Origin of the sequence: Streptomyces sp. NBC_00873, assembly GCF_045207415.1 — a bacterium.
In the GTDB taxonomy this organism is placed as follows: domain Bacteria; phylum Actinomycetota; class Actinomycetes; order Streptomycetales; family Streptomycetaceae; genus Streptomyces.
In genome coordinates this window covers 5,494,953-5,956,325 of sequence record NZ_CP108803.1, presented here as the reverse complement: position 1 = coordinate 5,956,325, position 461,373 = coordinate 5,494,953, and the positions used below count along the sequence as shown (strand labels likewise).

Sequence of the window (461,373 nt, the reverse complement as noted above, 5' to 3'; positions counted from 1 at the left end):
CCCGGGAGACGGGACTGCCGGCGGGGCATCTCGCCTCACTGCTGCTGACGCTGCGCCGCGAGGGCTACATCGAGCAGGTGTCCGACGGCACCTATGTGGTCGGCGCCTCACTCCTGCTGCTCGGCTCCGGGGCCGCCCGCAGGCAGGCACTGGAGAACAAGCTCCAGCAGACCCTGGACCAGCTGCGCGATTCGGTCGGCGCCGCGGTGTACATAAGCCGGTACGTCGACGGTGAGATCCGGGTCACGCAGTACGCCGACGGTCCGCGCACCCCCGCGGTCAACGAGTGGGTGGACTTCCGGTCCGCCGCGCACGCCAGCGCGATGGGCAAGTGCCTGCTGACCCAGCTCGACCAGAACGGCCGCCGCGACCATCTCTCGCGCCACAAGATCGCCCGGCTCACCTCGCGGACCATCACCAACGAGAAGGTCCTCTTCTCCAAGCTGGACAGCCAGCCGGCGACAGTCCCGGTGCTCGACCTCCAGGAGTACGCGGTGGGCACCGTCTGCGCGGCCGTGCCGCTCACGGCGGGCTCCTCGGCCGGCTGCCTGGCGCTGTCGCTGCCGATCGAGCACGCGCACCGGCTGCGCTCGGCGGCGGACACGCTGAACCGGCGGGCGGCTCCGGTTCTGCTGTCACTGGCCCTCTAGGAGCGCTGGTCGGCACGTGTCACCAGCACCCCTGAGGACCAGGTATTATTTTCGAGTCAGCAGGCGCCGCTAGCTCAGTTGGTTAGAGCAGCTGACTCTTAATCAGCGGGTCCGGGGTTCGAGTCCCTGGCGGCGCACAGACAACGCCCAGGGCGGTTCACGTACACACGTGGACCGCCCTGGGCGCTTTTCGCCGTCCGCCGCTCCGTACGCGCGTCGCACGTCGTCGAGAAAGCCGGAGGCCGAGAACCGGCGGCGCAGGGCGACCGCGGCGCCGCCCGCCGGCGCGGGGGCCCAGTCGGCGATCACTGCGTTGCCGTGGAACATCGGCATGCAGATGTAGTGGACGTCGCCGCGCCGCACCCCGAAGTGGTCGACCAGCGACTGCCCGGCCGCCGCCAGTCGCCCCTGGGTGCAGATCGCGGCCTTGGGCGCACCGGTCGACCCCGAGGTGAAGTAGAGCAGCATCCGGGTCCCGCGCCCGATCTCCCGGAGCACCGCCTCGCCCGGCTTCGCCGCCGGTGGTCGCCCCATTGGCGCTGTACGGGCTCCGCGACGGTGCCTGCGCTCCCCATGGCGTCGCACGGTAACTGACTACGCGCCAGAACCGAACAGGGGCACGCATAGAACGCGTTCCCGGTATCCGCGATGGTCCAGACGGGGGAATGGGAATGGGATTCCGGTTCGCCGTCGACGCGGTACGGACGCGCCGTCAGGCCCCGCCCGCACCGCTGTGTCCGGTGCAGAAGGCCACCGTCAAGTCCTTGACCAGCGCATTCCGTTCATAATGGTCGAGCTCCACGAGACCCCGCGTGGTCAGCCGGTTGACCGTGTCGTCCACCGCGTCAATCACCGAAGTCAGCACACTGTCGCGGTGTTGGGCGTCGATGGCGGCGATCCGGCGACGCTGCATCGCGGCGGCGAGCTCCGGCGCGTACTCGATGCCGGTCGGTTGCGCGGAGTACACCTCGATGCCCACCGGCTCGCAGTCCGCCTTCAGCATCCCGGTCAGCGCGTCACCGACCGCCTCCGCATCGCGCAGCGTGTGGGCGTCCTCGTGGAACGCGTCGGTGGGCAGCTGCGAGAGGACCCTCGCCATCGCCGCCTCGACCTGCGCGCACAGGTACTCTTCGTGGTCCGCCACCCCGAGCGTCGCCCGCGCGGTGTCCTTGATCCGCCACACGACGAGGACGACGACGCGCAGCGCCGTGCCGTTCGCATCCACCGCGGGCAGCGGTTCGCTGCGCCAGTGCCGGAGCCGTACGTCGACCCGGCGGCGCAGCAGCAGCGGGCTGACCCAGACGAGCCCCGTCCGCCGCACGCTCCCCCGGTAGTCACCGAAGAGCGTCATCACCCATGCGTGCCCGACGCGGCCGCGAGTCAGACCGCCGAGCGCGAAGAACACGACGGTCACCAGGGCGGCGAGCGCCACCCATGCCCCGGTGCCGATGCCGTCGTACGGACGCGAGCCGATCCCGAGCCGGGCGAGCACCCCGGCGGGCAGCGCGCCGACCCACCACAGCACCGCCCCACCGCCGGCGATCCCGGCCAGCCCTGCGAGCACCGCCGCCCACCCGGGCAGCGCGGGCCCCGGCTTCTCGGTCAGCCGCGGATCGCCCACCGGCGCGGGCCTGGTGGGCGCCTTCACCTGCGCCCCGTGAGCCACGGGCGCACGTCGCCGGCCCGCCGGCTTATCGCCGCCGCCGGCCCCCTTGGCGAGACCGGAGGGGAGAGCGACAGCGTCGGTGTACTCGGACGCGCCCCGGAAGAGGAGGTGTACGGGGATGGAGGCGGCGCGCTCCTTGGCGATGGCGACGGGCCGCCGCCCGGTCACGGCGTCGTCGGGTTCCGACACCGGTACGGGGGGCGATCCGGACTCCGGTACGGGGATGGCTTCGGCGGCCGAGGCGGGCCCCGGCTCCGTGGGGGGCGGTGTGCCGTGCGGCGCGTCGGGGCCGGGTTCGGTCCGAGCCAGCGGCGTGGTGTCGGACAGGGCGTCCAGGAGCGGGCGGGTCAGCGGGTCCGAGTCCGGGTCGAGGGCCGGCGCCGAAGCCGCAGCCGGAACCGACACCGGGGCCACACCGAAGGCGGGGTCCGCCGCGTCACCCGGGGCCAGGTCGAGCACGAGGTCGAGGACGGCATCCGAGCCGGCCTCCGCCTCCGTACCCACACCGGAGCCGCCCCCAGCCTCCACGCCCGGAACCGATGCCGGACCGGCGCCCGGCCACACATCCGCACCCGCGTCCCGGCCGGCCTCCGCCTCCGTACCCACACCGGAGCCACCCCCAGCCTCCACGCCCGGAACCGATGCCGGACCGGCGCCCGGCCACACATCCGCACCCGCATCCCGGCCGGCCTCCGCCTCCGTACCCACACCGGAGCCACCCCCAGCCTCCACGCCCGGAACCGATGCCGGACCGGCGCCCGGCCACACATCCGCACCCGCGTCCCGGCCGGCCTCCGCCTCCGTACCCACACCGGAGCCACCCCCAGCCTCCACGCCCGGAACCGATGCCGGACCGGCGCCCGGCCACACATCCGCACCCGCATCCCGGCCGGCCTCCGCCTCCGTACCCACACCGGAGCCACCCCCAGCCTCCACGCCCGAAACCGATGCCGGACCGGCGCCCGGCCACACATCCGCACCCGCATCCCGGCCGGCCTCCGCCTCCGTACCCACACCGGAGCCACCCCCAGCCTCCACGCCCGAAACCGATGCCGGACCGGCGCCCGGCCACACATCCGCACCCGCGTCCCGGCCGGCCTCCGCCTCCGTACCCACACCGGAGCCACCCCCAGCCTCCACGCCCGAAACCGATGCCGGACCGGCGCCCGGCCACACATCCGCACCCGCGTCCCGGCCGGCCTCCGCCTCCGTACCCACACCGGAGCCACCCCCAGCCTCCACGCCCGGAACCGATGCCGGACCGGCGCCCGGCCACACATCCGCACCCGCGTCCCGGCCGGTCCTGGCGCCTCCGGCACCCTCCGTGTCGTCCACTCCGCCGCTCATCTGCTCCCGTTCCTTCCCGTCCTCCGGAATTCCGGAGCTGCCCGACACCCTGGATCGCATTCCCGCCTCCGTCATGTCCGTGTTCTCACGCGAAGAGTCGCCGCCAGGTCTCCGGGCCGGGGTAGCCCTCGGCCTCGGCGCCCCGCCAGCCCTGGGCGCGCTGGAAGGCCTCGACGTTGCGCCGGTCCGCCTCCGTCCACCGGGGTCCGGGGCCCGACGTGTAGTACCTGCCGTATCCCTTCTTCACCAACTGTCTGCCGAGCCTGTCGACATGGCTGTTGGACCGACCCGGCCGGAAATAGCTCCGGCCGGGGAAGGCCGGGGCCGCATGCGAACCGCTCCCCTGACTGCCGCCGCCCGTGCTTCCGCTTGCGCTCGCCGGGATGTCGCGGCCGGTCCCGTTCATCAGCAGGCGCCAGGTGTGCGGGCCGGGGACGCCGTCGGCCTCCTTGCCCTTCCAGCCCTGTGCCCTCTGGAACGCCCGGGTCGCACGCCGGTCGGCGTCGCCCCAGCCCGGCCCGGGTCCGACCCTGTAGAAGTGCCTTCCGCCGCGGTCCACGAGCATCCGCCCGAGCTGGGTGACGTACGTGTTGCTGACGCCCGCACCGAATTTCGTGGTGCCCGGGAACGCCGTCGCCGACCCGCTGCCTCCCGCTCCGGCTCCGCTGCCGTACTTGTTGGTTCCCGTGGTCAGGCCCTTGTAGCGGTACGGAAGGTATTTGCCGGAATTGGTCCAGTAGGCCATGGGCGTCGTCTGCTTGCGCGTGTGCGCAGGAGTCTGTTCGTAGGCCGTGTAATGGGTGTGCGTGTAGTCGGTCCAGCCCCCGAAGATTGTGACGTGCGAGCCCTTCGAGGGGTTGGCCGGGTTGTGGAAGAGCAGCATGTCGCCGGGCTGCAGCTCCGCGCGCGCGATCCGGGTCCCGTACTCGGCGAGGCTGCCGGTCCACTCGTTGCGCTTCAGTTTCCAGGCCATCGACACATAGCCGGAGCAGTCCTGCCGATACCCGTCGGACCAGTACTTCGCCATGTTGTACGGGACCTTCGCGCTCACCCACTTCTTGGCCCGGTTGATGATGTCCGCCCGGGTCACCTTGCTCAGTGCCGGTTTCGAACCGCCGGACGACGGCGGTCCCGGGCTCCCAGCACCGTTCAGCGAACCGGGCATACCCTGCGGATTGCCCACATCCGCATCGGCCGTACCCGAGCCCGGATCCGCCGTCTCGTCCGTCCGGGCGGACCCGGGCACAGGCCCGGTCACCGCGCTCACCGCGTGGGCGGCACCGGGCTTCAGCGGACCGGGCATGCCTTGCGGATTACCCACATCCGAATCGACCGGCCCCGGATCACCCGCATCGCCCGCATCATCCGCATCGCCCGGATCCGTCGTCCCATCCGTCGAGCCGGTCCTCAGCGGACCGGGCAGGCCCTGCGGATTACCCACATCCGAATCGACCGGCCCCGGATCACCCGCATCGCCCGCATCATCCGCATCGCCCGGATCCGTCGTCCCATCCGTCGAGCCGGTCCTCAGCGGACCGGGCAGGCCCTGCGGATTACCCACATCCGAATCGACCGGCCCCGGATCACCCGCATCGCCCGGATCCGTCGTCCCATCCGTCCAGCCGGCCCCGGGCGCGAGCCCGGTCACCGCGCTCACCGCCCCGGCCGCGCCGGTGCTCAGCACCACGCCGGCCGCCGTGGCCAGCACCAGCACGCGCCGTGCACCATGCGCAGCGGGGTGCCCTCCGTACCGCGTGGGCAGGGCACGCGCGGCGGCGCGCCGTTGCGCGGCGCACCCCGCACAGGTGCAGTCGATGGCGGGCACGTACTCCTCGAAGGCCGGCGCAGTCATGCGAATCCCCTCCGCACTCGTCAAGATCTTTGGGCACATCTGTACGGGCGTCAGTGTCTAACTCTCCCGACATATTGCATATTGACGGAAAAGCAGAAAAAACGACCACCCGACAGGCCGTGGTGGCGGGAAATGGTCAGGAGCACTCCGCTGCGTCGGGTAGAGTTCTCCAGGTCGACAGGCGCCGCTAGCTCAGTTGGTTAGAGCAGCTGACTCTTAATCAGCGGGTCCGGGGTTCGAGTCCCTGGCGGCGCACGCAGAGTCAAGGCCCCCTCACTTCACGTGAGGGGGCCTTGTTCGTATGCCCTCACCCCACCCGCGCCCGGCGGGCGACCCCGAGCCGTCTCCCGGGGGCCGAAAAGCTCCCCTCGTACACCAGTTCCGGTTTGCGTGTACCGCGGGATGGGGGGTATCCGCTCATGAACGGATGCCGAAGGGGCACCGGGCGACCGGAAGGGCGCCTTCCCTTGAGGGGAAGGCGTCCGCCAGAGAGGTCGTCCGCCGCGATCGAGGGGGATACGCGGCGGACGAGACGACCGACCGCGCAGCCAGCATGCGCGCAGGGGGATGACCCATGACGTCGACGCCGACAGGCGCCCGGCAGAACAACGACCCTTCCCGGACCACGCAGCTGCGGATACCCCCGCAGCCCAGGACCGCGGGCCGGGGCCTGCTGATCACCGCGGCGCCGATCTTCGGCTGGCGGTACACCGTCCACGCGGAGAAGAAGCAGCGGCGCGGCGGACCACCCTCGCAGGACAGCGCACCGGCTCCGCATCCGGCGCATGCCCCGCAGGAAAAACCGCACTGGGTGTCCGACGACCAGACCGTGCAGATCGCCCTGGGGGGACGTAACCAATGACGTACCGTCCTGGCTGCCGTACCCGCCGCATGGCGATCAGTACGGCGGTGGTACTGGCGCTCGCGGGGGCGAACGGGCCGTGGCTGTACCGCGTCAGCAGCGAGCGCTACCACGAGTACAAGATCAACAAGCCGGAGTACAAGGCCGCCAACGGCCACTGGGACTTCCTCGACGTCCCGTCCGAGTTCCGGATCAATACGATCCATGCCGCGCTGCTGCACACCGGCAAGGTGCTGCTCGTCGCGGGCTCCGGCAGCAACCAGAAGAACTTCGGCGCGAAGAGCTTCCGGTCCGTGCTGTGGGCCCCGGGGACCGGCACGTTCACGAACATACCCACGCCCAAGGACATGTTCTGCTCCGGTCACACCCAGCTGCCGGACGGCCGGCTGCTGATAGCCGGCGAATCCGGAAGTTCCCCACCTACCCGGCGGTCTTCCTGACAACGAGGCTAATTGCCCTGATATGCAAGCATCTTGACTCGGTGAACGCTCGCAAAGGCAGGCCGTGTGGTGCGCCACGGGCCGGTAGCGTGGTGCCTCGCAACGCAACGCCCCAGTAGTGGACTTGACAGGTCCAGGGCCGCTGACCTGCAGTTATGTCAGCGCCTAGTGACACGCCCCGTCGCCATGCCGCCGCGCATTCCCGCAGATCAGACCCCCTTTTCGTGGACTAGGGCTGCCTCGCTTCTGTGGAACCCCGGCGTCAGGGGTTCAGTCAAGGGATGCCGGTCGTCTCCCGTTCCATAAAGGTTCAACCAGCTGTCTGTGCCTGCGTCGTGTGCCGTCTCTACGGTCCTTGAAGGTTTCAAAGGAAGGGACTCATGGACGCTCTCGCCGCAGTCCGGGCTTGCGGGATCACCAAGTGCTTTGGCGACGTCGTCGCACTCGACGGCATCGATCTGGATGTGGCGCAGGGCCAGATCCACGGCTTGGTCGGACCGAACGGCGCTGGCAAGACGACATTGCTCGGCCTCCTGCTGGGCCTGGCCGTCGCCGACAGCGGCCGCCTCGAGATTCTGGGTACGCCGGTCGGGCGGGCGCTCGCCGTTCCCGACGGTGTTGCCGGCTTCGTGGACGGGCCTGGTCTCTACCCCTCGCTCACCGCCAGGCAGAACCTCGCCGCGCTGGCCGCTCTTCGTGGCTACGACGCGCGGACAGCGGGGATCGACGACGTGCTCGACCAGGTCGGGCTCACCGATGTCGCCGACGACCGGGCCCGCGGCTTCTCCCTCGGCATGCGTCAGCGGCTCGGGCTCGCCGCCGCCCTGCTCACCAAGCCCCGGCTGCTCGTGCTCGACGAACCTTCCAACGGCCTCGACCCGGCCGGCAAAAAGAACGTCCACGGTGTCCTGACCCGGCTTGCGACGGACGGAACCAGCGTCGTGCTCTCGAGCCACCGCATGGACGACCTCGAAGCGCTGTGCTCCGAGGTCACCATCGTCGCCACCGGACGGGTCGTCTTCTCCGGCCCGTTGAGCAAGCTGGCCGCCGAGGACCGTGAACTCGACTACCGGCTGCTCACCTCCGACCCGCAGGCCGCCCGCGGGCTGGCTGCCGACACGGCCGGGATCCGGGTCGTCGACGACGCCGGGGCACGGCACGACGCCGAGGTGCTCGTCGTGCGCGCGCGGGTGCCCGCCCTCGACGAACTGGTGGTGAGGCTCGTGCACGCGGGCATCGCGGTGCGCGAGCTCGCACCCGTGGTGTCGCCGCTCGAAGCCGCGTTCCTCGCCCTCACCGAGCAGCAGGAGGCCGGCCGATGACCGCGACCATCGCCGACAACAACCTTGGCAGTGCCCGCCGCGTCTCGGTTTCGCGCGCCTACCGCTTCGAACTGGTCAAGCTGGTCTCGCAATGGCGGATCCGCTTGCTGGTCCTCGCCTGCTGGATCGCGCCGGCGCTCTTCGTCGCCGCGGTGAGCCAGCAGAGCACGCTGCCCACCGACACCCTCTTCGGTCGCTGGATGCACGCCACGGGGTGGGCCGGACCGCTGGTGACGCTCGGTTTCGCGGGCTCCTGGGCGCTCCCGCTGCTGACTTCGGTGGTGGCCGGCGACATGTTCGCCTCCGAGGACCGGCTCGGCACCTGGCGCCACCTGCTCGTGGCGGTCCGGTCGCCTCGACGGATCTTCGCAGCGAAGGCGCTGGCCAGCCTCACCGTCATCCTGCTGCTCGTGGCCGGGCTGGCCTGTTCCAGCGCGGCCGGCGGGGTCGTGGCGGTCGGCAACCAGCCGCTGGTCGGCCTCGACGGCCACCTGCTGACGCCGGCGGACGCCGCCGGTAAGGTCCTGCTCGCCTGGGTCTGCGTGCTCGCCCCGACCCTGGCCCTCGCCGCGATCGGACTCCTCGGGTCGGTCGCGCTGGGGCGGTCCCCGATGGGACTGCTGCTGCCCGCGCTTGTCGCGCTCGCGATGCAGCTCGCCCAGATGCTGCCGCTGCCCGTCGCCGTGCGCCTCGCCCTGCCCGGCTACGCCTTCATCTCCTGGAACGGTCTGTTCACCAGCCCGGCACAGCTCGGCCCGCTCCTGATCGCCATCGCGGTCAGCCTGGTGTGGGCCGTGCTCGCGACCGCGCTGGCCTACCTGCTTTTCCTGCGGCGCGACTTCACCAACCTGGCCTACGACGGCTCCGGGCGCCGCGCGGTCACCACCGGACTCCTGCCGCTGGTCGGACTGACCGCCCTCACGGTCACGGTGGTCGCCGTTGCGACCCCGTCGATGAGTTCCGGAATCGAGCAGGACAAGGTGCAGCGGTCGGTCGCCACGGCATTCGCCCACCTCTACCGCATACAGACCCAGCAGCTCAACCGCCCCGCCGTCACCGAGGCGCAGCTGCGGGTCACGGCGGCGTGCAACAAGGGCGGCGGCCAGGTCGCCCCCCAGGGGCCGGGCAACGACTGGCGTTGCGTCGTCACCTGGCATCTCCCCGGCGTCGAGGCCGCAGGGACGGCCATCTACCAGCTCGACGTCGCCTCAGACGGGCGGTTCGTGGCCGATGGCGACGGACCGAAGGAAGTGAACGGCTACTTCCTGGTGCGGACCCCGACCGGGGACGCACCGAACCCGCTTTGGCAGTTCGACGGCAACGTCGAACTGCTGGACACCACCCCGAAGGGATAGTTCCATGCAGGTAACACGGCAGCGTCGGATCAACGAGAAGGCGCAGATCAGCCTTTTCGGTAGGCGCGTCGGCCGCCGGACCACTCTGGTAACGGCGGGCATCGCTGTGGCCCTCGCCGTCACGGGCACCGCTGTTGCCCAGACGCACCAGTTCGGCACCGACCAGGTCGGCCAGGTCACCGCTGACGGCCAGGTCGTCTCCGCCAACCAGTACATCGCCCCGTACGGCAGCCGCACCGTCATCAACGACGGCAAGATCATGTCGTCCTCAGTCAGCCCGGACGGCACCCACCTCGCGGCCTCGGTCACCGACGGTGGGATGGCGCTGGTCGTCATGGACCTCAAGACCGGGCAGGTGAAGCAGCGCGTCGGTAACTCGGCATCGGCGGACCTGCGCATCAAGAGCAACGCCGTCGGCCAGGAGGGCCCGACGTACTCGCCCGATGGTTCGCAGCTGTGGTTGGGCCAGAGCGACGGCTACACCAAGTTCACCGTGAACCCGGACGGCACGCTCTCCAACCCGGCGACCATCTCGATCCCGGCCGACGGCTCCAAGCGCGCGCTGGTGGGTGCGGCGGTGTTCTCGGCCGACGGCTCCACCGTGTACTCCGCGGTCAACGGCCAGAACCGGGTGGTCGCCGTCGACGCGGCGACCGGGACCATCAAGCAGAGCTGGACCGTGGGCAACGCCCCCCGTGGCATCGCCATGGTCGGCAACAAGCTCTACGTCAGCAACGAGGGCGGGCGTCCGGCCAAGGCCGGCGACACCACGATCAACTCCTACGGCACCCAGGTGCCGGCCGACCCGGACACCGGTGCCACCACCACCGGCACGGTCAGCGTCATCAACCTGGCGGACCCGTCCGCCGCCGCCGGGAGCATCGACGTCGGTCTGCACCCGACCGCGGTGTACGCCAAGAACGGGGCGGTGTTCGTCACCAACACCGCCGACGACAACGTGTCGGTCATCAACACCGCCAACGACAAGGTCGTGCAGACCATCGCCACCCAGCCGTGGCCGCAGGCGTCGGTCGGCTACGAGCCCAACGCGGTGACGCTCACCGACGACGGTCACCTGCTGGTGACGCTCGGCCGCGCCAACGCGGTCGCCGTCTACCGGTACACCTCCCCGCAGGAGCCGGCCGGCTACGTCGGCCTGCTCCCGACGGACTACTTCCCCGCGGAGATCACCACCGTGGGCAAGAACGTGGTCGTCTCCAACACCCGTGGTATCGACGCCCGCCGCCCCAGAAACGGGGGCGGGCACAGCACCCACGACACGACGTCGAGCCTGACGCAGTTCACACTGCCGGACGACAGCGTCATCAAGTCCGAGACCGGCAAGGTCTTCACGCAGAACGGCTGGCACGGCGGCGGGGTCACCCAGGGCACAGGTGACAACAAGCCGGTGCCGGTCCCGGTGAAGCTCGGCGACCCTTCGACGATCAAGCACGTCTTCCTGATCGTCAAGGAGAACCGGACCTACGACCAGGTCTTCGGTGACATGCCGCAGGGCAACGGCGACCCGTCGCTCACGCAGTTCGGCGAGAACGTGACGCCGAACCAGCATGCGCTGGCTCGGCAGTTCGGGCTGTACGACAACACGTACGCCATCGGCACGAACTCCGCCGAGGGTCACAACTGGCTGATGCAGGCCGACAACCCGGAGTACTCCGAGTCCTCGGCCGGTGAGTACGTGCGCAGCTACGCCACCGAAGACGACGCCCTCGGCCACCAGAAGACCGGCTTCATCTGGACCGGTGCGCAGGCGGCGGGCAAGACCGTGCGGGACTTCGGCGAGTTCCATTCGGTCTTTAGAAAGCCGTCCGGCGCGAGCTGGCAGAACCTGTACTGCGACGCCAAGAACATGGACGCGACCGGGCAGAAGACCGCCTACCCCATAGAAACGGGCTCGCCGATCCCGTCGCTCAACAAGGTGTCGGTGCCCGGCTTCCCGGCGGTCGACCGCAGCGTCCCGGACGTCTACAGGTACCAGATCTGGAAGCAGGACTTCGAGAAGAACGGTCCGGCGAACCTGAACATGCTCACGTTCCCCAACAACCACACCGGTGGTCCGCCGAACGGGCCCGCTCAGGTCGCGGACAACGACCTCGCGGTCGGCAAGGTGGTCGACGAGATCTCGCACAGCAAGTATTGGAAGGACTCGGCGATCTTCGTCGTCGAGGACGACTCCCAGGCCGGCCTCGACCACGTCGACGGCCACCGTTCCCCGATCCAGATCATCAGCCCCTGGGCGCAGCACGGCAAGGTCGACAGCCGCTACTACTCGCAGATCACGATGATGCGGACCATCGAGCAGATCCTCGGGATCCACCCGATGAACCAGAAGGACAGCGCGGCCAGCCCGATGCGTGGGGCGTTCACCCAGAACGCGGACGTCACGCCGTTCACCGCGCTGCCCAACCGAGTCTCGCTGACCGCGGGTCTGGCGACCCCGCCTTCCTGCGGCGAGGACACCCCCGCGCCGCAGAACCCGAACGCCGCGGCCGTACCGTCGGCGAAGGTGCCGGCGGACAAGCAGCAGGTGGCGGCGCAGTGGGACGAGTGGAAGTCGCACCAGCGGATGACCGGGCCCAACGCCCTGCTCGACTTCGCGAACCCCGCTCAGATGAACCACTTCACCTGGTACGAGACGCACGGGTGGAGCAAGCCGTACCCCGGCGAGAAGAAGATCTTCGCGCCGAAGGACGTGCCGGGTGCCTACATCCCGTCGGCGGAGTCCGACGGCTGACATAGGCTGATCACGAAAAGGAGCCCCTGGCCGGCGTCACCGCCGGCCAGGGGCCTCTCCTGTGCGGGCAGTTGGGCACCCTACAGCGACGCGCAGTGGCCCGTACGCCCCCTTTGCCTCCCGCGTCGGCGCCGGGCTTCTCCCGCAGCCCGCGCACCGCGGTCGAGGACCGGCCCGGTCGGCGCCCCGGGGGGAAAGCGGGCGGGCGGCCAGGCGAGGTGTACCTCATCCACCGGACGGCCCGCTACGCGGACTTGCCCGCGGACGGCTTCTCGTCGGTCAGGTACGCCGAGACGACCACATTGGCGTTGTACTCGTGCAACGCGCGGTCGAACGTGCCGCCGCAGGTGATCAGCCGCAGCTCCGCCCGGCCGTCCTTGCGGGGCCCGTAGGCCTTGTGGGCGTCGAAGTGTTCCCGGGTGAAGACCTGCACGTCGTCGATGGTGAATTCGGCGACCGAGCCGTCCGTCCGGACGACCCGGATCTTCGCCCCGGGGCGGGCCGCGCTCAGCCCGTAGAAGACGGCCGGCTTGGTCTCGGTGTCGACGTGGCCGACGAGGAGCGCGGCGCCCGCAGCGCCGGGTCGGGTGCCGCTGCCGTACCAGCCGACGGTCTGCGGTTTCGCGAAGGGCGGCGGGTCGATCGCCCCCGCCTTGTCCAGTCCGCGGGCGACGACGGGGGCCCGGACTCCTATCGAGGGGATCTCGACCCGTTCCGGCGCCGCGCCCTCGATCGGGGCGTGCGCCGCGGGCAGCGGTACGCCGTGGGGGCGCCCGACCGCCGCGATGTCGCCGGTGGTCGGGGCGGAGCTGGCGCCGGAGCCGTCGGCGATGCCACGGCCCCACAAGCACAAACCCAGGAGCAGGATGGCCCAGGCCACTCCGGTGAGCAGTCGGCCAGTTCCTGCCTGGCGGTCCGAGGCGGACATCTCGTTCAGTCCGCGGCCGGGCGGCGGCGACGGCGGGCGCTGCGGAGGGCTACGGCGACGGACGCGAGGGCGGCCAGGGCCAGCCCGAGCACGGCGTGCGCGGTGCCGGGGCCGTCCTGCTCGGCCGGCTGTTCGGTGAGCACTGCGGTGCCTCCGCCACCGGCCCGGACCGGGGCGATCGGGGCGAGCGGTTCGGAACGGTCGCCCGCGACGACGGTGACGGTGCTGGACACCCTGGTGTCCTTGTCGCCGTCACAGGTCACCGTGATGTCGTACGCGCCGGGCGCGGCGTCGGAGCGAATCCTGGCCCGGGTCAAGAGCCCGCCGCGGTCGTCGGCCGTGAAGCGCGCGTCGGAGGCGAAGGCGTCGGAGATCCCTTTGGCCTCCTTGCCCTTGCAGCCGTCGACCTGCAGGTCCACGTCATCGCCGGGGGCGAGGGAGGACGGGGTCACCGAGAGGGTGGCTTGGGACTTCGAGTCCTTCCCGGAGCCGGAGCCGGAGTCGGAGCCGGAGTCGGCCAGTGCGGCGGGAGCGGGTATCAGGGTCGCCGCGATCACCGCGGCCCCACAGAACGTGAGGGGTATGGAACGCATCGTGAACCTCCTTATGGAAGGTTCACGCGTCCGGCGGCTTTTCGCATCCGCAGGGGTGAGGGATTGGGCCGTGCGGGTTCCGGATCCGGCCCGATCCGAAAAGGCAGGCCCTGGGCAGAGCCGGGAACGAGGGGGGTGCGGGGAAGGCGCGCAGGCGGCCTGCGCATCATCAGCGGGTCATCCGCCAGCGCGAAGACGTGCACGACTTGGCTCAGCTCAAACGCGTGAACGTGCACCGCATCTATGAGGACAACAACACCTCCGAGATCCGCCGCCTGGCGGCGTTGAGCCTCGGCGCCCTGGTCGAGCCGCATCGCGCACCGCGTCGTAAACCACTGGTCGATCGCATCATCCCGGAGGGAAGCTGTGCCCCATGACGACAACCTTGATCACCGGGGCCAACAAGGGCCTCGGCCACGAGACCGCCCGCCGCCTGATCGCCGCGGGCCACACCGTCTACCTGGGAGCGCGCAACATCGGACGGGGCGCGGCGGCCGCGGCCGAGCTCGGCGCCCGGTTCGTGCAACTCGATGTCACCGACGATGCGTCGGTCGCCGCCGCGGTGGCCACCATTGAGGCCGACGGCGGCCTGGACGTCTTGGTCAACAACGCCGGAATCGAGGTGCGGTCACCGGGAGGCGACATCATCGGCGCCGCGGAGCTGACCGCCGACGTGATGCGGGAAGTGTTCGAGACCAACGTCTTCGGCCTGGTCCGGGTGACTCACGCCTTCCTGCCACTGCTGGAACGCTCCGCCGCCCCGGTCGTGGTCAATGTCAGCAGCAGCCTGGCCTCGCTGGCTCAGGCCGGCAACGGGTACCCGGGAGTCGCCTACCCGACTTCCAAGACCGCGGTCAACATGCTCACCGTGCAGTTCGCCAAGGCGTTTCCGCAGATGCGGATCAACGCCGTGGAGCCCGGCTACACCGCGACGGACCTGAACCGGCACGAGGGCAAGCAGACCGTTGAGCAGGGCGCCGAGATTATCGTTCGGATGGCTCAGCTGGGGCCGGACGGCCCGACCGGCGGCTACTTCGACGCGGCGGGCCCTCTGCCCTGGTAGGCGACGAGGTTTACGACGCGGTCCGCGATGCTGCTCGACCAGGGCCGTGACGTGACAACGGCCGCGCAGGTTCTTCGAGTGTGACCAAGAAGTGAGCCCGTGCGGCCTTGACCCATCCTGCCTTCTGCGGCGTCCCGCACGCACATCTCGGCGATTTGATCGAAGAGTTAGCAGACTCCTGGCTGGTTCGGCAGGAGTCAGCGCTCCCCACCACGCCGCTCATCGACGCCGCCCCCAATTGCCGGTCGGTCTTAATCAACTTCGCGCAGTCCTTACATGGAGCGCGGGCTATGTAGAGCGCGCCCCCTGGAAGTCCTGCCAACTCGCGTGTAGGAAACAGCTGCCCTCGGCGTGCGTCTGAAGGCAGTCCATAACCCGTTCCCGGACGGGACTTCAGACGCACACCGTTCGCGGCTCCTCGTCGTCCTCGTGCTCCTCGAACACGGGCCGTCCTCGACGACTCTCTTCGACGTTTCCGCCGTGGTCCCCGTCCGGGCTACGAGACGTTCAGGCCCTGAATGCGATGAGTGAATAGCATGGTCACCCCGTGAGTCCTCGCATGGCAGGAGCCGCACCCATGACAGATCAGAAGCCCATCGAATCGTGGCTCACCGACATGGACGGGGTGCTGATGCACGAAGGCGTGCCGATCCCCGGCGCGGATGCCTTTATCAAGAAGCTCCGCGATTCGGGCAAGCCGTTCCTCGTCCTGACGAACAACTCGATCTACACGGCCCGAGACCTACAGGTACGGCTCAACCGGATCGGTCTCGAAGTACCGGTCGAGAACATCTGGACCTCGGCACTGGCCACCGCCAAGTTCTTGGACAACCAGCACCCTGGCGGCACTGCCTACGTGATTGGCGAGGCGGGGCTGACCACCGCCATGCACGAAGCCGGGTACGTGCTGACTGATGCCGAGCCTGATTTCGTGATCTTGGGCGAGACGCGCACTTACTCGTTCGAGGCGCTGACGAAGGCCATCCGACTGATCAACAACGGCGCCCGCTTCATTGCCACCAACCCCGACAACACCGGGCCCTCACCCGAGGGGGCATTGCCCGCCACCGGTTCTGTCGCCGCGTTGATCACGAAGGCGACCGGCAAGGAGCCGTACTTCGTCGGCAAGCCCAACCCGCTGATGATGCGGAGCGCGCTGAACACGATCGGTGCGCACTCCGAGACCTCCGCCATGATCGGCGACCGGATGGACACCGACGTGTTGGCCGGGCTGGAGGCCGGGATGGAAACCTTCCTGGTGCTCACCGGGCTGACGACCAGGGGTGAGATCGACCGCTACCCGTACCGGCCGACCAGGGTCGTGGACTCGATCGCGGACCTCGTCGACCTCGTCTGAGTGGTGGCCTGGCACTCCGCCCCGCAGCGGAGTGCCAGGCAGCCGAAGTAAGGCGTTCGGAGGCCCAAAAACCGGCGTTTCCGCAGTTCAGGGCCAAACAGGTAAGTACCAGGAACGGCAGCCCGGACGCCGCGTGCGGGGACGCCGGCGGCACCGCGTTGTGCAGCGCCGACGTCACCGATTTTAGAGGTACGGGCAGGCCGGCGGTCCCGTACCTGATCCGGACCAATCCGGCCCCCCACCGGGCATGCGCTCAACTCCCCGCTTTCGGCGAGGAGTTAAGCTTCTGTCCAGACCCGTTATCTTTCCGATGCGGATCACCGGTCGTCCATACCGGTGCGATGACCCGCCGAGCAGGGGTTCAGCTGCCGGTGGCGGTCTTCCAGGCGTCGACGTAGTCGTCCAGGTGAGTGCCGATGTCCGACCAGTCCGGCTCGAAGACCTCCACGCCGTCCATCAGCCCGGTCAGCGCGGTCGCGTTGGCGTCCGTGGCCTCGATGTCCTTACGGGCGCAGAAGCCGCCGCCGACCTCGCTGACGTCCTTCTGTGCCTGCTCGGAGAGCATGAAGTCGAGCAGCTTCTTGCCGTTGGCGCCGTGCGGGGCCTTGTCGACCAGTCCGGCCGCGTACGGCAGGGCGAAGGTGGTGGGCTTGGAGCCGGCCTTGGCGGGGAACCAGATGCCGAGGTTCGGCATGTCCTTGGACTGGGCGTAGTTCATCTGGACGTCACCGTTGGCGACGAGGAGTTCGCCCTTGTCCACCTTGGGGGCGAGCTTGCCGGTGGAGGCGGACGGGCCGACGTTGTTGGCCTGGAGCTTCTTCAGGTACTCCATCGCCGGCTCCTTGCCGCCGAAGTCGTGCATGGCCTTGATGAGGACGGCCGTGCCGTCACCGGCGACTCCGGGGGTGGAGTACTGGACCTTCTCCTTGTACGTCCCGTCGAGGAGCTCCTCCCAGGTGGCGGGCGCGGTATTCAGCTCCTTCTTGTTGTAAACGAACCCGAAGTAGTTGTTGACGACCGAGGTCCACTTTCCGTCGGATGCCTTGTCGGCGCCGTCGACCTGGTCGGAGCCGGCCGGTTCGTACGCCGCCAGGAGGCCCTTGGAGTCGGCCTGCTGGATGAACGGCGGAAGGGTGACGAGGACGTCGGCCTGGGTGTTGGACTTCTCGCGGACGGCGCGCTGCACCATCTCGCCGGAACCGCCCTCCACGTACTTGACCTTGATGCCGGTCTTCGCCTCGAAGTCCTTGAAGACCTTGTCGTACCAGCCGTCGCCGTTCTCGCCCTTGAGCCCGTCGGCGCTGTAGACGGTGACGACCTTCTCGTCGGAGGCGGCGGAGGACCCGCCGCAGGCGGAGAGGGTGGCGGCGAGGGCGAGGCAGCCGGTGACGGCGGCTGTCGGCTTGAGGAGGTTCTTGCGCATGGGTGTCGTATCTCCTGGAAGGTGAGTAAGTGCGGGGGTGTCAGCGGTACGAGGCCCTGGTGCGGATGCGGGCGACGCCGAGGAGCACGAGCAGCGTCGTCCCCATGAGGACCACCGCGACAGCGGCACCGGTGAAGAGCGAGCCGCGGTCGGTCGCCGCGAAGATCTGCACCGGAAGGGGTGTCCAGTCGGGCGGGTAGAGCATCATCGTGGCGCTCAACTCGCCCATGGACAGGGCGAAGCAGAGCCCTGCGGCCGCGGTGAGGGCGGGCAGCAGGAGCGGCAGTCTGATCCGCCACAGGACGTAGGACGGGCGGGCGCCGAGACTGGCCGCCGCCTGTTCGTACATTGGGTCAAGACGCACTATTGCGGCTGAAACCGACTGATAGGCAAACGCTGTGACAAGAATGGTGTGCGCCAGGATCACGATCCAGCGCGTTCCGTTGAGCAGCATCGGCGGCTTGCTGAACGCGACGAGCACGGCGAGACCGACGACGACGGACGGCACGGCGACCGGCAGCATGAACAGCCCGTCCAGGAACCGGCGTCCGCGCCTTCGCAGCGAGGCGGCGGCGAGCGCGGCCCAGGTGCCCACGGTGAGGGCGAGCAGGCTGGCGCTGACGGCGGTGATCAGGCTGGTGGTGAGGGCCTGGAGCGAGTCGCCGCTGGTGGCGGCCTTGTAGTGCTCGGTGGTCGGCCCCGATGGGAAGGCGCCGGACCAGTTGGTGGTGAACGACGCGACGACGATCACCAGGAGCGGCACCGCGAACAGCGGGACGAAGAGCAGGAAGAACACGGCCCAGGTGGCCCACTTCCCGGTACGGCTATGCACCAACACGGCGACTCACCATCCGATACAGGCTGTAGAGACCGACGGAGATCGCGATGTTGACGACGGCGACGACGCAGGCGGCCGGGTAGTCGGACTCCAGGATCGCTTTGCCGTAGACCAGCATCGGCAGGGTCGTGACGCCCTTCGCGCCGGTGAACAGCACGATGCCGAACTCGTTGAGGCACATCACGAGGACGAGGGAGCCGCCCGCGGCGAGCGCCGGGAGCGCCTCCGGGAGGATCACCTGCCGCACGATCCGGGCCGGCCTCGCGCCCAGGGAGGACGCCACCTCCAGTTGTGCGGTGTCGAGCTGGGAGAACGCGGCGAGCAGCGGCCGCATCACGAACGGGGTGAAGTACGTGATTTCGGCGAGGAGGACACCCCACGGGGTGGTGAGGAAGTGGAAGGGCCCGTCCGCCGCCCCGGTGACATCCGTCCAGACGCCGTTGGCCATGCCGACGGTGCCGTAGATGAACAGCAGGGCGAGCGTGATCAGGAAGGACGGGAAGGAGAGGAAGACGTCGATGAACCTGGCGACCGCCCGGCCGCCGGGAAACGGCACGAAGGCGATCACCAGCGCGAGGACGAAGCCCAGCACCAGACAGCCGACCGTCGAGCCGACGGCGAGCCAGACGGTGGTGGTCAGTGCCGAGCGGAACGACGCGGAGTCAAAGACGTCGCCGTACGGGGCGAGCGAGGTGCCGCCCCCGTCCGGGCTGACGGACTGCTGGACGACGAGGGCCAACGGGTAGAGGAAGACGAGGGCGAGGACGGCGACGGGCGGGAGTGCCCAGACGAGATTGCTCAAGCCCGTCGAGGGGGTCCCTCCCATGCCCTTAGGGCTATGGGGGAGATTGAGGACAAGGCGGCTGCCGGACGCACCCGAGGACACGTCTTCGGCCACGGCGCTAGCCATGAACCCCTCCCGCGAAGCCGGCGCCCGCCGGCAGCAGCACCGCGTCCTCGGCGGCGAAGTGCAGGGTGACCTTGTCGCCGAGCACCGGGGTCTCGCGCAGCTCGCGCAGGTCGGCCTTGATCCGGTGGCCGTGGATGTCGACGTAGAGCCGGTGGGTGGCGCCGCGCCACTGGACCTCGGCGAGAGTGCCGGTCAGCGCGTTGGGGCCGTCACCGAGTCCGACCAGGTGGGGCCGGACGCAGAGGGTTGCGGTGACGCCACCCGCCACCTCGCCGGTCGGTACGGCGAGTGCGTGCCCGGCGAAGTCCACGGCGCCGGTGGTGCCTGCGACGGTGACCGGCAGCAGGTTGGCATTGCCGACGAACGACGCGGTGAACTCCGTACGCGGACGGCGGTACAGCTCCTGCGGGGTGCCGCAGTCCTGGAGCCGCGCCTTGTCCATGACCGCGATCCGGTCGGCGAGGGTCAGCGCCTCGACCTGGTCGTGCGTGACGTACAGGATGGAGACGTCCGGCAACTCCCGGTGCAGCCGCGCCAGTTCGGCGAGCATCCCGGAGCGCAGCTGGGCGTCGAGCGCGGAGAGCGGTTCGTCGAGCAGCAGCACGCCGGGGCGGATGGCGAGCGCGCGGGCGATGGCGACGCGCTGCTGCTGTCCGCCGGAGAGCTCGCGCGGGTAGCGCGTGGCGTACGCGGCCATGCCGACGAGTTCGAGGGCTTCGGCGACCCGCTCGGGGATCTCCGCCTTCGCGACCTTGCGGGCCTTGAGGCCGAAGGCGACGTTGTCCCGGACCCGCATGTGCGGGAACAGGGCGTACTGCTGGACGACCATGCCGATGCCGCGCTTGTGCGGCGGCAGGTCGGTGACGTCCCGGTCGCCGAGCCGGACCCGCCCGGAGACGGGCTGGACGAAGCCGGCGACGGCGCGCAGGGCCGTGGTCTTGCCGGACCCGGAGGGCCCGAGCAGGGCCATGACCTCGCCGGGTTCCACTGTCAGGTCGAGCCGGTCGAGGACGATGTTCCCGCCGTACGCGACGCTGACCTGGTCGAACCGGATGCCGCTGCCCTGGGTGGCCCCGCCGGTCATGCTTCCGCCCGGGCGATGAGGTCCGGCAGCTCGGCGACCGAGCCGAGTACGTGCGTGGCGCCGTTGCGCCGCAGCTGTTCCTTGTCGTGTGCGCCGGTCAGCACGCCGGCGACGATCCCGGCGCCGGAGCGTACGCCACTGAGCATGTCGTACGAGGTGTCCCCCGCGACAACGATCTGCTGGACGCCGTCCACGGCCCCGGTGCGCAGGAACGCGGCGAGGACCATGTCCGGGTAGGGGCGGCCGCGGCCGCCCGCGTCGGCCGGGCAGAGGGTCAGGGCGACCAGGTCCTGCCAGCCGAGCGCGGTGAGGATCGCGTCCTGGGTGGCGCGGGCGAAACCGGTGGACAGGACCACGGTCCGCCCTTCGCCCGTGAGCCGCTCGATGGCTGCGCGGGCACCCGGGACCGGCGCGATGCGGCCGCCGTCGACCAGCTCCCCGTAGGCCTCCTCGAAGGCGAGGTTGGCCCGCTGGGCCTTGCTCTCGTCGCCGAAGAGGTGCCGGAAGACGGAGATCTTGGACTCGCCCATGGTGGCGCGCACGTGGGCGAGCTTCTCGGCGTGGTCGGCGGAGCCGGGCGCCACGCCGAGGCGCCGGGCGGCGGCGCCGAAGGCCTGCTCGACGAGACCGCCGTCGGCGACGGTGGTCCCGGCCATGTCGAGGACGACGAGATTCAGCTTGTCGGTGTTGCTCAACTTCTTCACCAGTCCAGTTCGTTGGCGGTCGTTTCGGCGATGGCGGGCGAGCAGGTCATACCGCGGCCGCCCGGCCCGGTGATCAGCCAGACGCCGTCCCGCACCTGCTGGCGGTGGACGACCCGGCTGGTGTCGGTGCACTGGGCGTAGACCCCGGCCCAGCGGTGACGGATCCTCGGCAGCGGGCGGCCGAGGAAGGACTCGACGACCCGGGTGAGGTGCTCGTACGGCTCCTCGACGACGTCGAACGCGAACGGGTGCTCGTACTCGTGGGTGTCGCCGATGGTCAGTCCGCCGTCCCGGCGCTGCACCATCAGCAGCTGCATCCTGTGCTCGGCCGCGGTCGGCGCCTGGGCCTGGCCGGCGTTGAGGGCGTCGAGCGCCTCGCTCCGGTACGCCGGGTAGTAGCGGAAACTGTCGGCGTCGGCGACGGACGTGGTGAGCGTTTCGCCGAGCGGCTCGGTCTGCATCATCTGGAGGCGGACGCGGCGCACGGGCAGCTCGGGTCCGGCCAGCTCGCGGACGAGGCCGCCGAGCCAGGCGCCGGTGCAGAGGATGACGGCGTCACCGGTGTGCACGTCGCCGTGGTCGTCGCGGACGGCGGCGGTACCGACGACCTCTCGGACCTCGCGGCCGCCGAGGAACGTGTACCGGCCGGACGCCACCAGCTCCTGCTTCAGCGCCAGTTGCGCCGTGCGCGGCTCGACGGCGGCGTCCCGCTCGCACCACAGGGCGGCGACGAAGTCACCGCGGAGCGCGGGGTTGATCGCGCGGGCCTCGCCGGCCGTCAGCAGTTTGTAGCCGCGGGCCGCGGCGTCGGGGCGGGCGACGGCCGCCTCGGCGACGGCGATCTCCAGCTCGGTGCGGAGCGGGGTCAGCGAACCGCAGGGCCGGAAGCCCAGGCCGGGTACCCGCTCCCCGATGCCCTCCCACAGTTCGCGGGCGCGCAGCGCGGTCTCCAGCTCTTCACCGCCGGCCCGGCCGCTGACCCATATCTGTCCGAAATTGCGGAGCGATGCTCCGCGTGCCTCGCTCTCGCGCTCGATCTGTACGACCTCGTGGCCGCGGTTCACTGCGTGCCAGGCGTGCATGGTTCCCACCACGCCGGCTCCTACGACGATGACTCTCACGACGGCAACGCTCCTGGCGGCGCATGGCTCGCACGGATCGGTAGGGCAACGGGAGGGTGAACCGGGGCCCAAAGTTGGCCTAGACCCGTTACATTTCCGTTATCGCTGTGCGCCGATTGCCGCGTCGTGTCGCTCAGCCCTGGCGGCCCAGGTGTGCGGTGAAGGAGAACCGGTCGCCGCGGAAGAGCGTGCGCACCCGCTCCAGCGGCTGCCCGCTCGCGTCCCGCGAGACGCGGTGGAGCAGCAGCATGGGCAGGGCGGGCGGCGTACCGATCAGCAGCGCCTCGCGCGGGGTGGCGAGCACGGTCTCGATCCGCTCGTCCGCGTCGCCGAAAGTGATCCCGAGCCGGTCGTGGAGGTGGGCGTAGAAGGAGGAGTCGGGGTCGAACTCCGTGTCCAGGTCCGGCACGCGGGCGACGGAAACGTATGTGCTCTCCAGGCCGACCCGGTCGTCGTCGGCGAGGAGCACACGCTCCAGGTGCCAGATCGGTTCGCCCCGCTCGACGCCGGTCTCGGCGGCGAGTGCGGCGGGACAGGGGAACTGCTCCAGGCCGATGAGGTGACGGCCCGGTGTCCGCCCCTGACGGCGTACGCCCTCCGTGTAGCTCGCGAGGGAGAGCGGCTGCTCCAGCTTGGGCCCCGCGACGACGGTGCCACGGCCCTGACGGGCGAGGCGGCCCTCCAGCAGGAGCTCACGCAGCGCCTGCCGCACGGTCTCGCGCGACACCTCGTAACGGACCGCGAGATCACGCTCGGTGGGCAGCATGCCGCCCTCACCCAACTCCTCTATGAGGACGGAGACATGGGCCTTCACGGCGTAGTACTTGGGGATACGGCCGTGCTCCGGGATGCCGGATCGGATCGGTGCGCCAGGTGCCTGGTCGTGCAGGTAGTCCACCTCTCGATCCTGGCAGACGGACATGAACGACGGTGAACGTTTCGGGGCCCGCAGGTCAACGACGGGTGCGGCGGATCCGCCGCGCCCCTCTCAAGGCGGCCACACCGCCGGCCAGACAGAGGCCGGCGGCTACACCCTCGGCCCAGATGACGGCCCCCGGTCCGGTCCTGGCGAGCTCGGGCGGGCCCTGCGGATCCCGGGCGGTGGGCGGCGCCTCTCCGGAGGCCCTGGGGCTGGATGTGTCACCGGTTCCGCCGATGTCACCGCCGCCGTCGACACCGCCCACGTCACCGGTCCCACCGATGCCACCACCGCCAGCGACACCACCCCCGTCACCGGATCCCCCGATACCCCCACCGCCAGCGACACCACCGTCGACCCCGCCCGCGTCACGGGATCCCTCGATGCCACCACCGCCGCCGACCCCACCGGCGACCCCGCCCGCGTCACGGGATCCCTCGATGCCACCACCGCCGCCGACCCCACCGGCGACCCCGCCCGCGTCACGGGATCCCTCGGTGCCACCACCGCCGCCGACCCCACCGGCGTCACCGGTTCCCCCGATGCCGTCGCCGCCGCCGACCCCACCGGCGTCACCGAATCCCGGAGTGGCGCTGTCGAGGGGCGGGTCGGGCAGCACGTCCCCCTCCCGGCTGAGGCCGCCGACGTCACCCGTACCTCCCGTGTCTTCACCACCGGTATCGCCACCACCGGTGTCGCCACCGTCGCCCTCGTCCTCGACCACGTCGAAGACATAGTCGTCGGACTCACCGACCCAGTCCCCGTCGTCACCCGTCGGCGTCTTCTTGCCGCCGTCGTCACCCGCGGCCTGCTTACGCTGGACGATCGCGGCCTTGGCGGTGATCCGATTGGGTCCGGTGTCGGAGGTGAACGCCATCCGGACCTGGACGGTGACGGTGTGCCCCGCAGGGACGGTGAAGCCGCCGAAGGTGTCGGCGCCGTCGCCGCCGAAGACGCCGATGTGCTCGTCGCGGTCGGTCGTCTCCCAGGTGACGCGGTGCGGGACATCAGGGCGGTCCGGGTCGGAGAACTCCAGCTGGATCTGGTCGGAGGTCAGCTTCCGGTCCTCGTCGGTGAGGACCAGAACCGGGTGGATGGAGCCGCAGGGCTTCGAGGTCGAATTGGTCAGATCCAGGAACCAGGTGCCGTATCCCCCGCCGGACGCATACGTCTCCGGGCCGCCGTGGATCCGGGTCGTGATCGGGAAGTCGCTCGCCGTCGGGGCACCACAGGTGGGCTGCTGGTCGGCGGTGACAGCGACGGGCACCGCGGCGCCGTCGGCGGATGCGGCGGACGCGCCGCCGAGCACGACGGCGGGGACGACGGACGCCGCGGCCAGTCCGAGGGCGATTCCGTGGCGTGGCCGGGGAGGGGGAGGCGTGGGAGGCATTGGGGGACACCCTTTGCTGCTCGTGGCTGCTCGCGAAACGGCCGGATCGCCCCGTGCCCGGAGTTCACCGGTTGTAGGCGGCGACGCTGCCACGCGCGCGCGACCCGGCGGGCGCCGACATGCCGGGAGCCGCCCGGTCGGGCGACCCCAACCGCTCGACCGGCCCTACGCTCCGGCGCCGCCGAGTCGCCCGAACAGCGGAGCGAGGACGAGTTGGGCGGCCCCCTCGGCGACCGGCCGGTCCCCGCCCGCGGTCATGACGAGCGGCACGGCCGCACCGATGCCGTCACGCCGGACGCGCTCACCGATCACGGCCCGGACCCCACGGACGTACGTATCGGGGTCGGCGTCGACGGTGCGGCCGCCCAGCACCACCCGGTCGATGTCGAGCAGCCCGACAAGGTTGGCCGCCCCGGTCCCGAGTACCCGCGCGGCCTCCGCGGCATCGCCGCCCGAGACGGCGGCGATGCAGAGCGCCTCGATACAGCCGCGCCCGCCGCAGCTGCACAGGGGCCCGTCCAGCAGCACGGTCTGGTGCCCGAACTCACCGGCCCCGGTACGGGCCCCGCGATGCACGGCCCCACCGAGTACGAGCCCGGCACCGAGCCCGGTCCCGAGATGCAGATACGCGAAGTCCCCCGGCCCGTCGGCCCGCAGGGCGAGCCCGAGAGCGGCGGCATTGGTGTCCTTGTCGACGACGACGGGCAACCCGGTGCGAGCGGTGAGAGCGTCCCGGAGCGGAAACCCGTCCCACTGCGGAAACCCGGTGACTCGATGCAGCACACCCCCCCGGTGATCAAGCGGCCCGGGCACGGCAACACCCAGCCCGAGCACGGTGGACGGCGGAGCCACGGGGGAGGCCGCGTGCGGCCCGGAGCCGGTCCCGTCGGGGGCGGTGGGCGCGGAGTTCCCCGGCCCCCCTTCCGCGGCCCCGCCCGAGCCTGCCTCTCCTGCCCCGCCCGAGCCTGCCCCTCCCGGCCCGCCCAGCACCACCCCCACCTCCCGCGCCGCAGCGGCGACCACCTCACCCGCCGGTGCGCCGAAGTCCAGCGGCGCCCTGCGGCTCGCCACGACCGTGCCCGCAAGGTCGACCAGGACCACCGTCAGTTCATCGCGGTCCAGATGCAGCCCCACCGCGTGCCCCGCGTCCGGGACCAGTCGCAGCACCGTGCGCGGTTTGCCGCCCGTGGAGGCGCGGTGGCCCGCATCCGCCGCCAGGCCCTCCGCCCGCAGCCGGGCGGTGATCTTGCTGACGGCCTGCGGGGTGAGCCCCGTCCGCTCCGCCAGCTCCAGCCGGCTGATCCCGCGCTCGCCCGCGACACGCAGCAGATCCAGCACGAGCGCCGCGTTGTGGCTGCGCAGTGTCGGTAGGTTCGCCCCGGTATTACTCATGTTCACTGCCCCATTGTCTCCCTCGCTTGCACTTTGGCAACAGCGTTGCTTAAGTGGATTGCATGACTGGCATCACGACACCCGGGACGCCCGGCTCCCCCCTCCGCGTCGGACTCGTCGGCTACGGCCTGGCGGGCTCCGTCTTCCACGCCCCGCTGATCGCCGCGACCGAGGGACTGACCCTCGACACGGTCGTCACGTCGAACGAGGAGCGTCGGGCCCAGGCCCGTGCCGAGTTCCCGGACGTCCGGTTCGCCGCGTCGCCCGACGAGCTGTGGGCGCGCGCCGACGAGCTGGACCTGATCGTGATCGCCTCCCCCAACAAGACCCACGTCCCGATCGCGACCGCCGCGCTCGAAGCCGGTCTGCCGGTCGTCGTGGACAAGCCGATCGCCGGCACGGCCGCCGAGGCGCGCGAGCTCGCCGCGCTGGCGCAGGAGCGCGGGCTGCTGCTGTCCGTCTTCCAGAACCGCCGCTGGGACAACGATTTCCTGACGCTCTCCCGGCTGATCGCGGACGGCGAGCTCGGTGACGTACAGCGCTTCGAGTCCCGTTTCGAGCGGTGGCGCCCGCAGCTCAAGGGCGGCTGGCGCGAGTCGGGCGACCCGGAGGAGATCGGCGGGCTGCTGTACGACCTGGGCAGCCATGTCGTCGATCAGGCGCTCGTGCTGTTCGGCCCGGCGGTGCGGGTGTACGCGGAGTCCGACGTGCGCCGCCCCGGCGCCGTCACCGACGACGACACGTTCCTCGCGATCACCCATGCGAACGGGGTCCGCTCGCATCTGTACGTCAGCGCCACCACCGCCCAGCTCGGGCCGCGCTTCCGCGTGCTCGGCTCGCGGGCCGGTTACGTGAAGTACGGTCTCGACCCGCAGGAGGCCGCCCTGCGTGAGGGCCACCGCCCGTCCGCCGCCGCTGCCGGGTGGGGCGAGGAGCCCGAGGCGCTGTGGGGCCGGACCGGTTCGGGCGAGTCGCCGCTGACCGGTGGCGGCACCCCGGTCCGCACCCTGCCGGGCGACTACCCGGCGTACTACGCGGCGGTCGCCGACGCGGTGCGCGGAAAGGGCGAGAATCCGGTGACGGCACTGCAGGCCGCCGCCGCCCTGGACGTCCTGGAGGCCGCCCGCCGCTCGGCCCGCGAGGGCGTCACCGTAACCCTGTCCACCGCTTCCGAGGAGCAGCCCGCATGAACCCCACCGCTCCGACCATCTCCGAGCTCATCGCGCAGGAGCGCCGGCTGACACTGCCGCATTTCGGTTACGACGACGCGTACGCGCTCGGCGGGCTGCTCGTCTCCATGGCCCGGGAGCGCCACGCACCGGTCGCGATCGACATCCGGCGCGGCGCCCAGCAGCTGTTCCATGCCGCGCTGCCCGGTTCGAGCGCGGACAACGACGCGTGGATCGACCGCAAGCGCAAGGTCGTCGAGCGGTACGGCGAGAGCTCGTACCTGGTCGGGACCCGGTTCCGGGCGAAGGGGACGACGTTCGAGGAATCCTCGCGGCTGGACCAGAACACGTACGCCGCGCACGGCGGTTCGTTCCCGATCGCGGTCGAGGGCGCGGGCGTGATCGGCTCGGTCACGGTGTCCGGGCTGCCGCAGGCGGAGGACCACGCGCTGGTCGTCGAGGCGCTGGAACAGTTCGCCACCACGATGTCCGACTGAGACGGCTGAGACGACTGACGTGACGGAGGGGTGGCTCGCCGCACCAGCGGCACACCACCCCTCCGACCTTTACGCGACGGCTACGCGTCCTTCAGCTCCTGCCGCTGCCGCCCCAGCCCCTCGATCTCCAGCTCGACGACATCCCCCGCCCGCAGATACGGCTTGGGATCCGGCTGCCCCAGGGCCACGCCCGCCGGCGTACCGGTGTTGATGACATCGCCCGGGTACAGCGTCATGAACCGGCTGAGGTAGCGGACCACCTCACCCACCGGGAAGATCTGGTCGGCCGTCGTGCCGTCCTGCTTCAGCTCGCCGTTGACCCAGAGCTTCAGCGGCAGCGCCTGCGGGTCGGAGACCTCGTCGGCCGTCACGAGCCACGGCCCCAGCGGGTTGAACGTCTCGCAGTTCTTGCCCTTGTCCCAGGTGCCGCCGCGCTCGATCTGGAACTCGCGCTCGGAGACGTCGTGCGCGACCGCGTACCCGGCGACGTGGCCGAGCGCTTCCTCGGCGGAGTCCAGGTAACGGGCGGTGCGGCCGATGACGACGGCGAGCTCGACCTCCCAGTCGGTCTTGACGCTGCCGCGCGGCACCAGCACCGTGTCCTCGGGTCCGACGACGGTGTCCGGCGCCTTGAAGAAGAGGATCGGTTCGGCCGGAATCGCCGCTCCGGTCTCGGTGGCGTGGTCGTGGTAGTTCAGCCCGATGCACACGATCTTGCCGATTCGGGCGAGCGGCGGCCCGACCCGCAGCCCGTCGGCGTCGAGTGCGGGCAGCTCGCCGGGCGCGGCCGCGGCGGCCCGTACCCGCGCCAGCGCGGACTCGTCGGCGAGCAGGGCGCTGTCGATGTCGGCGACGATCCCCGACAGGTCACGCAGGGTTCCGTCCTGGTCCAGCAGCGCCGGTCGTTCCGCACCTGCCGTACCCACACGAAGCAGCTTCAACGGTCTTTCTCCCCTTGGTCGAGATCGGGCCCGTCGGATGGGTGGCGGCCATCGCAGGCTTGGCCGATCCTCCAAGACATCGGATCACTCCGCAAGACGGTGTTCACACAGTGGACCGGCGCACTCGCCTCGCGGGTTACGCCACGGTGGCCATGGCGGCGCCCGCGGCCAGCATGTCGCGGTAGAGAACGGTGCGCTCGATCGCGGTCCAGGTGGTGCTCGTGACGATGTAGAGCGCGGCGGCGAGCGGCACGTACGCCACCGAGACGAGCGTGAAGAAGGACATCAGCGGCATCAGCTTCGTCATCGCGCCCATGCCCGGCACGGGCTGTCCGTCGGGACCGGTGGCGGGGGTGGCCGGGGCGGCCGCGAGCTGGCGCTTCGTACGGCGGTAGTTGAACGTCGCGACGACGGCGACGATCACGAAGAGGCCGAGATAGACGACGCCCTGGGTGCCGAACGGTCCACCGGCCGCGAGCGCTTCGTGCCAGTGCTCGCCGAGCGGGGCGCCGAAGAGATCGTGGCTGAGCAGTTCGTTGGAGTTGCCACCGATCGTCGGACTGGAGAAGAGGTGGTACAGCAAGAAGAAGGCGGGCATCTGCAGGAGGCTGGGCAGGCAGCCCGACAGCGGCGAGACCTTCTCCTCCCGGTGCAGTTCCATGAGCGCCTTCTGCATGCGCTCGGGGTTCTTGGCGTGTTTCTTGCGCAACTCGGCGATCTGCGGCTGGAGCCTGGTGCGGGCCTTCTGCCCACGCGCCGCGGCCCGCGAGAGGGGGTGCACGGCAAGTCGAACGAGCGCGGTGAAGAGGACGATCGCGGCGGCGGTGGCCGCGCCCTGGAAGAGCGGGTGCAGCAGATCGGCGAAGGAGCCGACCAGGGCGGCGAAAGCGGACATGAACGTGGCCATGGACATGGATGAGCCCTCCAGGGGTCTCGTCGTGCCGGGAGAAGGACGATCTGGCTCGGCATGACGACCCGCGTGGGGCACGCCTGAGCACACGTACTCGTGCTCGGGCGGAGAAGGTGCGAAGTCCCTACGCGGCCGTCAGGAGGGCACGGCCGGGGGCTCGGGGCCGCCTGCGCCCCTTGGCGTCGGGATCGCGCTGCGGCAGGAACGCGGTGCGTTTCTCGCGGTCGCGCATGGCGGTACGGACCCGGGTGCGGGGCACCGGGTCGGCGCAGCGGGCACTGATGACCGAACAGGCGACGAGCGCGGAACCGGCGGCGGCGGTGGCGGCGAGCGCGACCGCCGCGGAGAGGCTGCCGCTCTCGGCGAGGAGAACCTCGGTGAGCAGGAAGAGCAGGATTCCGACGGGCCGGGGCAGGCGGGCGATGCCACCGCGCAGGCGGTTGTCGATACTGCTGCTCATCGATCCCTCCCCCGCTCGGTCCGGTGGGCTCGCTCGTTCGGCCCTCCAGTTTTTATACACGATGGCCCCGGGAGCCGGTTTTATACACGATGGCCCCGGGAGCCGGCCGACGCCGGACGGGGGCGGTCCCCAGCGGCCGGAGGAGCCGGCGCCGCGCGAGCAGGGCACGGCCGTGCTCACGCTGGGCCGGGACGGAGTCCGGCGACGGCACGGCCGGCCCACAAGGGCCTACCGCCCCCTGGCTCCCGTCAGCCTGCCCCACACGACGAGGCGGTACCGGGAGGTGAATTCGGGCGTGCACGTGGTCAGCGTCACGTAGGCACCGGGCTCGCTGTACCCGACGTGGGGCCGCACATTGCTGCGCGGAACGGCGGCGATCACCCCGCTGTCCCGCGGCGACGTCCGGGACAGCGTCTTGTCGACGACGTACGTGTACACCCGCTCCCGGGTCTCGACGGTGATCCGGTCACCCCGGCGCAGCCGGTTGATGTACCGGAACGGTTCGCCGTGCGTGTTGCGGTGCCCGGCGAGCGCGAAGTTCCCGGCGCCGCCTGGCTGCGCGGTGCGCGGGTAGTGCCCGACGTACCCCTTGTCGAGGACGCCGCTCTTGCTGATGCCCTGGGCGACGGGGGCGGTGAGCCCGAGGCGCGGGATGCGGATGACGGCGTACGCCTGATCCCAGCGAGGCGCGCGCGCCGCAGCCGTCGTACGCCCGCTCCCGCCACCACCACCCCGCGACACCGGGGCCGAGCCGTCGTCCCCGTCCCCGCCCTCCGAGGGCCCCACCGGCTGTCCGCCCCCGTCCGTGGCCCGGCCCCACTCCTGCTCCAGGGCCTGCACCTGGTCCTCGGCTCCCGCCCTGGCCTGCCGATTGGTCCACCACAGCTGATGGACGACGAGAAGCAGCAGCACGACGCCCAGGGTCATGACCGCCTCGGCGCCCGTCCACAGCCCACGCGCGGCGACGCGCCGCCCACGCGGGTTCCGCTGCACCGCGACAGGTATCCGCTCCCTCACGGCCCGCACGATAAGGGCACGACCCGTAACTCACCAGGGGCGGAACAACCCTCCGCCCAGTAGCCGTACAGCAGTACGGTGTGGTTCATGCGCCCCGACACGCCTGCTGACCACATCGCCGAAGCCGAGCGCCTGCTGCGCACCGCGGCGCAGTACCCCGACGACCGGGAGCCACTGCTCCTGCGCGCCGCGGCCCACCTGGAACTCGCCGACCAGCGCCCCCGCGCCACCACCCTCTACGACGAACTGCTCGCCGCGGCTCCCGCCGCCCCGTCCCTGATCAAGGCCCTCAAGGCAGCGAACCTCTGGGAGTACGGTCACGAGGCCGAGGCCCGCGCCATCATCGACGGCCTCCGCGCGGCGGGACCGCTCGATGCCGCCCCCTGGAGGATCGCGGCCGAGACCCTCGAATCGCACGACGAGCTGGATTCGGCGCACGACTTCTTCTCGACCGCGCTGACCCTGCTCCTCGCTCCGGGCGAGGAAGTCCCGTACGCCACCCAGTCCCTGCTGTTCGGCCGCCACCGCGTACGACGTCTGATGGGCCTCGGCCACGACGCCTGGGACGAGCTCGCCGACACCCTCCACAGCGCCACGGTCCCGCTGGACGAGCTCCACGACCCGAAGCGCCTGTGGTCGCTGGGCTCGTCCGACCCGGGCGAGCTCCAGGCCGAGATCATCCGCCTCCGCGCGGAACTGGGTACCTACCGCATGGCGCTGTCCCGCCCGTTCCCGGTGGCGGTCCTGCACTGGACGGCGGCGGAACTCGACGAGCTCCTCACCGCGTACCCGGCCCTGCGCGCCGAGTACCCGTCCCACCCCGAGCACCTGACCCGCCTGGAAGCCGCTCTCCGCGACCTGCACGCGGCAGGCACCCCGAACCTCGGCATCGTCACCGGCACGGTTCCGTCGTACGAGGCGTTCGCCGCCTCGGAGGCGGCGTCACCGTCCGACCCGGACCTCCTCCCCCAGTACGCCACCACCCTCGCGGCCCGCGGCCGCGCGGTCCCGTGGCCGCCGGCCCGGAGCGCGGCGTGCTGGTGCGGATCGGGACGGGCCTACCGGGAGTGCCACGGGGCGGCGTGACCGGCAGCGCACGACCGGCACGGATCATGGTGATGGTCTTCGCGGCCCCGTGGTTGGAGCTGGTGGGGTTGCTTCGGGTGCTTTCGGGCCCGGTTTCCGGGTAGGCCTGCTGAAAACCTGGTGCGCTGCGTCGGCCGAGTCGCCGGACTCACGCCATGACCGCCGAGATCACGCGAATCGGTCCCGCCGAGCTCCATCCGGAGACCGCCGTCGTGTCAGGGGTGGGTTCGGGTGTCGTTGCATGGGGTGGAGTTGGCCCGACGGGAGCGGCTGACCCGGAGCAGACCGAAGGCCGGCACCGTGGAGACGGTGCCGGCCGGTGGCGGGGAGCGGTCCGGCAACCACTCCCCGCCGGTTCCCCGTGCGCAGCGGGGTTGTGGCGCACGGGGGGCGTGGGTGTCCTACGCGGGGACGAAGCTCCAGCGCTGCGCCGGGATGCCCTTGTCGGGTTCCTGGACCAGAAGACCCCTGGTCTCGCTGACGGTTACCACGAGGTCACCACTGGTGGTCAGGGCGTATCCGCCTTCCGGAGCGCGTACCACCCGGAACGTCTGGGTCTCGCCTGTCCCACAGTGGCTCAGGACTGCCTTCGCGGTGCTCTTGTTCCCCACCTGGAGGCACTTGCCGCCCGAGACGCTCTTGACGCGATAACTGCCGTCCGGGTTCGCGGTGAAGACGAACTTCTGGCTGTCGACGGCCTCCTCCTCCCTCGGAGTTACGCTCAGCTGCCTGCCCTTGCTGGGGGCGGTGACGGCGCCGCCGTCAGCGCGGCTGAGGATCTGGTACGTACCGCCGGAGGTGATGGGGTCGATGGGCTTCTCCCCGGCGAGGTGCAGCCAGTCGAAGTCGACCGTGACCGGCCCGCGGGTCTGCTGGGGGCCGATGGCCATCACACCGAACCGGGGGGCAGGCACCTCGTTGCTCACCGTGCCCAGCGACTTCCAGTCGTTGCCTCCGTCGCTGATCTCGCCTGTGTAGGTGTTGCCGGACTTGGTGAGCCGCAGGTGCCACCAGCCACTCTCGGGGAGGGAGACGTCGATCGAACGGTTGCCGCCCTGACCGAACACCCCGGCGTTCTCGGAGACCAGCTCCGCCTTGAGCGACCGAGCCGAGTCCGGTGCGTTGACCGCGACCACGTCGAACTTCACGTAGTCGTCGTCATTGCCGTGGACCAGGAGGCCGGCGAGCTGGTAGCGCTCCTTCAGGTCGCCGCGCATGCGCGTCTCGACGACCCAGTCGCCTTCCGGTGCGTTCTGCAGGACCAGGTTCTCCGGGTTGCCGTTCGCCGAGCCGTTGATGTCGCCCGGCTCAGTGTCGATGCTCAGTGAGCCCTCCGACATGCGGATGGTGTTGAGGTCCGGGCGGACCACCGAGCCCCAGCGGCAGCCGTCGAGCCGGTCGCTGTTGAACTCGTCGCTGACCGACACCGTGGGATCCGGCGCGGTGCAGGTGATCGGCGGCATGGGAGCCGGGCGCACGGCCACCTTCACGGAGGCCTTCCCGGTCCGGCCGGCCGAGTCGGTGACGGTGACCGACGCGGTGTAGTTGCCGGCCTTGTCGTAGGTATGGGACGGCTCGGCGTCCGTTCCGGTCTTTCCGTCGCCGAAGGTCCAGGCGTACGTGAAGGGGGTGTTGTTCTCCGGGTCCGTCACACTCGTGCCGAACTTCACGGTCAGGGGCGCGGTTCCGGAGTCCGGGGTCGCGGTCACGGTCACGTAGGGGGCCGCGTTGACCGAGACGCCCTTGCCTATGAAGTCGAACAAGTCGACGGTGAACTGGTTGTCGGCGGTCGTGCGGAAGACCGCGTGGAGCTTCATCGTGCCGCCGGGGTCGGTGACGTCCACCGCGGGCAGGGTGGTGTACGTGTCGAGTCCGCCGGTGGCCTTGACCGGCAGGGTGGCGATCAGCTTGCCCGTCGGTGAGTCCTGACGCAGCTCGATGGACCCGCCGGCGGAGGCCGAGGAAACGCGGGCGGTGACCTTGTTGATGTTCGTCAGGTTCACCGGGTCGAAGGAGATCCAGTCGCCGTTACCGATCCCGCCGACACGCTTGCTGGCCTCGGCGCCCGCGTTGTTCTCCACGGAGATGCCGTTGGATGCGGAGAAGTACTCGGCCTGCTTGTGCTTGGGCTGGATGACCGTGATGTCGCTTCCGGTCAGCGCGGGCTGTCCGTTCGCGCCCTTGTCGGTGTAGCTGGCGTCGATCGAGTAGAAGATGTCGGCGTCGGCGTGGCCTTCGTCGATCAGGGTGGTGAACTCACCCGAGCACGCCTTGATCGGATCGATCGGGTGGGCGTGCGCGTCGTGTCCGAGGGCGGGCTGGACGACGGCCTTGGTGCAGTCGGCGGCGCCGTCCTCGGGGTCGGTGATGTCCAGGTCGAAGGCGACCTTGTCGCCGAATTCGAAGAACCCGCCGTTGGCAGGGGTCTTCGTGGTCACCTTCGGCGCCGTGTTGCCGACGGTCACGGCGACATTGGCGGTGCCCGTCTTGCCGGAGGCGTCCTTGACGTTCAGCTGGACGTTGCGGACGCCGTTCGTGGTGAACACGTGGGTGGGATTGGCCTCCGTCGAGGTCCCGCCGTCGCCGAAGTCCCAGGCGTAGGTGACGGCACCGCCCTCGGGGTCGGCCGAACCCTCGCTGGAGAATGCCACGTTGAGCGGGGCCTGGCCGGACGACGGGGTCGCGGTGGCCTTGGCCACGGGGCGGCGGTTGCCCTGGGTGTAGTCAATCCGGTAGACGCCCGAGTCGGGGTTGTCGCGGCCGTAGCCGCCGCCCCATTCCACGACGTACATCGCACCGTCAGGCCCGAACTTCATGTCCATCGGCGCGAGCGTCTTCATGCTGGTGAACCAGGGGTCGATCTTCAGCAGCTTGCCGTCGTCGTCCTGGGAGAACGTCCAGATCTTGTTCCGGGCCCAGTCGAAGAAGAAGGGCTTGCCGTCGTAGAACTCGGGGAACTTGACGTCCGACGCGAGGTCCGGGTCGTACTCGTAGCGCGGGCCCGCCATGGGCGCTTCGCCGCCGTCGCCCAGCTCCGGGAACTTGTTGCCGTTGCTGCCGTTGCCGTACCAGACGATGGCGGGCTTGGCGGCGGGCAGGTCGGTGAGACCGGTGTTGTTGGGCGAGTTGTTCACCGGCTTGGCGCAGTCGAACTTTGCGCCCGAGGTGTTCGTCGCGAAGTCGAAGTCGTTGAACGGGATGTTGTCGCCCACGCAGTACGGCCAGCCGTAGTTGCCCGGCCCGTTGATCACGTTCCACTCGACGATTGCGGCGGGACCGCGGGAGGCGTTGTCGCCGCCGGCGTCAGGTCCGTAGTCGGCCATGTACAGGGTGCCGTCTGATGCCACATTGAACCGGAACGGGTTACGGAATCCCATCGCGTAGATCTCGGGCTTCGTCTTGGCCGTGCCGGGGGCGAACATGTTGCCCTCGGGAATGGTGTACTTGCCGTCAGGCTCGGGATGGATCCTGAGGATCTTGCCGCGCAGGTCGTTGGTGTTGGCCGAGGTCTTCTGCGCGTCGAACAGGTCCCGGCCGCTGCGCTCGTCGATCGGGGAGTACCCGCTGGACTGGAACGGGTTGGTATCGTCACCGACGCCGATGTAGAGATTGCCGTTCGGCCCGAACTCCATGTAGCCGCCGGTGTGACCGGGCTCCTCGCGCCGGGAGGCCGGCACTTCGAGGACGGTGACCTCGGAGTCGGGGTCGATCACGTGGTCGTTCACCGTGAACCGGGACACCCGGTTGATCTCCGCGGTCCCGGGTGGCGAGTAGTAGACGAAGATATGCTTGTCCGTCGCAAAGTTCGGTGAGAGGGCGAGGGATGTCAGTCCGTCCTCGCCGCCTGAGTAGACGTTCTTGCGCAGCGCCGTGCCGGTGGTCTTGGTCGTGGGGTCGTAGAACTTGATCTCGCCGAGCAGCTCGGTGTAGAAGACCGTCCCGTCGGGAGCGATGTCCAGCGAGGTGGGAGCCTTGGTGCTGTCGTCCAGCGTGACCTTCTCGAAGCTGGAGTCCACCGTGGCGCCGCAGTCCGAGGGGACGACCCCGGCAGCGGTCTTGATGCCGCCGAGCACATGGTTCACGAAGTTCGGATCGGTGTAGTCGGCGGCGTTGTGCCCCATACCCGTGGCCCACACGCGGCCGCCATCGGCCTCACGGCACCAGGAGATGGGGTGATCAGTACCCATCTTCGAGGGCCCCGGGTTGTAGGTGGACTCGTCGACCTCGACCAGGGGGTGGACCTTGCCACGCATCCCGGCGGTGAAGTTGTACCACTCCTCCTTCCTCGTCCAGCGGTCCGGCAGGTGCTTGGTGGACTCGTGCACCTCGTCGATCTGGTAGGCGGTGCCCTCCTCGCCGTTGGACGAGTGGGCGGTCATGTGGGCGCCGCCGTTGACGAACGCGTCCCACCAGGGGAACGACGAGTCGATGTTCATGTCCGTGGCGTTGTGGATGGCGACGATGCCGCCGCCGTCGCCCACGTACTTCTTGACGGCGTCGCGCTGCGCGTCGTTGTCCCAGACCATGCCGCCGTTCTGCAGCATGATGACGACGTCGAACCGCGCGAGGTCGGCGTCGTTGAAGATGGCCGAGTCCTCGGACTTCTCGACCGCGAAGTGGTGGTCGACGGCGAGCTTGTCGACCATCTTGATGCCTTCGGGGATGGAGTCGTGCCGGTAAGAGCCGGCGGCGACCTCGGTGAACAGCAGTGCCCGGAACTCGTCATGGGCGGCTGCGGGTGTGGGCGTCATTAGGCCCATGCCGACGGCACCGGCCACGCCCAGGCCGAGTGTCGCCCGGCGGAAGGATCTGCGGGTTCTCATAATTTCCACTTTCCTGACTGGAATACGACGCGGCGTGCCGGCGCCGACGCTGCACGTGCTCATCCCTGCTGGGCGATCACCCCCCGTAGAAAGGCCAACCCTTCGGCGGCGAGCGCGTCCTGACTGGACGCGAGCGGCCGCCAGATGGAAGCGGCGGTCGCGATGCTCGCATTCAGCGCGGTGAACGACTCGATGCACAGCGGGCCCGTGTAGTCCGCGTCAGCGAGCGCGGTGAGGAGCGACGACCAGTCGAGGTGGTCGGCGCCGGGGGCGCCCCGGTCGTTCCCGCAAACCTGGACGTGTGCGATCCGGCCGTGGGCCGAGCGGACCGCGGCTGCGATGTCCCGTTCCTCGATGTTCTGGTGGTAGACGTCGAGCGCGATGCCACAGCCGTCCGCGGGCAGTCCCTCGATGGCGTCCAGGGTCTGCGCGACGGTATTGAGGAGGCTGGTCTCGTAGCGGTTCAGCGGCTCGACCGCCACTGTCACCCCCGCCGCGCGCGCATGGTCAACAACCGGTGCAAGAGCATCGCGCAACTCCTCGTAGCGGGAGCGTCGTTCACCGGCCGTCATGCGCCAGGTCCGGCCGACGGACGCGTACGCCGGGCCGGCGATCACGGGTGACCCGACCTGCGCGGCGACGTCGACGACATGCCGCAGATAGTCCTGGGTGGCGGTGACGGTGTCCGGGGCGGCATCGACGAGTTCACGTCCGGGGGGCATCACCAGGCACACGCTCGCGCCAAGGCCGTGGTCGGACAGGACGCGGGCGGCCGCGGCCGGATCCCAGTCGCCCGGATTCTCCACCGGAAGTTCGAGCACGTCGAAGCCCTCCGCGGCCGCTTTGGCTGCGAGTTCGACGAGTGCCGGGTCGTCGAGCGGCGAGGTCCATACCCAGGTGTTGACGCCGATGGCATGCACCGCGCCGCTCCTCGCCCCTGTCACTTCCAGGGTCCCGGGTAGCCCGGCATGGACTCGCATCCGCACATGGCGTAGTGCAGGGGCGGCAGGTCCTTCTGGATGTAGTCGCCGACCTTGTCGGCGCCGATCGAAGGCTGCGGCAGCACCCACTCCTTGGGCACCTGCTTGCCCTCAAGGATGTTCAGCGCGGCGATGACCGGCGTACGCCACTGGTAGGTCGGGTACGTGGGGGCGATCGCGGTCAGCTTGTCCTGGGCCCAGATCTGCAGGAAGTCCTGCTGGTCCTCGCCGACGATCGCCGGGACCTCCCCGCCGGCGTCCTGGAACGCCTCGATGGCTGCGACCGAGGTGGCGCCGGCGTCCATCCAGACGCCGTCGATGGAGCCCTCGCGCTGGATGTAGTCACTCACGATGCTCTTGGTCTTGGCCGCGTCGCCGTCGGTGAATTCCACGCCCACGACGTCCAGTTCGCTGTCCTTGAAGATCTGGTCGGCCGCAGCCCACCGCTGCTCCAGCACGTCGACACCCGGCAGGATGCGCAGCGCGAGGATCTTTCCGCCGGGCTTCACCTTCTCCTTGAGGAACTCGGCGCCGTCCGCGCCGAACGCGAAGCCGCCAATGGGGTGGATGAAGGTGACCGGGCAGTCGGTCTTCACCCCGCGGTCGAAGACGATCACCGGGACGTCGGTCTTGCAGGCCGCCTCGACGGCCGGTGTCAGTGTGGCGGTGGTGTTCGGTGACACGATCAGTGCGCTGCAGTTCTTCGAGGCGAACGACTGGATGTCGCTGATCTGCTTGTCGTCCTTGGCCTCGGCGTCGAGCACAGTGAACTTGGTGATCTCGCGGTGCTGCTTCACTTCTTGCTGCATCGTCTTGAAGCCGACCTGCCGCCAGGGGTTGTTGACGGCGGCGTTGGAGAAGCACAGGTGGTACTTGCCGCCGGGCTTGGCGTACTTGGCGGTGTCCACCATCTCGGGTGCGAGCATCTGCTCCCACGGCTTGCCCTCGGGGCCCTCGGGGGCGGCGGTACGGAACGCGAGCTGACGCTCGTACTCGGCCCGGTCGAAGAACTCCGACTTCGACGCGTCTTCTTTCGGTGCGGAGGACGAGGCACCGGTGGCGCCCTTGTTCTCGGCGGGCAGGTCGCTGGAGCACCCGGCCAGGGCGAGGAAGCCCACTACGGCCGCGGCGGACCATCTCCGATTCATGTTTCTCTCCTTGTTGCAGTGGATGTGGCGGGTTGTGGCACCGCGAGCGCGGAACAGCACGGTGCGGAAGCCGGGTTGGGCGGTCACTGGGCAGCTGGCGCCATGGCCACGGCTTCGCGCCGCCTGCGCAGCCGGAGCCGGGAGCCGAGTGACGCGTAGGCAACAGCCGCGATGATGATCACGCCTTGTACGGCCGACTCCAGCGCCCCGGACACACCGAGGAGGTTGAGCAGGGAGAACAGCGCCTCCAGCGACAGCGCACCGGCGGCCGCCGCGACCGCTGACCCCCGGCCGCCGCCGAGGAGCACGCCGCCGAGCACGACGGCCGTGATCGCGCGGAACTCCAGCCCCTCGCCGACCTGTGCCGACACCCCGGCAAAACCGCCGAGCACGATCGCGGCGACCGCCGCGAGTACGCCGGACAGCACGAAGGCGAGCAGCTTCAGCCGCGCCACCCGGCCGCCGGCCAGGTGCACGGCCGTCTCGTTGTCACCGATCGCGACCAGGGTGCGGCCGGTGCCGCTGCGCATGAAAAGCACCGCGCCGAGGAGAATCGCCACCAGGATGACCACGGACCACGGCAGCACACCGATGAGCGGCAGATCGGTTCCCTCTCGGCCGAAGACCCTGAAGCCGTCCGACAGGGCGCCGCGCGGCGCGCCGCCCGACCACAGGAACACAGCTCCGTCGAGTACGAGCAGCATGCCTAGGGTGACGATGAACGAGGGGACCATCAGCTGGGTCGTGATCAGGCCGTTGACCAGCCCGACGAGTGCGCCGAGGCCGAGCAGCAGCAGCATCACCCAGGCGGTCGCCGACTCCTGGCCGTCGATCAGCCGGGCCGCGATCACCACCTCGGCGGTGACCAGGGAGCCGACGGACAGGTCGAAGCCGCCGGAGACGATCACGAAGTACTGGCCGATCGCCAGGATTATCAGGGGCGCGGCACGCTTGAGCAGCGCGAGCCAGCCCGCGGGCTCGGAGTAGGCCGGGCCCTCGATGGTGAGGGCGACGAGCAGGACGGCGAGGACGACAAGCACCGGCGCCGTGCCGGAGGCCAGGCGGGGCAGCGGGATTCTGGGAGTGCTCATGCCGTCCTCCGGGTCAGCTGGCGGCGGGCGTACAGGGCGACCGCGACGATCAGGACCACGCCGCGCACCACGTCCTTGAAGAACGGGTCCACGGAGAGGTCGTCGAAGACGGTGTCCAGGGTCGCGAGGATGAAGACGCCGCCGATGGTGCCGGTCACTCCCCCGCGGCCGCCGGCGAGCAGGGTGCCGCCGAGAACAACGGCGGCGATCGACTCCAGGTCGTAGCCGGCGTCCGTACCGACGTACGGCGCCCCGGAACCGAGCCGGCTCGCCAGGAGCACCCCCGCGAGACCCGCGGCCACCGCGCAGAGCACATGGGCGGTGACGATGGTGCGTCGGGTCCGTACGCCGGACAGCCGGGCGACGTCGACGTCACCGCCCACCGCGTACATGTGGTAGCCGCCCCGGGTGCGGGAGAGGAACCACCAGGCGACTGCGGCGATCACCAGCATGGTGATGGCCGACAGGGGCACGGGTCCGATACGGCTGAAGCCCAGCTGCTGGAAGTCACGCGGCACACTGCCCGCGGGGCCCGTGTAGGTGTTCTCGAGATAGCCGCGCAGGATGAGCGCGACACCGAGGGTGGCGATGAACGCGTTGGCGTGCAGCATGGTGATGACCAGACCGTTCACCAGGCCGATGAGCGCCGCGACGCCGAGGGCGAGAAGCACTCCGGGGACCATCATGCCGACCTGCCCCGCCATGGTCTCGGCGGTGACGAGGGAGCAGAGGCCGACGACGTAGGCGACGGACAGGTCGAGTGATCCGGTGACGATGACCATCGTCTGGCCGATGGCCACGAGTCCGAGGGCGGTGCTGCGGGTGAGGATGTTCTGCACGCCGCCCTCGTCGAGCAGCACCCCGCCGCGCACACCGACCAGGACGCTGCCGGCGACGAGCAGGACCGCCAAAGCAAGATAGACGGTCACGGTGGGGGTGAGCGACAGTCTGCGTTCGGCCGCCGGTGCTGCGGGGCCAGCCGTGGCGGGGGCCGTCTCCCTGAGCATGCTCACGCCGCTTCACCGGTCCTGTGGCCTGTGGCGAGGGCCATGACGGCCTCCTCCGTTGCGCCGGCGGGCAGTTCGCCCGCAAGCCGTCCCTCGTGCATCACGAGAATGCGGTCACTCATGCCGATCAGCTCCGGTAGTTCCGATGAGATCATCAAGACGGCCACGCCCGTGCGGGCGAGGTCACGCAGGAGGGTATGGACGGCCTGCTTGGCGCCGACGTCGATGCCGCGCGTCGGTTCGTCGACGATCAGCACCCGGGGTCCGATCGCGAGCCACTTGGCGAGCACCACCTTCTGCTGATTGCCTCCGGAAAGGAGGCGCACCTCCTGGTGCTCACCGCGGGAGACCACGGTCACGGACCGCAGGAGGTCCGCGATGTCCTTGTGGACGCGGGACGTTCCACCGCTCAGTGCGGCCCGGCGGACCATCAGGGTGTTGTCGCGGACCGACTGTCTCAGGGCGAGCCCTTCGCCCTTGCGGTCCTCCGTGACGAAGGCGATGCGCCGACGGACGGCGGCGCGGGGGCCGCGGATGCGCTGCGGGTGGCCGTCCAGCAGGAGCGTGCCGCGGGTGAGCGGCTCGACGCCCCAGATCGCGCGGGCGACGGCGGAGCGTCCCGATCCCTGGAGGCCGGCCAGGCCGACGATTTCGCCCGCGCGGATCCTGAAGTCCAGGCCGCGGACCCGGTCGTTGCCCGCGTCGCGCAGCGCGAGCCGTTCGTCGCCGAGGTCGGCCGGCACGGCGCGGGCCGGGTACAGCCCGTCGAGCGGGCGACCGACCATGTGCCGAACCAGCTGCTCGGGGGTGATGTCGGCGGCCGGCGCCGTCGTGACGAACGCGCCGTCCTTCAGCACGGTGATGCGCTGGCTGAGGTCGTACACCTCACGCATCCGGTGGGACACGTAGAGGATGGCGATGCCGCGTTCGCGCAGCCGGCGGATGAGGTCGTAGAGCAGTTCGACCTCGTGGTCGGCGAGTGCGGCCGTCGGCTCGTCCATGGCGATGACGCGGGCCTGTGTGGAGAGCGCCTTGAGGATCTCGACGACCTGCTGCCGCGCGACCGGCAGGTCGGCGATCCGGTCGTCCGGGCGGATGCCCTCCTCGCCGAGCCAGTCGAGCAGTTCGGCGGTGTCGGCGTTCATCTTCTTCCTGTCCACCTGACCGCGCCGCACCGGTTCACGGCCGAGGTAGACGTTCTCCGCGACGCTTCGGTGCGCGAGAAGGTTGAACTCCTGGTGGATGATCGCGATTCCGGCGCGCTGGGCGTCGCGCGGCGCCGTGAACGTGACCTGCGTGCCGTCCAGTTCGATGCTGCCGCCGTCGGGCCTGTGCACTCCGGCGAGCACCTTGAGCAGGGTGGACTTGCCGGCGCCGTTCTCCCCCATGAGGGCGTGGACCTCTCCGGCCCGCAGTTCGAGGTCGACGCCGCGCAGGACCGGTACGCCGAGGAAGCTCTTGGTGATGCTGGTCAGCCGGACAATGGGTTGTTCGTTCATGCGGCGATCTCCGTCCAGGCGCCGCTGCCCGCGGCGGATGTCAGCACGGCGTCGGTGATCCGTACGGCGCGGAGCCCGTCCGCGAAGGTGGGGAGACCGTCGGGCGCGTCGTCGCCGCGGACGGCCCGGTAGGTGTCGGCGACGAAGGCGTCGAAGCAGTCCTGGTATCCCTGCGCGTGGCCGGCGGGGAGGCGGGCGTAGCGGGCCGCCGCTGCGGACATCGCACCGGGGTCGCGTACGAGGATGTGGCTTCCGTCCCGTCGTCCGACCCAGAGCCGTTCGGGGTCCTCCTGGTCGAAGGCGAAGCTGGCCTCCGTACCGGAGATCTCCATCTGGAGGCGGTTCTTGCGTCCCGCCGCCACCTGGGAGACGACCAGCGTGCCCACGCGTCCGGCGGCTGTCCTGAACTGCACGGACGCCACGTCCTCGGTGGCCGGGCCCGATCCTTGGGCTGCTCGCTCATGGACGACGGAGGTCTGCGCGGACAGGCGGGCGATGCGGTCACCGGAGACGAACTCGAATAAATCGCACCAGTGAGATCCGATGTCGGCGAACGACCTGGACGGCCCGCCCATCGCCGAGTCGACCCGCCAGTCGTCGTCGGAGCGCCGGGACAGCCAGTCCTGGAGGTAGCTGCCGTTCACCGCGGAGACGATCCCGGCCTCCGCTGCGGCGAGGCGTTCGCGCAGTTCGCGGACCATCGGATGGAAGCGGTATACGAACGGCACCGTGGCCACACGGCCGGCGGCCGTGGCCGCGTCGTTCAGTGCGGCGGCCTGTGGGACCTCGGTGGCGAGCGGCTTCTCGCACACGACGTGGGCGCCTGCGGCGAGCGCCGCACGTGCCGCCTCGGCATGCAGGGCGTTGGGCGTACAGATGTGGACGACGTCCACCGAGGCGTGGGCGAGCAGGTCGTCGAGGTCCGCGTATCCGCGTTCGGCGCCGACGGCAAGGGCCGCGGCGTCCGCGTTTTCGGGCCTGCCGGCCATGGCAGCCACGACCCGGGCGCCGGCTCGCCTGGCGGCCTCGGCATGTACGCGTCCCATGAACCCGGCGCCGACGACCGCTACGCGCAGGGCCGGTGGCGCGGACAACTCGCTTACCCCGTATGTGAGGGGAGTCACTGTCATGCCCGGCAACGTAAGGGCAGCTATTGGCGACTGTCAATCAAAAGTACCGCCAGATTTTACAGAAGTGGATGAGGCGGTAACAGAACAGCCCGACCTTCCATCGGGTCTGGTTCAATTGCCTGATGCACCCAGACGTCCCGGCGGCGAACGCCGCACCCCTGAGTGAGCTGCTCCGACTGTTCCGCGACGGCCGGCCCCGAACCCGTGCCGAGCTCACGGCCGAAACCGGGATGGCCCGTTCCACGGTGCGCACCCGCCTGGACGCACTTCTGGACGCCGGGCTGGTCCACGACGCCGGCAGCGGCGCCTCCACCGGCGGACGCCCGGCGGGACGCTTCGTTTTCAACGCCCGCGCCCGCGTGGCCCTCGCCGCCGACGTGGGCGCCACCCACGCCACCCTGGCGGTCACCGACCTGACGGACACCACACTCGCCACCGGCAGGCTGACGCTGGACATCAGCGACGGCCCGGCCACGGTGCTACCGCAACTCGTCGACCTCTGGCGCGGGTTGCTGGCCGAGGCGGGGCTGGAGTCCCTCCCCCTGGCAGGGGTCGGCGTCGGTCTCCCCGGCCCTGTGGAGCACTCGACGGGCAGGCCGCAGAACCCACCGATCATGCCGGGCTGGGACGGATACGACGTACCCGGCCACCTCGCCGCCGACTTCGGCGTGCCTGTGCTCGTGGACAACGAGGTCAATCTCATGGCGCTGGGCGAGCACACCACGCGCTTCCCCGACACGGAGAACCTCATCCTGGTCAAGGTGGCCACCGGCATCGGGGCCGGCATCATCAGCAACGGCCGGCTTCATCGCGGGGCGGTCGGCGCGGCCGGCGACATGGGCCACATCCTCGCCCCCCGTGGCGGCGAGGTGCCCTGCCGCTGCGGCAACAAGGGCTGCCTGGAGGCCGTCGCCAGCGGGGCGGCCATCGCCGCGGCCCTGCGTGAACTAGGCCTGGAAGCTCACAGCAACGCCGACGTCGTCTCCCTGGTCCGCAAGGGCAACGTCGTTGCCTCGCAGGCGGTCCGTCAGGCCGGCCGAGACATCGGCGAGGTGCTGGCCGGCTGCGTCAGCATGCTCAATCCGTCCCTGATCGTGGTCGGCGGTTCCCTCGCCAAGGCCGGCGAGATGCTGCTCGCCGGAGTCCGTGAGGCCATCTACGGGCGGTCCCTGCCCATGGCCACCCAGCAACTGAGCATCGTCGCCTCCCGCGCCGGCGCCGCCGCCGGGATGCTCGGTGCCGCCGCCATGGTCGTCCAGCACGCCCTCTCCCCCGCCGTCCTCGACAGCGAACTGGCCCGGCCGGCAGGGATGGTGTCCGGCGGCAACTGAGTTCTGCGCTTCGGGCGGTGGTCGCCTGGTCCTCCGGCCGGGAGCCTCACGGCATGTGCTGACGACGCCCGCGACGGTGTCCCATTCCTCCGTCTCCGTCTCCGTCGGTGAACGTCAGTGGCCGCTGAACGCCTCGCGCAGGGCGGCGTCGAGCCCCGCCGCGGCCTCGTCGGCGTCGGCTCCGTCGCTCGTCAGCCAGGCGTGCACATGCGACTGCAGAACCTGCGTGAACGCACCGTAATAAGGGGTACGCGGGCGCTGCACCGCGTGCTGCAACGCCTGGCTCAACGTAAAGGTGTACGTGGTCCGCATCATGACCGGTTGGGCCCAGGAACCGCCCTCCCCGCCCGGGGACGCCGACGGTGACGAGCCGGCCGAGTGGAGGGCCTCGGCGACGCGGGGGTAGCAGGGCGGGGCGGTGCCGTCGTAGGCGGAGGCGCGGGTGGCGGCGAACCCTGCGTCGAGCAGGCAGCGTTCGCTCTCCGGGGAAGTCAGGAAGTCGATCAGCTTGCGGGCGCCCGCGGCCCGCGGCGAATCGGTGGTGACGGCGAGGTTCTGGCCGCCGAGAACCGATGCGCCCGGAAGCCGGTTCACGGAGTAGTCCTCCGGCGGCAGCAGGTTCTGCAGCGCCCCGAATACGTAGGGCCAGTGACGCACGAACGCGATGCGCCCCTGGGCGAAGTCGGCCAGGGACGTCGGTTCGTCGGAGGAGAACGCGTGGTCCAGTATCCGGTCCTTGCGGGCGCGTCGGCGCACCTCCTCAAGCCCCTTCTTCAGAGACTTCTCGCCCGCTGTGTAATGCCCCTTCTCATCCGCGAGATGGACGCCGACGGACTCGAACGCCTCGATGGTGTTGACGGTCAGCCCCTCGTACGCGTCGAGCTGGGTCGTCCAGCCCGCCTCGACCCCGCTTTCGCTCCGGCTGGCGCTGAGCGTGTCGATAGAGGCGCCGAGATCGGCCCACGTCCAGTTGGCGGTGGGCTGGCGGGCCAGGGTGATTCCGGCGGCGGTCAGCCGGTCGGGGCGGTAGTAGAGCAGACCGACATCGCTGTTGAAGGGGCGGGCGTAGGAGCGGCCCTTCCAGACGGAGGTCCGGCGGATCTCCGCGATGACGTCGGAGTCGACGACATCCTCGTCGGAGAGCGGGCGGATGAGTCCGGCCTCGGCGAACTCGGGGACCCAGGTGATGTCGAGGTTCACCACGTCGTAGCCGGCGCTGCCGGACTGGAGCGCGCCGAGCAGCTGGCTGCGCTGCTGATCGGCGCCGCCGGGCAGCTCGACGAGTTTCGCCTGCAGGGCCGGGTCATCGGCGTGATGCTCGTTCCATTCCTTGATCAGCTGCTGCCGCACCCCGCCGGACCCGGTCACGTCGAGCCCGCTGGCGACGACGATCGGGCCGGGATCTCCCTGCCCCTGGTCGTCCGGTCCGGGGGTCGGTCCGGAGCCGCCGGAACACGCTGCGGAGGCGAGGACGAGCAGGCAGCCGAGCGCCACGGCGGAACGCCTGCGCCGCGTACGGCCGGCCCGGAACTCCCGACGACTGCGGCGGCTCATTCGGCGTCCCCCGTACCGGTCTTGGCGACCTCGGCCTGCAGTTCCTTCGCCAGGTCGACTGACGGGTCGAGGCAGCGCCCACCGGTCGCGGCCGTGAGCTGCCGGTTGAGCTCACCCGACGTACAGCCGCCGCCCTGCAGGGAGACCACGACGACTCGTACCCGCGGTGCCTTCTTCGCCTCCTTGACCAGGGACGCCAGCGCGGCGCCCTTGATGGCCGCGGAATCCTCGTCGTCGGTGACGAGGACGAGCAGCCGCGGCGGGTCGAGCTCCGCCGGTCCCCCGCGCAGGTCGGCGAGCGCCTCCCGCAGCCCGGTCGCGACGCGTGCGTCGGTGTTCACCGGCTTCACCGCGTCGACCTTCCGCTGCGCGGCGGCCCGGTCGTTCCGCCCGAACGGCACCACGTCCGGACGGGACTTCCGGGATGCCGGGGCGAGCGACCGGACCCCGTACTCGTCCTTCGCGCCCAGGGAGTTCATCGACCGGCTCACCAGATCCTTGGCGCGCCCTGACCCGTCGAGGACCCGCTTGTCCGCCATCGAGGTCGACGTGTCCAGCAGATAGAGCACCCGGCCCGGCCCGAGAGCCTCCCGGTAGCGCCGAAGCGTGTCGGTCTGCACGGCCGACGTGACGCGCGGACCGGTCGGTGGCAGCGCGTCGGCGTGGACGGCGCGGGTGTTGGCGGAGACCTTGAGCAGCGAGTGCTCGTCGGGCGGGGCGGGCGTGCGGTCACTCGTGACGCCCCGGAACCCGTCCTCGGTGAACACGCGCTGGGCGGAAACGTCTTTGGTCAGCCACCTGTAGAAGTCCTCGACCGCCCGTTTGCGCACGGCGGCGTCGCGCTCGGCTCCCTTCCAGGTGACGTGCACGAACGGCAGATCCAGCATCGGTACGTCGGACGGGTACCACGCCGTCCGGGCGGACAGGGTGTCCTTCGCGCAGGACTGGCGGCCCTTGTCACCGGGCCGCAGGTTGAACTGGGCCATGGTCTGCTCCGGAATCAGCACGGCGGCCCGGTCCTCCAGGGTGTTCTCGGAGCTCGCGGCCAGCGCACACATCAGCTCCGACGCCGTACCGGGCATCGGCGTGAGCTGCCCCGCCATGCCTTGTTCGAGCTCGGACGGCTGGGCGGTGCCGGTGGGCGGATAGAGGGCTGTCGTGGCCAGGAGCGCCCCGTCCGTGATCTCCGGATCGGAACGCAGCACGGACGCGGCCGGCTCGGAGGAGCGCAGCTCGGAGACCAGCCCGCTGAGCGGGCTGCCGGTCTGCAGTGCGGGTGGCAGGGACAGCCCGTCGGGCACGGCGAGCACCATCGGCGTGAACGCGAGAGGCCCCAGCCGGTCGAAGGAGACCACGCTGCCCGCGCGGGCTGCCGTTCCGGTCCCGGACGCGGCGGCAGAGGTGTCCTGGGCCCGCCGCCACGTACTGTCGGCTGCCGGGATCCAGATGTCCGGCTGGGCACCGAGATCCCGCTGGGGCCGGAAGCACGCCCCCGAGGCGGGACACTCGCCGTCCGGCGACTGCCACGCCTTGGACCCCTGGAAGGCGGCTACGGCGTCCGTCTCCTTCGCCTCGTACACCGTGATCCCGATGCGCCTGCATGCGCGCGGATTCCGTTTCGTATAGGCGTTGGCCGCCTTCTGAACAGTGGCCCGCAGGTCGGGATCGGTGAGCACCCGCAGCTCCATCGACGGCGCACAGCCACCGCCCCCGCCGCCCGGCAGCAGGTTCCGGACGATCACGCCGGCGGTGCCGAGGAGGGCGAGAACCAGGAGCGGGACGAGGGACCGCCGGACTCCTCGGCGGCGCCACAGCCGGTTCCGGAACCGGGGTGGGAACGCATCGTGCGGCACGGCTCCCGGATCGTGCTCGGGGACGAAATCCGGCTTCGGCTCCCGCTCGTACCGGGAGTCAGCCCCCTCCCCCTCCCCCTCCCCCTGTCCGAGCGCGAGAACGACATCGTCACCCTGGTGGAATTCGACGGGAATCCAGTCCTGCCCGTCGTACGCCTTGAGGCCGGCCAACGCCTCGCGCACCCGCGTATCCAGCTGCGCAAGGAGGACGTCGCCACCGCGAAGCGGTCCCCCCTCGGCCGGCTCCTCCGTCAGTACGCGATGGATCTCCCTGGTGAACCGGGTTCCGCCCGCGCTGCGGGCGACGGGTATCTCCGCGCCCTCACGTATCGCCGCGAAGAGAGCGAATCTCTTCTCCGGATTCAGGTCGAGCTCTTTGAGCGCGTTGCCCGCGTAACAGCAGTCGAGGATGACGACAATGTGCTCCGCCTCGGATTCCCACAGCCAGTGCATCACATCCTTGTGCCAGGCAAGGGCGTTCGAGAAGGGGTGGCTCTTGTCCCGGGTCACCTTGGAACCGGCGACCATCAGATGGAAGTTCCTGCCGTACGTGTCCACCTGGCCGTGACCGACGAAATAGACGACCAGTAACCCCTCGGCCTCCTCGGCAGCCTTGCTGAGGGCCGCATCCACTGTGTGGCGCCCACGCGGGTCGAGGAGAACCCTCACCTCGTCGGGGTCGAACACGCCGGAGCCCTCGGCGGTGAGCGCCTCCTTCATCAGCTCAAGGTTGCGCGGCACACTCGGAAGACGCCCCAGGTGCTCATACCTGTCCACGCCGATCAGCAGGGCCCGGTGGGCCTTCCGGCGGTTCTCGCCACTACGCGCGTTGTAGGGCGGCACGGCGGCTATGCCCCCCTGTGATCGTCGCCGCCCTGTGCTGGGTCCTCGCCACCGAGCTCCGGCGGTTCCTCCGGGGCCGCATCGCGTGCGGAGTCGCGGCTCAGCGCGGAGTCCGGACCACCGGCCTGATCGATGAAGGCAATTCCTGGGTCCTCCTCGTCGTCGACGACGAGTCTGCGCCGGTTGCGCAGCCAGGTCAGCGCAGACTGCCACGCGCTCTCGACGGCGATGTCGACGCCCTTCACCGTCACCGCGAGGATGACCGCCTGGACCAACTCCCCCGCCTGGGTGTCCGCGGGCCGCCCGGGCTCCTCCGCCGACTCGACCTCGACCAGCCTGAGTTCCCCGGCGCGCCACGCCTCGGCGAGCGCGGGCGCGTTACGTAACCAGGTACTGAGCGCCTTCACGTCGTCCCGTTCGGCGTGCGTACCGCGCACCGTGAGCCGCAACTCAACGGCCCCCCGCGCCCCCGCCGCCCCGGCCACGTCCGCACTGTCCGCCATGCGCTGCCCCCATTGGCACCGTTGCCGCCCGCGCTTCGGAGCGGTTCGTGTAACTCGCCATTATTTCACGCACGTTGACACCAGGCACCCCTTTGAGGCCGCCCCGTCTCGGCCCGGCCGACGAGGAGTGGGCCCAGACCCCCGTGACCCGTCCGCCGCTTCACCTCACGCGGAACACCGGTCGCGCAGCCGATTCCCCAATGCCCCACCTTTGCAATATCATCACATTCCATCCATTGATCTCAGGGCCCCGCCTCCCCCACGCAGGTTCCAGCTCTGTGCGTGCGAGGAAGCCTTCATGTCGCCCTATCAGCCTTCCGCCGACTGGCAGTACGAGATCCCGACGACCGGCAGCAAGCGGCTTCCGCCCGCCGCCCGCTACGTCGAATCACTGACACACCAGGGCTACGGCTTCGAGGCGGCCATCGCCGACCTCGTCGACAACTCCATTGACGCGGGCGCCCACAACGTCGTCATCAGCTTCCTCCGGGACGAGGACCGCCTCGTCAGCCTGCTCGTCGTCGACGACGGATGCGGTATGAACGACGAGGCCCTGGACACCGCGATGACGGTCGGCGGCCGCGAGGGATACGCCGCGAGCGCGCTCGGCCACTTCGGAGCAGGCCTCAAGGCCGCTTCGCTGTCGCACGCCGATTCGCTCACCGTCATCAGCCGGACCAAGCGCAGCCCGTCCACCGGCCGCCGCTGGCTGACGGCGCGCGCCCAGGCCGACTTCACGTGCGATGTCGTCGACCCGCGCTACTGCCAGGACCTCGTCGACCGCTACGACGGGATCGTCGAGTGGCACGGCACGATCGTCCGCTGGGACCGTGTCCGGGCCTTCGACACCGTGACGACCGGTCAGGCCGACCGGTTCCTCAATGAAGCGATCGAGAAGCTGGAGACCCACCTCGGCCTCCATCTGCACCGCTTCCTGGCCCGTGAGGGCTTCAACGTCGACATCGTCGTCGAGGACGTGCGGACCAAGGAGGAGCTCGATCACCGAGGCGTCGAGCCACTCGACCCGTTCGGCTACCGGGTGCCGGGCCGGGCCGGCTACCCCCGTACGTACACCGCACCGATCGAGGGCGTCGGCGAGCTCGCCCTGACCGCGCACATCTGGCCGCCGAAGTCACCACTGGTCAGCTTCCGCGGCATCGGTCCGCTCGCCGAACGCCAGGGCTTCTACATCTACCGCAACGACCGGCTCGTCCAGGCGGGCGGCTGGAACAGCACCCGCAGCGCGGAGGGCCACCTCGCCCTCGCCCGGATCGCCGTCGACCTGCCGAACGAGCCGAACGACGTCTTCAGCCTCACGGTGAAGAAGGACGGCGTGACGGTCACGCCCGCCTTCGCCCGCGGTCTCGAACAGGCCACGGACGACGGGGGCCAGACGTTCGCCGCGTATCTCCATGAAGCGGAGACGACGTACCGGGAGGCAGCCCGTCGCGCCACCGAGCCGCAGCGCAAGGCCGTTCTCCCGGCCGGCAAGGGCCTGGACCCCCGGCTCAAGCGCACCCTTCGCGATGAGTTGCCCGAGCTGGAGGGCGAGGACCCGATCACCTTCCGCTGGGACGCGCTGCCGTCGGACGTGTTCTTCGAACTCGACCGCGAGGAACGGGAAGTGAAGCTGAACAAGGAGTACCGGCAGGTCTTCAACGGTGGCCGCCGCGGCGGCCTGAACGACGCGCCGGTGGTGAAGAGCATGCTCTACCTCATGGTCAACGAGATCTTCCAGAAGGAACGGGTCCGGGCCGTCCACACCGACAACGTCGCCCTGTGGAACAGCGTCCTGGTGACGGCCGCGCGCTGCGAACTCGCGCGCTGAGCAACCGAACCGTCCTCCCACCTCTCCTCTCGAGGAAGCCGTCCCCACCATGACCGACCACCTGTTCAACCTGCACGGCGACGTCCTGGCCGCAATGCGCCGCGGACCCAAGCACTTCACCAAGCTGGCCTTCGTACTCACCGAGGCCGACGAACCCGCCGACACGGAGCTGAGCCACTTCCGGGACCGCATCATCGCCGCGGGCCCCGGCGACGAGCTGACCGCGCTCTGGCACCGCACCCTGACCGGCTGGGACCTGGCGGAACAGGCCGACTGGTCCGCCGCCCCGCCCCGTACCGACGAGCGCCGCGCGGACACGTACACCCGCCTCGGATTCGGCGCCGACCTGCGCAAGGCGCTCGACCAGGCGGTCCCGGTCTTCAAGGAGCCGGGCCCGACGATCATCAGCAGGACCCCGACCTCCTGGTACTCCCGCGATGCCGCGGCCGCCCGCTCCTTCTACTGGAACTCGTACGAGCAACTGCTGCGTCGCAAGGGCTGGTCGGACGCGGCCGTGTCCAGCCTTGACGAGGCAAGCCACGCCGTGGTCGAGCGCCTCGCCGACCCCACGCGTACCGAGGCGTACGGCGCCCGCGGCCTGGTCGTCGGCTATGTCCAGTCGGGCAAGACCGCCAACTTCACGGGCGTCACGGCGAAGGCCATCGATGCCGGCTACCGCCTCGTCATCGTCCTCGGCGGCACCCTGAACCTCCTCCGGGGCCAGACCCAACGCCGCCTGGACATGGAACTGATCGGCCAGGAGAACATCCTGCGGGGCGCCGACCCGTCGGACCCCGACGCCCTGATCGACATCGACTACCAGGACGACGAGGACTGGCCGGCGAAGTTCGTCAGCCACGGCGGACGCCCCTCCACCCGAGGCGCTTTCGACATCGAACGCCTCACCACCCGGGACGACGACTACAAGAGTCTGGCGACCGGGATCCGGGCGCTCGAATTCGACAAGCAGGTCCGTACGCAGCCGCTGCACGCCCCGGACAACCTGCACCGCGCGGCCGCGCGCGTGATGGTGGTGAAGAAGAACAAGTCCGTGCTGGCCAAGCTCATCAAGGACCTGAAGAAGATCGGTCCGCTCCTCTCCGAGATCCCGGCGCTGATCATCGACGACGAGTCCGACCAGGCTTCGGTCAACACCACGGACCCGAAGAAGTGGGAGGAGGGCAAGGTCGCCCGTACGGCCATCAACAGCCAGATCTCCCAGCTGCTCGGCCTCCTCCCCCGCGCCCAGTACGTCGGCTACACGGCGACGCCCTTCGCCAACGTCTTCGTCGACCCGGGCGACGGGGAGGACATCTTCCCGCGCGACTTCCTGATCTCACTGCCCCGCCCGACCGGCTACATGGGCGTCCAGGACTTCCACGACCTGGACCGGACCGACGACTCCACCACCGGCACCGCCGAGGAATCCCACATCCGCGGCATCTACGAGGACACGGGCGACCGCCTCCAGGAAGCCCTGGACGCTTTCCTCCTCACCGGAGCCCTGAAGCTGTACCGCGCGGCCAACGGCGTGCCCGACGGTCCGTTCCGCCACCACACGATGCTCGTCCACGAGTCCGTACGCATGGCCGAGCACGCGTCCCTCGCCCTGCGGATCAGCTCCCTGTGGCACGAGGCGGCCTACACCAGCCAGGAGGGGCACGACCGCCTCTCGGCCTTGCTGGCCTCCGACTTCCAGCGCTTCGCCGACGACGGACTGCCCACCCCCATCTCGTACGAGGAGCTGAAGCCGCATGTCTTCCGGGCACGTCAGCTGATCAACTCCGGCGGCACACCGGTGATCGTCGTCAACGGCGACACCGAACGCGACTACGCCCAGCCCGACCTCGACTTCGACCGCACCCCGCACGTGTGGAAGATCCTGGTCGGCGGCACCAAGCTGTCCCGCGGCTTCACGGTCGAGGGCCTGACGGTGACGTACTACCGCCGCAAGACCCAGCAGGCCGACACCCTGATGCAGATGGGCCGCTGGTTCGGCTTCCGCCCCGGCTACCGCGACCTGGTCCGCCTCTACATCGGCCGCGAGGAGCCCATGGGCAAGTCGAAGACGGTCGACCTGTACGAGGCCTTCGAGGCCATCTGCCGCGACGAGGAGACGTTCCGCGCCCAACTCACCCGGTACGCCACCCTGGTGGACGGCAAGCCCCAGGTCACCCCGGCCCAGATCCCGCCCCTGGTGTCCCAGCACCTGTCCTGGATCAAGCCGTCCGCCCGCAACAAGATGTTCAACGCGGAGCTGGTGGAGATCCGGTCGCCGGGCGAGTGGGTGGAGCCGACGGCGTACCCGACGGACGCGGCGGATCTGCGGCACAACGCGGAGACCTGGCGCCCCGTTCTGGAATCACTGGACTCCTCCCCGGTCACGCTGACGTGCTCGTCCCTCGAACACGGTCGCAACGACAGCTACGAAGCTCTGCTCGGCACCGTCGATCACCGCACTCTGCTGAAGATCCTTTGCGATCTGCGGTGGTCCGCTCCCACACAGTTCTCGCCGCATCTGGAGTCCCTCTTCACGGCGGGTGAATCCGGCGTCGGCATCGACGACTGGCTGGTGATCGTCCCGCAGCAGACCTCGGCCCGCCGCACCGAGGCGAGGATCTTCGGCAGAGGCCCACTGTCCCTGGCACACCGCACCCGGCGTCGCGGCGACCTCTTCGGCGCGATCAGCGAGCCGAAGCACCGTGGGGCCGCTCTGCGGGTGGCCGGCGCGCTGAAGGATTCCGGAGACCGTCTCGTGGAATCGCTCGTACGCGAGCGGCGAGGCGTCCTGGTCCTGTATCCCGTGGTCGAGGACGCGCCTCGTCTCTCCTCCGACGGCGCGATCGACCCCCGGCACCTGGTCATGGCCTTCTCCCTGGTCGCTCCGAAGTCGTCGACCGGCCAGCAGAAGAGCCTGGTGCGCTTCCGGACCATCGATTCGGGGAGGAGCGATTCAGCGATCATTGATCGCGAGAGCGACAGGTCGTAGGAGACTTGGCAGTTATGAGCACGGCAAAGCCTTCGTCCCTCGGGGTCTCCGCCCGGATGAGTCGCCAAGCGAGCCGCGACACCACTCCTGAGGTGGCAGTCCGGAAGTTGCTGCACGCCGCGGGCTACCGCTATCGCGTCAATAAGCGAGTGCCGGACATGTCCCGGCGAACGATCGACATCGCGTTCACCCGGGCCAAGGTCGCGGTATTTCTCGACGGCTGCTTCTGGCACGGCTGCCCCGAGCACGCCACGCAGCCGAGGGCGAACGCCGAGTGGTGGCGGCAGAAGCTCGACCGAAACATGGCCCGGGACGCGGAGACGACCAACCATCTGGCGGCCGCGGGGTGGACGGTACTGCGGTTCTGGGAGCACGAGGCCCCGTCCCGGGTCGCCGACCGGGTGGCGGAAGCCGTCGAGCGGGAACGGTCCGCACGGCGGACACGACAAGAGGGTGGGGACCTGTGAGCGGATTCCGGTTCGTGGATGTATGCGCGGGGGCGGGCGGACTGGCGCTGGGCCTGGAGCAGGCGGGTTTCGACCCGGTGCTGCTCCTGGACAGCAAGCCGGTGGCGTGCGAGACGCTTCGGCTGAACCGACCGACGTGGAAGGTCCTGGAAATGGACCTTCTAGAATTCGTTCCGGACGAGCATCCGGAGACCTACGACGTCGACCTGTTGTCAGCGGGCCTGCCACGGGTGAAGTCGAGTGCCACCACCGCCAGGGCCGAGACCGAGGAGGAACAACGGCTGCTGGAGGCAGCAGTCCTCCTGGCCCACTCCGTCCAGCCCCGCGCGCTGCTTATCGAGAACGTGCCGGGCCTGGTGGATGCCCCTGAGTTCGAGCCCTTGCGCGAGTTCATCCGCAAGGAATTAGAGCATCTCGGATATCGAATGCGCTGGTTCGTGCTGAACGCTGCGGACTACGGCGTACCCCAGGATCGCAAGCAGGGCGTTCTGGTCGCGCTCAAGGAGCAGCACTTCGACTCCTTCCGGCCTCCAGCACCGACCGTCACGGAACACGTTCCGGTGGGCCGGGCTCTGCGTCATTCCATGGCGGCGCGCGGGTGGCGCGATGCCGACGCGTGGGCGGCGCAGGCGATCAACGTGGCGCCGACCCTCGTGGGTGGGTCCGACAATCGCGGGGGCGCCGACCTCGGGCCCACGGGGACGAAGAAAGCCTGGGCGCGCATGGGCGTCAACGGGGGCGCCCTGGCCGATGAGGTTCCGGGGCCCGAGTCCGACGGCTCCTCGGACATGGTCAAGCTCACAGACGCACAGGCCGCGCTCCTGCAGGCATTCCCGCCCGAGTGGCGATTCGCCGGAAGGAAGACAGCCAGATACCGGCAGATCGGTCACGCTTCTCCGCCTCCGGTGGCCAAGGCGCTGGGCGCGGCCATCGCGGGAGCTTTGCGTGTCTAAACGATTGCGCAACGCTTCCGGGTCCGGGGTGGACGATAGGCCTGGGGATCGAGGGGTGGCCGACCGCCGGCTACACTTCGCCCACATGACCCCCGCACAACCACAACCGCCCCTGGTTACCGATGCCCGCTTGCCCGCTAAGACCCCTTTTAGCATTGTGGACCTGTTCGCCGGTCCGGGCGGACTGGACGTAGCTGCAGACGTACTGGGCATCCCCGTCACAGGCATCGAGTGGGACGAGGGGGCATGCGCCACACGAGGTAGAGCAGGCCTCGAGACAGTGCCGGGAGACGTCCGCAAGTCCCGGCCTGCGGATTTCCCGAATGCCAATGTGCTGACCGGCGGGCCGCCCTGCCAGACGTTCACCGTGGCAGGGCATGGCGCGGGACGCCGCGCGCTGGACGACGTACTGAAGTTCGTTCAACGTCTGGTCGATCGGGACAAGCCGTCCAACATCGACCTGGACCTCGCCGAGATGGAGGACGAGCGCACGGGGCTCGTCCTGGAACCCCTTCGGTGGGCACTGGAAGCCATTGACGATCCCGCACTCCGCCCTTACGAGGCCATCGTGCTGGAGCAGGTTCCAGCAGTTCTGCCCGTATGGGAGGCCTATGCAGAGGCCCTGCAGAACGAGGGCTACGCAGCCACATATGGCATCCTCCGCACCGAGGAGTTCGGGGTACCGCAGACGCGCCGTCGTGCCGTTCTGATCGCCAGACTCGGCAGGAACAACCACGTCGAACTGCCGACGCCGACACACCACCCCTATCGCAAGGGGGTTGCCCGGCCCACGGAAGGCGCCGAACTGGGCCCGTGGAAACGGGAGCCGTGGGTCACGATGGAAGACGTGCTACCGAAGCGCCCCAGGCCGTTCGTCGTGATCTCCAACTACGGCAGCGGTGGTAACCCCAAGGCCCGTGGTGAGCGTCACTCCGACCAGCCGGCGGCCACCGTGACAGGCAAAATCTCCCGAAACCGTGTGGTCAGGAACGGCCTCGATCTCCCCCGCTTCACCCCCTCCGAAGCAGGCCTGCTCCAGTCGTTTCCCGCCGCCTATCCATGGACTGGTCGAGACGTCGCGCAGCAGATCGGCAATGCCGTTCCTCCGCGCCTTGCCATGCATGTTCTCAGTGCGGCGCTCGGGCTGGGAGTCCCGACAGATGCCGAGCTGGACAGGCTCGCCAAGTGGAAGCCGCAGGCGGTGAACAGCGAAGAGCCTCGGTCCTGAAGCACTCGACCGGGCGGCCCGTGAGGTCAGCCCTCGTAGTCGACGATCCGTCCGCGTACCCGCGCGTCCGCGAACAGTTCCTCAAAGTGTTCGGCGAGCGCGTCCACCGATTTCTCCGGCACGGAACCGTCGGGCGGCCCCTCCGGCAGGGAGTATCGGGACACCGGCGGCGCCGAATCTGCCTCACGGATCCAGGCGTCCAGCAACGTGCCGTCCCACTGCTCGTCCTCGGCGATCACGTCGTACATCAGCGTGCTGGCAGCCGTGTTAGCCACGACTGCCAAACCGTTGACCTGACGACCCGTGCGCACGATGCCCCGGCCGACGAGTCGTATCAGAGCCTGTGCCGTGGGCCGGTGATCGATGATGTCGAGCCGCATCACGGTGTTGAGCACATCCTGGTTGCCGCAAGCCACCTCTACCGGTCGGTAGTCGGAGCCGTCACGGAAAAGTTCGGCGGCCCACCACAGGCGAGCGAATGCCTGTGTGTAATGGAACCCTTGGAACCGGCTCGCGACGACTCGCGGCGCGACGCCGTCCTTGCCCTTGGCGGGCAGGTGCCGCCAGATCACGTAATCGGGTGCAACGGCCAGGGCCAGGAAATTCCACAGACGCCCGTCGGCGGCGTCTCTCCGTGTCAGACGCAGGTCAGCATGCAGGCGGGGTGCGAGCCACGCGTCCGCCTTGGTCCGCGTGTCCTCCTGGTAGAGGTGCATCACATCGTCGATCAGATCCCGCACGCCACCGACGTCAAGGCGTGCGTCCGCGCCGGGCAGCGGGGACAGCGGCTCGGAGACCTTGTTCAGGGCGATGTGAGGCGGGTTCTCCTGGCCGGAGAGCACGCCCATGCTCAAGTACTTCGCCGCATTGATGTCGGAGAGCAACGCCAGCCGCTCCGGCAGATGCTGGGGCCTGTCGGTCATGCCTTGCTCCCCCTCTGGGATACGTCGAGGACCCGGATGGCCGTGCCAAGGTTCTTCGCGACCTTGGCGCGCCGGACGGCCGCGTAATTGATACGGGGTTGGAGCTCGTTCCAGCCGGACGACTCCTTGCGCCGGGCATGGATCTCCCTCAGTGCGTCGGTCTCCGAGTGGTTGGGAAGCACGTCGGTGAGCATGCCCCGGAGTACCGCGCCCCGCCAGCCGCCGGGCCACTGCGGGCTGCCGTGCTCGTCCACTTCAAGGTCACTGACTGCAGAGTGGAACACGGCAGTCCAGACGTCTGTGGCGATCTGTGCCGCCAGCATGTCCCGCACCGCCTTCTCCAGGGCGCTTCCGCCGGAGTTGAGAAGATCGGAGATCCCATCGAAACCCGTGTTCAGGTGAACCGTGGGCATGTCTCCGGAGGTCTCCACCAACCAGGGGGCGTCACGGAACGGGCGCAGCCAGTCAGGGCCGGTGTGGAAGTCGACCTCGCTGACCTCCATTTCGCGCTGCCGAGCCGGCGTCTGGGCCGTCAGGTCCACCAGCCAGTTGTCCTCCGCCTGCCCGATGAGCCGCCCGCGCACACCGTCCACGGTGGCGATGACCATCACGGACAGATCTGCCCGATTGCGGTACGCCGAGCGCCAGAAACGGAGATGACCGGTCCATGCCGCCCCTGTGCCGGGTCCCTGCTGAAGTTGCACGGTGGTACGTGAGTTGGTGGCCTTCTCCGTGAGAACGGCGACAGCCGACACGTCGGCCCATGGGCCTTCGACCAGCTCACGGTCCGGCAGGGACGCCGAAATGCCGAGGCGCACGCTCTCCCAGTCGTCCCGTTCCACTCGGTGGAGGGCGACGACTCTCTCCTGGGTGGAGAAGGCGGTGGTCTCCAGGTCGTGCTGGTAGTGCCCCTCACGCTCCTGTCGCACGCTCGTAACCCGGAAGGAGATCTCACCGACCGGCCTCTTGTAGGGGAAGACCCTCATGCGGCGACCTCCTTCGTCTTCTGAAGCTCTACGATCAGGCCTGCCAACTGAGCTCGGACCGGATGACTGGACGCATCGGTGATCGCGCTGAAGGAGGCAGTACGTACACCGGGCTTGAAGCGCAGCGAACCGTCCACCAATTCGCAGTTCTGCCCTGCCACGATCTCTGCCCATTGCACGGTCGGTCGGCCGCCGGATCGCACATCGAACTTCGCGACCGGACTCAACGTCCAGGGGTCCTCACTCACTGGCAGTTTGACCTCGGCCTTGATCTGCCAGGCACCCGACGAGTCGATTTCTGCGTCCAGTCCGCGGATTGTCGGTACCCCGCCGCCACGGGCGGCTGAGGGCGGGGCGACGTCTAGTCGCAGTAGGTCGCGCAATGCCTTGGGGCCGTCCTGACTTTTCTCCCGTGCTCGACCTACGAGTTCACGTACCGCAGCGTTCGAGACGCGCGTGAAATCGACGATCCGCCGGTGTGCCGTCGGCGAGTACGTGACACGCAGCTCGTCGGTCCGGCCCCATTTGTTGTGCTCGGGAGGCTCGGAAGCTCGGAGGAAGGCTTCCGCAAGGTCCGCGTTCACGGCCTCGTCCCCCGCCGCGTGACCGGCGAGAAGCACGGCCTGGAAGGCGTTGGTTCCGAGGGGAAGATCCGGCACCCTGGTCGACTTGATCGTCATGCGGTTACCGCGCATCGCGACCACATGGTTGGGCTTGCCGTCGCCGTCCTCGGCCGAGGTGACCAGGAGGACGGACTCATGCTCCATCGTGCCGCGACCGCCTCGGTGAGCAGGGACCTGCAACGGCACCTTGACCATGGCTACCTGGTCGATCTCCGTCAGTCGGTCGACGGTTTCGCCGTCCAGGTAGGCCCTGAGCGCCCGGGTGCGAGATGGTTGCGCAAGTTGCGGTTCCACGCGTTCGTCGTCGATCAGCACCTGCCCGTTACGCAAGGTCCTGACCGACGCCTCCAGGAGCGGCGCCGTGGTTCTGCCTGCGGTCATGGCCGCCCAAAAATTCTTGGCCAATGCCCGCACGAGCCGCTCGTGCATGGTCTGTACAGAATCGTCGTCGTCACTGCTCTCGGCAGACGTTTCGTTGACCAGCCCGGCCACATCATGGGCTCCGACGATCAGGAAGGAGGTCCCGGGTTCTGAGTTCTCCCGGGCGAGGTGCAGTCGCTCCACCGTTTCGCTGTCCGCCCACCACGAACGGGCGATGTTCTCCGTGCCCGATGCGGTGTCCATCTCGCCGAGCCACGCAGGCCCGGCCCACCGCTCGCCGTCGACCACGCGCCAGGGCAGGTCGAGGCGCCCGATGAGGCGCCGTTCGGTGCGTCCCTCGTGAGGCACCGAGAGCGTGGAGTTGATCAGCACCATGCCGAGCCGGCTCGCGGCCCAGAGGGTGGCCTTTCCCAGACCGTATGACCCTCCGGCGCTGGAATCGGACTTGTGGCTGTCGAGCTGACGTCGGACAACGGCAGCGAAGCGCCCGTCCTCGTAGTCGTCACCTGTGAGACCCGACGCGTTGTAGTCGTCGACTCGGAGCAGTACGAGCCGATCGCGCTCGCTCATCTCGCGGAGGCCCTCTGCGATCACGCGGCCGACCTTTTGCTCCTGGGCAGCTGTAGTTTCGTAGTGGGGATAGAGGTCGTCCCACCCGATCGCCTCACGGAAGCGCGCCAGCGGCTCCCCGGTCAGCTCGTGCAGCGTGTATCGGACCCGTACGGGCTTGGTCCGGTCCAGCCTCTCATCGAGGCTATTCTGTGTCGCCTCGCGGGCGAGGACCTCCAGATCGGCCTCGAACGCAAAGGCTGCGGTGTTACCGAAATCCCTGCCACCATCCGCGTACGCGGGACGGTGGTACCAGGAGACGGGGCGGCCGATGACCGCGTCCGAGGTTCGGGTATGAATGGTCCCGTGGTCGGTGCCGAGCGCGTCCGCGATCGCCCGCATCGTCTCATCACGAGGGACAGCCCTGCCTGTGATCCATGCCGACACAGCCGCACGTGTCAGGCCGATCTGCTGGGCCAGATCCTGCTGGTTCATGTCCGCCCGCTTCAACTGCCGTGAAAGCCACGGGCCGAACTCCTCACCGATGCCCACCATCACCGCTCCTCAGCTGCCACGTTGCCCTCGGAACTCAGAACGGTACACGCGCATTTGACAGTCGAAGTATGCGGCAAGGTTGTTTGACATCACTTGGCGCTACAGTCATCCCGCACCGACCCGCCAAACCATGACACAGGCACCAAATCCTAAATTGTGCACACCATTCCTGACATACGCAAGTAATCCCACCCGCATCGACAAACGCCACACGCTGGCGGGACAGAATCTTCATGGAACACTTGGGACCGTGACCGGCGCTACGCAGGATCCGCAATGGACGCGCCGCAGAAGGCACCAAACACGTCTGAAATTACGTGACTTGAACGTCTTCGAGACTCGGGACACGCAAGCTCCGACAGAACCTCACGATAGAATCGACCCCTCGGTCACATCGGCGCAATTGATTCGCGCGGGGGTCCTTCGCGTGTGAGCTCTCCGGATCTGGTTCTGACTGCCTGTTCCTGCTCCCAGAACACGAGGCGGGCCACCACATCATGCTGGCAGCTGAGGGTGGCCGTTCTGGGGCCCCAAGCATCCCGCTCCGGGCCCCAGAACGGCCACTTCAAGTCACCCGGGCCGCCGGACTTCCGCCAGCACGTCGTCCAGCAGTCCCGTCACGTCGCGTCCGCCGAGGACCAGTTGTCGATCCAGCAGCCGGTTGCCGGTTTCGCAGGACGTCTCGCTCACGAGGGAACAGCCGTGGCAGGCCGAGAGATTGAGCTGTGAGGCTCCCTGTCGGTCACTCTCAATACAGACAGGGTCGTTGGAACAGAAGTCCGCGTCCTCAAGCGCCGCCACCAGAAGGGAAATCAGCTTGTCCGGGTCCCCGAGCCTGACGAGCCCGCCCAGCGTTCCCTGCGCGTCCCCTGCCGCGGTGTAGATCAGGATCCCCGCAGTCTTATCGGTACGGTCGGAGTTGGCGTAGATGCGCTCCTGCAACGCGGCAGACGCATAGCCACTCGCGAACGCCAATCGACGGATGAGCAGGTGCGCCAGCGTGTGAAGGGCCACGAACCTGGGCTCCGGCACGTCGAGGCGACCGGCCAGCGGAGAGTCGGCCCTGCGCGCCTTGAGGATGCCGGCACGTGCCTGTACCCCCGTCTGCGCCTCCCAAGCGGCCAGCTTCGCCTCGTCGAACCGTAGGAAGATGCCTTCTCCGAACAGCTCGATCGCCGGATAGACGGGCTCGTACTTCTGGTTCGCCCCCAGGTCGACGCCGATCAACGCCGCTTCCGCGTCATGGCGCCGGAATCCTCGCAGAGCACGGACTTCCCGCACCCGACGTACCTGTCCGATTCCGTTGATCCTGCTGATCAGACTCGTGGGCCCTGGCACGCCTTCGAGGCTTCGCCCGTCGACGACGAAGTCGCTGCCGCTGCCGTCACGTCCTGCGTTGAGTTTCTTCAAGAACGCCGCCCACTCACCGTCCTTGAGGTCGAGCAACATCTCCCCGGCGGTGTTCTCCTCTCCCGTCGCGACGGCCAGGACGGTTTCCGGTGTCACGCCGAGATCTTGGGCAATCCACTGTGCCCCCGTCTCCGCCAAGGGTCCGCCGTTGTCCGCCACGACTTTTGCGAACAAGGCATGCCCACGGATCTTGTCGGCCGCTTCCACGGACGGCGGGCGTTCCTCCGGTATGTCGAGCGCCGAGATGGTCTGGGCGATGTAGTTGCCCGTGGCACCGCGCTGCACAGCAACCAGTTCGTGGGGGCAGGGCTCCTTGACCGAACTCTTCGGCTCCCAGGACTGACGCCCCTCGCAGCGGATCCCGTCTCGCGTCAGGGCACCCTTGGCCACCAGTTCCGCGAAGGAGCGTGAATTGCCGCACCCGTAGCACTTGACCACCAGTGACGCGAGGCCTTCGCCGCGCTTGGCCAGCTTGTGGAACCTGAGCGCCTTGTAGTCACGACAGAAGCGAACGGCTTCGCTCTTACTGGCCGCAGGTCCCCGGTGCGCCCACTTGAACCAGGGGATGTCCCGGACGTGGCTGCCCTTTTCGCAGACGGCGATGTATCGCATCGGCACGAGCATGCCGCCGCACTCGCAGGTGTTGCTCCACTTGCCCTTCTTCTTCCCGGTCAGCTTCGTGAGCTTGTCACAGCGCTCGCAGAACCTCCATGCCGGAAAGCGCCAGTAGGGCAACGCGGGTGTTTCCTTGCCAGCACGGCCCGCATGCGCCGGAGGTTGCCTCAGCTTTCCGGCTCCGAGCCTCGCCATAAGGCGCTCACAGCTGATCTCCGGGGCAAATTTCGTGTCCCACCAGGACGTGTCCGGCGCCATGAGGGACTCGCCTCGGATATCGACAATCGCACCTACGCCGAAGGGCGAGATCGTCTCGGAGAGCCGCAGGTCATGCCTGATCTTCTCCATCGAGCACCTCCTCCTGCGGTTCCTGGACCTCAACTACCACGCTGGGCTCGACCGACCTCATCGAATCTGCGACGAGCCATCCTTCTCCGGACTGTCCGAACCTCTTCAACAGAGCTGCCTGTTCCTTCTTCGTCCGCTGGTAGTACAGGGGCTCGTCCGAGTCCCGTGCCAGTTCCGCCCGACGATCCCAGTCCTTCAGAAGGCTCCACACCGCATGCCTCGTGTCGGTCGCTTCCGACCCGTCGGAACGGTGCACGTAGCCCAGGAACCGGTCCACGATTCCTTCGACCGCTTTGCGAAGCCTGACGTCGCCTAGGTCGAGACGACCCGCCTCGTCATTCGGGGCGAGCGGAGTGAACGACTGCCTCAGCAGTGCGACGAGTGCGCCGGCCAGGGACCTGTCGCGTGAGGACAACGACCACGGGGTGACACTCGTGGGCTCCACACTGCGATACAGCGCCTCGTGGTAGCCGCGGAAGGTCTCGAAGTGGGACCGGTCGCGGGCTCGACTCGACCTGAACAGCGTGACGACGACCCCGTTGATGTCGCCACGTCCGACCCGGCTGGTGGCCTGGATGTACTCGGCTGTGGTCTTCGGCTGGCCCACCATGAGCATCAACGCGAGCCTCGGGATGTCGATGCCGACGGAGAGCATGTTCGACGAGAGAACCACATCGACGGCATCCGGCGACTCGTCGACCCTGACACGCAGCGCACGGAGATCGTTCGGCAGTTCCTCCGCTCCGCGGCGACTCGTGAGCTCGAGGACTTTCCCCGCCCTGACAGGCCGGAGCGGGAAGCCGAATCGCTCCGCGCGAGGCTCGAGCCGGCCGTTGACGTCGTCAACGACCAGCGTCCCGGTACGCCCGAGCTCACGAAGACTGTTGTGATACATGACCAGCGTCCAGTAGGCGTCCCGCGAGGCGGCGGACGGGGCACGGGCGGCCAGCGCTTCCGGCATCTCCACCATGGGGGTGACCGCGGCGATGACGGCCGACGGCTGCGACACCGACTGGGGCATCAGGCCCACGTAGAGACGTCCTTCTCCGCTCTCCACCGGGCGGGAGAAGAAGGTCCGATCGTCGTCGAGTCCGGACGGGGGATACAGGGCGACGTCCCGACCGTAGAGCCCCTGCACCTGTTCCTCGGACGCACGGATGGTGGCCGTCGACGCGACGATCTTGGGGCTAGAACCCGTTCGGCCGAGCAGGAGCTGGATCACCGCGTCGAACACGGCGACGGTGGTGCCGAGCGGCCCCGAGAGCAGGTGCAGCTCGTCCTGGATGACCATGGAGGGCTGCCTGTGGTTGGTCCCCAGACCCAGCAGCCTTCCGGCTTCGGGCCTGAACTGCAAACGTGCGAATTTGTCGACCGTGGCCAGGAGGATCGTGGGTGGTTCCTCGTACAGCACCTCGTCGACGACGGCGAGTGGAAGTTCGCCAGCGAACTCGCACGACTCGTCGACGCAGTGCAGCACGACATCCCTGCCCTCCAGACGCATGCCGTAGTCCTGCGGCTTGCCGCTCCTGAGCTCCGGCACCATCGGCGTCAGGCACCACGGGCAGCTCTCGACCTGGAACTCGTTCGCCTCCTCCGGACGCGCGGCCTTCTGAAGCCGCTTGAGGGCGTCCCGCGCGTCTCCACGCGTGCCGGGGGTGACTTCGTTGCCCACCCAGAGGCCGATCGAGAACGGCGCCATCCCCTTCGCGCGCTCGTCCGTGGCACGCAGTTTCTCCATGGCGCAGATCAACGCGGCTGCACGCTGGAACTGCTGGGCGGTCAGCAACCGCAACGTGTACCGAGTGATGACCGCGGTCCCTCCGCCCGCCAGGCCGTGGGCGAGCCTTCGCCGGAAGATCTCAATCGCGGCAAGGCCCAGGTACGCCTCGGTCTTGCCACCGCCCGTCGGGAACCAGATGAGGTCCACGAGGTCCCGGTGCTCGTGCTCGGCGTCTACGGTGGACGCCAACGACACGAGGAGGAAGCCGAGTTGGAACGGGCGCCATTCCGGCTCCGGCACCTCGTCCTCGGGTTCTCCACGGTTGATCCTCGCCTGCCGCATCTGGAGGCGCATGGCGGCCATGCCGAGCGAGAAAGCCCTTCGGAGTTCCTGCCCTTCCGGCGCTCCAAGGAGGTCCACGCCCTCCCTCATCCTGTCGACGGCGTCCTGGGAACGCCTGGCGATTCGGACTGCCACGTCCTCGTCGTCGCCGAAGGCTCCGGCTCGTTCCATCTGCCGGTCGGCCCAATCGGCGAAGGCATCGACGAAAGCCTCCAAGACCCGAAGCACCGCCTCAGGATCCGTGTCGATCTGCTCGAGGTGAGCCAACATTAGGGACTTGGCCTCCGGCGTCCCCATGTCGAAGCCCGTGGTCTCGACGGCAGGAACCACGAACGCGGGCGCGGGCTCGAGAAAGACACGGGTGCAACGGCCCTCCGTAAAGTCCCAGTCCGCGGCCATTCCGTGCCCGACCGCATAGACCTTCCTTTTCTGGTACCGCAGACGCAGCTCGGCGGCCTCCCGATCGGAGTCGAAGGAACGCGTCGTGACGTACTCCAGGATTTCCGCCTCGGCAGACGGCGCGACCTTCAACCGGACCTGGAACAGCGTCAGAGGAACGTCGAGCCGGTCGTCACCGGTGGACTCGGCCAGGTTGCGAACATGCACGGTGACCAATGAGTTGCTTCCGAAGTCACGCCAACGTGCTCCGACCTGGACCTTGATACCACCGACGACCAGATGCACGGGCGCGCTGCCTCGCGGGAGTGCGAGATCGTCCTTGGAGAACCGACTGCGCTGCCACCTCGGCGGACCGTCCCCGCCGACGGGGGCATACGTGCCGCACGAGAAGTCGACGTCGACGGAGTCGCCGTCGGTGACAAAGGTTATCGCGACGGAGGACGGCTTCCAGTCCTCGGCCAGGGGCACCTGGGCAGCGTTCTCTTCAACGTCACCCTCGGAAACGTCCGGGGGGATTTCCTCGTCGTCCGTGTCCTTGCCGCCAGAGTGCTCATCCGACTCCTCGACGGGAAACAGCATGCCGACGGCGTACTGCCGTTGGGGGAGGTTCGCCGTGACCTCCTCGTCTCCCCCCTCAGGCCCGACGTAGGACGCCCGGAGGTGTCGCAGGGCCTCCTTCTGGGCCGCGGTGAGGTTCACTTGCCAACCTGCTTTCGGAGAAGGTCCTGGAGCCGCTTCTTGTCTTCCTTGGAGGCGACCACGTGGAGCGTGACGCGGGCCCTTGTGATGGCCACGTAGAAGGCGGCCACTGCACGGTCGTCGTATTCCTGTGGCAGGTCGCAGACGATGACGTGTTCTGCTTCCAACCCCTTGGCGAACCGTGGATTCGTCACCAGGAATCCCGCCTTGCTCCTGAACGGTTCGCCATTCGACGAGACACTGATGAGCCAGATGTCGTTCCGACCGGCCCCGTTCGCCACGAGTTCCCGCGCCACGGCCTCGGTCTCGGAGACATCGGCCGGTCCGGCCGACCACCGCCATGCCACCCGCTCGCCATTGACTATGGCCGGGTCCCCGACATCTGCGCCCAGATACTCCTGCACAACATGGACGATCGCCCGGGTGTTGCGCACGTTGCGGTCCAAGTCGTACTGCAGCGCCTCCTGCTGCACCAGCTCGCAGACATCCGGATCGAATTCGCCGTCCACACGCGCCTGATTGTTGGGGTCGAGGAACATCCTCCACCGACCGCGTTCACGGCCACCGCGGATCACGGAGTCGAGTGCGTCCATGCCTTCGGCGTTCATGAGGTCCTGTGCCTCGTCGACGAAGACGACGTCGTACTGCTTGTCACCAGACAGATCGGCGAAGGGAAGGAGATCGATGTCCCTCCCCTCGATCCGCGGCCCGAAGAAGTCGACGAGCGCGGGCGAGTGGAAGGTTATGAGAACCGATCTCCCCTGCCCGGCCTCCTGCTTCGCGCCTTCCGCGAGCACCAGAGACTTTCCGGTCCCCGCGCCGCCGAAGACGAGCATCCTCGGATTGCGGGAAAGCGCCGCCAAGACCCGGGCCTGGCCCTCCGTCGCCAGGTTCTGCTCCTCTATAACCGCGCCCCGCTGCGCATCGATCACCGGCACGCGCGTGAACTCACCAAAGAGCCGAGCCCGTAGAACCTCAGGGGTCGCGATTCTGATCCCCCGAGGAGCGGTTCTGGCAGCGCTCGCGACTGTTTGAAAGGCCTCTGTCATCCCGGCGATGCTCATCCGGTCCTTGGCCCACCAATGGCTCTCCTGCCACCCGACGGCTGCGGGAGGGGATTCGATGTCCGGGGTGAGAGCAACCGCCTCGGCCGCGAACCAACCGACCCGTTCTTCCTGAAGTATCTTGCGCAACGCGTACATGGCCGACTGCGCCTGGTCCATCGGGGACTCGCGCAACCTGTTCCAGTCGCCACGGCGGTCAATCGTGTACCAGACTCCGTTGTGCTTCCCAACGCCCCCGCCCTTGACCTCGATGAGAATCACGACGCCGCCCCAGAGCACGATGAAGTCGGCCTCCGCCTGCTGCTTGATCTCGTGGCTGCGCAGCTTGACGGAGTAGAAGGCGACCGCGTCCTGGGGTCCCTCGACAGCCCGCAGGAGCCGGGCCACCCGTCGTTCGGCGTTGCTGGTGGCTGTTGCCTCTATGTCGGAGAGATCCGGTATGAGTATCACGCGCCCTGCTTTCGCCAGAGGTCCTCGTAGGCCCTGTATCCAAGGAAGTCGTTGACTGCTCCGAAGTTGTCGGCGACGTCCACGATCAGGCACTCGGGCTTGCCACCGTTCGCCGGACCGCGCAGACCTCGGCCTGCCATCTGGATGTAGGCGCTGGGGCTGAACGTCGGTCTCGCGATATACAGGGCCCGGACACCGGGGGCGTCGAAGCCCTGGATCAACAGGTCGCAGTTCGCGAGAACCCGGATCTCACGGTCCTTGAACCTCTGAATGACATCACGGCGCTCCTGCCGTCCGGTCTGACCACTGACTGCTTCGGATGCGACACCTCGATAGCGAAGCGTCGCCGCAAGCACCTGGGCGGACAGCACATTGGGGGTGAACACGAGGATGGGCCACTCCGGGTCCCGGCTCAGAATGTGGTCGACGAGAATCCTCATGCGCGCCTGGTCACGGCCAATGCGGTCGAGAACCTTGGGCTCGAGCTTGCGCATGGACTCCACCTGGGCGAGCTCGTCCGGCTCCAGCGTCACCTTCATGCCGGTGAGCACCTCGTGCTCGACCCGAGCGAGCACGCCGATCTTCGACAGTTCGTCGTAAGGATTGCCGTCGAACGCCGCCATCTTGTGCGTGCCGAAGCGAGCGACCAAGTCGGCCGTCTGCTGGGAGTCGGCATCGGGCCTGCCCTTGAACGGCGTAGCCGAGATGCCCACCAGGGGGCGCTTCCAATTGCGGCCGTCGACCCCCAGCCACCTGAGGATCTTCGTATACATCGGCGACCCGCCTGCTCGATGTGCCTCGTCGACGAAGACAGCGCGGGGGCGGCTCAGCCATTCGTACTCGGCGGAGCCGACCAGCTTGTTGAGCTTGGCGTCCGTGGCCACGACCACGCTGAACTCGGTGTCGGGCTCATGGACGACGTTGGTGTGCCACAGCCTTCCGATCGTCAAGGGACGCTCGTCGCCGAGCCCACGCCAAACAGTGCTGAACGTCTGCACCGCCTGCTCGCAGAGTTCCTCCGACTGCGCGATCCACAGGACAGTTCCGCGCATCTCGCCCTCGATGAAGAGCCGCAGCACGGTTTCGGTGGCAACGCGGGTCTTTCCCGCTCCCGTCGGTAGTTCCACCATGCCTTTACGGTGGCGACCCTCCGCGTCTCGAGACGTCAGGACCTCTCGCAGTTGGCGACTGATGTCCTTCTGGAAGTCGTGAAGAGAGTTGAGCTTCACAGCGCCGGGCACGACGAATTCCTCGTCCTGGCGATGGGTTCGGCGCCCGGCGTACTTGGCTCCGAACCCCATCTTGCGGAGCCAAGCGATCGTCGACGCCCCGCCTGCCCATGTCGTGGGAACGTCCGGGTACCCCTCGGCCCTGAACTCAGCTGCGAGGTGCGTGATGGAGTCACTTCCATAGACGGTCAGGAAGAGGTCGCCGACGGACGTCGTCCTATCCACCAGGCCCTGACTCTGCAGCGCCTGCCAGAGTCCCTTCGGCAGGTTGTCCTTCAACGTGTCCTCGCCGAGAAGGATCTCGAGACGTTCTGCATCACTGGACGCCGCACGTGCAGACTGCCGTTGCTCCTCGAGTCGCTGCTCGATGCCTTCTTGAAGGACATCGCTCATCTCCGCGTTCGTGAGCTGGAGACCGAATGCCTCGTTGAGGATGTCCAGGACGCGTCGTTCATCGAGGTCCGCACGAACGACCAGCGTCAACCCGTCGAGATGCCAATCGAGCGACTTGTCCTCGACTCCGTCTTCCGTGGTCACGCGCTTTGCAATGTGCACGGCCTTGGCCACGGACGCGTTCATGACCTTGTCGTCGACAAACATCGAACGAAGACCGGTGTACACGTCGATGACCCGCTCCCCGTCCTGCCGACCGTCGACCAACAACGAGAAGGAGAAACTGTCCTCGAAACGGCGACATCCGACCGCCTCGACCAGCAGCACCACCTCGTCCTGAGCCGCCCACAGAAACGGCTTGTGCCTCTCACGGAGGAGCGCGCGCTCCTCCTCGGTCGTCGCCAGGTACACCGCGTCTGGCCGCTTCGCCTCGACGGCGCGCCCCACTCGGGCAGGGATCAGCGGAGGATAAGCATTGGGGTAACCGATCTCGCCGGCGGTGAGGACGAACGCCGTTAGTGTCGGATCCTTGATCGCTGGATTGACGAATTCAGCGTTGAGCGCCTCACGCAGCACCTCGGCCGGGACATCCTTGAGCACCTTCGGCAGTTCCAGGAGATCCTCGACGCGCCGCGGTCCCCGGAAGAGGGGCAACAGGGCCTCGAACGTGACGAGCGAGGCCGATACCACCTTGCGAGGTTCTCGGTGGCCGCGAGTCGAATTGAGCAGACCCGCCCGTTCCACGGCCCACCGGACGGGGGAAATCACTCGGTACCTGTTGCCCGTGTCGCTTTCTTCACAGGTCCAGTAGCCGTCCTCCTCGAACCCGAGCAGCTGGACCGACCACGTCTCCCGAATGCTGGGGGATGCCTGCGCCTCCTCCAACATGAGGAGCACCGAGAACGGACCGGGCCCATCGTTCTTGTCGAACTCCACCCGCTCGACGGCGCGCTCACCGGGCCCGAGTCGCCTGTTGAGCTCGTCCAGGACGTAATCGCCGTACTCCTGGAAGTAGATCTCGTCGTCGACCGAATAGGACTTCCGCGGAGCGTGAACAACTCCTGCCTCGTGCGCAAGCTGCACAACGCATCGCGACCGGTCCAGCGTCCGCTCGGGAATGCTGTCGCCAAGACCATCGATGTCCAGCACCTGCTCGGGCAGCGCCCAACCACCGTCGCAGGTCGGGACCCTGAAGCCCCCCGCCTTACTGCCGACGACAACCTTCTGCGCCTGCGTCACGGGCACTTCCTTGGCAGCCTCCCAGAACTTCGGGAGTTCGTCGCCTTCCGGTTCCGGCGACAGCTTGGCCATCCTGGCCTCGAAGATCGCCATCGGATCGAGCTCCCGGAACCCCTTGTCGGTGAGCTTCTTCTCGACACCGGGGAGCGCGAGGAAGTCCGGGCGGACGAAGCTCGCCCCTTCGACATCGTCCTCGAGGCCCCTGAGGAAGACGTGGCCACGGTCCTTGATGGAACACATACCGGCGGTCGTCGGAATGACCTTCGCGGAGTTGATGCCCTCGACCTTTGGGTTCTGCACGACGAACTCGAGCGCCTGCGCGGCCGACCGTGCGTCGTTTCCGTCGGCCCACTCACGCAGCCACGACAGGACTCCCCTTTGGGGGGCCTGCTCCAGCGCCCTCATTTCGTCCCTGGACCGCCGGTCCGTGAAATCGGGGTCGACGCTGTTGATGTACAGCTGCCGTAGACGCGTCACGCGCTGCTTGTTGGTGTAGCAACGCCAATGCGGCACGTTCTCACGGGTGTTGGGTGATTTGATCCACTCTTCGTGGTCCGCCTCGGACGCGCTGACTCCGAAGTCCAAGGGGCGGAGGTCCAGAGCCATGCGCAAGGTGCCGGTCGCGTCGGGTACCAGTGCTTCCTTGGCTCCGAGGTGCGGAACATGAGCACAGAGAACGTCGTCGCCCAACGAGTGGGTCTCACGACCACGCGCAGGCATGTAGTCCAGATGCGCGGCCGGATCGTCACCAGAGGAGACCTTGGGCAACATGTCGACGAACATCTTCGAGAGAGCCACGAGGATCTCCCGGTTGTAGTCGTTCTCCAGCAGCGTGGTTCGGTCGTCGTTCACGCTCCAGGGCGCGTTGAAGAGGGCGGACGCAGAAGTCCTGTCCTGGAGCGGAAAGTACGACCAGAACTCTCCCAACCTCAGCTGGGTGTTGCGCGCGGGCATGGCAACCGTGACCTTTACCTGGCCACGCGAAACCGCCTCACCGACCTCGGTCCGGGCCTCGGGGCTGGGGGTGTGCATCCGGTCCTCGACGTACCAGTCATCGTGGCTGCCCTCCGGACGCTCGATGCGGAACCGGCCGTCGCCCAGGCGGCGTGACACGTGGCTCGTATCGAAGTCGTTGTCCGTCCCGATCACTCGGAGCCTAACCTCGCGGACCGCGTTGATGAAGAGGAGGAACTCGGAGCGGAACTCCTCGATCTCCTTCGTGAGGCTCTCCAACTTGGAGGCGTGGGGCAACCTGACGATCGTCGTCGCCCACTGAGCGAGCTCGTCGAGAATCGGATCCTTGTCGAACTCGGCCTCGGCGTCGATCCGCGTAATGGTCCGCAGGACGGGAAACCTTCTGGCCGCCGACCCGATCGAGGCGTACGACTCCTTGGCCTTGGCGGAGTTGAACTCGAAGGAGATCGATCGGCTGAAGACCTGCGGGGCGTCGGTGACGGCCAGCACCGACTTGAACCCGAGCCCGAACCGCCCGATCTCGTCACCCCTCTTGCCACTGAGGTGTGCGTGAGCGATGGCCGTAAGGCCACTTCTCGAGAACGGACGACCGGCGTTCGCGCAGTACAGAGTCTGGTGGTCGACGTCGAGGACAATCTCGACGCGTCCGGCCCCCTCCTCGTATTCGGCAGTCCCCGACATCGCGTCGGCCGCGTTCTGCACCAATTCCAGAAGCGTGCGGTTGGAGTAACCACCGACGCGTATGGACTCCTCGTGGTTGGCGTGCTCCGTGATCAGGTTCGGATTCGCACGATACGACTCGATCGCCCGCCTGAAGAGGTCGTCAACCTCACGGACCAACCCCGCGTCGGGGACCCACTCGGCACTCTTCATCGTCACGACTGCACCGCCTCGGCTGCCGACACCGCAACGCACCACTGCCAGACCTGCACCTACGTGGCTCCCGAACGTAGAACGCCATGTACCTCGACAATGCGTCACGTCACGCACCATCAACCTGCCACGGACTGTAGACCCAGCCACCGACACGATTAGATTTTTTTACCACCAGATCGGTTCCTTGAGGTAGGAGATAGGAACCTGTGACGAACATTCGCATACCGTCTGGTGGAGACAAATCGTGAGCTGCGCCCGTCCGCTCGGCGAGGGCCAGCCGCACCGCTGGCTCGGTCACTCGTGGCGCTGTGGCCCCTGAAGAGCTTCAGGTCTTTGCAGTCGCTGATGGTTCCGGGCGCCTCGCCACCCATGTCGAGGTTGGCGGAGACCTGGCGCGCTGAGTCTTCCACTGGTGATGCAGGCCCTCGCTCGGTGTTGGTGCACAACCACAAGTCACTTCATGTGCAGTCGGACACACACGTGACTTCTTCGCCGTAGCGCACGACTTCATCTCGTGCCACGTGAACAGGACTTCGCAGCACAGTGCTCCCGTGCTCGCATTGCGGAGTGCGAACACGGGAGCGCAGGCGCGTCAGTGCTGTTGCTGTTCCTTGCGACGGCGGAACACCAGGAAGCGACCAGCGCGACGGCCGTCGCGGACAGCGGGCCGACGGGTGCGCCGCTGCCGACCTCGGCGAGGTCTCCGCCGCTCTGCGCGGTCGGTGCCGACGAGGAGGCGGAGGCTCAAACCGAGGACGCCGGGGATGTCGGGGCTGCGCTCTCGGGGGGCCGGACAACGCGGGTGGCACAGTCGACCGTGCCGGGTCGGACGCGGTGCTGGGAGCCGACGGAGTGGCGCCCCGCCGGGCTGCGTATCGTCGCCGCAGCCGAGCCGGCCGACCGCCAAGCTGCACGCCGCCTTCCGGAGGTTCGGTCAGCAGCGCCTGTCGCAGGTCGGACTCACTCAGGCCGCGCTCCAGCCATTTGATTGCCTCCACGGCCAGTGCGCGGGCCTCATGCATTCCCAGGTGCAGTTCGCGACGGGAGTGGCGCAGCGAGAGCAGGACCCGCTCGGCCCGGGCCAGTTGGGCCGGTTCAGCGTGGTGGACGGTGGCTCCGGTTCAGCTGGCGGCTCGGCTTCGGAGGATGGGTGGGGAGTGGTCTTCGCCCTGCCCGGTTCCGTCAGCCGCGTACCTGGACAGCACCCTCCACCGACTCCACGAACCTGATCATCTCCAGGTGGTACGTAGCTTTGCTCGGGTCCGGGAAGCGCACGTGGTGCCGGTAGTAGCGGTGGAAAGCGATGATCAGCGCCGCATGAGTGATCTCCCCGGGGAGCGCCGCCACGTCCTCCTCCGAGAGCGGGGCGATCTGCTCGTAGCCGGCGACCAGGGCCTTCACTCGCTCCGGTGCCAGTTCGCCGTTTTCCTGGGCCAGGCCCACCGCCGCCATGCCGAGGTCGAGCAGCGGGTCGTCGAGGGAGATGGTCTCCCAGTCGAGGACGGTGAGGCTGCCGTCGGTCCGCACGATGATGTTGTCGTCGAAGAGGTCTCCGTGCGTGACCGTGCGCGGGCGTCGGCTCGTCGCTTCGGCCCAGTGGATGCGGCTGAGCTGATCGGTGAGCCAGGCGGCGAAGTCCCCGTCCGGGAGGCCCGGGATGAGGGCCTCGTGGTCGGCCGAGAGGCGGCGGGTGCCGACCGGGATGTCGGTGAGGCCCGGTGACTGCGGTGAGAGCGCGTGCAGTTGGGCGAGGATACGGCCCGCTTCGGGCAGGAGCGTCACCGGTAGCGGCTGCTCCACCCGTCCCTCGGTCCAAGCCTTGAGGAGCACCGGTCGGCCGTCGAGGTGTGTGATGAGAGACCCGTCGGTGGCAGGTACGACCGCGCTGGTCGGCACGCCCAGGAGGAACAGCGCCTGGGTGTGGGCTGCCAGGGACTCGGCGCTTGCCGTGTCGTGGTTGTCGAGGATGGTCAGGACGAATTCGGCGGAGGTGGTGGAGAGGCGGAAGCTGGAGTTGGCCGCGCCGCCCGACAGCGGGGCGAGCCGCGGATCGTCGAGGCCGTAGCTGTCGGCCACGGCCGGCAGGTCGATCTGTTCCAGCGTGGTGTACTTCGCCACCGGCTCATTCTCCTCTGATCGCGGCAGCCTCCCGGCGCCGATCTTCGACGATCGCGACCCAGCGTGCCTGTACGGAGGCATGTCCGTCCAGCCACCGCGCTCGGGGTAGGTCGACCGGCGGCTCCTCGTCGGCCATCAGGTACGAGAGTTCTGCCAGGTAGGCGAACTCCTCCCCGCGTACGCACGCGCGCAGCCGCCCCCTCGCTTCGTCCAGCAGGTCGGGGCGTCCGAGCACCAGGAAGTGCAGGCAGACCGCGAGGCGGATGTAGGCGATGGAGGACGTGAGTCCCGCCTCACGGGCGCGGGTGACTGTGTCCTCGGCGCGCTGCGGGAGGTCAGCGGCAACACCGGCGTCCCGTACGAGCGTGGCGATGGCGGTCTGGATGTCCGCCCAGCGGATCGACACCCCGCCGAGCATGTCCTCGGCGCGGGCGATCTGTTCCGCGGCGCGGGGACGGTCCTGGAAAGCGGCGGCGAAGGCCAGGCACGCCTGGGAGAGTGCTGCCTCGCCCGGCTGGTCGAGGTGGAGTGCCTCGTCGCGGCCCGCGGCGTAGGCGGAGCAGGCTGGTCCGATGTTGCCCTGCGTCCACCACAGGTCGCCTCGGGCCCGGTCGGCCCGGCCCTCCGGCCCGAGGGCGTCGACTGCGATACGTACGCGTTCGAACCGGCCGACCCGGCGGGCCAGGTGCACCAGGCCGCGTGCGGCCGTGGGGGCGAGACGGCCTCCGGCATCGGCGACCTGGCGCATCCCGTCCAGCGAGTCGTCGAAGTGCCCCAGGTCGCGCTCGCATTCCGCGAGGAAGTAGCGCGGCAGCTCGCGCAGTGCCTCGGGGAGTTGGTCCGAAGCCAGGACCGCACGCAGTCGGTCCGCCGTGCGTCCTCGGTGTTCGCGCTGTCGTTGGGCGATCGCCGAGAGCGTCACGGCCAGCGCTTCGGCGGGCGTGCCAATCGTGTCCCCGCCGCTCTCGTCCAAGACCGGGAGTTCGATGGGCTCCCAGATGAAGTCGTCCACGTACCGGAACGCAGCGTCGGCCAGCCATCCCAGGTCCAGCCGGTAGTCGCGGGCCAGGCGCAGGCCCTGCCGCAGTGCGGCCACGAGGCGGTTGCGGTCGTCACCGGTTGCTTCGCGGCCGAGTGCGGTGAAGGTGCGGCGGGCCGCGCGCTGCCAGTCCGCCTCGCTCCACCGGTCCTCGCTCGTGTGGTCGGCTTCCCGCACTACGTCGCGCACAAGGTTGTGCAGCCGGTACCGCCAGGGTGCACCGGGGTCGGTGTCGACGAACGGCCGCTCGATCAGGTCGAGGGCGGGGGCGTCGTGGTCGAGGCCGGCTGCGGCGGTGGCCAGTTCCACCGAGAAGGAGTCCAGCAGGCTCACGGCTCGCAGGACGCGGCGTACGTCCGGGGTGAGGTCACGGAACGTACGCGCGACAAGGGCGGGGAAGTCGAGGTTGAACTCGCCGGGGGCCGGGGCGCGGTCGTGGCGGCGGTAGAGGTCGAGGAACCGCATGACCGCCAGGTCGAGGTAGAGCGGCAGGCCATGGGAGTTCGCGGTGATCAGGTGGCGGGTGCGGTCGTCCATCAGCGGTTGTCCGGCGATGGTCAGTCGCTCGCACAGGTAGATCTCGCAGTCCTCCGCCGAGAGGTAGCCGACGGTGTGCTGTCGCGGTTCCTCGCTGGCACCGCCGACCAGCAGCGGCCAGCACTCCGGGCCCGCCCAGTCGAGCTGGCCTTCGAGCTTGGGGTCGTCCCACTGGAGGCGGTTGCGGCCGGTGATGATGAAGAGGGCGTTCGGCATGAGCCACACCACGCGCTGGATCAGCCGCTCCAGATCGCGGTGCACTCGGTCGCCGACGTCCTCGAAGGTGTCCAGCAGGACGACGAGCGTGGCTCGCTTCTTGTCCGGTACCCGGCTGAGGTCCCAGGCCAGCAGATGGGAGTAGTAGCTCAGTGCATCGAGGTCCGGGTCGGCCTCCAGCAGATCGGGCAGCCGGTGGCACTCCGCGAGAGCGCGTACCTGCTGCCGGTGCTCGCGCAGGGCCCGCACGACCACACCGACGCCCTGCCCGATCACCGCGCCCGCGGTTCCCGGCAGGGCCACGGCCTGCGCGATGTCGGACAGCGCCGACTGCATCTGCCCTGACAGCGACCGTGTCCCGGGGAACCTGCTGAACCAGGTACGCCGTCGCAGATACTCGTCGACCGGCTCCCCAGGGTGGTTGCGCTCCCAGTACCGCTGAAAGGCGAGGTCGAAGGCCGGCATGGGTTCCCCGAGCTCCGATGCCGCCAGCCGCAGCGCCAGCATCAGCGTCTCGAAGTCAGCGCCCGATTCGTTGGACAGGTCGATGCGTACGGGTAAGACCCGTCCGACCCCAGCGTCCAGAGCCGGCCAGTCGCCGCCGCGTGCGGAGCCGTCCACCAGGTGCTCGGCAACGCCGCGTGACAGCGTGGACTTGCCTATGCCGCCGACCCCGTAGAAGACGAGGACGTTACGCCTGGGAGCCTCCAGATCCTCCACGTCGAACTCGGGTTGTCGCACCCATCGGGTATGCCGTACAAGGGAGGCCGCGACGGTGGCCCATTCGTCACGCCGGTCCGCGAAGAAGTCGACCGCCTTGAGCTCGCGATCGTTGGACCGGAACAGCGCGCGAAGATCGGACCTGGCCACGTAGCACCCCCATGAAGACAACCTCAACACAAACAGCCCACCAGGGATGTTGACCGTCAGTCAAGGGAGCGTCGCACGGGGGTGACGTACGCGGCCGTGCACCGTCGCCCGCCCCGTCCGGGCCCGCCCAGTCGAGCTGGCCCTCGAGCTTGGGGTCGTCCCACTGGAGCCGGTTACGGCCGGTGATGACGAACAGGGCGTTCGGCATGAGCCACACCACGCGCTGGATCAGCCGCTCCAGATCACGGTGCACGCGATCGCCGACATCCTCGAAGGTATCCACCAGGACAATGAGGGTCGCCCGCTTCTTGCCCGGTACCCGGCTGCGAGCACAGCAAAGGACTCCTCGACCGAGCATTGTTGATCGGGACTCTGGAGGACCCGTCGATCGGTTTCTTCAGCGAGGCGCTGCTGCTCTGATCTCGGTTTCATCCAGCTCGACTCAGTTCCGCCTCGAAGTGCATCTGGGCCCGGTCGAGCGCTTCGTCCGGGTCATGGCCGTGAGCGCGCAGCCAGTGGAGGAGGTCGGCGATCAGATCGATCGCCGCCTCCTCCTGGAACGCGGCGCCGGTCCGCCCTGAACTGAGGCTCTCCGCCGTCACTCCGCCCGCGTAGAGCGTCAGACAAGCCTCGCTCTTGGCAACTCTGGGATCAACGATGTGTCCGCCGGGCGCATCAAGTTGCGTCGCCAGATCGCACCAGACGAACTTGAAGTCCGCACCAAGGATCACGCCCCAACGATCCGACACTGCATCCAACAACACCAGACCACGTCCCGTCTCGGCCTCCGCACCGACCGACAGGAGCGTCGGGAGCGCTCGGGTGTCCGGGTCGCGGAGTCCCACCCGTAGGTGCGTGCCCTTCATCTCGACCACCAGCGTGCTCGGCGTCCCCACACCGACGTGCCTGATCACATTCGCCACCAGTTCACTCACGCAGATCTCGGCGGCATCGATCACGTCCGACAGACCCCACAACCGCAGGTGCAGCCGCATGACACGTCTCAGGGCAGCAACCTCCTCGGGCTCCGCCAGGAAGGGCAGCTCCCAGGGCTTCCGAATCATGCAACCGTCGTTTCCGTTCACCACGAGCACACGCCTTTCGCCGGCGAGGCCTCCGCATCTTCACCTTCCGTGAAGAGCAGTGACTCACAGTTGTCTCGCGTCAGAGAATGCCAACCTCGCGTCCCGATATGCAATGTGCACGGTGAGATTCCCTCCTTAGGGTGATTGGCGATCACCGCCACTTCCGATGGGATGTAACTCCAGCTACTGAAAGAGGTGTTGAAGTGGCAGGTTCACCCACTGCTCGCCGCCGACGTCTGGCGATCGAACTGAAGAAGCTTCGCGAAGAGAGCGGCCTGACCTGCAACCAAGTCGGCACGGAGCTCGACTGGAGCGGATCCAAGGTCAACCGATTGGAGACCGGCCAGGGGCGAGTGCAGCCCTCGGACGTGGATGCGCTCTGCCGCTTCTACAGCACGTCCGACGAGCTGCGTGAGCTGTTGAGGTCCCTTGCGAAGGACTCCAAGACCAAGGGGTGGTGGCACGCGCACGGTGACGCCGTTCCGTCGTGGTTCTCGGTGTACGTCGGCCTGGAGCAGGCAGCATGCAATATGCGCACCTACCAGGGAGAATTCGTTCCCGGCCTGCTCCAAACACCCGAGTACGCCACAGCGATAAGCCGCGTCACGCCCGATCTGCCACATGAGGAAATCGAGCGACTCATCGACGTACGCATGCGCCGCCAACAACTGCTCATGGATCCGAAGGGGCCCGACTTCTGGTCCGTGATCCACCAGAGTGCGCTCATGCATGTGATGGGCAATCGAAAGGTCATGGCTGCGCAACTCGAACGTATGCTGGAAATGGCGAAGTTGAGGAACGTCACGGTGCAAGTTCTCCCGTACGACGCCGGTGCGTATCCCACCACCGGACCTTTCACCGTGCTCGGCTTCCCCGAGCAGGAGGACCCTGACGTGGTGTACCGGGAAGGCCTGACAGACTCGATCTACCTGGAACTCCCGACCGACGTCAGTGTCTACACGAGGGCTTTTGACCATCTCAGGGCTCTTGCCCTGAGTCCGCAGAGATCAGTTGCGCTGATCCGTTCAGCCATGGAGGAGCACGCACAATGAACCTGTCTCCCACCGCCCCGCAGTGGCGAAAGAGCAGTTACAGCAATGGCGCGGGCGGCGAGTGCGTCGAGGTCGCGGAGCTGCCGTCGGCCGTCGGGGTGCGCGACTCGAAGCAGCCGCAGGGCCCCTGGATGGCCGTAGCCCCTGGAACGTGGGCACGGTTCGTCGCTTCACTGCGCACCCGGTAGGTCGGGGTCCGATCCACCTCGCCACCGTTCAAGAGGCATCTGGTGCTTCAAGCCGTGCCATGCTCCGCGCCCCCACCGCGCGTAGGCCACCCCCGCATCACGTGCCTCACCGCCCCCGTACGAGGATGAGGATCGTCTGCCCGTGAGTGGCGGCGGCAGGGGGTGCGGGATGGACATGTGCGGTCGTCGTGGGGTCTTGGCAGGGATGGCCTCGGTGGTGTTCGCCCTCTCGGTGTCCGGGTGTGTGCCGGGGCAGTACGCGGAGGTGCCGGCTGTTACCGGGGTCTCGTCGGCGGAGATCGTCGGGACCTGGCGGTGTATCGATGGCACCGCGGTCACCATGCGGAAAGACGGAACCGCTGTCGTGAAGCTTCTCGACGGGCAGGAATTCGACTTCGACGATCAGTGGCGGATGTCCGGCACCGGAACATGGGAACTGACCGACCGGGACATCGGTTGGGGTGATGGCCAACACGTGTCCCTCAGCGTCACTCGGCGCACCTCGTCGGCGTGGCGTGAAGTCAAGGGTGCAGAGGAGGGGGCAGTGGGCTCCACCGACCTCAGGGAGCCCACCCCGGACGCGTACACCTGGACCCTGGAGCTGGAGCGCGGTGACAAGGGGCTGGCCCTGTATTTCTTCTTCAGCGATCCCGACAACCGCAACACTTATTACCTGGAGAAGGAGCGGTCGACTGCGGAAAGTTCCGGGCCGTCATCGTCCGCAGTCCCCGCCCAAGGAATGGTTCGGTGGAAGTAAAACCGATGGCATGGGACTACGTGGCGGCCGCCGTCAGCGAACGTCGAGGCGCGTCACTGCTCATCGAGGGATGCCTGCCGGGCAAGGAACTCCTCGAACGCCGCCTTCTGCTTCGGATCCATGAAGCCTTGGCGGACATTGCGGGCCTTCTCCTGGAGCCAGTGCGCCTCGTCGGGGTCCAGTAGCTCGGCGACCACCACGCCTTTGCGAGCAACCGCCGTGCGCCCTCCTACGCGACGACGAAAGAGCGTAAACGCGCCGAATTCCGCTGGGTGGGCCAGTTCCGGCTCCTCCGCCACAGCCTGGTTCTCGCCCCCAGCGCCACTCGTCGGGTAGGCGGTGGGGGCCCAATGCTCCCAGAGCGCCAGCGTTGCTGCGGGCACCAGCACCGCGCGTTCCGCCTCTTCACGCCCCTCCCACATGAACGTGACAGTGACGGGCTCGCCGACCGCCTCGGCCAACCCGAGCACCCTCTCCACCTCATCGTTGATCGGGTAACCCGCCACTACATCGATCTGAATGCCCATGGTGCCTGAGGCTACTGGCCGCTTCCGACACGCCAGCCCAAAGCTCCTGGGCCTCGTCGACCACGGCGCACAGCGGTGCACTCGCAAGGAAACGCGAGGAAGCTGCCGGTGTGGGCAACTGGTCGACGGTCGCCGACTGCAATGTTGAGCTGCGACGACACCACGGGGAACACACGTGACGGCCGCCCGTGCGCGAGCTGCGTACCGCTACGTGCTCCACCGCATCACCGAACACCCCGTCACGGACATCACGTTCGAGGCCGCATGCCTCTGGTGCGACTGGGCCGCGGAACCCTCGACAGACTCCGCGAGTGTCGACGTGGAGTGCATGAGCCACACCGGGCGCAGTGGACACAAGAGCTTCCGGCGCGTCCGCACATCGTTTGCCGTGATTGTTCGGTGAGCCCTGCTGGTCGCAGTCCCCGCAGCGGGCGAGGTCAGCCCTCACCCGGCGGAGCCGCTGCCGACCCGATGATCTTCGCGAACCGTTCCCGCCACGGTATGCGCCCGGGATCCGACGAGGGGGCTCCATGGGAGGTTGCGTGCGCTGCGGTCCGATGGCGCGGTGCGCATTCTGTTTGGCCGGCCGGTCTCCGGGCTACCACGCCCGAGGTTTCCGAAGACTGGTGGCCAGTGCTGACGGCGCCTGTTGCCAGTGCGCGCCGAAGGGGCGATTTCAGGCCACAACACAATGCCCCTTACGCTGCAACATGTCGGTCAGCAACGGTCGGCCGGAAACGAAGGGCGACACCATGACCTCAGAAGCCAACACACAGGGCACCGTCGATGCCACAACCGCCTTGCTGCAGGCGGAACTTCCTCGCCTGGAAGAGCACCAGCAGGCTCTTGAGAAGGAACTCGCGACGGTCACCGAGCGCCTGGAGTCGGTGCGCACCGCTCTGACCGCTCTGCAGGCGCTGTCCACCACTCCCCTGGCACCGGCTACTGCGCTGGTCGGCAGCGAGCCCAGCGCTGTCCCCGCTCCGTCGGCGAACGCTGAGACGGAGACGGAGACGGAGACGGAGAACGTCGCCGCTCCTAAGATTCCGCGGCAGGCGCAGGGGCGCACCGACTCTGCCGTCGAGGCGGAAGCCCCGCAGGAGAAGGCAGCAGCCACCCCTGCTCGCCGTACGGCCCGGAAGGCGCCCGTGGCCAAGGGCCGCAAGCAGGCGCCCGCCAAGCAGAAGAGCGAGCCTGCCAAGAAGGCCGTCGCTGCCAAGGCCGCCAAGCCCGCGAAGGTCGTCAAGGCCGCCGAGCCCGCGAAGGTCGTCAAGGCCGCCGAGCCCGCGAAGGCCGTCAAGCCCGCGAAGGCCAGGGCGCCGAAGAAGGCTGCGCCCGCCGAACCGGCAGCCGACGACAGCGGCAGCCTCACCGAGATGGCCATGAAGGTCCTGGCCGCCTTCGGCGACACCCCCGTCCGTGCGCGTGACGTGACGGAGGCCCTGGGACGCGAGCTCACCCCCGGCAGCATCAACACCGTACGCAGCACACTCGACCGGCTTGTCGGCACTTCCCGCGCCCACCGCGCCGGCCGCGGCCTCTACCAGGCCCCCGCCAACTGACGCCTCCCCCGGGAGGAGCCGCCCGCACGCCCTCGTCACGGCCAGGAAGCCGTAACGGGGGCGAGGGGCGTTTCTCAGTCGCTGAGCTCGCTGAGGCTGTCGTCAGCCACCATCGAGCGCGCAGGGCGGCGCCCCGTTGATCTTCGCGATCCGTTCGCGCCACGGGATGTGCTCAGGCTCCCGTGCGGGGGTGCCGTAGAAGGTCGCGTACGCGGTGGACTGGCGGCACGGGGCGCATTCCGTCTCGTCTCCCAGGGGGCGGAAGACGTGTTCCTCACCTGGCGAGGAGCAGGCGACCAGGGCAGCGGCCGACGGGAGCTGGGGCAGCGGGGACGGGTCAGCGGGGAGCTTCTGGACGAGGCGGTAGCGGAGGAAGCCGACCGCCGATCGCACGCCGCCTTCCGGGCGTTCGGCCAGCAGTGCCTGTCGCAGGTCGGACTCGCTCAGGCCGCGCTCCAGCCACTTGACCGCCTCCACAGCCAGTGCGCGGGCCTCACGCATTCCCAGGTGCAGTTCGCGGCGGGTGTGGCGCAGCGAGAGCAGGACCCGTTCCGCGCGTGCCAGTTGGACGCCGGACACGGCGCGGCCTGGGCCGGTGGGAGTCGTACACCGCCTCGGCGAAGCACCGGGCGCTGTAGCGGAGAAGGCGGTCGGCGGCCGTGGTGGGTGTTTTCGCCGGTGGGTGGCAGACCGCTGAGGCGCTCGACGGAGGTCCGCCCCGCCGGTGACCTGTGGTCTCCGGCGGGGCGGACAGTCGGTACGGGGCGCGGAAATTCGCCTGTTCGGGCGTGATCAGATGCGCACCGCGGCCTGGTAGCTGCCGATGGTGTTCATCGATTCGTAGCGGACGTAGGCGCCCGGGTACGGGGCGTGCAGCACGGTGTTGTTGCCCGCGTAGAGGCCCACGTGCGAGGTGTTGCTGAAGAAGACCAGGTCGCCCGGCTTCAGCTGGCTGCGCGCGATGTGGGTGCCCTGGTTGATCTGGGTGTACGTGGTGCGGGTGATCTGGGCACCGGCCTGGGCGTAGGCCCACTGGGTCAGGCCCGAGCAGTCGAAGGCGTTGGGGCCGGTGGCGGTGCGGACATACGGCTTGCCCACCCGGGTGGCGCCGGCCTGGAGGGCGGCGGCGCCGAGGGCGGAGGCGGGGGCCTCGTTGCCGAGTTCGACCCGGTCGCCTGCGGCGCGGCTGGCACGCTGGTCGTCCTGGGCCATCTTGGCGCGCTCGGCGGCGGTCAGGGTGTTGAGCAGGCGCTGCGCCTCGGTGAGCTTGCCCTGGAACTTCTTCTTGTTCTCGCCGAGCGTCTTGCGGACGTCCGCGAGGTCGCCCAGCTTGTCCTGGGCCTCCTTGCGCTGCTGCGCGAGGGCCCGCTGCTTCTCCTGGATCTTCTCCAGCGACTCGGTCTGCTTGGCCGTCAACTGGTCGAGGGCCGAGGCCTCGTCGAGGAAGGTGTCCGGGTCCGAGGCGAGGAAGAGCTGTACGGACGGGTCGATGCCGCCGGAGCGGTACTGCGCGGCGGCGAGCGAACCGAGGCCGCTGCGGAGCGTGTTGAGCTCCTCCTGGCCGCGGGCCACCTTGTCCTGCAGCGCTCCGACCTGCTTTTCGAGCTTCTGCTGCTGCTCCTTGGCCCCGTTGTACTTCTCGGTGGCCTTCTCCGCCTCGTGGTAGAGGTTGTCGACCTTCGCCTTGACCTCACTCCTGGTCGGCTTGGGGTCGGCGTGGGCGGCCTGGGAGGTCAGGGCCACGGCCGCGGCGGCGGTCGCGGTGAGCACGGTCACACGGGCGCGGCTCGGCTGCTTGGGACGACGGTGGGACGCCACGAAGGCGAGCTCCTTCTTCCTCGAGCCGCCTACCGGGCTGTGGGGGGAACTGAATCCCCGGCTCCGTGCACGTCACGGACTCGGCGGTTCCTTCGCTGCCACCCCGGATGGGTGATCAACCGTGCGAAGGTTCGAAGCCCGACCTTAGTGACCATCTTGTAATCAGTTCAATCCAATCTCGACACACGAGGTACTTCTTTACTCACATCACACGGTGTGTAGCGGCGACTTGACGGTCCGTTCCATAATTTCCGGCGAGTCGCAACACATCTCACTAGTGTCCTGAGTCTCGGAAAGGCTGCATAACCAGGGCTTGGGGTTCGGCAGGCGGTTCAGGTAGCCGGCGAGGCGTTCGAAGATCTCGTCGGCGGAACTGGTCCAGGTGAACGGTCTGGGGTCTTCGTTCCAGTGGGCGATCCAGTCGCGGATGTCTCTCTCGAGCGCCTGGACGTTCTTGGTTCAGGCCACGGCAGTTGCCGTACGCCGAACGCGTCGCAGACCATCCACGACCCGCTGGTTGTGGTGATGGTGACTGTGTTGTCGCCTGCCTTCAGGTTGGCGACAGGCAGTGTCACGTTCAGCGTGGACGGTTTGATGCCGTCGGCCCCGCGGTCGCCACGGCCACCGCCGGCTGCGGCCGAGCCGAAGCGCGGGTGGAACGGCATCATGGGTGTCGTACAGCCAGGCGGTGAACGTCGGATCAGCGCTCGGCGAGGTAGCGGGCTCGCACACTCACCGCTCGATCACCCGGGTACCTCCGTCGTCATCAGGCGCCTCCATCCGGTTTGGCCCGCACCTGCACCTCGGCCAGCGACAACGGGTTGCTGCCCGATTCGAGCTGGACCCGTACGTAGCGGCCACGCAGGCCGGCCAGGTCGATCCGGGTCGGCAGCCCGGCCTGGTCCGGCTGGTGCAGGGCGGTGACGCCGGGCGCGGTGCGTGCGGCTTCCAGCGAGTCGCCGGTGATCGGGGACTCGGACACCAGGACCCAGTAGTTCGACAGGCGGCCGGCACAGCAGTCGGTCCGGTTCCAGATCTCGATCTGGTCGATGGCGTAGTTGGCCTCGAGATCCACCTGCCACCATGCCTGGTTCGACGGCTCGGCGGTGTGGGTGACCGACCCGGCCCCGTACGCGCCGTCGGTGTTGCCGTCGACCGCCCGGCTCGGGACGCCGTCCCAGGCCACGCTCTGCTGTGTCGCCGGCTTGCCTACAGCAACGTTGGGCAGCAGGACCTCGAACGTCTGCGTGGCCCGGGTGGTGACGGACTGAGCCGTCGCCGATACCGTGACCGTGGCCTTGCCGAGCGCATTCGCCGCCGGGGTGACCGGCAGCTTGACGATCTTGGACTCGCCCTCAACCAGCGTGACCGACTGCTTGTCCGCCGTCCACCCCGACGGGACGTCCGCCTGCACCGTCGCGGTGCCGGTCATGTTGCTGTCGACCTTGACCGGGACCAGGTTGGGCCGCCCCGCGTCCAGGCTCGCCGGGGCGACAGTGATGTCCACCGGGTTGACGATCTTCAGCGGAACCTGGACCGGCGCCACCGGGACGCCGGTCACCCGAGCCGAGGCGGTGAGCACGGCCTCGCCGAGCGGGGAATCAGGTTTGGCGCTGATCCGGAACGAGCGGGTCACCGTCTCACCGGACGCAAGCCCGGAGAACTCCGCCGAGCCAGGCTCGACGCTCACCGACTCAGGCCCAGCCAGCGACACCACACCCGACGCCGACTGAGGACTGTCATTGCGCACGGTGACCGAAACGTCGACGGATCCACCCCGGGACAGCGTGCTGCTCTCGACACCAGTGGTGAGGGTGATCTGAGGCGGCGCCAGGGGCGGAGTCACCTTCATGTCGTAACTGATCGACGCGTCCGCAACCCCCCCACCGTTGCGGGCGGTGATCGTGAACTTGCCGGCACCCTTCGCGGTGGGGATACCGGTGATCCCCCCGGTGTCCTTGTTCAACGTCAACCCGGCCGGCAGCGCTCCCGAGGTGACCTCGTAGCGGATGGTCTGCGGAGTGCTCGAGGCGACCTTGAACTCGTACAGCTTGCCGACGTGGGCGTCCGGCGGCTCGGGCGTGGTGAACCCCGGCGTCGGAGTCTTCACAACCTGCGGCTCGCCGATCGGCTTGCCGGCCGAGTCCAGCTGCTGCAGTGACCAGGCTTGCCCGGGGGTGACGACACTCAGGTGCCAGTTGGTCGACTGGTCACGCAGCCGTGCCTTCTGCGCCTCCGTGAAGGCTCCCAGGTTGCGGGCCGTCTCCCACTGCTTGATGGCGTCGAGGACCTTCAGGCCGTTGTCGCCGCCGGCGGTGAGGTTGGCGACGGACCCCTGGAATCCGACACCGGCGTTGAGTCCCGCGCCGCGCGCCAGCTTGCTCTCGATGCTCAGCAGGCCCTCCTGGCCGCTGAGGCTGATCCAACCCAGCATCCCGGGAAGGTAGTTGTTCTTGTAGAACTCGTTGTTGATGAAGACCTGATTCATCGAGGTGGAGGCGATCTCGCCCCAGCTCGCGCGGGTGAGCGCGTCCCAGGTGTTGGAGGTCATGCGGCTCGTCTCGGTGATGAAGCCGTCCTTGGCCTTGTTCTGCTCGTACGCGCCGTTGATGAGCAGGGCCTGCCCGTACGAGCCCCAGCCGGACTCCGACGCCGACTCCACGCCGTCGTAGGAGTTGGAACGGATACCGGTGTCGTTCCAGGCGGTGGCCAGGCGGGTGGAGATCTCCTTGATGATGCCGGGTCCGCCGACGGGTCCGCCGTACTGGTTGACGAAGACGCGGGCGGCCGTCTTCCCCGTGGCCTGGGCCGCGGCGACCGAACGCCACTGGGCGCGCTTGACGCCGGTGACCTGCCACTCGTCGCCGGTCTTCTGCGCGGTGTCGTACGAGACGAACTCGTCGCCGATGCGCAGGATCTTGCCGTACCCCAGGCCACCCGCGAAGAGGGTGCCCGAGTCGAGGAAGAGCGTGGTGTCGCCTGCGCCGAGGGGGCGGGTGAGCTTGGCCCGGCCGCCGAGGGCGAGGCGGGAGTCGGCCGGAGCGGGGCTGACGTACGGGTCGTTGGTGCTGATGAAGTCGGAGATGGTGTGCACGCCGAGGCGTACGCCGTTGGATGCAGCCAGGTCCACCGCCGCCTTGGCGCCCGCGTCGCTGCCGCCGAGGCTGGAGTCGAACTGGTAGTGCCCGGTGCTCTGCCAGGGCCCCACGGCATTGGGCAGCGAGTAGATGTAGCCGATCCCCGCGGCCTTCGCGAAGCGGGCGGCGGCCGGGATCCTGTCCGTCCTCAGGTCGCCGAGCACGAGGAACGACTGGCTACTGGCCTGCGCGGCCTTCTGCCACTGGCCGTTCTGCGTCGGATACGGCAGACCCTCGCCGGAGGCGACGGCGGACAGGACGGTCGGGGCCATGCCAGGCGTGGTGCCGAACAGAGCCACCTTGGAGCCGGTGACGCGCGCGCTGTGGTCGGGCAGCGGCCCGACAGGAATGCGGTAGCCGTTGAGGTTCTGCCGCTCGCGCTCCTTGGTGTAGTCGTACGTGAAGGCGCGCAGCACCGATCCCCACGGCGTCCTCCCGGCCGCGCTCCACTCCTCGTGAGGGGCGACCTCGAGCCTCGACGGGTTGTCGGCGACCTCGCTCTCCCAGCCGTAGTCCTGGTACTCCTGCGGCCACGCGCCTTCCGTGCGGTCGGTCAGGGGGCGCAGGCCGATGGCGAAGGAGTCGTCGCGCACGATGCCGACCGTCTCGCCGACGGTCCGGGTGATGTCCGTGGCGAGCGGTCCCCACAGCAGGGTCTGTACGTCGGCGCCGTCCGGGGCATGGACACGTACGGCTTCGAGCGTCGTGTACGTGCCCTTGTCGACGGCCCGTACGTCTACCTCGTAACCGGCCTCGCTGTTGCTGAAGGTGAGCACGCCGCCGTCGCCGTCGCGGACCACACGCGTGGGCCGTATCTGCCTTCCGTCGATGACGAGGCTGACGAGGGACGCGGCCTTGCCGGGGGCCAGATAGTCCAGGCCGGTGCGTGAGTCCAGGAGGCCGGTCACGGTCCCTGTCCCGTCCAGGCCGATGGACAGGTAGCCGGCGGAGAGCGAGAGGGCGCCGCTGACGCCGTTGTCCACGGCGAGCTGGGAGGCGGGGGTCGCGCCGGTTGCCGGGGTGGTCATCGGGATGCCAAGGCTCAGGGCGAGCGCGCCCGTCAGGACGGTGGCGCGCCACGCCTGCGGGCGTCTCGGGTGTCTCGGGTGTCTCATGGTCGGTCCTCTCCTGCCGCTGTGCACGGCACACGGTCCGGCGGGGCGGGTCCCTGCCGGGTGGGATGGGGGTGGTGCGGTAGGACGTCGAACGCTTCAGGCGCGGCAGGGGCACCAGGCCGATGCCCGCCAGGGCAGACAGCAGGGCGACTTCGACACCGGAGGGCGGCCCGCGCGGCCGGCCCCCCACTGGTCGCCCACTCCCCGAGCCGTACGGTGAACGGCACCGCCGGCCGGACGGCGGCCGTGAACACCGGGCCGCGCAGCAGGATCAGGCGGTGCACGTGCCGCCGCTGACGCGGCAAGTACCGTGCAGCACACCCCCGTTCGGCCCACCGCGACGAGCAGAGCCGGACGCGCTGTCGGACCCGGCGGGTGAGCAGGCGCCCGCAGCCAGGCCGAGAGCAAGGAGCGGTACGGCTGCTTTGGCGATGTGATCCACGGTCGTCCTCGATCCGGACTTCGGCATCAAGCCCGCTTATTTTTGCTACCTTCTGAAATAAGGTGGCTCGATAGTGCATCGGGTCCGCTACCGCGTCAAGAGGGTCGAGGGAAAACATGTCCATCACCGGAGGCGACTCATCACTGCTCCGGCGCCTCAACCAGGCCGCTGTGATGCGCGCTCTGCACGCGGCGGAGGAACTCACACTGACCGAACTCGTCAAGGCCACCGCTGTCACCCGGGCGACCGTGGAGAACGCGCTGACCGGGTTGGCTGAGCAGCGGCTCGTCGAGGTGGTGACTCCCGAAGCCGTCGGCGGGCGGCGCCAGATCGGCCGCCCCGCCAAGCGCTACCGCTTCCGCGCCGAGTCCGGCTGCGTGCTCGGCCTCGACATCGGCGTGCACAAGGTCCTCGCCGTCGTCGCCGACCTGCGCGGCGGGGTGCTCGGGGTGCGGCGCGCCTCGGTCCAGCCCTCGCTGCCCGCGCAGGAACGGCTCGCGGCCGCCCGCGCGCTCGGCCACCGAACGCTGCGCGGCGCCGGGATGCGCGCCGCCGATGTGCGCGCGGTCGGCGCGGGCACGACGGGCATCGTCTCCGCGGACGGCGCCGTCACGCTCAGCTCGCGCCTCGCGGACTGGGCCGGTACGGATCTGACCACCGCGCTCACCGAGGCGTTCGACGCGCCGGCCGTCGCCGGGAACGACGCCTCCTACGCGACGCTCGGCGAACACTGGCGCGGCGTGGCCGCCGGCCACCAGGACGTGCTCTGCGTGCACGTCGGGCATCGCGTCAGCGCCGGCGTGCTGCTGGGCGGCAGGCTGCACGGCGGACGCAACGGCGCGGCGGGCGAGATCGGCGTCCTGCCCGGCTCCGGCTGGCACACCGCCCCGGGCCGGCTGCCCGACCGCTGGGCCGATCCCGAGGCCCTGTTCGCCGCCGCCCGCGAAGGGGACGCGCACGCGCTGCGGGTCCTCGACGACTTCGCGGCGGACCTGGTGCAGGGTGTCGCGGCGATGGTCCTGACCGTCGACCCGGAGCTCGTCGTCATCGGCGGCGGCCTGTCCCGCTTCGGGGACCTGCTGCTGACCCCGCTGCGTGCCCGCCTCGCCGAACTGTGCCTGTACCCCGTGGAGGTGGCCGCGTCCACCCTGGGCGACGAGGCGGTCGCGCTCGGCGGCGCACGGCTCGCACTCGACCAGGTGGAGAAGGAGTTGTTCGGCGTGGCGGACTGACGGCACCGCCACGCCTCGGCCCCGGGAAATGGGCAACCGCCGCGCCGACAAACCGGAACACCTATCCGGGCCGCCCTCCGGCGCCGGACTCCTCCCAAGCTCTTCGGTCGCTGAGTTTCAGGCCCGGAGATCGTCTCCCAGTCGAGGATGGTGAGGCTGACACGCGAGGCCTGCCCGCGCGGGCTCTCGTCGTTCAGCGGCATTCCGCACAGCTTCGGGCGACGAGTGCCGGGTCCCACGATGCGGAGCTGGCGCGCTGGGTGGAGCTGACGCATGCGAAGCCGACCGGCTGCATGTGCGGATAGGAACGCACCTGCCACGGCATCGGTCCGACGCGCCTTTTCCGCTCGGCTCCGGCGGACCACAACCGACCCACGGGACGTGATCCGCCGGACGTGCCCTGGCCAAGAGCTGTGCCGCTAATAGCTGAGTGCCGGGAACCAGTCGTCTCGCCTTGAGGGGTGAGGTCGAGGACGTGCCACACCGGGCTGAGCAGGTCGATGCCGCGCTGGTCGATGTCGTCGGACATGCGGGGGTGCACCGAGTAGAAGTGGTGCACCGACCCGTTGCTGTCGCGGGTGAACACCGACACCGTGGATCAATTCGACAGCGGACGCCGTCCGAAGCCGCCCTCAGACGCGTTCGAAGCAGTGCGACTGCCCGATGACCGAGAAGCCGCGGCGCTCGTACCAATGGCGTGGCCAGTCGTCCGCGTCGGCGATCAGGAACCGCGTACCGCAGCCCGCGTCGGTGGCCATGCGCAGGGCCGTGGCCAGGACCGCGTCGGCGTGGCCGCGGCCGAGGTGGGTCTCGGAGGTCATCAGGTCCTCGATCTGGGCGATGCCGGTTGCCGGGTCCAGATAGAGATCCGCCCACGAGGCGACCTCGCCCTCCTCCGTGCGAGCCGCTATGAAGTGCACGGCGTCGGCGCCGCGGCGGCGGGTCTCGCGGCGGTCGACGAGGTGGCGTACGACCGCGTCGTCGGCGACCGGGAGGAAGCCGCGCCAGCGCCGGGTGAGCGGCACACGGATCGCGTCGAGGTCCACCTCCTCGGCGCGGCCGCCGGCGGGCACCGGGCCCGCGTGTGCCATGACCAACTCGACGGAGTGGGTGTATCCGGCGCGGATCAGCGGCTCCGCACACGCCCTCCCCCTCTCGTCGTCGAGGACGAAGACCAGTCGGAACGGCAGATGCCCCAGCGCCTCGTCCGCGATGCCGGGCAGCGCCTCGGGGGTGACAGGCCCGTCGATGACGACCTGGTTGTTCGCGTGCGAGTGCGCGAAGGCGTCGTCGAGGACGGCGAATCCGCCCGGGAGGTCGATGGTCCGCGCGGCCTGGCGGCGGGCGAAGGCCGAGAGGAAGGCGTTGATTCGTGGCAGTTCTGGGCGTGGCATGAGGTGAGCCTAGGGAGCCGCGGACCGTGGGCGCCTCCGGATTTCCCGACCTCACCGTCGACGACGTCGCGCGTCGCGCCGCACTGCCTCCGCCGTTCCGAAGGACCAACGCCTCTCGGGGAATCCAGGACTTCGTGTGGGCTCATCAGGTGGGGAGTTCGACGAAGTGATTCACATGGGCGTCGGCAAACCGATTCAGCTGCCCACTTCTGAGTGACTGAACCCGTTCTTTCAGTCATAGGCGCGGGTCAGCAGAGCACGCTGGTGCGGTACGCGTTCTCCCGCACCGCACAAGGAGTGCCCTTCATGCGTCTTCGTACCACCGTGGCTGCCGCCCTCGGCGCTCTCGCGCTCGTCGTGACTCTGCCGGCCTCGGCCGACGCGGCCTCGGGAGACTTCCTCTACCGGTTCACCGGGCTCGACGGCACCCCGCAGTACGCCAACCTGATCGACCCGGCGAGCCGGGAGTGCATCGCGCTGCCCGAGGTGGCCGACCCGGGCTCGTCGAACCCCGCCGACTCTCCCTGGAACTACACCGACTCCACCGCCACCGTCTTCACCGGCCCCGACTGCGAGGGCGCCTTCCTCACCCTTCGGCCCTCCGGCGGTCACGCCTCCGAGCAGCTGAAGCTCCGCTCTGTCCTGTTCAGCTGAACTCCTCGATCCGCGCGCACAGTTCGCCCGGCCGGTCCGGATGCACGTCGTGTCCCGCACGCCGGGAACCACGCACGCCGCACCGGCGGATCGTGCCGCCCTCAGCCCGTGATCAAGGTCTGGAGCGCGGGCGCGTACAGGTCCGCGAGGTGTTCGGGGGTGGCCCGTGCACCCGCGCCCTCGCGGTGCAGGCTCAGGGTGGCGCCGAGGCCGAGGAGGTGGCCGGCGATCAGTTCGGCGCGCAGGGCGCGTTCGTGGCCGGGGAGGCGGGCGGTCAGTGCCTCGGTGACCTGTTCGTGGAAGCGGTCGCGCAGCAGCGACCGTTCGTCCTGGTTGCCGAGGGAGAACACGACGCGCAGGAGCGGGTCCATCTGCTGTTCGCGGCGGCGGCGCACGAGGGTGATCACCATGTGGCGGCCGAGCTCGTTCAGCGGGGCGTCGAAAAGCTCCTCGGCGGCCGGGCCGAAGTCGGCGACCGTGTTGAAGAGTTCCTCCTTGCGGCCGAAGTGCTTGACCACCAGGGAGGGGCTGACTCCCGCGTCGGCGGCGATCCCCCGGATGGTCACATCCGCGTACGGACGCTGGGTGAACGCCCGCCGGGCCGACCGCAGAATCGCGTCCCGGCCCGTGCCGTCGGTGGGGGCCGGAGCCGGAGCGGTGGTCTGGCTGCCGGTCATGCGCCCTCCTGGATCGTGATCGTCCGCGCACCGCCCTTGCGGTCGTCGCGGCTCTCTTTGACCGTACCCGCCCCGGCCTTGCGCCTGCCGGGCAGGAACAGCGTGACCGTCAGTGCCAGCAGCGCCGCGCCCGCCGCGATCAGGAAGACCAACTGGTACGCGTGGAGCGTCGGAGCCGTCCGGCCGCCCGCCCGGAACGTGAGGTTGGCCAGGACGGCGGCCACCGTCGCGCTGCAGAACGCCTGCCCGATCGATCTCATCAGGGTGTTGAGACCGTTGGCCGCGCCCGTCTCGCTGACCGGGACCCCGCGCATCACCAGCGCGGGCAGCGCCGAGTACGCGATGGCCGTGCCCGACGCGACGACCGTCGCACCGGCGATGATCAGCCACAGGCTGTGGCTGGTGAAGTACCGCACCCCATAGCCGACGGCGATGATCCCGGCCGCCAGCGCCAGGCTGACCTTCGGTCCGTACGTCGCGGAGATCCGGGCCGAGACCGGCGAGAGCGCCACCATCATCACGCCGCCCGGCAGCAGGCACAGTCCGCTGACGACGAGCGAGGCGCCGAGCCCGTAACCGGTCGCCTTCGGCTCCTGCACCATCTGCGCGGTGACCAGGGAGTTCGCGTAGAAGGCGAAGCCGATCAGCAAGGCTGCGATGTTGGTCAGCAGGACGGCCGGGCGGGCCGAGACCCGCAGGTCGACCATGGGCGTCGTCACGCGGAGCTCGTACGCGCCCCAGAGCAGCGCCACCACGACGGCGCCGACGAGCAGTCCGACCGTGCGGACCGACGTCCAGCCCCAGTCGGCGCCCTGCGTCACCGCGAGCAGCAGACAGACCAGGGCGGCGGACAGCCCGAGCGCGCCGACGGCGTCGAAACGGCCGCGCGAGCGCAGCGGGGACTCGGGTACACAGCAGAGCACCAGCACGATGTCGATGAGGCCGATCACTCCCGACACCCAGAACATGGTGTGCCAGTCGAAGTGCTCGACGACGAGCGCGGCGACCGGCAGCCCGACGGCCGCACCGATGCCGAGCGTCGAACTCATCAGGGCGACCGCGGAGAGGACACGCTCGGGCGGGAGTTCGTCGCGCAGGATGCTGATGCCCAGCGGTACGACGGCGAGCGCGGCACCCTGGAGGGCGCGGCCGGTGATCAGTACGCCGATGTGGGAGCTGACCGCGCACAGCACGGAACCGATGACCAGCACCGCGAGCGAGGCGACGAGCACCCGCCGCTTGCCGTACATGTCGCCGACCCGGCCCAGGACGGGCGTGAAGACGGCGCCGGTGAGAAGGGTGACGGTGACCAGCCAGCTCGCAGCGGCGGGGGTCGCGCCGGTGAGGGCCGGAATGTGCGGGAGAAGCGGGACGACGATCGTCTGCATGACCGCGACCACGACCCCGCAGAAGGCCAGGACGCCTACGGCGAAACGGGGGTGGTGCGGGGTCGGGGTCCGGGCGGCTGCCCCGTCGGGGGCAGATGTGTCCGCGGGCATGCGATCTCCGTGGGGTGCTCGGCGGTGGCGGTGGCGGTGGCGCCAGGGGGTGCACAGACGTTCACCTCTTAGGGTAAACGCTTGTGCACCCCCTGGGGAGCCCGGTGTCCGCCAGCCGCGTTAGCCTCGGAAGCCACAGGCAAGAGCCACGACACGAGAAGGCGAAGGTGGCGGCGATGGCAAAGGTTCCTACGGCGGCAGTGGCGGCGAGCGGACTCGTCGGCGGGTACGCGGTCGCGCGGTGGACCAAGAAGCGGCCGCTCGGCGGGGTCGCGCTCGCCGCAGCGGGCACAGTCGCCGCGTACGAGTGGAACCGGCAGGCCGGACCGCGTGCGGCCGTCGCACTGACCACGGCGTACGTCGCCGCGTTCGCCGGATCGCACCCGCTGGCCAAAAAGGTCGGCGCCTGGCCCGCCGTCTTCACCGTGGCGGGCACCGTCGCCGCCGCGTCGTGGGCGGTCACCCGCCGCGCCGCCTGAGAAACCTTCCCGCGGGCCCGCAGCACACTGAACGCGGGCGCGCCGGCGTCCGTATTCAAGAGCACTCCCCCGCGTAAGAGGCGGCCTCTTGAGCCGGGTACGTACCCGTACGACAGGACGGGTACGCACCCGGACCCTCACCGGGGGGCGGCGCTCAGGCGCCGAACGCCTGCGACACCGTGTAGATCAGCAGGCCCGCCAGCGCACCCACCACCGTGCCGTTGATGCGGATGAACTGCAGGTCACGGCCGATGTGCGCCTCGATCTTCTTCGACGTCTGGTCCGCGTCCCAGCTTGCGACCGTGTCACTGATCAGCGAGGTGATCTCCGTGCGGTACCTCGTGACGACATGCGCCGCCGCGTCCTCCAGCCAGCCCTCCAGCTTCGCCTGCATCCGCCCGTCCGTCGCCAGCCGCGCGCCGAACGTCAACAGTGAGGCGCGCGCCCGCAGCCGAAGCTCGCTCTGCTCGTCCTCCGCCGCCGCGATGATCATCGTGCGTACCGACGCCCAGGCCGACGCGATGACCTCCTGGACCTCAGCGCGCCCCAGGATCTCCGTCTTCAGCCGCTCCACCCGCGCCCGGGTGTCCGAGTCGGTCTGGAGGTCGGCCGCGAAGTCCGTCAGGAACGTATCGATCGAGGCACGCGCCGGATGCCCCGGCATGTCCCGCACCTCCGTCACGAAACGCAGCAGCTCCTTGTAGACCCGCTCCCCCACCCGCTTGTCGACGAACCGCGGCGTCCACCCCGGCGCCCCGCCCTGCACCGCGTCCATCACGGAGTCGCCGTGCAGTACCAGCCAGTCGTGCGCACGCAGACAGATCAGATCCACGACCCGGCGGTGGCCGCCGTCGGCGACGATCTTCTCCAGCATCTTGCCGAGGCCGGGGGCGATCTCCGCCGCATTGGCCCGCCGGGTGATCGCCTCACCCACCACGGCCTGCACATCCGAGTCCCGTAGGACCGTCAGCGCACCGCGCAGCGCGGTCGACAGCTCGGCGGTGACCTGGTCGGCGTGGTCCGGCTCGGCCAGCCAGGCACCGAGCCGGCCGCCGACGCCCAGGGCATGGATGCGACCGCGCACGACATCCCCGGAGAGAAAATTCTCGCCGACGAAGGCACCCAAGGAGGCTCCGAGCTGGTCCTTCTTGCTGGGGATGATGGCGGTGTGCGGGATCGGCAGGCCGAGCGGACGCTTGAACAGCGCCGTGACGGCGAACCAGTCGGCCAGCGCACCCACCATCCCCGCCTCGGCAGCCGCGGCGACGAAGCCCGGCCAGCCGCCCACACCCGCGTTCTTCGCCCAGGTGGCGAGGACGTACACGAGCGCGACGAGCAGGAGGAGGCCGGAGGCCGTGGTCTTCATACGGCGCACACCACGCCGCTTCTCCTCGTCCGCGGCCGTGTACGCGAAGGAGGCGAGGGGGGCGGGGCGCGCGTGAGCGGAGGCTGCGGTGCCGGAGCTCCCGTCCGCGCCGCCACGTGCCTGTGCGGGATCGGCCGGTCCGCCGCCCGGCTCGCCCGACCTGGTCCGTTCGATCCGTTCCATCCGCTCCACCCGTCCGCGTCCGCGTACGCATCGCCCCCGGTGCCCCGTACGCATTGTCCCTACCTGACCTACTCCCGGGCCGCATGTCGAGTTCCCGGCACTGTGCCCCATCATGAGACCAGCCCCCATCACCACGAGGAGACACCCCGCCGATGCCCAGGCGCCAGGGAACCGCCCTGCTCGTCGCCCTCGTGGCGGGCACCGCCGCGCTTGCCGCGTTCATGGCGTACGCCGGGTCCGCGCTGTTCTCCGGTGCCGGGTCGCAACAGGCCGGCGCGCAGCCGGCGGCCCGTCCGCCCGCCGCGCCCGCCCATTCCACCGGCGTCTGGGTCGCCACCTGGGCCGGGGCCCCCGTGGCCGGGGCGGCGGACCCGTACCCCGGACACGACCTCACCCGGCGCACCATCCGTAACGTCGTCCACACCAGCATCGGCGGCGACGCGGCCCGCATCACCCTCTCCAACCTCTTCGGTACGCGTCCCCTGCTCGTCGACCGGGCCGCGCTGAACGCCCGCCCCGTCTCCTTCCGCGGCGCCCCCTCCGTCACCGTCGCCGCGGGCGGACAGGTCGTCAGCGACCCGGTCGTCGTCCCCGTCGACGCCGACTCCGATCTCGTCGTCACCCTCCGCACGCCCACCGCCGAGGGACCCGTCACCATCCACCCGAACAGCCACCAGACCTCGTACCTCGCGGACGAGCGCGGTACCCGGCAGACCAACGTGTGGCGCTACCTCACCGCAGTGGACGTCCGCAACGCCTCCTCCGCCGGAGCAGTCGTCGCCATCGGCGACTCGCTCACCGCGGGCACCGGCTCCGCCCTCGACGCCAACCGCCGCTGGACCGACGTCCTCGCCGACCGGCTGCGCGGGCGCTACGCGGTCGTCAACCAGGGCATCGCCGGCAACCGCATCCTGCGCGACGGCCAGGGCCGCGGTCAGCGGGCGCTCGCCCGCTTCGACCGCGATGTACTGGGCGTCGCCGGCGTGAAGACCGCCATCATCGCCCTCGGCATCAACGACGTGCAGCAGTTCCCGCAGGAGCAGGACCCGCAGCGGATCGTGGACGGACTGAAGTCCATGACGGAACGCGCCCACGCGCGCGGGCTGCGGGTCGTCGGGGCGACTCTGATGCCGTACGGGGGGTACCCCAGCTGGACACCCGCGCGGGACGCCGTACGGATGCGGGTCAACGAGCTGATCCGGGCGGGCGGCGTCTTCGACGAGGTCGTCGACTTCGACCGGGCGGCACGCGACCCGTACCGCCCCGGCCGGCTCCGCCCGGCGTACGACTGCGGCGACCATCTCCATCTCAACGACGCCGGATATCTCCAGCTGGGCCAGCAGGTGGACCTGCGGAGCCTGCACCAGGAGGCTCCGGCGTCCGACCAGCTCCAACAGTCCGACCAGCTCTGACAGAAGGACGCGGTGGGCGGCGCGTCCGCCGCGACCTCACGCGCCGGACGGACTTGGACCGGCCGGCAATTGGGGGGCGGCGTCACGGGGCTGGGGCACGCACCCCCCAATTGCCGGCCGGTCTTATTCGCCTCCGGGCCCCTTCTTCAGCTGCCGGGCCTGCTCCCTGTCCGCCTTCCTCCGCTTGCGCTCCACACCGACCCCGCCCATCAACGCGAACCCGGTGATCCGCACCCGCGGCGAGCCCGGCGAGGGGATGTCCTCGCCCGTCGCCCGGTCGCCAAAGCCGCCCAGGATGCCGATGCCGCTGACCTTGACATTCAGCTCCGGCGGGACCGTCACCCGCATCCCACCCATGATCGTGAAGCAGCGGATGACGACCTCGCGGTCCTCGAAACGGGCCTCACGAAGATCGATCTCACCGCCGCCCCACATCGTGAACGCGGTGAACGTCCGGCCAACCGTCCACCTGCCCTTGCGCCGGAACCCGCCCCAGACGGCGAACGCGCCCTTCGACGTGGCAGGACCGCCGATGCGTTCCGCCCAGTTGGTGCCTGCCGAATCCTTGGGTGCGGGCGCCGCGCCCGCACCCACCGGTGCCACCGCCCCGCCCGGTGCCGGAAGATCGCGGACGAGCGGCTCCAGCTCCCCATGCGTACGCGCCTTGTAGGCCGCGTCGAGCCGCTGCTCGAACTCCTCCATCTGCAGGCGGCCCTCGGCCACCGCGTCGCGCAGGACATCGGCAACACGTTCACGCTCGGCATCGGAAGCACGCATGTCAGGAAGTTCGCTCGTCATACCGCGCAGCCTATTGAACGCGCCCGCTCACGTCACCGATCCACCGCACCTCGGACCCAGCGCACTTCGGACCCAGCGCACTTCGGATCCAACGTGCCTCGGACCCAACGCGCCTCGGATCCAACGCGCCTCGGATCTAACGTGCCTCGGCCGACGCGTACATCTTCGCGATCACGGCCTCGATGTCCGGCTCCCGCACCGAGAGATCCACCAGCGGATACTCCGCGGCGATCCGAGCCACCAGCGGAGCCGCCGAGCCCGACGCCGGAAAGGCCAGCCACTGCCTCGGCCCGTCCACCTTCACCGTACGCACCGAAGGCTCCGACTCCATCCGGATCGGAGGGAGTTCACGCGCCAGGTCCACGACCAGCGTGCGCTCGCTCTCACCGATCTCATGCAGCCCGGCGAGCGCACCGTCGTACATCAGGCGGCCGTGGTCGATCACCATCACCCGCCGGCAGAGCTGCTCGATGTCCGTCAGATCATGAGTGGTGAGCAGCACCGTCGTGCCCCGATCGGCATTCAAGTCCCGCAGAAATTCACGGACCTTGGCCTTGGAAACCACATCCAGACCGATCGTCGGCTCGTCCAGATACAGCACCTCCGGGTCGTGCAGCAGCGCCGCCGCGATGTCGCCGCGCATCCGCTGCCCGAGCGACAGCTGCCGCACCGGCACGTCCAACAGCTCGCCCAGATCCAGAAGTTCGACACAACGGTCCAGGTTCTCCCGGAACCGGGCGTCGGGAACCCGGTACATCCGGTGCACCAGCCGGTACGAGTCGCGCAGCGGCAGATCCCACCAGAGTGTGGTGCGCTGGCCGAAGACCACACCGATCCGGTGCGCCAGCCTCGTACGCTCCCTGGAAGGGTCGATGCCGGCGACCCGCAGCCGCCCGCCGCTCGGGGTGAGGATGCCCGTCAGCATCTTGATGGTGGTCGACTTGCCCGCGCCGTTCGGGCCGATGTAGCCGACCATCTCGCCGCGCTCCACCCGGAAGCCGATCCCGTCGACCGCGCGGACCTCGCGCCGCTCGCTGCGCAGGAAACCCGTCCTGCGGCGCACGTCGAAGACCTTCTCGACACCGTCGAGCTCAATGAAACCCGTACCCGTATCCATGACCCGTCCTCGCTCCGCTCGTCCTCAGTTGCCCGTGCTCCGGTACGAGCGCAGCCCCGCCCGCCACGCCGCCCCCGCGAGCACCCAGCACACCCCCGCCACCACCGGCGGCAGGAACGCCACCCACTCCGGCAGCCCCAGCGGGTACTCCCGGCCCAGCACGTACAACGCGGGCAGCCAGTTCACAAAGGCCAGCGGCACCACGAACGTCACCCCGCGCACCAGGTCCTTCGCGAAGACCGTCGGCGGGTACTGCAGCAGCGTGTTCCCGCCGTACGTGAAGGAGTTCTGCACCTCCGCCGCGTCCTGCGCGAAGAACTGGAAGGCCGCCCCGCCCACGAACACCGCGCCGAAGATCGCCGCCCCGCTCAGCAGCATCAGCGGGATCATGACCACCTTCAGCGGCGTCCACGCGATGTCCAGCACCGCCAGCCCGTAACCGAGCACCAGCAGCCCCTGCGTGATCCGCCCCAGCCTGCGCAACGCGAACCGGTCCGCCGCCACCTGGGCCAGCACCGGAACCGGACGCACCAGCAGCGTGTCCAGCGTGCCGTCCCGGACCCGGCGGCCCAGCCGGTCCATCGACCCCAGCACCAGATCGGCCAGCCCGAACGCGGTGCCCGAAGCCCCGTACAGCAGGGCGATCTCCGGCAGCGTGTAGCCGCCCAACTCGTCGACGTGCGCGAACATCAGCAGGATCGCGACGAAGTCGAAGCCCGTCGCCGCGAAGTTCCCGAACGCCGTCATGGCGAACGAGGCACGGTACGCCATCGTCGAACGCAGCCACATCGCGACGATCAGCCCGTACGCACGAACCCCCTCGACCAGCCTCGACCGCTCGACGAACACCGCCTCGGGCACCTCGACGGCCCTCGGGACCTCGGTGACCTCAGCCACCCTGAACCACCACCCTCCGCGTCGCCACCGACTGCACCAGCCGTCCCGCCAGCAACAACGCCAGCGCCCAGCCGCCCTGGAAGGCGAACGCCTCCACCAGCCCCCACCCCGTGTGCTTCCCGAGGAACACGTCGGCCGGCACCTGGAGCAGCGCCGACCACGGCAACGCCCGCGCCACCTCGCCCAGCACCCCCGGGAACAAGGTCAGCGGAAGCAGCAGCCCCGAGAAGAACAGCCCCGCCAGGAACGCGATCTGTGCCGCGCCCGCCCCGTCCATCAGCCAGAACGCGGAGAGCGCCACCAGATAGCGCAGAGCGAAACTGACCACGACACCGAACGTCACCGAAACCAGGAACGCCAACCAGACCCCCGGCGAGCCGGGCAGAGCCAGTGGGAACGCCAGCGCCCCCAGCAGCATCGGCACGACACCGCGCGCCAGCAACTGGAACGCAGCCCGCCCCAAGTCACCGGCCAGCCACCACAGTTGAAGATCGACCGGCCGGTAGAGGTCGACCGCCACATCGCCGGTACGGATCCGCTCGACCAACTCGTCCTCGAAACCGCCGCCCATCATCGCGGAGGTCGCCAGCAGCGCCTGCCCCAGCCACACATACGTGAGCGCCTGGGACATGTCGTAGCCGCCGAGCTGCGGACGCTCGTCCCACAGCGCCGTATAGGTGTACGCCAGGATGAAACCGAAGACGGTGTTGGTGAACACCCCCGCCGCCGTCGCAATCCGGTAGGTGGCATGGCGCCGAAACCCGCCCGCCGCAACCACCGCGTACAACCGCATCCCCATCACCCTCGCGCTCGTTCGCACTCGTGCACCCAACCGCGTTGGACACCAAAGCGCACGACCCTAGTACAGCGGGAGCAGCCACCGCGACCGCTTTTCAACGGCCGATCCGGGAGCGATCGCAGGTCGGCCCAGGGTCGATCCGGGGCTTATTCCGAAGAAACGGGCACTATGGGGGAATTGACCGCGTCCGAGGAGTCTCCACCGATATGAGCGACGAGTCACAGCAGCAGAGCGGGGGGCCCGACAACGGGAACCGGTCCCCGAGAGACCCCTCTGCCGGCGCCGGCGCCCCCGCAGGCCCAGCCGCCCCCGGCGGGAAGAAAAAGGGAAGCAAGAACCGCCCCGGACGCACCGGCTGGCGCCGGGCCGTCCCCACCCGGCGGGTGACGCTCGCCACGCTCCTCGTCATCGCCCTGGTCCTGATCGGCGGATTCATCGCCGGATACCAGCTCGTCGGCATTCCGCCCGCCAACCCCACCGCCACCGCGCAGTCCAACGTCTACCTCTACAAGGACGGCAGCTACATCGCCCGCGACGGCGAGATCAACCGGCAGAACATCCAGCTCGCCCAGGTCCCCCTCAGCGTCCAGCACGCCGTCCTCGCCGCCGAGGACCGGAACTTCTACTCCGAACGCGCCGTCGACATCAAGGCGATGATCCGCGCCGGCTGGAACACCCTCACCGGCAAGGGCAAACAGGGCGGATCCACCATCACCCAGCAGTTCGTGAAGAACTACTACCTCGGCCAGGAACAGACCGTCATGCGCAAGGCCAAGGAGTTCTTCATCGCGATCAAGCTCAACCGCGAAGTGAGCAAGGACCAGATCTTCGAGGGCTACCTCAACACCAGCTACTTGGGCCGCAACGCCTACGGCATCCAGGCCGCGGCCCAGGCGTACTACGGCAAGGACATCGGCGACATCACCACCGCCGAAGGCGCGTACCTCGCCTCCCTGCTCAACGCCCCCAGCGTGTATGACGTCGTCGTCCACCCCGAGAACAAAGCCGCGGCCGTCGCCCGCTGGAACTACGTACTCGACGGCATGGTCAAGGAGAACTGGCTCAGCGCATCCGAACGCGCCACCATGCGGTTCCCCGTGCCCGACAAGGTGAAGCCCGCCACCGGACTCTCCGGACAGCGCGGCTACATCGTCCAGGCCGTCAAGGACTACCTCACCACCCACAAGATCATCGACGAGAACACGCTCGCCACCGGCGGCTACCGGATCACCACCACACTGGAGAAGAAGAAACAGAACGCCCTGGTCAAAGCCGTCAACGACAACGTGATGTCGATGACGAGCAAGGAGCGCCCGGCCGACCGCAACGTCCGCGTCGGCGGCGCCTCCATCGACCCCGCGAACGGCCGGGTCGTCGCCATGTACGGCGGCATCGACTACACCAAGCAGTACGTCAACAACGCCACCCGCCGCGACTACCAGGTCGGCTCCACCTTCAAGCCGTTCGTCTTCACCTCCGCCGTCGCCAACCGGTCCACCACCCAGCACGGCCGGCGCATCACCCCCAACACCCTCTACGACGGCACCGACAAACGCATGGTGCGAGGCCCGAACGGCCCCACCGGATACGCCCCCGCCAACGAGGACGACATCAACTACGGACCCATCACCGTCCGAGCCGCCACCGACAAGTCCGTCAACGCCGTCTACGCACAGATGGCCGAGGACGTCGGCCCCGGCAACGTCGAAGACACCGCCATCGCCCTCGGCATCCCCAAGAACACCCCCGACCTGACCGCCTCGCCGTCCATCGCACTCGGCACCGCCACCGCCAGCGTGCTCGACATGACCGAGGCATACGCGACGCTCGCCAACCACGGCAGACACGGCACCTACACCCTCGTCGACAAGATCAGCAAGGATGCCGAGGAGCTCGCACTCCCCGGCAGGACAACCAAACAGGCCGTGAGCCGCGAAGCCGCCGACACCACCACCTCGATCCTGCAGAGCGTCGTCGAAAACGGATCGGGAACCGCCGCCCAGGGCGCCGGCCGCCCCGCCGCCGGCAAGACCGGCACCGCCGAGGAGGACAAGGCCGCCTGGTTCGCCGGCTACACCCCGAACCTCGCGACCGTCATCGCCGTCATGGGCCAGGACCCCGACACCGGCGTACAGAAACCCCTGTACGGAGCACTCGGCCTGTCCCGCGTCAACGGCGGCGGCACCCCAGCCCAGACCTGGGCCCAGTACACCGGCGCCGCACTCAGCGGCACCGGCATCGAAGAATTCGACCTCGAACTCGAAAGCGGCGCCGAGGAAACCGCCCTGCCCACCGACGAAGGCGCCAGCCCCACCGACACCGGCACCCCGTCCGAGACACCGTCCAGCCAACCGCCGAGCAGCCCGCCCACCAGCCCCGTCGGCAGCGGACCCGCCACCGCGGCACCGCCCACCGGCCCCGCGGCCGACGGCAGCACGGACATCGGCAGCACGGACATCGGCGGCGACAACGGGGGCGGCGACAACGGCGGCATCGACGAACTCTTCCCCGAGGGCGCGGACGGCGCCCTCCCGGCCCAAACCGGGTGACCTTCGGGGCCTTTCTTTCGGATCAGCCCGGCAGGATCCAAAAGAAAGGCCCGGTGCACCCCTGCGGGGCTCAGTGCCCCGACGTCGCCTTCAGCCCCACCACAGCCACCAGCAACAGAGACACGAAGAATATCCGGGCGGCGGTCACCGGCTCATGCAGCACCACCATGCCGAGCACCGCCGCCCCCGCCGCACCGATACCGACCCACACGCCGTACGCCGTACCGATCGGCAACGACTTCGCCGCCTGCGACAACAGCACCATGCTGGCCACGATCCCGAACCCGGTGAACACACTCGGCCACAACCGGGTGAACCCATCCGTGTACTTCATCCCGACCGACCAGCCCACTTCCAGCAGACCGGCAACAATCAGCAGAACCCACGCCACGACGGCACCTCCGAACACCACAGACACACGGACATCACGGGTGCGTCGTCTTTGCGGAAACCCGGTACGGCGCGTCTCGTCGGGGTCCCACCAACATAGCAAAGAGCATGCATAAGGCCTGGTGACACCGGTCACCAGGCGTTATGCCACACATCTCGCAGGCAACAGAGCTACAGATACAGCCCGGTCGAATCCACCGAACCCTCGAACCGGTCCGCCGCCACCGCATGCAGATCCCGCTCCCGCATCAGCACGTACGCCACACCCCGCACCTCGACCTCGGCACGGTCCTCCGGGTCATACAGCACCCGGTCGCCCGGCTCCACCGTCCGCACATTCTGGCCGACCGCAACCACCACAGCCCAGGCCAGCCGGCGCCCCACCGCAGCCGTCGCCGGAATCAGAATGCCGCCGCCCGAACGCCGCTCACCCTCAGGCGTATCGGACCGGACCAGCACGCGGTCATGCAGCATACGAATGGGCAGCTTGTCGTCGGTGTTCTCGCTCACGACCCGAAACCTACCTGCCCGCAGCCGTCCCGCACGCCCCCGGGGTCAGCCTTCTCAGCGCTTCTTGCGCCGCACCGACACCACCAGCAGCCCCACCACACCGACCGCCAGCAACGCCGCCGGAACCACCCGCTCCAGACGCGGCGCGCCATCCTCCGACACAAACTGCGCCTTCACGTCCGACACCGTCCGATTCACCGCGACGAACGCCCGCCCGGCCGTCCGGTCCACGGCCTCGGCAGCCTTGGCCTTCGCATCACCGATGATCGTCTTCGGGTGCACCCGCACCCCGATCTCATCGAGCACCACCGCAAGCTGCTCACGCCTGCTGATGATGTCCGCCTCGATCTGCGCAGGGGTCCTGGCATCCGACACTGCGCCGCCTCCGTGGTCCTCGTCCGGTCAACCTTCATCGCCAGTCTGTCAGCTCAGCCACCCGCATACCCGACGGCACCCCTATTACGCTCGGTCCCGTACACCCCACACGCCCCTGAGGAGAACCATGAGCGAGCGACTCCAGCCCGGCGACACCGCCCCCGCCTTCACCCTCCCCGACGCCGACGGCAACGACATCTCGCTCGCCGACCACAAGGGACGCAAGGTCATCGTCTACTTCTACCCGGCCGCCCTCACCCCCGGCTGCACCAAGCAGGCGTGCGACTTCACCGACAACCTGGAACTCCTGGCCGGCGCAGGATACGACGTCATCGGCATCTCCCCCGACAAGCCCGAGAAGCTCGCCAAGTTCCGCGAGAAGGAAAACCTCAAGGTCACGCTCGTCGGCGACCCCTCCAAGAAAACCCTCGAGGCATACGGCGCGTACGGCGAGAAGAACTCCTACGGCAAAACGGTGACAGGCGTCATCCGCTCCACGGTCGTCATCGACGAAGAAGGCAAGGTCGAGCGCGCCCTCTACAACGTCAGGGCCACCGGCCACGTCGCCAAAATCATCAAGGACCTCGGCATCTGACCGACGCCACGCCCCTGTGCCGGGCGTCGCATTTTCACTCCCCATCGGTTTGCGACCGCCATGACCGCGCAGAAGCCTTTCCTGGAACACCCCACCAAGGAAAGGACCCGGCCATGGCGGCCTCCGACCTTCAGCAGGTGGCCGACCCCGAAGCGGTCAAACGCCACCCCGCCCTCTTCCGCCTGATGGCGGGAATGCTGGGCTTCCTCTTCCTCTCGCGCCCCTCCTTCCTGCTGATCCGCCAGGGCGGCATCCCGGCCATCACGATCGGCATGGTGATGCTGGGCCTCTCCCTGGTCTGCATGCTCGGCACGATGTCCGCCGCACTCCCGGATCGACAACGGTCGCGAGAACCTGCGATACCTGTGTCCGTCCTGCCACAGCCAGACCGAATCCTTCTCGAACCGACGCAGCCGCGCACAGTAGAGTGGGCGCGCGGGTCCGTACCCCAGCTGGCTAGAGGGCGCCGGTTTAGGTCCGGTGTGTCGTGGGTTCGAGTCCCACCGGGCCCACAGGCAAGAACTGGTCGCCACCTTCGTTTCGAAGGTGGCGACCATCTGCATGTCACCCCACCAGCTCCCGCACCACCGGCACCAGTGCCCTGAACGCCTTCCCCCGGTGGCTGATCGCGTTCTTCTCCGCCGGGGTCAGTTCCGCGCAGGTCCGGGTCATGCCCTCCGGCTGCAGGATCGGGTCGTAGCCGAAGCCGTTCGTGCCGGACGGGGCGTGGCGAAGGGTGCCCAGGAGGCGGCCCTCGACCACGCGTTCCGTGCCGTCCGGGAGGGCGAGGGCCGCCGCGCAGGCGAAGTGGGCGGCGCGGTGGTTGTCGTCGATGTCGGAGAGCTGGGCCAGCAGCAGGTCCAGGTTGGCGCGGTCGTCGCCGTGGGTGCCGGCCCAGCGGGCCGAGAAGATGCCGGGGGCGCCGCCGAGTACGTCGACGCAGAGGCCCGAGTCGTCGGCGATCGCGGGGTGGCCCGTGGCCCGGGCCAGGGCGTGGGCCTTGAGGAGGGCGTTCTCGGCGAAGGTGACGCCGGTCTCCTTGACGTCGGGGATCTCGGGGTACGCGTCCGCGCCGACAAGTTCGTGGCTGAGCCCTGCGTCGGCGAGGATCGCGTGGAGTTCGGTGATTTTCCCGGCGTTGCGGGTGGCGAGGATCAGGCGGGTCATGTGCCGATTATCGCGGGGTGCCGGGCGGGGTCCGCTATGAGGTGCAGACGTTGCCGATCTCCTTGGCGGCGTCGGTGACCGGGGTGATGTCCGGGGTGGCGTCGCCCTTGTCGATGGCGTCGCGGACGTTCTTGACGCCGGCCTGGAGGTCGTCGACGGCCTTGGAGAGGTCGGCGTTGTCCGTCTTGTCGCCGAGGTTGCCGAGTTCCTTGTCTATCTCGTCGAGGGCCTCTGATGCTTGGATGGGGTCGTTCGAGGCGTTGGAGACGGCCTGTCGGAGGTTGTCGACACTGGTGGCTATGGCGTCGGCGGTACGGACGCAGTCGAGGGCCTTGTCGACGGCGCCGCAGCCGGCCGCGGCGGTGAGGGTGAGAGCGGTCAGGGTCAGTGCGACGGTGATGCGGCGGTGGCGGGTGGCCTTGGCCATGGTGCGGTTCCTCCCCGGGTGCGGATACGCGGACGGACGCACGGTTCGACCCGTGCGTCCGTACTCGTAACGACGCTCTGTGGTGCGTACTTGGTTGCTTCTTTACTCGCCGAGCGTGCGGGCGAGGGCCGCCTGCTGGATGGCGCTGAGGTCGACGCAGCCGCTGGTGGCGAGGTCGAGGAGCTCGTTCAGTTCCTTGCGGTCGAAGGGCTCGGCCTCGGCGGTGCCCTGGACCTCGACGAAGCGGCCGTCGCCGGTGCAGACGACGTTCATGTCGGTCTCGGCGCGGACGTCCTCCTCGTAGCAGAGGTCGAGGAGCGGCGTGCCGTCGACGATGCCGACGCTGACGGCGGAGACGGTGCCGGTCAGCGGCTTGCGGCCGTGCTTGATGAGCTTCTTGCCCTGGGCCCAGGTGATGGCGTCGGCGAGGGCGACGTACGCACCGGTGATGGCGGCGGTGCGGGTGCCGCCGTCGGCCTGGAGGACGTCGCAGTCGAGGACGACGGTGTTCTCGCCGAGTGCCTTGTAGTCGATCACGGCGCGCAGGGAGCGGCCGATGAGGCGGCTGATCTCGTGGGTGCGGCCGCCGATCTTGCCGCGTACGGCTTCGCGGTCGCCGCGGGTGTTGGTGGAGCGGGGCAGCATGGAGTATTCGGCGGTGACCCAGCCTTCGCCGCTGCCCTTGCGCCAGCGCGGGACGCCTTCGGTGAAGGAGGCGGTGCAGAAGACCTTGGTGTCGCCGAAGGAGATGAGGACTGAGCCTTCGGCGTGCTTGCTCCATCCGCGTTCGATGGTGATGGGGCGGAGCTCTTCGGGGGTGCGGCCGTCGATACGAGACATGGCGTCGAGCCTATCGGCTGGGCCGTGGGCGCCGGTCGGGGTGTGCCGGGGGGCGGGTGAGGGTGCAGCGGGGGGTGGTGGGGGTGTGCCGCAGGCCCCGTTCTGGCGGGATCGGGGCCTTGGGGTGCGGAGCCGGGCCGGCTCAGCGAGTGGTTGTCACATCATGTCTTCGATGTCGGCGGCGATGGGGTCGGCGTCGGTGCCGATGACGACCTGGATCGCGGTGCCCATCTTGACGACGCCGTGGGCCCCGGCGGCCTTGAGCGCGGCTTCGTCGACCTTGCTCGGGTCGATGACCTCGGTGCGGAGGCGGGTGATACAGCCTTCGATTTCTTCGATGTTGTCGATCCCGCCGAGCCCGGCGACGATTTTCTCAGCCTTGCTGGCCATGTGGTTCTCCCTGGTTCTTCACGTCCGGTGCCGGCCCGCCATGGGTCCGTTTCGCCACGGTAACTCACGGTTGGCCCAACTTCGCGAGCGGTCAACCTGATCATCACCAATGATGACGATCACCGGTGCTCTGCCCTCCGGGCGGGTTACGCACCGCACCGCAACTGGTCTGCACCACTTTGCGACGACCGTCAGCCGTGGCCTGTTCCGGGAGGATGCCGATGAGCTCGAGCAGCACCGCAGTGCCCCGGAAAATGTGGTGGCACGGCTTCTTCCAGGGCCTCCAGAAGATGGGACGCAGTCTCCAGCTCCCGATCGCGGTGCTGCCGGCGGCCGGCATTCTCAACCGGCTCGGTCAGCCGGACGTGTTCGGCGACGAGGGTCTCGGCTGGACCGACGTCGCGAAGGTCTTCGCCGCTGCCGGTGGCGCGCTCCTCGACTCCGGTCTCGGACTGCCGTTGTTGTTCTGCGTCGGGGTCGCGATCGGCATGGCGAAGAAGTCGGACGGTTCGACGGCGCTCGCGGCGGTGACCGGCTTCCTCGTCTACTACGCGGTGCTGCACGCCTTCCCGGTGGACTGCGCACCGGGTTCCACCTTCACCGCGGGCGGCACCTGGTTCGGCACCTGTGTCACCGGCAACGCGAAGGTGACGACCGCCCAGTACCAGAACCCCGGGGTTTTCGGTGGCATCGTGATGGGGCTGATGTCGGCGTGGTTCTGGCAGCGGTACCACCGGGTCAAGCTGGTCGACTGGCTGGGCTTCTTCAACGGCCGCCGTCTCGTGCCGATCATCATGGCGTTCGTCGGTCTGGCCTTTGCCGCCCTGTGCGCCTGGCTGTGGGCGCCGATCGGTGACGGTCTGACCAGTTTCTCCAAGTGGCTGGTGGACCTGAACTGGCTGGGCTCCGGCATCTTCGGCATCGCCAACCGCGCGTTGCTGGTAGTCGGCCTGCACCAGTTCCTGAACACGTTCGTCTGGTTCCAGTTCGGCGACTTCACCAAACCGGACGGGACGGTCGTGCACGGTGACATCAATCGGTTCCTGGCGGGTGATCCGACGGCCGGGCAGTTCACCACGGGCTTCTTCCCGATCATGATGTTCGCGCTCCCGGCTGCGGCGCTGGCGATCTACCACTGCGCCAAGCCGCATCGCCGGAAGGCGGTCGGCGGCATGATGCTCTCGGTCGGTCTGACGTCGTTCGTGACGGGCATCACCGAGCCGATCGAGTACTCGTTCCTCTTCGTCGCCCCGCTTCTGTATGTGATCCACGCCGTGCTCACCGGCGTCTCGATGGCGGTGAGCTGGGGGCTCGGGGTGAAGGACGGCTTCAGTTTCTCGGCGGGTCTGATCGACTACGTCATCAACTGGAGTCTGGCCACGAAGCCCTGGATGATCATTCCGATCGGCTTCTGCTTCGCAGTGGTGTATTACGTGATCTTCCGGTTCGCAATCACCAGGTTCAACCTCCAGACCCCCGGGCGCGAGCCCGACGAACTGGAGGCACAGATCGAGAAAGACCTCGTCAAGTAGGTCTTCGGCCGCCGACGACGGAGCTCCCGCCTTCCGGGCGGAAGGTGGGGGCTCCGTCGTGCGTACCCGAGGCCCTGGTGCCGGTCGCGGCCCTAGATCTCGTAGACCGCACCCGGAACCGCCAGCTCCGCCGGTCCGCGGTAGATCGTGCGGGCGTCGGCCAGGTTGCGGTCCGCGTCCGTCCACGGCGGGATGTGAGTGAGGACGAGTCGTCCCACCTTCGCGCGTGCGGCGATTTCGCCTGCTTCGCGGCCGTTGAGGTGGAGGTCCGGGATGTCTTCCTTGCCGTAGACGAACGATGCTTCGCAGAGGAACAGATCGGCGCCCTCCGCGAGTTCGTCCAGCGCCTCGCAGCTGCCGGTGTCGCCGGAGTACGTGAGGGTGCGGCCGCCGTGCTCGATGCGGATACCGAAGGCGTCGACGGGGTGACAGACCTTCTCCGTACGGACCGAGAAGGGGCCGATGTCGAACGAGCCGGGCTTCAGCGTGTGGAAGTCGAAAACCTCGCCCATGGACCGGTCGGACGGGGTGTCGGCGTGGGCGGTGGTCAGTCGCTGTTCGGTGCCGTCGGGGCCGTAGACCGGGATGGACGCGGGGCGTCCGCCGTCGTGCCGGTAGTAGCGGACGACGAAGTACGCGCACATGTCAATGCAGTGATCGACATGGAGATGGCTGAGGAAGATGGCGTCGAGGTCATAGAGACCGACGTGGCGCTGCAGCTCACCGAGGGCGCCGTTGCCCATGTCGAGGAGCAGCCTGAAGCCGTCGGCCTCTACGAGGTAGCTCGAACATGCCGAACCCGTGGACGGGAACGAGCCGGAGCAGCCGACGACGGTGAGCTTCATGGAGCGTGAACCTCCGAGACGTGGGAACGGGGAGGGTTCGTGCGATTTGTTGAGCGTAAGGCGCGAAACATCTGGTCGCTCCTCTAGGGCCTGCCGTTGTGGGCGAACTCACCTGCTCTGTCACCGGTTCGATGGAAGCGGGCGCGGAGGGCGGGCGCGGAAAGCGGGCCGGCGGGGGCGCCGGTACCGTCGGGGCATGGACATGTCCTGGTGGCCGGCTCTGGCCGTGGTCGTACTGCTCGCTCTCATTGCCGCGATTGCCGACGGGCGGGGGCGGCTCGGGCGGGGGCGTCAGCGCCCTGGTGGGCGTTCTGCCCGGCAGACGCGTCCGCCGGGCAGGCGGGAAGGGCCGCGGGGCCGGCCGGAGCCGGCGCCGCGGCCGGGTGAGATCTGGTGGGCGGAGGTTCCGTACGAGGACGGGCCCGGGGCGAAGGACCGGCCCTGTCTGGTGCTGTCGGTGCGGGGAGGTGCGGCGCTCGTCGCGAAGATCACCAGCAAGCATCACGAGGAGCGGCCCGGGGTGATCGCGCTGCCGCCGGGTTCGGTGGGGGATGCGCAGTGGCGCGCGAGTTTCCTGGAGACGGACGAGCTGCGGGATGTGGCGGTGCGGGGGTTCCGGCGGCGGGTGGGGACGGTGGACCCGGCGGTGTGGGAGCGGGTGCGCGGGATCGGCTGACGGTCGAGAAAAGTCCTCGGCCGCCGGACGGGCTGGAATTCCAGCGGGTCCGGCGGCCGAGGGCGGGACGGCGTACGGCGACTTGGTGTTACGCCCAGAGCTGGCCGTGCAGCGTTTCGATGGCCGCTTCCGTCGTGGGGGCCGTGTAGACGCCCGTCGACAGGTATTTCCAGCCGCCGTCGGCGACGACGAAGACGATGTCGGCCGGCTCTCCCGCCTTGACCGCCTTGTTGCCTACGCCGATCGCCGCGTGGAGTGCGGCGCCGGTGGAGACGCCTGCGAAGATGCCCTCTTGCTGGAGGAGTTCGCGGGTGCGGGTGACGGCGTCGGCGGAGCCGACGGAGAAGCGGGTGGTGAGGACCGAGGCGTCGTAGAGCTCGGGGACGAAGCCCTCGTCGAGGTTGCGGAGCCCGTAGACGAGGTCGTCGTAGCGCGGCTCGGCGGCGACGATCTGGATGTCGGGCTTCTGCTCGCGCAGGTATCGGCCGACACCCATGAGCGTGCCGGTGGTGCCGAGGCCCGCCACGAAGTGGGTGATGGAGGGCAGGTCGGCGAAGATCTCGGGACCGGTGGTGGCGTAGTGGGCGCCCGCGTTGTCCGGGTTGCCGTACTGGTAGAGCATCACCCAGTCCGGGTGCTCGGCGGCCAGTTCCTTGGCGACGCGGACGGCTGTGTTGGAGCCGCCGGCCGCCGGGGAGGAGATGATCTCGGCGCCCCACATGGCGAGCAGGTCGCGCCGTTCCTGCGAGGTGTTCTCCGGCATGACGCAGACGATGCGGTAGCCCTTGAGCTTGGCTGCCATGGCGAGCGAGATGCCGGTGTTGCCGCTGGTGGGCTCCAGGATGGTGCAGCCGGGGGTCAACCGGCCGTCCTTCTCGGCCTGTTCGACCATGTGGAGCGCGGGGCGGTCCTTGATCGAGCCGGTGGGGTTGCGGTCCTCCAGCTTGGCCCAGATGCGGACGTCGTCCGAGGGTGACAGCCGCGGCAGGCGGACGAGCGGGGTGTTGCCCACCGCGGCGAGCGGGCTGTCGTACCGCATCAGTTCATGCCGCCGGCGACGGCCGGGAGGATGGTGACGCTGTCGCCGTCGCTGAGTTTGGTGGAGATTCCGTCGAGGAAGCGGACGTCCTCGTCGTTGAGGTAGACGTTCACGAAGCGACGGAGCTGGTCGCCGTCGACGATTCGCTCACGGATGCCGTTGTGGCGGCTGTCGAGGTCCGTGAAGAGGTCGGCGAGGGTTTCTCCGTTGCCCTCGACGGCCTTGGCGCCGTCGGTGTAGGTGCGGAGGATGGTCGGGATGCGAACCTCGATGGCCATGGCGTGGCTCCTGTCGAAAGCGGAGGGGTGGCGTGGGGGCGCGCGGCTCTGCCCCCGCGCAGGGGTGGTGTGTCTGGACGGCGCTCGGGGCCGCGGCCCGGCTCAGGCCTTGCGGCCGGCGGGCAGGCGGCTCGTACAGATCGCGCTGGAGAGCCTGCACAGGTCGACGTGCAGGCGCGCGACGAGCAGCATGCCCGGCGTCTTGTCGCTCACGTCATGGGGAACCATGGGTTCATCGTATCGATTCCCGGTCCGGACTCCGGCATGTGATCTCACCTGATGGATGGCGAGCGTTCGCCTGGTGGACGGTCGGGGGCGGGGCGGGGAGCCGCGGCAGGCCGGGGACGGGGATTCGCCCCGGCCCGCTGGAGGTCAGGCGGGTTCGTACGCCTCGACGACCTTGACGTCCTCCTCGGTGATCACGCCGTCCACGATGCGGTACGAGCGGAACTGGAAGGGGCCCGCGTCGTCGGTGTCGGCGGTGGAGACGAGCACATAGTGGGCGCCGGGCTCATTGGCGTACGTGATGTCGGTGCGCGAGGGGTACGCCTCGGTCGCCGTGTGCGAGTGGTAGACGATCACCGGCTCCTCGTCGCGGTTGTCCATCTCGCGGTAGAGCTTCAGCAGGTCCGCGGAGTCGAACTCGTAGAACGTGGGCGAGCGGGCGGCGTTGAGCATGGGGATGAAGCGTTCGGCGCGGCCGGTTCCGGCCGCGCCCGCGACCACGCCGCACGCCTCGTCGGGGTGGTCCGCGCGGGAGTGCGCGACGATCTGGTCGTACAGCTCCTTGGTGATGGTCAGCATGGCGCCAGGATAAGACCGACCGGCAATTGGGGGTCCAAGCAGCGGGCCCCCGCGCACCGAGGAGTGGTACGCGGGGGCCCGTATGCCGGACGGCCGGGTCGGGTCAGCGTTTGGCGAAGGCCGTGTTCTCGGGGTTACGGGCCTTGAGGACCAGGTACGAGACGCCGAGGACGAGGGCCCAGAGCGGGGCGCAGTACAGCGAGATCCTGGCGTCCTTGTCGATGCCCATCATCACGATCACCATGGCGATGAAGGCGAGGGCGAAGACGCTGGTGTACGGGGCGCCGGGGGCCCGGAAGGTGGACTGCGGGAGCACTCCGCGGTCGGCCAGGCGGCGGTAGCGGATCTGGCAGACGAGGATCATGATCCAGGCCCACATGCCGGAGATGGTGGCGAAGGAGACGACGTAGGTGAAGGCGTCTCCGGGCCACTGGTAGTTGATCCAGACGCCGACGAGCATGAGGGCGGCGGAGAAGGTGGTGCCGACGAGCGGGGTGCCGCTCTTGGTCAGCCGGGTGAAGAACGTCGGGCCCTGTCCGTTGAGCGCGAGGTCGCGCAGCATGCGGCCGGTGGAGTACATGCCGGAGTTGCAGGAGGAGAGGGCCGCGGTCAGGACGACGAAGTTGACGATGCCTGCGCCGATGCCCAGCCCCATCTTCTGGAAGGCGGCGACGAACGGCGAGATGCCGGGCTGGAATTCCGTCCATGGGACGACGGCGAGGATCATGATGAGGGCGCCGACGTAGAAGACGGCGATGCGCCACGGCACGGTGTTGATGGCCTTGGGCAGGACGGTCTTCGGGTCCTTGGACTCACCTGCGGTGACGCCGACGAGTTCGACGGCGAGGAAGGCGAACATCACGATCTGCAGGGTCATCAAGGTGCCCTTGATGCCGTGCGGGAAGAAGCCGCCGTCGGCCCACAGGTGGGTGACGGACGCGGTGTCGCCGGCGTCGGAGAAGCCGAGGGTGAGAATTCCGGCACAGATGAGGATCATGCCGACGATGGCGGTGACCTTGACCATCGAGAACCAGAATTCGAGTTCTCCGAAGAGCTTCACGGAGATCAGGTTCACGCCGTACAGGATGATCGTGAAGATCAGTGCGGACACCCATGGGGGAATGTCGAACCAGAACGTCATGTACTGGGCTGCCGCGGTGACTTCGGTGATTCCGGTGACGACCCAGAACAGCCAGTAGGTCCAGCCGGTGACAAAGCCTGCGAAGGGGCCGACGAATTCGCGGGCGTACTCCGAGAATGAGCCCGAGACCGGGCGGTACATGAGGAGTTCACCCAGGGCCCGCATGATGAAGAAGATCACCAGGCCTGCGATGGCATAGGCCAGGATGAGACTGGGTCCCGCCTTGGCGATGGCTTTGCCCGCGCCGAGGAAGAGGCCGGTTCCGATGGCCCCACCGATCGCGATCATCTGGATCTGGCGGGCGCCGAGGGTGCGCTGATAGCCCTCGCCCGAGGTGGTGGCATCTGCGGCTTCCGCGGCCTGCTGCGAGCCGCCTTGTCCCTTGTCGACCTGCGCCGATGTCATGTGTTGCGCCTTTCTCCACGCCGATCCGCGCCTGACGGCTGCGGATCAGGTCCTGATCCCCCCGGATATGAATGGAGTGCGACCGGCGGTCCGCCGGTGGTAAGCGCCCCCGGGAACAGGGATGGCGTCCCCGGGTGGTCGTGAAGATTTATCACGGAGCCACCGGTGGTCCACCGGACATTGTGTGGTGCACACCACAGGAAAAAGCGGACAAGGGTTTCCAGCCGCCACAAAAAAGGCCATTCAGGTGACGGGATCGTTATTCGGATTTGAGAGTCCGTTGAGAGAACGCTCCGGCCCGGCCCCAAAGGGAGGTAAAACCCGATCAAGGAAAGGCGGGTGAGTCGCGGCATCCGGTGCGGTGCATCGCCACGGGGCGACCCCTGGGCGTCGGAGCATGCTTACAGCGGAGCCGTGCGGGCGTTTCGGCAACGCAGCGAGTGAGAGGCTGTCGGGCTACGATCCGCCGGACAGCCCCTACGGCATCAGGGTCTCGACGAGCGTCTCCTGGAGCGCGCCCAGCCAGAGGTAGGCCATGACCATCGGCTTGCGCGGGTCGCTGTCGGGCAGCCGGTAGAGCGAGCCCTCACCGCCCTCGTCCTCGTCGGAGACCTCCAGGCGGGCACCGATGGTGAGGCGGAGGTCGTTGAGGGCGCCGAGCCAGTTGCGGCACTCGTCGGCGCTGAGTGTGAGGACGGCGCCTCCCTCGCCGGACTGGAGTGCATCGAGGGTGCGTACGACGGTGAGCGCGTCGTCGCGCTTGCGGGTGCGCAGGTCGTTCTCGGTGAAGCGGCGGAACTCGGCGGACGCGGCGCGCAGTTCGCTGTCCTCGTCGCCGTACGCCTCCGGGAAGAGGCGGGCCAGGGCCGGGTCGGTCGGCGGCTCGGTGGGCCCTTCGGCGAACAGGGCGGCGAGCGGGTCCTCGCCGTCGGCCGGTTCGTCGCCGGGTCCGATCAGTTCCAGCAGCTGGACGGCGAGGGAGCGCAGGATCGCGATCTCCACCTCGTCGAGCGCGACAGCCGCGCCGCCGCGGGGGGTGGCCTCGAAGTGGCCGGCCATGGGTTTTCTCCGATGGATGGGTCGGGCGGGGCAGAGGTGGAGCTAGTTGCGGTCCTGGGTCAGGGTGGCCCAGAGCCCGTAACCGTGCATGGCCTGGACGTCGCGCTCCATCTCCTCGCGGCTGCCGCTGGAGACGACTGCGCGGCCCTTCTGGTGGACGTCGAGCATCAGCTTGTGGGCCTTGTCCTTGGAGTAGCCGAAATAGGCCTGGAAGACATAGGTCACGTAGCTCATGAGGTTGACCGGGTCATTGTGGACCAGCGTCACCCAGGGCACGTCGGGCTCAGGGACGACGAGGTTCTCCTCGGCCGATTCGGGACGCTCGATCTCTACAGGGGCGACACTCACCTACCCCATGCTGCCACCCGGGAGGGGGCATCGCACAAACGGGCTTAGATCTCGTCACTCTGACGAAATAGGGGTAGCATCCGAGCCATGAATTCTGCGGACCTTGGGCGACGGGTCGGTGTGCCGTCGACAGCGCTCTTCACCGACCAGTACGAGCTCACGATGGTGCAGGCGGCACTGAAGGCGGGCACCGCCGACCGGCGCTCGGTCTTCGAGGCGTTCACCCGCCGACTGCCCGAGGGGCGGCGCTACGGCGTCGTCGCGGGCATCGGACGCGTCCTGGACGCGGTGGAGAACTTCCGCTTCGACGACGAGATGCTCACCTTCCTGCGCGACCGGAACATCGTCGACGGGCCGACGCTCGCCTGGCTGGCGGACTACCGCTTCAGCGGCGACATCTGGGGCTACCCGGAGGGCGAGGTGTACTTCCCGGGCTCGCCGATCCTGCGGGTCGAGGGCTCCTTCGCCGAATGCGTGCTGCTGGAGACGGTGATCCTGTCGATCCTCAACCACGACTCGGCGGTCGCCGCGGCGGCGTCCCGGATGTCGGCGGCGGCGGGCGGTCGCAGGCTGATCGAGATGGGTGCACGACGCACCCATGAACTGTCCGCGGTGGCGTCGGCGCGAGCCGCGTACATCGGCGGCTTCGACGCGACATCCGATCTGGCGGCCGGGTTCCGCTACAACATCCCGACGATCGGGACGAGCGCGCACGCGTTCACGCTGCTGCACGACAGCGAGCGCGACGCGTTCCGGGCGCAGGTCGACTCGCTGGGCCGGAAGACGACGCTGTTGGTCGACACGTACGACGTCGCCGAGGCGGTCCGTACGGCGGTCGAGTTCGCCGGGACCGAGCTGGGGGCCGTCCGGATCGACTCCGGGGACCTGCTGCTCCTCGCGCACCGGGTGCGGCAGCAGCTCGACGAGCTGGGCGCCACCGGGGCGAAGATCGTGGTGACGTCGGACCTGGACGAGTACGCGATCGCGTCGCTGGCCGTGGCACCGGTCGACGCGTACGGCGTGGGCACGCAGCTGGTCACCGGCAGCGGGCAGCCGACCTGCTCCATGGTCTACAAGCTGGTCGCCCGGGCGAGCTCCGCCGATCCCGCGGAACCGCTGCGGCCGGTTGCGAAGAAGTCGCTGGGAGCGAAGTCCTCGATGGGCGGTCGCAAGTGGGCCGCGCGGCGGCTGGACGAGAACGGAGTGGCCGAGGCCGAGGTGGTCGGCACCGGTCCGGTGCCCGACGGGCTGGCCGACCGACAGCTGCTGGTCGAGCTGGTCAGGGGTGGTGAGGTGATCGCGCGCGAGTCGCTGGACACGGCGCGGGAGCGGCATATAGCGGCGCGGCGGGGGCTGCCGATGTCAGCGATCCAGCTGTCCAAGGGGGAGCCGGTGATTCTGACGGAGTTCGTGTGAACGTACCGCGGCAGGGAAGGCGACGGTCGCTGCTAGCAGCCATACGCCCCTCCCGCAACGCGGTCTTTGTCTCTAGGCTCGTTTTACAGCCCCGAACTTCACCGTTCCGTTCTCCTCCCCCGCTTCTCTCCCCCATCGAAGGACACCCGCCATGCACCGCGCGTTGATCGTCGTGGACGTTCAGAACGACTTCTGCGAGGGCGGCAGCCTCGCGGTGACGGGGGGCGCGGATGTCGCCGCCGCCATCACCGACCTGATCGGTGAGGCCCAGGCCGGATACCGCCATGTGGTCGCCACCCGTGACCACCATGTCGACCCGGGCAGCCACTTCTCCGCACAGCCCGACTTCGAGCACTCCTGGCCTGCGCACTGTGTCGCCGGCACGGAGGGGGTGGGCTTCCACCCCAATTTCGCCCCGGCGGTCGCTTCCGGCGCAATCGATGCGGTGTTCGACAAGGGGGCGTACGCAGCGGCGTACAGCGGCTTCGAGGGGGTCGACGAGAACGGGGTGGGGCTCGCGCAGTGGCTGCGGGACCGGAGGGTCACCGAGGTCGACGTCGTCGGCATCGCCACGGATCACTGCGTGCGGGCGACGGCGCTGGATGCGGTCCGGGAAGGGTTCGCGACGCATGTGCTGCTGGACCTGACCGCGGGGGTCGCCGCCGCGAGCACGGGGCGGGCGCTGGAGGAGCTCCGGAAGGCCGGGGTGGAGCTCTCCGGCAAGCCGGTGGTGTAGGGCGGCGGGGGGGGTTGCCGGGGTCGTCCGGCGGCCGCGTTGTCCTCAATCGCCGGACGGGCTTGTCTTTGCCGGCGTGACGCTCGATGTGCGGGCCGGTTTGCCGCCCGGGTCTTGTTCTCGAGCGCCGGGCGGGCTCGACGTGGCCGGGCAGGACGCAGGCGCCCTCAGGACTGGTGGGCCGGTACCGGTGGGTGCAGGAGTGCCCGGATGGGGTGCCAGAGTTCCTGGGCGTTCTCCGGTCTCGCTCGCCAGAGCAGGCCGTCCGGGTGGTGCAGCACCGCCGTGATCTCGTCGGGCGTGGGCGGTTCCGCGTTGCCGCGGAGGTAGACCGCCCGGAGGCCCACATTGCGCAGGCGGGTCAGTGCGCGGGCCCGGTTCGCCGCGTGCACCAGGACCCGGACCGGGGTTCCCGGGTCTGTCCCGTCCGCCGGACCGTTCAGGGTGATCGCGACCACCACACTGCCGTTCGGCAACTTGCTGAATCCTCCGCCTGCCATGCTCCGCGCTCCCCCGTGAGACATCGCGTCAATAAGAATCCGAACAAGAGGCACCTAAACACGATCGGCCGCCGCCCGCTAGAGGGCGACGGCCGATCACGCTTTGACCTGCGGTGATGCGGAATTACTTGTGCGAGGCGCCCACCTTGACCGTGATCGTCGAGCCGCTGAGCGGCTCGCTGACGATCGTGATCCGGGTGTTGGTGTCAGCGACCTGCACGCTTCCGGTCTCGTTCTCCGCGTACCAGTAGGTGCCCTTGTGGTCGTCGAAGACCGGGACGCCCGGCTGGGACTTGATCTTGGTCGCCACATCGGCCTTGTGCAGCGTGAAGCTGTCGGTCGGCCGCCAGCTGAACGGTGCGTCGAAGGGCTGGATCTTGTTGCGGATGACGGTGCCGTCGGCCCACTTCAGCGGCTTGGCGTGCGCGTCGATCGGCAGGATCAGGCCCCGGCCCGGGTGGGTGGAGACGTTGTTGTCCTTCTGGGACTGGTCCCAGAGCCAGATCAGCAGACCGTTCTGGTACGGGTAGTGCTCGACCCAGTCCGGACGGGTGTTGAGGAAGCCGAAGTTGTACGGGCCGACCTTGAGGGTCCGGTCGTAGCTGACGTACTGACGGTTCTCCGCGATGTAGTACTGCGGGTAGTCCTTGGTGAACGACGCACCGACCCGGGAGAAGCCCTTGGCGGTCCAGCCGTTGTCGTCGCCCTCGGCGTTGTCCGAGAAGAGCACGGCACCGTCGGCGTTGACCGCGATGGTGTCGGCCGCGAAGCCCTTGCCGCCCGCGCCGCCGTCGGTGGTGTAACGGAAGCGGATGTCGATCTTCTTGCCCGCGTAGGCGTCCAGCGAGTACGACAGCTTCTGGTACTTGCCGGAGACCGCGGTCAGCGCCGGCTTGTCACTGGCGTCGCGCGGGATGGCCTTGCCGTCGGCCGTGCCGTCGATCGCGGTCCAGCTGGCGCCGCCGTTCGTAGACACCTCGGTGTAGAGGTAGTCGTAGTCCTTCTCGATGTCCCACCAGCCCGAAAGGTCCAGGGACGCCTTGGACTTGCCGGTCAGGTCGACCGAGCGGGACAGGGTGTTGTTGAGGTTGTCACCCATGTCGCTCCACCACTGCTTGGCGCCCTCCGCGGGCGTCGTGACAGGGGTGGTGACGGGCTTGTCCGGCAGCGAGACGACGAGCGCCTGCTTGTCCTTGGTGTTGTACTCCGAGACACCCAGCTTGTGGACCGAGTTCGTCGCGGCCTTGGCCGAGGCGTAGTTGAGCCAGCCCAGCTGCAGCTTGTCCCAGGCGGTCATGTCGCCGGGCATGTCACCGATGGCGTTCTTGCCGGTGCCGAGCCAGGAGCCGGCCGACATCAGGGACCAGAAACCGACCGAGTTCTCGGCGCGGTTGGTGGTGTCGTAGAGGTCCGGCAGACCGAGGTCGTGACCGTACTCGTGGGCGAAGACGCCCAGGCCGCCGTTCTCGGGCTGCGCGGTGTAGTCGCCGACCCAGATGCCGGTGTCACCGATCTGGGTGCCGCCGGCCTTGTTGCCGGCCGGGCCGGTCGCACCGACGTTGGTGCCGTACGCGTACCAGCGGTGCGCCCAGATGGCGTTCGGGCCCTCGACGCCGCCGCCCGCGGACTCGTCCTCACCCGCGTGCACGACCTGGAAGTGGTCGATGTAGCCGTCGGGCTCGTTGAAGTTGCCGTCGTTGTCGTAGTCGTAACGGTCCCACTGGTCGTACTGCGCCAGGTCCGCCTTGATCTGCTCCGGCGTACGGCCCTTGGCCTTCTGGTCGGCGGCCCAGGTGTTCACGCCGTCCCTGACCATGTCCCAGGCGTTGGCGCAGTTGGACGAACCGCAGTAGTTGGAACCGTAACGGGCCTCGTTGTACGGGACCTTGACCCAGTCGGAGACATTGCCGTCGACCGAGTAGCGTCCGGAGGACGTCTTCTCGTAGTACGTCTTCAGCGAGTTCGTGCCGGCGCCCTCACCGAAGTAGAGGTCCTGGAAGTGGGCCTGGTTGTAGTCGGCCTGCCAGGCGGTGCTGTTGTCCTTCGCCGGGTCCGGCTTGGCTATCTTGTTGTGCAGCGGTCCGGGCGTGCCGCCGTACTTCTTGACGGGCGGCTTCGGCCCGTCGCCGTCCGGGTCGAACATGGTCGTGCCGTCGACCTTGTCGCCGAACTCCACCAGGATCGTGAAGATCTTGTCCGTCTTCTCGCGGCCGAGCTCGACGTACTTCTTGTCGTCGAGCTTGACGACGTTGGAGCCGTCGCGGTTCGACACCTTCTTGTCGCCGGATACGACCTGCTCCAGGGCGGCCTGACGCTGTGCGTCCTGCTGCTCGCTGAAGGGGCCCTTCAGGTTGTGCGCGTTGCCCTCGGCCGACCCCGGATCGCGGCGGTCGATGCTGGATGCGCCGGCATCTGATGCCTTGTCATCGGCCTGTGCGGTGGCGAAGGTCGACGCCGTGGCAGCGGTGGCGGCCATGGCCACGACAACCGCCGCGGCGCGGAGCGTCCGTCTCTTAGTGGTCACTTGATGCAGTCCTCCCCGGCGCCCGCGGCTGCGGCCTGGGTGTGATGAAGAGGCCGCGCGCGGATACGCGTCACAAGTGACGCCATTCGACCGGAGTTACGAGAGAAAAGACAGATCTTGACTTGAACAGACCAAGTGCATTATGTGGGAGTGCAGCTCCGTTATGCGGACGTTCACCGAACGGGCGACCGGCGCGCCAGTGCCCCCCCTTGACGCACTGGATGACTCAGTGCGCCCCCCGTGCACCGGCACCGTGGGTTAGGTCACGCTTACTACCGGTTCCTCCAGGGCATCCACCGTCGTAGAGTCGCTTGACAGTGCGACCGCGTTGAGAGACTGCCCCTTCCGATGCCCCGAGGACGGATACCGCCATGCCGCGCCCCACTGCTGCACAGCTCTCCTACGGATCGGTCACCGTCGTCTTCTCGACGCTCGCCATGCTCCTGCTGTCCCGCACGAGTTCGGGCATCGGCATCGCCGTCATCGGCACGGCGGCGCTGGCGCTCGGTCTGCTGGTGGCCGTCACCGTACCCCTGCCGCTGCGGATGAAAACAAGGAATGCGGCGAAGACAGCGAAGACGGCGACCGTGGTTCGTACGAACCACGGCGCCGTCTCCACCATCGGCGCAGCCGAGGACATCGAGCTCGACGACGTCCAGCCGGCCAGGATCCCGGCCGTCCGCGCCGCCGAGCGCGTGGGCGAGCACTCCCTGCGCCACTGACCCGGCAACCGGCGGCGTGCCGCTCGGGCGGACGGTCTGCGTGCGTCGGCTATGCCGTCGAGACCACCACCGTCTTGGCCGCCTTGTCCTGCAGCCCCTGCCGGTACGGCTTGTCCGTGAACATCAGCACGATGTTGATCAGCCACCACAGGCACGGGCAGCACAGCAGCGCCGGCAGCCACAGCACCACGGCCCGCAGGAACGCGGCACTGGTGTCCGGCACCCGGCCGTCATTGAGCATCGCGACCCGCAGCTTCAGCAGCCGCTTGCCGATGGTGCGGCCGTCCTTGTGCGTGAAGTACGTGTCGTACGCCACGTAGGCCACGAGCCCGATCAGCGACCAGAGCAGCTGATGGCCGCTGTAGGTCTGGTTGAAGGCGTTACTGATGTTGCCGTTGTTGCCGTTGTTGGTGTTCGACGGCATCTCGACCAGGCCGCCGAACGGCAGCGAGATCAGATACAGCGGGATCGAGATGATCAGGAAGTCGATCAGCCGGGCCAGGATCCGCTTGCCGGGCTCGCCGAGCGGCGGCATGCCTGCCAGCGGGTCCGTGCCGCCGTACGGGCCACCGCCGTAGGCACCGGGCTCGTACGGCGGCGGAGGAGGCGGCGGAGCGCTGTCGTAGGGCGAACCCGACGACGGCGGCTGCGGCTCCTGCGGCTTCTTGAGGAACGGGTCGTCCTCGGGAGGCTGGCCGGACGTCGGCTGATCGTTGCTCATGGGGGCAGTGCATCCCGGCCCACGGGTGCCCGCAACGGCTCAGGTGCGTTCGGGGGAACAGGGCACCGAGCAGCCGCCCTCACCCGATGAGCCGTCAGCCGCACGGGTCGCCCGCGCGGCGTCGTCGTGCTCGTCGTCAGCCTCTCAGCCCGCCACGAAGGTGTGTGCCGCCTTGTCGTGCCAGCACTGCCGCCACGGGCGGTCGAACAGGCACCACAGGACATTGACCACGCCGATGACCAGCAGACCGAGCACGCCGTAGACCAGCCAGCGGCGGAGCGCGGCACCGAAGGAGGGCGCGCCGTGGGACTCGATGTCCCGTACCTCCAGACCGCAGAGCTTCTTGCCGAGCGTACGGCCCCACTTCGCGGTCGGCAGGGCCTCCAACAGCACGCCGAGCACCAGGAACGCACCGAGCACCGCGCCGAACAGCCCTGCGGTGGTGGAGTCCAGCAGCCAGACGGTGACCGTCCGGCCGGACAGCTTCGCCGCGTCGATCTTGTCGCCGATGTGGTCCATCGCCTGCGAGACGAGCGGGAACCCGATCGCGCCGACGAGCGCGCCCAGCACGACCGTGTCGACGAACCGGGCGGCGAACCGCTTGCCGAGGCCGGCGGGGCGGGCGGCCGCCTGCGCCTGTGCGAGCTGCTGGAAGTGGTCGGCGACCGGGGGCTTCCAGGGCACGACAGGACCGTCCGGCTGAGCCGCCTGCGCACCGACACGCTGCTGGGGCGGCACGGCCTGCTGGGACTGCTCGGGCCCGAATTGCTGCTGTTGCGAGGGCTGGGGCTGCGGGTGGGCGGCCTGCTGGGGCGCGGCGAGCCGGTGGGCCTGCTGCGCCCAGGAGGCGGCGCCGCCGCCGGGGCCCGGGGTGAGCGGATTGACCGGGGCGGGCGCGGGCCGCGCCGGGGCCGGTGCGGCGGCCTGAGCGGGCACGGCGGCCTGAGCAGGTGCCGCCGCGGAGGGCTGCGGGGCGCTGGTGCCGGAGGGAACCGCGCGGATCGTCATCGTCCCGTCGGCCGGTTCCTGTTCCGCGTTGCGGGGACGGGGCGACCGGCCCCCCTGTCCCACGGGGCGGATCGTGACCGTACCGTCGGCAGGCGGACGCCCCGCCTCACCGCTGCCGCCTCCGGGCTCGGCAGGGCGGTCGGCCCGGATCGAGACCGTTCGCTCGGGGACCTGGCTGTTGCCGCCCCGCATGCCCGCCGGCGCACCGCCCGTGGGGTCCTGCGGCGCGGGCAGGCGCGGGTCCGCGGGGGCCCGGTCGGCGGGGGCCTCGCCTCCCGGTGCCCGGTCCGCCGTGACCTGGCCCGCTGCTCCGGCCCCGCCCGGCTGCCCCGTACCGTCTGTGCCGCCCCAGGACACCCGCCGGTCGCGTTCCCCGCCGAAGCCGGTCTGCCGGGAGGCGTCGGCCTGCCAGGCGGACGAGGGTTCGGGCCGGTTGCTGTCGTTCGGCTCCTCGTCGAGGAAGACCGGACCGGTTTCGTCCACCGGCGCGTAGGTCGGACCGGACGCCTGAGCGGGCATCGGTGCCGAAGGCTGCGGCTGCGGTTCGGGCGTTGCCCCCTCGGAGGGCGTCGCGGCCATCGGTTCGCCCTGCTGGGGCGCAGGACGGCTCGTACCGGGAACCCACGAAGTGCCGTTCCAGTACCGGATATATCCGGGAATGGACGGGTCGGGGTAATACCCCTCGCGGGGCCTGTCGTCACCGGGTGCCGGGGTTGGGGCGCTCATCACCGTGGTCCCGTATCTCTTCGAAGCCTCAAGTCAACGGACCACATCTATCAGACAGCCGCGCACCCCCGGGCCGGTCCCGGCGTTTGGGGCACTTTCCGGTCAGGGTGAAGTTCTTTCCGTAAGTCGCGTCATAGATGGCGGGGAGGGCGCTCTCTCCACGTGCGGGCCGGTCAGGGGACCGGCCCACAGGCACCGAAAGGACGCACTCATGCACACCGTTGTGGAACGCGAGCTGGAACTCAAGCTGGTCCTGTCGCCGGAGTGGACCATCCCCGTCCCGTCCCGGCTGACGTACCGCACGGAGGATCCGTACGCCGTGCACATCACCTTTCACATCGGCTCCGGCTTCCCCGTGCACTGGACGTTCGCCCGCGATCTGCTGGTCGAGGGTGTGTTCCGGCCCTGCGGGCAGGGGGACGTGGGGATCTGGCCGGCCAGGATCGAGCGGCGCAACGTCCTCTGCGTGGCGCTGAGCTCGCCCGAAGGAGATGCGCTGCTGGAGGTGCCGTCCGAGGCCGTGGTCGCGTGGGTGGAGCAGACGCTGCGGCTGGTGCCGCCCGGCACCGAGACCGAGCGGCTCGGCATCGACGCCGCTCTCGCCGATCTGCTCGCGCCGTTGCCGGCCGACGACCTGTGGCTGAGCGACCCGTGGCCGTCGGACGAGTCGACGGACGGCGAGGTCTGATGCGCGGTCCGTCGGCGGTGTCAGAAGACCTTGCCGGGGTTGAGCAGCCCCAGCGGGTCGAACGCCGCCTTGATGCCCCGGTGCATCTCGACGCTCACCTCGCCGAGTTCGCGGGCCAGCCATTCCTTCTTCAGGACGCCGACGCCGTGTTCGCCGGTGATGGTGCCGCCGAGTTCGAGGCCCAGCGCCATGATCTCGTCGAAGGATTCGCGGGCCCGGCGCGACTCGTCGGCGTCGGTGTGGTCGAAGCAGACGACGGGGTGGGTGTTGCCGTCGCCCGCGTGGGCGCAGACGCCGATGGTGAGGTCGTACTTCTGTGCGATGGCCGCCGTCCCCTCGATCATGGCGCCGAGCCTGGAGCGCGGTACGCACACGTCGTCGATCATCGTGGCCGACTTGACGGTCTCCAGGGCGGTCAGCGACATCCGTCGGGCCTGGAGGAGGAGTTCGGATTCGGCGGCGTCGGCCGCGGGGACCACTTCGGTGGCACCGGCGGAGGCGCAGAGTTCGGCGACGGCGGCGAGGTCGGCGGTGGGGTCCGGGGTGTCGAAGGCGGCGAGGAGCAGCGCTTCGGTGGAGTCGGGGAGACCCATGTGGGCCATCGTGTTGACGGCTTGGACCGTTGTACGGTCCATCAGTTCGAGGAGTGACGGAGTGTGGCCGCGCTCCATGATCCGGCAGACGGCGTCGCAGGCGGCTGTCGCGGACGGGAATTCGGCGGCGAGGACGAGCTGCTGCGGCGGCTGCGGCTTCAGGGCGAGCACGGCGCGGACGACGATGCCGAGGCTGCCCTCGGAGCCGACGAAGAGCCGGGTGAGGTCGTATCCGGCGACGCCCTTCGCGGTCCGGCGGCCGGTCGTCAGGAGGCGCCCGTCGGCGAGGACGACCTCGAGGCCGAGTACGTACTCGGCGGTGACGCCGTACTTCACGCAGCACAGCCCGCCGGACGCGGTGCCGATGTTGCCGCCGATGGTGCACATTTCCCAGCTGGACGGGTCCGGCGGGTAGTACAGGCCGTGTTCGTTGACCGCGCGGGACAGTACGGCGTTGATGACGCCCGGTTCGACGACGGCGATCCGGTCGACCGGGTTGATCTCCAGGATCCGGTCCATCTTCACCAGGGACAGCACGATGCAGCCGTCGGAGGCGTTGGCCGCGCCCGACAGGCCGGTACGGGCACCCTGCGGGACGACCGGCACACGCAGCGCGGTCGCCGTGCGCATGACGTGCTGGACCTGCTCGACCGTGCGCGGCAGCACCACGACGGCCGGAGCGCCCGCGTCGCAGAAGCTCGCCATGTCGTGGGTGTACGAGGCCGTGACGTCCGGATCGGTGATCAGGACCTCGGCAGGAAGGCCCGCGCGCAGTCGTTCGAGAAGATTGTCCATGATCCAAGCGTGACACCCGGGGCCAATGGTGTGAACCCGTCTGCGGCAGCGTTCGCGCAACACGGTGTGATCGTCATACTGACGCAGAGTGATCGGCATGGATGTCATGCCGCAGCAGCCTCCGGAGTCCCCCCAGTCGGATCACGCGCCCCCTTCATCCGATCCGTACGATTGCCCACCGCAGACGTCGTCGCTCCCCGGCTCCGAACCGCCGGCCGAACCCCCGCCGGTCTCGTTGCACACGACGCTGCGCCGGGCCGCGGTCGGTGCGGTGGCGGCTGCCGTGCTGGTCACGGGTGCGGTCGTGTCCGTACCGGACGAGGAGAAGGAAGCCGCGCCGCCGCCCGTGCCGGGACCGGTCATGCGCGCCCTGACGGCGACGAACGCGGGCGCCCCCGCCTCCCTCGCCGATCTGACGGCGCTGATCGGGGACCGGCAGAGCTGGGTGGGCACGCATCCGTCCGACGCGCGGTCGTGGGCGGTACTCGGATCGGCGTACGTGGAGTGGGGGCGGCGTTCCGCGGACGCGGCCTACTACGGGCGGGCCGAGCAGGCGCTGCGGCGCTCGCTGGACGTACAGCCGGGCGACCGGGGGAACACGGCGGCCTGGGTGGGGCTGGCGGCGCTCGCCAACGCACGGCACGACTTCGTCACGGCGAAGAAGTGGGGCGAGAAGGTACGGGCCCGGCAGCCGAAGGACTGGACGGCGTACCCGGTCCTGATCGACGCGTACAACGGGCTCGGCCAGTACACGGCGGCGGGCCGGGCGGTGGAGAAGTTCACGGCGCTCCGCTCGGGCGTAGCGGCGCTCTCGTGGACGGCGCAGATGTACCGGAACGAGGGCCGTCGCAAGGACGCCCTGGCGATCGCGCAGGATGCGGCGAACCGGGCCACCACCCCCGCCGAGAAGACGGACTCCTTGTTCCGGCTGGGCGAACTGGCCTGGGAGCGGGGCGAGCCCGAGGAGGCGGTGGCGCAGTACAGCGCGGCCCTGCGGGCGGACCGCGCCCACCCGCCGTCGCTCGCGGGCCGGGCGCGGGCGCTGGCGGCCCTGGGCCGTACGGACGAGGCGCAGCGCGACTACCGGGCGGCGCTGTCCCGGCGCTCAAGCCCCGCATACATGCTGGAACTCGGCGAGTTGTACGAGTCGCTGGGGCTCGACGACGACTCCCGGGGCCAGTACACGAAGCTCCGCAGAACCCTGGCCCAGGAGAGCGGCCACGGGGTCGACGAGTCCCTCCTCCTCGGCCGCTTCGAGGCCGACCACGGTGATGCGTCGCGGGCGGTGGAGCTGCTGCGGGCGGAGTGGGACCGACAGCACCACAGCGCGGCGGCGGCGGACGCGCTGGGATGGGCGCTGTACAGATCGGGCGACTCGCAGAGTGCGCTGACATACGCGCAGCAGGCGGCGGACACGGGTGGTGGGACGGCCCTGTACGCGTACCACCTGGGCATGATCGAACGGAGCCTGGGGAACCACGGCCCGGCCCGCCGCCACCTGGAGGCGGCGCTGCGCACGAACCCCCACTTCAGCCCTCTGGACGCCCCATCGGCCCAGGAGGCCCTGGACCAGCTGGGCCGGACCCCGGCGGGCGACCCGCAGGAGGTGCCCGCGGCACCCGAACCGACGTCTCCCGCGGCACCCCCTCAGCAGTCCCCGGAACCGTCCAGGACCCCGTCCGCGCAGCAGGGCGTCCTGATGGCGGCACCGGCCGGAACGACGGGGACCACGGGCGCTCCCGCGCCCCCGGCCTCGCATGCGCCGGGCAGCCGCTGACGGGGCGCGGCGGGGGGCACGAGAGACGGGGCCTCCGGATCCGCCGGAAACCCCGCCTTCACGTAGGAGCCACCTGGGCTCAGAGGTTGCCGCGCTTCTCCTGCTCGCGCTCGATCGCCTCGAACAGGGCCTTGAAGTTGCCCTTGCCGAAGCCCATCGAGCCGTGGCGTTCGATCATCTCGAAGAAGACCGTCGGGCGGTCCTGAACCGGCTTGGTGAAGATCTGCAGCAGGTATCCGTCCTCGTCGCGGTCGACGAGGATCTTCAGCTCGCGCAGCGTCTCGACCGGTACGCGGGTCTCGCCCGCCCATTCGCCGAGGGTGTCGTAGTACGAGTCGGGGGTGTCCAGGAACTGGACGCCGGCCGCGCGCATCGTGCGGACCGACGCGACGATGTCGTTGGTGGCGAGGGCGATGTGCTGGACGCCCGCGCCGCCGTAGAACTCCAGGTACTCGTCGATCTGCGACTTCTTCTTCGCGATCGCCGGTTCGTTGATCGGGAACTTCACCTTCAGGGTGCCGTCGGCGACGACCTTCGACATGAGGGCGGAGTACTCGGTGGCGATGTCGTCGCCCACGAACTCCTTCATGTTGGTGAAGCCCATGACCTTGTTGTAGAAGCCGACCCACTCGTTCATCCGGCCCAGTTCCACATTGCCGACGCAGTGGTCGATGGCCTGGAAGGTGCGCTTGGCGGGCGGTTCGACGATCGGGGCCACGGCCACGAAGCCGGGGAGGTACGGGCCGTCGTAGCCGGAGCGCTCGACGAGGGTGTGGCGGGTCTGGCCGTACGTGGCGATCGCGGCGAGCACGACCGTGCCGTGCTCGTCCTTGACCTCGTGCGGCTCGGTGAGACCCAGGGCGCCGTGCTCGACGGCGTACGCGTACGCCGCCCGTGCGTCCGGGACCTCGATGGCCAGGTCGACCACGCCGTCGCCGTGCTCGGCGACATGGTCGGCCAGGAAGCGGCCGTGGTCGGTGGACGCCTTGATGACGGAGGTGAGGACAAAGCGTGCCGAACCATTGGTCAGCACGTAACTGGCGGTCTCGCGGCTGCCGTTCTCCGGTCCGGAGTAGGCGACGAGCTTCATGCCGAAGGCGGTCGAGTAGTAGTGCGCGGCCTGCTTGGCATTGCCCACGGCGAAGACGACCGCGTCCATTCCCTTGACCGGGAAGGGGTCGGCCTGCCGGACGGTGTCAGGGGTGTTGTGCAGCGTCTCAGTCATAAGGGAAGGCTCTCCCTGCATCGCAAGGTGCGCAATAGTTCGCGTTTTCGCTGAGCAGTCTGTACACAGGTTTGCTTGGATGGGCGGACTATCTGTACATGGTGACCATGGGGGGATACGTATGGCGATCGATCATCTGGACGGGCGGCTCATCGTGCTGCTTGCGCGCGAGCCCCGGATCGGGGTGCTGGAAGCGTCGCGCCGGCTCGGGGTGGCCCGCGGCACCGCGCAGGCGCGCCTCGACCGGCTTCAGTCGAATGGAGTCATCCGCGGATTCGGCCCCGATGTCGATCCGGCGGCTCTCGGCTACCCCGTCACCGCCTTCGCCACCCTGGAGATCAAGCAGGGCCAAGGCGCCGACGTGCGGGCCCATTTGGACGGCGTGCCGGAAGTTCTGGAGCTGCACACCACCACCGGGCACGGCGACATGCTGTGCCGGCTCGTCGCCCGGTCCAACGCCGACCTTCAGCGGGTGATCGACCGGGTTGTCGGTTTCGATGGCATCGTCCGGGCCTCCACGGCGATCGTCATGGAGAACCCGGTGCCTCTGCGCATCATCCCGCTCGTCGAGCAGGCCGCGGAGGACAGCGACTGAGCCGAGTTACAAAGAAGATGTTGCAAAGAATCGTTGCAAAGGATCCTTTGCAAGTCTACAGTCGAGACATGGCAGCGAACGAAGTCGGCGGCGAGAAGCCGCTCGACCCGAACATCCACCGCGTCGACGTCCGCGCCCTGCGCGTGCTGGCCCACCCCCTCCGGATCCGCCTGCTCGGCGCCCTCCGGGAGTTCGGCCCCGCCACCGCGTCGAAACTGGGCGACCGGCTCGGCGAGTCCAGCGGCGCCACCAGCTACCACCTGCGGCAACTGGCCGCGCACGGCTTCGTCGAGGACGACCCCACGCTCGGCAAGGGACGCGAACGGTGGTGGCGGTCCGTGCACATGGGCACCGCATTCGACCGCATCGAGGACTTCATCCGCGACCCCGACCCGGAGGTGCGCGGCGCCATCGGAGTCGTGCTGCACGAGGTCGCCACCACGCACACCCAGGAGCTCAACACCTGGCTCGGCACCATGCACGAATGGCCCGAGCAGTGGCTGCGCGGCTGGGACGTCAGCAACTTCAAGGTGCGGCTCACCCCGGAGCTCTCACTGGAGCTGGCCGAGAAGATCCACGACCTGATCGACAGCTACCGCGACCGGGTCCCCGAAGGCACCGAGGGTTCGGCCGTCGTCCGCACCCATCTGCACATGTTCCCGCGCCCCACCGACTGAGAGGAATCCACCATGCACCCCGACACGCACCTGACGCTGCAGCAGCTCCGCAACACCGAACTGCGCCGGCAGGCCGACGAGTTCCGCATGGCGCGTACGGCCCGGGCGCCTCGGGCAGCGCACCGGACCCTGCGTACGCGGCTGGGCTGGGGACTGGTCGAGCTGGGCCTGCGCGTCCTGCCGGACCGGCACGTCCTCTCCGCGTCCTCCCCTCGCGCGGTCTAGGCATGGACGGGGGGAACCGCAAGCCGCTCGCCGCGCTTCTCGCGGCCAACTGCATATCCACCGCAGGCACTTCGCTCACCCTGATCGGGGTGCCGTGGTTCGTCCTGCAGACCACGGGCAGCGCCGGCCGGGCCGGTGTCGTCGCCTTCTGCGCCACACTGCCGATCATCATCTCCGCAGTCATCGGCGGGCCCGTCATCGACCGGATCGGACGGCGCCGGATCTCCGTCGCCTCCGACACCGTCTGCGGACTCGCCATCGCCACCATTCCACTGCTCCACTACGCCGGGGCGCTCGAATTCTGGATGCTCTGCGCCCTGATGGCACTGAACGGACTCGTCCACACCCCCGGCAACACCGCGCGCTACGTCCTCCTGCCGGACCTCACCGAACACGCCGGGACCACGCTCACCCGCGCCGCCAGCCTCTTCGACGCCACCTCACGCGGTGCCAGGATGACCGGCGCGGCACTGGCCGGGGTGCTGATCGCGCTCGTCGGCGCGGAGACCGTGCTGCTGCTGGACGCGGCGACCTTCGGCGCGTCCGCGCTGCTCATCACGGCAGGCGTACGAGGGGTACGGGCGGCCGAGCCGCGAAAGGCGGCGGCACGGGCCTCACTGCGCACGTACAGCCACGAACTGCGCGAGGGATACGCCTACTTGTTCTCCAACCGGCTGCTGCTGGCCGTCGTGGTGATGGTGCTCTTCATGAACGGCACCGACCAGGGCTGGAACGCCGTACTGCTCCCGGTGCACGCCGAGCGCGAACTGGGCGGCGCACCCCAACTCGGGCTGCTCACCGCACTGTTCGGGGCAGGCGGGCTGACGGGCGCGCTGGTGTACGGGGCGGTGGGACACCGGTTCTCGCGGCGTGCGGTGTTCACGGTGTGCGTGGTGCTGTGCGGCGGACCGAGGTTCGTGGTTGCCGCGCTGACGGACACGACGCTGCCGCTCGCGGTGACGATGTTGCTGGGCGGCCTCGCCGGCGGGGTCCTGAACCCGATCCTGACGACAATGACGTACGAACGCGTACCGCAGCAGCTGCGCAGCCGGGTATCCGGGGCGCTCACCGCAGGCTGCGAGCTGGCGATGCCGGTGGGCGGGCTGCTGGCGGGGCTGCTCGTGGAGAGCATCGGGGCGGACGGCGCGCTCCTGGCGCTGGGCGCGGTCTACACGCTGGCGACGGTGAGCCCGATGATCTTCCCGGTATGGCGCACGATGGACGACCGGCCGTCCGCGGAGGAGCGCGCGGAGGCGAAGGCCGACGCCGCCCGCACGTAGGGCACCGGCCCGCCCTGCGTCAGCAGCTCGGAACCTTGGCCCCCTTGTCCAGGGCCGTGAGCGAGGACACCGCGCTCTTCAGTGTGGTGACCGGGATCAGCTTGAGCCCCTTGGGGAGTTCGGCGCCCGCCGCCTTGCACTCGGCCTTCGGTACGAGGAAGACAGTGGCGCCGTCGCGCCGGGCGGCCTGGGTCTTCAGCGATACGCCACCGACCGCGCCGACCGTACCGTCCGCCTCGATCGTGCCCGTGCCGGCAACGGTGCGGCCACCGGTGAGATCCCCGCCGGAACCGTTGCCGTCGAGCTTGTCGACGATGCCGAGCGCGAAGAAGAGACCGGCACTGGGCCCGCCCACATCGGCGAGGTGCAGGGTCACGTCCACCGATCCGGGCGCCTTGCCGAGGTACCGCAGGGCCGCGTCCACGGCGGAGTTCTGCGACTTCTTCATGTCCTCGAGGTTGTGCTTCTCGATCTGCTTCTCGGAGCCGCCGGTCGGGTAGACCGAGTCACGGGGCAGGACCGCCCGGTCGGTCCGGAACCAGCCGTCGATCACGTCGCCGATGCCGACGTCGGCGGTCGGCCCGGTCGCGAGGATGGTCGTCATCCGCAGCTGACCTCCGGTGGGGCGGACCGACGCGCCCTTGATGCTGATCACGGGCGTGCCTCGGACGTCCCCGAGTACGTTCGCAGTCGTGCCCGGCTGCGCCACGGTGAACGGCAGCGGCGCCAAGGCGGCGACGCCGAAGAGGGCGACGACGGGCAGGGCGCACAGGGCGAGGGCGCGGGGGCGCGAGAGACGAGTGAGCACCCTCCCAATCTAACCTGGCCGGGTTCATCCGCCCGGCCGGTCCGGGGAGGGGCGAACCCGTCCGCCCGGCCGGTGGTCCGCCCGCCCGGCCGGTCCGCCCTCGGGCTCCGGACGGGTTCGACAGGCCCGCCCGGAGCACGGACCCAGCCCGCCCGAAGACGAGCCGGCCCGTCCGGCGGCGGAGGACAGAGCGGCCACCGGACGACCCCGGTACTACCGCAACGCGTCCGCGACCTCGCGCGCCGCGTCGACGACTCGCGGGCCGACCCGTTCCGGTACCGCGTCCGCCAGCATCACCACGCCCACGCTGCCCTCCACGCCCGTGACCCCCATCAGTGCCGCTGCGGCGCCGCTCGCGCCCGCTTCCAGCTCGCCGTGCGTGAGCGTGAACGCGGGCTCGGACCCCGGCTTCGCCCGTGCGGCCAAGATCGCCCGGCCTGCGGCGCCCTTGTCGAGCGGATGACGGAAGCCGGCCCGGTAGGCCACGTGATAGTCGGTCCAGGTCGGTTCGACGACGGCAACCGCCAGCGCATCGCTGCCGTCGACCAGCGTCAGGTGGGCAGTGGCTCCGATGTCCTCGGCCAGGGACCGCAGCGCGGGCAGCGCAGCCTCCCGTACCAGCGGATGCACCTGGCGGCCCAGGCGCAGCACGCCGAGTCCCACCCTGGCCCTGCCGCCCAAGTCACGGCGTACCAGGGCATGTTGTTCCAGTGTGGCCAGCAGCCGGTAGACGACGGTGCGGTTGACGCCGAGTTTGTTGGACAACTCGGTGACGGTCAGGCCGTGGTCGGTGTCGGCGAGCAGTTTGAGGACTCGTAGTCCCCGGTCGAGCGTCTGGGAGGTCTCCGCGGTCACGACGCCCTCTCCTCTTTGGTGAGCGGCGGCGGCTGGCTCCCACGGAATGTGCGCCATCGGTCCCAGCGGCGACGCACGGAGAGGCCGCCGGCCTGGCCAAGGCAACCGGCTGCGCTCCGCGGCGGCACTGCCACGGGGCGTGCATTTTTTGGGACAGTAGCGAGTCCGTCCGCTCAGCGGAAGACCTCGTCCAGAATCCGGGCATCAGCGGAAGTGGAATTGCGGTGAGGAAGCATGAGCACCGATCAGCGCGGCGCCGGCCGAAGCCTGGACGTCTACGCGCGTCCAGGTCGGCCGACGGCTCGGCGCGAGCTCCGTACACCGGACGTGAACGGGCGTTAACTCGCCGTGAACGTCTGTTGCGCAACTTTTCCGTTCACGAGCACCTCACAGGCTCTGATCACCCTCGCCGCCAGGCCGAGGGTGACCTTGGCGTGGACCTTGCCGCCCGGGTCGACGACGGCCGGCGAGAGGCCGACGCCCAGGGCGAGGACCGCTGTCCCCGCCCGGGGCCGGCCCGCCGCACACCCCACACCCGGCGTTGCCACGCCGGACACACATGCCTTGCGTTTGATCATTTCAATTCATGGTCAACTCTTACGACAACTACCTGGCCCCATTGATAAAGTGACGCACCGCATATCGCCCACACGAGCGACATACGGGAATCATTGGGACTACGGGGAAGGTAACCACCAGTGGCGTGGGACGAGTGGGAGCAGCTGAAATCCGAGGCGGCAGAGAGACACTCGGCTCAGATGCAATTGAACCAAGTCGAACCAGGCGGCGGAGGGCCGGTTCCCCAGGGTGATCTGAAGGTCGATCAGCAGGACCTGGCGGCGATCGGCAATACCGCATACCGGATGTACGGAGATCTCGAGAAGGCCGGTGACCACGCCCGCGCCGCCACCCAGAAGGCCGCCGGAGGCCTCAAGTCGGAGACCTTCGCCATAGGCGCAGCCCTCGATCACGTGGCCTCACGGTGGATCGACCAGGTCCGCTCCCTGCTGGACGCCTGCGCCCACATCTCGAACCACCTCGATTACACCAAGGGCGCCCACGCCGGCGACGAGGTCTACATCGGCACGATCATCAGCAACATCGACACGCTCGACAAGGGCTTCGACGAGGGGTCGGGCCGCTGATGGACCTCGACTCCCTGCGCTTCGCGAACTTCTCCGACCTGGACGCGGCCATCACCGACTGGGAACAAATGGTCGCAAAGCTCAAAACCCTCCAGGGTGACGCCAAGGACGACCTCAAAGCCAAGTCGGACAAAGCGAACTGGGCCGGTGAAAATGCCACCGTGACCCGCGCTTTCGTGGACAAGACGGCCGGAGAATTCGCCGACGCCCACACCCAGGCCGAAACCATCACAAAGATCCTCACCGACACCCGTGGGGAACTCGTCGGCTACCGCACAGAGCTCAACGCCGCGATCCACCGCGGGGTGCAGAAGAACCTCACCGTCCAGGACATGGGCGAGGGGTCCTTCACCGTCACCATGAACATCCACCCCGACCGGGCGGCGAAGGGCACCACGCTGCCCGAGCACACCCAGCAGGACGTCGACGCGTTCCGGGACGAAATTCAGAACATTCTGAAGAAGGCCACGGAGAGCGACACATCGGCGGCGAAGGTACTCACCCTCCTCGTCGACCAGGCCAAGTACGGCTTCTCCGATGCCAGCTACTCGGACCGCGACTCCGCGGCCAAGGCGGTGGCGGAGGCGGAGAAGATGGCGAAGATCCTCAAGAAGGACCCGCACGACGTCACGCTGACCGAGCTCAACACGCTCAACACCACCCTGGCCGCCTACAAGAACGACCCGCTCTTCGCCGAGCGGTTCGCCACTCAGGTGGAGCCGAAGAAGGTCCTGGAGTTCTATGCCGGAATCGCCGATCCGTACCAGGGGTACGGGACCGACCGGAAGCGTCTGGAACAGGCGAAACAACTCCAGAAGAACCTCGGCATCACGCTGGGCACGGCCACACTCTCCGACAGCGACACGATGGAGCGCTGGGAACGGCAGATGGTGAAGCTGGGCCCGGACCGGCTCGGCATCGACGACGCCAATGACCCGACGGGTTTCGCGGTCATGAGCAACCTCATGCGTTTCGGCGACTACGACGACCAATTCCTCAACGACTACGGCGACAAGCTCGTCGCGTACGACAAGGAACACAACGTCAAGAACATGAGCCCCTGGATCAACAACTGGAACCAGGGCGACCTCAACTTCTACGGCAAGTACGACCGGGGCCGCGACCCGATGACCGGCTTCCTGGAAGCCCTGGGCCACAACCCCGACGCCTCGACCCAGTTCTTCGCCCAGCCCGACGGCGCGGGAGCCGCGGTCGACAAGGAATCCGAGGTGAACGACCACCTCAAGTACCTGACCAAGGACCGGATCTGGCTGTCGGACTCCCCCATGATGGGCGGGGACATCAAGGTCATCGCCGGTCACGATTCGCTCGGTCACGCCCTGGAGTCCGCCACCACCGGTTACGCGTACGACGCCGACCCGATGTCCGGCAAGGACCCGATGGTCCCCGGCAGCAGAGACCACCGGACGGCTGCGACGGCAGGCGTCATGGAGCAGGTGGCGTTCCTGTACGGGAGCGAGGACGGCCCCAAAATGCTGCATGAGCAGTCACAACTGGCCGACAGCCTGGGGAAGATGGGCGCCGCGTACATCGACGACATCGACTACAGCCTGTCGGGTGTCGGGGACTCCGCGAAGGACGACGGGGCCTTCCCCGCCAAGTACGGGGGGCGGGCGAACTTCGGCAACCAGGGTGCCATCGACTTCCTGAGCGTGCTGGGTCAGGACGAGACCTCGCACGGGGTGGTCTCGGCGGCGCAGCACCTGTACACGCTCAGCGCGCTGGACGCCTTCCCGGCCACCAGCGAGGCGAACATCGACAGCGCCCACGACGCGCTGACGACGGGTGCCGACGCACGAGGCATTCTGGACCACTCGCGCGTGCAGCAGGCGGAGACGACGTACAAGGCCGACTCCGAAGATGCCAACAAGTCCCTGGGACGTTCCGGGGACTGGATCAAGCTGGGCACCGGAGTGGTCGTCGGAGGCGGTATCGCGGCGATCCCCCTGCCCGGCAGCACCGCGGCGGCCCTGGTCGTCGCACCGATGGTTGCGGACACAGCCGGCGAGGCCCTCAACACGTTCATCGGCCACCAGGTCGACAAGGGCATCGACGGCGCCGAGGACGACCCCACCGAGAAGTCCCAGATGACCAGCCGGGAATTCTACGGAGCGGGCACCAAGCAACTCGGCGGCGCCTACGCCACCTATCTCGACAACAACCCCCAGATCGGGGACGCCAGCGACCAAGGCAATTGGACACAGGACATCAATTACAGCTACGACAACGGCTCGTCCCAGAACGACCATCGCGGGCGGCCCCCGTACAAGGACTGATCGATGGGACGGGGAAAAGTCGGACATGCGAGAGGCAGGAAGTCATGAAGGCGACACTGCGCTGGGCCGTGTGCGCGGTTCTCGTTGCCACCGGGGCCACTGCGTGCGGCGACGACGAGACCGGGACCGAACAGCCGAAGGTGCTTTCCGCATCCCAGGTCTGCGACGGATCCCTGGGGCCCTCGGGCGCGGCCGCGCTGAAGCGCGTCAGCACGACAGACCGTTTCACGGAACTCGACGGCACCAATGAGATCGGAGATCCGAATGCGTTCTCCCTGCCGCTCGCCGCGAAGCGTCTCCATGACGATCTGAGTGACCGGAACCTGTGCCAGCCGTACAAGGCCGACAACGACAGCGACTTCCCCGTGCTCCGCATCGACTTCGAGGCGAGGGCGAGCCACTCGGATCCGAAAAAGGTGGCCACGAAAGGCGCGGACGACCTGGTCGTCTACCCGCTCGGGGAATTCGCGGTCACGCACGAGGACGGCGGCGCCACTCTGGTCTTCGCGTGCCCCACGGAGGGGGGAGGAGAAAGCACGCCCTATGTGAGGGCGAACCTCACTGTGACGAGGGGGCAGATCGCGCCGGACAGTATGGAGAAGGACCAGATGGCCGTCCTCAACGGTGTGTCCCGCGCCCTGGCCGAGGAACTGGGCTGCGCGGCGCAGGCGAAACTGCCCGCCGAAGTACCCGACGCCCTGGCCGCCGCCGGCTGACAGCCCGGCCCCCGGTTCGCGGGCGGATCGATCCGCCCGCGAACCGGGGGCCGTAGGTGCCGGCTCACCGCATCCGGGTGGCCCACTCCTGGACCTTCTGGATCCGCTGCTGGATCTGCCCGGCCGTCGCCTCCGCGCTGGGCGGCCCGCCGCACACCCGCCGCAGCTCGGTGTGGATCACCCCGTGCGGCTTGCCGCTCTGGTGCGTGTACGCCGACACCATCGTGTTGAGCTGCTTGCGCAGCCCCAGCAGCTGCTTGTGCGTGACCACCGGCCGGGCCTCCGCCGGCTTCTCCAGCAGATCAGCGTCCCCGGCCGGCTTCTGGCGGCTGTGCGCGATCTGCCGGGTCTGCCGCTTCTGGAGCAGCAGCTGCACCTGGTCGGGTTCCAGCAGCCCCGGAATCCCCAGGTAGTCCTGCTCCTCCTCGCTCCCCGGGTGCGCCTGCATGCCGAATTCGGCACCGTCGTACAGCACCCGGTCGAAGACCGCGTCGGATTCGAGGGCCTCGAAGGGCAGCTGCTCCTCGGTCTCCTCGTCCTCCAGCTTCTCGGCGTCGGCGAGGAGCTTGTCCTCCTCCGCGAACGGGTTCTCCTCGTCGCTGCCCTTCTTGGGCTTGTCGAGGACGTGGTCCCGTTCGACCTCCATCTCGTTGGCGAAGTCGAGGAGCATCGGGATGGTCGGCACGAAGACGGAAGCGGTCTCGCCGCGCCTGCGCGAGCGCACGAAGCGCCCGACGGCCTGGGCGAAGAAGAGCGGCGTGGAGATGGTGGTGGCGTACACGCCCACGGCGAGGCGCGGCACGTCGACGCCCTCCGACACCATCCGGACCGCGACCATCCACCGCGAGTCGTCCTCGCTGAACTTATCGATCTTCTTCGACGCGGCCTTCTCGTCGGAGAGGACCACGGTCGCCTTCTCGCCGGTGACCTTCTTCAGGATCTTCGCGTACTCGCGCGCGGACTCCTGGTCGGTGGCGATCACAAGCCCGCCCGCATCCGGAATGCCCTTACGCACTTCAGTCAGCCGCTTGTCGGCGGCGCTCAGCACATTGGGGATCCAGTCCCCCGTGGGCGACAGGGCGGTGCGCCACGCCTGCCCGATGGCGTCCTTGGTCATCGGCTCGCCGAGCCGGGCCGCGATCTCGTCACCGGCCTTGGTGCGCCAGCGCATGTTGCCGCTGTAGCTGAGGAAGATCACGGGCCGGACGACGCCGTCGGCGAGCGCGTTCCCGTAGCCGTAGGTGTAGTCGGCCGAGGAGCGCCGGATGCCGTCGTTGCCCTCCTCGTACGCGACGAAGGGGATCGGGTTGGTGTCGGACCGGAACGGAGTACCGGTCAGCGCGAGCCGCCGGGTCGCCGGGTCGAACGCCTCCTGGCACGCCTCGCCCCAGGACTTCGAGTCACCGGCGTGGTGGATCTCGTCCAGGATCACGAGGGTCTTGCGCTGCTCGCACCGGTTGCGGTGCAGCATCGGCCGGACGCCGACACCCGCGTAGGTGATCGCGACCCCGTGGTACTCCTTGCTCACGGGGCCCGCGCTGTACTCGGGGTCGAGCTTGATCCCTATCCGGGCCGCGGCCTCGGCCCACTGCTTCTTCAGGTGCTCGGTCGGCGCGACGACGGTGATCTGCTGCACGACGTGGTGGTGCAGCAGCCATGACGCGAGGGTCAGCGCGAAGGTGGTCTTCCCTGCGCCGGGCGTGGCGACCGCGAGGAAGTCACGCGGCTGCTCCTGGATGTACTTCTCCATGGCGCCCTGCTGCCAGGCTCGCAGCTTGCCGGCCGTGCCCCAGGGGGCGCGGCCGGGATAGGCGGGTGAGAGGTGGTGGGAGGCGGTAGTAGTCACGGTCTCCGGTTCGGGGCTCTCGGGTACGTGGGGCGCTGTCCGTACGGGCCGGGACGGGCTCGTACGCGATACGACAACCGGGCCACCTTACCGGGGTGCCGGGCAGAACCCCGTATGGACGAGCGGCGGTTCGGCCCCGCTGAGACCCTCTTCACAGAGGCGCGCTACACGGCGAACCCGGGGAGCCGTTCCGCGATCCTGGGCATGTCGAGGGACCCCTGGCACACGTCCAGCACGAACTTCTCGGCCTCGTCGACATCGAAGTCCACGCTCAGGCGATGCCCGTTGATGTGCAGGAAGACCCAGGTCGCATACCAGGCGATGCGCTTGTTGCCATCGACGAGCGCGTGGTTGCGCGCCAGGGACTCCATGAGTGCCGCGGCCTTCTGCCAGACGTCCGGATAGGCGTCCTGGCCGAACACGCTCGCTTGCGGGCGGGCGAGTGCCGAATCGAGCAGCCCGTAGTCGCGTACCTCGGCGGCCCCGAGGCGCTCGGCAAGGTTGAGCAGCTCGGGAAGTGTCAGGTATTTCATCAGGCGAGCCTCCGGTTGAGCTCCTCACTCACCTTCAGCACGTGGTCCGCCGCCTCGTCGAAGAGGCGCGAGTGTTCGTTTATGGCGGTGATCACCGCGTCGTGGGCGAACGACTGCATGCTCCGCCCTTCCGACTCGGCACGCGCGCGCAGTGCGTCCAGCTCTTCCTCGGTGAACCGCAGATTCAGACCAGCCATGCACGGATGGTACCGCGCGGTACCACGCGGCACTAAGGCTTGGTCCGCACCCGCGCCGCCACCCACGTCCCCACCAGCGCCACCCCGGCCATCGGCAGGAAGACCACCGCGAACGCCCCCGGATGAGACCCCGAGGCCCCCGCCTCCACCGCCTCGTGCACGGCTCCCACCGCGCCGCCGCCGAGCGCGGCGAAGGCCGCCCCGCCCGCGGCCAGCAGCAGGACGTTCGACAGCCCGTCGGAGATCTGGAGGGCGGCCGAGTTCGCCCCCGCCTCCTCCGGCGCCGACAGTTTCAGCAGCAGCACGCTCGTCGATGCGATCACCATGCCCATGCCGAAGCATCCGAAGGCCCAGGCCACGGCCACGGTCCAGACCGGCACCGAGTCGATCAGCACGGACGGCGCGGCTGCTATCGCCGCGGCGACCAGCACCATGCCGCCCACCATCAAGCGCTCCCGGTGCGGCTCAAGGCGCGGCCGGGACTGTACGTACGAACCCAGCGCCCAGGTCCCGCCCCCGGCCGCGAGCGAGAGCCCGGCCATCGTCGGGCTCAGGCCGCGCTGGGTCACCAGCATCAGCGGTACGAACGACTCGGCGGCGATGAACGACCCGGCCGCCACCCCGCGCAGCAGCACCACCGAGGGCAGCCCGCGCGCCGCCCGGCCCGTGCCCGGGGGCAGCAGCCCGCGTACGGCGGGGACGAGCAGAGCAACCCCCGCGACGGCCGGAATCAGCGCGAACCAGTTCCGCTCCTGCCCGGCGTACTGGAGCAGCCCCGCCCCCAGCGAGATCCCGAGCGCGAGAAGGATGCGGCGCCGGTCGTACGGCTCGACGGGCGCCGCGGGATCGGCCGGCCCCGACGCCCGGCGCCGGATCGCGGGCAGCGCGAGCGCCAGCGGGAACACCACGAGGACGGGGATGCCGATGAAGACCCACCGCCACCCCAGGTGCTCGGTCACACTCCCGGCGGCGAGCGGCCCGACGACGGACGGGATCACCCAGCTCGCGGCGAACGCGGCCATGATCGACGGCCGCAGGTGCTCCGGGTAGGCCCGGCTGATCACCACGTACAACGCCACGATCACCAGCCCGCCGCCGAGCCCCTGGACGGCCCGCCCGGCGATGAACATCCACATGCTGCCCGCCGTACCCGACAGCAGCAGCCCGGCCCCGAAGGCGCTGATCCCGGTGGCGAGCGGCCCGAGCGGCCCGCGCCGGTCCGCCCACTGCCCGGACAGGACCATGGCGAACAGACTGGTGGTGAAGTACGCCGAGAACGCGAACGCGTAGAGCGGGATGCCGTGCAGCTCACGGGCGGCGACCGGCATCGCGGTCCCCACGGCCGTCGCCTCGAAGGCGATCAGGAACACGACGGAGACGATGCCGATGCTCAGTGCCCGATAGGTCCGCCCGAGCACCCCTTCGGTTTCGGCGGGCGGGACCGGTATCGCCGCTTCGAAGGTGGTGCCGGCATCGGTACCGGCGTCTCGTGGTTCCAGGGCACTCATGAGCCCAAGAGTAAGGGGCAAGATCTCGGTTGAGCCCTGTCGCGAGGCGGTCCGCCGCTCGTCCGTTGGTCGTAGGACCGCGGAGCCGATCGTGAACGCGGTATGGCACTCGCATTGCGGCCCGCCCCGTTCTCTTGAGTGGCCGGGTCACCCGCCCCTACGGTCGAATCACAGCAAGGAACGCACGGCCGTGTGCCCGAGTGGTTCAGGGGCTCGACTGCAACTCGAGTTACACCGGTTCGAATCCGGTCACGGCCTCCACCCGGTAAGCCCGCCCAGCACGCGTCATACGTCTGCACCGGGTCCCCACATACGAAAGGCGACCACCCTGCGCGCGGCGCGGGCAGTCGCCTTCTCTCGTATGGTCCGGAACTCAGGAGGCGATCGTCGTCTCTTCCTTGAGCGCTTCCTTCACCATCTCCCGCAGGTGTGCCTCGTCCTCCTTGCTGAGCGAGGTCTGCACGAGCTGACCGCCGAACTTGGCGATCTCGGGGACGACCTTGTCGCGGGCGGACTTCCTGACGAGCACGAAGACGGCGGCGGCGCCGGGCCGGAGATTGGTGCTCAGCTCCTTCATGAAGTCGTCGTTGACACCGGTGTCGACGACGGACCCACCGGCGGCGCCGGCCGCGGCGCCCACCGCGGCACCGAGGAACGGCACGAGGAAGAGCAGCCCGATGACGCTCCCCCACAGCGCGCCGCCCGCGGCACCGTTACCCACGTGGTTGACGGCCTGATGCAGCTTGATCTTGCCGTCCTTCTCACGCCGTTCGACGACGACGACGTCCTCCAGCTCGACGAGGTGCTCGCGGTTCATGGACAGCAGCTTGTCCCGGACCTTGTCGGCGGTGGCGAGATCGTCGTAGGCGATGACGAACAGATTGCTCATGCGGCTGACTCCTCCTCGTGGTGCGTTACCGCACCAACCATAGAGGAACTGCTGTTAAATAAGACATTAGGTCCGAATGTGTCGGCCCTTCAGCCGCTTCAGCTCTCCGCCGCTCCCACCACCCGCGCCCGGCCGAGCTCCGCGAGGACCGTATCGACCGTCTGCTCCACGGTCTGCCCGGTCGTGTCCAGCCAGAGCCCGATCCGCGGCGTCTCCTCCCGCAGCACCCGGTCCAGCGCCTCGACCGTCCACCCGGCCCCGTAACCGCTCTTGCCCCGCCCGGCCTCCCGCTCGGCAACGGCATGCGGCTCCGGGGCGAGCACGACGACGTACAGCGGCCGGGTCCGTACGAGTTCGACGTACGCGGCCAACTCCTCCCCCAGCACCACGTCCTGCACCACGACGGTCCAGCCCTCACCCGCGTACGCATCGGCTGTCATCGCGGACAGCCGGTACCGGAGCCGGAGTTGGGCGACAGCCTCCTCGTACGCTCCTGGCACCATCTCGGCCCGCCCGGACACCACCATCCGCCGGAAGACGTCCCCGCGCACATGAACGGCCTTCGGTAGCCGCTCGGCGAGAGCCTGGGCGACGGTGGATTTCCCGGAGGCCATCACGCCGGTGATGAGGACGACGGCGGGGCCGGGATCAGCAGCTCGCAACACGTTCGCGATCAGCCTGCGACTGCGCCGGCCAGGAAGGCGGTCCAGGCGGCGGGGGCGACGGCGAAGGTGGGGCCGTCGGTGACCTTGGAGTCGCGGACGTGGACGGTGTGGGGGCAGGTGGCCACCTCGACGCATGCGCCGCCCTCGTTGCCGCTGTAGCTGGACTTGCGCCAGTCGTAGGCGACTTCGACGCAGGCACCGCCCTCGTTGTTGCTGTAGCTGGACTTGAACCAGGAGAGCTCGGGCCCGGTGGTCACAGTTGCCTCGCCTTCGTTTCGATGATCTCCGCCGACTTCCAGGGGTTGAGCGCCTGGGCCCGCAGGATGCCGAAGAGGTCGAACGTATCGGCCACCCGCTCCGGCCTGGAGATCAACCTATCGCCGCCCTGGCCCTCCGCGAAGACCAGATTGCGCCCTTCCGCCGTGCACATCAACTGCATCGGCCCGTTCAATCCCGCGTGCGTGTGCTGATCCGAGGGCATCACCTGCACCGTCAGGTGGTTCATCCGCCGTATGCACTCCAGCAGATGCAGCAGTTGCTCCTTCAGCACCTCCGCGCCACCGAGCGTCCGCTCCAGGATCGACTCCTCGATGACGAACCCGACGTACGGCGGAGGCTTGCGCATCAGCACTGCCTGCCGTTCCAGTCGCGCCTCGACATGCCGGACGATCTCGTCCTCGGTGTACGCGGGTTTGCGTGCCCGGTACAGGGCGTACGCGTACGCCTCCGTCTGGAGCAGCCCCGGGATCAGCATCGTCTCGTACGCGCTGATGACCCGCGCCTGCCGTTCCAGTCGTGCCCAGTCCAGGAACTTCGCCGGGTACTTCTCCTCGTCGATCAGCTCGACGCACGCCTTCAGCGCACCGCCCGCGACGAAGACCGCGTCCGCGTCGGCCAGCAACTCCAGCGTCGGGATGCGCTCCGCCCGCTCGACCGCCCCCATCAGCGACTCCGAGATCAACAGCTTGTCCGCAGCGTCCTTCTGCGTGAACCCCGCCCGTACCCGATGGATACGTATCAGGTCCCCCACAAGCCTCCGCACCTGCGACGGCTCACCACTGGTCCCCACAGCCACCACCACCCTCACCACATCCCGTCGATGTGGACCGCGTCCTTCTGGTCACGCTACGCAGCCATCGGAATCCTTGGAGTCATGACGAGCAAGAAACGCCCCGAATGGGTACCCGCCGACGGCCACCAACTCCACCTGACCGGCATCTACTTCGACGCCATCCGGCTGCGGGGCGTACGGGGCGAGGCAGTGCTGCACCACCTCGGGACGCTCACCGAGGGCGAACCGGGCCCGGTCGTACGGGAGATCGCGGGCGGCCGATGGATGTACTTCCTGATCCCGCCCGGGTCGAGCAAGGAGTACGACTGGCCGCCGGGTGCCAGGTGCTTCGGGCCGGCCGTCCGTGATCAGTACGTGGGAATCCCCGCACCCGACGGCAACACGTATCCACTGAGCTGGCGGTACGGGCCGCCAAAGGAAGGGGAGTTCGTGGACGTGGAACTGCTGTACGGGCTGGTGATGGCGCAGTTGGCCCCGGAGGAGCGGTGAGGCGGGCGCGGGTAGGACCGCACGACCGATCACGCCCTCGCCTCGGATGACTTCGAGGTACCCGGCCCCTGGCCGCCGGCCCGTTCGGCCGGAACCGCTGGGTCCACAGCGCAACGCCGGGGATCGCGCCACGCTCAGGACTTGGGGGCCGCCACCGCCGCCTGGGGTCGAATCGGAAGGCGGTTGATCGGGCGGCCGGTGGCGGCTCGTACTGCTGCGGCCACTGCTGCGGGGGAGGTCACCACGGGGATCGCGGAAGCCGGCTTGGCGCCGAAGGGGGCTACTACGTCTCGTTCTTCGACAAGTTCGACAATGCGAATGTCGGGGGCGTCAAGGGAAGTGGGGAGGGCGTAACCCGTGAGGTCGGGGTGGCGGATCACACCGCGGGTCGTGCGGAGGTTCTCCGTCAGGGCTGCGCCGATGCCCTGGGTGACGCCTGCTTCGATACGGGTCGCCAGTTGGGACGGGTTGAGGATCCGGCCCACGTCCTGGGCCACGGCCATCTCGACCACGCGGATCGACCCGAGTTCGATGTCGACGTCCACGACCGCGCGGATCGCGCAGAAGGCGAGGCCGACGAACGCGTCGCCCTGGCCGGACTCGTCGAGCGGCTCGGTCGGGTGGGGGCGGCACTGGGCGGTGGCCCAGAGTTCCTTGCCGTCCATCGCCTCCGTGACCGTCGTGGACAGCACCCCGTCGTACGAGGTGATCTTGCCGTCCGTGATCTGGAGCAGCTCGGTGGACATGCCGAACTTGTGGGCCAGGGGCTGGAGGAGCTGGGTGCGGACCATCTTGGCGGCGCGTTCCACCGCTCCGGCGGAGACCCAGGTGTGGCGGCCGTGTGTGGACGGGCCCGCCGGGGGCTGGTCGGTGTCGACCGCGGCCACATGGACCTCTTCGATGCCCAGGGTCTCCTGGACGACCTGGCGGGCCAGGGTGCTGAAGCCCTGGCCGGTTTCGACCGCGGCGCAGATGACCGTGGCGACGCCGTTGTGGACCCTGACCGTGGCGGTGGAGACCTCGTCCGCGCCTTCGGCTCCGAGCATGTGGACCATGCCGAGTGCGTAGCCGACGCCGCGGCGTACGGCACCGGGTTCGCCTGCGCCCTCCGGGCCGCCGGGGAGCAGCCAGCCGTCCTCCGGGGAGTCCTTGGGGAGCGCGGGGAGCGGGAAGTCCCGGACCGCACACAGGAGTTCGGCCACGGGCGCGGGGCACGTCACTGTCTGGCCGGTCGGGAGGATGTCGCCGGTGGAGAGCGAGTTACGGAGGCGGAGTTCGGCCGGGTCGATGCCGAGTTTGACGGCCAGCTTGTCCATCTGGCCCTCGTACGCCGCGCAGACCTGCATGGCACCCTCGCCGCGCACATGGCCGGACGGCGGGTTGTTCGTACGGACCGCCCAGCCCTCGATGAAGGCGTGCGGGACGACGTACGGACCGCAGGCGAACGCGACCGCGGCGGCCAGGGACTCGGACGAGGCGTCGGCGTACGCGCCCGCGTCGAGGAGGATCTGTGCCTCGACCTTGACCAGCCTGCCTTCTGCGTCCGCGTGGTGGCGGTAGCGGAGCAGCGTCGGGTGGCGGTGGGCGTGGCCGAGGAAGGACTCCTCGCGGGTGGCGGCCAGTTTGACCGGGCAGCCGGTGCGCAGGGCGAGCAGGCCGAGCGGGAGCTGGAAGCCGGGGTCCTCGCGGTCGCCGGTCGCGCCGGGAACGCCGGTGACGACGATCTTCACCCGGTCCGGTTCGAGGCCGAAGCAGGCGGCGGCGAGGTCGCGGTCGGTGTGCGGGTCGGTGGAGGCGGTGTAGATCTCCACACCGCCGTCGGGGCGCGGCACGGCGAGGCCGGCCTCGGCGCCGATCGGGGCGGGGTCCTGGCGGCCGATGCGGTACAGGCCCTCGACGATGACGTCGCCCGTGATGTCCGGGTCGCCGTAGCGCAGCGGGATGTGGCGGATGAGGTTGCCGTCGGGGTGCAGGGGCTCCGCGACGAACGCCTTCTCCGGGTCGGTGACCGGTTCGAGGACCTCGTACTCGACGACGATGGCAGCCGCGGCGAGGCGGGCCGTGTCGGGGTGGTCGGCGGCGACCGCGGCGATCGGTTCGCCGTGGTGGCGGACCAGTTCGGAGGCGAAGACGGGGCGGTCGACGACCCGGCGTCCGTACGCCCCGTCGCCGGGGACGTCCTCGTGGGTGACGACCGCACGAACGCCGGGCATCTCCGCGGCGCCCGTGGTGTCGATGGACAGGATGCGGGCGTGCGGGTGCGGGGAACGGAGCACGGCCGCCCAGAGCAGTCCCTCGGCCCAGAGGTCGGCCGCGTACGGGAACGTGCCCTCGGTCTTGGCACGGGTGTCGGCGGGCGGCAGCGAGGCGCCGATGCCGAGTACGGGCGGCTCGGCGCCGGGGCCGTCCACCGGCGAAATGGTGAGCGCCGTGTGGGTTGCGGTGGCTGCGTCGTTGCTCACGCCATGCCTCCGTCCTGCAGATGGGGCTGGACACTACCGGCACCGGGCGCCGCCTGGTGCGGGATGCGGGCCTCGGTGGAATGCGCATCCGCGGACGCGGTGGCGGCGCCGGGCTCCGTGGTGGCCTCGGTGCTCGCCTCGCGGCCCGCGATGACCTGGTTCACGGCGTCCAGGACGCCGCCGTAGCCGGAGCAGCGGCAGAGGTTGCCGCAGAGCGCCTGGCGGGTCTCCAGTTCGCTGGGGGCGTGGTTGCCCTCCAGCAAGTCGTGGATGGTCATGGCCATGCCGGGGATGCAGAAGCCGCACTGGACGGCGCCGCAGTCGGCCAGGGCGCGCTGCACGTCGGACGGCTCGCCGTCGACGGCCAGGCCCTCGACCGTACGGACCTCGCTGCCCGCCGCGGTGGCCGCGGGGACCAGACAGGAGGCGACGAGGCGGCCGTCGACCTGGACGTTGCAGGCACCACACTCGCCCTGCGAGCAGCCGTCCTTGGCTCCGGCGAGGCCGAGACGCTCGCGGAGCACGTAGAGCAGGGACTCGCCGATCCAGGCGTCCGTGACGGGGCGGTCGGCGCCGTTCACATGCAGGACGTAGGAGGCGGAAGGGTGCTCGCTGGGGGTGTCGAGGGGGGCGTCGAGGGGGGCGTCGAAGGTGGTGTCGTGAGAGGGGTCGGTGGGGAGGGCCTGCTCGGGGGTGGCCGTGGCGTCGGCCACCGACTCCGTCAGCGGCTCGGCCGTTTCCGACGCGGTGGCGTCCGGGGTCTGGCCCTGTGTGAGGTCCGTGCCCGGCGCCGGGGTGTCCGCCGTGCCCTCCGCGGCCGTCTCGGCCGTGTCGGCCGTCTCGACCGTCTCGACCGTGTCGGCCGTCTCGACCGTCTCGACCGTGTCGGCCGTCTCGACCGTCTCGACCGTGTCGGAAACCTCGGGAGCCTCCGGCTGAGTCGCCCACGGCGCGGGCGCGCCACCCGGCAGCGTGGCCGGTGGCGTCCGGTCCGCGTACCACTGGGACGCCGGCGCCGAGGCCGCGAACTCGCCGGACTCCTCCGGCAGGTCGCCATCCGCGACCGGGATCGTCCACTGGCCGGTGTGGCCGGAAGTCTCGGCGGCCGTCGCCTCGGCAAAGTTCCACTGGGCGGTCGAGGCCGACGTCTCGCCCTGCTGCGGGTACTGCTCGTGCTGCGGGTACTCCGAAAGCTGCTGGTGCTGCTGGTGCTGCTGGTGCTGCTCGTTCGGGTCCGGCCAGTGCACCGCGCCCGTCGCCTGCTGCTCCGTCTCCTGGCCCTGCGTGCTCTGCGTCTGCACGACCCAGCTGCCCGTCGCCGCCGGGTCGAGCCCGGCCGCGGGGGTCAGCGGCACGATCATCGGCGGTACGTAGCCCTGGCCGGGAGCGGCCAGCGGGATGTTCGCCAGGTCCTCCGGGGGCAGCTGGACGAAGGCGGTCGCCTCGGCGTCGTACTCGCCGCCCTGCGCGGTCGGCTGCCAGCCGCCGTGCCGGTCGGCGGGGCCCTCGTTGTTCCTGTTGTCGGCGTTGCTATTGCTCACGACAGTGCCCTCCCCAGCGCGCGTCGGGCGAGCGCGGCGACCGTGCGCCGCAGATGCAGTACGGCGGGGGGCAGCGGTGGCGCCTCTCCCCCGTCGGCGGGCGGCGGCTGGTCCGGGATGCACGCGGCGGCGACGTACTCGCCGAAGGCGGCCAGCGCGTCGGGCGCCAGGCCCCGTTCGCCGTCCCAGTCGATCAGCGAGGCGATCCAGCGCTCGGCCTCCAGCGGTCGCAACGGCATCGGTGCGACCGCGCCGACCGCGCAGCGCACCCCGCGCCGGGCCGGGTCGAGGACGATCGCGACGGATGCGGTGGCGCGGCCGGGGCCGGTGCGGCCGGTCGCCTTGAAGAAGACCTGGGGGGCGTGCAGCAGCGGTACGCGGATGAAGGCGATCAGCTCCGCGGGTTCGAGCATCTCCCGGCCGGCCAGCAGGTGCGAGACGGGGATCTCGCGGCGGGCGCCGTCGGGGCCCGCGATGACGAGCTCCGCCTCCAGGGCGGCAAGCACGGGAAGTGCGTCGCCGGTCGGGGCCGCGGTGGCGATGTTGCCGCCGAGCGTCCCGGCGTTACGGATCTGGGGCGGGCCCGCGGCGCGCGCGGACGCGGCCAGGGCGGGGATCAGTGCGGCGAAGTCGGGCCGGCCCATGCGTGCGTGGGTGAGTCCGGCGCCGAGCAGGGCGTGACCGTCCTGGTAGTGCCAGCCGCGGAGCTCGCTGACGCGGCCGAGGCCGACGAGTCCGGAGGGGCGCAGCAGCCCCTTGTTGACGGCCGACATCAGGTCCGTGCCGCCGGCCACGGGAACGGCGGCCGGCATGGCGCCGAGTGCCGCCACGGCCTCGTCGAGCGAGGCGGGCAGCGTCACCGTCTGCGTCGCCTGCGGTGCGTGCGTGGTCAACCCAGCTGCCCCTTCCCGGTGTCCCGGCGTCCCGCTTGTTTCGCCGTACGGTACGTGCTCAAAGCCCGGACGTGGCAACTCTGGCACATCTTCCGATCGGAGCGACGCGAGGGTCCGCGAAGGGCACATCCGCCCCTGACCTGGGTGATGCTCCCGTTTCGCGCTTCTTATGCACAGAGTGCGAATTGCCACTCTTCGGTAAGCCTTGTACGACTTATTCCCTTCCAGGGAAGCGCGGTTCCGGCGGGCCGGCGAGAACGCTTCCGGCCACCACGGTCCCAGGAACCACGGTGGCCGGGCCTCGGTCCGCGAGCGGGATCACACGTTCGGGGGCACACCCTCGATCGGACGTCCGAGAATGCCGGGGCGCTTCTGCCACGGCAACGGGCCGCCCGGCGGGCGGTAATCGACGCCGAGCGCGTCAAGTCGGGCATAGTGCACGGTCATCCGGCGCTCGAAGCCGGCGAAGTCCCGGTCGGCGGAGGCGGGCAGTGCGACCAGGCGACCTCCGCGAACGCCGCGAGCCGCGGAAAGACCTGGTAGTCGACGCGGGACCGGTTCTGCATGACCTCGGTCCACACGTCGGCCTGGGTGCCCAGGATGTGACGGGTCGCCTAGTCGGTCAGGCCCGGGGATCCTGGGTGTTGCGGAGTTCGTCGGGTGGTGGCGGGATGACGTGCTGCACGTGGGTGCCCCACCGCAGGCCCGCGGCAAGGGCCGCACCCCCGGCCCACGGCTCTCGCACGGGACGCGGACGACACCTCGACCGGGCCCGGCGGCTCACCCGTGCCGCGCATGGGCGCCGGTACAGCCCGCGCACCGCATACGGGAATGACACGGCTGCACGCAGAACCCCCGGGGCGCGCTTCAGCGCGCTCCGGGGGCCTCGGCCCGAACGGTCTGCGGACGGACTACTTCTTGTCCTTGCCGCCCTTGCCCTTGTCCTTGTCGCCACCGGCGCCCATGGACTCGTAGATCTCCTTGCACATGGGACAGACCGGATACTTCTTGGGGTCGCGCCCCGGCACCCAGACCTTCCCGCACAGTGCGACCACGGGGGTGCCCTCCAGGGCACTCGCCATGATCTTGTCCTTCTGGACGTAATGGGCGTAGCGCTCGTGGTCGCCGTCGCCGCTCGACACCTGCGGCGTCGGCTCTACGAGGGTCCCCGTACCTGCCCCGCGCTCGGGCTCAAGAGTGCTCATAACAGCAAGGGTACTGAAAGCCCCGCGGTTCAGTTGAGCGAAGGGTCGTCCGGGTAGGTCGCGATCATGGCGAGTTCGCTGCGCTGACGGCGCAGGACCGCCCGCCACAGATGTTCCGGACAGGGCGAGGACACGTCTCCGGGCTCCGACTCCACGACGTACCAGGCGCCCTCGGTCAACTCCGTCTCCAGCTGCCCGGGGCCCCAGCCCGCGTACCCCGCGAAGATCCGCAGCGAGCCGAGCGCCGCGGCCAGCAGCTCCGGCGGCGCCTCCAGGTCCACCAGGCCGATCGCCCCGTACACCCTGCGCCAGCCGAGCGGCCCCTCGTCGCCGGGGATCACCGCGACGCCGAGCGCCGAGTCGAGGGAGACCGGACCGCCCTGGAAGACGACGTCCGGTTCGCCGGTCAGGCCGGCCCAGGGCTCGAGGATGTCGCCGACGCCGACGGGGGTCGGGCGGTTCAGGACGACGCCGAGTGAGCCCTCCTCGTCGTGGTCGAGGAGCAGCACCACCGCGCGGTCGAAATTCGGGTCCGCGAGGGTGGGTGTGGCCACGAGCAGTCGCCCTGTGAGCGAGGACACCTCGGTCATGGCAGAAATGATCCCGCATCTTCGCCCTCCGTGGGGATCAAGTGACGCGTCGGCTCGGCGCGGGAGCCCGAGCGCAGCTCAGGGCGCGCGGGTGCGTGGGGAGCGCGCAGCCCGGGAGGCACGTGTGGGCGGTGACCCTCCGCGAGGCGTGGCGAGCAGAGCGTGTTGTGGCTGATTCATGACGTTCGTACACCCCCCGCCGCCTTATGGAACGGGGGTGGGGGGCCATTACCCTTTCGGTTGGCCCCCTGCCCGACCACTCCGGAACGCGAGATTCATGACCGGCACAGACGATGTCCTGCTTGTCCACGGCGGAACCCCGCTGGAGGGCGAGATCCGCGTCCGAGGCGCCAAGAACCTGGTGCCGAAGGCAATGGTCGCCGCGCTGCTCGGCAGCGGGCCCAGCCGGCTGCGCAATGTGCCCGACATCCGCGATGTGCGGGTCGTGCGGGGGCTGCTGCAGTTGCACGGTGTGACGGTCCGGCCCGGCGACGAGCCGGGCGAGCTGATCCTGGACCCCACCCATGTCGAGAGCGCCAACGTCGCTGACATCGATGCCCACGCGGGCTCGTCACGCATCCCGATCCTGTTCTGCGGCCCGCTGCTGCACCGGCTGGGCCACGCCTTCATTCCGGGACTCGGCGGCTGCGACATCGGCGGACGGCCGATCGACTTCCACTTCGACGTGCTGCGGCAGTTCGGCGCGACGATCGAGAAGCGGGCCGACGGCCAGTACCTGGAGGCCCCGCAGCGGCTGCGCGGCACGAAGATCCGGCTGCCGTACCCGTCGGTGGGCTCCACCGAGCAGGTGCTGCTGACGGCGGTGCTCGCCGAGGGTGTCACCGAGCTGTCCAACGCGGCCGTGGAGCCGGAGATCGAGGACCTCATCTGCGTACTGCAGAAGATGGGCGCGATCATCTCCATGGACACCGACCGGACCATCCGGATCACGGGCGTCGACCGGCTCGACGGGTACACGCACCGGGCGATCCCGGACCGCCTGGAGGCGGCCTCCTGGGCGTCCGCGGCGCTGGCGACCGAGGGCAACATCTACGTACGGGGCGCACAGCAGCGCTCGATGATGACGTTCCTCAACACCTTCCGCCGGGTCGGCGGCGCCTTCGAGATCGACGACGAGGGCATCCGCTTCTGGCACCCGGGCGGCGCGCTGAACGCCATTGCCCTGGAGACGGACGTGCACCCCGGCTTCCAGACGGACTGGCAGCAGCCGCTCGTCGTGGCGCTGACGCAGGCCACGGGGCTGTCCATCGTCCACGAGACGGTGTACGAGTCCCGGCTCGGGTTCACCTCCGCGCTCAACCAGATGGGCGCGCACATCCAGCTCTACCGCGAGTGCCTGGGCGGCTCCGACTGCCGCTTCGGCCAGCGGAACTTCCTGCACTCGGCGGTCGTCTCCGGCCCGACGAAGCTGCAGGGCGCGGATCTGGTCATCCCTGACCTGCGTGGCGGTTTCTCGTACCTGATCGCCGCGCTGGCGGCACAGGGGACCTCGCGGGTGCACGGGATCGATCTGATCAACCGTGGCTACGAGAACTTCATGGAGAAGCTGGAGAGGCTCGGAGCGAAGGTCGAGCTGCCGGGCGGCTCGCTGGTCTGACGGCCGAGAGCCGGAGCGGGGGTTCGGGGGCACTGCCCCCGGGCCCCCGTTTTCGATCGCCGGAAGGGTCCGGCGGCCGCCGGAGGGCTTACGACCTCGGGAGAAATAGTGAGCGGCGTCGCGACGCCTGGCACGCACGCTCGCGGCGTTGCCGAAATGTCCTAGTAGCTCCGCTACGAGGCCATCCCGGCGCCTTGCGATCGCACGCACCAAACGCCGCTCCTTGATCCACTCCCCATTTCCCCCGAGGTCGTTAGAGGCTGTCGGGCTGCCTCTGATCGGGCGGCCGTGCCCCGGCACGCATGCTTCCCGATCGAAGGCAGCCCGACAGCCTCTCAGGGCCGCTTCTGCGGGCGGTACGACGGAGGGCGGTCACCCTGGTCGGGGTGACCGCCCTCCGTCGCGCCTACAGGTCCTACTTGCCCTTGGCGGCTTCCTTGAGCTTCGAGCCCGCGGAGACCTTCACGCTGTAGCCGGCCGGGATGTTGATCGGGTCGCCGGTCTGCGGGTTACGAGCGGTGCGAGCGGCACGGTGGGTGCGCTCGAAGGTCAGGAAGCCGGGGATGGTGACCTTCTCGTCGCCCTTGGCGACGATCTCACCGACGGTCTCGGCGAGCGCGGCCAGAACGGCGTCGGCGTCCTTGCGGGTCACCTCGGCGCGGTCGGCCAGGGCGGCCACCAGCTCACTGCGGTTCATGTTGTTACTCCCGTGTTCTTCTTGCCTGTGAGGCGTGAGATCGAAGCCGATGCTGCCAGGGCCCTCGGACAGTCCCCGAAACCGGGTCTGTCATTAGACCTCGCGCCTTGTGGGGTCTCCCCTGGACGTAGTCCTTGGGGAAGCATCCTGCCCCCACCTGCGGCGGGAAAGCCAATCCGGCACCCTCCGGAGTCACACGAAAAGCGCCACTGCCTCGTCGTGGTGACGTTCCGTCGACTCCCTGAAGCGGTCCGCAGCGGGTGCGGACTTCTGCGGGGCTCGCTGCCCGCCCACCCTAAAGGGGCGTTTGGGGTGCCGCGACACGCGACGCGCCGTCGGTCAGGCCAACGTGGGGGGCACCGCGGCCGTGGGCGACGCCGGCAGGGGCCGTGGTGGGTTCTGTGAGTGGGTGGTTCAGCCGAGGTCCCCCAGGCCCGTCACAGCGCCCCCGGCGCCCTTCGCGGCGTTCCGGACGGCTCCGGCAACCGCTCCCGCGACCCTCTCGTTGAAGACCGACGGGATGATGTAGTTGGCGTTCAGCTCGTCCTCGGCGACGACGTCGGCGAGGGCGCGGGCAGCGGCCAGCATCATCTCCGTGTTGACCGTGCGGGACTGAGCGTCCAGCAGACCGCGGAAGACGCCCGGGAAGACCAGCACGTTGTTGATCTGGTTCGGGAAATCGGAGCGGCCGGTGGCGACAACTGCTGCGGTCTGGCGGGCGATTGCCGGGTCCACCTCGGGGTCCGGGTTCGCGAGCGCGAACACGATCGCGTCGTCCGCCATCGCCGCGATGTCGTCGCCGTCCAGCACGTTCGGGGCGGAGACGCCGATGAAGACGTCGGCGCCCACGACCGCCTGCTTGAGGGTGCCGGTCATCGACTCGGGGTTGGTGTTCTCGGCGATCCAGCGCAGCGGCGAATCGGCGTCGGCGGATACCAGGTCCTCGCGGCCCGCGTGCACCACACCGTGGATGTCGGCGACGACAGCGTGCTTGACGCCCGCGGCGATGAGCAGCTTCAGGATGGCCGTACCGGCCGCTCCGGCGCCCGACATGACGACCCGTACGTCCCCAATTCCCTTGCCCACCACGCGCAGTGCGTTGGTCAGCGAGGCCAGGACGACGATCGCGGTGCCGTGCTGGTCGTCGTGGAAGACGGGGATGTCGAGGGCCTCGCGCAGCCGTGCCTCGATCTCGAAGCAGCGGGGTGCGGAGATGTCCTCCAGGTTGATGCCCGCGAAGCCGGGGGCGATCGCCTTGACGATCTCGACGATCGCGTCGGTGTCCTGGGTGTCCAGGCAGATCGGCCAGGCGTCGATGCCGGCGAACCGCTTGAAGAGGGCCGCCTTGCCCTCCATGACCGGCAGGGCCGCCATCGGGCCGATGTTGCCGAGACCGAGCACCGCGGAGCCGTCCGTCACAACTGCGACGGAGTTGCGCTTGATGGTGAGGCGGCGGGCGTCCTCGGGGTTCTCGGCGATCGCCATGCAGACCCGCGCCACACCCGGGGTGTAGATCATCGAGAGGTCGTCACGGTTGCGGATGGGGTGCTTGGACGCCATCTCGATCTTGCCGCCGAGGTGCATCAGGAACGTACGGTCGGAGACCTTGCCCAGCACGACACCCTCGATGTCGCGCAGACCTTCGACGATCTCTTCCGCGTGCGAGGTGGAGGAGGCCGCGATGGTGACGTCGATCCGGAGCTTTTCGTGACCGGAAGCGGTCACGTCGAGGCCGGTGACCGAACCGCCGGAGGACTCCACGGCCGTGGTGAGCTGGGAGACCGCTGTGCCGCTCGCGGGCACCTCCAGCCTGACCGTCATCGAGTACGAGACGCTGGGCGCCGTTGCCATGGCCGAGTCCTTCGCTTTCCCTAGCTTCATTGCCACGCGGCCGGGGCGTTCGCCTCGGACACGCTTCCCGATATTCGCACCTACTGACGGGTAGCCGGTAATGACTGCCACGTTTCGAAAAGTAGTTTCCACCATACGAGATAAAGAGTGTTGAGTGGAACCCCCAACCGGGGCGACGGACACGCCAGGGCCACAAACAAGAACAGACCCGCGCCACCGGAAGGTGACGCGGGTCTGTCTTTTCACTTGAGCAGCACCGACCCGCCATGCTCGCCTCGCGGCAAGTGGTCGCTCGTGGCGACGAAGGTTGGGCCCGGGGGCTTGGATCGAGCCGGTGCCGACACCAGGCTAACAAAGACCCCGGAGAAGTGATTCCCCCATCGCGGGTTGACTTCTCCCCGCCGGTATCCGCCCGCCCCCTCCGGCTCAGAGGCTGTCGGGCTGCCTTCGCCCGACCGATCAGAGGCAGCCCGACAGCCTCTCAGTCCCTCAGCAGGTCCGGCACACCGTCCTCGTCGGGCAGGTCCCGCTCCCCCGACACCACGGTCAGCTGCTGCGTCGCCCGGGTCAGCGCCACGTACAGCACCCGCAGACCGGCCGGTGACTCGTCCGCGATCTCGGCCGGTGAGACGACCACCGTGGCGTCGTACTCCAGGCCCTTCGCCTCCAGGCTTCCCAGCGCCACCACCCGGTCGCCGAGCTCCGCGAGCCACTTCCGGACCTGCGCGCGCCGGTGCATCGCGACGACGACACCGACCGTGCCGTCCACCTCGCCGAGGAGCCGCCGCGCCTCCTCCCGTACGGTCCCGGCCGGATCGCCGTCGCGCAGGGCCACGAAGCGGGGCTGCACGCCCGTCGAGCGGACCGCGGCCGGGGACTCCATGCCGGGCATCGCGAGCGCCAGCACCTTTGACGCGAGCTCCGCGATCTCCGCCGGGTTGCGGTAGTTGACGGTGAGCGTGAAGTGGCGGCGCGGGCGCCTGCCGAGCGCCTCGTCGCGCGCCTCCGCCGCCTCGTCCGGATCCGACCAGGAGGACTGCGCCGGGTCGCCGACGATCGTCCAGGTGGCCATACGGCCGCGGCGGCCGACCATGCGCCACTGCATGGGCGTCAGGTCCTGCGCCTCGTCGACGATGACGTGCGTGTACTCCGTGCGCTCCGCCGCGAGCCGCTCGGCCCGCTCGCGCTGGGTCTCCTCGCGCTGCGGCATCAGCTCCTCCAGACCGGAGAGCTGGTCCAGCGGATCGAACTCGCGCTTCTTCTTCGGCCGGTGCGGGGTGCCGAGCAGCGTGTGCAGCTCGTCGAGGATCGCCACGTCGTGCACGGACAGGGGGCCCTGGCCGGCGCTGTCCAGCCGCTTCAGCGAGCGGGCGAGGCGGCGCACCTCGCCCTGGTTGAGGACCCGGCGCGCCCACCGGCCGAGCCGCTTCTCGTCGGCCATCGCGGCGAGCACCCCGCGCGGGGTGAGCTCGGGCCACCAGGCGTTCAGGAACTCCAGGAACGGCGTCTCGGTGGAGACGTCCTCGTCGAAGGAGGTACGCAGTTCCGCGGCGAGTTCCGGGTCGGTGTAGCGGCCCCGACCGGAGGACTTGTTCCACAGGGCGTCCAGGAGCAGCCTGCGGGCACGCGGGCGCAGCAGGTTGACCGGGGCGGTGCCGCCGAGGACGGACTGCCGGATGCGGTGCAGCTCGTCGGCGTTCAGCTCCACGCGGGCGCCGAAGGCGACGACGCGCAGCCGGGTGGGGGTGGTGAGGGGCGCGACAGCCCCGCCCCCGGACTCGTCGGGCTCACCGAACGACAGCTGGCCGTCCTGCTCGTTCTGCGGCGCGCCCGGGGTCCGCGGCTGTTCCAGTGCCCCGCGGGCCGCCTTGCGCAGCACCTGGAGCATCCGGGAGGAGCCCTTGATCCGCGCGACGGCCGGTTCGTCGTACGTGGTGGCGCCCTCGACACCCGCAGCCTCGTCGGAGAGCGAGCCGACCGCACGGATCGCGACCTGCCCCTCCTCTCCCAGCGAGGGCAGCACCCCTTCGGTGTACGCGACGAGGAGCGGGGTCGGTGAGACGACGAGGATGCCGCCCGCGTACCGCCGCCGGTCCTGGTAGAGCAGGTACGCGGCACGGTGCAGGGCCACGGCGGTCTTGCCGGTGCCGGGGCCGCCGGAGACCTCGGTGACGGAGGCGGCGGGCGCCCGGATGACCAGGTCCTGCTCGGCCTGGATGGAGGAGACGATGTCCCGCATGGTGTGGCTGCGGGCCTGGCCGAGCGCTGCCATCAGCGCGCCGTCGCCGATCACGGGCAGCTTGTGGCCGTCCTTGTACGCGGTCAGCTCCGGGCGCATCAGGTCGTCCTCGACCCCGAGGACCTTGCGGCCCTTGGAGCGGATGACCCGGCGGCGTACCACCCGGCCCGGATCCTTCGGCGTCGACCGGTAGAACGGCGCGGCGGCCGGTGCCCGCCAGTCGATGACCAGCGGAGCGTAGTCGGAGTCGAGGACCCCGATCCGGCCGATGTGGAGCGTCTCCGCGATGTCGGCGGTGCTGCCGTCGCGTACGGCGTCGTCGGCCGGTTCGACGGAGGTGTACGCGCCGTCCGGGCCGCGCTCACCGTCCTTGCCGAGCAGCAGATCGATCCTCCCGAAGAGGAAGTCCTCGAACTCGCTGTTCAGCCGGTTGAGGTGGATTCCGGCCCGGAACACCTGGGCGTCGCGCTCGGCGAACGCACCCGGGGTCCCGACCTGGCCGCGCTTGACGGCATCGTTCATGAGGAATTCCGCCTCGTGGATCTTCTCCTCAAGGCGGTGATAAACACGGTCGAGATGTTCCTGCTCGACACCGATTTCCCGGTCCCGCAACGAATCGACAGCGGCATCCTGCGCGGCCACCGAGGCCCCCTTCTGACGTGCATTGGGCAGCCGTCAACCTTATGCGAAGGGGGCCCGCCGCGCACCTGCAGCGGGGCCGGATCATGCGCGTCGCAGATATCGATTGCGCCTCGGACCCTCATGGCGGGTGCGTCCACGGCCCGATTTCCTGCTGCCGCCCCTACGCGTCGATGTCCACCAGCCGCTTGCCGTCGAAGGTCCGCACCTCGAAATGGTCGATGTCGGCGCGGTCCATCGCCGCGCCGCCGTGGACGTAGAGCGGGTACTTCGCGGTCGGGTGCGTGGAGTCCTTGATGCCGTACCCCCACTTCGGGACGGTCCAGGAGGTGACGACCTCCTCCTCGCCGCTCTTGGACACGGCGATCAGGTAGCACTTCTCCGGACCCCTGACGTTCTTGAGCTCCAGCACCGTGTGCGTGCCCCACGCCTTCTTCTCCATGCCGACGGTGGCGGCGACCTTGGTGGTGGGGTCGGTCGCCTGCACCTTCTCCTGCATGTGGTGGAAAAACGCGTCATCGGCGGGGCTGGTGGGGTGCGGGTCGGCCGCCTGGGTCGTGCCGCTGTCACCGCCGGTGGCCATGACCGCGACGACCGGACCACCGATGATCAGCGCCGCTGCCGCCGCCACCAGATACATGCCGCGGCGCTTGCGCCGGGCCCGTTCGGCCGCGACCTCGTCGACCAGCCGGTCGAGCACTCGGGGTGCGGACGGCTCCGGGACGTACGGGACGTGACGGGCGCCCGCCACGGTGGCGGGGGCCTCGGCGAGCGTCGCGAGCACGGGTTCCATCCCGGCGAACTCGTCGAGATGGGCGGCGCAGAGCGCGCAGCCCACCAGATGCGCTTCGAAGGCGGACGCTTCGGCGTCGTCCAGGATGCCCAGGACGTACGCACCGGCGGCGTCGTGCTCCGGCCCTTCCACCGCCGCGCCGGAACCAGAACTGCCGCGTCCGCCGAGACCGCCGAAGTCATCGGGACCGCCGAAGCCGCCCGGACCGCCGGGGAACACGGGGCGGCCACGCGGACCTGTGGGGCCGGAGGGGCTGGAGGGACCGGTCGGCCGGGGCCCGAAAGGCTCCCACTCGTGGTCGCTCATGCCGTGATCCCCCTCTCTTCGAGTGCGAGCTTCATCGAGCGCAGTGCGTAGAAGACCCGGGACCGCACCGTGCCGCTGGGTATGCCGAGCACCTCGGCGGCCTCATTGACCGTACGTCCCCTGAAGTAGGTCTCGACCAATGCTTCCCGATGGGCAGGGGTCAAATCGTCGAGCGCATCCGAGAGCGTCATCAGCCACAACGCCTTGTCAATCTCGTCCTCCGCGGGAAGGACCTCCAGCGGCGACGGATCGACCTCGTGCGGCCGGGCCTGCCGGCCGCGGTGGCCGTCGATGACGATGCGCCGGGCGACCGTCACCAGCCAGGGGCGGACAGAGCCGGTCGCCCGGTTGAGCTGACCGGCGTTCTTCCAGGCACGGATGAGCGTTTCCTGCACCACGTCCTCGGCACGCTGACGGTCGCCGGCGACAAGGCGGAGCACATACGCCAGCAACGGTCCGGCGTGTTCGCGGTAGAGCGCCCGCATCAGCTCCTCGTCCAAAACGGCGGAGGGTGACGCGGGCGGTTCACTGCGATGTCGAGCCCTGTGCGGACGGTCATCGGCCACGGCCGCATCCTTGCGCACCCGAACCTCCCGGTCGAGACCCTGTAGAGCTCCTTGGTCCTCGAATACGGGGGCAGGCCGCGATCCATTCAAAGCAGTTCGAGATTTTTCACGTGGGCACGATGTGCCTGTGCGCGATGGTTCACGCGGACACATCCGCCGGGGCGGCGAGCGCCGCCGCCCGCCGCCGGTGCCGGGCCACCCGCTCCCGGTTCCCGCACACCTCGCTGGAACACCAGCGGCGGCGCCTCCCCCGTGACGTGTCGAGGTAGAGCCGTCGGCAGTTGTCTGCCTCGCAGCGGCGGAGCCCGGCCCGGGCCTCCGGGTCCGTCAGGAGTTCCACGACGTCGCGGGCGACGGCGGCCATCAGCGCCCCGCACTCGGGCTCGGCACTGAACGCCCGTACCAGAACGCCGTTCCCGGCGCGCACGGCCCGCAGTCCCGGCGGCGGCGCGGCGGCGAGTTCATTGACCCGCTCCAACACGCCCTCGGCGCCGCGGCCGCCGAGCTCGGCGGTCAGCAGCCGGTCGACGCCCGCCCGCAGCAGGCGGAAGCTCAGCAGCCAGGTTTCGTCGACGCCGTCGAGACATGTGCCCTTCGGGACGAGTCCGGCGGCCACCAGCCAGTCGGCAAGCCGGTCGGTCCCGTCGAGCAGTTCGCAGGCGCCGGAGGTTCCGACCCCCGTCGCCACCAGGTCCAGGCAGAGCCGCCCGGAGTCGAAACGCCAGTCGCACGAGCCTCTGCCCGCCGCCATGCGCATGTCACCGCCTCGGGGTCGCCGGTGGAGCCACCACCAGAGTGCCCCTCGGCGGCCCGGCCCGTAACCCCTCCCACCACGCGGGCCGCCGCCGAACTCACCGCGTACGGTGAGATCATGAGCGAGGATCTCCGCGCGGCCGCCTTCTCGGCCGGACCCCTGCTGCTGCGGCCCTGGCGCCAGGACGACATACCGGCGCTGGTCGAGGCGTATCGCGATCCGACGATGCGCAACCGGCTGTGGCATCTCGTCGCGGACGAGGCGGACGCGGAACGCTGGCTGCGGGTGCAGGCCGAGGGCCGGGAGACCGGCACCCGGTTCAGCTTCGCCGTCGTCGACACGGAGCGCGGTGACGAAGTGGTCGGCGATGTGGAGCTGAAGTACCCGCACCCCGGATCCGGTTCGGCCGAGGTCGGCTACTGGACGGCGGTGTGGGCGCGCGGGCGCGGGATCGCCCCGCAGTCGGTCGAAGCGCTCACCGGCTGGGCGTTCACCGCCTTCGCCGCGGACGGCCTTCGACGACTCGAACTGATCCACCAGGAGGACAACAAAGCCTCGTGCCGGGTCGCGGTCAAGTGCGGATACGCCTTCGCGGAGATCCTCCCGGCCCGCGCGCCGTGGCCGCTCGACGGGCATCTGCACGTCCGGCACGCGGCGTAGGCCAGGGCGGGGCGGGGCGCGCAGAGCCGACGGACTCAGCCCGCCGGCGGGCCGTCGTGCAGAATCCGCTGGAACAGCCGGTGGTCCCGCCACTCGCCGTTGATGTGCAGATAGCGCGGAGCCGTACCGAACTCCTCGAAGCCGCACTTGGTGAGCACCCGCTGGGATGCCACATTGTCGAGCACGGTCCCGGCCTCCACCCGGTGCAGCCGCAGCTCGTCCCTGGCCACGGTGCAGATCCGCTGCACGGCGGCGGTGGCCAGACCGCGTCCGGCATACGTGACATCGACCCAGTAGCCGAGCACGGCGCTGCAGAACGGCCCGAGCACGATGTTGGAGAGCGTGAAACCGCCGACCGCACGGTCCTCGGCATCGGCGATCACCCAGGGCATCACCCGCCCCGCCTCACGGTCCGCCAGTATCCCGGCCAGGCGCTCCCGCTGACCCTGCTCGGTGTAGAAGATGTCGGGCCGTACGGGTTCCCAGGGCTGCATGTACGTACGGCTGCGGGTCAGTGCATCGGCGAGCGAGGCGGCGTCGCCCGGGGTGGCGGGACGGAGTCGTACCTCCGCGTCGAGCCGGTGAGTGTCGTTGATCATCCCTGCACGGTAGCCCGGCGCGCCTCCGGCCCGCTCGGCCGCGCTCGCCCCCCACTCTCCCTCACGACGCCGGCTTCCGCCGGTCGTTCCTCTCCTGCATCCGTTGCGGCACGCCGCGCCGACCGTCCCGGGTCCGTCCTGGACGCCCGCGTATGGAGCTGCGCGTTTGAACGATGGAGCGGCGCCACCCACGTGACTTCACTGGAAGACATGACAACCATCCGTCCCACCCGCAGCCTTGCTCTCACCGGACCGGCGGCGGCCCGGTGAGGAGAGGGACGGTCACCGGGGGGCCGGTGCGTGCCTCCGTCTCCTGGACACACCGGTCGGCCACAGCCGGGGGCTGCGCTTCGCCGCGACGTCCTCGACCCAGCCGATCGCGAGGATCATCAGGGCCAGCAGTGGCCAGACCAGGAGCAGCATCAGTACCGCGTACGAGGAGTCGATGTACGTACCGAGGTGGTCACCGACCCAGGGGACGGTCCACAGCAGGTCTATGAGCGGCGAGGTCGTCATGATCAGCAGGTTGTGCCAGAGGTAGATCGTCACCGCGCGGTTGTTGGCGAGGGTGATCAGGCTGTCCAGGCGGGCCAGCCTGCCGGGGAGCTGCTGCCAGGACGGTGCGTACTGGAGCAGGATCGCGCAGAAGCCGAGTGACCAGGTCGCCTGGGCCAGCGGGATCTCGTCGAGATTCCAGCCCTCCTCCGTCAGATGCGCCGAGGCCCACCACAGTCCGAACGCCATCGCGATCGCAGCGAGCGAGACCGTCAGATAGCGCGGGATCTTCTTCAGCAGCCCGTCGTGGTGGGCGAAGCCGAGAATCCAGCAGGAGCCGAACACCGCGAAGTCGAGGAGCCCCTCGCCGGTCTCCCCGGGGACGGTGACCAGTCCGGTGCCGAACACGGCGGTGAGGCCGAGCGGGGCGAGCAGCGTCGGCCAGGGCATCCTGCGGAAGGCCTTCAGCAGCAGCGGCGAGGCGAGCACGAACCAGAGGTAGGCCCGGATGTACCAGAGCGGGCCGACGGCCTGGTCCGCCCAGGACACCTCCAGGAAGCCGCCCGCCGATCCGCTCTCCCAGGGATACGGCGGGGCGCCGACCGGAAGGAGGTAGCAGCCCAGCCTGATGAACCACCAGATGCCCTCCTCCTTCAGGGGCTTCCAGCCGAGGGCGAACATGACCGGGACGACGACCGCGGCGAACACCCACATCGGGGGCAGCAGACGGCGGAGCCGGGCGCGGACGACAGCCGGGGCGGGGCGGTCCAGCGAGCGTGCCATCAGCGACCCCGCGAGGGCGAACATGACACCCATGGAGGGGAACACGACCGTCAGCCAGGCCCAGCCGAAGATATGGAAGACGACGACACGGACCAGGGCGACGGCGCGCAACAGGTCGAGATAGCGGTCGCGGCCCGGCTTCTTCGCGGCGGGCGGGGCGGCGATCTCCGGTGCCGGTGCGGCGGACTGTCCCGGCACCGGTGCCGGGACCGGGTGGGGCGGGGGGAATGCGGGGGTGTAGCTGCTCGTCATGCGACGGGCCTCCGATCGTTGCCGTGCCTGCCCTGGCTCACCATCACGCCGGGCGCTTCCACCACTCCGGTACGGCGCAGCTTCTGCCAGCGCAGTCGGCCGCCGGTGAGTGCGGTGATCCAGGACTGGAGCAGCACCACATACATGAGCTGCCGGTAGAGGATCTGCTGGAGGGGCAGCGAGATCAGATGCGTCATGCGTTCCCGGTCGAGCAGGAAGGCGTACGCGGCGCAGACAGCCTGCACCACGAGGACGCCGAGCCAGGCGACGACGGTCTTCTGGGTGGGGCCGAAGACCAGGCCGTACAGCAGGAAGACATCGATGAGGGGCGCGAGCAGCGGGGCGACGACCATGAACAGGGCGACGAACGGCAGGCCGACGCGCCCGAAGCGGCCGGACGGTCCGCGTTCGATGACGGCACGGCGGTGCTTCCAGATCGCCTGCATGGTGCCGTACGACCAGCGGTACCGCTGCGACCACAGCTGCTGCATGGTCTCCGGTGCCTCGGTCCAGGCGCGGGCGTCCTCCGCGTAGACGACCTGCCAGCCGTCGCGGTGCAGCGCCATCGTGACGTCGGTGTCCTCGGCGAGGGTGTCCTCGCTCATGCCGCCGATCCGGTCCAGCGCATCACGGCGGAAGGCGCCGACCGCGCCGGGGATGGTCGGCATGCAGCGCAGCATGTCGTACATCCGGCGGTCGAGGTTGAAGCCCATCACGTACTCGATGTGCTGCCAGGCACCGATCAACGAGTCGCGGTTGCCGACCTTGGCGTTCCCGGCGACGGCGCCCACCTCCGGGTCGGCGAACGGCTGGACGAGTTCGCGGACGGTGGCGGGTTCGAAGACCGTGTCGCCGTCCATCATCACGACGATGTCGTGACGGGCGTGTGCGATGCCGTTGTTGAGGGCTGCGGCCTTTCCGGCGTTGCGCTGGCGGATGACGCGGACGTTCGGCAGCCGCAGCCCCTCGACGATGTCCGCCGTACCGTCCGTGGAGCCGTCGTCGATGACGATGATCTCGATGGGGTGGTCGCTCGCCACCAGGGAACGCACGGTGTTGGCGATGCATTCGCGTTCGTTGTACGCGGGCACCAGCACCGAGACGGGGCTGGTGTGCGCGGGTCCCCGGCCGAAGTCCCGCCCGCGGACCTTCCGGGCGTGCAGGAAGGACAGCAGCAGCATCAGGCCGAAGCGGGCGATGACGAGCACCCCGATGACGGCGAGCCCGGCCACCAGCACGTCGGTGAGGCTCTCCGCGAGGCCGACGGCGTACACGAACGCCTTGCCCCTCCACAGCGCGAGCCCGGTCACGGGGGTGTGCGCGCTGGGGGCACCGAGAGCGGTGGTGAGGTTGGTGAACGTGTAGCCCTGCTGCTGCATCTGCGGAAGGAACTCGCCGAGCGCGGCCACGGTCTGGGACCGGTCGCCGCCGGAGTCGTGCATCAGGATGACGGCGCCCTTGCCGCCCTTGGGCGTGGCCCGTTCGATGATCGCGGGGACGCCGGGGCGCTTCCAGTCCTCGCTGTCGGTGTTGTTGACGACGGTGAGGTAGCCGCGGGTGCCGACGTACCGGGTGACCGGCCAGGACCTGTTGTCCATCGCGTCGGCGAACGACGAGTACGGGGGCCGGAACAGGGACGTACGGATACCTGCCGCGCCCGCCAGCACCAGCTGGTTCTGGGACAGCTCCCAGTCGATACGGGAGTGGGACTGGTAGGAGAGATCGGGGTGGTTGAAGGTGTGCACCCCGACCTCGTGCCCCTCCTCGATCATGCGGTGGACGAGTCCGGGGTAGCGCGATGCCATGGTTCCGGTGACGAAGAAGACGCCGTGCGCGTCGTACTTCTTCAGCTCGTCGAGGACCCGCGGGGTCCACACCGGGTCGGGGCCGTCGTCGAAGGTCAGCACGATCCGGTGATCGGGGACGCTCAGCGACTTGGCGGGCCCGGTGGTGCTCCGGGCATCGATGACCGGACCGCCGTCGAGGATCTTGTCGGGCACACGGTCCGTGGCCGCCGGAGCCTGAATGCGGTGGTCGGCGAGGATTTCGCTGTGCACGTAACCGCGCAGCATCAGCATGGCGAGCAGGGCAACGAGGAACACGGACGGCAGCAGATAGCGCATGGGAAGCCTGCGCCGCGTGTTCCGCTTCTGTCGGTTGTGCCTGCCCCGCGAGGCGGGGGTGGTCATCTAGTGGGTGCCTCTTGCTCTTGCACGGGAGGATCCGGGGACTCGGTGGGCGGCGCAGTCGTCTGCGTGGGACCGGGATCGACGGGCGGCGTCGTGGTGGCGGCGGGCGACTCGGGGGCCGATGTCGACGGCGCGGGCTTCGTGCCGCCGCCGGCGGTGTCGCCCGTGGGGGTGACGCCGACGGCCGGCTTCGACGGGGCCTTGCCGGGTGCGGACGCGGACGGGGAGCCGGACCCGGCGCTGCCCGAAGGCTTCGCGCGGACGTCGGCCGCCGGATCCACCGCTGTGGCGCCCGGTGCCGCGCCCACCGGCACGACCGTGTCCGCGCTGCCCGACGGAGTGGGTGGCGTCTGGACCTCGTCCGCCTTCTTGTGCTGTTTCTGGCCGGAGAGCGGCAACCACGGCGCAGTGGAATTACCGCCGATCAGGGCGACGGCCAGCGTCACCGCGTAACAGGCGCAGACCGCGGCAAGGACCCAGCCCAGACGCCTGAACGTCTTGCTGCGCCGGCCGCTCTCGTCGACGAAGACCGGACCGTCGGAGCCTTCCGGGGCTCCCGGTTCGGCCGAGAGCTCGGAGAGCTGACGTCCGAGACCGTCGCGCTGGACGGTGACGTCGTTCCACTCGTGCGCGTGCCCGGACCGGGCACCTTCAGGCCAATTTTCCACAGGTGTAGGCACATCCCACTCAGATAAACGGGCGCGCACGTTTGAGCCGGTCACGTACCGGCGGACCGGGCCCCCACCCAGTCCGCGCGCCCCTCAGCACCTTGCACCCGGAGGATGAATGTGGCGCACGAAGCTGACGAAAATAGCCCTGAACGGGTGATGCTCAAGATGCGAGATACGCCGTTCTCACACGGCCTGCGGCCGGGCGGTAGCTCCATAACTGCACGTCCGATCCATGTTTGTCCGTTACGGAGTTGACGGATCGTTGGCCAAGCAATCAGCCAATCAGCCCCTCCTCCCGGACGAATGTTCCTATCGTGCGGGCACGTCACGAGAATCGAGAACGGCATGTCGGTCATCCTCATCGCGGTCGGCCTCGCGGCCACCTTGTCCGGCTGCGCCGCGGCAGTCCTCCGACGGCCGCCTCCGGGCCGCCCCTTCACGTCTGCGACATCAGTGCCAGATCGCCCTCGGGAAGCCAGCTCCCGGCGGGTACCTCCAGCCCCCGTTCCGCCGCCGTCACCCCCGCCGCGACCCGCCGCAGCGCGTCCACCCCGGGGTGTTTCAGCCCCTTGCGCCACACCAGCGACACCGGTGACAGCGGTACGGGGTCGACCAGCGGCCGTACGACCATCCCCGGCACCTCGATGAACTCGGTGCTCGCCAGCACCGACCAGCCCTGCTTCCGCACCACCCGGACGAACTCCTCCTCCCCCACGATCTCCGGGAACGGAGCCACCAGTTCGATTCCCCGCCCCGCGAAGAGCCGCTCCGCGAGGTCGGTCCACTCCGCCGTGGCCGGGTTGCCCGCCGCCGCGTACAGCCGCTCCCCCGTCAGCGCCCCCATCGGGACCCGGTCGAGCGAGGCCAGCGGATGGTCGTCGCGCAGCAGGACGGTCAGCCGTTCGAAGCAGACCGGCTGATGCGCCAGCCCCGCCCGTACCGCCGGATCCAGCCCCGCGACCCGGCCGAAGGAGACATCGAGCCGCCCGGCCAGGATCTCCGCCGCCGCCCCCGTCAGCCCGCTCAGATAGCGCGCCACGAACTCCACTCCCGGCGCCTCGTCGCGGGCCAGCCCGAGCAGTCGGTGACCCGTCCCGATCGGGACACTGACGTCGACCAGCAGCGGGCGCGTCTGCACCGCCCAGGCGGCGCGGAGGTCGTCGTGGGCGGCGATCACCCGGCGGGCGTGCGGCAGCAGCCGTTCGCCGTCGGGTGTGAGGGAGACCTGGCGAGTGGTCCGTACGAACAGCTCCGCACCGAGTTCGCGCTCCAGCCGGCGGATGTCGCGGCTGAGCGCCTGCTGGGCCAGGTAGAGCCGGGCGGCGGCACGGGTGAAGTGCAGCTCCTCGGCGACGGCGACGAAGGCGCGCAGCAGCCGCGGCTCGATATCGGAGGAGGTCACGGGCCCGAATTTACAACACAGGTGCGTGAATGGGTGCGGAGCAGGTGTTGGACCGCACGGGCCGGCCACCGCGAGGGTTGAGCCATGCCGTACGACACTCCCACCACGCCCCTGCATGCCGTCTCCGGAGACATGCTGGTGATCGCCCCGCGGACCGGCGCTCCCGTCCGCCGCACCTCCACCAACCCGTACCGCCGGCTGCTGGCCACCCCCGGCGCCCGCGCCTTCACGGCGGGCAATCTGATCGCCCGGCTGCCGATGGGCATGTTCAGCGTCAGCGCGGTCATCATGATCGCCGGGTCGCGCGGTTCGTACGCCCTGGCCGGGGCGGTCACCGCGACCGGGCTCGCCGCGACCGCCCTGGTCGCGCCCTGGACGGCCCGGCTCGTCGACCGGTACGGCCAGGCCCGGATCGCCGTGCCCGCCACCGCGATCGCCGTGCTCGGCTCGCTCGCGCTGCTGCTCTGTGTGCACTACGACGCCCCTGACTGGACGCTCTTCGCCGCCTACACCGCGACCGCCACCACCCCCAACACCGGTGGCATGTCCCGTGCCCGGTGGGCCCATCTGCACCGCGGCGACCCGGCCGCCCTGCACACCGCGAACTCCTTCGAACAGGCCGCGGACGAGCTGTGCTTCATGCTCGGCCCCGCCCTCGCCGCGTTCCTGTGCGCGGCGCTCTTCCCGGAGGCCGGGACACTCATCGGTGCGGTGCTGCTGATGACGGGCGTGCTGGTCTTCGCCGCTCAGCGCGCCACCGAACCCCCGGTGGCGCCCGGCACACGGGCGGGCTCCCCGCTGCGCACCCGGGGCATGCCCGCACTGCTCGCCGCCTTCCTCGCCACCGGCGCGGTCTTCGGCGCCATGGAGGTGGTCACGATCGCGCACGCCGGAGGCGCGATCCTGGCGCTCCAGGCGGGCGGCTCGTGCGTGGCGGGACTGCTGTACGGGTCGCTGCGCCCGGCCGTGGACGTCCGGCGGCGGCTCCTGTGGTGCCTGGCGGGGATGACGGCGCTGATGTCCCTGCCGCTGCTCGCCGCCTCGTCGACCGATTCGCTCCTCGCGCTGGCCGGCAGTCTGCTGCTGGCCGGCGCGGCGACGGCGCCGACGATGGTCACCGGGATGACGCTGGTGCAGCGGCTGACCCCCGAGAGTCGGTTGAACGAGGGCATGACGCTCTCCGTCACCGCGCTGCTGGGCGGAATAGCGGCCGGTTCGGCGACCGGCGGCTGGATGGTGGAGCACGCCGGGACGGTCACGGCGTACGTGGTGCCGGGGTGCGCGGCGGTGCTGGCGCTCGCGGTGGCGGCGGCCGGGATCCGCGTGCGCGGCAACGGCGCGTGACCCCGCACCGGCGCGAGGACGCCGTACCCGCACAAGAACGAGGACCCCGCTGCCGGCGGGCAACGGGGTCCTCGTTCACATGGGAATTGTGGAGATGGCGGGAATCGAACCCGCGTCCAACGGTGCAGAATCAGGGCTTCTCCGAGCGCAGTTCGCTGCGATTTTCTCGGCCCCGGAGATCTCGCGAACAAGTCTCCGACGGGCTCAGTCACTGTTTGATTTCCCACCGAACCCCGTGACCGGGCTCAGTGGTTTAGTCCCCTAGATTATGCCAGGGTCCGGGTCGGGAACACCCCCGGGCTGACACCCATTAAGGGTCCCTCACTCACTGCTTATTAGGCAGCGAGGGCGAAGGACTGGGAATCGCTCTTGGAATTGGCGATTATTGGTTGCGACATATGGTTTACGAGATCATTGCCGCTTCCTCGGCTCGCTTCCCCTGCTTCGACATCCGCTGTCGAAACCGATCATCCCCATGTTGATTTTTCAAAGGCGCACCCGCTGTGCGGTGCAGTCCCATCCTACGTGACCGACGTGCGACGGTGCCAGCCTATTCCCGGCGGGCCCCGCTCAGGCGCTCCGCTGCCGCCGCCGGGCCGCCGAGATCGCGCGGTTCGTCTCGCGCAGGTCCTGCTTCTCGCGCAGCGTCTGCCGCTTGTCGAACTCCTTCTTGCCCTTGGCGAGCGCGATCTCGACCTTGACCCGGCCCTCCTTGAAGTACAGCGCGAGCGGCACGATCGTGTGCCCCGTCTCCTGCGACTTCGACTCCAGCTTGTCGATCTCGGCCCGGTGCATCAGCAGCTTGCGCTTGCGCTTGGCGGAGTGGTTGGTCCAGGTCCCCTGCACGTACTCGGGGACGTGCACGTTGTGCAGCCACGCCTCGTTCCCGTCGATCTGGACGAAGCCGTCCACCAGCGAGGCCCGGCCCAGCCGCAGCGACTTGACCTCGGTGCCCATCAGTACGAGACCGCACTCGTAGGTGTCGAGGATGTGGTAGTCGTGCCGCGCCTTCTTGTTCTGCGCGATGAGCTTGCGCCCTGTGTCCTTTTCCTTAGCCATAGTGCGACCATTTTCGCACTACGACCCACCCCCGAGGCCACTCAATACTGTCTGGGCCCGCTGGAGGGCCCGGGAGGTGACCACGAGGTCCGGGGTGATGCCGCGGCCGTCGACGCTGCGGCCCGCCGGGGTGCGGTAGTGGCCGACGGTCAGCTCGGCCACCGAGCCGCCCGGGAGCCTGCTGGGCATCTGCACGGACCCCTTGCCGAAGGTGCGCGAGCCGACGGTGACGGCACGGCCCCGGTCCTGGAGGGCTCCGGTCAGCAGCTCGGCCGCACTCATGGTGCCGCCGTCGACGAGGACGACGACCGGGCGGTCCGTGTCACCGCCCGGCGTGGCGTAGAGGGCGCGCTGCACGCCGTGCACGTCGTACGTGGCGACCAGTCCGCCGTCGAGGAATCCGGAGGCGGCGACCACCGCCTCGGTGACCAGCCCCCCGGAATTGCTCCGGAGATCGAGCAGCACCCCGGCACCCGCCGGTGCGTCCAGGACCGCGTCGCGGATCCTGGCGCCCGAGCCCTTGGTGAACGCGTCGACCTTGATCAGTACAGCTGCGGGGGAATCGGAACGGTCCGGTCCGAGCTGCTTCGCCCCGAGCCTGCGGACCGTGACGGCCTCGGTGGTGAGCCGGGCCCGGGTCAGCGTCAGCGTCCTGGCCGGGCCGGTGACGTCGCGCTGTACTCCCAGCACGACGGTGGTGCCGACGGCAGCGCTCGTACGGTCCCCGCGCAGCAGGGCGACCACCTCGGAGACGGGGCGCCGGTCGACCCGGCGGCCGTCGACCGTACGGAGCAGATCGCCGGGCTCGATGCCGGCCAGGTCGGCGGGGCCGCCGGGCTGGACCCGGGCCACCGCGACCAGCCCGGCGGCGGATCGCTTCGCGGCCAGGCCGACGCCCGTGTAGGAGCCGTCGAGGGCCTGCTCGAACTCCTCGTACTCCCGCTCGTCGTACACCGCGCCCCAGCGGTCCCCGCTGCGGCTGACGACTTCCTCGGCCGCCTCCGTACTCGACTTGCCGTCGGCCACCGCCTCGGCCGCTGCGGCGGCGACCTCGTCGCGGTCGACGGTGGAGGCGACGGAACGCGACTTCATCGCCGCGGTCCTCTCGTCACCCTGCGGCAGCGACCCGGTGGCTGCCGCCGTGGCGAGGACGCTCGCGAAGACCAATGTCAGGGCCGCCCCGCGGCCGAAGCCGCGGGGCCGGAGACGCTGCGTAGGGCCCGACATGGCGACGAGTCTAGGACAACGCCCCGAGGGCGCACGGCCGGTTGACCGCACGCCCCACGGGGCGCATGTCACACCTTGAGGTACTTGCGAAGCGCGAAGAGCGCGGCAACGGCGGGCATCAGCAGACCGATCGCGAGGACCAGCGGCAGCTTGGTGAAGACCGCGTCCCAGCCGATGAAGTCGATCAGGTTGAGCTTCGACTGGAGAGCCAGTCCGCCGTCGATCAGGAAGTACCGTCCGGCCAGCAGCATGACGCAAGCGAGCACGCCACCGATGAGACCGGCGAACGCGGCCTCCATGATGAACGGCATCTGGATGTAGAAGCCCGAGGCGCCGACGAGCCGCATGATGCCCGTCTCGCGGCGCCGGCTGAACGCCGAGACGCGGACGGTGTTCACGATCAGCATCAGCGCAATGACCAGCATCAGCGCCATCACGAAGAGCGCGGCCACATTCATGCCGTTCATCAGACCGAAGAGGTTGTCCAGGATCCCTCTCTGGTCCTGGACGGACTGCACCCCGTCACGTCCGGCGAAGGCGGTGGCGACGACCTTGTACTTCTGCGGGTCGTGGAGCTTGACCCGGAACGACTCCTGCATCTGGTCCCGCGTGATGTTGCCGGCCATCGGCGAATCGCCGAACTGCTCCTGGTAGTGGTTGAACGCCTCGTCGGCCGACTCGTGGGTGACCTTCTCGACGGCCTTCATCTTCCCGAGGTCGGCCTCGATCGCCTTCTTCTGCTCATCGGTGACGGCGCCCTTGGCGCACTTCGGCACCGACTCCGCGTCGCTCTCGTTGCAGAGGAAGATCGAGACGTTGACCTTGTCGTACCAGTAGTCCTTCATCGTGCTGACCTGTTCGCGCATCAGCAGCGCGCCGCCGAACAGGGCGAGCGAGAGGGCGACGGAGACGACGACGGCGAAGGTCATCGTGAGGTTGCGACGGAGACCGACGCCGATCTCCGACAGGACGAACTGGGCGCGCATGGCGTCCTTTCAGTACTCGATGCTCAGCGGTTCCGGCGCGGCCGGTACCGCTCAGTGCTGATAGCCGTAGACGCCGCGGGCCTGGTCGCGTACAAGACGGCCCTGCTCCAGCTCGATGACGCGCTTGCGCATCTGGTCGACGATGTTCTGGTCGTGGGTCGCCATGATGACGGTGGTCCCGGTCCGGTTGATCCGGTCCAGGAGCTTCATGATGCCCACGGAGGTCTGCGGGTCGAGGTTGCCGGTCGGCTCGTCCGCGATCAGCAGCATGGGACGGTTCACGAACGCCCGCGCGATCGCCACGCGCTGCTGCTCACCACCGGAGAGCTCGCCGGGCATCCGGTCCTCCTTGCCGCCGAGCCCGACGAGGTCGAGGACCTGCGGAACCGCCTTGCGGATCTCGCCGCGCGGCTTGCCGATGACTTCCTGGGCGAACGCCACGTTCTCCGCAACGGTCTTGTTGGGGAGCAGGCGAAAGTCCTGGAAGACGGTGCCCAGCTGGCGGCGCATGTGCGGCACCTTCCAGTTGGACATGCGCGCGAGGTCCTTGCCGAGGACGTGGACCATGCCCTGACTGGCGCGCTCCTCACGGAGGATGAGTCGCATGAAGGTGGACTTGCCGGAGCCGGAGGAGCCCACCAGGAAGACGAACTCACCCTTCTCGATATCGAGAGACACATCCCGTAGAGCGGGACGGCTCTGCTTCGGGTAGGTCTTGGAGACGTTGTCGAATCGGATCACGGATGCACCACGGTCGGCCGGGAGTAGGTGTGCGTGACCATACGCGACCCGGGCTCAGCCGTGCAGGCGCGCGTCCCGTGATGGGCGATTTATGGCGGAACGGAACCGGGTGGGGGCGCAACCGGAACCGGAACGGAACGGGTGTTCTCCGGCGGGCCGCGCCGAATTCCGCGCGACCTGGCACAGTGGAGGGGGAACGGATGCGTTTCCAGGAGCGTTGTGCGGAGAGAAGGCGTATGCGGCTCCGCCGCGCGGGAGGAGGAAAGCGCATGACCTATGACCGACTGGTGTGCGCAAACTGCGCGGCGCCCGTCAACGAGGGCCGATGCCCCGTATGCCGGGCCAGCCGCGCACGGCTGCAGCAGCAGGATCAGGGACCGTTCGCGGGGCTGAGCCCGGCGATGCTGGTCGCCCTGCTGGTGGTGCTGGTGGGCGCGCTGGCGCTGCTGGCGCACCAGACCGTGTAGCTGCCCGTAGCCGCCCGTACGGCGGGAGTGAGAGTACGTGGAAGGGCCCGGGACGTATGTCCCGGGCCCTTCTGTGTACCTAGGTGTACCTGGCCACAGGCCTTAGGCGACCGTACGACCGTTCACCAGACGCGGCAGGATTCGGAAGCCGATGCCACCGGCGATCATCGTCGCGGCGCCGACCAGCAGGAACGTGGTCTCGGCCGCACCGGTCTCGGCGAGCTCGTCCTTGCCCTTGCCCTGCTCGACCGGCTGGTTGCCGACCGAGTCGGTGTCGGTGTTGTTTGCGCAGTGGGCGCCGTCGAGGTCGACGGTGCAGGTGTCGGTTTCGCCGGTGGAGCCGGAGGAGGCGTTACCGGTGGTGGAGCCGGTGTCGCCACCCTTCGGACCACCCTGGTCACCGGCACCACCCTGGTCACCGGCACCACCCTGGTCGCCCGCACCACCCTGGTCACCGGCACCACCCTGGTCGCCCGCACCACCCTGGTCACCGGCACCGCCCTGGTTGGTGGTCCCGCCCTGGTCACCGGCACCACCCTGGTTGGTGGTGCCGCCCTGGTTGGTGGTGCCGCCCTGGCTGGTGGTGCCGCCCTGGCTGGTGGTCCCGCCCTGGCTGGTGGTCCCGCCCTGGCTGGTGGTCCCGCCCTGGCTGGTGGTCCCGCCCTGGCTGGTGGTCCCGCCCTGGCTGGTGGTCCCGCCCTGGCTGGTGGTCCCGCCCTGGCTGGTGGTCCCGCCCTGGCTGGTGGTCCCGCCCTGGCTGGTGGTCCCGCCCTGGCTGGTGGTCCCGCCCTGGCTGGTGGTCCCGCCCTGGTTGGTGGTCCCGCCCTGGCTGGTGGTCCCGCCCTGGTCGACGCCACCAGGTTCCCCGCCGTTACCACCGTCGGCCTCGCCGGCGTTGCCGACCTGGGCGTTGACGGAGGCCTCACCGGCGTCCACGCCGATACCGATACCGATACCGACGGCCGACGCCGCACCGGCAGCGGTGAGCGAGGCGCCCGCGGCGATCACCGCACCCGCGGCTATCCGCGCGACGCGTACTCGCGTCTTCTTGGTCATCTGCTGCTACCCCCAGTAGCTGTTCTCGTCAGTGGAGCAGCCATATGCGGGCCCCGGCTCTGCGGGGTTTGCTCCGAACAGCGCCACGTGAAGCCGTGGTCACGCCGCCCGCCCCCGTTCACACCCGTCCCAGACATACGCATGCTGCCCTGGCACCCTGTCCACAGTTAAGGACTACGTCAAGGCCGATTCCGTGCAATGTGCACCGGTTTGGCGACAGTTGACCGTCATTCAGAATCACGACTGTGACCCACTCACCACGGCACCTGCGTAACTCGGAACCCAACTCCCTTTCGGCCGCCTCGTACCCGTCCCCGACAAAAACGGCGGTGCCGGAAACCCGTGGGGGTTCCGGCACCGCCGTAAAAAATCAGGAACAGCAACAGGCTGCTGGGCCCGGCTACTTCTCCCGCTGCTTGCGCCAGCGGATGCCCGCCTCCAGGAAGCCGTCGATCTCACCGTTGAAGACCGCTTCCGGGTTGCCGATCTCGAACTCCGTACGCAGGTCCTTGACCATCTGGTACGGGTGCAGGACGTACGAACGCATCTGGTTGCCCCAGGAGTTGCCGCCGTCGCCCTTGAGCGCGTCCATCTTGGCCTGCTCCTCCTGGCGGCGGCGCTCAAGGAGCTTCGCCTGGAGGACGTTCATCGCGGACGCCTTGTTCTGGATCTGCGAACGCTCGTTCTGGCAGGAGACGACGATGCCGGTCGGCAGGTGGGTCAGGCGCACCGCGGAGTCGGTCGTGTTGACGCCCTGGCCACCGGGACCGGAGGAGCGGTACACGTCGACGCGGAGCTCGGACTCGTCGATCTCGATGTGGTCGGTCTGCTCGACGACCGGCAGCACCTCGACGCCCGCGAAGGACGTCTGGCGGCGGCCCTGGTTGTCGAAGGGCGAGATGCGCACGAGCCGGTGGGTGCCCTGCTCGACGGAGAGCGTGCCGTAGGCGTACGGGACCTGGACGGCGAAGGTGGTCGACTTGATGCCGGCCTCTTCCGCGTACGACGTCTCGTAGACCTCGGTCTTGTACCCGTGCCGCTCGGCCCAGCGGATGTACATGCGCTGGAGCTTCTCGGCGAAGTCGGCGGCGTCGACGCCACCGGCCTCGGCACGGATGTTGACCAGCGCCTCGCGGGAGTCGTACTCGCCGGAGAGGAGGGTACGGACCTCCATCTCGTCGAGCGCCTTCTTGACGGACTCCAGCTCCCTCTCGGCCTCGGCGAGGGTGTCGGCGTCGCCCTCGTCCTCGGCGAGCTCGAAGAGAACCTCAAGATCGTCGATACGGCCGCGGAGGGCCTCGGTCTTGCGGACCTCGGCCTGGAGGTGCGAAAGCTTGCTGGTGATCTTCTGCGCCGCCTCCGGGTCGTCCCAGAGGGACGGCGCCGCCGCCTGCTCCTCGAGCGCGGCGATGTCCGCCCTCAGCGCTTCGAGGTCCAGGACGGCCTCGATCGACCCCATGGTCGAGGAGAGGGACTTCAGCTCTTCGGAAATATCGACGACTGCCACGGGTCCAGCGTAACGGCTGTCGGCTCGGACGATCCCCGGGCCGCCCTTTCCGCGGGGATCCGTGCGGTCGCGGCGCGGTTACGGACCCGCCGGCACCGAGTTCTTCGTGTCCTGCGGGGTCGCGTCCGCGTCGTTGCCACCGAAGGCCAGCCAGCCGCCCACGCCCAGAGCCGCGCACAGCACGAGTGCCACCGCGCCCAGCGTGATGCGGCGCTTGCGGATGGCCGCCGACTTGTTCCGCGCCGAGCCCGGACGGGGCTGGCCCGGAGCGCGGGGGGCCCGGGCGGTGCCCCGGGGGCCGCCGGAGAGCTCGTCGGGGGCCGGGACGCGCATGCTGGTGTGGGTGTCCCGGTTGGAGTCCGGGGCGGCGCCGGGGACCAGCGGGACCGCGCCACGACGGCGAGGTTCGTCGGGGGCCGGGGTGTACTGCTGCTCGTCGTAGGGCTGCGGTTCCGGTTCGGCGCCCGGCTCGTCGACGTCCAGGGGCGGGATGCCGGCCAGGTGCGGGAGCTGCTCGCGCAGACGCGCAGCGAGCTCGGAGGCGCGCAGCCGGGAGGCCGGGGCCTTGGCCAGACACTGCACCAGAAGCTGCCAGAGCTCCTCGGGGATGCCGGGCAGCGGGACCACCGTCTCCGTGACGTGGCGGCGCAGCACCGCGCCGGGGTGGCCGCCGCCGAAGGGCGTGAAGCCCGCGAGGAGCTCGTACAGCACCGTCGCGAGGGCGTAGATGTCGACGGCGGCGCGCGGCGGGAGGCCCTCGACGATCTCGGGGGCCAGATAGTCCGGCGTACCGATGATCTTCGTGGCCTTGGTACGGCGCGGGGTGTCGATCAGCTTGGCCACGCCGAAGTCGGTGAGCAGCGCGGGGTGCGAGCCGCCGGGGCCGAGCGGTCCCTCCATGTCGAGCAGGATGTTCTCCGGCTTGACGTCGCGGTGGACCACTCCGGCGGCGTGCGCGGCCGCGAGGCCGTCGGCGACGTCCGCGATGATCGCGACCGCTGCCTCGGGGGCGAGGCGGCGCTCGCGGTCGAGGCGGGTGCGCAGATCCGTACCGCGTACCAGGTTCATGACCAGCGCCAGGTCGTTGCCGTCCACGACGAGGTCGTGGACGCCGACGATGTGCGGGTGGTCGAGCCCCAGCAGCGCGGTGCGCTCCTGGACGAAGCGTCCGACCAGCTCCTGATCGGACGCGAGGTCCTCGCGGAGCAGCTTGATGGCGACGGGGCCCTCAGGACCCTCGCCGAGCCACACCGTGCCGGCGCTGCCGCGCCCCAGGATCTGGTGGGCGGTGTACCGGCTGCCGATATTCCGTGCCAAGACTGCTCCCTCAGCGGCTGGCGTTGGACCCCCGGTCGACAAAGTTACGCGGCGATCGGGGTGTTACGTGCCCTGGATGGCGCCAACCTTCACTTCTGCGGGCGAAATCGCTCCGCAGAAGTCGACAAAGCTACGAAGTTGGTGATGCGGGCCCTGTCAGCCGCCACTGCTGCTGCCCAGTTTCGAGAGCCAGTCGGTGACGGAGGAGACCGCGTCGCCAATCGCCTGCCAGTAGCTCTGCCCCTGCCCGATCCAGTCCTGCAGCGGCGTCAGTTCCCAGATCAGCCAGCCCGCGATGAAGAGCAGCACCACCGTGAAGAGGCAGCCCTTGAGACAGCCGAGACCCGGGATCTTCATCGGGTTGGCGCTGCGCTGCCTCGGCTCGCGGGGCTGGCGCGGGGCGGGCTGCTGGGGCGCCGGCTGCTGCGGAGGTGCGTACTGCTGCTGGGGGGGTTGCGGTTGCTGGCGGCGCTGGGGGTACTGCTGGCGCTGCGGCGGCTGCGGGTACTGCTGGTGCTGCGGCTGCTGCGGGTACTGCTGGTGCTGCGGCGACTGCTGGCGGTGCTGCGGAGCCTGCTGCGGCTGCTGGCGCTGCGGCCGACGGCGCAGCGGATCCTGGCTCGGGTCGAGGTACTGGACCTGCGTCTGCTCGTTGCGGTCGCGGGCCGCCTGCAGCTGGGACTGCCACGGGTGCGGGCCGTCGGGCTGCGGCGGGCCGTCGGGGCGCTGCGGTACGGGCGGCATGACCGCGGTCGGGTCGGCGTGCCCGCCCTGACCCTGCCCCGGTCCGTACCCCAGGCCGGGTGAGTGCTGCATGACGCTGGTCGCCGCGTTCGGGTCGTACGCACCCGCATTGCTCGGCAGTACCTGCGTCGGGTCGGCCGCACCGGGGGTCTCCGGAACGGCTGCGGGCGCCGGGTCGGGCGCGAGCAGTGCGCCCACGCCGTCGGCGGCCGCGATCTGCGCCGAGGTGGCGTGCACACCGATGCCGGCCGCGACGGTACGCAGGCCGCGGGCCAGGCTCTCCGCGCTGGGCCGTCGGTCCGGGTCCTTGCTCAGGCAGCGCTCTATGACCGTCCAGAGCGGCGCCGGGACGGTGGTGGGGCGGCGGGGCTCCTCACTGAGGTGCCGGTGCAGGACCTCGAGAGCCGTGCCGCCGGAGAACGGCGGGCGGCCGGTGACCAGCTCGTACAGCAGGATGCCCGCGCCGTAGATGTCGACGGCGGAGGTCTGCGGGCGGCCCTCGGCGGACTCCGGCGCCACATAGGCGGGCGTGCCGACGAACTCATGGGTCCGGGTCAGGCCCGGGGAATCGGCGAGCCGCGCGATGCCGAAATCGGTCAGCATCGGATGCATCTGGCCGTCCCGCTCGGACAGCAGGACATTCGCCGGCTTCAGATCGCGGTGGACGACACCGTCGGCGTGGCTGGCAGCGAGCGCGTCCGCGATCTGGGCGGTGAGGAGCGAGGCGGCGACCGGGGTGAGCGGGCCGTTCTCGCGGAGGTAGCGGTGCAGGTCGGGGCCGTCGACCAGATCCATCACGAGGGCAAGGAGATCGCCCTCGACGACCAGGTCGCGGGTGCGCACGATGTTCTCGTGGGTGAGCCGCAGCAGCACGGACCGCTCGCGCAGGAACCGCATCACCACGTCCGCGTCGTTGGCGAGCTCCTCCTTGAGAACCTTGATTGCCACGGTCTCGCCGGGCTGGCCGGCGACGGCCGCCTCGGTGCCTGCGGTCTCCCGCTGGCGGGCACGCCAGACGGTGCCCGTCGCGCCGCGTCCCAGCGGCTCTTCGAGCAGGTACTTGCTGCCTACCGGCCGCACGTCATGCGCTCCCTGCTGATCGTGGTGCTTACGGCCTCCCGGAGCCCGCCCCGGGAGTTTCCGGCCCACTCTAATGCCGCTCCGAGGGCTTCGAACGGGTCACCGGTCGGTCACCTTCCTGTCGTGGACGAGGTGTGAGCCATCGTGTCCGGAAGAAGACGCCCACACCGGACAGATGGTTGCCGCACACACGTGCGCCTGGCCGGAATCCCGGCGGTTGCCCGGATTCTGCGCGCGGCTCCGGGTACCGCCCCAAGCAGGCACTTTTGGGTCCACAGCCGACTTTTCATGATCACTTCGAGGTGGCCCCCGGGCGCGTTGTCAGCGGCAGGTGCGAGGATGCCTCCAGCACGGAACTGTGGGGTCGGAGCCTCGCGGTACGTGACGACCTGTACCGGACGACGCGTCCGTGCCGGGTGGGGGGAATCACAGGGCGTTTCCCCTGCCGGGCACCCCGCGCAGAAGGGACCGCTGACGGCGATGCAGATCCGGCTGACCGTCCTCGCGCCGCGCAGCGGCCAGACCCCGGCGCGCGCCTGCGACGTGCTCGTCACCGCCCCCGCGGGGACGGCACTCGCCGCCGTGGCCTCCAACCTGGCCGCCGCCGTCTCCGGGCCCGACGGCTCGCTCGGCAGCGGAGCGGTGGTGCTGTTCGCCGGCCGCGACCGGCTCGACGCGCAGCGGTGCGCGCTCGGCGAGCCGCCTCTGGTCGACGGCGCGGTGCTTTCGCTCCAGGTCCCCGGGGAGGACGAGACGGCGGCCGACGCCGTTCCGGCGCAGTTGCACGTGGTCGCGGGGCCCGATGCGGGCGGCGTCCATCTGCTGCACGGCGGACAGATACTGATCGGCCGGTCCGCCGACGCGGACGTCCCGCTCGACGACCCCGATGTGTCCCGGCTGCACTGCGCGGTGACGGTCTCCGAGAACGGCGCGGTCTCGGTCGCCGACCTGGGCTCCACGAACGGCACCTCGCTGGACGGTACGGAGGTCCACGACCGCCCGGTCCGGCTGAGGCCGGACGCGCTGCTGCGGCTCGGCGAATCGACGCTCCGGCTGACGTCGGGCTCGCCCACGCCGTCGCTGGCGACTGCGCCGGACGGCGAGGGGCATCTGCGGGTCGCAAGGGCGGCGGGCGGGAACCTCTCGGAGGAACCGGCCGGGTACGCCACCGGTCATGCGTACAGCGCGGGCGACGCACCCGTGGCGTACGCGGGCGGCGCACCGGCCGGGTCCGACGACGGGGGCGTACGGGGCACCGCCAGACGGGCGTCCGGCCGATTCCCGGACGACGAGACACCCCGGCGCGGCGGGATAGGGGCCTGGGCGCGCAGGCTGGCGGGTAACAAGGGCGAGCCGCGGCACGAGGCGGCGCCCGACGAGGCGGGGGCGGTGGGCCTGCCGGGCCCGCTCGCGTCCGTACCGCGCCCACGCTCGTCCTCGGCGGGGACATGGCCCGACCCGGCGGCGGTGCTGCTGACCGCGCTCGGGCCCGGACCCCGGCTGTGGGAGCGCCACGCCGAGCACTCCGAGGCGCTCGTGGTCCGGCTCGGCACCACGGACCGGGCGGAGCTGCCCGCAGTGCCGGTGACCGTGGGACTTCGGGAGGCCGGTTCGCTGGGGCTCGCCGGTCCGCGGGAGCGGCTGGCCGGGCTCGCTCGCTCGACGGTGGCGCAGCTCGCCGCGCTGCACTCCCCGGCCGACCTGGAGATCGTGCTCATCAGCACGGACCGCGCCCGCAGCGCCGACGAGCGCAGGCGCGAGTGGGCGTGGCTCGGCTGGCTGCCCCATCTGCGGCCGATGCACGGGCAGGACTGCCGGTTGCTGCTCGCGTACGACCGTGAGCAGGCGACGGCGCGCACGACGGAGCTGGTGCGCCGACTGGACGACGGGCCGCTCGGCACCGGCTGGGCCAGCGTCGACCGGAGCACGGTCGCCGAGACCGCCCGGCGGTACGAGGGGCCGTTCACCGTGGTGATCGTCGACGGCGACCCCGGATCCGCGGTGCTGCGCGAGACCACGGCACGGCTGGCCGCCGCGGGTGCGGCAGCCGGGATCCATCTGATCTGTCTGGCCGAGACGCCGGCCGCGTCGCCCACCTCGCCTGTCGCGGCGACCTACGAGGCGGCCTGCCATGCGTCGATCGCGTTCCGTGAGTGCGGAGCGGTGGCGATGCTGAGCGGCGACGTGGCAACGGCACTGCGGCTGCTGCGCACGGCGGGCGGACAGGCCGCGGGCCACGGCACGGTGGCCGCGGTGGACGCGGTGTCGACGGCGTGGGCGGAGCGGTTCGGGCGGGCGCTGGCACCCCTGCGTACGGAGGGTCCGGCGACGGCGCCCGGCCGACCGCCGGCAGCCGCCCTCCCCCGGTCCGCCCGTCTGCTGGACGAACTGGGCCTGGCCAGAGCCACCCCGGCCTCCCTGATGGCCCGCTGGGCCTCGACCTCCGAGACCCAGCCGGGGGCGACGGTGCGTGGGGCGGGGAGCTGGAGCGGCGGTGCCGGCGTGACCGTTTCCGGCGGTGCCGGCGATCCGGAGGCGGCAGCCGTGGACGCCCACGGTTCAGGCCGTACGACATATCCGGGGACGGACAGCCCCGGCTCAGGCCGCACCCCCTACCCGGGCACGGACACACCCGGCGGCTCAGGACGTACGCCCTACCCGGGCAACGACAGCCGCGGTTCCGGCCGCACCCCGTACCCGGACACCGACTCGTCCGGCTCGGGCCGCGCCCACCACCCCGCCGCGCCCGCACCCCGCGTCGGTGCGCAGCGTTACGGCAGCGCGTCCGGCGGCTTCGCCGGCTCCCGTGCCGTTCCCGGGGCGGAGCATGCAACGGCCACCGGCAGGCCCACGGCAGCCACCGCCGCGCCCGTCGCCGCAACCTCGCCCCCTCCCGCCTCCGCCGTCGCCTTCGCCGGGCGGCCCGTCGTCGTTCTCGGTGCCGGGCCCCGGGGCGCGGTCAGTGTCGATCTGGCCGACGAAGGGCCCCACCTCCTCATCGAGGGCCCGGCCGGCAGTGGACGTACAGAGTTGCTGCGAGCCGTCGCCGCCTCGCTGGCCGCTGCTGCGCGGCCCGACCGGCTCGGCATCCTGCTGGTCGACGGAGCCGGCGGTGAACGCGGCGACAGCCTGCACCCCTGCGCGGAACTCCCGCATGCGTTCACCCATTTGGTCGCCTCCGATCCGGTCAGAATGCGCGAGTTCGCCCAGGCCCTGGGCGGCGAGCTGAAGCGGCGGGCCGAGCTGCTCGGGCGGCTCGACTTCAACGACTGGCATGCCCGTCACGACGTGGCGCAGCAGACGGTCGGCCGACGCGCCCCCAGCGCCGCCGAGCGGCGCGGTGACCTGGACCCGGCGATGAGCGGCACGCTCCGGCTGCGGCCCGCCGCCGCGCTGCCCGCGGATCCCGGTCCGTCACCGCTGCCCCGGCTCGTCGTGCTGGTCGACGACTTCGACGCCCTGGTCGCCCCCGCGCTCGGCAGCCCGGGACGGCCCGCCGCCGGTTCGGTCGTACGGGCGCTGGAGTCCGTCGCCAGGGACGGTGGCCGGCTGGGCGTGCATCTGGTCGCGACGTCCGCCCGCGCCGACCGCACGGAGGACACGGAGCTTGCCCGTGGGGCGCGGCTGCGCGCGGTGCTCGACGCACCCGTCGTCACACCCTCGCCGGAGGATCCGGCACCCGGCCGCGGTCGGCTGGGGCATCCGGACGGGCGGGTGACGCCGTTCCAGGGCGGCCGTGTCACGGGCCGCATTCCGCGCACCGCGACCCTGCGGCCCACCGTCGTCCCACTGGAGTGGGAGCGGATGGGCGATCCGCCGACCCGGCGCCCGGTCCGGGAACTGGGCAACGGACCGACGGACCTGGCGCTGCTGGCCAGCGCGCTGGAGCGGGCCGCCCGTTCGGTGAACGCCGAGCGAATAGCTCCGCTCGCGCCCTACCACTCCTGAGGCGTCCTCACCCCCGGTCGCCGGTGCGTCCTCGATCTCCCCCATGGCCTCAAGGGCAGGGGAGGTACCGCCTCGACAGGCTCCATCCGCAAACCCGTCCGGAGACCCGGAGAAGACTGACTTCACGTCACGAGCCCATCACGATCGATCAGTTGGGGCTGAGAGCGGTATTGCGGCGTCCGTGCACCGGGCGTAGGACTGGTGCGCACAGGACGACCTGATGGACGAGCGGCACCGCCGACCCACCGGCGGTCCCACCCGTCCGTTCACGCGCACAGGAGAGACGGGGCAGCGATGCGCACAACGCTTGGGATTCGCAGGGCCGCGATGGTGTTCACCGCCGTCGGCGCACTGGCCCTCACCGGCTGCGGCGACGACGGCAGCGGAAAGGGAAAGGCGGGCGGAGGGTCCGGCAGTGACGAGCCGAGCGCCTCGGCCGTCGCACTGCCCAAGCTGGACGGCGAGAAGATCTCGGTCGCGGCCGTCTGGACCGGGCCCGAGCAGGCCAACTTCATCAAGGTCCTCAAGGAGTTCGAGAAGCGCACGGGCGCCACGGTCACCTTCGTCCCGGCGCAGGACCCGATCGTCAACTTCCTCGGTACGAAGATCGCGGGCGGCCAGCCGCCGGACGTCGCGATGATCCCGCAGGTGGGTGCGATCAAGCAGGCTGTGGAGAAGAAGTGGGCCAAGCCGGTCGGCGCCGACGCGAAGGCGCAGCTGGCGAAGAACTACGCGAAGGTCTGGCAGGACCTCGGCGCGGTGGACGGCACCCAGTACGGCGTCTACTTCAAGGCCGCCAACAAGTCCCTGATCTGGTACAACGCCAAGGCGTTCGAGAACGCGGGAGCGAGTGAGCCGAAGACCTGGAAGGACTTCATGGCGACGGCCGAGACGGTCTCCGCCTCGGGTGTCACCCCGGTCTCGGTCGGCGGTGCGGACGGCTGGACGCTCACCGACTGGTTCGAGAACGTCTATCTCTCCCAGGCGGGCCCGGAGAAGTACGACCAGCTGGCTCAGCACAAGATCAAGTGGACTGACCCGTCCGTCAAGGACGCACTGACGACACTCGCCGAACTCTTCGGCAAGCCGTCCCTGATCGCGGGCGGCGCCGACGGTGCCCTGCAGACGGAGTTCCCGGCCTCGGTCACCCAGACCTTCACCGGCGGTGACCAGCCGAAGGGCGCCATGGTCTTCGAGGGCGACTTCGTCGGCGTCAACATCGCGCAGACCAAGGCGAAGATCGGTACGGACGCCAAGGTGTTCCCCTTCCCGGCGGTCGGCGCCGAGTCGCCCGTGGTGACGGGTGGCGACGCGGCGGTGGCGCTGAAGGACAGCAAGGGTGCCCAGGCCCTGCTGACCTGGCTGGCCTCGGCCGATGCCGCGAAGATCTGGGCCGAGCAGGGCGGGTTCATCTCGCCGAACAAGTCCCTGGACGCCGCCGCGTATCCGAACGAGGTGCAGCGCACCATGGCGAAGGCGCTGATCGCGGCCGGTGACGCCGTCCGGTTCGACATGTCCGACCAGGCCCCGCAGTCGTTCGGCGGGACGCCCGGGAAGGGCGAGTGGAAGACGCTCCAGGACTTCCTGAAGAACCCGAAGGACATCGCGGGGACCCAGGCGAAACTGGAGTCCGACGCGGCCAAGGCGTACAAGAGCTGACGGGATGACAACAGCGACAGCGGGGGGCGCCGACGCGGTGCCCCCCGCCGACAAGCGTCCCCCCGGGCGCTCCGAGCGCCCTGATCCCACAAGCCCGAGCCGGAGCGTGACCGGCACCCGGAAGATCATCGCAACGCTCTTCCTGCTGCCCGCGCTGGTGCTGCTCGGTGCGCTCGTGGTCTATCCGATCGTGTACTCCGTCTACCGGTCGTTCTTCGACCAGGCGGGTACGGGCTTCGCCGGCCTCGACAACTACAAGGCGCTGTTCACGGACGACACCATCCGCACAGCGGTCAAGAACAACGCGATCTGGGTCGTCTTCGCGCCGACGATCTCCACCGCGCTGGGGCTGATCTTCGCGGTGCTGACCGAGCGGATCCGCTGGGGCACGGCATTCAAGCTGATCGTCTTCATGCCGATGGCGATCTCGATGCTGGCGGCGGGCATCATCTTCCGGCTGGTGTACGACCAGGCGCCGGAGCGAGGGGTCGCCAACGCCGTCTGGGTGGGCGTGCACGACACGTTCGTGGAGTCGGCCGGCTATCCGAAGGCGCATCCGCTGCCGGTCCATCCGCTGAAGGCGGGCGGCGGCGGGTCGTTCGTCACGAAGGCGCCGGTACGGGCCGGTGTACCCGTGCGATTGCCGCTGGTCGGTGTGGCGCCCGCGAAGATGCCGACGGACGCGGAGCCGGCGAAGGCAGCCCCGACGGAGTCCGGGAAGGTCACCGGCACCGCGTGGCTGGACTTCACCAAGGGCGGCGGCGGGAAGCCCAATGTCGTCGACGCCAAGGAACTCGGCCTCAAGGGGCTGAAGGTCGAGGCGGTCAAGGACGGCAAGGTGGTCGGCTCGGCGACTGCGGCCGCGGACGGTACGTTCACCCTGCCCGCCTCCGCCGAAGGCGCCCTGCTCAGGCTTCCCGCTTCGAACTTCAGGGAGCCGTACAACGGGGTCGACTGGCTCGGCCCGTCCCTGGTGACGCCCGGGATCATCGGGAGCTACGTCTGGATGTGGGCGGGCTTCGCCATGGTGCTGATCGCGGCGGGCCTTGCGGGTCTGCCGCGTGAACTCCTCGAAGCGGCCCGGGTGGACGGGGCGAACGAGTGGCAGGTGTTCCGCCGGATCACCGTGCCGATGCTCGCGCCCGTCCTGGCGGTGGTGCTGGTCACCCTGATGATCAACGTGCTGAAGATCTTCGATCTGGTCTTCATCATCGCGCCGGGCTCCTCCCAGGACGACGCGAACGTCCTGGCGCTGCAGCTGTACCGGTCCTCGTTCGGCACGGACGCGGATCTCGGGATCGGCAGCGCCATCGCCGTACTCCTGCTGCTGCTGGTGATCCCGGTGATGATCTTCAACATTCGCCGGATCCGGAAGGAGGGGCGCGGATGACGACTCCGTCGACCACGGCCGCCTCCGGCCGGGGGTCCGGGGGTTGCCCCCCGGGAAAGCACAGCAACATTCGCCGGATCCGGAAGGAGGGGCGCGGATGACGACTCCGTCGACCACGGCCGCCTCCGGCCGGGGGTCCGGGGGTTGCCCCCCGGGAAAGCACAGCAACATTCGCCGGATACGGAAGGAGGGGCGCCGATGACCACCCCTACGGCGAAGGCGACGCAGTCCCTCGGCTCACGGATCGCGGCCCGCACCGGCGGCGGCGCGATGCGGGTCTTCCTCATCCTGGTGGGCCTGTTCTGGCTGATGCCGACCATCGGGCTGCTGCTCTCCTCGTTGCGCGGCGCCGACGACATCGCGGCGACCGGCTGGTGGAAGGTCTTCACCGCCCCGTCCGAGCTCACCTTCGACAACTACAGCCGGTTGCTGGACAATTCGACCATCACCCACTCCCTGCTGAGTACGGTCATGATCACGGTGCCCGCGACCGTCCTGGTCGTGGTGATCGGTTCACTGGCCGGGTACGCCTTCGCCTGGATGGACTTCCCCGGCCGCGACTGGTGGTTCCTGCTGGTTGTCGGGTTGCTGGTGGTCCCCGTGCAGGTCGCCCTCGTCCCGGTCTCCAAGCTCTTCGGCGAAATCGGGATCTTCGAGACGACCTTCGGCGTGATTCTCTTCCACACCGCCTTCGGGTTGCCGTTCGCGATCTTCCTGCTGCGGAATTTCTTCGCGGAAATCCCGCGCGAACTCCTGGAGGCGGCACGGCTCGACGGGGCCGGCGAGATCCGGCTCTTCACCCGGGTCGTGATGCCACTGGGCGGTCCGGCGATCGCCTCGCTGGGCATCTTCCAGTTCCTCTGGGTGTGGAACGACATGCTGGTCGCCCTGATCTTCGCGGACTCCGACTCCCCGCCGATCACCGTGGCGCTGCAGCAGCAGGTGCGGCAGTTCGGCAACAACATCGATGTGCTGGCGCCCGGCGCCTTCGTCTCGATGGTGATTCCGCTCGCGGTGTTCTTCGCCTTCCAGCGCCAGTTCGTCTCCGGCGTGATGGCGGGCGCGGTCAAGTAACCGCACACCGAACCGACCGGAATCCACCAGATGTACGTCACCGTGGGGCGGGTCCCATTACCCATAACGGGACCCGCCCCACCTGGCAGTTCGCGCGAATGCCACGTTCGGCGTAACCCTCGCACCCCATCGGCCGTTTGCGGACCACCCGCCCGCGCCAGCGAACGACCCATGGATGTGTTGTGCCCCGGTTCAGTGTCATCGTGCCCGCGTACCAGGTTCAGGCGTATCTGGACGAGAGCCTGGACTCGGTGCTGACCCAGTCCTTCGAGGACTTCGAGATCATCGCGATCGACGACTGCTCCCCCGATTCCTGCGGCGCGATCATCGACGGGTTCGCCGCCCGCGACAGCCGGGTGCGGGCCCTGCACCTGCCGGAGAACGTGGGTCTTGGCCTCGCCCGCAACGCCGGGATCGCGGAGGCCACCGGCGACTATCTGATCTTCCTGGACAGCGACGACACCCTCGCCCCCGGCGCCCTGCGGGCCATCGCCGACCGGATCGGGGAGACCGGCGAACCGGACGTGCTGGTCTACGACTACGCCCGGACGTACTGGACCGGCGAGAGCGTACGCAACACGTTCGCCGAGCATCTCGCCGAGACCGCCCCTGCCACGTTCACGCTCGCCGACCGGCCCGGACTGCTGAAGGTCCTGATGGTCGTCTGGAACAAGGCGTACCGCCGCGCTTTCGTCGAGGCCGAGCGGTTCACCTTCCCGCCCGGCTACTACGAGGACGCCCCCTGGACCTACCCGGTGCTGATGGCCGCCGGTTCGATCGCGGTCCTCGACCAGGTGTGCGTCGGCTACCGGCAGCGGCGTCAGGGCAACATCCTCTCCACCACCAGCCGCAAACACTTCGACATCTTCGACCAGTACGACCGGGTCTTCGCGTTCATCGACGCCCGCCCCGCACTCGCCGCGTGGCGGCCGGTGATCTTCCGCAGGATGCTCGACCACTTCTCGACGCTGTTCACCACCCGCGGCAGGCTACCGCGCGGCAGCCGCACCGAGTTCTTCCGCCGGGCCCGCGCCCACTGCGCCCGCTACCGCATCCCCGGCGCCCCCGCCCCGTGCCGCGCCCGGCTGCGCCACGGACTGATCCGGGTCGGCGCCCATCGCACGTACCGTGCCCTGTGGTCCGCGAAGCTGCTGCGCGGGCGGCTGCGCCGGCTCACCGGGGCCGTGCGCCGGGTGACGCGGGCCGCCTCGCTCCAGGCCTATTACCGCATCCAGCTGCGACTGCCGGTCCGCGCGGACCGGGCGGTGTTCGCCGCGTACTGGCACCGCGGCTACGCCTGCAACCCGGCGGCGATCGAGGCGAAGGCCCGCGAACTGGTGCCCGGGCTGCACACGTCCTGGATCTGCCGCCCCGAGGACGCGCACACCGTCCCCACCGGGACCCGTCCGCTCGCCCCGGGGACGTACCGCTACTGGCAGGCTCTCGCCCGCTCCAAGTACCTGGTGAACAACGTCAACTTCGACCGGCGGCTGGTGAAGCGGCCCGGCCAGGTGCTGCTCCAGACTCATCACGGCACCCCGCTGAAGACCATGGGCCTGGACCTTCGGGACCGTCCCGCGGCGGCCCGCTCCATGGACTTCGAGCGGCTGCTCGCCAACGTCGACAAGTGGGACTTCTCCCTCTCCGCGAACCGGCACTCCACCCTCGTATGGGAGAAGGCGTATCCATCGGGATCCGCCGGCTGCACGACGCTCGAGTACGGCTACCCGCGCAACGACCTCTTCCAGCGGGCCACCGCCGCCGATGTGGCGCGGCTGCGCGAGTCGATCGGCGTCCCCGAGGGCGCCACCGCCCTGCTGTACGCCCCCACCCACCGCGACTACCGGCGCACCCAGCATCTCGGCCTCGACCTGGAGCGGGTGGTCCGGGAGCTCGGTCCGGGCTTTGTGATCCTGACCCGCGCGCACTACTCGTACGAGGCTCCGCTGGTCCGCGAGCCGCACCCGCGGATCATCGACGTCAGCGGCCATCCGTCGGTCGAGGCGGTCGCGCTCGCCTCCGACGCCCTGGTCACGGACTACTCGTCGCTGATGTTCGACTACGCCGGTCTGGACCGGCCCATCGTCATCCACAGCAGTGACCGGGAGGCGTACGAGGCGGCCCGCGGCACCTATTTCGACCTGCGCTCCTGCCCGCCGGGCGCGATCGCGCACAGCGAGGACGAGCTGCTCGACATCTTCGCCACCGGCCACTGGCGCGGCTCCCGCTCCGCGCAGCTGCGGGCGGCGTTCCGGGCGCGGTTCTGTCCGTACGACGACGGGCACGCGGCGGAGCGGGTGGTGCGCCGGGTCTTCCTGGGCGACACGGACGTTCAGGTGACCGCGGTCCCGCCGGCGGAACAGCGGCCATTGCCCGTCGTCGTACCGGCGCCCGCCACGGGTCCGGGATCGCCGGCCGTCCCCGCTGCCGCGGGCCCCGGGACCGCTCCGGCGGACCAGCAGGCGGCGCCCGCCGAGCGCGGCCTCGCCGGGGCGCAGTCCGTCAACGGGACCTGATTGCCGTCTCTCCTCCCCGCTTCGCCCCGCTGTGCCAGTGCCCGAGAAAGAGCGTGTATGCCCCGGCTGAGTGTCATCATCCCCGTCCGTCGCGCCCGCGGACATCTGCGCGAGTGCCTGGAGTCGGTGCTCTCGCAGACGTTCACGGACATCGAGGTGATCGGTGTCGATGACGGGGCGCCGGACGGCTCGGGACTGCTGCTCGACGAGTTCGCCGCCCGGGACGACCGGGTGCAGGCCGTCCACCTCCCGGCGGACGAGGGTGCGGGCGCCGCCGGTCGGCGCAACGCCGGGGCGGAGCGGGCGCTCGGCGACTACTTCCTCTTCCTGGAGGGCAACTTCGTCCTGTTGCCGGGCGCGTTGCAGGCCGTCGCCGACCGGCTCAATGCCACGGGCGACCCGGACCTGCTGCTGTTCGGCCACCACAAGCGGCCGTTCCGCGGCCGCCCCCAGCCGACCCGGTCGCTGGAGTTGCTGCGCGAACTGCCCGCGGGCCGGCTCACCCTCGCCGAGCATTCCGGGCTTCTCGACATCGCCCCGGTCTCCTGGAACCGGGCCGTGCGCCGCAGCCTCCACGAGTCGGAGAAGCTGGCCTTCGGACCGGGACAGCACGGAGAGCGGATGTACGCGCTCCAGACGCTGGCCACCGCCGCATCGGTCGTCGTTCTGCCGCTCGCCTGTGTCGAACACCGCCGGCAGCGCTATCTGCCGGACCTCGCCGACGAGTCGGAGCCGACGGACGGCACGACGCCGCTCCAGCTCGTGGAGGCGTACGCCGGGCTGATGACGTTCCTCGAGGACCGGCCGGTGCTGCACCCGCTGCGCGCCCTGCTCTTCGACCGGGCTGCCCAGGAACTCCTCGGCGGGTATCCGTCGGTGAAGCGGCGGCGCATGCGGTACGTACGGTCCGTGGCCGCGTTCCACCGTGCACACCGGCCCGAGGGGCATCGGTTCCCCGGCGGCGCCAAGGGACTGCGGCCGCGGCTGATCGGCGCCGGCCGGTACATGGCGCTCGGCGCCCTCGACACCGTGCTCGCCCTGCGCCGGGGTGCGCGCTCCGCACCCGCCGCACTCCGCGCGCGGGCCAAGCGCACGCTGTCCGCGCGCTACTACTGGTGGCAGCGCAGGCGCCCGCTCGACCGCGGGCTCGCCGTCTACGCCGCGTACTGGAACCGCGGCGTCAGCTGCAATCCGGAAGCGATCTTCCGCAAGGCCCAGGAGCTGGCTCCCGGAGTGCGCGGAGTGTGGGTGGTGTCGAAGAACCAGGTGGACGCGGTGCCGCCCGGCATCGACCACGTGGTGCCGGGGACGCGCCGCTACTGGGCGCTGCTGGCCCGCGCCACGTACTTCTTCAACAACGTCAACTTCCCCGACCACCTGGTCAAACGCCCCGGCCAGATCCATGTCATGACCCACCACGGCACCCCTCTGAAGATCATGGGCCTGGATCAGATGGAGTATCCGGCGGCGGCGCAGGGCCTGAACTTCGACCGGCTGCTCCAGCGGGTCGACCGGTGGGACTGGAGCGTCTCCGCCAACCCGCACTCCACGGAGGTGTGGGCCCGCGCCTACCCGAGCGCCGCGCGCCCGCTGGAGTCCGGCTACCCGCGCAATGACGTCCTGACGACGGCCACGGGCGCACAGATCGCGAAGATCCGGGCCGGCCTCGGTATCCGGCCCGGGCAGCGCGCCGTGCTGTACGCGCCGACGCACCGCGACTACGAGGCGTCGTTCACCAGCCGGATCGATCTGGAACGGCTCGCCGATGCGCTCGGCCCGGGCACCGTGATCATGGTCCGCGCGCACTACTTCTACGACGGTGCGGGGCTGCCGGACCGTCCGACGCTCCTCGATGTCTGCGACCATCCGCACATCGAGGAGCTGTGCCTGGCGGCCGACGCGCTGGTGACGGACTACTCGTCCGTGATGTTCGACTACGCGGCGCTGGACCGCCCGATCGTGGTGCACGCCCCGGACTGGGAGACGTACCGCACGGTCCGCGGGGTCTGCTTCGATCTGCTGTCCGGGGCGCCGGGCGACACCCCCGGGGCGGTCTCCACCAGTACGGAGGAGCTGGCCCGGATCTTCCTCGACGGCAGCTGGGACAGCGCGGGAAACGGGGCGCTGCGGGCGGCGTTCCGGGCGCGGTTCTGTCCGTACGACGACGGGCACGCGGCGGAGCGGGTGGTGCGGGCGGTGCTGCTGGGGGAACCGGCGGCGCCCGGCGGGCGTTTGCCATCGATCGCCGGACGGCCTTGATCGTCCCGCTCGTCCGGCAATCGATGGCGCACCCGGCCCCGGGATGCGCCTCTCAGCGTTGCTGGCCCGCCATGACCGTGGCGAGGCCGACGACGACAAGAAGCGAGCCGCCCCAGGTCCACATCGAGGTGCGCTCGTGCAGCACCGTCGATCCGGCCATCACGATCAGCAGGTAGCCGAGCGCGTTGAACGGGTACGCGATGCTGAGCGGCACCTTGGCCAGCGTCGCCATCCAGGCGAGCGCGGAGACCGCGAAGACGACCAGCCCGAGGATGACCCACGGGCTGGTCGCGGCACGGATCGCGAGCGATCCGCCGTCGCGCCCGGCCGCCGCCGCGGCACCCTTCATACCGTGTTTGAGCATGATCTGGCCGCCCGCCGACGCGAACACGGCGAACAGGAGCAGCGTCAGACTGGGCAGGGTCAAGGTCTTGCTCCTGACTGCGGGGGCGGGCGGCGGCCCGGGAGCGCGTGAGGGGGCGGGCACGGAGGCGGCGGGAGCCGCGGTCTCAGACGCCGACCCGGTCGGCAGGGACGTACTGTCGGTTGAGGATGTCCTGAACATCGACGTGCTCTCCAGCGATGATCGTCTCGGCCGCATGCGGGGTGAGCAGTGCGACGTGCTGATAGCCGAACAGCGTCGGCCGGATCCGGGTCAGCAGCTTCGAGAGCCCGCTGAGGATCGCGGGGAGGGGGCCGCGGCCGCCGAGGAGGGACCAGAACGGCGCGCCGGTGGAGGCGATGTCGAGGACGTCGTAGCCCGCGTTCCGGACGGTGCGGCGGAGGCTGGCCCGGGTGAAGAAACGCAGATGCGTTTCGTCGAGGATGCCGCGCCGGTCGTAGTCGAAGATCCCGAGCGCGACCCGCAGCCGTGCGTACCAGTGGCTGAAGTTCGGTACGGAGAGAAGTACCTGGCCGCCCGGCCGCAGCACGGTCGCCACCTCGGAGAGGACACGTTCGGGGCGGGAGAGGTGCTCGATGACATCGCCGGCGACCACATAGTCGAAGTCGACGCCGATCTCGGCGGGCAGCCCCTCCTCCAGGTTGGCGAGACGGAAGTGTGTGCACTTCTCGCGGACCCCTGGCACCTCGATGTAGTCGACGCCGGTCACTTCGTGGCCGAGGGCTTCGAGGCGCTGGGCGAACAGCCCGCCGGAACAGCCGAGATCGAGCACACGGCCGGGCGGGAGCGCCCGCATCTTCTCCAGGATGACGGCGTGCGAGGAGCCGTCGCCCTCCTTGAAGGCGTACTCGACCGGCTTGGGGATCCAGGCGCAGGTGCCGAATCCCTTGACGGCGAGGCGGTATTCGAGGACGTCCTTGACGACGTCCTTCGCGTACTTCATGCCGTTGACGTAGCAGATCTCGTCGCCGTAGTACGTCGGTACGGGGATCTCCTTGATGCGCATTCCTTCGTTGAGCAGCTGGACGATGATCTGCGTGTCGAAGTCGAACGCGTCGGTGTTCCGGCCGATCGGCAGCTTCTTGAGTGCCGCGACGCTGTAGGCGCGGTAGCCGGAGTGGAATTCGGTGAGCTGCGAGCCGAGAAGCCCGTTCTCCAGACGGGTGAGAATGCGGTTGCCGAGCCATTTGTACATCGGCATGCCGCCCTTGAGGGCGCTGCCGGACTTCATCATCCGCGATCCGAACACGGCTTCGCATTCGCCGCGTTCAATGGGGTCGACCATGTCGGGAAGCAATTCGGGGGCGTACTGTCCGTCGGCGTGCAGCAGCACGATGATGTCGAGTCCGTGTTCGGCGGCCAGCGCGTATCCGGCCTTCTGGTTCCCGCCGTATCCGAGGTTCTTGGTGTGCCGCATCACGACGGTCCGGGGCATCCCCTCCGTCTGGGACCAGCGGCATCCTGCGGTGAAGGTCGCGTCATGGCTCGCGTCGTCGAGAATGAGGACCTCCGAGATCCGGGACCGGAAATCCTCCGGAATGCGGTCGAGGGTGTTCTCCAGCGTCGTCTCGGCGTTGTACGCGACCACCAGGATGCCGATCCTGGGGCTGGTGCTTTCCTTCACGGGAGGTTCTCCAGTTGTGCTCGGGTGTGGTCAGTTGCCGGCGGAACCGGATGGCTGTGAGGCACGGGGCGCCGTGACCGACGCCCGTTCGGCGGAGGTCGACGAGGGCTCGGTCGGCGAGGCGGCGAGGATCTTGCGGACGCCGGCGACCAGTCCGATCGCGAGGACGAACCACCCGGCGGCGCCGAGCTGCAGCACCGTTTCGCTCCAGCGCACGGCGGAGCGTCCCTGGTAGCCGAGGACGGCCGTCCAGCCGAGCAGGCAGCTGTACGCGAGTCCCTCCCAGAACCCGATGACGAACATCGCGGCTGCCGCCCAGGTCAGGTACTGGAGGGCAGAGGCGGTGGAGAGGAGGAGCAGCAGGCCCATCGTCACGGCGACGACCCCGGGCAGCTGCGCGGGCCGCACCCAGGCCAGCCAGACGCCGACGGCCACGCAGATCAGCACGAAGAGGAAGTGGCCCTCGCCGCGGATGAAGGCGATGAACGACTCCGGCAGACCGAGCACATCGGCGAACCGGACGAGCCCCCAGAGGCGGTAGTTGCCGCCCGCGTACTCCAGGACGTTCTCCTTGAGGTTCTCCGGCACGGTCACCAGGACCGGTCCCCAGACGAGGGCGAACAGGGCGGTGAACCCCGCGGTGAAGCGGACGAACGCCGGCCGTCCGCCGCGCAGTGCGACGACGAACAGCGCGGGGATCACCACGACGGGGATGAACTTGACGCTGATGGAGAGCGCGGCGGCCACCCCCGCGGCCAGCGGCGCCTTCCGGTCGGCCAGCAGATACGCGGCGGCGAGGGCGAAGGTGATGGCGACCGCGTCGGTGTTGCCGTGGTACCCGGAGGTGGCGATCAGTACGGGGCTGAGGGCCACGCCCGCTCCGCAGGCGACCGCCGTACGGAGAGAGCCGCGCCGCCGGACGATTTCGAACACGACGAGCGCGCAGAAGAAGTCGGCGATCGAGGCAGGTGATCGGATCAGCGTCCCGAACGGAATTCCGATTTCGGTGAGTTCGTTCAGCCCGAGAAGCATCCATCCGGCCAGCGGCGGATGGTTGTAGACGGGCAGGCCGGGCAGCGGCTGCTCATAAATGCGAATGGGGCCGTAAACGGTGATGGCTTTTGCGAAACCTTGGAAGATGCGCACGTCGGCGGGGCCCGGTGTGTTTGCCGCGATCAGCATTCTGACGAGCAGCCCGACGGCTGCGGCGACGAGCACGACGGCTCTTGCGCGTCGTACGTTCCAGGTGTCGCACCACATTCGGATACCCATGAAAACAGAACGTAGCAACCAGAGGCCGCTATACAGCGCACCGATCAACACACTTAAGCGGGATGCGAATCGATTCCCTGCTCAACAGCACCTGCACCGGATGGCGCGAATCACTCGAACGGTTCATGCAGCCTGCATTCTCACGAGCCCGTTCGCGTTCGCCGCCGCTTCAGCACCGAGCCCGATGCCGGTCCCCCCGGTGTACGGGGGCCGGCACCGGGGAACACCGCTGCGCCGCCTACAGCATCCGGTCGACCACTCGCTGCGCCGCGTGCCCGTCGTCGAGATCACAGAAGTCCCGCCGAAATGCCTCGTACGCCTGCGCGTGTCCCTCGGTGGCCCGGACCGGATCACGCAGCGCCTCGACGAGGCCGTCGGAGTCGGGGATCAGGGGACCGGGGGCGCGGTTCTCGAAGTCGAAACAGAAGCCGCGCAGGGTGTCGCGGTAGTGGGCCAGGTCGTACGTGTGGAACAGCATCGGGCGCCCGGTCTGCGCGAAGTCGAACATCAGCGAGGAGTAGTCGGTGACCAGCGCGTCGCTGATCAGCATCAGCTCGCCGACGTCCCCGTACCGCGAGACGTCCCGCACGAAGCCGCTTCCGGTGTCCGGGAGCCGGTCGGTGACCAGATAGTGGCGGCGCACCAACAGCACGCTGTCGGAGCCGAGTTCTCGTTCGGCGGCCGCCAGATCGAGCTGCAGGTCGAGGGCATACCTGCCGCCGCCCTGCGGCCGGTCCTCGCGCCAGGTCGGCGCGTACAGCACGACCCGCCTGCCCGAGGGGATCCCCAGCCGCTCCCGCACCGAGGCGGCCACCTTGGTGCGGTCCGATGCGTGGAAGAGGTCATTGCGGGGGTAGCCGCACTCCAGCATCTCCCCCCGATAGCCGAAGGAGCGCCGCAGGACGGGGGTGGAGAAGCTGTTCGGGGAGACGAGGACGCTCCACTGACTTGCGCGCTGTTCAATGCCGGCGATGTAGGCGGCGTTGGCCTGGACGGTGCCCGCGAGGTCGAGGCCGATGCGCTTGAGGGGGGTGCCGTGCCAGGTCTGCACGACGGTCTGGCCGTCGCGCCGTTCGAACCAATCGGGCAGCTGGGTGTTGGTGACGATGTGACGGCTGCGGGCCAGCGCCTCGTGCCAGGCGGCGGAGCCGTGGACGACGGCGGTGGCGCCTGCCGGGATGCGGGCCTGCTGGTCACGGACGACCCACAGGTGCTCGAACTCGGTCGTGCGGGCGGCCAGTTCCTCGTAGATCGCCCGCGGTGAGTCGGAGTACTGGCGGCCGTCGAAGCTGCTGTAGAGCACGGCCTCGCGCAGGGGTGCCGCCGTGCGCTGCCGTCCGTACGCCTCGCGCAGCAGCCGCTTGCCGCGGACGCCGCGTTCGGCGGCGGTGAGCACCGACGCGCAGTCGATGAGCAGCTGGTCGTGGTAGCGCCGCTCGATGACGTACCGACGCCCCGCAAGGGTTCGCGTGGCGGGGAGGGTGCGGTGGGCGGCGGCCGGGATGCGCAGTGGCAGGTCGAGCGCGTCGTCGGTGGCGCCCTTCTCGCGGAGGAAGAGGTACCAGTGGCCCTCGCCCAGCGGCAGTGCCCCGCCGGGTGCCTCGACGGCGTCCGGCCGCAGCTCGGCCCGGAACCGGCGCGCCTCGGCGGGCCCGGAGAGGGCCACCGGGAACACGGCCTCCTCCCGGTGTCCGCTGTGCCGGGCGACCAGCTCGACGGGGCGGTCCGGGTCGTCGGGGAAGGTGCCCTCCAGGAGCAGCAGGCCGTCCTCGGTCCAGCTCGCCAGCTCGCAGACGGGCTGTACGGTCCGGTCGCTGATCAGCAGATTGCCGCGGGAGCCGGCGGTGAGAGCGAGCTCCCGCCTGCCGCCGTCCGCGCCGCGCCCGACCGGGTAGCGGCCCGGCAGGACGGGTCCCGGCACATCGATCGGTGTCCGGCGGCCGTCCGGCCCGACGAGGTGGAGGCTGTACGGGACGGTGCCCGCGCCCGTCGGCGGCCGGGCGCCGGTCAACGCGCCGATCGCGATCTCGGCGGTGAAGCGCCGCCAGCCGGCCGCCGACGGCACGGCGCCCTCGTGGACCGCCGCCGGACAGTCGAAGGAGGTGCCGGAGGGCCGGTGGGTGAGGCCGATCCGCAACGGGCCCGTGCCCAGGCGGTCGCGGATCATGCCGTCGATCACCACGGTGCGTGTCCCGTCGCCCGCGTCGCCCTCCCGGTGCGTCTCGAACCGGGCGTCGATCCGCTCGGCGTGCAGCACCAGCTTGCCGCTCTCGAAGGCGGGCACGATCCGGTGGTCGCCGTCCGGCCGGTGCACGGGCGGCGCCGCCGCCGCCTCGTCGGTGGAGACGTCGGAGCGGCGCAGCATCCCGTGCCCGGCGATGCCGATTTCGAGCCGCCAGGTGAGCCGTTCGGCAGGGCCGCCGGGATCGATCCGGAGCCTGGCCGGGTCGACGACCGTCTCGAAGCCGGACCGGTCGTAGTCGTGCAGGCTCTGCCGGGAGCGTGCGGTGGCCTCCGGCTCGTCGACGGTACGCAGCCGCAGCGGCACCAGATGCCGTCGGCCGGCCCGCAGCCAGCCCGCCCGGAACTCGCTGCGCCGCGAGGCGGCGGGCAGGTTGCGGATGTAGGCGTACCCCTTGAGGTGCAGCTTTCCGCCCTGCCAGTGCGCCTCGCGCAGCCGGGCGGTGAGCGGCAGGTCCCGGTCGCTGACGCGTAGCACCGCCCGTGGCACGGGCCGCGTCAGTCCCGGGTACGAGGCGCTGCGGCGCCGCACGCCCCGTACGGCGAACGCGCCCGGTTCGGCCTTGTCGTGGGCGAGCAGCGCCAGCAGTTCGTCGGTGCGCCGTTCGCGTACGAGGTGCCACATCAGGCGCAGGCGCAGCGGCAGCCCGTCGAGGACGGTGGGGTCGACCTGGTCGGTGAACTCGTTGGCGTACGTGAGGAAGGCGCGGCGGTACTCGTCGTCGCCGTCGGGCAGCGCCTCCATGAAGTACCAGAGGTCGTTGGCGAGGACATGCGCCTCGTAGCGACGCTTGTCGGCTGCGCTGCGGTGCTCGTCGAGGAAGGTGGAGACGCCCAGTACGTGCGAGGCCCGGTCCTGGATGCCGCGGACGACGGCGCGGCGGGTGGTGATCGAGCCCGCCCGGTCGCGCCAGTGGTAGACGGGGTCCTTGACGACGTCGACGGTGCGGGCCAGGAAGTGGGCGGGGAGGACGACGGGAATGTCCTCGTAGAGGGCGCCGACCGGGAAGGCGAAGGCGTGCTCGTTCCAGAAGGACCGGCGGAAGACCTTGTTGCAGGCGATCCGGTCGGCGGCCAGGTCCCAGTCGCGGGAGATGTGGGTGCGCAGCCGGGTGCTCGCCATGGGTTTGCGGAAGTTGGGCGACTGCTGGAGCTTGCCGGAGGCGCGCAGCCGGAGCACATTGCCGGACGCGAGGTCGGAGCCGGTCTCGTCGAGTGCGCTGACGAGGAGTTCGTACGCGCGGGGCGGGAGGATGTCGTCGCTGTCCACGAAGGCGAGGTAGCTGCTGCCCGGGTCGCAGTTGCGGACACCGGTGTTGCGGGCGTGCCCGAGTCCGCCGTTCTTCTGGCTGACCAGCCGGAAGCGGCTGTCCTGCGCGGCGAATGCGGTGGCCAGGGCGGCACTGTCGTCGGTGGACCCGTCGTCGACCATCACCACCTCCAGATCGGCCATGGTCTGCTCCGCGAGGGACTTCAGGCAGTCCGTCAGATAGAGCTCGACGTTGTGGACGGGGACGACGACACTGAGCCGTGGCGGCATGTTGAGCACGTCCGTTCATCGGGGGCCTGGTTGTCCGTATGGCTCAACCCCGTGAACGCCCGGGGGTCACCGGTTACGGCCTCGAACGTGTGACATTAGGCGCCGTCCAGGAACAGTCGTCGCACCACGCGTTCGGCGGCGCGCCCGTCGTCGTACGGACAGAACCGCTCCCGGAACGCGGCCCGGAGCGCGGTGGTCTCCGCCGACCGCCACTCCCCCGAACTGAATACCTCGATCAGTTCGTCCTCGGTGGTGGCGACGGCGCCCGGGGTGTCGCCGGGGCGGCCGGACAGCAGGTCGAAGTAGGTGCCGCGCGAGGCCCGGTAGGCGGCCCAGTCCGGGGCGTAGCTGATGATCGGGCGGTCCAGGCAGGCGTAGTCGAACATCAGGGACGAGTAGTCGGTGATCAACACGTCGGAGGCGAGGCAGAGTTCCTCGACGGACGGGTGCCCGGTCACATCGATCACACGGGCGCCGTGCAGCTGCGCGGAGCGGCCGTAGAAGTAGTGGGCGCGCACCAGCACCACATGATCCGGACCGAGTTCGCGGGCGAGGCGTTCCAGGTCGAGGCGGGGGACGAAGCCCTTGCGGTAGTCGCGGTGGGTCGGTGCGTACAACAGTGCGGTCTGTCCGGGGGCGAGGGAGAGCCGGTCCCGGAGTTCGGCCCGCTGCGCGGCGGTGGCGGTGAAGAAGATGTCGTTGCGCGGGTAGCCGAGGTTCAGATGCTCGTACGAGGACGGGTAGACCCGGTCCCAGGTCTCGGTGGTGTGCGGGTTGGCGGAGAGGGAGAAGTCCCACTGGTCGGCGTGGGCGACGATCTTGTCGAAGCTGATGCCGTTGGTGAGGGCCGGGTAGGCGCGCTGGTCGAGCCCCATGGTCTTGAGCGGGGTGCCGTGGTGGGTCTGGAGGTAAACCTGGCCGGGGCGCTTGGTGAAGCCGCCGGGGAAGCTGGAGTTGTTGATCAGATACGTGGCGGTGGCCATGGCCCGCCAGTAGGCGCGGGAGCCCTCGATGACGTACGGGGTCCCGGGCTCCATCCGGTCGCGGTGGCGGGACGAGACGACCCAGACGCCCCGGATGTGCGGGGCGAGTTCGCGCGCCTTGGCGTGGATCGCGGCAGGGTTGCAGGCGACGCCCCGGTTCCAGTAGGCGCCGTACACCGCGAGGTGGGGGTCGAGCGGCCGGTGCAGGTCGGTGCGGTAAGCGGCGCGCATGACGCGGGCGCGCAGCGTCTTCTTCCGGCGGCGCAGGGCGGCGGTGGTCCGGGCGCGCCGGTCGCGGGCGGCCTGCTGGGCACGGTGGGCGGTGTAGCTGCCGGGAAGGCCGGCGGCGCGGTGGAAGGCGGGGCGGTCGGGCGGAGCGATCCGGCCGGGGTCGGCGAGCACGGCGCGCAGATGGCGGTTGCGCGCCTCCTCGACGCGCGGGTCGTGGTCCGTCTCGGTGCGCAGCCGCTCGTACGCGTCGATGACCGCGAAGTGGTGGCGGCCGGGGGTGGTGGCGAAGGTGCCGGTACGGCGGATGCGGTGGCGGACACAGATCCGGTCGAGCTCGGCGAGGGTGCCCGCGTCGGCGGCGAGGAGTTCGGCACGGTGGACGGGGAGAACGTCCTCGTAGGGTCCGTCGGTGAAGTGGAGGCCGTGCCCCGTCCAGAACTCCCGGCGGAAGAGCCGGTTGCGGACGGACGGGAGACCGTCGGCGGGGACGGTATCGCCCCACCAGTCGATGCGGTCGTGCCCGAGGAGCAGCACATCGGGCTCGCTCCGGGCGAGCCGGTCGGCGATCGCTTCCGGTGCACCCGGTCGCAGCAGGTCGTCCCCATCGAGGAAGAGCAGGTACGTGCCGCGCGCCTCAGCGGCCCCCGCGTTGCGGGCCGGCCCCGCACCGCGATGCCTGGGAAGGCTCAACACCCTTGCTCTGTGGTCGCGTTCGGCGAACTCGGCGGCGATCTCGGCGCTGCCGTCCGTCGATCCGTCGTCGACGACGATCAGCTCGGTCCCGGCGTCCGACCGGTCGAGCACGGACTCCAGGGTCTCCCTGAGATATCCCTGAACGCGATGGACGGGCACGACGACACTGAGACGGAGCATGGCAGCCGAGCGTAACCGCGCACGGACCGCGTGCCGAATCGCGTGTTCACCCGTTCGGGTCAGTGCCGGTGACCAGGGGCGTCCGCGAGGGTTGACCCGGGCATGAAGCCTCGTCTCAGTGTCGTCGTCCCCGTCCACAACGTCGAGGAGTATCTGGAGCCATGCCTGCGGTCGGTGGCCGAGCAGTCCGTCGACGCCATCGAGGTGGTGCTCGTCGACGACGGCTCGACGGACGGCAGCACGGCGATCGCCGAGGCCTTCGCCGCCCACGACCGGCGCTTCCGCTATGTCCGCCAGCCCAATGCGGGGCTGAGCGCGGCCCGTAACGCGGGGGTGCGGCACACCACCCCCGGCATCCCGTATCTGGCGTTCGCCGACAGCGACGACATCGTCGTCCACGACGGGTACGAGCGGATGCTGGCATCACTGGAGTCGACCGGATCGGACCTGGCGACCGGCAATGTCTGGCGGCTGACCGAGCAGGGCAGGCAGCAGGCCTGGCAGTACCGCTGGCTGACCGGGACCCGCGCCCGCACCCACATCAGCCGAGACCCCCGGCTGCTCGCCGACCGGGTCGCCTGGAACAAGGTGTTCCGGCGTTCGTTCTGGGACCGGCACGCCTTCGCCTTTCCGGAGGGGAAGCTCTACGAGGACACCCCGGTGATGATCCCCGCGCACTTCCTCGCCGGTTCCGTCGACGTGCTGCACGAGCACGTCTACTACTGGCGGGTGCGGGAGGGTTCGATCACCCGGCGGCGTACGGATGTGAAGGGCGTACGGGACCGGATCGCGGCATGCGAACAGGTCAGCGCGTTTCTCGGCGGACGGGAGGCGAACAGGGGCGCGCGCCATCGCTACGACGCGTCCTGCCTGCGCGACGACTTCGTGTACTTCCTGGAGGGGCTGCCGATGGGCGGGCCCGAGTACCGGGACGCGTTCATGGCCGGTGCGGGCGCGTTCCTCGACCGTGCGGGGCCGGCGGTCCTCGACGAGCTGCCCGTGGAGCTGCGGATCAAGTGGCAGCTGGTGCGGGAGCGCAGGACGGCCGAGCTGCTGTCGGCACTCGCCTTCGAACGGGCCAATGGCGCGGGGACGTTCGCGGTCACCGGTGTGCCGGGACGGCGGCGGGCGTCCTTCCCCGGCGTGGCGGAGAGCGCCCGCCCGGCCAGGACCGATCTCCCCGCGGTTGCGCGGCTGCTCGGGGCGGAGTGGGGCGGCGACGGGAAGCTCCGGCTGCGCGGATACGCGTACATCCGCAATCTGTCGGCCTCGGCGCCGCGCCACTCGCTGAAGATGGGGATGGTGCGAGCGGCCCGCGGCACACAGCTGCGGAGCGTGCCCGTGCGGACCGTTCCCGCCCCTGAGGCGACCATCGACTCCGGCCAGGAGTTGCACAGTTATGACCGGTCCGGCTTCGAGCTGGTCCTCGACCCGAGGCGGCTGCGGCCGGGCAGCTGGCTGGTCGGGGTGGTGGTCGCCGGGCACGGTGTGGTGCGCCGCGTCGCGGTGCGGGCCGTGGAGGCGGGTGCGGTCCAGCCGCTGGTCCACGACCTGGGCGACGGGCGGCGGGCGGTGCTCGACTACCGGGGCGGGCGGCTGCAGCTGACCGTGGCGCAGCTGTCCGCCCGGTGCGAGGCTCATCGCACGGGGGAAGAGCTGGAGTTGACGGGCCGGCTGTACGGGGGTGCGCGGCCGAAGTCGCTGGTGCTGACGTGCGACGGGGCGCTGGAGAGCGAGTACCGCTACCCGTTCGAGTGCCGGGCCGGCGAACGCTTCACGGTACGGATCCCCCTCACCGACCTCGCCCGCATGGCGGACGCACCCGGCCCGCCGCACCGGGCACCGCGCGAGGTCGAGGCGGAGCCCGGCGGTCGGTGGCGGGCACGGCTGATCCTTGTGGACGGCTCCCGCGTGCCGCTCCCCGCCGCACCGGACCTGCCGCTTCCGGCACTGGCCGACGCGGGGGGCGAACTGGTCCTGGACCTGACCGGGCAGCCGGTCGTGGACCGGGCCGAGTGGACGGCGGACGGGGCTCTGCGCCTGGAGGGCGCGGCAGGTTCGGCGGAGAACGCACCCCTGCTCGTACTGCGGCATGACGCGCGGCGCGAGACGGTGACCCTCCCGGTGACGTACGAAGAAACGCCCGGGGGCCGGCGCGGGACAGGCCGTTTCACCGCGTTCCTCGCCCCGTCGGTCGCGGCGGGTCTGCACGAGGGGCGCTGGGAATCGCATCTGGGCGGGCTGCCCGTCCGGGTGCTGACCGCGCTCACCGCGCGGCTGCCACTCCGCGGGAAGGGCGAACACGTCGGCTTTGACCGGGAGTTCACTCTCGACCGCCGACACGGCGACCGGCTGACCGTGCACGCGGGCCCGGTCCTCGCACCCGCCGAACGGGGCGCGTACCGCCAGGCCGCCCTCCGTGGCACGTACTACCCGGCGCAGCGCGCCCTGCCGCTGCGCGACACCGTTCTGTACACCGGCGGCGACTCCCCGCGCGCCGTCCACCACGAACTCGTGCGCCGGGGCGTGGAGTTCGAGCACCTCTGGGTGGCGGACGGGCGGCAGGGGCACCTTCCGCCCACCGCCGTGCCGGTCGTCGAGCACAGCACCGCCTGGTACGAGGCCCTGGCACGGGCGCGCCGGATCGTCACCGCCGACCAGCTCCCCGAGTGGTTCGAGCGGCGCCCCGGGCAGACGGTCGTGCAGACCTGGCACGGCGCCCCGCTCGGCCGCTTCGGCACGGACCTCACCGACTCCCTCTACGCCGACCACCAGCACCTGGCGTCCCTGCCGCACCGCGCCGCCCAGTGGTCCGTCCTGGTCTCCCCCAGCAGCTGGGCCACCCCCCATCTGCGCGGCGCGCTCGCCTACGACGGCGAGGTCCTGGAGGCCGGCTCGCCCGCCAACGATCTGCTCTTCGCCGCCGACCGGGAGAAGACCGCCGAGCGGGTACGGCGAGGGCTCGGCATCCCGGCCGGGCGCCAGGTGGTGCTGTACGCACCGACCTACCGGGACCACCTGGCCCACGCGGCCGCCGACGCCGGATCCCTCCGCTGTCGCTGGGATCCGGCGCTCGACCCCTCGGCCCTGTCGGAGGCGCTCGGCAACACCCACACCGTGCTGGTGCGCAGGCATCCGCGGGTGACCGGCTCCGTGCCCGACGGCCCCCTCGTACGCGATGTGTCCGCGCACCCGGACACCGCCGAGCTGCTGCTGATCGCCGATGTCCTGGTCACCGACTACGCGGGGCTGATGTTCGACTTCGCGCACACCGGCCGGCCCATGCTCTTCCACACGTACGACCTGGAGCACTACCGCGACACCGTGCGCGGCTTCTGCCTCGACTTCGAGACCCGTGCCCCCGGCCCGCTGCTGGTCGGCACGGACGAGATCGCCAGGGCGCTGCGCAACCCCAACACCCTGGCCGCGTCGGCGCAGCGGCATGCGGAGGCCTACGAGAGCTTCCGCAGGGACTTCTGCGACCTGGACGACGGCCGGGCGGCGGCCAGGGTCGTGGACCGGCTGCTGGCGCAGCAGGCTGCGGAGGGGGCGGTCAGTTCTTCTTGAGGGCGGCGACCGCCGAGGCGGCGAGATCGTCCAGGTACCCCTTGGGCAGCTCGCCGCGGACGACCGCGAGCCGCCAGTAGAGCGGTCCGACGATCAGGTCCAGCGCGCGGTCCGGGTCGCTGTCCTCGGGCAGCTCGCCGCGGGCGACCGCGTCCCGGACGACCACGGCGGCGATGCCCTGCTGCGGGTCCAGCAGGGCCGCCTTGATCGTGTCCGAGATCTCCGGGTTGCGTGCCGCCTCGACCAGCAGGTCCGGGATGACCTGCGAGGCGACGGGGTGACGCAGGGCGTAGGCGGCCAGTTGCAGGACGGCGCGGACGTCCCCGTACAGCGAACCGGTGGCCGGTGCCGGCATGCCCTGGACCGCGACGGCGGAGACCAGATCGAGAACCAGCGCCAGCTTGGACTTCCAGCGGCGGTAGACGGCGGTCTTGCCGACGCCCGCGCGCCGGGCGATGCCCTCGATCGACATCCGGGCGAAGCCGACCGCCGCCAGTTCCTCGAAGACGGCGTTGCGAATGGCATCGGTGACGTCCTCGCGCAGCACAGCGGCTCCGGCGGGGACGCGGCGGCGGGTTCCCGGGGCGGTGGTCATGGCCAGAATGATAGTCCGTAACGACGGAACGGTTGCGTTGCGACGTCTTCGCGTCCTACCCTTGACGTAGCGACGATACGGTTCCGTTCCGGCGATCGCGATTGTTCCTGTCCTCCCGTCGAAAGCGATCGTGGTGAGCCAGACAACAGCCTCAGCGACCCCGCCGACCGCATCCGCTCAGGCGGTGGCCGATGCGGTCCCCGCCCACGCGCTCCACCCGGTGTACGAACCGGGCGAGCTCGCGGCGCTCGCGGCCCGGCACGGGCTGACCGTGAGCGGCGCCCGGCCGACCCTGGGCGCCTACATCCGGCAGCTGTGGGGGCGCAGGCACTTCATCACGGCATTCGCCACCGCCAAGCTCACCGCCCAGTACAGCGACGCGAAGCTCGGCCAGATCTGGCAGATCATGACCCCGCTGCTCAACGCGACGGTCTACTACTTCATCTTCGGCGTCCTGATGAACACGAAGCGCAACGTCGAGGACTTCGTGCCGTTCCTCGTCACGGGCGTCTTCATCTGGACCTTCACCAGCAGCTCGATCACTGCGGGCACCCGCGCGATCAGCGGCAACCTCGGCCTCGTACGGGCCCTGCACTTCCCGCGCGCCTCGCTGCCGATCGCCCTGGCCCTGCAGCAGCTCCAGCAGCTGCTGTTCTCGCTGGGCGCGCTGGTGCTGATCCTCATCGGGTTCGGGCAGTTCCCGCGGCCGTCCTGGCTGCTGGCCATTCCGGCACTCTTCCTGCAGGCCGTGTTCAACACCGGCGTCTCGATGGTGGTGGCACGGCTGGCCGCCCGGACCCCGGACATCGCCCAGCTGACGCCGTTCGTCCTGCGCACCTGGATGTACGCCTCCGGCGTCATGTGGAGCATCGACGCGCTGCTCAAGGGAGACCGGGTCCCGCACTTCGTGAAGGTCGCGCTGGAGTGCAATCCGGCCGCCGTCTTCATCGACCTGATGCGGTACGCCCTGATCGACAGTTTCAGCGGGTCCCAGCTGCCTCCGCATGTATGGGCCGTCGCCGCGGGCTGGGCGCTCGTGTGCGGGGTTGGCGGCTTCGTGTACTTCTGGAAGGCCGAGGAGCTGTACGGACGTGGCTGAGAACATGAATGGCACCAACGAGCGGGTCCCGACCGTCGTCGTCGACGACGTCCACATCACGTACAAGGTCAATGGCGCCCGTACCGGAAGGGGCAGCGCCACCTCTGCCCTCAGCCGGATCGCCTCGCGGCGGCAGGCCCCCGGAGTGCGCGAGGTGCACGCCGTGAAGGGCGTCAGTTTCGCCGCGTACAAGGGCGAGGCGATCGGCCTGATCGGCTCCAACGGCTCCGGGAAGTCGACGCTGCTGAAGGCGATCGCGGGTCTGCTGCCGCCGTCGAAGGGCCGGGTCCACACCCAGGGCCAGCCTTCGCTGCTCGGGGTCAACGCGGCCCTGATGAGCGATCTGACCGGCGAGCGGAACGTCATCCTCGGCGGGCTCGCGATGGGCATGACCCGCGAGGAGATCCGCGAGCGCTACGAGCAGATCGTCAACTTCTCCGGCATCAACGAGAAGGGCGATTTCATCACCCTCCCGATGCGGACGTATTCCTCGGGCATGGGCGCCCGGCTGCGCTTCTCCATCGCCGCCGCCAAGAGCCATGACGTCCTGCTGATCGACGAGGCGCTGTCCACGGGCGACGCCAAGTTCCAGCGGCGCAGCAAGGAGCGCATCATCGAGCTGCGCAAGGAAGCGGGCACGGTCTTCCTGGTCAGCCACAGCAACAAGTCGATCACCGAGACCTGCGACCGGGCGATCTGGCTGGAGGCAGGGACGCTGCGGATGGACGGTCCGGCGAAGGACGTCGTCGCCGCGTACGAGAAGTTCACCACCGCCAAGAAGTAGCGGACCCGAACCGAAGGGGGGCGCCCCGGGCCGAAAGCCCGGGGCGCCCCCCTTCCGTACAACCGCCGCCCGATCAGCCGTGCGTACGCAGCAGCGTCCGCATCGTCCGCATGGCCACCGACAGGTTCGCCAGGTCGAACGCGTCCGACCCCTGGATCTCCTCCAGCGTGGAGCGCGAACGCGTCAGGATCGCCGTGTTCTTCTCCTCCCACGCCTCGAACCGCTCCGGCGGTGTCGACGTACCGTTGCCCACGCTCAGCACATCCGCGGTGAGCGCGGCATGCGCGGCGTACAGGTCCTCGCGGATGGAGGCACGGGCCATGGACTGCCAGCGGTCGCTCCGCGGCAGCTCGATGATCCGGTCCATCAGCTGGGTGACGCCCAGCCGGTCCGCGATGTCGTAGTAGACCTCGGCGACGGCGAGCGGGTCCTTGCCGATGCGCTCGGCGATCGCCACGATGTCGAGCGCCGGGAAGGCGGAGGAGAATCCGGCGACGCGCTGCGCCAGCTCGTCCGGGACGCCCGCCTCGGTGAGCTCGTCCAGAATCGACCGGTACCACTCCTCGTCGGCACCCTTCAGCATCTTGGGCAGCTCGGCCCAGACCTGGTCGACGCCGTCCTTGAAGAAGCCGATCGTCCCGGCGATCTCCAGCGGCTGCGGCCGATTGCCGAGCAGCCAGCGCGAGCCGCGCTCGACGAGCCGGCGCGAGTGCAGCCTGATCCGGGTCAGCACATCGGCGGCGACCTTGTTGTCGAGCGCCTCGACGGCGTCCCACACCTGGCCCAGGCCGAAGATCTCGCGGGCTGCGGCCTGCGCCCGCACGATCTCCTCGATCGATGCGCCGGTCTCTTCCCGCAGCCGGTGCAGGAAGGTCGAACCACCGGTGTTCACCGTGTCGTTGACCAGCACCGTGGTGATGATCTCGCGACGCAGCGCGTGCCCGTCGACCGCCTCGGGGAACTGCGCGCGCAGCTGATCCGGGAAGTAGGCGTACAGCAGCTTCTGCAGGTACGGGTCGTCCGGCAGGCTGGTCCGGATCAGCTCGTCGGATGCGGTGATCTTCGTGTAGGCCAGCAGTACGGCGAGTTCGGGCTGGGTGAGCCCCTTGCCGCTGTTCAGCAGCTCCCGGATCTGCCGGTCAGTGGGCAGGAACTCCAGCGCGCGGTCCAGGTGCCCGTCGCGGCCCAGGCGGCGCATGAAGCGCTGCTGGGCGTGGAGCAGGGAGGCGGACTGGGTGACGGAGTTGGCGAGCGCGGTGTTCTGCGCGTAGTTGTTGCGCAGCACCAGGCGGCCGATCTCGTCGGTCATGTCCGCAAGCAGCTTGTTGCGCTGCTTGACGGTCATGTCGCCGTCCCGGACCAGTCCGTTGAGCAGGATCTTGATGTTCACCTCGTGGTCGGAGGTGTCCACACCGGCGCTGTTGTCGATCGCGTCGGTGTTGATCCGGCCGCCGCCCCGGGCGAACTCGATCCGGCCGAGCTGGGTCGCGCCGAGGTTGCCGCCCTCGCCGACGACCTTGGCCCGCAGGTCCTCGCCGTTGACGCGAATCGCGTCGTTGGCCTTGTCGCCGACGTCCGCGTTCGACTCGGCCGACGCCTTGATGTACGTACCGATGCCGCCGTTCCACACCAGGTCGACGGGCGCCTTGAGGATGGTCTGCATCAGGTCGGCGGGCGTCATCTTGGTGACCCCCGCCTCGATGCCGAGCGCCTCGCGGACGTGCTTGTTGACCGGGATCGACTTCGCGGTACGGGGGTGGATGCCGCCGCCCGCGGAGAGCAGGTCCTTGCTGTACTCGGCCCAGGAGCTGCGCGGCAGGTCGAAGAGGCGGCGCCGCTCGGCGTACGAGGTGGCGGCGTCCGGGGTCGGGTCGAGGAAGATGTGCCGGTGGTCGAACGCGGCGACGAGCCGGATGTGCTCGGAGAGCAGCATGCCGTTGCCGAACACGTCACCGGACATGTCGCCGACGCCGACGACCGTGAAGTCCTCGGTCTGGGTGTCGTGGCCGAGCTCGCGGAAGTGCCGCTTCACGGACTCCCAGGCGCCGCGGGCGGTGATGCCCATGCCCTTGTGGTCGTAACCGGCGGAACCACCGGAGGCGAACGCGTCGCCGAGCCAGAAGCCGTACCCGACGGCGACCTCGTTGGCGATGTCGGAGAAGCTCGCGGTGCCCTTGTCGGCGGCGACGACGAGGTACGTGTCGTCCTCGTCGTGGCGCACGACGTCGACGGGCGGCACGACCTCGCCGGCCACCAGGTTGTCGGTGATGTCGAGCAGCGCCGAGATGAATGTCCGGTACGAGGCGATGCCCTCGGCCATCCAGGCGTCACGGTCGACGGCCGGGTCCGGCAGCTGCTTGGCGACGAAGCCGCCCTTGGCGCCGACCGGCACGATGACGGTGTTCTTCACCATCTGCGCCTTGACCAGGCCGAGGATCTCCGTACGGAAGTCCTCCCGCCGGTCCGACCAGCGCAGACCACCGCGGGCGACCTTGCCGAAGCGCAGGTGGACTCCCTCGACGCGCGGCGAGTACACCCAGATCTCGAACGCCGGGCGGGGCGCCGGAAGGTCCGGGATGGCCTGCGGGTCGAACTTCATCGAGACGTACGCGTGCGGCCTGCCGCTGTCCGCCGTCTGGAAGAAGTTCGTGCGCAGAGTCGCCTTGATGACGGTGAGGAAGGACCGCAGGATCCGGTCCTCGTCGAGCGAGGCGACCTGGTCGAGCGCCCCGTCGAGCTCTTCGAGGAGACCGTCGGTCAGCTCCGTGCCGGCGCTCTGCCGACCGGGCGACATCCGGGCCTCGAAGAGGGAGATCAGCAGCCGGGTGGTGTGGACGTTGTTACGGAGGGTGTCCTCCATGTAGTCCTGGCTGAAGGTCGAACCGGCCTGTCGCAGGTACTTCGCATAGGCGCGGAGCACCATCGCCTGCCGCCAGTTCAGACCGGCGCCGAGGACCAGGGAGTTGAAGCCGTCGTTCTCGGCCTGCCCGGTCCACACCGCGGCGAACGCGTCCTGGAATCGGTCGCGGGCGTCGTCGGCGAGGTAGGTGCCGCTGCCGTTGACCTGCGGCATCCGCAGCCCGAAGTCGTAGATCCAGGCGTGCGTACGGTCCGCGCAGCGCAGCTCGTACGGACGCTCGTCGACGACCTCGACCCCGAGCCGCTGGAGCGCCGGGAGAACGGCGGAGAGGGAAACCTGCTCACCCGTCCGGTAGATCTTGAAGCGGCGCTCACCGGGGCCGGCGCCGACCGGCTCGTACAGGCTGAGCGCGAAGTCCTTCTCGTCCTTCTTCAGCGCTTCGAGGTGGACCAGGTCGGCGACGGCGGCACGCGGCGTGTGGTCGGCCTTGTAGCCCTCGGGGAACGAGTGACCGTAGTGGCGCAGCAGCTCGGCGGCGCGCTCCTCACCGCACTCGGCGGTCAGCGCCTCCTGGAAGCCGTCGGCCCAGGAGCGGGCGGCCTCGACGAGACGCGCCTCGATGCGGTCGGCCTCGGCGTCGGTCAGGTCGGGCAGCTCGGTGCCGGGCGCGACACGCACGACGAAGTGCAGCCGGGAAAGGATCGACTCGGTGTTCCAGGCGGTGAAGTCGACGCTGGTGCCGGCGAGCTCCTCCTTCAGGATGTCGATCAGCCGGAGCCGCACACCGGTGGTGTAGCGGTCGCGCGGCAGGTAGACGATCGCGGAGTAGTAGCGCCCGTACTCGTCCTGGCGGAGGTAGAGGCGCAGCCGGCGCCGCTCCTGGAGGTACAGCACGGACGTGACGACGGAGCGCAGCTGGTCGACGGGCGTCTGGAAGAGCTCGTCGCGCGGGTACGTCTCCAGGATCTGCACCAGATCGCGTCCGTCGTGGCTGTTGGGCGAGAAGCCCGCGCCCTCCAGCACCTCGGAGACCTTGCGGCGGATGACGGGCACCCGGCGCACGGACTCGGTGTAGGCGGCGGACGAGAACAGTCCGAGGAAGCGGCGCTCACCGATGACATTGCCGTCGGTGTCGAACTTCTTCACGCCGACGTAGTCGAGGTAGCTGGGGCGGTGCACGGTCGACCGGCTGTTCGCCTTGGTGAGGATCAGCAGCCTGTGCTCGCGGGCCTTGGCGCGGACATCGGCGGGCAGCCGGTCGAAGGACGGGCTGACCGGGTGCGCCTCGTCCTCGCTGTGGTGCGGGTCGGAGCGCAGGATGCCGAGGCCGGTGCCGGGGACGGCGGCCAGCGCGTCGCTTTCCTTCAGCTCGTACTCGCGGTAGCCGAGGAAGGTGAAGTGGTCGGCGGAGAGCCAGCGCAGCAGCTCCCGGGCCTCGTTCACCTCTTCGTCGGCGAGCTCGTCGAGCGGCTCGCCGGGCAGGTCGTCGGCGATGCGCAGCGCGGCGTCGCGCATCTTGTCCCAGTCCTCGACGGTCTCCCGTACGTCGGACAGCACGCGGAGCAGATCCACGGAGATCTGCTTCAGGTCGGAGCGGTCGGTCTCGCGGTCGATCTCGACGTGGATCCAGGACTCGACGAGCGCGTCGTGCGGCAGCGCGTGCGTGGTCCCGTTGGCGCCCTTGCGGCCCTGCTGGCCGGCAGAAAGGCCGTTGCCCTCGGCGAGGACCTCGATGAGCTTGCCGGTGACATCGCGACGGACGACGACCTGCGGGTGGATCACGACATGGATGCCGCGCCCCTGCCGGGACAGCTCATTGGTGACGGAGTCGACCAGGAACGGCATGTCGTCGGTGACGACCTCGACGACTGAGTGGCTGCACGTCCAGCCGTTCTCCTCGACGGTCGGGGTGTGCACCCGGACGTTCGCAGTGCCCTGCGGGCGGTTCTCCGCGAGCCGGTAGTGGGAGGAAGCAGCACCGAAGACATCGACCGGGTCGCGGCCGGCGAGGTCCTCCGGAGCGGTGTGCAGGTAGTAGCGCTGGAGGTACGAGAGCAGCACGTCCGGGCCCGGACGCTCGTCCTGCCCGGCACCGGTGGCGCCGGCCCCGGTGCCCGCAACGTCCACCCGGGGGGTACCGCCCGGGCCGCCGACACCACCGCCCGGACTGTTGTCAGCTACCCGGGCCGCCCGTGCGAGCAGCTCGGCCTTGGCTTCGTCCAGCTTGGTCTGCATGTCCTCTGGCTCCTGTCGCGCGCCGTTGCGTGACGTAGGTGAAAAAAGCGACGTACCGCCACGACACGGGGTTTCCGGTCTGAGACGACGCTATGCCGCTACGAGAGACGCCCGGGACCATATTGGCCATTTTCGGCAGCGGGTCCGGGACGAGGGGATCAGTGATCGCCCGGGCACGGTGGCACTCCGGGCGCAGGCCGGGGGCTTCGCTGCCCCCGAGGCGTATCGCGCTGATCACGGGTCCAGGCTATCTCGCCCGCACCCGGAACCGTCATGAGCCGTATGTGTACAAAAGAAGGCCCCGAACTTTGACACTCTGGACAGCGCGCAACGGGCAGATGCACGCTTGACGCAGACGTCCGCGCGAGGGGAGCCCGCACCATGGCACCGAAGGTCCTGATCGTCACCGGCGACGCCGCCGAGTCCCTGGAAGTCCTGTACCCGTACCAGCGGCTGCGCGAGGAGGGGTACGACGTCCATATCGCGGCCCCCGCCCGCAAGACGCTCCGCTTCGTCGTCCACGACTTCGAGCCCGGCTTCGACACGTACACCGAGAAGCCCGGCTACACCTGGCCGGCCGACCTGGCCTTCTCCGAGGTCGACCCCGGAGACTACGCCGCCCTGGTCATCCCGGGCGGGCGCGCCCCCGAGTACCTGCGCAACGACGCCGAGCTCCGCAAGATCCTCAAGGCCTTCTTCGACTCGGACAGGCCGGTCGCCCAGATCTGCCACGGCCCTCTGCTGACGGCGGCGATCGGCGAACTGAGCGGCCGCCGCGTCACGGCCTACCCCGCACTGGAACTCGACATGCAGGCGGCGGGTGCCACCTTCGAGGACCACGAAGCGGTGGTGGACGGCACCCTGATCTCGTCCCGCGCCTGGCCGGACCACTCGGCGTGGATGCGCGAGTTCCTGAAGGTCCTGCGCACGAAGGCCCCGGCGAACTGAAGCCTGGGCGGGTTGAGGCCTCGCCGAGCCGAAACGTCGCCGAAGAACCCCCTCGGTCTCCCGTCGGACCCCGCCGGACCCCTCCGGGCACCCTCAGAGGGTCATCTGCTCGGCAAGCTCCACAGCCTCGGCCAGACTGTCCACCACCGGCACGCCGGCCGCCTCCAGGCTGGCTCTGCTGTGCGACCCCCCGGTATAGAGCACCGCCCCCGCACCGACATGCGCCGCGGCCAGCGCGTCGTCCACCGCGTCGCCGATGACCACCGTGTGCTCGGGCGATATCCCGTTCAGAGCGGCAAGGTGCCGCTCCATGTGCTGCGCCTTGCTGCCGCCGGACGGCCCGGTGCGGCCGTCGACCCGCGTGAAGTGCCGCTCGATCCCGTACCCCCGGACCACCGGCACCAGCTGCTCGTGGACATACATGCTCAGGAGCGACTGGCTGCGCCCGGCCAGCTGCCACTGCGCCAGCAGCTCCGCGGCCCCCGCGGTCAGCCCGCAGGCGACCCGCTGCTCGGTGTAGTACCGGTGGAAGATCCCGTCCATCCGCTCCCACTCGGCCTCGGTGGGCAGCCGGCCCATCAGCCGCTCGTAGAAGCGGGGGATCGGGATGCAGTACATCTCCCGGTACTGCTCCAGCGTGAGCGGCTCCAGGCCCACCTCGGCGAACGCGGCATTCGTCGCGCCGACGACCGCGTCGTTGTCGTCGAGCAGTGTGCCGTTCCAGTCCCAGACCAGATGCCTGCGGTGCTTCCCGTGCGTCCCCATGGATAGAAAGTACCTGCCGGGTACGACAACGGGTCAGCCGGTCAGGTACGGGTCAGCCGATCAGGTTGGGAATCTCCTGCACCCCGAACCAGAGCAGTTCGTGGTCCTCGGCACCGTCCACGGTGAACTGCGCGTCGTCGTCCCCGAGGTCCGCCGCGCCGAGCACCGCGGCGGCCGCCGCTACGTCCTTCTCCGCGTCGTCCGCGTCGACATGCACTGCGGCCGCCTTCTTCAGCGCCACCGCGGACGCGATCCGCACCTCACCGAGCGACGACGGATCGAGGCTGTGGTCGGGGTCGGCGACGGCTTCCCCGTCCGGTACGTCGACGGCGACGACCACGCGCCTGCGCACGGCACCGGGGTCCCCGGCGATCATCCGCAGCGAGGCGGACGCGGCCCGGTTGAGCGCCGCGTACTCCAGCTCCTCGATGTCGTCGGAGACGTACCACTCGCGGAGCGCGGGAGTGACCGCGTACGCGGTCAGCGGACCGGGGCCGACCTCGCCCGCCCGGTGCGCCGCTGCGAGACCGGAGAGGGTCAGTGGGACGTACACGCGCATGGCTGGCCGCTTTCGTAGTCGGAGACGCCCTCAGGATACGTGCGACGTCCCCCATCGGGGTTACGGGTACGGCCTCCGGCCCGTCCACCCCACGCGCACGATTCACCCCTCACGCCTCCCCCACGCACCTTGCGGCACCGCTCCCGTCACCCGGATAGGTGAACCTCTGGGACCGCGCCCGGCGCCCCGACGGCGCTTGCGGACGCGTACGCCACCGCCGTAGAAGATCCCCAGCAGAAGTTACCGCCCGGTAGAAAACCGGGCCTCGGATCAACGGTGGCGATGAACGATGAGCGTGAACAGGACCCGGCCCGCCGGACGTCACGACCAGCGCAGGCCCGAAGCCGTACCGGCGCAGCGTCGCCGGACAGCGCAGCGCATGCGCCCGCACCACTGGTTCGCGGAACGCCTCCTCGCGGTTCTCAGCGGCCAGCGACCGGTCCACTGGATGCTCGGCCACACCATCGGCGAGGCCTACGACCAACTTGCCGAACTGGCCCCGGCAACCCCGCTCAGGGCCCGCGGGGCCCGCCCGGTGGTACGCCGCTGCCACGGCGCCCAGCCCGCACCGGGAGTGGTGGAAGCGTGCGCGAGCATCGCGGCGGGCGAAGAGGTACGCGCCATGGCCTTCCGCCTGGAACAGGGCCCGGACCTCCGCTGGCGCTGCGCAGCGGTTGAGCTGGGCGGCACCAAGTCCAGCAGTTGAAGGGCTGTCGGGCTACCTCTGATCGGGCGGTCGTGCCCTGGCACACACGCTTCCCGATCGAAGGTAGCCCGACAGCCTCTGAGGCGAGACCCCGGCACCCACCGCTCGCGGCACAGCGCGACCCCAGCAGCCATCCCCGGGCCCGTCCGGTGCTTCACGCCCCTCCGGCGTTCGAGGACAAGCCCCCGGCCCCCGCGGCAGGCTTGCACCAGCAGGCCCTCCGGGCCCGTCCGGCGCCCCAGGACAGAGCGGCCGCCGGGCGACCCCGGCGGCCCATCCCGCCCCCGCACACGGCTGGGGCCGGACACCCCTCGGTGCCCGGCCCCAGCCGCCGTACAAAGCAAACTCACGCCCGCAGGACGCAGGCGCTGCCGCACCTACTTCTTGCGGCGCCGCCCCCCGCCACCGCTCTTCTGCGCCTTGCGCCGCTCCGCCCGGGTGAGCCCGTCCGACTCCGACCCGGCCCCACCGTCACCGTTGGCGAAGTCGCCCTCGACGACACCGCCCTCCCCGTCCACCGTGGGAGCGGAGAAGTGCAGCCGGTCCGGCCGCTGCGGAGCGTCGAGCCCCTTGGCGCGGATCTCCGGACGCGCCGCGGCCGGAACCGTGGCGTCCTCCTTGGCCAGCGAGGTCCGCTCGGCCGCATCCTGCACCGGGACCTCCTCGACCTGCTGCTCGACCTGGACCTCCAGGTTGAACAGGTAGCCGACGGACTCCTCCTTGATGCCCTCCATCATGGCGTTGAACATGTCGAAGCCCTCGCGCTGGTACTCGACCAGCGGGTCCTTCTGCGCCATGGCCCGCAGGCCGATGCCCTCCTGGAGGTAGTCCATCTCGTAGAGGTGCTCACGCCACTTGCGGTCCAGGACGGACAGCACGACGCGCCGCTCCAGCTCACGCATGATGTCCGAGCCGAGCTGCTTCTCGCGCTCGTCGTACTGCTCGTGGATGTCGTCCTTGATGGACTCCCCGATGAACTCGGCGGTGATCCCGGCCCGGTCCCCGGCCGCGTCCTCCAGCTCTTCGACGGTGACCTTCACCGGGTAGAGCTGCCTGAACGCGCCCCACAGCCGGTCGAGGTCCCACTCCTCGGCGAAGCCTTCGGCGGTCTCCTGCCGGATGTAGTCGTCGATGGTGTCGTCCATGAAGTGGCGGATCTGCTCCTGCAGGTCCTCACCCTCCAGGACGCGACGGCGCTCGCCGTAGATGACCTCGCGCTGCCGGTTGAGCACCTCGTCGTACTTCAGGACGTTCTTACGCGTCTCGAAGTTCTGCTGCTCGACCTGCGACTGCGCCGACGCGATCGCCCGCGTCACCATCTTGTTCTCGATCGGCACATCGTCCGGCACGTTCGCCATCGACATCACGCGCTCGACCATCTGCGCCTTGAACAGCCGCATCAGGTCGTCGCCGAGCGACAGGTAGAAGCGGGACTCGCCCGGGTCGCCCTGACGGCCGGAACGACCGCGCAGCTGGTTGTCGATACGCCGCGACTCGTGCCGCTCCGTACCGAGGACGTACAGCCCGCCGAGCTCCTTGACCTCTTCGAACTCCGCCCTGACGGCCTGCTCGGCCTTCTCCAGCGCGGTGGGCAGCGCGGCCGCCCACTCCTCGACGTGGTCGACGGGGTCGAGACCGCGCTGGCGCAGCTCTGCCTCGGCGAGGTCGTCGGGGTTGCCGCCGAGCTTGATGTCCGTACCGCGGCCGGCCATGTTCGTCGCGACCGTGACCGCGCCCTTGCGGCCGGCCTGGGCAACGATCGTCGCCTCACGGTCGTGCTGCTTGGCGTTGAGGACCTCGTGCTGCACACCACGCTTGGAGAGCTGCTGCGAGAGGTACTCGGACTTCTCGACCGAGGTGGTGCCGACCAGGATCGGCTGGCCCTTCTCGTGCTTCTCGGCGATGTCGTCGACGACCGCGGCGAACTTCGCGACCTCGGTCCGGTAGATCAGGTCCGACTGGTCGGCGCGGACCATCGGCCGGTTCGTCGGGATCGGCACGACGCCGAGCTTGTAGATCTGGTGGAACTCGGCGGCCTCGGTCATCGCCGTACCGGTCATGCCGGACAGCTTGCCGTAGAGGCGGAAGAAGTTCTGCAGGGTGATCGTGGCGAGGGTCTGGTTCTCGTCCTTGATGTCCACCCCTTCCTTCGCCTCGATCGCCTGGTGCATGCCCTCGTTGTAGCGGCGGCCGGCGAGAATACGGCCGGTGTGCTCGTCGACGATCATGACTTCGCCGTCGATGACGACGTAGTCCTTGTCATTCTTGAAGAGTTCCTTGGCCTTGATGGCGTTGTTGAGGTATCCGACGAGCGGGGTGTTCACCGACTCGTAGAGGTTGTCGATGCCGAGCCAGTCCTCCACCTTCGCCACACCGGACTCATGGATCGCGACGGTCCGCTTCTTCTCGTCGACCTCGTAGTCGCCGGTCTCCTCGATACCCTTGAGCGGATTGCCCGCCTCGCCCTTCTTGAGGCGCGTGACCAGCTTGGCGAAGTCGCCGTACCACTTGGTCGCCTGATCGGCCGGGCCGGAGATGATCAGCGGCGTACGGGCCTCGTCGACGAGGATCGAGTCGACCTCGTCGACCACCGCGAAGTTGTGGCCGCGCTGGACGAGCTCGTCCGCGGACCACGCCATGTTGTCGCGGAGGTAGTCGAAGCCGAACTCGTTGTTCGTGCCGTACGTGATGTCGCAGGCGTACTGCTCACGTCGCTGGGTCGGCGTCATGTTCGCGAGGATGCAGCCGACGGACAGGCCCAGGAACTTGTGGACCCGGCCCATCATCTCGGAGTCGCGCTCGGCCAGATAGTCATTGACCGTGATCAGGTGCACGCCCTTGCCGGAGAGCGCGTTGAGATACGCGGGCAGGGTGCCGACGAGGGTCTTGCCCTCACCGGTCTTCATCTCGGCCACATAGCCGAGGTGCAGCGCCGCGCCACCCATCATCTGGACGTCGTAGTGGCGCTGTCCGAGGACTCGCTTGGCGGCCTCACGGACCGTCGCGAATGCCTCGGGGAGCAGGTCGTCCAGGCTCTCGCCGTCCGCGTACCGTTCCTTGTACTCGTCGGTGAGCGCCCGCAGCTCGGCGTCGGAGAGGTTGACGAAGTCCTCTTCGATGGAGCTGACCTGGTCCGCGATGCGGTGCAGTTTGCGCAGGATCTTGCCTTCGCCTGCACGCATGAGCTTGTTGAAGACGGACACTGAGGCTGGTCTCCTTGCCGGTCGGGCCTGGCACTGGGTCGTGTGATGGACGCTGGCACGGGCACGGCAGGTGAGCCCCACCGCAACGGCCATCGTAAGCGAGGACCCCGCCGCGCCGGGAGGGCTGCCGCCGCGTTGAGCCCGCTGTGCCCTTTCGAGTCAACGGATGGAGGACTCGAAAGGTGCCGGAAAGCACGAAAACTGGTCGCATCACCGTCGGCACCTCACCAGAATCCGTACATGGAGCCGATCACTCTCACCACCGAACGTCTGCTGCTGCGCCCCTTTCGCCGGAGCGACGCGGACGAGGTGTACGCCGCCTGTCAGGACCCGGACATCCAGCGCTGGACGGTCGTCCCCTCCCCGTACAGCCGGGCCGATGCCGAACTCTTCACGGAGAAGCTGTCCCCCGGTGGCTGGCAGGACGACTTCATGTACAACTTCGCGGTGGTGCGGCGCGACGGCGGGGCGATGACCGGTGCGCTCGGCATCAACCGGCGCACCCTGCCGGGCACGTACGAGGTGGGGTTCTGGACGGCGAAGGAGCACCGCGGTCTCGGCTATATGACGGAGGCGGTACGGGCTGCCGCCCACTGGACGTTCACCGCGCTCGGCGGGGACCGGCTGGAGTGGCGGGCCGAGGTCGGCAATGTGCCCTCGCGGGCCGTGGCGCAGCGGGCGGGCTTCCGCCTGGAGGGCGATCAGCGCTCGGGGCTGCTGAACAAGGGCGTGCGGCGGGACACCTGGGTCGGTGCACTGCTCCCGTCCGACCTGGGCCTGCCGGGAGTCCACCCGTATCTGCCGACGAAGTCCCCCACCGGCGCCCCCGCCTCCGGCCGCACGGGCCGGTCCACCGCTCCGTGAACGAATGTCAGTGCGGCCCTCTAGGGTTCGGTCCATGACGCCTGTGCCGCCTCCCGCAGCCGAACTCTCCGCCGACCAGGCGCGCAGGATCGCCCTGCGCGCCCAGGGCTTCCTCGGGGCACCGGACCGCCGGGCCGGGGTGCCGGGCGTGCTGCGGCACCTCGGCGCCGTACAGCTCGACACGATCTCGGTGCTGGCCCGTTCGCACGAGCTGATTCCGTACGCGCGCCTCGGCGCGGTCGGCCGCCGCACGATCGAGGACGCGTACTGGTCGGGTGGCCGCACCTTCGAGTACTGGTCGCATGCGGCGTGCATCCTGCCGGTCGAGGAGTGGCCGCACTTCGCGTTCCGCCGCCGCTCCTACCGCGCGCGCCCGCAGTGGAACCACGATCTGCCCGACGGGGCGTACGACATGGTGATCAAGCAGCTCCGCGCCGAGGGGCCGCTCACAGCGACGGAGCTGGGCGGGGCGAAGAACGGCGGGGAGTGGTGGGACTGGTCGGCGTCGAAGGTCGCCGTCGAGCGGGCCCTGATGTACGGCGAAGTGGTGTGCACCGAGCGGCGCGGCTGGAAGCGGGTGTACGACCTCGCGGAGCGTGCACTGCCCGATGCCGTGCTGCATGACGGTCTGGACGACACGGAATGTCTGCGCCGGCTCGTCGCACTCGCCGGGCAGTCCCTGGGGGTCGGCACCCGGGCGGACATCGCCGACTATCACCGGCTGAAGGCCGAGCAGTTCGACGCGGTGGTGGCAGACTCCGGGCTGGTGCCGGTGAAGGTGGAGGGCTGGGCGAAACCCGCCTGGGCCGACCCGGCGGCGCTGGCTGCGGAGCCGCGCGGACGACACCGTACGACGCTGCTGTCGCCGTTCGACTCACTGATCTGGGAGCGGGCACGGACGGAGCGGATCTTCGGCTTCACCCACCGCCTGGAGGCGTACGTCCCCAAGCCCAAGCGGATCCATGGCTATTTCGCGATGCCGCTGCTGGCGGGCGGAAAGCTCCAGGGCCGGGTCGATCCGGCGCGCGAGGGCACGACTCTGGTCGCCCGGCAGGTGTCCCTGGCAGGCAGGAAGGCCGTGGCACCGATGGCCGAGGCGCTCGTGGAGGCGGCGTCCTGGGTCGGCTGCACGGCGGTCCGGGTGGAACGGGTGGACGCACCGGAGCTGCGCGAGGCGCTCAGCCAGGAAGTCGCCCGCGCCCTCGGCTGACCCGGCTGTACCGGCGTACAGGATTCACCTGATCTCCAGAATCTTCTCCCGCATCGCATAGACCACTGCTTCCATCCTGGAATGCAGCTGCAGCTTCTCCAGAATGTTGCGGACGTGGTTCTTCACGGTGTTCTCGGAAATGAACAGTTCCTTCGCGATATCGCGATTGTTCATGCCCGTGGCAACCAGTTTGAGGACTTCGAGCTCCCGGTCGGTGAGCCGCGGCGCCGGCACCAGCCTGCGCTCGTCGGTCCGCTGGATCATCGACTTGAATTCGGTGAGCAGTTTGGACGCCATGGACGGGCTGATCTGGGACTGCCCGTCGGCGACCGCGCGGATCGCCGTGGCCACCTCGTCGGTGGAGATCTCCTTGAGGAGATAGCCGGTGGCACCCGCCTTGATCGCGTCGTAGAGGTCGGCCTCCTCGTCACTGATCGTCAGCATGATGATCTTCGCGCTGGGGGCCACCTCCTTGATGGAGGTGCAGGCCTCGATGCCGCCGCGCTTGGGCATCCGTACGTCCATCAGCACGATGTCGGGCAGCAGGTCGGCCGCCTTGTCGACGGCCTCCGCCCCGTCACCCGCCTCGCCGACGACCTGGATGTCCTCCTCCTGGGCGAGGACAATCTCCAGACCTCTGCGGAAGAGCGCATGGTCATCCACCACCAGGACGCGGATCGGCTCCTTACGGGAACTCTCCGCGTCCGCGCCGGTATCGGCACAGGCAGCGTCGTCGGCATCATTGGCATCGCGCACGGGCCCGAAGGTGTCCGCCATCGTTCCTCCCCCTGAAGGCCACGGCCTGAAGTTCACAAGCTGTCCGCCAACGGCAGTTCACAGAGCACCGATTGGCTTGGGACGTCATGATTCCATGCCTGGACGTCAGAGCGGTGGTCCTGTGGTCCCACTCGGGTGCCCCTGGTGGCGTGATTGCGCCCCCAGGGGCACCACCGATGCGAGGCGTCAGCCGCCGAGCGCACCGCCTGCGCCGCCCGCCTCGTCAGCGGCCAGCGGGTCGGTCCTCAGATGAATGACACCGTAGTCGTAGGCGTGCCGCCGGTAGACGACACTGGGTTCCTTCGTCTCGGCATCGACGAACAGATAGAAGTCGTGCCCGACCAGCTCCATCTCGTAGAGCGCCTGATCGAGCAGCATCGGTGCCGCGACGTGCGTCTTCTCGCGCATCACCAGCGGCCCTTCGCCCTGCACCTCGAGCGAGCCGATCCTGGTGGTGGGTACGGACTGTGCCGCGCCCTCGCCGGCAAGGTCACCCTCGCTGTTGAACGACGCCGCACCCGGCACGGTCTCGGCGACTTCTGCAGCGGGAATCCGGCCGTTGCCCCGGCGGCTGTAGCGCTTGTCGTGCTGCTTGCGCAGCCGCGCCTCCAGCTTGCCGGTGGCCAGGTCCAGCGCTGCGTAGGGGTCGGCTGCGGCCGCTTCCGCACGAATGACCGGTCCCCGCGAGCGAAGCGTGATCTCCACCCGGTCGGAACGGTCGGCCTGACGGGGGTTTGGCTCCTTGGACACCTCGACGTCGAGGCTGATCACCTTGCCGTCGAACTTCTGGATCTTGTCCAGCTTCAGCTTCTCGGCCACGTGCTTGCGGAACCGCTCGGGCACCTCGGTCTTGCGGCCCTTGACGACGATGTCCACGCAGAACTCCGTTCCCGGATCGCTCCGCTCGGCGGCGGAGCATCTCCCTTTTGCACCAGGCTCCGGTGATCGCCGGAGCCGCGGACTCGGTGGCTTCGACCTCCTCCTCCCCCATCCGGGAGGTCTCCACCCCACCGACTTTTCAGCTTCTGGGCTACCGGTGAGTTACCTGCCCGAAACCTGGGGGTGCATTCGTCGAGGTCCGGCATTCACCATTCCTCACCACCGAACATAGCCTGCCCGGCCGGATGTCGGCACCCGCTACCCGCACGTACCTCCGTTCAGGGCTCTTCACCCACTCACTACCTGCAACGATGAAAGTTCATTGGCAGTTCCGGTTTATTTCGAAGGCAGACGGAGACGCTGCAACAACGGCCGCCTGCCGCATTCCAGGATCCTTGTCTTCGCGCACGCCCGCCGCGTCGAGTGCGCGTGCCGCCTCGGCCAGCGAGGCCCCGGTCGTCAAAAGGTCGTCCACAAGCACCACCCGTTCGGTCGCAAGCAGCCGCTCACCACCGGTCACCACCTCCAGCGCGCCCGCCAGATTCTCCTGCCGCTGCCGGGCACCGAGCCCCGACTGATCGGCTACCGGCCGCCGTTGCCGCAGCACGGATGCCACCTGCACCCGCACGCCACGGCGCCGCAGCTCGCCCGCCGCCGACAGCGCGATCCTGCGCGTCGGATCGTGCCCGCGCGCCGCCACCGCCCGTCGCGCCGACGGCACCGGCACGAGCAGCAGCGGTCCCGGCCGACCACCCACCTGCCCCGTCCCGGCCCTTACCGCACCCGCCAGCGCCCTGCCGAGCTCCCGCGACAGTCCTAGTACGCCACGCTCCTTGTGGGCCAGGAGCGTCGCCCGTACCGCGTTCTCGTACGCCGCGGCGGCATGCACCACCGGCAGTCCGGCCGGCTCCGGCGCGGGCCTCACCCGTCGCGGCACCGCTCCGTGAAGCGCCGCCCGGCAGTCCTCGCACAGCTCGGCCCGCGGTCCGCCGCAGCCACTGCAGGCCACAGGCAGGACCAGCCCAGCGATCTCCCGCCACCACCCCCGCATGACTCCACTGTGCGCCCGCAGCACGAACCCGGCCACCCCTGTGGAAAACGCAGCCGCCTCGAACGGGAGGGAGCGCCCGTCACCACGCGATCAGGGTTGGTCCCGGGCACCCGGCACCGTTGGTCCGGGGACTCCCCGGACCGGGGCTCAGAGGCTGTCGGGCTGCCTTCGATCGGGAAGCGGGCGGGGCCCGGTGCGTGCGATCGCAAGGCGCCGGAAGGTCCTCGGACGGGGCCTCCCCTGCTTGAACGAAGCTGAGAGCTTGGAAAAGGAGCTACCAGGACGTTTCGGCAACGCTGCGAGCGTGCGTGCCGGGCACGACCGCCCGATCAGAGGCAGCCCGACAGCCTCTCAGCCCGGATAGACCAGCGACGAGCCCTTCTTGAGCACCGTCTGCCAGTTGTCCCCCGGCGACAGCTTCACTATCCCGTCGTCCTCGGTGTCCGCCATCAGCGGCAGCTGCTCGTCGTCCGCCGCCGCGACCGACGACACCTGATTCGCCCCGGGCAGCACACCCGACGCCGGTGCCGAACCGTCCGCCTGGACATAGCGCACCTGCTGCACTCCGCCCTGCTCCTTGCCGACCACCACGAGGCGGCTCCGGCCCGACCAGGACATCGCGGTCACGTCCGCCAGCTGCGGCGCGGCCTTCCGCAGCTCCACGACGGAGACGTCCTGCCGGGTGTCCGGATGCCCCTGGCGCTCGATCCGGCCGATCTTCAGCGTGGTGTGGCCGTCCTCGGTCAGCAACAGCGCGATCCGGACGCCGTCCGCCGACAGCCGCAGCGCCTCGATCCGCGCGCCGCCCAGTTCCGGCACCGTGACGTTCGACGGCCTGCCCGTACCGCCGGCCAGCCGCAGCAGCCGGGGATCATCCGGATTCCGGTCCGCCACCCAGAGATCACCCCGCCCGTCCCAACTGGGCGCCGACAACCGGTCCTCCGGCTTCTTCGCCCTGCTGGTCACGGCGGGCGCGGGGAGCTCGCCCGCCGAAACGACGGAGGCGACGTACAGTGACGCGCTGTTCTGCGAGACCGCCGCCGCCATCTGCTCGTCGCGGGCCACGCCGACCGTGCTCATCCGCTCCGGTCCGTCACCGAGCGGGCCGGCCACCGGCTCCGGATCACCGCTGCCCCTGGTGCTCCCGGGGATGCGCTGGACATGCCCGTTGTCATCGACGAAGTACTGGCTGTCGGGGCCGCCCGAGGAACCGTCCGGAGCGAACTCCTCCGCCTGGTCCGAACCCAGGACACAGAGCGACGAACCGTCGGACCGCTGCAGCTCGACCTGCGCGACCCGGGCGGACGTCAGATCGCGCACGGTGTACAGCACCTGAGAGGCCATCATGCGGCAGGAGCGCTGCCCGACGCCGTCCGCCTTCTTGTTGAGCGGAACCTTCAGTACGCTGCGGTCGTCGGGCGCCAGCGCGGTGACGCCCTTGCGCAGGACCGTACCGGTGGGGAAGCGGGAGTCGACCACCGGCCGCAGCCAGTTGGTCGGTCCCTCGACGAGACTGCGGACCGTCTGTGTCACGGTGTCCATCCCCGTGATCGGATCCGTCCGGTTGCGCACATAGACAGGGTCGGCGACCAGCGTCGACTGACCTGCCGTCGGCCCGGTGGCGAAGTAGTACTTGTTGACGGAGCGGTAGAGCCGCTTGAAGTCGGACTGCCCGAGCAGCAGACCGTCCGGCACGAAGTCGATGCGCCACTCCTTGCTGCCGTTCTGCCGCACCAGGTGCAGGCTCCGGTTGAAGCCCGTGGGCGCGACGGGCCGGTAGACGCTCTGCGCGTCGACCGTCGCCACCTTCTCGCCGGTCAGCGTGAAGGTGAGCTCCGTACTGCTGCGGTCGCTGTCGCGGACCGGGCGATCGCTCCGGTTCGGCGCCTTGGAGAGCACCGTGGTGAACGCGCTCGGCTTCCAGGTGCGCGACGCCTCCTTCGTCAGGTACTTCCGGGTCGTCCGGAAGCCGGGGTCGTCACTGGTCATGGACTCCAGGAAGCCGTCGACCACCTCATCCGGAGTGGCGTTTTCGCGGGGCGCCACCGCGTACACCTGTACCTGGGAGTCGCCGGGCTGCGAGGCGTCGACCGCCTTGATGTCCCCGGTGACGGGCATCGAGCCGCACGCGGACAGCAGCACGACGCCGCATCCCAGCAGAGCGACCATCCCCACCGCACGTCCACGGCCGCCCTCACGACGGTCAGCGCCCACGAGTCGTGTCCTCCCGCTCCGGGTCCTGCGCAGCAGAGTCGATGATGTCGCCCGGCCGGTCCTCGGCGGGGCGAGCGACCACACGGGCGCCGTTGCCCGGCAGGGCGGCCGGATTCACCGACGCCGGCGCCGTCCGGGAAGCCGCGGGTACGGGCAGCGGCGAACGGTCCGGGCTGCCCGGCTGGGTCGACACCGTCGTGAGCCGGTGCTCGCTCCCGGTCGTACCGGCGTCCGTGGGACGCTCCCGGTTCTCCCGGTTGCGTCGCGAGTCCTCGGGCTCCAGCGGTATCGGGGAGCCGCGCAGCGGCTCGTCCGCCGTACGCGGCAGCGTCAGCCGGAACTGCGAACCGCCGCCCGGCTCGCCCCACGCCTGCAGCCAGCCGCCATGCAGCCGGGCGTCCTCGACGGCGATCGACAGTCCGAGACCGGTGCCGCCGGTCGTCCGTGCCCGCGCCGGGTCGGCGCGCCAGAACCGGTTGAAGACCCGGGTCGCCTCGCCGGGCTTGAGTCCCACGCCGTAGTCCCGGACGGCGACGGCGACCGCGCCTCCGGCCACCCCCATCCGCACCACGACGTCCCGGCCCTCACCGTGCTCGACGGCGTTGACGACAAGATTGCGCAGCACGCGCTCGACCCGCCGCGCGTCGGCCTCCGCGATCACCGGCTGCTCGTCGCCGACCACCCGGATCCGGGTGCCCTTGCGGTCGGCGAGCGGCTCGGCGCCGCCGATCACGCGCCGGACGACCTGCCGCAGGTCGATCGGTTCGGCCTCCAGCGCCGCGGCACCCGCATCGAACCGGCTGATCTCCAGCAGATCGGAGAGCAGCGACTCGAACCGGTCGAGCTGATCGCCGAGCAGTTCCGCGGAACGCGCGGTCACCGGGTCGAAGTCGACGCGTGCCTCATGGATGACATCGGCGGCCATCCGTACGGTCGTGAGCGGCGTCCGCAGCTCGTGCGAGACATCCGAGACGAAGCGTCGCTGCATCCGGGAGAGCTCCTCCAGCTGCTGGATCTTCAGCTGAAGGTTCTGGGCCATCTTGTTGAAGGCCTCACCGAGCCGGGCGATGTCGTCCTCGCCGGTGACCTTCATGCGCTCCTGGAGCCTGCCTGCGGAGAGCCGCTCGGCGATCCCCGCAGCCATCCGTACGGGGGTGACGACTTGCCGCACCACGAACCAGGCGATGGCGCCGAGCAGCACGACCACGAACAGTCCTGCGGTCGCCAGCGTGCCCTTGACCAGGGTCAGGGACTTCTCCTCCTGCGTCAGCGGGAAAAGGTAGTAGAGCTGGTACGGGTTGTGGTCGATGTCGTAGAGACGCTTGCCGACGACAAGCCCGGGCTGCGACTTCTGCCCGTTCGCATACCGGATCAGGGAGTACGTCTGGAACGCGCCGGGCCCCTTGTCCACTGCCTCCCGCAGGCTCTGCGGAATGCTGGCCGCTTCGACACTGCCCGAGCCGCGCGGTGCACGGCTGCCCTCGTCGGCGCTGAGCGCCACCACGTTGAAGGCGTTCTTGCCGCCGCTGGCGAGCTGGTCTACGAGCTCCGTCCGCCACGAGTTGTTGGCGGTCGCGCCGTCCCCGCCGTCCCCGCCGTCACCGCCCTGCCCACTGGGGGTGAGCGGAGCATTCGCCTTGTCCTGGGCCGCCGCGAAACCGCCGGTGGCCTGCGTCTGGGCAGCCTTGCCCTTCGCGTCGAGCAGGCCGTTGCGGACCTGCCCGATCACGACCAGGCCGAGCAGCAGCACGACACCGAGAGACATGAGCAGCGTGCCCGCGACGACCCGCAGTTGCAGGTTGCGCCGCCACAGCCGGACGGCGGGCAGCAGCGGACGCCGCACCCAGCGCATCAGCAGTCGCGGCACAGGCCCGCCGGGCGCCCGGTCGTGGAACAACCGGCCGCCCTGCACAAGACGCCCGAACGGGGACGTCCTGTGCCCGGAACCGGTAGCCCGCCCCGTACGGACTCCCGGCTCCCCGGGCTTCGGGGCAGCGCTACCCAGGGACACGTCAGCTCGGTCCGGCCTTGTAACCGACGCCTCGGACGGTCACCACGATCTCCGGCCGTTCCGGATCCTTCTCGACCTTGGAACGCAGCCGCTGGACATGCACATTCACCAGCCGGGTGTCAGCGGCGTGGCGGTATCCCCACACCTGCTCGAGCAGCACCTCACGGGTGAAGACCTGCCACGGCTTACGGGCGAGCGCGACCAGCAGGTCGAACTCCAGCGGGGTCAGGGCGATCGACTGCCCGTCCCGCTTCACCGAGTGACCGGCCACATCGATGACCAGGTCCCCGATGGTCAGCTGTTCCGGTGCCGGCTCCTCGGACCTGCGCAGACGTGCCCTGATCCGGGCAACCAACTCCTTAGGTTTGAACGGCTTGACGATGTAGTCGTCGGCCCCTGACTCCAGGCCCACCACCACATCGACGGTGTCGCTCTTGGCGGTGAGCATGACAATCGGTACACCCGACTCGGCCCTGATCAACCTGCAGACCTCGATGCCGTCCCGTCCGGGCAGCATGAGATCGAGCAGGACCAGGTCCGGCTTGGCCTCTCGAAATGCGGCAAGTGCCTTGTCGCCGTCCGCTACGAACGACGGCTCGAACCCTTCACCACGCAGCACAATCCCGAGCATCTCGGCCAGTGCGGTGTCGTCGTCGACGACAAGGACGCGTCCCTTCATAATCGACATCATCCCATTAGCTAATCGTTACCTGCGATGATCTGGCACACAGCTCTGCCAGTCCGACCCCCGTGACCGGGGAAACTGCACCCTCCTCCGTGACGATCGCCGTGATCAGTTCCGGCGGCGTGATGTCGAATGCGGGGTTGTACGCCTGGGTTCCCAGCGGTGCGACAGACAGTCCGCCCGCTTCCCCACCCGCCCCGATCCGGGGTGGTGTGAGCTCTGTCACTTCCCGTCCGGGACGCTGCTCCACGACGACCGATGCCCCGTCCGGGGTCTGCAGATCCACGGTCGTGGTCGGCGCCACCACAATGAACGGCACGTGATGGTATTTGGCAAGCACCGCCAGCGGATAACTCCCGACCTTGTTGGCCACGGACCCGTCCGCAGCAATGCGATCGGCCCCGATGAGCACGGCATCCACCTCCCCCGCGGCGAACAGCGAACCCGCGGCATTGTCCGTGAGCAAGCTGTACGCCATCCCGTGGCGCGCCGCCTCGTACGCGGTCAGCCGGGCCCCCTGAAGCAGCGGTCGCGTCTCGTCCACCCAGAGCCGTCGTAGCTTTCCCGCCCGGTGCGCCCCGAGCGCCACAGCAAAGGCAGTGCCCTCACCGCCCGAGACGAGCGCCCCCGAATTGCAGTGGGTCAGAAGCTGATGCCCGCCGCCGGGCAGCAGCTCTTCGAGGAGCGCGAGCCCGTATTGCGCCATGCGCCGACTGGCCTCGGCATCCTCCCGGTGCAGCGCCTCGGCCTCTGCCAAGGCCACTGCGGCCGCCCGCTGCGCATCCTCGCCCTTGTCCAGCGCCGCCCAGTACGCCTGCGCCGCGCGCCGCACCCCGTAACCGAGGTTCACCGCGGTGGGCCGCGCCCGCTCCAACAGCCCAGAAGACTCTGCCATGTCGTCGCCCCGGGCCGCGGCCAGAGCGACCCCGTAGGCCCCCGCGATGCCCAGCAGCGGCGCCCCGCGCACGGCCAGGGTCTGAATGGCCCGCACCAGTACCGGCACATCCGTACACAGCAGCTCGACCTCCTCGGCGGGCAACCGCGTCTGGTCGAGAAGCGCCACTGCGGGGCCTTCCGGGGGCTCGGCCCAGCGGATGGAGGGAAGCGCGGGAGGCTCGATGCCCACCGGCGATTGCGCGTCCTGATCAGCCATCCGCCCAGTCTGCACGGTGAGCCGCCCACACATGAAGGTAAGCCGGTGATGGAGCACCCGGCCCGTACCGGAGCAACGCGTGGCACGATGGCTGCCAACCTGCCGCCCCGATGAGCGGACAGGACCGTGAAGGAGCGAGAATGAACGACACTCCGGGCTGGGCCTCGCCCGGATCCGCCCCCTCCGACGGCCAGGAGGCGGGCGTCCCCCGGCCTTCCGAGCCCGTCGACGGCAGCGGCCCTGCGGGAAACTGGTCTTCCATGCAGCCGCCGGCAGGGCAGTGGTCCCCACCGGGCACCTCCGGCAACGGCCCCGGCGCACCGCCACCCGCCCCCGGCTGGGGTGGCGGGCCGCAGGCAGTCGGCTGGGCTCAGCCGCCCGCTGCTGCGAAGCCCGGGGTCATCCCGCTCCGCCCGCTCGGCGTCGGAGAGATCCTCGACGGTGCGGTGTCCACTATGCGCGCCCACTGGCGCACGGTTCTCGGCATCACCCTCACCGTCTCCGTCATCGCCCAGGTCACGATCATCCTCGCGCAACGCTATCTGCTGCCGGAACCCACCTCGGTCGACCCGAACGCAACCGGCACGGAGGCACTCCGTCAGGCCGCCGACTCCATGCAGTCGAGCCTGATCTACAGCGCGCCGTCGACGCTCGTCGCCCTGATCGCGACGCTCGTCACCACCTCCGTGCTCACCATCGTGATCAGCCGCTCGGTGGTGGGCCGTTCCGTCACGCTCTCCGAAGCGTGGGCCGAGGCCCGACCCCGCCTCCTTCAGCTGCTCGGCCTGACCCTGCTCCTGACCCTGATGATCGTCGGCATCATGGCGGTGGGCGTGCTCCCGGGCGTGCTGATCGGCTCCACAGCCGGCGTCGCTCTCGCCCTCCTCGGATTCCTGGCAGCCACCGTCGGCGTCATCTGGCTGATGGTCCGCTTCTGCCTCGCCTCGCCGGCACTGATGCTGGAGCGGCAGTCGATCACCGTCTCGATGCGCCGCTCCGCGAAACTGGTTCGGGGCGCTTGGTGGCGGACGTTCGGCATCCTGATCCTCACCTGGCTGCTGACACTCATCGTGACCCTGATCATCGCGATTCCGTTCGGCATCATCGCGATCATCATGGACGGCGACGGGATGGGAGCGTTCCTCACCGGGAAGCCCACCGACTTCGGCTGGCCTTTCCTGATCATCTCCGGTATCGGCGAGGTGATCATCTCGACGATCACCTACCCGCTCTCCGCCGGTGTGATGGCCCTGCTCTACGTGGACCAGCGCATCCGTCGCGAGGCACTCGACCTCGAACTCGCCCGGGCCGCAGGCCTGCCCGGCTACGACACCAGGAGCTGATGCCGTGTCGGGGGCGGGGGGCGCGACAACAGCACGACTGCTGATCCACGCGAGCAGCGACATACCGGTGGACACTCCACGCGTGCCCGCCCGCGAGGCGGCGAGGCACGAACTGTCCAAACCGATGTACCACGAGAACGACCCGAACCTCCTCCAGCGCGGTCTCGACCGCCTCTGGGCGTGGCTCGGCGATCTCTTCTCCGCAGCCTCGAACACCGCACCCGGCGGACCGCTCGGGCTGATCGTCCTCGTGCTGGTCGTCATCGGTCTGGCCGCCGCCCTCTGGTGGCGGCTGGGCGCCCCGCAACGCACCGCCCGCCCCACCGACGCCCTGTTCGACGACAGCCCCCGCAGCGCCGCCGAACACCGGACCGCCGCCGAGGCACACGCTGCCGCCCACCGCTGGGACGAGGCCGTCCAGGAACGCATGCGCGCCATCGTCCGCTCGCTGGAGGAACGCGCCCTGCTCGACCCCCGCCCCGGCCGCACCGCCGACGAGGCCGCCACCGAGGCAGGCCACTCGCTGCCGGCGCACGCGCTGCCCCTCCGCGCCGCCGCCAGGGAGTTCGACGCCATCACGTACGGCGGCCGGAACACCGACCGGCAGGCGTATCTGACGGTGCGGGACCTTGACCTCGACCTCGAAAACGCCAAGCCCCTGCTGACCGCCCCGGCCCGGGGAGCGGCCGAATGACCGCGCCCACTGCCACCTCCACCGCACCCCCCACCTCGGTCTCCCCCACCCCACGCCAGGTCTGGGCCCGCACCCGCGGTCTGGTGCTCGCTCTTCTCCTTCTCATAGCAGCCGGAATCGTGCTGGCCACTGCACACTCCGGTGCCCAGCACGGCCGACTCGACCCTCGCTCCGCCGATCAGCACGGAAGCCGGGCCGCCGCCGAACTCCTCAAGGACCGCGGCGTCTCCGTACGGGTGGCCACCACACTCGAGGAGGCCACCGCTGCAGTCGGCCCGGACACGACCCTGCTCGTCACCACCCCCGATCTGCTGACACCGGGCCAGCAGCGCGAGCTCCGCGCCGCGACCGCCGGCTCGGCCGGCCGCACCGTCCTCCTCGCGCCAGGTCCCCCGTCCGTGAACACACTGGTCCCCGGGGTCCGCACGACGTCCACCGGACCGGTTGCCCCTCGTGCACCGCAGTGCTTGCTTCCCGCAGCCCACAGCGCGGGAACCGCCGACACGGGAGGCTTCCGCTACACCGCGGACGGCCTCGAAACCCTCGCCTGCTACCCCAGCGGGGGTCTCCCCACCCTGCTCGTGGTCCAGGAGGAGGCCTCCGGCGACACCACCGTTCTCGGCTCCGCGGACTTCCTCTACAACAGCCGTCTCGACAGCCAGGGCAACGCCTCCCTGGCCCTGCAACTTCTCGGCTCCCGCCCACATCTGGTCTGGTATCTCCCCTCGCTCGCTGATCCCTCCGCCACCGGGAACGGCGGAGACAGTGACGACAACGCAGGCCGTGACGACGCCGACAACGACCGCAGCTTCGCCGACCTGATCCCGTCGGGCTGGCTGTGGGGAACCCTGCAACTCGCAGTCGCCGCCGTGCTCGCCGCCATCTGGCGCGCCCGTCGTCTGGGCCCCCTGGTCACCGAACGGCTGCCCGTGGCCATTCGCGCCTCCGAGTCCACCGAGGGCCGCGCCCGCCTCTACCGCAAGGCGAACGCCCGCGACCGGGCCGCCTCCTCGTTGCGCTCGGCCACTCGCACCCGCATCGCCCCGCTCCTCGGGGTTTCACCCCGCAATGCTCACTCCCCCGCGGTGCTCCTTCCCGCCGTCTCCGCACGCCTCAGCGTCTTCGAGGGCGGCCTCGACGCCGTGCTGTTCGGCACGGCTCCGGCCGATGACGCCGCCCTTGTCCGTCTGGCAGACCAACTCGACACCCTCGAAAGAGAGGTACGCACTTCATGAGCGCCCCGCCCCCAGTGCCCGCCGGGACAACCGAGACCGTCGGGAACGACGACGCAGCCCGCGCATCCCTGGAAGCCCTGCGCTCCGAGATCGCCAAGGCCGTGGTCGGCCAGGACCCCGCCGTCACCGGCCTCGTCGTCGCGCTGCTCTGCCGAGGCCACGTCCTCCTGGAAGGCGTTCCCGGCGTGGCCAAGACCCTCCTGGTCCGCGCCCTCGCCGCCTCACTCGAGCTCGATACAAAGCGCGTCCAGTTCACCCCCGACCTGATGCCGAGCGACGTCACCGGCTCTCTGGTCTACGACGCCCGTACAGCTGAGTTCTCCTTCCAGCCAGGCCCGGTCTTCACCAACCTGCTCCTGGCCGACGAGATCAACCGCACTCCCCCGAAGACGCAGTCATCGCTCCTGGAAGCGATGGAGGAGCGCCAGGTCACCGTCGACGGAACCCCCCGCCTCCTGCCGGACCCCTTCCTGGTTGCGGCCACTCAGAATCCCGTCGAGTACGAGGGCACGTACCCCCTCCCCGAGGCCCAGCTGGATCGCTTCCTCCTCAAGCTGACGGTGCCACTGCCGTCCCGCGACGAGGAAATCAATGTCCTGACCCGCCATGCCGACGGCTTCGACCCCCGCGACCTGGTCTCAGCAGGTGTCCGCCCCGTCGCAGGCCCTGCCGACCTGGAATCCGCCCGCACCGCGGTCGCCAAGACCACGGTTTCCCCCGAGATCGCCGGCTATGTCGTCGATATCTGTCGTGCCACGCGTGAGTCCCCCTCGCTCTCCCTCGGGGTCTCCCCCCGAGGTGCTACCGCCTTGCTCTCCACGGCCCGCGCCTGGGCCTGGTTGACCGGCCGTGACTACGTCATTCCGGACGACGTGAAAGCCCTGGCACTCCCCACGCTCCGCCATCGCATCCACCTGCGCCCCGAGGCGGAGATGGAAGGAGTCACCCCTGACTCCGTCATCACCGCAGTCCTCGCCCACGTCCCCGTACCCCGATGAGGCAGTGACCGTGGCCCTCACCGGACGAACAGCGCTGCTCGCCGCCTTGGGGTCACTCCCTGTAGGCATCCTTGCCCCGAGCTGGACGGGCATGCTCGCGGTCAATGCCCCGCTCTCTCTAGCAATTCTGTGCGACTACGCCCTGGCCGCGCCAGTGCGAACGCTCCGGTTCACCCGATCCGGTGACACAGCCGTTCGACTCGGCGATGTTGCGGAAGTGCAACTGACCGTAACCAACGCCTCGCGTCGGCGTCTGCGCGCTCATCTCCGCGATGCCTGGCCGCCCAGCAGCTGGCTCACAGGTACGGAACAGGCGGCGTCCCGCCACAGGCTGGACATCCCGGCAGGTGAACGCCGCCGCCTCACCACGCGCCTGAGTCCCACTCGCCGCGGCGACCGCCGAGCCGAACGCATCACCGTACGCTCCTACGGGCCACTGGGCCTGGCAGCCCGGCAGGGAAGTCATCAAGTTCCGTGGACGGTGCGCGTACTGCCGCCGTTCACCAGCCGCAAGCACTTGCCGTCCCGCCTCGCCAGGCTCCGTGAACTGGACGGACGCACCAGCGTCCTCACCCGCGGCGAAGGCACGGAGTTCGACAGCCTCCGCGCCTATGTCCCCGGCGACGACACCCGTTCCATCGACTGGCGGGCAACGGCACGGCAGTCGGCCGTCGCCGTCCGTACGTGGCGCCCCGAGCGGGACCGCCACATCCTCATCATCCTTGATACCGGCCGCACCTCGGCAGGCCGAGTCGGTGATGTGCCCCGCCTCGATGCTGCAATGGACGCGACGCTGCTCCTCACCGCTCTCGCTACACGCGCCGGCGACCGCGTGGACCTGCTCGCTTATGACCGCCGCATCCGCGCCCAGGTCCAGGGACGCGCCGCGGGTGAAGTCCTGTCGGCCATGGTCACTGCAATGGCACCGCTCGAACCTGAGTTGGTGGAAACGGACGCCCGAGGACTCAGCGCCGCTGCCCTGGCAAGCGCCCCTCGTCGCTCTCTGATCGTGCTCCTCACCAGCCTGGACGCAGCTCCCCTCGAGGAGGGTCTGCTCCCTGTCCTCCCCCAGCTGACTCAGCGCCACACGGTGCTGCTGGCTGCCGTGACCGACCCGCACATCGAGCAGATGGCCGAGGCCCGGGGAACGGTGGACGCGGTCTACGAGGCGGCAGCGGCGGCCCAGACCAAAGCTCAGCGGCAGCGCACTGCAGAGCAGCTCCAGCGCCATGGCGTGGTGGTCGTCGACGCCACCCCGGACCATCTCGCCCCGGCTCTCGCCGATGCCTACCTGGCCCTCAAGGGAGCCGGCCGGCTCTGATCCAACACTCCGTGCCAACCACACCACGCACTCACCATGAGGAGCCGTGGTTGTCACCTGTCCGTGAACGCAGAAAAGCCCCGCACCAGAGGTGCGGGGCTTTCCCGGAATAATTGTTCGGCGGCGTCCTACTCTCCCACAGGGTCCCCCCTGCAGTACCATCGGCGCTGAAAGGCTTAGCTTCCGGGTTCGGAATGTAACCGGGCGTTTCCCTAACGCAATGACCACCGAAACACTATGAAATTAACCAACACCGGGCAACAACACGGCCGTTCGTTATTTCAGAACTAACACAGTGGACGCGAGCAACTGAGGACAAGCCCTCGGCCTATTAGTACCAGTCAGCTCCACCCGTTACCAGGCTTCCACATCTGGCCTATCAACCCAGTCGTCTACTGGGAGCCTTAACCCCTCAAAGGGGGTGGGAATACTCATCTCGAAGCAGGCTTCCCGCTTAGATGCTTTCAGCGGTTATCCTTTCCGAACGTAGCCAACCAGCCATGCCCTTGGCAGGACAACTGGCACACCAGAGGTTCGTCCGTCCCGGTCCTCTCGTACTAGGGACAGCCCTTCTCAATATTCCTACGCGCGCAGCGGATAGGGACCGAACTGTCTCACGACGTTCTAAACCCAGCTCGCGTACCGCTTTAATGGGCGAACAGCCCAACCCTTGGGACCGACTCCAGCCCCAGGATGCGACGAGCCGACATCGAGGTGCCAAACCATCCCGTCGATATGGACTCTTGGGGAAGATCAGCCTGTTATCCCCGGGGTACCTTTTATCCGTTGAGCGACAGCGCTTCCACAAGCCACTGCCGGATCACTAGTCCCGACTTTCGTCCCTGCTCGACCCGTCGGTCTCACAGTCAAGCTCCCTTGTGCACTTACACTCAACACCTGATTGCCAACCAGGCTGAGGGAACCTTTGGGCGCCTCCGTTACTCTTTAGGAGGCAACCGCCCCAGTTAAACTACCCATCAGACACTGTCCCTGATCCGGATCACGGACCCAGGTTAGACATCCAGCACGACCAGAGTGGTATTTCAACGGCGACTCCACAACCACTGGCGTGGCTGCTTCAAAGTCTCCCACCTATCCTACACAAGCCGAACCGAACACCAATATCAAACTGTAGTAAAGGTCCCGGGGTCTTTCCGTCCTGCTGCGCGAAACGAGCATCTTTACTCGTAGTGCAATTTCACCGGGCCTATGGTTGAGACAGTCGAGAAGTCGTTACGCCATTCGTGCAGGTCGGAACTTACCCGACAAGGAATTTCGCTACCTTAGGATGGTTATAGTTACCACCGCCGTTTACTGGCGCTTAAGTTCTCAGCTTCGCCGACCCGAAAGTCAGCTAACCGGTCCCCTTAACGTTCCAGCACCGGGCAGGCGTCAGTCCGTATACATCGCCTTACGGCTTCGCACGGACCTGTGTTTTTAGTAAACAGTCGCTTCTCGCTGGTCTCTGCGGCCACCCCCAGCTCATGGAGTAAATCCAATCACCAGTGATGGCCCCCCTTCTCCCGAAGTTACGGGGGCATTTTGCCGAGTTCCTTAACCATAGTTCACCCGAACGCCTCGGTATTCTCTACCTGACCACCTGAGTCGGTTTAGGGTACGGGCCGCCATGAAACTCGCTAGAGGCTTTTCTCGACAGCATAGGATCATCCACTTCGCCACAATCGGCTCGGCATCAGGTCTCAGACTCATGTGTGACGGATTTGCCTACCACACGCCCTACACCCTTACCCCGGGACTACCACCGCCCGGGCTGGACTACCTTCCTGCGTCACCCCATCGCTTACCTAGTACAAGTCTGGTTCGTCGGCTCCACCACTACCCTCAACTCCGAAGAGATCGGGCCGGCTTCACGGACTTAGCATCGCCTGATTCAGTATTGGGCGTTTCAAAGCGGGTACCGGAATATCAACCGGTTGTCCATCGACTACGCCTGTCGGCCTCGCCTTAGGTCCCGACTTACCCTGGGCAGATCAGCTTGACCCAGGAACCCTTAGTCAATCGGCGCACACGTTTCTCACGTGTGTATCGCTACTCATGCCTGCATTCTCACTCGTGAACCGTCCACAACTCGCTTCCGCGGCTGCTTCACCCGGCACACGACGCTCCCCTACCCATCCCAGCAGGCGTTGGCCCTATACGCTGGAATGACACGACTTCGGCGGTACGCTTGAGCCCCGCTACATTGTCGGCGCGGAATCACTTGACCAGTGAGCTATTACGCACTCTTTCAAGGGTGGCTGCTTCTAAGCCAACCTCCTGGTTGTCTCTGCGACTCCACATCCTTTCCCACTTAGCGTACGCTTAGGGGCCTTAGTCGATGCTCTGGGCTGTTTCCCTCTCGACCATGGAGCTTATCCCCCACAGTCTCACTGCCGTGCTCTCACTTACCGGCATTCGGAGTTTGGCTAAGGTCAGTAACCCGGTAGGGCCCATCGCCTATCCAGTGCTCTACCTCCGGCAAGAAACACACGACGCTGCACCTAAATGCATTTCGGGGAGAACCAGCTATCACGGAGTTTGATTGGCCTTTCACCCCTAACCACAGGTCATCCCCCAGGTTTTCAACCCTGGTGGGTTCGGTCCTCCACGAAGTCTTACCTCCGCTTCAACCTGCCCATGGCTAGATCACTCCGCTTCGGGTCTTGAGCGTGCTACTAAAACGCCCTATTCGGACTCGCTTTCGCTACGGCTTCCCCACACGGGTTAACCTCGCAACACACCGCAAACTCGCAGGCTCATTCTTCAAAAGGCACGCAGTCACGACTGTTGCTCCGAAGAACAACAGCGACGCTCCCACGGCTTGTAGGCACACGGTTTCAGGTACTATTTCACTCCGCTCCCGCGGTACTTTTCACCATTCCCTCACGGTACTATCCGCTATCGGTCACCAGGGAATATTTAGGCTTAGCGGGTGGTCCCGCCAGATTCACACGGGATTTCTCGGGCCCCGTGCTACTTGGGTGTCTCTTAAACGAGCCGTCAATGTTTCAGCTACGGGGGTCTTACCCTCTACGCCGGACCTTTCGCATGTCCTTCGCCTACATCAACGGTTTCTGACTCGTCTCACGGCCGGCAGACCGTGAAAAAGAGATCCCACAACCCCGCATGCGCAACCCCTGCCGGGTATCACACGCATACGGTTTGGCCTCATCCAGTTTCGCTCGCCACTACTCCCGGAATCACGGTTGTTTTCTCTTCCTGAGGGTACTGAGATGTTTCACTTCCCCTCGTTCCCTCCACACTGCCTATGTGTTCAGCAGCGGGTGACAGCCCATGACGACTGCCGGGTTTCCCCATTCGGACACCCCCGGATCAAAGCTCGGTTGACAGCTCCCCGGGGCCTATCGTGGCCTCCCACGTCCTTCATCGGTTCCTGGTGCCAAGGCATCCACCGTGCGCCCTTAAAAACTTGGCCACAGATGCTCGCGTCCACTGTGCAGTTCTCAAACAACGACCAGCCACCCATCACCCCACCCTTACCAGGTGAGTTCACTGGGGCCGGCAACTGAAGGCGACCATGACGGCCGTACCCTCAGATACCCAACAACGTGCCCGACACGACCGATCCCTTCCCACGTTCCACGCCGAAGCAGTACTAGTGAAAAACAACCTGTCGTGCCGAATAGTCAACGTTCCACCCATGAGCTACCACCGTCGAACATTTGCCGACGTAGTGGCCTCTGACCAAGCAAGCTTGGTAAGAAGTGCTCCTTAGAAAGGAGGTGATCCAGCCGCACCTTCCGGTACGGCTACCTTGTTACGACTTCGTCCCAATCGCCAGTCCCACCTTCGACAGCTCCCTCCCACAAGGGGTTGGGCCACCGGCTTCGGGTGTTACCGACTTTCGTGACGTGACGGGCGGTGTGTACAAGGCCCGGGAACGTATTCACCGCAGCAATGCTGATCTGCGATTACTAGCAACTCCGACTTCATGGGGTCGAGTTGCAGACCCCAATCCGAACTGAGACCGGCTTTTTGAGATTCGCTCCGCCTCGCGGCATCGCAGCTCATTGTACCGGCCATTGTAGCACGTGTGCAGCCCAAGACATAAGGGGCATGATGACTTGACGTCGTCCCCACCTTCCTCCGAGTTGACCCCGGCAGTCTCCTGTGAGTCCCCATCACCCCGAAGGGCATGCTGGCAACACAGAACAAGGGTTGCGCTCGTTGCGGGACTTAACCCAACATCTCACGACACGAGCTGACGACAGCCATGCACCACCTGTATACCGACCACAAGGGGGGCACCATCTCTGATGCTTTCCGGTATATGTCAAGCCTTGGTAAGGTTCTTCGCGTTGCGTCGAATTAAGCCACATGCTCCGCTGCTTGTGCGGGCCCCCGTCAATTCCTTTGAGTTTTAGCCTTGCGGCCGTACTCCCCAGGCGGGGAACTTAATGCGTTAGCTGCGGCACCGACGACGTGGAATGTCGCCAACACCTAGTTCCCAACGTTTACGGCGTGGACTACCAGGGTATCTAATCCTGTTCGCTCCCCACGCTTTCGCTCCTCAGCGTCAGTAATGGCCCAGAGATCCGCCTTCGCCACCGGTGTTCCTCCTGATATCTGCGCATTTCACCGCTACACCAGGAATTCCGATCTCCCCTACCACACTCTAGCCTGCCCGTATCGACTGCAGACCCGGGGTTAAGCCCCGGGCTTTCACAACCGACGCAACAAGCCGCCTACGAGCTCTTTACGCCCAATAATTCCGGACAACGCTTGCGCCCTACGTATTACCGCGGCTGCTGGCACGTAGTTAGCCGGCGCTTCTTCTGCAGGTACCGTCACTTTCGCTTCTTCCCTGCTGAAAGAGGTTTACAACCCGAAGGCCGTCATCCCTCACGCGGCGTCGCTGCATCAGGCTTTCGCCCATTGTGCAATATTCCCCACTGCTGCCTCCCGTAGGAGTCTGGGCCGTGTCTCAGTCCCAGTGTGGCCGGTCGCCCTCTCAGGCCGGCTACCCGTCGTCGCCTTGGTAGGCCATCACCCCACCAACAAGCTGATAGGCCGCGGGCTCATCCTTCACCGCCGGAGCTTTTAACCCCGTCCCATGCGGGACAGAGTGTTATCCGGTATTAGACCCCGTTTCCAGGGCTTGTCCCAGAGTGAAGGGCAGATTGCCCACGTGTTACTCACCCGTTCGCCACTAATCCACCCCGAAGGGCTTCATCGTTCGACTTGCATGTGTTAAGCACGCCGCCAGCGTTCGTCCTGAGCCAGGATCAAACTCTCCGTGAATGTTCTCCCGTAATCGGGATGACACACACGAGAGCGGAACGACCGGTCGGAATAGGACCGATCGTTCACAGCGTCCTCGCTGTGTAATTGCCTACCGGAACCGTGAGGCCCGGCAGGACTTTCAAAGGAACCTCGAACCTGCCGAAGCAGGCCGGGGTATCAACATATCTGGCGTTGACTTTTGGCACGCTGTTGAGTTCTCAAGGAACGGACGCTTCCTTTGTACTCACCCTCTCGGGCTTTCCTCCGGGCTTTCCCTTCGGTCTTGCGTTTCCGACTCTATCAGACTCTTTCGTGTCCGATTCCCGGTCGAAGCGGGCCCTCTGCGAAGCAGAAGATTTGTTACTGCGCTTTCCAGTTCTTCGCTTTCGCGTTTCCCTTTCCAGCGGTTCCAACCTTACCAGACTCTTTTTCGTTTCCGTTTCCGGTCCGAATTTGATTCCGGTGGCCTTTGGAGTGGCCTTTGCCTTTCGGCGGATCCGACTTTATCAGAAGCATTTCGGCCGATCTAATCGGCTTCATTGCTCCAGATAAGGTCAACGGCTCTGCGGAAACTCGGTTTCCGTTGAGAGCGAGGTAGACACTAGCTCTTGAGCTCGAACCTGTCCAGTCCGACTCAACCGTTAAAATCTACCTCCCCACGTCCACCATGTCAATGGTTTTCGGGGCGAGGAGAAGACTAGCAGGTCAGCGGGGTCATACGCACATCAGGCAGCGACCGGGAGCTCGGCGCTTCGCTCGGTGGCGTCGAGGTCTCCTGCCTCGCCGGCTCGGGCCGCGCGGCCGCCGAGTATGTAGACGTACGCGAGAAACGCCAGTTCGGCCGCGATACCGATGGCGATACGGGCCCAGGTAGGGAGACCCGAGGGGGTGACGAAACCTTCGATCACGCCCGAGACGAACAGGACCAGGGCCAGGCCGATGGCCATGCCGATGGCGGCTCGGCCTTGCTGCGCGAGGGCGGAGCGGCGGGTCTGCGGGCCGGGGTCGATGACCGTCCAGCCGAGGCGGAGGCCTGTTCCGGCTGCGACGAATACCGCGGTGAGTTCGAGCAGGCCGTGCGGGAGGACCAGGCCGATGAAGGTGTCGAGTCGGCCGGCCGACGACATCAGGCCGATGCCGACTGCGAGGTTGAGTACGTTCACGAAGAGGATCCAGACCACCGGCAAGCAGAGGAACGCCCCCAGGACCAGACACATCGCGGCAGCCTGAGCATTGTTCGTCCAGACCTGGGCGGCGAACGAAGCGGCCGGATGGCTGGAGTAGTACGTCTCGTACTCCCCTCCGGGGCTGGTCATGCGACGGAGGTCTTCAGGGGCGGCGATCGCCGCCTGGACCTCCGGGTGGGTGCCGATCCACCAGCCCATGAGTGCGGCCAGGAGCGTCGAGAGGACGGCCGTGGGTATCCACCAGTGCCTGGAGCGGTAGACCGCTGCGGGAAAGCCGGCGGTCAGGAAGCGGGTGGCGTCGCGCCAGGTGGCCCGGCGGGTGCCCGTCACCGTGGACCGGGCGCGGGCCACGAGCTGGGTGAGGCGCGCGGTGAGCATCGGGTCCGGGGCGCTGGACTGGATCAGTGAGAGATGGGTGGCCGTCCGCTGGTAAAGGGCGACGAGTTCGTCGGCTTCGGTGCCGGTGAGACGGCGCCCGCGGTGCAGGAGGTGGTCCAGGCGGTCCCACTCGGTGCGGTGGGCTGTCACGAAGACGTCGAGATCCATGGTCGGCTGCTGCTCCAGGCATGGGTGCGTACGGGTCCGTACTACTGCGGCGCGCTGCGGGTCAGCTTGGCAGACTGAGCTCCCGAGGGGCAGGGAAGGTCGGCGAAGGGTGGGCGGCAATGAGTGAGCTTGTGACCGGGGACGCGGTCGTGCTGGGGCTGAGGCCGGCGAAACTGCCGAGCCGGGCGCTGGCTCTGGCGATCGATCTCGTCGTGGTGGGGACGGTTTTCATCCTGGTGTCGATCGGGCTGACCGTCGCGACGGTGACGCTGGACGAGGCGGCGAACGCGGCCATTGCCGTCGCCACGTTTCTGCTCGTGCTGGTGGGCGGGCCCATCGCGGTGGAGACGCTCAGCCACGGCCGTTCGCTGGGGAAGCTGGCGTGCGGGCTCCGGGTGGTGCGGGACGACGGCGGGCCGATCCGGTTCCGGCACGCGCTGGTGCGCGGGGCAATGGGGGTTGTCGAGATCCTGATGACGCTCGGGGTCGTCGCATCCATCGCGTCGCTGGTGTCGGCGCGCGGGCGGCGGCTCGGGGATGTCTTCGCGGGGACGCTCGTCGTACGGGAACGGGTGCCGTCGGGGCGGGGTGTCGCCGTGCCGCCTCCGCCGCCATGGGTGGTCGGGCGGTTCGCCGGGCTTGATCTGTCGGCGGTGCCGGACGAGCTGTGGCTGGCGATACGGCAGTACCTGACGCGGATGAACCAGCTCGATGCGGAGGTGGGGTGGTCGATGGCCACGCGTCTGAGTGGGGAGCTGGCCGCGCGTACGGGGGTTCCCGTTCCGGAAGGGGTACCGGCTGCGGCCTATCTGGCCGGCGTGGTGAACGAGCGGCAGGCACGCGATGCGCGGCGGGTGTTCGCCGCTGCGCAGAGAGTTTCCCCGGAGGTCGGGGGTCTGCCTGCGGACGGACAGAGCGGCGTGGAGGGCGCGGGGGGCGTGCGGGCTGCATCGGCGTCCATGGAGTGGCTGGCTCCTGTGGAACCCGTTATCCCTGGGTCTTCTGGGATTTCTGGGGTTTCCGGGGCGGACGGGTCCCCGGTGCGGACTCCGGGCACTGGGTTTGCGCCGCCTGCTTAGACCGACCGGCAATTGGGGGGTGGGTGAAGGAGCGGGGCTGGGGTGCGTGCATCGCAAGGCGGAGGATTGAGCCATGGCGAATGGGGCCTCCCCTGCTCGAGCGAAGCCGAGAGCTCGGGGAACATGGCGATGGACGACAACACCGCGAGGTGCGTGCCCCAGCCCCGTGACGCCGCCCCCCAATTGCCGGCCGGTCTCAGCGAGGGGAGGGCGGGGATTCCAGCTCTTCGAGCTCGATGCCAGGGGCCGAGAGGACCACGTCGCCGGCGATGTGGACGGTGTGCTGTTCACCCGTGTCCAGGGCGCTGACCTGGTATTCGTCCACCATCAGGGGGCCACTGTCAGTGGCATGCGCTTCACTGTTCACCAGGGCCCAGGACTGGTCGACGGTACGGGGGGCGAGGACCGGGTCCGTGAAGGCGACGAGGCGGACGCGGGTCGCGGGGGAACCGGGGGTGAGGCGCAGCAGTCGTGAGGTCGCGACGAGGAATGCGGGGGAAGTGCCGGTGAAGGCGTGGGCGCGGACATTGCCTTCGGTGGCATGGGTACCGATCGGGTCGGTGCGGACCCAGGTGACGCCTTCGAGGGCGGCTCCTCGGATCTGCCAGTTCGCGGCGTGGAGTTCGAGGCGAACGGGGCGGCCGAGTTCGTCGAGGGTGAGGTCGACGGAGCCCAGGTGATCGCCCGAGGGGGCGGTGGTCCGGGAGACGTAGCGCCAGCCGGAGGGGCCTGGGGCGCATTGGAAATGTTCTTGGCCGAGGGGGGTGTGGTCGTGGGGATCGTGGAGCGAATAACGGCCGCGGGGCATGGGGTCCTTCGGGTTCCTCGGGCTGTGCGGGTGCGGTACGACGCAGGCCCCCGACACGGGGGTGCGGGGGCCTGCGCTCGTATCTGCTGCTGAAGGTGGGGCTGGTCCGTCAGGGCAGTTCTGGACCGGTCACCGGCTGGTCTGAGCTGCGCCGCTGACGGACGGGATCAGCGCCGGATCAGTAGCGGTAGTGGTCGGGCTTGTACGGGCCTTCGACCTCGACTCCGATGTAGGCGGCCTGCTCGGGGCGGAGCGTCGTGAGCCTCACGCCGAGTGCGGCGAGGTGGAGGCGGGCGACCTTCTCGTCGAGGTGCTTGGGCAGCACGTAGACGTCGGTCGGGTACTCCTCGGGCTTGGTGAACAGCTCGATCTGGGCCAGGGTCTGGTCCGCGAATGAGTTGGACATGACGAACGAGGGGTGGCCCGTGGCGTTGCCCAGGTTCAGCAGACGGCCCTCGGACAGCACGATGATGACCTTGCCGTCGGGGAACGTCCACGTGTGGACCTGCGGCTTGACCTCGTCCTTGACGATGCCGTCGATCTTGGCGAGACCAGCCATGTCAATCTCGTTGTCGAAGTGGCCGATGTTCCCGACGATCGCCTGGTGCTTCATCTTGGCCATGTCGGCGGCCATGATGATGTCCTTGTTGCCCGTCGTGGTGACGAAGATGTCGGCCTGGGCGACGACGTCGTCGAGGGTGGCGACCTGGTAGCCGTCCATCGCCGCCTGGAGCGCGCAGATCGGGTCGATCTCGGTGATGATCACGCGGGCGCCCTGGCCGCGCAGGGACTCCGCGCAGCCCTTGCCCACGTCGCCGTAGCCGCAGACGACGGCGGTCTTGCCGCCGATCAGGACGTCGGTGGCGCGGTTGATGCCGTCGATCAGGGAGTGGCGGCAGCCGTACTTGTTGTCGAACTTGGACTTGGTGACGGCGTCGTTGACGTTGATCGCCGGGAAGAGGAGGGTGCCGTCGCGGTGCATCTCGTACAGCCGGTGCACACCGGTCGTGGTCTCCTCGGTGACGCCGCGGATCTCGGACGCCAGCTGGGTCCACTTCTGCGGGGCCTCGCCGAGGGTGCGGTTCAGCAGGGTGAGGATGTGGCCGTACTCCTCGCTGTCCGCGGTCGACGGGTCCGGGGCCGATCCGGCCTTCTCGAACTCGACGCCCTTGTGGACGAGGAGGGTGGCGTCGCCACCGTCGTCGAGGATCATGTTCGGGCCGCCGGTGGGGGTGTTCGGCCAGGTCAGGGCCTGCTCCGTGCACCACCAGTACTCTTCCAGCGTCTCGCCCTTCCAGGCGAAGACCGGGACGCCGGCGGGGGCGTCCGGGGTGCCGTTCGGGCCGACGGCGATGGCTGCGGCGGCGTGGTCCTGGGTGGAGAAGATGTTGCAGGAGGCCCAGCGGACCTGGGCGCCGAGGGCGACCAGGGTCTCGATCAGCACGGCGGTCTGCACGGTCATGTGCAGCGAGCCGGTGATGCGGGCGCCGGCGAGCGGCTGCGTGGCGGCGTACTCCTTGCGGATCGACATCAGACCGGGCATCTCGTGCTCGGCGAGCGTGATCTCCTTGCGGCCGAACTCCGCGAGGGAGAGGTCGGCGACCTTGAAGTCCTGTCGATTGGCGACCGTCGTCATAACGGGCTGCTCCTCGTCATGGGGTTGAGGGTGGGTAGCTGGCTCTGCGACGGCGGGCACAGCAATGCCCGGGCGCTCGCAGCGCAGTCCGTCGGAGGCCCTCTCTCCCTCGCCCGCTCCGCAGGCGCGGAGCGGCCGACCGCCATCAGCAGCGACGTCTGACACTGTCACCGAATCTACACCGATCGGCCCAGTCGCTCCCAGCCCACTCGGGGCCGGGAGCGGTCGGAAGGGGGATCGGGAGGGTCAGTGGCCGGAATCGGCCGGGTCGGTGTCGGGGGCCTTGGCCGGATTGATGCCCGCGGCGGCGGCCGCCTCGTTGAAGATGTCCGGTTCCAGGTAGATGACCCGGGCGATCGGGACGGCTTCGCGGATGCGGGCCTCGGCGGCGTTGATGGCGTTGGCGACCTCGGTGGCGGTGTCGTCGTGCTGGACGGCGATCTTCGCGGCGACCAGCAGTTCCTCCGGGCCGAGGTGGAGCGTACGCATGTGGATGATGCGGGTGACGGTTTCGCCGTCGACGACCGCGGCCTTGATCTTGTCGACCTGGTCGGTGCCGGCGGCCTCACCGAGCAGCAGCGACTTCGTCTCGGCGGCGAGGACGATCGCGATGATGATCAGCAGGGTGCCGATGCAGAGGGTGCCGATGCCGTCCCAGACGCCGTCGCCGGTCACGAGAGCCAGGCCCACGCCGCCGAGGGCGAGGACCAGACCGATCAGGGCGCCGAGGTCCTCCAGGAGGACGACGGGGAGCTCGGGGGCCTTGGCGCGGCGGATGAACTGGGTCCAGGAGAGCCTGCCGCGGGTCTCGTTGGACTCCTTGATGGCGGTCCGGAAGGAGAAGCCCTCCGCGATGATCGCGAAGAGCAGTACGCCGACCGGCCAGTACCAGGCCTCGATCTCGTGCGGGTGCCGGACCTTCTCGTAACCCTCGTACACCGCGAACATGCCACCGACCGAGAACAGGACGATGGAGACGAGGAAGGCGTAGATGTAGCGCTCACGGCCGTAGCCGAAGGGGTGCTGGGGGGTGGCTTCGCGCTGGGCCTTCTTGCCGCCGAGCAGCAGAAGCCCCTGGTTGCCCGAGTCGGCGAGCGAGTGGACGCTCTCCGCGAGCATCGACGACGAGCCGCTGAACAGGAACGCCACGAATTTGGCCACTGCGATCGCGAGATTGGCGCTGAGTGCCGCCACGATCGCCTTGGTTCCGCCTGACGCACTCATGGGTGCCTGGTGTCCCTTCGTCAATGCTGCGGCCTGGCGCCGCGGTACGGCCGGACATTGTTGCAGCCGCTGATTCGGACGGTACGTCAGGCCACCACTGTGGCGCGGAACAGTGTGCCGGTACCGGACGCTTCGACCGATTCGTCCGACGGCACGAAGACCGAGCCGCCGGGGGCGAGGTCGAGCGTGCCGACGCGGGGTGCACCGGCGGTGCAGAGCAGGATCTGCGGGGCGGACCTGGTCAGGTCCACGGGGGCGGCGCCAGGTGAGAGGTCGTAGCGCGACAGCCGGAATTCGTCGACCGGGGTCTCGTACAGCTCCTCGCCGGAGGGGGACGCCTCGGGGCGCAGGATGCCGGGGTCGGTCGCCTCGAAGCGAACGATGCCGAGGAGTTCGGGGACGTCGATGTGCTTGGGCGTCAGTCCGCAGCGGAGCACGTTGTCCGAGTTGGCCATGATCTCGACGCCGAGGCCGCCGAGGTACGCGTGCGGAACGCCGGCACCGAGGAACAGGGCTTCGCCGGGCTGGAGTTGTACGTGGTTCAGCAGCATCGCAGCGATGACACCCGGGTCGCCGGGGAAGTGGTGTGCGATGCGGGCGTACGGGGCGTGGGCGCCGCCGAGGCGTTCGGCGGCTGCGGCCGCCGCGGTGACCGTCTCCGCCATCTCCGCAGGGTCGGCGGTGAGGATCGCCGTGAGCACTTCGCGGAGCGCCGCCTCTTCGGGGTGGGCTCCGAGCAGGTCGACGTACGGGTTGAGGGAGTCGACGCCGAGCGCCGCCATCGCCTCGGCAGCCTCGGTGGGCCTACGGAAGCCGCAGAGGCCTTCGAAGGGAGTGAGCGCGCAGATCAGTTCGGGCTTGTGGTTGGCGTCCTTGTACGTGCGATGGGGTGCGTCGATCGGGACGGACCGACGCTCCTCGTCCTCGTACCCCTTCTTGGCCTGCGTGAGGTCGGGGTGAACCTGGAGGGAGAGGGGGGCGCCCGCGGCGAGCAGCTTGAGGAGGAAGGGGAGGCGGGGGCCGAACTTCTCGACGGTGGCCGGGCCCAGTTCGCGCTCGGGGTCGGCGGCGATGATGTCGGTGAGGGGCTGCTCGGTGCCTGCGGTACGGGTGAGGCGGGAGGGGGCTCCGGGGTGGGCGCCCATCCACATCTCGGCCTGGGGTTCGCCGGTGGGGGCGACGCCGAGCAGTTCGGGGATGGCGGTGGTGGAGCCCCAGGCGTAAGGGCGCACGGTGTTGGAGAGCCGGTCCATGGAGATTCTTCGTCCTCGTGAGATGCGGGGATCGTGCGATGCGGTGGAGCGGGTCAGGGATGAACTGCCGACGCCAGGGACAGGTAGACGGCGGCGAAGTCGGTGACTGCGAGGAGTTCGGCGAGGGCTTCGAGTTCGGTGCCCTCCTCCGGTTCGAGTTCGCTGATCGCCGTGTCGTGGCCGAGGGCGAGTTCGCGGGCGGCCGGGGCGGCGCTCAGGCCGCCGGTGGGCCGGTCCCGGAGCAGGACGACCCGGGCGTGCAGGGGCTCCGTCTCATCGACCCGGTCGCGGAAGAAGTCGTCGGGGTCGGCTCCGGCGGCGAAGGTGCCCGCCAGCAGTGCCCCGTGGGCGGGGAGCGCCTCCGGGAGTTCGGCTGCGATGGCCGGGCGGCCGGACAGTTCGGCGAGGACGGCGGCGAAGCGTCGCCCGACCGGTCCTGCGGCGTCGCCCTCCGTCCAGATGAGGGGCAGGCTGTCGGCGAGTTCGGCAGCGAGGGTCTTGGCCGGGTTGCTGTACGTGGCAATGGCCGGTCCGCAGCGTTCGGCGGTGCGGTCGAGGCGGTCGGCGACGCTCTGCAGTGCCTCGGGGGTTGCGGTGACCAGGCCGACCCGGTCGAGCAGGGCGAGCAGCGGCGTGAACAGGGCCCAGAGCGTGCCGGGGCCCGCGGCCGAGGTCTCGGCGTCGTACTCGCCGTGCGGGGCGGACGCCATCGGTACGACGAGGCCGTTCACCCCGTCGACCGCCTCGCGCAACGGGGACCGGTGGGGGGCGACCGCAACGACCGTGCAGCCGCGCCGGTACGCCTGTTCGGCGAGGAGGGCGAGGCCCGGTTCGGTGCCGTCGGCCGTGGCGATCAGCAGCAGGTCGACGGAGCCGGCCCAGCCGGGGAGCGTCCAGCGCATCGCGCCCGCGGCGGGTGCGACGCCGGAAGGGGGGATACGGGTGACGGGGGCCGAGGCGCCCGCCAGTGCGGCGATCAGGTCGGCGACGCCGAATGCGGCGGTGCCGGAGCCGGCGACCAGGACGGCGCGGGGGCGGCCCTCCGGGGTCAGTTCGGTGATCCCGGCCTCCGCGGCGTGCCGGGCGGCGGTACGGACGCGCGCCCCGGCCTCGGCGGCGCCACGGAGCAGACCGCGGCGGTCGGCTCGGGCCAGTGCTTCCGGGGCGTCGAGCAACGACTCGTCGAGCATGGGGACGGGCCTTTCGATCACGTGCTGCTCAGCGTGAGGTCTGCGGTGTACGGGGCGGGGTCGCCGGTGCGGTGGGTGACGGCGGTCCCGTGACTCGCTGTTACGCGGGGCGGCGGGGTTACGCGGGGCGGCGGGCCTCGTCGACGAGGAGGACGGGGATGCCGTCCCGTACCGGGTAGGCCAGGCCGCAGTCCGTGCCGGTGCAGACCAGCTCGGGGCTGTCGGCTGCCGAGCGGTCGTCCAGCGGGGAGTGGCAGGCCGGGCAGGCGAGGATCTCCAGGAGGCCGGCTTCGAGCGGCATGGGGTGGGTCCCTTCGGGCATTCGAACGTGTGTGTTCGGTTCACGCGGATCAGGCGTCGTCAGCCTACCGCCGGGGTGGCGGGGGTGCGGCCCGGCCCGGAGCCGGTGGGGCGGGTGGGGCGATGTGGTGTGCATGGGGTTGCGGTGCGGGTCGGGGGCGGCGGGGGGGTGCTCCTCGGCGGGCTCGCCCCTTCCCGAAACCGGTGCTCCGTCCTGGCCCCGTCCGGTTCCCGAACGCCGGACGGGCCGGACGCTCGCCCAAGAGGGCCGGGAGTGGACCTACGCGCGGACCAGGGCCAGGACCTCGTCACGTACCGCCCTCATCGTCCGCTCTTCGCGTGCCTCGACGTTCAGGCGCAGCAGGGGTTCCGTGTTGGAGGCCCGGAGGTTGAACCACCAGTCCCGTGCCGTGACCGTCAGGCCGTCCAGTTCGTCGAGCATGATGCCCTCGCGCGCCTCGAAGAATGCGCGTACCGCTGCCGTACGGGCCGGCTGGTCGTCGACCGTGGAGTTGATCTCTCCGGAGCCGGTGTAGCGGTCGTACTGGGCGACCAGTTCGGAAAGCGGGCCCGGCTGGCCGCCGAGGGCGGCGAGGACGTGGAGGGCGGCGAGCATGCCCGTATCGGCGTTCCAGAAGTCGCGGAAGTAATAGTGCGCGGAGTGTTCGCCACCGAAGATCGCGCCGTGTTCGGCCATCTCCGCCTTGATGAAGGAGTGGCCGACGCGGGTACGGACAGGGGTGCCGCCGTGTGCGCGGACCACCTCGGGGACCGACCAGGACGTGATCAGGTTGTGGATGACGGTGCCCTTGCCGCCGTTGCGGGCGAGCTCGCGCGCCGCGACCAGGGCGGTGATCGCGGACGGGGAGACACCCGCGCCGCGTTCGTCGACGACGAAGCAACGGTCCGCGTCGCCGTCGAAGGCGAGGCCCAGGTCGGCGCCCTCGGCCAGCACCCGGGCCTGGAGGTCGACGAGGTTCTTCGGGTCGAGGGGGTTGGCCTCGTGGTTGGGGAACGTGCCGTCCAGTTCGAAGTACATGGGGACGACGTCGAGCGGAAGTCCCTCGAAGACGGTGGGGACGGTGTGGCCGCCCATGCCGTTGCCCGCGTCGACCACGACCTTCAGCGGGCGGATGGCCGTCAGGTCGACCAGGGACCGCAGGTGGGCCGCGTAGTCGGTGAGGGTGTCGCGGTCCGTGACGGTGCCGGGCGTGGCGACCGGGTGCGGTACGCCCTGTTCGGCCCACTTCTCGATCAGGGTGCGGATCTCGGCGAGCCCGCTGTCCTGCCCGACCGGTGCGGCGCCCGCCCGGCACAGCTTGATGCCGTTGTACTGCGCCGGGTTGTGCGAGGCGGTGAACATCGCCCCGGGCAGGCCGAGGCTGCCGGAGGCGAAGTACAGCTGGTCGGTGGAGCAGAGGCCGATCAGGGTGACGTCCGCACCGCGTGCCGCCGCGCCGCGCGCGAACGCCGCCGAGAGGCCGGGCGACGACGGGCGCATGTCGTGGCCGATCACGATCGCCTCCGCATCCGTCACCTCGACGAACGCCGCCCCGAACTGCTCGGCCAGCGATTCGTCCCACTGGTCGGGCACGACTCCGCGCACGTCGTACGCCTTCACGATCTGCGACAGATCAGCAGTCACGGGCCGGTCCTCCTGAGTTTCCTGCGGACCGCCCAAACTACCCGGCCGGTGCGCGCGCCCGCGGGGGGATGTGGTCGTTCGGTGATCGTCCGCTTCAGGAGTCGGGCGAGCGCAGGACCCGCAGGTGACCGCGGCGCGCGACCTCCATCGGGTCCGCGGTGTGCGGGCCGCCGCCTCTGGCCTCCGCCGCGCGTTCGTGCGGACGCGCCGCCTCCCGCACGGCGTTGGCGAGTGCTTCGAGGTCGTCACCGCTGGGGCGCGTGGGCGCAGAGGGATCGGTGAGCCGGACGACTTCCCAGCCGCGTGGCGCGGTCAGTCGCTCACTGTGCTCGGCACAGAGGTCGTAGCAGTGGGGCTCGGCGTAGGTGGCGAGCGGGCCGAGGACCGCAGTCGAGTCGGCATAGACGTACGTCAGTGTCGCGACGGCAGGGCGGCCGCACGCGGTGCGCGAACAGCGACGTACAGGGCTCACGATGTTGGACGGTACCGCACTCTTGAGCGGGCTGCGACGACTCTCCCTCAGGTCACCCCACCGTGTCGCACTGTGACCTCCGGCACAACCGCCTTTCGGGCAACTGGCCTGACCTGCGCGGGAAGAGGGGAGCACAGGTCACAACGGCAACGATTTCGGTCACCACTCGGTGCATAAGCTGTCAATACGTAGGAGATCCACGGTCGCGGACCGGGCCTGAAACGGGCTCAAGCTTGGCCGGAATGTTCAAGTGCGGACATGCCGCTGTGCTGCCGGTGACGGGCGATCCGGCTGCCCCGCAGAGGGTTACGCTGCGTCGGTGATGGACAGTCCTGTACCGCCGCCCCACCCGTCCGAGCCGCGGTCCGAGCCGCGACCGCGCCGTCGTGACCGCCATGGCCGCGGCATGCGCGGACCCGTCGCCCCGCCCCAGGTGCCGCTCTCGGCCACCAGGGCGGAGAACTTCCGTGATCTCGTACAGGACTCGGTGGAGCGGCTGGAGCGGCGCTGGCCTCAGCTGGCCGATGTCGACTTCATGGTCCTCGATGTGCCGGGGCCGCAGACGGAGACCGTATCGCTGGGGCGTGCGGTGTCCGCGGAGAAGGACCGGCCCGCGCAGATCGTCATCTACCGGCGCCCCGTCGAGATCCGCACCAAGAACCGCGACGAGCGTGCGCTGCTGGTGCACGAGGTCGTGGTCGAGCAGGTCGCGGAGCTGCTCGGGCTGTCACCGGAGTCAGTGGATCCGCGCTATGGGCAGGACTAGTGCCGTGACCGGCAATGTTTGCCCCATGGGGAGCGTCGGCCAGTGCGTGCGATCGCAGGGCGGCCGGAAGTCCTTGAGTGGGGTCTCCCCTGCTCGAACGGAGTCGAGAGCTTGGGGAAGGAGCTACCAGGGCGCTTGGCCAACGCGGCGAGCGGGCGTGCCGGGCGGTGCGACGGGGCAGAGCTTGCCGGGAGGGGCACCAGGTCCTGTCGTCCGGATCGGGCTGCAGATCCCGCGAGCCCAGCATGATCCGAACGAGAGTCCCTGGGTGTTCGGGGCGGGCCGGCCTCGGCCCGCCCCGAACCCGTTGCTCAGTCGTCCAGGACCGAGAGGTCCTGTTCGGCGTCGGGTACCTCGACCGTTCCGCCGTCGTCCGGCAACGTCTGCACCGTGAACATCGGGATGCCGCCCTCCGGAAGGGACAGGGTGCGCGCGGCATGGACCGGACCGCCCGACTCCGTCTCGATCGTCAGCGCGTAACTGCCCTTCAGCCCGGCCGGTACCGGCGGGGTGACGGCGGTCGTCGTACCGGCCTTGACCGTGTACGTCTGGACGGTCTGTTCGCCGCCCTCGCTGCCCGCTGAGGCCGTGACCTTCACCTTCCCGGTGGCGCCCGGAGCGGTGAGGGAAAGGATCGAGCCCTTCGCCCGGTTGTCGGCCACGGTGGCCTGTGCGCCCACCGGCCCGGTCGCCGGGATGTACGCGACCTCCCGTTTGTCGCCGGTGCCGCGGACCACGCGCAGCGCCGCCACCACCGGAGTGGCCCGTCCGCTCTCCGCCGGGGTCAGCAGCAGGGAGCCCGCTTCGCCCCCGGTGACGTCCTTCAGGTCGATGCCTGCGGTCATGTTCGACTTGACGTGAAGATCCTCGTGTCCGGCCGGTGAGATCGCACCGTTCCTGCCCAGCAGCTTCACCTTCAGATCGGCGTCGTCCTCGCCGGGGGCGAAGGCCACCAGCCGGACGTCCGTGGCGTCCGCCGGGATGCCGGGGAGGACGAGGGTGCCGGTCGGGTTGACGGAGGCGGCGAGCCAGTCGCTGCCGGTCTCGTTGTCCGCTGCCCTGACGACCGCGCCGACCCGGCCGGTACGCGTGGTGACGTGGACGGTCACGTCCTCGGCCGCCTCGCTGGTCAGGGTGGAGATCAGGACCGGAACGCTGGACCTGGCCGGGACCGTGATGCCTTCCCCCACATCGGACTTGAGCGAGCCGTCCGGCCCGTACAGCTCGATGTCGGCCACCGCGGCCGTGTCGTCCGGGTTGGTGAGGTGGACGTAGTCCTCGCGGGACTTCGCGGTGCTGGCGGCCGGGAACCAGAAGTTCGTGTCGGGGCCGGTGCAGCTGACCCCGAGCAGGCCGCGGGTGGCGCCCGCGCTGACCGTGGTGGTCTGCTGCGTGGTCCAGCCGGGGGCCAGCTCGCCGGTGGCGGTGCCGACCAGGGCCGGGGCGTCGGAGCCGGATGCCTCGGCGGTAACCGGTCTGCCCGGCTTCTTGAGGGAGACGACCGGCTTGTCGGACTCCGCCTTCTTGCTCTTGTCCTTCTTCCCGTCCGTCTCGGCGGTGGTGTCGTCGCCCGCGCCCGCCGTGGTGGAGACGGACGGCATCAGTTCGGCGGCGCCTGCCGCTCCGCCGCTGCCGCCCGCCGGGGTGAAGGACGTGTACGTCGTCTCCGCGAGGTCCGAGAGGCCGGGGGCCGGGCAGAGCAGACTGGACCGCTCCACCGGCAGCCGTACGGCGGCTTTCGCCTCGCCCGCATCCGCGTCGCCCGGCGCGGTGAGCGCGGCGAACCCGGTGACGGCGGCGAGGGCTACGGTGCCCGCGATGAGGGACAGGCTGGTGGACTTCACTCGGACTCGCCTCGCGATGCGTTACCGGTCGGCCACGGGTTCCGGGCCGGGGCGGGGTTCTCGTCGGGGTTCTGCGGGTCGTACGGGGGCTGTGCGGTGTAGGGGACCTGTGGGTCGTACGGGGGCTGCGGGGCGTACTGGCTGTACTGGCCCTGGTCGGAGTACTGGCCCTGGTCGTACGCGTCCTGGTTCTGGTTGTACTGGCCCTGTTCCTGGTTGTACTGGCCCTGGTTCTGGTTGTACTGGCCCTGTTCCTGGTCGTACTGGCCCTGGTTCTGGTCGTACTGGCCCTGGTTCTGGTCGTACTGCTGCTGCGGGTAGCCGTACGGGTCGCACGCCGGGGCGGTGCCCTGCTGGTAGGGATCGGCGGCGGCCTGCTGCTGCTCGCCCTGGTACTGCGTGTAGTCGGCGCCCTGGTACTGCTGGGTGTCCCACTCGCCGTACTGCTGTTGCTGCGGTACGGGGGCGTAGTGGCCGTCGTCGTCGGGTTGGGCGTACGGGTCCTGCGCCGCGGACTGCTCGCCGTACGCGTCCTGTGCCGCGGACTGCTCGCCGTACGGGTCGGCCGACTGCTGCGCGGGGATGTTCTGCCGTGCCTCGTCCGGCGTCGGCTCGGCGTCCTCGGATGCCGCCTCCGCCTCCGCGGCGGCGCGCAGCCTGCGCGCCCGGCGTCCCTCGCCCGCGACCGGCTCGGCCGGAACCGTCAGGTCCTCCTCGGGCAGGTCGTCGTCGATCTCCCGGCGGCGGCCCGGCAGAGCCAGGACCAGCAGGATCACGCCGAGCGCGGCCTGGGCCCAGATCCACGCGGTGTGGGTGATCGGCGTCTCGTACGTGAGGTCCAGCGTGCCGCCCTCGGCGGGCAGCTCGAAGCCCTGTGCCCAGCCGTCCACCGTCCTGGCGGTCAGGGCCCGGCCGTTCAGCGTGGCCTTCCAGCCGGGGTCCGCGGCGTCGGCGATTCGCAGGACGCGGCCGGAGCCGCCCGCGGGAATCCTGGAGTGCGCCTCGACCGGCCCCGAGCCGACGGGCAGCTGCTCGCCGCCGGCGCCGGACGGGACGATCATGATGCGGGCGACCTGACGGTCCACGCGCCACAGCGCGCTGCCGTCGAGCTGGCTCAGCCGGCTCAGACCCGGGGTCGCGTCGAGCACCCGGCTCATCTCGCGCGGCGCGCCGTCCCGTACGAGTACATAACGGATCGCGAAGCCGCTGAGCTGGCTGCCCTGGTCGGCGCCCGAGCCCGCGACCAGGTTGGCGACCACCTTGTCCAGGTGGCTGTTGGAGCCGCCCGACTCGGCCAGTTCCGCGTCGCCGAGCCGCGCGCCGGAGCCGCGGACCAGGGTGTACGCGACGGATGCGGGCGAGCTGCCGCCCAGGACCAGGGTGCGCGGCTGGTCGCGGGTGCTGCTCTCCTCCGCGACGAACGCGGGGACCTGCACCGGGTCACGGCGCTCCAGCGGGCCCGCGGCGCCGCCGATCATCCAGCCGGCGGCGGCCAGCGCGGGGGCCAGCGCCGCGGCGAGGGCGATCAGGGCGGCGACGGGCTGGCGCCAGCCGAAGCTGAGCTCGGCGACCCGTACCCGGGCACCGTCCGCGCCGACGAGCGCGGCGGTGATCAGCGCGATGCCGTAGACGAGGGTGGCGGGCCCGGCCCAGCCGGAGCCGTTGGCAAGCCCGGCGAAGACCAGGGCGACGAGCGCGACGGCCCAGGCGGCACGGATCGCGAACTGCCGCTCCCCGCGCAGCAGCGCGGCCAGCGCCGCGAGCACGATGCCGAGCAGCAGCACGCCGCCCGCGGCCTTGGGGCCGCCGGGGCTGATCCCGAGCAGGTCGAGCGCGGAGGCCGTACCCGTACCGAAGTCCAGGCCCGCCTCGTCCAGGAACGACGAGGGGTTGCTGAGCAGCGACAGCGACCACGGCGCAAGGACCAGCAGCGGGGTGCCGATCGTGGCGAGGAAGCGGAGCCCGTAGGCGGCGATGTCGTCGCGGCGCAGCACGAGGACGCCGATGCCGAGGACGACAGCGAGCGGCCAGACAATGGGCGTGAAGGCCATCGCGAGGGTGAGGAGCAGGGTGTACGCCCAGGTGGCGCGCCAGCTGCCACGGGTGTCCCCGTGGCCGCGCATCCCGCACGCGGAGACGGCGGCGCGGGTGATCAGCGGAAGCAGAATCGCCAGTACGGCGGTGCCGAGGCGGCCGGTCGCGAGGGCGCCGGTCGCGGCGGGCAGGAAGGCGTACGCGATGCTCGTCCAGGCTCGCAGCAGTCGTGATTCGAGCAGCGGGCGGGAGACGAAGTACGCGGTGAGTCCGGCGAGCGGAACCGAGCAGACGAGCAGCAGCGTGAGCGCGAAGCCGGTCGAGCCGAGGAACAGCGCGGACAGGGCGGAGATCACGGCGAGGTAGGGCGGTGCGGTCTGGGTGCCGCCGGTGCCGACCGGGTGCCAGCCGTCCGCGTACCGCCCCCACAGGTCGGAGACGTCCGCGGGTGCGGGCAGCAGCGCGCCGCCCGCCAGTGCGCCGCCACCGAGGAGGCCGCGGCAGGCGACGAGGGAGACGAGGAGCAGGACGGCGAAGAGGACCGGGCCGGGCTTGCGGCCGATCCGCTTCAGCCGGGCGAACTGCTCGATCTCCAGGAAGTCGGCGTCGTCACCGCCCGGTCCGGACTCGACGGCGCCGTGCCGTGAGCCGCCGGAATCGGCGTCGGACCCGCTGCCGAAGTTTCCGGCGACCTGCTCGACGGTGGCGCGGACGGTCGCACCGCGCGGCGGGAAGAGCCCACGCAGCTCGGCCGTGTCCACGACGCCCCTGCCGCGCCTGCGGCGGGACGCGAGGATCCTGCCGGGGCGCAGCAGCGTGCCAAAGAGTCCGGCGACCTCGTCGAGTGCCTGGCCGGGCACCTTGCCGACCAGGTAGGCGAGGGTGCGGAGCAGGGTGCCGAGCACAAGCCGGAGCAGCACCCAGGGCAGCTGTTTGCCGCGGGCGTTGACGAGCATCGTGTAGACGGCGCCGGCCTTGTCGACGCGGTGCGGGGAGGCGACGGAGCGTCCGGCGCAGTCGATGGGGCGGCGTTCCCGGGCGGATGCCTCGGCATGCCGCAGGACGGCGTCGGGGGCGACGAGGACCCGGTGTCCGGCGGCATGCGCACGCCAGCAGAGATCGACGTCGTCACGCATCAGCGGAAGCCTGCTGTCGAACCCGCCGAGTTCCTCCCAGATGTCACGGCGGATCAGCATGCCGGCGGAGGAGACGGAGAGCACGGTACGGACCTGGTCGTGCTGGCCCTGGTCCTGCTCGCGGCGGTCGAGTCCGGTCCAGCGGCGTCCGCTGTTGGCGATGGAGACGCCGACTTCGAGGAGCTGCTTGCGGTCGTACCAGCCGCGGAGTTTGGGGCCGACGATCGCGGCGTGGTGGTCGGTCTCGACGACGCGCAGCAGCTCGGCGAGCGCGTCGGGCTCGGGTGCACAGTCGTCGTGGAGCAGCCAGAGCCACTGCACCGGTTCGCCGTGCGGCAGTTCGGGCAGGTCGTACGCGTCGTCGCGCCAGCTCCTGGTGACCGGGTCCCAGGAGCTGGGGCGCTTCAGGTACGGCAAGTCGTCGGGGGTGAGTTCATCGGCCGTGCGGACCGCCTCGTCGACGGCCGTACCGAAGCTCGTACGGCGTGCGAGATGCAGGACGCGCTCGGCGCCGAGCGCCTCGGTGACCAGCCGCGCGGAGTCGTCGGCGGAGCCGGTGTCGGCGGCGACGACCTGCTGTACGGGACGTTCCTGCCCGAGCAGCCCGGCCAGCGCGGTGGGCAGCCAGCGTGCGCCGTCGTGGGCGACGAGCACGGCGGTGACGACGTGCCGGGGGAACTCTGGGGCGGCGGCGGCCGCGTACGGCGCCGCCGATTGGCTGTGCACGGACATCGAGGTACGGGCCCTCCGGCCAGGTCCGGGGGGCGTCCCCCCGGGGGCTGCATCGGTGTACACGCGCGCTCCGTCGGGGCGTTGGCGCGTCTCGGACGGGGCCCCACACTAACGGTACGGATGACCGGAGTGGCGCCGAGTGGTTGAACGGGGGCGCTCGGAGGGCGATGGGCGGAGCAGCCGCGCCGGCGGTGGTACGGGGGTGTGCGGACACGGCGATGGCCCGCCGCCTGCGGGCAGGGTGCAGGCGACGGGCCATCGGGGCCGCGGTCCGGAGCATGGTCGGTGGCGCTCGGGCGGCCGGGGGTTCCAGTGAATCCGTCGGTCTGTTGCTTCGCGGGCCTCGCGGTCAGACAGCGGCCTTCTTCAGGCGTCGCCGCTCCCGTTCGGAAAGGCCGCCCCAGATACCGAACCGCTCGTCATTGGAAAGGGCGTACTCAAGGCATTCGGACCGGACTTCACAGGCGAGGCAGACCTTCTTGGCCTCGCGGGTCGATCCGCCCTTCTCGGGGAAGAAGGACTCGGGATCGGTCTGGGCGCACAGTGCGCGCTCCTGCCAGCCGAGTTCCTCGTCCGCGTCCTCGACCAGCAGTTGCTGGAACAGCTCGGTCATGTGCGCCCCTCGTCTGTCTCTTGCGTCCCCGTGATGCAGCCGTTATCGATTCGGCCGAACGACACGAGTGAAATTACAAGTGTGTGGATCCGAGCCAGTCAAGCGGAGATCTGCTATTGGGCCCGGTATTCACTCTGCGGAACCAAGCCTATGCGGAAAGTGTGCAAATCACCAAAAATCTGACATATGCCATGGGCTTCATCACGCCCCCGTCCATCACAGAGTCAGACTCCCGGGAGGGCGGCCATGTTTCGATTCGATCACCGAAGCGATCAAGATCACAGTCGGATCACGAGGCCACTACGACGTTTGGGGGCGCCGTTGTTGCGCCACATCTCCGCCACGGCGGGTGCACAAACCTTTCTCCGACCGGAGTAACCGGATGAGGTGAAACATTACCGCCAAATCGGGCATCAGGTTGACAACGGGAGCTTTGCTCGGTTCCCTTGCTTTCATGCCAGCGACCTCCGTGATGCGCGCGACCCACCTCCGTGGGTTCCGCACCGCTGTCCAGGCTCGCTGTTGCTGTTCCAGCTGTCTCAGCTGTTGAGGCCTTCGCGCTCCAGCTAGTCGCAGCTCTTCTCCGGACCTCGACCTTCTCCGGACAACCCCGTCGAACGACTTCTCGCCCGGCGGCTGCCCGGTCCCTCCCCGGTCCTCGCGACACCCCTCGATCTCTGCATCTGCACTCTTGCCCTGCACTCACTTGCCGAGGAACCACCGCACCCATGAACAGCGACAGCGACCTCCAGATCGCCGGCGACATCCTTGAGGTCCAGCACCTCCTCCGCCCTGCCCGCCAGCACCCCTCCACGGTGGCCGAGTTCGTCGGGCTCGCCCGCAGCATCGCCGCCGACCGCTCGCAGTGGGCGCCGCTCGTCCAGTACGACGCGACCACCCGCTGGTACCACCGGCTCCGCACCGTTCCCCAAGCTCTCGGCTCCGCTCGAGCAGGGGAGACCCCACTCGGTTACGAGGTGTGGCTGCTCAGCTGGGTCCCCGGTCAGGGCAGCGGGCTGCACGACCACGGGCTGTCGTCCGGCGTACTGACAGTCCTGGAAGGCGAATTGACCGAGCGTACGGAGCGCGGCATGCGGTCGCTGGACCCCGGCGCGCAGCGCGTGTTCGCGCCCGGATACGTCCACGAAGTGGTCAACGACTCCCTCGAACCGGCCGTCAGCCTGCACATCTACTTCCCGGGGCTCACCGAGATGCCCATGCACGCGGCGCAGTGCGCCTCGGAGACTGCCGACGCCGTACACGCCTGACAGTCCCACCCGCCACCCACCACCACCCCCACAACGATCAGGCTGCGCCTGACAGCCCCACGCGCCACCCACCACCACCCCCACAACGATCAGGCTGCGCCTGACAGACTGGTCTGTATGCGCATTGTGGTTCTGGCCGGCGGTATCGGTGGTGCTCGTTTTCTGCGTGGCCTCAAGCAGGCCACGCCCGACGCGGACATCACGGTGATCGGCAATACCGGTGACGACATCCATCTGTTCGGACTCAAGGTCTGCCCCGACCTCGACACCGTGATGTACACCCTCGGCGGTGGCATCAACGAGGAGCAGGGCTGGGGCCGTACCGACGAGAGCTTCCACGTCAAGGAGGAACTCGCCGCGTACGGCGTGGGACCCGAATGGTTCGGGCTCGGCGACCGTGACTTCGCGACCCACATCGTCCGTACGCAGATGCTGGGCGCCGGCTACCCGCTGAGCGCCGTCACCGAGGCGCTCTGCGCTCGCTGGAAGCCCGGGGTCCGGCTGCTGCCGATGTCCGACGACCGGATCGAGACGCATGTCGCCGTCGACATCGACGGCGAGCGCAAGGCGATCCACTTCCAGGAGTACTGGGTGAAGCTGCGCGCCTCGGTCCAGGCGCAGGCGATCGTGCCCGTCGGTGCCGAGCAGGCGGAGCCGGCGCCCGGTGTCCTCGAGGCCATCGCCGGCGCCGATGTCATCCTCTTCCCGCCGTCCAACCCCGTCGTCTCGGTCGGCACCATCCTCGCCGTGCCCGGGATCCGGGAGGCGATCGCCGAGGCCGGGGTGCCGGTCGTCGGCCTCTCCCCCATCGTCGGGAACGCGCCGGTACGCGGCATGGCGGACAAGGTGCTCGCCGCGGTTGGCGTCGAGTCCACGGCGGCCGCCGTCGCCCAGCACTACGGCTCCGGGCTGCTCGACGGCTGGCTCGTCGACACGGTGGACGCCGGGACGGTCGACGAGGTGGAGGCCGCGGGCATCCGCTGCCGGGCCGTGCCGCTGATGATGACGGATGTGGACGCGACCACCGAGATGGCGCGGCAGGCGCTGGCGCTGGCCGAGGAGGTACGGGCGTGAGCGGCACGGCTGCCGGTGCGACGCCCTCGTACCGGGTGTGGGCGCTGCCCGGGATGCCCGAGGTGCGGGCCGGTGACAACCTCGCGAAGCTGATCGCCACCACCGAGCCGGGGCTGGTCGACGGTGACGTCCTGCTCGTCACCTCGAAGATCGTCTCCAAGGCGGAGGGCCGGATCGCCGAAGCCACCGACCGGGAGGCGGCGATCGACGCCGAAACCGTACGGGTGGTGGCGCGGCGCGGCACGCTGCGGATCGTCGAGAACCGGCAGGGCCTGGTCATGGCCGCGGCCGGGGTCGACGCCTCGAACACCCCCGCCGGGACGGTGCTGCTGCTCCCCGAGGACCCGGACGCCTCCGCGCGGACGATCCGGGACGGGCTGCGGGACACCCTCGGCGTCGAGGTCGGGGTTCTGATCACGGACACCTTCGGGCGGCCGTGGCGCAACGGGCTGACCGATGTCGCCATCGGGGCGGCCGGGGTCCGGGTGCTGGACGATCTGCGGGGTGGGACAGATGCGCACGGCAATCCGCTGAGCGCCACCGTGGTCGCCACCGCGGACGAGCTCGCCTCGGCCGGTGATCTGGTCAAGGGCAAGGCGGAGGGGCTGCCGGTCGCGATCGTACGGGGGCTCTCGCATGTGGTGGACCCGGCGGGCGCGGAGACCGGGGCCCGGGCGATGGTGCGGGTGGCCGCCGAAGACATGTTCCGGCTCGGGACGTCCGAGGCGGTGCGGGAAGCGGTGACGCAGCGGCGTACGGTCAGGGAGTTCACGGACGAGGCGGTGGACCCGGCGGCGGTACGGCGTGCCGTGGCCGCGGCGGTGACGGCGCCGGCGCCGCATCACACGACACCGTGGCGGTTCGTACTCCTGGAGTCCGAGGAGTCGCGGACCCGGCTGCTCGACGCGATGCGGGATGCGTGGATCGCGGATCTGCGCCGCGACGGCAAGAGCGAGGAGTCGATCGCCAAGCGGGTGCGGCGGGGCGATGTGCTGCGCCGGGCGCCGTATCTGGCGGTGCCGTGCCTGGTGATGGATGGCGCCCATACGTACGGGGACGCGCGACGGGACGCCGCGGAGCGCGAGATGTTCGTGGTCGCGGCGGGCGCGGGCGTTCAGAACTTCCTGGTGGCGCTGGCCGGTGAGCAGCTCGGGTCGGCGTGGGTGTCGTCGACGATGTTCTGCCGCGATGTGGTGCGTGAGGTGCTGGATCTGCCGGCGGAGTGGGATCCGTTGGGTGCGGTGGCGGTCGGGCGTCCGGCGGTTGCGCCGGCGGCCCGGGCGGAGCGGGGTGCGGAGGGGTTCGTCGAGGTGCGGTGAGGTGGGCCGGGGCGGGATTTTCCCTGCCCGCCCCTTGCCGGGGCCCGGGGGCGACCTTGAGTTCTAGTGGTCGTTGCAACACCCCAGCTCAGGGGATGCAATGGACTTCGAGATACGCAAGGACCGGGGGCCGCAGGGGCGAAAGAAGCTGACCCGTGAGCGGGCGGCATACTTCCAGCTCATGCAGCAGGGCTACAGCAGCAGGGAAGCCTGCCGGATCGTCGGCATCGACCGGCGGACCGGCTCGAATACGACGCGGCTTGTCGCGACCTGCGGGCCCGGTTCGTCCCCGATCGCCGGACAACTCGAATGCGACACGGCTGATCGTGGACTGCGAGGCCGGGTCGGGTGTTTGAGGGGGGCCTCAGAGGCGGGCGATGTCGCCTCTTGTCATGCGCGGAGCTCTGCGGGACGGGGTGTGGCCCGAGAGCAGGATGAGGCGGGTGGCTCGGTGGCGCTGGCCCTCGTAGGGGGTGAGGAGCGTCAGCATTTCCGCGTCGTCGGCGTTTCTGTTGCCTGCCAGGGCGTGCCCGATGATGCCGGGGAGGTGGAGGTCGCCCACGGTGACCGCGTCGGGGTCTCCGTTGGCTCGTTGGAGGGTTTCCGCCGAGGTCCAGGGGCCGATGCCGGGGATCAGTTCCAGGCGGGCAATGGCCTCGGGGAGGGGCATCGTCGCCGCTTCTTCCAGGCGGCGGGCGACTCGCACCGCGCGCAGGATCGTGGCCGAGCGCTTGGTGTCGACGCCTGCGCGGTGCCATTCCCAGGACGGGATCAGCGACCAGGTGCGCGGGTCCGGCATGACGTGCAGGCCGTGCGTGCCGAACAGGTGCGCCGCCGGGCCGGGGGCCGGGGTGCCGTACGTACGGACCAGGAGGCGCCAGGCGCGGTAGGCCTCGTCGGTGGTGACCTTCTGTTCCAGGATCGACGGGATCAGCGACTCCAGCACCAGGCCGGTGCGCAGCAGGCGCAGTCCGGGGCGGCGGTGCCGGGCCGCGGCGACCAGGCGGTGGCGGGGGCGGAAGGCTTCCGGGTCGTCCTCCGCGCCGAGCAGGGCCGGGAGCTGGTCCAGCAGCCAGGACGCGCCGGGACCCCAGGCCGTCGCCTCGATCCGGCCGCCCCGGTCGGTGATGTGGAGCGTGCCGGGGCCTGCCGGGGTACGGGTGGCCCGCCAGACCGAGCCGTCCCGGTCGATGCGGAACGTCGGGTCGGCGGGGCCGCGGCGCAGCGGGCCGAGGACGAGGCGCAGGTCGAGCGGGCCCGGCGGGGTCCAGTCCCGGGTCAGTGCCTCCGGTGCCGGACCGGTCGGCACCTGGCGTGGGACGGGCGTGCGCGGGGCGCTGCGGGGAGCGAATCGTCCTGCCACGGTGAGGTCCTCGGTCGTCGGGGGTGCGTGTCGAGGGTACGCGCCGCAGCGCGCCCGTCATTCGTCCGACGAGAAACGGACCGACGCGTCCGGCAGGACGGCACCGCACCAGACACGGACGCCGTCACGCAGTTCGTTCTCGGCGCCGACGTGGGCGCCGTCGCCGATGACCGCGCCCACCAGGACCGTGCGGCTGCCGATCCGGGCACCCGCTCCGACCAGGGAGTCCGTGATCACGGCGCCGGGTTCGACGACCGCTCCGGCCAGTACCGCGGAGCCGTCGATCCGGGCGCCCTCGCCGATCAGGGCGTCCTCGCCGATGACCGTACCGCCGGTGAGTTTGGCGTCGGCGGCGACGGATGCGGTCGGCAGGACGAGCCGGTCGCCGCACCGGCCGGGGACGGCCGGGGACGGGGCGCGGCCGAGGACCAGGTCGGCGGAGCCGCGTACGAATGCCTGCGGCGTGCCGAGGTCCAGCCAGTACGTGGAGTCGACCATGCCCTGGAGGTGCGCGCCGGAGGCGAGCAGTCCGGGGAAGGTCTCGCGTTCCACGGAGACCGGCCGGCCGGCCGGGATCGTGTCGATGACCGAGCGGCGGAAGATGTACGCCCCCGCGTTGATCTGGTCGGTGACGATCTCCTCGGGCGTCTGCGGTTTCTCCAGGAACGCGGTCACCCTGCCCGTGGAGTCCGTCGGTACGAGTCCGAAGGCGCGGGGGTCCTCGACCCGGGTGAGGTGGAGCGAGACATCCGCGCCGGAGGTGGCGTGCGAGGTGACCAGCGCCCCGATGTCGAGGCCGGTGAGGATGTCGCCGTTGAAGATGAGCACGGGTTCGTCCGGGCCCGAGGTGAGGCGGGACGCCACGTTGCGGATGGCTCCGCCGGTGCCGAGCGGTTCGCGTTCGGTGACGTACTCGATGTGCAGGCCGAGCGACGAGCCGTCGCCGAAGTACGGCTCGAAGACCTCCGCCAGGTACGAGGTCGCGAGCACGATGTGCTCGACGCCGGCGGCCCGTGCCCGCGCCAGTTGGTGCATGAGGAACGGGACACCGGCCGCCGGAACCATGGGCTTCGGAGTGTGCACCGTGAGCGGGCGCAGTCGGGTGCCCTTGCCACCGACCAGGAGAATCGCTTCTTTTGCCTCTGTCACGGCACGTCTCTGCTTCCTGCTGGGGCCGGGCCTGGTTTTGGCTGGCCAGTGTATGCAGACCGGCCGGTTCATCACCGTCCGGCAGCCCCGCAGCAGTCCGCAGCGGCGGGTCGTCAGCGGCCTTGCAGACGGGCGGAGGTGGTCCGGGCCGTGCCGAGCTTCTCGTAGAGGCGTTCTCCCGGGCATTCGGTGACGAAGCCGTCCCGGTGGCCGGAGATGACCTTGAGTTTGACCTTCGTCCCCTTCTTGAACCGGTTGCCGCCGCCGGAGACGAGCGTGGTGCTGCCACTGGGGTCGGCGCCGAACAGGCCGAGCTTCCAGGCGCTGAGCGAGGCGACGGCGTTCACCACCGCGGTGGGCGGCTTGGACGTGGTGAAGGTTCCGAGCACCGCAATGCCCATGCTGTCGGCGTTGAAACCGAGAGTGTGCGCGCCCTGGACGGCCTTCGTCACGCCTCCGGCGCGTCCTTCGTAGATGGTTCCGCACTTGTCGACGGCGAAGTTGTAGCCGATGTCGCGCCAGCCGCTGCTCTCGACGTGGTAGCGGTAGATACCGCGAAGGACCGAGGCCGCTTGCGAACACGTGTAGCTGTTGCCCGTGGCGGTGTGGTGGATGAAGGCGGCCTTGACGGACTTTGTGTACACGAAGGTGCTCTCGCGGAGCTTCTCGTCGGCGCCCCAGCCCTTGCGGGTGATGATGGTCGGGCGGGGGCCGATGTACGGCTTGCTGCCCGGGGCGACGCCGTCCTCGGCCTCGCTCTCCGCCTCGGTCTCCGTCTTGCTCAGCGCGGGGAGAACCAGGGCTTCGGAGGACGGGGCACGACTGTCCCCGCCGCCGGCTGCGGCTCCCGGGCCGGCTGCGGGGAGTTGTCGAGGGTCCTTGCCCGGGTCGACGAGTTCGAGCCGCAACCCGTCGGGCAGCGGGACGCTGGCGCCGCTGTTCCCGTCCCGTACGTCGGTCACTTCGGGGCTCACCCGGACCTCGACGCCGTCGGAGTCGCCGACCCAGAGCGGAGCGGTGGAGCCGCGGACGGTCCCGGAGTCGCGTTCGGCGGTGCCGGGGTCGGCGCCGTGCTCGGCGTTGTGGGTCTCCAGCTCCTGCCAGTCCGACCAGTGGGTGGTGCCGGTGGCGCGGGTGCGGACCTGGACGGTGCCGTTGAGTTCCACGTCGGCGTCGTCCCAGACGACACCGACCAGGGAGAAGGGGTGGACGTCGCGCCGGGGCAGGCCCTGTTCGGCGGTGGCGGCGGCCTCGGTGGGGGCGCCGGTCGCCCGCGTGGACGCGGTGGGCAGCGCAGTGAGTGGCAGGGACTGGGTCGACCCGGACACCTCGACGGGGTCGGCTGCCTCGGTCTCTGCGGTGACGGTGGTGTCGGGGGCGGCGCCCGCGGGCGCGGCGAGCGGCAGGACGAGGGCTGCCGAGCAGGTGACACCAATGGCGGATGCAATGAAGGCACGCATACGAACGATCTTGGGCACAATCCGATAGCTCCGGCTACTGGGGCATCTCTCCACAATTGACGAGCCGTCTGCCGAACCGGTGTACGCGACACCTGTGGCACCCGGTCCCGTCCGGCGCGGCCGCGTACCCTTGCGCGGATGAACGCCAGCGACCGCACCCCTGCCGACCTGCTGCGTTCCGCGCTCGCCGCGGACCCGGCCCGCCCCATGGTCACTTTCTACGACGACGCCACCGGAGAACGGGTCGAACTGTCGGTGGCCACCTTCGCCAATTGGGTGGCCAAGACAGCCAATCTGCTGCAGGGCGACCTGGCCACGGAACCCGGCGACCGGCTCGCTCTCCTGCTGCCCGCGCACTGGCAGTCCGCGGTCTGGCTGCTCGCCTGTTCCTCGGTCGGCGTCGTCGCCGATGTGCAGGGTGACCCCGCCGCGGCCGACCTCGTCGTGACCGGTCCGGACACGCTGGACGCGGCGCGCGCCTGCCGCGGCGAGCGCGTCGCGCTGGCCCTGCGTCCACTGGGCGGCCGGTTCCCGCAGCCGCCCGAGGGCTTCGCGGACTATGCCGTGGAGGTGCCGGGCCAGGGCGACCGGTTCGCGCCGTTCGCACCGGTGGACCCGGACGCGCCCGCGCTGACCGTCGGCGGTGTCGCGCTGACGTCGGCGCAACTGGTCGCGCGCGCCCGCGAGGACGGTGCGGAGCTGGGTCTGACGCCCGGATCCCGGCTGCTGACCGGGCACACCTACAACACCTGGGAAGGGCTCAGCGCCGGGCTGTACGCGCCGCTGGCCACCGGTGGCTCGGTGGTTCTGTGCCGGCACGTGGACCGGCTGGACGAGGACGGGCTCGCCAAGCGCATCGGGAGCGAGCGGGTCACCAACACCGCGGCACGACCGGCAGTCTGAGGGCACTCGTACGGCCCACAGCGGGCCGAGCCCCCGGGCCCGCGCCTCAACTCCGGTACATGATCAGCCGTACAGGCCCTGGGCACAACCAAGCGTGGGGTTCAGCCGTCTACTCCTGCGACCGGCGGCCCAGCGCGCTGCCGAACGTGAAGGATGGACGCAGACGTGACCGAAAGTGCCGGCACGCCGCCGGACCCCGACCACTCGGCCGCGGACAAGGACGACGACACGTCGAGGGGCGAGTCGCAGGACGGGCCGGACGGGAAAGCCTCCCGCGTGCGGTGGCGGGACGAGGCCGTCCCCGCCCGGCGCAGGCGCCACTGGGTGCGCTGGGCCGCGCTCGCCGCCTCGTTCCTCGTCCTGGTGGCCGCCGGCGTCGGCTGGCGGCTGTACCGGAAGCTCGACAGCAACATCAGGACGGACACGTCGGTGTCTGCCGAACTGCGCGCGTACGAGAAGGAGCGCCCGCCGTCCGTCGTGCACGAGGCGCAGAACATCCTGCTCATCGGCTCCGACAGCCGCGCCGGTGACAACCGCAAGTACGGTCGCTCCTACGGCGGCAGCCAGCGCTCGGACACCACGATCCTGCTGCACCTCCCCGCGGACCGGAAGAGCGTCACCGCGATGTCCCTCCCGCGCGATCTGATGGCGGAGATCCCCAGCTGCCGCGCATCGGACGGAAAACGGACCAACAAGCAATTCGCCCAGTTCAACTGGGCCTTCGAGTTCGGCGGCACTGCCTGCACGATCCGTACGGTCGAGCGGATGACCGGGATCCGCATAGACCACTACATGGTCGTCGACTTCAACGGCTTCAAGGACATGGTCGACGCGGTGGACGGTGTCGAGGTCTGTCTCAAGGAGCCGATCGACGACCCCGACGCGCACTTGAAGCTGCGCGCGGGACGCCAGAAGCTCGACGGTGAGGAGGCACTGGGGTACGTACGGGCCCGCAAGTCCCTCGGCAACGGGAGCGACACCGACCGGATGGACCGCCAGCAACGTTTCCTCGGCGCGCTGGTGAACAAGGTGCAGAGCAACGGCGTCCTGCTCAACCCGACCCGTCTCTATCCGGTGCTGGACGCGGCCACCAAGTCGCTGACCACGGACCCCGGCCTGGACAGCCTCAAGGACCTGTACGCGCTGGTGCGCGGCGTACGCGACGTACCGACCGACAAGGTGCAGTTCCTGACCGTGCCACGACAGCCGTACGCCGCCGACCCGAACCGGGACGAACTCGTCCAGCCCGACGCGGCCAAGCTCTTCAAGCAGCTGCGCCAGGACGCCCCTGTCACCGTGGTCCCCGCAGACGAGCTGGCACGCAGGAAGAACGGGAATGGGCACGCCTCGGAGTCCACGAGCCCGACCCCCACACCCACCTACTCGGGCAACAACGCTGCCGCGGACCTGTGTAAGCAGTAAAGCAATGGCCAAGGAATTGTCGACGATCGGCGCGCAATGAGCAGAATGACCGGTTGTGAGGTCCGTGGAATTTGTCACGCCCGTCGCCCGACGCCGAACTTGGCGGATAGTGTGACGCGATCCGGTGCTTCCGGCCGTCAGGTCGCGCACTGCTGGAGCGAAAGATCGAGCGCCTTGTCGGGGGAGGCGCCTCGCGTGGCACCGACGGAGGACTCAAACAACCGTGGATGCGCAAAGCCGTGGGCGGGCGGACGAAATCGATCCCGCAGACCAATGGGTTCTCAACCCGCAGACCGGCGATTACGAATTGCGACTGACCCAATCCGGAGGGAATTCGAGCCGCATGCCGACCCCTCCGGGGCAGCGTGGTTCCAGGCGTGCAGGTGCGGTTCGTGAGGGCGGTGGCGAACGCAGAAGCGGTGCGCGTGACGACGGCGGGCGGGGCAACGGGCCGCGCCGCGAGGTGCCGGCACAGCGTGGCCGTCGTGCGGCCAATGGCCCGCGCGGGCCGGAAGGTTCCGGTCCGGACACCGCGGGCCGGCGCAAGCGCAAGCAGACCAAGTCCCGCCGCAAGAAGGCGCTCATCTGGACGTGCGGCGCGATGGCCTTCGTACTGGTCGGCCTGTCGGTGGGCGGATACGCGCTGTACCAGCACTTCAACAGCAACCTCGACGCTGTCGACGTCGGTGACGTCGGAAACAAGAACGTCGTCACCGCCGACGCCCCGATCAACATCCTGATCATCGGCACCGACAAGCGGACCGGTAAGGGCAACGAGGGGTACGGCGACAAGGGCAGCACCGGCCACGCCGACACCAACATCCTCTTCCACGTCTCCAAGGACCGCACCAACGCGACGGCGCTGAGCATCCCCCGCGACATGATCACCAACATCCCGGACTGCGAAACCACGCTGCCGGACGGCACGAAGAAGGTCATTCCGGGGACGCAGGGCGTCCGGTTCAACACCAGCCTGGGCCAGGAAGGACGCGACCCGGGCTGCACCATGCGTACCGTCGAGGAGATCACCAAGCTGAAGGTCGACCACTTCATGATGGTCGACTTCAACGCGGTGAAGGAGCTGTCCACGGCGGTCGGCGGCGTCAAGGTCTGCCTGGCACATCCGGTCAAGGACTCCAAGTCGCACCTCGACCTTCCGGAGGGCGAGAGCAAGATCCAGGGCGAGGATGCCCTGGCGTTCGTACGGACCCGGCACAGCTTCGGCAATCAGAGCGACCTGGACCGGATCAAGGTGCAGCAGCAGTTCATCGGCTCGATGATCCGGCAGATGAAGTCGGACGACACCCTGACCAGCCCGACCAAGCTGTACAAGCTGGCGAACGCGGCGACCAAGGCGCTCACCGTGGACAAACCCATCGGCTCGGGGACGAAGCTGGTGTCGCTCGCCAAGGAGCTCAGCAAGGTCGACACCAAGAACATCACCTTCGTGACCGTGCCGGTGATAGACAACCCGGCCGAGAAGGTCCACGCGACGGTGGTGCTCAACACCGCCAAGTCCGACCCGCTGTTCGCGATGATGCGCGAGGACACCTCGCTGACCGAGGTGAAGAAGCAGAAGAAGGCCGCCAGGAGCAAGCAGGACGCACTCCTCAAGGGCACCAAGGCCGCTGCCGCCGACGTTCGCGTCGATGTCTTCAACGGCGGCGACCGTGCGGGTGCCGCGCAGGAGACGGTCGCGTGGCTGCAGAACAACCAGGGCGTGCTCAAGTCCACCAACAAGGCCAACGCCCCAGCGAAGCTCGACAAAACGACGCTGGAGTACGCGCCGAACCAGGCGGACCAGGCCCGCGCACTCGCCGCCATGATGGGGCTGCCCGGCTCGGCCCTGAAGAAGGGCACCACCGACGCAGAGGGACTCCAGGCGATGGTCCTGACCCTGGGCGCGGACTTCAAGGGCGCGGGTGTGCCCATCACCGGACCGGCAAAGGCGCCGGCAGACATACCGCTAGGAAACGCCGCCAAGGCAGAGTGCGCCAAGTGACACCGGGTCACTGCGCCATTCCAAGAGTCTGAGCAGCAGGGGGGATCTGGTGGGACGGAGCAGCACACCCGGGGAGGGAACGCGACCACGCGTCCGGCATGCCGGACAACTCGGCTGGGACGACGGCCCGTCCGCCGGCTCCGACGACGGGCACGACAGCGGACGGGACGGCCGGCGGAACAGCGGCGGCGCCGGGGACCGGGACCGCCCGGGCCAGGGCGGGCGCCGCCGCGGGCAGTCGCACCGGCACGGCCGACGCGGGAAGCGCCGCATACTGCGCTGGATCGCCTGGATTCTCGCTGTGGTCATACTCGCCGGCGCCGGCGCCGGATACCTCTACTACCAGCACCTCAACGGGAACCTCAAGAAGGCGGACCTGACGCTCGGCGACAAGAAGATGGCCGACCACAAGGCCAATGCCGCCGGTCAGACCCCGCTGAACATCCTGCTCATCGGCTCGGACGCGCGGAACTCCAAGGAGAACCAGAAGCTCGGCGGGGCCAAGGACACCTTCGGGGCGCCGCCGCTGGCCGATGTACAGATGCTGCTCCATCTCTCCGCCGACCGCAGCAACATGTCGGTGATCAGCATGCCGCGCGACACGCTGCTGAAGATCCCGAAGTGCACCGACCCGAAGACGAAGCACGTCTACCCCGCAACCACGGGCCTGGCGATGACCAACGAGACGCTCGGCCGCGGCGGTCCCGGATGCACCGTGGCCACCTGGTACGAGCTCACCGGCATCACCATCGACCACTTCATGATGATCGACTTCGCCGGTGTGGTCTCGATGGCCGACGCGATCGGCGGCGTCCCGGTCTGCGTCAAGGGCAATGTCTACTCCCACACGAGCGACGGCAAGGGCTCCGGGCTGAAGCTGGAGGAGGGCACCACCAAGGTCAAGGGCAAGCAGGCCCTTCAGTGGCTGCGGACCCGCTACGGCTTCAAGGACGGCACCGACCTCAGCCGTACGCACGCCCAGCACATGTACATGAACTCGATGGTCCGTGAGCTGCGCAAGGGCACCAAGCTCACCGACCCGGGCAAGCTGATGAGCCTCGCCGAGGCGGCGACCAACGCGCTGACGGTCGACAAGGGCGACAAGGGCCTCGGCAGCGTCACGAAGCTGTACGACCTCGCGGGCGAGCTCAAGAAGGTGCCCACCAAGCGCATCACGATGACGACGATGCCGAACGTCTACGGAACGGGCGTGAACAGGGGCCGGGTGCTCCCCATGCCCGTCGACGCCGATCAGCTGTTCCAGATGGTCCGCGACGACGTCCCACTCGACGGCAAGGCGTCCAAGCGCAAGGCCCCGGCTGCCAAGAAGCCCACGTCGCCCATCGCCGAGATCCCGGTCAGCGTCCGCAACGGCACCGGCACCGGCACCGGGTACCCCGTCAAGGGCCGCGCGACAGAGGTCAAGGGACTGCTGGTCGGGAAGGGCTTCATCCAGACCACGGTCGATACGCAGAACACCGCGGCGGCGGCGCGCACCGGGGTGCTCTTCCCCAACGTGGACATGGAGGGCAATGCCCAGGCCGTCGCCAAGGCGCTCGGTATCCCGCTGTCGGCGGTGAAGAAGTCGACCGACGTCTCGGGCATCACGCTGACCGTGGGGGCCGACTGGCGCACGATCGGGGACTATCACGCGCCGAGCGCCGAGGAGAAGACCCCGGAGAGCGCAGGGGCCCTGAACGGCGACGACGAAACGGCCTGCATGCCCATCCAGCCGGGCTTCGGCTGGTAGCTCCGGACCGGGCACAACGCACTGTGGGGGCCTTCCGGCACATCGGAAGGCCCCCACACCGTGTCGGCAGCTACACCGTGACAGCCGGGCGCCGGCTGGCGATGACCTTCCTCGCCAGCGCGCGCGGGCTGGTCAGGAAGCCGTACCCCCATGACATGTGCATCGTCGCGAGCGCCACCGGGATCTGGGCCCGCGCCTTCAGCGACAGGCCCTTGCCCGCCGGGACGGAACCGGCGACGATCGCCGCGGCGTACCCGGCGGGGATGACGAACGCCCACGGGGTGACGGCCGCACCGGCCACGAGGCCCGCCGCGATCGCGCAGACGGCGGTCGGCGGGGCGAGATAGCGCAGGTTGATCGAGCCGGAGTGGTAGCGGGCGACGACATGGCGCCAGCGGCCGTAGTCCTTGTACTGCTTGGCCAGCGCTTTCACCGAGGGACGCGGCCGGTACTGCACCTTCAGCTCCGGCGAGAACCAGATCAGTCCGCCCGCCTCGCGGATCCGGAAGTTCAGCTCCCAGTCCTGGGCGCGGATGAACTCCACGTTGTACCCGTCCGCCTTCTCCAGCGCCTCGCGGCGGAACACGCCGAGGTAGACGGTCTCGGCAGGGCCCGCCTGGCCGCCGGTGTGGAAGGCCGCGTTGCCGACGCCGATCTTCGATGTCATGGCCGCGGCGACGGCGTCCTCCCAGGCGTTCTCGCCCTCGGCGTGCATGATGCCGCCGACGTTCTGCGCGCCGGTCTCCTCCAGAAGGCGGACGGCGGTCGCGATGTAGTTCGGCGAGAGCATGCCGTGGCCGTCGACCCGCACCACGATGGGGTGCGAGGAGGCCTTGATCGCGGCGTTGAGCGCCGCCGGGGTGCGGCCGGTCGGGTTCGGCACGGTGTGGACCCGGGAGTCCTCCCGTACCAGCTCGGCGGCGATCTCGTCCGTACGGTCCGTGGACGGGCCGAGCGCGATCACGACCTCCATCTCGCCGGCGTACTCCTGCTCCAGGATGTGCCGGACGGCGTCCCTGAGATGGCGTTCCTCATTGAGCACCGGCATGATCACGGAGACGGCGGGGTAGTGCGCGGCAGACATGTGGTCCTCGGGGGGTCCTCGGGGGCGCCGGGGGTTCTCACCCCAGGAGGCGGCGTTTCGGCCGCCACGTTACCGCGAATGGGGGACACGGGCGCGCGCCGCAAGGTCGCTTCCCGGTATGGAGATCGTACGGGCCTACTGTGCGAACGATCCCCTCGCACCGCGGAGGTCCCCCCATGCCCACACCGCACCGCTCCCCCCGTCCGCCGCGCCCCCGCGCCGCTCCCCCGCAGCTCAGGTCGAGAAACCAGGACGAGAGGCCCCGCTGGGGCATGCGGGTCGCGACCGGTCTGTCTGTGCTGGTGCTCGGCGCCGGTGGGATCGGTCACGCGTTGGTGACGAATCTGGAGACCGGGATCGACCGCATCGACCCGTTCAAGGACATGAAGAACCGGCCGCGGGCCGGGAACGGCACGAATCTGCTGCTCGTCGGCACCGACGGCCGCGACAGCATCAGCAAGGACGAGAAGAAGAAGTACCGGCTGGGCGGTGCGCCCTGCTACTGCACCGACACGATCATGCTGGTGCATCTGTCGGCGGACAAGGAACGCGCGAGCATCGTCTCCCTGCCGCGCGACAGCTACGCCGAGATCCCGGAACACCGCGACCGGAACACCGGCGCCGAGCACGCCGCCCACTCGGTGAAGCTGAACGCCGCCTACGCGGAGGGCGGGCCGAATCTGACCGTACGGACCGTCGAGGACATGACCGGCATCAAGATCGACCACTATCTGGAGGTCGACTTCACCAGTTTCATGAAGACGGTCGACACCCTGGGCGGGGTGCAGATCTGCACCACCCGGCCGATGAAGGACTCGTACACCGGTCTCGATCTCGCCGCGGGCACCCACCGGCTGAACGGCGGGCAGGCGCTCCAATACGTGCGCTCGCGCCATGTCGACGGGGCCGCGGACCTGGGCCGGATCCAGCGCCAGCAGAGGTTCCTCGCCTCGCTGATCAAGCAGACGACCAGCAGCGGTGTGCTGCTGAACCCGGTGAAGTTCCGGGACATCGCCTCGACGATGCTCCATTCGGTCCGGGCCGACGAGGGGTTCGGCACGGAGCAGATGCTGGACCTCGGCCAGGCGATGCGCGGCTTCACCGCGGCGTCGTCCGAGTTCACCTCCGTACCGATCAGCGATCCCTCCTATCCGGTCAAGGGCATCGGCTCGACGGTCAAGTGGGATCCGGAGAAGTCGACGAAGCTTTTCCAGGCGCTGCGTGACGACAAGCCCCTCGCGATGAAGCGGCCGGAGCAGGCAGCTGCGAAAACCGTCGATGTCGCGCCGCAGCAGATTCGGGTCCAGGTCTACAACGGGACCCCGATGGACGGCCTCGGCAGGACGGCCGACGACGCCCTGCGCGCCACCGGGTTCCGTACGACGCGGGCACCGCTCAACGGGGCACCGCGGGTACTGAAACACACCCTGGTCGAGTACGACCCGAGGTGGGACCAGTCCGCGAAGTCGCTGGCGGCGGCGCTGCCGGGGGCCGAGCTGCGGGCCGTCAAGGGGCAGGGCGCGACGATGAAGGTGACGACGGGAGCGGACTTCGGCAAGGTCGAGCGGGTACGGGCCGAGGACACGCACCAGGGCGCGTTCGCCGCGGTCACGGGCGACCAGGTGGCGTGCCCGTAGCGAGGCGCCCCGTGGGCGGAACTCCGGGGCGGTGGTCCTCCCGGAGCTCCGGGGAGGACGCCCTGCTGTCAGTCCTCGATGCCGTCCGCCGCGCGCTTCTCGCGCAGTTCCTTGATCGCGCGGCGCCGGGCCAGCCGGTGCGTGCGCCGGATCTGCGCCTCCTGGTAGCGCCGCTTGTCGCGCTCCGTCTCGGGGATCACCTGCGGTACGGGGCGCGGCTTGCCGTCCCCGTCGACCGCCGCGAACACCAGATACGCGCTGCCGACCTGCTGGGCCGGGGTCGATTCGTTCCACCGCTCGGCCATGACCCGGACGCCGACCTCCATCGAGGAACGGCCGGTCCAGTTCACCTGGGCACGGACGTGAACAAGGTCACCGACGCGCACCGGCTCCAGGAAGACCATCTCGTCCATCGAGGCCGTGACCGCGGGTCCGCCGGAGTGCCGGCCGGCCACGGCGCCCGCCGCGTCGTCGACCAGCTTCATGATCACGCCGCCGTGCACCGTACCCAGCAGATTGGTGTCGCTGCCGGTCATGATGTGACTGAGGGTGGTCCGGGACGCCGCAGTCGGCTTGCCCGGAATGTCGCCCTCTGGGTGTGGGGCCTGATCTGTCATACCGTCCACCTTATGCGGAGGGCCCCGGGCCGCGGACATTGCATCAGCTTCGCAACAGCCCAAGCCCGATACCTCACACCCCCTGTAATACCGGCATGCCCGGACTGCACACTGGACCGCATGAGCGACAGGCCCGGTGGATGGACCGACGACGACCGCAACGACCGCTACGGACGGGGCAGTGACAGCGCCCAGCCCGAGGGCGCCCGCGTCATGCGGCACGTCCAGCGGCACCCCGCACCGCCTCAGCAGCGCCCCGCGCCGCCGCAGCAGCGACCGACGGCGCCGCGACAGCGTCAGCCCGAGACACCGCAGTACTCCGGCGGCTATGGCGACAGCGCAGGGTACGACGGCGGTTACAACACGGGACAGGTCTACGGCGGCGGCAACGGCGGTGGCTACGGTCACGACGGCGGCCGGGGTGACGGCGGTTACCTCCAGGGGAGGCCCGCGCCGGACTGGCGCCGCCGGATAAAGATAGGCACCCTGACCCTCGTGGTCGTGGTGCTGGCCGTCTCCATCGGCACGTACTTCTGGGCCGACTCCAAGCTCAAGCGTGAGGTCGACCTCTCCAAGGTGATCGAGCGACCGCACCAGGGCGACGGCACCAACTATCTGATCGTCGGCTCCGACAGTCGCGCGGGCATGACGGCCGAGGACAAGAAGAAGCTCCACACCGGCTCGGCCGAGGGCAAGCGGACCGACTCGATGATGATCCTGCACGACGGCTCGAACGGCCCGACGCTGGTTTCGCTGCCGCGTGACTCGAACGTCGAGATCCCCTCGTTCAAGGGCTCCGACTCCGGCAAGCTCTACCCGGGCCGTGGCCGCTTCACCAAGCTGAACGCCGCGTACGCCATGGACGGGCCCGAACTGCTCGTCCGCACGGTCGAGTTCAACACCGGGCTGCACATCGACCACTACGTCGAGATCGGCTTCGGCGGCTTCGCCAAGATTGTCGACGCGATCGGCGGGGTGGAGCTCGACATCCCCAAGGCGTTCAAGGACAAGAACTCCGGCGCCGATTTCCAGGCCGGCAAGCAGACCCTCAACGGCGAGCAGTCCCTCGCCTTCGTGCGGACCCGGTACGCCTTCGCGGGCAGCGACCTGGACCGTACGAAGAACCAGCAGAAGTTCCTCGCGGCGCTGGCGAGCCAGACGGCGACGCCGTCCACGATCCTCAACCCGTTCAAGCTGTACCCGACGATGGGCGCCGGCCTCGACACTCTGATCGTCGACAAGGACATGTCGCTGTGGGACCTGGGCAACATGTTCTTCGCGATGAAGGGCGTCACGGGCGGCGATGGTAAGTCGATGAACATGCCGATCTCGGGCAGCACGGGCGGCAACCTGGTCTGGGACAAGGCCAAGGTCAAGCAGCTGGTCGAGCAGCTCAACAACGACGAGAAGGTCACCGTCACCGGTAACTGACGGTGGAGGCGAGAGGGCCCGGAGGACTCATCAGCTTCTTCTGGCAGCGTCGCGCTCCGAGTTCGGACCAACCGGGCTCGGAGCGCGCATGCGTAGAGGTCAGCTCCCGGACGCGTACGTCAAGAAAGCTGCCCACGTGGTCAGCGTGAAGCCGAGGTGCGGGCCGGGCACGTGCTTGGAGTCGCGAACGTGCACTGCGCCGGGGGCAGCCGCGGCTTCGACGCAGTCGTTACCGCTGCTGCTGTCGCTGTAGCTGCTCTTGAACCACTCCAGCTCGGAAGCGTCCTCGGCAGAGGGCTTGTGGATCATGTCTCTCCCAGCACTTGCTCGATGAAGGCCAGTGACTCCCCTGGCGTCAGCGCCTGAGCCCGGATCATGCCATACCGCAGCTCAAGGACCCGGAGCTGCTTCGGGTCGGAGACCGGGCGCCCGTTGAAGGCGCCGCCTGAGCGACCAACGGCCGTACCGTCTGCAAACTTCAGCACCTCGATCTCACCACCCAATCCAGGGTGCGTCTCACAGTTGAGCGGCATCACCTGTAGCGAGACGTGTCGCAACTGGCCCACTTCCAGGAGACGTTCGAGCTGGCAATGCAATTCCATTCTGCCCCCGATCGGCCGTCGCAGCGCAGTCTCTTCTTGGACGAAGCTGAGCGCGGGTGCTGGTAGACGGTCGAAGATCGAGCGTCGTGCCATGCGTGCCGCCACCCCTCGCTCCACTTCGTCCTGCGAGTAAGCGGGTTGTCGCGCCTCCAACAGCACACGCGCATGCCCCTCCGTCTGCAACAGGCCGTGGATGCCGTGGTTGGCGTACACCCCGAGCTCGACGGCTCGCGCCTCCATCCTCGCCAGATCCCGCACCTTCTTCGGGTACCGCACCTCCGCCACATCCCACTTCATCGCGGCCAGCTTCCCGCCCGCGCCAAGCACCTCGTCCGCCTTGTCCAGGAACTCCGGCCGGGGGATGCGCCGGCCGCCCTCCACCTTGTAGACCAGATCCTCCCCGTACCCGATCGCGGCGCCGAACTCGCCGGCACGTAGCCCCGCCGACTCCCGCCAGGCCTTGATCTGACGGCCCACCGCAGCGACCACCGCCACCCCGGACTCGTCGTCGGGGTCGACGTCCCAGCCGGGCTCGTCCGCTCCGCCGTCCCCGTGCTCCGTACCGGCCCCATCCACGCTCATCCGTGCCCCACTTCCGACATGCATGCCGTTCCTGCTCAACACCTGGTGTCCCCGGCACGTCACCCCGGACAGCCGGGACAGCACTGGACAAGCCCGGGACAATCGCCGTACGCAAGGGCTTCGTCGCTATTCACGGTACGTATGCCCGGCCACGCTGAGTGACGTGACCCAAGAAATCACTCGAACCGAACATTCCGCTCCCACCCGGCAGTTCACCGTGCTGCTCTCCCCCACCCGCCGGGGCGCCAGGCTCGCCCGTCTCCTTACCACGGCGCATCTGGGCGATTGGGGGCTCCCCTCGGAGTCGGCCGCGCACATCGTCGCCGAGCTGGCCACGAACGCCACCGTCCATGGCCGCGTACCGGGCCGGGACTTCCAACTGAGCGTCACGGTCCACCGCGACACATGCCTGCGGATCGAGGTGACCGACACCCGGGGTGAGCGTGCTGCCTCCCCCGCCCGGCACCACGGCCGTACCCGCCGACGACGCGGAATCCGGACGCGGCCTGCTCATCGTCGAGGCGCTCGCCGACCGCTGGGGCATCGACGTCGGGCCCGTTCCTCGCAAGACCGTCTGGGCCGAACTCGACCTCGTACCGTGATCGTCTCCACCGGGTCATGGACGCCCATGACCCGGTGAGCCACGTCGCAGCGTCCCACGACGCATAAAGCTTTAAAGAACCTGGGGAAATTACCCACCCCAACCCGACCCCACCCTGACTCGCATCACTCGCGCGGGTGACATATCGCAACTGGGCTGGATTTAAGGCGGGTTGGCTGGCATATGCTCGCCGCGACAACTACAGACATGCGACGGCCCCCGACGAGACGCCAATCTCGGCCGAGGGCCTGACCACCGAGGAAGTTCGGAGCTTCCCGATGGATACCCAGCAGATTACCGCGCCCTCGCGCGCCCCGTCCCCCGCATCCCGGTGCGCCACACCGTCATCCGGTGTCATCCACATCAACTTCCGCCGCGTCGCAGGCTTCACCGTCATCGGTAATCACCTCAGCCAACACCGCGGGCTCTCCCTCGTCGCGATCGGGCTGGCCGTGCACATCCAGTCGCTGCCCGCCGGAGCCAAGATCGGCATCAAGCACCTCGCCGACCGCTTCCCCGAGAGCGAGACCCGCATCGCCGCCGCCCTGCGCGAACTCGAAGCCACCGGCTACCTCCACCGCAGCCGCGTACGCCTCCCCAACGGCCGCATCGTCACCCGCACCATCTCGTACAACCAGCCCGGCACCGACCCGGCCTCCGTCACAACTCCTCAGCCCCGAACCAGGCCCAGCAAACCGGCAACCCCGCCGCCCCCACCACCGCCACGCGAGCCCGCTCCCGAACCGGAGCGCACCCAGGCGCCACAACCGCCCGCACCACAACCGGTAGCCGCACCGCAGCCCGTGCCCGCACCCGTCCTCGTACCAGCCCCCACCGAACGCACGGCACCACCCCTGTCGCTCCCTCAGCCGCAGTCCCCCACCCCGGAACTCCACCGCTCCGCGGCCGCTCTCCTCGCCGACCTGCGCCGCCACACACCCCAACTCGCCCTCTCCGAGGACGACATCCAGACCCTCACCCCCGGCGTCGCCACCTGGCTCGAACGCAACACCCACCCCGACACCATCCGCCACGCCCTCACTACCGACCTCCCGATTCCGCTGAAGCACTCGGCCAAGCTCCTGCGACACCGGATTACGACGCTGCTGCCACCCCCGCTGCCCGGAGCCCAGGACCTCGCACCCGCACGCCCCGACGTCATCGTCATCCCCCTCCAGAACTGCGACAACTGCGACCGCGCCTTCCGCTCCCGCCACCCTGGACACTGCCGCGACTGCCGCACGGACCTGCACACAGCCGCTTGACCGAAACACCACCCACAACCCGAACGGACCTACATGGTCAGCTCGCCCCACGAAGCAATGCACCGCATCTTCCAGGAGTACCCCGGGCTCTTCTCGCGCCTCTCCGTAGTACTCGGAGTCGCCTTCCCGCCGTCCACCTCCGCCGCCGTCCTACCCAACGACCTCACCGAAGCCCAGCCTCTCGAACGCCGAGTCGACACTCTCCTGCGCATCGAGACTCAGGACGACGGCCCCTTCCTCCTCGCCATCGAAGCCCAAGGCAGAAAAGACCCCGACAAGCCCGCAAGCTGGGCGTACTACGTCTCCTATCTGCTCAACAAGTACCGCTTGCCCACCACCCTGCTGGTCGTCTGCCAGGACCGCGCCACCGCCGAATGGGCCGCACGCCCCGTCCCTCTCGGCACACGACAATGGGCCACGCTCACCCTGAGCCCTCTCGTCGCAGGCCCGCACAACATGCCCGTCATCACCGACGTGGCCGAAGCCCGCAAAGACCTCGCACTCGCCACCCTGTCCGCCATCACACACGCCGACAATCCGGACGTCGGTGCCATACTGAAAACCCTGTCCGCCGCACTTCGGGACGCACCCGAAGCAATCGCCGACCCCGTCATCGAACTCACCGCACAGGGCCTGGGCAAGCGCCCGGCCGCACAACAGTGGAGGAACCTGGTGGCCGTGGACCTCTCGTTCTACAAGTCGCCCCTCTCGGAAGAAATCCGAGACGAAGGCCGTGCACAAGGCCGCGCGGAAGACATCCTGCTGGTCCTGGAAGCACGTGGCATCGACGTCCTGGACGAGACCCGTGAAAAGATCACCGGCTGCGGCGACCCCCAGCTCATGCGCCAGTGGCTCAGCCGCGCCGTCACCGCCACCTCCGCCGACGAGATCTTCACCGCGGAGTAGCCCCGCCCTGGTGCCTGCGTCCCTGTCCGCAGGCCCGACCTGAGAGCCGCAGGCTGCCCGGAGGGCGGACCTGACGCGACGACGCTCCCACCACGCAGAAGCGCCCTCGGTGTGCGCCAGGACATCACGCCCCTGACACGCACCAAGGGCACGTACCGTACCGGTCTGCGAAGCCGACCGCTCTACGGAAGGTTCCTCGCCATGACGATCCGCTGGACCTGATTCGTTCCTTCATAAATCTGCGTGATCTTGGCGTCGCGCATCATCCGCTCCACCGGGTAGTCCCGCGTGTAGCCGTAGCCGCCGAGCAGCTGGACCGCGTCCGTGGTGATCTCCATCGCGACGTCGGAGGCGAAGCACTTGGCCGCGGCGCCGAAGAAGGTGAGGTCGCTGTCGAGGCGCTCGGACTTGGCGGCGGCCGAGTAGGTGAGCTGGCGGGCCGCCTCCAGCTTCATCGCCATGTCGGCGAGCATGAACTGGATGCCCTGGAAGTCGGCGATCGGCTTGCCGAACTGCTTGCGCTCCTGGACGTAGCCCTTCGCGTAGTCGAGGGCACCCTGCGCGATGCCGAGGGCCTGGGCCGCGATCGTGATGCGGGTGTGGTCCAGGGTCTTCATCGCCGTGGCGAAGCCAGTGCCCTCCTCGCCGATCATGCGGTCGCCGGGGATCCGGACGTTGTCGAGGTAGACCTCGCGAGTCGGGGAACCCTTGATGCCGAGCTTCTTCTCCGGGGCGCCGAAGGAGACGCCCTCGTCCGACTTCTCGACAACGAACGCCGAGATGCCCTTGGAGCGCTTGGTCGGGTCGGTGACGGCCATCACCGTGTAGTACTCGGAGACGCCCGCGTTGGTGATCCAGCGCTTCACGCCGTTGAGGACCCAGAAGTCGCCGTCGCGGACGGCCTTGGTCTTCATGCCGACGGCGTCGGAGCCCGCGTCGGGCTCGGAGAGGCAGTACGAGAACATCGCGTCGCCCTTGGCGAGCGGGCCCAGGTACTTCTTCTTCAGCGCCTCGGAGCCGGCGAGGATCACCGGGAGCGAGCCCAGCTTGTTCACGGCCGGGATCAGGGAGGAGGAGGCGCAGACGCGGGCCACCTCCTCGATCACGATCACCGTGGCGAGGGCGTCGGCACCGGCGCCGCCGTACTCCTCGGGGACGTGCACGGCCTGCAGCTCGGAAGCGACCAGGGCGTCCAGCGCCTCCTGCGGGAAGCGGGCCTCCTCGTCGACCGCCGCCGCGAACGGGGCGATCTTCGCCTCGGCGAGCGCACGGACCGTCTCGCGGAGCATGTCGTGCTCCTCGGCCGGACGGTACAGGTCGAAATCGGTGGAACCCGCCAAGACTCTCACTCCCCAGGGATGCTAACTACCGTTAAGTAACCGAATTTTAGGTGCCTGGCTCAGAAAGGCCTATGCGAGCTGCACGTGAGCTTCGCGACAGGGGTCCCCCGAGCCCGTAAAACCCGGCCTTCAGAGGCACGACTATGCTCGTTCACCGCATGTCTGTCCGCATCTCTCTGGAGCACTCCATGGCCCTCAGAATCACTGTGATCGGCACCGGCTACCTCGGCGCCACCCACGCCGCGGCCATGGCGGAACTCGGCTTCGAAGTGCTCGGGCTCGATGTCGTGCCCGAGAAGATCGAGATGCTCAGCAGGGGCCGGGTCCCGATGTACGAGCCGGGTCTGGAGGAGCTGCTCCAAAAGCACGTCGCGGGCATCGAGGGATCCACCGGGCGGCTGCGGTTCACCACCTCGTGGGAAGAGGTCGGTGCCTTCGGTGATGTGCACTTCGTCTGCGTGAACACCCCGCAGAAGCACGGCGAGTACGCCTGCGACATGTCGTATGTGGATGCCGCCTTCGAGTCGCTGGCGCCGCAGCTCACCCGGCCCGTGCTGGTCGTCGGCAAGTCGACCGTGCCGGTGGGCTCCGCGGCCCGGCTCGCGGCGCGGCTGGCCGAGCTGGCGCCGGTGGGGACCGATGCGGAGCTTGCCTGGAACCCCGAGTTCCTGCGCGAGGGCTTCGCCGTGAAGGACACCCTGCACCCGGACCGGATCGTCGTCGGGGTGGAGAGCGAGCGGTCCGAGAAGGCGCTGCGCGAGGTGTACGCGGTGCCGGTCGCGGAGGGGTCGCCGTTCGTGGTGACGGACTTCCCGACCGCGGAACTGGTGAAGACCTCGGCGAACTCGTTCCTGGCAACCAAGATCTCGTTCATCAACGCCATGGCGGAGGTCTGCGAGGCCGCCGACGGCGATGTGGCGAAGCTGGCCGAGGCGATCGGTCACGACGAGCGGATCGGAGCCAAGTTCCTGCGGGCCGGGATCGGCTTCGGCGGCGGGTGTCTGCCGAAGGACATCCGGGCGTTCATGGCGCGCGCCGGTGAGCTGGGCGCGGACCAGGCGCTGACCTTCCTCCGTGAGGTCGACTCGATCAACATGCGGCGCCGCGGTCACATGGTGGAGCTGGCCCGGGAGGCCGTGGGTGGGGAGACGTTCCTCGGCAAGCGGGTGGCCGTGCTGGGTGCGACGTTCAAGCCGGACTCGGACGACGTACGCGACTCGCCGGCCCTGAACGTGGCCGGGCAGATACACCTCCAGGGCGGCCAGGTCACCGTCTACGACCCGAAGGGCATGGACAACGCCCGGCGACTCTTCCCGACGCTCGGGTACGCCGAGACGGCGCTGGACGCGGTGCGCGGCGCGGACGTGGTGCTGCACCTGACGGAGTGGCGCGAGTTCCGCGAGCTGGACCCGGCGGCGCTGGGCGAGGCCGCCGCACACCGGATCATCCTCGACGGCCGCAACGCGCTGGACAGCACGCTGTGGCGCGGAGCCGGCTGGACGTACCGGGCGATGGGGCGCCCGAAGGCCTGACGCGTCGGGCGTATCCGCGCCTTCGGAACGGTCCCGGCCGGGCCCCGGCGCCCGAATGCGCGACCCGTCCGCCCCTCGGGAGATCCTCAGCCGCGCTTCGCGCGGTAGGTGCGCATCTTCGCGCGGGCGCCGCACACCGACATGGAGCACCAGCGGCGGCGCCCCGCCGGGCTGCGGTCGTAGTAGGCCCATCGGCAGTCCTCGGCCTCGCACGCCTTGAGCCGGGTCCAGGTGCCGTCGGCCGCCGCGGTGGCGATGGCCGCCGCGACACGGGCGGTCAGGCCGGCCGGTTCGGCGGCGGGCCGCAGTGAGGCGGCGCCCGCCGCGTCCACGGTGACGCGCAGGGGCGCTTCGGCGAGGAGCCGGTCGAGCGGGGGCGCCGTGGCGTCGTCCGACGGGCAGTGGCCGGCATGGGCGAGGCAGGCCGTACGGAGCGCCTCGCGCAGGACGCGGGCGTCCGGGACATCGGACTCGTTGAGAGAGAAGGCGGCGCGCCCGTCCACCGTGTCGAGGGTGTCCGCACCGGTCTCGACGTCCAGTGTGTTGACCAGGGCCTCGATCAGCGCGAGTCCACCGGGCGGGGAATCCTTCTCATTCATGGTTGCGACGTTACCCGCATTGCGGCAGCATGCAGTAACGGTTACCTGTTGAGGCGATCTAGAGGTAACCGTCCTTGCGCACAAGACTGTCTCCCTGCTCGAAGGAGGAAATGTCATGGCTGTCGCCACACTGGGTGCCGTCGTTCTGGACTGCCCCGACCCCGCCGCGCTCGCCGGGTTCTACGCCGGGCTGCTCGGCGGAAAGGTCGAGGACGACGGCGAGGGCTGGGTGGAGCTGACCGGTGGCGCGGCCACGCCGCTCGCGTTCCAGGCCGCGCGCGGTTTCGTACCGCCGCGGTGGCCGCGTCCGGACGGTTCGCAGCAGTTCCACCTGGATCTGGCCGTGCCGGATCTGGACGCGGCGGAGCGGGAGGTGCTCGCACTGGGCGCGACCGTACTGGACGCGGAGGACCGGCAGCGGAGTTTCCGGGTGTACGCGGATCCCGCGGGGCACCCGTTCTGCCTGTGTGCGTGTTAGGAAACGTGCGGGGCACCCCTGGGGGTGCCCCGCACTCGACAGCTTCGGCTCAGTCGGCCTGGGGGTCCAACTGCTCGATCGTGGCGTGGGACGGGGCCCGGTGCGTGCTCAGCTCACGCGCGACGGCCTCGGCGTCGCGCAGCACCCGTACCGCGTTGCGCCAGGTGAGCTTGGCGAGGTCGGCGGCGGACCAGCCGCGGCCCAGCAGTTCCGCGATCAGGTTCGGGTAGCCCGAGACGTCCTCCAGACCTGCGGGGAGGAACGCGGTGCCGTCGTAGTCGCCGCCGACACCGATGTGGTCGATCCCGGCGACCTCACGCATGTGGTCGAGATGGTCGGCGATCGTCGCCACGGTGGCCATCGGGCGCGGGTGAGCGGCCTCGAACTCCGCGTGGATCTTCATGGCCTGCGCGGTGGTGTCGAGGTGGTGCAGACCGTGGTCGCGCATGTTCCGGTCCGCCGCGCGGGTCCATTCGACGGCTTCCGGGAGGACGAACTTCGGTACGAAGGTCGCCATGGCGATGCCGCCGTTGGCCGGGAGCTGCGCGAGGACGTCGTCGGGGATGTTGCGCGGGTGGTCGCAGATCGCCCGCGACGAGGAGTGCGAGAACATCACCGGCGCGGTGGAGGTGGCGAGCGCGTCGCGCATCGTCGTGGCCGCCACATGGGAGAGGTCGACCAGCATGCCGGTGCGGTTCATCTCCCGTACCACCTCATGGCCGAACGGCGAGAGACCGCCGACGCCGGGCTCGTCCGTCGCCGAGTCCGCCCACGCGATGTTGTCGTTGTGGGTGAGCGTCATGTAGCGGACGCCGAGGGCGTGCAGGGCGCGCAGGGTGCCCAGCGAATTGTTGATGGAGTGGCCGCCCTCGGCGCCCATCAGGGAGGCGATCCGGCCCTCGGTGCGGGCCGTCTCCATGTCGTCGGCGGTCAGGGCGCGCCGCAGGTCCGCGGGGTAGCGGTCCAGCAGCTCGGCGACCACGTCGATCTGTTCGAGGGTGGCGCTGACAGCGTCCTCGCCCGCCATGTCGGACCGTACGTAGACGGACCAGAACTGCGCGCCGACGCCACCGGCGCGCAGCCGCCCGATGTCGGTGTGGAGGTGGGCGGACTGGTCGGTGGCGATGTCGCGGGCGTCCAGGTCGTACCCGACCTGTTCGCGAAGTGCCCAGGGCAGATCGTTGTGGCCGTCGACGACCGGGTACTCGGCGAGGAGTTCCGCAGCCTGTGCGAGGTGGTCCCCGGTGTGGTCAGTGGCCCGGTCCGCGATCTGATCCGCCATGGTCGCCCGCTTCCGCTCGTTGTCCGCTATGTCTACTTGTGTGTCTACTTGCCGAATGTGTCTACTTGCCGAAGCCGAAGGAGTCGCTGCCCTCGACCTTGCTGCGCAGCCGCTTGCCCTTCTCGGTCGCCTGGTCGTTCAGCTCCTGCTGGAACTCCCGCATGCGGGTCAGCAGCTCGCTGTCGTGGGCGGCGAGGATACGGGCTGCGAGCAGACCCGCGTTGCGCGCACCGCCGACCGACACGGTCGCGACGGGCACACCGGCCGGCATCTGCACGATGGACAGCAGGCTGTCCATGCCGTCCAGGTACTTCAGCGGAACCGGGACGCCGATGACGGGCAGCGGGGTGACCGACGCGAGCATGCCGGGCAGGTGGGCTGCGCCGCCCGCACCCGCGATGATCGCCTTGAGGCCGCGGTCCGCGGCGTTCTCCCCGTACGCGATCATTTCGTGCGGCATGCGGTGCGCGGAGACGACGTCGACCTCGTACGGGATCTCGAACTCGTCGAGGGCCTTGGCCGCTGCTTCCATGACGGGCCAGTCGGAGTCCGAACCCATGACGATGCCGACGACCGGCGCGGCGGAGGCGGGGGAAGTCATTCGGTGATCGTTCCTCGCAGGTAGTCGGCCGCGTGCCGGGCGCGCTCACGCACGTCCGCCAGGTCGTCGCCGTAGGTGTTGACGTGTCCGACCTTGCGGCCGGGCTTCACGTCCTTGCCGTACATGTGGATCTTGAGTTGCGGGTCGCGGGCCATGCAGTGCAGGTACGCCTGGTACATGTCCGGGTAGTCGCCGCCGAGGACGTTGCACATGACCGTCCAGGTGGCGCGCGGGCGCGGGTCGCCGAGCGGCAGGTCGAGAACGGCCCGGACGTGGTTGGCGAACTGGGAGGTGATCGCGCCGTCCTGGGTCCAGTGCCCGGAGTTGTGCGGGCGCATCGCGAGCTCATTGACGAGTACGCCGGGAGTCCCGTCGTCATTGCGGGTCTCGAAGAGTTCGACGGCGAGGTGGCCGACGACACCGAGCTCGGCGGCGATCCGCAGGGCCAGCTGCTGGGCCTCGCCGGCGAGCTGCTCGCTCAGCTCGGGGGCCGGGGCGATGACCGTGTCGCAGACGCCGTCGACCTGGATCGACTCGACGACCGGGTAGGCGACTGCCTGGCCGTGCGGCGAGCGGACGATGTTGGCCGCCAGCTCCCGTACGAAGTCGACCTTCTCCTCGGCGAGGACCGGGACACCCGCCCGGAACGGGTCGGCCGCGTCCGCCTCGGAGTGGACCACCCAGACACCCTTGCCGTCGTAGCCGCCGCGGACCGTCTTCAGGATGACGGGGAACCCACCGACCTCGGCCGCGAACGCCGCGGCGTCCGCCGGGTCCGTCACGATGCGGTGGCGGGGGCAGGGCGCGCCGATCTCGCTGAGCTTCGCGCGCATCACCCCCTTGTCCTGGGCGTGCACCAGCGCGTCGCGGCCGGGGCGTACGGGAATGCCGTCCGCCTCCAGGGCCCGCAGATGCTCGGTCGGGACGTGCTCGTGATCGAAGGTGAGCACGTCACAACCGCGCGCGAAGGCGCGCAGCGTGTCCAGGTCGCGATAGTCGCCGATGACGACTTCGCTCACCACCTGGGCCGCCGAGTCCTGAGGGGTGTCGCTGAGGAGCTTGAATTTGATGCCGAGGGGGATGCCCGCCTCGTGGGTCATACGGGCGAGCTGACCGCCGCCGACCATGCCGACTACCGGGAACGTCACACCTCCAGGGTATCGGGCGTCCCGGGGACGGCCGGACGATGCCCCTGAGGGCGGCGGCCGGAGGCTCCGTGTCACAGGCGCGCCACGCCTCGATGGATGCTCACAGGAATCTCATAGGAGGCCTGGATAGCATGACCGGGTCGACCGAACCCACGGACGGGGCTGAGCCATCACCATGAACGAACGGGGCGTACTACGGACCCGGCTGGATGCGCTGGCCCGGGAGGTCGCCAAGTTCGGCGTGGTCGGTGCGATGGGTCTGCTGGTCAATGTGGCGGTGTCCAACCTGCTGTGGCAGACCACGGACCTTCAAGTGGTGCGGGCCAGTCTGCTCGCCACGTTCGTCGCCATCCTCTTCAACTACGTGGGCTTCCGCTACTGGACGTACCGGGACCGCGACAAGACCGGGCGGACCCGGGAACTGACACTGTTCCTGCTGTTCAGCGCGGTGGGTGCGGCGATCGAGAACGGTGTGCTGTACACGGCGACGTACGGGTTCGGATGGAACGGCCCGATCCAGAGCAATGTCTTCAAGATCCTGGGAATCGGAATCGCGACGCTGTTCCGGTTCTGGTCCTACCGGAGCTGGGTGTTCAAGGCGCTGCCTGCCAAAGACGGCGTAGGCGTGGTGACACAGGGACGCGGGGCCGCGGAGCGGGTGCCGGTGGAGCGGGTGCCGGTGGAGCCGGCGGAGCCCGTACAACGTTGAGGCACCGGGAGCATCCGATTGCCGCTTCGCCCTCGGTCTCCCCTCGGCCGGCTTGATTCAGCGGACCGGTCGTTCCGGTTCCTCGCGGTTCAGGGCCACCCGGCTCAGGAACAGCGCGAAAACCGGCGGTTGCTGCTGGAGCAGTTCCAGGCGGCCGCCGTCCGCCTCGGCCAGGTCGCGGGCGACCGCGAGGCCGATTCCCGTCGAGTTGCGGCCGCTGATCGTCCTCTCGAAGATCCTGGCGCCCAGATCGGGCGGGACGCCGGGGCCCTCGTCCGTCACCTCGATGACCGCCTGGTTGCCGGTGACCCGGGTACGCAGGGCCACCGTGCCGCCGCCGTGCATCAGTGAGTTCTCGATCAGCGCGGCCAGCACCTGGGCGACCGCGCCCGGCGTGCCGACGGCCCGCAGACCCTGTTTGCCGGAGCGGACGATGGCGCGGCCCTCGCCGCGGTAGGCGGGGCGCCACTCCTCGATCTGCTGCTTGACGACCTCGTCCAGGTCGAAGACGACCGCCGAGCCGGTGCGCGGGTCGCGGGCATTGGTCAGCAGCCGCTCCACCACGTCGGTGAGGCGCTCGACCTGGGTGAGGGCGATGTTCGCCTCCTCCTTCACCGTGTCCGGGTCGTCGGTGACGGAGATCTCCTCGATCCGCATGGAGAGCGCGGTCAGCGGCGTGCGGAGCTGGTGGGAGGCATCGGCTGCGAGCCGGCGTTCGGCGGTCAGCATCCGGGCGATCCGTTCGGCGGAGGAGTCGAGGACGTCCGCGACCCGGTCCAGCTCCGGCACCCCGTACCGCTTGTGGCGCGGCCGCGGGTCACCGGAGCCCAGGCGTTCCGCGGTCTCGGCGAGGTCGGTGAGCGGCGAGGTCAGTTTGTTGGCCTGGCGTACGGCGAGGAGCACCGCGGAGACGATCGCGAGCAGCGCCACCGCACCGATGATCAAGAGCGTGCGCCCGACCTCGCGGGTGACGGCGGAGCTGGACTCCTCGACGGTGACCTTCTCGCCCTGCTCCCCCTTCGCCGTACTTCTGATCACACTGCCGGTGGGACGCGTGCCCACTTGGATGGGGGTGCGGCCGGGGATCTCGACCCGGGCGTACCGGTTGTGGGCGACCTGTTGGGCCAGCACCCCAGGGTTGATCCGTTCCGCCCCGAGGAGCCGGCTCTCGACCACGCTGATCAGCCGCAGCGCCTCGGAGTCGACACTCTCCTGGGCGCTTTGGCTGATGGTGCGGGTCTCGACGATGACGAGGGAGACACCGAAGACGGCGATCACCACGAGCACCACGGCGAGCGTGGAGTTGATCAGTCGGCGGCGCATGACTTTTTCTGTACGTCAGCTCTTCTCGAACCGGAAGCCGACGCCCCGGACGGTCGCGATGTAGCGGGGGTTGGCCGCGTCGTCGCCGAGCTTCTTGCGGAGCCAGGAGATGTGCATGTCGAGCGTCTTCGTGGACGACCACCAGGTGGTGTCCCAGACCTCGCGCATCAACTGGTCGCGGGTGACGACCCGGCCGGCGTCGCGGACCAGGACCCGCAGCAGGTCGAACTCCTTCGCGGTGAGCTGGAGCTCCTCGTCGCCCATCCAGGCCCGGTGCGATTCGACGTCGATCCGCACCCCGTGCGTGGCGGGCTGCGGGGCCGAGTCGGTGGCGCCGCGCCGGAGCAGCGCCCGGACCCGGGCGAGGAGTTCGGCCAGGCGGAACGGCTTGGTGACGTAGTCGTCGGCTCCGGCGTCCAGGCCGACGACGGTGTCCACCTCGTCGGCGCGGGCGGTGAGCACCAGGATCGGCACGGCGTGGCCCTCGGCGCGGAGCCGTCGGGCTACTTCGAGGCCGTCCATCCCGGGCAGGCCCAGGTCGAGCACGACCAGGTCGATGCCGCCCTGGAGGCCGGCGTCGAGAGCGGTCGGACCGTCTTCACGGACCTCGACCTCGTAACCCTCCCGACGCAGGGCGCGAGCCAGCGGCTCCGAGATGGAAGCGTCGTCCTCGGCGAGCAGTACACGGGTCATGGAGTGATGGTAGTCCGCATGGGGCGGCCACCGGGAGGTGATCCACAAGGCCTGTAGATCTGCGTCCCATTCGGAGGGCCGCCTTCGAATGTGTAAGTTTGGTTGCACCTGAACCTGTGATCTATCTCTCAAGTCCTTTCATATCGACCACCGTGGTTCGTATGGTGACTCAACGCCTGTTGCACTACTCAAGGACCTTTGGGCAGCTTTAAGCGCCAAGGGTCTCTTTTGTGCGCGGGCTGGTACCTGCCAGCCCTGACTTCAGTGAATGACCTGTGGCCGGGCCCGGAGCGCGAGGAAGTGCGCCGGGCGTGGATCCCGATGCAGCTGGTCCCCCGACTCCGGTACCCGCTCCGCACACCGTGCGGAGTCCGGAGCGAAACCCTTCTCAGGCGTGAGGGGTGGGGCGTTTGCCGCGTCGGTGCCGGCCTCCCCCCACCGGGCGCGTCACGCTCACGAGGCGTCGCGTCCCGAGCGAGCAAGGATCGACCATGGCGTCCAGCCTGACGAAGGACTCCGCCGGCACGGCCGGCGCCGAGAAGACCTTCTTCGGCCACCCCCGCGGCCTGGCCACTCTCTTCATGACCGAGATGTGGGAGCGCTTCAGCTACTACGGCATGAGGGCCCTGCTTCCCCTCTACCTGATCGCCCCCAACGGGCTTCACATGAACCCCGCCACGGCCACGGCGATCTACTCGGTCTACGTGTCGCTGGTGTACCTGCTCGCCATGCCCGGCGGCTGGTTCGGCGACCGTGTCTGGGGTCCCCGCAAGACGGTCGCCGTCGCCGGCGCGGTCATCATGATCGGCCACCTGGCGCTGGCGCTGCCCACGCAGGGCACCTTCTTCGCCGGTCTCGGACTCGTCGCCCTCGGCTCCGGTCTGCTGAAGTCCAACATCTCCACGATGGTCGGCCACCTCTACGACGGCCCGGACGACCCGCGGCGCGACGGTGGCTTCACGATCTTCTACATGGGCATCAACGTGGGCGCCTTCGCCGCCCCGCTGGTCATCGGCACCATCGGTGAGAACGTCAACTGGCACCTGGGCTTCGCGCTCGCCGCAGCCGGCATGGGGCTGGGCCTCGCCCAGTACCTGCTCGGCACCCGCCACCTGAACGAGCGCAGCCTCGTCGTCCCGAAGCCGCTGTCGGCCGCCGAGCGCGCCAGCACGCTGCGCAAGGGCATGATCTGGCTGGCCATCGCGGCGGTCTTCTACATCGTCACGGTCGTCACCGGCGTCTACACGCTCAACTGGATCCTCGTCCCGATCACCGTCGCGGGCCTGATCATTCCGGTCACGGTCCTGGCGCGCATCAAGCGCGACAAGGATCTCAGCGCCGCCGAGCAGTCGAAGATGTCCGGCTACATCTGGTTCTTCGTCGCCGCCGCCATGTTCTGGATGATCTACGACCAGGGCGGTTCGACCCTGGCGATCTTCGCCGACAGCTCGGCCGACAACAGCGTCTTCGGGTGGGACTTCCCGGTCTCCTGGTACCAGTCGGTCAACCCGGTCATGATCATGGCGCTGGCCCCGGTCTTCGCCGCCTTCTGGCTGGCGCTGAACCGGCGTGGCAAGGAGCCGAGCACGATCGTGAAGTTCAGCTCCGGTCTGGTGCTGGTCGGTGCGTCGTTCTTCGTCTTCCTGATGCCGCTGACGATTGCCACGGACGGTCACAAGGCCGCCGCAATGTGGCTGGTCGCGATCTACTTCGTGCAGACCGTCGCCGAACTGACGCTGTCCCCGGTCGGTCTCTCCGTCACCACGAAGATGGCTCCGGCCAAGTACGCGAGCCAGATGATGGGTGTCTGGTTCCTGGCAGTCACCGCCGGTGACTGCACCACGGGTCTGCTCTCCATCGCGGGTGTCGACCTGAACGGCACCGGTATCGTCGCTCTGCAGGCCGCCGTCGCGGCGGCCGCGGGTGTCGCGATCTTCATGTACCGCAACAAGGTCAAGCAGCTCATGGGCGAAGTGCGCTGAGGCACTGAAGCGCTGAAGGGCCGCTGCACCGGATCGTCGGTGCAGCGGCCCTTCGCGTTTTTGGCGGCTCAGCTCACCGGGTGCCGCGCAGCCTGCGCCACGGGGTGAACGTGAACACGGCGCCGCCCAGCAGGATCGCCGTACCGGCGACCAGGCCGAGTGCGCGCAGGGTGCCGCTGTCCTCGGCCCCGGTCTCGGCCAGTCCGCCTCCGGAGTCCGTACCGCCACCGGTCGTGGCGCCGCCCGTGTCCGAGCCGCCCACGGCCCCACCGGGCTGGGACGAGGTGTCCAGCTGCAGGGAGACCGCGACACCGGCGGGCGGGGTGCAGGTCGTCGTGGTGCCGAGCGCCTTCACGGTCAGCACGCCCGGGCTGAGGGTGGACCTACCGCTCGCGCCCGGCTTGTACGTTCCCGTGAGATCGGGGATCTCGATCGGTTTGCCGGGCTTGATGGGCTCCTTGTTGGTGGGGCCCTCGACATGGACCGTGCCCTTGTCGGCTCCGCCGAGCTTGACCTCCATGGAAGGCTTCACCGAATCGGCCGGGATGTCGGCGGGGCTGTCCATGACCGACTTGCCGAACTTCACCGTGAGGTCGAAGCTGCCGCCGTTCCTCTTCGCGTTGATCTTCACCGGGGAGGTGGCGTTCTTGTCACCGATCGGGGTCTTGCAGGCGTACGCGACAGACACCTCCTTGCCCTCGAAGTCGGTCTGACCACCGCCGCCGCTCGACCCGGCCGTCGCGCCGCCGGAGCCAGTGCCTCCGGTGTCCGTACCGCCGGCCGTCGTGCCCGCCGTCGTTCCCCCTGCCGCCGTCGTGCCGCCTGCCGTGGTGGAGCCGGTGGTCGTGCCACCCGCTGTCGTACCGGTGGTCGTACCACCCGCTGTCGTACCGGTGGTCGTACCACCCGCTGTCGTACCGCCGCCGTCCGTGACCTTGATCGTCGCGCCCGGCTGAACGGTCTCCTTCGGGGAGCACTTGGTGTCGGTGGAGATCGGCTTCGACACGTTGATGTTGTACGCGTCCGGCGTCAGCGTGATCTCACCGGCCTTCTCCACCTTCAGCGTGCCCTTCATGTCGGGCAGCACCATGGCGCTGTTCCTGGGGATCGGCGGGTTCTGCCGTGGCCCTTCCATCTGCAGCGTTCCCGTGGCCGCACCGCCCACCTTGATGGCGCCGGTGGGCTTGACCGTGTCCTTCTCCAGGTCCAGGACGTCGGGGTTCCTGGAAGCGGCCTCGACCGTCTTCCACACCACCTCGACACTGTCCCCGACCTTGGCCTCGGCGGGCGCGGTCAGCTGCACCTTGGTGGTGCCCTGCACAGGAGGCAGTCCGGAGATGGACGGTGGTATGCACTCCGTCTTGTACGAGACGTCGGCAGCCAGGGCTGGGCTCGCGGCCAGCAGGATCCCCGCGCCGCCGAGCATCAGCGCGACTCCGGCCGCGCTCATCCTCCGTTGCGTGCTCACGAATGTCCCTTCGTCGTGGGTCTGTTCTCTGACGGTGCGGAATCCGGTGTGAACCACGGCAGCGCGGCCGTGGTGGTCGCGCCCGGGGCGGGTCCTGCCGCGGACGCTGTCGAGGGGGGCGCCGGGGTGCGCGGTACCCGGCGCAGCCTCGGGAGCTTCGCCGTCACGTCGGCCGACAGCGGATGGCGGTGACGACCTGCGCGGGCCGGGCTGTACGCGGCGCGGGGCCGCACCTTGTCGACGATCGCCATGCCGATACGGAACACCGCGGCCGGTACGACGACGCAGAGCAGGATCCAGAAGAGCGTGACGCCCCAGGGACGGCCCACCCCCCACGGCTGTTCGGCCAGTGTTTTCGTCCCGTACCGCAGGGAGATCCGGTAGTCGCCGTGGGCGCCCGCCGTCAGTTCGACCGGCAGTCCGATCTGTGCCTTGCGGCCGGGCGCGATGGTGCCGCGCCACTGCCGCTCCTCCCACTGCGGGGCGAAGACGCCGTGCGCGGTGCCGACCCGGAAGACCGGGTCCTTGACCGGCGCCGAACCGAGGTTGCCGACGGTGAAGACGAGTTGCCGGCAGGGCGGGGCGCCGAACCGGGTGAGGATTCCGCTGTCGCCCTCCAGCCGGGTGGTGGCGAGCACCGCGAGCTTTCCGCCGTCCGTCTGTTCCGGCAGTGGGGCGACGGGGTGTCCGGCGACGACGAACCCGGCGTCGGCGGCTGCCTGTTCCCCGGTGACCGTCGCGACATGCACCACGCAGGGGCACGGCTGGGGCGGTTCGGAGACCGGCATCTTCCTGCTGAAGGCGCCCTTGGCGTCGGTGGTGACGGAGCGTCCGTCGGCGTTGGCGCAGGAGTTGGTGCCGCCGATGACGCCCGTGCCGGGCGCGGACTGTCCGCAGATCAGCATCATCAGCAGGGTGTTCGGCCGCCATCCGGTGCCCTTGACGGTAATGTCACCGCCCTTGCCCGCCTGCTGCTCGGAGAGGGTGACCGCGGGCTTTCCGTCCGTCGCACGGGCGCCGGGCGCGGGCAGGAGCAGCAGGGCGGGCAGCAGCGCGACGAGGAGCGCGGCGGACCACCGGTGGCTGCCGCGCCGGAGGGACGCCGGTCCGGTCTGTCGTCTCACAATTCCGCTCCCGCCTTCACCGAGTGCCTTCTCCCTGCCGTGGTTCGAGCTGCGTCGCCATGGTCCGGGCCGTCGCGGCCCGGTGGCCGGCGGTGGCTGCGCCGGAGCCGGTACGCGTACGCGCCTGCGGCGGCCGCGGCCAGGACCAGCAAGGCGCCGCCGGTCACCGGCGCCCAGGGGACGAAGACCGCCGGGGCGGTCGCCTCGCTTTGCGCTCCGCCCGCGGCGGTGACGCGGAGCCGGACGGTGGCGGAATCGAGGGCCGGGGCGTCCCGCCACGGTTCGGTGAGTTTCACCCGCTGTCCGGGCAGCAGGTCCACCGGCAGGTTCCGCGCCTCGCGCCGCAGCAGGGTGCCGAATGCCCCGTCCGCGCTGACGGCGAGGCGTGGGGCGAGGGCCGCGTTGCCCCGGTTGACGAGTGTGTAGTGGATGGTCCGCCCGGACACGCTGACCTCCTCGACGGTCAGCGCGGTCAGCGTGGGCCCGCTGACCCGCAGATGGACGCGTACGCCCACCGAGCGCCCGGAGTTCTCGGCGACGATCGCCCCCGGGTGGTCGCCGGGCGACGCACCTGCCGGGACGGTGACGGAGAACGGCACTTCGGCGCGGGTGCGGGCGGGCACGGTCACCCGGTCCGCGGCGAGCCGCAGCCAGGTACCGGTCCCGGTGGAGTCCTCTGTTCCGCGTACGGTGAAGTCGCCTGTTCCGCGTACGGTGAAGTCGCCGCCCTCGGCGTTGTACGCATCCGCCCCGCGCAGTCGCACGGTGACCGGGGCGGTGCCCGGGTTGGTGACGGAGAGCCGGTCCTGCAGCACAGTGCCGGGCAGTCCCTCCAGATAGAAGTACGGTCTGCCGCCGTCCTCGCCGCTCCGGGTCCCACCGCCCGCCGCGGGCTGCGCCGTCCAGTCCGTGCCGCTCCGGTCGGCGGCGGTCGCCGGGGTCGCGGAGAAGGCGCAGACGAAAGCGCACAGCAGGGCTGCGAGAACGGCTCGGGGGGCGTGACCGGTCAACGGTGGCATAGGGGCGGGCTCCCTGCTGCGTACAGAACGGGCGTGTACGTACGGACGGCGCGCGGCGGCTCCGTGGAGCTCAGCCCGCGGCCCGCTGTCCGCGCCGGGTCAGCCACAGCACCCCGGCCGCACCGGTCAGCAGTACCGTGCCGCCGAGCGTCCCGAGCGCCATCGCCGAGTCGAGCGGTCCGGTCTTCGGGAGGGTCGTTTCCGAGGTGTCCTTCGAGCCGCCCGCCGCCGTCACATCGAGTTCGAGCGACGGCTTCGGACTGTTGCCCGGGGTGCAGGTCGTGGTCGTACCGAGCGCCTTGATGGTGAGCACTCCGGCGGTGAAGCCGACCTTGCCGCTCTTCTTCGGGGTGTACGTACCCGACAGGTCACTGATCCTGATCGGGGTGTTCGCCGGGATCGCCTCGGCGTTCGCCGGTCCCGAGACCTGGACCTGACCCGATTCGGCGCCGCTCAGCCGGATGACGGCGCTGGGCTTCATGGCGCCCTTGCCCAGCTCGACGGGGCTGGACGAGACGCCCTTCTGGAAGGACATCGTGAGCGTGTAACTGCTGCCGCTCTTCACGCCCTTGATGTCGATGGGCGACACCGCACTCTTGTCGCCGATCGGCGTCCTGCACTTGTAGTCGACGTCCACGACCGTGGCGTGGGCGGCGGGCGCGGCCAGCAGCACCACCGAGCCGGCCAGCGCGGACGCCAGCGCGAGAGCTGTTCGCTTCGGGTACGGCACCTCAGTTCCCCTCATGCCGGAAGTCGCCGCGCGCCGCATCACTCCGACGCCAGTGCCCCTCCCGGCAAGCTTTGCCGGTCACGGCACCAGTTTCTGACGACACATCAGATCGGGCGCTCAAGGTACGCCTGGGGCCGTATGGAGGGAAGACAAAGAGCGCGCCGATCCGGCGCGCTCTTCGGGGGCAGGAAGGAGGGGCCGCACGGCCCGACGGTTCGGGTGGTGACTACGCGGGGGCGGCCAGCTCCGCCCATACGGTCTTGCCGGGCTCGCCCGGCACCCGCTGGACACCCCAGTCCAGACAGAGCCGCTGCACGATGAACATGCCGTGCCCGCCGGGCCGTCCCGCCCGGTGCGGGGTGCGCGGCGCGGGCTGTCCCGCACCGCCGTCGACGACCTCCACCCGCAGCGCCTTCGAGGTGCAGGCGATGCGAAGCTCCTCGGGTCCTTCCGCGTGCAGGCAGGCGTTCGTGACCAGTTCGGAGACGACCAGCAGGACGTCCTCGGCGGCTGCGCGCCGGTCGGCGCTCGACGCGGGGAGCCAGCCCCAGTCGTGGAGTGCCTGACGGGCGAAATCGCGGGCTGTCGGCACGATGCCGCCGGCCTCCCGCAGGGGCAGCGTGCGCCACCGCCGGTCGACGGGCCCGGAGGAGGCTGCGTCGGCGCCGTCGCCCGCGCCCTCCGGCTCCCGGCCGAGGTCGCCCGGCGGATGCTGCCGGGTGGTGCTCATCAGCGCTTCACCTCACCGATTCACCATGTCGCCATTGAACAGTTACAGATACGGGCGCAGCTGCCGATACGGATACCGATCGCATGCGGAGTGTGCGGGCCACCCGGGTCACATGAGGTTCGCCGGGATGTCTCCTGCCCGGCCGTATCGCGACAACACCGACTTCGCCCATGCGGAATGTGTGAGGCAGGCGACACCCGGGACGGGCGAGGCTGCACTCCGGGTCGCGATCAGGTGTCCAGCGCCGATTCGAGGGAGTCGTGGACGGTGAAGACCGCCTCGGCCCCGGTGATCTCGAAGACCCTCGCCACCATCGGCAGCATTCCGGCCAAATGGACCCCTCCCCCGGCCGCCTCCGCCTTGAGGCGGGCACCGAGCAGCACATTGAGCCCGGTGGAATCACAGAATTCGAGTCGCGAACAGTCGACCACCAGGCGGGTCCGTCCGCGTTCGACCGCGCTCTCCAAGGGTTCGCGGAGCAGATCGGCGGTGTGGTGATCCAACTCACCCACCGGCGTCACTACCTCACTGCGCCCCTCGGTCCGGACCTCGACCTGGAGTCGACCCCGGTTCGCCCTGCCGACCGTCTGGCGGTCCATGCCCGTCTCTCTTCGCCGTTCGTCACTGCCTGCGTCACCGTGCGCGTCACCCTCTGTGATGGCGCGTGCGGTTGCGTGTGTAGCTGTCGCTGACGTTCATAAAACACTACGCGTTCCGTGCGGCACACGGTAGCCGAAGACCTCAACAAACCGGACATATAGCCTCAATTGGCAGTTGTATCTGCACGTCAGGACCGGGTAAGGGTAGAGGGACACCCGAAACACGACCGGCTTTGGAGGCGCCGCTTCACCGCAGGAACACGTATGGGCATCGGCAGCCATATGCCGAGAATGATGGAGGAGACCATGTCACCCCGGCTCGACGGACCGCGTACCCACATCGCGACGTCAGCATGTCCTCAGGGACTGACCGAATCAGACTCCCCTGCCGCGGTCGCCGTACCCGCTCCGCGCAGCAGCACCAGCGACATCAGCAGCGCCAAGGGCAGCGACGGCCTCGAAGGACTTCCCGAGATCCCGCCGTACGACGAAGTGGGCGCACTGGACGCCAGAGCGCTGTCGAAGACACTCTTCGCGCGGCTCGAATCCCTCGAAGAGGGCACCCACGAGTACGCGTACGTACGCAACACGCTCGTCGAACTGAACCTGGCCCTGGTCAAGTTCGCCTCCTCACGGTTCCGCTCCCGCAGCGAACCGATGGAGGACATCATCCAGGTCGGCACCATCGGCCTGATCAAGGCGATCGACCGGTTCGAGCTGAGCCGGGGCGTCGAGTTCCCGACCTTCGCGATGCCGACCGTCATCGGCGAGATCAAGCGATTCTTCCGCGACACCAGTTGGTCCGTGCGCGTCCCGCGCCGACTGCAGGAGCTGCGGCTCGACCTGGCCAAGGCGGGCGACGAACTCGCCCAGCAGTTCGACCGGGCGCCCACCGTGGGCGAACTCGCCGACCGCCTCGGACTCACCGACGACGAGGTCGTCGAAGGCATGGCCGCGAGCAACGCGTACACCGCGAGCTCGCTCGACGCCAAGGCCGAGGAGGACGGGACCGAGAGCGCGCTGGCGGACCGGATCGGCTACGAGGACCACGGACTCGAAGGCATCGAGTACGTCGAGTCCCTGAAGCCGCTGATCGCCTCGCTGCCCGGTCGCGACCGGAAGATCCTCTCGCTCCGCTTCGTCGCCAATATGACGCAGTCGGAGATCGGCGACGAACTCGGCATCTCCCAGATGCACGTCTCGCGGCTGCTCTCCCGGACGCTGGTCAAGCTCAGGAAGGGCCTGACGCTGGAGGAATGATCCCGGAGTTGCCCGCGCCCCCGCGGGACCACTTGCGGAAGGACCTGCCCCGACAAAGGGCAGGTCCTTCCGCATTGTTGACGAAGTGCCACGGACCGGCCCTCATTGGGCGAAGGTTCCGGGGGGAACACACATGGTTCATATGGCTCCGTGCGGTCCCATGGCTCATGGGGAGAGCGGACCGACGGCCTGGGCAGCGACCTGCGCCATCCGCAGATGGAGGACGAGTCCGGGACGGGGCCGGAGATGTCGCTCAGAGGGCGCGTTCACCGCGCTGCCGGACCGCCCGGACCAGGGGGACGCCCGGCCGGTAGGCGAGGTGGACATGGCTGGGGGCGTCGAGGAGGACCAGATCGGCGCGGGCGCCCGGGGAGATGCGGCCGATGTCCGTGCGGCGCAGGGCCGCTGCGCCGCCCGCGGTGGCCGACCAGAGGGCCTCGTCCGGAGTCATGCCCATGTCGCGTACGGCCAGGGCGATGCAGAAGGGCATGGACGAGGTGAACGACGAGCCCGGGTTGCAGTCCGTGGACAGCGCGACGGTGGCGCCCGCGTCGAGGAGGCGGCGGGCGTCGGGCCAGTTCGCACGGGTGGAGAACTCGGCGCCGGGGAGGAGTGTGGCGACGGTGTCGCCCTGGGCGAGGGCGTCGACGTCCGCGTCGGTGAGGTGCGTGCAGTGGTCGGCGGAGGCGGCGTCCAGCTCGACGGCGAGCTGGACGCCGGGGCCGTGGGTGAGCTGGTTGGCGTGGACCCGGGGGTGCAGGCCCTTGGCCATGCCCGCAGTCAGGATCGCGCGGGCCTGGTCGCCGTCGAACGCGCCCTTCTCGCAGAACACGTCGACCCAACGGGCGTACGGGGCACAGGCGTCGAGCATCGGCCCGGTGACCAGGTCGACGTACCCGGCGGGATCGTCGGCGTAGTCCGGGGGGACGACGTGGGCGCCGAGGTAGGTGACCTCGTCGGTGTGGCGGGCGGCGATGCGCAGGGCGCGGGCCTCGTCCTCGACGGTGAGCCCGTAGCCGGACTTGGTCTCGAACGTGGTGGTGCCCTGGCGGAGCGCCTCGGCGAGATAGCGGACGACGTTGGCGTCCAGCTCGTCGTCGGTGGCGGCGCGGGTGGCGGCGACCGTGGTGCGGATACCGCCCGCGGTGTAGGGGCGGCCGGACATCCGGGCGTTGAACTCCTCGGTGCGGTCGCCCGCGAAGAGGAGGTGGGAGTGGGAGTCGACGAATCCCGGGATCACCGCGCGGCCGCCCGCGTCGACGGCGTTGTCAGTGGCGGGTGCTTTGCTTGATTCACCGGTCCAGACGACCCGGTCGCCCTCGATGACGACGGCCGCGTCCAGGATCAGGCCCAGGGGGGAACCGTCACCGAGGGAGGGGTCGTTGGTGACCAGACTGGCGATGTTGGTGATGGCGGTCGTCGTCATCGGGGGACTGCTCTCCTTGCGAGGGTCCGGGGTCAGCCGTGCAGGACGGCGATGGCCGAGGCGAGTGCTGCGGGGACGTCCGCGACGAGCGTGTGCTGCCCGTCGCGGACGATGTGCCGGCCTGCCACGACCGTATGGCGCACATCGGCCGCGGAGGCGGCGAATACGACTGCTTCGGCGGCCAGTCGGGGCACCGGTCCCGCTGTTCTGACGGAGTCCAGGGCGACGGTGGTGAAGTCGGCGAGCGCGCCCGGTTCCAGGGTGCCGGCGTCGGACCGGCCGAGGGCGGCGTGCCCGTCGACGGTGGCGGCGCGCAGCAGCGCGGCCGCCGTCCAGTGGCCGCGGGTATGGGTGCGCAGACGCTCGTCGAGCTCCATCGCGCGGGCCTCTTCGAAGAGGTCGATCACGGCGTGGCTGTCGCTCCCGAGGGAGAGCGGCGAGCCGGCGCGCTGCAGGGCGACGGCGGGTCCGATGCCGTCGGCGAGGTCGCGTTCGGTCGTGGGGCACATGCAGGTGCCGGTGGCCGAGACGCCGAGCAGCGCGATGTCCTCACTGCTGAGGTGGGTGTTGTGGATGCCGGTGGTGCGCGGGCCGAGGACCCCGTGGTCGGCGAGGAGCCGGGTGGGGGAACAGCCGTGGGCGGCCTGGCAGGCGTCGTTCTCCGCGGTCTGTTCGGAGAGGTGGACATGGAGGGGCGCCTGCCGCTCCTCGGCCCACTTCGCCACGGTCGCGAGCTGCCCGGCGGGCACGGCGCGTACGGAGTGCACGGCCGCGCCGATCAGGGCGTGGTCGCTGCCCTTGAGCAGGGAGGCGCGTTCGGCCCAGGCGTCCGCGGTGGTGTCGGAGAAGCGCAGCTGGTGCTGGTCGGGCTCCCGGTACTGGCCGGCTCGCTGCCCGAATCCGGCGGCGAGATAGGCCGTGTCCAGCAGGGTGATCCGGATCCCGGCCGCGTCGGCGGCGGCGATCAGGGCTTCGCCCATCGCGTTGGGGTTGTTGTACGGGGCTCCGCCCGGCGCATGGTGCAGATAGTGGAACTCGCCCACCGCGGTGATGCCTGCCAGCGCCATCTCGGCGTACACGGCACGGGCCAGGTCGTAGTACGTATCGGGGGTGAGCCGGGACGCGACCTGGTACATGAGCTCGCGCCAGGTCCAGAAGGTGCCGGAGCCGACCTGGACGGTGGAGCGCAGGGCGCGGTGGAAGGCGTGCGAGTGGGTGTTGGCGAGACCGGGCACCGTGAGCCCGCGCAGCACGGTGGCGCCCGGCGGCGGGGCGTCGACGCCGGTGCGGATCCCGGCGATCCGCCCGTCGGCGACGTCCAGGGTCACGCCCGGCTCGACATGGGTGCCGAGCCAGGCGTGGGACATCCAGAACGTGGCGGTGCGGCGCGCGCCCGTCGGTGTCGTTGTCAGCTGCACGCGAGACCTTCCAGTACATCGGCGAGTGCGATCACCCCGGCGGTGCAGTCGTCCTCGGCGGCGTACTCGGCCGGCGAGTGCGAGATCCCGGTGGGGTTCCGTACGAACAGCATGGCGGTAGGGGCCGAAGCGGACAAAATACCCGCATCGTGTCCGGCGCCGGTGCCGAGGACGGGCACGGCGCGGCCCGCGTCGTCGCCGCCCCGGCCGGTCAGGATCTTGCCGAGTTCGTCACGCAGGGCGTGCTGGAACTCCACGACGGGCGTGAAGGACTCCCGTACGACATCGAGACCGATGCCCGCACGCTCGGCGTGCTCCCGGGCGGCCCGCTCGATGCCGGTGACGACGGCGTCGAGGGTGTCCTGGTCGGCGGCGCGCGAATCGAGCCAGCCACGGACGAGGGAGGGGATGGCGTTGACGCCGTTCGGCTCGACGGCGATCTTCCCGAAGGTGGCGAGGGCGCCGGTGAGCTCCGCCTCGCGGCGGGCGGCCAGCACGGTCTCGGCGTACGTGAGCATCGGGTCGCGCCGGTCGACGAGCCGGGTGGTCCCCGCGTGGTTGGCCTCGCCCCGGAAGTCGAACCGCCAGCGGCCGTGCGGCCAGATCGCGGAGGCGATACCGACCGGGTCGCCGGTGAGGTCGAGGGAGCGCCCCTGCTCTACATGGAGCTCGACGAACGCGCCGATACGGGCCAGGCGTTCGGGGTCCGGGCCGATGTCGCCGGGGTCGTACCCGGCCGCCTCCATGGCCTGCGGCAGTGTGACGCCGTCGCCGTCGCGGAGCTGGTGCGCCTTCTCGACGGTCAGCTGCCCGGCGGCGAGCCGGGACCCGACACAGGCGAGCCCGAACCGGGCCCCTTCCTCGTCGCCGAAGTTGGTGATGGCGAACGGCCGGGTGAACTCGGCTCCTCTGCGGCGGAGTTCGTCGAGCGCCGCGAAGGAGGAGACCACGCCGAGCGGCCCGTCGAAGGCACCGCCGTCGGGCACGGAGTCGAGGTGCGACCCGGTGACGACGGCGTCGTCACCGAGCGGATCCCCGAGCCAGGCCCACTGATTCCCGTTCCGGTCGACCTCGTACCCGAGCCCACGCGCTTCGGCCTGCTCCCGGAACCAGACCCGGCAGTCGGCATCGGCACCGGTCCAGGCGTACCGCCGGTACCCACCGCTCTCGGGGTGGCGTCCGATGGGGGCAAGTTCCTTCCACATGGCCTGGAAGGACGGCTGCCCGGCCCCTCCCGGTCCCTGCGGACCATGGGGGAGGGAGGGCGCCGGGGAACCCTCGGCGCCCACGGAACCGATTCCGCCCGTCAGGCTCACTGTCCCTCCGTCATGGGAACCCGCACGCCCTTGTCCGCGGCAACGGACTCCGCGATGTCGTACCCCGCGTCGACGTGCCGGATGACCCCCATTCCCGGGTCGTTCGTCAGCACCCGGCGGATCTTCTCGCCGGCCAGCTTCGTACCGTCGGCCACGGTCACCTGACCCGCGTGGATGGAGCGCCCCATCCCGACGCCGCCGCCGTGGTGGATGGAGACCCAGGAGGCGCCGGACGCCACGTTGACCATGGCGTTCAGCAGGGGCCAGTCCGCGATCGCGTCGGACCCGTCGAGCATCGCCTCGGTCTCGCGGTACGGGGACGCCACCGACCCGCAGTCCAGGTGGTCGCGGCCGATCGCCAGCGGTGCGGCCAGCTCGCCGGAGGCCACCATGTCGTTGAACCGCTCACCGGCGCGGTCGCGCTCGCCGTAGCCGAGCCAGCAGATCCGGGCGGGCAGCCCCTGGAAGTGGACGCGCTCGCCGGCCATCTTGATCCACCGGTGCAGCGACTCGTTCTCCGGGAAGAGTTCGAGCATCGCCTTGTCGGTCTTGTGGATGTCCGTCGCCTCGCCGGACAGCGCGGCCCAGCGGAACGGGCCCTTGCCCTCGCAGAACAGCGGCCGGATGTACGCGGGGACGAACCCGGGGAAGTCGAATGCCCGGTCGTAGCCCGCGAGCTGGGCCTCGCCGCGGATCGAGTTGCCGTAGTCGAAGACCTCGGCCCCGGCGTCCATGAAGCCGACCATCGCCTCGACGTGCTTGGCCATCGCCTCGCGTGCCCGCTGCGTGAAGTCGGCGGGCTTCTCGGCGGCGTACGAGGCCATGTCGTCGAAGTCGACGCCGATCGGGAGGTACGCGAGCGGGTCGTGCGCGCTGGTCTGGTCGGTGACGATGTCGATCGGGGCGCCCTCGGCGAGCATCCGGGGCAGCAGCTCCGCCGCGTTGCCGAGCAGCCCGATGGAGAGCGGCTTGCGCGCGTCGCGCGCTTCGGTGGCGAGCTGGAGCGCGTGCTCCAGGGAGTCGGCGCGCACATCCAGGTAGCGGTGCTCGATGCGGCGCTCGATGGCGCGCGGGTCGCAGTCGATACAGATCGCGACGCCGTCGTTCATGGTCACGGCGAGCGGCTGGGCGCCGCCCATGCCGCCGAGCCCGGCGGTCAGGGTGATCGTCCCGGCCAGCGTCCCGTTGAACTTCTTGGCGGCGACGGCGGCGAACGTCTCGTACGTGCCCTGCAGGATGCCCTGCGTACCGATGTAGATCCACGACCCGGCCGTCATCTGGCCGTACATGGTGAGTCCGAGCGCCTCCAGGCGGCGGAACTCCTCCCAGTTCGCCCAGTCGCCCACCAGGTTGGAGTTGGCGATCAGGACGCGCGGCGCCCACTCGTGGGTCTGCATGACACCGACCGGGCGTCCGGACTGGACAAGCATCGTCTCGTCCTGCTTGAGCGTCTGCAGCGTGCGCACCATCGCGTCGAACGAACGCCAGTCGCGGGCCGCCTTGCCCGTGCCGCCGTAGACGACGAGCTTGTCGGGGTGCTCGGCAACCTCGGGGTCGAGATTGTTCTGCAGCATGCGGAGGGCGGCTTCCTGCTGCCATCCCAGGGCGCTCAGTTCGGTACCGCGCGGTGCCCGTACGGGGCGGGGTCCTGACATGACAATGCCTCCTCGCGACTGTGTTGCTTCTATTCACATCCTGCTGCTCTGAATACTTATAGTCAACAGGCGCGCCCGAAAGACCTGCCCCGAAGACGGGATGCGGCACCGAACGCGGACAGAACATGACAGGGGCGGCAGCGGCTCCGACCGTTTCCGATCGCCTTCCGCATGTACCAATGGAAAATGCCAGAACTCCCACCTGGGGCGGGCACGTTGCGTAGCCTCTGGGTCACAGCCCTTCCCCGTGAGAGCAGCCTCCGCCCTCTCCCCCATGCTCCAGCGTCTCGCCGCCGAGCGCGCCACCGGCGCCCTGATGCGCGACCACGGCACGCTCTACCTCGCCGACGGCCAGGTCGTGCACGCCGAGAGCCCCGCGACACCAGGCCTCGACATCCTGCTCACCGCGAGCGGCGCCCTGCACCGCGACGGCTGGTGGGACGCGGTCGCCCAGGCGGGCGCCGGACAGCGGGTCGGCCGCTACCTGGTGGACAGCGGACGGATACCCGGCGGCGCACTGGAGCTCTGCCACTTGAGTGCGCTGTACGACGCCGCCTTCTTCGCCATCTCCCCCACCCGGACCCCGGCCCGGTTCCGTTACGGGGTCTCCCACTGGATCGGTCCCGTGCACCCCGTCCCCGTCGATGCCGTACAGCGCGAGACGCTCCGGCGCCGGGAGCTGCTGGACCGGATCTGGCCCGACGCGGTGACCGACACCGCCCCGCTCGCCCGGGCGGCCCATCCCGTCGACGCCCCCGTCCCGTCGCGCCGGCGCCGCGTACTCGACGTGGTGGACGGAGTACGTACGGCATCCGACATCGCCCAGCACCTGGGTCGCTCGGCGTTCCACATCCTCGTCGACCTTCGGCGGCTCACGGCCGCCGGACTGGTCGAAGCGGTCCGGCAGACGGCGGCCCCGTCCGCCTCCGTGCCCGGCCGGATCACGCTTCCCGAGGTCACGGCCGACCCCGACGTCGCCCTGCTGCGCCGGCTCAGAGACGCATTGGAGGCCCTGTGATACGCGCGCTCAGACAGCGTGCCGGGAGGAGACAGCTGATGGTTCCCGAGGCCGAAGTCCAGGACGTCCTGGACGAACTCCAGCGGCTACGGGTCCGGGTGCCGCTCCTCGCGGGCTCGCCGGCGGCCAGCACCGACGGCCTCGTCCTGGCGCAGGACACCCCGGGAGTCGAGGCGGAGGGCGTGGCCGCGCTCACCGCGGCCGCGCTCGGCGTCGCCCTCCGGATGGCGGAGGCGACCGGCCGGGGCGGCTTCCGCGAACTGCTCGTACGTGGCGAGACCGGCTACATCGCCACGTACGCGGCGGGCTCCTCCGCCGTCCTCACACTCCTGGCCGAGGACCGGATCAACGTCGGCCGGCTCCACCTGGAAGGCCGCCGGGCGAGCACCCGGATCGGCGAACTGGTCGACGCCGCACTGAAACGCACCGCACAACCCGCGCCGGCGCCGCATGCCCCGCGCCCACGGACCCCACCCCCCGGCCCCCTCCCGCACCGCACGTAGCGCCAGTCACACCGCACCAGGAACGCCAGGAAACGGAGCCGGTCACCTCAGCCGGCAAGGAAAGGAAACGAGCACTCATGGCCAACACCGAAGCGTCACTCAAGGAAGCAATGACGTCCATCGAGGGCACCCTCGGTGTCGCACTCGTCGACTACACCAGCGGCATGGCGCTGGGCGCCCTCGGCGGCGGCAAGGACTTCAACCTGGAGGTCGCTGCCGCGGGCAACACGGATGTCGTACGCGCCAAACTCCGCACCATGGAACATCTCGGTATCAAGGACGAGATCGAGGACATCCTGATCACCCTCGGCGCCCAGTACCACCTGATCCGGCTGCTCAAGGCGCGCGGCAACAACGGTCTCTTCCTCTACCTGGTGCTGGACAGCGGCCGCTCCAACCTGGCGATGGCCCGCCACCAGCTGAAGCGGATCGAGACCGAACTGGAAGTCTGACCTCCGCGGGACGCCCTCAGCGGCGCCGCGCCCCACCGGGCGCGGCGTCGCCGGCCACCGGCCCGGTCGTCCGGTACGCCGCAACCTGCTTGCCCGCGGGCCGCCCCTTCTCCACCCAGTCGGTCCGCACCCAGTACAGGACGTCGTCCTTCCGCTCCCGCTGCCCGATCCGGACGGACTTGGCCCAGAGGCCGGCCCCTGCACCCGCAAGCATCAGCCCACCGGCGCCGGGCAGCAGGAATCCGCTGGCGATCGCCACGAGAAACCCGCCCAGCAGCCACCATCGGTGCCCACGCCGCCAGTTGCGTACGGTCACGGCCCGGTCCTGGAGGAAGTCCGTCCGCCCGGCACGGGTGGCGGCCCCCGCCAACTCCGCGTACCTGCGCCCGCGCGCCACCACAACCGCGGTGATCAGGAAGAGCGCGGCTCCGGCGAGCAGTCCGATCCGACGGCCGGTGAGTCCCGGGACGAGCGCACCGACGGCGGCGGCGAGCAGCCCCGGCCACCACAGCGGTACGGCTCCGGCCCGTACGATCACGGCCACCCTCGCCAGCGACTGCGCTCCGCGCCCCACGTCCGTACCCCTCTCGACAGCCATCGATGCTGATTCTCGGGGCGCAGATTAATGGCCGTATCTGAGCGGTGTCTGAGAATCGGCGGGGAATGCCGACCACCAGCCGGACTTCCCTCAGCACCGGACACCCGCCCTGCCGTCCCCGCCCCCGACGCAGGCGGACTCGCGTCCGCGGCGCCGTTCCCGGCCGGCGAATTCCCGGGTCCGCCAGTGCCGGAAGCGATCACGGTCCGGACGCCGACGACCGCCCGCCCAGCCGCAGCCCCCGGCGTCGGCGTCGGCGTCGGCACGACCGTCCGCCCGGTCCCGCCGAGCACCGGCGACAGACTCCGGGCGCTCACCCCGCCGGGCAGCCCGGCAGCCACATCCCGTGCGTCACGCCCTCATTCCGCGAACAGCCCGCGCGCCGCCGCCCGCGCGTCGAACTCCTCCAGCCGCGCCTGCGCGTCCGGCAGGTCGTCGCACATCGCCTCCAGCAGCACCCGCCCCAGCAGCATCGGCGCGCACGCCGTGTCGAAGGCGAGTCCGGTGCCGACTGCGGCGGGAATGAGCAGGTCGCTGTGTTTGGCCACCGGGGCGAACGCCGAATCGGCGACCGACACCACGGCCAGCCCCTGCTCCCGGGCGTACGCGAGCGCGTCCACGACCTCCTTGGGATGGCGCGGCAGCGCGAAGCAGACCAGCGCGCTCGCCCCCGCCCGGCGCGCGGCGTCGATCCGGTCGTGCAGCATGCTGCCGCCCTCGTCGAGCACTCGCACATCCGGGTGGACCTTGGCGGCGAAGTAGCCGAAGCCCCGCGCCTGCGAGGAGGCGGCGCGCAGCCCGAGCACCGGCAGCGGGCGCGACGCCGCGAGCAGCCGCCCCGCCCGCTCGACCGGAGTGGGGTCGGCGAGGAGTTCGGCGAGGTGCTGCAGGTTCTCGATCTCGGCGCGGACGGCCTGCTGGTACTCGTTGTAGGTGTCGGCGGCAGTGCCCGCACCTCCCTCGACGGGTCCGGGCGCGACCTCCCGCAGATGCCTGCGCAGCGCCGGATATCCGTCGAACCCGAGCGCGACGGCGAACCGGGTGACGGACGGCTGGCTGACCCCGGCGAGCTCGGCGAGCTCCACACTCGACAGGAACGGGACGTCCCCGGCCCTGCGCACCATCGAGTGCGCGATCCGCCGCTGCGTGGGCGTGAGCCGGTGCCCCTCGAAGAGCTGCTGCAACCGCGCGGCCGGGCTGCTCCCGTTCATGCTGTCCCCCTAGTGCTCGTGCTGGTGAGATCGGTGTTCCACAGGTTCGTGCAGCGGTCGAGCAGCTCCCCGGCCGCCGCCTTCACATCATCGGTGAGCGGCCGGTCCGCGAACTCCCCTTCGAGCAGCGAATCGGCCGGCTCGAACGCCCGCCCGACCGGCAGCGGTTCGCCGATGGCCCCGGCGTGACTGCGCAGCAACCGCAGCCCGTGGTCGGCGGCGGCCTCCGTCGGGACCTCCTCGTTGCGATTGGCGCCGACCCCGGTGGATCGCCCGTACACCCGCCCGGTCGCGGCGAGTTCCCGAGCGGCCGCCCAGGACCGGTCGACCCGCTTCATCGCCTCGCCACCGGGCACGGGCCGGGCGGCGCCGCGGGCGATCCGGACGACATCGGCGACGGGGAGGGTCTCTCCGTCGAGCTCGGCGATGGAGACGGCGTGGTCCGCGGCCCATCCACCGAAGGGCGAGGAGTCCATCATGTGGGACGACATCATGCGCAAATACTCCTCATCCGGACACTCAATCCTGCCTTTCGGACTTCTGTCACCAGTGATTTACCCCGAGGCATTGACAATCCATTCAGCCCAGGAGAACCCTGCATGACTATATGCAGCCAGGGCAAGGGACGACTGGTGATCAAAGAAGCGGACGCCACCGACCCCAAGAACCTGATCCCCGGCCAGCACGTGGTCCCCCCGATCGCGGACCGCGCGGCGGACTCCACGGTCCGCAGGGCACTGGCCCGCCCGGGCGCCACCCTCACAACAAAGGACCTCGCGGAGCTGAACCGTCTGGTGGACAAGGACAAGAAGGACCCGGAGGACATAGCGCACGACTCGGCCGCGGCGCACGGCCTGGCAGAGAAGTAAGAGAAAAGGAGCAATCCCCGATGGCCGACTCCCTCGTCGAGCGCCGCTCGATCGACGTCGTACCGGACGACGAACGGCACGGCACCGCGTTCTCCCAGTTCACCCTCTGGCTCGGAGCGAACCTCCAGATCACCGCGGTGGTCAGCGGCGCACTCGCGGTCATCTTCGGCGGCGGCGCCTTCTGGTCCCTGATAGGCCTGCTGGTGGGCAATCTGCTCGGCGGAGCGGTGATGTCGCTGCACTCGGCCCAGGGCCCCAGGCTGGGCCTGCCCCAGATGATCTCCAGCCGGGCACAGTTCGGGGTGCGGGGCGCGGTCGTGCCGCTGCTCCTGGTCGTCGTGATGTACGTCGGTTTCTTCGCCAGCGGCAGCGTGCTGGCCGGCCAGGCGGTCGGCGAGCTCACCCACCTCGGGCAGACCCCCGGCATCCTCGTCTTCGCCGCGATCACCGCACTGATGGCGGTGATCGGCTACCGGGTCGTCCACGTCCTCGGCCGGGTCGCCAGTGTGGTCTGCGCGCTGGCCTTCATCTATCTCGGTATCCGGTTGCTGGACCGGATCGATCTCGGCGCCGTCCTCGCCGACCGCGCCTTCGACCTGCCGATGTTCCTGCTCGCGGTGTCGATCGCGGCGTCCTGGCAGCTGGCGTTCGGGCCCTACGTCGCCGACTACTCGCGCTATCTGCCGCGCCGTACGAGCTCCCGCGCCACCTTCTGGTGGACGCTGGCCGGCACGACGCTCGGCTCCCAGTGGTCCATGGCCTTCGGCGTGCTGGTCGCGGCATCCGCGGGCGAGGCGTTCCTCGACGACCAGGTCAGCTACGTCGTCTCGCTGGGCGGCACCGGGCTGATCGCCTCGCTGCTCTACTTCGTGATCGCGCTCGGCAAGCTGACCATCAACGTGCTGAACACCTACGGCGGTTTCATGTCGATGGTGACCGGAATCAGCGGCTTCCGCGGGCAGCGGGCGCTGTCGCAGCGCGGCCGCTCCGCGTACATCGCCGTGATCATGATCGCGGGCACGGCGGTCGCCCTGCTCGGCAAGGACACCTTCCTCGCCTCGTTCAAGGACTTCCTGCTGTTCCTGCTGACCTTCTTCACCCCGTGGTCGGCGATCAACCTCGTCGACTACTACCTGATATCGCGCGAGCGCTACGACATCCCGGCCCTGTCCGACCCGAACGGCCGCTACGGCGCCTGGCGCTGGGACGCACTGACGGTCTACGCAGTCGGCATCGTCGCCCAGCTCCCCTTCCTGGCGACGACCTTCTACACCGGCCCGCTGGTGGAGCCGCTGGGCGGCGCGGACATCTCCTGGGTGATCGGTCTGCTCGTACCGGCCCTGCTGTACTGGCTGCTCGCCCGCCGCGACACCTCCCACGTCCCGGCCGCCACGATCATGCCGACGGACCGGGTGCCGGTCGGCTGAGCCGAAGGTCTTCGATCCGCGTACCGGATCGGGAGCGGTGTTCTCCGACATCCACCCGACTCCGGACGGTCAGCGCTACGCCACCCGCAAGGATTTCGTGTACGGCGAGGACATCACCATCGGCGAGTGGACCATCTCCACCGAGGACCTCCCCCGGTACGCCCCCGAGGCCCAACAGGGGGGTTAGCCCCACTGCCCCGGGCCCCTCCGCTTCGTACCGTAGGAACATGGAAGCCCGCGACCCGGAGCTCAAGAGCGAGCTCAATGCCACCCTGCAGGCCCGCAGTGAACTGGGGCCGGAGTACGAGTCCGCGCTCATCGACTCGTTCCTGGAGAAGGTCGACCAGCGTCTCGACGTCACGCTCGACCGGCGGGTGCGGCGGCATCTCGCCGAACAGCAACTGGTGGTCGCCCGGGGGGCCCGGGCGCCCGAGCCGCCGCTGGGGAACTTCGGTGAGCGGTTCGGGTTCGGGATCATCTCATTGATCCTGGCCGTCCCGCTGTCCGCGATCGGGGTCACGAACGCCGGGATCGGCGGGCTCGTCGTGGCCTGGCTGGGGATCGTCGGGGTGAATGTCGCCCAGGCCGCCCGTAGCCGGCCGTTGTTCCGGCGCTCGGAGGAGCGCACGAAGTCCGACTGGGAGGACTGAGCGGCCGGAGCCGGCTACCGGGACTGCGGAGCGGATCGCGCTGCTGGCGAGCTGGGCGGTCGCGCCCGCCGGCTGAGCGGCCCTTGGCCGCTGATGGACGCGCATAGAGGTATGTCGCGGGGACCGCCGCACCCCCGGTTTCCCAGGGGGCGGGACGACGGCGGTCCCCGCGAGGGACGCGGGTCCGGGTCAGGGCCGGGTGCGCGCGTCCTGGCGACAGTGGAGGTCCGGGAGCCGATCCGTAGTCCGCGTCGCCGTCTTGGGTGTCGGCGGGTTTCCCTGCCGGCACCCACCAATGTGCCGGAGCCGTGTTAAGCCGGTGCTGCGCGTACGTGTCGCGCTCGTACCGTTTTCGCGAAGCCCCGAATCGCTCCCTACTGCTTCGGGCCCGCGTCCTTCGCCAGGAACGCCAGCAGGTCCTGCCTGCTCACGACGCCCTTCGGCTTGCCCTCCACCAGCACGATCGCCGCGTCGGCACCGCCCGCGCCGCCGAGCACCGACATCAGGTCCTCGACCGGTTCGCCGGAGCCGACCTGCGGCAGCGGCGGCGACATGTGCTTCTCCAGCGGGTCGGTGAGCGAGGCGCGCTGCGCGAACAGTGCGTTCAGCAGTTCCCGCTCCACGACCGAACCGATGACCTCGGCGGCCATCACGTCCGGGTGGCCGGCGCCCGGCTTCACGATCGGCATCTGCGAGACGCCGTACTCGCGCAGGACATCGATCGCCTCCCCGACGGTCTCCTCCGGGTGCATGTGGACGAGCGTCGGCAGCGGACCGTCCTTGTGGTCGAGCACGTCGCCGACGCGGGCGGACGTACCCGTGTCGTCCAGGAAGCCGTAGTCGGCCATCCACTCGTCGTTGAAGATCTTGCTCAGGTAGCCGCGGCCGCTGTCCGGGAGGAGCACGACGACCACGTCGTCCGGTCCGAGGCGCTGCGCGACCTCCAGGGCCGCCACGACCGCCATGCCGCAGGAGCCGCCGACGAGCAGGCCCTCCTCCTTGGCGAGCCGCCGGGTCATCTGGAAGGAGTCCTTGTCGGACACGGCGACGATCTCGTCCGTGACCGTCCGGTCGTACGCGGTCGGCCAGAAGTCCTCGCCGACGCCCTCGACCAGGTACGGACGACCGGAACCGCCGGAGTAGACCGAGCCCTCCGGGTCCGCGCCGACGATCTTGACCGAGTCGCCGCTGACCTCCTTCAGATAGCGGCCGGTGCCGGTGATCGTGCCACCGGTTCCCACGCCCGCCACGAAGTGGGTGATCTTGCCGTCCGTCTGCTCCCACAGCTCGGGGCCGGTGGTCTCGTAGTGCGAGCGCGGGTTGTTCGGGTTCGAGTACTGGTCGGGCTTCCAGGCACCCGGCGTCTCCCGGACCAGCCGGTCCGAGACGTTGTAGTACGAGTCCGGGTGCTCGGGGTCAACGGCCGTCGGGCAGACGACGACCTCCGCACCGTAGGCGCGCAGCACATTGATCTTGTCCGTGGACACCTTGTCCGGGCAGACGAAGATGCACTTGTAGCCCTTCTGCTGGGCGACGATCGCCAGGCCGACGCCCGTGTTGCCGCTCGTCGGCTCGACGATCGTGCCGCCGGGCTGCAGCGCGCCGCTCTCCTCCGCGGCCTCGATCATGCGCAGGGCGATCCGGTCCTTCACCGAACCGCCGGGGTTGAAGTACTCGACCTTGGCCAGCACCGTCGCCTGGATGCCGGCCGTGACACTGCGCAGCCTCACCAGCGGGGTATTGCCAACGAGACTGATCATCGAATCGTGAAATTGCACCGTGTTACTCCGGGGTCTCCGAGATGGTGCGGCCAGGGTATGCGTACGGGCATGAGATTGGGCGAAGCGATTGGGCGCCGGTCATTACGGGGCAGTTAGCTGTAGGTACGGCGGTACGGCAACGAGGAGGTGGACCGGACTGTGTCGAGAGCAAGGGTGGCACGGCGGATCGCGGCGGGCGCGGCCTACGGCGGCGGCAGTATCGGACTGCTCGGCGCGGCGGCGGCAGGCGTGCTGCTGGCGGAGGTCCAGCTGGCGAAGCGGCAGGTGGGCGGCGGTATCGCGCCGGTTCCGCCGAGTGCGGACGGACGGTACGGGGTGGCGTTCACCGGGCCTGCGGAGCCGCTGCGGCTCGGGCTGCTCGGTGACTCGACCGCGGCCGGCCAGGGGGTGCGCAGGGCTGGGCAGACGCCCGGGGCGCTGCTCGCCTCGGGGCTCGCGGCGGTGTCGGAGCGGCCGGTGGATCTGCGGAACGTCGCGCAGCCGGGGGCCCGGTCGGACGATCTGGAGCGGCAGGTCTCGCTGCTGCTGGCCGACACATCCCGTCCGCCGGACGTCTGCGTGATCATGATCGGGGCGAACGACGTGACGCACCGGATGCCCGCCACCCAGTCGGTGCGATGCCTGACCACCGCCGTGCGCAGGCTGCGTACGGCGGGTGCGGAGGTGGTCGTCGGGACCTGCCCGGATCTGGGCACGATCGAGCCGGTCTACCAGCCGCTGCGCTGGCTGGCCCGGCGGGCGAGCCGTCAGCTGGCGGCGGCGCAGACGATCGGTTCGGTCGAGCAGGGCGGGCGAACGGTGTCGCTGGGCGACCTGCTGGGGCCCGAGTTCGAGGCGAATCCGCGCGAGCTGTTCGGCCCGGACAACTACCACCCGTCGGCCGAGGGGTACGCGACGGCGGCGATGGCACTGCTGCCGACCCTGTGCGCCGTGCTGGGGCTGTGGCCGGAGTCCGACCGTCTCGACGGGTCGCGGCGCGAGGACATGCTGCCGGTGGCCAAGGCGGCGTCCCAGGCGGCCCAGGAGGCCGGTACGGAGGTCACGGGGGCGCGGGCACCGTGGGCTCTCCTCAAGCACCGCAGGCGCAGGCGTCTGCCCGCGGCCACGAAGCCGCATCCGGAGCCGGCTGTACGACACTCGGATGCACAGCACCTGGACGGCCGGACCCCGGAGGTCCAGCCCCCGGAGGTCCAGCACCTGGACGGCAAGCACCCGGACGTACCGCTGGACAGGGACCCTCGCGCAGGCGGGGACGCGGGCACGGACCCCGCGCCCCGGACTGCCTGAGCGGTCGCTTAGAAAAGAGGCCCGCATCACACAGCCTGCCGGGTGACCTCGGCCATACGTACGGGTAACTTCCAAGACAGCCTCTGAGCCCTGCTCAGCCTGCCGAGCCTCCCACTCGGTCCCGCTCAGCCCAGACAGTCAGACAGCCAGACACCCAGACAGCCTTCCAGCCCTCATGGAGCCGCGTGATGCCCGAAGCCGTGATCGTCTCTGCTGCCCGTTCCCCCATCGGCCGGGCCTTCAAGGGGTCGCTGAAGAACCTGCGGGCGGACGACCTGACCGCCACGATCATCCAGACCGCACTGGCCAAGGTCCCCGAGCTGGACCCGAAGGACATCGACGACCTGATGCTCGGCTGCGGCCTCCCCGGCGGCGAGCAGGGCAACAACCTGGGCCGCATCATCGCCGTGCGGATGGGCATGGACCACCTTCCCGGCTGCACGGTCACCCGCTACTGCTCGTCCTCGCTGCAGACCAGCCGCATGGCGCTGCACGCCATCAAGGCCGGCGAGGGCGATGTCTTCATCTCCGCCGGTGTCGAGATGGTGTCCCGTTTCGTGAAGGGGAACTCGGACAGCCTGCCGGACACGCACAACCCGCTCTTCGCCGAGGCCGAGGCCCGTACCGCCGCCCGCGCCGAGGAGACCGGCGCGGGCTGGCACGACCCGCGCGAGGACGGCCTCGTCCCGGACGCGTACATCGCGATGGGGCAGACCGCCGAGAACCTGGCCCGGCTCAAGGGCGTCACCCGACAGGACATGGACGAGTTCGGCGTGCGGTCGCAGAACCTCGCCGAGGAAGCCATCAAGAACGGCTTCTGGGCGCGCGAGATCACCCCGGTGACGGCCCCCGACGGCACCGTCGTGTCGCAGGACGACGGCCCGCGCGCGGGCGTCACCCTGGAGGGCGTGCAGGGTCTGAAGCCGGTCTTCCGCCCCGACGGCCTGGTCACCGCGGGCAACTGCTGCCCGCTGAACGACGGTGCCGCCGCGCTCGTGATCATGTCCGACACCAAGGCACGCGAGCTGGGTCTGACCCCGCTGGCCCGGATCGTCTCGACCGGCGTCTCCGGCCTCTCCCCCGAGATCATGGGGTACGGACCGGTGGAGGCGAGCAAGCAGGCGCTGAAGCGTGCCGGCCTCACCGTCGACGACATCGACCTGGCCGAGATCAACGAGGCGTTCGCCGCCCAGGTGATCCCCTCCTACCGCGACCTCGGCCTGCCGCTCGAGAAGGTCAACATCAACGGTGGCGCCATCGCTGTCGGCCACCCCTTCGGCATGACCGGCGCCCGGATCACCGGCACGCTGATCAACAGCCTGCAGTTCCACGACAAGCAGTTCGGTCTGGAGACCATGTGCGTGGGCGGCGGCCAGGGCATGGCGATGGTCATCGAGCGGCTGAGCTGAGCTGCAGCAGAGAGTAGGGGTCGCCTGAGGTACGAAGGCGGCACCTGCCCGCAGCGGAAGCGAACGCGACCACGTGATCGAGCGGCTGAGCTGAGCCGGCGGTCCCGCGCCACTGAGCGGGTGTTCCGAGCCGACGAGCCGGCCGGTTCCGAGCCCCGACCGTGACCGAATCTCCCCCAGGATGTGACTTATCTCCTGGGGGAGAGTCATTTCCGCAGGTCACACCCGCATCAGGGGTAAACCCCAGACACAAAGACCTGTCCAATTCGTGACGTAATGCACTGACACCGGGCGCAGGTAGAGGACAAGCTGATGTAGGAAGTCGGGGGATCGATTGAAACCGGGAGTATGTCAGTGAGCGCCATGCCTCTTGCCCTGTTGCTGACCACCGCCGCTGCCACAGCCGTGGGCGCTGCTGCTCTGCACGCTGCTCACGGGCTGCGCAAGCAGGTCACGGCCCTGCGGATGGAGCTGGCTGCCGGCCGCGCCCGTGCCGCCGCCGTGCCCCAGCAGGTCCGCAGCACCGACACCGCCGCCGCCGAGATACGTGCGGCCGTCGCCGAGGCACTCGCCGAGGAGCGTGAGCGCGAGCTCGCCGAGGCGCGGGCGTTCTGGGCCTCCCAGGAGACGCGCGACGCCGCGGACGCCCCGTCCCTGCTGGGCGGCCTGTCCGGGATCGGCGAGGACGCGCCGTTCTTCATGCCGCGCCAGGCGGACTTCGCGGGCCTTGAGGCGATGGACCTCGACGCCACCGAGGCGCTCGACGAGCTGACGGAACTGGCCGAGTCGGCCGACACAACCGGGTTTCCGGAGATGGTGGAGTTCGCCGAGGACTCCCCCGAGCTGGCCGCGGCCCGTCGCCGTCACCCCTCGCACCCCGACTTCGTACCGGTGCAGACCCCGGTCGTCACCGACCACGAGCGCACCGTGAGCCGGCTGGAGGAGCTCGCCGACAGCCGGACCGAGCTCGCCGACGTCCGCCCCGGCCCGCTCGGCACGCTCGATGTCTACGTCTTCGTCGACGGCACCACGCTCTGTATGACCCCCGGCCACCGCGAGACGGCCGAGCGGCTCGCCGAGGCGCTGCTGGCGGGTGAGCACCCGGTACTGCTGGGCGGTTCCGGTGTCTCGGGCGCGTACGCCCTGACCTTCTCCTGCGGCAAGGAGAACGTCTACATTCTCGCCGACCGCGTCATCGCCTCGCTCTGACCCGCGGGAACCCCCGGTGCCCGCCCAGCGGCGTCGGCCGCTGCCACGACCTCCCGTACGGGACGGCCGCTACGCGAAAGCCCGGGCGGCCGCTTCCTCGACGAATCGCACGGCCTCGTCCAGTTCGACGGATGGGGCCGTTTCCAATGCCATCGCCAAGTCCCGGCCCGCGACCGCGACTTGGTCGCCGATCGCGAACATCCCCGCGTCCGGCATGATGCGGGGCTCGCGGCCCGGTGCCTCGATGCGCTGGGCCCGTGCGGCCAATTCCCTGGCCGCGGCCAGTCCTTCGGCGGCCGCTCCGCGCTGCAGCCTGCTCTGCGGGGCGGCGCGCAGCCGGTCGGCGAATCGGTCCACGACGGTGACCAGCGGGGTCGTATCGAGCATGCCGCGACCCTACGCGCCCTCCCGTGATGGTTGCCAACGGGCCGACGCTCAGGCACGGTGTCGGGAAGGACCAGCAACGCGCAATGCGTCGGAGGCGCCGATGACCCATGTCTTCTCCGAAGAGACCCATCGCAATCTGCTCTCCAGAATCCCTCACTGCACCGGTCGTGAAGTCTCCGACTGGCTCCGCACTGTCGAAGACGGCCCTGCCCTCCGGTTCGACGAGAAGGTCAGCTGGCTGCGGAGCGAACACGACCTCGCCTACGGACACGCGAAGGCGCTCGTCCACGAGTACGACCTGAGGCGGGCGGCGCGGAAGCTGCTCTAGGCGAGCGGAACCCGGACCGACGGAAACGGCCCGCAGGCGGTGAGCCTGCGGGCCGTTCCGTTGGGCAGAGCGTGCGTACGGTCAGTCGTCGCCGCTCAGGATGGAGAACAGGCGCAGCATCTCCAGGTAGATCCACACCAGGGTCATGGTGAGGCCGAAGGCCGCCAGCCACGACTCCTCGCGCGGGGCGCCGAACGCGATGCCGTCCTCGACCTGCTTGAAGTCCAGGGCCAGGAAGCATGCGCCGAGAATGATCCCGATGACGCCGAAGAGGATGCCGAGACCGCCGGTGCGGAAGCCCAGGCCGTCACCTCCGCCGAAGACGGAGAACAGCAGGTTGACCACCATCAGGAGCATGAAGCCCACGGCGGCGGCCATCACGAAGCCGTAGAAGCGACGGGTGACGCGGATCCAGCGCATCTTGTACGCGACGAGCACACCGGCGAAGACACACATGGTGCCCAGCACCGCCTGCACCACGACGTCCATGCCCAGGGCGGCGTTGACCGCGCTGGAGATCACCCCGAGGAAGATGCCCTCGAAGGCCGCGTACGCGATGATCAGCGCCGGAACCGGCCGGCGCTTGAAGGACTGGACCAGCGACAGGACGAAGGCCACCAGGGCGGCGCCGATCGCGATGCCGTACGACTTGCCGATGTTGGCGGGGTCGACCGGCAGCAGCGCCCAGGCGAGCGCCGCGGTGAGAACGACGGTGCCCAGCGTCAGCGCGGTACGCGAGACGACATCGTCGATCGTCATCGCGCCGGTGCGCGCGGGCGCCTGCGGGGCGCCGTACTGGGCGTCCGGCTGAGCGTAGGGATTGGTGGCGTACGGGTTGGCGGCGGTGCCCTGCGCGTACGGGTTGGCGCTCGCGGTAGCGGCCCCGGCCTGCGGCGCCGCGTTGAAACCCGCGTAGCCGTTGTCACGGCTGAAGCCCCGTCGCGAGAAGACCGGGTTGCTGCTCCTCATCTCACTCCTTCATGGCCACCCTGCGTGGCCTTGCCACAAGAGTAATGGGTAGGCAAAAGGATCACCCTCGTGCCAGAGGAGGATCTTTATGAAGGTTGGTCACGGAAGTAACGTCCGGACGATCGGCACCGTCACTGAACGTCGCAGTGGTGCCCGGAACCGGACTCGAACCGGCACGCCCCCGAGGGGCAGCGAGGTTTAAGCTCGCCGTGTCTGCATTCCACCATCCGGGCTTGGCGCGCGGCTCCGCGTTGGCACCTGACCCTATCCGGGGGTGTCCCCCGATCAGCGGAACAGTGGCGCGATGTTGTCTTATTTTATTGACCGTTTGAGGGGCCGTCAGCACAGCGTGGAAGGCATAGTCACATGCCTGGGCGGGGCGGTGGGCACCCGGACCCACAATCGGGAATGACGGAAACTCGCCTCCCCGGGACGGCCCTGCGCGCCATGGGCCCGCCACCCGCCGGGCAACGGCCTCACCGGCACTTCTCGCTCCCGGAGCGATCTCCGGCACTCGCGGGGCGGGGACACACACGTGTCACCTGAATCACAGCGCCGGCCCCGGGTCTGCGACGCACCTCCCGACCCGTCCGCGCCGTCGGGCGGAATCAGCCGATCAAGCGACGCGGGCACGCGTCGGCACAGCCGTGCGAGGGGTGAGCGGGGCGCCGCGCCCGGTCCACCCGACCCTCACTCTGTGTGATCTTCGGATCTGGGTGTGCGCGCTGCGGGGGAACCGGTTCGGCATACGACCGGCTCAGGGTCGGTGTCATACCCGAGGAGGACGAATCGCCCTTCCGGTGCGACTCAAGTGGCCCTCCGGAACGGGCACGGGGGCTGACGACCGGCAGCGGATCAGCGCCGACGATGGAGTAGTCCGCTTCCGGACCCCCGAACCGAAGTCCTGAACAGGAGTGTCCCCGTGACCATCACCTCCACCGCTCACCGCGCCACCGCGGTGGCTGCCCGCGCCACGGATCTGTCCAAGGTCTACGGACAGGGCGAGACCCAGGTGAAGGCCCTGGACCGGGTCACCGTGGACTTCCCGCAGGGCGAGTTCACCGCGATCATGGGCCCGTCCGGCTCCGGCAAGTCCACCCTCATGCACTGCGTGGCCGGTCTCGACAGCTTCAGCAGTGGTTCGGTACGGATCGGCGAGACGGAGCTCGGTTCCCTCAAGGACAAGCAGCTCACCCAGCTCCGCCGGGACAAGATCGGTTTCATCTTCCAGGCGTTCAACCTGCTGCCCACGCTGACCGCGGCGGAGAACATCACGCTGCCGATGGACATCGCGGGCCGCAAGCCCGACGCCGAGTGGCTGCGCAAGGTCATCGAGATGGTGGGGCTCTCCGACCGGCTGAAGCACCGGCCCACCGAGCTCTCCGGCGGCCAGCAGCAGCGCGTCGCGGTGGCCCGCGCCCTGGCCTCGCAGCCGGAGATCATCTTCGGTGACGAGCCCACCGGGAACCTGGACTCCCGCTCCGGCGCCGAGGTGCTGGGCTTCCTGCGCAACTCCGTGCGCGAGCTGGGGCAGACCGTGGTGATGGTGACCCACGACCCGGTGGCCGCCTCCTACGCGGACCGGGTGATCTTCCTGGCGGACGGGGCGATCGTCGACCAGATGATGCGCCCCACCGCGGACGGGGTCCTCGACCGGATGAAGGCGTTCGACGCCAAGGGCCGTACCAGCTGAGCACGGACCGCTCCCGCGCCCCCTTCCGGAACCCCTCCCCATCCCAGGACTGACAGACATGTTCCGTACTGCCCTGCGCAATGTGCTCGCGCACAAGGCCAGGCTGCTGATGACCGTCCTCGCCGTGACGCTCGGCGTGGCCTTCGTCTCCGGCACCCTGGTCTTCACCGATACCCTCGGCAACGCCTTCCGCAACCAGTCTGCGAAGAGTTACGACGACGTCGCCGTCGCCGTCACCACCCACGCGGACCAGCGCGACAACAAGACCTCCGGCATCGACGCCGCCACGCTCAAGAAGATCCAGGGCCTGGACGGAGTGGCCACCGCCACCGGCCGGGTCTCCGGCTTCGCCGGGGTCGCCGACCCGCACGGCAAGCTGATCGGCAACGGCTGGTCCAACACCGGCGCCAACTTCTCCCCCGGCCCGAACGGCAAGGACGCCTCGCACACCTTCGTCGACGGCAGGGGTCCGGCCGGCGACGACCGGATCGCGCTCGACAAGGAGACAGCGAAGAAGGGCGAGTACCAGGTCGGCGACCGGGTACGGGTCGCCACGAACGGCCCGGTGAAGGAGTACACCCTCTCCGGTGTCTTCACCACCGAGGACGGCGCGGTGAACGCGGGCGGCAGCCTGGTCCTCTTCGACACCCCGGTCGCCCAGCAGCTCTACCTCAGGCCCGGCTGGTTCCAGAACGTCACCGTCACCGCGGCGGCCGGCGCCTCCGACCGGAAGCTGCTTGACGCGGTGGAGCCCCTGCTGCCCAAGGACGCCACCGCCCAGACCGGCAAGGTCCTCGCCGATGACCAGGCGAAGCAGATCGAGAGCGGCCTGGGCAACCTCAACACGATGCTGCTCGCGTTCGCGGCCATCGCCCTGTTCGTCGGCATCTTCCTGATCGCCAACACGTTCACCATGCTGGTCGCCCAGCGCACCAAGGAACTGGCCCTGCTGCGCGCCGTCGGCGCTTCCCGCCGCCAGGTCAAGCGCTCCGTACTCCTCGAAGCGGCCGTGGTCGGCGCGCTCGCCTCCGTGATCGGCTTCCTGCTCGGTCTCGGTCTCGCCACCGGACTGCGCTCGGCGATGAGCCTGATCGGCGGGAAGATCCCGGCCGGACCGCTGGTGATCTCCCCCGTCGCGGTCGGCGCCGCGTTCGGCGTCGGCATCCTGATCACCGTGCTGGCCGCCTGGCTGCCGGCCCGCCGCGCCGCGAAGATCCCGCCGGTTGCCGCGATGAGCAGCGTCCACGCGGTGGCCACCACCAAGTCGCTGGTCGTACGGAACTCGATCGGCGGGGTGCTCACCCTGCTCGGCGCGGCCGGGATCGTCGCGGGTGCGGCGGCCGGTTCGGACGGCCGGACGATGATCGGGATCGGTGCCTTCGTGGCGCTGATCGGTGTCATCGTGCTGATCCCGCTGCTGTCGCGGCCGGTCATCGCCCTGGTGCGGCCGATGCTGCTGAAGCTGTTCGGGGTCTCGGGCAAGCTGGCTGCGCAGAACGCCGTCCGTAACCCGAGGCGTACCGGGGCTACCGCCTCCGCTCTCGCGATCGGTCTCACCCTGGTCACCGGCATCTCGGTGCTGGGCGTCACGCTCGGCCAGGCGGTCGACCGGATGACGACGGACAACATCAGGGCCGACTACATGATCTCGATGGCGAGCGGCGACTCGCTCGACGAGTCGGCGCTCACCGCCCTGGAGAAGTCCGACTCCGTCGTCGCGGTCTCGCCCCAGCAGGCCGCTTCCATCAAGGTCAAGGGCACGTACCACTCGGTCTCCGGGGTCACGCCGGGCGATGTGCAGAAGGTCTTCTCCCTGAAGACGGTCTCCGGTTCGCTGGACTCGCTGGGCGACGGCAAGATCGCCGTCGGCGACAAGACCGCGAAGTCGAACGGCTGGAAGCCCGGCACCTCCCTCCCGGTGACGTACGACGACGACAAGAAGGGCACCCTGACGGTCGGTGCGGTCTACGAGGAGAGCGGGTTCCTCTCACCGGTCCTGATGCCGAGGAACATCCTGACCGCGCATCAGAGCCACCCGGACATCCGCAGTATCTGGCTGAAAACGGACGGCGGTGCGTCGAAGGCCAACGAGCAGGCCGTGGTCGACGCCCTGGGTGACAACCCGGCGATGTCCGTCATGGACCGGCAGGACATCCGGGACAAGTTCGGCGGCTTCATCAGCATGGCGCTGAACATCATGTACGGGCTGCTGGCGATGGCCCTGATCATCGCGGTGCTCGGGGTCATCAACACCCTGGCGATGTCGGTCTTCGAGCGCCAGCAGGAGATCGGCATGCTGCGGGCGATCGGTCTGGACCGGCGCAGGGTCAAGCGCATGATCCGGCTGGAGGCCGTGGTCATCTCGGTCTTCGGTGCGGTGGTCGGGGTCGCGCTCGGTACGTTCCTCGGCTGGGCGATCGGCCGGACGCTGGCCTCCTCCATCCCGGACTACGCCCTGGTGATCCCGTGGGACCGGATCGCGCTCTTCCTGGTACTGGCGGCGCTGGTGGGCGTGCTGGCCTCGCTCTGGCCGGCCCGCAGCGCCGCGAAGCTGAACATGCTGACGGCGATCAAGACCGAGTAACGAGTGAGACCCTGATAGGGAGGGCCGGTACCCGCAAGCTGGAGCTGCGGGTACCGGCCCTCTCTGCGCTCGTACGTGTTCAGCCGGCCGCGGACGCCTTCCATTCGCGGGCGCGCAGCGGCATCCGGGAGGACCCCTCGTCCACCGGACGCACCACGAGAATCTGGTTGACCCCGATCCTGTTGCGCTCGAAGGACAGGGCGGAGGCGGCCATGTAGAGGCGCCAGACCCTGGCCCGGCCGGGCGAGGTCATCGTGACCGCCCGGTCCCAGTGCTTCTCCAGATTGGCGACCCAGCTGCGCAGGGTCAGTGCATAGTGCTCACGGATCGACTCGACGTCGCGGGCCTCGAAGCCGGCTTCCTCGAGCGTGGCGACGGTCCGGCCCAACGGGGCGAGTTCGCCGTCGGGGAAGACGTACGCGTCGATGAACTCGTCCACGTGGTAAGCGGACTCGTCCCGTTCGGGGCGGCGGGCGATCTGGTGGTTGAGCAGCCGGCCGCCCGGCTTCAGAAGGGCGTAGATGTCGTCGGCGTACTCGCGGTAGCGGACCGAGCCGACGTGCTCGGCCATGCCGATCGACGAGACGGCATCGTACGGGCCGTCCCTGACGTCCCGGTAGTCCTGGACCCGGATCTCGATCCGGTCGGTCAGACCTTCCTCGGCGATGCGCTTGCGGGCGTATGCGGCCTGTTCGACGGAGAGGGTCACCCCGGTGACCTGGGCGCCGTACTGGCGGGCCGCGTGGATGGCCATGGAGCCCCAGCCGCAGCCGACGTCGAGGAGGCGGTCGCCCTCCTTCAGCGCGAGCTTGCGGCAGACCAGGTCGAGCTTGTCGCGCTGGGCGTCCTCCAGGCTTCCGTCGTCCTCCCAGTAGGCGCAGGAGTAGACCATGGACGGGCCGAGGACCAGTTCGTAGAAGTCATTGCCCACGTCGTAGTGGTGGCTGATGGCCTCCTTGTCGCGGCGCTTGGTGTGGAGGGGGCCGGTGCGGCGGCGGACCTCCTCGGCGGGCGGGGGTGGCGGCGGCCAGGGTCCCGCCAGGTGCAGCAGGCTCCGGGCGGCGGCCCGGAGCTTCGGGTTCCGGACCGGGTGGACGGTGTCCTTCGCGTCCACGCCGCGCTCCCAGAGCAGTCCGGCCATCAGATCCAGCGTCTCGAAGAGATCGCCGTCGATGTCGAGTTCGCCGGCCACCCAGGCGCGGGCCAGGCCCAGTTCGCCCGGCTTCCAGAGCAGCCGGCGCAACGCGCGGCGGTTCCGGATGACGAGTACGGGGGCGCCGGGCGGTCCGGATTCGCTGCCGTCCCAGGCCCGGATCCGGACCGGCAGGGGTTCTCCCAGCAACTCCTCGGCGAGAGCGGTCAGCCGCAACGCGGCGTCTGCCATGGCGTACACCTCCGTGATGGTGTTTCCCAACGAGCCCAAACATGCCCAAACATGCCTTGAACCACGCCATGCACCCGTGGCGCCACGACGAGGTACACCCCCGTCAACACTCTCCGGCGCCAACGCCATCCCGCAGTGGCGCAACGGAACGGCAAAATACCTGCACGCTACACGCATTTGCCGGGCGGTCACTCCCTGGCTCCGGACATGCCGAAGGGGCCGCCCGCACCACGGATGGCGGGCGGCCCCTTCGGGCGTCGTACGGAGAGGATCCGGCGGACCGGAGCCCGGGCTAGGAGGCCTTGGCCTTCTCGCCCTCGGTCTTGGCGGCGGCCGGAGCCGGGGCCGGCTTGGCGGCCTCGTAGAACTCCTCGCGCGGCGTCTCCATGGCGCCGAGCGAGACGACCTCGCGCTTGAGGAACATCGCAAGGGTCCAGTCGGCGAAGATCCGGATCTTACGGTTCCAGGTCGGCATCGCCATGCCGTGGTAGCCACGGTGCATGTACCAGGCGAGACGGCCCTTGAGCTTGATCTTCATCTTGCCCATGACGATCATCGCGACGCCCTTGTGCAGGCCGAGACCGGCGACCGCACCCTTGTTGGCGTGGCTGTATTCCTTCTGCGGGAAGCCGCGCATCCCGGAGATGACGTTGTCGCCGAGGACCTTGGCCTGACGCAGCGCGTGCTGGGCGTTCGGCGGGCACCAGGCGTTCGGGTTACCGGCCTTGCGGCCGACCATATCCGGAACCTGGGCGTTGTCGCCCGCGGCCCAGATGTAGTCGGTGCCCTGCACCTGGAGCTTCTCGGACGTGTCCACGTGACCGCGCGGACCGAGCGGCAGGCCGAAGCGGGCCAGCGCCGGGTTCGGCTTCACGCCGGCCGTCCACACGATGGTGTTGGAGTCGACCTCGAGGCCGTTCTTCAGGACGACGTGACCGTCGACGCAGGAGTCCATGGAGGTCGAGAGGAAGACCTCGACGCCACGGGACTCCAGGTGCTCCCGGCCCCAGGTGCCCAGCTTCGGGCCGACCTCGGGAAGGATCTTGTCGGCGGCGTCGACGAGGATGAAGCGCATGTCCTCGCGCTTCACGTTCGTGTAGTACTTCGCCGCGTCACGGGCCATGTCCTCGACCTCGCCGATGGTCTCCGCACCGGCGAAGCCGCCGCCCACGAAGACGAACGTCAACGCCCTGCGGCGGACGTCCTCATCGGTCGTCGAGTCGGCCTTGTCCAGCTGCTCGAGAACGTGGTTGCGCAGGCCGATGGCCTCCTCGATGCCCTTCATGCCGATGCCCTGTTCGGCCAGGCCGGGGATCGGGAAGGTACGGGAGACGGCGCCCATCGCGATGACGAGGTAGTCGAAGGGCAGCTCGTAGGCCTCGCCGACCAGCGGCGCGACCATGGCGACCTTGCGGTCCTGATCGATGGTCGTGACGCGGCCGGTGAGAACCTCGGCCTTCGGCAGTACGCGTCGCAGCGGGACGACGACATGCCGAGGCGAGATGCTGCCTGCGGCGGCTTCGGGGAGGAAAGGCTGGTAGGTCATGTACGACCGGGGGTCGACGACCGTGACGGTCGCCTCTCCGTAGCGCATCTTCTTCAGAATGCGCCGAGCTGCGTACAGGCCTACGTACCCACCGCCTACTACGAGGATCCTGGGACGCTCCGTGGTGCTCATGGCATCGAGTATCCACCCCCCTCGGGGGGCATGCTCGTGAGCCCCTTCACAAGGTATCCCCCACCCTCTGCTACACTTCGCCGCCCACGTGAGCGAGGTCATGGTGCCACAGGGGAACCACGGCCCAGCGGCGAACGTTGTTCACCGCTTGTGAGCTGGCCCTTGAGCCCCGCGAGCGGGGTGAAGCACCCCTTCGATCAACACTCCAGCAACACGTCCGGAACCATCCCGTATGCACAGCGAGCGGGTCCGCGGACGGTCACGGGGCCCCGTACGGAGCAGAAGTGCGCATCAAGGGAACGAATTCCTTGTGAAGAAGTTCACGAACTTCGTCGCGGAGCGTCTCCCGAAGAGGCCCCGGAGAGGCTCCCGACGAATCAAAGGTGCAGGCGGGAGTGCGCATGAGCGCGTTTTCGGCGCCTCTCGCCGCACCCCCGCGAACAGCCTTTCGGGCACCGTTTCGAACGGGCTGCCGACGACCTCCCGGCTACGCGATGGACCAGGCGATCCCGTCGAGAATGTCGTGCTCGCTGACGACGATCTCGCGGGCCCCGGTCCGCTTCATCACGCCCAGCAGGACGAGCGCCCCGGCGGTGATCACGTCGACCCGCCCCGGATGTATCGCGGGGATCGCGGCTCGCTCGGCGTGGGTCGAGGTGACGAGCCGTCCGGTGATCTCCTGGACCTGCTCGAAGGAGATCCGGGAGTGGTGGATCGCCTCGGAGTCGTACTCCTCCAGTCCCAGCGCGATCGCGGCCACGGTGGTGACGGTGCCGGCGAGGCCGACGAGCGTGGCGGCTTCGGTGAGCGGGACCGTCTCCTCGGCCAGGTCGAGGGCGGCGTCGATGTCCGCGCGGATCGCGGTGATCTGACCGAGTGTGGGGGGGTCGGTGACGACGCCGTCGCGTACGAGATGGCGCTCGGTCATCCGTACGCAGCCGACGTCCACCGACCGCGCGGCCAGGACCCGGTCGTCGCCGACGACGAACTCGGTGGAACCGCCGCCGATGTCCACCACCAGGTACGGCTTCGGCAGGTGTTCGCTGCCCGCGAGCTCCTTGGTGGCGCCGTCGAAGGAGAGCTCGGCCTCCTGGTCGCCACTGATCACCTCGGGCTCGACGCCGAGGATGTCCAGGACTCCGCGGACGAACTCGTCCCTGTTCTCCGCGTCGCGGGAGGCGGAGGTCGCGACGAAGCGGATCTTCTCCGCGCCGTACTCCTTGATGACGGCCGCGTACTGGCGGCAGGCGGCGAAGGTCCGCTCCAGCGCCTCGGGGGCGAGCCGACCGGTGCGGTCCACGCCCTGGCCGAGCCGGACGATCTCCATCCGCCGGTCGAGCTCGGTGAGCTCACCCGTGGCGGGATCGGCGTCGGCGACGAGCAGTCGGATGGAGTTGGTTCCGCAGTCGATGGCGGCAACGCGGGTCATGGGTTCTCCTGTGTCTTCAAGCCCTCCGACGCCGGTCCAAGCCCCTCCGACGCCGATTCGAGCCCCTCCGGCGGTCGAGGGGCGGGGGTCCCGGGGGCGGGAGCCCCCGGGCGCGGTCAGCCTTCGTCCGCCTCGTCGGCCGGCCGGAAGGCGACGTGGCCGCCTTCGCTCCCGGCGGCCGTCCGGCCCTCCTTCTCGTCCGGCGGCCCGCACGGCGTCACGCACGGCCCCTTGCGCCACCACTCCGGCAGCATCGCAATCGCCTCGTCGCCCAGCGGGTTCACGCCCGGCCCCGCCGCCAGCGAGTGCCCCACCAGCACGTGCAGGCACTTCACCCGGTCCGGCATGCCGCCGGCACTGGGAAAGCCCTCCAGCACCTCGATCGCGTCGCGCCGGGCGATGTAGTCCTCGTGCGCGGCACGGTATGCAGCCGCCAGCTCCGGGTCCGTGGCCAGCCGCTCCGTCATCTCCTTCATGACGCCGTTCGCCTCCAGCGTGCCGATCGCGGAAGCCGCGCGCGGGCACGTCAGGTAGTACGTCGTCGGGAACGGCGTACCGTCCTCCAGCCGCGGGGACGTCTCGACCACGTCCGGGTTGCCGCACGGGCAGCGGTGCGCGATCGCGCGCAGCCCGCGCGGCGGGCGGCCGAGCTGCTGCTGGAACGCGGCGATGTCCGCCTCGGTGGGTGTGGTGGACTCGGTCTGGGGAGGGGGCGTTTCCATGCCTGCCTTGGATCTACTCGGATGCGTGAACTACGGCTCCGCACAGTGCTGCGGAGACGAGGTGAACAATGAGAAGTCAGTTGCGGTCGGCGCTGTCCACGCCGTCCCACAGGTTGGAGTGCCACGGCCGGTCGGTCTCCTTCGCCCCTCCGCTGCGTTCCTTCGCCGCGTCGGGGTCGATCACCGTGTAGCTGGTCTCCCCGGGAGGCACGTAGTGCAGGTGCTCCCGGGCCAGCCGCCGGATGTACGCGTCGTCCTGGAGGCGCGCCTTCTCGTCGCGCAGCTCCTCGGTGTGCTTCTCGGCCTCCTGCGCCAGCCGCTGCTGGTCGGCGATCTCGTCGCGCTGCGACACGTACTGCCGCATCGGGTACGCGAGCGCCACCACCAGGGAACAGACGACCAGGGCGAGGAACGCGGCCCGGCCGGTGAGCCGGGAACGGCGGGCCTGGCGGCGGTTCTGGGACCGGTAGACGCGAGCGGCGGTCTGCTCACCGAGCAGTCGCAGCCGGGTCGCGGTGGAGAACCGGTCCCGGTCCTTCGCGGCCATGTCTCCGCCTCCCCACTACGCACGTCCGTCCCCGCACACGGTACGGGACCGAGTGCGGGGACGGACGGAGGCCGGGGCCTTTGCCCCGGTACCGGGCCTGCGGTCAGCCCTTGCTGTGCTGATCAGTTCGCAGAGCGCTGTGCTGATCAGTTCGCAGAGCGCTGTGCTGATCAGTTCGCAGAGCGAAACCGCGGGAACGCGGAGCGGCCCGCGTACACCGCCGCGTCGTCGAGGATCTCCTCGATGCGCAGCAGCTGGTTGTACTTGGCGACGCGGTCCGAGCGGGCCGGGGCGCCGGTCTTGATCTGGCCGCAGTTCACCGCGACGGCGAGGTCGGCGATGGTGACGTCCTCGGTCTCGCCGGAGCGGTGGGACATCATGCACTTGAAGCCGTTGCGCTGGGCCAGCTCGACGGCGTCCAGGGTCTCGGTCAGCGAACCGATCTGGTTGACCTTGACGAGCAGAGCGTTGGCGGAGCCCTCCTCGATACCGCGGGCCAGGCGCTCCGGGTTGGTGACGAACAGGTCGTCGCCGACAATCTGCACCTTGGCGCCGAGCTTCTGGGTGATGACGTTCCAGCCGGCCCAGTCGTCCTCGTACAGCGGGTCCTCGATGGAGACCAGCGGGTACGCGGAGACGAGCTCCTCGTAGTACTCGGTCATCTCGGCGGCCGAGCGGGACTTGCCCTCGAACTCGTACTTGCCGTCCTTGTAGAACTCCGAGGCGGCGACGTCGAGCGCGAGCGCGATGTCCTTGCCCGGGGCGTAACCGGCTTCCTTGATGGCCTCGAGGATGAGGTCCAGGGCGGCGCGGTTCGACTCCAGGTTCGGCGCGAAGCCGCCCTCGTCGCCGAGACCGGTCGACAGGCCCTTGGTCTTCAGGACCTTCTTCAGCGTGTGGTAGACCTCGGCGCCCCAGCGCAGGGCCTCGGAGAAGGACTCCGCGCCGATCGGGGCGATCATGAACTCCTGGATGTCCACGTTGGAGTCGGCGTGCGACCCACCGTTGAGGATGTTCATCATCGGAACGGGCAGCAGGTGCGCGTTCGGGCCACCGAGGTAGCGGAACAGCGGCAGGTCCGAGGCCTCGGACGCGGCGTGCGCGACGGCCAGCGAGACGCCGAGGATGGCGTTGGCGCCGAGCGAGCCCTTGTTCTCGGTGGCGTCCAGATCGAACATGGCCTGGTCGATCAGCCGCTGCTCGGTGGCGTCGTAGCCGACAAGCTCCGGGCCGATCTGCTCGATCACGGCGAGGACAGCCTTCTCGACGCCCTTGCCCTGGTAGCGGTTGGGGTCACCGTCGCGAAGCTCAATGGCCTCGAACGCACCGGTGGAGGCGCCGGACGGAACAGCAGCACGGCCCGTGCTGCCGTCGTCGAGGCCAACCTCGACCTCGACCGTGGGGTTTCCGCGGGAGTCGAGGATTTCCCGGGCTACGACGACGTCGATGGACGGCACGAGGCATCTCCTTCTGGGATATGACGCTGGTTGTGCAGGGTCGCTTTGGCCTTGCGACAAGAGCCTAACCGGCTGGGCCGCCTCGGTCCGCCGACCGCCCGCCTCCTGGGACGAAAAAGAACCCAAGGGCACCCACAGCAGGACAAAGGCCCAGATTCCTACTGGCGGTAACGACAACAGTTGAACAGTGAATACAGAAACCCCGACCCGGTGCGTACGGGGGAATCCGCGCCGGGTCGGGGTGCTCGGGGAGGAGAGAGCCCGTGTCTACGGGGAGCCCGTGTCCACGGAGCGCCCGTCCTACTTCGTCAGGTGGAGCTGCTGACCCGGGTAGATCAGGTCGGCGTCCTTGACGATGTCCTTGTTCAGCTCGAAGAGCTGCTGCCAGCCGCCCTTCACCTTGTGCTGCGCGGCGATCCTGCTGAGCGAGTCGCCGGACTTCACCTTGTACTCGCCGTCACCCTTGGCGACCTTCTCGCCGGTCGGCGTGGTGACGGTCTTCTTGGGGGCGGTGCCGCGGTCCGCGCGGGAGGCGGCGGGTGCCTCGGTGCGCGCGGCCTGCTTCGGCGCGGCCTGCTTCGACTCCTGCGCCGGGGCGCTCTGCTGCGCGGTGGAGCCGGTGTCGACACCCGGGTCGACACCGTCGTTGGTGAGGCCACCGCGGCCGGCACAGCCCCAGGCACCCGGGCCCTGCATGTTGAGGAGCTTCTCGGCGGTGGCGATCTGCTGAGCCTTGGTGGCGAGGTCGGCGCGCGGGGCGTACTGCGTACCACCGGCGGCGGCCCAGCTGGACTGCGAGAACTGCAGGCCGCCGTAGTAGCCGTTGCCGGTGTTGATGGACCAGTTGCCACCGGATTCGCACTGGGCGACGGCGTCCCACGTGGCGACGGAGGCGGCGGAGGCACCGGTCGCACCCATCAGGGGAGCGGCGATGGCGGCACCGGTGACGCCGGCGAGCGTGGCGACACGGACGACCTTGGACGGGCGACGGTGCTTGCCCTTGCTGTTCAGCAGCATGGAACTTCTCCTCACCGACGCCTACGAGGTGAGCTGTCGGGTTCGGGCCAAGTGAGTTGCCCGGTCGCATGTCCTAGCACGCGACTTCACCCCGAGCCGGTCCTGACGGTCTTTCGGCCATCGGGCCTGGCGGCTTACCTGGGTCCCCCGCTCCTGCCTACGGCGCTTTACGCGTCTGTTCCCTTCGACCGACGGCAGGATTCGGCGTGACGGTCGACGGGGCCCGCGGTGCGAGCGGTTCCGACCGTAAACGTATGCAACCTCGACATTCAAAGATGGGCATAACGGACAATCAGTCCTTACCTGCATCTGACTGCGCAGCGTTTTCGCAGGTGAGGGGTGATGCAGACGGGCCCGGCAGACGCGACACGCCAGTTGACGCAAAGAGACCCATGTCTCACTTACGCATAAGCGGACATAGGTCCCTGAACTACCCCGATTTTTGGGGTCCTTTTAGCTGTTTATCGGACTACCCTCACTTCGACTTCACGCCGAGATCGAGGCTCTGGCCAGGCAGGATGAGGTCCGGGTCGCTTCCGACCGCACCCTTGTTCGCCTCATAGAGAGCGGGCCATCCACCGGGAACCTTCTGTGCGTCAGCAATCGCCCAGAGGTTGTCGCCCGGCCGGACGGTGTAATCGCCGTCGGCCGCCACCGCGCGCGTGTCGCGCCCCTCGCTGTTACCGCGGGAAGCATGCCGGCCCGAGTCCCGGTCGCCGCCCCTGTCCGTGTCCTGGCTCACCTCGGGGGCCGGCGCGCCGCGGTGCTTGCCGCCCGCCTCATCGCCGGACGAGTCGGACTTCCGGGGCGAGTCGAATGAATCAGACTTCTTGGATGGTGATGTGGCTGCCGGCTCTGCCGACGGCTTGTGCGACGCCTTGTCCGAAGGCGTGGCGGACGCCTTGCCCGAAGGTGTGGCGGACGCCTTGGCGGACGGCGAATCGGACGCATCCCCGCTCTCCGCCGGTTCGGCCGACGGCACGACTCCCGGGTCGACCCCCGGCAACACCCCGTCCTCCGTGAGCCCGGAGATGGCCACACAGCTGGGCCACGCCTTCGACCCCTGGTCCTCCAGGACCTTCTCGGCGACCGCTATCTGCTGCGAGCGGCTGGCGAGGTCGGCGCGCGGGGCGTACGCCTCACCGCCGTACGACTTCCAGGCGTCCTGCGAGAACTGAAGACCGCCATAGAAGCCGTTGCCGAGGTCGGCGCTCCACATGCCGCCGCTCTCGCACTCCGCGACCCGGTCCCAGGTCGTGGCGTCGGCGGCGTGCGCACCGGCCGCTCCGAGCAGGGGAATAGCGATGGCCGAACCGGTCACGCCTGCGGCGACGACGATCGCGGGTGCCTGGCGAGGGCGACGGTGTCTGCCGTTCGCGGAGCCCATGGGATTGCCTTCCGTGTGACTGACAAGTGACTGGTGAGTCGAACGGTGAACGTAGCGGCTCTCGAACGCTTGTCACAAGTCGATGCAGCGCAGATCACGTGAAAGTCACAGAGTTGACAGAGTGTCACCCTCATCGGAACGCCGGCCGGGACCGAACTCCACCGGAAGCGTGCGCAGTCCACGCATGATGAGTCCGCCGCGCCACCGCAAATCGGTAGGTTCCACCGCAAGCCGCAGGTCCGGGAGGCGCCTCAACAGCGTGGCCAGGGCAGCCTGCCCCTCGAGTCGGGCAAGCGGTGCTCCCAGGCAGTAATGGATGCCGTGCCCGTATCCGAGGTGCTGATTGTCACGCCGCGCGAGGTCCAGCGTGTCCGGGTCCGCAAACCGTTCCGGGTCCCGGTCGGCGGCGGCGAGCACCACCAGTACGGGGTCACCCGCCGCGATCCGCTGCCCGCCGAGGGTCAGTGGCTCGGTGGCGAACCGCCAGGTCGCCAGCTCCACCGGACCGTCGTACCGCAGCAGTTCCTCGATGCCGGTCTCCAGTAGCCCTGTCTCCCCCGCGTCGAGCGAGCGCTGGAGCCGCTCCCGCTGCTCCGGATTGCGCAGCAGGGCGTACACCCCGTTGCCGATGAGGTTGACCGTCGTCTCGAATCCCGCGAAGAGGAGGATGAAGGCCATGGCGGCGGCCTCGTTCTCGGTGAGATGCTCGCCGTGGTCACTCGCCCGGATCAGCCCCGAGATCAGGTCCTCCCCCGGGTTCTCCCGCTTCCGGTGGATGAGCTCCGCGAGATAGCCGCGCATCTTCTTCACCGACCGGGCCACCCCGCCGCGCGGACCGCCGCCGTGGCGGATCATCATCCCCGCCCAGTCCCGGAAGTCGTCCTGATCCTCGCGCGGGACGCCGAGCAGGTCGCAGATCGCATAGATGGGGAGCGGGAACGCGAAGTCGTGGATGAGGTCCGCGGATCCCTCCTCGATGAAGTTGTCGATGAGGCGGTCCGTCAGCTCCTGCACGCGCGGGGCGAACTCGGCGACCCGGCGCGGCGTGAACGCCTTCGAGACCAGTCGGCGCAGCCTGGTGTGGTCGGGCGGGTCGATGTTCAGCAGATGCGTCATCAGCTCCGCCTTGCGCTCGCCCGGGATGCCGGTCTTCCCCTTGGCGTGCGCCGGTTCGTCGTGGTGCGCGGGGTTCTTGGAGAGCCGGGCGTCGGCGAGGGCCTGCCGGGCGTCCTCGTACCGCGTCACGAGCCATGCCTCGACCCCGCTGGGCAGCGCGGTGCGGTGCACGGGGCTGTGCTCGCGCAGCCAGGCGTAGGCCGGGTACGGGTCGGTGGCGAACTCCCAGGTGAAGAGTTCGGGGGCGTCGGCGGGGCTGTCGTTCACCCCCTGACGTTATCCGTTGGCCTCCGCAGCGAGGATCGCGTCCCGGTAGGCGCGGCCCGCAGCGCGCAGGGCGGCCTCGGGGTCCGTGCCGTCCTGTTCCGCGCGTACGGCCAGGGCGAGGAGTTCGTAACCGATGCTGTCGCCCGTCGGGAGCGGCACATCGAGTCCGGCGGCACGGACCCGGCTCGCCAGCTTCGCGGCCAGCGCCAGTCCGGGCTGCCCGAGCGGAACGCCGTCCGTGACCGAGTCGCGCTGCTTCTCGATGGCCTTGGTACGCAGCCAGTGCGCGTGGACGTCCTCCGGGGTCTCGGCGGTCTCGTCACCGAAGACATGCGGATGGCGGTGGATCAGCTTCTCGACGAGGGTCGCGGCGACATCGTCGACGGAGAACGGCTGGTCCGTGTCCTCCTCCGCGATCCGGGCGTGGAAGACGACCTGGAGAAGGACGTCCCCGAGCTCCTCGCGCAGTTCGTCGCGGTCGCCGTCCTCGATCGCCTCGACGAGTTCGTACGCCTCCTCGATGGCGTACTTGGCAAGCCCCTCATGGGTCTTCTGCGAGGTCCACGGGCACTCGGCCCTGATCCGGTCCATGACCTGGACGAGGTCGAGAAGGCGGGCGCCGGGCAGATCGTACGAACCGGGCAGCAGCTCCAGGCTCGGCATCTGCACCCGGCCCGAGCCGGCCAGCCGGGCCAGCCCGTCCGTCAGCGGCTGGTTGCCCTCACCACTGGTCACGACCACGACGGTCCGGCCGCCCGCGCAGGCGTCGACGAGTTCCTGCGCGGTGAGCGCGGTGTGCTCGACGGTGACGCCGGCCTCGCGCAGGTACGGCAGCTGGGGGTGGTCGGACTCGGCGCAGAGCACCCGGTCGGCGGCGTGCAGCGTCTGCCAGGCGGGCCAGGACAGCAGTCCGGGCGCGACCCGGTGGCTGGCGGTGAGCAGGACGATACGACCGGGGTCTTCAGCGTTCACCCCACCAACCTACTAGTGCCGTGACCGGCAATGTTTGCCCCATGAAGAGCGTCGTCCAGTGCGATCGCTAGGCAGCCAAAAGTCCTGGTAGCTCCGCTACCAGGACTTTTGGCCAACGCGGCGAGCGGGCGTGCCGGGCGGCGCGACGGGGCAAAGCCTGCCGGGAGGGGCACCAGGGGGTGGTCGACCGGCCCGACCGGCCGGACGCCTCTCGTTCGGATCATGCCGGGCTCGCGGGGTCCGGCATGATCCCTACGAAAGACCCTAGGCGCCGGCTGCGGCTTCCTGCGGGGCCGGCTCGGTGACCTGGGTGATCCACGGGGCCTTGTAGTCGGCGAGCTGGGTCTGCTTGTTGTCCCAGGTGCCGAAGCGGGGGTTGACGTCGATGTGCAGCGACTTCGACGCCGCGCCGAGCGCATCGCCGACGGCCTGCTGCCCGGCGGGCTGCTGCAGGTCGGCACCGAACGTCTGCGCAAGTTTCGACAGCTGGACCCGCTCGCGCAGGACGGCATCGATCTGGTTCGGGGCGACCCAGCTCTGCTGCAGCATCATCGCCTGCAGCTGTGCCTCTCCCCCGTACTGGGAGACCGCCGACTGCCGCATCTCCTGGACCTCCTTGCGACTGACCGTGACTCCCGCGTCCGCGGCGGCCTTGTCCAGGATCCGGTCGAAGATCATCCCGTGCAGCTTGGCCCGGCTGAGCTGCCCGGACTTGTTGATGAGCTGGACGGACTGGTCGGACTCGTTCTGCGCGGTGCGTACGTCCGCCACCTGGGCCTGCACGGTGGACACCTCGATGCGGTCTCCGCCGACCACGGCTGCGGCACCTGGGTGGGCCTGGTTGCCGCAGGCGGAGAGAAGCGGCGCCGCGACGAGCATGGCGGCGGAGACGACGAGCGCGGTGCGACGGCGGCGGTGCAAAGGAGCCTCCCGGGGAGATTGAGACAGCAGGTGCGGCGCGCCGCGCCCCGTCGAAGGGTGCTGGCCGGGCGACGGACGCACAAGACCTTGCGGTGATCGATGTTAGGCAGTGGGCGTGATCCCGGCCACTGATTCGACCAACGATTCGGGAGGAGTTGGGGATGTGGGCCTGTTCACCACCCCTCCACGGCTGTTTCAGGCCGCAGCATGATCGCGCGGGAGACCACGAACGTGATCGGGATGGCCGCCACCGCCGCGACCAGCGGTGCGTAACGGCTGCTGAATCCGACGAGGTCGACCAGCAGCCAGACACCCCCGGTCGTGATGGTGAAATTGGCGGCGTTGGTCAGCGGGAAGAGCAGGAACTTCCGCCAGGTGGGACGGGTCCGGTAGGTGAAGTACGAGTTCAGCAGAAACGAGCCGGTCATGCTCGACGCGAACGCGATCACATGCGCGGCCAGATACGGCAGCCTGGTCAGCAGGGCCAGATAGCAGCCGTAGTACGTACCGGTATTCACGCCGCCGACGAGTGCGAAGCGGATCATCTGCGCCCGGACCGTCATCGGCGTACGAACTCCCGGGCCTGCTGATTCGGTACGGCGGTATTGCCGGCCTTCACCAGGAAGTGCGGGCGCCGCTTCACCTCGTAGTAGATGCGGCCGACGTACTCACCGACCACACCCACCATCACCATCTGTACCCCGGCAAGAGCCGTGACCACGACGATGAGCGTGACATAGCCGGGCGTGTCCACGCCTTTCAACAGGGCGAATCCGACGATCCAGGCGGCATAGGCGAGGGCGACGGACATCAGCACCATGCCCAGGTACAACGCGGCGCGCAGTGGCTTGTTGTTGAACGAGAGCAGCCCGTCGAGTCCGTAGTTGAGAAGCTTCCCGAAGGTCCAGGCGGAGCTGCCCTGCTCGCGGACGGCATTCTCGTAACCGAAGGTCGTCGTCGGGAATCCGACCCAGGCGAACAGTCCCTTGGAGAACCGGTTGCACTCGGTGAGTTCGAGGACGGCGTCGACAGTACGCCGGGACAGCAGCCGGAAGTCGCCGACGCCGTCGACCAGTTCCACGTCCACCAGGCGATTGATCAGCCAGTAGTAGGCGCGGGCGCCGAGGGTGCGGGTGAGACGGTCGCCCTTGCGGGTGCGGCGGGCGATGACCTGGTCGTAGCCGTGGGCGTGCTCGTCCAGCATGCGGCCGATGAGCTCCGGCGGGTGCTGGAGGTCGGCGTCCATGATGACGACCGCGTCGCCGTCGGCGTGCTGGAGGCCGGCGAGCATGGCGGCCTCCTTGCCGAAGTTCCGGCTGAAGGAGAGGTAGCGGGTCCGCGGATCGGCGGCGGCCAGCTCCTCCAGAACCGGCAGCGTGCGGTCCACGCTGCCGTCATCGACGTAGACCAGCTGGAAATCACGCCCCAGCCGCGTCATCTGCTCCGTGACACGCGCATGGAAGCGTCCGAGGATCTCCTCCTCGTTGAAACAAGGCACCACCAGCGAGATCAGCACGGGATTTTCTCACCCTGTCGGTCAGTCAGATATATATGCTTTACATGGATAGTGAGCAACCATTACGTGAATTGAACTATGGAGGAAACAGTTAGACACTGTTCACTCGCCCTTGGCTGCCATATTCCTCCGTATGCCGACCTTCCGCCCCCGCACGGCCGCGGCCGGGCTCGCCGCACTGATCACCGCCGTCACCGTGCGGTACGTACACGCTGACCGCCCGCTGTCCGGCGGCCTCGGAGGCGTATCTGTGGACGCCCGACCTGTTCGGCTCGGCGCGGCTGGGCACGGGCCCGGAGGTCGGGCTCAAGGGGCGGCTCCCGGCCCGCCGCGCCCCGATGGGGCGCCTGGGAATGGCGGGCGGGAGCGCGCCGGTGGCGGTCACGCTCACCTCCGTACGCGAAGGGACCGTGCCGCACGAGGCGATCGGCTGCCTGGACCGGACCCGGCTGGCCTCGGCGGTCGCCGGCCTGAAGCGCACAGGTGCGACCGCCGCCCATGTCACCGCCGACGGCATACGGGCCGAACTGCCGTCCGGCAGCACCGGAACGGTCGTGATCGCCGCGCCCCGCATCGCCGGCTGGAGCTGCCAGGGGCGGCCCGCCGACAGCTATCTGGGGCTGGTCTCCACCCCGATCCCCGCCCACGACACCGCCGTCGACTGCTCGTTCCGGCCACCCGGCCTGCGGGCGGGTGCGACGGTGGGCGCGGGCGCGGTGCTCGCCCTCCTGGTGGCGGGAGTGTGGGGGACGCAGCGGCGACGCGACCCGGCCCGCAGTAGCTAGCCGGCCACGATCGCGACCGGGGCGTCCCAGGCGTTCCGGTCGATCGTGAGCGTGCCCCCGGTGTGCGTCACCTTCTTGTTGACGGCGTACTGGTGGCCGCGACGGTGCCCGGTGTACAGCGTCGAGGCGTACGGGAAGCCCGTGGTGGTGGAGTACACGTCGTCGTAGCGGGCGTATCAGAGAATCTCCGGCAGATCCGTGCAGTCCACGCTTCGCCGCCGCCCCGCACCCGATCACCCGGCCCTGCCCGGAACTCCTCCGCCCCCGCCCGCGCAGGGGTTCCCGCATCATGCGGGGCGGCAGCGGCTCTTACGGACGCTGGTTGGTCAGACGTCAAGCCGCTGTGGAGCGGTTGCCCGGGGGCGCTTCGTCAGGCTCGCGGCCGTCGTGCGGGGTGAACACGAAAGCCGAGCTATCGCCGTCGAGGTCGATGGTCAGCGACGCGTCCAGGGCCTTGGCGAGGCGAGTGAGCAGTTGCAGGGTCGGCAGGGAGTCGCCGCCCTCGATGTAAGAGATCTGCGGCTGAGTCATGCCTGCGCGCCGCGCCAGTTCGGTCTGCGACAGACCGAGTTCGATACGGCGGTCGTAGACGGCCTGGCCGAGTGCGAACGCATACCCGGCTTCCCGGTAGGCCGGGGACTCCTCGACCGACTCTCCCAGGAGCCTCCTGGTCCGGCGGGTCTTCCACTGGGAGTGGTTCACGGATTCTCCTCCTTGATCCGGTCGTAACTGTGCTCCGCAGGACCGTGGTCCGCCTCGCACGACTTCTGTGCCTGCTGCGCACGCTCGACCTCGGCCGTCTCGCGCTGCCTGGTCTTACGGAACACCGTCAGCAGCACGATGTGCCGGTCAGGAGCCAGCCAGTACGTGATGCGCACGGCATTGCCGTCCATGGTGAAACGCAGCTCGCGTACTTTGCCGCCGAGGTGGCGCGAGTACGGCTCCCCCAGAGTGGTCGGCTGGGCGGCGAGCATGTCGGCCGCCCGTTCGGCCTTGTCGTACTGGGCGTCCGAAAGGAGTTCCAGCCAACGCCGGACTTCCGGCTCCATCTCGATCTGCCAGGGGCCACTCACGGAAGCGATTATACAGAAATCTATATGAAACGCAGCGCTGCCCAGACCGCACGCCGCAGCGAGAAAGGCACCCGCTGGGGCGGACGCCCCCTCCCTGCGGCGGCGTGAACGACGCCGAGGGTGGGGGCCACCGGCTCAGTCACCGGATAGCGTGTCGGCTGGAGGACGGCCCGGACTGGCACGGCGCCGCGCCCTGTTCACATGCGCTGGAGGAACTGGTGACGGGCTGGCGGCGATTCGAACTCCTGCAGGGGGCTAAGTCCGAGTACCGGGAGATACGCCAGGAAAGGATCCGCTGCTTCCTCCGCTGGGGCGCGGTAGGCACCAGAGGCAAGGCGAGCACGTCGACGCTGGACGACGAACAGCACGCCAGCCGCCACGCTTCCCGCAAGATCAACGAATGGCTCCGGAAGGGCTTCGCCGAGGTTGATCGGCCGTTTGACGTGGCCGAACTCGACCAGCAGAAGCCCGTCCTCGACGTGATCAAGGCAAGCACCCGGTCGCATGCCCCCGTACCCGAGTATCTGCCGATCGATGGCTTTGACGAGACGTACCACCGCAGCCATGCCCCGGATCACCCGATGGGATTTCACGAGTACTTCGTGCTGCGTGACCAGGGACGCAGCGCCGTTCGCTTCACGGTGCGGGGACAGTGCCATGACCCCGCTGCCGTGTCGTCCTTCCTGGCCCTCCTCAGCGCTCAGCGTGACCTGCCCTTCGACGGGCGATCCCACCACAAGGTGCCTCTGTCAAAGCCGGTGGGACCCTTCAGTCACGCCTTGTTTTGCTCGCCGGCGCTCGGGCAAGCCTGCATCGCGTATCCAGCCATCGCGGCTCGCGTCGCGACAGCCTTCCCGATCTTCGACTGCGAGATCGGCGACGCGGATTCCGAGGTCCTCGTCGACGCGCGAATCCGCGGCCACGGTGCACTGCCCTACAGCGACTGGGGCCGTCAGCCAGAGCCGGTCGTCGACCTCAGGTTCGACGTCCAGCCGTCCAGCTACCGACGGACGCAGACCTTCAAGGTCTTCAGATCCGCGGACCTCAAGATGCTCATGGACGTGCTCCCGGCCGCGGCAGCGCAGAGTTGGCTTGAAGCCCGCTCTTTTCGAGGCGAGACCAGGCGTTTCACGCCCGAGACGGCCACACCGTTCGCCGAAGCCTCCTCCTTCCTCCACGGCTGAGCCTGCCCGCAGCCTCCTCCGCAAGCGCACACGACTCAGCTCCTGCAGGCCTCACCAAAGACAACGCCAGCCCGGTGAACGTATGCGGTCAGAGCAACTAGCCGGCCACGATCGCGACCGGGGCGTCCCAGGCGTTCCGGTCGATCGTGAGCGTGCCACCGGTGTGTGTCACCTTCTTGTTGACGGCGTACTGGTGACCGCGGCGGTGCCCGGTGTACAGCGTCGAGGCGTACGGGAAGCCCGTGGTGGTGGAGTACACGTCGTCGTAACGGGCGTACCAGAGGATCTCCGGCAGGTCCGTGCGGTTCGTGGCGTTGGCCACGACGGCGGCGCTGGAGTTGCTGAAGCCGTAGAAGCCGGACCAGTACCCCTTGGCCTTGACCGTCTTGTCGAACGACCGGATGTAGGTGAGCACCGTGTTCACACACGAGGTGTTCTTCGGGTCGAAGTACTCCATGTCGAGGTAGACGGGGCTGCCCGGCTTCATACCGAGCGCGGCCTCCTTCGCCACGGCGTCGTTGGCGTCGGTGACGGCCAGTGAGGCGGCGTTGGTGGCGGTCATCTTCTCGGGGTTGGCGCTCGTCTGGCACGGCGGCTGCGCACCGACGTACAGCGGGACCAGCTTCCACCCGGTGGCACTGACGGACTTCACCCAGGACGCGGTGAGGTTGGGCTGCGCGCAGCCGCGGTTCTTCCCGCCGACGTACACGGCGGCACCGTGGTAGACGGAGGAGCTGTACCAGCCCTTCATGGTGGTCAGCGACGGTGCGGTGCAGGTGTCGAAGACATGCCCGGTGTAGATCTTCGGCGCGGGCCTGGAGACAGTGGTGGCGGTGGCGGCCTCGGCGGCGAACGCGCCACCGGCAAGTACGGCGACGCCGGCGACGGCCAGGGAAATACGGCGACGCTTCTTGGATATGCGGTGAGAAGGCACAGAGACCTCGACAGTGCTCGGAAGAACGCTCGAATGAAGTGGGAGGCCGACGGGGCAGGCGAGTCGTCAGCCGCCCCGGCGGCAGATCACGGTCTCATGTCGCGGTCGGCGGTTCGCCGACGAATGAGGCATTCCGTACAGCCATTACAGAAATTTGGCGTGCTCATTGCCTTCACCACCTACGTCGGGGCTCGTCGGCCTTTTCCAGGCGAGCTCCAGACCTCGGCTCTGCCGGTTGTGCTCCGCGGCTGCCTGGTGCTCCGCCTTCCGGATCGTGCCGGATGGTGTGGGGTACGCGTCGGTACACGGCGCGAGTGGTCACTGGTGCCCCTCGAGGTGGCGTCGCATGTAGACGTTGCAATCGGTCACGGTCGTCATGTCGCCGACCAAGCGTGCCCGATCGCGTACGTTGGCGAATTCAGCACAGCCCGCGCAGCCCTCGACGGGGACCGGCTCCTGCTCCAAGCGCAGTGGTAGTTGAACGGGCGCAGACGAGTACCAGGGAACCCGGTTCCACGCCTCGGCAAGGATGCGCCGACGCAACCGTACGTCCGCAGTCCGCTCCCCGTAGGCCCGTCGATGGCGCTCCGTGCACACCGGCCACGGTTCAACTGCCGGCCAGAGCAGTGGCCCGCCAACCGAGCTGTCGTAGGGGCCCGGGGCACCTGGCCGGGGATGCAGCCGTGTCGTGGTGCGGCGGTAGACGGCGAGCTCCGGGAAGACACTCTCGATGTCCACCGGACGAGAGAGGGTGGTACGGGACATACGTCTCCTTGAACGGCCTGGGCACCGAAAGGAAGAACAGCACACTCCACGGGGATCCAAATCCACCTGAAAGACGGCCGATCCGGATCCCCTGACAGAAATTCACAGGCTCAGCTGCGGCCGATCAAGCTCAAAAAGATCAGGATTCTGCTTCGTCAATTCCGCCTCAAAGGCCGACCATCCATTCTTTTTCACGTAATCCGCCTCCGCATCATGGATGGGCACCAGCCACACAACGGAAACATGCGTTCCGTTCTCCAACGTGACGGAGAAGAAATCGTCATCGAAATAGACCGGCATGGCCGCATAGAGCGCGGTCATGGAACTACCCGGAGTCAACGGCATGGGCAGAGGTACAACCTCTCCGCGGAGTACCGCGCACCCCGACGTCGCGAGGCGCTCCGCCACCCACTCCAGCACCCCCGGAAAAGGCCCGTACTCATCTCCCGCGAGGGGGCGACCACAGCCGAGCAACTCCAGATGCTGGGGCTCACCGCCAGCAGGCGGGACCAGATGCGCCTCGTGCAAGGTGATGGTGGCGAAGGACTGCACACCCTGAAACACGCCGCCGGTGAAGTACCCCACCTGCGCAGCGCCTTCGGGGGCGCCGTCCCTGACCGACCACGCTCCGACAAGTTGACCCAAACGTGACTCGAGGTGGTCGATCAGAGTAGCCATGTTTTCCTCCGGCGCATCCCACTGGTGATTCCGTTGCCGAAATTGTCGGCACCATCCGGAAATCTTGCCCTGTCAATCGTATGGACGGGCATGACGGTGGCTTCACCCGCAGAGTCGACGGCGAATAGGGGTCCGCGGTTGTGCACTGGCGCCCATGGTTGTTGCCGTCACCACCGCCGTTGGAGGTCTGGACCTTTATTGCTACTTCAGGTGCTCGGTGAGGTCGTCCACGGTCCAGTCGGCCTGGCGAAGGAGGGAGCGCAGGGTGCCGGGCGCGAGAGAGCGGTGCAGGGGCACAATGACGGTGCGGTCGTCCTTGCGGTACTTTGCGTGGCTGCCACTGGTGGAGACGTGCCCGAATCCCGCGCGCTCCAGCGCTTTGGCAATCTCGGTGCCGGACAGACCGTTGGGGACCGCGGGGCTCACGCGACGCGGACCTCGACCGGTGCGGTGATCACATCGGTGACCTCGGGGGCGGGGGCGTCCTCGAAGTACAGCTCCAGGGCTTCGCGGAGGTTGGACAGGGCGTCCTCGATGGTCTCGCCCTGGCTGGCGACCTCGACCTGGAGGCAGCGGGCCACGTACCACTCGCCCTCATGAGTGATCGCGGCGGTCAGATGCAGTGCGTGCGTCATGGGCAAAGTCTGGCACGCGCCGGCCGGCCCGGCGGCGGCCTTCCAGCATTCCCGGCCAACTGGCGCCGGAGGCGTCGGCCGAGGCCGATGCCTGCGGCAGGCTGCGGGCCTGGGTCGGTGCCCGGGTCCGCGGGCCGCGCGACCCGCACCAGCGGTGGGGCGCGCCGCCGGACGACCGGCCGGTGACAGTGGTCCGGGAAGTGGTGCCGCCGCTGGGGACCGTGCGGGGACCGGGCCCGGCTCCGTCCTTCGGCCGGTCACCGTTCCGGAACCAGGAGGCGCTGCTCGGTTCGCGGGTCCACACGGTGCCGCGGACCGTCATCCGGGCGGTGGACGGCGCCCCCGTCGAAGACCGGGGCGCCTACAGCCACCGGGTGGGACGCGCTACATATCTGCTCAGCGCGCGCTGTCCAGCGGGCAGTGAGGCGTACGTGTGGACACCCGGAGTGTTCGGCTCGGCGCGGCTGGGCGGGGGCCGGGAGATCCTGCTCCGGGGCATGCTGCTGTCCCGGCGCGCGGCGAGGGAGCGAATCGGTCCGGTGGCGGGCGGGACGGTGGCGGGCGGGACGGTTCGGGTGGTGGTCACGGTCGGGGCGGGCGCGCTGGTCGTCATGGCGGGAACGGGGGCGGCGCGTGCTGCGCGGCTGCGGCGGCGCCCCCGGCTCGCGCCGGCCGGACCGGCTGAGCGGACCGGCTGAGCGGACCGGACAGGGCCGCTCAGCCGCCGCGGACCTGCAGCTGCCGGTCGAGCTGGCGGCGCAGCTCCACCGGCAGCGGATGGTGCGGCCCGTACATCCGCTCGGTGTCGTGGAGCAGTGCCTGAAGCTGTCCGCGCGCCGCCGCGTGGTCACCGACCGCGAGCAGCAGATACCCGATGCGCTGACGGATCTCGAAGGACCGTGCCGGGTTGTTGCCCGTCGCGTACTGGTTCTCGTAGTACGGCAGGACCGACCGGTACTCCGCGAGCGCGGCCGTCGGTTCGCCCAGCTGTTCCAGGCAGTGCGCCGCGTCGTAGCGGTACTGCAGCGTCTGCGTGTCGGCCGGTCCGGCCTCCACCGCGCGGTCGTCGGCGAGGCGCCGCAGTTCGGGCAGGGCGCGGCGGTACTGCCCGTCGTCCATCAGGGTCGCCGCGTACTGCTTGCGCAGGATGCGGACCACCGGCGAACCCTCGCCATGCTGCTCGGCGGCGGCCGGGAGAATGCCGCCGAGGATGTCCACGGCCTGGGTGATCCGGCCCTGCCCGAGCAGCTGCTTGACCTCGTCGACCGCGGCTGCGACATCGGGTTTCGGAGCCACCGGCGCGGGCTGCGCGGCGGGTGGGGTGGTGACGCGGTCGGGCCACGGTGCGTGCGGCCGCAGGAACGGGCGGGTCGGGTCGAGCGGGCCGGTCGGCAGCCCTGTGCCGCTCGACGGAAGGAGCGGGGTGAGGTGTTCGTACACCTCCTGGGCGCTCGCCGGGCGGTGCTGCGGATCCTTGGCGAGGAGCCGCAGCACGAGCGATTCGAGGGGTTCCGGGATCTCGGGCCGGATCTGCCGGACGGGGAGTGGCGGCTCGTAGAGGTGGCGGTGCAGCACCCCGAGGGCGGTGGAGCCGGCGAACGGCACATCTCCACTGAGCAGTTCGTGGAGGAGCACGCCGAGCGCGTACAGGTCGGTGTACGGACCGACGGCGCCTCCCATCGCCTGTTCGGGCGCCATGTAGGCGGGCGAACCGATCGGCGTACCGGTGTGGGTGAGGCGGGTGGTGTCGCTGTCCAGGACGGAGGCGACGCCCAGGTCGAGGACGGTGACCGTGCCGTCCGGACGCACCATCAGATTGCGGGGCTTGAGGTCGCGGTGGACGATCGGCACGGCGTGCACGGCGGAGAGCGCGGCGCAGAGCTGGGCGGCGACGGCGACGGACCACTGCCAGGGGTACGGGTCGTGCTCGGCGAGATGGTCGGCGAGGTCGGAGCCCTCGACGTACTGCATGACGAGGAACAGGTCGTCGCCGTCGCTGCCCGCGTCATGGACGGTGACCAGGCCCGGGTGGTCGACCTGGGCGGTGACCCGGCACTCGCGGACGAACCGGCGCCGCAGCTCGTCGACCGCTCCGCTGCCGGTGGGACCCGCGACCCGGTCGGGCCGGAGCAGTTTCACCGCGACCCGGCGGTCGAGGCGTTGGTCGTACGCCGTCCAGACCTGGCCCATGCCGCCCTGGCCGAGGATGGTCGCCAGCTCGTACCGTCCGGCGATGACGCGTCCGCTCATCGGTCCTCCTCATGACGGAGGAGGTCGCTCAGTTCGTCGAGCTCGGCACGGACCTGGTCGATGCGGTGGGGCGGGGTGGGCGCGGGCGCGTGCTGCACGGGCTGCGGGTGAGGCTGGGGCTGGGGCTGCGGCTGGGGCTGCGGCTGGGGCTGCGGCTGCGGCTGCGGCTGCGGCTGCGGCTGTGGCCGGTACTGAGGCGGCTGCGGTTGCGCGTACTGCTGAGGCCGAGGGGGCAGCGGCTGGTGCAGCGCGGTGGTCGTGTACCCGTACCCCGGCACCGGGGGCGGATACCCGCCGCCGAACTGCTGCTTCGTGGGCTGCGCGTAGTGGCGGACGTCCCCGTACAGGTAGTACGCGCAGGCGGCGACGATCGCCACGAGCAGCAGCGGTATGAAGAAGAAGTCGACGCCGTTGGGATCAGGATTGGTGTCGTCCCTGCCGATGATCGGCAGGAGCACGCAGACCAGCACGAAGCCGGCCCCGGTCAGCCACCAGTCGGACGCGCGGCGGCGCACGATCGCCAGCCGCAGCAACGGCGTCCACAGCAGCAGACCGACCGAGCCCACCGCGAGCACGGCGAACAGCACACGCATCGAGACGATCCAGGCCCGGCTGGGGACCCGGCGCTGCGGCGTCGGCGGATGACCCGGGGCGTACATGGCTGCTCCTGGTACGTGGTCGTGGAGGTCCCGCGCGCACGCGTACGTACCCGTGCGGGTATGCGAAGACGTGCGCGCGCAGATCTGGCAGATCTGAGCGTAAAGGGCGACACCGACAACGGCCCACGGGTTGTACGGAACCGTTGTGGTTCGGCTCACTCCGGCGTGACCGTACCGTCCGTCAGACCGTCGTACATCCCCTGGACGAGCTGTCCGCCGAGCCTGCCGGTCAGCCGGAGCGCGTCCTCGAACGCGGCCAGGGCACGGAACCGTTCCCCGTACCGCTGCTGCTCCGCCAGTGGGAGCCGCGGCACTTGGAGACGGCGGGCCTCGAGCCGGGTGGCGGTGGACGCATAGCTGCTGGCCTGACGGTTGTTGGCGGTGCCGCGCAGGAAACCGGCGAGGAACCACGGGTCGACGGCGGCCGGATCGGGGCGCAGCAGCTGAAGGTTGCGGCCGAGCGCGGCGCCCGCGGTCGCCTCGTCGATCACGCGGGCGACGGAGCCGCCGCCGAGTACGGGGACGACGACATCGCCCGGCTCGACCAGGACCGGTTCCTCGGGCGGTCCCTCGGAGCCGGCGGGGGCGGTGGGGAGTGTTCCTGAGGGGGCGGTGGAGCCGAGGACGTCGTGTTCCGTGAGCACGGGGACGGGGGCGGCCCCGCTGCCGGTGCCGGAACCTCCGGTACGGAGGTGAAGGGCGCCCGCGCGGGCGAGTTCGCCGACGGTGGTGAGCGGCCAGTGCGCCGGTCCTGAGACGTCCGCGGGCGGCGGGGTGAGGGTCGCGGTCAGTCGCAGCGTCTCGGTGAGCCGGTCCCGTACGCGGGTGAGTTCGCCCGGTCCGCCACCGGCCGCCGGGGACGGCAGATGGCGGGCGGGGGCCAGGTCCACGTCGTCGTCGAGGAGTTCGATGACGGGGACGACCCGGCTGACGCCCGGCCGGTGCTGCCCGGCCGCTTCGGCGGGGACGTCCGGCTCGGAACGGGTCCGCCCGTCGAACGGCTCCCAGGCATCCAGCACGGCACTGCGCACCGCCTGCCAGTCGAGCCGGTCGCGCCCGCCGGACGCGGGGACGGAGGATACGGGCGCCGTGGGCGGTTCGGCGGGCTCGGCGGTGTCCACGAGCAGCAGTTCGGGCGAGGGGCGGACACCGGCGCCGGGCTTGCGGAGCACCCAGAGGTGGAGCGGGATGCCGTACGGGGGAGCCGCGCCGGCCGGGAGGGCGACGACGGCACGCAGCGCGCCGCGGCGCAGCAGATCGGCGCGGATCCGCCGGCCGGAGCGGCGTGATGCCGCAGCCGGGGGCATCAGCAGGACGGCGGTGCCGCCCTCGCGCAGATGGGCCAGGGCGTGCTGGACCCAGGCGAGTTCGGACTCCGTGCGTGCGGGGAGGCCGTACTCCCAGCGCGGGTCGTAGGCGAGCTCGTCGTGTCCCCAGTTGCGTTCGTTGAACGGCGGGTGGCAGAGCACGGCGTCGACGGTGAGCTGCGGGAACGCGTCGGCGCGCAGCGTGTCGCCGGTCCGCACGGCGAGCGCGGTGGGGTTGCGGTCGGCGGTGTCGGAGTGCAGGGCGAGGCGGAGGGCGCTGAGCGCGGCGAGATCCGGGTCGGCGTCCTGGGCGTACAGGGCGGCCGGACCGCTGACAGCGCACAGCAGGGCGCCGGTGCCGGTGGCCGGATCGAGGACCGTGCGGGCGGGCCGGTCGCCGGTCCGCCCGAGCGCGGCCATCAGTTCGGCGAGACCGGGCGGGGTGAGGGTGAACTGACGTGGATTGGCGGCGAACTGACGGCCGAGGAGGAATTCGAAGGCCTGGCGGGCCCCTGTCCCGGCGGCGAGTTCGGCGGCCGCGCGCAGCAGGGGGACGGATGGGAGCAGTTCGTCGGCGGTGGGAGTGTGAACAGCCCGCTCGTATCCGGTTCCGCCGCCACCGTCGCTTCCTTCCGCGCCGCCGGTGGCAGGTCCGAAGCGTGCGGTGAGCAGGCTGTTCAGGGCGAGGTGGAGCACCTTGGCCATCCGCGCGTCCGACACGGCGGTGATCTCCAGCCAGGCGGTGGGCCTGTCCCGGACGAGAAGCAGGGCGCAGCCCGTGTGCACGAGGGCGGGGACGGCGCCGGCCGGGTGTCCGGCCAGCTGTTGCCAGACCCGTTCGCGGAGCGGGACTTCAGCCAGTTTCCCCTGGTCGCGGAGCCACTGTTCGACTTCGGGGAGAGCGAAGGACGGGCTGGTCTCGGTGCCGCCGACCGGCTTGGGGAAGTCTGCGTGGCGGCGGCGCCAGTTGCTGACGGCGGCGCGCCCCACCCCGGCGAGCCGGGCGATTCCGGCCGCGGTCACCTCTGTCGAGTTCTCCGGCACTGGCTGTCTCCCTGGTCCCGATGCGTCCTTACGGATCCGCGCTGCCTGCTGTGTCCGCGAGCATACCGACCCATTCGACCACCATCGATTCACGCTGTGTGCGAAGCCGTTTCCCGTGAACCATGTTGACTCGGTTCACAAGCTCTGCTGTTATTGACCTGTCGCTACATCAGGTGGCGCAACGAACCGCTCACCACTCATCCCTGCACTTGCCGGAGGGCACAGCCATGTCCCAGTTCACGCAGCCGCCGCAGTCCCCGCAGCCCCAGCAGCCGTACGCCCCGGCCCAGACGCCCGGCATCCGCCCGGCCCGCAACGGGCTCGGCATCTCCGCGCTGATCCTCGGCATCATCGGAGCCGTCTCGGGCCTGATCCCGTTCCTCTTCTGGCTGGCGGGCATCCTCGGCCTCATCGCCCTGATCCTCGGCCTGGTCGGCCGGGGCCGCGCCAAGCGCGGCGAGGCCACCAACAAGGGCATGGCCACGTTCGGCGCCGTCCTCGGCCTGATCGCGCTGATCCTCTCGGTGGTCGGCGCGGTGATCACCTTCAAGGCGGTGGGCGACGCGGTGAACGAACTCGACAAGGCGGTGTCGGACACCACGGCCTCCGCCCGGCCGCAGGCAGGCGGCACGGACACCGCCGAGGGCAAGGACAAGAAGAAGGACGCCGGGAAGGCACTGGAGGCCGGTGACTCGGCCGTGTACGACGACGACGTGACGGTCACGGTCGGCGACGCGACCTCGTACACCCCCGACGCGTACGCCGCCGGTCACACGAAGGGCAACAAGGCGTACCGAATCGCGGTCGTCATCGAGAACGCGGGCAAGGAGAAGTTCGACGCGGCGCTCGTGAACGTCGAGGCGCGGGCCGGCAAGGACGGCGTGGACGCCGAGCAGATCTTCGACGGCAAGGTCGGCGAGGGCTTCAGCGGCACGGTCCTGCCCGGCAAGAAGGTCACCGTCCAGTTCGCCTTCGACGCGCCGGTGGACGCCAAGAACCTGACGGTCGAGGTCAACCCCGGCTTCACGTACGACGCCACCCAGTGGGACCTCACGCTCTGACCCCTCCCCTCCCCTCCCCTCCCCTCCCCTCGCCCTTCCCTCCCCTCCCCTCCCCTCGCCCTTCCCTGTCCCAGGACGGAGCCCGCCCATGCGCCCCCCAGCCGGCATCGCCGCAACCGCTCTCCGTACCGCGACGGCGTCCCTCTGCGCGGTCACCGCCCTGGGACTCACGGCCTGCGGCACGGTGTTCGCCCGGCAGCGGGACCCCGCGCCGTTCGCCCGGCTCAGCGGCCCCGAGGTCGTCAACAAGGCCCTCGCGGCGACCCGGGCGGCCAAGGCGGTACGCATCACCGTCGGGACGAAGTCGCCGGACGGCGCCCCGGTCCAGGCGTACGTCGCCACCGACATCAGGGGGGAGTGCACGGTCACCCTGTCCATGGGCGCGGCAGGCACGATGGAGCTGGTCAGAACCGGCGGCACGGTCTACCTCCAGTCCGACGAGGCGATGCTGCGGGCCGCGGGCGCGGGCCGGTCCCGTACCACCGTGGACACCGAGGTCAAGAAACTGACGGGCCGCTGGGTGAAGGCACGCCCCTCCGACCGGTACACCGCGGAGGCCCTGAGCTACTGCGACCGGAAAGGGCTCCTCGACCGCCTGGCCGGGAACAGCGCCACCGCCCACAAGGGCCGGGCGACCACGGTCGGCTCCACGCCCGTGCTGTCCCTCACCGGCACGGCGGGCCAGGGGACATGGACGGCGGCGGTCGCCACGGAGGGCCGGCCCCACATCCTGAAGCTGGGCTTCAGCACCGGAACCCCGGTCACGGTCGAGTTCTCCGAGTTCGACAAACCGTTCACGGTGAAGAGACCGGCCGTCTGACACCTGAGGAACCCGCCCGCCCGGGCGGGTTCCCACTGTGTTCACACGCTGTGCCGCACCCACACATTGGGTTCCACGTACACCGCGTACCCGTGCGCCACCGAACAGTGCACCGGCACCAGCGCCCCCCGCACCTCCACCGGACCGTCCTCGTCGAACGGCAGCCCGGTCCAGGACCGCCACCGCGCGAGGGAGCCGGACACCATCATCGACACCGGCGCCACCGCCTCGATCACCCCGCCCGCCCGCACGTGGACGCGCAGCCACGGGTCGTACGGCAGCCCGTCCTCCGCCCGGGTCCGTCGGGCGTACTCCTCCATCGGAGCCGAGGCGTCCAGGTGCTTGGCGCTCGGCCGCACCGGAGCGACGAGCTCCCGGAACCCGAGCCTCCCGGCGTTCTCCCGCATCGCGGCGATCATCCGCCCCGAAATGCCCTTCCCCTGCCACCCCTTGGCGACGCAGATCTCGATCGCGCTGACCGTGTCCGGCGTGGACCCGCGCCGCAGGTCGGAGAACGCCCACAGCAGCACCTGGTCCCAGCCGCCCTCGGGCAGTTCTCCTCGGCCGGGGGCATTCAGCGCAAACGGCACACTGTAGGCCCGTGCGACGACCGTGCCGTCCGGGTCCGTCGCGACGAGCGCATACTCCGGGAACTCGACAGCCATCCGCGGGTAGTTCGCCCACCCGACGAGATCCTCCACGACGAACTCCGGCCAGGTTTCGGGCATCTCGCGCATGGGCCGGGCAAGCTCGGGGCGCGCGGCAAGCGTGGTGATGGTCAGCTCCATCCACCCCACGCTAGGTGTCGGTATTCCTGCCGGCCACCGAATTCTGCGGTGCGGCATGGAGGCGGCCGACCGGCCGACCTGCACCCGGCGCCCCGCCCTCCCGGCAGAGCGTCCGCCCGGGGGCCTCGTCCGCGACGGCTTCTCAGCCACCCGGCCCCGTCAGCCGCCGCACTGCGCCAGCATCGCTCGCTTGTCGGCCGTTGTCACCGGAAGGGCATACTTCAGCGACACCTGCGCGAACCGCACCGTGTACGAGCAGCGGACCGGCTTGTACGGCGGCAGCCAGGACGCCGGGCCCGAGTCCCGCTTGGCGTTGTTGGCCGGGCCGTCGACCGGGATGAGATTGAGGGGGTCATTGGCTATCTGCTGCCGCTTGCCCTCGGGCCAGCGGGAGGCGCCCATCTGCCAGTCGTACGACAGCGGCATGACATGGTCGATCTGGACCTTCGTCGCCTGCTGCTTGCGCCACTCGATGGTCGAGCCGGTGTACGGATCCTTGAGGGTCATCGAGACGACCACACAGTCCGAACCCGACCGGAACTCGACATCCTTGCCGTCCCTGGCCAGCAGGTCGTTGCGGGTGTCACAGCCGTTGCGGGACAGCGGGACACCGTCGACCGAGTCCTTCCAAGCGTAGCCGAACTCGTCTCGCGCGTAACCGGTCTTCGGTCCGCGCCCCTTGGTGCTCACCTTCTCGATGACCTTCCGGGCGGCGGCCCGGTCCGCCTCGGTGGTGAGGGGTGCGAGGCCCGGCTTCGTGCCGTCGGGGTTGTTCAGCGGGCTGGCGCCGAAGCCGCCCGCGGAACCGCCGCCCTGCCGCCCACTCCTGCTGCCCTCGGCGGTCACGCCCTCGGGGTCGCAGCCCGCCAGGGACAGCACGGTCGCCGCGCTCAGGGCGGGCAGCATCACTCGGTACGCGCGGGAAGATATCACTCGAAACCGTCCTGACGGGGAGAAAGCCGAACCCGGTGATCCTACGGACGTCTTCCCGCTGACGGACGTTCAAGGCCGCCACAGGAGCCGGATGCGGCCCGAATCACACCGGCCTGGATGATCGAAGACGCGGAGGCGTTCAGCGCGGAATCACCCAGCCCGGCCGCCAGGTCCCGGCGGCGTCGTGGCCGGCCGCTGTGGCGGCGAGGTGGGCGCGGAGTGTGGCCAGCGCCGGGTGGGGGTTGTCGCGGTGCCAGAGGAGCGAGTGTGGGTAGACGGGCGCCGGGTCGGTCACCGGGATGCGGCGCAGGTCGTGGCCGGCGGGCCAGACGAGGCGGGTCTGCTCGCCCATGAAGGTGGCCAGGGCCGGGGTGTCGGCGACGGTGTCGAGGAGCGCGTCGGAGCCGAAGTTGGGGCCGGTCGCCTCGATGGTGAGGCCGAACTCGGCGACGAGGTCGTCGTAGTAGGCGGCCCACTCGGTACCGGGGACGATGCCGGGCATCCAGATCCGGTGCCCGACGAGCTGGGTGAGGGGCACCGACCGGACGCCCGCCAGCGCGTGGGCGGGGCCGGTGAGGAGCTGGAGCGGCTCGTCGAGCACCCGGACAGACTCGATGTCCTCGGGAAGGGGCTGGCCGGGCGCGGCGACGGCGCGGAAGGACGCATCGATCGCACCGGACCTGATGGCGGCGACGGCCGTCTCGATCTCGAACAGCATCACCACGTCGAGGTCGATCTCGGGGTACGCGCGGTGGAAGCCGCGCATCAGGCCCGACTGCGCGCCGCGCGAAGCGATCACGTCGACGCGCAGCGGACGGCGGCCGGGGCGCACGGACGCGACCGCGCGCTCGGCGACGCGCAGCAGCTCATGCGCGTGGGGCAGGAACGCCTGCCCGTCGATGGTGAGCTCGGCACCGCGCGCGGTGCGGGTGAACAATCGCACGCCGAGGCTGCGCTCCAGCGCGGCGATGCGCTTGGAGACAGCCTGCTGGGTGATCGACAGGTCGGCGGCGGCTTTCTGGAACTGGCCCGCCTCCGCGACGGCGACGAAGGTACGTACTGCTTCGAGATCCACGCCGATCCACCTTAGTGAACAACGGATGGTTGTGAATAGCTGGCAGGGCAGTTGTTTGACCTGCTGTTGCGCTGCTCGCTTAGCTCTCATTGGTCAACGTCAGTTTGTTCGGGTGGGACGTCGAGGGGGCGTGCTGGGCATGATGGGCAGGAGACGGTTGGGGCGGCAGTTCGGCTGGCTGTGGGCGGCGTTTGCGGTGAGCGCTTATGGCTCCGGGCTGGGGTTCGGGGCTTTGCCGCTGATCGCCGTGCTGGTATTGCATGCCAGCTCCGCTGAGGTGTCCGCGCTGTCCGCGGTGGGGCCTGCGGTGGGCGCGCTGATCGCGGTGCCACTCGCGCCGTGGGTGGAGTTTCAGCGCAAGCGCCCGGTCTTGATCGCGATGGACCTGACCCGGTTTGCGGTCATGGCGACGATCCCGGTCGCCTATGCCTTCGGGTGGCTCAGTTTCGTGCAGCTGCTCGTGGTCTCGGCCGTGGTCGCCGCGGCCAAGATCGCGTTCAACGCGGCCAGCGGCGCCTACCTCAAGGCCCTCGTCCGGCCGGATGATCTGCTCGTGGCCAACGCGCGATTCGAGTCCACGAACTGGAGTTCCATCGCGGTCGGGCCACCGCTGGGCGGGGCGGCGATCGGCCTGTTCGGGCCGGTCACCACCGTGGTGGCCGACGCGCTCAGCTACCTGTTCTCTGCTCTGGGCATCACAGCGATTCGCGGCCGAGAAGAAGCGCCGCAACCAACCGACAAAAGCCCGGTCCGGGCGGGCGCACTGCTCGACGGCTGGCGACACATCATGCACCACCCCGGTCTGCGGGCGCTCTACCTCAACAACATGCTCGTCTCCGGTCTGATCATGGCCACCGAGCCGCTGCTGGCCGTGCTCCTCCTCCGCCAACTCGGGTTCCCGCCCTGGCAGTACGGCCTCGCCTTCGCCGCCCCCTGTCTCGGCGGACTCATCGGCTCCCGGCTGGCCCGCCGTGTCGTGGCCCACTACGGCCGGCACTGGGTCTTCCGGACCGTGGGTACCCTGCGCGCCATCTGGCTGATCGGCCTGGCCTTCGTCCGTCCCGGCGTCGTCGGCCTCGTCACCGTGATGGCCGTCGAGCTGGCGATCATCATCAACATGAGCCTGTACACCCCGGTGCTCGCCACCTACCGGCTCGAACACACCCCCAAGCATCTCGTCGTCCGCACCCTGTCGGCCTGGTCAATCGGCCAGCAGGCGTCCATCGCCATCTTGACCGCGCTGGGCGGGCTGCTCGCCGACGTCACCAGCCCACGCACCGCTCTCACGGTCGCGGGACTGCTCATCCTGACCACCCCGCTCCTGCTTCCCCGACGCGACCACACGCCGCAGCACGAGCCGGAACCGGCTACGTAGCCACTCATTACACACCGCGATTCGCCGCTGAAGCGCCCAGGCTGCAGCCGGTCCGCCGATGCGCGTCCGCGTCGACCAGGCACACCACCAACAAGGAGATCACTCGCGTGAGCACTGCCCCCGCCCTCGACCCCGCGCACACCGCTCTTCTCGTCATGGACTACCAGCCCGCGATCCTGGCCGCGCTGCCCGAAGGCGGGGACCGCGAGGCCCTGCTCGGCCGCATGGAAGGGGCCATCGCCGACGTTCGCGCCAACGGCGGCACCATCGCCTACGTACGCGTCGGCTTCACCGAGGCCGACTGGGACGCGATCCCGGCCAGCAACAAGTCCTTCGCCCCGCTGGCCCAACACCGCGTCATGCACCACGAGGACCCTGCCACTGCCATCCACGATCGCCTGACTCCCCAGGACGGCGACATCATCGTGCGCAAGATCCGCTACGGCGGCATGTCCACCACCGACCTCGACCAGCAACTGCGCGAGCGCGGCATCACCACTCTGGTCGTCTCCGGCATCAGTACCAGCGGCGCCGTCCTGTCCACCGTCATGGACGCGGCCGACCGCGACTACCAGCTCTATGTCCTGTCCGACGGCGTCGCCGACCCGGACGCCGAAGTCCACAACGTGCTGCTCCATCACGTTTTCCCCTCACGGGCCCACATCGTCGACACCGCCGAGCTGCACGCCCTGCTCCGGGCCGACTGACTCGAACCACGCGCCGATCCCACCCACGGCCGCCGCACCCACCTGGTGTGGCGGCTGCGCGCCGGTCGGCGCTCGACGCGGGTCTGGCATGAACCGGTCCAAATAGCGCACGCTCGTCAGCTGGACGCCGATCGAGGCCGCGCCATCTGACATGGATGTTCCTCAAACCCCGTGTTCCGGTCGCTCACCGGGCCATTGTTCAGGACCCCAGAATCGTCGTGAGGAACTCCCCGGTCCAGGCGAGGAGTTCACGGCCGACGACCGGCTTGCCGCCGATCTTGCCGGTGGTCGGGCGCGGGACCAGGATCTGGTGGAGAGCCGGCTTGATCACCGTCTTCGGGTAGAGGCGCTTCAGGCGCAGCTCCTGCGACTCGCGCAGTTCCACCGGGGCGAACCGGATGTTCGGTCCCTGGAGCACGATGTCGCCGACGCCGCAGGCACGGGCCAGCATGCGCAGGCCCGCGACCAGGAGGAGGTTCTCGACCGGCTCCGGGAGCTTGCCGTAGCGGTCGGTGAGTTCCTCGCGGACCGCCTTGATGTCGTCCTCCGTGGTGGCGGACGCGATCGCGCGGTACGCCTGGAGGCGCAGCCGCTCGCCGGGGGCGTAGTCGTGCGGAACGTGTGCGTCGACCGGGAGCTCGATCTTGACCTCCAGCGGCGGCTCCTCCTCGACGCCGCCTTCGAGCGAGGCCCGGTAGTCGGCGACGGCCTCGCCGACCATGCGTACGTACAGGTCGAAGCCGACGCCCGCGATATGGCCGGACTGTTCGCCGCCCAGGAGGTTTCCGGCGCCGCGGATCTCGAGGTCCTTCATCGCCACGTACATGCCCGCGCCCATCTCGGTGTGCTGGGCGATCGTGGCCAGGCGCTCGTGGGCCGTCTCGGTGAGCGGCTTCTCCGGCGGGTACAGGAAGTACGCGTAACCGCGCTCGCGGCCACGGCCGACGCGGCCGCGCAGCTGGTGGAGCTGGGAGAGGCCGAAGTTGTCGCCGCGCTCCACGATCAGCGTGTTGGCGTTGGAGATGTCGATGCCGGACTCGACGATCGTCGTGGAGACCAGGACGTCGAACTTCTTCTCCCAGAAGTCCACGACCACCTGTTCCAGTGCCTGTTCCGACATCTGGCCGTGGGCGGTCGCGATCCGCGCCTCGGGGACGATCTCGCGCAGGCGCGCGGCCGCTCGGTCGATGGACTCGACACGGTTGTGGATGTAGAACGCCTGCCCCTCACGCAGCAGTTCACGGCGGATGGCCGCGCCGATCTGCTTCTCCTCGTACGGGCCGACGAAGGTCAGGACCGGGTGGCGCTCCTCGGGTGGTGTGGTGATCGTCGACATCTCACGGATGCCGGTGACGGCCATCTCGAGCGTACGGGGGATCGGCGTCGCGGACATGGTGAGGACGTCGACGTTGGCCCGGAGCTTCTTCAGCTGCTCCTTGTGCTCGACGCCGAAGCGCTGCTCCTCGTCGACGATGACCAGGCCCAGGTCCTTGAACTTCGTCTCGGACGAGAACAGGCGGTGCGTGCCGATGACCAGATCGACGGAGCCCTCGCGCAGCCCCTCCAGAGTCGCCTTCGACTCGGTGTCGGACTGGAAGCGGCTCAGCGCCCTCACGTTGACCGGGAATTGGGAGTAGCGCTCGGTGAACGTGCCGTGGTGCTGCTGGACGAGGAGCGTGGTGGGGACGAGGACGGCGACCTGCTTGCCGTCCTGGACCGCCTTGAATGCGGCGCGCACCGCGATCTCCGTCTTGCCGTAGCCGACATCGCCGCAGATCAGCCGGTCCATCGGGACGGACTTCTCCATGTCCTCCTTGACCTCGGCGATCGTGGTGAGCTGGTCCGGCGTCTCCGCGTACGGGAAGGCGTCCTCCAGCTCGCGCTGCCACGGGGTGTCGGGGCCGAAGACATGGCCGGGCGCCGCCATCCGCGCCGAGTACAGCTTGATCAGGTCGGCGGCGATTTCCTTGACGGCCTTCTTGGCGCGCGCCTTGGTCTTCGTCCAGTCGGCGCCGCCGAGCCGGTGCAGGGTGGGCGCCTCGCCGCCGACGTACTTGGTGACCTGCTCCAGCTGGTCGGTCGGGATGTAGAGGCGGTCGCCGGGCTGGCCGCGCTTGGCGGGGGCGTACTCGACGAGGAGGTACTCGCGGGTGGCGCCCTGCACCGTGCGCTGCACCATCTCGATGTAGCGGCCGACGCCGTGCTGCTCGTGGACGATGTAGTCGCCCGTCTCCAGCGTCAGCGGGTCGATGGTCTTGCGGCGGCGGGCCGGCATCCGGCCCAGGTCCTTGGTCGCGGTGCGCTGACCGGTCAGGTCCGTCTCGGTGAGTACGGCGAGTTTCAGCGCCGGGTCGACGAAGCCGTAGTCGATCGCGCCGCACGACACATGGACGACGGACGGCGAGATCTCCGCCAGGTCCGGATCGAGGCGGGCCGGGATGCCTTCGCCGCCGAGCACCTCGACGGTACGGGTGGCGAGCCCCTGCCCCTCGGTGACGTACACCGTGCGCCAGCCGTCGGCGAGCCAGCCCTTGGTGTCGGCGAGCGCACGGGCGGTGTCGCCGCGGTACGACTCCGGGGCGTGCATCGTGAGCTTCAGGGTGTCTTCGTCGAGCTCGGCGTCGGCGGCGAACGGGGAGACGGACCACCACATCATGTCCAGCTCCCGGGCCCGGTCGCGGACGTCCGCGATGCCCCGCAAGGAGGCGGCGCCGACATCGATCGGCGCCTCGCCACCACCGGCGGTCGCCGCCCATGACGCCTGGAGGAACTCCTGGCTGGTGGCGACCAGGTCCGCAGCCCTGGTGCGGACCCGCTCCGGGTCGCAGACCAGCGCCATCGAGCCCTTCGGCAACACGTCGAGCAGCAGCTCCATGTCGTCGACGAGGACCGGGGCGAGGGACTCCATGCCCTCCACCGCGATCCCCTCGGCGATCTTGCCGAGCAGCTCGCCCAGCTCCGGGTGCTGTTCGGCGAGGGCGGCGGCCCGTTCGCGCACCTGGTCGGTGAGCAGGAGCTCGCGGCAGGGCGGCGCCCAGAGGCCGTGCTCGGCGATCTCCAGTGACCGCTGGTCGGCGATCTTGAAGTACCGGATCTCCTCGACGTCGTCGCCCCAGAACTCCACCCGGAGGGGGTGCTCCTCGGTCGGCGGAAAGACGTCCAGAATGCCACCGCGGACGGCGAACTCGCCGCGCTTCTCCACCAGTTCGACCCGGGAGTACGCGGCCGCCGCGAGCGCCTCCACGGTCTCGCCGAGATCGGCGCTCTGACCGATGCGCAGCGCCACGGGCTCCAGGTCCCCGAGCCCCTTGACCTGCGGCTGGAGCACGGAACGCACCGGCGCGACGATCACACTGACCGGCCCGGTCTCCGGGTCGTCGGCCCTCGGGTGCGCGAGGCGGCGCAATACGGCGAGGCGGCGGCCGACCGTGTCCGAACGCGGCGAGAGCCGCTCGTGCGGCAGGGTCTCCCAGGACGGGAACTCGGCGATGGTGTCCGGGGGCAGCAGCGTCCGCAGGGCGGCGGCCAGGTCCTCGGCCTCCCGCCCGGTCGCGGTCACGGCGAGCACGGTCCGCCCGGCCTCGCGGGCCAGTGCGGCCACGGCGAAGGGCCGGGCGGCCGCCGGGCCGACGAGGTCCACATGCATCCGGTGACCGTCGGTGGCGGCCTTCACCGCTTCGGCGAGCGCCGGGTCACGTACGACGACATCCAGCAGACCGTGCAGGCTCATGAAGGGCTTCCGTCCGGGTAACGAGGGAGATTCCGGCAGCCGGCTGCTGCCAGGGGGCAACGCGAAGGGCCCGACACGTATCACGGGCCGGGGGCTCCAGCGTACGACTCCCCTCCGACAGCCGCGCCCGCAATCCGGCTCGGGCGGCCGGATTGCGGCGCCGCCGGCACGTCCGCCTTCACCTGGGTGAACATTTTTTTCTCCCGGCAAGACAGCGCGCCGCCGCACCCGCAACGCACCCGACCCCGGGGTGCTTGGAACACCCCGGGGCCGGACGCGTCATCCTACGTGGACCAGCGCACTACTATTCGGTGGCGATCGCGTTCAGCACGTTCATCCGGCCCGCCCGGAACGCCGGGACCAGGGCCGCGAACAGGCCGACGAAGGCCGAGCCGACGAAGACCGTGAGGATCGTCGGCCACGGAATCTCCAGCACGCCGAGGCCTTCCAGGGCCAGCAGCTTCTGCGCGGCCGTGCCCCAGCCCATGCCCAGGCCGAGGCCGAGCAGGGCACCGAAGAGGGCGATGACCACCGACTCCAGGCGGATCATGCGGCGCAGCTGGCGGCGGGAGAGGCCGATGGCGCGCATCAGGCCGATCTCCCGGGTCCGCTCGACCACCGACAGGGCCAGGGTGTTCACCACACCGAGCACCGCGACGATGATCGCGAGCGCCAGCAGGCCGTAGACGATGTTCAGCAGCTGGCCGATCTGGTCCTTGAGGTCCTGCTTGAAGTCGGCCTGGTTCTGCACGGTGTACTGCGGGTAGGCGACGAGGGCGTCCTTGAGGGCGGCGTACGTCTCCTTCTCCTTGCCGTCCTGCGCCGTGGCGAACATGATCATGTTCTTCGGCATCTTGTCGGCGGGGACGTACTTCTCGGCGGTCGTGATGTTGGTGTACATCGCGCCCTTGTCGACGTTCGTGTCGTCCGATGTGATCGCGGCGACCTTCAGCTTCGCCGTCTCGCCGTCCTTGAACGCGACGGTGATCCGATCGCCGACCTTGATCTTGTGCCGGGTGGCGTACGCGTCGCCGACCGACATGGCGTCCTTGCCGTAGGCGTCGGCCAGGTTCCCGGAGACCGTCTCGCGGCGCAGGTCGTCCTGGTACGTCGGGTCCGCGGCGACGACACCCTCGTCCTCGACCGCGCCGTCGGGGGCGGTCAGCTTGGCACCGACCGACTTGTAGTCGGTGATGTGTTCGATACCCGGGACGGCCTCCAGGGCCTTCGCGGCCTGCGGCACGATCGGCTGGGGCGGGTTGCCGCTCGGCTGGACGATGAAGTCCGCGCCGACCGACTTGTCGAGCTCCTCGGTCGCCGAGGCGACCATCGACGAGCCGACGACGGAGAGGCAGGCGACCAGCGCGAGGCCGATCATCAGGGCCGCTCCGGTCGCTCCGGTACGCCGCGGGTTGCGCAGCGCGTTGCGCTCCGCCATCCGCCCGACCGGGCCGAACATCCGCAGCACCACCGTGCTGAGCACCCGGACCACGAAGCCGGCCAGCAGCGGGCCGATCACGATGAAGCCGATCAGGGTGAAGACCACACCGGCACCGAGGAAGAGCGATCCGTCGCTCGCCTTGTCGGCCTGCGCTGCGGTGTACAGGGCGGCCCCACCGGCGGCCGTGAGGACCAGACCGATCAGGGCCCGTACCCGGCCGGCGCGGCCGTCCGTCGGCGTGCCGGCGTCGCGCAGGGCGGCCATCGGGGAGATCTTCCCGGCCCGGCGGGCCGGGACGTACGCGGCGACGACGGTGACGATGACGCCGAGCGCCAGGCCGAGCACCGGAGTCGTCCAGGCGATTGTGAGGTCCTCGGTGGACAGGTTCATGCCCATGGAGTTCATGAGCTTCATCAGTCCGACCGCCACACCGATTCCGGCGCCGACGCCGAGGATGGAACCGACGACGCCGAGGAACAACGCCTCGATCAGGACCGACCGGTTGACCTGCTTGCGGCTGGAGCCGATGGCCCGCATCAGGCCGATCTCACGGGTGCGCTGGGCCACCAGCATCGAGAAGGTGTTGACGATGAGGAAGATACCGACGAGGAAGGCGATCCCGGCGAAGCCGAGCATCGCGTACTTCATCACGTCGAGGAAGGAGCCCATGGAGTCCTTGTTGGCGTCCGCGGCCTCCTGCTGGGTCTGGAGCTTGTACGCGGCGCTGTCACCGAGGGCGGTGGCGACGTTCTTCTTCAACTGCGTATCAGTGACACCGGGCTCGGCGGTGACGGAGATGTGGGTGAAGACATCGGGCTTGCCGAGCAGCTTGACCTGCGCGGTGGCGGTGTCGAGGTAGACGACGGCCGCGCCCGGGTTGGTGACCTTGAAGGAGGCGATACCGCTGATCCTCGCCCTGATGTCGCCGGTGACGGCGATGGTGCGCAGCTCGTCACCGATCTTCAGGTGGTGCTTGTCCGCGGTGTCGGCGTCGACCATGACCTCGGTCGGACCGCGCGGTGCGTGACCGGAGGTGATCTCCATGGAACGCAGGTCGTTCTGCGTCCAGTTGCCCGCGATCGTCGGGGCGCCGGACGAGGAGCCCATGTTCTTGTTGTGGCTGTCGACGACGGTGACGGACATGCTGGTGACCGCGCCCTCGGCGGTCTTCACCCCGTCCGCCTTCCCGGCCTGCTCGACGGCGGCGGCGGGTAGCGAAACGGGCTTGCCGTTCTCCGGCAGTTCGTCGGCGCCCTGCGCGGTCCTGGGGCTGACGGTGACGTCGGCGGAGGTGGCGGCGAAGAGCTTGTCGAACGTCGTGTTCATCGTGTCGGTGAAGACGAGCGTGCCGCACACGAACGCCACCGACAGCAGGACCGCGACGGCGGAGAGCGCCATCCTCCCCTTGTGCGCAAGGAAGTTGCGCACCGAGGTCTTCCAGATGGTCATGACGTCCGCCCGCGCGCGTCGAAGTCCTTCATGCGGTCGAGGACCTGGTCGGCCGTCGGGTTGTGCATCTCGTCGACGATGCGTCCGTCCGCGAGATACAGCACCCGGTCCGCGTAGGAGGCGGCCACCGGATCGTGGGTGACCATGACGATGGTCTGTCCCAGCTCGTCGACGGACTTGCGCAGGAAGCTCAGCACCTCGGCGCCGGCCCGCGAGTCCAGGTTCCCGGTGGGCTCGTCACCGAAGATGATCTCCGGCCGGGCGGCGAGCGCCCTGGCGACCGCGACGCGCTGCTGCTGGCCGCCGGAGAGCTCGGTGGGCCGGTGCTTCAGCCGCTCGGCGAGACCGACCGTCTCCACGACCTGGCGCAGCCAGCCGGCGTCGGGCTTGCGGCCCGCGATGTCCATCGGCAGCGTGATGTTCTCCAGCGCGTTGAGCGTCGGGAGCAGGTTGAACGCCTGGAAGATGAAGCCGATCCGGTCCCGGCGGAGTTGAGTGAGCTTCTTGTCCTTGAGCTGGGTGATCTCGGTTTCGTCGAGGTAGATCTCGCCCGAGCTCACGGTGTCCAGTCCGGCCAGGCAGTGCATCAGGGTCGACTTGCCGGAACCGGACGGGCCCATGATCGCGGTGAACTGCCCGCGGGCGATGTCCACATCGACATGGTCGAGCGCGACGACCCGGGTCTCCCCGGCGCCGTACGCCTTGACGACCTGCCGCGCCCGCGCAGCGACGGCCGTACGCCCTCCAGTGCCCCCGTGCCTGGGAATGGTTACAGCCGTTGTCACGGTGATTCTCCTAAGTCGGTGAAGACGTCCTCGGTCAGGACGTCGCGTCGAGATGGGCGCCGCCCCCTGAACGGACGGCGCTGTGTACGTACTCAAGTCTCGTGTCCGGACGTGGTCCGGCGCGCTGGTGCCCAGCGCAGTCTTGAGGTGGGGTTTTCCCCACCCCGCCCCCTGCGGTCACCCGCATTCGCGCTGTAGGAACACGTTAAGGAACGGGCCCCCGGCCCCACGTCCTCCGCCGGGAGGAACCGCCCCTGGGCAGAAGTAAGGAGCTACCCCTAGGGGTCTCAGCCCCCGGGTGGAGCCGGATCTCAGGGGCTCCACCGTTCCTGGGCAGTGAGCAGGAGTGAGTCCCGGCTCACCGGTACGCCCCGAACGGTCTTGGGCGCACTGGTCCTCCGCTTTCGCGTCCCGGTCGGCGACGCATATCCCGTATGCGGTCCGTCCCGGGCGGGCGGAATCCCTACGACCTGGCCATATGGGTGTGGCCAGAGGCGACGGGGAGGCCCCGAACCATCTCGCTGGTGACACGGGGCCCCGACTGCTGACGCCACACCCGGCGTCCCAGATCGCACCGAGAACGCTACGCACACCCCGCCGGGCATACCCGCAGCTCGTCACACCGCTCACCCCATCGTGTCCACGTTCGCCAAAACGATGTGCTTGCCCAGCAGTTGTGAACCCCCGGGTGGCCGCCGACCGGTCCCGGGGCCCTGCCCGGCAGCGGGTGAGACAGTGTCACCGAAAGATAGGTGCATGGGGAAGGGATCTTTATGAGCGGCTCGGACGGCGACACCGAAGCGAAATCGGGGTCCGGAGTGGACCCCGTCCCCTCCCCGTCCGCGCCCCGGGGCCGCGGCCCCGTCGTGGCCGCGCTGATGCTCTGCATGACGCTGGCGGCCGTCGACGGCACCATCGTCTCCACCGCCGTCCCGCAGATCGTCGGCGATCTCGGCGGCTTCGCCGTCTTCTCCTGGCTCTTCTCCGGCTATCTGCTGGCCGTCACCGTCACTCTGCCGGTCTACGGGAAGCTCTCCGACACGTTCGGCCGCAAACCGGTCCTGATCGTCGGCATCATCTTCTTCCTGGTCGGCTCGGTCCTCTGCGCCGCCGCCTGGAACATGGCCGCGCTCATCGCCTTCCGGGTCGTCCAGGGACTCGGCGGCGGGGCGCTGCAGGGCACGGTGCAGACGGTCGCCGCCGACCTCTATCCGCTCAAGGAACGCCCCCGGATCCAGGCCAAGTTGTCCACCGTCTGGGCCACGTCCGCCGTCGCCGGACCGGTGATCGGCGGGCTGCTCGCCGGGTACGCCGACTGGCGATGGATCTTCCTGATCAATCTGCCGGTCGGGGCGCTCGCGCTCTGGCTGGTCGTGCGCCACCTCCACGAGCCGTCCCGCGCCCGCGGAGCCGGTGCGCCCCGGCCACGGATCGACTGGGCGGGCGCCCTCGCCGTCTTCGCGACCGGCGCGCTGCTGCTGACCGCGCTCGTCCAGGGCGGGGTCGCCTGGCCCTGGCTCTCCGCGCCGTCGCTCGGCCTGCTGGCCGCGAGCGCGGTCCTCGCCGTGCTGACCGTCGTCATCGAGCGGCGCGCCGCCGACCCGATCATCCCGGGCTGGGTGTGGCGTCGGCGGACCATCGCCTCGGTCAATCTGGCCCTGGGCGCGATGGGGCTGCTGATGGTCGCCCCGACGGTCTTCCTGCCGACGTACGCCCAGTCGGTGCTCGGCCTCGGCCCGATCGCCGCCGGTTTCGTGCTCTCCGTGATGACGCTGAGCTGGCCGGTGTCGGCGGCCCTCTCCAACCGGGTCTACAACCGCATCGGCTTCCGCCGCACGGCGATCATCGGCATGGGCTGCGCCCTGTTGATCCTGCTCTCGTTCCCGCTGCTGCCGTACCCCGGCGAGCCCTGGCAGCCGGCCCTGATCATGCTGCTGCTGGGCGCGGCGCTGGGGCTGTTCCAACTGCCGTTGATCGTCGGGGTCCAGTCGACGGTCGGCTGGTCCGAACGCGGTACGACGACGGCTTCCGTACTGTTCTGCCGCCAGGTCGGCCAGAGTCTGGGCGCCGCGCTCTTCGGCGCCGTCGCCAACGGGGTCCTCGCCTCTCGGCTCGCCGACGCGCCCGTCCCCGGGCTGCCGGGCGACCTGGACGCGATCTCGCAGGCACTGGACGCCCCGGGCGCGCTCTCCGCCGCCGCGACGGACTATCTGCGGCGGGCCGTCGACGCCGCTGTCGACCAGGTGTACGTCGGGGCCGCGGTGGCCGCGACGGTGGCGCTGCTGGTGCTGGTCTTCGTGACGCCGCGCCGCTTCCCGATCCTCACCGAGGACGCCGGAGCCGGCTCCGCAACCAGCCCTGGAAGCAACACCGAAGCACCACAGAATTAGACCGACCGGCAATTGGGGGTGCGTGCCCCGGCCCCGTGACGCCGCCCCCCAATTGCCGGTCGGTCTTAGCCAACTTCTTTTTCACGTAGGGCAGTTCAGGCCAACCACTCCCCCATCGCCCTACCGGCGAGTAGTGTTCCCGCTCCCAGCAGCGCTCACGCGCTCTCCCTTGCAGTCCGCCCCGGGACCCGAGCCATGCAAGGAGCAGCACCCAGATGTCGTACGAGCCCCCGCACGTCGAACCGTCGCGCCGACCCCCGTACGACCCCGATCTCCTTCTCCCCTGGCAGAGTTCACCGCCCGCGCCCCCACCCCGCCGTCCGACGCCGGTACGCACGCCCATGCCCGCTCCCGGACGGCACAGCGATCTGCGCCGGCTGCGCACCGCGTACCGGGCGCTGCGGCGGGTCGCGACCCTGACCGCGCTCGGCTACTTCACGCTCTTCCTGGTGCTGTCCGGCTTCGCGCCCGGGCTGATGTCCCGTCCGGTCGCCGGCGGACTCAACGTCGGCCTGGCGCTCGGTCTGTGCCAGCTCCCGGTGACCCTGCTCGCGATCGCCCTGTACGAGCGGACCGCACGGCGCACGGTCGACCCGCTCGCCGCCGCACTCCGTAGAACAGGAGCGGCCCGATGAACGGGATCGACGAGTCGGCGCAGGCGATGTCCCTCGTGGCGTTCATCGCGGTCGCCTCCGTCACTCTGCTGTTCTGTGTGATGACCGGCCCCGACCACGACGACCTCGCCGAGTTCTACACCGGCTACCACTCGCTCTCCCCCGTCCGCAACGGCCTCGCCATCGCGGGGGACTACCTCTCCGCGGCGACCGTCTTCGGCGCCAGCGGACTCGTCGCCCTCACCGGCTACGACGGGCTCGTGGTGGGCCTGAGCACCTCGCTCTCACTCGTCCTTCTGATGTTCCTGCTCGCCGAACCGCTGCGCAACGCCGGCCGGTTCACCATGGGCGACGTGTTCGCCCGCCGCGCCCCCGGCCGCGCGATCCGGATCACCACCTGCGGCGTCACCCTCGCCGCCCTGCTGCCACTGATGGTCGTTCAGCTCGCCGGCAGCGGCGATCTGATGGCCTTCATCCTGGGATTCGACAGTTCCGGCTTCCGTACCGGTTCGATCATCGCGCTCGGGATCATGATGATCAGTTACGCGGCGATCGGCGGGATGAAGGGGACCGCCCTGATCCAGATCGTCAAGACGGTCTTTCTCGTCGTCGCCTGTCTCACCATCTCCGCACTGGTCATGAACCACTTCGACTGGTCCGTCGCCGCGCTGCTCGCGTCCGCCCAGCGGGGCAGCGGTGCCGGGGCCGCCTATCTTCAGTCGGGGCTCCAGTTCGGCGGCAGCGGCCTCGACATGGTCAGCTCCGAACTGACCCTGGTGCTCGGCGCCGCCGCACTGCCGCACGTCACCATGCGGATGACGGGCGCCCGCAGCGCGCGGGCCGTCCGCCGCTCGATGTCCTGGGCGGTCTCCGTGGTCGTCGGGATCTCACTGCTGCTCACCGTGATCGGTTTCGGTGCGGCCGCGCTGGTCGGCCACGACCTCATCGTCGCCGCCGGGGCACAGGGCAACGGTTCGGTGCTCCAGGTCAGCGGTGTGGTCGCGGGCAGCGGGAAGATCGGTGCACTGGTGCTCACGGCGATGACGACGGCGATCTTCCTGACCCTGCTCGCCTCGGTCGCCGGAATGATCCTGGCCTGTGCGAACTCGCTGGCCCACGACCTGTTCGTCCACGGGATGCGTGACGGGAGCAGGCAGCAGGTCGCGGACCGGACCGAGATGGGCGCCGCGCAGGCCGCGGCGGTCGGCGTCGGGCTGCTCGCCATCGTCCTCGCCGTGGCGGCCCGGCACTGGAACCTCCAGGCGCTGGTGACGCTCTCCTTCTGCGTCGGAGCGTCGGCGCTCGCCCCGGCGCTCGTCTACAGCATGTTCTGGCGTCGCTTCACCCGAACCGGACTGCTCTGCACCCTCATCGGCGGCACCGTCGCCGTGCTGGTGCTGATCACCGGCACCAATCTGGTCTCGGGGTCGCCCGGGTCGGTCTTCCCCGGGCACGACTTCAACTGGTTCCCGTTCACCACGACCGGCCTCGTCTCGATCCCGGCCGGATTCCTGGCGGGCTGGCTGGGCACGGTGCTGCCCCGGCGGACCTCCGCCGAGGCGCGCCGACGGTACGAGGTGGAGGAGCCGTGGATCCTCGCGGGCGCGCCGCCGGCGACGGGGCGCCGCTGACCAACGCCGCGGCCGCCACGGCGCCACATCCTGACGCTCCTTCAGCAGGTCGTCGGTTGTCACATGGAGTGCTGTCGCGAGGGTGTCCAGGTTGTTCGTCACACAACGATCTTGGACGCCCTCGTTCTCACCTCCGCACATGCCCCCTGGGGATCATCTACGGCGTCACGCGGGGTTCGCCCACTCCTTGCGAAGCATCCCGAAGAGCACGCGGTCGTAGCGTTCCCCCTCCACCAGTACCGCCGACCGGCGGCGGCCTTCTTCACGGAAGCCCAGCCTGGTGAAGGCGCGCACGGCGCGCTCGTTGCCGCTCCAGGTGTCCAGCTCCAGGCGACTCAGGCAGTACGCGCCGAACAGGTGGCCGACGAGCAGCCGCAGCGCGTCACTGCCATGGCCGCAACCCCAGAACTCCCGCTCGCCGATGGTGACTCCCAGCGTGGCCACTCCGGCGTACGGGTCCAGGTCCCGGTAGTCGGCCATACCTATCACCCTTCCGCCTGCCAGATCCTCGACCGTGAACACGGCCGACTCCCTCGGGCTCAGACGCAGCATGGTGTCGAAGCCGAGCCCGATCGCCTCCGCCGTGACCGGGCCGAAACACGGGTCACCGGCCGCGGCCCAGCGCACCACCTCCGGGTCGTTGCGCCACCGAAGATGATGCTCCGCGTCTTCGGAGTCCAGCGCACGCAGCCTTACCAACTTCCCTTCGAACATTGCGCAACCTTAATCGATCGCAGCAATCACTCAAGGCTGGCAGCGAATGCGCGGATGCCCTCGGCATACCTACGTCACTCGCTGCCGCGGCCGCAGTGAACCCCTTGGAATTGATCACCTAGGGATGCGAAGTGCTACGAAGCCATGAATCGACTGGTAACCCCAGTTATCAGCAACTCATTTCCGCACAGCATCAGTTGGTGAAGCGTGACACTCCACCCACACGGTCTTCCCGACGGGAGCGCGAGGAACCGAGCCCCACCGGCTGGCAAGGGCCGACGAGGAACAGCCCATGCCGCCGTGCCGAGTCCCACCAGGCCACCGTGTCCGGACCGGCCGGGGCCCGGTCGGGAGCGGTGCTTCGGTGTCACCGGGGGCTCGTCTCCGAGGGGCCGGTGAGTCACGGACCTCCCCAAAGGACTTGGGGAAAGAACCACCTACCCTCCCTCCCCTCCCAACTCGTCACCCGCACGGGTGACTTGGTTGCATATGCGGGGCGGGGCCGGTTACGTTCGCCGCGACAACCTCACAGATGAAGACGGCCCCCGGCCGGGACGGCAATCCCGATCGAGGGCCTGACCAACCAGGAAGTAGTCCCTTCCCGATGGCTGATTCGCAGTCTAACGCGCGCCCGCGCGCCGAAGCCGGAGCTCCGACCTCCGGCGTGATCCATGTACGCACGCGCCTCACCGCCCACTTCACCGTGATCGCCAACGCCCTTGCGCAGCGCCCCGGAAGCGCGGTCACGGTCGGCGTCGCCGCGTACATCCTCTCATTGCCGGACGGCGCCCGCGTGAGCGTCGCCGCACTGTGTGCGCACTTCACCGAGGGCGAGATCCTGATCTCGCGGGCGCTCCGGGAGCTGGAGGGCGCCGGCTATCTGGAACGCCGCCGCGTGCGCGGGGCCAACGGCCTGATCCACACCCGGACATACTTCTACGACGTGCCCGGCCAGGGAGACCGGCCCACCCCGCCGCCACGTCCCCGAAAGCCTTCGACGGCGGAGGAGATGCCCGCGCCGTCCGTGGCGGGCACGCCCGCCACGGACGCCGAAGCCGGATCCGCGTCCACGGGCGACGCCCAAGCCGCCCCCGCAACCGCCCCTGGGGATGGGTCTGCCCCTGAGTCCGGGGCAAGCACCGCCGCCGCTGCCGCGTCCAGCGCTCCTGAGAGCGTCGAGGCCGGATGCGGAACTGCCGCCCCGGACAGTGCCGTTGCCCCTCCCCCGCTCTCTCTCGACGATGCCGATCCGCAAGCCGTCGTCATCCTCGCCTCGCTGCGTATCGTCAACCCGAGGCTGATCCTGTCCCGGCGCGAAGTGGCCGAACTCGCCCCTGCCGTCACCGAGTGGCTCGCACGGGGCGTGGGCGCCGAGGAGATCACCCGGGCGCTCACCCTTGATCTCCCCGACCCGCTCCGGGCCCGCCCGTCCCGCATCCTGGCCTACCGGCTCGGAGAACAGCCCATCGCCGTACCCGCCACGTCCCATCCGGCCACACCGCCGGACCGGCCGAATGCCCTGCCCTGGCAGACCTGTGAGGGCGGCTGCGAGCGCGCCTTCCGCGCCGCCCGGCCCGGCAGTTGCCGCGAGTGCCGCGACTGCGACGGCTCACCCGACATTGACGAGAGCACGAGAGCCGAGTCCATCGGCACCATGCGCGCGGCACTGCGCGGCGCGAAGGACAGGCAGGCCGCCTGAACCGCCTCCGGAGGCATGCGGATCAGTTCGCCGCAGGTGCCACACGCCCGGTGAGCGCCGCGAGCGAGTTCCGTACGTGCGCCATGTGCGCCTGCACCTCCTCGCGGCCCTCCTCGTGCTCCCGCAGGATCCGCTCGGTCTCCCGGACCACCCGCTCCTCGCGCACCCTGGCCGCCGCGATCAGCTCGGCGGCCTGCGCCTCGGCGTCCTCCTGGCCGTGCCGCGCCGTCTCCTCGGTCTCCGCCAGGGTCCGGCGCGCCTCGGCCAGCCGGGCCTCCGCCCGGTCGATCAGCTCGTCGTGCCGCGCGGCCTGGGCCGCTTCGGCATCCGCCAGTTCATGTTCGGCGGTCTTCCACCGCTCGGTGTGCTCGTGCTCCTGATTGGCCAGCACGCTCGCGGTACGGCTGCGGGTCTCCGCCATCGCGGCCTCCGCCTGGTCGCGCGCCTCTTCGGCTTCCTTGCGGGCGGCGGCGAGCGTGGAGTCGGCGCTCCGCTGCGCGGCGGCCACCGTCTCGTCGGCGTGGGCCGCGGCTGCCGACCGGAGGGCGTCGGAGTCCGCGCGGGCGGAGTCGCGGAACGTGCGTGCCGTCGCGTCCGCCGCGTCCCGCAGCGCCTGCCCCTCCTCCTGCGCAGTGCTGCGTACGGTCTGCGCCTCCGCGTCGGCGAGCGCCAGGATCTCCTGGGCCCGCTCGCCGAGCGAGGCGTACGTCTGCGGGGCGAGCGTGGCGACGACCTCGGTCAGCCGCGCCGACTCGGCCTCCAGCTCCTGCGCCAGCGCGGTCAGCCGGGACACTCTCTCCCACGCCGCGTCCCGCTCCGCCGACAGATCGGCCGCTCTTCCGTCCACCTGCTCCGGGCGGTAGCCACGTCCTCGCACCACGACGAAGCCGTACGCGGACACCGGTGCAGCACTCATCCTTGAAGCCTCTCTCCGACTCTCCGACCACCAAGCAATACGTCAAGGATGCGGCAATTGACAGAGAAGTCCGAATCCATTCGGTGGTTTCCCGGAGGGAAGCGACAGGTGTCACATACAACAGAGCGCCCGGATCCCCTGGCGGGGTCCGGGCGCCTCGTGCTCGGCGGGTCGGGTCGGATCAGATCAGGCCGTCCCACATCTGCTCCAGCAGCACCGACCACCAGCTCTCCGGCGACGCGAGCGCCGCCGGGTCCAGTGCCACCAGCTGCGCCTGGAAGTCGACCGTCCAGCGGCCCGCCTGCTCCGGGTTGAGGCCGAAGCGGAGCCGCCACATCCGGCCGAGGAGCGCCATCGAGCGCGTGAACTCCGGCAGGCCGGTGTTCACGAACTGCGGCACCGGCTGCCCGCCGGGACCCGCCTCCACCGGCACGGCCACGATGTTCGCCGTGCCGTACTGGACACAGATCGCCCGTCCGAAGTCGGACCCCATGACGAGGTACGACCCCGCGTCGGTGGCCGGCTGAACCTGCCGCTGCACGGCCAGTTCGGCCAGTGTCGGCACCACCGGGTGACCGGGCTGCGCCCAGAAGAACGGCCCGAAGTCGGCGGGCAGCCCCGCCCACACCAGGGTCCGCGCCACGATCTCGGGCACGCCCTGGCGGGACACCGCGCGCTGGTCGAAACGGAGCACGCCCTGCGGCCCGAAGGCATGCAGCAGCTCCTCCGCGATGGCCTCGGGCGGGATCGGTACCGCGGGGGGCATCTGCGGCAGCGGGGCCCGCACCGGCGCCGGGCGCGCCGGACCGTCCGCGACCTGGTGCAGCTCGCCCTGGTGGGTGAGCAGATGCTGCATGCCCTGCTGGCGGCTGGCGTGATCGGTGCCGTACGGGGCGACGCTGGTGATCCGCACCTGCGGCCAGGTCTCCCGGATCATCCGCGCGCAGTAGCCACCTGGCAGCTCGCAGGACTCCAGCTCGGTGTGGAGCTCGATGACCTGCTGCGGCGGCACGTTCATGGCCCGCAGCTCGTGCAGCATCTGCCACTCGGGGTGCGGGGTGCCGGGCGCCGAGCGGCGGATCAGCTGCTGCTCGCTGCCGTCGGGCGCACGGAAGCGCAGCACGGCCTGGTAGCCGGGGCCGACGGTCGGCTGCCCCGTCGGCGCCTGCGGGTAGCCGTACGCCGGGGGCGGCGGGGTGTGCGGATTCGGCGGCACGGGACCGGGGGCGCCCCCCGGCGGCATGCCGGGGGCCCCGGGCGGACCGGGGGGGCCGACCTGGGCAGGTCCCGCGAGCATCGTGGCGGCATGGTGCGCGCCGCCACCGGGCGGCGGCGGAGTCGACCCGGGAGGTCCGGGCGGGGCGGGGGGCTGCGGGACACCGGGGGCACCGGGCGGGCCGGGGGGCCTGGGCGCGCTCGGGCCACCCATGCCCGGGTCGGCGAACATCGTCGCTGCCTGATGCACTCCGCCACCGGGCGGGGGCGGGGTGGATCCGGGAGGTCCGGGCGGACCGGGAGGCTGCGGGACACCGGGGGCACCGGGCGGGCCAGGGGGCCTGGGCGCGCTCGGGCCACCCATGCCCGGGTCGGCGAGCATGGTCGCCGCGTGGTCGAAGCCGCCACCGGGCGGCGGCGTCGACCCAGGAGGTCCGGGAGGTCCGGGAGGTGCGGGAGGTCCGGGCTGTCCAGGAGGTCCGGGAGGTGTGTGCTGTCCAGGAGGCCCGGGGGGCTGAGGTGCACCGGGCGGGCCGACCTGCGAGACGAGCTGCGTCGGCAGATACCCGCCCGCCGGGGCGCCGGGCACGCCCGGACCCGAGGGCGGCGGCACGGGCGCACCCGGCCTGGCGCCCGGCGTGCCGGGTGGGCCGGGCGGCGGCGGAGTGGTCGACCCGCCACCGCGCGCACCGCGCGGCGGCATCGTGGCCTTACTGGTGGCGGCGTCGGCTATGTCACCACTCCCGGGAGCCCCGGGGGCACCCGGCACGGGGGCGCCGGGACCGGGCGCACCCGAACCCTGTGGGTTCAGGCCGGGGACGATCGCCGTCCGGGGCAGCCGGCTGCCGCCCGACATCAGCGCGGTCGGCGCTTCCGCGGAGACCACCGGCGGCGGGGTGTCGTCGTCATCGGCCCCCGAGAGCGGCGGCGCGAACACGGTGGCCGGCAGCGCGACCGCCCGGTCGTCGGAGTCCGCGTTGGTGTCGGTCCCGGCCCACGGGGTGGCCCCGGTGGGCACGCTCGGCGAGGAGGCCGGAACGCCGTCGGGGGCAGTGGGCTCGTGCTCGTCCTGCGCGCCTGCGCCCTGCCACGACGGCCCGCCGGACGGCGTCCCGGAAGGGGCCGGCTGCCCAGGAACAGAAGGAGAGGAGAGAGCGGCAGGTACAGAAGAAGGGGAAGGCGCGGGGGGAGGGTTCCCGTCGCGCTCCGCCCGCCGGTCCGGGATCCCGAGCTTGTCCGCCGCTTCCTGGAGCCACTCCGGCGGACTCAGCAGGAATGACGTCTGGTTCAGGTCGACGCGCTCCGGCGCCGCCGCCGGGGGCGGGACCGCGGCGACCGCGCCGTACTCCTCCTCGTACCGCCGGATCACCTCGCCTACCGGCAGTCCGGGCCAGAGCGTCACCTCGCCGCTGTCGCGGGCGATCACCAGCCGCTGCCGGCCGCCGTCCGAGACGGGGCCGTCCGCGCGGTCCTCGGCCCACACCACGAAGCCCAGCTCGAACTCGCGGACCCGCACCTCGCGGTGCTGGTACGCGGGCACGTCTCCGTTGACCCACTCGTCCGCGCGCTCCTGCGCCTGCGCAAAGGTCACCATTGCGCTCACCCCTCCACCGGGACGGCCCGCGCGAAGCCGCCGTCCACCATCAGGTTCGCCACGGTCTCCAGCTCCGGCGGGTTGCCCGCCAGTCGCTGCAGGAAGGCGTCGAAGTCCGCACCGCAGGGCAGCAGCAGCCGGTCCACGCGCTCCTGCACGCTCCAGCCGTCCTGGTCCCGGGCATCGTCGTACGCGCAGAACCAGACCGAGCCGACGCCGTTGCCCCGGACCTTCACCGCGAGGATGCCGCCCTGCACGAAGCCGACGCCCAGGTAGTCCTTGGTGAGGTGGTCACGCAGACACTTGTTGACGTACACCAGGTCGTTCACCGCAGCCTCTTCGCGCACCGTGAAGAACGGCTGATCGACCAGGAGACCGAGCTCCGCGTCGAGCGCCGCACCGACCGGGGCCGAGCCGCCGGCCGCCTTCAGGAACGAGCGGTACGCGCCCGGCAGCCGGTAGCCGAGGTCCTCCTCGACGCCCTGGATCTGCTGCTCGCTGACCGCGACCGCGCCCTTCGGGAGCCGGAAGTGCGCGGGCCGGGTCTCCTGCAGCGGACGCGTGCCCCGCTTGTTCTGGTCGACCGGGGTGGTCGCGAGACCACCGTGGTGCCGGAGCAGTGCCTTGACCTCGACCGGGACGAGCTCCATCCGCCGGCCGCCCGGCACGTGGTGCCAGGTCCAGCCGTGCGGGGTGGCGACCGCCGGAATCGTGTCCCACAGTTCGTGGCCGCTCGCCGCCAGCGCCGCGTTGGCCGAGACGTAGTCGGTGAGCCGCAGCTCATCGACGCCGAAGCCCTGTGGGGGCTCGGCGATCTCGGCGGCGGCGCGCGCGTACGGCGCGAAGACCGGGCAGCCGTTCTCGTCCACGCGCACACCTCTGGGGTGGCGGGACGCCCGGACCGGGTCCGGGAAGTGCACGACCTGCCCGGCGTAGGCCGCGTTCGGTGGCGCGGCTTGCTGCCCGAGCCGACCTGTCGTCATGGCGGTTGCCCCCTGCTGCGTCTGTCTGGTGAGGACCGACCTGCCCACGGGGGCGGTCCAGGCACAGCCTATGCGGTGGCGCTACAGGGGGTCTCGCCCCTCCGCTTCTCTTCCGCCTTCCCCTCCGTTCGGTCACGAACCGTCACAACTGAGTGACGGACGAGCGTCGGTCGGGCCACTGTCCGCGACACGCAGACACGTTTCACCGACCCAGCTTCCCCACCGACTGGCACATTTGGCAGGCTGTCACCGCAACTCGGGGGCGCGCACATCGTGCAGCTGCCGCTGCGGGGCACGGGAGGGACATACGCACCATGCACACGGCACAATCAGTCACATCCGGGGATCCGCGCCTCAACTGGAGCAGCACCGGGACGAGCAGCACACCTCGTCTCCAGCACCGCCGCGACGGCATCCTGCCGGCCGTGGCCGCAGCGCTGTCCGTTCGCGGTGAGACGCTGACCTGCACGGCGGGCAAGGGCGACCAGCCGCCCGTACTGCACCCGTTGGTCCAGGACTTCCTCGACACGCTCACCAGCGGGCAGCGCGAACGCTTCACCGGCCGCTGCCCCGAGGCGATCCTGCTCTCGCGGCAGCTCACCGCCGCGGAGACCGGCCGGTCCAAGCGGGCCCAGCGCAAGCCGCTGACCAGCGGGGAGGCGCGGCGCGCACTGAAGCACTCGCGGCTGACCGCGCGTCGGATCCGCGAGGACGGCGACCCGATGCACGGCAGTTACGCGCCACCGTGCCGCTCCTGTACGGCGATGCTCGCCCATTTCGGCGTCCGTCCCGTCGACCTCACCACCACCAGCGCGGTGACCGCCGCCGAGAAGGGCTGATCGCGCGCCGATGCACGACCGAACCGACCTTCCCCAGCAGAGCGGCCGCGCGACGCATGCGGACCGCGCCTCCGCCACCCGCTTTCCCGTCGCCGTCGACGCCGCCCTGCGGACCGCGGGCTGGCAGCCGGGACGCTGGGACATCCGGCAGGCGGAGGAGTGGGCGGACGCGCTGCGCGCCCACACATCGCCGGCCGGACATCAGCACGCAGTGTTCCCGGCGGCGGTGGAGGCGTGGGCGGAGTTCGGCGGCCTGCGCATCGCCGCGCCCGCGCCGGGCCGGCAGATCGCACCGGCGTCGGTGCGGATCGATCCACTGAGCGGACTGCACCTGGCCCGCACCCTCGGTGACCTCGGGCGGGCGCTGCAGACCGAGGTCAGCCCGCTGGGCGAGGAGGGGGACGGGCAGGCGGTCCTCGCGATCGACGCCGAGGGGCGGGTGTACAGCATCGACCACACCGGGGACTGGTTCCTGGGCGCGGACATCGACCAGGCCCTGGCGACGCTGGTCGGCGGGTTCCAGCCGGAGCGTCTGACTTCGGGCTGAGCGGGTTCCGGGGCGGGGGCGGTGAGGCGGGCCGGGGCGTCCGGGGAACGCTCTGTCCTCAATCGCCGGACAGGCTCGAAAAGCCGGCCTGCACGGCCCGCAACCCTCGCAGGGTGAGCGCCGCGTCCTCATCGCCGGACGGGGTGAGACCGCAGGCGGGTTACGCGGCCCCGCGGGCCGCCGGGAGTACCGCCGACACCCGGAAGCCCCCCGCGTCCGTCGGGCCCGAGACGAATACGCCGCCCAGGCCCAGCACCCGCTCCCGCATCCCCACCAGGCCGTTGCCGCCGCTCGGCAGCCCCGCGTCCGTCGCGGCGCCGTCCGACGGGCCGTTCTCCACCTGCATCGCGACTTCCGAGCCCCGGTGCGCCAGCCGCACCCACGTCTTCGCGCCCGCCGCGTGCTTGTGGACGTTCGTCAGGGCCTCCTGCACCACCCGGTACGCCGTCTGTTCCACCTCGGGGGGGTATGCGCACGCCTCGCCGTCCACCGAGAGCTCCACCGTCATCCCGGCCGCGCGTGACTGCCCGACCAGCGTCTCCACCTCGTGCAGCCGCGGCCCGTCCTCCGTGGCGGCGGCGGCCGCAGCGGCCGCCGCCTCGCCCACCGCGGTCAGCGGAACCTTCGCGCCCCGGGTCACCGCCGGATCCCCCGTCCGCAGCACGCCGAGCATCTCCCGCAGTTCGGTCAGGGCCTGCCGGCCCATGTCGCCGACCAGCGCCGCGTTCCGTACCGCCTTCGCCGGGTCCTTCGGAGCGACGGCCTGCAGGGCGGCCGCATGCACCACCATCAGGCTGACGCGGTGCGCGACCACGTCGTGCATCTCGCGCGCGATCCGGGTCCGCTCCTCCGTGCGCGCCCACTCCGCCCGTTCCTCGGCCCGGTCGGCGAGCAGCGACAGTTCCCGTTCCAGTGAGTCCGCCCGCTCCCGCAGGCTCTCCATCAGCCGGCGCCGCGCCCCTATGTAGAGGCCGAACAGCACGGGCGGAGCCGTGAGACCCAGCGACATGAAGAGGGACGTCAGCGGTACGTACCATTGGCCCTGCCCGAAGTCCCCGGACTGCACGGAGACGCTCTGCCGCAGCCGTACGTACGTGACGATGAACGTCCCGACCAGCGACATTCCCATCAGCACCGCGGTGATCCGGCGCGGCACGTCGGACGCGGCCAGCGTGTAGAGGCCGACCAGGCCCATCAGGAAGCCCATCTCGGCAGGCGTCGTCGCCATCGCGACCAGCACCACGGCGATCGGCCAGCGCCGCCGCACCACCAGGACGGCCCCGGCGAGCAGGCCGAACACCACCCCGACGGGCACCGGCAGCCCGGTGTCCCCCGCGAACGCCACACCTTCCAGTGCGCATTCCAGCGCCGACAGGAGCGCCAGCCCCACGTCCAGGGCGACACTGCGCCGCCGTTCCCACCACCAATAGCCGCGAGTAGTTGTTCCTGCGCCTTCCCGGTATGCCCCCGTTGCGGTCATGGCATCCAGCCTACGGGCGGGCGCAGCTCATTTTCGGGCTACGCGGATCACAGCGCGCCTCGCCGGGGCGCGCTGAACCGTCGCGTCGAAGGCCGGTGGTACGGCATAGTGTTGTCAGCCCGGTCGACGGCCTGACGATCTGTCCAGTCGATCGGCTTCGCTGTCCCCTGTGGTGTAACGGCAGCACAGTGGCTTTTGGTGCCATTTGTCCGGGTTCGAATCCTGGCAGGGGAGCATGCACGGGCGGGCCCCGACCATGACGGTCGGGGCCCGCGTCCGTTTCGGCCAGTAGCTCCCCCGGTATCCTGCGGATGTCCACCATCCGAAGCCGAAGGGCACATCCGTGTGCGCCGGACCTCCTCAGGCCCAGGCGCCGCTCGATCAGGGGAGGCCCCAATGGCAGCCGTCATCGTCCTCGCAGCGGGTGAGGGCACCCGCATGAAGTCGAAGACCCCGAAGGTTCTGCACGAGATCTCCGGGCGCTCACTCGTCGGGCATGTCGTCACCGCCGCACGCGAGCTGAACCCCGAGCACCTCGTCGTGGTCGTCGGCCATGCGAGCGAGCAGGTCACCGCACACCTCGCCACCGTCGACAGCCAGGTGCGGACCGCCTACCAGGCCGTCCAGGGCGGGACCGGCCACGCCGTGCGCACCGCGCTCGAAGAACTCGGCGGCACCGTCGAGGGCACGGTGATCGTCGTCTGCGGCGACACCCCGCTGCTCTCCGGCGCGACGCTCACCGCGCTCGCCGCCGTCCACACCGCCGACGCGAACGCCGTCACCGTGCTGACCGCCGAGGTCCCGGACGCCACCGGCTACGGCAGGATCGTCCGCGACGCCGCGAGCGGCGCGGTCACCGAGATCGTCGAGCACAAGGACGCCACCGACGCGCAGCGCGCCATCCGCGAGATCAATTCCGGGGTCTTCGCGTTCGACGGACGGCTGCTCACGGACGCCCTCGGCAAGGTCCGCGCCAACAACAGCCAGGGCGAGGAGTACCTCACCGACGTGCTGTCCATCCTGCGTGAGGCCGGGCACCGCGTCGGCGCCTCCGTCACTGCCGACCACCGCGAGATCCTCGGGATCAACAACCGCGTCCAGCTCGCCCAGGCCCGCACCCTGCTGAACGAGCGGCTGCTGGAGCGGGCGATGCTCGCCGGCGTGACCGTCGTGGACCCGGCGACGACGCTGATCGACGCCACGGTGACGTTCGAGCAGGACGCGGTCGTGCATCCCGGCACCCAGTTGCTCGGGACCACCCACCTCGCCGAGGACGCCGAGGTCGGCCCGAACAGCCGGCTGACGGACACCACCGTCCACGCGGGCGCCCGCGTGGACAACACGGTCGCGGTCGGGGCGGAGATCGGCCCGGGCGCGACGGTCGGCCCGTACGCGTATCTGCGCCCCGGCACCACGCTCGGCCCGAAGGCCAAGGCCGGTACGTACGTGGAGATGAAGAACGCCACGATCGGCGAGGGCACGAAGGTGCCGCACCTGAGCTATGTCGGCGACGCGACCATCGGCGACCACACCAACATCGGCGCCGCCAGCGTCTTCGTGAACTACGACGGGGTGTCGAAGCACCACACGACGATCGGGTCACACTGCCGCACCGGGTCGGACAATATGTTTGTGGCACCTGTCACGGTCGGGGACGGCGTGTACACCGCCGCCGGCTCGGTCATCACCAAGGACGTGCCGCCCGGTTCACTGGCCGTCGCCCGTGGCCAGCAAAGGAATATCGCGGGCTGGGTGGCCCGTAAGCGTCCGGGCAGCGCCGCCGCACAGGCGGCTCGGGCCGCCGCGGCGGAGACCGACAGCGAAAGCTGACCGGAAACGGGTGCGCCGCGCACGGCGTACCGTGATAGATGCTCACCCCATTTCGGCTGGCTCGTTGCACATCGGGACATGCGTGCGGCGCCAGGAACACGTCTGAGGAGACTGTGCTGTGACCGGGATCAAGACGACCGGCGAGAAGAAACTGATGCTCTTCTCCGGCCGCGCCCACCCCGAGCTGGCCGAGGAGGTTGCGCACCAACTGGGTGTCGGCCTCGTGCCGACGAAGGCCTTCGATTTCGCCAACGGTGAGATCTACGTCCGCTTCCAGGAGTCCGCACGCGGCGCCGACTGCTTCCTGATCCAGAGCCACACGGCTCCGATCAACAAGTGGATCATGGAGCAGCTGATCATGCTGGACGCGCTGAAGCGCGCGTCGGCCCGCTCCATCACGGTGATCGTGCCGTTCTACGGCTACGCCCGCCAGGACAAGAAGCACCGTGGCCGCGAGCCGATCTCGGCCCGCCTGGTCGCCGACCTGATGAAGACCGCGGGTGCCGACCGCATCCTCACGGTGGACCTGCACACCGACCAGATCCAGGGCTTCTTCGACGGCCCGGTCGACCACCTCTTCGCGCTGCCGATCCTCGCCGACTACGTCGGCGCCAAGGTCGACCGCTCGAAGCTGACGATCGTCTCCCCGGACGCCGGCCGCGTGCGCGTCGCCGACCGCTGGTGCGACCGCCTCGACGCCCCGCTGGCGATCGTCCACAAGCGCCGTGACAAGGACGTCGCCAACCAGGTGACCGTCCACGAGGTCGTCGGCAACGTCAAGGGCCGGGTCTGCGTCCTGGTCGACGACATGATCGACACCGGTGGCACCATCTGCGCCGCCGCCGACGCCCTGTTCGCGCACGGCGCCGAGGACGTCATAGTGACGGCGACGCACGGGGTGCTCTCCGGCCCGGCCGCGGACCGGCTGAAGAACTCCAAGGTCAGTGAGTTCGTCCTCACGGACACCCTGCCGACCCCGGGTGAGCTGGAGCTCGACAAGATCACGGTGCTCTCGATCGCGCCGATGATCGCGCGCGCGGTGCGCGAGGTCTTCGAGGACGGCTCGGTCACGAGCCTCTTCGAGGAGCAGTAGAAACACCTGACCCAGAAGATCCACTTTGGGTGCGGCCTCCCCGCCGGGTAGACTCAGCGAGTTGCTCGGCGAGGGAGGCCGTACTCATGGGTACGGCGGTCCGTTATCGACGCGCTCTTCGTAGCAGGCCTGTCGTGGGCCGGGTGACCATCCAGTTTTCGTCACCCCACGAGGAGTGCAGTCATGGCCGAGATCAAGCTCGCCGCCCAGCCCCGTACCGAGTTCGGCAAGGGCGCCGCCCGCCGCGCCCGTCGTGACAACCAGGTCCCCGCGGTCGTCTACGGCCACGGTGCCGAGCCGGTCCACGTCACCCTGCCGGCCCACGAGCTGCTCCTTGCGCTCCGCACCGCCAACGTCCTGATCGGCCTGGAGCTCGAGGGCAAGGACGCGCTGGTCATCCCGAAGGCCGTGCAGCGCAACCCGCTCAAGGGCGACATCGAGCACGTCGACCTGCTGACCGTCAAGCGCGGCGAGAAGGTCAACGTCGAGATCGCCGTGCAGGTCGAGGGCGAGCTGGCCCCGGGCGGCAACCTCCTCGAGTACGTGCAGAACACCCTGCTCGTCGAGGCCGAGGCCACCCACATCCCCGAGTCCGTCACGGTCTCCATCGCGGGCCTCGACGCCGGTGACTCGATCCTCGCCAAGGACATCCCGCTGCCCGCCGGCTCCGTGCTGGCCGGCGACGAGGACGCCGTCGTGCTGCAGGTCGTCTCCGCGCAGGCCGAGGAGCCGACCGCCGAGGCCGAGGCCGAGGGCGCCGAGGCCTGAGCCTCGCCCTCCCCGCTTCACCTGCTTCACTGACGGGGCGGTGGTTCCTTCCCCAGGGACCCGCCGCCCCGTCCGCCTGTATCCGGGCCATCCGGAACCATCCGTACGCGAAGGAGACCGAGCGCAGATGTCCGACGCCACCGACCCCTGGCTCATCGTGGGCCTCGGCAACCCCGGCCCCGAGCACGCGGCGCAGCGGCACAACGTCGGCTTCATGGTCGCCGACCTCCTCGCCGAGCGGATCGGCGGGAAGTTCAAGCGGGCCCAGAAGGCGCAGGCGCAGGTCGTCGAGGGCCGCATGGGCCCGCCCGGACCGGCCAACCGCCGCGTGATCCTGGCCAAGCCGATGTCGTACATGAACCTCTCCGGCGGCCCCGTCACGGCGCTCCGCGACTTCTACAAGGTGCCGACCGATCACATCGTGGCGATCCACGACGAGCTGGACATCGGCTACGGGACGCTCCGGCTGAAGCTGGGCGGCGGCGACAACGGGCACAACGGGCTCAAGTCGATGACCAAGTCGATGGGGTCCGACTACCACCGGATCCGGTTCGGGATCGGCCGCCCGCCGGGCCGGATGCAGGTCGCCGACTTCGTACTGAAGGACTTCTCGTCCACCGAGCGCAAGGAGCTCGGCTATCTCGTGGACCGGGCGGCGGACTCGGTGGAGTGCCTGCTCGCGGAGGGTCTTGAGCGCGCGCAGAGCGCGTACAACTCATGAGATAGCAGGGCGATCCCGGACCATTTCCGACCAGGGTCCGACGTGAAGTTGACCGAAAGCGTTCGCCTGCCCAAGGATCGCTCCCCATGAAGCGGAGCACCTCCCACCGCGCACTGCTCTACGGCCGCAGCGCCGCCCTGGGCTGCGTCGTCCTGCTGCTGCTCGTCGCAGGCGTCCTGTCGTCCTGGTCCTCGGCGCAGCACATCGTCCTCGCCAAGGGCCGCGAGCACGGCACGATGACCGTCACCGGCTGCGGCGCCGACGTCTGCACGGGGCCGTTCGCCCCCGCCGAGCACGCCACCGCGCGCTCGCGTGTGACGATCGAGCGGTCCGTCGCGGTGAAGAAGGGCGGCAGGTTCCCGGTCGTCGTGAAGCCCGGCACCGACGAGGTCGTACGCACCGGGATGCCGGGCTTCCTGCATTCCTGGGTGCCGCTCGGCGGCGCACTGCTGCTCGCCGCCCTGATCATCGGCGGCGGGCTGCGGCTCACCCGGACCGCATGGGGAACCGGGATCGCGGGCGCGGTCCTGCTGGTGGCGACGTTCATCGCGCTTTGAGCCGCGCCCCCAGCCGCCCCCTGAGCGACTCCCGGGCCGCGCTCCGAGCCCTTCCCCGGGGACGCCCCGAGGCGCGGACTCCCGTACCGGAGCCGCGCGTTCGCCCGATCGTTACCCGGAACGATTGGGGCAGAACCCTGCACAGGGGGCGGATGCGCACACATCAAATTTGACGGGCTGAAGCAACCACAAGAAGCTTGGCCGACCCCCCACGGCATCCCTCATCTCCTACGTTGGACTGCCCATGCGCATACTCATTCCCGCCGGCACTCTGGTCACCGCGGTGACCGCCTCGCTGCTGCTGGCACCTTCCGCCTTCGCGACGCCCAAGGGCGACAACGGGACGGTGAAGATCCACGACGCCAAGACCGGCGAGGAGCTTCGCAGGAACGAACCGAAGGTCTGCTCCTTCTACCTCGACGCGTTCGGCTTCGACGCCGCCCAGAAGGTCCAGTGGCACATCGAGGCCTGGGCCAACAACGACCTGGACAAGGGCGAGACGGTCAAGACGGGCGCCTTCGCGCTCGACGGTTCCGGCCACGGCCGTACCACCGACATGACCCTGCCCGACGGCCAGTACAAGCTGTTCTGGAACTTCGAGGGCGAGAACGGCAAGGCCAAGCACAAGGTCTTCAAGACCGACTGCGAGCCGGGCAAGCCCGGCGAAGAACCCACGAAGCCCGGCGAAGAACCCACGAAGCCCGGCGAAGAGCCCGCGAAGCCCGGCGAAGAGCCCTCAGCCACGCCGTCCACCGGCCCGTCCGCTCCCGGCGGCGAGCAGCCCTCCGGCACCCCGTCGCCCTCGGAAAGCACCCTGGCCGGTGCCCCGTCCACCCGGGGCGGCGCGTCCGGCAACCTCGCCGAGACCGGAAGCAGTGCCCCGGTCGGCACGATGGCGGCGGTCGCCGCGGCGCTCGCCGCGGCCGGCGGCTTCCTGGTGATGCGCCGCCGCAAGGCCCAGCAGCACTGACGTCCGCGCAGCGGAGTGCCCCCACCGGATGCGTCCGGTGGGGGCACTGTCGTGCTGCGGGCGAGAGGGTCAGCCGGTGTTGCGCAGACCCGCGGCGACACCGTTCACCGTGAGCAGCAGGGCCCGGGCGAGCAGCGGGTCGGCCTCCTCGCCGAGCTCGGCGGCACGGCGCTGGCGGGCCAGCAGCGAGACCTGGAGGTACGAAATCGGGTCCAGGTAGGCGTCCCGGATGGCGAACGTCTGCTGGAGCACCGGGCTGGTGCCGAGCAGCTCGGTCCCGCCGGTGACCTTCAGGACTTCCTTCACCGTGAGCGCATGCTCGGCCTCGATGTCGGCGAAGACGTGCTTCAGCTCGTCGGGGACGAGCGTGTCGACATAGTGGCGGGCGATCCGCAGGTCGGTCTTGGCGAGCGTCATCTCCACGTTCGAGATGAAGTTCCGGAAGAAGTGCCAGTGCTCGTGCATCTCGTCCAGAACGGTGCCCGGACCGGCCTCGCGCAGCGCCTTGAGCCCCGAGCCGACGCCGTACCAGCCGGGCACGATCTGCCGCGACTGGGTCCAGCCGAAGACCCACGGGATGGCCCGCAGGCCGTCGAGACCGGCGCCGGAGTCCGGGCGCCGCGACGGACGGGAACCCAGGTGCAGCTCGGCGAGCTGGTCGACCGGGGTGGACGCGAAGAAGTACGCGGGCAGGTCCGGGTCCTCGACCAGCTTGCGGTAGGCGTTGTGCGCGGCGTCGGAGACGGTGTCCATCGCCGCGTCCCAGCGGGCCAGGGCCTCGTCGGACTGGCGGGGCGCGGTGTGCAGCGCGGATGCCTGGAGGGTGGCCGCGACGGTCAGCTCCAGGTTCTCCCGGGCGAGCGCCGGGATGAGGTACTTGTCGGAGATGACCTCGCCCTGCTCGGTCACCTTGATCTCGCCCTCCAGCGTGCCCCACGGCTGCGCGAGGATCGCGTCGTGCGAGGGGCCGCCACCACGGCCGACGGTGCCGCCGCGGCCGTGGAAGAGCCGCAGCCGTACGCCGTAGCGGTGCGCGACGTCACGCAGTCGGCGCTGCGCCCGATGGATCTCCCACTGCGAGGTGGTGATGCCGCCGAACTTGGAGGAGTCGGAGTAGCCGAGCATGACCTCCTGCACGTCTCCGCGCAGGGAGACGAGACGGCGGTACGACGGATCGGCGAGCATCTCGTCGAGAATGACGTCGGCGGCGCGCAGCTCGTCGGTGGTCTCCAGGAGCGGCACGATGCCGATCTTGGCCCAGCCGCCGTGCAGATCGAGCAGCCCGGCCTCACGGGCCAGGACGGCGGCCGCGAAGACGTCGTCGGCGCCCTGGCACATCGAGATGATGTAGGACTCGATGACCTCAGGGCCGAACCGCTCGAAGGCTTCCTTGATGGTGTGGAAGACGCCGAGGGTCTTCTCGCCCGCGGCGTCCAGCGGGGCCGGGGTCGGGGCGAGCGGGCGGCGCGAGCGGAGCTCCTTGGCGAGCAGCTTCTGCCGGTAGTCGCGCGGCATGTCGGCGTACCGCCAGGACTCCTCGCCGAGCCGGTCGAAGAGCTGGCCGAGGGCGTGGTGGTGGGCGTCCGCGTGCTCACGTACGTCCATGGTGGCGAGCTGCAGACCGAACGCGGAGAGCGTGCGGATCGTGCGGTCCATCCGGCCGTCGGCGAAGAGACCGCCGCGGTGCTCGCGCAGCGAGGTCTGGATGAGCACCAGGTCCTCGATGAGCTCGGCGGTGCCGAGGTAGTCGCAGCCGGGGCGGTGCGGGGTGCCGCCGGCGAGACGTTCGCGGGTGTTGAGGAGCTTCTGGCGGATGCAGGTGGCCTTGAGGCGGTACGGCTCCTCGGCGTTCAGCCGCTTGTAGCGGGGGCTGATCTCGGGGAGGCGTTCCAGGTCGGCCTGGAGCGAGGTCAGCAGTTCGTCGGTGGCGCCGGTGTAGCGGATGGAGTTGGAGAGCTGCGCGCGGAGGTGGTCGACGAGCTCCAGCGCGTCGGTGATGCCGTGCTCGTGCTGGAGGATCAGCACTTCGCGGGTGACGGCGGGCGTCACGTTGGGGTTGCCGTCGCGGTCGCCGCCGATCCAGGTGCCGAAGGTCAGCGGGCGGGTGCCCGCGGGCAGTTCGACGCCGACCCGCTCCAGCTCGGCAGCGAGGTCCTCGAGTACGTCCCCGACGGCGTTGGCGTGCAGCTCGTCGAGGTAGTAGATGGCGTTACGGGCCTCGTCGGCCGGCTCCGGGCGGACGACGCGCAGCTCGTCGGTCTGCCAGATGAGGTCGATGTTCTCGGCGAGCCGCAGGTCGTGGCGGCGGCGGTCGGCCTCGATGACGGGGGTCTCCAGCAGCTCGGCGATGCGGCGGAGCTTGTTCAGCACGGAGCGCCGCGCGGCCTCGGTCGGGTGCGCGGTGAAGACGGGCCGTACGTTGAGGTTCTTGACGGTCGCGCGCAGGTGCTCGGGGTCCGCGTCCTTCAGCCGGTCGGCGGTACGGGCCAGCAGACCGCCCTCGGCGGCGCGCCGGTCGCGCATCTCGTGGGCGCGGTGGACCTGCTCGGTGACGTTGGCGAGGTGGAAGTAGGTGGAGAAGGCGCGCACCAGCTGCGCTGCGGTCTCCAGGTCCGTGTCGCCGAGGAGTTCGGCGGCTGCCTCGCCGTCGGTACGGGTCAGGGCGCGGACACGCTCGACGAGGTCGAGGAGTTCCTGGCCCTCCTGACGTACGAGGGTCTCGCCCAGCAGATCGCCGAGGCGCCGGATGTCGGCGCGCAGCTCGGGGCTTGCGGCGGGGGTCTGGTCGGCACTGCTCACAGTGTGCGGCTCCTTGCAGTGATTGAGGAGGTGCGTCGCGAAGCGTCTCCCCACAAGGGGGTCCGGGGCCCGCGGCTGGCAGCGGTGCTGTCGCCGCCCCGGGAAAGCAGAGTGCGGACCGCGCTGTCCGACGCTTCCAGGATAGGTGTCCGTGCCGTCGGCGTTGCCCACAGCCCTCGTCGACCCGGTGGAGCGGTGGCTCCGACGGCGCTCTCGTGCTGCGGGCCTCCGCGCTGCCATACTTACGAAACCGTAGGTTACGGATGCGTAGCCAGAGTTGTCCTCGTACTCCTCACCCTCCAGGGGACTCCCCATGAACACCAGCCCCGATGTGATCGACGACGCCCCGGCAGCGGCGGCCGACGGTCCGGTCCTCCCTTCCGCCACGCTCGGCGGCGACAACAAGCGGTCGATCGAGCAGATCGCCCTGCTGCTGTTCATCGTGGTGCCGTTCATGGCCCTGGTCGCGGCGGTGCCGCTGGCCTGGGGCCGCGGTGTGAGCTGGCTCGATCTCGGTCTGCTGGTCGCGATGTACTTCATCGGCTGCCACGGCATCACGATCGGCTTCCACCGCTACTTCACCCATGGCTCCTTCAAGGCGAAGCGCCCGCTCCGCATCGCCCTGGCCGTTGCCGGGTCGCTGGCCGTGGAAGGGCCGCTGGTGCGATGGGTGGCCGACCATCGCAAGCACCACCGCTTCTCCGACGCCGAGGGCGACCCGCACTCGCCGTGGCGGTTCGGCGAGACGCTCCCTGCCCTGATGAAGGGGCTGTGGTGGGCGCACATCGGCTGGATGTTCGACGAGGAGCAGACCCCGCAGCAGAAGTACGCGCCGGACCTGATCAAGGACCCGGCGATCCGCGGGGTCTCCCGCCACTTCCTCACCCTCACGATCGTGTCGCTGGCGATCCCGCCGCTGGTCGGCGGTCTGGTGACGATGTCGTGGTGGGGAGCGGCGACGGCGTTCTTCTGGGGCTCTCTCGTACGGGTGGCGCTTCTGCACCACGTCACCTGGTCGATCAACTCCATCTGCCACGCGGTCGGCAAGCGCCCGTTCAAGTCCCGTGACCGGTCCGGCAATGTGTGGTGGCTGGCGGTCCTCTCCTGCGGCGAGTCGTGGCACAACCTGCACCACGCGGATCCGACGAGCGCCCGGCACGGGGTGATGAGGGGCCAGGTCGACTCCAGTGCCCGGCTGATCCGCTGGTTCGAGAAGCTCGGCTGGGCGTACGACGTGCGCTGGCCGGACTCCGCCCGGATCGAGTCCCGCCGGATCGACTCCCGGCGCGAGTCCGCGCGCGCCGACGCGGCATGATTGACGACGTGGCGACCGACGGCAACACGAGCAGCGAGAAGAACCGTCCCTCCTCCACCCGGCGTACCCGCCGCGTGAGGATGACCGGCAAGGAACGCCGCGAACAGTTGCTGGACATCGGCCGTACCCTCTTCGCCGACAAGGGCTTCGAAGGCACCTCGGTGGAGGAGATCGCGGCCCGCGCCGGCGTCTCCAAGCCGGTCGTCTACGAACACTTCGGCGGCAAGGAGGGCCTGTACGCCGTCGTGGTCGACCGCGAGATGCGCCAGCTCCTCGACATGGTCACCAGCGCCCTGACCGCCGGCCACCCGCGCGAACTCCTGGAACAGGCGGCATTCGCGCTGCTCGACTACATCGAGAGGTACACGGACGGCTTCCGCATCCTGGTCCGCGACTCCCCGGTCGCCCAGTCGACCGGCACGTTCGCATCCCTGATCAGCGACATCGCCACGCAGGTCGAGGACATCCTGGGGCTGGAGTTCAAGGCCCGCGGCTTCGACCCGAAGCTCGCCCCGCTGTACGCGCAGGCGCTGGTCGGCATGGTGGCGCTGACGGGCCAGTGGTGGCTGAACGTCCGCAAGCCGAAGAAGGCGGAGGTGGCGGCGCATCTGGTGAACCTGGCCTGGCACGGCCTGGAGAACCTGGAGTCGAAGCCGCGCCTGGTAGGTCACCGGAAGAACTGACCCGACAGGAGCCGGCACCGCACGCGGTACGACGGTGCCGGACGGGCGGGCGGCGGGCCGGGGCGGGCCGGCCTTCGAGCTCATCCCCTCGGCGCCCCTCACCTGTTTCAATACAGGGGTGATCGAATTTGCGATCGATTGTGTGGTGCTCGGCGTAGTCGGTTCTCTCGTCGGCATGCTGATCCGCCGCAGACACCGGCGCAGGTCGGCGCGGGCGGCCGACGGAGCACCGACCGGGATCCCGTGCATGATCAAGCGGGCGTCCCACGGCAACCGCTGGCGCCCCGGGCAGCTGCTGATCAACGCGAAGCCCCTGACCTGGCGCCCCGCCTACGGCAGGTCGGCGGTCGTCCTCCCCGGCGATCTGCACCGGACCGCGGTGCGCGCGGTATCGACACGTGAGGGTCTGGTCATCAATCCGGGTTCCCGGATCGTGGAGTGCGCGTCGTCGGACGGGACTGTCCTGATCGCGGTCATGCCGGTGGATCTGGAGCTGGTGACCGGGGCCCTGAACGACGCATAGCCCACCGTGACGCCGCACCGCTCGGGATCGGCATCACCCCGCGCGCGCTCGACCGGCTCCGCGGCTCACCCGTCCACCGGCTCCAGGAATTCCAGCCGGTTTCCCACCGGGTCGCAGGAGTAGAAGCGCCGGTGCCCCGGCAGGTCGGCGTCCCGGTGCACCTGCGCGCCGTGTGCCTCCAGCCGTGCCGCGAACGCCTCGATGTCCGTGACGCGCAGCCCCGGGTGGGCCTTCTTCGCCGGGCGGAAGTCGGCCTCGATGCCCAGGTGCAGCTGGACCGGTCCCGCCTGGAACCAGCAGCCGCCGCGGGCCGCCAGGACCGGGGGCTTGGGAAGTTCGGTCATTCCCAGGATGTCCACGTAGTACGTGCGCAGGGCGGGCTCCGAGCCTGCCGGGGCGGCCAGTTGGACGTGGTCCACTGCGGCGATCATCACTTCTCCTTGTGGGCGACGGCGAAGATGCGGCGGAACGGGAAGACCGTGCCGTGCGGACCCTTCGGGTACGCGGTGCGCAGCAGGTCCCGGTATTCGGTGAGGAACGCCTCGTGCGCCTCCGGGTCGTCCGCGAGCGCCGTCAGGACGGGGCGCAGGCCCGTGCCCTTCACCCAGTCGAGGGCGGCGTCCTCGCCCTGGAGGAGGTGGAGGTACGTGGTCTCCCAGACGTCCGCCGTGATGCCGGGGGCCGTCAGGGCGTCCAGATAGGCGGTGGGGCTGAGGACCGCGTCGGCGTGGCGCAGGACGCCGGTCAGGCGGGAGCGCCAGCGTGGGGACTCCGCCAGTTCGCGCATCAGGGTGTGGGTGGGCTGGTCGAAGTTGCCGGGGACCTGGAAGGCGAACGTGCCGCCCGGGGTGATGCCGTCCAGCCAGCCGGGAAAGCGGCCGACGTGGCCGGGGACCCACTGGAGCAGGGCATTGGAGACGATCAGGTCGTACGGTTCTGCCGGCGTCCAGGTCGTCGCGTCGGCCTCGGCGAAGTCCAGGAGGGGTGTGGCGTGGGCTCGGGCCTGTTCCAGCATCTGGGGGGAGTTGTCGTACCCGGTGATCCGGGCCGTCGGCCAGCGGGCCGTGAGGAGTGCCGTGACGTTGCCCGCGCCGCAGCCCAGGTCCGCGATGCGGGGCGCGGGGGCGGCCGGGGGCTCCGGGATGCGGGACAGGAGATCCTGGAACGGGCGGGTGCGGTGGTCCGCGTGGCGCAGGTACTGCTGCGGATCCCAGGTCGGTGTCGTCATGGCAGCCAGGATCACCATGGATGTATCTTGATGTCAAGACACTCGAATTCAAGAGACTTCATGTCGACAGACCCTTTACACTGATCCACATGGAGGACGAGGTTGACCGACTGGTCGCTGCATGGCGTCGCGAGCGCCCCGACCTCGACGTGGAACCACTTGAGGTGCTCAGCCGCGTCTCACGCCTTGCCCGTCACCTCGACCGGGCCCGCCGGATCGCCTTCTCCGAGCACCATCTTGAGCCGTGGGAGTTCGACGTACTGACGTCGCTGCGCCGCGCCGGGGCCCCGTACCAGCTCTCCCCCGGTCAGCTGCTCACCCAGACGCTGGTCACCTCGGGCACGATGACCAACCGCATCGACCGGCTGACCAAGAAGAACCTCGTCGAACGGCTCCCCGACCCCAGCGACCGGCGCGGCGTGCTGGTCCGGCTCACCGCGGAGGGACGCGACAAGGCCGACCAGTCGCTGGCCGGACTGCTCACCCAGGAGCGCGCCATCCTCGGCGAGCTCTCCCGCCACCAACGCGGCGAACTGGCCGGGCTGCTACGCCAGTTGACCGCCCCGTTCGACAACATCCCCGGATAGCTCGGCCGGTCCGACACCGGCGCGTCGGGCCAGCGCCACCGCGGCCAGCGTCGAGTGCACGCCCAGCTTCCCCAGCACGTTCTGCATATGCGTACGCACCGTGTGCGGGGAGAGGTACAGCCGCTCCGCCACCGCCTTGCGGCCCAGCCCGGCCACCATGCAGCGCAGCACCTCGCGCTCGCGCGGGGTCAGCGACTCGACCAGCTGCTCGCTCTCGGTGCGGTGCTTGCGGGCTGCCGTCAGCTCGCGCAGGACACCGGTGAGCAGCGCCGGAGGCAGATGCGTCTCGTCGCGGAGCACCCCCCGGATGACCGCGAGCAGCCGTTGCAGCGAGCAGTCCTTGGCGACCCACCCACAGGCCCCGGCCTGCAACGCCAGCGCGGCCCGGCGCGGGTCGTCCTTCTCGGCGAGCACCACCGTACGGACGGACGGCTGGCCCGAACGGACCCCGGCGACCAGCGAGATCCCGTCGACCGGGGCGTGTTCGCCACTGCGCGGGGCGGGGACCGGGACCGGGCCGGGGGCGGTTCGTCCCGTGGCCGTCGGCAGGATGCCCAGGTCGGCATCGACGAGTATCACGTCGTACCTACGGCCTTCGGCGGACGCCCGCTCCAGACACCGAAGCGCGGCCGGGCCACTGCCCGCCGCCGCCACCTCCACGTCCGGTTCCGCCGCGAGTGCCGCCGCGAGCGACTCGGCGAAAATGCGGTGGTCGTCCACCACGAGAACCCGGATACGAACCACAGGTACCCCCACACTGCATCTGTTCCGGGGCCACCCCAGGACCCCCCGAACGGGACGGACCGGTGCGGGCACGACGCCCGGAGCGATGAGGGTGAACCGCAGTTCTACGGCCGCCGCCGTATGCCGACTGCCACCCCGCCCCGGGCGTCGTGCCCGACTGTCTCGTACCCCTGAATCAGCACCGGCCCCCACCGGTGCTGAGCATCAGCGTACGGCCGGGGGCCGGGAGCGGAAGGCAATTCACAGAACTGATGGACCTCGGTGTTTAGGGTGTGGTTCATGTTTCGTCTTGAGACAGAAGTAGACAAAGATCGTCGCTTTCTGCTGGGCGAACGGCTCCACCGGACCAACACGGACCGGGCCTGCACCCGCTCCAGGCTCCGGACTTCTACCGGAAGCGGGGCTACGAGGTGATCGGGCAGGTCGACAACTACCCGCCCGGAGTCACCGAGTTCATCCTGACGAAAACCTTCACCCGATGCGACGGGCGCCTGCCGACGGGACCGCCGGGAAGACGCCGGGCGTCGCGTACCCGGCCGAGGTGAACGCCTCCAGCACCGACGTGGTGACCGCGTCCGCGTCCGCCTCGTCCACCAGCACGATCGCCGAACCACCGAAGCCGCCGCCGGTCATCCGCGCACCGAGCGCCCCGGACGCGTTCGCCGTCGAGACCACCAGGTCCAGTTCCGGGCAGGAGACCCGCAGATCGTCACGGAGCGAGACATGACCCGCGGTGAGCACAGGTCCCGCCGCCCGCACCTCGCCCGCGTCGAGCAGTGCGATGACCTGCTCCACCCGCGCGTTGTCGCTGACCACATGGCGTACGTACCGCCGGACCGACTCGTCCGCGCCGGACTCGGCGAGCGTGTCGAGCGCGGCATCCAGACCCTCGTACGGAAGATCGCGGAGCGTCCCTGCGCCCAGCGCCCGCGCGCCCTCCTCGCAGCCGGCCCGCCGCTCCGCGTACGCGCCGTCGCCCAGCGCGTGCTTGACCCGGGTGTCGACCACCAGCAGCTGCAGACCGTGCGCGGCCAGGTCGAACGGGACCTGGCGCTGGGTGAGGTCACGGGTGTCGAGGTGCAGGGCGTGGCCCTCGACGCAGCACGCCGACGCCATCTGGTCCATGACCCCGCACGGCACGCCGACGAACGCGTTCTCGGCGCGCTGCGCCAGCACCGCCAGCTCGGCTGCGGACAGGCCGAGTCCGAAGAGGTCGTTCAGTGCGAGCGCGGTGACCACTTCGAGGGCGGCCGACGAGGAGAGCCCGGCGCCGGTCGGGACGGTCGAGGTCAGCTGGATGTCCGCGCCGGTGACCTGGTGGCCCGCCTCGCGGAGCGCCCAGACGACACCGGCCGGGTACGCCGCCCAGCCGTGGCCCTCGTGCGGTGCCAGCTCGTCGACCCGCAGCTGGACGACACCGCCCGGCACGTCGGTGGAGTGCAGCCGCAGCTCGCCGTCTGTGCGCCGGGCGACGGCCGCGCGCGCGGTGTGCGGCAGCGCGAGCGGCATCACGAAACCGTCGTTGAAGTCGGTGTACTCACCGATCAGGTTGACCCGGCCGGGGGCCGCCCAGACTCCTTCGGGGACGGTGCCGTACAGCTCGGTGAAAGCGGTGACCAGCTCAGCGCTGTCGGTCATGGGGCGGTGGGCTCCTCTCGGCGGGCGAACGTCCAGGCGTCGGAAACGATTCCGGCCAGGTCGGCGCGGGACGGCTGCCAGCCGAGCCGCTCCCTGGCGGTGGTGGCGGAGGCGACCAGCACCGCGGGGTCGCCGGCGCGGCGCGGGGCCGCGGTCTCGGGGACCGGGTGGCCGGTGACCTTGCGGACGGTCTCGATGACCTCGCGCACCGAGAAGCCGTTGCCGTTGCCGAGGTTGCAGATCAGGTGCTCGCCCGCGGTGGCCGCGTCCAGGGCGAGGAGGTGGGCCTCGGCAAGATCGGCGACGTGGATGTAGTCGCGCACGCAGGTCCCGTCGGGGGTCGGGTAGTCGTCGCCGTACACGGAGATCGACTCGCGCTGCCCCAGCGCGACCTGGAGCACGAGCGGGATGAGGTGCGACTCCGGGCTGTGGCGTTCACCGCAACTGGCGTACGCACCCGCCACGTTGAAGTACCGCAGCGAGACCGCGGCCAGTCCGTGCGCGGCCGCCTCGCCGGTGATCATGTGGTCGACGGCCAGCTTGGTGGCGCCGTACGGGTTGGTGGGCGCGGTCGGGTCGGACTCCGTGACGGGGCTGGAGACCGGTTCGCCGTAGGTCGCGGCGGTGGAGGAGAAGACCAGCGTGCGGACCCCCGCGTCGCGCATCGCGGCGAGCAGCGCGGTGGATCCGCCGACGTTGTTCACCCAGTACTTCTCCGGGTCGGTGACGGACTCGCCCACCTGGGAGTACGCGGCGAAGTGCAGCACCCCGTCGTAGGAGGAGTCCAGCCAGCGGGCGGCGTCCTGGATGCGGCCCTCGATGAACCCGGCCCCGGCCGGGACACCCTCCCGGAACCCGGTCGACAGATCGTCGAGAACGGTCACCGCGTGACCGGCCTCCAGAAGATGCGCGGCAACCACGCTGCCGACATATCCCGCGCCACCCGTGACCAGGTACTTCTTCTGCGGCTTGCTCACTCGCTCGCTACCTCTCGCAGTCGCTGGGCCGCGGCCTCCGGCGGCACATCGTTGATGAACACGTTCATGCCGGATTCGGAACCCGCGAGGAACTTCAGCTTGCCGGAGGTGCGTCGGATGGTGAAAAGCTCGAGGTGGAGCCCGAACTCCTCCCGCCCGGGCACCCCGAACGGCGCCTGGTGCCAGGCCGAGATGTACGGCGTCGGCGGCTCACCGGGGCCGAAGATCCGGTCGAATCGCCTCAAGAGTTCCAGATAGATCTGTGCGAACTCCGTGCGCGCGGCATCGTCGAGTTCCCGCAGGTCGGGGACGCGTCGGCGCGGGTGGAGGTGGATCTCGTACGGCCAGTGCGCCGCGTACGGCACGAACGCCACCCAGTGCTCGCCGGTCAGCACGATCCGCTCGCCGTCGGCCAGCTCGCGGGCCACGACGACGTCGAAGAGATTGCGGCCGGTCCGCTCGCGGTGCGCCTCCATCGAGCGGAGCATCAGCTCGGTGCGCGGGGTGACGAACGGGTACGCGTAGATCTGCCCGTGCGGATGGCCGAGCGTCACGCCGATCTCGGCGCCCCGGTTCTCGAAGCAGAACACCTGCTTGACCTGCGGAAGCTCGGCAAGTTCGGTGGTGCGGTCGGTCCATGCCTCCAGGACCAGGCCGGCCTGCTCCTCGGTGAGGTCGGCGAAGGACGCGTCGTGGTCGGACGTGAAGCAGACGACCTCGCAGCGGCCGGAGTCCCCGGCGAGCGAGGGGAAGCGGTTCTCGAAGACGGCCACGTCGTAACTGCCGTCGGGGATCTCGCTGAGCCGGCCGTCCCGGGACGGGCAGAGCGGGCACTCGTCGGCCGGCGGGTGGTACGTACGGCCCTGGCGGTGCGAGGCGATGGCGACGCTGTCCCCGAGAAGGGGGTCGCGGCGGACTTCCGACGACGTCGAGACGGCGTCGAGCGGTCGCCGGTCGGCGGCGTCCCGGACCACGTCGTCGCGACTGTCGTAGTAGAGCAGCTCCCGGCCGTCGGCGAGCCAGGTCGATGTCTTCTTCACTCGGGCGCTCCTCGCCACTACCACCTATCAAACATAACCACACACAACAAACCACAACTCAACAGTACGCGTCAACGTCTCGACGCCGAAACGGCACTTCGCCCTTGATGCCTGGAACCGGGTCACGTTGCAGGACGTGAAGGCAGACATGGGCGGCCGGTACTTGGCTGCACCCCATCCGGGGGCAGCAAGCAGTTCTGGCCAGGTGAGGGGCACACGGCTCGCGCCCTGCGGAACATGGCGCCGGAACAGCGCATGTACGTGTTCGAGCAGCGCGGCACCATGTCGCGGCCCGCCTCTTCGGCATCCGGCGGATCGTCGGCGGCCTCTTCGTGGTCTACGGGGCGATCGTCACGATCGCCGGGATCAACCCGTCCGACGCCGACCTGAAGAAGGCCGAGGGCGTCCTCATCATCCTGTGGACAGGGCCGGCCATGCTGGTCCTCGGGTGTTCTTCCCGGTGTGGCTGAAGCTGCGCCCGGCCGAGGCTCCGGCGGCTCCGACACCGGCACCGATGCCTGAGCCGTCGGCACACTGCCCCACCGGGGCCGGACGTCACACGGCGTCCGGCCCCTTCTGCCCGGTGTCCACCGCCACCCGTTCCAGCAGCCCGGTGCGGGCCGCCAGCGCCGCGGCCTCCAGCCGGGAGCCGACGCCCAGCTTCATCAGCACCCGCTGCACATGTGTACGGGCGGTGCTCGGCGCGATCCGCATCCCGACCGCGATCAACCGGGTGTCCTCGCCCTCCGCGACCCGCACCAGGACCTCGATCTCGCGGGGGGTGAGCATCTGCAGGAGCCGCTGTCCTTCGTCGTCCGGCTGGACGGCCGGGTTGAGCAGCTCGGCGAAGGCGCCCTGGAGCAGTTGCGGCGCGACCGCCGTGTCCCCGGCGCGCGCCTTGACCATCGCCCGTTCGACGCCCTCTATCCGCTCGTCGTGCCTGACGTATCCGGCGGCGCCGGCGGCGAAAGCGGCCGCGATCCCGCGCGGGCTGGGCACCGGTCCGAGCACCACGACCGCCACTTGCGGGCGCTCCCGCTTGATCCGGGCGATCGGGTCGAAGACGGCCGGGTCGGCAGGCGTCGCGGTACCGAACAAGCAGACCTCCGGGGCGCGGCTCACCACGATGTCCGCCGCGCCGGCGGTCGGCGCGGCCGCCGCCAGCACCCGGTGGCCCCGTAATTTCAGCGCCGAGGCGAGCGCCTCGGCGAGCAGTCGGTGGTCATCGACCACCATGAGCCGCACGCCCATCGAAAACCCCCTATCAGGACCCAGGCCCCCCGGCCCTCTTGACCCGGCAAGCTACACGCTTGTTCGACCTCGTGTGCCCCTTACCAGGCAGAAGCCCCCCGGAATGCCGAATCATGTGCCGTTCAGGGGCACTTGACCGATGGCAAGCGGGCAGAAGGGAGCAGGAATCCGGCGGCAGACGAACAGCCCTGCCGGTCGGACGATCGACCGGCAGGGCTGTGGTGCGTGGTGCTTCCCGTGAAGGCGTCAGCCGGCGCCGAACGAGACCGCGAGGTGCCGATCGGCGTCGAGCGAGCTGTCGCCCCGCTTGCTCACCATCGTCTCGGAGATGAACAGCCGGCCGCCCGAGTAGAGGAACTCGGCGTAGTCCGCGGAGAAGCTGGTCTCCGCGTTCCGATCGGCCTCGCCGGCCGGGTTCTCCAGCAGCACGGTCTGCTTGAAGGTGGAGCCGTCGATGGAGACGATCTGGCCGCCCTTGTTGTACGGGGGCTCCCTGTACGCGATGATGTTGGACCCGTCCATACGGATCGGGAACATCGTGTACAGGTCACCCGCGTCGGCCTTGTCGCTGGTCGGCTTGCCGGTGGTGAGGTCGAACGAGACGATCTCGTTGGTGCCGCCGTATTCGCCCGTGCTCCCCTCGTGCTCCTCGGTCGGCAGATAGATGCGGTTGTTGCCGACCGCGAGATGCTGGCAGGTCTCGACCTCGGTGGAGCCGCAGCGGGCGGCGTACTTGCCGCCGTCCGCGGCGATCTTGGTGAGCAGCTTGCCGGTCGACGCGTCGATCGAGAAGAAGTCCGAGATCCCGCTGCCGTCACCGGCGGTGTCGCCGACGTCGGCGGCGACGACCAGCGGCTTGGTGGAGACGATGCTCGCGTACTCGACGCCGGGCGGCATCTTGTACGAGGACAGCGGGGCTCCGGTGGTCGGGTTCAGCGCCTGGATGACGAGCTGCGGGTCGTCGTACGTACCGCACTTGCGGACCACGGCGAGCGCGTCGCCGCCGCCGTACCCCTTGTCGTAGCACCCGTCGGCGCTGACCTTCGGCTTCCAGCGCTCGGCGCCGGTCGCCAGGTCGAATGCGGCGCCGCCCTCGGTGCCGCCCGCGGCGACCGTGGTGCCGCTGAGCGTGATCTCGTCGAACCGGATCGGCTCGTCACCGCCGCTGGCGGCGGTCACCGACTTGCTCCACATCAGCTTGCCGGTGGTCAGGTCGAGCGCACCGACCTGGGTGCACGGCGGGTATTTGTTCGCCTTGGTCGCCTTGCCCGCCTCGAAGGCGATGGCGGTCTTGAAGTCCTTGGACATGTGCCGGGAGGCGGCGCAGAGCTGGCCGTCCAGCGGGATGGACCAGAGCTTGGTGCCCTTGACCTTGTCGTAGGCGACGATCTCGTTCAGGCCGGTCTTCACGAACGCCTTGTCGGTCAGCCAGGAACCGTTGACCGACGTGACGTCGGTGACCTTCGGTTCCGGGAGCTGGAAGGCGACCGTGGCCTTGGTGTTCGCCGGGGCCTTCTCCTTGCCGCCGCCGAGACCGCCGTCGGAGCCGCCCTTGCCCTCACCGGTGGTGCCGGTGGAGTTGGACGCCTCCGTCTTCTTGCCGCCGTCGCCCCCGCTGGAGGCGAACCAGACGCCACCGCCGACGATCAGCGCCACAGCAACTACTGCGGCGACGATGATCTGCGTCTGGGTGCCGAACTTCTTGCCGCCGTTCCCGCCCTGCTGCGGCGGCACGTACTGCGGCTGCATCGGAGCGGTCGGGTAGCCGTACCCCTGCTGCGGCGGCTGACCGGGCGGCATGCCGTACCCGCCGCCCGGAGGTGTCTGCGGGTAGCCGTAGCCGGGCTGCTGCTGCGGGTAGCCGTAGCCGGGCTGCTGCTGCGGCGGACCCGCGGTCGGTATCCGCGGGGCGCCGAACCCACTGGCGGGCGGCGTCTGCGGGGCGCCGAACCCACCGGCGGGCGGCGTCTGGGACGACGGGGGCTGCGGGGCCGGCTGCTTGCCGAACGGGTCGGCGGGCGGCGGGGTCGGTGCCCCGAACCCTCCGGGCGGCAGGTCCTGCGGGGCGCCGAACCCGCCCTGGGGCGGCTCGTTGGGCGGCTGGGGCGGCTGTGTCATGGCGTACGTACCTCGGGGGAAAGGGAGCCGGTCGGTCGGGACCTGGCGTGGTCGGTCATGGTCCGTCGGGTGCCTGCGTGAGCCGTCACTTGCCGAAGGCCATCATGGTCTTCGTCTCCAGCTCTTCCTTGTCGTTGGCCGCGCTGACCCGCCCGCTCGCGATGAAGGAACGGCCGCCCGCGTAGACAATCTTCGGGTTGTAGAACGAGCTCTCGATCTGGTACGTCGACGCCGGGTGCTGCAGCAGCACCTGTGGGGTACCACCGGTCGGTGCCAGGGTGGCGATCCCGCCGCCCTTGTTGTACGAGGCCTCCAGGTAGAGCAGCACGTTGCCGCCCTCCATCCGCAGCGGCGTCATCGTCCGCTCGGCCGGGGCCGCGGCCTTCCACTTGGGCTTGCCGGTGTTCAGGTCGAACGCCACGACCTTGTTCGTACGGGCGGTGCCGCTGGAGTCGGCCGTGGTCGCCATGTAGAAGGTGTTGGCGTCGGCAGCGACGCCGACACAGCCTTCCAGCGACTTGCCGAAGATGGCGAACGCGCTGCCGCAGTCCGGCGCGAACTTGTCGCCCTTGTCGCCGACCAGCTGGGAACGGAGCGTGCCGTTCTCCTTGATGGCGAGGATGCTCCACTTCTTCTTCTCGCTCTGGGTCAGCGAGACGACGAGCGGGCTCACCGAGTAGACCCGGTCGACCTCCCAGCCCACGGCGGGCCGGTACGTCCACTTGGGCTTGCCGGTGACCGGGTCGAGCTCCTGGATCTGGTTCTGGGGCTTGTCGACGTCGGCGGTGCGGCAGCTGGAGGCGGCGATCAGCTTCGTACCGCCGGCGAAGGCGTACGGCTGGCAGTTGCCCGGCTGCTTGCCGAACAGCTCCTTGCCGTCACTGACGCGGTAGGCGTTGGAGTTGCCGGTGCGTCCGACGGTCACGGTGTCGCCGCTGATGGCGAGGGAGATGTCCGACATCATGTCCCAGATGCCGTTCTGCTTGATCGGCTTCTTCCAGCCGGCCTTGCCGGTGTTGAGGTCGATCATCTGCAGGTCCGCGCAGTCGGCCTTGTCGGTCGTGCCGTTCTTGACCCCGATGACGATCTTGCCGTCCGTGGTGGTCCGGGCGGGCGCGGCGCACAGGTCCGCGGGCAGCTTCAGCGTCCACTTCTGCTTGCCGTCGGCTGCGGAGTAGCCGGATATCGCCCGGTACATGCCCTTGACGACGGTGTCGCCGACGACCCACGGACCGTACACGTCGGAGCCGTTGCGCGGCAGGTCGACGTCGTTCTTCTGCAGCCAGAGGACCTTCGCCTCGCCTGCCTTGCGCCCGGCATTGAGGTCGTCGCCGGCGTCGCGGCCGTCGCCGTTGCCGTTGCCCCCGTTGACGGAGGGCGAGGCGCTCGCCTTCTGGTCGTCGGCGCTCCCGTGCGCGACGGGCTTCTTGTCGTCGCCACCGCCGCTGGTGGCGACGAACACGCCACCGCCGATGACCAGCAGCGCCGCGACCGCGGCACCGGTGATCACTGCGGGCTTGCGCTTGAAGGGGTTGCCGCCGCCGGGACCCGCCGGGCCGCCGGGGACCGGGGCGCCGGGGTACTGCTGCTGCGGGTAGCCGTAACCGGGCTGCGGCGGCTGGCCGTACGGTCCGGGCTGCTGGGCATACGGTCCGGGCTGCTGGCCGTAGGGGCCCGGCTGCTGGGCATACGGGCCCGGCTGGCTGTACGGGCCGGGCTGCTGCGGGTAGCCGTAGCCGGGTGCCTGGCCGGGCTCCTGACCCGGTGCCTGCGGATAGCCGTAACCCGGCTGCGCAGGAGGCGCGGCAGGCGGAGCGGCCGGCGGCTGCGGCGGCTGCGCGGGCGGCTGAGGACTCCCCTGCGGCGGCTCCTGCGGAGCGCCGAAGCCTCCCTGCGGCGGTTGCTGGCTGGGCGGCTGGGTCATCAGCACGTCCCCCTTCGTGCGGTCCGGTGCCCGTTCCGGTCTCCCCCGCGATTCCGCAGGGCTGAATTCCCTTCGGAAAGGAGCGAATCGGGCATGGTTCCCGCGGCGTCACGACAGTCGAGCGGGGCTTCTTTGTACCACCCGCACGCGTTCGAACACCGGGTCGGTTCATCCCCTGTTCCCAAGGGAGAACCGCCTCGTGATGCCGCCGTTACGCAGCCGGAGCGCACCCCTGACGACTGCGGCCGGTGCGCCGCACCGGGCGCCACTCGATGTGCAAGTGCCAACTCTTCGCAAACTGCCATCACTTCGGACGGCGGAAGTCCGGCGCATCAAGGACCGTCGCGCATCGCCGAGTATCGCCAGGGACCTGGACGGACCGTCAGGACCGCCAGAATCCGCGACACACCATCAGAGACCACGTGGACCTGCGGACCGTCAGGGACCGAAGACCATGAAGGTCTTCACCTTCTTCTCCTCCTCGTCGTCGTTCGCGCTGACGCGTGCGCACACCAGGATGGAGCGGCCGCCGGCATAGACCAGCCTCGCCGCATCGAAGGTGCTCTCGACCTTGGACGCCGACGCCGGATGCCGCAGCAGCATCGTCGGAGCGCCACCCGTCGGTGCGAGGGTGGCGACGGCTCCGCCCTTCCGGTATGTGCCCTCCACCCGGACGATCACGTTCCGGCCGTCCATCCGCAGCGGCTGCATGATCTGTCCGGCCGGGGCGGCGGCCCTCCACTTGGCCTTGCCGGTGTTCAGGTCGAACGCGACGACCTTGTTGGTGAGAGCGGAGTCCACGGTCACGGGCTTGGTCGCCAGGTAGAACGTGTCGCCGTCGGCCGCGACGCCGGCGCAGCCGTCGAGGTTCCTGCCGCTCACCACGAGGTCCGCGTCGCAGGTGACGGCGTAGTTCTCGTTCTTGCCGCCGACCATCTGGGAGCGGTACGTGCCGTTGTCCCGCAGCGTGACGATGGCCCACGCCCCGCTCTCGCCCACGCCCTTCTTCAGCGAGATCACCGGCGGGCTCGTCGAGTAGACCTGTTGGACCCGCCAGCCGGTCTTGACCCGGTACGTCCACTTCGGCTCACCGGTGGCCGGGTCGATCCCCTCGACCCGCTCCTTGTCCTGGGTGTCGGCGTCGGTGCGGCAGTTGGTCGCGGCAATCAGCCGGGGACCGCTGGTGAACGCGAACGGCTGACAGAGGCCCTCCCGCTTGCCGAACACCTCCGCGCCGTCACTGACCCGGTATCCCGCCGAGTTACCGGCCCGCCCGAAGGTGACCAGGTCTCCGCTGATGCCCATGGCGACATCCGAGAGCAGGTCAACGACGCCCTTGCGCTCGACCGTCTTCTTCCAGCCCGCCTTGCCGGTGGTGAGGTCGATCATCTGCAGCACGGCGCAGTCCGCGTCCGGCGCCGTGCCGTCCTTGAGGGCGACGACCGTCTTGCCGTCGGTGGTGGGCAGCGTCGGCGCGGCGCACAGGGGGGCGGGAAGGTCCAGCTTCCACTTCCGGGTGCCGTCGGCGGCGGAGTAGCCGGAGACCGTGCGGTACATGCCCTTGGCGAGGGTGTCCCCGGTCAGCCAGGGGCCGTACACGTCGGCGCCGAGCGGCGGTATGTCGATGCCGTTGTCCCGCATCCAGAGGACCTCGGCCTCGCCCGACTTGCGCCCGGCGTTGAGCTTGCCGACCGGTGCGGAGGTGTCGACGGCATCGGTCTCCTCGGCGGGCGGGGCGGGCTGCGAGGCGGCGGGCGGCTTGGGGTCGGCGCTGCCGTGTGCGACGGGCCTGCCGCCGTCGTCACCCCCGCGGACGGCGAACCAGACGCCGCCCCCGGCCACCAGGACCACGGCGACCACCGCGGCGACGAGCGCGGTGCGGCGGCGCCGGGAGGGGGTGCGCCCTCCCGGTCCGCCGGCCGGCGGACCGGCGGGATACGGCGTTTGCTGAGGGGCGTACCCGTATCCGTACGGACCGGGCTGGGGCTGCGCCGGAGGCGGGGCCTGCGGGCCGTACCCCTGGGTCGGCCGCATGGGTTCCACCGGCTCGAACGGAGCCCCGAACTCCCCCTGCGGCGGCTGCGGCTGCTGTGGCTGCGGGCCGGGCGGCCAGGTCATCGGGACGTCCCCCTTGGTGCGGTCGAACGGGCCCCCTTTGTACCACCCGTATCGAACACACCATCAGCACCACCGGCCGCTGAGCAGCTGTCAGGCGTCCTCGGCAAGCTCCAGCCAGCGCATCTCCAACTCGTCGCGCTCCGCCACCAGTTCCCGCAGCTCCGCGTCCAGTTTCGCCACCTTCTCGAAGTCCGTGGCGTTATCGGCGATCTGTGCGTGCAGGGTCGTCTCCCTGCTCGACATCTTGTCGAGCTGCCGCTCGATCTTCTGCAGTTCCTTCTTCGCCGCCCGCGCCGCCTGTGCGGACACCGCCGGGGCCACCGTCCCGCCGGACTCCTTCACCGCCGGGGCAGCCGGGGCGGGCGAGGACGCCTCCGCCATCCGCTCCCTGCGCTCGATGTACTCGTCGATGCCGCGCGGCAGCATCCGGAGCGTGGCGTCGCCGAGCAGCGCCATCACCCGGTCCGTGGTCCGCTCGATGAAGAACCGGTCGTGGGAGATCACGATCATCGACCCGGGCCAGCCGTCGAGGAGGTCCTCCAGCTGGGTCAGGGTCTCGATGTCGAGATCGTTGGTGGGCTCGTCGAGGAAGAGGACGTTCGGCTCGTCCATCAGCAGGCGCAGGATCTGCAGCCGGCGCCGCTCACCGCCGGACAGGTCGGCGACCGGGGTCCACTGCTTCTCCTTCGAGAAGCCGAACTGCTCGCAGAGCTGCCCCGCGGTCATCTCCCGGCCCTTGCCGAGGTCGACCCGGTCGCGCACCTGCTGCACGGCTTCCAGCACCCGCAGGTTCGGGTTGAGCTCGGCGACCTCCTGGGAGAGGTAGGCGAGCTTGACGGTCTTGCCGACGACGATCTTCCCGGCCGCCGGCTGTGCGTCACCCTGGGTGCGGGCCGCCTCGGCGAGCGCCCGCAGCAGCGAGGTCTTGCCCGCGCCGTTGACGCCGACCAGACCGATCCGGTCGCCCGGACCGAGCTGCCAGGTGAGGTGCGTGAGCAGCGTCTTGGGGCCGGCCTGGACGGTCACGCCCTCCAGGTCGAAGACGGTCTTGCCGAGCCGGGCGTTGGCGAACTTCATCAGCTCGCTGGTGTCGCGCGGCGGCGGCACATCGGCGATCAGCTCGTTGGCCGCCTCGATGCGGTAGCGCGGCTTCGATGTACGGGCGGGGGCGCCGCGCCGCAGCCAGGCCAGCTCCTTGCGCATCAGGTTCTGCCGCTTGGACTCCTCGGTCGCGGCGATCCGCTCGCGCTCGGCGCGGGCGAACACGTAGTCGCTGTATCCGCCCTCGTACTCGTGGACGGTGCCTCGCTGGACGTCCCACATGCGCGTACAGACCTGGTCGAGGAACCACCGGTCGTGGGTGACGCAGACCAGCGCCGAGCGCCGGTTCCGGAGGTGCCGGGCCAGCCAGGAGATGCCCTCGACGTCGAGGTGGTTGGTCGGCTCGTCGAGGACGATCAGGTCCTGTTCGGCGATGAGCAGCTTGGCGAGCGCGATCCGGCGCCGCTCGCCGCCGGAGAGCGGGGCGATGACGGTGTCCAGGCCGTGCTCGAAGCCGGGCAGGTCGAGCCCGCCGAAGAGTCCGGTCAGCACGTCACGGACCTTGGCGCTGCCCGCCCACTCGTGGTCGGCGAGATCGCGGATGATCTCGTGGCGGACGGTCGCCTTCGGGTCGAGCGAATCGTGCTGGGTGAGGACACCGAGGCGCAGGCCGCCGTTGTGGGTGACGCGGCCGGTGTCCGCGTCCTCCAGCTTGGCGAGCATCCGGATGAGGGTCGTCTTGCCGTCGCCGTTGCGGCCGACGACACCGATCCGGTCCCCCTCGGACACACCGAGGGACACACCGTCGAGCAGGGCACGGGTGCCGTACACCTTGCTGACCTGCTCGACACTGACCAGATTGACGGCCATTTCACTCCTGACTGGGGGATCGATCGACCTCCCAGGGTAATCGCCACGCGGGTGGGTTAGCGTGCGGCGATCGATCAAGGGCGGGGACGGGGGACTTCCATGGTGCGCGATCCGGTACGGGGCACGGTCACGGCCGTGCTGGCGGCGGTGTCGGTGGCGGTGACCGGCTGCACGTCGTCCGCCCCGGACGACGGCGGGAACGGCAGGAAAACGGTGCCGAAGCCGAGGACCGCGGCAAAGAGCGCGGTGAACGGCGGCAGCATCGGAGGCCCCGGTTCTGCCTGCGCCCTGCCCGTCACCTTCGACCTCGCGGCCTCCTGGAAGCCGGCGTCCGTCCAGGTCGGCGAGGACGACGCACTGAGCGGACTGGCCGAGCAGGGCCCGGTCACGCTCGTCTGCGAGATCGACGCGAAGCCCGCCGGGAACATCGGCTTCCTGCGGGTGTGGACGGGGGACCGTACCGGCAGCACCCCGCGCCAGGTCCTGAAGGCGTTCCTGGCCGCCGGCCCGAACGCCTCCGAAGCCACGTACACCGAGGTGAAGGCCGGTGCCCTGACCGCGGCCGAGGTGCGCTACACCTTCAGCAGCGAGCTGCTGGACGAGCCCATGAAGCAGCGGGCCTTCGCCGTCTCCACCCCGAGCGGACCGGTCGTGGTGCACCTCGGCGGGCTGGACCCGCAGGAGCACGAGGCGATGCTCCCGGCGTACGAGTTGGCGAAGAAGAGCGTGCGGCTCGGCTGAGACGAGCATGGGCCCCGGCCGACGGCACCCTACTTGATCCCATACGGGTACGGTCGCGCCCTACGCCCCGGAGGCGGCAGCGCGACCGTACTCGACTCCCGTCCGAGTACCCGCGGTCAGAGCACCGTGGCGCCCGGCGCCGGGGACACCGCGACGCGCGCGGTCCGGCAGGTCCCCGACGTCAACAGCGCGTCCGCGACCTTCCGCGCCGACCCGGCGTCCGCCACCAGGAACGCGGTGGTCGGCCCGGAGCCCGAGACCAGGGTGGCCAGGGCGCCCGCCCCGGTGCCCGCGGCGAGGGTGTCGGCGAGCGAGGGCCGCAGGGACAGCGCGGCGGGCTGCAGGTCGTTGGACAGCGCACCGGCGAGCGCGTGGGTGTCGCCGGTGCGCAGAGCGTCGAGGAGCGCCGGGGAGGCCGCCGGTGCGGGGACGTCGGTGTCCGCGGTGAGCCGGTCGAACTCGCCGTAGACGGCCGGGGTGGAGAGCCCGCCGTCGGCGACCGCGAAGACCCAGTGGAAGGTGCCGCCGACGTCGATCGTGGTCAGTTGTTCACCGCGGCCGATCCCGAGGGCGGCGCCGCCGACCAGGGAGAACGGCACGTCGCTGCCGAGTTCCGCGCAGATGGCGAGCAACTCGTCCCGGGTGGCGCCGGTGGACCAGAGGGCGTCGCAGGCGAGCAGCGCTGCCGCGCCGTCGGCGCTGCCGCCCGCCATGCCGCCCGCGACGGGGATGTCCTTGGCGATGTGGATGTGCACATGGGGCGCGATGCCGTGGCGTTCGGCGAGCGCGATCGCGGCGCGGGCTGCGAGGTTGGAGGCGTCCAGCGGGACCTGGGCGGCGTCCGGGCCCGAGCAGGTGACCGTCAGCTCGTCGGCGGGGGTGACGGTCACCTCGTCGTACAGGCCGACGGCGAGGAAGACGTTGGCCAGGTCATGGAAGCCGTCGGGGCGCGCGGCACCTACCGCGAGCTGGACGTTGACCTTGGCGGGGACGCGGACGGTGACGCTCACTCATTGCTCCCGGCTGGCTGGTCCTCATCGGTCTTCAGGGCGGGCTTGTTCTCGGCGATGGCCGCGAACTCCTCGACCGTCAGCGCTTCGCCCCGGGCCTGCGGCGAGATCCCGGCCGCGACCAGGGCCGCCTCGGCGGCGGGCGCGGAACCCGCCCAGCCGGCCAGGGCCGCCCGGAGCGTCTTGCGGCGCTGGGCGAACGCCGCGTCGACGACGGCGAAGACCTCGGCCCGGCTCGCGGTCGTCGTGATCGGCTCCGTGCGCCGGACCAGCGACACCAGACCGGAGTCGACGTTGGGGGCCGGCCAGAAGACTGTGCGGCCGATGGACCCGGCCCGCTTGACGTCCGCGTACCAGTTGGCCTTCACCGAGGGCACGCCGTAGACCTTGTTGCCCGGCCGGGCGGCCAACCGGTCGGCGACCTCGGCCTGCACCATGACAAGGGTCCGCTCAATGGTCGGGAACCGCTCCAGCATCGTCAGCAGGACCGGCACGGCGACGTTGTACGGCAGGTTGGCAACAAGAGCGGTGGGTGCCGGGCCCGGCAGCTCCGTAACCAGCATCGCGTCGGAGTGGACGAGCGAGAACCGGTCGGCGCGGCCCGCCATCCGGGCCGCGACCGTGGCGGGCAGCGCCGCCGCGAGCACGTCATCGATCTCGACGGCGACGACCCGGTCCGCCGCCTCCAGCAGCGCCAGGGTCAGCGAACCCAGCCCCGGCCCGACTTCCACCACCACGTCGTCCGGGCGGACCTCCGCCGTCCGTACGATCCTGCGGACCGTATTGGCGTCGATGACGAAGTTCTGACCGCGCTGCTTCGTGGGGCGTACGCCCAGCTTCGCGGCCAGGTCGCGGATGTCTGCGGGCCCCAGGAGGGCGTCGGGCTCTGTGCTGCTCACCCGGTAAGCCTACGGCCGCAGTGCGGCCACGGGCTCGCCCCCCGGTGTGCGCAGAGCTGACCGGCTCACGGAACGACAGCGGCGCCGGGACGTCGGGCGGCGCCCCCACCGCCGTACCCCTGCCGGCTGCCGCCCGGTGACTGCCCTGCAGATTGCTCACGACGCTCCAGAAGATCCGTCCGTCCCGGTCGCCCGAGGGGCGTCCGGGACGACAGCGGACCTTCCGTCACTCTCCAAAGTGGCGCGACTGCACACCGTCATGGCGCGATACGTCAGTAATCGAACGCGCGAGCCGTGTTCTCGTTGATCGCCGACGCCAGGGTGTCCTCGTCGACGCCCTTCACCTCCGCCATGGCACGGAGCGTGACGGGAATGAGATACGGCGCATTGGGGCGTCCGCGGTACGGGGCGGGGGTGAGGAACGGCGCGTCCGTCTCCACCAGGACCAGCTCGATCGGCGCCACGGACAGCGCGTCCCGCAGCGGCTGGGCGTTCTTGAACGTCACATTGCCCGCGAACGACATGAAGTACCCGGCGTCCGCGCAGATCCGGGCCATCTCGGCGTCACCGGAGTAGCAGTGGAACACGGTCCGCTCCGGGGCGCCCGCGTCGGCGAGGACGCGCAGCACATCGGCGTGCGCCTCACGGTCGTGGATGACGAGCGCCTTGCCGTGCCGTTTGGCGATCTCGATGTGGGCCCGGAAGGACTCCTCCTGGGCGGCCATGCCCTCGGGGCCGGTACGGAAGTAATCGAGCCCGGTCTCACCGACGCCGCGCACCTGGTCGAGGGCGGCCAGCCGGTCGATCTCGGCGAGCGCCTCGTCGAGCGCCGCCTTCCCGCCGGGTTCGCGGCCGCCCTGCCGCGAACCGCCTCCCGGGTCCCCGTGCACGATGCGCGGCGCCTCGTTGGGGTGGAGCGCCACCGCCGCGTACACGCTCGGGTGCGCGGCGGCGGTCTCGGCGGCCCAGCGCGAGCCCTTCACGTCGCAGCCCACCTGGATCACGGTGGTGACGTTCACCGCCGCGGCCCTGGCCAGGCCCTCCTCGACGGTGGCGTCCTGCATGTCCAGATGGGTGTGCGAATCGGCGACCGGTACCCGAAGGGGTTCGGGCAGCGGCGGGGAGTCCTTGGAGCTCATAGGGCGATCCTATGAGAGCCCGGTGTCACCGGGCCCGGACCTCACTGACGGCGCTGCCGCGCGCGAAACATATGCACGAAACGCCACTGGTGCGGAGGGCGCTCCGACGCGCCCTCCGAGGACGGTATGGGCCCGGCGGTGGCGCCGGTCGGGGTCGCGAAGTTCAGGCGTCGCAGGGTTTCCGCGATGGAGGAGACCTGCCCGGCGCGCATGATGCGGACTTTGTGCCCGTCGCAGTTGAGGCAGGTGAGCCGGTTCAGCGGTGAGGGAACGAGCTGCCCCTGCACGCGGTACACGACGAAGGGCTGGCCGTGGCCGTCCGTGTGGTGCTCGATGTCGTAGACCTGTTCCCAACCGTGTCCGCACCCCATGCAGGCGAAGGCATACGCCTCATGCACGGTGGTTGCTGCGATCTCGCTCATGCCTGCTCCTCTTGTCCGCCGGACAAGCACTCCGGAAAATGCGTCCCTGATTCAGTGGACGCCTTTACCGGCGGGGGCGCACCAGGTCCTGTCGAGTGTTGGAGCGGTCTTGGCCTTCTCGTGGCAAAAGTGGCCGGTGCGCGGCTCGCGCTTTGCTTTTCACGATAGACCTTTGCCGTCTGCTGGGCCGGTCCGAGCCGCATTCTTTGCCGCGACGACCGCATCGAAAACGTCGCGTTTGGGCAACCCGGCGGCCGCGGCGACGGCGGCGATCGCCTCCTTGCGCCGCTCCCCCGCCTCCTCGCGCACCTGCACCCTGCGTACCAGCTCGGCGGCGTCCAGGTCCTCGGTCGATTCCGCCGCGCCCTCGACGACGACGGTGATCTCGCCGCGTACGCCTTCGGCCGCCCAGACCGCGAGATCGCCCAGCGGACCGCGCTTCACTTCCTCGTACGTCTTGGTCAGCTCCCGGCACACGGCGGCCCGGCGGTCGCTGCCGAACACCTCGGCCATCGCGGCGAGGGTGTCGTCGAGCCGGTGCGGGGCCTCGAAGAAGACCATGGTGCGGCGCTCGTCGGCGACCTCTCGGAGCCGGCCGAGCCGTTCGCCGGCCTTGCGCGGCAGGAAGCCCTCGAAGCAGAACCGGTCGACGGGCAGCCCGGACAGGGCGAGCGCGGTGAGCACGGCGGACGGGCCGGGGACCGCGGTGACCTTGATGTCCTTCTCCACGGCGGCGGCGACGAGCCGGTAGCCGGGGTCGGAGACCGACGGCATCCCGGCGTCCGTGACCAGCAGCACCCGGGCGCCGCCCATGAGCGCCTCGACGAGTTCGGGCGTACGGGCCGACTCGTTGCCCTCGAAGTAGGAGACGACACGCCCCGTGGTGTGGATGCCGAGCGCCTGCGTCAGACGGCGCAGCCGACGGGTGTCCTCCGCGGCGACGACATCGGCCGTCTCCAGTTCGGCGGCAAGCCGTGGCGGGGCGTCCGCCACATCACCGATGGGGGTCCCTGCGAGTACCAGCGTTCCAGTCGTTCCAGTCACATCAGCCATCCTCCCAGCACGGGCGACAGCAGTCGCACACATGCGTTCCCTACGATGGCGCGGTGACGAGTACTGCGCCCGAAGCCCAGCAGGGTCAAGACGCCGGGAACCAGCACGGTGAAGAACTGCCGTCCTGGCAGCAGCGGCTGCGCCGCTTCGGCCATGCGCCCCGGTCCGTAATCGGGCTGCGTGAACGGCTGGTCCCGCCGTACGCCCGGCCGGGACAGCAGCTCTGGGCTGTGCTGGGGGTGTCCCCGCCGACGGCCGACCGGCTGGTGCGGTGGTCGGCCTGGGGCGGGCCACTGCTGGTGGCGCTGGTCGCCGGGGTGCTGCGGTTCTGGCATCTGGGCAGCCCGAAGGCGGTGATATTCGATGAGACGTACTACGCCAAGGACGCCTGGGCCCTGATCAAGCAGGGGTACGAGGGCTCCTGGCCGAAGGACGTCGACAAGTCGATCCTGGCCGACCCGTCGCTGGTGCCGGTGCCGACGGATCCCGGTTATGTGGTGCATCCACCGGTCGGCAAGTGGATCATCGGGTTCGGTGAGCAGCTCTTCGGATTCACGCCGTTCGGCTGGCGGTTCATGGTGGCGGTGCTCGGCACGCTGTCGGTGCTGATGCTGTGCCGGATCGGGCGGCGGCTGTTCCGGTCGACGTTCCTGGGATGTCTGGCGGGCGCGCTGCTCGCCGTCGACGGGCTGCACTTCGTGATGAGCCGCACGGCGCTGCTCGACCTGGTGCTGATGTTCTTCGTGCTGGGGGCGTTCGGCTGCCTGCTGATCGACCGGGACTGGGCGCGGCGCAGGCTGGCCGCGGCGCTGCCGGTCGACGCGGAGGGCGTGCTGCGCCCGGACACTCAGGTCGCGGAGACGCTGCGGCTGGGGTGGCGGCCGTGGCGGATCGCTGCGGGGCTCTCGCTGGGCCTGGCGTCCGGCACGAAGTGGAACGGGCTGTACTTCCTGGCCGCGTTCGGACTGATGGCGGTGTTGTGGGATGTCGGCGCCCGCCGGACGGCCGGTGCGGTCCGCCCGTACCAGGCGGTGATCAAACGCGATCTGCTGCCGGCGTTCGTCTCGACGGTGCCGGTCGCGATCCTGACGTACCTCGCGTCCTGGACCGGCTGGATCATCAGGAACGACCCCCAGCGCCACGGCTACTACCGGGACTGGGCGACGACCGACGGATCGGGCGGCCACTGGACCTGGCTGCCGGACTGGCTGCGCAGCCTGTGGCACTACGAGTACCAGGTCTACGAGTTCCACGTGAACCTGACCTCGGGGCACACGTACCAGTCGAACCCCTGGAGCTGGATCGTCCTGGGCCGTCCCGTCTCGTACTTCTACGAGGAGCAGAACGGCTGCACGAGCTCGGCGACCGGCAAGTGCGCCCGCGAGGTCCTGGCGATCGGCACACCGCTGCTGTGGTGGGCCGCGTGCTTCGCGCTGCTGTACGTGCTGTGGCGCTGGTTCTTCCGCCGCGACTGGCGGGCGGGTGCGATCGCGTGCGGGGTGGCGGCGGGCTGGCTGCCCTGGTTCCACTACCAGGAGCGGACGATCTTCCTCTTCTACGCGGTCGTCTTCGTGCCGTTCCTCTGTCTCGCGGTGGCGATGATGATCGGCGCGATGCTCGGCCCGGCGGCGGGCACCGCGACCAAGCGGGAACTGGGTCTGCTGTCCGGCGACCCGTCCGGTGAGCGGCGTCGGACATTGGGGGCCATTGCGGCCGGCGTACTGGTTCTGCTGATCGTCTGGAATTTCATCTATTTCTGGCCGCTGTATACGGGAACGCCCATTCCGGAGAGTTCCTGGCGCAACCGCATGTGGCTGGATACCTGGATTTGACCGAACTGTTCACGCCGTCGCGGATCGCGTTCCGATAACAACAGCCCCCGCTGTCACCACCGTCCCGTAAAGTGCCGACAAGCGCTCTCTCGAACGTGTTCAAGAGAGCCTCCTGGGGAGGGGGACCGCACAGATGCGCAGTGGGGCGAAGGTCGCTGTCATCGGCGGAGTGTTCGTGCTGGTGGTCGGCGGGGTGGGGTACGGGGCGTACAACGTCCTCGACGGGTTCGGCGGCAGCGGGGGCGACGGTACGGACGGACGCTCCACCTCCGCCGAGGTGAAGACCGGCCCGCCGAGCGAGGCGGAGATCAGCGAGACGTCGAAGAAGTTCCTCAAGGCCTGGGTGGCCGGCCAGGCGTCCGACGCGTCCCAGCTCACCAACAACGCGGTCGAGGCCGAACCCGCCCTCAGCGGCTACAGCGCACTGGCCCACGTCACCAAGGCCGTGATCACGCCGGGCCCGGCGACCGGCTCGAAGGTCCCGTTCACCGTGAAGGCGACGGTGAGCTTCGAGGGGAAGTCCAAGCCCTGGTCGTACTCCTCGGAGCTGACCGTCGTGCGCGGCCTGACCACCGGCCGACCCCTGATCGACTGGAAGCCGTCCGTGATCCATCCGGACCTGGCGGACGGCGAAACGCTGAAGACCGGCGAGGCGTCGGCCCCGTCCATCGAGGCGCTCGACCACGACGGCCGGGTGCTGACGAAGGAGAAGTACCCGTCGCTGGGACCGATCCTGGACGTGCTGCGCGAGAAGTACGGGGAGAAGGCCGGCGGCACCGCGGGTATCGAGACCTGGATCGAGTCGGCGGACGAGAACACCCCGGACAAGACGCTGCTGACGCTGTCCAAGGGGAAGCCCGGCACGCTGCAGACCACGCTGGACGCGCGTGTCCAGGCGGCGGCCGAGCAGGCCGTCAAGCGGTACTCCCAGGCCTCGGTGGTCGCCATCCGGCCGTCCACCGGCTCGATCCGCGCAGTCGCCAACAACCCTGCGACCGGGTTCAACGCGGCCATGCTCGGCAAGCAGGCGCCCGGTTCGACGATGAAGATCGTGACCGCGTCGATGCTGATCGAGAAGGGACTCGCCGGCGCGAACCAGAAGATCGAGTGCCCGAAGACCGCGATGTACCAGGGCAGCACGTTCCAGAACCTGGACGGGTTCTCCATCCCGGACTCCACCCTCACCACCAGCTTCGCCCGGTCGTGCAACACCGCCTTCATCAAGCTCATCGACGACACCAAGGACGACGCCGCACTGGCCAAGGAGGCCCGGGACGTCTTCGGTATCGGCCTCGACTGGAAGACCGGAGTCGCGTCCTTCGACGGCAGCGTGCCCGAGGCCGCCGGCGGTGAGGCCGCCGCGCAGTACATCGGCCAGGGCACCATCCAGATGAACGCGCTCACCATGGCGTCGATCACCGCCACCGCGAAGAACGGAACCTTCCGCCAGCCGGTCCTCGTACCGCAGGACCTGGACGGCCGTCGGCTCGCCGCCGCGTCCCGCTCGCTGCCCGGGTCGGTCTCGCAGCAGGTGACCAACATGATGCGGCAGACCGCGAGCTGGGGCACCGGAAGGGCGGCGATGGCCTCGGTCGGCGGCGACAAGGGCGCGAAGACCGGTTCGGCGGAGGTCGACGGACAGTCCACGTCCAACAGCTGGTTCACCGGCTTCAGCAATGACCTGGCGGCAGCGGCCGTCGTCCAGTCCGGCGGTCACGGCGGCGACGCGGCGGGGCCGGTGGTGGCCCAGGTACTGCGCGCGGGACCGTGACGCGTTCCCCCGGTGCCCGAAACCGGGTCGCCTGCCCCGCTGGGCGGCCACTAGCGTGCGGGGCATGAGTACTCCCGACGCGACCGCTCCCGTGACCGAAGCCACCGTTCCGGCCGCACACCCCCGATTCGCCGAGGCCCTGCGCGAGCTGGGTCTCGATGTCGAGATCCGCCGCTTCCCGGACGCCACCCGTACCGCCGCCGAGGCCGCCGCGGCCATCGGCTGCGAGCTCAGCGCCATCGTCAAGTCTCTGATCTTCGAGGCGGACGGAGCTCCCGTGCTGGTCCTGATGGACGGCTCCTCGCGGGTCGACGTGGAGCTCGTACGGCGGGAGCTGGGCGCCGGGAAGGTCAAGCGCGCCGGGGCCGATCTGGTCCGGGAGACCACCGGCTACGCGATCGGCGGTGTGCCGCCTTTCGGCCACCGTACGAAGACCCGGGTGCTGGCCGACCGCGGGCTGCTCGACCACGACGTGGTGTGGGCTGCGGCGGGTACCCCGCACACGGTCTTCCCGCTCGATCCCCAGGCGGTCATCGGGCATGCCGGCGGCACCGTGGTGGATGTGCGCGAGCAGTCCGAGTGACGCCGCTGGTCGCATTCGCGGTCCTGATCGCGGCGATCACGCACGCCAGCTGGAACGCCATCGCGCACGCCATCAGGGACCAGCTGCTCTCCTTCACCCTGATCTCGGGGGGCGGGGCGCTGCTCGGCGCGGCTGCCGCCTGCTTCGTACCGCTGCCGGCCGCGGCGGCATGGCCATATCTGGTCGTCTCGGCGATCCTGCACGTCGCCTACATGGCGCTGCTGATGCGGTCCTTCACGCTCGGCGACTTCGGCCAGATGTACCCGATCGCACGCGGCACCGCGCCCCTGGTGGTGACGGTCCTCGCGGCGGTCTTCGTCGGCGAGCGGCCCGACGGCTGGGCGACGGCCGGGGTCGCGGTCGCCTGCGCCGGGCTCGTCGGCGTCGCGCTGTGGGGCATCCGGGGCGCGGAGACCCGCCCGCACCGGCCGGCGATCGCCGCGGCGCTGGCGACGGGTCTGGCGATCGCCGGGTACACGACCGTCGACGGGGTGGGGGTCCGGGCCTCCGGCACCTCGCTCGGCTACATCGCCTGGCTGATGATCCTGGAGGGGCTCGCCGTTCCCGCGTACACGTTCTACCGCCGCCGCGGACAACTGGCCGCCCAGCTGCGGCCGTACGCGGCACGGGGGCTGGCGGGCGCGGCCATGTCGGTGGTCGCGTACGGGCTGGTCCTGTGGGCGCAGACGAAGGCGCCGCTGGCCCCGATCGCCGCGCTGCGCGAGTCGTCGATCATTGTGGGCGCGGCGATAGGCACGGTGTTCTTCAAGGAGCGGTTCGGCGCACCGAGGATCGCGGCGGCCGGACTGATGGTGGTCGGGATCGGGCTGATGCTGCACACGAGTTGAACGCGGCGGCGCCCGGAGAAGCACCGGCGCGGACAGCAGACGCCGGTGCCGGTGCAACCGGCGCAGCCCGCCGGGCCGCCCGACAGCCTCTCAGTCCTGCGCGACCGCCCTCCGGAAGCCCGCGTTCACGGCGAGCAGCCCGCCGTCCACCCTCAGCGTCGTCCCGGTGATCCAGGACGCGTCGCGGGAGGCGAGGAAGGCGACCGCCGCCGCGATGTCCTCCGGTTCGCCGACCCTGCCGAGGGGGTAGATCGGGCTCACCCGGTCCAGTTCGTCGGCGCGGTCCGCCCACGCGTCCGTGCGGATCGTGCCGGGGGCCACGAGGTTGACGCGGACCCCGCGCGGGCCGGCGTGGCCGGCGAGCGTACGGGTCAGGCTGCCCAGGCCCGCCTTGGCGGCGCTGTAGGCGTGGTTGCCGAAGTCCTGCTCCCCGTTGACGGAGCCGATGTTGACGATCGCGCCCCTGCCCGACGCCACCAGGTGCGGCAGTGCCGCCCGTGAGCAGCGGTACGGTCCGGTGAGCGTGGCGTCCAGATCGCCCTGCCAGACGTCGTCGGGCTCGTCCTCGAAGAGCGGGGTGTCGGGGGTGCAGCGGTACGCGTTGTTGACCAGCACGTCGAGCGTGCCGAACGCCTCGACCGCACGGACCACCGCCGCCTCGACCGCCGCCCGGTCGCCCACGTCACAGGGCAGCGCCTCGGCGATGGCTCCCGTCTTCCGTATCGCCGCCGCCGTCTGCTCGGAGCGGTCACCGTCCAGATCGGTCACCAGGACGCGTGCGCCCTCGGAGGCCAGCCGACGGGCTGTGGCCGCGCCGATGCCCTGTCCCGCGCCCGTGATGAGTACGCCGTATCCGTCGAACCTGGAATCACCGGTAGGAGTCATAGGGCCGACCGTACTGCTCTGACCAGGGCCTGGGCACGGGGATCGGCGGTGACTCCCTTCTGCAGACCGTTCGTCACATAGCCGAGCGAGATGCCCGATTCGGGGTCGGCGAAGCCGAGCGAGCCGCCGCGGCCCGGGTGGCCGAAGGAGCCGGGGGCGAGGAGCGGGGCGGCTGGGCCGTGCAGCATGTAGCCGAGGCCGAAGCGGGTGTTCACGACGAGCACCCGGTCCGGGCCGGCGGACTCCTCGGTGCGGGCGAGGGTGAGCGTGGCCGGGGCGAAGAGCCGGTGTCCGTCGACCGGGCCGATCATCGCGGCGTAGGCGCGGGCCAGCGCGCGGGCGGTCGCGATGCCGTTGGAGGCGGGGAGTTCGGCCGCCCGGTAGCCGGCGTCGTTCTCGTCGGGGAACGGGTCGATGGCGCCGAACGCGCGGCGGGTCAGCGACTCGGGATCACGGTAGGCGTCCACGACCGACCGCTTGGGACGCATCCGCAGCGCCCCACCGTTGCCGTCGAGGACGGGCGGCTCGACCGGTCCGATCCGGCCCACTCGGTGCGCCTCTTCCTCCGGGAGCCCGAACCAGAAGTCGAGGCCGAGCGGGCGGGCGATCTCCTCGGCGATCCAGCGGCCCACGGTTCGCCCGGTGACCCGTCGCACCAGTTCGCCGATCAGCCAGCTGTACGTCTGTGCGTGGTAGCCGTGTGCCGTACCGGGCTCCCACTGCGGGCGCTGCGCGGCAACGGCGTGCGCCCCGGAGCTTCCGTCGGCGGCCTCCTGGGGCGTCAGCGGCCGGTCGAGGGCGGGGACTCCCGCACGGTGAGCGAGGAGGTGCCGCACGAGGACGCGCTCCTTGCCGGCCGCCTTGAACTCCGGCCAGTACGTGCCGACCGGGGCGTCCAGGTCCACCTGTCCGCGCTGGTGCAGCAGCAGCGGTACGGCCGCGGCGATGCCCTTGCCCGCGGAGCGGACGATCTGCACCGTGTCGACCGCCCACGGTTCGACGCCGTCGACGTCTCTCGTACCGGCCCACAGGTCGACGACCTTGCGCCCGTCCCGGTAGACGGCGACCGCCGCCCCCCGCTCCCCCCGCTGCTCGAAGTTACGGATGAAGGCGTCCCTGACCGGTTCGAATCCGGTCGCCACCGTGCCCCGTACGTCCACGCCTGCTCCTGCGCTCCCGCTCATCCCCCCATGGTGCATCGCTGCGCAGGTGAGCTGTACCGCGGGTGACCCTCAGCTCGGCACGATCGAGAGGTCGATGTTGCCGCGGGTGGCGTTGGAGTAGGTCAGGCCGAGCCCGTCGAGGAGCGGGCGGTAGGCGGCGGTCGCGGCCCGCTGGGCTGCGTACAGCGCGAAGCAGAGCTGTTCGTCGAGCAGCAGCGAGGCCGCGGGATGGCTGGTGTCGTCGTCGGTCACGCGCCCATCGCCACGGAGCGCGGGTCGAACCCGAAGGGCAGCTCCAGTCGGTGAGCACGCATCAACTCCTCGTCACAGAGCAGGTCCTGAGTACGGTTGTCGGCCGCGATGGCGCCTTCGCTGAGGATGACGGAGCGCGGGCAGAGCTCCAGGGCGTACGGCAGGTCGTGCGTGACCATCAACACGGTGACGTCCAACGACCGCAGGATGTCGGCGAGTTCGCGCCTCGATGCGGGGTCCAGGTTGGACGAGGGCTCGTCCAGGACGAGGATTTCCGGCCGCATGGCGAGCACGGTGGCGACGGCGACGCGGCGGCGCTGACCGAACGACAGATGGTGCGGGGGACGGTTCGCGTACCCCTCCATGCCGACCTGTTCGAGCGCCTCGGTGACCCGCTCCTCCAGTTCGGCGCCGCGCAGCCCGGATGCGGCGGGCCCGAAGGCGACGTCCTCGCGGACGGTCGGCATGAAGAGCTGGTCGTCGGGGTCCTGGAAGACGATGCCGACGCGGCGGCGGATCTCCGCGAGATTGTGCTTCTCCACCGGAAGACCGGCGACCCGGACGGTGCCCGCGCCCGCGTCGAGGATGCCGTTGAGGTGGAGGACGAGCGTGGTCTTGCCGGCGCCGTTCGGGCCGAGCAGGGCGACGCGTTCGCCGCGGGCGACGGTCAGGTCGACGCCGAAGAGTGCCTGGTGACCATCGGGGTAGGCGTAGGCGAGGCCACTGACCTCAAGGGACGGCGCGGTGCTGCTGGACGGGCTCATAGGGTCCATCCCAGCAGACAGACCGCGAGAGCGAGCATGGGGAGTGCCGAGGCGTATGCCCACTGCGCGCCTGACGCCGTCACCTCGTCGATGACCGGCATCGAGCCGGTGTAGCCGCGGCTGACCATCGCGAGGTGGACGCGTTCGCCGCGCTCGTAGGAACGGATGAAGAGCGCGCCCGCCGACTTGGCGAGGACGCCCCACTGCCGTACCCCGCGCGCCTCGAAGCCGCGGGAGCGGCGGGCGATCGACATCCGCCGCATCTCGCCGGTGATCACATCCCCGTACCGGATCATGAAGGAGGCGATCTGGACGAGCATCGGCGGCAGCTTGAGCCGCTGCAGACCGAGCAGCAGGGAGCGCAGCTCGGTGGTGGACGCGAGGATCACCGAGGCGGCGACGCCGAGGGTGCCCTTGGCGAGGACGTTCCAGGCGCCCCAGAGACCGGGGACGCTGACGGAGACGCCGAGGAGCTCCGTCTGCTCGCCCGGCACCACGAACGGCATCAGCACGGCGAACGCGACGAACGGCACCTCGATGACCAGCCGCTTGAGGAGGAACCCGGCGGGGATCCGGGCCACCGCCGCGACCCCGGCGAGCAGCGCGGCGTACAGCGCGAACGCCCAGACCGCCTCGCGCGGCGTCAGGACGACGACCAGCACGAAGCTGAAGACAGCGGCGAGCTTGCAGTGCGGGGGCAGGTCATGGACCGGCGAGTGCGCGTGCCGGTAGAGCTTGTGCGCGTGGCCCGCGCCCATCAGACGGCTTCCTTGGTGCGGATGCCGGCGGGTGCGTCCGGCGTACGGCGGCGGCGGACGGCCCAGAAGACCCCGCTGCCGACCACGATCGTGGCACCGACCCCGATCACCCCGGCCAGACCGCCGGAGAGCCGCGCGTCGGAGATGTCCTTGACGCCGTAGTCGGCGAGCGGCGAGTCCTTGGCCGCGTGCTCCTCGACCCTCTTGTCGATGCCCTTGTCGGCGGCGACCTTCTCCAGACCGTCCGGGTTGGCGGAGGCGTAGAAGGAGACGAAGCCCGCCAGCACGAGGGCGGTGACCAGGCCGGTGGCCCAGAGCCCGCGCGTGGAGCGGGCGGCGACCGGCGCGGCGGACTGCCGGGCGGGGGCGTCGACGAGCTCGCCGTCGATCCGGAGCTTGAGCGGGGAGGTGAGACCACGGGCGCCGTGGACCAGATCGGGGCGGACGGCGATGACGGCTCCGACGGTCAGCCCGGTGATCACGGCCTCGCCGATGCCGATCAGGATGTGCACGCCGACCATCGCGGTGAGGACCTTGCCGATCGGGATGTCGGTGGTGCCGCCGATCCAGTAGATCAGCGTGAAGGCGCAGGCCGCGGCCGGTACGGAGATCAGAGCGGCGACGAATGCCGCGGCGGTCGTGGAGCGGCGGGTGCGCGGCAGGACGGTGGCGAGACCGCGGAAGAGGGCGTACGAGACGACGGTGGTGGTGACGCCCATGACGGTGATGTTCACACCGAGCGCGGTGAGCCCGCCGTCCGCGAAGAGGATGCCCTGCATGAGCAGCACGACGGATATGCAGAGCACCCCGGTGTACGGCCCGACCAGGATCGCGGCGAGCGCCCCGCCCAGCAGATGCCCGCTGGTACCGGCCGCGACCGGGAAGTTCAGCATCTGCACGGCGAAGATGAACGCGGCGACGAGGCCCGCGAGCGGCGCGGTGCGTTCATCCAGTTCGCGGCGGGCGCCCCGCAGACTGACCGCCACGGCACCCGCGGCGATCACACCGGCGGCGGCGGAGACGGGGGCGTTGATGAATCCGTCGGGTACATGCATGGGGAGGCTCCGCTTCCTGCGTTCCTGCACTGCTGCGCGGGGTCATGAACCCCTCGATAATAGGGCCTTGTTGCGAATGGCTCGCAAGAGCGCATTCGCAACAAGTACCCGGCTTCCTCATCGTGCTCTTTGGCCGAAATATGCGACATTAGATATCAAACATTCACAAATAGTCGGTAACAGGAGGATTCGGCCCATGCCCCCCGTGATCGAAGAACAGGCCGAAGCCCGGCTCATCACCGAGGCGACCGACACCTTCTCCGTCCCCGTCGACCTGCGGTACGACGCGGCCGTCGACCCCCGCACGGTGCATCTCACCTTCCCCGGCGGCACCGACTGGACCTTCGGCCGGGACCTGCTGGAGAGCGGGCTGCACTCGCCGGCCGGGCACGGCACGATACGGATCTGGCCGTGCGGACGGGCGCAGCTGGTCGTGGAGCGGCACTCGCCGGACGGCGTCGAGGTGGTGCAGTTCGACAACGCGCCGCTGATCCGCTTCCTGGACCGCACCCACGGCAAGGGCAGGACGTCCGAGACCGCACCGGCGTGACCCTGACGGAGTGACGGCATGGATGAGCCCCCGTGCCGCTCGCACGGGGGCTCATCGCCGCTCCGGCCCCCCGTCCCCACAGGTAACCGGCGCATTCCGGGGCCGCGTTCCGCTCGGACGCGGACCCCGGGGCTCGTACGGATCAGACGCGCGTCAGCTCGCGCTCGCCCTGCGCGTCGCCCTGCCCGTCTCCGCCGGACGTCTCGCCGAGCTGCTTGCGCAGCCCCTCGCCCTCCACGTCGACATCGGGCAGCAGCCGGTCCAGCCAGCGCGGCAGCCACCAGGCGCGCTTGCCGAGCAGGGCAAGGACTGCGGGCACGATCGCCATCCGGACGACGAACGCGTCGAAGAAGACGGCGATGGCGAGCGAGAAGCCGATCATCTTGATCATCGACTCACTGGAGCCGATGAACCCGGAGAAGACCGCCATCATGATCACGGCCGCGGCGGTGACGACGCGGGCGCCGTGCTTGAAGCCGGTGACGATCGCCTGCGGGGCCTTCTCCCCATGGACGTACGCCTCGCGCATCCGGGTGACGAGGAAGACCTCGTAGTCCATGGCGAGACCGAAGACCACACCCACCATGAAGATCGGCATCATGGACATGATCGGGCCGGTCTGTTCGACGCCGAAGAGCGAGCCCAGCCAGCCCCACTGGAAGACCGCGACGACCGCGCCCAGCGCCGCGACGACCGAGAGCAGGAAGCCCAGGGCCGCCTTCAGCGGCACCAGCACCGAGCGGAAGACCAGCATCAGCAGCAGGAACGCCAGGCCGACGACGAGCGCCAGATACGGCAGCAGCGCGTCGTTCATCTTCTGCGAGAAGTCGATGTTCATCGCCGTGGCTCCGGTGACCAGGACCTCGGCGCCGGTGTCGGACTTTATGTCCGTGCCCGTGTCACGGATGGCGTGAACCACGTTCTCCGTCTCGGCGGAGCTCGGCCGGTCCTTCGGGATCACGGTGATCATGGCGGTGTCGCCGGCCTTGTTGAAGTGGGCCGGGGTGACCGCGACGACGTGCGGGATGCCGGAGATCTCGTCGGAGACCTGCTTGACCGCGGCCTTGCCGTCCGAGCTGTTCGCCGTGTCCACGACGACCATCAGCGGCCCGTTGAAGCCGGGGCCGAAGCCGTCGGAGAGCAGGTCGTAGGCGCGGCGCTGGGTGGTGCTGGTGGGCTGGGAGCCGTCGTCGGGCAGGCCCATCTCCAGCGATGCGGCCGGTACGGCGATGACCCCGAGGCCGAGGACTCCGACCAGCAGCACCCAGACCGGCTTGCGCAGGACGAACCGCGCCCACCGGGTACCCATGTTCGGCTTCGTCTCGGGCCGGGTCGAAGCCTCGGCGGCCTTGCGTGCCTTGCGTCCCATGACCCGCTTGCCCGCGAAGCCCATCACCGCCGGGACGAGGGTGAGCGCGATCAGGACGGCGATCGCGACCGTGCCGGCCGCGGCGAAGCCCATCTTCGACAGCATCGGGATGTTGACGACGGCCAGGCCGACCAGGGCGATGACGACGGTGAGACCGGCGAAGACGACCGCGGAACCGGCCGTGCCGACCGCCCGCCCCGCCGCTTCCTCGCGCTCGCGGCCCTCGGCCAGCTCGGCGCGGTAGCGGGAGACGATGAAGAGCGCGTAGTCGATGCCGACCGCGAGGCCGATCATCATCGCGAGGGTGGAGGTGGTGGAGCCCAGGTCGAGCACGTTGGCCAGGGCCGTGATCGTCGAGACGCCGATGCCGACGCCGATGAGCGCGGTGAGCAGCGGCAGACCCGCCGCGACGAGCGAGCCGAAGGTGACGACCAGCACCACTGCGGCGATCGCCACACCGATGATCTCGGTGGCCCCGGTCTCCGGCATCACCTGGAGCGCGTCGCCGCCGATCTCGACGGTCATCCCGCTCTTCTGCGCTGCGTGGCCCGCGTCCTCCAGGGCGCTCCGGGTCGCATCGGTCAGCTCCATCGAGTTGACCTTGTAGGACACGGAGACGTACGCCGTGGAGCCGTCCTTGCTGACGGCGTTGCCGGTGTACGGGTCGGTGACCGAGGCGATCTGGTCCGAACCCGACTTCAGCTCGTCCGCGATCTTGTTGACCTCGGCCTTGTTCGCCGGGTCCGTCATCTTCTGGCCGTCGTCGGCCTTGAAGACGACCCGTGCGGTCGCGCCGTCGGCGCTGGAGTCGGGGAAGCGCTGTTCCAGCAGGTCGAAGGCCTTCTGAGCCTCCGTACCCGGAATGGAGAAGGAGCTGGAGGTGGCGGTGGACGCGGAGGCGGCGCCGAATCCGGCGAGCGCCAGCAGTGCCACCCAGACAAGGGCGACATAGCGGCGGCGCCGGAAGACGAACCGTCCGAGCTTGTAGAGGAATGTGGCCACGGAGGCGTACTCCCGGTCAGGTCGTGTGGGTGGAAAAGGGCGTGAGGAACCGGCCCGACGACGAGAGCGGCGTGTCAGGTGGGGCTTGGGGAGAGGGTCGTACGGAAGGGACGGGGTCAGACGCCGAGAGCGGGGAGGATCACGGAGTCGACGTAGTCGGTGAGAAACGCCTGGTCGACGGGGCGGTCCTCGACCAGCTGCCGAGCGGTGAAAGCACCGACCAGCATGTGCGGTACATATTTCAGCGCCGGGTTGTCCGGACGCAGTTCACCCCGGCCCACGGCTCGGCGGAGCAGCGAGTCGAGGCCGGTTATCTCCGGCTCGATGAGCAATTCGCGCAGTGCCCGGTACAGATCAGGATTGTCGTGGACGGCTTGCATCAGGCCCCGCATCAGCGCGGAGTTCTTCTGCATCTGGCAGTCGTCGCTCCGGCCCAGCGCGGCATGGAAATCTCCGCGCAGCGAACCGGTGTCGATCTCCGCGAGGGACACCGGCTTGTTGTGCCGCAGGGCCTTGACGACCAGCTCGGGCTTGCTCCCCCACTGGCGGTAGAGGGTGGCCTTGCTGGAGCGGGTACGGGCGGCGACGGCGTCCATGGTCAGGGCGTCGTAGCCGACCTCGCGAAGCAGGTCGAGCACCGCGGCGTAGAGCTCGCTCTCGCGCTCGGGCGTGAGACGGGTGCGTGCCATGGGCCGACCTCCTGTCCTGTCACTCGTACGTCATTCAGCCGAACGAAACTGTTTCGTACACATCGAAGCTACCCCGGCACTGAGCGAAACTGCATCGTTTCGCTTGTGTGTTGCACCACAACGTCTTCCGCACCACGAGTTGCCGCGTCCCGCTCACGCGGAAAGCATTGGGGGGTGAGTGACGACGTCGCGTATCTCCGTTTTCCGCACCTTCACAAGGACCTGCTCTGCTTCGCGGCCGAGGACGACCTCTGGGTCTCTCCCCTCGCCCCCGAGGGGCAGCAGCCCGGCCGGGCGTGGCGGGTGACCGTCGACCGGACGCGGGTCAGTCACCCGCGCTTCTCACCCGACGGGACCCGTATCGCGTACACGACCTGGCGCACCCTGGATCCCGAGATCCATCTCGCCCCGGTCGAGGGCGGACCGGCCCGCCGGCTCACCTATTGGGGGTCGACCGACGCCCGGGTCTGCGGCTGGACCCCCGATCCGGACGAGACGTCGCACATCCTCGCCGTGTCCTCGCACGCGCAGCCGTTCTCGTACTTCTCCTGGGCCTACAGCCTTCCCACGGACGGCTCCCCCGGCGGCAAGCTCCCGTGGGGCCCGGTCTCCGACATCGCGGTCGCGGACATCGACGGCGAACGGCGCACGCTGCTGCTCACCGGCACACCCCCGCACGAACCGGCCGCCTGGAAGCGGTACCGGGGCGGGGCGATGGGGCGGCTGTGGCTGCACGGCAAGCGACTGCTGCCCGATATCGGCGGCCATCTGGACTCGCCGATGTTCGTCGGCGGCCGGATCGCGTTCCTCTCCGACCACGAGGGCGTCGGCAACCTGTACTCCTGCCTGCACGACGGCTCCGACCTGCGCCGCCACACCGACCACGACGCCTTCTACGCCCGGCACGCGTCCAGCGACGGACGCCGGGTGGTCTACCAGTGCGCGGGCGAGATGTGGCTGGTCGACGACCTCGAATCACCGGACGCGGTCCCGCGGAAGCTGCAGGTGCGGCTCGGCGGGCCGCGGGCCGGGCGGCGTTCGTACCAGGTGCCCGCCGCCACCAATGTCGACTCGCTGTCCGTGGACGAGACGGGCCGGGCGAGCGCCGTCTCGGTCCGCGGCAGTCTGTACTGGCTGACCCACCGCGACGGGCCCGCCCGCACGATCGCCGACACCCCCGGGGTCCGGGTCCGGCTGCCCGAGATGCTCGGCAGCATGGGCCAGGTCGCCTACGTGACGGACGCGGACGGCGAGGACGCCATCGAGATCGCGTACCTGCCACGCGCCAGCGGTGACCGGGCACCGCGCCGGCTGGCCTCCGGGCAGGTCGGCCGGGTCCACGAACTGATCGCCGACCCGGAGGGCGAACGGCTCGCGATCGCCACGCACGACGGCCGGCTGCTGCTCCTCGACACGGCCGAGGAGTCCACCGGCGAACCGACCGAGCTCATCCGCTCCATCAACGGGCCGGTCCGCGATCTGGCGTTCTCACCGGACGGCGCCTGGCTGACCTGGTCGCATCCCGGGATCGGCCGCTCGCTGCGGCAGATCAAACTGGCCCGGATCATGGGACCGGGCGCCCCGGTGATCGTCGATGTCACCAACGGCCGCTTCGAGGACCAGAACCCGGTCTTCACCGGCGACGGCCGGTATCTCGCGTTCCTCTCCTGGCGCGGCTTCGACCCGGTGTACGACGTCCACACCGGCGACCTCTCCTTCCCGCTCGGCTGCCGCCCGTACCTGGTGCCGCTCTCCTCCGCCACGCCGTCCCCGTTCGCTCTCTCACCGGAGGGACGCCCGGCGGCGGGCGGCCTCGACCCGGGCGACACTCCGGAAGCGGCTCCAGCCGAAGGGGCCACGGTCACGGTCGAGTTCGAGGGGCTGGAGAACCGGGTGACGCCGTTCCCGGTCACCGCGTCGAAGTACTCGGCTCTGCACCCGGTCAGCGGCGGCGGGCTCGTCTGGCTGCGCTGGCCGATCTCGGGCGCGCTCGGCGAGACGTTCGCCAACCCGGCGGACATGTCGGGCCGTCCCACGCTCGAACACTTCAACATCACGAGGGCCAGGAAGACCGAACTCGTCGGCCATCTCGACTGGTTCGCCGTCAGCGGCGACGCGACCCGGCTGGTCGTCATGGACGACGGAGAACTGCGCGCCGTACCGGCCACCGAGGCCGGCGACAGCGACTCGACGGTCTACCTCGACCTCCGGCGGATCCTGCACGATGTCGACCCGGCGGCGGAATGGCGGCAGGCGTACGGGGAAGCGGGCCGCATCATCCGCTCCTACTTCTGGGAACCCGACATGTGCGGCATCGACTGGCCGGGCGTGCTCGACCAGTACCGTCCGCTGGTCGAACGGGTCGCGACCCCCGACGAGTTCGCGGACCTGCTGCGCGAGGTCCTCGGCGAACTGGGCACCTCGCACGCATACGTCGCACCCGCCCGCCGCAACGAGGGCCCACCGCACTACCAGCGGGCGATCGGACTGCTCGGTGCGAACCTGGTGTGCCGGGACGGCAAGTGGCTGGTCCGGCGAATCCTGCCGGGCGACTCCTCGGACTCCAAGGCGCGTTCACCGCTCGCCGGCACGGGCATCCGCGACGGCGCGATCCTCACCCACGTGGACGGCCGCCCGGTGGATCCGGTCGCAGGCCCCTACCCACTCCTCTCCCAGGCGGGCGGGACCACCGTCGAACTCACCTTCTGCCCGCCCGAGGGCGAAGGACCCTCCCGCCGCGTCGCCGTCGTCCCCCTGATCGACGAGCGCCCGCTCCGCTACCAGGACTGGGTCGCCAAACGCCGCGACGTCGTACGGGAGCTGAGTGCCGGCAAGTGCGGCTACCTACACATCCCCGACATGGGTGGCTCCGGCTGGGCCCAGTTCAACCGCGACGTGCGGATGGAGGTCTCCCGCCCCGCCCTGATCGTCGACGTACGCGGCAACGCGGGCGGCCACATCAGCGAGCTGGTCGTCGAGAAACTGACCCGTGCGATCCTCGGCTGGGACCTGACCCGCGACGCCCAGCCGGTCTCGTACGCCTCCAACGCCCCCCGCGGCCCGGTGGTGGCTCTCGCCGACGAGGCGACCTCCTCCGACGGCGACATGATCACCGCCGTGTTCCGCCTGCTGGAACTGGGCCCGGTGGTGGGCCAGCGGACATGGGGCGGGGTCGTCGGCATGACGGGCCGGCACCGGTTGGGCGACGGCACGGTGATCACGGTGCCGATGAACGCGGCGTGGTTCGACGCGTACGGATGGTCGATCGAGAACCGCGGTGTCGAACCGGACCTGGAGGCGCTGCGCACGCCGCTGGACTGGGCGGAGGGCCGGCACGCGGTGCTGGACGACGCGGTGCAGATCGCGCTCGACCTCCTGAAGTCCCACCCGGCGTCGACCCCACCGACCTACGAGGACGCCCCGAACCGCGCACGGCCACCGCTGCCGCCGCGATAGGCACCGGGCAGGCCCATCAAGCCCGTCCCGCGGCCCGTCACCTCAAGCCCGTCCGGCGGACACATCAAGCCCGTCCCCGCGGCCCGTCACCTCAGGCCCGTCCGGCGGACACATCAAGCCCGTCCGGCGGACAGATCAAGCCCGTCCGGCGATTGAGGACAAAAGAAGGGGGGCCGGGGGCGTGCCCCCCGGTTTCGGGAAGGGGCGGGGTGGGGGAACAAGCCCCGCGCACGCGAAAGGCGCGTCCGGTCTCCCGAACGCGCCCCTCGCACCGACGAGTCAGGACTCGTCGTCGTACCGGTCGCGCGCCCCCTGCGCCGCGTCCCGGGCCTTGTCCCGCGCCCGTTCCGACGCAGTGGACGTCCGCCCGCGCGGCTCGCCCTTCTTCTCGCCCGGGTTCTTCTTCGCCTGCTCGGCGAGCTCCTGCGCCTTGTCCTTGAACTGGTCTGCGATACCCATGCTGTTCACTCCTAGTGGGGTGCTCGGGATGCGTTGGGGGTGACCCGTTGGGGCCTCAACCAGACTTACACGGCAGGACATCCCACGCATTTCGATCACTTACGCTGCGTGCTCGCACCCCGCGCGACCTCGTCCGCCGCACCTCCGGCGCCCACAAGTCCCTTGCTCACGCCCTCGAGCCGCGACCCGAACCGCTTCATTTCGCGCTGCCCGACCGCCCCGATGACCGCCGGCAGATATCCCCGCACCGATTGCATGCCGCGCAGCCACCACTGCGCGTACACGTGCGACGAACGCCGCTCGATGCCGGCCACGATCCGGTCGACCGCCGGGCCCAGCGGATACGTGCGGTTCGCCGGCCACGGCAGCCGCTGCCGCAACTCCCGCATGACGTCGTCCTCGTCGGCGCCCCGCACCATGTCGGTGTCCGTCCAGGACAGGTAGCCGACACCGACCTTCACGCCCCGGTGTCCGACCTCCGCCCGCAGACTGTGTGCGAACGCCTCCACACCCGACTTCGACGCGCAGTACGCGGTCATCATCGGCGCCGGAGTGATCGCGGCGAGCGACGCGATCTGCAGGAAGTAGCCGCGGCTCTCCATCAGTACGGGCAGCAACGCCCGCCCTGTCACCGCGCCGCCGATCAGATTGACCTCGATGACCCGCCGCCACGCCTGCGGGTCGGAGTCGACGAACGGCCCGCCCAAGGCGACCCCGGCATTGGCGACGACCACGTCGACCTTGCCGAAGCGCTCCTTCACCTCCTGCGCGACCCGTGCCATCGCCACATGGTCGGTGACGTCCGCGTACCAGTGGTCGCTCTCCGCGTGCAGCCGCTCGGAGACCTTCTTCAACTCGTCCGGCTCCAGACCGACCAGCGCCAGCTTCGCGCCCCGCGCCGAGAGCTTGTGGGCCAGCAGCTCGCCCACGCCGCGCGCCGCGCCGGTGACGACCACGACCTGTCCTTCGAGACTGCGCCTGCCGCTCATACGACCTCCTCCTCAACAGTGCCACTGACCGTCCCGGTGGCAGCGGTGACATACCCAGCGACCAGTTCCCGGATGTTCGCGGTGACCGCCTCCGGCGCCTCCACCGGTGTCATGTGGCCCATCCCCGCCAACTCGGTGATCCCCAGGCATTCGGGGAGCGCCGCCGCGAGGGCGCGCGCGTGGACGGGCGGCGTCAGCCGGTCCTCCGTACCCGCGATCACAGCGGTGGGCACCCACAACTCCCTTACACCCGCGTCGAGATCGAGCTCCGCGAGCACATGTCCCCAGGAGACCCGGGCCGCCCGCGGGCAGGCGTGCACGATCCGGGCACAGGACTCGACCCGCTCCGGGGCCGAACCGGCGCCCATCGTGGCGTACTTGAGGATCCGCTTCGAGACGGGTGTGACCGGCCCGAGCGGGGCGCGCGCCCCGAGGATCGCGCGGGTCATCCGGGTGCGGACCGCACCGGCCCGCATCGGTACGACGAGCGACTCGGCGATCAGCCGCGAACTGCCGGTGCTGCACAGCAGTACGGCTGCCGCGTGCTCGCGCAGCCCGGCCCGCCGCGAGGCGGCCATCAGCGTCATGCCGCCCATGGAGTGCCCGGCGAGCACCGCCTGCTCGCCGGGGGCCAGCGCGGCGGCCAGCACCGCTTCGAGGTCGTCGGCGAGCGCGTCGGTGCTGTACCCCTCGGGGCGGACGGCGGGCGTACGGCCGTGGCCACGCTGGTCGTAGACGACGACCCGGTGGTCGACCGCCAGGTCCCGGATCTGCGCGGCCCAGAAATGGGTGTTGCAGGTCCAGCCGTGCGCGAGCACGACCGCGGGGGCGCCGTCCGGCCCGTGCAGCTCGACGTGGATGCGGGAGCCGTCTGCGGAGACGGCGGTCAGTTCGCGTGTGGGCACCGGCGGGGCGTCCTCGTGCCGCAGCGGCCGGCTCATCACGCGGCCTCCTCGGCGACGGCCTTCTCGGCGACGACGGTCTCGGCGGCATCGGTCTTCCGGGGCCGGATGACCTCGTACTCCCCGAGGTCCACCGTCCGTGTCGCCCGGCGGAACTCACCCGTCGTTCCCGGCCAGACCGTGGTGTTGCGCCCGCCTGCGTCCAGATACCAGCTGGTGCAGCCACCGGTGTTCCACACGGTCCGCTTCATCCGCTGCTGGACCCGCCGGTTCCACGCCCCGACCGCCGACGCCCGCGCACCGAGCGCGGTCCGCCCGCCCAGGACGTTCAGCCGGCGCAGATAGTCCGCCATGTAGTTCAGCTGGGACTCGATCATCAGGATCATGGAGGAGTTCCCGAGCCCCGTGTTGGGGCCGATGATCGTCATCCAGTTGGGAAAGCCCGCCGCGGTCGCGCCCCGCAGCGCCTGCATGCCGTCCTTCCAGGACTCGGCGAGCGTGATGCCTTCCGCGCCGACGACCCGGTCGGCGATCGGCATGTCCGTCACATGGAAGCCGGTGCCGAAGATGATCGCGTCGACCTCGGTCTCCGTGCTGTCGGCGGCGACGACGGTCGAGGCGCGTACCTCGGTCAGCCCGGAGGCGACCACATCCACATTGGGCTGGGCGAGCGCCGGGTAGTACGTACTGGAGAGCAGGATCCGCTTGCATCCGATGCGGTACGACGGCGTCAGCTTGGCCCGCAGCGCCGGATCCTTGATGGCCCGTGCGATGTTGGACTTGGCTATCCTCTCCACCGGGCCGAGCTCGTTGGGGTGCTTGGTGAACGCGCTGATCTGCAACTCCCGTATGCCCCACAGCAGTCCGCGGCGCGCGGTGCCGGTGAGCGGAAGCGCGCGGTGCAGCCACCGCTCGGCGCCGCTGATGTTCCGGTCCATGCGCGGCATGACCCACGGCGGGGTGCGCTGGAACAGGGTCAGCCTGCCGGCCTGCGGCTGGATCGCCGGCACGATCTGGATCGCGGAGGCGCCGGTGCCGACCATGGCGACGCGCTTGCCGGTCAGGTCGTAGTCGTGGTCCCAGCGGGCCGAGTGGAAGACCTTGCCGGGGAAGTCGGCGAGACCGGGTATGTCCGGCATCTTCGGGTCGGAGAGCGGGCCGGTCGCGGAGACGACGACATCGGCGACGATCGTGGTCCCGTTCGCGGACTCGATCACCCAGTTCAGCTCGTCGTTGTCCCACCGCATCATGGTCACTTCATGGCCCAGCCTGATGTGCGGGCGCAGCCCGAAGGTGTCGGCGATACGTTCCAGGTAGGCGCGGATGTGCTCCTGCCCGGAGAAGGTGCGCGGCCAGTCCGGGTTGGGGGCGAACGAGAACGAGTAGAGGTGGGACGGTACGTCGCAGGCGCAGCCGGGGTAGCTGTTGTCGCGCCAGGTGCCACCGACGGACTCGGCCCGTTCCAGGACGACGAAGTCGGTGATGCCTTCGCGGCGCAGCCGGACCGCGGCCCCCAGGCCCCCGAATCCGGATCCGATCACCGCCACTCGTACATGCTCGTGCTGGGCCATGCTGCCGCCTCCCGCGGTACGTCACACGACTCCGCCAGCAATCACTGGCATTGTTGGGAGGGTAGAGCAGCCCCGTACCGATGGGTAGGGGTCCGGCGAGGGAAAGTTACCGGCGGTACAACATAGGGTGCGGTGGTGGCTGAAGGACGCGAGCACCGCGAATACCGCATGGAGGAGCTGGCCAAGGAGGCCGGCATCCCCGTGCGGACCCTGCGCTTCTACCGGGAGCGCGGTCTGATCGCGCCACCGCGCCGGGAGGGGCGCATCGCCTGGTACGACGACCACCATCTGGCCCGGCTGCGGACCATCGCCGGGCTGCTGGAGCGCGGCCACACCCTCACCGGCATCGCCGATCTGGCCCGCACCTTCGAGAGCGGCCGCGATGTCGCCGAGGTGCTGGGGCTGGGCGAGCCGACCGAGGAGACCCCGGTCCGCCTCACGCCCGAACAGCTCGCGGACCACTTCGAGGGCGAGGTCACCCCGGAGAACCTCGCCACCGCCCTGGACCTGGGCCATCTCGCCATCGACGGCGACGAGATCGTGCACATCAGCCGCCGCCTCCTGGAGGCGTCGGCGGAGCTGGTACGCGCGGGCGTGCCGCTCTCCACGGTGCTCGCGGCGGGCCGCCGGGTCCGGGAACACGCGGACGCCCTCGCCGAACTCTTCGTGCAGGTGCTGCCGGCCCACACCACGGAGACCGAACCGCCCCAACTCCGCCCGCTCGCCCGCGCAGTGGTGGACGCCGAGCTCTCCATGGCCCTGGACCGACGGCTGCGCCGCGACGACGGCACGCAGCCACCGAAGGGACCGGAGACGTAACCGCTCCCGCGACAGGTCGCCGAACAGCGGTACACGCCCGGTGGCGGCGCAGGAGCCGACCGCCCCGACGAATCCGCGTTGACCGCCCCTCCCCCGTGCGTCAGGCTGCCCCCATGTCCGACAACGATCCGAGCAGTTCGCACAAAATTGCCGCCCTGTTCTCCCACGGGCGGCTGACCACGATCCCCCGCAAGCCGGCCCGCCGCGAGCAGTTGCTCGTCCACTTGGCGCAGACCCTGTTCGAGCCGGACCGCACGTACAGCGAGCGCGAGGTCAACGAGGCACTGCTCACCGTGCACGACGACTACCCGGCGCTGCGCCGATTCCTGGTCGTGGCAGGTCTGCTGACCCGCCCCAAGGACGGCAGCAGCTACCGGCGGGCCGGGTAGCCCCTACAGCTCGAAGACGGCCGTCACCGGCGCGTGATCGCTCCACCGCTCGCCGTGCGTGGCGGCCCGCTCCACCCACGCCTTTGCCGCACGCCCGGCGAGGCCGGGGGTGGCCACCTGGTAATCGATGCGCCAGCCCGTGTCGTTATCGAAGGCGCGCCCCCGGTAGGACCACCAGGAATACGGTCCCGCCCCGTCCGGGTGCAGCGCCCGCACCACGTCGACGTACGCGGCCTCGTCGAAGACCCGGGTCAGCCACGCCCGCTCCTCCGGCAGGAAGCCCGCGCGCTTCTGGTTGTCCTTCCAGTTCTTCAGGTCGGCCTCCCGGTGGGCGATGTTCCAGTCGCCGCACACCAGCACCTCGCGGCCGCCGGCCGCGGACCGCTCCCTGAGCCCCTTCAGATACGGCAGGAACGCGGCCATGAAGCGCTCCTTCTCGTCCTGCCGCTCCGTACCGACCTCACCGGACGGGAGATACAGGCTCGCCACCGTGACACCCGGCAGGTCGACCTCGACGTACCGGCCGCTGTCGTCGAACTCATCGCTCCCGGCGTCCCCGAACCCGCCGAACCCGATCTGCACCCTCTCCGGCGCCCGGCGGGTGTAGAGGGAGACCCCGGCCCGCCCCTTGGCGGCCGCCGGTGCGTGGACGGCGTGCCAGCCGTCGGGCTCGCGCACCTCGTCGGTGAGCTGGTGCGGCTCGGCACGCACCTCCTGCAGGCAGATCACATCGGCTTCGGTCCCCGCCAGCCACTCGACGAAGCCCTTCTTCGCGGCGGCGCGGAGCCCGTTCACATTCACGGTGGTCACTGTGAGCAAAACATGCCCCTCAAATTCACAAGCGTTCGGAACCTGCTCAGCACACTGTCTGTGGTCACGGTGAGCATCAGGGCACAATACCGACAACCAGCGATCGCATACCTGTACCATTTCGCGCATGAATATCCAGCCTCGGCCGTTCGACCACCCGGACGCTGTCAAACTCAACGACCAGGTGCAGCTCGAATACGCGGAGCGCTACGGGGACGAGGGCGATGTCACACCACTCGCCCCATCCATGTTCCGGCCTCCGCGCGGCCTCTACCTCCTCGCCTACGACGAGTCGGGCGCACCGGTCGCCACCGGCGGCTGGCGTGCGCAGGACCAGAACGAGGAGGGCTACCTGGACGGCGACGCCGAGCTCAAGCGGATGTTCGTGATCCGGGAGTGCCGCGGACTGGGTCTGGCCCGTCGCATCCTCGCCGCTCTCGAAGCGGACGCACGGGCGGCGGGCCGCACCCGGATGGTGCTGGAGACCGGCGACCAGCAGCCGGAGGCGATCGCGCTGTACACCTCCAGCGGCTACACCCCCTGCGAGAAGTTCGGCTACTACCGCACGTACGAGAGCAGCCGCTGCTTCGCCAAACCGCTCCGGGAGTCGTGATCCGGGCCCTGTCCTGATCCAGTGCCCCCTCGGCGGGGCACAGGCTGTGCGCTCTTGCCTGTCGGCGCGTCCCCCATCACACGATTGCCGCGACTGCCCTGCTCCATGCCCCCGACCGCAGCAGCTCGGGCCGAGCAGGACCAGACCGTGGTGTCGGCCGCCACCCGGATGCTGAGCGCGTTGGCGCGCCGGGAGCCCGGCAGCATGGAGCTGCTCCTGGACATACTGCCGGACGCGTTTCCCTGGGTCCGCTTCCTTCCCGAGACAGACGTCCACGCCTTCGCCGTCGAACTTGTCGACACCATGCGGGCCGCCGACTCCGTCGGCAATAATGCGTCCGTCGCCCAGATGCTGATCGCATGGCAGCACACCGCCGAGGTGTACTCCGACCCCGAACTGCTGGCCGCGCTGACCAGGGACCACGACGAGGACTACGGCCCTGCGCCGGACCCGCGGGACGTTGCGTGAGCGCGGGTCGCGGCGACCGCGCCGCACCGCCGGCACTGGAAGGCCACGGGGAGGTCCGCTTCGCGGACGCGGCCGCGGCCAAGGGCTGGGAAAGCCTCGCCCAGCAGGCACGCGAGAACACCTACCGCGCCTGGGTCATCATGCGCACGGACCCCGGACCGGCCACCGAGACACCCCGCCGCCTACAAGCCCATCCGCTCGCACAACAAGGGAATCCACGGGCGCCTCAAGAGCGACGCCCAGCGGCCACCAAGCGGCGCTCTTCCCATCACCCCGAACAGGCATCGAACGACCCCTGAAACGACGAAGATCCCGTCCGATCTCGCGATCGGACGGGATCTTCGTCACCGCTCTTGAAGCTCTCGCGACGAGATGTACACCTGGCGACTTGTCTCCGGGACGAGTAGCGGCCCGAGGGCTCCTACGGGTCCGGGGCCGCTACTCGTATCGCTCAGTCCAGACCGTAGGCGCGGACCATCGTCTGGGTGACGGTGGCGCCGTCAGCGGTCGTGAGCTCGACCTTCAGATGGACATAGCCGCTGCTTGCTGGCACCCCAGGCACGGTGGCCATCTTCTGCGTGCCGGTGCCGGTGACCGGCAGCTCGGTCCAGTCGCTGGCGGGAATTCCCGCGACCGAGCTCTGCGATCCGGCTGCGAACATGACCTTCGTCTGGGTGATCGGGACGGGCTTTCCGCTGGATGCGTCGGTGACGGCCGAGAGCCGCATCGGTACGGCGGTGCCGCCGGAGACGGTGTTGGTCAGCTGGAGCGGCAGATCGAGAACGGGCACCGGGGCGTCCTGCGCCCCCTGTCGCGCAGCGCTGGTGCGGAACGTCCATGCCGTCTCCTGGGCGATCCCGATCGACCAACGGATGGCGCCTTGGCCGACCGGCCGCTGCCAGGTCGCCCGGGCCGTGATGGTGGCCTCGTCGTCGGGCAGGAAGATCACCCCATTCTCGTACTTGGCCGGCTGCCCGTCGACGTTGACGTTCAGGAGACGGCTGTCCGGGGAGGCGCCGAGGGCGTCGTGCCCGCCGGCGTCGGCGAACCACGGGACGCTCACAAGCAGTCGGTTGGTGTCGCGTCGGAACAGTGGGGTGCCGCCGGTCGACAGAGACATCCCGGTGGGCACCTTGTACCAGCTCGTCGTCTCCTGGCCGGCGGTCCGGGTCCGCGGGCCGTCGAAAGCCCCACCGGCGTTGAAGGCTGCGGGCGCCACGATGCTGGTCCAGGCGACGTCGGGATCCGCAGTGAAGTAGTCGGTTCGCTCGGTGGGTGCGAGGACCCCGACGCTGCTGCCGGCTGCGTACAGCGAGCTTGACATTCCGTGGATTTTGAACCGCATGTCGGTCCAGAGGGTGCGGCTGTCGCCCTGGGTGTAGTAGCCGGCCCGCTGGGCGGACAGGTCACGGTCGTTCACCCGCTGGACTCCCGCAGCCACCGTGCCGCTCGTGAGCCACGCGAGGTTGTAGACGTATGGGCTCGTCTCCGGCTGCTCTCCGGACCAGCGCAGTACCACCGGGCCGGCGGCCACCGCGGCTGCCAACCGTGCGCCCTCGTCGGAGCGGACGCTGATGACGGGGATCGGTGCCCCGGTGCCTCCCGTCGGAGTCACCTTGCCGACGATGCTCGGGTAGTGGACGATCACCGCGACCGCGCCCACCCGGGCGGCGTCCTGGGCAATCCTGTTGACCGGCCAGGACCCCTGAGCCGCGACGAGTGCGACCTTCCCGGTCAGGTCCTGGTCGAGGACCGTGGCCCAGTCGACCGCGACGAGTGGCGCCTCGCCCTGACCGTGCAGCGGCGGAGTCTGCGCCACTGACCAGTAGTCGAACGGTCCGGCCTGGGTGGAGATCGTCGCCCGGGGTGCGTACGCGCGGGTCGTCAGACCGGACGTGAACCGGTCGTCATGCGGCCCCTCCGAGTCGGTGTAGACGGCGTCAACGTACGACGGAGCGGTGGCGAAGCTCGACTGCATGATGCCGTTGCCGGTCAGGTCGTAGGTGTAGCCGACTGTGTACCCGAACGACTGGCTGGGCCGGTCCGTCCGCCAGCTCGGCTGGCGCGCGTCGCGCGCGTCGAGGGTGATCGTCGTGTCGCCGTCGATCTCGAGGTTGTGCCGGGCGAGGAACGCCAGCGACGTGACACCGCTGGCATTGGTGGGCTCGTCACGTGTCATGACATCCGATGCGATCGTGTAGGTGCCGAGCGGCAACCGCGTGGTGACGGTGCCCTTGGCGCCGAACCCGAGGTGCCTCGCCTGGCCGCGGACCGGGTCGATGAGGTCCCATGTGGACGGTGAGGCCGCTGGGTTGCCGAACCTGTCGATGCCAACGACGGTCACGTCTGCGGACGGCTCCTCGAGGTGAAGAGTGAACGGCACCTCGACCTGGACACCCTCTGCAGTGCCGACCAATCGGCCGGTGACCGTGCCGTAGGCGACATCCTTGACCGGCAGCCGGGGGTCGATCCGCAGCTTGACGGGAGCGTCCTGGCCGCCGCCCACCGTCAGCTGGCTCTCGACCGGCAGGACCATCGCGTTGGGCACGGGCGTCGCGCCGTCCCCACCGACGAGCTCCTCAACCCGAAGCTTCAGCCTGACGGGCGTGCTGCCGAGGTTGGTGAAGGTGGCCGATGCCTCCGTGACGGGGAGCGACTTCTGCGGGTAGGAGAACTCGCCAAGTTGCAGGTTGGGCTGCGCGACCACCTGCTGGGTGACGGCGCGACCCACGTCCATCGGGCCGGCTCCCTGCTCCAGCACGTCCGCGCCGGTGTCGTCGGCCGAAGAGGTGAGCACCTCCTTGACCTCCGCCGGGGTGAGGTCGGGCCGGGCGTCGAGCACGAGCGCCGCGCCCCCCGCGACGTGCGGGGTCGCCATCGAGGTGCCTGAGTAGGAGACGTATGCCAGGTCGCCCCGGCCGCCGGCGCGGGCGGCGACCACGTCGACGCCCTGCGACGCGATGTCCGGCTTGGCGGCGGTGCCGCCGAAAACCGGGCCGCGCGAGGTGAAGTACGCCGTGTCGTTGTGCCGGTCCACGGCGCCGACGGCGAGCGCGGCGGGTGCACACCCTGGCGTCGACACCGAGCCGGGCAGGCCGGAGTTGCCGGCCGCGATCACGAAGAGTGCCTGGTCGCTGAGCGCTTGGACGGCATCGACGCTGGGGCCCTCGCACTTGGCGCCGACGGCGCCGAGTGACATTGACACCACCTTCGCGCCGTTGTCGACGGCCCACTGCATCCCCTGGATGATCCCGGAGGTGTACCCCGCGCCGGTGTTGTCGAGCACCTTGCCGATGAGCAGGTCAGCGCCTGGCGCCATCCCTGCGTACTTGCCCTGCGATGCGGCACCCGTCCCGGCGAGTGTTGAGGCCGTGTGAGTCCCGTGGCCGTGGCGGTCCAGGACGCCCTGCCCACCGATGAAACTGCGCTCGGCGACCACGCGGCCGGCGAGGTCCGGGTGACCGGTGTCGTAGCCCGTGTCGAGGACAGCAACTCTCACGCCGGAGCCGTCGTAGCCGAGCTGGTGGGCGACGTCGGCGCCGGTGAGCGGCACCGTCGGGCTGAAGGTGTCGCCGCCCTTGTCGGAGGAGTGCACGACGTCGTCCAGCCAGATCCGGGCAGCCGGGAGGCGCTGGATCGACGGCGTCGAGGTGGTGCCGTTCGGCGCAGCCAGCGGCGTGCCCGCCGGGGCGAGGGAGCGCCAGACACCGGCGGCGTGGCCCTTGCGGACCCGAACGGCCGCGCCCTGGATGACGGAAAGCTGCGAGGTGACGTCGGCTCCGGCCGGTGCGTCCTTCGCAAGCTCCTCGGCCTGCTGCAGGGTCGGGTAGGTGACGATCACGGGCAGGGTTTCGCTGCTGTCGTCGTCGTACCCGTCGGCAAGCAGCTTGGTGATGTTGAACAGGTCGCGGTCCACCGTGCCGGCGTCGATCTGGGCCTCGATCCCGGCCGGGAAGACGTAGGTGCCTCCGGCGTCGGTGAACGTCGTGAACAGGGCGTCCTGTCCTGAGGCGTCCCGCAGGCGTGCGTCGGCCAGGCGGCCGTTGGCAGTGACGTGCGCCGTGACCGCGTCGCCAGTGACGAGCGTGATGGTCCGCACCTGACCTTCGGGTGTCGTTGCGACGGCGGGGGGCGTGGGCTGGTCGGCGGCTCGAGCGGCCTCGGTCCCGAGCGTCGGAAGGGCGGCGAACAAGACCAGAGCGGCAAGGGTGCTGACCGGGCGGAGGGCGCCGCGGTGATCGGACATGCGTAACTCCTGGGTGAGCAGGGTGGGTCGTGCCGTACTCTCGCCTAGTTGACGTCGCCTGCGATCGACTCGTGCGTGGCGACATGGCGACTTGGCGGGAACTCGACACCCGGCGCACGCTGGGACGACCGGCAGGAGGGACGCGGGTGTTCGACGACTTGTTGCCACAGGACGAGGCGGTGTACCGCGCCGTGCTTGCGTTCCCCGGCGCCGGCGCCGGGCGGCTCGCCGACGAGCTCGGCAGGCCTGTCGCCGTGGTCACCGCGTCGGTTAACCGTCTGGCGGATACCGGCCTGGTCCACTCCGGACCCGACCGGGCGGTGATCGCCTCTCCGCCCGAGCTGGCCCTCGGCCCGCGGCTGGCCCGGTCCCGCGAGCGGCTGCGCCGCTCCGAGGAAATGCTCGCTCAGTTCGCCGAGACCTACCACCGCGAGATGGCGCCCGCCCGAGGCCACGATCTCGTCGAGCTCATCGAGGGCCCCGAGTCGGTTGCCCACCGGCTGCTGCAGCTGGAGTACGGCGCCCAGCGCACCATCCGCGCCTTTCAGTCGGGCGCCAACCAAGCGATCCCAGCCGCCGACACATTCGAGGAGGCAAAGGGCGACGACGTCCCGGACAAGTGCGGCCACGACGAGGACGACGGGCTGGAACGAGTACGCCGCCACGCCGTCACCGGCGTCGTCTATCGCCTCGTGGTCGACACGGCGTTCCTACAGGAGCCGGTGGGGACCCGCGCCCTACAGACCAGGCTCGATGAGGGAGCGGAGGTGCGGGTCGCCGACGAGCCGCTGCGCAAGATCGCTATCGCCGACGACGCCACGGCGATGGTGCAGATCAGCGACCACGCGTCGGTGATGCTGCGCCAGCCGCTCGCTGGGCTGGCGGGTGAACTCTTCGAGGCCACCTGGGCCTCGGCACGCCCGTTCGTCGTCAAGGAGACCGGGCTCGACCCACTGGACAGGCAGATCCTGCAGCTCATGCTCGCCGGCCTCACCGATGAGGCGCTCGCCCACCAGCTCGGCACTTCGGCCCGTACGGTCCAGCGCCGCCTCCGCGCCCTCATGAAGACGACCGGCGCCACCACGCGAATGCAGCTCGGTTGGCACACCTTCCGCCGTGGTTGGGTCTGACCGCAGCTCCCTTGTAAGACCCGGTCTCAGCCGGACAGCACCGGACAACACCAGAAGGGCATCGGACCGACGTTTCCGCGGGTACCGGAACACCATGCGTTAGTGAGACCGTCGGCTCATGCCGTAGATCGTCCGTGCCGTCGCACCCGGCTTTCTCGAACCACCACCGGAACCGCCCCTGGACGTACCGTCAAAGGAGTGCCCCTTCCTTCCGCCAGGCTGCTCGGGCTCTCGCTCGGTGCCCTCTTCATGCTGTTCGGGGTCATCGAGGTGATCACGCATCGCAATGACACCGCCGGGGCGCTCGCGTTCTGGGGCCTCTCGCTGCTGGGCGGAGGCTCGTTGGTCCTGGCCGGCACCTTGTTGGGGACTGTCCTAAAGATGGGTCTTCCAAGATTTTCGTAGCCGGTGATCACCTTGGTCCGGCCTTCAGCTGAGCGGGATCCGCTGGCGGAGGAGAGCGTGCCCGGCGCGGCCGTAGGTCTGCGCCGGCGGCCACTACCTCCTGGTCGTCAAGGGCAACCAGAAGAAACTCCGCAAGCAGCTCAAAGAGCTTCCCTGGCAAGGGATCCCGCTGCAGAGCCGCACCACGGCCACCGGCCACGGCCGCCGCGAGGTCCGCCGCCTCAAGGTCTGCACCGTCCAGCCCGGCCTGCTCTTCCCCCACGCCGTCCAGGCCATCGAGGTCAAGCGCCGCCGCACCAACCGCAGGACCGGCAAAGTCCAGACGAAGACCGTCCACGCCATCACCAGCCTGACCCCGGACCAAGCCGACCCCACCCACCCCGTTGTGTCGGCAGAGACCGTGTCCCCCGCAGGTCGTGTCGCTTTACACCAGACTTGAGCCTCTGCTGCGTGTCGCGTTACGGCGAGCCATCATGTCCCTTTCCCAGGCGTCGCCTGTGGTGGATGTCACGTCTCGTTGGGGGGAGCTTGTGCGAAACCTTGCGCAAGATTCGAATGCATGGTCCCCGCCCTGGACCGGTCGCGCGGGGGGCGGGACGCATCTATGGCTATGAACCTCGTATCCGTCACGTCCCAGGCTTCCAGGTGGCGGTGACCGTCAGATGTGCCTGCCCACTGCCGTTTACGATGCCCAGCCCGACCCCGACTCGCGGATCACGAAGAACAGCGACGGCGCTTACATCCAGGCCTACAACGCCCAAGCCGTCGTCGACGAGCAGCACCAGATCATCACCGCCGCCGAAGTCACGACCAACGCCTCCGACGCGCTGAACTACACCACCATGCTGGAGCAGTCCGCGGCGAACACCGGCACCCACCCCAAGCAGGCCCTGGCCGACGCCGGATACTGCTCCGAGACCAACCTTGAAGCCGCCCTGGACCGCCAACTCGCCTGCGGAAACGATACATTCATGGCCACCGGCCGCCTCGCCCACGACGAGCAGGTCCCACCCGCACCTCGCGGACGCATCCCCAAGGACGCGACCTAGAAGGAGCGCATGGCCCGCAAGCTGTGGACCAAGCCCGGGCGAGCCGCCTACAGCCGCCGCAAGGCCATCGTCGAACCCGTCTTCGGACAGATCACGACCTGCCAGAACGGCCGCCAGCTCCTCCTGCGCGGCGAAGACGGCGCCCGCGGCGAGTGGCGTCTGCTGGCCGCCTGCCACAACCTCCGCAAGATCTTCCGGCACGCAGGGACGGCAGGGATCGCCGCCCTGGCCGGCTGACCGGCCGGGCCTCTCCGGCCACGTGACGAGCCCTGCCGGCCGGACACCCGGCCGACACGGCCCCGCCAGAGCCCCACAGGCCCGGACAGGGCCGCCGCAACCGATCCGCCGGTCACAGCAACGGAGCCGCTTGCTCGTTACTGACCCCCGCTCCTAGTCGCGGGTGCCGTCGACGATCACGTCGGAGGCGCCGCCGGAGCCGCACGGGGTGGCGTACACGGGGTTCTTGGCGGCGGCCTCCTTGAAGGCCTCAATGCACTGGCTCAGCAGCACCTTGTCGGTGAGCGAGCGGTTGACGATGGCGTTGGCGGCCGCGTCGCCCTCGGCTTCGACGCGCTTACGCTCCGCCTCGGCCTTGGCCGTACGGGTGGCCTCCTCGGCGCGCTCGGTGCTCTGCTCCTGCTGGATCTTGAGGTCGATCTGCTTCTGCAGCTCCTCGGACGGCTGCACATTGCGCAGGTTGACCGCGTCGACGACGATGCCCCGCGGGGCCAGCCGGGCCGTGAGCAGCTCCTCGATCTCCCGGCCGATCTGTTCGCGCTGGGAGACGTAACCCTCCTCGCTGGTGTGTCGGGCGAAGACGTTGCGGACGATCTCACGGCTGTCCGGGTACACGAGTCTTTGCTGGACGGCTTCCTCGCTGCCCGCCAGGCGGTACAGCTCGACCGCGTCCTTGGCGGACACCGACCACTTGACCGTCAGCTCGGCGTCCATCACGCCACCCTGCGAGGACCGCACCTCGACCTGGTCGTCCTTGGACAGCGTGAGGTCCACGGGGCGGGTGGAGAAGGTGCTCACCGTGGTGAACGGCGACGTCAGGTGGATACCCGAGGCGAGCGGGGAGCCGATCTTGCCGAAGGTGACCGGCACACCCACCTCGTGCGCTCCCACCACGGTGATGACGCTGCCCGTGCCGACGGCTATGCCCGCCAGCCCGATCAGGGCGGCCAAGGAGGTGGCGCCGGTGAAGGCCACGACCGTCTTCCGGGCCAGGACGAACAGGACTACGGCGGCTGCGAGAAGCAGCAGAGCAAGGATGAGCAAGGTGTCCCCCGGTATCGGTGTCGATGGGTTGAGGATGACGCGATCGACACCCCATCAGTTCCCGCTTTCCGCACCCCGGCCGAAATGCGGCGAGCACATGGCAAACAGGCGAAGCAAGCACGGAGTTGTCCGCCGAGTGACTGGCCGCGCGGCGAGTCGAGCCGTGGCCGTCAGCGGGCTTCGAGAAGTGTCCGGCGGATGTGGCCGGCGTGGGCGTGGACGTCGGGTCCGGTCGTCGATTCGGTGAGGGGCTCCTGGGATTGGGTTCCCATGGTGGTTGCGGGGCCTTGGGTGGTTCGGCGGCAGGGGCCGCAGAGGCCGTCGGGGAGGACTTCGGGCCGGCCGGGGGCCCCGCATGCGGTGCATTCGACGGTGACGCGGCGAACGGGCCCGGCGGGCGCGAACGGGGTGTGGGTGGTGGGCAGGTGGGGCGGGATCTTTTTGACGAGGCGACATCTGACGAAGCCGACGGGTGAGTCGACCGCTTCGGGGAGGCCCGCAGCCAGGGCCCGGATGAGGTAGTTCGCGTCCACGCCGCGTGCGAACCAGTCGTTGGCGAGCTCTTCCAGGGCTTCGCAGTCGGCGACGGAAAGGGCCAGGCGAGGTTCGACGCGGCCGAGTTGGGCCAGGGCCACGTACGCGGGCGAGGGGCACCGCGGGCCCGGCCGGCGGGGCGCAGCGGGTCCGCTTGCAGGCTCCGGTGTGGGCTGGGGCGATGCGTCCGGTGCGGGGGCGGGCGAGACCTCGGCAGCGACCGGCGCGGCGGGCACGGCGGGCACGGGTGCGGAGGACTCCGTGGGGGTCCAGGGCTGCGGCGTTGCAGTCTCGGGAGCCCTCGTTTCCGAAGCGTCCGGGTTGTCGAGGGTGGCGAGGAAGGTGGCCCACCATTCGTTGTCGTGTGCGGTGCGGGACCAGCCGGTGTGGAAGACCCAGCGGACCTGGTCGCCTTCACCGGCGAGGCTGCGTACGCGGCGGAGATGGCCTGCGACGGACAGGGCGGTCAGGGCCGAGGCGACGGCTTGCTGGCCGTAGAGCGGGAGTTGCTTGGCCAGCGTCTTGATGTCCATCGCCGCACCCTCGGGCAGATTGTCCACAAACCAGGCGACGTACCGCTCCCGTTCGGGAAGTAGCGAGAACTCGTGGCCGGTCGGGGCGGGTTGGTCCGGGGCGGTTCGCTTGCCGTAGCCGGGCTTGGCCTTCGGGTACGGGCGCGAGGATGCGGGCGCGGGCAGGGCAGCGCTAAGGTTCTGAGCAGCCACGAGATCGGTCCTTCGATCTTGGGGTGAGACCCCGGCACGGTGCGACCAACACCGCGTCGGGGTCGTTTTGTTGTCGCACCGTAAGCAGTCGCGACACTTCGCTGCAAGCCGACCACGATTAGTCATACTTGCTGGTCGTGACGGGGTAGGGCGAGGGGAGAGGTTTTCCCCAACCCCCTTTTCCCTATCGGGTTAAAAAAGGCGCTCGGCTCTCGGAGCTCGCATCCCGACGCCCGAATCCCGAAGCTCAAGCGTCGGGCGAAGCCCCCTGTTCGTACCACCGAAAGAGTGAACGGCCGGTCCCGAAGCTCGACTTCCGGAACTCGGCGCCCGGGTCCCGGGATTCGAGCGCCGAGGACCGAGCTCCGGGGTGGCGCGGGCCGAACGATCCCGGACGCACCTCGTGCGCTTCACGCCGAAGCCGGGACGCACTTCATGCGCTTCACGCCGAAGCCCGGTCCCCCCGATCCAGGTCCAGGGGGAACAGTTCCAGACGTGGGGAGACGGCGACACCGCGCGCCAGGGCGGCGGCCAGCCCTACCAGCCGCGTGTCGGCCAGAGGTGTTATTCCCTCGGGCGCGCTCACCGCACGCAGTTCGCGCAGCACGGTCGCCCGGCCGGGCAGCGGATCTCGAGCCGCCACTGCGGTCGCGACCTCACCGAGGCGGGCTGCGTATTCCGCCACCTCGACCGGCGTCGGGTCATCCGCGCCCAGCTGGTCCTCCAGCGCCAGGACAACGCGCCCAGCCCCCCTCAGTACGGCCAGCCGGGCCGGAGCCTCGGTAGCAGCGTCGGCGTCGTCGGCTCGCTTGCGGGCATCCGTCTCGGCGGCCGCGCGCACCACGGCGAGTGCCATGCCCAGGATGTCGGCGGGACCGGCGTCACCCGCGCCGTGCCGGGCACGCAGCTCGGTGGCGAGTTCCTCGGCGCGGACCGCCGCGCTTCCCAACGGCCCGGCAGGCTGACTTTCACACAGGCAGGAGCTCAAACGACGAGATCCCGGACGGACGGTGACCGTCTGACCGGGATCTCGTGAACCATTCCGGGATGAACCCCTGAACGGCCTTGCGGTGGACCTGTGGGGATTTGAACCCCAGACCCCCTCGATGCGAACGAGGTGCGCTACCAGACTGCGCCACAGGCCCTTGCAACGAGTGAAACTCTAGCACCCTCACAGGGGTGCTTGGAAATCCGTTCCCTTGCTGGTCAGCCGGGTCGGCGTCGGAGCGGGTCTCACTCGTTGGCGGCGCGGGGCCGGTCGCCGTCCTCGTACTGGTCGAAGAGCGGGGTCCGGCCGCGGTCGCGGGAGCGGCGGGACGAGCCGGTGCGCTGGCGTGGCGCCGGTTCGACCGGGGGTGCCGCGGGGGGCGCGGTGCCCGTCTGGGTCGGCTCGGCCGTGCTGGAGCGGGCCGCGCTCCAGGTCTCCGGGTTGCCGACCTCGACACCGCCCGTGGCGCGCGGGGCGACCGGTGCGGTGACGTACGTCGGCAGCGGGACCGGGACCGGCTCCCAGCTGTCGCCCTGGACCCGGCCGCGTTCACGCTGCTGGTCGACCCATTCCGCGTGGTCCGTCTGCTCGACCAGGGCGCGGCGGCCCGCCTCCTGCGGAGAGACCGCGGGGGCGGGCTCGGGCTCCGGGTGGCGCGCTTCGGGCTCCTCGTCGGACTCGGCGGGCGCCGTCGTCGCGGGCTGGTGCCTGCGGGGACGGTTCTCGCGCAGGCGCTGCGCCGCGACCTCCGCTCTGCGCCGGTCCATGGTGAAGACGAACCGACGTCGTTCCTGGGCGCGCAGATGCACGATGTACATGCTCAGCAGCACGGCCGGCACCGCGGGCGCCCACAGGAAGTGGAGGCCGCCGACGGCCGCGACGACCGCGCCGAGGGTGAAGGCGAGGAAGAGGACCGAGGTGGTGCGCCGTCGGCGCGCGAGGACCTGGGAGCGCTGGGCGCGCCGGGCGCGCTCGGCGTCGGTCCCGCCAGGTCGTGCGCGCCGTGCGGGCACGGGCGCGTGTACGGGTCTGTCCTGGGCCTGCGGCTCCGGTGCGCGCGCCGGGTCGTGCACCCGGGCTTCGGTGTGCGCCGGAGGCGCGGCAAAGGCCCGGACGTCCACGGAATCCATTCGGTCCGTGTCCACGTCCGGGTCGGCGTCGGGGTCCGCCTCCTCGGCGGTGCGTTCCCGCAGCTCCTTGGCGTACCGGCGCTCCATGGCCGCCCGTCCGGACAGCAGCCGGATGGCGGTGCTGAAGCGTTCCGTCGGACGGGCTTCATTGAGCTCGTCCTGCCTGCGGAGCCACATCGGCACCAAGTAGGCGGCCCAGGCCCCGACGATGACTGCGTAGATGAGGCCGCTGCTGCTCACGTCTCACACCGTAGAGGGGTTTGCACGCAGGCATCCGCCAATTGGCCCGGTGTGTCGCACGATCCGGCTGATATCGCGGACTTTTTTGTGATTGTTCAGATCAGCAGTCGGCGTTTGCGTGTTCGTTAGCGGCCACACGTCGATCAATTTCGAACACTTATTTTATTTCGCATGGCGTTCCGGTCGTGCCTGGTGCCAGCGCCGGAGCAGTCCGTCGGGCACCTCCTCCGCCGTGAGCGCGAAGATCAGATGGTCCCGCCAGGCACCGTCGATGTGGAGATAACGCGGACGCAGCCCTTCCTCGCGGAATCCGAGTTTCTCCACGACCCTCCGGCTGGGCCCGTTCTCCGGCCGAATGCACACCTCGATGCGGTGCAGTCCGACCGTCCGGAAACAGTGGTCGACAGCGAGCGCGACCGCGGTCGGCATCACACCGCGGCCCGCCATGTCCTGGTCCACCCAGTAGCCGACGTGTCCCGAGCACATCGACCCCCAGGTGATCCCGGCGACCGTCAACTGCCCGACCAGGCGCCCCTCGTACTCGATGGCGAAAGGCAGCATCCGGCCCGCGTTGGCCTCGGAACGCAGATGGCGGATCATCTGACGGTACGTGGGACGCCGGGCGACCGGGCCGCCCGGGGCGGGCGGTGGAACGGTGGCCTCCCAGGGGCGCAGCCAGTCGCGGTTGCGCCGGTTGACCTCGCGCCACACGCGCTGGTCCCGCAGCTTTATCGGCCGGAGGGTGATCGCGCCGTCCGTCAGGATCACCGGCCAGGTCGGGACGTTCAGCTCGGGCTCCCGGGTCGGGGGTGGTCGCCGCCGCGGAGCTGGTCGACGGCGTGCACCAGAAGACGTTCGAGGACGGCAAGCCCGTCCCGTACCCCGCCGGTGGAGCCGGGCAGGTTCACGATGAGGGTGCCGCCCGCTACACCCGCGAGACCACGGGAGAGCGCGGCCGTGGGGACCTTCTCACGGCCCTCGGCGCGGATCGCCTCCGGGATGCCGGGGATCTCGTGGTCAAGGACGCGGCGGGTGGCGTCCGGGGTGCGGTCGGTCGGTGAGATGCCCGTACCGCCGGTGGTGACGATGGCGTCGTACCCGGCGGCCACCCCGGCACGCAGGGCCTGTTCGACGGGGTCGCCGTCGGGGACGACCTGCGGCCCGTCGACGGCGAAGCCGAGCGCGATGAGCGCCTCGACGATCAGCGGACCGCCGCGGTCGGCGTAGACACCGGCCGAGGCGCGGTTCGACGCCGTGACGACAAGAGCGGTGTACGGGGCGGGCGGCGCCGCGCCGGTGGGCGCCGTCATGCGTCCGGTCCCTCCGGCGCCGGGCGCCGGTAGTCGCCGGACTTGCCGCCGGACTTCGCCTCGACCCGGACATCCGTGATGACCGCGCTCTTGTCGACCGCCTTGATCATGTCGATCACGGTGAGCGCGGCGACCGAGACGGCGGTCAGCGCCTCCATCTCCACGCCCGTGCGGTCCGTCGTCTTCACCGTGGCGGTGATCTCCACCGCGTCGTCGGCGACGCTCAGATCGACCTTCACACCGGAGACGGCGAGCGGGTGGCAGAGCGGAATCAGCTCCGGGGTGCGCTTGGCACCCATGATCCCGGCGATGCGGGCGGTGGCGAGGGCGTCGCCCTTCGGGACTCCCTCGCCACGGAGCAGTTCGACGACGCGCGGCGAGACGAGGACCCGGCCGCTGGCGCGGGCGACGCGCGCGGTGACGTCCTTCTCGGACACGTCGACCATCCGGGCCGCGCCCGCCTCGTCGAGATGCGTCAGCCTGTTCTGCGTACTCACTGAACTCCGCCTAGCGGTAGGGCGCCGGTTGCCCGCTCGGCCTGCACCGGGGTGCGGCCGGGGGCCCGGGGGGTGTCCCCGGTAAGGCACAGCGGCAGACACCGTACCGCCACCGGTCGGCGTTCAGCGGAGCAGGATCACCTCGGTGACCGTGCCGGGCTCTGCGGAGGTGACGTCCTCGGGCAGCACGATCAGCGCGTCCGCCTGGGCGAGGGCCGCGATCAGATGCGATCCGGAGCCGCCGACGGGGGTGACGGTGCCCGCCTCCGCGTCGTACGTGCCGCGCAGGAACTGGCGCCTGCCGGGCGGCGAGGAGAGCGCTTTGCCGGTGTTCAGCGTGGCCTGGACGGTCGGGCGGGTCACCTCTTCCAGGCCCATCAGCTTGCGGATCGCGGGCCGCACGAACAGCTCGAACGAGACGTACGAGGAGACGGGATTGCCCGGCAGTGCCAGCAGCGGTGTGTGCTCCGGGCCGATCGAACCGAAGCCCTGCGGCTTGCCGGGCTGCATGGCGAGCTTGCGGAAGTCGATGCCGCTGCCCGGCTCGTCCTCGTCGCCGACGGAGGACAGGGCCTCCTTGACCACGTCGTACGCACCGACGCTGACCCCGCCCGTGGTGACGACGATGTCCGCGCGGATCAACTGGTCCTCGATGGTGGCGCGGAGCGACTCGGCGTCGTCCGCGACGGCTCCGACCCGGTAGGCGATCGCTCCGGCGTCGCGCGCGGCGGCGGTCAGCGCGAAGCTGTTCGAGTCGTAGATCCGGCCGCCGGTCAGCTCCTCGCCGGGCTGCACCAGTTCGCTGCCGGTGGAGATGACGACGACGCGCGGCCGCGGACGCACCTTCACGGTGGAGCGGCCGATGGCGGCGAGCAGCCCGATCTGCGGCGGCCCGATCACCGAACCGGCCCGCAGCGCCAGATCGCCGGGCTGCACATCGCTGCCCCGGGCCCGGACATGGGCGCGGGCCGCGACCGGGCGGTGGACACGGACCTCGCCGCCCGCGACCTGCGGGGCGTCGCTGTGGGCGCGCATGGTGTCCGCCGGGCCGCCGCCCGTACCGCCGTCGGTCCATTCGACCGGGACGACGGCCTCGGCACCGGCCGGCAACGGTGCGCCGGTCATGATGCGTGCGGCCTCGCCCGGTCCCACGGTCTGGTCGCCGGAGAGCCCGTCGCTGCCCGCCGCGATGTCACCGATGACCGTGAGCACCGCGGGAAACTCCTCGCTGGCTCCCTCGACATCGGCGATCCGGACCGCGTACCCGTCCATCGAGCTGTTGTCGAAGGGCGGCAGGGCGATCTCCACCATGACGTCCTCGACGAGGACACAGCCCTGGGCCTCGGGCAGTTGCAGCTCGATGGGTTCGAGCGGCCGCACGGCGCCGAGAATGTCTTCCAGGTGCTCGTCCACCGACCAGATCGTGCTGCTCAAAGTGCTACATCTCCTCGGTGACGTAACTGCGGAGCCAGGTCCGGAACTCCGGGCCCAAGTCTTCACGTTCGCACGCGAGTCTGACAATGGCACGCAGATAGTCGCTCCGGTCGCCGGTGTCATAGCGGCGTCCCTTGAAGACGACACCGTGCACCGGGCCGCCGATCTTCTCGTCCGCGGCGAGCAGCTGCAGCGCGTCGGTGAGCTGGATCTCGCCCCCGCGGCCCGGCTCGGTCCTGCGCAGTATGTCGAAGACGGCGGGGTCGAGGACGTAGCGCCCGATGATGGCGAGATTACTGGGCGCATCGGCCGCGTCGGGCTTCTCCACCAGGCCGGTGACCCTGACGACATCGCCCTCGACGGTGGTGTCGACGGCCGCGCAGCCGTACAGATGGATCTGCTCCGGCTCGACCTCCATCAGCGCGATGACACTGCCGCCCTCGCGCTCCTGGATCTCGACCATGCGGGCGAGCAGCGGGTCCCGCGGATCGATCAGGTCGTCGCCGAGGAGAACGGCGAACGGCTGGTCGCCGACGTGCGGCGCGGCGCACAGCACGGCGTGGCCGAGGCCGCGCGGGTCGCCCTGGCGGACGTAGTGCATGGTGGCGAGGTCGCTCGACTCCTGGACCTTCTGGAGCCGGTCGGCGTCTCCCTTGCGGGTGAGCGCCGACTCCAGCTCGTAGTTGCGGTCGAAGTGATCCTCGAGCGGACGCTTGTTGCGGCCGGTGATCATGAGTACGTCGGAGAGACCGGCGGCCACCGCCTCCTCGACGACGTACTGGATCGCAGGCTTGTCGACCACAGGCAGCATCTCCTTGGGAGTGGCTTTGGTGGCCGGCAGGAAGCGGGTACCGAGTCCCGCGGCCGGAATGACAGCCTTGCTGATCCTGGGGTGCGACTGAGTCATGCGCGCAACCATATCCGGTGAGCATGGGCGGAAGATGAGCCTCCGGTTAACTTTGTACTTCTATATGCACATACGAGAGATGCGCAGGTGCACGTTGAACACCGACATGTCCGGAAAGGCCTCGCTCAGGCGTCAACTACTCGCCTCGCGATCCCTCCTGACCAGCGAAGACGTCGAAAATGCCGCGATGGTTCTGTCCCGGGGCGCAGTCGGTCTCACCGAGCTGGCCGGGGCCAGTACCGTCGCCGCCTATGTCTCGGTCGGGAGTGAACCGGGAACCCGCGCGCTGCTGGACGCGCTGCGCGCGCGGGGCGTACAGGTACTGCTGCCGGTGCTCCTCCCGGACAACGATCTGGACTGGGCGCCGTACGAAGGTGCCGGCCGTCTCCGCCCGGCGGGCCGCGGGCTGCTGGAGCCGGACGGTTCACGGCTCGGGCCCGACGCCGTCCTCGAGGCGGACGCGGTCCTGCTGCCGGGTCTCGCGGTGGACGGACGCGGGATGCGGCTCGGCCGGGGCGGCGGTTCGTACGACCGGGTGCTGGCCCGGCTCGCGGCCGCGGGGGCGCACCCCGCGCTGATCGTCCTGCTCTACGACAACGAGGTGGTCGCGACGGTTCCGGTGGAACCGCACGACCACCCCGTGGACGCCGTGGTGACGCCGACCGGAACGCGGCGCTTCACCGGCTGAGAGAGGCTGTCGGGCTACCCGCGGCGCCGGTCCGCCGCCCTACGACGGCTTGAGCGTCAGCGTGTCCTTCGTCGAGTTGGCCACGGCGTTCGTCCCGAAGGACCAGTCGAGCAGATCTCCGTCGGCCCACTTGTCGGTCTGATCGGTGTAGTGCGCGCTGAACGCGTGACCGGACGCGCCGGTGAGGTTGATCCAACGGGACTTGTCCCAGTCCCCCACGTTGACGACCATGCGCATCGACGGGACCCAGATGGCCTCGTAGCCGCCCGCCGCGTTCCAGCCGCTGGCGTTGACCGCGGCCTCGCCGCCGCCCAGGTTCCACGGGCCGCGGTTGAGGGCCCGCTGGAGCAGATCGGGGCCTTCGGTACCGAGGGTCTGGTTCTTCAGGGTCAGCTGGTGCAGCCGGCCCCAGCTCCAGGTGGAGATGTCCTTGCCGAGCTTGGCAGTCAGCTCCCAGCGGGCGTCCTTCATGGCGCGGGCGAACAGCATGTCACGGTTCTCGGTCGCCTTGTCCTTGCGGTTCTTCGGCGCCTTCCACCAGTCGTTGTTCTCGTCGTCCATGAGGTTGGTGACCACCTGGTACCAGCGGTCCCCGCCGTCCGGCTGCGCCGAGTCCGCGTCGCGCTGACCGCATTCGCGAACCGGCTTGTCCTGCTCGTCGACCGGGCCCGTACTGTCGGCCGGGAGCACGGTGAGGCATTCGCCCTTGACCCGCATCTCCTTGGGCAGCTTGTCGCCGAAGGCCAGCTTCAGGATGTTGCGCCAGACCGCGTTGAAGTACGCGGCGGCCGCCGAGTCGGGCTCCTGGGTGGAGTCCCAGCCCTCCAGGAGCTTCTGCGCCTCACGCACGCTCTTGTCGGAGACCTTGATCTTCAGCAGTTCGGGCACCAGCTTCGTGGCGATCTCGCTGGTGTTGTCCATCTGCATCTTCTGCATGTCTTCGGTCGAGATCTTCTCGCCGCCCTTGATCTTCGACGCGATGAGGTCGTTGATCCGCTGGCTGCGGGCGCCGTAGCCCCAGTCCTTGGTGAGCATGGGCTCGTACGTCTTCTCGTCGATGACGGGCTGGTTGGCGGTGACGATGTAGCCGCGCTTCGGGTCGTACTCGTACGGCAGCTTGTCGAACGGGATCGGGTCCTTCTCCCAGCCGTACGACGACGCCCAGCCGGGGCTCGGCATCGTGCCGTTACCCGCCTTGCGGACCGGGATCCTGCCGGGGGCCTGGTAGCCGATGTGCCCCTTGTTGTCCGCGTAGATGAGGTTCTGCGAGGGCACCTCGAAGTGCTCGGCCGCCTTGCGGAAGGACGGGAAGTCCTTGGCCCGGTTGAGCTCGAAGACAGCGTCCATGGACTTGCCGGGTTCCAGTGCGGTCCACTTCAGGGCGACCGCGTAACCACCGGCCCGGTCCGGAGCCGCGTTGGTGACGGGGGCCTTCTGGCCGACCTTCTCCAGCTCGCTGCTGCGGTCGGAGATCAGCGGACCGTTGTTGGTCTCGCGCACGGTGATGTGCCGGCTCGCGCCGCCCGCGACCTTGATGGTCTCCTCACGGGTGACGAACGGCTTCACCTTGCCGTCGTACTGGTAGCCGTCGCCGGAGACCTTCTCCAGGAAGAGGTCGGTGACGTCGGCGCCGAGGTTGGTGAACCCCCAGGCGATGTCCTGGTTGTGACCGATTATCACGCCCGGCATGCCGGAGAAGGTGTACCCGGCGGTGTCGTACTGGCAGGTCGGCTTGATCTCCCGGCAGTGCAGCCCCATCTGGTACCAGAGCGAGGGCAGCTGCGGCGCCAGGTGCGGGTCGTTGGCGAGCAGCGGCTTGTCCGTCGTCGTGTACTTGCCCGAGACGACCCAGGAGTTGGATCCGATGCCGTTGCCGTTCGGGCCGAGCAGCGCGGGGATCCGGTCGAGGGTGTCGGAGAGCGAGGCGAGCTGAGTGTTCACCCCCTCGGTGGCACCCTGCACGGTGTTCGCGCCGATGCCGGAGGTCGGCGTCGCCTTCGGTTCGAACTTGCCGGTGACCGGCGAGATCGCGCCCTCGCTGACGATCGGATCGTGCTTGTCGTACGGGTATGCCGGGTACAGGTCCTCGATCTGCTTCTTGCTGAGCCTGCTGGTCATCAGCGAGCGGTCGATCTCGTCCTGCATGTTGCCGCGCAGGTCCCAGGCCATCGCCTTGAGCCAGGCGACCGAGTCGACCGGGGTCCACTTGGTCGGCTTGTAGTCGTTGGTGAGGCCGAGCGCGGCGTACTCGACGGAGATGTCCTTGCCGTCGCGCCCCTTGAGGTAGGCGTTCACCCCGTCCGCGTACGCCTGGAGGTTCTTCTTGGTGTCTGCGGACAGGACGGTGTCGTACTCCTCCTGCGCGACCTTGCGCCAGCCCAGCGTGCGCAGGAAGGCGTCCGTGTCGACCTGCCCGGAGCCGAACATCTCGGAGAGCCGGCCGGCCGTCATATGACGGCGGACGTCCATCTCCCAGAAACGGTCCTGCGCCTGCACGAAGCCCTGGGCGCGGAACAGGTCGGCGTCGGAGTCCGCATAGAGCTGCGGGATCCCGTAGCTGTCGCGCTTGACGTCGACATTGCCGGCGAGGCCGTCGATCTTGATGGAGCCGTTCGTCTGCGGGTACGAGGCCCGCACTGTGGTTACGGACCAGAACGCGCCGTAGCCGATACCCGCGACAAGCGCCAGCACCAGGACGATCACGATCAGGCGGGCGCGTCGCCCCTTCTTCTTGCCGGTCTTCTCACCGGCAGAACCGGAAGAGCCGGAAGAGGCGGTTGTGTTGGCGGGCATCGCTGTCCTTCGAGGGGCAGGGTGGTCCTGGGAGTGCAGGAGCAACCATAGGCGCAGCACCGAAGCGGGTCCGACGCGGTATCGGGGTGCATCGAATCGAGGAGCGGTCGCACGAACGCCCGAAGCCGTCAAGAAAGCGTTAAAGATTAGGTAAGGTAACGAAGTACCGGCCGCCGGAAGACGATTCGGCAGGCGTACGCAGGGAAGGAACGGCCACTGACTGTCCACGCGCTCAACGAACTCCTGCTCGTCTGCTCACTCGTGCTGCTCGTCGCCGTCGTGGCGGTACGCATCTCGTCCCGCAGCGGGCTCCCCAGCCTGCTCCTGTATCTCGGCATCGGGATCGCCATAGGGCAGGACGGGATCTTCGACGTCAAGTTCAACAATGCCGAACTGACCCAAGTGTTCGGCTATGCGGCTCTTGTCGTGATCCTGGCCGAGGGCGGCCTCGGTACGAAGTGGAAAGAGATCAAGCCGGCGCTGCCCGCCGCCGCGATGCTGTCGATCGTCGGCGTCGCGGTGAGCGTGGGCGTCACCGCGGCAGGGGCGCACTATCTGGTCGGCCTGGACTGGCGGCAGTCGCTGATCATCGGCGCGGTCGTCTCGTCCACCGACGCCGCCGCGGTCTTCTCCGTGCTGCGCAAGGTGCCGTTGCCGGCCCGGATCACCGGTGTACTGGAGGCCGAGTCCGGCTTCAACGACGCCCCTGTGGTGATCCTGGTGGTGGCCTTCTCGACCAGGGGACCGATCGACAGCTGGTACCTCCTGGTCGGCGAGATCGCCCTGGAACTGGCGATCGGTGCGGCTGTCGGCATCGCCGTCGGCTGGATCGGCTCGTTCGGACTGCGTCATGTGGCCCTGCCCGCGTCCGGTCTCTACCCGATCGCGGTGATGGCGATCGCCGTGGCCGCGTACGCAGCGGGCGCCATGGCCCACGGCAGTGGCTTCCTCGCCGTCTATCTGGCCGCAATGATCCTCGGCAACGCCAAGCTGCCGCACTGGCCGGCCACCCGCGGCTTCGCCGACGGGCTCGGCTGGCTGGCCCAGATCGGCATGTTCGTCCTGCTCGGTCTGCTCGTCACGCCGCACGATCTGCTCGACGACTTCTGGCCCGCGGTCGTCGTGGGTCTGGTGCTGACCGTGGTGGCGCGCCCGATGGAGGTCTTCATCTCCCTGATCCCGTTCCGGATGTCCTGGCAGGAGAAGGCCCTCATGTCATGGGCGGGGCTGCGCGGCGCCGTACCCATCATCCTGGCGACCATTCCGATGGTGTCCGGGATCGAGGGCTCCACCCGGGTCTTCAACATCGTCTTCGTGCTCGTCGTCGTATACACCCTGATCCAGGGACCGACGCTGCCCTGGGTGGCGAAGGCCCTGAAGATCGCCGAGGACCCGTCCGAGGCCGCCGACCTGGGCATCGAGTCTGCGCCGCTGGAACAGCTGCGCGGTCATCTGCTGTCGGTGGCGATCCCCGCCAAGTCGAAGATGCACGGCGTGGAGGTCGCCGAACTCCGACTGCCCGCCGGCGCCGCGGTCACCCTGGTCGTACGGGAAGGCAAGAGCTTCGTCCCCGCGCCGTCGACGGTGCTGCGGCGCGGGGACGAACTGCTGGTCGTCGCGACCGATCCGGTACGCGACGCGGCGGAGTCGCGGCTGCGGGCAGTCGGCGAGGGCGGCAAGCTGGCCAGCTGGCTGGGGACCGACGGGGACAGCAGAGGGACCAGCAGCGGCGCGAGGGCCCATCATTGACCATCCAAGGCGCACGACCAGGAGTCTGCGCACAATCGCAGGCAGGCAAGCAATCCTGCCTGTAGCATGAAGGAAACCTGATCGACCAACTCTGCCTGATGCAGAGCTGGCGCGACCGTATGGCGGTCGTGGCGTCCTCCGCCTCTGCAGCGAGCGCCCGGCATCTACCGCAGTTCCGCGCGAAGAGGACAGCTCTCGGCAGCCCCCGTACGGGACCGGCACCCACAGGTGCGGACCGGCGGGGGCACCGCTACCAGGCGGCAGAAAGGCATGGACCGTGGCGTCCACGGTCTCCGACCGCCCCGGTTACCAGCAGCTGCTGCGCACCCCGGGTGCGTGGACCTTCCTCCTGCCGGGCTTCGCCGCACGGCAACCCTTCGCCATGCTGACCATCGGCATCGTGCTGCTGATCCAGCACACCACCGGTTCGTACGGCAGCGCGGGCGCCGTCGCCGCTGTCACCGGCGTCTCCATGGCGCTGTTCGCGCCCCAGAGCGGCAAGCTCGCCGACCGCATCGGCCAGCGCGCCGTACTGCTGCCGGGCGTCCTCGTCCACGCGGCCTCCGTGTCGGCACTGACCGCACTCGCCCTGGCGGATGCGCCGCTGTGGGTGCTGTTCCTGGCCGCCGTTCCGACGGGTGCGTCCGTCCCCCAGGTCGGCCCCATGGTGCGGGCCCGCTGGGCGGCCCTGCTGGGCGCGGCGCCGGGCCGGAAGGCCTCGCCGCTGATGTCGACCGCCGCCGCCTTCGAGTCGGTGACGGACGAGTTCACCTTCGTCATCGGGCCGGTCCTCGCCACCGCGCTGTGCACCGGCGTGCACCCGGCAGCCGGGCTGATCACGGAAGCCGCGCTGACGCTGGCGGGCGGGCTGCTCTTCGCGGCGCAGCACCGCACCCAGCCCGCGGTCCGCGCCGCCGCGGCCGGCGCCTCCGGACAGCGCGTCTCCGCTCTGTCCGTGCCGGGCGTACGGGTGCTCGCAGTGGCCTTCCTCGGGATCGGCTCGGTCTTCGGCGGCATGCAGGTCTCACTGACCGCGTTCGCCGAGGAGATCGGCCGGCCCGGCGCGAACGGCCTGCTGTACGGGATCTTCGCGGCCGGCAACATGCTGGCCGGGATCGCCTGCGGCGCCATCGCCTGGAAGAGCGGACCGCGGCGCAGGCTGATCGCCGGGTACGCGGCGCTGACGCTGACCGCTTCGGGGCTGTGGGCGGTGCACTCCGTGCCGCTACTGGCCGGACTCGGGCTACTCGTCGGGCTCTCCATCGCACCCGCGCTGATCAGCGGATACACGCTGGTCGAGACGCTGGTTCCGGCATCTGCGCGGACCGAGGCGTTCACCTGGCTGACGGGCTCGGTCGCGCTCGGCCAGGCGGCTGGGGTGACCTTCGCCGGACGGCTCGCGGACGCCCATGGCGCGAGCACCGGCTTCGTGGTGCCGCTGGTGGGGACCGTGCTGGCCCTGGCGACCCTGGTGACGCTGCGTTCGCGGCTGACACCGGCCCGCGCGACCATCATGGCCGCACGCGGCTCGGTTCACCGCGATCCTGTCGCGGCCAGAAAGTGACGATCCATGCGCTCGCTCAGTCGCCCGCTCACGCTCAGCGGAATACGTCACTGTGACTCGTCCGCCACCTATGTGGCAGCTTTTCGCTCAGGCCAGCGGCCCTCACGACGGCCAAGCCCTGACCGCTGCCCTTCAGGCAGGTGACAGACGTTACTGCAAACAGCGGCCCATAGCAGCTACCATTGAGGACTGTTAGCACTCATCGAGTGAGAGTGCCAGGAGGAAGACAAGTGCCGACCTATCAGTACCAGTGCACCGAATGTGGCGAGGGCCTCGAGGCGGTGCAGAAGTTTACCGATGACGCTCTGACCGCGTGCCCGAACTGCGAAGGACGTCTGAAGAAGGTGTTCTCGGCGGTCGGCATCGTCTTCAAGGGTTCCGGTTTCTACCGGAACGACAGCCGCGGCTCCTCGTCGAGCAGCGCGCCGGCGTCGGCGTCCGCGAAGGCATCCGGTTCCGCTTCATCGACTTCCTCGACGGGGTCGGACGCGAAGTCCTCCGCTTCCTCGTCCTCCGCTTCCTCGTCCTCCTCGTCGTCCTCCGCGTCGTCGTCGAGCGGTACGTCGGCTGCCTGAGCCGAGGTACGCACCACGCTTCACCGGAGACCCCGCCGATCCTTTCGGCGGGGTCCTCGGCGTTTCCCGCCCCCGCTAGTGTGATCGCATGGTGAACGCAGAGATCGGTGTCATCGGTGGCTCGGGCTTGTACTCCTTCCTGGAGGACGTCACCGAGGTTCGCGTGGACACCCCGTACGGACAGCCGAGCGATTCCCTCTTCCTCGGCGAGATCGGCGGCCGCCGGGTCGCCTTCCTCCCCCGCCACGGCCGCGGCCACCATGTGCCGCCGCACCGCATCAACTACCGCGCCAACCTGTGGGCCCTGCGGTCCGTCGGCGTCCGTCAGGTGCTCGGCCCGTGCGCGGTCGGCGGGCTGCGACCGGAGTACGGCCCGGGCACGTTGCTCGTACCGGACCAGATGGTGGACCGCACCAAGGCCCGCACGCAGACGTATTACGACGGGGAGACCCGGGCGGACGGGGTGGCGTCGAACGTGGTGCACCTGGGCTTCGCCGACCCGTACTGCCCCGAGGGGCGCAAGGTCGCGCTGGCGTCAGCCCGCGGCAGGGGCTGGGAGCCGGTGGACGGCGGCACGCTCGTCGTCGTCGAGGGGCCTCGTTTCTCGACCCGGGCCGAATCGCGCTGGCACGCGGCGATGGGCTGGTCCGTGGTCGGGATGACCGGGCATCCGGAGGCCGTGCTCGCCCGCGAACTGGCGCTGTGCTACACGACGATGACGCTGGTGACGGACCTGGACGCGGGTGCCGAGGCAGGCGAGGGCGTATCCCACGGGGAGGTGCTGAAGGTGTTCGCCGCCAATGTGGACCGGCTGCGGTCGGTGCTCTTCGACGCGGTGACCGCGCTGCCCGCGGAAGGGGATCGTCACTGTCCCTGTGCGCATGCGCTGGACGGGATCGAGACGGGACTCGAACTGCCGTAGGGGGTGCCCCGGTGGCGGGTGGGTGACGGAGTTGTCCACACCGTGGGGGCTGTCCACAGGGCTCAGCGGGAATCTCGCGGAAGACGGAGAGTGAAGGGCGTCGGCGTTCGTCCGGACTCCGCGCTCCTCACGACTGGTGGTGTTGGCCATGTTCCCGCCCGCTTCTGCGACCTCTTCCTCGTCTCATGTACGCCCGTCCGTCCCGGGTCCGCCGGTGTCGGCGCCCGCGCCCTGCGGGGTGCCCTCGTTCGCGCCGTTACGGGTGCGTGGGGGCGGGGGGCGTCGGCTGCGGCGTGCGATGTGGCGGCAGCGTCGCGCGATGGCGGCCGGGCTGGCGCTGACGGCCGCGGCGCTTGCCGCCGCGGGACTGGGCGGCGGTGAGGCACCGGGCGGGGGTGCCGGGGGCGCGGCAGGTGCCGGGCCGGGAGTGAAGCGACGGCCGGTTCCGCTGGTGTCGGCACCAGTCCGGATCGCGGACGCGGCAACCGTCCGGCTGCTGCGCCCCGGCGACCGCGTCGATGTGATCGCGGCCGAGGGCGCCGGGGCCGATGCCAGGGTGGTGGCG

General features: G+C 69.7%; 375 protein-coding genes, 7 tRNA genes, 3 rRNA genes, 1 other RNA gene, 12 pseudogenes and 2 riboswitches (2 of these 400 running past the window's edge). Of the genes and pseudogenes, 149 read left to right on the top strand and 249 right to left on the bottom strand.

All coding sequences use genetic code 11. The annotated features are described in order from the left end of the window. Positions 1–650 carry the 3' portion of an IclR family transcriptional regulator gene (locus tag OH809_RS27500; protein WP_406419743.1) on the top strand. 109 nt of this gene lie to the left of the window's left edge, so 650 of the gene's 759 nt are visible here — the last part of the coding sequence; the start codon falls outside the window, past its left edge; its stop codon occupies positions 648–650. A gap of 63 nt (positions 651–713) precedes the next feature. Then, positions 714–787 (top strand) — tRNA-Lys (locus OH809_RS27495). A 64-nt stretch (positions 788–851) separates the two neighbouring features. Here the strand turns inward: OH809_RS27495 and OH809_RS27490 are convergent. The 3 genes and pseudogenes from OH809_RS27490 to OH809_RS27480 all read right to left on the bottom strand — a co-directional run. Then, positions 852–1,166, bottom strand: a pseudogene (locus OH809_RS27490) (AMP-binding protein); the annotation flags it as partial. A gap of 196 nt (positions 1,167–1,362) precedes the next feature. Further along, complete coding sequence (locus OH809_RS27485) at positions 1,363–3,723, bottom strand: SPFH domain-containing protein (protein WP_406515764.1); 2,361 nt, start codon at positions 3,721–3,723, stop codon at positions 1,363–1,365. Between the two features lie 25 nt (positions 3,724–3,748). Then, positions 3,749–5,074, bottom strand: coding sequence for a peptidoglycan-binding protein (locus OH809_RS27480; protein WP_406424945.1), 1,326 nt, complete (start codon positions 5,072–5,074; stop codon positions 3,749–3,751). Between the two features lie 622 nt (positions 5,075–5,696). On the opposite strand from OH809_RS27480, the gene OH809_RS27475 reads away from it, so the two are divergent. The 6 genes and pseudogenes from OH809_RS27475 to OH809_RS27450 all read left to right on the top strand — a co-directional run bounded on the left by OH809_RS27475 (position 5,697) and on the right by OH809_RS27450 (position 12,246). Further along, a tRNA-Lys gene (locus OH809_RS27475) sits at positions 5,697–5,770 on the top strand. A 319-nt stretch (positions 5,771–6,089) separates the two neighbouring features. Next, positions 6,090–6,377: a hypothetical protein gene (locus tag OH809_RS27470; protein WP_406419746.1), complete on the top strand. Its 288-nt coding sequence runs from the start codon at positions 6,090–6,092 to the stop codon at positions 6,375–6,377. Next, a pseudogene (locus tag OH809_RS27465) lies at positions 6,374–6,778 on the top strand (galactose oxidase); the annotation flags it as partial. The gene OH809_RS27470 and the pseudogene OH809_RS27465, both read left to right, overlap by 4 nt. Before the next feature lie 419 nt (positions 6,779–7,197). After that, positions 7,198–8,139, top strand: a complete 942-nt coding sequence (locus OH809_RS27460) for an ABC transporter ATP-binding protein (RefSeq protein ID WP_406419748.1) — start codon at positions 7,198–7,200, stop codon at positions 8,137–8,139. Next, on the top strand, positions 8,136–9,494 hold the full coding sequence (locus tag OH809_RS27455; protein ID WP_406419750.1) for an ABC transporter permease: 1,359 nt from the start codon (positions 8,136–8,138) through the stop codon (positions 9,492–9,494). The genes OH809_RS27460 and OH809_RS27455 overlap by 4 nt, the downstream gene beginning before the upstream one ends. A gap of 4 nt (positions 9,495–9,498) precedes the next feature. After that, positions 9,499–12,246, top strand: coding sequence for an alkaline phosphatase family protein (locus OH809_RS27450; RefSeq protein WP_406419752.1), 2,748 nt, complete (start codon positions 9,499–9,501; stop codon positions 12,244–12,246). 244 nt (positions 12,247–12,490) lie between these two features. Here OH809_RS27450 and OH809_RS27445 read toward each other — a convergent pair whose 3' ends face one another. After that, entirely contained in the window at positions 12,491–13,174 is a 684-nt protein-coding gene (locus tag OH809_RS27445) for a class F sortase (protein ID WP_406419753.1), read from the bottom strand. A 5-nt stretch (positions 13,175–13,179) separates the two neighbouring features. Beyond that, positions 13,180–13,767, bottom strand: coding sequence for a hypothetical protein (locus OH809_RS27440; RefSeq protein WP_406419754.1), 588 nt, complete (start codon positions 13,765–13,767; stop codon positions 13,180–13,182). Between the two features lie 224 nt (positions 13,768–13,991). Here OH809_RS27440 and OH809_RS27435 point away from each other — a divergent pair, with 224 nt between their 5' ends. The 3 genes from OH809_RS27435 to OH809_RS27425 all read left to right on the top strand — a co-directional run bounded on the left by OH809_RS27435 (position 13,992) and on the right by OH809_RS27425 (position 16,187). Continuing rightward, on the top strand, positions 13,992–14,144 hold the full coding sequence (locus OH809_RS27435; RefSeq protein ID WP_406419756.1) for a hypothetical protein: 153 nt from the start codon (positions 13,992–13,994) through the stop codon (positions 14,142–14,144). Continuing rightward, on the top strand, positions 14,141–14,830 hold the full coding sequence (locus tag OH809_RS27430; protein WP_406419758.1) for an SDR family NAD(P)-dependent oxidoreductase: 690 nt from the start codon (positions 14,141–14,143) through the stop codon (positions 14,828–14,830). The genes OH809_RS27435 and OH809_RS27430 overlap by 4 nt, the downstream gene beginning before the upstream one ends. Positions 14,831–15,407: 577 nt before the next feature. Beyond that, complete coding sequence (locus OH809_RS27425; protein WP_406419759.1) at positions 15,408–16,187, top strand: HAD-IIA family hydrolase; 780 nt, start codon at positions 15,408–15,410, stop codon at positions 16,185–16,187. A gap of 361 nt (positions 16,188–16,548) precedes the next feature. On the opposite strand, the gene OH809_RS27420 is transcribed toward OH809_RS27425, so the two are convergent. The 9 genes from OH809_RS27420 to OH809_RS27380 all read right to left on the bottom strand — a co-directional run bounded on the left by OH809_RS27420 (position 16,549) and on the right by OH809_RS27380 (position 25,968). Next, a complete protein-coding gene (locus tag OH809_RS27420; RefSeq protein ID WP_406419761.1) occupies positions 16,549–17,610 on the bottom strand; it encodes a 2-aminoethylphosphonate ABC transporter substrate-binding protein in 1,062 nt (353 codons plus the stop codon). Positions 17,611–17,650: 40 nt separating this feature from the next. Then, positions 17,651–18,448: an ABC transporter permease gene (locus OH809_RS27415; RefSeq protein ID WP_406419763.1), complete on the bottom strand. Its 798-nt coding sequence runs from the start codon at positions 18,446–18,448 to the stop codon at positions 17,651–17,653. Continuing rightward, positions 18,435–19,274, bottom strand: a complete 840-nt coding sequence (locus OH809_RS27410) for a 2-aminoethylphosphonate ABC transporter permease subunit (protein ID WP_406424947.1) — start codon at positions 19,272–19,274, stop codon at positions 18,435–18,437. The genes OH809_RS27415 and OH809_RS27410 overlap by 14 nt, the downstream gene beginning before the upstream one ends. Before the next feature lie 76 nt (positions 19,275–19,350). Continuing rightward, positions 19,351–20,442 carry an ABC transporter ATP-binding protein gene (locus OH809_RS27405; protein ID WP_406419765.1) on the bottom strand — a complete coding sequence of 364 codons (1,092 nt, stop codon included), beginning with the start codon at positions 20,440–20,442 and terminating at the stop codon, positions 19,351–19,353. Continuing rightward, positions 20,439–21,137, bottom strand: coding sequence for a phosphonatase-like hydrolase (locus OH809_RS27400; RefSeq protein ID WP_406419767.1), 699 nt, complete (start codon positions 21,135–21,137; stop codon positions 20,439–20,441). The genes OH809_RS27405 and OH809_RS27400 overlap by 4 nt, the downstream gene beginning before the upstream one ends. A 5-nt stretch (positions 21,138–21,142) precedes the next feature. Beyond that, positions 21,143–22,267 (bottom strand): TIGR03364 family FAD-dependent oxidoreductase, encoded by a 1,125-nt coding sequence (locus OH809_RS27395; protein ID WP_406419768.1) that lies wholly within the window; start codon positions 22,265–22,267, stop codon positions 21,143–21,145. A gap of 133 nt (positions 22,268–22,400) precedes the next feature. After that, a complete protein-coding gene (locus OH809_RS27390) occupies positions 22,401–23,165 on the bottom strand; it encodes a GntR family transcriptional regulator (protein WP_406419770.1) in 765 nt (254 codons plus the stop codon). A gap of 55 nt (positions 23,166–23,220) precedes the next feature. Further along, a complete protein-coding gene (locus tag OH809_RS27385) occupies positions 23,221–24,576 on the bottom strand; it encodes a hypothetical protein (RefSeq protein ID WP_406419772.1) in 1,356 nt (451 codons plus the stop codon). Between the two features lie 165 nt (positions 24,577–24,741). Further along, on the bottom strand, positions 24,742–25,968 hold the full coding sequence (locus OH809_RS27380; protein ID WP_406424949.1) for an ROK family protein: 1,227 nt from the start codon (positions 25,966–25,968) through the stop codon (positions 24,742–24,744). A gap of 62 nt (positions 25,969–26,030) precedes the next feature. Between OH809_RS27380 and OH809_RS27375 the strand changes: the two genes are divergently transcribed. Together OH809_RS27375 and OH809_RS27370 are read left to right on the top strand one after the other, a co-directional pair. Then, positions 26,031–27,158 carry a Gfo/Idh/MocA family oxidoreductase gene (locus OH809_RS27375; protein ID WP_406419774.1) on the top strand — a complete coding sequence of 376 codons (1,128 nt, stop codon included), beginning with the start codon at positions 26,031–26,033 and terminating at the stop codon, positions 27,156–27,158. Then, entirely contained in the window at positions 27,155–27,634 is a 480-nt protein-coding gene (locus OH809_RS27370; RefSeq protein WP_406419776.1) for a heme-degrading domain-containing protein, read from the top strand. The genes OH809_RS27375 and OH809_RS27370 overlap by 4 nt, the downstream gene beginning before the upstream one ends. A gap of 80 nt (positions 27,635–27,714) precedes the next feature. On the opposite strand, the gene OH809_RS27365 is transcribed toward OH809_RS27370, so the two are convergent. The 4 genes from OH809_RS27365 to OH809_RS27350 all read right to left on the bottom strand — a co-directional run bounded on the left by OH809_RS27365 (position 27,715) and on the right by OH809_RS27350 (position 30,971). After that, on the bottom strand, positions 27,715–28,575 hold the full coding sequence (locus OH809_RS27365) for a fumarylacetoacetate hydrolase family protein (protein ID WP_406419778.1): 861 nt from the start codon (positions 28,573–28,575) through the stop codon (positions 27,715–27,717). Between the two features lie 136 nt (positions 28,576–28,711). Next, positions 28,712–29,482 (bottom strand): YidC/Oxa1 family membrane protein insertase, encoded by a 771-nt coding sequence (locus OH809_RS27360; protein WP_406516288.1) that lies wholly within the window; start codon positions 29,480–29,482, stop codon positions 28,712–28,714. Between the two features lie 127 nt (positions 29,483–29,609). Next, positions 29,610–29,945, bottom strand: coding sequence for a DUF6412 domain-containing protein (locus OH809_RS27355; RefSeq protein ID WP_406419779.1), 336 nt, complete (start codon positions 29,943–29,945; stop codon positions 29,610–29,612). 228 nt (positions 29,946–30,173) lie between these two features. Continuing rightward, a complete protein-coding gene (locus OH809_RS27350) occupies positions 30,174–30,971 on the bottom strand; it encodes a class E sortase (RefSeq protein WP_406419780.1) in 798 nt (265 codons plus the stop codon). Positions 30,972–31,049: 78 nt separating this feature from the next. Here OH809_RS27350 and OH809_RS27345 point away from each other — a divergent pair, with 78 nt between their 5' ends. Next, positions 31,050–32,048 carry an SEC-C domain-containing protein gene (locus tag OH809_RS27345; protein ID WP_406419782.1) on the top strand — a complete coding sequence of 333 codons (999 nt, stop codon included), beginning with the start codon at positions 31,050–31,052 and terminating at the stop codon, positions 32,046–32,048. Positions 32,049–32,449: 401 nt separating this feature from the next. Here OH809_RS27345 and OH809_RS27340 read toward each other — a convergent pair whose 3' ends face one another. From OH809_RS27340 to OH809_RS27310, 7 genes are all read right to left on the bottom strand, one after another. Continuing rightward, a complete protein-coding gene (locus OH809_RS27340) occupies positions 32,450–36,871 on the bottom strand; it encodes a ThuA domain-containing protein (protein ID WP_406419784.1) in 4,422 nt (1,473 codons plus the stop codon). 59 nt (positions 36,872–36,930) lie between these two features. Beyond that, positions 36,931–37,791: a sugar phosphate isomerase/epimerase family protein gene (locus OH809_RS27335; protein WP_406419785.1), complete on the bottom strand. Its 861-nt coding sequence runs from the start codon at positions 37,789–37,791 to the stop codon at positions 36,931–36,933. A 20-nt stretch (positions 37,792–37,811) separates the two neighbouring features. Continuing rightward, entirely contained in the window at positions 37,812–38,999 is a 1,188-nt protein-coding gene (locus OH809_RS27330; RefSeq protein WP_406419787.1) for a substrate-binding domain-containing protein, read from the bottom strand. Between the two features lie 83 nt (positions 39,000–39,082). Then, the gene (locus OH809_RS27325; RefSeq protein ID WP_406419788.1) at positions 39,083–40,090 is read right to left on the bottom strand and encodes an ABC transporter permease; all 1,008 of its coding nucleotides are present in this window, start codon (positions 40,088–40,090) and stop codon (positions 39,083–39,085) included. Beyond that, the gene (locus OH809_RS27320) at positions 40,087–41,097 is read right to left on the bottom strand and encodes an ABC transporter permease (protein ID WP_406424953.1); all 1,011 of its coding nucleotides are present in this window, start codon (positions 41,095–41,097) and stop codon (positions 40,087–40,089) included. Before OH809_RS27320 ends, OH809_RS27325 begins: the two co-directional genes overlap by 4 nt. Positions 41,098–41,099: 2 nt before the next feature. Continuing rightward, positions 41,100–42,596 carry a sugar ABC transporter ATP-binding protein gene (locus tag OH809_RS27315; RefSeq protein ID WP_406419790.1) on the bottom strand — a complete coding sequence of 499 codons (1,497 nt, stop codon included), beginning with the start codon at positions 42,594–42,596 and terminating at the stop codon, positions 41,100–41,102. Continuing rightward, a complete protein-coding gene (locus OH809_RS27310) occupies positions 42,593–43,726 on the bottom strand; it encodes a Gfo/Idh/MocA family protein (protein WP_406419792.1) in 1,134 nt (377 codons plus the stop codon). Before OH809_RS27310 ends, OH809_RS27315 begins: the two co-directional genes overlap by 4 nt. 122 nt (positions 43,727–43,848) lie before the next feature. Here OH809_RS27310 and OH809_RS27305 point away from each other — a divergent pair, with 122 nt between their 5' ends. Continuing rightward, complete coding sequence (locus tag OH809_RS27305) at positions 43,849–45,057, top strand: ROK family protein (protein WP_406419794.1); 1,209 nt, start codon at positions 43,849–43,851, stop codon at positions 45,055–45,057. A 114-nt stretch (positions 45,058–45,171) separates the two neighbouring features. Here the strand turns inward: OH809_RS27305 and OH809_RS27300 are convergent, their stop codons facing one another. The 3 genes from OH809_RS27300 to OH809_RS27290 are packed head-to-tail and all read right to left on the bottom strand — an operon-like array spanning position 45,172 to position 49,810. Continuing rightward, entirely contained in the window at positions 45,172–46,611 is a 1,440-nt protein-coding gene (locus OH809_RS27300) for an extracellular solute-binding protein (RefSeq protein WP_406419796.1), read from the bottom strand. Next, positions 46,608–49,307 (bottom strand): substrate-binding domain-containing protein, encoded by a 2,700-nt coding sequence (locus tag OH809_RS27295; RefSeq protein WP_406515763.1) that lies wholly within the window; start codon positions 49,305–49,307, stop codon positions 46,608–46,610. Before OH809_RS27295 ends, OH809_RS27300 begins: the two co-directional genes overlap by 4 nt. A gap of 5 nt (positions 49,308–49,312) precedes the next feature. Further along, positions 49,313–49,810 (bottom strand): hypothetical protein, encoded by a 498-nt coding sequence (locus OH809_RS27290; protein ID WP_406515762.1) that lies wholly within the window; start codon positions 49,808–49,810, stop codon positions 49,313–49,315. Between the two features lie 298 nt (positions 49,811–50,108). Between OH809_RS27290 and OH809_RS27285 the strand changes: the two genes are divergently transcribed. From OH809_RS27285 to OH809_RS27265, 5 genes are all read left to right on the top strand, one after another. Beyond that, complete coding sequence (locus OH809_RS27285) at positions 50,109–51,638, top strand: ATP-binding protein (RefSeq protein WP_406515761.1); 1,530 nt, start codon at positions 50,109–50,111, stop codon at positions 51,636–51,638. A gap of 49 nt (positions 51,639–51,687) precedes the next feature. Continuing rightward, positions 51,688–54,627 carry a Z1 domain-containing protein gene (locus tag OH809_RS27280; RefSeq protein WP_406515760.1) on the top strand — a complete coding sequence of 980 codons (2,940 nt, stop codon included), beginning with the start codon at positions 51,688–51,690 and terminating at the stop codon, positions 54,625–54,627. Between the two features lie 14 nt (positions 54,628–54,641). Beyond that, the gene (locus OH809_RS27275) at positions 54,642–55,094 is read left to right on the top strand and encodes a very short patch repair endonuclease (RefSeq protein WP_406515759.1); all 453 of its coding nucleotides are present in this window, start codon (positions 54,642–54,644) and stop codon (positions 55,092–55,094) included. Next, the gene (locus tag OH809_RS27270; RefSeq protein WP_406515758.1) at positions 55,091–56,047 is read left to right on the top strand and encodes a DNA cytosine methyltransferase; all 957 of its coding nucleotides are present in this window, start codon (positions 55,091–55,093) and stop codon (positions 56,045–56,047) included. Before OH809_RS27275 ends, OH809_RS27270 begins: the two co-directional genes overlap by 4 nt. A gap of 85 nt (positions 56,048–56,132) precedes the next feature. Then, positions 56,133–57,275 (top strand): DNA cytosine methyltransferase, encoded by a 1,143-nt coding sequence (locus tag OH809_RS27265; protein ID WP_406515757.1) that lies wholly within the window; start codon positions 56,133–56,135, stop codon positions 57,273–57,275. A gap of 26 nt (positions 57,276–57,301) precedes the next feature. Here OH809_RS27265 and OH809_RS27260 read toward each other — a convergent pair whose 3' ends face one another. From OH809_RS27260 to OH809_RS27215, 10 genes are all read right to left on the bottom strand, one after another. Then, positions 57,302–58,198 (bottom strand): DUF6339 family protein, encoded by an 897-nt coding sequence (locus OH809_RS27260; protein WP_406515756.1) that lies wholly within the window; start codon positions 58,196–58,198, stop codon positions 57,302–57,304. Next, complete coding sequence (locus tag OH809_RS27255; RefSeq protein WP_406515755.1) at positions 58,195–59,184, bottom strand: hypothetical protein; 990 nt, start codon at positions 59,182–59,184, stop codon at positions 58,195–58,197. The genes OH809_RS27260 and OH809_RS27255 overlap by 4 nt, the downstream gene beginning before the upstream one ends. Continuing rightward, positions 59,181–61,292, bottom strand: coding sequence for a helix-turn-helix domain-containing protein (locus OH809_RS27250; RefSeq protein ID WP_406515754.1), 2,112 nt, complete (start codon positions 61,290–61,292; stop codon positions 59,181–59,183). Before OH809_RS27250 ends, OH809_RS27255 begins: the two co-directional genes overlap by 4 nt. 570 nt (positions 61,293–61,862) lie before the next feature. Then, a complete protein-coding gene (drmB, locus tag OH809_RS27245) occupies positions 61,863–63,665 on the bottom strand; it encodes a DrmB family protein (protein WP_406515753.1) in 1,803 nt (600 codons plus the stop codon). Next, positions 63,646–66,825 carry a helicase-related protein gene (locus OH809_RS27240; protein ID WP_406515752.1) on the bottom strand — a complete coding sequence of 1,060 codons (3,180 nt, stop codon included), beginning with the start codon at positions 66,823–66,825 and terminating at the stop codon, positions 63,646–63,648. The genes drmB and OH809_RS27240 overlap by 20 nt, the downstream gene beginning before the upstream one ends. Beyond that, complete coding sequence (locus tag OH809_RS27235; protein ID WP_406515751.1) at positions 66,822–68,339, bottom strand: NERD domain-containing protein; 1,518 nt, start codon at positions 68,337–68,339, stop codon at positions 66,822–66,824. The genes OH809_RS27240 and OH809_RS27235 overlap by 4 nt, the downstream gene beginning before the upstream one ends. After that, complete coding sequence (locus OH809_RS27230; RefSeq protein WP_406516287.1) at positions 68,336–73,048, bottom strand: sacsin N-terminal ATP-binding-like domain-containing protein; 4,713 nt, start codon at positions 73,046–73,048, stop codon at positions 68,336–68,338. Before OH809_RS27230 ends, OH809_RS27235 begins: the two co-directional genes overlap by 4 nt. Before the next feature lie 1,185 nt (positions 73,049–74,233). Then, a complete protein-coding gene (locus OH809_RS27225; protein WP_406515750.1) occupies positions 74,234–75,169 on the bottom strand; it encodes a phosphotransferase in 936 nt (311 codons plus the stop codon). 4 nt (positions 75,170–75,173) lie between these two features. Further along, a complete protein-coding gene (locus OH809_RS27220) occupies positions 75,174–77,831 on the bottom strand; it encodes an ATP/GTP-binding protein (RefSeq protein ID WP_406515749.1) in 2,658 nt (885 codons plus the stop codon). 428 nt (positions 77,832–78,259) lie between these two features. Next, positions 78,260–78,925: an ATP-binding protein gene (locus tag OH809_RS27215; protein WP_406515748.1), complete on the bottom strand. Its 666-nt coding sequence runs from the start codon at positions 78,923–78,925 to the stop codon at positions 78,260–78,262. A gap of 194 nt (positions 78,926–79,119) precedes the next feature. Here OH809_RS27215 and OH809_RS27210 point away from each other — a divergent pair, with 194 nt between their 5' ends. The 3 genes from OH809_RS27210 to OH809_RS27200 all read left to right on the top strand — a co-directional run bounded on the left by OH809_RS27210 (position 79,120) and on the right by OH809_RS27200 (position 80,913). Then, the gene (locus OH809_RS27210; protein WP_406516286.1) at positions 79,120–79,968 is read left to right on the top strand and encodes a helix-turn-helix domain-containing protein; all 849 of its coding nucleotides are present in this window, start codon (positions 79,120–79,122) and stop codon (positions 79,966–79,968) included. Continuing rightward, the gene (locus tag OH809_RS27205) at positions 79,965–80,156 is read left to right on the top strand and encodes a DUF397 domain-containing protein (protein ID WP_406515747.1); all 192 of its coding nucleotides are present in this window, start codon (positions 79,965–79,967) and stop codon (positions 80,154–80,156) included. The genes OH809_RS27210 and OH809_RS27205 overlap by 4 nt, the downstream gene beginning before the upstream one ends. Before the next feature lie 214 nt (positions 80,157–80,370). Continuing rightward, the gene (locus tag OH809_RS27200; protein WP_406515746.1) at positions 80,371–80,913 is read left to right on the top strand and encodes a hypothetical protein; all 543 of its coding nucleotides are present in this window, start codon (positions 80,371–80,373) and stop codon (positions 80,911–80,913) included. Positions 80,914–80,966: 53 nt separating this feature from the next. On the opposite strand, the gene OH809_RS27195 is transcribed toward OH809_RS27200, so the two are convergent. Then, the gene (locus tag OH809_RS27195) at positions 80,967–81,440 is read right to left on the bottom strand and encodes a hypothetical protein (RefSeq protein ID WP_406419828.1); all 474 of its coding nucleotides are present in this window, start codon (positions 81,438–81,440) and stop codon (positions 80,967–80,969) included. Between the two features lie 752 nt (positions 81,441–82,192). Here OH809_RS27195 and OH809_RS27190 point away from each other — a divergent pair. Beyond that, positions 82,193–83,002 carry a hypothetical protein gene (locus tag OH809_RS27190; RefSeq protein WP_406515745.1) on the top strand — a complete coding sequence of 270 codons (810 nt, stop codon included), beginning with the start codon at positions 82,193–82,195 and terminating at the stop codon, positions 83,000–83,002. Between the two features lie 102 nt (positions 83,003–83,104). Here the strand turns inward: OH809_RS27190 and OH809_RS27185 are convergent, their stop codons facing one another. The 3 genes from OH809_RS27185 to OH809_RS27175 form a co-directional block, all read right to left on the bottom strand. Continuing rightward, positions 83,105–83,581: a hypothetical protein gene (locus OH809_RS27185; RefSeq protein WP_406515744.1), complete on the bottom strand. Its 477-nt coding sequence runs from the start codon at positions 83,579–83,581 to the stop codon at positions 83,105–83,107. 213 nt (positions 83,582–83,794) lie between these two features. Then, a complete protein-coding gene (locus OH809_RS27180; RefSeq protein WP_406515743.1) occupies positions 83,795–84,820 on the bottom strand; it encodes an NlpC/P60 family protein in 1,026 nt (341 codons plus the stop codon). Positions 84,821–85,586: 766 nt separating this feature from the next. Next, positions 85,587–89,072, bottom strand: coding sequence for a discoidin domain-containing protein (locus tag OH809_RS27175; RefSeq protein WP_406515742.1), 3,486 nt, complete (start codon positions 89,070–89,072; stop codon positions 85,587–85,589). Positions 89,073–89,630: 558 nt separating this feature from the next. Between OH809_RS27175 and OH809_RS27170 the strand changes: the two genes are divergently transcribed. Continuing rightward, complete coding sequence (locus OH809_RS27170; protein WP_406419836.1) at positions 89,631–90,746, top strand: ROK family protein; 1,116 nt, start codon at positions 89,631–89,633, stop codon at positions 90,744–90,746. Between the two features lie 193 nt (positions 90,747–90,939). Here OH809_RS27170 and OH809_RS27165 read toward each other — a convergent pair whose 3' ends face one another. Beyond that, positions 90,940–91,338 (bottom strand): DUF899 family protein, encoded by a 399-nt coding sequence (locus tag OH809_RS27165; RefSeq protein ID WP_406515741.1) that lies wholly within the window; start codon positions 91,336–91,338, stop codon positions 90,940–90,942. 40 nt (positions 91,339–91,378) lie between these two features. Further along, positions 91,379–92,140, bottom strand: a complete 762-nt coding sequence (locus tag OH809_RS27160; protein ID WP_406515740.1) for a GNAT family N-acetyltransferase — start codon at positions 92,138–92,140, stop codon at positions 91,379–91,381. Positions 92,141–92,446: 306 nt separating this feature from the next. Between OH809_RS27160 and OH809_RS27155 the strand changes: the two genes are divergently transcribed. After that, the gene (locus OH809_RS27155) at positions 92,447–92,794 is read left to right on the top strand and encodes a hypothetical protein (protein ID WP_406419840.1); all 348 of its coding nucleotides are present in this window, start codon (positions 92,447–92,449) and stop codon (positions 92,792–92,794) included. Between the two features lie 101 nt (positions 92,795–92,895). Here the strand turns inward: OH809_RS27155 and OH809_RS27150 are convergent, their stop codons facing one another. Then, on the bottom strand, positions 92,896–93,471 hold the full coding sequence (locus OH809_RS27150; protein ID WP_406419842.1) for a TetR family transcriptional regulator: 576 nt from the start codon (positions 93,469–93,471) through the stop codon (positions 92,896–92,898). Then, entirely contained in the window at positions 93,468–94,970 is a 1,503-nt protein-coding gene (locus tag OH809_RS27145) for an MFS transporter (RefSeq protein WP_406515739.1), read from the bottom strand. The genes OH809_RS27150 and OH809_RS27145 overlap by 4 nt, the downstream gene beginning before the upstream one ends. 176 nt (positions 94,971–95,146) lie before the next feature. Here OH809_RS27145 and OH809_RS27140 point away from each other — a divergent pair, with 176 nt between their 5' ends. Next, positions 95,147–95,449, top strand: a complete 303-nt coding sequence (locus tag OH809_RS27140) for a hypothetical protein (RefSeq protein WP_366692168.1) — start codon at positions 95,147–95,149, stop codon at positions 95,447–95,449. Positions 95,450–95,603: 154 nt separating this feature from the next. Here OH809_RS27140 and OH809_RS27135 read toward each other — a convergent pair whose 3' ends face one another. Beyond that, positions 95,604–96,998, bottom strand: coding sequence for a DUF445 domain-containing protein (locus tag OH809_RS27135; RefSeq protein ID WP_406419846.1), 1,395 nt, complete (start codon positions 96,996–96,998; stop codon positions 95,604–95,606). A 152-nt stretch (positions 96,999–97,150) separates the two neighbouring features. Here OH809_RS27135 and OH809_RS27130 point away from each other — a divergent pair, with 152 nt between their 5' ends. Further along, positions 97,151–98,410, top strand: a complete 1,260-nt coding sequence (locus OH809_RS27130; RefSeq protein ID WP_406515738.1) for an SGNH/GDSL hydrolase family protein — start codon at positions 97,151–97,153, stop codon at positions 98,408–98,410. 123 nt (positions 98,411–98,533) lie between these two features. Here OH809_RS27130 and OH809_RS27125 read toward each other — a convergent pair whose 3' ends face one another. The 4 genes from OH809_RS27125 to OH809_RS27110 form a co-directional block, all read right to left on the bottom strand. Beyond that, positions 98,534–99,187 carry a DUF1707 domain-containing protein gene (locus tag OH809_RS27125; RefSeq protein ID WP_406419850.1) on the bottom strand — a complete coding sequence of 218 codons (654 nt, stop codon included), beginning with the start codon at positions 99,185–99,187 and terminating at the stop codon, positions 98,534–98,536. Positions 99,188–99,344: 157 nt separating this feature from the next. Beyond that, on the bottom strand, positions 99,345–100,325 hold the full coding sequence (locus OH809_RS27120) for an ATP-binding cassette domain-containing protein (RefSeq protein ID WP_406419851.1): 981 nt from the start codon (positions 100,323–100,325) through the stop codon (positions 99,345–99,347). A gap of 24 nt (positions 100,326–100,349) precedes the next feature. Next, a complete protein-coding gene (locus tag OH809_RS27115) occupies positions 100,350–101,222 on the bottom strand; it encodes an ABC transporter permease (protein ID WP_406419853.1) in 873 nt (290 codons plus the stop codon). Beyond that, entirely contained in the window at positions 101,215–102,015 is an 801-nt protein-coding gene (locus OH809_RS27110) for an ABC transporter permease (protein ID WP_406419855.1), read from the bottom strand. The genes OH809_RS27115 and OH809_RS27110 overlap by 8 nt, the downstream gene beginning before the upstream one ends. Positions 102,016–102,227: 212 nt before the next feature. Between OH809_RS27110 and OH809_RS27105 the strand changes: the two genes are divergently transcribed. Beyond that, positions 102,228–104,570 (top strand): transglycosylase domain-containing protein, encoded by a 2,343-nt coding sequence (locus tag OH809_RS27105; RefSeq protein ID WP_406419857.1) that lies wholly within the window; start codon positions 102,228–102,230, stop codon positions 104,568–104,570. A 70-nt stretch (positions 104,571–104,640) separates the two neighbouring features. Here OH809_RS27105 and OH809_RS27100 read toward each other — a convergent pair whose 3' ends face one another. The 3 genes from OH809_RS27100 to OH809_RS27090 all read right to left on the bottom strand — a co-directional run bounded on the left by OH809_RS27100 (position 104,641) and on the right by OH809_RS27090 (position 105,845). Further along, positions 104,641–104,961 carry a DMT family transporter gene (locus tag OH809_RS27100; protein ID WP_406419859.1) on the bottom strand — a complete coding sequence of 107 codons (321 nt, stop codon included), beginning with the start codon at positions 104,959–104,961 and terminating at the stop codon, positions 104,641–104,643. Between the two features lie 39 nt (positions 104,962–105,000). Then, positions 105,001–105,072, bottom strand: a riboswitch (guanidine-III (ykkC-III) riboswitch). 59 nt (positions 105,073–105,131) lie between these two features. Further along, the gene (locus OH809_RS27095; RefSeq protein ID WP_030923137.1) at positions 105,132–105,470 is read right to left on the bottom strand and encodes a co-chaperone GroES; all 339 of its coding nucleotides are present in this window, start codon (positions 105,468–105,470) and stop codon (positions 105,132–105,134) included. Between the two features lie 54 nt (positions 105,471–105,524). Continuing rightward, on the bottom strand, positions 105,525–105,845 hold the full coding sequence (locus OH809_RS27090) for a DUF3618 domain-containing protein (protein WP_406419861.1): 321 nt from the start codon (positions 105,843–105,845) through the stop codon (positions 105,525–105,527). 127 nt (positions 105,846–105,972) lie between these two features. Here OH809_RS27090 and bcp point away from each other — a divergent pair, with 127 nt between their 5' ends. The 3 genes and pseudogenes from bcp (at position 105,973) to OH809_RS27075 (ending at position 106,952) form a co-directional block, all read left to right on the top strand. Next, entirely contained in the window at positions 105,973–106,440 is a 468-nt protein-coding gene (bcp, locus tag OH809_RS27085) for a thioredoxin-dependent thiol peroxidase (protein ID WP_406419862.1), read from the top strand. 182 nt (positions 106,441–106,622) lie between these two features. Beyond that, positions 106,623–106,772 (top strand): annotated as a pseudogene (locus OH809_RS27080) (MFS transporter); the annotation flags it as partial. A gap of 105 nt (positions 106,773–106,877) precedes the next feature. Then, a tRNA-Leu gene (locus tag OH809_RS27075) sits at positions 106,878–106,952 on the top strand. 52 nt (positions 106,953–107,004) lie between these two features. Here the strand turns inward: OH809_RS27075 and rdgB are convergent. The 4 genes from rdgB to OH809_RS27055 all read right to left on the bottom strand — a co-directional run bounded on the left by rdgB (position 107,005) and on the right by OH809_RS27055 (position 109,264). Then, the gene (gene rdgB / locus OH809_RS27070; RefSeq protein ID WP_406419864.1) at positions 107,005–107,607 is read right to left on the bottom strand and encodes an RdgB/HAM1 family non-canonical purine NTP pyrophosphatase; all 603 of its coding nucleotides are present in this window, start codon (positions 107,605–107,607) and stop codon (positions 107,005–107,007) included. Between the two features lie 34 nt (positions 107,608–107,641). Continuing rightward, entirely contained in the window at positions 107,642–108,034 is a 393-nt protein-coding gene (locus OH809_RS27065) for a hypothetical protein (RefSeq protein ID WP_406419866.1), read from the bottom strand. 102 nt (positions 108,035–108,136) lie between these two features. Next, positions 108,137–108,874 carry a ribonuclease PH gene (rph, locus tag OH809_RS27060; protein ID WP_406419868.1) on the bottom strand — a complete coding sequence of 246 codons (738 nt, stop codon included), beginning with the start codon at positions 108,872–108,874 and terminating at the stop codon, positions 108,137–108,139. A 156-nt stretch (positions 108,875–109,030) separates the two neighbouring features. Continuing rightward, complete coding sequence (locus OH809_RS27055; protein WP_037692518.1) at positions 109,031–109,264, bottom strand: glucose PTS transporter subunit EIIB; 234 nt, start codon at positions 109,262–109,264, stop codon at positions 109,031–109,033. A gap of 221 nt (positions 109,265–109,485) precedes the next feature. Here OH809_RS27055 and OH809_RS27050 point away from each other — a divergent pair, with 221 nt between their 5' ends. Beyond that, entirely contained in the window at positions 109,486–110,796 is a 1,311-nt protein-coding gene (locus OH809_RS27050) for a PTS transporter subunit EIIC (protein WP_406419870.1), read from the top strand. 92 nt (positions 110,797–110,888) lie between these two features. Here the strand turns inward: OH809_RS27050 and OH809_RS27045 are convergent, their stop codons facing one another. After that, complete coding sequence (locus OH809_RS27045; protein ID WP_406419871.1) at positions 110,889–111,641, bottom strand: MBL fold metallo-hydrolase; 753 nt, start codon at positions 111,639–111,641, stop codon at positions 110,889–110,891. A gap of 196 nt (positions 111,642–111,837) precedes the next feature. Between OH809_RS27045 and OH809_RS27040 the strand changes: the two genes are divergently transcribed. Beyond that, on the top strand, positions 111,838–112,317 hold the full coding sequence (locus OH809_RS27040; protein WP_406419873.1) for a type II toxin-antitoxin system PemK/MazF family toxin: 480 nt from the start codon (positions 111,838–111,840) through the stop codon (positions 112,315–112,317). Positions 112,318–112,405: 88 nt separating this feature from the next. Here OH809_RS27040 and OH809_RS27035 read toward each other — a convergent pair whose 3' ends face one another. The 7 genes from OH809_RS27035 to clpS form a co-directional block, all read right to left on the bottom strand. Continuing rightward, positions 112,406–113,356: a PLP-dependent cysteine synthase family protein gene (locus OH809_RS27035; RefSeq protein ID WP_406419874.1), complete on the bottom strand. Its 951-nt coding sequence runs from the start codon at positions 113,354–113,356 to the stop codon at positions 112,406–112,408. After that, the gene (locus tag OH809_RS27030; protein ID WP_037692508.1) at positions 113,356–113,634 is read right to left on the bottom strand and encodes a MoaD/ThiS family protein; all 279 of its coding nucleotides are present in this window, start codon (positions 113,632–113,634) and stop codon (positions 113,356–113,358) included. Before OH809_RS27030 ends, OH809_RS27035 begins: the two co-directional genes overlap by 1 nt. A 102-nt stretch (positions 113,635–113,736) precedes the next feature. Further along, positions 113,737–113,862 (bottom strand): putative leader peptide, encoded by a 126-nt coding sequence (locus OH809_RS27025; protein ID WP_268250412.1) that lies wholly within the window; start codon positions 113,860–113,862, stop codon positions 113,737–113,739. A 144-nt stretch (positions 113,863–114,006) separates the two neighbouring features. After that, positions 114,007–114,438 (bottom strand): Mov34/MPN/PAD-1 family protein, encoded by a 432-nt coding sequence (locus tag OH809_RS27020; RefSeq protein WP_406515737.1) that lies wholly within the window; start codon positions 114,436–114,438, stop codon positions 114,007–114,009. A 103-nt stretch (positions 114,439–114,541) separates the two neighbouring features. Beyond that, complete coding sequence (locus OH809_RS27015) at positions 114,542–115,984, bottom strand: amino acid permease (protein ID WP_406515736.1); 1,443 nt, start codon at positions 115,982–115,984, stop codon at positions 114,542–114,544. A 477-nt stretch (positions 115,985–116,461) separates the two neighbouring features. Continuing rightward, positions 116,462–117,043 (bottom strand): DUF2017 domain-containing protein, encoded by a 582-nt coding sequence (locus tag OH809_RS27010; RefSeq protein WP_406515735.1) that lies wholly within the window; start codon positions 117,041–117,043, stop codon positions 116,462–116,464. A 42-nt stretch (positions 117,044–117,085) separates the two neighbouring features. Next, positions 117,086–117,391, bottom strand: a complete 306-nt coding sequence (gene clpS / locus OH809_RS27005) for an ATP-dependent Clp protease adapter ClpS (RefSeq protein ID WP_018555894.1) — start codon at positions 117,389–117,391, stop codon at positions 117,086–117,088. Positions 117,392–117,478: 87 nt separating this feature from the next. Here clpS and OH809_RS27000 point away from each other — a divergent pair, with 87 nt between their 5' ends. Together OH809_RS27000 and OH809_RS26995 are read left to right on the top strand one after the other, a co-directional pair. Continuing rightward, positions 117,479–118,807, top strand: coding sequence for a nicotinate phosphoribosyltransferase (locus tag OH809_RS27000; RefSeq protein ID WP_406515734.1), 1,329 nt, complete (start codon positions 117,479–117,481; stop codon positions 118,805–118,807). Between the two features lie 151 nt (positions 118,808–118,958). Further along, positions 118,959–119,543 (top strand): isochorismatase family protein, encoded by a 585-nt coding sequence (locus OH809_RS26995; RefSeq protein WP_406515733.1) that lies wholly within the window; start codon positions 118,959–118,961, stop codon positions 119,541–119,543. Positions 119,544–119,710: 167 nt separating this feature from the next. On the opposite strand, the gene OH809_RS26990 is transcribed toward OH809_RS26995, so the two are convergent. Both OH809_RS26990 and OH809_RS26985 read right to left on the bottom strand, forming a co-directional pair. Continuing rightward, positions 119,711–120,043, bottom strand: a complete 333-nt coding sequence (locus OH809_RS26990) for a hypothetical protein (RefSeq protein ID WP_406419886.1) — start codon at positions 120,041–120,043, stop codon at positions 119,711–119,713. A 124-nt stretch (positions 120,044–120,167) separates the two neighbouring features. Further along, on the bottom strand, positions 120,168–122,567 hold the full coding sequence (locus OH809_RS26985; RefSeq protein ID WP_406515732.1) for an immune inhibitor A domain-containing protein: 2,400 nt from the start codon (positions 122,565–122,567) through the stop codon (positions 120,168–120,170). Positions 122,568–122,938: 371 nt separating this feature from the next. Between OH809_RS26985 and OH809_RS26980 the strand changes: the two genes are divergently transcribed. Then, positions 122,939–123,289: a hypothetical protein gene (locus OH809_RS26980; RefSeq protein WP_406515731.1), complete on the top strand. Its 351-nt coding sequence runs from the start codon at positions 122,939–122,941 to the stop codon at positions 123,287–123,289. 49 nt (positions 123,290–123,338) lie between these two features. Here the strand turns inward: OH809_RS26980 and OH809_RS26975 are convergent, their stop codons facing one another. Further along, positions 123,339–124,010, bottom strand: a complete 672-nt coding sequence (locus OH809_RS26975) for an RDD family protein (protein ID WP_406419891.1) — start codon at positions 124,008–124,010, stop codon at positions 123,339–123,341. A 144-nt stretch (positions 124,011–124,154) separates the two neighbouring features. Next, positions 124,155–125,744, bottom strand: coding sequence for an RDD family protein (locus tag OH809_RS26970; protein WP_406515730.1), 1,590 nt, complete (start codon positions 125,742–125,744; stop codon positions 124,155–124,157). A gap of 211 nt (positions 125,745–125,955) precedes the next feature. On the opposite strand from OH809_RS26970, the gene OH809_RS26965 reads away from it, so the two are divergent. Continuing rightward, positions 125,956–126,432, top strand: a complete 477-nt coding sequence (locus OH809_RS26965; RefSeq protein WP_406419894.1) for an SsgA family sporulation/cell division regulator — start codon at positions 125,956–125,958, stop codon at positions 126,430–126,432. 20 nt (positions 126,433–126,452) lie between these two features. On the opposite strand, the gene OH809_RS26960 is transcribed toward OH809_RS26965, so the two are convergent. Continuing rightward, positions 126,453–127,820, bottom strand: coding sequence for an FAD-binding oxidoreductase (locus tag OH809_RS26960; RefSeq protein ID WP_406515729.1), 1,368 nt, complete (start codon positions 127,818–127,820; stop codon positions 126,453–126,455). 97 nt (positions 127,821–127,917) lie between these two features. Here OH809_RS26960 and OH809_RS26955 point away from each other — a divergent pair, with 97 nt between their 5' ends. Then, positions 127,918–129,597 carry a tetratricopeptide repeat protein gene (locus OH809_RS26955; protein ID WP_406515728.1) on the top strand — a complete coding sequence of 560 codons (1,680 nt, stop codon included), beginning with the start codon at positions 127,918–127,920 and terminating at the stop codon, positions 129,595–129,597. A 79-nt stretch (positions 129,598–129,676) separates the two neighbouring features. On the opposite strand, the gene hppD is transcribed toward OH809_RS26955, so the two are convergent. Further along, positions 129,677–130,822 (bottom strand): 4-hydroxyphenylpyruvate dioxygenase, encoded by a 1,146-nt coding sequence (gene hppD / locus OH809_RS26950; RefSeq protein WP_406419898.1) that lies wholly within the window; start codon positions 130,820–130,822, stop codon positions 129,677–129,679. A 121-nt stretch (positions 130,823–130,943) separates the two neighbouring features. Here hppD and OH809_RS26945 point away from each other — a divergent pair, with 121 nt between their 5' ends. The 4 genes from OH809_RS26945 to OH809_RS26930 all read left to right on the top strand — a co-directional run bounded on the left by OH809_RS26945 (position 130,944) and on the right by OH809_RS26930 (position 133,599). Continuing rightward, the gene (locus OH809_RS26945; RefSeq protein ID WP_266985129.1) at positions 130,944–131,417 is read left to right on the top strand and encodes an Lrp/AsnC family transcriptional regulator; all 474 of its coding nucleotides are present in this window, start codon (positions 130,944–130,946) and stop codon (positions 131,415–131,417) included. A gap of 68 nt (positions 131,418–131,485) precedes the next feature. After that, entirely contained in the window at positions 131,486–132,094 is a 609-nt protein-coding gene (locus OH809_RS26940) for an ArsR/SmtB family transcription factor (protein WP_406515727.1), read from the top strand. A gap of 12 nt (positions 132,095–132,106) precedes the next feature. After that, the gene (locus tag OH809_RS26935) at positions 132,107–132,319 is read left to right on the top strand and encodes a hypothetical protein (protein ID WP_406419902.1); all 213 of its coding nucleotides are present in this window, start codon (positions 132,107–132,109) and stop codon (positions 132,317–132,319) included. Between the two features lie 2 nt (positions 132,320–132,321). Beyond that, positions 132,322–133,599, top strand: coding sequence for an MFS transporter (locus tag OH809_RS26930; RefSeq protein WP_406515726.1), 1,278 nt, complete (start codon positions 132,322–132,324; stop codon positions 133,597–133,599). Between the two features lie 19 nt (positions 133,600–133,618). Here OH809_RS26930 and OH809_RS26925 read toward each other — a convergent pair whose 3' ends face one another. The 3 genes from OH809_RS26925 to OH809_RS26915 all read right to left on the bottom strand — a co-directional run bounded on the left by OH809_RS26925 (position 133,619) and on the right by OH809_RS26915 (position 135,840). Continuing rightward, the gene (locus OH809_RS26925) at positions 133,619–134,407 is read right to left on the bottom strand and encodes a S16 family serine protease (protein WP_406419906.1); all 789 of its coding nucleotides are present in this window, start codon (positions 134,405–134,407) and stop codon (positions 133,619–133,621) included. A gap of 213 nt (positions 134,408–134,620) precedes the next feature. After that, positions 134,621–135,262, bottom strand: coding sequence for an IclR family transcriptional regulator (locus OH809_RS26920; protein WP_406419908.1), 642 nt, complete (start codon positions 135,260–135,262; stop codon positions 134,621–134,623). A 338-nt stretch (positions 135,263–135,600) separates the two neighbouring features. Then, the gene (locus OH809_RS26915; RefSeq protein ID WP_406515725.1) at positions 135,601–135,840 is read right to left on the bottom strand and encodes a hypothetical protein; all 240 of its coding nucleotides are present in this window, start codon (positions 135,838–135,840) and stop codon (positions 135,601–135,603) included. 120 nt (positions 135,841–135,960) lie between these two features. Between OH809_RS26915 and OH809_RS26910 the strand changes: the two genes are divergently transcribed. From OH809_RS26910 to OH809_RS26900, 3 genes are read left to right on the top strand one after another with little or no spacing between them, the layout of a single operon-like run. Further along, on the top strand, positions 135,961–136,407 hold the full coding sequence (locus OH809_RS26910) for a hypothetical protein (protein WP_406515724.1): 447 nt from the start codon (positions 135,961–135,963) through the stop codon (positions 136,405–136,407). Next, a complete protein-coding gene (locus tag OH809_RS26905; RefSeq protein WP_406515723.1) occupies positions 136,407–138,704 on the top strand; it encodes a hypothetical protein in 2,298 nt (765 codons plus the stop codon). Before OH809_RS26910 ends, OH809_RS26905 begins: the two co-directional genes overlap by 1 nt. A gap of 44 nt (positions 138,705–138,748) precedes the next feature. Next, complete coding sequence (locus OH809_RS26900) at positions 138,749–139,420, top strand: hypothetical protein (RefSeq protein WP_406419915.1); 672 nt, start codon at positions 138,749–138,751, stop codon at positions 139,418–139,420. A 64-nt stretch (positions 139,421–139,484) separates the two neighbouring features. On the opposite strand, the gene OH809_RS26895 is transcribed toward OH809_RS26900, so the two are convergent. The 4 genes from OH809_RS26895 to OH809_RS26880 form a co-directional block, all read right to left on the bottom strand. Continuing rightward, entirely contained in the window at positions 139,485–141,266 is a 1,782-nt protein-coding gene (locus OH809_RS26895; protein WP_406515722.1) for a DEAD/DEAH box helicase, read from the bottom strand. A gap of 164 nt (positions 141,267–141,430) precedes the next feature. Then, a complete protein-coding gene (locus OH809_RS26890; protein WP_406419919.1) occupies positions 141,431–141,799 on the bottom strand; it encodes a type II toxin-antitoxin system death-on-curing family toxin in 369 nt (122 codons plus the stop codon). Then, a complete protein-coding gene (locus OH809_RS26885; protein WP_383973851.1) occupies positions 141,799–141,996 on the bottom strand; it encodes an Arc family DNA-binding protein in 198 nt (65 codons plus the stop codon). The genes OH809_RS26890 and OH809_RS26885 overlap by 1 nt, the downstream gene beginning before the upstream one ends. Positions 141,997–142,028: 32 nt before the next feature. Next, positions 142,029–143,504 carry an MFS transporter gene (locus OH809_RS26880; protein ID WP_406419921.1) on the bottom strand — a complete coding sequence of 492 codons (1,476 nt, stop codon included), beginning with the start codon at positions 143,502–143,504 and terminating at the stop codon, positions 142,029–142,031. A 186-nt stretch (positions 143,505–143,690) separates the two neighbouring features. On the opposite strand from OH809_RS26880, the gene OH809_RS26875 reads away from it, so the two are divergent. Continuing rightward, a tRNA-Cys gene (locus tag OH809_RS26875) sits at positions 143,691–143,765 on the top strand. Between the two features lie 112 nt (positions 143,766–143,877). Here the strand turns inward: OH809_RS26875 and OH809_RS26870 are convergent. From OH809_RS26870 to OH809_RS26855, 4 genes are all read right to left on the bottom strand, one after another. Next, complete coding sequence (locus OH809_RS26870) at positions 143,878–144,393, bottom strand: DUF1269 domain-containing protein (protein ID WP_406419923.1); 516 nt, start codon at positions 144,391–144,393, stop codon at positions 143,878–143,880. 98 nt (positions 144,394–144,491) lie between these two features. After that, complete coding sequence (locus OH809_RS26865) at positions 144,492–145,058, bottom strand: AAA family ATPase (protein WP_406419925.1); 567 nt, start codon at positions 145,056–145,058, stop codon at positions 144,492–144,494. A gap of 8 nt (positions 145,059–145,066) precedes the next feature. After that, positions 145,067–145,315 carry a DUF397 domain-containing protein gene (locus OH809_RS26860; RefSeq protein WP_406419927.1) on the bottom strand — a complete coding sequence of 83 codons (249 nt, stop codon included), beginning with the start codon at positions 145,313–145,315 and terminating at the stop codon, positions 145,067–145,069. Continuing rightward, on the bottom strand, positions 145,312–146,088 hold the full coding sequence (locus OH809_RS26855; protein ID WP_406419929.1) for a Scr1 family TA system antitoxin-like transcriptional regulator: 777 nt from the start codon (positions 146,086–146,088) through the stop codon (positions 145,312–145,314). The genes OH809_RS26860 and OH809_RS26855 overlap by 4 nt, the downstream gene beginning before the upstream one ends. Before the next feature lie 123 nt (positions 146,089–146,211). On the opposite strand from OH809_RS26855, the gene OH809_RS26850 reads away from it, so the two are divergent. Beyond that, on the top strand, positions 146,212–146,619 hold the full coding sequence (locus OH809_RS26850; protein WP_406419931.1) for a hypothetical protein: 408 nt from the start codon (positions 146,212–146,214) through the stop codon (positions 146,617–146,619). Between the two features lie 134 nt (positions 146,620–146,753). Here OH809_RS26850 and OH809_RS26845 read toward each other — a convergent pair whose 3' ends face one another. The 6 genes and pseudogenes from OH809_RS26845 to OH809_RS26820 all read right to left on the bottom strand — a co-directional run bounded on the left by OH809_RS26845 (position 146,754) and on the right by OH809_RS26820 (position 153,310). Beyond that, positions 146,754–149,081 (bottom strand): xanthine dehydrogenase family protein molybdopterin-binding subunit, encoded by a 2,328-nt coding sequence (locus OH809_RS26845; protein ID WP_406419933.1) that lies wholly within the window; start codon positions 149,079–149,081, stop codon positions 146,754–146,756. Further along, positions 149,078–150,622, bottom strand: a complete 1,545-nt coding sequence (locus OH809_RS26840) for a 2Fe-2S iron-sulfur cluster-binding protein (protein WP_406419935.1) — start codon at positions 150,620–150,622, stop codon at positions 149,078–149,080. Before OH809_RS26840 ends, OH809_RS26845 begins: the two co-directional genes overlap by 4 nt. Continuing rightward, positions 150,619–151,515, bottom strand: a complete 897-nt coding sequence (locus OH809_RS26835) for an FAD binding domain-containing protein (RefSeq protein WP_406419937.1) — start codon at positions 151,513–151,515, stop codon at positions 150,619–150,621. Before OH809_RS26835 ends, OH809_RS26840 begins: the two co-directional genes overlap by 4 nt. Before the next feature lie 318 nt (positions 151,516–151,833). Beyond that, positions 151,834–152,129 (bottom strand): annotated as a pseudogene (locus OH809_RS26830) (family 20 glycosylhydrolase); the annotation flags it as partial. A 297-nt stretch (positions 152,130–152,426) separates the two neighbouring features. Next, positions 152,427–152,720: a DUF3039 domain-containing protein gene (locus tag OH809_RS26825; RefSeq protein ID WP_063756076.1), complete on the bottom strand. Its 294-nt coding sequence runs from the start codon at positions 152,718–152,720 to the stop codon at positions 152,427–152,429. Between the two features lie 29 nt (positions 152,721–152,749). Beyond that, positions 152,750–153,310: a YqgE/AlgH family protein gene (locus tag OH809_RS26820; RefSeq protein ID WP_406419939.1), complete on the bottom strand. Its 561-nt coding sequence runs from the start codon at positions 153,308–153,310 to the stop codon at positions 152,750–152,752. A 277-nt stretch (positions 153,311–153,587) separates the two neighbouring features. On the opposite strand from OH809_RS26820, the gene murA reads away from it, so the two are divergent. After that, positions 153,588–154,928 (top strand): UDP-N-acetylglucosamine 1-carboxyvinyltransferase, encoded by a 1,341-nt coding sequence (gene murA / locus OH809_RS26815; protein ID WP_406419941.1) that lies wholly within the window; start codon positions 153,588–153,590, stop codon positions 154,926–154,928. Between the two features lie 415 nt (positions 154,929–155,343). Here the strand turns inward: murA and OH809_RS26810 are convergent, their stop codons facing one another. From OH809_RS26810 to OH809_RS26785, 6 genes are all read right to left on the bottom strand, one after another. Continuing rightward, positions 155,344–155,625 carry an HU family DNA-binding protein gene (locus OH809_RS26810; RefSeq protein ID WP_003968811.1) on the bottom strand — a complete coding sequence of 94 codons (282 nt, stop codon included), beginning with the start codon at positions 155,623–155,625 and terminating at the stop codon, positions 155,344–155,346. A 414-nt stretch (positions 155,626–156,039) separates the two neighbouring features. After that, entirely contained in the window at positions 156,040–157,476 is a 1,437-nt protein-coding gene (locus tag OH809_RS26805; protein ID WP_406515720.1) for an NAD-dependent malic enzyme, read from the bottom strand. A gap of 481 nt (positions 157,477–157,957) precedes the next feature. After that, positions 157,958–160,357: a HelD family protein gene (locus tag OH809_RS26800; protein ID WP_406515719.1), complete on the bottom strand. Its 2,400-nt coding sequence runs from the start codon at positions 160,355–160,357 to the stop codon at positions 157,958–157,960. Positions 160,358–160,517: 160 nt separating this feature from the next. Further along, positions 160,518–161,453 (bottom strand): anti-sigma factor family protein, encoded by a 936-nt coding sequence (locus OH809_RS26795; protein WP_406515718.1) that lies wholly within the window; start codon positions 161,451–161,453, stop codon positions 160,518–160,520. Next, positions 161,450–162,037 carry a sigma-70 family RNA polymerase sigma factor gene (locus OH809_RS26790; RefSeq protein WP_406419949.1) on the bottom strand — a complete coding sequence of 196 codons (588 nt, stop codon included), beginning with the start codon at positions 162,035–162,037 and terminating at the stop codon, positions 161,450–161,452. Before OH809_RS26790 ends, OH809_RS26795 begins: the two co-directional genes overlap by 4 nt. Before the next feature lie 121 nt (positions 162,038–162,158). Beyond that, a complete protein-coding gene (locus OH809_RS26785) occupies positions 162,159–162,770 on the bottom strand; it encodes a CGNR zinc finger domain-containing protein (RefSeq protein WP_406515717.1) in 612 nt (203 codons plus the stop codon). Positions 162,771–162,890: 120 nt separating this feature from the next. On the opposite strand from OH809_RS26785, the gene OH809_RS26780 reads away from it, so the two are divergent. After that, positions 162,891–163,433, top strand: coding sequence for a GNAT family N-acetyltransferase (locus OH809_RS26780; RefSeq protein ID WP_406419953.1), 543 nt, complete (start codon positions 162,891–162,893; stop codon positions 163,431–163,433). A 35-nt stretch (positions 163,434–163,468) separates the two neighbouring features. Here the strand turns inward: OH809_RS26780 and OH809_RS26775 are convergent, their stop codons facing one another. The 5 genes from OH809_RS26775 to OH809_RS26755 all read right to left on the bottom strand — a co-directional run bounded on the left by OH809_RS26775 (position 163,469) and on the right by OH809_RS26755 (position 169,824). Then, positions 163,469–164,032 (bottom strand): GNAT family N-acetyltransferase, encoded by a 564-nt coding sequence (locus OH809_RS26775; RefSeq protein ID WP_406515716.1) that lies wholly within the window; start codon positions 164,030–164,032, stop codon positions 163,469–163,471. Between the two features lie 282 nt (positions 164,033–164,314). After that, positions 164,315–165,562, bottom strand: a complete 1,248-nt coding sequence (locus OH809_RS26770) for an acyltransferase (protein ID WP_406515715.1) — start codon at positions 165,560–165,562, stop codon at positions 164,315–164,317. After that, positions 165,559–167,685, bottom strand: a complete 2,127-nt coding sequence (locus OH809_RS26765; protein ID WP_406516285.1) for a bifunctional polysaccharide deacetylase/glycosyltransferase family 2 protein — start codon at positions 167,683–167,685, stop codon at positions 165,559–165,561. Before OH809_RS26765 ends, OH809_RS26770 begins: the two co-directional genes overlap by 4 nt. Positions 167,686–167,747: 62 nt before the next feature. Then, entirely contained in the window at positions 167,748–168,419 is a 672-nt protein-coding gene (locus tag OH809_RS26760) for a hypothetical protein (protein WP_406419959.1), read from the bottom strand. Positions 168,420–168,858: 439 nt separating this feature from the next. Then, the gene (locus OH809_RS26755; RefSeq protein ID WP_406419960.1) at positions 168,859–169,824 is read right to left on the bottom strand and encodes a LysR family transcriptional regulator; all 966 of its coding nucleotides are present in this window, start codon (positions 169,822–169,824) and stop codon (positions 168,859–168,861) included. A gap of 84 nt (positions 169,825–169,908) precedes the next feature. Between OH809_RS26755 and OH809_RS26750 the strand changes: the two genes are divergently transcribed. Beyond that, complete coding sequence (locus tag OH809_RS26750) at positions 169,909–171,168, top strand: MFS transporter (RefSeq protein ID WP_406515714.1); 1,260 nt, start codon at positions 169,909–169,911, stop codon at positions 171,166–171,168. An 86-nt stretch (positions 171,169–171,254) separates the two neighbouring features. Here OH809_RS26750 and ssrA read toward each other — a convergent pair. From ssrA to ftsE, 5 genes are all read right to left on the bottom strand, one after another. After that, positions 171,255–171,643: a transfer-messenger RNA gene (gene ssrA, locus OH809_RS26745) on the bottom strand. Between the two features lie 95 nt (positions 171,644–171,738). After that, complete coding sequence (smpB, locus tag OH809_RS26740) at positions 171,739–172,227, bottom strand: SsrA-binding protein SmpB (RefSeq protein WP_366138061.1); 489 nt, start codon at positions 172,225–172,227, stop codon at positions 171,739–171,741. An 18-nt stretch (positions 172,228–172,245) separates the two neighbouring features. Further along, entirely contained in the window at positions 172,246–173,454 is a 1,209-nt protein-coding gene (locus tag OH809_RS26735; protein ID WP_406515713.1) for a S41 family peptidase, read from the bottom strand. 68 nt (positions 173,455–173,522) lie between these two features. After that, positions 173,523–174,440, bottom strand: coding sequence for a permease-like cell division protein FtsX (gene ftsX / locus OH809_RS26730; RefSeq protein WP_406419966.1), 918 nt, complete (start codon positions 174,438–174,440; stop codon positions 173,523–173,525). A gap of 51 nt (positions 174,441–174,491) precedes the next feature. Beyond that, a complete protein-coding gene (ftsE, locus tag OH809_RS26725) occupies positions 174,492–175,181 on the bottom strand; it encodes a cell division ATP-binding protein FtsE (RefSeq protein WP_024489199.1) in 690 nt (229 codons plus the stop codon). A gap of 269 nt (positions 175,182–175,450) precedes the next feature. Between ftsE and OH809_RS26720 the strand changes: the two genes are divergently transcribed. Then, a complete protein-coding gene (locus OH809_RS26720; RefSeq protein WP_366692750.1) occupies positions 175,451–175,648 on the top strand; it encodes a hypothetical protein in 198 nt (65 codons plus the stop codon). Positions 175,649–175,750: 102 nt separating this feature from the next. Here the strand turns inward: OH809_RS26720 and OH809_RS26715 are convergent, their stop codons facing one another. The 4 genes from OH809_RS26715 to OH809_RS26700 form a co-directional block, all read right to left on the bottom strand. Beyond that, the gene (locus tag OH809_RS26715) at positions 175,751–176,704 is read right to left on the bottom strand and encodes a hypothetical protein (protein ID WP_406515712.1); all 954 of its coding nucleotides are present in this window, start codon (positions 176,702–176,704) and stop codon (positions 175,751–175,753) included. A gap of 400 nt (positions 176,705–177,104) precedes the next feature. Next, a complete protein-coding gene (gene prfB, locus OH809_RS26710; RefSeq protein ID WP_393308539.1) occupies positions 177,105–178,211 on the bottom strand; it encodes a peptide chain release factor 2 in 1,107 nt (368 codons plus the stop codon). Between the two features lie 78 nt (positions 178,212–178,289). Beyond that, a complete protein-coding gene (locus tag OH809_RS26705; protein ID WP_406419970.1) occupies positions 178,290–179,528 on the bottom strand; it encodes a serine/threonine-protein kinase in 1,239 nt (412 codons plus the stop codon). A 156-nt stretch (positions 179,529–179,684) separates the two neighbouring features. After that, positions 179,685–181,352, bottom strand: coding sequence for a serine/threonine-protein kinase (locus OH809_RS26700; RefSeq protein WP_406515711.1), 1,668 nt, complete (start codon positions 181,350–181,352; stop codon positions 179,685–179,687). 480 nt (positions 181,353–181,832) lie between these two features. On the opposite strand from OH809_RS26700, the gene OH809_RS26695 reads away from it, so the two are divergent. The 6 genes from OH809_RS26695 (at position 181,833) to OH809_RS26670 (ending at position 194,198) form a co-directional block, all read left to right on the top strand. After that, complete coding sequence (locus OH809_RS26695; protein ID WP_406515710.1) at positions 181,833–185,300, top strand: FHA domain-containing protein; 3,468 nt, start codon at positions 181,833–181,835, stop codon at positions 185,298–185,300. 294 nt (positions 185,301–185,594) lie between these two features. Further along, positions 185,595–186,959, top strand: coding sequence for an ABC transporter substrate-binding protein (locus OH809_RS26690; RefSeq protein WP_406420082.1), 1,365 nt, complete (start codon positions 185,595–185,597; stop codon positions 186,957–186,959). 4 nt (positions 186,960–186,963) lie between these two features. After that, entirely contained in the window at positions 186,964–188,349 is a 1,386-nt protein-coding gene (locus tag OH809_RS26685) for a carbohydrate ABC transporter permease (RefSeq protein ID WP_406515709.1), read from the top strand. Positions 188,350–188,547: 198 nt separating this feature from the next. Further along, the gene (locus OH809_RS26680) at positions 188,548–189,423 is read left to right on the top strand and encodes a carbohydrate ABC transporter permease (protein ID WP_406420086.1); all 876 of its coding nucleotides are present in this window, start codon (positions 188,548–188,550) and stop codon (positions 189,421–189,423) included. Positions 189,424–189,605: 182 nt separating this feature from the next. Next, positions 189,606–191,939 carry a CDP-glycerol glycerophosphotransferase family protein gene (locus OH809_RS26675; protein WP_406515708.1) on the top strand — a complete coding sequence of 778 codons (2,334 nt, stop codon included), beginning with the start codon at positions 189,606–189,608 and terminating at the stop codon, positions 191,937–191,939. 57 nt (positions 191,940–191,996) lie between these two features. Further along, entirely contained in the window at positions 191,997–194,198 is a 2,202-nt protein-coding gene (locus OH809_RS26670) for a CDP-glycerol glycerophosphotransferase family protein (protein WP_406515707.1), read from the top strand. A gap of 52 nt (positions 194,199–194,250) precedes the next feature. Here OH809_RS26670 and OH809_RS26665 read toward each other — a convergent pair whose 3' ends face one another. The 5 genes from OH809_RS26665 to OH809_RS26645 all read right to left on the bottom strand — a co-directional run bounded on the left by OH809_RS26665 (position 194,251) and on the right by OH809_RS26645 (position 203,365). After that, positions 194,251–194,625: a hypothetical protein gene (locus OH809_RS26665; protein WP_406420091.1), complete on the bottom strand. Its 375-nt coding sequence runs from the start codon at positions 194,623–194,625 to the stop codon at positions 194,251–194,253. Positions 194,626–194,707: 82 nt separating this feature from the next. After that, positions 194,708–196,225, bottom strand: coding sequence for a methyltransferase domain-containing protein (locus OH809_RS26660; RefSeq protein WP_406420092.1), 1,518 nt, complete (start codon positions 196,223–196,225; stop codon positions 194,708–194,710). A 30-nt stretch (positions 196,226–196,255) separates the two neighbouring features. Then, positions 196,256–197,497, bottom strand: a complete 1,242-nt coding sequence (locus OH809_RS26655; RefSeq protein WP_406420094.1) for a hypothetical protein — start codon at positions 197,495–197,497, stop codon at positions 196,256–196,258. A gap of 238 nt (positions 197,498–197,735) precedes the next feature. Beyond that, positions 197,736–201,278 carry a CDP-glycerol glycerophosphotransferase family protein gene (locus tag OH809_RS26650; protein WP_406515706.1) on the bottom strand — a complete coding sequence of 1,181 codons (3,543 nt, stop codon included), beginning with the start codon at positions 201,276–201,278 and terminating at the stop codon, positions 197,736–197,738. Between the two features lie 95 nt (positions 201,279–201,373). After that, a complete protein-coding gene (locus tag OH809_RS26645; protein ID WP_406515705.1) occupies positions 201,374–203,365 on the bottom strand; it encodes a CDP-glycerol glycerophosphotransferase family protein in 1,992 nt (663 codons plus the stop codon). Between the two features lie 102 nt (positions 203,366–203,467). Between OH809_RS26645 and OH809_RS26640 the strand changes: the two genes are divergently transcribed. Further along, a complete protein-coding gene (locus OH809_RS26640; RefSeq protein WP_406515704.1) occupies positions 203,468–206,932 on the top strand; it encodes a CDP-glycerol glycerophosphotransferase family protein in 3,465 nt (1,154 codons plus the stop codon). Here the strand turns inward: OH809_RS26640 and OH809_RS26635 are convergent. After that, entirely contained in the window at positions 206,919–207,527 is a 609-nt protein-coding gene (locus OH809_RS26635) for a TetR/AcrR family transcriptional regulator (protein WP_406420100.1), read from the bottom strand. The two genes, OH809_RS26640 and OH809_RS26635, sit on opposite strands and share 14 nt — an antisense overlap. Before the next feature lie 184 nt (positions 207,528–207,711). Here OH809_RS26635 and OH809_RS26630 point away from each other — a divergent pair, with 184 nt between their 5' ends. Together OH809_RS26630 and OH809_RS26625 are read left to right on the top strand one after the other, a co-directional pair. Next, complete coding sequence (locus OH809_RS26630; protein ID WP_406420102.1) at positions 207,712–208,626, top strand: ABC transporter permease; 915 nt, start codon at positions 207,712–207,714, stop codon at positions 208,624–208,626. 4 nt (positions 208,627–208,630) lie between these two features. Further along, the gene (locus tag OH809_RS26625; protein ID WP_406516284.1) at positions 208,631–209,410 is read left to right on the top strand and encodes an ABC transporter ATP-binding protein; all 780 of its coding nucleotides are present in this window, start codon (positions 208,631–208,633) and stop codon (positions 209,408–209,410) included. A gap of 73 nt (positions 209,411–209,483) precedes the next feature. Here OH809_RS26625 and OH809_RS26620 read toward each other — a convergent pair whose 3' ends face one another. Beyond that, positions 209,484–214,505 (bottom strand): NAD-glutamate dehydrogenase, encoded by a 5,022-nt coding sequence (locus OH809_RS26620; protein ID WP_406420104.1) that lies wholly within the window; start codon positions 214,503–214,505, stop codon positions 209,484–209,486. A 381-nt stretch (positions 214,506–214,886) separates the two neighbouring features. On the opposite strand from OH809_RS26620, the gene OH809_RS26615 reads away from it, so the two are divergent. After that, positions 214,887–215,453 carry a DJ-1/PfpI family protein gene (locus OH809_RS26615; RefSeq protein ID WP_406420105.1) on the top strand — a complete coding sequence of 189 codons (567 nt, stop codon included), beginning with the start codon at positions 214,887–214,889 and terminating at the stop codon, positions 215,451–215,453. Positions 215,454–215,546: 93 nt separating this feature from the next. On the opposite strand, the gene OH809_RS26610 is transcribed toward OH809_RS26615, so the two are convergent. After that, positions 215,547–216,218, bottom strand: a complete 672-nt coding sequence (locus tag OH809_RS26610) for an HAD family hydrolase (protein ID WP_406420107.1) — start codon at positions 216,216–216,218, stop codon at positions 215,547–215,549. 52 nt (positions 216,219–216,270) lie between these two features. Further along, entirely contained in the window at positions 216,271–216,777 is a 507-nt protein-coding gene (locus OH809_RS26605; protein WP_358859343.1) for a DUF6912 family protein, read from the bottom strand. A 289-nt stretch (positions 216,778–217,066) separates the two neighbouring features. Between OH809_RS26605 and OH809_RS26600 the strand changes: the two genes are divergently transcribed. Further along, positions 217,067–217,483: an Rv3235 family protein gene (locus OH809_RS26600; RefSeq protein ID WP_345517809.1), complete on the top strand. Its 417-nt coding sequence runs from the start codon at positions 217,067–217,069 to the stop codon at positions 217,481–217,483. A 377-nt stretch (positions 217,484–217,860) separates the two neighbouring features. Here the strand turns inward: OH809_RS26600 and secA are convergent, their stop codons facing one another. Further along, positions 217,861–220,686: a preprotein translocase subunit SecA gene (gene secA, locus OH809_RS26595; RefSeq protein WP_406420109.1), complete on the bottom strand. Its 2,826-nt coding sequence runs from the start codon at positions 220,684–220,686 to the stop codon at positions 217,861–217,863. Between the two features lie 240 nt (positions 220,687–220,926). Here secA and OH809_RS26590 point away from each other — a divergent pair, with 240 nt between their 5' ends. Both OH809_RS26590 and OH809_RS26585 read left to right on the top strand, forming a co-directional pair. Beyond that, positions 220,927–221,550 (top strand): GNAT family N-acetyltransferase, encoded by a 624-nt coding sequence (locus OH809_RS26590; RefSeq protein ID WP_406420111.1) that lies wholly within the window; start codon positions 220,927–220,929, stop codon positions 221,548–221,550. Between the two features lie 34 nt (positions 221,551–221,584). Next, on the top strand, positions 221,585–222,760 hold the full coding sequence (locus tag OH809_RS26585) for a winged helix-turn-helix domain-containing protein (protein ID WP_406420113.1): 1,176 nt from the start codon (positions 221,585–221,587) through the stop codon (positions 222,758–222,760). A gap of 24 nt (positions 222,761–222,784) precedes the next feature. On the opposite strand, the gene OH809_RS26580 is transcribed toward OH809_RS26585, so the two are convergent. From OH809_RS26580 to mtnA, 7 genes are all read right to left on the bottom strand, one after another. After that, positions 222,785–223,537, bottom strand: coding sequence for a response regulator transcription factor (locus OH809_RS26580; RefSeq protein WP_266985005.1), 753 nt, complete (start codon positions 223,535–223,537; stop codon positions 222,785–222,787). 186 nt (positions 223,538–223,723) lie between these two features. Continuing rightward, entirely contained in the window at positions 223,724–224,413 is a 690-nt protein-coding gene (gene hpf / locus OH809_RS26575; protein WP_366138174.1) for a ribosome hibernation-promoting factor, HPF/YfiA family, read from the bottom strand. A 322-nt stretch (positions 224,414–224,735) separates the two neighbouring features. Next, the gene (locus tag OH809_RS26570; RefSeq protein WP_406420115.1) at positions 224,736–225,467 is read right to left on the bottom strand and encodes a ComF family protein; all 732 of its coding nucleotides are present in this window, start codon (positions 225,465–225,467) and stop codon (positions 224,736–224,738) included. Positions 225,468–225,818: 351 nt separating this feature from the next. Then, positions 225,819–227,636 carry an LpqB family beta-propeller domain-containing protein gene (locus OH809_RS26565; protein ID WP_406424964.1) on the bottom strand — a complete coding sequence of 606 codons (1,818 nt, stop codon included), beginning with the start codon at positions 227,634–227,636 and terminating at the stop codon, positions 225,819–225,821. Positions 227,637–227,670: 34 nt separating this feature from the next. Beyond that, positions 227,671–229,692 carry an MtrAB system histidine kinase MtrB gene (mtrB, locus tag OH809_RS26560; RefSeq protein ID WP_406420117.1) on the bottom strand — a complete coding sequence of 674 codons (2,022 nt, stop codon included), beginning with the start codon at positions 229,690–229,692 and terminating at the stop codon, positions 227,671–227,673. Between the two features lies 1 nt (position 229,693). Beyond that, the gene (gene mtrA, locus OH809_RS26555; RefSeq protein WP_187740742.1) at positions 229,694–230,383 is read right to left on the bottom strand and encodes a two-component system response regulator MtrA; all 690 of its coding nucleotides are present in this window, start codon (positions 230,381–230,383) and stop codon (positions 229,694–229,696) included. Between the two features lie 4 nt (positions 230,384–230,387). Next, positions 230,388–231,530, bottom strand: a complete 1,143-nt coding sequence (mtnA, locus tag OH809_RS26550) for an S-methyl-5-thioribose-1-phosphate isomerase (RefSeq protein WP_406420119.1) — start codon at positions 231,528–231,530, stop codon at positions 230,388–230,390. 140 nt (positions 231,531–231,670) lie between these two features. Between mtnA and OH809_RS26545 the strand changes: the two genes are divergently transcribed. Genes OH809_RS26545 through OH809_RS26525 form a run of 5 tightly spaced genes read left to right on the top strand, consistent with a single transcriptional unit; the run spans position 231,671 to position 237,121 of the window. Then, positions 231,671–232,873, top strand: a complete 1,203-nt coding sequence (locus OH809_RS26545) for a hypothetical protein (protein WP_406420121.1) — start codon at positions 231,671–231,673, stop codon at positions 232,871–232,873. 4 nt (positions 232,874–232,877) lie between these two features. Then, a complete protein-coding gene (locus OH809_RS26540) occupies positions 232,878–233,567 on the top strand; it encodes a DUF4129 domain-containing protein (protein ID WP_406420123.1) in 690 nt (229 codons plus the stop codon). Next, on the top strand, positions 233,564–234,802 hold the full coding sequence (locus OH809_RS26535; RefSeq protein WP_406420125.1) for a DUF4350 domain-containing protein: 1,239 nt from the start codon (positions 233,564–233,566) through the stop codon (positions 234,800–234,802). Before OH809_RS26540 ends, OH809_RS26535 begins: the two co-directional genes overlap by 4 nt. Then, entirely contained in the window at positions 234,799–235,800 is a 1,002-nt protein-coding gene (locus OH809_RS26530; RefSeq protein ID WP_406420127.1) for an AAA family ATPase, read from the top strand. The genes OH809_RS26535 and OH809_RS26530 overlap by 4 nt, the downstream gene beginning before the upstream one ends. A gap of 10 nt (positions 235,801–235,810) precedes the next feature. Then, positions 235,811–237,121, top strand: coding sequence for a DUF58 domain-containing protein (locus OH809_RS26525; protein ID WP_406424966.1), 1,311 nt, complete (start codon positions 235,811–235,813; stop codon positions 237,119–237,121). 115 nt (positions 237,122–237,236) lie between these two features. Here the strand turns inward: OH809_RS26525 and rrf are convergent. From rrf to OH809_RS26505, 4 genes are all read right to left on the bottom strand, one after another. Beyond that, positions 237,237–237,353, bottom strand: a 5S ribosomal RNA gene (gene rrf / locus OH809_RS26520). A 79-nt stretch (positions 237,354–237,432) separates the two neighbouring features. Further along, a 23S ribosomal RNA gene (locus OH809_RS26515) occupies positions 237,433–240,557 on the bottom strand. Positions 240,558–240,857: 300 nt separating this feature from the next. Continuing rightward, positions 240,858–242,383 (bottom strand): 16S ribosomal RNA (locus OH809_RS26510). Together the 16S, 23S and 5S rRNA genes form the textbook arrangement of a ribosomal RNA operon. Positions 242,384–243,090: 707 nt before the next feature. Further along, positions 243,091–244,098 (bottom strand): stage II sporulation protein M, encoded by a 1,008-nt coding sequence (locus OH809_RS26505; RefSeq protein ID WP_406420129.1) that lies wholly within the window; start codon positions 244,096–244,098, stop codon positions 243,091–243,093. A 119-nt stretch (positions 244,099–244,217) separates the two neighbouring features. On the opposite strand from OH809_RS26505, the gene OH809_RS26500 reads away from it, so the two are divergent. Beyond that, positions 244,218–245,177, top strand: a complete 960-nt coding sequence (locus OH809_RS26500) for an RDD family protein (protein WP_406420131.1) — start codon at positions 244,218–244,220, stop codon at positions 245,175–245,177. Between the two features lie 196 nt (positions 245,178–245,373). Here the strand turns inward: OH809_RS26500 and OH809_RS26495 are convergent, their stop codons facing one another. The 8 genes from OH809_RS26495 to OH809_RS26460 all read right to left on the bottom strand — a co-directional run bounded on the left by OH809_RS26495 (position 245,374) and on the right by OH809_RS26460 (position 253,705). Next, positions 245,374–245,985 (bottom strand): hypothetical protein, encoded by a 612-nt coding sequence (locus OH809_RS26495; protein ID WP_406420133.1) that lies wholly within the window; start codon positions 245,983–245,985, stop codon positions 245,374–245,376. Between the two features lie 178 nt (positions 245,986–246,163). Then, the gene (ahcY, locus tag OH809_RS26490) at positions 246,164–247,621 is read right to left on the bottom strand and encodes an adenosylhomocysteinase (RefSeq protein ID WP_406420135.1); all 1,458 of its coding nucleotides are present in this window, start codon (positions 247,619–247,621) and stop codon (positions 246,164–246,166) included. Positions 247,622–247,867: 246 nt separating this feature from the next. Then, a complete protein-coding gene (locus OH809_RS26485) occupies positions 247,868–248,845 on the bottom strand; it encodes a cation diffusion facilitator family transporter (RefSeq protein WP_406420137.1) in 978 nt (325 codons plus the stop codon). Positions 248,846–248,931: 86 nt separating this feature from the next. Further along, complete coding sequence (manA, locus tag OH809_RS26480; RefSeq protein WP_406420139.1) at positions 248,932–250,098, bottom strand: mannose-6-phosphate isomerase, class I; 1,167 nt, start codon at positions 250,096–250,098, stop codon at positions 248,932–248,934. A 53-nt stretch (positions 250,099–250,151) separates the two neighbouring features. Then, complete coding sequence (locus OH809_RS26475; protein WP_406424968.1) at positions 250,152–251,288, bottom strand: SIS domain-containing protein; 1,137 nt, start codon at positions 251,286–251,288, stop codon at positions 250,152–250,154. 118 nt (positions 251,289–251,406) lie between these two features. Beyond that, entirely contained in the window at positions 251,407–251,589 is a 183-nt protein-coding gene (locus OH809_RS26470) for a Trm112 family protein (RefSeq protein WP_030927015.1), read from the bottom strand. A 279-nt stretch (positions 251,590–251,868) separates the two neighbouring features. Further along, positions 251,869–253,233: a phosphomannomutase/phosphoglucomutase gene (locus OH809_RS26465; RefSeq protein WP_406420141.1), complete on the bottom strand. Its 1,365-nt coding sequence runs from the start codon at positions 253,231–253,233 to the stop codon at positions 251,869–251,871. Between the two features lie 94 nt (positions 253,234–253,327). Continuing rightward, a complete protein-coding gene (locus OH809_RS26460; RefSeq protein WP_406420145.1) occupies positions 253,328–253,705 on the bottom strand; it encodes a DUF3499 domain-containing protein in 378 nt (125 codons plus the stop codon). Positions 253,706–254,027: 322 nt separating this feature from the next. Here OH809_RS26460 and OH809_RS26455 point away from each other — a divergent pair, with 322 nt between their 5' ends. Continuing rightward, on the top strand, positions 254,028–254,471 hold the full coding sequence (locus OH809_RS26455; RefSeq protein WP_406420147.1) for a metallopeptidase family protein: 444 nt from the start codon (positions 254,028–254,030) through the stop codon (positions 254,469–254,471). Between the two features lie 311 nt (positions 254,472–254,782). Here OH809_RS26455 and OH809_RS26450 read toward each other — a convergent pair whose 3' ends face one another. The 3 genes from OH809_RS26450 to OH809_RS26440 form a co-directional block, all read right to left on the bottom strand. Beyond that, positions 254,783–256,315 (bottom strand): DUF5719 family protein, encoded by a 1,533-nt coding sequence (locus tag OH809_RS26450; RefSeq protein ID WP_406420149.1) that lies wholly within the window; start codon positions 256,313–256,315, stop codon positions 254,783–254,785. Continuing rightward, positions 256,312–260,217, bottom strand: coding sequence for a glycosyltransferase (locus OH809_RS26445; RefSeq protein ID WP_406420151.1), 3,906 nt, complete (start codon positions 260,215–260,217; stop codon positions 256,312–256,314). The genes OH809_RS26450 and OH809_RS26445 overlap by 4 nt, the downstream gene beginning before the upstream one ends. Positions 260,218–260,566: 349 nt before the next feature. After that, complete coding sequence (locus OH809_RS26440; RefSeq protein ID WP_030927001.1) at positions 260,567–260,830, bottom strand: WhiB family transcriptional regulator; 264 nt, start codon at positions 260,828–260,830, stop codon at positions 260,567–260,569. Positions 260,831–261,558: 728 nt separating this feature from the next. Between OH809_RS26440 and OH809_RS26435 the strand changes: the two genes are divergently transcribed. From OH809_RS26435 to OH809_RS26425, 3 genes are all read left to right on the top strand, one after another. Continuing rightward, positions 261,559–262,098 carry a cysteine dioxygenase gene (locus OH809_RS26435; protein WP_406420153.1) on the top strand — a complete coding sequence of 180 codons (540 nt, stop codon included), beginning with the start codon at positions 261,559–261,561 and terminating at the stop codon, positions 262,096–262,098. A 117-nt stretch (positions 262,099–262,215) separates the two neighbouring features. Then, on the top strand, positions 262,216–263,172 hold the full coding sequence (cofD, locus tag OH809_RS26430; protein WP_406420155.1) for a 2-phospho-L-lactate transferase: 957 nt from the start codon (positions 262,216–262,218) through the stop codon (positions 263,170–263,172). Continuing rightward, positions 263,169–264,491 carry a coenzyme F420-0:L-glutamate ligase gene (locus OH809_RS26425; protein ID WP_406420157.1) on the top strand — a complete coding sequence of 441 codons (1,323 nt, stop codon included), beginning with the start codon at positions 263,169–263,171 and terminating at the stop codon, positions 264,489–264,491. The genes cofD and OH809_RS26425 overlap by 4 nt, the downstream gene beginning before the upstream one ends. Positions 264,492–264,855: 364 nt before the next feature. Here OH809_RS26425 and OH809_RS26420 read toward each other — a convergent pair whose 3' ends face one another. The 3 genes from OH809_RS26420 to OH809_RS26410 form a co-directional block, all read right to left on the bottom strand. Next, complete coding sequence (locus OH809_RS26420; RefSeq protein WP_406420159.1) at positions 264,856–265,854, bottom strand: DNA-3-methyladenine glycosylase family protein; 999 nt, start codon at positions 265,852–265,854, stop codon at positions 264,856–264,858. Between the two features lie 57 nt (positions 265,855–265,911). Next, on the bottom strand, positions 265,912–267,003 hold the full coding sequence (locus OH809_RS26415) for a sugar phosphate nucleotidyltransferase (RefSeq protein ID WP_406420161.1): 1,092 nt from the start codon (positions 267,001–267,003) through the stop codon (positions 265,912–265,914). Positions 267,004–267,116: 113 nt separating this feature from the next. Continuing rightward, on the bottom strand, positions 267,117–268,463 hold the full coding sequence (locus tag OH809_RS26410) for a peptidoglycan recognition protein (protein ID WP_406515703.1): 1,347 nt from the start codon (positions 268,461–268,463) through the stop codon (positions 267,117–267,119). A 138-nt stretch (positions 268,464–268,601) separates the two neighbouring features. Here OH809_RS26410 and OH809_RS26405 point away from each other — a divergent pair, with 138 nt between their 5' ends. The 4 genes from OH809_RS26405 (at position 268,602) to OH809_RS26390 (ending at position 274,540) form a co-directional block, all read left to right on the top strand. Then, positions 268,602–269,366, top strand: a complete 765-nt coding sequence (locus OH809_RS26405; RefSeq protein WP_406515702.1) for a TIGR03089 family protein — start codon at positions 268,602–268,604, stop codon at positions 269,364–269,366. Between the two features lie 153 nt (positions 269,367–269,519). Beyond that, positions 269,520–270,788: an LCP family protein gene (locus tag OH809_RS26400; protein ID WP_406515701.1), complete on the top strand. Its 1,269-nt coding sequence runs from the start codon at positions 269,520–269,522 to the stop codon at positions 270,786–270,788. 223 nt (positions 270,789–271,011) lie between these two features. Continuing rightward, entirely contained in the window at positions 271,012–272,790 is a 1,779-nt protein-coding gene (locus OH809_RS26395) for an LCP family protein (protein ID WP_406420169.1), read from the top strand. Between the two features lie 49 nt (positions 272,791–272,839). Next, a complete protein-coding gene (locus OH809_RS26390; protein WP_406515700.1) occupies positions 272,840–274,540 on the top strand; it encodes an LCP family protein in 1,701 nt (566 codons plus the stop codon). 70 nt (positions 274,541–274,610) lie between these two features. Here the strand turns inward: OH809_RS26390 and OH809_RS26385 are convergent, their stop codons facing one another. After that, on the bottom strand, positions 274,611–275,624 hold the full coding sequence (locus OH809_RS26385) for a glycosyltransferase family 2 protein (protein WP_406515699.1): 1,014 nt from the start codon (positions 275,622–275,624) through the stop codon (positions 274,611–274,613). A 272-nt stretch (positions 275,625–275,896) separates the two neighbouring features. On the opposite strand from OH809_RS26385, the gene OH809_RS26380 reads away from it, so the two are divergent. Further along, the gene (locus tag OH809_RS26380) at positions 275,897–277,261 is read left to right on the top strand and encodes an LCP family protein (protein ID WP_406424970.1); all 1,365 of its coding nucleotides are present in this window, start codon (positions 275,897–275,899) and stop codon (positions 277,259–277,261) included. Between the two features lie 68 nt (positions 277,262–277,329). Here OH809_RS26380 and OH809_RS26375 read toward each other — a convergent pair whose 3' ends face one another. Further along, positions 277,330–277,878 (bottom strand): acyl-CoA thioesterase, encoded by a 549-nt coding sequence (locus tag OH809_RS26375; RefSeq protein WP_406420175.1) that lies wholly within the window; start codon positions 277,876–277,878, stop codon positions 277,330–277,332. A 120-nt stretch (positions 277,879–277,998) separates the two neighbouring features. Here OH809_RS26375 and OH809_RS26370 point away from each other — a divergent pair, with 120 nt between their 5' ends. Next, positions 277,999–279,309 (top strand): LCP family protein, encoded by a 1,311-nt coding sequence (locus OH809_RS26370; protein ID WP_406420177.1) that lies wholly within the window; start codon positions 277,999–278,001, stop codon positions 279,307–279,309. Positions 279,310–279,408: 99 nt separating this feature from the next. On the opposite strand, the gene OH809_RS26365 is transcribed toward OH809_RS26370, so the two are convergent. Together OH809_RS26365 and OH809_RS26360 are read right to left on the bottom strand one after the other, a co-directional pair. Continuing rightward, on the bottom strand, positions 279,409–279,618 hold the full coding sequence (locus OH809_RS26365) for a DUF397 domain-containing protein (RefSeq protein WP_406420179.1): 210 nt from the start codon (positions 279,616–279,618) through the stop codon (positions 279,409–279,411). Beyond that, a complete protein-coding gene (locus tag OH809_RS26360; RefSeq protein WP_406515698.1) occupies positions 279,615–280,493 on the bottom strand; it encodes a helix-turn-helix transcriptional regulator in 879 nt (292 codons plus the stop codon). Before OH809_RS26360 ends, OH809_RS26365 begins: the two co-directional genes overlap by 4 nt. 163 nt (positions 280,494–280,656) lie before the next feature. On the opposite strand from OH809_RS26360, the pseudogene OH809_RS26355 reads away from it, so the two are divergent. From OH809_RS26355 to OH809_RS26345, 3 genes and pseudogenes are all read left to right on the top strand, one after another. Beyond that, positions 280,657–281,095: pseudogene (locus OH809_RS26355) on the top strand (ATP-binding protein). A 277-nt stretch (positions 281,096–281,372) separates the two neighbouring features. Further along, positions 281,373–282,359 (top strand): helix-turn-helix domain-containing protein, encoded by a 987-nt coding sequence (locus OH809_RS26350; protein ID WP_406420181.1) that lies wholly within the window; start codon positions 281,373–281,375, stop codon positions 282,357–282,359. 33 nt (positions 282,360–282,392) lie between these two features. After that, on the top strand, positions 282,393–283,265 hold the full coding sequence (locus OH809_RS26345; RefSeq protein WP_406420183.1) for a hypothetical protein: 873 nt from the start codon (positions 282,393–282,395) through the stop codon (positions 283,263–283,265). Between the two features lie 182 nt (positions 283,266–283,447). On the opposite strand, the gene OH809_RS26340 is transcribed toward OH809_RS26345, so the two are convergent. Then, entirely contained in the window at positions 283,448–284,605 is a 1,158-nt protein-coding gene (locus tag OH809_RS26340) for an acyl-CoA dehydrogenase (protein ID WP_406420184.1), read from the bottom strand. Positions 284,606–284,793: 188 nt separating this feature from the next. On the opposite strand from OH809_RS26340, the gene OH809_RS26335 reads away from it, so the two are divergent. Then, positions 284,794–286,137, top strand: coding sequence for a UDP-glucose dehydrogenase family protein (locus tag OH809_RS26335; RefSeq protein WP_406420186.1), 1,344 nt, complete (start codon positions 284,794–284,796; stop codon positions 286,135–286,137). Between the two features lie 86 nt (positions 286,138–286,223). Here the strand turns inward: OH809_RS26335 and OH809_RS26330 are convergent, their stop codons facing one another. Continuing rightward, a complete protein-coding gene (locus tag OH809_RS26330; protein WP_406420188.1) occupies positions 286,224–286,736 on the bottom strand; it encodes a CGNR zinc finger domain-containing protein in 513 nt (170 codons plus the stop codon). 115 nt (positions 286,737–286,851) lie between these two features. Between OH809_RS26330 and OH809_RS26325 the strand changes: the two genes are divergently transcribed. After that, on the top strand, positions 286,852–287,214 hold the full coding sequence (locus tag OH809_RS26325; protein WP_406420190.1) for a VOC family protein: 363 nt from the start codon (positions 286,852–286,854) through the stop codon (positions 287,212–287,214). 49 nt (positions 287,215–287,263) lie between these two features. Here the strand turns inward: OH809_RS26325 and OH809_RS26320 are convergent, their stop codons facing one another. The 3 genes from OH809_RS26320 to OH809_RS26310 all read right to left on the bottom strand — a co-directional run bounded on the left by OH809_RS26320 (position 287,264) and on the right by OH809_RS26310 (position 290,245). Next, entirely contained in the window at positions 287,264–288,496 is a 1,233-nt protein-coding gene (locus OH809_RS26320) for a dipeptidase (protein ID WP_406420192.1), read from the bottom strand. A 61-nt stretch (positions 288,497–288,557) separates the two neighbouring features. Continuing rightward, entirely contained in the window at positions 288,558–289,097 is a 540-nt protein-coding gene (gene purE / locus OH809_RS26315) for a 5-(carboxyamino)imidazole ribonucleotide mutase (RefSeq protein ID WP_406420194.1), read from the bottom strand. Next, entirely contained in the window at positions 289,094–290,245 is a 1,152-nt protein-coding gene (locus OH809_RS26310) for a 5-(carboxyamino)imidazole ribonucleotide synthase (RefSeq protein ID WP_406420196.1), read from the bottom strand. Before OH809_RS26310 ends, purE begins: the two co-directional genes overlap by 4 nt. A gap of 175 nt (positions 290,246–290,420) precedes the next feature. Between OH809_RS26310 and OH809_RS26305 the strand changes: the two genes are divergently transcribed. Continuing rightward, entirely contained in the window at positions 290,421–290,954 is a 534-nt protein-coding gene (locus OH809_RS26305; protein WP_406420198.1) for a GtrA family protein, read from the top strand. 57 nt (positions 290,955–291,011) lie between these two features. Here the strand turns inward: OH809_RS26305 and OH809_RS26300 are convergent, their stop codons facing one another. Next, positions 291,012–292,277, bottom strand: a complete 1,266-nt coding sequence (locus tag OH809_RS26300; RefSeq protein ID WP_406420200.1) for an ATP-binding protein — start codon at positions 292,275–292,277, stop codon at positions 291,012–291,014. A gap of 15 nt (positions 292,278–292,292) precedes the next feature. Continuing rightward, positions 292,293–292,970 carry a response regulator transcription factor gene (locus OH809_RS26295; RefSeq protein ID WP_406420202.1) on the bottom strand — a complete coding sequence of 226 codons (678 nt, stop codon included), beginning with the start codon at positions 292,968–292,970 and terminating at the stop codon, positions 292,293–292,295. A 491-nt stretch (positions 292,971–293,461) separates the two neighbouring features. On the opposite strand from OH809_RS26295, the gene OH809_RS26290 reads away from it, so the two are divergent. Beyond that, positions 293,462–294,952, top strand: coding sequence for an oligopeptide:H+ symporter (locus OH809_RS26290; RefSeq protein WP_406420203.1), 1,491 nt, complete (start codon positions 293,462–293,464; stop codon positions 294,950–294,952). 73 nt (positions 294,953–295,025) lie between these two features. Here the strand turns inward: OH809_RS26290 and OH809_RS26285 are convergent, their stop codons facing one another. The 6 genes from OH809_RS26285 to OH809_RS26260 form a co-directional block, all read right to left on the bottom strand. Then, positions 295,026–296,402, bottom strand: coding sequence for a hypothetical protein (locus OH809_RS26285; protein ID WP_406420204.1), 1,377 nt, complete (start codon positions 296,400–296,402; stop codon positions 295,026–295,028). Positions 296,403–296,416: 14 nt separating this feature from the next. Continuing rightward, positions 296,417–297,544, bottom strand: a complete 1,128-nt coding sequence (locus tag OH809_RS26280; protein WP_406515697.1) for a hypothetical protein — start codon at positions 297,542–297,544, stop codon at positions 296,417–296,419. Further along, a complete protein-coding gene (locus OH809_RS26275; RefSeq protein WP_406515696.1) occupies positions 297,541–298,563 on the bottom strand; it encodes a hypothetical protein in 1,023 nt (340 codons plus the stop codon). The genes OH809_RS26280 and OH809_RS26275 overlap by 4 nt, the downstream gene beginning before the upstream one ends. Before the next feature lie 70 nt (positions 298,564–298,633). After that, the gene (locus tag OH809_RS26270; protein ID WP_406516283.1) at positions 298,634–299,293 is read right to left on the bottom strand and encodes a peptidase; all 660 of its coding nucleotides are present in this window, start codon (positions 299,291–299,293) and stop codon (positions 298,634–298,636) included. A gap of 226 nt (positions 299,294–299,519) precedes the next feature. Then, on the bottom strand, positions 299,520–300,023 hold the full coding sequence (locus tag OH809_RS26265) for an ATP-binding protein (RefSeq protein WP_406420207.1): 504 nt from the start codon (positions 300,021–300,023) through the stop codon (positions 299,520–299,522). Positions 300,024–300,253: 230 nt separating this feature from the next. After that, on the bottom strand, positions 300,254–300,622 hold the full coding sequence (locus OH809_RS26260; protein ID WP_406420208.1) for an STAS domain-containing protein: 369 nt from the start codon (positions 300,620–300,622) through the stop codon (positions 300,254–300,256). Between the two features lie 306 nt (positions 300,623–300,928). Here OH809_RS26260 and OH809_RS26255 point away from each other — a divergent pair, with 306 nt between their 5' ends. Beyond that, positions 300,929–301,882 (top strand): RNA polymerase sigma factor SigF, encoded by a 954-nt coding sequence (locus tag OH809_RS26255; protein WP_406516282.1) that lies wholly within the window; start codon positions 300,929–300,931, stop codon positions 301,880–301,882. A gap of 253 nt (positions 301,883–302,135) precedes the next feature. Here the strand turns inward: OH809_RS26255 and hutI are convergent, their stop codons facing one another. From hutI to hutU, 4 genes are all read right to left on the bottom strand, one after another. After that, positions 302,136–303,308, bottom strand: coding sequence for an imidazolonepropionase (gene hutI, locus OH809_RS26250; protein WP_406420209.1), 1,173 nt, complete (start codon positions 303,306–303,308; stop codon positions 302,136–302,138). Positions 303,309–303,340: 32 nt separating this feature from the next. Continuing rightward, the gene (locus OH809_RS26245) at positions 303,341–304,726 is read right to left on the bottom strand and encodes a formimidoylglutamate deiminase (RefSeq protein ID WP_406515695.1); all 1,386 of its coding nucleotides are present in this window, start codon (positions 304,724–304,726) and stop codon (positions 303,341–303,343) included. Then, positions 304,717–305,931, bottom strand: coding sequence for an allantoate amidohydrolase (locus tag OH809_RS26240; RefSeq protein WP_406424976.1), 1,215 nt, complete (start codon positions 305,929–305,931; stop codon positions 304,717–304,719). The genes OH809_RS26245 and OH809_RS26240 overlap by 10 nt, the downstream gene beginning before the upstream one ends. A 107-nt stretch (positions 305,932–306,038) precedes the next feature. Then, positions 306,039–307,697, bottom strand: coding sequence for a urocanate hydratase (gene hutU, locus OH809_RS26235; RefSeq protein ID WP_406420211.1), 1,659 nt, complete (start codon positions 307,695–307,697; stop codon positions 306,039–306,041). 274 nt (positions 307,698–307,971) lie between these two features. Here hutU and OH809_RS26230 point away from each other — a divergent pair, with 274 nt between their 5' ends. From OH809_RS26230 to OH809_RS26220, 3 genes are all read left to right on the top strand, one after another. After that, a complete protein-coding gene (locus OH809_RS26230) occupies positions 307,972–308,715 on the top strand; it encodes a transcriptional regulator (protein WP_406516281.1) in 744 nt (247 codons plus the stop codon). Between the two features lie 38 nt (positions 308,716–308,753). Beyond that, the gene (locus OH809_RS26225) at positions 308,754–309,218 is read left to right on the top strand and encodes a roadblock/LC7 domain-containing protein (protein ID WP_406515694.1); all 465 of its coding nucleotides are present in this window, start codon (positions 308,754–308,756) and stop codon (positions 309,216–309,218) included. 77 nt (positions 309,219–309,295) lie between these two features. Further along, positions 309,296–309,670 carry a hypothetical protein gene (locus tag OH809_RS26220; RefSeq protein WP_406420213.1) on the top strand — a complete coding sequence of 125 codons (375 nt, stop codon included), beginning with the start codon at positions 309,296–309,298 and terminating at the stop codon, positions 309,668–309,670. A gap of 16 nt (positions 309,671–309,686) precedes the next feature. On the opposite strand, the gene OH809_RS26215 is transcribed toward OH809_RS26220, so the two are convergent. The 3 genes and pseudogenes from OH809_RS26215 to OH809_RS26205 all read right to left on the bottom strand — a co-directional run. Beyond that, positions 309,687–310,268, bottom strand: coding sequence for a hypothetical protein (locus OH809_RS26215; RefSeq protein WP_406515693.1), 582 nt, complete (start codon positions 310,266–310,268; stop codon positions 309,687–309,689). A 359-nt stretch (positions 310,269–310,627) separates the two neighbouring features. Continuing rightward, positions 310,628–311,479, bottom strand: coding sequence for a MurR/RpiR family transcriptional regulator (locus tag OH809_RS26210; RefSeq protein ID WP_406515692.1), 852 nt, complete (start codon positions 311,477–311,479; stop codon positions 310,628–310,630). A 158-nt stretch (positions 311,480–311,637) separates the two neighbouring features. Continuing rightward, positions 311,638–311,955: pseudogene (locus OH809_RS26205) on the bottom strand (aromatic amino acid lyase); the annotation flags it as partial. A 177-nt stretch (positions 311,956–312,132) separates the two neighbouring features. Here OH809_RS26205 and OH809_RS26200 point away from each other — a divergent pair. The 4 genes and pseudogenes from OH809_RS26200 to OH809_RS26185 form a co-directional block, all read left to right on the top strand. Beyond that, a pseudogene (locus OH809_RS26200) lies at positions 312,133–312,348 on the top strand (glycine betaine ABC transporter substrate-binding protein); the annotation flags it as partial. A 20-nt stretch (positions 312,349–312,368) separates the two neighbouring features. Then, positions 312,369–313,775 carry a purine-cytosine permease family protein gene (locus OH809_RS26195; protein ID WP_406515691.1) on the top strand — a complete coding sequence of 469 codons (1,407 nt, stop codon included), beginning with the start codon at positions 312,369–312,371 and terminating at the stop codon, positions 313,773–313,775. Between the two features lie 7 nt (positions 313,776–313,782). Continuing rightward, positions 313,783–313,962 (top strand): annotated as a pseudogene (locus OH809_RS26190) (Uma2 family endonuclease); the annotation flags it as partial. A gap of 40 nt (positions 313,963–314,002) precedes the next feature. Continuing rightward, positions 314,003–314,425: a hypothetical protein gene (locus OH809_RS26185; RefSeq protein ID WP_406420217.1), complete on the top strand. Its 423-nt coding sequence runs from the start codon at positions 314,003–314,005 to the stop codon at positions 314,423–314,425. A gap of 374 nt (positions 314,426–314,799) precedes the next feature. Here the strand turns inward: OH809_RS26185 and OH809_RS26180 are convergent, their stop codons facing one another. Further along, positions 314,800–316,203 carry a cystathionine beta-synthase gene (locus tag OH809_RS26180; RefSeq protein WP_406420218.1) on the bottom strand — a complete coding sequence of 468 codons (1,404 nt, stop codon included), beginning with the start codon at positions 316,201–316,203 and terminating at the stop codon, positions 314,800–314,802. 156 nt (positions 316,204–316,359) lie between these two features. Between OH809_RS26180 and OH809_RS26175 the strand changes: the two genes are divergently transcribed. The 3 genes from OH809_RS26175 to OH809_RS26165 all read left to right on the top strand — a co-directional run bounded on the left by OH809_RS26175 (position 316,360) and on the right by OH809_RS26165 (position 320,111). Then, positions 316,360–317,493 carry an SGNH/GDSL hydrolase family protein gene (locus OH809_RS26175; protein WP_406424980.1) on the top strand — a complete coding sequence of 378 codons (1,134 nt, stop codon included), beginning with the start codon at positions 316,360–316,362 and terminating at the stop codon, positions 317,491–317,493. 188 nt (positions 317,494–317,681) lie between these two features. Next, the gene (locus tag OH809_RS26170) at positions 317,682–318,902 is read left to right on the top strand and encodes an acetyl-CoA C-acetyltransferase (protein WP_406420219.1); all 1,221 of its coding nucleotides are present in this window, start codon (positions 317,682–317,684) and stop codon (positions 318,900–318,902) included. Between the two features lie 348 nt (positions 318,903–319,250). Beyond that, positions 319,251–320,111, top strand: a complete 861-nt coding sequence (locus OH809_RS26165) for a hypothetical protein (RefSeq protein ID WP_406420220.1) — start codon at positions 319,251–319,253, stop codon at positions 320,109–320,111. A 69-nt stretch (positions 320,112–320,180) separates the two neighbouring features. Here OH809_RS26165 and OH809_RS26160 read toward each other — a convergent pair whose 3' ends face one another. Further along, the gene (locus tag OH809_RS26160) at positions 320,181–320,498 is read right to left on the bottom strand and encodes a hypothetical protein (protein ID WP_406420221.1); all 318 of its coding nucleotides are present in this window, start codon (positions 320,496–320,498) and stop codon (positions 320,181–320,183) included. 100 nt (positions 320,499–320,598) lie between these two features. Between OH809_RS26160 and OH809_RS26155 the strand changes: the two genes are divergently transcribed. Then, on the top strand, positions 320,599–320,826 hold the full coding sequence (locus OH809_RS26155) for a DUF4287 domain-containing protein (RefSeq protein WP_037697864.1): 228 nt from the start codon (positions 320,599–320,601) through the stop codon (positions 320,824–320,826). An 81-nt stretch (positions 320,827–320,907) separates the two neighbouring features. Here OH809_RS26155 and OH809_RS26150 read toward each other — a convergent pair whose 3' ends face one another. Both OH809_RS26150 and OH809_RS26145 read right to left on the bottom strand, forming a co-directional pair. Further along, positions 320,908–321,795, bottom strand: a complete 888-nt coding sequence (locus tag OH809_RS26150) for a Bax inhibitor-1/YccA family protein (RefSeq protein ID WP_393304946.1) — start codon at positions 321,793–321,795, stop codon at positions 320,908–320,910. Positions 321,796–321,942: 147 nt separating this feature from the next. Beyond that, positions 321,943–322,028: transfer RNA gene (locus tag OH809_RS26145), tRNA-Leu, on the bottom strand. 689 nt (positions 322,029–322,717) lie between these two features. Here OH809_RS26145 and OH809_RS26140 point away from each other — a divergent pair. Together OH809_RS26140 and OH809_RS26135 are read left to right on the top strand one after the other, a co-directional pair. Next, complete coding sequence (locus tag OH809_RS26140; protein ID WP_266984854.1) at positions 322,718–323,488, top strand: ABC transporter ATP-binding protein; 771 nt, start codon at positions 322,718–322,720, stop codon at positions 323,486–323,488. Between the two features lie 58 nt (positions 323,489–323,546). Beyond that, on the top strand, positions 323,547–326,072 hold the full coding sequence (locus tag OH809_RS26135; protein ID WP_406420222.1) for an ABC transporter permease: 2,526 nt from the start codon (positions 323,547–323,549) through the stop codon (positions 326,070–326,072). A gap of 79 nt (positions 326,073–326,151) precedes the next feature. Here OH809_RS26135 and OH809_RS26130 read toward each other — a convergent pair whose 3' ends face one another. The 13 genes from OH809_RS26130 to OH809_RS26070 form a co-directional block, all read right to left on the bottom strand. Further along, positions 326,152–327,456, bottom strand: a complete 1,305-nt coding sequence (locus OH809_RS26130) for a class I SAM-dependent methyltransferase (protein ID WP_406420223.1) — start codon at positions 327,454–327,456, stop codon at positions 326,152–326,154. Between the two features lie 292 nt (positions 327,457–327,748). After that, entirely contained in the window at positions 327,749–329,134 is a 1,386-nt protein-coding gene (locus OH809_RS26125) for an NAD(P)/FAD-dependent oxidoreductase (protein ID WP_406420224.1), read from the bottom strand. Positions 329,135–329,621: 487 nt separating this feature from the next. Continuing rightward, positions 329,622–330,563 carry an exopolyphosphatase gene (locus OH809_RS26120; protein ID WP_406420225.1) on the bottom strand — a complete coding sequence of 314 codons (942 nt, stop codon included), beginning with the start codon at positions 330,561–330,563 and terminating at the stop codon, positions 329,622–329,624. 116 nt (positions 330,564–330,679) lie between these two features. Then, positions 330,680–331,285, bottom strand: coding sequence for a DUF501 domain-containing protein (locus OH809_RS26115; protein WP_406420226.1), 606 nt, complete (start codon positions 331,283–331,285; stop codon positions 330,680–330,682). Between the two features lie 76 nt (positions 331,286–331,361). Then, positions 331,362–331,832, bottom strand: a complete 471-nt coding sequence (locus OH809_RS26110) for a septum formation initiator family protein (RefSeq protein ID WP_406420227.1) — start codon at positions 331,830–331,832, stop codon at positions 331,362–331,364. Between the two features lie 170 nt (positions 331,833–332,002). Continuing rightward, positions 332,003–333,289: a phosphopyruvate hydratase gene (gene eno, locus OH809_RS26105; RefSeq protein WP_037694928.1), complete on the bottom strand. Its 1,287-nt coding sequence runs from the start codon at positions 333,287–333,289 to the stop codon at positions 332,003–332,005. Between the two features lie 300 nt (positions 333,290–333,589). Then, on the bottom strand, positions 333,590–334,306 hold the full coding sequence (locus tag OH809_RS26100) for a transglycosylase family protein (RefSeq protein WP_406420228.1): 717 nt from the start codon (positions 334,304–334,306) through the stop codon (positions 333,590–333,592). Between the two features lie 3 nt (positions 334,307–334,309). Next, positions 334,310–334,481, bottom strand: a riboswitch (cyclic di-AMP (ydaO/yuaA leader). 300 nt (positions 334,482–334,781) lie between these two features. Then, the gene (locus OH809_RS26095; protein ID WP_406420229.1) at positions 334,782–335,693 is read right to left on the bottom strand and encodes a transglycosylase family protein; all 912 of its coding nucleotides are present in this window, start codon (positions 335,691–335,693) and stop codon (positions 334,782–334,784) included. 105 nt (positions 335,694–335,798) lie between these two features. After that, complete coding sequence (locus tag OH809_RS26090; RefSeq protein WP_406420230.1) at positions 335,799–337,076, bottom strand: cytochrome P450; 1,278 nt, start codon at positions 337,074–337,076, stop codon at positions 335,799–335,801. A 9-nt stretch (positions 337,077–337,085) separates the two neighbouring features. Then, positions 337,086–338,048: a nucleoside triphosphate pyrophosphohydrolase gene (locus OH809_RS26085; protein ID WP_406420231.1), complete on the bottom strand. Its 963-nt coding sequence runs from the start codon at positions 338,046–338,048 to the stop codon at positions 337,086–337,088. A 264-nt stretch (positions 338,049–338,312) separates the two neighbouring features. Next, complete coding sequence (locus tag OH809_RS26080) at positions 338,313–338,969, bottom strand: SurA N-terminal domain-containing protein (RefSeq protein WP_406420232.1); 657 nt, start codon at positions 338,967–338,969, stop codon at positions 338,313–338,315. A 173-nt stretch (positions 338,970–339,142) separates the two neighbouring features. After that, a complete protein-coding gene (locus tag OH809_RS26075; RefSeq protein ID WP_406420233.1) occupies positions 339,143–339,532 on the bottom strand; it encodes a GtrA family protein in 390 nt (129 codons plus the stop codon). Beyond that, positions 339,529–340,485 (bottom strand): glycosyltransferase family 2 protein, encoded by a 957-nt coding sequence (locus tag OH809_RS26070; RefSeq protein WP_406420234.1) that lies wholly within the window; start codon positions 340,483–340,485, stop codon positions 339,529–339,531. Before OH809_RS26070 ends, OH809_RS26075 begins: the two co-directional genes overlap by 4 nt. A 374-nt stretch (positions 340,486–340,859) precedes the next feature. Between OH809_RS26070 and OH809_RS26065 the strand changes: the two genes are divergently transcribed. Beyond that, the gene (locus tag OH809_RS26065) at positions 340,860–341,270 is read left to right on the top strand and encodes a hypothetical protein (RefSeq protein ID WP_406420235.1); all 411 of its coding nucleotides are present in this window, start codon (positions 340,860–340,862) and stop codon (positions 341,268–341,270) included. On the opposite strand, the gene OH809_RS26060 is transcribed toward OH809_RS26065, so the two are convergent. The 3 genes from OH809_RS26060 to OH809_RS26050 form a co-directional block, all read right to left on the bottom strand. Beyond that, on the bottom strand, positions 341,267–341,428 hold the full coding sequence (locus tag OH809_RS26060; RefSeq protein WP_406420236.1) for a hypothetical protein: 162 nt from the start codon (positions 341,426–341,428) through the stop codon (positions 341,267–341,269). The two genes, OH809_RS26065 and OH809_RS26060, sit on opposite strands and share 4 nt — an antisense overlap. A gap of 175 nt (positions 341,429–341,603) precedes the next feature. Next, positions 341,604–341,972 (bottom strand): helix-turn-helix domain-containing protein, encoded by a 369-nt coding sequence (locus tag OH809_RS26055; RefSeq protein ID WP_406420237.1) that lies wholly within the window; start codon positions 341,970–341,972, stop codon positions 341,604–341,606. After that, the gene (locus OH809_RS26050; RefSeq protein ID WP_406424982.1) at positions 341,969–342,319 is read right to left on the bottom strand and encodes a type II toxin-antitoxin system RelE/ParE family toxin; all 351 of its coding nucleotides are present in this window, start codon (positions 342,317–342,319) and stop codon (positions 341,969–341,971) included. The genes OH809_RS26055 and OH809_RS26050 overlap by 4 nt, the downstream gene beginning before the upstream one ends. A gap of 128 nt (positions 342,320–342,447) precedes the next feature. Here OH809_RS26050 and OH809_RS26045 point away from each other — a divergent pair, with 128 nt between their 5' ends. Next, positions 342,448–343,527, top strand: a complete 1,080-nt coding sequence (locus tag OH809_RS26045) for a WGR domain-containing protein (RefSeq protein WP_406420238.1) — start codon at positions 342,448–342,450, stop codon at positions 343,525–343,527. 97 nt (positions 343,528–343,624) lie between these two features. Here OH809_RS26045 and OH809_RS26040 read toward each other — a convergent pair whose 3' ends face one another. From OH809_RS26040 to OH809_RS26020, 5 genes are all read right to left on the bottom strand, one after another. Then, positions 343,625–344,461, bottom strand: a complete 837-nt coding sequence (locus OH809_RS26040) for a glycoside hydrolase domain-containing protein (protein ID WP_406420239.1) — start codon at positions 344,459–344,461, stop codon at positions 343,625–343,627. Positions 344,462–344,779: 318 nt separating this feature from the next. Next, positions 344,780–344,992, bottom strand: a complete 213-nt coding sequence (locus OH809_RS26035; protein WP_406424983.1) for a hypothetical protein — start codon at positions 344,990–344,992, stop codon at positions 344,780–344,782. Between the two features lie 336 nt (positions 344,993–345,328). After that, on the bottom strand, positions 345,329–345,904 hold the full coding sequence (locus OH809_RS26030; protein WP_406420240.1) for a suppressor of fused domain protein: 576 nt from the start codon (positions 345,902–345,904) through the stop codon (positions 345,329–345,331). Positions 345,905–346,105: 201 nt separating this feature from the next. Then, positions 346,106–346,330: a type II toxin-antitoxin system HicA family toxin gene (locus tag OH809_RS26025; RefSeq protein ID WP_406420241.1), complete on the bottom strand. Its 225-nt coding sequence runs from the start codon at positions 346,328–346,330 to the stop codon at positions 346,106–346,108. Beyond that, on the bottom strand, positions 346,327–346,539 hold the full coding sequence (locus OH809_RS26020; protein ID WP_406420242.1) for a type II toxin-antitoxin system HicB family antitoxin: 213 nt from the start codon (positions 346,537–346,539) through the stop codon (positions 346,327–346,329). Before OH809_RS26020 ends, OH809_RS26025 begins: the two co-directional genes overlap by 4 nt. Positions 346,540–346,721: 182 nt before the next feature. Between OH809_RS26020 and OH809_RS26015 the strand changes: the two genes are divergently transcribed. Further along, on the top strand, positions 346,722–347,237 hold the full coding sequence (locus OH809_RS26015; RefSeq protein WP_406420243.1) for a hypothetical protein: 516 nt from the start codon (positions 346,722–346,724) through the stop codon (positions 347,235–347,237). 19 nt (positions 347,238–347,256) lie between these two features. Here the strand turns inward: OH809_RS26015 and OH809_RS26010 are convergent, their stop codons facing one another. From OH809_RS26010 to OH809_RS26000, 3 genes are all read right to left on the bottom strand, one after another. After that, the gene (locus OH809_RS26010) at positions 347,257–348,789 is read right to left on the bottom strand and encodes a protein kinase domain-containing protein (RefSeq protein ID WP_406420244.1); all 1,533 of its coding nucleotides are present in this window, start codon (positions 348,787–348,789) and stop codon (positions 347,257–347,259) included. Then, a complete protein-coding gene (locus OH809_RS26005; RefSeq protein ID WP_406420245.1) occupies positions 348,786–349,448 on the bottom strand; it encodes a hypothetical protein in 663 nt (220 codons plus the stop codon). The genes OH809_RS26010 and OH809_RS26005 overlap by 4 nt, the downstream gene beginning before the upstream one ends. A gap of 155 nt (positions 349,449–349,603) precedes the next feature. Further along, on the bottom strand, positions 349,604–351,799 hold the full coding sequence (locus OH809_RS26000) for an N-6 DNA methylase (protein WP_406515690.1): 2,196 nt from the start codon (positions 351,797–351,799) through the stop codon (positions 349,604–349,606). A gap of 227 nt (positions 351,800–352,026) precedes the next feature. Between OH809_RS26000 and OH809_RS25995 the strand changes: the two genes are divergently transcribed. Then, the gene (locus OH809_RS25995) at positions 352,027–352,860 is read left to right on the top strand and encodes a DUF4190 domain-containing protein (protein WP_406420247.1); all 834 of its coding nucleotides are present in this window, start codon (positions 352,027–352,029) and stop codon (positions 352,858–352,860) included. A gap of 88 nt (positions 352,861–352,948) precedes the next feature. Beyond that, positions 352,949–353,680 carry a hypothetical protein gene (locus OH809_RS25990; protein WP_406515689.1) on the top strand — a complete coding sequence of 244 codons (732 nt, stop codon included), beginning with the start codon at positions 352,949–352,951 and terminating at the stop codon, positions 353,678–353,680. Between the two features lie 41 nt (positions 353,681–353,721). On the opposite strand, the gene OH809_RS25985 is transcribed toward OH809_RS25990, so the two are convergent. The 3 genes from OH809_RS25985 to OH809_RS25975 form a co-directional block, all read right to left on the bottom strand. Next, positions 353,722–354,468: a GNAT family N-acetyltransferase gene (locus OH809_RS25985; protein ID WP_406515688.1), complete on the bottom strand. Its 747-nt coding sequence runs from the start codon at positions 354,466–354,468 to the stop codon at positions 353,722–353,724. 159 nt (positions 354,469–354,627) lie between these two features. Beyond that, positions 354,628–355,374, bottom strand: coding sequence for an HNH endonuclease family protein (locus OH809_RS25980; protein WP_406516280.1), 747 nt, complete (start codon positions 355,372–355,374; stop codon positions 354,628–354,630). A 166-nt stretch (positions 355,375–355,540) separates the two neighbouring features. Further along, positions 355,541–356,476: a LysR family transcriptional regulator gene (locus OH809_RS25975; protein WP_406420250.1), complete on the bottom strand. Its 936-nt coding sequence runs from the start codon at positions 356,474–356,476 to the stop codon at positions 355,541–355,543. 139 nt (positions 356,477–356,615) lie between these two features. Between OH809_RS25975 and OH809_RS25970 the strand changes: the two genes are divergently transcribed. Continuing rightward, on the top strand, positions 356,616–357,851 hold the full coding sequence (locus OH809_RS25970) for an MFS transporter (RefSeq protein WP_406515687.1): 1,236 nt from the start codon (positions 356,616–356,618) through the stop codon (positions 357,849–357,851). Between the two features lie 107 nt (positions 357,852–357,958). Beyond that, positions 357,959–358,558 (top strand): cysteine hydrolase family protein, encoded by a 600-nt coding sequence (locus OH809_RS25965; RefSeq protein ID WP_406515686.1) that lies wholly within the window; start codon positions 357,959–357,961, stop codon positions 358,556–358,558. A 199-nt stretch (positions 358,559–358,757) separates the two neighbouring features. Here the strand turns inward: OH809_RS25965 and mfd are convergent, their stop codons facing one another. The 3 genes from mfd to OH809_RS25950 form a co-directional block, all read right to left on the bottom strand. Further along, positions 358,758–362,288: a transcription-repair coupling factor gene (mfd, locus tag OH809_RS25960; RefSeq protein ID WP_406515685.1), complete on the bottom strand. Its 3,531-nt coding sequence runs from the start codon at positions 362,286–362,288 to the stop codon at positions 358,758–358,760. A 304-nt stretch (positions 362,289–362,592) separates the two neighbouring features. After that, positions 362,593–365,178 carry an ABC transporter permease gene (locus OH809_RS25955; RefSeq protein ID WP_406420254.1) on the bottom strand — a complete coding sequence of 862 codons (2,586 nt, stop codon included), beginning with the start codon at positions 365,176–365,178 and terminating at the stop codon, positions 362,593–362,595. Beyond that, the gene (locus tag OH809_RS25950) at positions 365,175–365,963 is read right to left on the bottom strand and encodes an ABC transporter ATP-binding protein (RefSeq protein ID WP_359110125.1); all 789 of its coding nucleotides are present in this window, start codon (positions 365,961–365,963) and stop codon (positions 365,175–365,177) included. The genes OH809_RS25955 and OH809_RS25950 overlap by 4 nt, the downstream gene beginning before the upstream one ends. A gap of 773 nt (positions 365,964–366,736) precedes the next feature. On the opposite strand from OH809_RS25950, the gene OH809_RS25945 reads away from it, so the two are divergent. From OH809_RS25945 to OH809_RS25935, 3 genes are all read left to right on the top strand, one after another. Then, entirely contained in the window at positions 366,737–368,353 is a 1,617-nt protein-coding gene (locus OH809_RS25945) for an MFS transporter (RefSeq protein WP_406420255.1), read from the top strand. 215 nt (positions 368,354–368,568) lie between these two features. Next, positions 368,569–368,988, top strand: a complete 420-nt coding sequence (locus OH809_RS25940) for a DUF485 domain-containing protein (RefSeq protein ID WP_406420256.1) — start codon at positions 368,569–368,571, stop codon at positions 368,986–368,988. Further along, positions 368,985–370,598 (top strand): cation acetate symporter, encoded by a 1,614-nt coding sequence (locus OH809_RS25935; RefSeq protein WP_406420257.1) that lies wholly within the window; start codon positions 368,985–368,987, stop codon positions 370,596–370,598. The genes OH809_RS25940 and OH809_RS25935 overlap by 4 nt, the downstream gene beginning before the upstream one ends. A 165-nt stretch (positions 370,599–370,763) precedes the next feature. On the opposite strand, the gene OH809_RS25930 is transcribed toward OH809_RS25935, so the two are convergent. Beyond that, on the bottom strand, positions 370,764–371,312 hold the full coding sequence (locus tag OH809_RS25930) for a GNAT family N-acetyltransferase (RefSeq protein WP_406420258.1): 549 nt from the start codon (positions 371,310–371,312) through the stop codon (positions 370,764–370,766). A gap of 604 nt (positions 371,313–371,916) precedes the next feature. On the opposite strand from OH809_RS25930, the gene OH809_RS25925 reads away from it, so the two are divergent. Further along, positions 371,917–373,011: a hypothetical protein gene (locus OH809_RS25925; RefSeq protein ID WP_406420259.1), complete on the top strand. Its 1,095-nt coding sequence runs from the start codon at positions 371,917–371,919 to the stop codon at positions 373,009–373,011. 22 nt (positions 373,012–373,033) lie between these two features. On the opposite strand, the gene OH809_RS25920 is transcribed toward OH809_RS25925, so the two are convergent. The 3 genes from OH809_RS25920 to OH809_RS25910 all read right to left on the bottom strand — a co-directional run bounded on the left by OH809_RS25920 (position 373,034) and on the right by OH809_RS25910 (position 377,719). Next, on the bottom strand, positions 373,034–373,927 hold the full coding sequence (locus tag OH809_RS25920; protein WP_406420260.1) for a cellulose-binding protein: 894 nt from the start codon (positions 373,925–373,927) through the stop codon (positions 373,034–373,036). Between the two features lie 181 nt (positions 373,928–374,108). Then, the gene (locus tag OH809_RS25915) at positions 374,109–376,736 is read right to left on the bottom strand and encodes an SUKH-4 family immunity protein (RefSeq protein ID WP_406420261.1); all 2,628 of its coding nucleotides are present in this window, start codon (positions 376,734–376,736) and stop codon (positions 374,109–374,111) included. A gap of 5 nt (positions 376,737–376,741) precedes the next feature. Further along, positions 376,742–377,719 (bottom strand): SMI1/KNR4 family protein, encoded by a 978-nt coding sequence (locus OH809_RS25910; protein ID WP_406420262.1) that lies wholly within the window; start codon positions 377,717–377,719, stop codon positions 376,742–376,744. Positions 377,720–378,033: 314 nt separating this feature from the next. Between OH809_RS25910 and OH809_RS25905 the strand changes: the two genes are divergently transcribed. Together OH809_RS25905 and OH809_RS25900 are read left to right on the top strand one after the other, a co-directional pair. Continuing rightward, positions 378,034–378,558 carry a YwqJ-related putative deaminase gene (locus OH809_RS25905; RefSeq protein WP_406420263.1) on the top strand — a complete coding sequence of 175 codons (525 nt, stop codon included), beginning with the start codon at positions 378,034–378,036 and terminating at the stop codon, positions 378,556–378,558. 10 nt (positions 378,559–378,568) lie between these two features. Beyond that, the gene (locus tag OH809_RS25900) at positions 378,569–379,105 is read left to right on the top strand and encodes an SUKH-3 domain-containing protein (RefSeq protein ID WP_406515684.1); all 537 of its coding nucleotides are present in this window, start codon (positions 378,569–378,571) and stop codon (positions 379,103–379,105) included. A gap of 160 nt (positions 379,106–379,265) precedes the next feature. Here the strand turns inward: OH809_RS25900 and OH809_RS25895 are convergent, their stop codons facing one another. Next, entirely contained in the window at positions 379,266–380,585 is a 1,320-nt protein-coding gene (locus tag OH809_RS25895; protein WP_406515683.1) for a sensor histidine kinase, read from the bottom strand. 163 nt (positions 380,586–380,748) lie between these two features. Here OH809_RS25895 and OH809_RS25890 point away from each other — a divergent pair. The 7 genes from OH809_RS25890 to OH809_RS25860 all read left to right on the top strand — a co-directional run bounded on the left by OH809_RS25890 (position 380,749) and on the right by OH809_RS25860 (position 386,524). Then, positions 380,749–380,819, top strand: a tRNA-Gln gene (locus OH809_RS25890). Between the two features lie 162 nt (positions 380,820–380,981). Then, a complete protein-coding gene (glmU, locus tag OH809_RS25885; RefSeq protein ID WP_406420266.1) occupies positions 380,982–382,415 on the top strand; it encodes a bifunctional UDP-N-acetylglucosamine diphosphorylase/glucosamine-1-phosphate N-acetyltransferase GlmU in 1,434 nt (477 codons plus the stop codon). A 118-nt stretch (positions 382,416–382,533) separates the two neighbouring features. Continuing rightward, complete coding sequence (locus OH809_RS25880) at positions 382,534–383,508, top strand: ribose-phosphate diphosphokinase (protein ID WP_266360979.1); 975 nt, start codon at positions 382,534–382,536, stop codon at positions 383,506–383,508. Between the two features lie 183 nt (positions 383,509–383,691). Further along, entirely contained in the window at positions 383,692–384,276 is a 585-nt protein-coding gene (locus OH809_RS25875) for a 50S ribosomal protein L25/general stress protein Ctc (protein ID WP_406420267.1), read from the top strand. 127 nt (positions 384,277–384,403) lie between these two features. Then, positions 384,404–384,997: an aminoacyl-tRNA hydrolase gene (pth, locus tag OH809_RS25870; RefSeq protein ID WP_406420268.1), complete on the top strand. Its 594-nt coding sequence runs from the start codon at positions 384,404–384,406 to the stop codon at positions 384,995–384,997. Positions 384,998–385,083: 86 nt separating this feature from the next. Continuing rightward, a complete protein-coding gene (locus OH809_RS25865) occupies positions 385,084–385,554 on the top strand; it encodes a hypothetical protein (protein ID WP_406420269.1) in 471 nt (156 codons plus the stop codon). 244 nt (positions 385,555–385,798) lie between these two features. Continuing rightward, entirely contained in the window at positions 385,799–386,524 is a 726-nt protein-coding gene (locus tag OH809_RS25860) for an LPXTG cell wall anchor domain-containing protein (protein ID WP_406420270.1), read from the top strand. Between the two features lie 69 nt (positions 386,525–386,593). On the opposite strand, the gene ppc is transcribed toward OH809_RS25860, so the two are convergent. Further along, entirely contained in the window at positions 386,594–389,323 is a 2,730-nt protein-coding gene (gene ppc / locus OH809_RS25855; protein WP_406420271.1) for a phosphoenolpyruvate carboxylase, read from the bottom strand. 313 nt (positions 389,324–389,636) lie between these two features. Between ppc and OH809_RS25850 the strand changes: the two genes are divergently transcribed. The 3 genes from OH809_RS25850 (at position 389,637) to OH809_RS25840 (ending at position 391,844) form a co-directional block, all read left to right on the top strand. After that, positions 389,637–390,638, top strand: coding sequence for an acyl-CoA desaturase (locus OH809_RS25850; protein ID WP_406420272.1), 1,002 nt, complete (start codon positions 389,637–389,639; stop codon positions 390,636–390,638). Then, positions 390,635–391,321 (top strand): TetR family transcriptional regulator, encoded by a 687-nt coding sequence (locus OH809_RS25845; RefSeq protein ID WP_406420273.1) that lies wholly within the window; start codon positions 390,635–390,637, stop codon positions 391,319–391,321. Before OH809_RS25850 ends, OH809_RS25845 begins: the two co-directional genes overlap by 4 nt. 118 nt (positions 391,322–391,439) lie before the next feature. Further along, the gene (locus tag OH809_RS25840) at positions 391,440–391,844 is read left to right on the top strand and encodes a hypothetical protein (protein WP_406420274.1); all 405 of its coding nucleotides are present in this window, start codon (positions 391,440–391,442) and stop codon (positions 391,842–391,844) included. Positions 391,845–391,909: 65 nt separating this feature from the next. Here OH809_RS25840 and OH809_RS25835 read toward each other — a convergent pair whose 3' ends face one another. Both OH809_RS25835 and OH809_RS25830 read right to left on the bottom strand, forming a co-directional pair. Beyond that, positions 391,910–392,275, bottom strand: a complete 366-nt coding sequence (locus OH809_RS25835) for a VOC family protein (protein WP_406420275.1) — start codon at positions 392,273–392,275, stop codon at positions 391,910–391,912. Continuing rightward, positions 392,275–393,072, bottom strand: a complete 798-nt coding sequence (locus tag OH809_RS25830) for a trans-aconitate 2-methyltransferase (RefSeq protein ID WP_406420276.1) — start codon at positions 393,070–393,072, stop codon at positions 392,275–392,277. Before OH809_RS25830 ends, OH809_RS25835 begins: the two co-directional genes overlap by 1 nt. Before the next feature lie 89 nt (positions 393,073–393,161). Between OH809_RS25830 and OH809_RS25825 the strand changes: the two genes are divergently transcribed. After that, positions 393,162–393,659 (top strand): MarR family winged helix-turn-helix transcriptional regulator, encoded by a 498-nt coding sequence (locus OH809_RS25825; protein ID WP_393305054.1) that lies wholly within the window; start codon positions 393,162–393,164, stop codon positions 393,657–393,659. On the opposite strand, the gene OH809_RS25820 is transcribed toward OH809_RS25825, so the two are convergent. Beyond that, the gene (locus tag OH809_RS25820; protein WP_406424987.1) at positions 393,618–394,403 is read right to left on the bottom strand and encodes a LuxR C-terminal-related transcriptional regulator; all 786 of its coding nucleotides are present in this window, start codon (positions 394,401–394,403) and stop codon (positions 393,618–393,620) included. The genes OH809_RS25825 and OH809_RS25820 overlap by 42 nt on opposite strands. A gap of 374 nt (positions 394,404–394,777) precedes the next feature. Here OH809_RS25820 and OH809_RS25815 point away from each other — a divergent pair. Further along, positions 394,778–394,948, top strand: a pseudogene (locus OH809_RS25815) (N-acetyltransferase); the annotation flags it as partial. Here OH809_RS25815 and galK read toward each other — a convergent pair. From galK to galT, 3 genes are read right to left on the bottom strand one after another with little or no spacing between them, the layout of a single operon-like run. Then, entirely contained in the window at positions 394,875–396,041 is a 1,167-nt protein-coding gene (gene galK, locus OH809_RS25810; protein ID WP_406420277.1) for a galactokinase, read from the bottom strand. The pseudogene OH809_RS25815 and the gene galK overlap by 74 nt on opposite strands. Further along, positions 396,038–397,018 carry a UDP-glucose 4-epimerase GalE gene (gene galE, locus OH809_RS25805; protein ID WP_406420278.1) on the bottom strand — a complete coding sequence of 327 codons (981 nt, stop codon included), beginning with the start codon at positions 397,016–397,018 and terminating at the stop codon, positions 396,038–396,040. Before galE ends, galK begins: the two co-directional genes overlap by 4 nt. Next, positions 397,015–398,058, bottom strand: a complete 1,044-nt coding sequence (gene galT, locus OH809_RS25800; RefSeq protein WP_406420279.1) for a galactose-1-phosphate uridylyltransferase — start codon at positions 398,056–398,058, stop codon at positions 397,015–397,017. Before galT ends, galE begins: the two co-directional genes overlap by 4 nt. A gap of 287 nt (positions 398,059–398,345) precedes the next feature. Between galT and OH809_RS25795 the strand changes: the two are divergent. Next, positions 398,346–398,581, top strand: a pseudogene (locus tag OH809_RS25795) (hypothetical protein); the annotation flags it as partial. Between the two features lie 32 nt (positions 398,582–398,613). Here the strand turns inward: OH809_RS25795 and OH809_RS25790 are convergent. The 5 genes from OH809_RS25790 to OH809_RS25770 form a co-directional block, all read right to left on the bottom strand. Continuing rightward, positions 398,614–399,309, bottom strand: a complete 696-nt coding sequence (locus OH809_RS25790; protein WP_406420280.1) for a LuxR C-terminal-related transcriptional regulator — start codon at positions 399,307–399,309, stop codon at positions 398,614–398,616. A 246-nt stretch (positions 399,310–399,555) separates the two neighbouring features. Continuing rightward, positions 399,556–401,427, bottom strand: coding sequence for a PQQ-binding-like beta-propeller repeat protein (locus OH809_RS25785; RefSeq protein ID WP_406515682.1), 1,872 nt, complete (start codon positions 401,425–401,427; stop codon positions 399,556–399,558). A gap of 85 nt (positions 401,428–401,512) precedes the next feature. Then, on the bottom strand, positions 401,513–403,351 hold the full coding sequence (locus tag OH809_RS25780) for a PQQ-binding-like beta-propeller repeat protein (protein WP_406515681.1): 1,839 nt from the start codon (positions 403,349–403,351) through the stop codon (positions 401,513–401,515). 438 nt (positions 403,352–403,789) lie between these two features. Further along, positions 403,790–405,469 (bottom strand): PQQ-binding-like beta-propeller repeat protein, encoded by a 1,680-nt coding sequence (locus OH809_RS25775; RefSeq protein ID WP_406515680.1) that lies wholly within the window; start codon positions 405,467–405,469, stop codon positions 403,790–403,792. 90 nt (positions 405,470–405,559) lie between these two features. Beyond that, positions 405,560–407,380: an ABC-F family ATP-binding cassette domain-containing protein gene (locus tag OH809_RS25770; RefSeq protein ID WP_406420284.1), complete on the bottom strand. Its 1,821-nt coding sequence runs from the start codon at positions 407,378–407,380 to the stop codon at positions 405,560–405,562. A gap of 99 nt (positions 407,381–407,479) precedes the next feature. Here OH809_RS25770 and OH809_RS25765 point away from each other — a divergent pair, with 99 nt between their 5' ends. Then, positions 407,480–408,121: a lipoprotein gene (locus OH809_RS25765; RefSeq protein WP_406515679.1), complete on the top strand. Its 642-nt coding sequence runs from the start codon at positions 407,480–407,482 to the stop codon at positions 408,119–408,121. 116 nt (positions 408,122–408,237) lie between these two features. Here OH809_RS25765 and OH809_RS25760 read toward each other — a convergent pair whose 3' ends face one another. The 5 genes from OH809_RS25760 to rsmI all read right to left on the bottom strand — a co-directional run bounded on the left by OH809_RS25760 (position 408,238) and on the right by rsmI (position 412,644). Next, on the bottom strand, positions 408,238–409,131 hold the full coding sequence (locus OH809_RS25760; protein ID WP_406420286.1) for a 4-(cytidine 5'-diphospho)-2-C-methyl-D-erythritol kinase: 894 nt from the start codon (positions 409,129–409,131) through the stop codon (positions 408,238–408,240). Then, positions 409,128–410,030 carry a 16S rRNA (adenine(1518)-N(6)/adenine(1519)-N(6))-dimethyltransferase RsmA gene (gene rsmA / locus OH809_RS25755; protein ID WP_406420287.1) on the bottom strand — a complete coding sequence of 301 codons (903 nt, stop codon included), beginning with the start codon at positions 410,028–410,030 and terminating at the stop codon, positions 409,128–409,130. Before rsmA ends, OH809_RS25760 begins: the two co-directional genes overlap by 4 nt. A gap of 272 nt (positions 410,031–410,302) precedes the next feature. After that, complete coding sequence (locus tag OH809_RS25750; RefSeq protein WP_406420288.1) at positions 410,303–411,169, bottom strand: TatD family hydrolase; 867 nt, start codon at positions 411,167–411,169, stop codon at positions 410,303–410,305. 41 nt (positions 411,170–411,210) lie between these two features. Continuing rightward, positions 411,211–411,591 carry a hypothetical protein gene (locus tag OH809_RS25745; RefSeq protein ID WP_406420289.1) on the bottom strand — a complete coding sequence of 127 codons (381 nt, stop codon included), beginning with the start codon at positions 411,589–411,591 and terminating at the stop codon, positions 411,211–411,213. Positions 411,592–411,750: 159 nt separating this feature from the next. Further along, positions 411,751–412,644: a 16S rRNA (cytidine(1402)-2'-O)-methyltransferase gene (gene rsmI / locus OH809_RS25740; protein ID WP_406420290.1), complete on the bottom strand. Its 894-nt coding sequence runs from the start codon at positions 412,642–412,644 to the stop codon at positions 411,751–411,753. 53 nt (positions 412,645–412,697) lie between these two features. Between rsmI and OH809_RS25735 the strand changes: the two genes are divergently transcribed. The 4 genes from OH809_RS25735 (at position 412,698) to OH809_RS25720 (ending at position 417,678) form a co-directional block, all read left to right on the top strand. Beyond that, positions 412,698–414,476: a dolichyl-phosphate-mannose--protein mannosyltransferase gene (locus OH809_RS25735; protein WP_406420291.1), complete on the top strand. Its 1,779-nt coding sequence runs from the start codon at positions 412,698–412,700 to the stop codon at positions 414,474–414,476. Positions 414,477–414,609: 133 nt separating this feature from the next. Further along, positions 414,610–416,247, top strand: a complete 1,638-nt coding sequence (locus OH809_RS25730; RefSeq protein ID WP_406420292.1) for a penicillin-binding transpeptidase domain-containing protein — start codon at positions 414,610–414,612, stop codon at positions 416,245–416,247. A 64-nt stretch (positions 416,248–416,311) separates the two neighbouring features. Continuing rightward, positions 416,312–416,830 carry a YbaK/EbsC family protein gene (locus OH809_RS25725; RefSeq protein ID WP_406515678.1) on the top strand — a complete coding sequence of 173 codons (519 nt, stop codon included), beginning with the start codon at positions 416,312–416,314 and terminating at the stop codon, positions 416,828–416,830. Continuing rightward, positions 416,827–417,678 carry an EamA family transporter gene (locus OH809_RS25720; RefSeq protein ID WP_406515677.1) on the top strand — a complete coding sequence of 284 codons (852 nt, stop codon included), beginning with the start codon at positions 416,827–416,829 and terminating at the stop codon, positions 417,676–417,678. The genes OH809_RS25725 and OH809_RS25720 overlap by 4 nt, the downstream gene beginning before the upstream one ends. A 90-nt stretch (positions 417,679–417,768) precedes the next feature. Here the strand turns inward: OH809_RS25720 and OH809_RS25715 are convergent, their stop codons facing one another. The 6 genes and pseudogenes from OH809_RS25715 to OH809_RS25690 form a co-directional block, all read right to left on the bottom strand. Then, entirely contained in the window at positions 417,769–418,563 is a 795-nt protein-coding gene (locus tag OH809_RS25715) for an SDR family NAD(P)-dependent oxidoreductase (protein WP_406420295.1), read from the bottom strand. After that, the gene (locus OH809_RS25710; protein WP_384372527.1) at positions 418,560–419,723 is read right to left on the bottom strand and encodes a serine hydrolase domain-containing protein; all 1,164 of its coding nucleotides are present in this window, start codon (positions 419,721–419,723) and stop codon (positions 418,560–418,562) included. The genes OH809_RS25715 and OH809_RS25710 overlap by 4 nt, the downstream gene beginning before the upstream one ends. A gap of 120 nt (positions 419,724–419,843) precedes the next feature. Next, positions 419,844–419,978: pseudogene (locus tag OH809_RS25705) on the bottom strand (MarR family transcriptional regulator); the annotation flags it as partial. Continuing rightward, positions 419,975–420,742 carry an energy-coupling factor ABC transporter ATP-binding protein gene (locus OH809_RS25700; protein ID WP_406420296.1) on the bottom strand — a complete coding sequence of 256 codons (768 nt, stop codon included), beginning with the start codon at positions 420,740–420,742 and terminating at the stop codon, positions 419,975–419,977. The gene OH809_RS25700 and the pseudogene OH809_RS25705, both read right to left, overlap by 4 nt. Continuing rightward, on the bottom strand, positions 420,739–421,500 hold the full coding sequence (gene cbiQ / locus OH809_RS25695) for a cobalt ECF transporter T component CbiQ (RefSeq protein ID WP_406420297.1): 762 nt from the start codon (positions 421,498–421,500) through the stop codon (positions 420,739–420,741). The genes OH809_RS25700 and cbiQ overlap by 4 nt, the downstream gene beginning before the upstream one ends. Then, the gene (locus OH809_RS25690) at positions 421,500–422,555 is read right to left on the bottom strand and encodes an energy-coupling factor ABC transporter permease (RefSeq protein WP_406420298.1); all 1,056 of its coding nucleotides are present in this window, start codon (positions 422,553–422,555) and stop codon (positions 421,500–421,502) included. The genes cbiQ and OH809_RS25690 overlap by 1 nt, the downstream gene beginning before the upstream one ends. A 196-nt stretch (positions 422,556–422,751) precedes the next feature. Between OH809_RS25690 and OH809_RS25685 the strand changes: the two genes are divergently transcribed. Next, positions 422,752–423,105, top strand: a complete 354-nt coding sequence (locus OH809_RS25685) for an SsgA family sporulation/cell division regulator (RefSeq protein WP_406420299.1) — start codon at positions 422,752–422,754, stop codon at positions 423,103–423,105. Positions 423,106–423,247: 142 nt separating this feature from the next. Here OH809_RS25685 and OH809_RS25680 read toward each other — a convergent pair whose 3' ends face one another. Together OH809_RS25680 and OH809_RS25675 are read right to left on the bottom strand one after the other, a co-directional pair. Continuing rightward, a complete protein-coding gene (locus tag OH809_RS25680) occupies positions 423,248–425,476 on the bottom strand; it encodes an MMPL family transporter (RefSeq protein WP_406515676.1) in 2,229 nt (742 codons plus the stop codon). A gap of 116 nt (positions 425,477–425,592) precedes the next feature. Further along, positions 425,593–426,165: a TetR/AcrR family transcriptional regulator gene (locus tag OH809_RS25675; protein WP_406420301.1), complete on the bottom strand. Its 573-nt coding sequence runs from the start codon at positions 426,163–426,165 to the stop codon at positions 425,593–425,595. Between the two features lie 174 nt (positions 426,166–426,339). Between OH809_RS25675 and OH809_RS25670 the strand changes: the two genes are divergently transcribed. Continuing rightward, positions 426,340–429,621 carry a S41 family peptidase gene (locus OH809_RS25670; protein WP_406515675.1) on the top strand — a complete coding sequence of 1,094 codons (3,282 nt, stop codon included), beginning with the start codon at positions 426,340–426,342 and terminating at the stop codon, positions 429,619–429,621. A 279-nt stretch (positions 429,622–429,900) separates the two neighbouring features. On the opposite strand, the gene OH809_RS25665 is transcribed toward OH809_RS25670, so the two are convergent. The 4 genes from OH809_RS25665 to OH809_RS25650 form a co-directional block, all read right to left on the bottom strand. Beyond that, complete coding sequence (locus tag OH809_RS25665; protein WP_406420303.1) at positions 429,901–430,080, bottom strand: hypothetical protein; 180 nt, start codon at positions 430,078–430,080, stop codon at positions 429,901–429,903. Between the two features lie 95 nt (positions 430,081–430,175). Next, positions 430,176–431,069 (bottom strand): SDR family oxidoreductase, encoded by an 894-nt coding sequence (locus OH809_RS25660; protein WP_406515674.1) that lies wholly within the window; start codon positions 431,067–431,069, stop codon positions 430,176–430,178. After that, on the bottom strand, positions 431,066–432,010 hold the full coding sequence (locus OH809_RS25655) for an alpha/beta fold hydrolase (protein ID WP_406515673.1): 945 nt from the start codon (positions 432,008–432,010) through the stop codon (positions 431,066–431,068). The genes OH809_RS25660 and OH809_RS25655 overlap by 4 nt, the downstream gene beginning before the upstream one ends. Then, the gene (locus tag OH809_RS25650) at positions 432,010–433,542 is read right to left on the bottom strand and encodes a flavin-containing monooxygenase (protein WP_406420306.1); all 1,533 of its coding nucleotides are present in this window, start codon (positions 433,540–433,542) and stop codon (positions 432,010–432,012) included. The genes OH809_RS25655 and OH809_RS25650 overlap by 1 nt, the downstream gene beginning before the upstream one ends. A gap of 168 nt (positions 433,543–433,710) precedes the next feature. On the opposite strand from OH809_RS25650, the gene OH809_RS25645 reads away from it, so the two are divergent. Together OH809_RS25645 and OH809_RS25640 are read left to right on the top strand one after the other, a co-directional pair. Then, positions 433,711–434,361, top strand: coding sequence for a MerR family transcriptional regulator (locus OH809_RS25645; RefSeq protein WP_406516279.1), 651 nt, complete (start codon positions 433,711–433,713; stop codon positions 434,359–434,361). Positions 434,362–434,474: 113 nt separating this feature from the next. Next, complete coding sequence (locus OH809_RS25640) at positions 434,475–434,750, top strand: DUF2087 domain-containing protein (RefSeq protein ID WP_406420307.1); 276 nt, start codon at positions 434,475–434,477, stop codon at positions 434,748–434,750. 3 nt (positions 434,751–434,753) lie between these two features. Here the strand turns inward: OH809_RS25640 and OH809_RS25635 are convergent, their stop codons facing one another. Then, a complete protein-coding gene (locus OH809_RS25635; RefSeq protein WP_406420308.1) occupies positions 434,754–435,569 on the bottom strand; it encodes an exodeoxyribonuclease III in 816 nt (271 codons plus the stop codon). Positions 435,570–435,687: 118 nt separating this feature from the next. Here OH809_RS25635 and OH809_RS25630 point away from each other — a divergent pair, with 118 nt between their 5' ends. From OH809_RS25630 to OH809_RS25620, 3 genes are all read left to right on the top strand, one after another. Then, the gene (locus OH809_RS25630; protein WP_406420309.1) at positions 435,688–436,173 is read left to right on the top strand and encodes a GNAT family N-acetyltransferase; all 486 of its coding nucleotides are present in this window, start codon (positions 435,688–435,690) and stop codon (positions 436,171–436,173) included. A gap of 105 nt (positions 436,174–436,278) precedes the next feature. Further along, positions 436,279–436,641 (top strand): hypothetical protein, encoded by a 363-nt coding sequence (locus OH809_RS25625; RefSeq protein WP_406420310.1) that lies wholly within the window; start codon positions 436,279–436,281, stop codon positions 436,639–436,641. Then, the gene (locus tag OH809_RS25620; protein ID WP_406420311.1) at positions 436,638–436,940 is read left to right on the top strand and encodes a hypothetical protein; all 303 of its coding nucleotides are present in this window, start codon (positions 436,638–436,640) and stop codon (positions 436,938–436,940) included. Before OH809_RS25625 ends, OH809_RS25620 begins: the two co-directional genes overlap by 4 nt. A gap of 152 nt (positions 436,941–437,092) precedes the next feature. Here OH809_RS25620 and OH809_RS25615 read toward each other — a convergent pair whose 3' ends face one another. Beyond that, a complete protein-coding gene (locus OH809_RS25615; RefSeq protein WP_406420312.1) occupies positions 437,093–440,887 on the bottom strand; it encodes a S8 family serine peptidase in 3,795 nt (1,264 codons plus the stop codon). Positions 440,888–441,033: 146 nt separating this feature from the next. Here OH809_RS25615 and OH809_RS25610 point away from each other — a divergent pair, with 146 nt between their 5' ends. From OH809_RS25610 to OH809_RS25600, 3 genes and pseudogenes are all read left to right on the top strand, one after another. After that, complete coding sequence (locus OH809_RS25610) at positions 441,034–442,017, top strand: LuxR family transcriptional regulator (RefSeq protein WP_406515672.1); 984 nt, start codon at positions 441,034–441,036, stop codon at positions 442,015–442,017. 198 nt (positions 442,018–442,215) lie between these two features. Beyond that, positions 442,216–442,422 carry a hypothetical protein gene (locus OH809_RS25605; protein ID WP_406420314.1) on the top strand — a complete coding sequence of 69 codons (207 nt, stop codon included), beginning with the start codon at positions 442,216–442,218 and terminating at the stop codon, positions 442,420–442,422. Between the two features lie 626 nt (positions 442,423–443,048). Further along, positions 443,049–443,708: pseudogene (locus tag OH809_RS25600) on the top strand (transposase); the annotation flags it as partial. A gap of 153 nt (positions 443,709–443,861) precedes the next feature. On the opposite strand, the gene OH809_RS25595 reads toward OH809_RS25600, so the two are convergent. The 10 genes from OH809_RS25595 to galU all read right to left on the bottom strand — a co-directional run bounded on the left by OH809_RS25595 (position 443,862) and on the right by galU (position 452,517). Beyond that, positions 443,862–444,752 carry a prohibitin family protein gene (locus OH809_RS25595; protein WP_406420315.1) on the bottom strand — a complete coding sequence of 297 codons (891 nt, stop codon included), beginning with the start codon at positions 444,750–444,752 and terminating at the stop codon, positions 443,862–443,864. Between the two features lie 170 nt (positions 444,753–444,922). Beyond that, positions 444,923–446,011 carry a MarR family transcriptional regulator gene (locus tag OH809_RS25590; RefSeq protein ID WP_406515671.1) on the bottom strand — a complete coding sequence of 363 codons (1,089 nt, stop codon included), beginning with the start codon at positions 446,009–446,011 and terminating at the stop codon, positions 444,923–444,925. A 442-nt stretch (positions 446,012–446,453) separates the two neighbouring features. Further along, positions 446,454–446,960 (bottom strand): hypothetical protein, encoded by a 507-nt coding sequence (locus OH809_RS25585; RefSeq protein WP_406420317.1) that lies wholly within the window; start codon positions 446,958–446,960, stop codon positions 446,454–446,456. Between the two features lie 122 nt (positions 446,961–447,082). After that, positions 447,083–447,156 (bottom strand) — tRNA-Ala (locus OH809_RS25580). An 88-nt stretch (positions 447,157–447,244) separates the two neighbouring features. After that, positions 447,245–448,369 carry a gephyrin-like molybdotransferase receptor GlpR gene (glpR, locus tag OH809_RS25575; protein ID WP_406420318.1) on the bottom strand — a complete coding sequence of 375 codons (1,125 nt, stop codon included), beginning with the start codon at positions 448,367–448,369 and terminating at the stop codon, positions 447,245–447,247. Positions 448,370–448,531: 162 nt separating this feature from the next. Beyond that, entirely contained in the window at positions 448,532–449,137 is a 606-nt protein-coding gene (locus OH809_RS25570) for a GNAT family N-acetyltransferase (protein WP_406420319.1), read from the bottom strand. A gap of 17 nt (positions 449,138–449,154) precedes the next feature. Continuing rightward, positions 449,155–449,679, bottom strand: coding sequence for a molybdenum cofactor biosynthesis protein B (locus OH809_RS25565; protein ID WP_406420320.1), 525 nt, complete (start codon positions 449,677–449,679; stop codon positions 449,155–449,157). Continuing rightward, positions 449,676–450,176 (bottom strand): cyclic pyranopterin monophosphate synthase MoaC, encoded by a 501-nt coding sequence (gene moaC, locus OH809_RS25560; RefSeq protein ID WP_406420321.1) that lies wholly within the window; start codon positions 450,174–450,176, stop codon positions 449,676–449,678. The genes OH809_RS25565 and moaC overlap by 4 nt, the downstream gene beginning before the upstream one ends. Positions 450,177–450,299: 123 nt before the next feature. Continuing rightward, the gene (glp, locus tag OH809_RS25555; protein WP_406420322.1) at positions 450,300–451,610 is read right to left on the bottom strand and encodes a gephyrin-like molybdotransferase Glp; all 1,311 of its coding nucleotides are present in this window, start codon (positions 451,608–451,610) and stop codon (positions 450,300–450,302) included. Positions 451,611–451,614: 4 nt separating this feature from the next. Next, a complete protein-coding gene (gene galU / locus OH809_RS25550; RefSeq protein WP_406420323.1) occupies positions 451,615–452,517 on the bottom strand; it encodes a UTP--glucose-1-phosphate uridylyltransferase GalU in 903 nt (300 codons plus the stop codon). Positions 452,518–452,623: 106 nt separating this feature from the next. On the opposite strand from galU, the gene OH809_RS25545 reads away from it, so the two are divergent. Beyond that, on the top strand, positions 452,624–453,205 hold the full coding sequence (locus OH809_RS25545; RefSeq protein WP_406424991.1) for a 5-formyltetrahydrofolate cyclo-ligase: 582 nt from the start codon (positions 452,624–452,626) through the stop codon (positions 453,203–453,205). 39 nt (positions 453,206–453,244) lie between these two features. Here OH809_RS25545 and OH809_RS25540 read toward each other — a convergent pair whose 3' ends face one another. Continuing rightward, positions 453,245–455,998: a penicillin acylase family protein gene (locus OH809_RS25540; RefSeq protein WP_406420324.1), complete on the bottom strand. Its 2,754-nt coding sequence runs from the start codon at positions 455,996–455,998 to the stop codon at positions 453,245–453,247. 243 nt (positions 455,999–456,241) lie between these two features. Here OH809_RS25540 and OH809_RS25535 point away from each other — a divergent pair, with 243 nt between their 5' ends. The 5 genes from OH809_RS25535 to OH809_RS25515 all read left to right on the top strand — a co-directional run. Further along, positions 456,242–457,747 (top strand): potassium/proton antiporter, encoded by a 1,506-nt coding sequence (locus OH809_RS25535; protein WP_406424993.1) that lies wholly within the window; start codon positions 456,242–456,244, stop codon positions 457,745–457,747. A gap of 277 nt (positions 457,748–458,024) precedes the next feature. Continuing rightward, on the top strand, positions 458,025–459,311 hold the full coding sequence (locus OH809_RS25530) for an MFS transporter (protein WP_406420325.1): 1,287 nt from the start codon (positions 458,025–458,027) through the stop codon (positions 459,309–459,311). Positions 459,312–459,541: 230 nt separating this feature from the next. Continuing rightward, positions 459,542–459,886 (top strand): FmdB family zinc ribbon protein, encoded by a 345-nt coding sequence (locus tag OH809_RS25525; RefSeq protein ID WP_406420326.1) that lies wholly within the window; start codon positions 459,542–459,544, stop codon positions 459,884–459,886. Between the two features lie 88 nt (positions 459,887–459,974). After that, positions 459,975–460,808, top strand: coding sequence for an S-methyl-5'-thioadenosine phosphorylase (locus OH809_RS25520; RefSeq protein WP_406420327.1), 834 nt, complete (start codon positions 459,975–459,977; stop codon positions 460,806–460,808). Between the two features lie 148 nt (positions 460,809–460,956). Next, a protein-coding gene (locus OH809_RS25515) for an RcpC/CpaB family pilus assembly protein (protein WP_406420328.1) crosses the window boundary here: on the top strand, positions 460,957–461,373 show its 5' portion. It continues 174 nt past the right edge of the window; the window shows 417 of its 591 coding nt (coding positions 1–417); its start codon is at positions 460,957–460,959; its stop codon lies beyond the right edge, outside the window.

Coding starts and splice junctions, on each gene's coding strand:
- OH809_RS27485 (WP_406515764.1), bottom strand. CDS start 3,723: ATGCGATCCAGGGTGTCGGGCAGCTCCGGAATTCCGGAGGACGGGAAG.
- OH809_RS27470 (WP_406419746.1), top strand. CDS start 6,090: ATGACGTCGACGCCGACAGGCGCCCGGCAGAACAACGACCCTTCCCGG.
- OH809_RS27460 (WP_406419748.1), top strand. CDS start 7,198: ATGGACGCTCTCGCCGCAGTCCGGGCTTGCGGGATCACCAAGTGCTTT.
- OH809_RS27455 (WP_406419750.1), top strand. CDS start 8,136: ATGACCGCGACCATCGCCGACAACAACCTTGGCAGTGCCCGCCGCGTC.
- OH809_RS27450 (WP_406419752.1), top strand. CDS start 9,499: ATGCAGGTAACACGGCAGCGTCGGATCAACGAGAAGGCGCAGATCAGC.
- OH809_RS27445 (WP_406419753.1), bottom strand. CDS start 13,174: ATGTCCGCCTCGGACCGCCAGGCAGGAACTGGCCGACTGCTCACCGGA.
- OH809_RS27440 (WP_406419754.1), bottom strand. CDS start 13,767: ATGCGTTCCATACCCCTCACGTTCTGTGGGGCCGCGGTGATCGCGGCG.
- OH809_RS27430 (WP_406419758.1), top strand. CDS start 14,141: ATGACGACAACCTTGATCACCGGGGCCAACAAGGGCCTCGGCCACGAG.
- OH809_RS27425 (WP_406419759.1), top strand. CDS start 15,408: ATGACAGATCAGAAGCCCATCGAATCGTGGCTCACCGACATGGACGGG.
- OH809_RS27420 (WP_406419761.1), bottom strand. CDS start 17,610: ATGCGCAAGAACCTCCTCAAGCCGACAGCCGCCGTCACCGGCTGCCTC.
- OH809_RS27410 (WP_406424947.1), bottom strand. CDS start 19,274: ATGGGAGGGACCCCCTCGACGGGCTTGAGCAATCTCGTCTGGGCACTC.
- OH809_RS27405 (WP_406419765.1), bottom strand. CDS start 20,442: ATGACCGGCGGGGCCACCCAGGGCAGCGGCATCCGGTTCGACCAGGTC.
- OH809_RS27385 (WP_406419772.1), bottom strand. CDS start 24,576: ATGCCTCCCACGCCTCCCCCTCCCCGGCCACGCCACGGAATCGCCCTC.
- OH809_RS27380 (WP_406424949.1), bottom strand. CDS start 25,968: ATGAGTAATACCGGGGCGAACCTACCGACACTGCGCAGCCACAACGCG.
- OH809_RS27375 (WP_406419774.1), top strand. CDS start 26,031: ATGACTGGCATCACGACACCCGGGACGCCCGGCTCCCCCCTCCGCGTC.
- OH809_RS27370 (WP_406419776.1), top strand. CDS start 27,155: ATGAACCCCACCGCTCCGACCATCTCCGAGCTCATCGCGCAGGAGCGC.
- OH809_RS27360 (WP_406516288.1), bottom strand. CDS start 29,482: ATGGCCACGTTCATGTCCGCTTTCGCCGCCCTGGTCGGCTCCTTCGCC.
- OH809_RS27355 (WP_406419779.1), bottom strand. CDS start 29,945: ATGAGCAGCAGTATCGACAACCGCCTGCGCGGTGGCATCGCCCGCCTG.
- OH809_RS27345 (WP_406419782.1), top strand. CDS start 31,050: ATGCGCCCCGACACGCCTGCTGACCACATCGCCGAAGCCGAGCGCCTG.
- OH809_RS27340 (WP_406419784.1), bottom strand. CDS start 36,871: ATGAGAACCCGCAGATCCTTCCGCCGGGCGACACTCGGCCTGGGCGTG.
- OH809_RS27330 (WP_406419787.1), bottom strand. CDS start 38,999: ATGAATCGGAGATGGTCCGCCGCGGCCGTAGTGGGCTTCCTCGCCCTG.
- OH809_RS27325 (WP_406419788.1), bottom strand. CDS start 40,090: ATGAGCACTCCCAGAATCCCGCTGCCCCGCCTGGCCTCCGGCACGGCG.
- OH809_RS27320 (WP_406424953.1), bottom strand. CDS start 41,097: ATGCTCAGGGAGACGGCCCCCGCCACGGCTGGCCCCGCAGCACCGGCG.
- OH809_RS27315 (WP_406419790.1), bottom strand. CDS start 42,596: ATGAACGAACAACCCATTGTCCGGCTGACCAGCATCACCAAGAGCTTC.
- OH809_RS27310 (WP_406419792.1), bottom strand. CDS start 43,726: ATGACAGTGACTCCCCTCACATACGGGGTAAGCGAGTTGTCCGCGCCA.
- OH809_RS27305 (WP_406419794.1), top strand. CDS start 43,849: ATGCACCCAGACGTCCCGGCGGCGAACGCCGCACCCCTGAGTGAGCTG.
- OH809_RS27300 (WP_406419796.1), bottom strand. CDS start 46,611: ATGAGCCGCCGCAGTCGTCGGGAGTTCCGGGCCGGCCGTACGCGGCGC.
- OH809_RS27290 (WP_406515762.1), bottom strand. CDS start 49,810: ATGGCGGACAGTGCGGACGTGGCCGGGGCGGCGGGGGCGCGGGGGGCC.
- OH809_RS27285 (WP_406515761.1), top strand. CDS start 50,109: ATGTCGCCCTATCAGCCTTCCGCCGACTGGCAGTACGAGATCCCGACG.
- OH809_RS27280 (WP_406515760.1), top strand. CDS start 51,688: ATGACCGACCACCTGTTCAACCTGCACGGCGACGTCCTGGCCGCAATG.
- OH809_RS27275 (WP_406515759.1), top strand. CDS start 54,642: ATGAGCACGGCAAAGCCTTCGTCCCTCGGGGTCTCCGCCCGGATGAGT.
- OH809_RS27265 (WP_406515757.1), top strand. CDS start 56,133: ATGACCCCCGCACAACCACAACCGCCCCTGGTTACCGATGCCCGCTTG.
- OH809_RS27260 (WP_406515756.1), bottom strand. CDS start 58,198: ATGACCGACAGGCCCCAGCATCTGCCGGAGCGGCTGGCGTTGCTCTCC.
- OH809_RS27255 (WP_406515755.1), bottom strand. CDS start 59,184: ATGAGGGTCTTCCCCTACAAGAGGCCGGTCGGTGAGATCTCCTTCCGG.
- OH809_RS27250 (WP_406515754.1), bottom strand. CDS start 61,292: ATGGTGGGCATCGGTGAGGAGTTCGGCCCGTGGCTTTCACGGCAGTTG.
- drmB (WP_406515753.1), bottom strand. CDS start 63,665: ATGGAGAAGATCAGGCATGACCTGCGGCTCTCCGAGACGATCTCGCCC.
- OH809_RS27230 (WP_406516287.1), bottom strand. CDS start 73,048: ATGAAGAGTGCCGAGTGGGTCCCCGACGCGGGGTTGGTCCGTGAGGTT.
- OH809_RS27205 (WP_406515747.1), top strand. CDS start 79,965: ATGAACCTGTCTCCCACCGCCCCGCAGTGGCGAAAGAGCAGTTACAGC.
- OH809_RS27195 (WP_406419828.1), bottom strand. CDS start 81,440: ATGGGCATTCAGATCGATGTAGTGGCGGGTTACCCGATCAACGATGAG.
- OH809_RS27190 (WP_406515745.1), top strand. CDS start 82,193: ATGACCTCAGAAGCCAACACACAGGGCACCGTCGATGCCACAACCGCC.
- OH809_RS27175 (WP_406515742.1), bottom strand. CDS start 89,072: ATGAGACACCCGAGACACCCGAGACGCCCGCAGGCGTGGCGCGCCACC.
- OH809_RS27170 (WP_406419836.1), top strand. CDS start 89,631: ATGTCCATCACCGGAGGCGACTCATCACTGCTCCGGCGCCTCAACCAG.
- OH809_RS27160 (WP_406515740.1), bottom strand. CDS start 92,140: ATGCCACGCCCAGAACTGCCACGAATCAACGCCTTCCTCTCGGCCTTC.
- OH809_RS27155 (WP_406419840.1), top strand. CDS start 92,447: ATGCGTCTTCGTACCACCGTGGCTGCCGCCCTCGGCGCTCTCGCGCTC.
- OH809_RS27150 (WP_406419842.1), bottom strand. CDS start 93,471: ATGACCGGCAGCCAGACCACCGCTCCGGCTCCGGCCCCCACCGACGGC.
- OH809_RS27145 (WP_406515739.1), bottom strand. CDS start 94,970: ATGCCCGCGGACACATCTGCCCCCGACGGGGCAGCCGCCCGGACCCCG.
- OH809_RS27140 (WP_366692168.1), top strand. CDS start 95,147: ATGGCAAAGGTTCCTACGGCGGCAGTGGCGGCGAGCGGACTCGTCGGC.
- OH809_RS27135 (WP_406419846.1), bottom strand. CDS start 96,998: ATGGAACGGATCGAACGGACCAGGTCGGGCGAGCCGGGCGGCGGACCG.
- OH809_RS27130 (WP_406515738.1), top strand. CDS start 97,151: ATGCCCAGGCGCCAGGGAACCGCCCTGCTCGTCGCCCTCGTGGCGGGC.
- OH809_RS27125 (WP_406419850.1), bottom strand. CDS start 99,187: ATGCGTGCTTCCGATGCCGAGCGTGAACGTGTTGCCGATGTCCTGCGC.
- OH809_RS27120 (WP_406419851.1), bottom strand. CDS start 100,325: ATGGATACGGGTACGGGTTTCATTGAGCTCGACGGTGTCGAGAAGGTC.
- OH809_RS27110 (WP_406419855.1), bottom strand. CDS start 102,015: ATGCGGTTGTACGCGGTGGTTGCGGCGGGCGGGTTTCGGCGCCATGCC.
- OH809_RS27105 (WP_406419857.1), top strand. CDS start 102,228: ATGAGCGACGAGTCACAGCAGCAGAGCGGGGGGCCCGACAACGGGAAC.
- bcp (WP_406419862.1), top strand. CDS start 105,973: ATGAGCGAGCGACTCCAGCCCGGCGACACCGCCCCCGCCTTCACCCTC.
- rdgB (WP_406419864.1), bottom strand. CDS start 107,607: ATGACCCGCCTGATCCTCGCCACCCGCAACGCCGGGAAAATCACCGAA.
- OH809_RS27065 (WP_406419866.1), bottom strand. CDS start 108,034: ATGGCCAAGGCCACCCGCCACCGCCGCATCACCGTCGCACTGACCCTG.
- rph (WP_406419868.1), bottom strand. CDS start 108,874: ATGTCTCGTATCGACGGCCGCACCCCCGAAGAGCTCCGCCCCATCACC.
- OH809_RS27055 (WP_037692518.1), bottom strand. CDS start 109,264: ATGGCCAGCAAGGCTGAGAAAATCGTCGCCGGGCTCGGCGGGATCGAC.
- OH809_RS27050 (WP_406419870.1), top strand. CDS start 109,486: ATGAGCTCGAGCAGCACCGCAGTGCCCCGGAAAATGTGGTGGCACGGC.
- OH809_RS27045 (WP_406419871.1), bottom strand. CDS start 111,641: ATGAAGCTCACCGTCGTCGGCTGCTCCGGCTCGTTCCCGTCCACGGGT.
- OH809_RS27040 (WP_406419873.1), top strand. CDS start 111,838: ATGGACATGTCCTGGTGGCCGGCTCTGGCCGTGGTCGTACTGCTCGCT.
- OH809_RS27035 (WP_406419874.1), bottom strand. CDS start 113,356: ATGCGGTACGACAGCCCGCTCGCCGCGGTGGGCAACACCCCGCTCGTC.
- OH809_RS27030 (WP_037692508.1), bottom strand. CDS start 113,634: ATGGCCATCGAGGTTCGCATCCCGACCATCCTCCGCACCTACACCGAC.
- OH809_RS27025 (WP_268250412.1), bottom strand. CDS start 113,862: ATGGTTCCCCATGACGTGAGCGACAAGACGCCGGGCATGCTGCTCGTC.
- OH809_RS27020 (WP_406515737.1), bottom strand. CDS start 114,438: ATGCTGACCATCACCAAGGAGCTGTACGACCAGATCGTCGCGCACTCC.
- OH809_RS27015 (WP_406515736.1), bottom strand. CDS start 115,984: ATGACATCGGCGCAGGTCGACAAGGGACAAGGCGGCTCGCAGCAGGCC.
- OH809_RS27010 (WP_406515735.1), bottom strand. CDS start 117,043: ATGGCCGGCCACTTCGAGGCCACCCCCCGCGGCGGCGCGGCTGTCGCG.
- OH809_RS27000 (WP_406515734.1), top strand. CDS start 117,479: ATGAATTCTGCGGACCTTGGGCGACGGGTCGGTGTGCCGTCGACAGCG.
- OH809_RS26995 (WP_406515733.1), top strand. CDS start 118,959: ATGCACCGCGCGTTGATCGTCGTGGACGTTCAGAACGACTTCTGCGAG.
- OH809_RS26990 (WP_406419886.1), bottom strand. CDS start 120,043: ATGGCAGGCGGAGGATTCAGCAAGTTGCCGAACGGCAGTGTGGTGGTC.
- OH809_RS26980 (WP_406515731.1), top strand. CDS start 122,939: ATGCCGCGCCCCACTGCTGCACAGCTCTCCTACGGATCGGTCACCGTC.
- OH809_RS26975 (WP_406419891.1), bottom strand. CDS start 124,010: ATGAGCAACGATCAGCCGACGTCCGGCCAGCCTCCCGAGGACGACCCG.
- OH809_RS26970 (WP_406515730.1), bottom strand. CDS start 125,744: ATGAGCGCCCCAACCCCGGCACCCGGTGACGACAGGCCCCGCGAGGGG.
- OH809_RS26965 (WP_406419894.1), top strand. CDS start 125,956: ATGCACACCGTTGTGGAACGCGAGCTGGAACTCAAGCTGGTCCTGTCG.
- OH809_RS26960 (WP_406515729.1), bottom strand. CDS start 127,820: ATGGACAATCTTCTCGAACGACTGCGCGCGGGCCTTCCTGCCGAGGTC.
- OH809_RS26955 (WP_406515728.1), top strand. CDS start 127,918: ATGGATGTCATGCCGCAGCAGCCTCCGGAGTCCCCCCAGTCGGATCAC.
- hppD (WP_406419898.1), bottom strand. CDS start 130,822: ATGACTGAGACGCTGCACAACACCCCTGACACCGTCCGGCAGGCCGAC.
- OH809_RS26945 (WP_266985129.1), top strand. CDS start 130,944: ATGGCGATCGATCATCTGGACGGGCGGCTCATCGTGCTGCTTGCGCGC.
- OH809_RS26940 (WP_406515727.1), top strand. CDS start 131,486: ATGGCAGCGAACGAAGTCGGCGGCGAGAAGCCGCTCGACCCGAACATC.
- OH809_RS26935 (WP_406419902.1), top strand. CDS start 132,107: ATGCACCCCGACACGCACCTGACGCTGCAGCAGCTCCGCAACACCGAA.
- OH809_RS26930 (WP_406515726.1), top strand. CDS start 132,322: ATGGACGGGGGGAACCGCAAGCCGCTCGCCGCGCTTCTCGCGGCCAAC.
- OH809_RS26915 (WP_406515725.1), bottom strand. CDS start 135,840: ATGATCAAACGCAAGGCATGTGTGTCCGGCGTGGCAACGCCGGGTGTG.
- OH809_RS26905 (WP_406515723.1), top strand. CDS start 136,407: ATGGACCTCGACTCCCTGCGCTTCGCGAACTTCTCCGACCTGGACGCG.
- OH809_RS26900 (WP_406419915.1), top strand. CDS start 138,749: ATGAAGGCGACACTGCGCTGGGCCGTGTGCGCGGTTCTCGTTGCCACC.
- OH809_RS26890 (WP_406419919.1), bottom strand. CDS start 141,799: ATGAAATACCTGACACTTCCCGAGCTGCTCAACCTTGCCGAGCGCCTC.
- OH809_RS26885 (WP_383973851.1), bottom strand. CDS start 141,996: ATGGCTGGTCTGAATCTGCGGTTCACCGAGGAAGAGCTGGACGCACTG.
- OH809_RS26880 (WP_406419921.1), bottom strand. CDS start 143,504: ATGAGTGCCCTGGAACCACGAGACGCCGGTACCGATGCCGGCACCACC.
- OH809_RS26870 (WP_406419923.1), bottom strand. CDS start 144,393: ATGAGCAATCTGTTCGTCATCGCCTACGACGATCTCGCCACCGCCGAC.
- OH809_RS26850 (WP_406419931.1), top strand. CDS start 146,212: ATGACGAGCAAGAAACGCCCCGAATGGGTACCCGCCGACGGCCACCAA.
- OH809_RS26825 (WP_063756076.1), bottom strand. CDS start 152,720: ATGAGCACTCTTGAGCCCGAGCGCGGGGCAGGTACGGGGACCCTCGTA.
- OH809_RS26820 (WP_406419939.1), bottom strand. CDS start 153,310: ATGACCGAGGTGTCCTCGCTCACAGGGCGACTGCTCGTGGCCACACCC.
- murA (WP_406419941.1), top strand. CDS start 153,588: ATGACCGGCACAGACGATGTCCTGCTTGTCCACGGCGGAACCCCGCTG.
- OH809_RS26810 (WP_003968811.1), bottom strand. CDS start 155,625: ATGAACCGCAGTGAGCTGGTGGCCGCCCTGGCCGACCGCGCCGAGGTG.
- OH809_RS26805 (WP_406515720.1), bottom strand. CDS start 157,476: ATGGCAACGGCGCCCAGCGTCTCGTACTCGATGACGGTCAGGCTGGAG.
- OH809_RS26795 (WP_406515718.1), bottom strand. CDS start 161,453: ATGAGCGACCACGAGTGGGAGCCTTTCGGGCCCCGGCCGACCGGTCCC.
- OH809_RS26785 (WP_406515717.1), bottom strand. CDS start 162,770: ATGGCGGCGGGCAGAGGCTCGTGCGACTGGCGTTTCGACTCCGGGCGG.
- OH809_RS26780 (WP_406419953.1), top strand. CDS start 162,891: ATGAGCGAGGATCTCCGCGCGGCCGCCTTCTCGGCCGGACCCCTGCTG.
- OH809_RS26775 (WP_406515716.1), bottom strand. CDS start 164,032: ATGATCAACGACACTCACCGGCTCGACGCGGAGGTACGACTCCGTCCC.
- OH809_RS26770 (WP_406515715.1), bottom strand. CDS start 165,562: ATGACGAGCAGCTACACCCCCGCATTCCCCCCGCCCCACCCGGTCCCG.
- OH809_RS26765 (WP_406516285.1), bottom strand. CDS start 167,685: ATGCGCTATCTGCTGCCGTCCGTGTTCCTCGTTGCCCTGCTCGCCATG.
- OH809_RS26750 (WP_406515714.1), top strand. CDS start 169,909: ATGCCGTACGACACTCCCACCACGCCCCTGCATGCCGTCTCCGGAGAC.
- smpB (WP_366138061.1), bottom strand. CDS start 172,227: ATGGCTAAGGAAAAGGACACAGGGCGCAAGCTCATCGCGCAGAACAAG.
- OH809_RS26735 (WP_406515713.1), bottom strand. CDS start 173,454: ATGTCGGGCCCTACGCAGCGTCTCCGGCCCCGCGGCTTCGGCCGCGGG.
- ftsX (WP_406419966.1), bottom strand. CDS start 174,440: ATGCGCGCCCAGTTCGTCCTGTCGGAGATCGGCGTCGGTCTCCGTCGC.
- OH809_RS26720 (WP_366692750.1), top strand. CDS start 175,451: ATGACCTATGACCGACTGGTGTGCGCAAACTGCGCGGCGCCCGTCAAC.
- OH809_RS26715 (WP_406515712.1), bottom strand. CDS start 176,704: ATGACCAAGAAGACGCGAGTACGCGTCGCGCGGATAGCCGCGGGTGCG.
- OH809_RS26695 (WP_406515710.1), top strand. CDS start 181,833: ATGCAGATCCGGCTGACCGTCCTCGCGCCGCGCAGCGGCCAGACCCCG.
- OH809_RS26690 (WP_406420082.1), top strand. CDS start 185,595: ATGCGCACAACGCTTGGGATTCGCAGGGCCGCGATGGTGTTCACCGCC.
- OH809_RS26685 (WP_406515709.1), top strand. CDS start 186,964: ATGACAACAGCGACAGCGGGGGGCGCCGACGCGGTGCCCCCCGCCGAC.
- OH809_RS26680 (WP_406420086.1), top strand. CDS start 188,548: ATGACCACCCCTACGGCGAAGGCGACGCAGTCCCTCGGCTCACGGATC.
- OH809_RS26670 (WP_406515707.1), top strand. CDS start 191,997: ATGCCCCGGCTGAGTGTCATCATCCCCGTCCGTCGCGCCCGCGGACAT.
- OH809_RS26655 (WP_406420094.1), bottom strand. CDS start 197,497: ATGGGTATCCGAATGTGGTGCGACACCTGGAACGTACGACGCGCAAGA.
- OH809_RS26650 (WP_406515706.1), bottom strand. CDS start 201,278: ATGCCGCCACGGCTCAGTGTCGTCGTCCCCGTCCACAACGTCGAGCTC.
- OH809_RS26645 (WP_406515705.1), bottom strand. CDS start 203,365: ATGCTCCGTCTCAGTGTCGTCGTGCCCGTCCATCGCGTTCAGGGATAT.
- OH809_RS26640 (WP_406515704.1), top strand. CDS start 203,468: ATGAAGCCTCGTCTCAGTGTCGTCGTCCCCGTCCACAACGTCGAGGAG.
- OH809_RS26635 (WP_406420100.1), bottom strand. CDS start 207,527: ATGACCACCGCCCCGGGAACCCGCCGCCGCGTCCCCGCCGGAGCCGCT.
- OH809_RS26625 (WP_406516284.1), top strand. CDS start 208,631: ATGAATGGCACCAACGAGCGGGTCCCGACCGTCGTCGTCGACGACGTC.
- OH809_RS26620 (WP_406420104.1), bottom strand. CDS start 214,505: ATGCAGACCAAGCTGGACGAAGCCAAGGCCGAGCTGCTCGCACGGGCG.
- OH809_RS26615 (WP_406420105.1), top strand. CDS start 214,887: ATGGCACCGAAGGTCCTGATCGTCACCGGCGACGCCGCCGAGTCCCTG.
- OH809_RS26610 (WP_406420107.1), bottom strand. CDS start 216,218: ATGGGGACGCACGGGAAGCACCGCAGGCATCTGGTCTGGGACTGGAAC.
- OH809_RS26605 (WP_358859343.1), bottom strand. CDS start 216,777: ATGCGCGTGTACGTCCCACTGACCCTCTCCGGTCTCGCAGCGGCGCAC.
- OH809_RS26600 (WP_345517809.1), top strand. CDS start 217,067: ATGAGCGTGAACAGGACCCGGCCCGCCGGACGTCACGACCAGCGCAGG.
- OH809_RS26590 (WP_406420111.1), top strand. CDS start 220,927: ATGGAGCCGATCACTCTCACCACCGAACGTCTGCTGCTGCGCCCCTTT.
- OH809_RS26585 (WP_406420113.1), top strand. CDS start 221,585: ATGACGCCTGTGCCGCCTCCCGCAGCCGAACTCTCCGCCGACCAGGCG.
- OH809_RS26580 (WP_266985005.1), bottom strand. CDS start 223,537: ATGGCGGACACCTTCGGGCCCGTGCGCGATGCCAATGATGCCGACGAC.
- OH809_RS26570 (WP_406420115.1), bottom strand. CDS start 225,467: ATGCGGGGGTGGTGGCGGGAGATCGCTGGGCTGGTCCTGCCTGTGGCC.
- OH809_RS26565 (WP_406424964.1), bottom strand. CDS start 227,636: ATGGTCGCTCTGCTGGGATGCGGCGTCGTGCTGCTGTCCGCGTGCGGC.
- mtrA (WP_187740742.1), bottom strand. CDS start 230,383: ATGATGTCGATTATGAAGGGACGCGTCCTTGTCGTCGACGACGACACC.
- mtnA (WP_406420119.1), bottom strand. CDS start 231,530: ATGGCTGATCAGGACGCGCAATCGCCGGTGGGCATCGAGCCTCCCGCG.
- OH809_RS26545 (WP_406420121.1), top strand. CDS start 231,671: ATGAACGACACTCCGGGCTGGGCCTCGCCCGGATCCGCCCCCTCCGAC.
- OH809_RS26535 (WP_406420125.1), top strand. CDS start 233,564: ATGACCGCGCCCACTGCCACCTCCACCGCACCCCCCACCTCGGTCTCC.
- OH809_RS26530 (WP_406420127.1), top strand. CDS start 234,799: ATGAGCGCCCCGCCCCCAGTGCCCGCCGGGACAACCGAGACCGTCGGG.
- OH809_RS26505 (WP_406420129.1), bottom strand. CDS start 244,098: ATGGATCTCGACGTCTTCGTGACAGCCCACCGCACCGAGTGGGACCGC.
- OH809_RS26500 (WP_406420131.1), top strand. CDS start 244,218: ATGAGTGAGCTTGTGACCGGGGACGCGGTCGTGCTGGGGCTGAGGCCG.
- OH809_RS26495 (WP_406420133.1), bottom strand. CDS start 245,985: ATGCCCCGCGGCCGTTATTCGCTCCACGATCCCCACGACCACACCCCC.
- ahcY (WP_406420135.1), bottom strand. CDS start 247,621: ATGACGACGGTCGCCAATCGACAGGACTTCAAGGTCGCCGACCTCTCC.
- OH809_RS26485 (WP_406420137.1), bottom strand. CDS start 248,845: ATGAGTGCGTCAGGCGGAACCAAGGCGATCGTGGCGGCACTCAGCGCC.
- manA (WP_406420139.1), bottom strand. CDS start 250,098: ATGGACCGGCTCTCCAACACCGTGCGCCCTTACGCCTGGGGCTCCACC.
- OH809_RS26475 (WP_406424968.1), bottom strand. CDS start 251,288: ATGCTCGACGAGTCGTTGCTCGACGCCCCGGAAGCACTGGCCCGAGCC.
- OH809_RS26470 (WP_030927015.1), bottom strand. CDS start 251,589: ATGCCGCTCGAAGCCGGCCTCCTGGAGATCCTCGCCTGCCCGGCCTGC.
- OH809_RS26455 (WP_406420147.1), top strand. CDS start 254,028: ATGGACAGTCCTGTACCGCCGCCCCACCCGTCCGAGCCGCGGTCCGAG.
- OH809_RS26445 (WP_406420151.1), bottom strand. CDS start 260,217: ATGTCCGTGCACAGCCAATCGGCGGCGCCGTACGCGGCCGCCGCCGCC.
- OH809_RS26440 (WP_030927001.1), bottom strand. CDS start 260,830: ATGACCGAGCTGTTCCAGCAACTGCTGGTCGAGGACGCGGACGAGGAA.
- OH809_RS26435 (WP_406420153.1), top strand. CDS start 261,559: ATGAACAGCGACAGCGACCTCCAGATCGCCGGCGACATCCTTGAGGTC.
- cofD (WP_406420155.1), top strand. CDS start 262,216: ATGCGCATTGTGGTTCTGGCCGGCGGTATCGGTGGTGCTCGTTTTCTG.
- OH809_RS26410 (WP_406515703.1), bottom strand. CDS start 268,463: ATGCGTGCCTTCATTGCATCCGCCATTGGTGTCACCTGCTCGGCAGCC.
- OH809_RS26405 (WP_406515702.1), top strand. CDS start 268,602: ATGAACGCCAGCGACCGCACCCCTGCCGACCTGCTGCGTTCCGCGCTC.
- OH809_RS26400 (WP_406515701.1), top strand. CDS start 269,520: ATGGACGCAGACGTGACCGAAAGTGCCGGCACGCCGCCGGACCCCGAC.
- OH809_RS26385 (WP_406515699.1), bottom strand. CDS start 275,624: ATGTCTGCCGCGCACTACCCCGCCGTCTCCGTGATCATGCCGGTGCTC.
- OH809_RS26380 (WP_406424970.1), top strand. CDS start 275,897: ATGCGGGTCGCGACCGGTCTGTCTGTGCTGGTGCTCGGCGCCGGTGGG.
- OH809_RS26375 (WP_406420175.1), bottom strand. CDS start 277,878: ATGACAGATCAGGCCCCACACCCAGAGGGCGACATTCCGGGCAAGCCG.
- OH809_RS26370 (WP_406420177.1), top strand. CDS start 277,999: ATGAGCGACAGGCCCGGTGGATGGACCGACGACGACCGCAACGACCGC.
- OH809_RS26365 (WP_406420179.1), bottom strand. CDS start 279,618: ATGATCCACAAGCCCTCTGCCGAGGACGCTTCCGAGCTGGAGTGGTTC.
- OH809_RS26360 (WP_406515698.1), bottom strand. CDS start 280,493: ATGAGCGTGGATGGGGCCGGTACGGAGCACGGGGACGGCGGAGCGGAC.
- OH809_RS26350 (WP_406420181.1), top strand. CDS start 281,373: ATGGATACCCAGCAGATTACCGCGCCCTCGCGCGCCCCGTCCCCCGCA.
- OH809_RS26345 (WP_406420183.1), top strand. CDS start 282,393: ATGGTCAGCTCGCCCCACGAAGCAATGCACCGCATCTTCCAGGAGTAC.
- OH809_RS26335 (WP_406420186.1), top strand. CDS start 284,794: ATGGCCCTCAGAATCACTGTGATCGGCACCGGCTACCTCGGCGCCACC.
- OH809_RS26330 (WP_406420188.1), bottom strand. CDS start 286,736: ATGAATGAGAAGGATTCCCCGCCCGGTGGACTCGCGCTGATCGAGGCC.
- OH809_RS26325 (WP_406420190.1), top strand. CDS start 286,852: ATGGCTGTCGCCACACTGGGTGCCGTCGTTCTGGACTGCCCCGACCCC.
- OH809_RS26320 (WP_406420192.1), bottom strand. CDS start 288,496: ATGGCGGATCAGATCGCGGACCGGGCCACTGACCACACCGGGGACCAC.
- purE (WP_406420194.1), bottom strand. CDS start 289,097: ATGACTTCCCCCGCCTCCGCCGCGCCGGTCGTCGGCATCGTCATGGGT.
- OH809_RS26305 (WP_406420198.1), top strand. CDS start 290,421: ATGAACGAACGGGGCGTACTACGGACCCGGCTGGATGCGCTGGCCCGG.
- OH809_RS26300 (WP_406420200.1), bottom strand. CDS start 292,277: ATGCGCCGCCGACTGATCAACTCCACGCTCGCCGTGGTGCTCGTGGTG.
- OH809_RS26295 (WP_406420202.1), bottom strand. CDS start 292,970: ATGACCCGTGTACTGCTCGCCGAGGACGACGCTTCCATCTCGGAGCCG.
- OH809_RS26290 (WP_406420203.1), top strand. CDS start 293,462: ATGGCGTCCAGCCTGACGAAGGACTCCGCCGGCACGGCCGGCGCCGAG.
- OH809_RS26285 (WP_406420204.1), bottom strand. CDS start 296,402: ATGAGCGCGGCCGGAGTCGCGCTGATGCTCGGCGGCGCGGGGATCCTG.
- OH809_RS26275 (WP_406515696.1), bottom strand. CDS start 298,563: ATGCCACCGTTGACCGGTCACGCCCCCCGAGCCGTTCTCGCAGCCCTG.
- OH809_RS26265 (WP_406420207.1), bottom strand. CDS start 300,023: ATGAGCACCACCCGGCAGCATCCGCCGGGCGACCTCGGCCGGGAGCCG.
- OH809_RS26260 (WP_406420208.1), bottom strand. CDS start 300,622: ATGGACCGCCAGACGGTCGGCAGGGCGAACCGGGGTCGACTCCAGGTC.
- OH809_RS26255 (WP_406516282.1), top strand. CDS start 300,929: ATGTCACCCCGGCTCGACGGACCGCGTACCCACATCGCGACGTCAGCA.
- hutI (WP_406420209.1), bottom strand. CDS start 303,308: ATGACGACGACCGCCATCACCAACATCGCCAGTCTGGTCACCAACGAC.
- OH809_RS26240 (WP_406424976.1), bottom strand. CDS start 305,931: ATGTGGAAGGAACTTGCCCCCATCGGACGCCACCCCGAGAGCGGTGGG.
- hutU (WP_406420211.1), bottom strand. CDS start 307,697: ATGTCAGGACCCCGCCCCGTACGGGCACCGCGCGGTACCGAACTGAGC.
- OH809_RS26230 (WP_406516281.1), top strand. CDS start 307,972: ATGCTCCAGCGTCTCGCCGCCGAGCGCGCCACCGGCGCCCTGATGCGC.
- OH809_RS26225 (WP_406515694.1), top strand. CDS start 308,754: ATGGTTCCCGAGGCCGAAGTCCAGGACGTCCTGGACGAACTCCAGCGG.
- OH809_RS26220 (WP_406420213.1), top strand. CDS start 309,296: ATGGCCAACACCGAAGCGTCACTCAAGGAAGCAATGACGTCCATCGAG.
- OH809_RS26215 (WP_406515693.1), bottom strand. CDS start 310,268: ATGGCTGTCGAGAGGGGTACGGACGTGGGGCGCGGAGCGCAGTCGCTG.
- OH809_RS26210 (WP_406515692.1), bottom strand. CDS start 311,479: ATGAACGGGAGCAGCCCGGCCGCGCGGTTGCAGCAGCTCTTCGAGGGG.
- OH809_RS26195 (WP_406515691.1), top strand. CDS start 312,369: ATGGCCGACTCCCTCGTCGAGCGCCGCTCGATCGACGTCGTACCGGAC.
- OH809_RS26185 (WP_406420217.1), top strand. CDS start 314,003: ATGGAAGCCCGCGACCCGGAGCTCAAGAGCGAGCTCAATGCCACCCTG.
- OH809_RS26170 (WP_406420219.1), top strand. CDS start 317,682: ATGCCCGAAGCCGTGATCGTCTCTGCTGCCCGTTCCCCCATCGGCCGG.
- OH809_RS26165 (WP_406420220.1), top strand. CDS start 319,251: ATGTCAGTGAGCGCCATGCCTCTTGCCCTGTTGCTGACCACCGCCGCT.
- OH809_RS26160 (WP_406420221.1), bottom strand. CDS start 320,498: ATGCTCGATACGACCCCGCTGGTCACCGTCGTGGACCGATTCGCCGAC.
- OH809_RS26155 (WP_037697864.1), top strand. CDS start 320,599: ATGACCCATGTCTTCTCCGAAGAGACCCATCGCAATCTGCTCTCCAGA.
- OH809_RS26150 (WP_393304946.1), bottom strand. CDS start 321,795: ATGAGGAGCAGCAACCCGGTCTTCTCGCGACGGGGCTTCAGCCGTGAC.
- OH809_RS26135 (WP_406420222.1), top strand. CDS start 323,547: ATGTTCCGTACTGCCCTGCGCAATGTGCTCGCGCACAAGGCCAGGCTG.
- OH809_RS26130 (WP_406420223.1), bottom strand. CDS start 327,456: ATGGCAGACGCCGCGTTGCGGCTGACCGCTCTCGCCGAGGAGTTGCTG.
- OH809_RS26125 (WP_406420224.1), bottom strand. CDS start 329,134: ATGAGCACCACGGAGCGTCCCAGGATCCTCGTAGTAGGCGGTGGGTAC.
- OH809_RS26120 (WP_406420225.1), bottom strand. CDS start 330,563: ATGACCCGCGTTGCCGCCATCGACTGCGGAACCAACTCCATCCGACTG.
- OH809_RS26115 (WP_406420226.1), bottom strand. CDS start 331,285: ATGGAAACGCCCCCTCCCCAGACCGAGTCCACCACACCCACCGAGGCG.
- OH809_RS26110 (WP_406420227.1), bottom strand. CDS start 331,832: ATGGCCGCGAAGGACCGGGACCGGTTCTCCACCGCGACCCGGCTGCGA.
- OH809_RS26100 (WP_406420228.1), bottom strand. CDS start 334,306: ATGCTGCTGAACAGCAAGGGCAAGCACCGTCGCCCGTCCAAGGTCGTC.
- OH809_RS26095 (WP_406420229.1), bottom strand. CDS start 335,693: ATGGGCTCCGCGAACGGCAGACACCGTCGCCCTCGCCAGGCACCCGCG.
- OH809_RS26075 (WP_406420233.1), bottom strand. CDS start 339,532: ATGACGGTCCGGGCGCAGATGATCCGCTTCGCACTCGTCGGCGGCGTG.
- OH809_RS26050 (WP_406424982.1), bottom strand. CDS start 342,319: ATGGAGCCGGAAGTCCGGCGTTGGCTGGAACTCCTTTCGGACGCCCAG.
- OH809_RS26030 (WP_406420240.1), bottom strand. CDS start 345,904: ATGGCTACTCTGATCGACCACCTCGAGTCACGTTTGGGTCAACTTGTC.
- OH809_RS26020 (WP_406420242.1), bottom strand. CDS start 346,539: ATGACGCACGCACTGCATCTGACCGCCGCGATCACTCATGAGGGCGAG.
- OH809_RS26010 (WP_406420244.1), bottom strand. CDS start 348,789: ATGAGCGGACGCGTCATCGCCGGACGGTACGAGCTGGCGACCATCCTC.
- OH809_RS26005 (WP_406420245.1), bottom strand. CDS start 349,448: ATGTACGCCCCGGGTCATCCGCCGACGCCGCAGCGCCGGGTCCCCAGC.
- OH809_RS25995 (WP_406420247.1), top strand. CDS start 352,027: ATGTCCCAGTTCACGCAGCCGCCGCAGTCCCCGCAGCCCCAGCAGCCG.
- OH809_RS25990 (WP_406515689.1), top strand. CDS start 352,949: ATGCGCCCCCCAGCCGGCATCGCCGCAACCGCTCTCCGTACCGCGACG.
- OH809_RS25985 (WP_406515688.1), bottom strand. CDS start 354,468: ATGGAGCTGACCATCACCACGCTTGCCGCGCGCCCCGAGCTTGCCCGG.
- OH809_RS25980 (WP_406516280.1), bottom strand. CDS start 355,374: ATGCTGCCCGCCCTGAGCGCGGCGACCGTGCTGTCCCTGGCGGGCTGC.
- OH809_RS25970 (WP_406515687.1), top strand. CDS start 356,616: ATGATGGGCAGGAGACGGTTGGGGCGGCAGTTCGGCTGGCTGTGGGCG.
- mfd (WP_406515685.1), bottom strand. CDS start 362,288: ATGAGCCTGCACGGTCTGCTGGATGTCGTCGTACGTGACCCGGCGCTC.
- OH809_RS25955 (WP_406420254.1), bottom strand. CDS start 365,178: ATGACCATCTGGAAGACCTCGGTGCGCAACTTCCTTGCGCACAAGGGG.
- OH809_RS25945 (WP_406420255.1), top strand. CDS start 366,737: ATGAGCGGCTCGGACGGCGACACCGAAGCGAAATCGGGGTCCGGAGTG.
- OH809_RS25940 (WP_406420256.1), top strand. CDS start 368,569: ATGTCGTACGAGCCCCCGCACGTCGAACCGTCGCGCCGACCCCCGTAC.
- OH809_RS25935 (WP_406420257.1), top strand. CDS start 368,985: ATGAACGGGATCGACGAGTCGGCGCAGGCGATGTCCCTCGTGGCGTTC.
- OH809_RS25930 (WP_406420258.1), bottom strand. CDS start 371,312: ATGTTCGAAGGGAAGTTGGTAAGGCTGCGTGCGCTGGACTCCGAAGAC.
- OH809_RS25925 (WP_406420259.1), top strand. CDS start 371,917: ATGGCTGATTCGCAGTCTAACGCGCGCCCGCGCGCCGAAGCCGGAGCT.
- OH809_RS25920 (WP_406420260.1), bottom strand. CDS start 373,927: ATGAGTGCTGCACCGGTGTCCGCGTACGGCTTCGTCGTGGTGCGAGGA.
- OH809_RS25915 (WP_406420261.1), bottom strand. CDS start 376,736: ATGGTGACCTTTGCGCAGGCGCAGGAGCGCGCGGACGAGTGGGTCAAC.
- OH809_RS25910 (WP_406420262.1), bottom strand. CDS start 377,719: ATGACGACAGGTCGGCTCGGGCAGCAAGCCGCGCCACCGAACGCGGCC.
- OH809_RS25905 (WP_406420263.1), top strand. CDS start 378,034: ATGCACACGGCACAATCAGTCACATCCGGGGATCCGCGCCTCAACTGG.
- OH809_RS25900 (WP_406515684.1), top strand. CDS start 378,569: ATGCACGACCGAACCGACCTTCCCCAGCAGAGCGGCCGCGCGACGCAT.
- OH809_RS25895 (WP_406515683.1), bottom strand. CDS start 380,585: ATGACCGCAACGGGGGCATACCGGGAAGGCGCAGGAACAACTACTCGC.
- glmU (WP_406420266.1), top strand. CDS start 380,982: ATGGCAGCCGTCATCGTCCTCGCAGCGGGTGAGGGCACCCGCATGAAG.
- OH809_RS25875 (WP_406420267.1), top strand. CDS start 383,692: ATGGCCGAGATCAAGCTCGCCGCCCAGCCCCGTACCGAGTTCGGCAAG.
- pth (WP_406420268.1), top strand. CDS start 384,404: ATGTCCGACGCCACCGACCCCTGGCTCATCGTGGGCCTCGGCAACCCC.
- OH809_RS25865 (WP_406420269.1), top strand. CDS start 385,084: ATGAAGCGGAGCACCTCCCACCGCGCACTGCTCTACGGCCGCAGCGCC.
- OH809_RS25860 (WP_406420270.1), top strand. CDS start 385,799: ATGCGCATACTCATTCCCGCCGGCACTCTGGTCACCGCGGTGACCGCC.
- OH809_RS25850 (WP_406420272.1), top strand. CDS start 389,637: ATGAACACCAGCCCCGATGTGATCGACGACGCCCCGGCAGCGGCGGCC.
- OH809_RS25845 (WP_406420273.1), top strand. CDS start 390,635: ATGATTGACGACGTGGCGACCGACGGCAACACGAGCAGCGAGAAGAAC.
- OH809_RS25835 (WP_406420275.1), bottom strand. CDS start 392,275: ATGATCGCCGCAGTGGACCACGTCCAACTGGCCGCCCCGGCAGGCTCG.
- OH809_RS25830 (WP_406420276.1), bottom strand. CDS start 393,072: ATGACGACACCGACCTGGGATCCGCAGCAGTACCTGCGCCACGCGGAC.
- OH809_RS25825 (WP_393305054.1), top strand. CDS start 393,162: ATGGAGGACGAGGTTGACCGACTGGTCGCTGCATGGCGTCGCGAGCGC.
- galK (WP_406420277.1), bottom strand. CDS start 396,041: ATGACCGACAGCGCTGAGCTGGTCACCGCTTTCACCGAGCTGTACGGC.
- OH809_RS25790 (WP_406420280.1), bottom strand. CDS start 399,309: ATGGGCGTGCGGCTCATGGTGGTCGATGACCACCGACTGCTCGCCGAG.
- OH809_RS25785 (WP_406515682.1), bottom strand. CDS start 401,427: ATGACACAGCCGCCCCAGCCGCCCAACGAGCCGCCCCAGGGCGGGTTC.
- OH809_RS25780 (WP_406515681.1), bottom strand. CDS start 403,351: ATGACCCAGCCGCCCAGCCAGCAACCGCCGCAGGGAGGCTTCGGCGCT.
- OH809_RS25775 (WP_406515680.1), bottom strand. CDS start 405,469: ATGACCTGGCCGCCCGGCCCGCAGCCACAGCAGCCGCAGCCGCCGCAG.
- OH809_RS25770 (WP_406420284.1), bottom strand. CDS start 407,380: ATGGCCGTCAATCTGGTCAGTGTCGAGCAGGTCAGCAAGGTGTACGGC.
- OH809_RS25765 (WP_406515679.1), top strand. CDS start 407,480: ATGGTGCGCGATCCGGTACGGGGCACGGTCACGGCCGTGCTGGCGGCG.
- OH809_RS25750 (WP_406420288.1), bottom strand. CDS start 411,169: ATGAGCTCCAAGGACTCCCCGCCGCTGCCCGAACCCCTTCGGGTACCG.
- OH809_RS25745 (WP_406420289.1), bottom strand. CDS start 411,591: ATGAGCGAGATCGCAGCAACCACCGTGCATGAGGCGTATGCCTTCGCC.
- rsmI (WP_406420290.1), bottom strand. CDS start 412,644: ATGGCTGATGTGACTGGAACGACTGGAACGCTGGTACTCGCAGGGACC.
- OH809_RS25730 (WP_406420292.1), top strand. CDS start 414,610: ATGCGCAGTGGGGCGAAGGTCGCTGTCATCGGCGGAGTGTTCGTGCTG.
- OH809_RS25725 (WP_406515678.1), top strand. CDS start 416,312: ATGAGTACTCCCGACGCGACCGCTCCCGTGACCGAAGCCACCGTTCCG.
- OH809_RS25715 (WP_406420295.1), bottom strand. CDS start 418,563: ATGACTCCTACCGGTGATTCCAGGTTCGACGGATACGGCGTACTCATC.
- OH809_RS25700 (WP_406420296.1), bottom strand. CDS start 420,742: ATGAGCCCGTCCAGCAGCACCGCGCCGTCCCTTGAGGTCAGTGGCCTC.
- cbiQ (WP_406420297.1), bottom strand. CDS start 421,500: ATGGGCGCGGGCCACGCGCACAAGCTCTACCGGCACGCGCACTCGCCG.
- OH809_RS25690 (WP_406420298.1), bottom strand. CDS start 422,555: ATGCATGTACCCGACGGATTCATCAACGCCCCCGTCTCCGCCGCCGCC.
- OH809_RS25685 (WP_406420299.1), top strand. CDS start 422,752: ATGCCCCCCGTGATCGAAGAACAGGCCGAAGCCCGGCTCATCACCGAG.
- OH809_RS25675 (WP_406420301.1), bottom strand. CDS start 426,165: ATGGCACGCACCCGTCTCACGCCCGAGCGCGAGAGCGAGCTCTACGCC.
- OH809_RS25665 (WP_406420303.1), bottom strand. CDS start 430,080: ATGGGTATCGCAGACCAGTTCAAGGACAAGGCGCAGGAGCTCGCCGAG.
- OH809_RS25660 (WP_406515674.1), bottom strand. CDS start 431,069: ATGAGCGGCAGGCGCAGTCTCGAAGGACAGGTCGTGGTCGTCACCGGC.
- OH809_RS25655 (WP_406515673.1), bottom strand. CDS start 432,010: ATGAGCCGGCCGCTGCGGCACGAGGACGCCCCGCCGGTGCCCACACGC.
- OH809_RS25650 (WP_406420306.1), bottom strand. CDS start 433,542: ATGGCCCAGCACGAGCATGTACGAGTGGCGGTGATCGGATCCGGATTC.
- OH809_RS25645 (WP_406516279.1), top strand. CDS start 433,711: ATGGAGGAGCTGGCCAAGGAGGCCGGCATCCCCGTGCGGACCCTGCGC.
- OH809_RS25640 (WP_406420307.1), top strand. CDS start 434,475: ATGTCCGACAACGATCCGAGCAGTTCGCACAAAATTGCCGCCCTGTTC.
- OH809_RS25630 (WP_406420309.1), top strand. CDS start 435,688: ATGAATATCCAGCCTCGGCCGTTCGACCACCCGGACGCTGTCAAACTC.
- OH809_RS25625 (WP_406420310.1), top strand. CDS start 436,279: ATGCCCCCGACCGCAGCAGCTCGGGCCGAGCAGGACCAGACCGTGGTG.
- OH809_RS25615 (WP_406420312.1), bottom strand. CDS start 440,887: ATGTCCGATCACCGCGGCGCCCTCCGCCCGGTCAGCACCCTTGCCGCT.
- OH809_RS25565 (WP_406420320.1), bottom strand. CDS start 449,679: ATGACGGCGCCCACCGGCGCGGCGCCGCCCGCCCCGTACACCGCTCTT.
- galU (WP_406420323.1), bottom strand. CDS start 452,517: ATGACTCAGTCGCACCCCAGGATCAGCAAGGCTGTCATTCCGGCCGCG.
- OH809_RS25545 (WP_406424991.1), top strand. CDS start 452,624: ATGTCCGGAAAGGCCTCGCTCAGGCGTCAACTACTCGCCTCGCGATCC.
- OH809_RS25540 (WP_406420324.1), bottom strand. CDS start 455,998: ATGCCCGCCAACACAACCGCCTCTTCCGGCTCTTCCGGTTCTGCCGGT.
- OH809_RS25520 (WP_406420327.1), top strand. CDS start 459,975: ATGGTGAACGCAGAGATCGGTGTCATCGGTGGCTCGGGCTTGTACTCC.